This is a genomic window from Breznakiella homolactica, from assembly GCF_016616095.2.
Taxonomy (GTDB): Bacteria; Spirochaetota; Spirochaetia; order Treponematales; family Breznakiellaceae; genus Breznakiella; species Breznakiella homolactica.
Genome location: NZ_CP067089.2, coordinates 4,146,393 through 4,607,765 on the forward strand (window position 1 = coordinate 4,146,393; position 461,373 = coordinate 4,607,765).

403 protein-coding genes, 8 tRNA genes, 2 pseudogenes and 1 riboswitch (1 of these 414 cut by a window edge) are annotated in these 461,373 nt (G+C 54.0%); of the genes and pseudogenes, 267 read left to right on the forward strand and 146 right to left on the reverse strand.

Annotation, left to right across the window (positions count from 1 at the left end; genetic code table 11):
* Positions 1 to 21, forward strand: the end of a protein-coding gene (locus JFL75_RS18580) for an ABC1 kinase family protein (RefSeq protein WP_215628165.1). The gene continues 1,665 nt to the left of window position 1, outside the view; 21 of the gene's 1,686 nt are visible here — the last part of the coding sequence; its start codon lies beyond the left edge, outside the window; it ends in the stop codon at positions 19 to 21.
* Between the two features lie 26 nt (positions 22 to 47).
* A complete protein-coding gene (locus tag JFL75_RS18585; RefSeq protein WP_215628166.1) occupies positions 48 to 1,097 on the forward strand; it encodes a 2-hydroxyacid dehydrogenase in 1,050 nt (349 codons plus the stop codon).
* A gap of 21 nt (positions 1,098 to 1,118) precedes the next feature.
* Here the strand turns inward: JFL75_RS18585 and JFL75_RS18590 are convergent, their stop codons facing one another.
* On the reverse strand, positions 1,119 to 2,531 hold the full coding sequence (locus JFL75_RS18590) for a methyltransferase (protein ID WP_215628167.1): 1,413 nt from the start codon (positions 2,529 to 2,531) through the stop codon (positions 1,119 to 1,121).
* 69 nt (positions 2,532 to 2,600) lie between these two features.
* Positions 2,601 to 3,164, reverse strand: a complete 564-nt coding sequence (gene efp, locus JFL75_RS18595; RefSeq protein ID WP_215628168.1) for an elongation factor P — start codon at positions 3,162 to 3,164, stop codon at positions 2,601 to 2,603.
* A gap of 214 nt (positions 3,165 to 3,378) precedes the next feature.
* Here efp and JFL75_RS18600 point away from each other — a divergent pair, with 214 nt between their 5' ends.
* The 10 genes from JFL75_RS18600 to JFL75_RS18645 all read left to right on the forward strand — a co-directional run bounded on the left by JFL75_RS18600 (position 3,379) and on the right by JFL75_RS18645 (position 10,811).
* Positions 3,379 to 3,660, forward strand: coding sequence for a hypothetical protein (locus JFL75_RS18600; protein ID WP_215628169.1), 282 nt, complete (start codon positions 3,379 to 3,381; stop codon positions 3,658 to 3,660).
* Positions 3,617 to 4,093 carry an NADase-type glycan-binding domain-containing protein gene (locus tag JFL75_RS18605; protein WP_215628170.1) on the forward strand — a complete coding sequence of 159 codons (477 nt, stop codon included), beginning with the start codon at positions 3,617 to 3,619 and terminating at the stop codon, positions 4,091 to 4,093. The genes JFL75_RS18600 and JFL75_RS18605 overlap by 44 nt, the downstream gene beginning before the upstream one ends.
* A gap of 77 nt (positions 4,094 to 4,170) precedes the next feature.
* Positions 4,171 to 4,725: a hypothetical protein gene (locus JFL75_RS18610; protein WP_215628171.1), complete on the forward strand. Its 555-nt coding sequence runs from the start codon at positions 4,171 to 4,173 to the stop codon at positions 4,723 to 4,725.
* 272 nt (positions 4,726 to 4,997) lie between these two features.
* Positions 4,998 to 5,552, forward strand: a complete 555-nt coding sequence (locus JFL75_RS21015) for a DUF6652 family protein (protein WP_490337724.1) — start codon at positions 4,998 to 5,000, stop codon at positions 5,550 to 5,552.
* A gap of 27 nt (positions 5,553 to 5,579) precedes the next feature.
* Entirely contained in the window at positions 5,580 to 6,221 is a 642-nt protein-coding gene (locus JFL75_RS18620) for an HAD family hydrolase (protein WP_215628173.1), read from the forward strand.
* Between the two features lie 71 nt (positions 6,222 to 6,292).
* Complete coding sequence (locus tag JFL75_RS18625; protein WP_215628174.1) at positions 6,293 to 6,802, forward strand: hypothetical protein; 510 nt, start codon at positions 6,293 to 6,295, stop codon at positions 6,800 to 6,802.
* Between the two features lie 89 nt (positions 6,803 to 6,891).
* On the forward strand, positions 6,892 to 7,365 hold the full coding sequence (locus JFL75_RS18630) for a hypothetical protein (RefSeq protein ID WP_215628175.1): 474 nt from the start codon (positions 6,892 to 6,894) through the stop codon (positions 7,363 to 7,365).
* Between the two features lie 205 nt (positions 7,366 to 7,570).
* On the forward strand, positions 7,571 to 8,368 hold the full coding sequence (locus JFL75_RS18635; RefSeq protein ID WP_215628176.1) for an electron transfer flavoprotein subunit beta/FixA family protein: 798 nt from the start codon (positions 7,571 to 7,573) through the stop codon (positions 8,366 to 8,368).
* A gap of 12 nt (positions 8,369 to 8,380) precedes the next feature.
* The gene (locus tag JFL75_RS18640; RefSeq protein ID WP_215628177.1) at positions 8,381 to 9,382 is read left to right on the forward strand and encodes an electron transfer flavoprotein subunit alpha/FixB family protein; all 1,002 of its coding nucleotides are present in this window, start codon (positions 8,381 to 8,383) and stop codon (positions 9,380 to 9,382) included.
* A 1-nt stretch (position 9,383) separates the two neighbouring features.
* A complete protein-coding gene (locus JFL75_RS18645; RefSeq protein ID WP_215628178.1) occupies positions 9,384 to 10,811 on the forward strand; it encodes an FAD-binding oxidoreductase in 1,428 nt (475 codons plus the stop codon).
* Here JFL75_RS18645 and JFL75_RS21000 read toward each other — a convergent pair.
* The 3 genes from JFL75_RS21000 to JFL75_RS18660 are packed head-to-tail and all read right to left on the reverse strand — an operon-like array spanning position 10,783 to position 12,053.
* Positions 10,783 to 11,094, reverse strand: a complete 312-nt coding sequence (locus tag JFL75_RS21000) for a leucine-rich repeat protein (protein ID WP_215628179.1) — start codon at positions 11,092 to 11,094, stop codon at positions 10,783 to 10,785. The genes JFL75_RS18645 and JFL75_RS21000 overlap by 29 nt on opposite strands.
* Before the next feature lie 23 nt (positions 11,095 to 11,117).
* Positions 11,118 to 11,558: an FMN-binding protein gene (locus JFL75_RS18655; protein ID WP_215628180.1), complete on the reverse strand. Its 441-nt coding sequence runs from the start codon at positions 11,556 to 11,558 to the stop codon at positions 11,118 to 11,120.
* Positions 11,559 to 11,570: 12 nt separating this feature from the next.
* On the reverse strand, positions 11,571 to 12,053 hold the full coding sequence (locus JFL75_RS18660) for a MerR family transcriptional regulator (protein WP_215628181.1): 483 nt from the start codon (positions 12,051 to 12,053) through the stop codon (positions 11,571 to 11,573).
* A gap of 76 nt (positions 12,054 to 12,129) precedes the next feature.
* On the opposite strand from JFL75_RS18660, the gene JFL75_RS18665 reads away from it, so the two are divergent.
* Positions 12,130 to 12,282, forward strand: a complete 153-nt coding sequence (locus JFL75_RS18665; RefSeq protein ID WP_215628182.1) for a hypothetical protein — start codon at positions 12,130 to 12,132, stop codon at positions 12,280 to 12,282.
* A 771-nt stretch (positions 12,283 to 13,053) separates the two neighbouring features.
* On the opposite strand, the gene JFL75_RS18670 is transcribed toward JFL75_RS18665, so the two are convergent.
* Together JFL75_RS18670 and JFL75_RS18675 are read right to left on the reverse strand one after the other, a co-directional pair.
* Positions 13,054 to 16,407, reverse strand: coding sequence for a WGR domain-containing protein (locus JFL75_RS18670; protein WP_215628183.1), 3,354 nt, complete (start codon positions 16,405 to 16,407; stop codon positions 13,054 to 13,056).
* A complete protein-coding gene (locus tag JFL75_RS18675) occupies positions 16,404 to 17,495 on the reverse strand; it encodes a hypothetical protein (RefSeq protein ID WP_215628184.1) in 1,092 nt (363 codons plus the stop codon). The genes JFL75_RS18670 and JFL75_RS18675 overlap by 4 nt, the downstream gene beginning before the upstream one ends.
* Before the next feature lie 335 nt (positions 17,496 to 17,830).
* Between JFL75_RS18675 and JFL75_RS18680 the strand changes: the two genes are divergently transcribed.
* The 5 genes from JFL75_RS18680 to JFL75_RS18700 all read left to right on the forward strand — a co-directional run bounded on the left by JFL75_RS18680 (position 17,831) and on the right by JFL75_RS18700 (position 23,302).
* Positions 17,831 to 19,075 carry an aminotransferase class V-fold PLP-dependent enzyme gene (locus JFL75_RS18680; protein ID WP_215628185.1) on the forward strand — a complete coding sequence of 415 codons (1,245 nt, stop codon included), beginning with the start codon at positions 17,831 to 17,833 and terminating at the stop codon, positions 19,073 to 19,075.
* A gap of 33 nt (positions 19,076 to 19,108) precedes the next feature.
* Positions 19,109 to 19,825: an aspartate/glutamate racemase family protein gene (locus JFL75_RS18685; protein ID WP_215628186.1), complete on the forward strand. Its 717-nt coding sequence runs from the start codon at positions 19,109 to 19,111 to the stop codon at positions 19,823 to 19,825.
* A gap of 44 nt (positions 19,826 to 19,869) precedes the next feature.
* Positions 19,870 to 21,342, forward strand: coding sequence for a Na+/H+ antiporter NhaC family protein (locus tag JFL75_RS18690; RefSeq protein ID WP_215628187.1), 1,473 nt, complete (start codon positions 19,870 to 19,872; stop codon positions 21,340 to 21,342).
* Positions 21,343 to 21,456: 114 nt separating this feature from the next.
* Positions 21,457 to 21,834 (forward strand): RidA family protein, encoded by a 378-nt coding sequence (locus JFL75_RS18695; protein ID WP_215628188.1) that lies wholly within the window; start codon positions 21,457 to 21,459, stop codon positions 21,832 to 21,834.
* Positions 21,835 to 21,865: 31 nt separating this feature from the next.
* Positions 21,866 to 23,302, forward strand: a complete 1,437-nt coding sequence (locus JFL75_RS18700; RefSeq protein ID WP_215628189.1) for a Na+/H+ antiporter NhaC family protein — start codon at positions 21,866 to 21,868, stop codon at positions 23,300 to 23,302.
* Positions 23,303 to 23,357: 55 nt separating this feature from the next.
* Here JFL75_RS18700 and JFL75_RS18705 read toward each other — a convergent pair whose 3' ends face one another.
* Positions 23,358 to 24,047 carry a Crp/Fnr family transcriptional regulator gene (locus tag JFL75_RS18705; protein WP_215628190.1) on the reverse strand — a complete coding sequence of 230 codons (690 nt, stop codon included), beginning with the start codon at positions 24,045 to 24,047 and terminating at the stop codon, positions 23,358 to 23,360.
* 106 nt (positions 24,048 to 24,153) lie between these two features.
* On the opposite strand from JFL75_RS18705, the gene JFL75_RS18710 reads away from it, so the two are divergent.
* Positions 24,154 to 25,191, forward strand: a complete 1,038-nt coding sequence (locus tag JFL75_RS18710; RefSeq protein ID WP_215628191.1) for a GntG family PLP-dependent aldolase — start codon at positions 24,154 to 24,156, stop codon at positions 25,189 to 25,191.
* Between the two features lie 51 nt (positions 25,192 to 25,242).
* On the opposite strand, the gene pepF is transcribed toward JFL75_RS18710, so the two are convergent.
* The 4 genes from pepF to JFL75_RS18730 form a co-directional block, all read right to left on the reverse strand.
* On the reverse strand, positions 25,243 to 27,042 hold the full coding sequence (gene pepF / locus JFL75_RS18715) for an oligoendopeptidase F (protein WP_215628192.1): 1,800 nt from the start codon (positions 27,040 to 27,042) through the stop codon (positions 25,243 to 25,245).
* A gap of 20 nt (positions 27,043 to 27,062) precedes the next feature.
* Entirely contained in the window at positions 27,063 to 27,989 is a 927-nt protein-coding gene (gene cysK / locus JFL75_RS18720) for a cysteine synthase A (RefSeq protein ID WP_215628193.1), read from the reverse strand.
* A 177-nt stretch (positions 27,990 to 28,166) separates the two neighbouring features.
* Positions 28,167 to 28,808, reverse strand: a complete 642-nt coding sequence (locus JFL75_RS18725) for a hypothetical protein (RefSeq protein WP_215628194.1) — start codon at positions 28,806 to 28,808, stop codon at positions 28,167 to 28,169.
* A gap of 77 nt (positions 28,809 to 28,885) precedes the next feature.
* Positions 28,886 to 30,295, reverse strand: a complete 1,410-nt coding sequence (locus JFL75_RS18730) for a YncE family protein (protein ID WP_215628195.1) — start codon at positions 30,293 to 30,295, stop codon at positions 28,886 to 28,888.
* Between the two features lie 79 nt (positions 30,296 to 30,374).
* Here JFL75_RS18730 and JFL75_RS18735 point away from each other — a divergent pair, with 79 nt between their 5' ends.
* Positions 30,375 to 31,256 carry an LEA/WHy family protein gene (locus JFL75_RS18735; protein ID WP_215628196.1) on the forward strand — a complete coding sequence of 294 codons (882 nt, stop codon included), beginning with the start codon at positions 30,375 to 30,377 and terminating at the stop codon, positions 31,254 to 31,256.
* A 6-nt stretch (positions 31,257 to 31,262) separates the two neighbouring features.
* Here the strand turns inward: JFL75_RS18735 and JFL75_RS18740 are convergent, their stop codons facing one another.
* Positions 31,263 to 32,264: an amino acid--tRNA ligase-related protein gene (locus JFL75_RS18740; RefSeq protein WP_215628197.1), complete on the reverse strand. Its 1,002-nt coding sequence runs from the start codon at positions 32,262 to 32,264 to the stop codon at positions 31,263 to 31,265.
* 3 nt (positions 32,265 to 32,267) lie between these two features.
* Complete coding sequence (gene murD, locus JFL75_RS18745; protein ID WP_215628652.1) at positions 32,268 to 33,659, reverse strand: UDP-N-acetylmuramoyl-L-alanine--D-glutamate ligase; 1,392 nt, start codon at positions 33,657 to 33,659, stop codon at positions 32,268 to 32,270.
* Between the two features lie 117 nt (positions 33,660 to 33,776).
* Between murD and JFL75_RS18750 the strand changes: the two genes are divergently transcribed.
* A complete protein-coding gene (locus JFL75_RS18750; protein ID WP_215628198.1) occupies positions 33,777 to 34,757 on the forward strand; it encodes a FecR family protein in 981 nt (326 codons plus the stop codon).
* 31 nt (positions 34,758 to 34,788) lie between these two features.
* Positions 34,789 to 35,817: a DUF2804 domain-containing protein gene (locus JFL75_RS18755; RefSeq protein WP_215628199.1), complete on the forward strand. Its 1,029-nt coding sequence runs from the start codon at positions 34,789 to 34,791 to the stop codon at positions 35,815 to 35,817.
* A 156-nt stretch (positions 35,818 to 35,973) separates the two neighbouring features.
* On the opposite strand, the gene JFL75_RS18760 is transcribed toward JFL75_RS18755, so the two are convergent.
* The 7 genes from JFL75_RS18760 to JFL75_RS18790 all read right to left on the reverse strand — a co-directional run bounded on the left by JFL75_RS18760 (position 35,974) and on the right by JFL75_RS18790 (position 41,941).
* Complete coding sequence (locus tag JFL75_RS18760; RefSeq protein WP_215628200.1) at positions 35,974 to 36,819, reverse strand: hypothetical protein; 846 nt, start codon at positions 36,817 to 36,819, stop codon at positions 35,974 to 35,976.
* A 67-nt stretch (positions 36,820 to 36,886) separates the two neighbouring features.
* Positions 36,887 to 37,573, reverse strand: coding sequence for a hypothetical protein (locus JFL75_RS18765; RefSeq protein ID WP_215628201.1), 687 nt, complete (start codon positions 37,571 to 37,573; stop codon positions 36,887 to 36,889).
* Positions 37,574 to 37,861: 288 nt separating this feature from the next.
* Positions 37,862 to 38,107 carry a hypothetical protein gene (locus JFL75_RS18770; RefSeq protein ID WP_215628202.1) on the reverse strand — a complete coding sequence of 82 codons (246 nt, stop codon included), beginning with the start codon at positions 38,105 to 38,107 and terminating at the stop codon, positions 37,862 to 37,864.
* A 76-nt stretch (positions 38,108 to 38,183) separates the two neighbouring features.
* Entirely contained in the window at positions 38,184 to 38,534 is a 351-nt protein-coding gene (locus tag JFL75_RS18775) for a hypothetical protein (protein ID WP_215628203.1), read from the reverse strand.
* Positions 38,535 to 38,792: 258 nt separating this feature from the next.
* Positions 38,793 to 39,260 (reverse strand): hypothetical protein, encoded by a 468-nt coding sequence (locus JFL75_RS18780; RefSeq protein WP_215628204.1) that lies wholly within the window; start codon positions 39,258 to 39,260, stop codon positions 38,793 to 38,795.
* Positions 39,214 to 40,344, reverse strand: a complete 1,131-nt coding sequence (locus tag JFL75_RS18785; RefSeq protein ID WP_215628205.1) for a D-alanine--D-alanine ligase family protein — start codon at positions 40,342 to 40,344, stop codon at positions 39,214 to 39,216. The genes JFL75_RS18780 and JFL75_RS18785 overlap by 47 nt, the downstream gene beginning before the upstream one ends.
* The gene (locus tag JFL75_RS18790; protein ID WP_215628206.1) at positions 40,337 to 41,941 is read right to left on the reverse strand and encodes a UDP-N-acetylmuramoyl-L-alanyl-D-glutamate--2,6-diaminopimelate ligase; all 1,605 of its coding nucleotides are present in this window, start codon (positions 41,939 to 41,941) and stop codon (positions 40,337 to 40,339) included. Before JFL75_RS18790 ends, JFL75_RS18785 begins: the two co-directional genes overlap by 8 nt.
* A 506-nt stretch (positions 41,942 to 42,447) precedes the next feature.
* Between JFL75_RS18790 and queD the strand changes: the two genes are divergently transcribed.
* Positions 42,448 to 42,825, forward strand: coding sequence for a 6-carboxytetrahydropterin synthase QueD (gene queD, locus JFL75_RS18795; protein WP_215628207.1), 378 nt, complete (start codon positions 42,448 to 42,450; stop codon positions 42,823 to 42,825).
* Between the two features lie 25 nt (positions 42,826 to 42,850).
* Here the strand turns inward: queD and amrA are convergent, their stop codons facing one another.
* On the reverse strand, positions 42,851 to 43,429 hold the full coding sequence (gene amrA / locus JFL75_RS18800) for an AmmeMemoRadiSam system protein A (RefSeq protein WP_215628208.1): 579 nt from the start codon (positions 43,427 to 43,429) through the stop codon (positions 42,851 to 42,853).
* 610 nt (positions 43,430 to 44,039) lie between these two features.
* Here amrA and JFL75_RS18805 point away from each other — a divergent pair.
* From JFL75_RS18805 to JFL75_RS18840, 8 genes are all read left to right on the forward strand, one after another.
* A complete protein-coding gene (locus JFL75_RS18805; RefSeq protein ID WP_223292705.1) occupies positions 44,040 to 44,774 on the forward strand; it encodes an AzlC family ABC transporter permease in 735 nt (244 codons plus the stop codon).
* Positions 44,768 to 45,145 (forward strand): branched-chain amino acid transporter permease, encoded by a 378-nt coding sequence (locus tag JFL75_RS18810; RefSeq protein ID WP_215628209.1) that lies wholly within the window; start codon positions 44,768 to 44,770, stop codon positions 45,143 to 45,145. The genes JFL75_RS18805 and JFL75_RS18810 overlap by 7 nt, the downstream gene beginning before the upstream one ends.
* Before the next feature lie 53 nt (positions 45,146 to 45,198).
* Entirely contained in the window at positions 45,199 to 45,522 is a 324-nt protein-coding gene (locus JFL75_RS18815) for an Asp-tRNA(Asn)/Glu-tRNA(Gln) amidotransferase subunit GatC (RefSeq protein WP_215628210.1), read from the forward strand.
* An 80-nt stretch (positions 45,523 to 45,602) separates the two neighbouring features.
* Positions 45,603 to 47,126, forward strand: a complete 1,524-nt coding sequence (locus JFL75_RS18820) for an amidase family protein (RefSeq protein ID WP_215628211.1) — start codon at positions 45,603 to 45,605, stop codon at positions 47,124 to 47,126.
* Between the two features lie 2 nt (positions 47,127 to 47,128).
* Complete coding sequence (gene gatB, locus JFL75_RS18825) at positions 47,129 to 48,616, forward strand: Asp-tRNA(Asn)/Glu-tRNA(Gln) amidotransferase subunit GatB (protein ID WP_215628212.1); 1,488 nt, start codon at positions 47,129 to 47,131, stop codon at positions 48,614 to 48,616.
* A 22-nt stretch (positions 48,617 to 48,638) separates the two neighbouring features.
* The gene (gene aspS / locus JFL75_RS18830) at positions 48,639 to 49,940 is read left to right on the forward strand and encodes an aspartate--tRNA(Asn) ligase (RefSeq protein WP_215628213.1); all 1,302 of its coding nucleotides are present in this window, start codon (positions 48,639 to 48,641) and stop codon (positions 49,938 to 49,940) included.
* Between the two features lie 154 nt (positions 49,941 to 50,094).
* Positions 50,095 to 51,453: a hexokinase family protein gene (locus tag JFL75_RS18835; RefSeq protein ID WP_215628214.1), complete on the forward strand. Its 1,359-nt coding sequence runs from the start codon at positions 50,095 to 50,097 to the stop codon at positions 51,451 to 51,453.
* A 166-nt stretch (positions 51,454 to 51,619) separates the two neighbouring features.
* Positions 51,620 to 51,976 carry a PRD domain-containing protein gene (locus JFL75_RS18840; RefSeq protein ID WP_215628215.1) on the forward strand — a complete coding sequence of 119 codons (357 nt, stop codon included), beginning with the start codon at positions 51,620 to 51,622 and terminating at the stop codon, positions 51,974 to 51,976.
* 57 nt (positions 51,977 to 52,033) lie between these two features.
* On the opposite strand, the gene JFL75_RS18845 is transcribed toward JFL75_RS18840, so the two are convergent.
* Both JFL75_RS18845 and JFL75_RS18850 read right to left on the reverse strand, forming a co-directional pair.
* Complete coding sequence (locus JFL75_RS18845) at positions 52,034 to 53,350, reverse strand: YhfT family protein (RefSeq protein WP_215628216.1); 1,317 nt, start codon at positions 53,348 to 53,350, stop codon at positions 52,034 to 52,036.
* A gap of 25 nt (positions 53,351 to 53,375) precedes the next feature.
* Complete coding sequence (locus tag JFL75_RS18850) at positions 53,376 to 53,735, reverse strand: DUF2620 domain-containing protein (protein WP_215628217.1); 360 nt, start codon at positions 53,733 to 53,735, stop codon at positions 53,376 to 53,378.
* Between the two features lie 188 nt (positions 53,736 to 53,923).
* On the opposite strand from JFL75_RS18850, the gene JFL75_RS18855 reads away from it, so the two are divergent.
* The 8 genes from JFL75_RS18855 to ptsP are packed head-to-tail and all read left to right on the forward strand — an operon-like array spanning position 53,924 to position 61,663.
* Entirely contained in the window at positions 53,924 to 54,280 is a 357-nt protein-coding gene (locus JFL75_RS18855) for a PRD domain-containing protein (protein ID WP_215628218.1), read from the forward strand.
* Positions 54,277 to 55,194 carry a GntR family transcriptional regulator YhfZ gene (gene yhfZ / locus JFL75_RS18860; protein WP_215628219.1) on the forward strand — a complete coding sequence of 306 codons (918 nt, stop codon included), beginning with the start codon at positions 54,277 to 54,279 and terminating at the stop codon, positions 55,192 to 55,194. The genes JFL75_RS18855 and yhfZ overlap by 4 nt, the downstream gene beginning before the upstream one ends.
* A gap of 10 nt (positions 55,195 to 55,204) precedes the next feature.
* Positions 55,205 to 56,071: a phosphotriesterase family protein gene (locus tag JFL75_RS18865; RefSeq protein ID WP_215628220.1), complete on the forward strand. Its 867-nt coding sequence runs from the start codon at positions 55,205 to 55,207 to the stop codon at positions 56,069 to 56,071.
* Positions 56,072 to 57,157 carry an aminotransferase class V-fold PLP-dependent enzyme gene (locus JFL75_RS18870; RefSeq protein ID WP_215628221.1) on the forward strand — a complete coding sequence of 362 codons (1,086 nt, stop codon included), beginning with the start codon at positions 56,072 to 56,074 and terminating at the stop codon, positions 57,155 to 57,157.
* Positions 57,158 to 57,162: 5 nt separating this feature from the next.
* Complete coding sequence (locus tag JFL75_RS18875; RefSeq protein ID WP_215628222.1) at positions 57,163 to 58,374, forward strand: alanine racemase; 1,212 nt, start codon at positions 57,163 to 57,165, stop codon at positions 58,372 to 58,374.
* Entirely contained in the window at positions 58,371 to 59,663 is a 1,293-nt protein-coding gene (locus tag JFL75_RS18880; protein WP_215628223.1) for a phosphopentomutase, read from the forward strand. Before JFL75_RS18875 ends, JFL75_RS18880 begins: the two co-directional genes overlap by 4 nt.
* Before the next feature lie 16 nt (positions 59,664 to 59,679).
* The gene (locus JFL75_RS18885; RefSeq protein ID WP_215628224.1) at positions 59,680 to 59,940 is read left to right on the forward strand and encodes an HPr family phosphocarrier protein; all 261 of its coding nucleotides are present in this window, start codon (positions 59,680 to 59,682) and stop codon (positions 59,938 to 59,940) included.
* Between the two features lie 13 nt (positions 59,941 to 59,953).
* Positions 59,954 to 61,663 (forward strand): phosphoenolpyruvate--protein phosphotransferase, encoded by a 1,710-nt coding sequence (ptsP, locus tag JFL75_RS18890; protein ID WP_215628225.1) that lies wholly within the window; start codon positions 59,954 to 59,956, stop codon positions 61,661 to 61,663.
* Here the strand turns inward: ptsP and JFL75_RS18895 are convergent.
* The 4 genes from JFL75_RS18895 to JFL75_RS18910 form a co-directional block, all read right to left on the reverse strand.
* The gene (locus JFL75_RS18895; RefSeq protein ID WP_215628226.1) at positions 61,658 to 62,614 is read right to left on the reverse strand and encodes a M15 family metallopeptidase; all 957 of its coding nucleotides are present in this window, start codon (positions 62,612 to 62,614) and stop codon (positions 61,658 to 61,660) included. The genes ptsP and JFL75_RS18895 overlap by 6 nt on opposite strands.
* Before the next feature lie 17 nt (positions 62,615 to 62,631).
* Complete coding sequence (gene amrB, locus JFL75_RS18900; protein WP_215628227.1) at positions 62,632 to 63,492, reverse strand: AmmeMemoRadiSam system protein B; 861 nt, start codon at positions 63,490 to 63,492, stop codon at positions 62,632 to 62,634.
* Between the two features lie 75 nt (positions 63,493 to 63,567).
* Positions 63,568 to 64,995: an NFACT RNA binding domain-containing protein gene (locus JFL75_RS18905; protein WP_215628228.1), complete on the reverse strand. Its 1,428-nt coding sequence runs from the start codon at positions 64,993 to 64,995 to the stop codon at positions 63,568 to 63,570.
* A 241-nt stretch (positions 64,996 to 65,236) separates the two neighbouring features.
* The gene (locus JFL75_RS18910) at positions 65,237 to 65,524 is read right to left on the reverse strand and encodes an ArsR/SmtB family transcription factor (RefSeq protein WP_215628229.1); all 288 of its coding nucleotides are present in this window, start codon (positions 65,522 to 65,524) and stop codon (positions 65,237 to 65,239) included.
* Positions 65,525 to 65,850: 326 nt separating this feature from the next.
* Here JFL75_RS18910 and JFL75_RS18915 point away from each other — a divergent pair, with 326 nt between their 5' ends.
* The 6 genes from JFL75_RS18915 to JFL75_RS18940 all read left to right on the forward strand — a co-directional run bounded on the left by JFL75_RS18915 (position 65,851) and on the right by JFL75_RS18940 (position 71,941).
* The gene (locus JFL75_RS18915; protein WP_215628230.1) at positions 65,851 to 66,816 is read left to right on the forward strand and encodes a hypothetical protein; all 966 of its coding nucleotides are present in this window, start codon (positions 65,851 to 65,853) and stop codon (positions 66,814 to 66,816) included.
* A 156-nt stretch (positions 66,817 to 66,972) separates the two neighbouring features.
* Positions 66,973 to 67,764 (forward strand): hypothetical protein, encoded by a 792-nt coding sequence (locus tag JFL75_RS18920; protein WP_215628231.1) that lies wholly within the window; start codon positions 66,973 to 66,975, stop codon positions 67,762 to 67,764.
* 126 nt (positions 67,765 to 67,890) lie between these two features.
* A complete protein-coding gene (locus tag JFL75_RS18925) occupies positions 67,891 to 68,340 on the forward strand; it encodes a hypothetical protein (protein ID WP_215628232.1) in 450 nt (149 codons plus the stop codon).
* A 166-nt stretch (positions 68,341 to 68,506) separates the two neighbouring features.
* Positions 68,507 to 69,928, forward strand: a complete 1,422-nt coding sequence (locus JFL75_RS18930) for a tetratricopeptide repeat protein (RefSeq protein WP_215628233.1) — start codon at positions 68,507 to 68,509, stop codon at positions 69,926 to 69,928.
* Positions 69,929 to 70,157: 229 nt separating this feature from the next.
* Positions 70,158 to 71,234, forward strand: coding sequence for a glycoside hydrolase family 3 N-terminal domain-containing protein (locus JFL75_RS18935; protein WP_215628234.1), 1,077 nt, complete (start codon positions 70,158 to 70,160; stop codon positions 71,232 to 71,234).
* Positions 71,231 to 71,941, forward strand: a complete 711-nt coding sequence (locus JFL75_RS18940; protein WP_223292706.1) for an RluA family pseudouridine synthase — start codon at positions 71,231 to 71,233, stop codon at positions 71,939 to 71,941. The genes JFL75_RS18935 and JFL75_RS18940 overlap by 4 nt, the downstream gene beginning before the upstream one ends.
* On the opposite strand, the gene JFL75_RS18945 is transcribed toward JFL75_RS18940, so the two are convergent.
* From JFL75_RS18945 to JFL75_RS18965, 5 genes are all read right to left on the reverse strand, one after another.
* Positions 71,942 to 72,799, reverse strand: coding sequence for a hypothetical protein (locus tag JFL75_RS18945; protein WP_215628235.1), 858 nt, complete (start codon positions 72,797 to 72,799; stop codon positions 71,942 to 71,944).
* Between the two features lie 96 nt (positions 72,800 to 72,895).
* On the reverse strand, positions 72,896 to 74,206 hold the full coding sequence (locus JFL75_RS18950) for a hypothetical protein (RefSeq protein ID WP_215628236.1): 1,311 nt from the start codon (positions 74,204 to 74,206) through the stop codon (positions 72,896 to 72,898).
* On the reverse strand, positions 74,196 to 77,012 hold the full coding sequence (locus JFL75_RS18955) for a FecR domain-containing protein (RefSeq protein WP_215628237.1): 2,817 nt from the start codon (positions 77,010 to 77,012) through the stop codon (positions 74,196 to 74,198). The genes JFL75_RS18950 and JFL75_RS18955 overlap by 11 nt, the downstream gene beginning before the upstream one ends.
* Positions 76,975 to 78,873, reverse strand: coding sequence for an adenylate/guanylate cyclase domain-containing protein (locus JFL75_RS18960; RefSeq protein ID WP_215628238.1), 1,899 nt, complete (start codon positions 78,871 to 78,873; stop codon positions 76,975 to 76,977). Before JFL75_RS18960 ends, JFL75_RS18955 begins: the two co-directional genes overlap by 38 nt.
* A gap of 183 nt (positions 78,874 to 79,056) precedes the next feature.
* On the reverse strand, positions 79,057 to 79,779 hold the full coding sequence (locus JFL75_RS18965) for a pirin family protein (protein WP_215628239.1): 723 nt from the start codon (positions 79,777 to 79,779) through the stop codon (positions 79,057 to 79,059).
* A gap of 240 nt (positions 79,780 to 80,019) precedes the next feature.
* On the opposite strand from JFL75_RS18965, the gene JFL75_RS18970 reads away from it, so the two are divergent.
* The 14 genes from JFL75_RS18970 to JFL75_RS19035 all read left to right on the forward strand — a co-directional run bounded on the left by JFL75_RS18970 (position 80,020) and on the right by JFL75_RS19035 (position 92,499).
* Complete coding sequence (locus tag JFL75_RS18970) at positions 80,020 to 80,946, forward strand: DUF4097 family beta strand repeat-containing protein (RefSeq protein ID WP_215628240.1); 927 nt, start codon at positions 80,020 to 80,022, stop codon at positions 80,944 to 80,946.
* Between the two features lie 106 nt (positions 80,947 to 81,052).
* Positions 81,053 to 81,742 (forward strand): DUF554 domain-containing protein, encoded by a 690-nt coding sequence (locus JFL75_RS18975; protein WP_215628241.1) that lies wholly within the window; start codon positions 81,053 to 81,055, stop codon positions 81,740 to 81,742.
* An 82-nt stretch (positions 81,743 to 81,824) separates the two neighbouring features.
* Positions 81,825 to 82,604, forward strand: a complete 780-nt coding sequence (locus JFL75_RS18980; protein WP_215628242.1) for an IclR family transcriptional regulator — start codon at positions 81,825 to 81,827, stop codon at positions 82,602 to 82,604.
* Between the two features lie 102 nt (positions 82,605 to 82,706).
* A complete protein-coding gene (locus JFL75_RS18985) occupies positions 82,707 to 83,534 on the forward strand; it encodes a hypothetical protein (protein ID WP_215628243.1) in 828 nt (275 codons plus the stop codon).
* Positions 83,525 to 84,451 carry a molybdopterin-binding protein gene (locus JFL75_RS18990; protein ID WP_215628244.1) on the forward strand — a complete coding sequence of 309 codons (927 nt, stop codon included), beginning with the start codon at positions 83,525 to 83,527 and terminating at the stop codon, positions 84,449 to 84,451. Before JFL75_RS18985 ends, JFL75_RS18990 begins: the two co-directional genes overlap by 10 nt.
* Positions 84,452 to 84,453: 2 nt before the next feature.
* Positions 84,454 to 85,230: a 2-keto-4-pentenoate hydratase gene (locus JFL75_RS18995; RefSeq protein ID WP_215628245.1), complete on the forward strand. Its 777-nt coding sequence runs from the start codon at positions 84,454 to 84,456 to the stop codon at positions 85,228 to 85,230.
* A 10-nt stretch (positions 85,231 to 85,240) separates the two neighbouring features.
* Positions 85,241 to 86,101, forward strand: a complete 861-nt coding sequence (locus tag JFL75_RS19000) for an acetaldehyde dehydrogenase (acetylating) (protein WP_215628246.1) — start codon at positions 85,241 to 85,243, stop codon at positions 86,099 to 86,101.
* Between the two features lie 18 nt (positions 86,102 to 86,119).
* A complete protein-coding gene (dmpG, locus tag JFL75_RS19005; protein ID WP_215628247.1) occupies positions 86,120 to 87,130 on the forward strand; it encodes a 4-hydroxy-2-oxovalerate aldolase in 1,011 nt (336 codons plus the stop codon).
* A gap of 146 nt (positions 87,131 to 87,276) precedes the next feature.
* Complete coding sequence (locus JFL75_RS19010) at positions 87,277 to 87,891, forward strand: (2Fe-2S)-binding protein (RefSeq protein ID WP_215628248.1); 615 nt, start codon at positions 87,277 to 87,279, stop codon at positions 87,889 to 87,891.
* Position 87,892: 1 nt separating this feature from the next.
* Positions 87,893 to 89,338 (forward strand): hypothetical protein, encoded by a 1,446-nt coding sequence (locus JFL75_RS19015; RefSeq protein WP_215628249.1) that lies wholly within the window; start codon positions 87,893 to 87,895, stop codon positions 89,336 to 89,338.
* Between the two features lie 19 nt (positions 89,339 to 89,357).
* Positions 89,358 to 90,629 (forward strand): benzoate/H(+) symporter BenE family transporter, encoded by a 1,272-nt coding sequence (locus JFL75_RS19020; protein WP_215628250.1) that lies wholly within the window; start codon positions 89,358 to 89,360, stop codon positions 90,627 to 90,629.
* 80 nt (positions 90,630 to 90,709) lie between these two features.
* The gene (locus tag JFL75_RS19025) at positions 90,710 to 91,816 is read left to right on the forward strand and encodes a M24 family metallopeptidase (RefSeq protein ID WP_215628251.1); all 1,107 of its coding nucleotides are present in this window, start codon (positions 90,710 to 90,712) and stop codon (positions 91,814 to 91,816) included.
* Positions 91,817 to 91,855: 39 nt separating this feature from the next.
* The gene (locus JFL75_RS19030; protein WP_215628252.1) at positions 91,856 to 92,308 is read left to right on the forward strand and encodes a DUF1893 domain-containing protein; all 453 of its coding nucleotides are present in this window, start codon (positions 91,856 to 91,858) and stop codon (positions 92,306 to 92,308) included.
* A gap of 14 nt (positions 92,309 to 92,322) precedes the next feature.
* Positions 92,323 to 92,499: a hypothetical protein gene (locus tag JFL75_RS19035; protein ID WP_215628253.1), complete on the forward strand. Its 177-nt coding sequence runs from the start codon at positions 92,323 to 92,325 to the stop codon at positions 92,497 to 92,499.
* A 24-nt stretch (positions 92,500 to 92,523) separates the two neighbouring features.
* Here JFL75_RS19035 and JFL75_RS19040 read toward each other — a convergent pair whose 3' ends face one another.
* The 7 genes from JFL75_RS19040 to gcvT form a co-directional block, all read right to left on the reverse strand.
* The gene (locus JFL75_RS19040; RefSeq protein WP_215628254.1) at positions 92,524 to 93,168 is read right to left on the reverse strand and encodes a DUF2238 domain-containing protein; all 645 of its coding nucleotides are present in this window, start codon (positions 93,166 to 93,168) and stop codon (positions 92,524 to 92,526) included.
* 23 nt (positions 93,169 to 93,191) lie between these two features.
* On the reverse strand, positions 93,192 to 94,493 hold the full coding sequence (locus JFL75_RS19045; RefSeq protein WP_215628255.1) for an MFS transporter: 1,302 nt from the start codon (positions 94,491 to 94,493) through the stop codon (positions 93,192 to 93,194).
* 166 nt (positions 94,494 to 94,659) lie between these two features.
* On the reverse strand, positions 94,660 to 96,441 hold the full coding sequence (locus JFL75_RS19050; RefSeq protein WP_215628256.1) for a methyl-accepting chemotaxis protein: 1,782 nt from the start codon (positions 96,439 to 96,441) through the stop codon (positions 94,660 to 94,662).
* A 210-nt stretch (positions 96,442 to 96,651) separates the two neighbouring features.
* Complete coding sequence (gene gcvPB, locus JFL75_RS19055; RefSeq protein ID WP_215628257.1) at positions 96,652 to 98,106, reverse strand: aminomethyl-transferring glycine dehydrogenase subunit GcvPB; 1,455 nt, start codon at positions 98,104 to 98,106, stop codon at positions 96,652 to 96,654.
* Positions 98,103 to 99,431, reverse strand: a complete 1,329-nt coding sequence (gcvPA, locus tag JFL75_RS19060) for an aminomethyl-transferring glycine dehydrogenase subunit GcvPA (RefSeq protein ID WP_215628258.1) — start codon at positions 99,429 to 99,431, stop codon at positions 98,103 to 98,105. Before gcvPA ends, gcvPB begins: the two co-directional genes overlap by 4 nt.
* 2 nt (positions 99,432 to 99,433) lie before the next feature.
* Positions 99,434 to 99,817: a glycine cleavage system protein GcvH gene (gene gcvH, locus JFL75_RS19065; protein WP_215628259.1), complete on the reverse strand. Its 384-nt coding sequence runs from the start codon at positions 99,815 to 99,817 to the stop codon at positions 99,434 to 99,436.
* Entirely contained in the window at positions 99,814 to 100,932 is a 1,119-nt protein-coding gene (gene gcvT, locus JFL75_RS19070) for a glycine cleavage system aminomethyltransferase GcvT (RefSeq protein WP_215628260.1), read from the reverse strand. Before gcvT ends, gcvH begins: the two co-directional genes overlap by 4 nt.
* A 1,016-nt stretch (positions 100,933 to 101,948) precedes the next feature.
* Between gcvT and JFL75_RS19075 the strand changes: the two genes are divergently transcribed.
* Together JFL75_RS19075 and JFL75_RS19080 are read left to right on the forward strand one after the other, a co-directional pair.
* Positions 101,949 to 102,668: an FKBP-type peptidyl-prolyl cis-trans isomerase gene (locus JFL75_RS19075; protein ID WP_215628261.1), complete on the forward strand. Its 720-nt coding sequence runs from the start codon at positions 101,949 to 101,951 to the stop codon at positions 102,666 to 102,668.
* A 148-nt stretch (positions 102,669 to 102,816) separates the two neighbouring features.
* Positions 102,817 to 103,419 carry a nitroreductase family protein gene (locus JFL75_RS19080; protein ID WP_215628262.1) on the forward strand — a complete coding sequence of 201 codons (603 nt, stop codon included), beginning with the start codon at positions 102,817 to 102,819 and terminating at the stop codon, positions 103,417 to 103,419.
* 62 nt (positions 103,420 to 103,481) lie between these two features.
* Here JFL75_RS19080 and JFL75_RS19085 read toward each other — a convergent pair whose 3' ends face one another.
* Positions 103,482 to 104,669 carry a nucleoside-diphosphate kinase gene (locus JFL75_RS19085; RefSeq protein ID WP_215628263.1) on the reverse strand — a complete coding sequence of 396 codons (1,188 nt, stop codon included), beginning with the start codon at positions 104,667 to 104,669 and terminating at the stop codon, positions 103,482 to 103,484.
* A 321-nt stretch (positions 104,670 to 104,990) separates the two neighbouring features.
* Positions 104,991 to 106,256: an MFS transporter gene (locus JFL75_RS19090; RefSeq protein ID WP_223292707.1), complete on the reverse strand. Its 1,266-nt coding sequence runs from the start codon at positions 106,254 to 106,256 to the stop codon at positions 104,991 to 104,993.
* A gap of 360 nt (positions 106,257 to 106,616) precedes the next feature.
* Between JFL75_RS19090 and fusA the strand changes: the two genes are divergently transcribed.
* The 6 genes from fusA (at position 106,617) to JFL75_RS19120 (ending at position 112,844) form a co-directional block, all read left to right on the forward strand.
* Complete coding sequence (gene fusA / locus JFL75_RS19095) at positions 106,617 to 108,650, forward strand: elongation factor G (RefSeq protein ID WP_215628264.1); 2,034 nt, start codon at positions 106,617 to 106,619, stop codon at positions 108,648 to 108,650.
* A gap of 204 nt (positions 108,651 to 108,854) precedes the next feature.
* The gene (locus tag JFL75_RS19100; RefSeq protein WP_215628265.1) at positions 108,855 to 109,541 is read left to right on the forward strand and encodes a NirD/YgiW/YdeI family stress tolerance protein; all 687 of its coding nucleotides are present in this window, start codon (positions 108,855 to 108,857) and stop codon (positions 109,539 to 109,541) included.
* Between the two features lie 70 nt (positions 109,542 to 109,611).
* A complete protein-coding gene (locus JFL75_RS19105) occupies positions 109,612 to 110,214 on the forward strand; it encodes a NirD/YgiW/YdeI family stress tolerance protein (protein WP_215628266.1) in 603 nt (200 codons plus the stop codon).
* Between the two features lie 46 nt (positions 110,215 to 110,260).
* The gene (locus JFL75_RS19110; RefSeq protein WP_215628267.1) at positions 110,261 to 110,836 is read left to right on the forward strand and encodes a NirD/YgiW/YdeI family stress tolerance protein; all 576 of its coding nucleotides are present in this window, start codon (positions 110,261 to 110,263) and stop codon (positions 110,834 to 110,836) included.
* On the forward strand, positions 110,833 to 111,495 hold the full coding sequence (locus tag JFL75_RS19115; RefSeq protein ID WP_215628268.1) for a response regulator: 663 nt from the start codon (positions 110,833 to 110,835) through the stop codon (positions 111,493 to 111,495). Before JFL75_RS19110 ends, JFL75_RS19115 begins: the two co-directional genes overlap by 4 nt.
* Positions 111,492 to 112,844, forward strand: coding sequence for an ATP-binding protein (locus tag JFL75_RS19120; RefSeq protein WP_215628269.1), 1,353 nt, complete (start codon positions 111,492 to 111,494; stop codon positions 112,842 to 112,844). Before JFL75_RS19115 ends, JFL75_RS19120 begins: the two co-directional genes overlap by 4 nt.
* Here the strand turns inward: JFL75_RS19120 and JFL75_RS19125 are convergent.
* The 5 genes from JFL75_RS19125 to fdxA form a co-directional block, all read right to left on the reverse strand.
* Positions 112,841 to 113,233 carry a ParB N-terminal domain-containing protein gene (locus JFL75_RS19125; protein WP_215628270.1) on the reverse strand — a complete coding sequence of 131 codons (393 nt, stop codon included), beginning with the start codon at positions 113,231 to 113,233 and terminating at the stop codon, positions 112,841 to 112,843. The genes JFL75_RS19120 and JFL75_RS19125 overlap by 4 nt on opposite strands.
* 121 nt (positions 113,234 to 113,354) lie before the next feature.
* A complete protein-coding gene (locus JFL75_RS19130; RefSeq protein ID WP_215628271.1) occupies positions 113,355 to 115,973 on the reverse strand; it encodes a penicillin-binding protein 1A in 2,619 nt (872 codons plus the stop codon).
* Positions 115,974 to 116,567: 594 nt separating this feature from the next.
* A complete protein-coding gene (locus JFL75_RS19135) occupies positions 116,568 to 117,548 on the reverse strand; it encodes a hypothetical protein (RefSeq protein WP_215628272.1) in 981 nt (326 codons plus the stop codon).
* Positions 117,545 to 118,495, reverse strand: a complete 951-nt coding sequence (locus tag JFL75_RS20900) for a M23 family metallopeptidase (RefSeq protein ID WP_215628273.1) — start codon at positions 118,493 to 118,495, stop codon at positions 117,545 to 117,547. The genes JFL75_RS19135 and JFL75_RS20900 overlap by 4 nt, the downstream gene beginning before the upstream one ends.
* Before the next feature lie 106 nt (positions 118,496 to 118,601).
* Entirely contained in the window at positions 118,602 to 118,772 is a 171-nt protein-coding gene (fdxA, locus tag JFL75_RS19145; protein ID WP_215628274.1) for a 4Fe-4S ferredoxin, read from the reverse strand.
* 306 nt (positions 118,773 to 119,078) lie between these two features.
* On the opposite strand from fdxA, the gene JFL75_RS19150 reads away from it, so the two are divergent.
* Positions 119,079 to 120,224, forward strand: coding sequence for a hypothetical protein (locus JFL75_RS19150; RefSeq protein ID WP_215628275.1), 1,146 nt, complete (start codon positions 119,079 to 119,081; stop codon positions 120,222 to 120,224).
* Between the two features lie 23 nt (positions 120,225 to 120,247).
* Here JFL75_RS19150 and carB read toward each other — a convergent pair whose 3' ends face one another.
* The 4 genes from carB to JFL75_RS19170 all read right to left on the reverse strand — a co-directional run bounded on the left by carB (position 120,248) and on the right by JFL75_RS19170 (position 126,526).
* Complete coding sequence (gene carB / locus JFL75_RS19155) at positions 120,248 to 123,463, reverse strand: carbamoyl-phosphate synthase large subunit (protein WP_215628276.1); 3,216 nt, start codon at positions 123,461 to 123,463, stop codon at positions 120,248 to 120,250.
* A 130-nt stretch (positions 123,464 to 123,593) separates the two neighbouring features.
* Entirely contained in the window at positions 123,594 to 125,570 is a 1,977-nt protein-coding gene (ftsH, locus tag JFL75_RS19160) for an ATP-dependent zinc metalloprotease FtsH (protein WP_215628277.1), read from the reverse strand.
* A 90-nt stretch (positions 125,571 to 125,660) separates the two neighbouring features.
* Positions 125,661 to 126,203, reverse strand: a complete 543-nt coding sequence (locus JFL75_RS19165; protein ID WP_215628278.1) for an HdeD family acid-resistance protein — start codon at positions 126,201 to 126,203, stop codon at positions 125,661 to 125,663.
* Entirely contained in the window at positions 126,200 to 126,526 is a 327-nt protein-coding gene (locus tag JFL75_RS19170) for a zinc ribbon domain-containing protein (RefSeq protein WP_215628279.1), read from the reverse strand. The genes JFL75_RS19165 and JFL75_RS19170 overlap by 4 nt, the downstream gene beginning before the upstream one ends.
* A 171-nt stretch (positions 126,527 to 126,697) precedes the next feature.
* Here JFL75_RS19170 and JFL75_RS19175 point away from each other — a divergent pair, with 171 nt between their 5' ends.
* Together JFL75_RS19175 and JFL75_RS19180 are read left to right on the forward strand one after the other, a co-directional pair.
* Positions 126,698 to 127,279: a TetR/AcrR family transcriptional regulator gene (locus JFL75_RS19175; RefSeq protein ID WP_215628280.1), complete on the forward strand. Its 582-nt coding sequence runs from the start codon at positions 126,698 to 126,700 to the stop codon at positions 127,277 to 127,279.
* A gap of 135 nt (positions 127,280 to 127,414) precedes the next feature.
* A complete protein-coding gene (locus tag JFL75_RS19180) occupies positions 127,415 to 128,593 on the forward strand; it encodes a S1C family serine protease (protein WP_215628281.1) in 1,179 nt (392 codons plus the stop codon).
* Here JFL75_RS19180 and JFL75_RS19185 read toward each other — a convergent pair.
* Complete coding sequence (locus tag JFL75_RS19185; protein ID WP_215628282.1) at positions 128,590 to 129,432, reverse strand: AraC family transcriptional regulator; 843 nt, start codon at positions 129,430 to 129,432, stop codon at positions 128,590 to 128,592. The two genes, JFL75_RS19180 and JFL75_RS19185, sit on opposite strands and share 4 nt — an antisense overlap.
* Positions 129,433 to 129,538: 106 nt before the next feature.
* Between JFL75_RS19185 and xylA the strand changes: the two genes are divergently transcribed.
* The 7 genes from xylA (at position 129,539) to JFL75_RS19220 (ending at position 138,192) form a co-directional block, all read left to right on the forward strand.
* The gene (gene xylA, locus JFL75_RS19190; protein ID WP_215628284.1) at positions 129,539 to 130,882 is read left to right on the forward strand and encodes a xylose isomerase; all 1,344 of its coding nucleotides are present in this window, start codon (positions 129,539 to 129,541) and stop codon (positions 130,880 to 130,882) included.
* 147 nt (positions 130,883 to 131,029) lie between these two features.
* On the forward strand, positions 131,030 to 131,941 hold the full coding sequence (locus tag JFL75_RS19195) for a helix-turn-helix domain-containing protein (protein WP_215628285.1): 912 nt from the start codon (positions 131,030 to 131,032) through the stop codon (positions 131,939 to 131,941).
* A 127-nt stretch (positions 131,942 to 132,068) separates the two neighbouring features.
* Positions 132,069 to 133,100 carry a zinc-dependent alcohol dehydrogenase gene (locus JFL75_RS19200; protein ID WP_215628286.1) on the forward strand — a complete coding sequence of 344 codons (1,032 nt, stop codon included), beginning with the start codon at positions 132,069 to 132,071 and terminating at the stop codon, positions 133,098 to 133,100.
* Positions 133,101 to 133,136: 36 nt separating this feature from the next.
* Positions 133,137 to 134,447: an ABC transporter substrate-binding protein gene (locus tag JFL75_RS19205; protein ID WP_215628287.1), complete on the forward strand. Its 1,311-nt coding sequence runs from the start codon at positions 133,137 to 133,139 to the stop codon at positions 134,445 to 134,447.
* A gap of 55 nt (positions 134,448 to 134,502) precedes the next feature.
* Positions 134,503 to 135,381, forward strand: coding sequence for a carbohydrate ABC transporter permease (locus JFL75_RS19210; protein ID WP_215628288.1), 879 nt, complete (start codon positions 134,503 to 134,505; stop codon positions 135,379 to 135,381).
* Between the two features lie 17 nt (positions 135,382 to 135,398).
* On the forward strand, positions 135,399 to 136,268 hold the full coding sequence (locus JFL75_RS19215) for a carbohydrate ABC transporter permease (protein WP_215628290.1): 870 nt from the start codon (positions 135,399 to 135,401) through the stop codon (positions 136,266 to 136,268).
* A 4-nt stretch (positions 136,269 to 136,272) separates the two neighbouring features.
* Positions 136,273 to 138,192, forward strand: a complete 1,920-nt coding sequence (locus JFL75_RS19220; protein WP_215628292.1) for a GH39 family glycosyl hydrolase — start codon at positions 136,273 to 136,275, stop codon at positions 138,190 to 138,192.
* A gap of 78 nt (positions 138,193 to 138,270) precedes the next feature.
* Here JFL75_RS19220 and JFL75_RS19225 read toward each other — a convergent pair.
* Positions 138,271 to 138,344, reverse strand: a tRNA-Pro gene (locus tag JFL75_RS19225).
* A 158-nt stretch (positions 138,345 to 138,502) separates the two neighbouring features.
* Here JFL75_RS19225 and JFL75_RS19230 point away from each other — a divergent pair.
* Entirely contained in the window at positions 138,503 to 139,678 is a 1,176-nt protein-coding gene (locus JFL75_RS19230; RefSeq protein ID WP_215628293.1) for a zinc dependent phospholipase C family protein, read from the forward strand.
* On the opposite strand, the gene JFL75_RS19235 is transcribed toward JFL75_RS19230, so the two are convergent.
* A complete protein-coding gene (locus JFL75_RS19235) occupies positions 139,631 to 142,279 on the reverse strand; it encodes a PEP/pyruvate-binding domain-containing protein (RefSeq protein WP_215628294.1) in 2,649 nt (882 codons plus the stop codon). The two genes, JFL75_RS19230 and JFL75_RS19235, sit on opposite strands and share 48 nt — an antisense overlap.
* A 261-nt stretch (positions 142,280 to 142,540) precedes the next feature.
* On the opposite strand from JFL75_RS19235, the gene JFL75_RS19240 reads away from it, so the two are divergent.
* Positions 142,541 to 145,165, forward strand: a complete 2,625-nt coding sequence (locus JFL75_RS19240) for a cation-translocating P-type ATPase (protein ID WP_215628295.1) — start codon at positions 142,541 to 142,543, stop codon at positions 145,163 to 145,165.
* Between the two features lie 3 nt (positions 145,166 to 145,168).
* Positions 145,169 to 146,536, forward strand: a complete 1,368-nt coding sequence (locus JFL75_RS19245) for a hemolysin family protein (protein ID WP_215628296.1) — start codon at positions 145,169 to 145,171, stop codon at positions 146,534 to 146,536.
* 60 nt (positions 146,537 to 146,596) lie between these two features.
* Here JFL75_RS19245 and gpmI read toward each other — a convergent pair whose 3' ends face one another.
* Entirely contained in the window at positions 146,597 to 148,252 is a 1,656-nt protein-coding gene (gene gpmI / locus JFL75_RS19250) for a 2,3-bisphosphoglycerate-independent phosphoglycerate mutase (RefSeq protein ID WP_215628298.1), read from the reverse strand.
* Positions 148,253 to 148,474: 222 nt separating this feature from the next.
* Here gpmI and JFL75_RS19255 point away from each other — a divergent pair, with 222 nt between their 5' ends.
* Genes JFL75_RS19255 through JFL75_RS19295 form a run of 9 tightly spaced genes read left to right on the forward strand, consistent with a single transcriptional unit; the run spans position 148,475 to position 153,545 of the window.
* The gene (locus tag JFL75_RS19255; protein WP_215628299.1) at positions 148,475 to 148,822 is read left to right on the forward strand and encodes a P-II family nitrogen regulator; all 348 of its coding nucleotides are present in this window, start codon (positions 148,475 to 148,477) and stop codon (positions 148,820 to 148,822) included.
* Positions 148,823 to 148,826: 4 nt separating this feature from the next.
* A complete protein-coding gene (locus tag JFL75_RS19260) occupies positions 148,827 to 149,282 on the forward strand; it encodes a PTS sugar transporter subunit IIA (RefSeq protein ID WP_215628301.1) in 456 nt (151 codons plus the stop codon).
* A gap of 3 nt (positions 149,283 to 149,285) precedes the next feature.
* Complete coding sequence (locus tag JFL75_RS19265; RefSeq protein WP_215628302.1) at positions 149,286 to 149,798, forward strand: Na+/H+ antiporter subunit E; 513 nt, start codon at positions 149,286 to 149,288, stop codon at positions 149,796 to 149,798.
* Complete coding sequence (locus JFL75_RS19270; protein WP_215628304.1) at positions 149,795 to 150,070, forward strand: MrpF/PhaF family protein; 276 nt, start codon at positions 149,795 to 149,797, stop codon at positions 150,068 to 150,070. Before JFL75_RS19265 ends, JFL75_RS19270 begins: the two co-directional genes overlap by 4 nt.
* 10 nt (positions 150,071 to 150,080) lie before the next feature.
* Complete coding sequence (gene mnhG / locus JFL75_RS19275) at positions 150,081 to 150,482, forward strand: monovalent cation/H(+) antiporter subunit G (protein WP_215628305.1); 402 nt, start codon at positions 150,081 to 150,083, stop codon at positions 150,480 to 150,482.
* Entirely contained in the window at positions 150,479 to 150,712 is a 234-nt protein-coding gene (locus JFL75_RS19280) for a hydrogenase subunit MbhD domain-containing protein (protein ID WP_215628306.1), read from the forward strand. The genes mnhG and JFL75_RS19280 overlap by 4 nt, the downstream gene beginning before the upstream one ends.
* The gene (locus tag JFL75_RS19285; RefSeq protein WP_215628307.1) at positions 150,709 to 151,464 is read left to right on the forward strand and encodes an MnhB domain-containing protein; all 756 of its coding nucleotides are present in this window, start codon (positions 150,709 to 150,711) and stop codon (positions 151,462 to 151,464) included. The genes JFL75_RS19280 and JFL75_RS19285 overlap by 4 nt, the downstream gene beginning before the upstream one ends.
* Positions 151,457 to 151,801 carry a sodium:proton antiporter gene (locus tag JFL75_RS19290; protein WP_215628308.1) on the forward strand — a complete coding sequence of 115 codons (345 nt, stop codon included), beginning with the start codon at positions 151,457 to 151,459 and terminating at the stop codon, positions 151,799 to 151,801. The genes JFL75_RS19285 and JFL75_RS19290 overlap by 8 nt, the downstream gene beginning before the upstream one ends.
* Positions 151,794 to 153,545: a complex I subunit 5 family protein gene (locus tag JFL75_RS19295; protein ID WP_215628309.1), complete on the forward strand. Its 1,752-nt coding sequence runs from the start codon at positions 151,794 to 151,796 to the stop codon at positions 153,543 to 153,545. Before JFL75_RS19290 ends, JFL75_RS19295 begins: the two co-directional genes overlap by 8 nt.
* On the opposite strand, the gene JFL75_RS19300 is transcribed toward JFL75_RS19295, so the two are convergent.
* Positions 153,538 to 154,710: a PP2C family protein-serine/threonine phosphatase gene (locus JFL75_RS19300; protein ID WP_215628310.1), complete on the reverse strand. Its 1,173-nt coding sequence runs from the start codon at positions 154,708 to 154,710 to the stop codon at positions 153,538 to 153,540. The two genes, JFL75_RS19295 and JFL75_RS19300, sit on opposite strands and share 8 nt — an antisense overlap.
* Positions 154,711 to 154,859: 149 nt before the next feature.
* On the opposite strand from JFL75_RS19300, the gene JFL75_RS19305 reads away from it, so the two are divergent.
* The 10 genes from JFL75_RS19305 (at position 154,860) to JFL75_RS19350 (ending at position 174,500) form a co-directional block, all read left to right on the forward strand.
* Positions 154,860 to 156,080: a zinc-binding metallopeptidase family protein gene (locus JFL75_RS19305; RefSeq protein ID WP_215628311.1), complete on the forward strand. Its 1,221-nt coding sequence runs from the start codon at positions 154,860 to 154,862 to the stop codon at positions 156,078 to 156,080.
* Positions 156,077 to 157,066: a glucosyl-3-phosphoglycerate synthase gene (locus JFL75_RS19310; RefSeq protein ID WP_223292708.1), complete on the forward strand. Its 990-nt coding sequence runs from the start codon at positions 156,077 to 156,079 to the stop codon at positions 157,064 to 157,066. The genes JFL75_RS19305 and JFL75_RS19310 overlap by 4 nt, the downstream gene beginning before the upstream one ends.
* Before the next feature lie 24 nt (positions 157,067 to 157,090).
* Positions 157,091 to 157,843, forward strand: coding sequence for a hypothetical protein (locus tag JFL75_RS19315; RefSeq protein WP_215628312.1), 753 nt, complete (start codon positions 157,091 to 157,093; stop codon positions 157,841 to 157,843).
* A 350-nt stretch (positions 157,844 to 158,193) separates the two neighbouring features.
* Positions 158,194 to 160,035, forward strand: a complete 1,842-nt coding sequence (locus JFL75_RS19320) for a hypothetical protein (RefSeq protein WP_215628313.1) — start codon at positions 158,194 to 158,196, stop codon at positions 160,033 to 160,035.
* 505 nt (positions 160,036 to 160,540) lie between these two features.
* Complete coding sequence (locus JFL75_RS19325) at positions 160,541 to 161,224, forward strand: hypothetical protein (RefSeq protein ID WP_215628314.1); 684 nt, start codon at positions 160,541 to 160,543, stop codon at positions 161,222 to 161,224.
* 1 nt (position 161,225) lies between these two features.
* Positions 161,226 to 162,254: a hypothetical protein gene (locus JFL75_RS19330; RefSeq protein WP_215628315.1), complete on the forward strand. Its 1,029-nt coding sequence runs from the start codon at positions 161,226 to 161,228 to the stop codon at positions 162,252 to 162,254.
* Complete coding sequence (locus JFL75_RS19335) at positions 162,248 to 163,027, forward strand: hypothetical protein (protein WP_215628009.1); 780 nt, start codon at positions 162,248 to 162,250, stop codon at positions 163,025 to 163,027. Before JFL75_RS19330 ends, JFL75_RS19335 begins: the two co-directional genes overlap by 7 nt.
* Before the next feature lie 14 nt (positions 163,028 to 163,041).
* Positions 163,042 to 163,728 (forward strand): hypothetical protein, encoded by a 687-nt coding sequence (locus tag JFL75_RS19340; protein WP_215628010.1) that lies wholly within the window; start codon positions 163,042 to 163,044, stop codon positions 163,726 to 163,728.
* A gap of 66 nt (positions 163,729 to 163,794) precedes the next feature.
* Entirely contained in the window at positions 163,795 to 173,721 is a 9,927-nt protein-coding gene (locus JFL75_RS19345; RefSeq protein ID WP_215628316.1) for a toxin TcdB middle/N-terminal domain-containing protein, read from the forward strand.
* A gap of 20 nt (positions 173,722 to 173,741) precedes the next feature.
* Entirely contained in the window at positions 173,742 to 174,500 is a 759-nt protein-coding gene (locus tag JFL75_RS19350; RefSeq protein ID WP_215628317.1) for a hypothetical protein, read from the forward strand.
* A gap of 431 nt (positions 174,501 to 174,931) precedes the next feature.
* On the opposite strand, the pseudogene JFL75_RS19355 reads toward JFL75_RS19350, so the two are convergent.
* From JFL75_RS19355 to JFL75_RS19415, 13 genes and pseudogenes are all read right to left on the reverse strand, one after another.
* Positions 174,932 to 176,139 (reverse strand): annotated as a pseudogene (locus JFL75_RS19355) (IS256 family transposase).
* Between the two features lie 162 nt (positions 176,140 to 176,301).
* Positions 176,302 to 176,754, reverse strand: coding sequence for a hypothetical protein (locus tag JFL75_RS19360; protein WP_215628318.1), 453 nt, complete (start codon positions 176,752 to 176,754; stop codon positions 176,302 to 176,304).
* Positions 176,755 to 177,657: 903 nt separating this feature from the next.
* Positions 177,658 to 178,593, reverse strand: coding sequence for an acetyl-CoA carboxylase carboxyltransferase subunit alpha (locus JFL75_RS19365; protein ID WP_432756659.1), 936 nt, complete (start codon positions 178,591 to 178,593; stop codon positions 177,658 to 177,660).
* Complete coding sequence (accD, locus tag JFL75_RS19370; RefSeq protein ID WP_215628319.1) at positions 178,590 to 179,414, reverse strand: acetyl-CoA carboxylase, carboxyltransferase subunit beta; 825 nt, start codon at positions 179,412 to 179,414, stop codon at positions 178,590 to 178,592. The genes JFL75_RS19365 and accD overlap by 4 nt, the downstream gene beginning before the upstream one ends.
* A complete protein-coding gene (locus tag JFL75_RS19375; protein ID WP_215628320.1) occupies positions 179,404 to 180,735 on the reverse strand; it encodes an acetyl-CoA carboxylase biotin carboxylase subunit in 1,332 nt (443 codons plus the stop codon). Before JFL75_RS19375 ends, accD begins: the two co-directional genes overlap by 11 nt.
* 12 nt (positions 180,736 to 180,747) lie before the next feature.
* The gene (gene accB / locus JFL75_RS19380; protein WP_215628321.1) at positions 180,748 to 181,185 is read right to left on the reverse strand and encodes an acetyl-CoA carboxylase biotin carboxyl carrier protein; all 438 of its coding nucleotides are present in this window, start codon (positions 181,183 to 181,185) and stop codon (positions 180,748 to 180,750) included.
* A gap of 13 nt (positions 181,186 to 181,198) precedes the next feature.
* Complete coding sequence (fabV, locus tag JFL75_RS19385) at positions 181,199 to 182,431, reverse strand: enoyl-ACP reductase FabV (RefSeq protein ID WP_215628322.1); 1,233 nt, start codon at positions 182,429 to 182,431, stop codon at positions 181,199 to 181,201.
* A gap of 116 nt (positions 182,432 to 182,547) precedes the next feature.
* Entirely contained in the window at positions 182,548 to 182,976 is a 429-nt protein-coding gene (gene fabZ, locus JFL75_RS19390) for a 3-hydroxyacyl-ACP dehydratase FabZ (protein ID WP_215628323.1), read from the reverse strand.
* Entirely contained in the window at positions 182,973 to 184,238 is a 1,266-nt protein-coding gene (gene fabF / locus JFL75_RS19395) for a beta-ketoacyl-ACP synthase II (protein ID WP_215628324.1), read from the reverse strand. The genes fabZ and fabF overlap by 4 nt, the downstream gene beginning before the upstream one ends.
* 11 nt (positions 184,239 to 184,249) lie before the next feature.
* Positions 184,250 to 184,984 carry a 3-oxoacyl-[acyl-carrier-protein] reductase gene (fabG, locus tag JFL75_RS19400; RefSeq protein WP_215628325.1) on the reverse strand — a complete coding sequence of 245 codons (735 nt, stop codon included), beginning with the start codon at positions 184,982 to 184,984 and terminating at the stop codon, positions 184,250 to 184,252.
* 23 nt (positions 184,985 to 185,007) lie between these two features.
* The gene (locus tag JFL75_RS19405; protein ID WP_215628326.1) at positions 185,008 to 185,973 is read right to left on the reverse strand and encodes an ACP S-malonyltransferase; all 966 of its coding nucleotides are present in this window, start codon (positions 185,971 to 185,973) and stop codon (positions 185,008 to 185,010) included.
* On the reverse strand, positions 185,967 to 186,992 hold the full coding sequence (locus JFL75_RS19410; protein ID WP_215628327.1) for a beta-ketoacyl-ACP synthase III: 1,026 nt from the start codon (positions 186,990 to 186,992) through the stop codon (positions 185,967 to 185,969). The genes JFL75_RS19405 and JFL75_RS19410 overlap by 7 nt, the downstream gene beginning before the upstream one ends.
* A gap of 152 nt (positions 186,993 to 187,144) precedes the next feature.
* Entirely contained in the window at positions 187,145 to 188,845 is a 1,701-nt protein-coding gene (locus tag JFL75_RS19415) for an AMP-dependent synthetase/ligase (protein ID WP_215628328.1), read from the reverse strand.
* A 158-nt stretch (positions 188,846 to 189,003) separates the two neighbouring features.
* Here JFL75_RS19415 and JFL75_RS19420 point away from each other — a divergent pair, with 158 nt between their 5' ends.
* From JFL75_RS19420 to JFL75_RS19455, 8 genes are all read left to right on the forward strand, one after another.
* Positions 189,004 to 189,717 carry a hypothetical protein gene (locus JFL75_RS19420; RefSeq protein WP_215628329.1) on the forward strand — a complete coding sequence of 238 codons (714 nt, stop codon included), beginning with the start codon at positions 189,004 to 189,006 and terminating at the stop codon, positions 189,715 to 189,717.
* 73 nt (positions 189,718 to 189,790) lie between these two features.
* Positions 189,791 to 190,741 carry a sugar ABC transporter substrate-binding protein gene (locus tag JFL75_RS19425; RefSeq protein WP_215628330.1) on the forward strand — a complete coding sequence of 317 codons (951 nt, stop codon included), beginning with the start codon at positions 189,791 to 189,793 and terminating at the stop codon, positions 190,739 to 190,741.
* Positions 190,741 to 192,231 (forward strand): sensor histidine kinase, encoded by a 1,491-nt coding sequence (locus JFL75_RS19430; RefSeq protein ID WP_215628331.1) that lies wholly within the window; start codon positions 190,741 to 190,743, stop codon positions 192,229 to 192,231. Before JFL75_RS19425 ends, JFL75_RS19430 begins: the two co-directional genes overlap by 1 nt.
* Positions 192,216 to 193,706: a response regulator transcription factor gene (locus JFL75_RS19435; RefSeq protein WP_215628332.1), complete on the forward strand. Its 1,491-nt coding sequence runs from the start codon at positions 192,216 to 192,218 to the stop codon at positions 193,704 to 193,706. The genes JFL75_RS19430 and JFL75_RS19435 overlap by 16 nt, the downstream gene beginning before the upstream one ends.
* Positions 193,703 to 194,791 (forward strand): substrate-binding domain-containing protein, encoded by a 1,089-nt coding sequence (locus JFL75_RS19440; RefSeq protein ID WP_223292709.1) that lies wholly within the window; start codon positions 193,703 to 193,705, stop codon positions 194,789 to 194,791. Before JFL75_RS19435 ends, JFL75_RS19440 begins: the two co-directional genes overlap by 4 nt.
* A gap of 158 nt (positions 194,792 to 194,949) precedes the next feature.
* Positions 194,950 to 196,074, forward strand: coding sequence for a sugar ABC transporter substrate-binding protein (locus JFL75_RS19445; RefSeq protein WP_215628333.1), 1,125 nt, complete (start codon positions 194,950 to 194,952; stop codon positions 196,072 to 196,074).
* Positions 196,075 to 196,228: 154 nt separating this feature from the next.
* Positions 196,229 to 197,752, forward strand: coding sequence for an ATP-binding cassette domain-containing protein (locus JFL75_RS19450; RefSeq protein ID WP_215628334.1), 1,524 nt, complete (start codon positions 196,229 to 196,231; stop codon positions 197,750 to 197,752).
* A gap of 27 nt (positions 197,753 to 197,779) precedes the next feature.
* The gene (locus JFL75_RS19455; RefSeq protein WP_215628335.1) at positions 197,780 to 198,970 is read left to right on the forward strand and encodes a sugar ABC transporter permease; all 1,191 of its coding nucleotides are present in this window, start codon (positions 197,780 to 197,782) and stop codon (positions 198,968 to 198,970) included.
* 28 nt (positions 198,971 to 198,998) lie between these two features.
* Here the strand turns inward: JFL75_RS19455 and JFL75_RS19460 are convergent, their stop codons facing one another.
* Positions 198,999 to 200,225 carry an LEA/WHy family protein gene (locus JFL75_RS19460; RefSeq protein WP_215628336.1) on the reverse strand — a complete coding sequence of 409 codons (1,227 nt, stop codon included), beginning with the start codon at positions 200,223 to 200,225 and terminating at the stop codon, positions 198,999 to 199,001.
* Between the two features lie 169 nt (positions 200,226 to 200,394).
* Here JFL75_RS19460 and JFL75_RS19465 point away from each other — a divergent pair, with 169 nt between their 5' ends.
* The 14 genes from JFL75_RS19465 (at position 200,395) to JFL75_RS19530 (ending at position 214,356) form a co-directional block, all read left to right on the forward strand.
* Entirely contained in the window at positions 200,395 to 201,429 is a 1,035-nt protein-coding gene (locus JFL75_RS19465; protein WP_215628337.1) for a LacI family DNA-binding transcriptional regulator, read from the forward strand.
* A gap of 91 nt (positions 201,430 to 201,520) precedes the next feature.
* Positions 201,521 to 202,894 (forward strand): FAD-dependent oxidoreductase, encoded by a 1,374-nt coding sequence (locus JFL75_RS19470; RefSeq protein ID WP_215628338.1) that lies wholly within the window; start codon positions 201,521 to 201,523, stop codon positions 202,892 to 202,894.
* Between the two features lie 34 nt (positions 202,895 to 202,928).
* The gene (locus JFL75_RS19475) at positions 202,929 to 204,179 is read left to right on the forward strand and encodes an ABC transporter substrate-binding protein (protein ID WP_215628339.1); all 1,251 of its coding nucleotides are present in this window, start codon (positions 202,929 to 202,931) and stop codon (positions 204,177 to 204,179) included.
* A 54-nt stretch (positions 204,180 to 204,233) separates the two neighbouring features.
* On the forward strand, positions 204,234 to 205,121 hold the full coding sequence (locus JFL75_RS19480; protein WP_215628340.1) for a carbohydrate ABC transporter permease: 888 nt from the start codon (positions 204,234 to 204,236) through the stop codon (positions 205,119 to 205,121).
* Positions 205,118 to 205,978: a carbohydrate ABC transporter permease gene (locus JFL75_RS19485; RefSeq protein ID WP_215628341.1), complete on the forward strand. Its 861-nt coding sequence runs from the start codon at positions 205,118 to 205,120 to the stop codon at positions 205,976 to 205,978. Before JFL75_RS19480 ends, JFL75_RS19485 begins: the two co-directional genes overlap by 4 nt.
* A gap of 46 nt (positions 205,979 to 206,024) precedes the next feature.
* A complete protein-coding gene (locus JFL75_RS19490) occupies positions 206,025 to 206,201 on the forward strand; it encodes a hypothetical protein (protein WP_215628342.1) in 177 nt (58 codons plus the stop codon).
* A 271-nt stretch (positions 206,202 to 206,472) separates the two neighbouring features.
* Positions 206,473 to 206,985, forward strand: a complete 513-nt coding sequence (locus JFL75_RS19495) for an NADH-quinone oxidoreductase subunit NuoE family protein (RefSeq protein WP_215628343.1) — start codon at positions 206,473 to 206,475, stop codon at positions 206,983 to 206,985.
* A gap of 4 nt (positions 206,986 to 206,989) precedes the next feature.
* Positions 206,990 to 207,550 (forward strand): ATP-binding protein, encoded by a 561-nt coding sequence (locus JFL75_RS19500; protein ID WP_215628344.1) that lies wholly within the window; start codon positions 206,990 to 206,992, stop codon positions 207,548 to 207,550.
* A 93-nt stretch (positions 207,551 to 207,643) separates the two neighbouring features.
* Positions 207,644 to 208,042 (forward strand): (2Fe-2S) ferredoxin domain-containing protein, encoded by a 399-nt coding sequence (locus tag JFL75_RS19505; protein ID WP_215628345.1) that lies wholly within the window; start codon positions 207,644 to 207,646, stop codon positions 208,040 to 208,042.
* 10 nt (positions 208,043 to 208,052) lie between these two features.
* Positions 208,053 to 209,840: an NADH-quinone oxidoreductase subunit NuoF gene (locus JFL75_RS19510; RefSeq protein WP_215628346.1), complete on the forward strand. Its 1,788-nt coding sequence runs from the start codon at positions 208,053 to 208,055 to the stop codon at positions 209,838 to 209,840.
* A 23-nt stretch (positions 209,841 to 209,863) separates the two neighbouring features.
* The gene (locus JFL75_RS19515) at positions 209,864 to 211,612 is read left to right on the forward strand and encodes an NADH-dependent [FeFe] hydrogenase, group A6 (protein WP_215628347.1); all 1,749 of its coding nucleotides are present in this window, start codon (positions 209,864 to 209,866) and stop codon (positions 211,610 to 211,612) included.
* 208 nt (positions 211,613 to 211,820) lie between these two features.
* The gene (locus JFL75_RS19520; protein WP_215628348.1) at positions 211,821 to 213,116 is read left to right on the forward strand and encodes an NCS2 family permease; all 1,296 of its coding nucleotides are present in this window, start codon (positions 211,821 to 211,823) and stop codon (positions 213,114 to 213,116) included.
* Positions 213,117 to 213,153: 37 nt separating this feature from the next.
* A complete protein-coding gene (locus tag JFL75_RS19525; protein WP_215628349.1) occupies positions 213,154 to 213,708 on the forward strand; it encodes a GNAT family N-acetyltransferase in 555 nt (184 codons plus the stop codon).
* 111 nt (positions 213,709 to 213,819) lie between these two features.
* On the forward strand, positions 213,820 to 214,356 hold the full coding sequence (locus JFL75_RS19530) for a DinB family protein (protein ID WP_215628350.1): 537 nt from the start codon (positions 213,820 to 213,822) through the stop codon (positions 214,354 to 214,356).
* Between the two features lie 71 nt (positions 214,357 to 214,427).
* Here JFL75_RS19530 and JFL75_RS19535 read toward each other — a convergent pair whose 3' ends face one another.
* The 6 genes from JFL75_RS19535 to JFL75_RS19560 form a co-directional block, all read right to left on the reverse strand.
* Positions 214,428 to 215,054, reverse strand: coding sequence for a histidine phosphatase family protein (locus JFL75_RS19535; protein ID WP_215628351.1), 627 nt, complete (start codon positions 215,052 to 215,054; stop codon positions 214,428 to 214,430).
* Positions 215,055 to 215,057: 3 nt separating this feature from the next.
* The gene (locus JFL75_RS19540; RefSeq protein ID WP_215628352.1) at positions 215,058 to 216,149 is read right to left on the reverse strand and encodes an ABC transporter ATP-binding protein; all 1,092 of its coding nucleotides are present in this window, start codon (positions 216,147 to 216,149) and stop codon (positions 215,058 to 215,060) included.
* Positions 216,150 to 216,201: 52 nt separating this feature from the next.
* On the reverse strand, positions 216,202 to 217,890 hold the full coding sequence (locus JFL75_RS19545) for an ABC transporter permease (RefSeq protein WP_215628353.1): 1,689 nt from the start codon (positions 217,888 to 217,890) through the stop codon (positions 216,202 to 216,204).
* 81 nt (positions 217,891 to 217,971) lie between these two features.
* Positions 217,972 to 218,994 carry an ABC transporter substrate-binding protein gene (locus JFL75_RS19550; protein WP_215628354.1) on the reverse strand — a complete coding sequence of 341 codons (1,023 nt, stop codon included), beginning with the start codon at positions 218,992 to 218,994 and terminating at the stop codon, positions 217,972 to 217,974.
* Positions 218,995 to 219,110: 116 nt separating this feature from the next.
* Positions 219,111 to 220,085, reverse strand: a complete 975-nt coding sequence (locus JFL75_RS19555) for a transketolase family protein (protein ID WP_215628355.1) — start codon at positions 220,083 to 220,085, stop codon at positions 219,111 to 219,113.
* A gap of 71 nt (positions 220,086 to 220,156) precedes the next feature.
* Positions 220,157 to 221,029, reverse strand: coding sequence for a transketolase (locus JFL75_RS19560; RefSeq protein WP_215628356.1), 873 nt, complete (start codon positions 221,027 to 221,029; stop codon positions 220,157 to 220,159).
* Positions 221,030 to 221,184: 155 nt separating this feature from the next.
* Between JFL75_RS19560 and JFL75_RS19565 the strand changes: the two genes are divergently transcribed.
* Positions 221,185 to 221,991 (forward strand): DeoR/GlpR family DNA-binding transcription regulator, encoded by an 807-nt coding sequence (locus JFL75_RS19565; protein ID WP_215628357.1) that lies wholly within the window; start codon positions 221,185 to 221,187, stop codon positions 221,989 to 221,991.
* A 29-nt stretch (positions 221,992 to 222,020) separates the two neighbouring features.
* The gene (gene deoC / locus JFL75_RS19570; protein ID WP_215628358.1) at positions 222,021 to 222,686 is read left to right on the forward strand and encodes a deoxyribose-phosphate aldolase; all 666 of its coding nucleotides are present in this window, start codon (positions 222,021 to 222,023) and stop codon (positions 222,684 to 222,686) included.
* Positions 222,687 to 222,726: 40 nt separating this feature from the next.
* Here the strand turns inward: deoC and JFL75_RS19575 are convergent, their stop codons facing one another.
* The 5 genes from JFL75_RS19575 to JFL75_RS19595 form a co-directional block, all read right to left on the reverse strand.
* Positions 222,727 to 223,245, reverse strand: a complete 519-nt coding sequence (locus JFL75_RS19575; RefSeq protein WP_215628359.1) for an Hsp20/alpha crystallin family protein — start codon at positions 223,243 to 223,245, stop codon at positions 222,727 to 222,729.
* Positions 223,246 to 223,725: 480 nt separating this feature from the next.
* Positions 223,726 to 224,169, reverse strand: a complete 444-nt coding sequence (locus JFL75_RS19580) for a SoxR reducing system RseC family protein (protein ID WP_215628360.1) — start codon at positions 224,167 to 224,169, stop codon at positions 223,726 to 223,728.
* Positions 224,138 to 224,959, reverse strand: coding sequence for a TIGR00282 family metallophosphoesterase (locus JFL75_RS19585; protein WP_215628361.1), 822 nt, complete (start codon positions 224,957 to 224,959; stop codon positions 224,138 to 224,140). Before JFL75_RS19585 ends, JFL75_RS19580 begins: the two co-directional genes overlap by 32 nt.
* A gap of 19 nt (positions 224,960 to 224,978) precedes the next feature.
* A complete protein-coding gene (locus JFL75_RS19590; RefSeq protein WP_223292710.1) occupies positions 224,979 to 225,533 on the reverse strand; it encodes a tetratricopeptide repeat protein in 555 nt (184 codons plus the stop codon).
* 79 nt (positions 225,534 to 225,612) lie between these two features.
* Entirely contained in the window at positions 225,613 to 225,996 is a 384-nt protein-coding gene (locus JFL75_RS19595) for a hypothetical protein (protein WP_215628362.1), read from the reverse strand.
* Between the two features lie 202 nt (positions 225,997 to 226,198).
* Here JFL75_RS19595 and JFL75_RS19600 point away from each other — a divergent pair, with 202 nt between their 5' ends.
* Together JFL75_RS19600 and JFL75_RS19605 are read left to right on the forward strand one after the other, a co-directional pair.
* A complete protein-coding gene (locus JFL75_RS19600) occupies positions 226,199 to 226,393 on the forward strand; it encodes a DUF6485 family protein (protein ID WP_215628363.1) in 195 nt (64 codons plus the stop codon).
* Positions 226,394 to 226,454: 61 nt separating this feature from the next.
* Entirely contained in the window at positions 226,455 to 227,960 is a 1,506-nt protein-coding gene (locus JFL75_RS19605; protein WP_215628364.1) for a hypothetical protein, read from the forward strand.
* 15 nt (positions 227,961 to 227,975) lie between these two features.
* Here the strand turns inward: JFL75_RS19605 and JFL75_RS19610 are convergent, their stop codons facing one another.
* The 7 genes from JFL75_RS19610 to JFL75_RS19640 all read right to left on the reverse strand — a co-directional run bounded on the left by JFL75_RS19610 (position 227,976) and on the right by JFL75_RS19640 (position 234,472).
* A complete protein-coding gene (locus JFL75_RS19610) occupies positions 227,976 to 228,620 on the reverse strand; it encodes an SGNH/GDSL hydrolase family protein (protein WP_215628365.1) in 645 nt (214 codons plus the stop codon).
* A gap of 18 nt (positions 228,621 to 228,638) precedes the next feature.
* The gene (locus JFL75_RS19615; protein WP_215628366.1) at positions 228,639 to 229,391 is read right to left on the reverse strand and encodes an endonuclease III domain-containing protein; all 753 of its coding nucleotides are present in this window, start codon (positions 229,389 to 229,391) and stop codon (positions 228,639 to 228,641) included.
* A 3-nt stretch (positions 229,392 to 229,394) separates the two neighbouring features.
* A complete protein-coding gene (ispF, locus tag JFL75_RS19620) occupies positions 229,395 to 229,871 on the reverse strand; it encodes a 2-C-methyl-D-erythritol 2,4-cyclodiphosphate synthase (RefSeq protein ID WP_215628367.1) in 477 nt (158 codons plus the stop codon).
* Complete coding sequence (locus JFL75_RS19625; RefSeq protein ID WP_251106208.1) at positions 229,868 to 230,554, reverse strand: IspD/TarI family cytidylyltransferase; 687 nt, start codon at positions 230,552 to 230,554, stop codon at positions 229,868 to 229,870. The genes ispF and JFL75_RS19625 overlap by 4 nt, the downstream gene beginning before the upstream one ends.
* Positions 230,555 to 230,616: 62 nt before the next feature.
* The gene (locus JFL75_RS19630; RefSeq protein ID WP_215628369.1) at positions 230,617 to 231,117 is read right to left on the reverse strand and encodes a CarD family transcriptional regulator; all 501 of its coding nucleotides are present in this window, start codon (positions 231,115 to 231,117) and stop codon (positions 230,617 to 230,619) included.
* A 146-nt stretch (positions 231,118 to 231,263) separates the two neighbouring features.
* Entirely contained in the window at positions 231,264 to 233,009 is a 1,746-nt protein-coding gene (locus JFL75_RS19635; protein ID WP_223292711.1) for a peptide ABC transporter substrate-binding protein, read from the reverse strand.
* A 53-nt stretch (positions 233,010 to 233,062) separates the two neighbouring features.
* Complete coding sequence (locus JFL75_RS19640) at positions 233,063 to 234,472, reverse strand: TP0584 family protein (RefSeq protein WP_215628370.1); 1,410 nt, start codon at positions 234,470 to 234,472, stop codon at positions 233,063 to 233,065.
* A 65-nt stretch (positions 234,473 to 234,537) separates the two neighbouring features.
* Here JFL75_RS19640 and JFL75_RS19645 point away from each other — a divergent pair, with 65 nt between their 5' ends.
* The 3 genes from JFL75_RS19645 (at position 234,538) to JFL75_RS19655 (ending at position 237,354) form a co-directional block, all read left to right on the forward strand.
* Complete coding sequence (locus tag JFL75_RS19645; RefSeq protein WP_215628371.1) at positions 234,538 to 235,338, forward strand: hypothetical protein; 801 nt, start codon at positions 234,538 to 234,540, stop codon at positions 235,336 to 235,338.
* 99 nt (positions 235,339 to 235,437) lie between these two features.
* Positions 235,438 to 236,622, forward strand: coding sequence for a DUF8086 family protein (locus JFL75_RS19650; RefSeq protein ID WP_215628372.1), 1,185 nt, complete (start codon positions 235,438 to 235,440; stop codon positions 236,620 to 236,622).
* A 48-nt stretch (positions 236,623 to 236,670) separates the two neighbouring features.
* The gene (locus JFL75_RS19655; RefSeq protein WP_215628373.1) at positions 236,671 to 237,354 is read left to right on the forward strand and encodes a hypothetical protein; all 684 of its coding nucleotides are present in this window, start codon (positions 236,671 to 236,673) and stop codon (positions 237,352 to 237,354) included.
* A gap of 21 nt (positions 237,355 to 237,375) precedes the next feature.
* Here the strand turns inward: JFL75_RS19655 and JFL75_RS19660 are convergent, their stop codons facing one another.
* On the reverse strand, positions 237,376 to 237,603 hold the full coding sequence (locus JFL75_RS19660; RefSeq protein WP_215628374.1) for a glutaredoxin family protein: 228 nt from the start codon (positions 237,601 to 237,603) through the stop codon (positions 237,376 to 237,378).
* A 188-nt stretch (positions 237,604 to 237,791) separates the two neighbouring features.
* Between JFL75_RS19660 and JFL75_RS19665 the strand changes: the two genes are divergently transcribed.
* Positions 237,792 to 238,997, forward strand: coding sequence for a MalY/PatB family protein (locus JFL75_RS19665; RefSeq protein WP_215628375.1), 1,206 nt, complete (start codon positions 237,792 to 237,794; stop codon positions 238,995 to 238,997).
* Positions 238,998 to 239,021: 24 nt separating this feature from the next.
* Here JFL75_RS19665 and JFL75_RS19670 read toward each other — a convergent pair whose 3' ends face one another.
* Positions 239,022 to 240,380, reverse strand: coding sequence for a CBS domain-containing protein (locus tag JFL75_RS19670; RefSeq protein WP_215628376.1), 1,359 nt, complete (start codon positions 240,378 to 240,380; stop codon positions 239,022 to 239,024).
* A gap of 108 nt (positions 240,381 to 240,488) precedes the next feature.
* Positions 240,489 to 241,214 carry a tRNA threonylcarbamoyladenosine dehydratase gene (locus JFL75_RS19675; protein ID WP_215628377.1) on the reverse strand — a complete coding sequence of 242 codons (726 nt, stop codon included), beginning with the start codon at positions 241,212 to 241,214 and terminating at the stop codon, positions 240,489 to 240,491.
* A gap of 406 nt (positions 241,215 to 241,620) precedes the next feature.
* Between JFL75_RS19675 and JFL75_RS19680 the strand changes: the two genes are divergently transcribed.
* Entirely contained in the window at positions 241,621 to 242,499 is an 879-nt protein-coding gene (locus JFL75_RS19680; protein ID WP_215628378.1) for an alpha/beta fold hydrolase, read from the forward strand.
* A 24-nt stretch (positions 242,500 to 242,523) separates the two neighbouring features.
* Here the strand turns inward: JFL75_RS19680 and JFL75_RS19685 are convergent, their stop codons facing one another.
* Entirely contained in the window at positions 242,524 to 243,264 is a 741-nt protein-coding gene (locus JFL75_RS19685; protein WP_215628379.1) for a phosphatase, read from the reverse strand.
* A gap of 186 nt (positions 243,265 to 243,450) precedes the next feature.
* On the opposite strand from JFL75_RS19685, the gene JFL75_RS19690 reads away from it, so the two are divergent.
* Positions 243,451 to 244,422 (forward strand): carbohydrate kinase family protein, encoded by a 972-nt coding sequence (locus JFL75_RS19690; RefSeq protein WP_215628380.1) that lies wholly within the window; start codon positions 243,451 to 243,453, stop codon positions 244,420 to 244,422.
* 4 nt (positions 244,423 to 244,426) lie between these two features.
* Entirely contained in the window at positions 244,427 to 245,560 is a 1,134-nt protein-coding gene (aroC, locus tag JFL75_RS19695; protein WP_215628381.1) for a chorismate synthase, read from the forward strand.
* Between the two features lie 32 nt (positions 245,561 to 245,592).
* On the opposite strand, the gene JFL75_RS19700 is transcribed toward aroC, so the two are convergent.
* The 6 genes from JFL75_RS19700 to JFL75_RS19725 form a co-directional block, all read right to left on the reverse strand.
* Positions 245,593 to 245,979, reverse strand: a complete 387-nt coding sequence (locus JFL75_RS19700) for a DUF6941 family protein (protein ID WP_215628382.1) — start codon at positions 245,977 to 245,979, stop codon at positions 245,593 to 245,595.
* Between the two features lie 133 nt (positions 245,980 to 246,112).
* Complete coding sequence (locus JFL75_RS19705) at positions 246,113 to 248,110, reverse strand: ATP-binding protein (protein ID WP_215628383.1); 1,998 nt, start codon at positions 248,108 to 248,110, stop codon at positions 246,113 to 246,115.
* A 1-nt stretch (position 248,111) separates the two neighbouring features.
* Complete coding sequence (locus JFL75_RS19710; RefSeq protein WP_215628384.1) at positions 248,112 to 248,588, reverse strand: chemotaxis protein CheX; 477 nt, start codon at positions 248,586 to 248,588, stop codon at positions 248,112 to 248,114.
* A 155-nt stretch (positions 248,589 to 248,743) separates the two neighbouring features.
* Positions 248,744 to 249,112 carry a response regulator gene (locus tag JFL75_RS19715; RefSeq protein WP_215628385.1) on the reverse strand — a complete coding sequence of 123 codons (369 nt, stop codon included), beginning with the start codon at positions 249,110 to 249,112 and terminating at the stop codon, positions 248,744 to 248,746.
* 127 nt (positions 249,113 to 249,239) lie between these two features.
* A complete protein-coding gene (locus tag JFL75_RS19720) occupies positions 249,240 to 250,244 on the reverse strand; it encodes a sensor domain-containing diguanylate cyclase (RefSeq protein ID WP_215628386.1) in 1,005 nt (334 codons plus the stop codon).
* Between the two features lie 12 nt (positions 250,245 to 250,256).
* A complete protein-coding gene (locus tag JFL75_RS19725; protein WP_215628387.1) occupies positions 250,257 to 250,781 on the reverse strand; it encodes a V4R domain-containing protein in 525 nt (174 codons plus the stop codon).
* 427 nt (positions 250,782 to 251,208) lie between these two features.
* On the opposite strand from JFL75_RS19725, the gene dnaE reads away from it, so the two are divergent.
* From dnaE to JFL75_RS19800, 15 genes are all read left to right on the forward strand, one after another.
* On the forward strand, positions 251,209 to 254,631 hold the full coding sequence (gene dnaE, locus JFL75_RS19730; RefSeq protein ID WP_215628388.1) for a DNA polymerase III subunit alpha: 3,423 nt from the start codon (positions 251,209 to 251,211) through the stop codon (positions 254,629 to 254,631).
* 196 nt (positions 254,632 to 254,827) lie between these two features.
* The gene (locus tag JFL75_RS19735) at positions 254,828 to 254,983 is read left to right on the forward strand and encodes a hypothetical protein (RefSeq protein ID WP_215628389.1); all 156 of its coding nucleotides are present in this window, start codon (positions 254,828 to 254,830) and stop codon (positions 254,981 to 254,983) included.
* Positions 254,984 to 255,185: 202 nt separating this feature from the next.
* Positions 255,186 to 255,773: a YggT family protein gene (locus tag JFL75_RS19740; RefSeq protein ID WP_215628390.1), complete on the forward strand. Its 588-nt coding sequence runs from the start codon at positions 255,186 to 255,188 to the stop codon at positions 255,771 to 255,773.
* A gap of 6 nt (positions 255,774 to 255,779) precedes the next feature.
* On the forward strand, positions 255,780 to 257,885 hold the full coding sequence (gene recG / locus JFL75_RS19745) for an ATP-dependent DNA helicase RecG (RefSeq protein WP_215628391.1): 2,106 nt from the start codon (positions 255,780 to 255,782) through the stop codon (positions 257,883 to 257,885).
* A 124-nt stretch (positions 257,886 to 258,009) separates the two neighbouring features.
* On the forward strand, positions 258,010 to 258,894 hold the full coding sequence (locus JFL75_RS19750) for a hypothetical protein (RefSeq protein ID WP_215628392.1): 885 nt from the start codon (positions 258,010 to 258,012) through the stop codon (positions 258,892 to 258,894).
* Positions 258,895 to 259,371: 477 nt separating this feature from the next.
* A complete protein-coding gene (gene asnA / locus JFL75_RS19755; RefSeq protein ID WP_215628393.1) occupies positions 259,372 to 260,409 on the forward strand; it encodes an aspartate--ammonia ligase in 1,038 nt (345 codons plus the stop codon).
* Between the two features lie 253 nt (positions 260,410 to 260,662).
* A riboswitch (SAM riboswitch) is annotated at positions 260,663 to 260,776 on the forward strand.
* A 113-nt stretch (positions 260,777 to 260,889) separates the two neighbouring features.
* Positions 260,890 to 261,609, forward strand: coding sequence for a methionine ABC transporter ATP-binding protein (locus JFL75_RS19760; protein ID WP_215628394.1), 720 nt, complete (start codon positions 260,890 to 260,892; stop codon positions 261,607 to 261,609).
* A complete protein-coding gene (locus JFL75_RS19765; RefSeq protein ID WP_215628395.1) occupies positions 261,602 to 262,270 on the forward strand; it encodes a methionine ABC transporter permease in 669 nt (222 codons plus the stop codon). The genes JFL75_RS19760 and JFL75_RS19765 overlap by 8 nt, the downstream gene beginning before the upstream one ends.
* A 62-nt stretch (positions 262,271 to 262,332) precedes the next feature.
* Complete coding sequence (locus tag JFL75_RS19770) at positions 262,333 to 263,148, forward strand: MetQ/NlpA family ABC transporter substrate-binding protein (RefSeq protein WP_215628396.1); 816 nt, start codon at positions 262,333 to 262,335, stop codon at positions 263,146 to 263,148.
* 268 nt (positions 263,149 to 263,416) lie between these two features.
* Entirely contained in the window at positions 263,417 to 264,247 is an 831-nt protein-coding gene (locus JFL75_RS19775; RefSeq protein ID WP_215628397.1) for a transporter substrate-binding domain-containing protein, read from the forward strand.
* A 117-nt stretch (positions 264,248 to 264,364) separates the two neighbouring features.
* On the forward strand, positions 264,365 to 265,021 hold the full coding sequence (locus tag JFL75_RS19780) for an amino acid ABC transporter permease (protein ID WP_215628398.1): 657 nt from the start codon (positions 264,365 to 264,367) through the stop codon (positions 265,019 to 265,021).
* Between the two features lie 11 nt (positions 265,022 to 265,032).
* Positions 265,033 to 265,695, forward strand: a complete 663-nt coding sequence (locus tag JFL75_RS19785) for an amino acid ABC transporter permease (RefSeq protein ID WP_215628399.1) — start codon at positions 265,033 to 265,035, stop codon at positions 265,693 to 265,695.
* Positions 265,696 to 265,718: 23 nt separating this feature from the next.
* Positions 265,719 to 266,447 carry an amino acid ABC transporter ATP-binding protein gene (locus tag JFL75_RS19790; RefSeq protein ID WP_215628400.1) on the forward strand — a complete coding sequence of 243 codons (729 nt, stop codon included), beginning with the start codon at positions 265,719 to 265,721 and terminating at the stop codon, positions 266,445 to 266,447.
* A gap of 11 nt (positions 266,448 to 266,458) precedes the next feature.
* On the forward strand, positions 266,459 to 267,349 hold the full coding sequence (locus JFL75_RS19795) for an isoaspartyl peptidase/L-asparaginase family protein (RefSeq protein WP_215628401.1): 891 nt from the start codon (positions 266,459 to 266,461) through the stop codon (positions 267,347 to 267,349).
* Between the two features lie 27 nt (positions 267,350 to 267,376).
* Positions 267,377 to 268,780, forward strand: a complete 1,404-nt coding sequence (locus JFL75_RS19800; protein ID WP_215628402.1) for a hypothetical protein — start codon at positions 267,377 to 267,379, stop codon at positions 268,778 to 268,780.
* 135 nt (positions 268,781 to 268,915) lie between these two features.
* Here the strand turns inward: JFL75_RS19800 and JFL75_RS19805 are convergent, their stop codons facing one another.
* Positions 268,916 to 269,977, reverse strand: a complete 1,062-nt coding sequence (locus JFL75_RS19805) for a LacI family DNA-binding transcriptional regulator (protein WP_215628403.1) — start codon at positions 269,975 to 269,977, stop codon at positions 268,916 to 268,918.
* Between the two features lie 412 nt (positions 269,978 to 270,389).
* Between JFL75_RS19805 and JFL75_RS19810 the strand changes: the two genes are divergently transcribed.
* The 7 genes from JFL75_RS19810 to JFL75_RS19840 all read left to right on the forward strand — a co-directional run bounded on the left by JFL75_RS19810 (position 270,390) and on the right by JFL75_RS19840 (position 276,302).
* On the forward strand, positions 270,390 to 271,628 hold the full coding sequence (locus JFL75_RS19810) for an ABC transporter substrate-binding protein (protein ID WP_215628404.1): 1,239 nt from the start codon (positions 270,390 to 270,392) through the stop codon (positions 271,626 to 271,628).
* Between the two features lie 103 nt (positions 271,629 to 271,731).
* Positions 271,732 to 272,667 (forward strand): carbohydrate ABC transporter permease, encoded by a 936-nt coding sequence (locus tag JFL75_RS19815; protein ID WP_215628405.1) that lies wholly within the window; start codon positions 271,732 to 271,734, stop codon positions 272,665 to 272,667.
* 3 nt (positions 272,668 to 272,670) lie between these two features.
* A complete protein-coding gene (locus JFL75_RS19820) occupies positions 272,671 to 273,513 on the forward strand; it encodes a carbohydrate ABC transporter permease (RefSeq protein WP_215628406.1) in 843 nt (280 codons plus the stop codon).
* Positions 273,514 to 273,601: 88 nt separating this feature from the next.
* Positions 273,602 to 274,105 (forward strand): methylated-DNA--[protein]-cysteine S-methyltransferase, encoded by a 504-nt coding sequence (locus tag JFL75_RS19825; RefSeq protein ID WP_215628407.1) that lies wholly within the window; start codon positions 273,602 to 273,604, stop codon positions 274,103 to 274,105.
* 239 nt (positions 274,106 to 274,344) lie between these two features.
* The gene (locus JFL75_RS19830; RefSeq protein ID WP_215628408.1) at positions 274,345 to 274,701 is read left to right on the forward strand and encodes a hypothetical protein; all 357 of its coding nucleotides are present in this window, start codon (positions 274,345 to 274,347) and stop codon (positions 274,699 to 274,701) included.
* Between the two features lie 5 nt (positions 274,702 to 274,706).
* On the forward strand, positions 274,707 to 275,339 hold the full coding sequence (locus tag JFL75_RS19835) for a 5-formyltetrahydrofolate cyclo-ligase (protein WP_215628409.1): 633 nt from the start codon (positions 274,707 to 274,709) through the stop codon (positions 275,337 to 275,339).
* Positions 275,340 to 275,708: 369 nt separating this feature from the next.
* On the forward strand, positions 275,709 to 276,302 hold the full coding sequence (locus JFL75_RS19840; protein WP_215628410.1) for a DUF6657 family protein: 594 nt from the start codon (positions 275,709 to 275,711) through the stop codon (positions 276,300 to 276,302).
* A gap of 8 nt (positions 276,303 to 276,310) precedes the next feature.
* On the opposite strand, the gene tpx is transcribed toward JFL75_RS19840, so the two are convergent.
* The gene (gene tpx / locus JFL75_RS19845) at positions 276,311 to 276,826 is read right to left on the reverse strand and encodes a thiol peroxidase (protein ID WP_215628411.1); all 516 of its coding nucleotides are present in this window, start codon (positions 276,824 to 276,826) and stop codon (positions 276,311 to 276,313) included.
* A 140-nt stretch (positions 276,827 to 276,966) separates the two neighbouring features.
* Here tpx and JFL75_RS19850 point away from each other — a divergent pair, with 140 nt between their 5' ends.
* From JFL75_RS19850 to JFL75_RS19890, 9 genes are all read left to right on the forward strand, one after another.
* Positions 276,967 to 278,229: a putative DNA modification/repair radical SAM protein gene (locus tag JFL75_RS19850; RefSeq protein ID WP_215628412.1), complete on the forward strand. Its 1,263-nt coding sequence runs from the start codon at positions 276,967 to 276,969 to the stop codon at positions 278,227 to 278,229.
* Positions 278,230 to 278,238: 9 nt separating this feature from the next.
* Positions 278,239 to 279,090 carry a TIGR03915 family putative DNA repair protein gene (locus JFL75_RS19855; protein ID WP_215628413.1) on the forward strand — a complete coding sequence of 284 codons (852 nt, stop codon included), beginning with the start codon at positions 278,239 to 278,241 and terminating at the stop codon, positions 279,088 to 279,090.
* Positions 279,091 to 279,224: 134 nt separating this feature from the next.
* A complete protein-coding gene (locus JFL75_RS19860; protein WP_215628414.1) occupies positions 279,225 to 280,511 on the forward strand; it encodes a TolC family protein in 1,287 nt (428 codons plus the stop codon).
* Positions 280,508 to 281,476 (forward strand): efflux RND transporter periplasmic adaptor subunit, encoded by a 969-nt coding sequence (locus tag JFL75_RS19865; RefSeq protein ID WP_215628415.1) that lies wholly within the window; start codon positions 280,508 to 280,510, stop codon positions 281,474 to 281,476. The genes JFL75_RS19860 and JFL75_RS19865 overlap by 4 nt, the downstream gene beginning before the upstream one ends.
* A 9-nt stretch (positions 281,477 to 281,485) precedes the next feature.
* Positions 281,486 to 284,677, forward strand: a complete 3,192-nt coding sequence (locus JFL75_RS19870) for an efflux RND transporter permease subunit (RefSeq protein ID WP_215628416.1) — start codon at positions 281,486 to 281,488, stop codon at positions 284,675 to 284,677.
* Positions 284,678 to 284,781: 104 nt separating this feature from the next.
* Entirely contained in the window at positions 284,782 to 285,792 is a 1,011-nt protein-coding gene (locus JFL75_RS19875; protein ID WP_215628417.1) for a Gfo/Idh/MocA family protein, read from the forward strand.
* A gap of 130 nt (positions 285,793 to 285,922) precedes the next feature.
* Complete coding sequence (locus tag JFL75_RS19880; protein ID WP_215628418.1) at positions 285,923 to 287,020, forward strand: tyrosine-protein phosphatase; 1,098 nt, start codon at positions 285,923 to 285,925, stop codon at positions 287,018 to 287,020.
* Positions 287,021 to 287,050: 30 nt separating this feature from the next.
* Complete coding sequence (locus JFL75_RS19885; protein WP_215628419.1) at positions 287,051 to 288,502, forward strand: ABC transporter substrate-binding protein; 1,452 nt, start codon at positions 287,051 to 287,053, stop codon at positions 288,500 to 288,502.
* Between the two features lie 52 nt (positions 288,503 to 288,554).
* A complete protein-coding gene (locus JFL75_RS19890) occupies positions 288,555 to 291,572 on the forward strand; it encodes an EAL domain-containing protein (RefSeq protein ID WP_215628420.1) in 3,018 nt (1,005 codons plus the stop codon).
* A 12-nt stretch (positions 291,573 to 291,584) separates the two neighbouring features.
* On the opposite strand, the gene JFL75_RS19895 is transcribed toward JFL75_RS19890, so the two are convergent.
* The 4 genes from JFL75_RS19895 to JFL75_RS19910 all read right to left on the reverse strand — a co-directional run bounded on the left by JFL75_RS19895 (position 291,585) and on the right by JFL75_RS19910 (position 295,919).
* A tRNA-Pro gene (locus tag JFL75_RS19895) sits at positions 291,585 to 291,658 on the reverse strand.
* 273 nt (positions 291,659 to 291,931) lie between these two features.
* A complete protein-coding gene (locus tag JFL75_RS19900; protein ID WP_215628421.1) occupies positions 291,932 to 292,657 on the reverse strand; it encodes a late competence development ComFB family protein in 726 nt (241 codons plus the stop codon).
* A 43-nt stretch (positions 292,658 to 292,700) separates the two neighbouring features.
* Positions 292,701 to 293,960, reverse strand: a complete 1,260-nt coding sequence (locus JFL75_RS19905; protein ID WP_215628422.1) for an HD domain-containing protein — start codon at positions 293,958 to 293,960, stop codon at positions 292,701 to 292,703.
* A 9-nt stretch (positions 293,961 to 293,969) separates the two neighbouring features.
* The gene (locus tag JFL75_RS19910; protein WP_215628423.1) at positions 293,970 to 295,919 is read right to left on the reverse strand and encodes an aconitate hydratase; all 1,950 of its coding nucleotides are present in this window, start codon (positions 295,917 to 295,919) and stop codon (positions 293,970 to 293,972) included.
* Positions 295,920 to 296,112: 193 nt separating this feature from the next.
* On the opposite strand from JFL75_RS19910, the gene JFL75_RS19915 reads away from it, so the two are divergent.
* Both JFL75_RS19915 and JFL75_RS19920 read left to right on the forward strand, forming a co-directional pair.
* The gene (locus JFL75_RS19915; protein WP_215628424.1) at positions 296,113 to 296,886 is read left to right on the forward strand and encodes a hypothetical protein; all 774 of its coding nucleotides are present in this window, start codon (positions 296,113 to 296,115) and stop codon (positions 296,884 to 296,886) included.
* A gap of 8 nt (positions 296,887 to 296,894) precedes the next feature.
* Positions 296,895 to 298,127, forward strand: coding sequence for a PilZ domain-containing protein (locus tag JFL75_RS19920; RefSeq protein ID WP_215628425.1), 1,233 nt, complete (start codon positions 296,895 to 296,897; stop codon positions 298,125 to 298,127).
* 18 nt (positions 298,128 to 298,145) lie between these two features.
* Here JFL75_RS19920 and JFL75_RS19925 read toward each other — a convergent pair whose 3' ends face one another.
* The 9 genes from JFL75_RS19925 to argF form a co-directional block, all read right to left on the reverse strand.
* The gene (locus JFL75_RS19925; RefSeq protein WP_215628426.1) at positions 298,146 to 298,481 is read right to left on the reverse strand and encodes an anti-sigma factor antagonist; all 336 of its coding nucleotides are present in this window, start codon (positions 298,479 to 298,481) and stop codon (positions 298,146 to 298,148) included.
* A 65-nt stretch (positions 298,482 to 298,546) separates the two neighbouring features.
* Positions 298,547 to 300,226, reverse strand: a complete 1,680-nt coding sequence (gene ettA, locus JFL75_RS19930; protein WP_215628661.1) for an energy-dependent translational throttle protein EttA — start codon at positions 300,224 to 300,226, stop codon at positions 298,547 to 298,549.
* Between the two features lie 274 nt (positions 300,227 to 300,500).
* A complete protein-coding gene (trhA, locus tag JFL75_RS19935) occupies positions 300,501 to 301,193 on the reverse strand; it encodes a PAQR family membrane homeostasis protein TrhA (RefSeq protein WP_223292712.1) in 693 nt (230 codons plus the stop codon).
* A 36-nt stretch (positions 301,194 to 301,229) separates the two neighbouring features.
* Complete coding sequence (locus JFL75_RS19940) at positions 301,230 to 302,057, reverse strand: 23S rRNA (adenine(2030)-N(6))-methyltransferase RlmJ (RefSeq protein WP_215628427.1); 828 nt, start codon at positions 302,055 to 302,057, stop codon at positions 301,230 to 301,232.
* Between the two features lie 61 nt (positions 302,058 to 302,118).
* Positions 302,119 to 302,946 carry a hypothetical protein gene (locus JFL75_RS19945; RefSeq protein WP_215628428.1) on the reverse strand — a complete coding sequence of 276 codons (828 nt, stop codon included), beginning with the start codon at positions 302,944 to 302,946 and terminating at the stop codon, positions 302,119 to 302,121.
* Positions 302,947 to 303,422: 476 nt separating this feature from the next.
* A complete protein-coding gene (locus JFL75_RS19950; RefSeq protein WP_251106209.1) occupies positions 303,423 to 304,328 on the reverse strand; it encodes a DHH family phosphoesterase in 906 nt (301 codons plus the stop codon).
* A gap of 70 nt (positions 304,329 to 304,398) precedes the next feature.
* A complete protein-coding gene (locus JFL75_RS19955) occupies positions 304,399 to 305,565 on the reverse strand; it encodes a M24 family metallopeptidase (protein ID WP_215628430.1) in 1,167 nt (388 codons plus the stop codon).
* Between the two features lies 1 nt (position 305,566).
* Positions 305,567 to 305,995 (reverse strand): hypothetical protein, encoded by a 429-nt coding sequence (locus tag JFL75_RS19960; RefSeq protein WP_215628431.1) that lies wholly within the window; start codon positions 305,993 to 305,995, stop codon positions 305,567 to 305,569.
* Between the two features lie 181 nt (positions 305,996 to 306,176).
* Positions 306,177 to 307,121, reverse strand: a complete 945-nt coding sequence (argF, locus tag JFL75_RS19965; RefSeq protein ID WP_215628432.1) for an ornithine carbamoyltransferase — start codon at positions 307,119 to 307,121, stop codon at positions 306,177 to 306,179.
* A 674-nt stretch (positions 307,122 to 307,795) separates the two neighbouring features.
* Between argF and JFL75_RS19970 the strand changes: the two genes are divergently transcribed.
* The gene (locus JFL75_RS19970; RefSeq protein WP_215628433.1) at positions 307,796 to 310,552 is read left to right on the forward strand and encodes a tetratricopeptide repeat protein; all 2,757 of its coding nucleotides are present in this window, start codon (positions 307,796 to 307,798) and stop codon (positions 310,550 to 310,552) included.
* 279 nt (positions 310,553 to 310,831) lie between these two features.
* Here JFL75_RS19970 and JFL75_RS19975 read toward each other — a convergent pair whose 3' ends face one another.
* Positions 310,832 to 310,969: a hypothetical protein gene (locus JFL75_RS19975; protein WP_215628434.1), complete on the reverse strand. Its 138-nt coding sequence runs from the start codon at positions 310,967 to 310,969 to the stop codon at positions 310,832 to 310,834.
* 125 nt (positions 310,970 to 311,094) lie between these two features.
* Here JFL75_RS19975 and JFL75_RS19980 point away from each other — a divergent pair.
* The 19 genes from JFL75_RS19980 to rsfS all read left to right on the forward strand — a co-directional run bounded on the left by JFL75_RS19980 (position 311,095) and on the right by rsfS (position 328,344).
* A tRNA-Met gene (locus JFL75_RS19980) sits at positions 311,095 to 311,167 on the forward strand.
* Positions 311,168 to 311,334: 167 nt separating this feature from the next.
* Positions 311,335 to 312,447, forward strand: coding sequence for a DNA adenine methylase (locus JFL75_RS19985; RefSeq protein ID WP_215628663.1), 1,113 nt, complete (start codon positions 311,335 to 311,337; stop codon positions 312,445 to 312,447).
* 32 nt (positions 312,448 to 312,479) lie between these two features.
* Positions 312,480 to 314,276, forward strand: coding sequence for a pyruvate kinase (gene pyk / locus JFL75_RS19990; RefSeq protein ID WP_215628435.1), 1,797 nt, complete (start codon positions 312,480 to 312,482; stop codon positions 314,274 to 314,276).
* Between the two features lie 108 nt (positions 314,277 to 314,384).
* On the forward strand, positions 314,385 to 314,777 hold the full coding sequence (locus tag JFL75_RS19995) for a hypothetical protein (RefSeq protein WP_215628436.1): 393 nt from the start codon (positions 314,385 to 314,387) through the stop codon (positions 314,775 to 314,777).
* Positions 314,778 to 314,785: 8 nt separating this feature from the next.
* Positions 314,786 to 315,319 carry an adenine phosphoribosyltransferase gene (locus tag JFL75_RS20000; protein WP_215628437.1) on the forward strand — a complete coding sequence of 178 codons (534 nt, stop codon included), beginning with the start codon at positions 314,786 to 314,788 and terminating at the stop codon, positions 315,317 to 315,319.
* A 74-nt stretch (positions 315,320 to 315,393) separates the two neighbouring features.
* A tRNA-Gln gene (locus tag JFL75_RS20005) sits at positions 315,394 to 315,464 on the forward strand.
* An 8-nt stretch (positions 315,465 to 315,472) separates the two neighbouring features.
* A tRNA-Glu gene (locus JFL75_RS20010) sits at positions 315,473 to 315,544 on the forward strand.
* A 135-nt stretch (positions 315,545 to 315,679) separates the two neighbouring features.
* Entirely contained in the window at positions 315,680 to 316,276 is a 597-nt protein-coding gene (locus JFL75_RS20015; RefSeq protein ID WP_215628438.1) for a TetR/AcrR family transcriptional regulator, read from the forward strand.
* 104 nt (positions 316,277 to 316,380) lie between these two features.
* Positions 316,381 to 318,372, forward strand: a complete 1,992-nt coding sequence (locus tag JFL75_RS20020; protein WP_215628439.1) for an alpha-amylase family glycosyl hydrolase — start codon at positions 316,381 to 316,383, stop codon at positions 318,370 to 318,372.
* A 279-nt stretch (positions 318,373 to 318,651) separates the two neighbouring features.
* A complete protein-coding gene (locus JFL75_RS20025) occupies positions 318,652 to 320,358 on the forward strand; it encodes a DUF5312 family protein (RefSeq protein ID WP_215628440.1) in 1,707 nt (568 codons plus the stop codon).
* A gap of 1 nt (position 320,359) precedes the next feature.
* Positions 320,360 to 321,160 (forward strand): purine nucleoside phosphorylase YfiH/LACC1 family protein, encoded by an 801-nt coding sequence (locus tag JFL75_RS20030; protein ID WP_215628441.1) that lies wholly within the window; start codon positions 320,360 to 320,362, stop codon positions 321,158 to 321,160.
* Between the two features lie 15 nt (positions 321,161 to 321,175).
* Entirely contained in the window at positions 321,176 to 322,930 is a 1,755-nt protein-coding gene (argS, locus tag JFL75_RS20035) for an arginine--tRNA ligase (protein WP_215628442.1), read from the forward strand.
* Between the two features lie 654 nt (positions 322,931 to 323,584).
* Entirely contained in the window at positions 323,585 to 323,896 is a 312-nt protein-coding gene (gene rplU, locus JFL75_RS20040; RefSeq protein ID WP_215628443.1) for a 50S ribosomal protein L21, read from the forward strand.
* Positions 323,897 to 323,902: 6 nt separating this feature from the next.
* Entirely contained in the window at positions 323,903 to 324,241 is a 339-nt protein-coding gene (locus JFL75_RS20045) for a ribosomal-processing cysteine protease Prp (protein ID WP_215628444.1), read from the forward strand.
* 1 nt (position 324,242) lies between these two features.
* Positions 324,243 to 324,506, forward strand: a complete 264-nt coding sequence (rpmA, locus tag JFL75_RS20050) for a 50S ribosomal protein L27 (protein WP_215628445.1) — start codon at positions 324,243 to 324,245, stop codon at positions 324,504 to 324,506.
* A 95-nt stretch (positions 324,507 to 324,601) separates the two neighbouring features.
* Entirely contained in the window at positions 324,602 to 325,612 is a 1,011-nt protein-coding gene (gene obgE, locus JFL75_RS20055; RefSeq protein ID WP_215628446.1) for a GTPase ObgE, read from the forward strand.
* Positions 325,609 to 326,787 carry a nicotinate (nicotinamide) nucleotide adenylyltransferase gene (gene nadD / locus JFL75_RS20060; RefSeq protein ID WP_215628447.1) on the forward strand — a complete coding sequence of 393 codons (1,179 nt, stop codon included), beginning with the start codon at positions 325,609 to 325,611 and terminating at the stop codon, positions 326,785 to 326,787. The genes obgE and nadD overlap by 4 nt, the downstream gene beginning before the upstream one ends.
* Positions 326,787 to 327,989, forward strand: a complete 1,203-nt coding sequence (locus JFL75_RS20065) for an LCP family protein (protein WP_215628448.1) — start codon at positions 326,787 to 326,789, stop codon at positions 327,987 to 327,989. The genes nadD and JFL75_RS20065 overlap by 1 nt, the downstream gene beginning before the upstream one ends.
* Positions 327,964 to 328,344, forward strand: coding sequence for a ribosome silencing factor (gene rsfS, locus JFL75_RS20070; protein WP_215628449.1), 381 nt, complete (start codon positions 327,964 to 327,966; stop codon positions 328,342 to 328,344). Before JFL75_RS20065 ends, rsfS begins: the two co-directional genes overlap by 26 nt.
* Positions 328,345 to 328,451: 107 nt before the next feature.
* On the opposite strand, the gene JFL75_RS20075 is transcribed toward rsfS, so the two are convergent.
* Complete coding sequence (locus tag JFL75_RS20075; protein WP_215628450.1) at positions 328,452 to 328,736, reverse strand: hypothetical protein; 285 nt, start codon at positions 328,734 to 328,736, stop codon at positions 328,452 to 328,454.
* Positions 328,737 to 328,936: 200 nt separating this feature from the next.
* On the opposite strand from JFL75_RS20075, the gene ispE reads away from it, so the two are divergent.
* The 11 genes and pseudogenes from ispE to lepA all read left to right on the forward strand — a co-directional run bounded on the left by ispE (position 328,937) and on the right by lepA (position 342,461).
* Complete coding sequence (gene ispE / locus JFL75_RS20080; RefSeq protein WP_215628451.1) at positions 328,937 to 329,842, forward strand: 4-(cytidine 5'-diphospho)-2-C-methyl-D-erythritol kinase; 906 nt, start codon at positions 328,937 to 328,939, stop codon at positions 329,840 to 329,842.
* 33 nt (positions 329,843 to 329,875) lie between these two features.
* Positions 329,876 to 330,157: a septation regulator SpoVG gene (gene spoVG / locus JFL75_RS20085; protein ID WP_215628452.1), complete on the forward strand. Its 282-nt coding sequence runs from the start codon at positions 329,876 to 329,878 to the stop codon at positions 330,155 to 330,157.
* A gap of 7 nt (positions 330,158 to 330,164) precedes the next feature.
* Positions 330,165 to 330,236, forward strand: a tRNA-Gln gene (locus JFL75_RS20090).
* Positions 330,237 to 330,332: 96 nt separating this feature from the next.
* Positions 330,333 to 330,644 (forward strand): annotated as a pseudogene (locus JFL75_RS20095) (50S ribosomal protein L25); the annotation flags it as partial.
* A 71-nt stretch (positions 330,645 to 330,715) separates the two neighbouring features.
* Positions 330,716 to 330,937: a hypothetical protein gene (locus JFL75_RS20100; RefSeq protein ID WP_251106210.1), complete on the forward strand. Its 222-nt coding sequence runs from the start codon at positions 330,716 to 330,718 to the stop codon at positions 330,935 to 330,937.
* Between the two features lie 103 nt (positions 330,938 to 331,040).
* Positions 331,041 to 332,456, forward strand: coding sequence for a tRNA lysidine(34) synthetase TilS (gene tilS, locus JFL75_RS20105; RefSeq protein WP_215628453.1), 1,416 nt, complete (start codon positions 331,041 to 331,043; stop codon positions 332,454 to 332,456).
* On the forward strand, positions 332,449 to 334,374 hold the full coding sequence (gene ftsH / locus JFL75_RS20110; RefSeq protein WP_215628454.1) for an ATP-dependent zinc metalloprotease FtsH: 1,926 nt from the start codon (positions 332,449 to 332,451) through the stop codon (positions 334,372 to 334,374). Before tilS ends, ftsH (JFL75_RS20110) begins: the two co-directional genes overlap by 8 nt.
* A gap of 151 nt (positions 334,375 to 334,525) precedes the next feature.
* A complete protein-coding gene (locus JFL75_RS20115; RefSeq protein ID WP_215628455.1) occupies positions 334,526 to 336,304 on the forward strand; it encodes a hypothetical protein in 1,779 nt (592 codons plus the stop codon).
* A gap of 6 nt (positions 336,305 to 336,310) precedes the next feature.
* A complete protein-coding gene (locus JFL75_RS20120) occupies positions 336,311 to 338,143 on the forward strand; it encodes a S1C family serine protease (protein WP_215628456.1) in 1,833 nt (610 codons plus the stop codon).
* Between the two features lie 155 nt (positions 338,144 to 338,298).
* Positions 338,299 to 340,182, forward strand: a complete 1,884-nt coding sequence (locus JFL75_RS20125) for a response regulator (protein WP_215628457.1) — start codon at positions 338,299 to 338,301, stop codon at positions 340,180 to 340,182.
* Between the two features lie 473 nt (positions 340,183 to 340,655).
* Complete coding sequence (gene lepA / locus JFL75_RS20130; protein ID WP_215628458.1) at positions 340,656 to 342,461, forward strand: translation elongation factor 4; 1,806 nt, start codon at positions 340,656 to 340,658, stop codon at positions 342,459 to 342,461.
* Between the two features lie 83 nt (positions 342,462 to 342,544).
* Here the strand turns inward: lepA and JFL75_RS20135 are convergent, their stop codons facing one another.
* From JFL75_RS20135 to JFL75_RS20145, 3 genes are all read right to left on the reverse strand, one after another.
* The gene (locus JFL75_RS20135; protein ID WP_223292713.1) at positions 342,545 to 344,008 is read right to left on the reverse strand and encodes a 6-hydroxymethylpterin diphosphokinase MptE-like protein; all 1,464 of its coding nucleotides are present in this window, start codon (positions 344,006 to 344,008) and stop codon (positions 342,545 to 342,547) included.
* Between the two features lie 200 nt (positions 344,009 to 344,208).
* Positions 344,209 to 345,735 (reverse strand): peptidylprolyl isomerase, encoded by a 1,527-nt coding sequence (locus JFL75_RS20140; protein ID WP_215628460.1) that lies wholly within the window; start codon positions 345,733 to 345,735, stop codon positions 344,209 to 344,211.
* A gap of 610 nt (positions 345,736 to 346,345) precedes the next feature.
* Complete coding sequence (locus JFL75_RS20145) at positions 346,346 to 348,439, reverse strand: 5'-nucleotidase C-terminal domain-containing protein (protein ID WP_215628461.1); 2,094 nt, start codon at positions 348,437 to 348,439, stop codon at positions 346,346 to 346,348.
* A gap of 275 nt (positions 348,440 to 348,714) precedes the next feature.
* Here JFL75_RS20145 and JFL75_RS20150 point away from each other — a divergent pair.
* Together JFL75_RS20150 and JFL75_RS20155 are read left to right on the forward strand one after the other, a co-directional pair.
* A tRNA-Asp gene (locus tag JFL75_RS20150) sits at positions 348,715 to 348,788 on the forward strand.
* Between the two features lie 54 nt (positions 348,789 to 348,842).
* Positions 348,843 to 348,914: transfer RNA gene (locus tag JFL75_RS20155), tRNA-Pro, on the forward strand.
* A gap of 184 nt (positions 348,915 to 349,098) precedes the next feature.
* Here the strand turns inward: JFL75_RS20155 and JFL75_RS20160 are convergent.
* Positions 349,099 to 349,860, reverse strand: a complete 762-nt coding sequence (locus JFL75_RS20160) for a DeoR/GlpR family DNA-binding transcription regulator (protein WP_215628462.1) — start codon at positions 349,858 to 349,860, stop codon at positions 349,099 to 349,101.
* Positions 349,861 to 350,196: 336 nt separating this feature from the next.
* Here JFL75_RS20160 and JFL75_RS20165 point away from each other — a divergent pair, with 336 nt between their 5' ends.
* The 16 genes from JFL75_RS20165 (at position 350,197) to JFL75_RS20240 (ending at position 367,583) form a co-directional block, all read left to right on the forward strand.
* Positions 350,197 to 351,525, forward strand: a complete 1,329-nt coding sequence (locus JFL75_RS20165; RefSeq protein WP_215628463.1) for an ABC transporter substrate-binding protein — start codon at positions 350,197 to 350,199, stop codon at positions 351,523 to 351,525.
* A 72-nt stretch (positions 351,526 to 351,597) separates the two neighbouring features.
* The gene (locus JFL75_RS20170) at positions 351,598 to 352,482 is read left to right on the forward strand and encodes a carbohydrate ABC transporter permease (protein WP_215628464.1); all 885 of its coding nucleotides are present in this window, start codon (positions 351,598 to 351,600) and stop codon (positions 352,480 to 352,482) included.
* Positions 352,483 to 352,492: 10 nt separating this feature from the next.
* Positions 352,493 to 353,380 (forward strand): carbohydrate ABC transporter permease, encoded by an 888-nt coding sequence (locus tag JFL75_RS20175; RefSeq protein ID WP_215628465.1) that lies wholly within the window; start codon positions 352,493 to 352,495, stop codon positions 353,378 to 353,380.
* Positions 353,381 to 353,393: 13 nt separating this feature from the next.
* Positions 353,394 to 354,197, forward strand: coding sequence for a BtpA/SgcQ family protein (locus tag JFL75_RS20180; RefSeq protein WP_215628466.1), 804 nt, complete (start codon positions 353,394 to 353,396; stop codon positions 354,195 to 354,197).
* A gap of 2 nt (positions 354,198 to 354,199) precedes the next feature.
* Positions 354,200 to 355,333: an SIS domain-containing protein gene (locus tag JFL75_RS20185; RefSeq protein ID WP_215628467.1), complete on the forward strand. Its 1,134-nt coding sequence runs from the start codon at positions 354,200 to 354,202 to the stop codon at positions 355,331 to 355,333.
* Complete coding sequence (locus JFL75_RS20190; protein ID WP_215628468.1) at positions 355,333 to 355,740, forward strand: secondary thiamine-phosphate synthase enzyme YjbQ; 408 nt, start codon at positions 355,333 to 355,335, stop codon at positions 355,738 to 355,740. Before JFL75_RS20185 ends, JFL75_RS20190 begins: the two co-directional genes overlap by 1 nt.
* A 29-nt stretch (positions 355,741 to 355,769) precedes the next feature.
* Positions 355,770 to 356,849 (forward strand): SIS domain-containing protein, encoded by a 1,080-nt coding sequence (locus JFL75_RS20195; RefSeq protein WP_215628469.1) that lies wholly within the window; start codon positions 355,770 to 355,772, stop codon positions 356,847 to 356,849.
* Between the two features lie 17 nt (positions 356,850 to 356,866).
* Entirely contained in the window at positions 356,867 to 357,808 is a 942-nt protein-coding gene (locus JFL75_RS20200; protein WP_215628470.1) for a carbohydrate kinase family protein, read from the forward strand.
* Positions 357,798 to 358,769, forward strand: a complete 972-nt coding sequence (locus JFL75_RS20205) for an ABC transporter ATP-binding protein (protein WP_215628471.1) — start codon at positions 357,798 to 357,800, stop codon at positions 358,767 to 358,769. Before JFL75_RS20200 ends, JFL75_RS20205 begins: the two co-directional genes overlap by 11 nt.
* Positions 358,766 to 359,602: a hypothetical protein gene (locus JFL75_RS20210; protein ID WP_215628472.1), complete on the forward strand. Its 837-nt coding sequence runs from the start codon at positions 358,766 to 358,768 to the stop codon at positions 359,600 to 359,602. Before JFL75_RS20205 ends, JFL75_RS20210 begins: the two co-directional genes overlap by 4 nt.
* Positions 359,599 to 360,846 (forward strand): hypothetical protein, encoded by a 1,248-nt coding sequence (locus JFL75_RS20215; RefSeq protein WP_215628473.1) that lies wholly within the window; start codon positions 359,599 to 359,601, stop codon positions 360,844 to 360,846. The genes JFL75_RS20210 and JFL75_RS20215 overlap by 4 nt, the downstream gene beginning before the upstream one ends.
* Before the next feature lies 1 nt (position 360,847).
* Positions 360,848 to 361,855, forward strand: coding sequence for an L-rhamnose-proton symporter family protein (locus JFL75_RS20220; protein WP_215628474.1), 1,008 nt, complete (start codon positions 360,848 to 360,850; stop codon positions 361,853 to 361,855).
* A 352-nt stretch (positions 361,856 to 362,207) separates the two neighbouring features.
* The gene (locus tag JFL75_RS20225; protein WP_215628475.1) at positions 362,208 to 363,242 is read left to right on the forward strand and encodes a GGDEF domain-containing protein; all 1,035 of its coding nucleotides are present in this window, start codon (positions 362,208 to 362,210) and stop codon (positions 363,240 to 363,242) included.
* 188 nt (positions 363,243 to 363,430) lie between these two features.
* The gene (locus JFL75_RS20230) at positions 363,431 to 363,922 is read left to right on the forward strand and encodes a DUF4384 domain-containing protein (protein ID WP_215628476.1); all 492 of its coding nucleotides are present in this window, start codon (positions 363,431 to 363,433) and stop codon (positions 363,920 to 363,922) included.
* Positions 363,894 to 365,819, forward strand: coding sequence for an adenylate/guanylate cyclase domain-containing protein (locus JFL75_RS20235; RefSeq protein ID WP_215628477.1), 1,926 nt, complete (start codon positions 363,894 to 363,896; stop codon positions 365,817 to 365,819). The genes JFL75_RS20230 and JFL75_RS20235 overlap by 29 nt, the downstream gene beginning before the upstream one ends.
* A gap of 9 nt (positions 365,820 to 365,828) precedes the next feature.
* The gene (locus JFL75_RS20240) at positions 365,829 to 367,583 is read left to right on the forward strand and encodes an SUMF1/EgtB/PvdO family nonheme iron enzyme (protein WP_215628478.1); all 1,755 of its coding nucleotides are present in this window, start codon (positions 365,829 to 365,831) and stop codon (positions 367,581 to 367,583) included.
* 1 nt (position 367,584) lies between these two features.
* On the opposite strand, the gene JFL75_RS20245 is transcribed toward JFL75_RS20240, so the two are convergent.
* Positions 367,585 to 367,851: a TIGR03905 family TSCPD domain-containing protein gene (locus JFL75_RS20245; RefSeq protein WP_215628479.1), complete on the reverse strand. Its 267-nt coding sequence runs from the start codon at positions 367,849 to 367,851 to the stop codon at positions 367,585 to 367,587.
* A 301-nt stretch (positions 367,852 to 368,152) separates the two neighbouring features.
* On the opposite strand from JFL75_RS20245, the gene JFL75_RS20250 reads away from it, so the two are divergent.
* The 7 genes from JFL75_RS20250 (at position 368,153) to JFL75_RS20280 (ending at position 376,800) form a co-directional block, all read left to right on the forward strand.
* Positions 368,153 to 369,253 carry a GGDEF domain-containing protein gene (locus tag JFL75_RS20250; protein WP_215628480.1) on the forward strand — a complete coding sequence of 367 codons (1,101 nt, stop codon included), beginning with the start codon at positions 368,153 to 368,155 and terminating at the stop codon, positions 369,251 to 369,253.
* Between the two features lie 141 nt (positions 369,254 to 369,394).
* Complete coding sequence (locus tag JFL75_RS20255) at positions 369,395 to 370,468, forward strand: winged helix-turn-helix domain-containing protein (RefSeq protein ID WP_215628481.1); 1,074 nt, start codon at positions 369,395 to 369,397, stop codon at positions 370,466 to 370,468.
* Between the two features lie 15 nt (positions 370,469 to 370,483).
* Entirely contained in the window at positions 370,484 to 371,176 is a 693-nt protein-coding gene (locus JFL75_RS20260; RefSeq protein ID WP_215628482.1) for a hypothetical protein, read from the forward strand.
* A gap of 65 nt (positions 371,177 to 371,241) precedes the next feature.
* Positions 371,242 to 372,549: a C4-dicarboxylate ABC transporter gene (locus JFL75_RS20265; protein WP_215628483.1), complete on the forward strand. Its 1,308-nt coding sequence runs from the start codon at positions 371,242 to 371,244 to the stop codon at positions 372,547 to 372,549.
* Positions 372,550 to 372,676: 127 nt separating this feature from the next.
* Positions 372,677 to 374,830, forward strand: a complete 2,154-nt coding sequence (locus JFL75_RS20270; protein ID WP_215628484.1) for a hydantoinase/oxoprolinase family protein — start codon at positions 372,677 to 372,679, stop codon at positions 374,828 to 374,830.
* 20 nt (positions 374,831 to 374,850) lie between these two features.
* Positions 374,851 to 375,417: a hypothetical protein gene (locus JFL75_RS20275; protein ID WP_215628485.1), complete on the forward strand. Its 567-nt coding sequence runs from the start codon at positions 374,851 to 374,853 to the stop codon at positions 375,415 to 375,417.
* Positions 375,418 to 375,438: 21 nt separating this feature from the next.
* Positions 375,439 to 376,800: an FAD-dependent oxidoreductase gene (locus tag JFL75_RS20280; RefSeq protein WP_215628486.1), complete on the forward strand. Its 1,362-nt coding sequence runs from the start codon at positions 375,439 to 375,441 to the stop codon at positions 376,798 to 376,800.
* Between the two features lie 4 nt (positions 376,801 to 376,804).
* On the opposite strand, the gene JFL75_RS20285 is transcribed toward JFL75_RS20280, so the two are convergent.
* On the reverse strand, positions 376,805 to 379,078 hold the full coding sequence (locus tag JFL75_RS20285; RefSeq protein ID WP_223292714.1) for a patatin-like phospholipase family protein: 2,274 nt from the start codon (positions 379,076 to 379,078) through the stop codon (positions 376,805 to 376,807).
* A 104-nt stretch (positions 379,079 to 379,182) separates the two neighbouring features.
* Entirely contained in the window at positions 379,183 to 381,222 is a 2,040-nt protein-coding gene (locus JFL75_RS20290; RefSeq protein WP_215628488.1) for a DUF4139 domain-containing protein, read from the reverse strand.
* 260 nt (positions 381,223 to 381,482) lie between these two features.
* Here JFL75_RS20290 and ftsH (JFL75_RS20295) point away from each other — a divergent pair, with 260 nt between their 5' ends.
* Positions 381,483 to 383,453, forward strand: a complete 1,971-nt coding sequence (gene ftsH / locus JFL75_RS20295; protein WP_215628489.1) for an ATP-dependent zinc metalloprotease FtsH — start codon at positions 381,483 to 381,485, stop codon at positions 383,451 to 383,453.
* A gap of 101 nt (positions 383,454 to 383,554) precedes the next feature.
* Here the strand turns inward: ftsH (JFL75_RS20295) and JFL75_RS20300 are convergent, their stop codons facing one another.
* From JFL75_RS20300 to cysS, 8 genes are all read right to left on the reverse strand, one after another.
* Positions 383,555 to 385,207, reverse strand: coding sequence for a diphosphate--fructose-6-phosphate 1-phosphotransferase (locus JFL75_RS20300; protein ID WP_215628490.1), 1,653 nt, complete (start codon positions 385,205 to 385,207; stop codon positions 383,555 to 383,557).
* A gap of 146 nt (positions 385,208 to 385,353) precedes the next feature.
* Positions 385,354 to 385,731, reverse strand: a complete 378-nt coding sequence (locus JFL75_RS20305) for a CoA-binding protein (RefSeq protein WP_215628491.1) — start codon at positions 385,729 to 385,731, stop codon at positions 385,354 to 385,356.
* A 46-nt stretch (positions 385,732 to 385,777) separates the two neighbouring features.
* Positions 385,778 to 386,461 (reverse strand): UMP kinase, encoded by a 684-nt coding sequence (gene pyrH, locus JFL75_RS20310; protein WP_215628492.1) that lies wholly within the window; start codon positions 386,459 to 386,461, stop codon positions 385,778 to 385,780.
* Between the two features lie 61 nt (positions 386,462 to 386,522).
* Entirely contained in the window at positions 386,523 to 388,163 is a 1,641-nt protein-coding gene (locus tag JFL75_RS20315) for a transglutaminase domain-containing protein (RefSeq protein ID WP_223292715.1), read from the reverse strand.
* An 8-nt stretch (positions 388,164 to 388,171) separates the two neighbouring features.
* On the reverse strand, positions 388,172 to 388,738 hold the full coding sequence (locus JFL75_RS20320) for a hypothetical protein (RefSeq protein WP_215628493.1): 567 nt from the start codon (positions 388,736 to 388,738) through the stop codon (positions 388,172 to 388,174).
* Positions 388,735 to 389,241 (reverse strand): hypothetical protein, encoded by a 507-nt coding sequence (locus JFL75_RS20325; protein ID WP_223292716.1) that lies wholly within the window; start codon positions 389,239 to 389,241, stop codon positions 388,735 to 388,737. Before JFL75_RS20325 ends, JFL75_RS20320 begins: the two co-directional genes overlap by 4 nt.
* Before the next feature lie 58 nt (positions 389,242 to 389,299).
* A complete protein-coding gene (locus JFL75_RS20330) occupies positions 389,300 to 389,812 on the reverse strand; it encodes an RNA polymerase sigma factor (RefSeq protein ID WP_215628665.1) in 513 nt (170 codons plus the stop codon).
* 77 nt (positions 389,813 to 389,889) lie between these two features.
* Positions 389,890 to 391,344: a cysteine--tRNA ligase gene (gene cysS, locus JFL75_RS20335; RefSeq protein WP_215628495.1), complete on the reverse strand. Its 1,455-nt coding sequence runs from the start codon at positions 391,342 to 391,344 to the stop codon at positions 389,890 to 389,892.
* A 38-nt stretch (positions 391,345 to 391,382) separates the two neighbouring features.
* Between cysS and murB the strand changes: the two genes are divergently transcribed.
* From murB to JFL75_RS20360, 5 genes are all read left to right on the forward strand, one after another.
* A complete protein-coding gene (murB, locus tag JFL75_RS20340) occupies positions 391,383 to 392,318 on the forward strand; it encodes a UDP-N-acetylmuramate dehydrogenase (protein ID WP_223292717.1) in 936 nt (311 codons plus the stop codon).
* Between the two features lie 492 nt (positions 392,319 to 392,810).
* Entirely contained in the window at positions 392,811 to 394,043 is a 1,233-nt protein-coding gene (locus JFL75_RS20345; protein ID WP_215628496.1) for a Crp/Fnr family transcriptional regulator, read from the forward strand.
* Positions 394,044 to 394,147: 104 nt separating this feature from the next.
* Complete coding sequence (locus JFL75_RS20350) at positions 394,148 to 394,777, forward strand: hypothetical protein (RefSeq protein ID WP_215628497.1); 630 nt, start codon at positions 394,148 to 394,150, stop codon at positions 394,775 to 394,777.
* On the forward strand, positions 394,767 to 395,288 hold the full coding sequence (locus JFL75_RS20355) for a DUF192 domain-containing protein (protein WP_223292718.1): 522 nt from the start codon (positions 394,767 to 394,769) through the stop codon (positions 395,286 to 395,288). The genes JFL75_RS20350 and JFL75_RS20355 overlap by 11 nt, the downstream gene beginning before the upstream one ends.
* 483 nt (positions 395,289 to 395,771) lie before the next feature.
* Positions 395,772 to 397,019, forward strand: a complete 1,248-nt coding sequence (locus tag JFL75_RS20360; protein ID WP_215628498.1) for a hypothetical protein — start codon at positions 395,772 to 395,774, stop codon at positions 397,017 to 397,019.
* Between the two features lie 104 nt (positions 397,020 to 397,123).
* Here the strand turns inward: JFL75_RS20360 and JFL75_RS20365 are convergent, their stop codons facing one another.
* Positions 397,124 to 401,470 carry a DEAD/DEAH box helicase gene (locus tag JFL75_RS20365; protein ID WP_215628499.1) on the reverse strand — a complete coding sequence of 1,449 codons (4,347 nt, stop codon included), beginning with the start codon at positions 401,468 to 401,470 and terminating at the stop codon, positions 397,124 to 397,126.
* Between the two features lie 488 nt (positions 401,471 to 401,958).
* Between JFL75_RS20365 and JFL75_RS20370 the strand changes: the two genes are divergently transcribed.
* The 4 genes from JFL75_RS20370 (at position 401,959) to JFL75_RS20385 (ending at position 406,572) form a co-directional block, all read left to right on the forward strand.
* Positions 401,959 to 402,681 carry a hypothetical protein gene (locus JFL75_RS20370; RefSeq protein ID WP_215628500.1) on the forward strand — a complete coding sequence of 241 codons (723 nt, stop codon included), beginning with the start codon at positions 401,959 to 401,961 and terminating at the stop codon, positions 402,679 to 402,681.
* Positions 402,678 to 403,991 (forward strand): SPFH domain-containing protein, encoded by a 1,314-nt coding sequence (locus tag JFL75_RS20375; protein ID WP_215628501.1) that lies wholly within the window; start codon positions 402,678 to 402,680, stop codon positions 403,989 to 403,991. Before JFL75_RS20370 ends, JFL75_RS20375 begins: the two co-directional genes overlap by 4 nt.
* A complete protein-coding gene (locus tag JFL75_RS20380; RefSeq protein WP_215628502.1) occupies positions 403,988 to 405,256 on the forward strand; it encodes an SPFH domain-containing protein in 1,269 nt (422 codons plus the stop codon). The genes JFL75_RS20375 and JFL75_RS20380 overlap by 4 nt, the downstream gene beginning before the upstream one ends.
* A 320-nt stretch (positions 405,257 to 405,576) precedes the next feature.
* Positions 405,577 to 406,572, forward strand: coding sequence for a hypothetical protein (locus JFL75_RS20385; protein ID WP_215628503.1), 996 nt, complete (start codon positions 405,577 to 405,579; stop codon positions 406,570 to 406,572).
* An 84-nt stretch (positions 406,573 to 406,656) separates the two neighbouring features.
* On the opposite strand, the gene JFL75_RS20390 is transcribed toward JFL75_RS20385, so the two are convergent.
* From JFL75_RS20390 to JFL75_RS20405, 4 genes are read right to left on the reverse strand one after another with little or no spacing between them, the layout of a single operon-like run.
* Complete coding sequence (locus tag JFL75_RS20390; RefSeq protein ID WP_215628504.1) at positions 406,657 to 408,258, reverse strand: ABC transporter ATP-binding protein; 1,602 nt, start codon at positions 408,256 to 408,258, stop codon at positions 406,657 to 406,659.
* Entirely contained in the window at positions 408,255 to 409,262 is a 1,008-nt protein-coding gene (locus JFL75_RS20395; RefSeq protein WP_215628505.1) for an ABC transporter permease, read from the reverse strand. The genes JFL75_RS20390 and JFL75_RS20395 overlap by 4 nt, the downstream gene beginning before the upstream one ends.
* A complete protein-coding gene (locus tag JFL75_RS20400) occupies positions 409,259 to 410,350 on the reverse strand; it encodes a microcin C ABC transporter permease YejB (RefSeq protein ID WP_215628506.1) in 1,092 nt (363 codons plus the stop codon). Before JFL75_RS20400 ends, JFL75_RS20395 begins: the two co-directional genes overlap by 4 nt.
* Positions 410,350 to 412,134 carry an extracellular solute-binding protein gene (locus tag JFL75_RS20405; RefSeq protein ID WP_223292719.1) on the reverse strand — a complete coding sequence of 595 codons (1,785 nt, stop codon included), beginning with the start codon at positions 412,132 to 412,134 and terminating at the stop codon, positions 410,350 to 410,352. Before JFL75_RS20405 ends, JFL75_RS20400 begins: the two co-directional genes overlap by 1 nt.
* A 186-nt stretch (positions 412,135 to 412,320) precedes the next feature.
* Here JFL75_RS20405 and JFL75_RS20410 point away from each other — a divergent pair, with 186 nt between their 5' ends.
* Entirely contained in the window at positions 412,321 to 414,396 is a 2,076-nt protein-coding gene (locus JFL75_RS20410; protein WP_215628507.1) for a methyl-accepting chemotaxis protein, read from the forward strand.
* On the opposite strand, the gene JFL75_RS20415 is transcribed toward JFL75_RS20410, so the two are convergent.
* Positions 414,382 to 414,993 (reverse strand): NUDIX hydrolase, encoded by a 612-nt coding sequence (locus tag JFL75_RS20415; RefSeq protein ID WP_215628508.1) that lies wholly within the window; start codon positions 414,991 to 414,993, stop codon positions 414,382 to 414,384. The genes JFL75_RS20410 and JFL75_RS20415 overlap by 15 nt on opposite strands.
* Positions 414,994 to 415,002: 9 nt before the next feature.
* Entirely contained in the window at positions 415,003 to 416,544 is a 1,542-nt protein-coding gene (cls, locus tag JFL75_RS20420; protein ID WP_215628509.1) for a cardiolipin synthase, read from the reverse strand.
* A 194-nt stretch (positions 416,545 to 416,738) separates the two neighbouring features.
* Here cls and JFL75_RS20425 point away from each other — a divergent pair, with 194 nt between their 5' ends.
* The 4 genes from JFL75_RS20425 to JFL75_RS20440 are packed head-to-tail and all read left to right on the forward strand — an operon-like array spanning position 416,739 to position 421,130.
* A complete protein-coding gene (locus JFL75_RS20425; RefSeq protein WP_215628510.1) occupies positions 416,739 to 417,107 on the forward strand; it encodes a response regulator in 369 nt (122 codons plus the stop codon).
* Between the two features lie 54 nt (positions 417,108 to 417,161).
* Positions 417,162 to 417,614, forward strand: coding sequence for a chemotaxis protein CheX (locus tag JFL75_RS20430; RefSeq protein WP_215628511.1), 453 nt, complete (start codon positions 417,162 to 417,164; stop codon positions 417,612 to 417,614).
* A 3-nt stretch (positions 417,615 to 417,617) separates the two neighbouring features.
* The gene (locus JFL75_RS20435) at positions 417,618 to 419,777 is read left to right on the forward strand and encodes an ATP-binding protein (protein WP_215628512.1); all 2,160 of its coding nucleotides are present in this window, start codon (positions 417,618 to 417,620) and stop codon (positions 419,775 to 419,777) included.
* A gap of 51 nt (positions 419,778 to 419,828) precedes the next feature.
* Positions 419,829 to 421,130, forward strand: coding sequence for an ABC transporter substrate-binding protein (locus JFL75_RS20440; protein WP_215628513.1), 1,302 nt, complete (start codon positions 419,829 to 419,831; stop codon positions 421,128 to 421,130).
* A gap of 17 nt (positions 421,131 to 421,147) precedes the next feature.
* On the opposite strand, the gene JFL75_RS20445 is transcribed toward JFL75_RS20440, so the two are convergent.
* From JFL75_RS20445 to JFL75_RS20455, 3 genes are read right to left on the reverse strand one after another with little or no spacing between them, the layout of a single operon-like run.
* Positions 421,148 to 422,041 carry a polymerase gene (locus JFL75_RS20445; protein ID WP_223292720.1) on the reverse strand — a complete coding sequence of 298 codons (894 nt, stop codon included), beginning with the start codon at positions 422,039 to 422,041 and terminating at the stop codon, positions 421,148 to 421,150.
* A 19-nt stretch (positions 422,042 to 422,060) separates the two neighbouring features.
* A complete protein-coding gene (locus JFL75_RS20450) occupies positions 422,061 to 423,413 on the reverse strand; it encodes a lytic transglycosylase domain-containing protein (RefSeq protein ID WP_215628514.1) in 1,353 nt (450 codons plus the stop codon).
* A gap of 25 nt (positions 423,414 to 423,438) precedes the next feature.
* Entirely contained in the window at positions 423,439 to 424,533 is a 1,095-nt protein-coding gene (locus JFL75_RS20455; protein WP_223292721.1) for a tetratricopeptide repeat protein, read from the reverse strand.
* Between the two features lie 65 nt (positions 424,534 to 424,598).
* On the opposite strand from JFL75_RS20455, the gene JFL75_RS20460 reads away from it, so the two are divergent.
* The 12 genes from JFL75_RS20460 to JFL75_RS20515 all read left to right on the forward strand — a co-directional run bounded on the left by JFL75_RS20460 (position 424,599) and on the right by JFL75_RS20515 (position 437,245).
* On the forward strand, positions 424,599 to 425,159 hold the full coding sequence (locus JFL75_RS20460) for a hypothetical protein (protein WP_215628515.1): 561 nt from the start codon (positions 424,599 to 424,601) through the stop codon (positions 425,157 to 425,159).
* On the forward strand, positions 425,156 to 426,919 hold the full coding sequence (locus tag JFL75_RS20465; protein ID WP_223292722.1) for a tetratricopeptide repeat protein: 1,764 nt from the start codon (positions 425,156 to 425,158) through the stop codon (positions 426,917 to 426,919). The genes JFL75_RS20460 and JFL75_RS20465 overlap by 4 nt, the downstream gene beginning before the upstream one ends.
* 160 nt (positions 426,920 to 427,079) lie before the next feature.
* A complete protein-coding gene (gene rbr / locus JFL75_RS20470) occupies positions 427,080 to 427,655 on the forward strand; it encodes a rubrerythrin (protein ID WP_215628516.1) in 576 nt (191 codons plus the stop codon).
* Between the two features lie 118 nt (positions 427,656 to 427,773).
* The gene (locus JFL75_RS20475; RefSeq protein WP_215628517.1) at positions 427,774 to 428,148 is read left to right on the forward strand and encodes a desulfoferrodoxin; all 375 of its coding nucleotides are present in this window, start codon (positions 427,774 to 427,776) and stop codon (positions 428,146 to 428,148) included.
* Between the two features lie 65 nt (positions 428,149 to 428,213).
* Positions 428,214 to 428,375, forward strand: coding sequence for a rubredoxin (rd, locus tag JFL75_RS20480; protein ID WP_215628518.1), 162 nt, complete (start codon positions 428,214 to 428,216; stop codon positions 428,373 to 428,375).
* A gap of 110 nt (positions 428,376 to 428,485) precedes the next feature.
* On the forward strand, positions 428,486 to 428,779 hold the full coding sequence (locus JFL75_RS20485) for a hypothetical protein (protein ID WP_215628519.1): 294 nt from the start codon (positions 428,486 to 428,488) through the stop codon (positions 428,777 to 428,779).
* Between the two features lie 263 nt (positions 428,780 to 429,042).
* Positions 429,043 to 429,465 carry a preprotein translocase subunit YajC gene (gene yajC / locus JFL75_RS20490; RefSeq protein ID WP_215628520.1) on the forward strand — a complete coding sequence of 141 codons (423 nt, stop codon included), beginning with the start codon at positions 429,043 to 429,045 and terminating at the stop codon, positions 429,463 to 429,465.
* 202 nt (positions 429,466 to 429,667) lie between these two features.
* Positions 429,668 to 431,395: a protein translocase subunit SecD gene (secD, locus tag JFL75_RS20495; RefSeq protein WP_215628521.1), complete on the forward strand. Its 1,728-nt coding sequence runs from the start codon at positions 429,668 to 429,670 to the stop codon at positions 431,393 to 431,395.
* A complete protein-coding gene (secF, locus tag JFL75_RS20500; protein WP_215628522.1) occupies positions 431,395 to 432,627 on the forward strand; it encodes a protein translocase subunit SecF in 1,233 nt (410 codons plus the stop codon). The genes secD and secF overlap by 1 nt, the downstream gene beginning before the upstream one ends.
* 73 nt (positions 432,628 to 432,700) lie before the next feature.
* Entirely contained in the window at positions 432,701 to 433,561 is an 861-nt protein-coding gene (gene ispH / locus JFL75_RS20505; RefSeq protein WP_215628523.1) for a 4-hydroxy-3-methylbut-2-enyl diphosphate reductase, read from the forward strand.
* 450 nt (positions 433,562 to 434,011) lie between these two features.
* Positions 434,012 to 436,669 carry a valine--tRNA ligase gene (locus JFL75_RS20510; RefSeq protein WP_215628524.1) on the forward strand — a complete coding sequence of 886 codons (2,658 nt, stop codon included), beginning with the start codon at positions 434,012 to 434,014 and terminating at the stop codon, positions 436,667 to 436,669.
* 24 nt (positions 436,670 to 436,693) lie between these two features.
* The gene (locus JFL75_RS20515; protein ID WP_215628525.1) at positions 436,694 to 437,245 is read left to right on the forward strand and encodes a hypothetical protein; all 552 of its coding nucleotides are present in this window, start codon (positions 436,694 to 436,696) and stop codon (positions 437,243 to 437,245) included.
* A gap of 12 nt (positions 437,246 to 437,257) precedes the next feature.
* Here the strand turns inward: JFL75_RS20515 and JFL75_RS20520 are convergent, their stop codons facing one another.
* Positions 437,258 to 438,523, reverse strand: a complete 1,266-nt coding sequence (locus JFL75_RS20520) for a peptidase U32 family protein (RefSeq protein ID WP_215628526.1) — start codon at positions 438,521 to 438,523, stop codon at positions 437,258 to 437,260.
* A gap of 93 nt (positions 438,524 to 438,616) precedes the next feature.
* Positions 438,617 to 440,710: a methyl-accepting chemotaxis protein gene (locus JFL75_RS20525; RefSeq protein ID WP_215628527.1), complete on the reverse strand. Its 2,094-nt coding sequence runs from the start codon at positions 440,708 to 440,710 to the stop codon at positions 438,617 to 438,619.
* 197 nt (positions 440,711 to 440,907) lie between these two features.
* Between JFL75_RS20525 and gap the strand changes: the two genes are divergently transcribed.
* The 19 genes from gap (at position 440,908) to JFL75_RS20620 (ending at position 458,027) form a co-directional block, all read left to right on the forward strand.
* Positions 440,908 to 441,978 carry a type I glyceraldehyde-3-phosphate dehydrogenase gene (gap, locus tag JFL75_RS20530; RefSeq protein WP_215628528.1) on the forward strand — a complete coding sequence of 357 codons (1,071 nt, stop codon included), beginning with the start codon at positions 440,908 to 440,910 and terminating at the stop codon, positions 441,976 to 441,978.
* Between the two features lie 199 nt (positions 441,979 to 442,177).
* Positions 442,178 to 443,440 (forward strand): phosphoglycerate kinase, encoded by a 1,263-nt coding sequence (locus tag JFL75_RS20535; protein ID WP_215628529.1) that lies wholly within the window; start codon positions 442,178 to 442,180, stop codon positions 443,438 to 443,440.
* 100 nt (positions 443,441 to 443,540) lie between these two features.
* The gene (gene tpiA, locus JFL75_RS20540; protein ID WP_215628530.1) at positions 443,541 to 444,290 is read left to right on the forward strand and encodes a triose-phosphate isomerase; all 750 of its coding nucleotides are present in this window, start codon (positions 443,541 to 443,543) and stop codon (positions 444,288 to 444,290) included.
* A 204-nt stretch (positions 444,291 to 444,494) separates the two neighbouring features.
* Positions 444,495 to 444,854: a preprotein translocase subunit SecG gene (secG, locus tag JFL75_RS20545; protein ID WP_215628531.1), complete on the forward strand. Its 360-nt coding sequence runs from the start codon at positions 444,495 to 444,497 to the stop codon at positions 444,852 to 444,854.
* A gap of 40 nt (positions 444,855 to 444,894) precedes the next feature.
* Positions 444,895 to 445,368, forward strand: coding sequence for a PTS sugar transporter subunit IIA (locus JFL75_RS20550; RefSeq protein ID WP_215628532.1), 474 nt, complete (start codon positions 444,895 to 444,897; stop codon positions 445,366 to 445,368).
* 15 nt (positions 445,369 to 445,383) lie between these two features.
* The gene (locus tag JFL75_RS20555) at positions 445,384 to 445,692 is read left to right on the forward strand and encodes a hypothetical protein (protein ID WP_215628533.1); all 309 of its coding nucleotides are present in this window, start codon (positions 445,384 to 445,386) and stop codon (positions 445,690 to 445,692) included.
* Positions 445,693 to 445,694: 2 nt separating this feature from the next.
* Positions 445,695 to 446,717 (forward strand): V0D/AC39 family V-type ATPase subunit, encoded by a 1,023-nt coding sequence (locus tag JFL75_RS20560; RefSeq protein ID WP_215628534.1) that lies wholly within the window; start codon positions 445,695 to 445,697, stop codon positions 446,715 to 446,717.
* A complete protein-coding gene (locus JFL75_RS20565; RefSeq protein ID WP_215628535.1) occupies positions 446,714 to 448,723 on the forward strand; it encodes a V-type ATP synthase subunit I in 2,010 nt (669 codons plus the stop codon). The genes JFL75_RS20560 and JFL75_RS20565 overlap by 4 nt, the downstream gene beginning before the upstream one ends.
* Positions 448,723 to 449,040: an ATP synthase subunit C gene (locus tag JFL75_RS20570; protein WP_215628536.1), complete on the forward strand. Its 318-nt coding sequence runs from the start codon at positions 448,723 to 448,725 to the stop codon at positions 449,038 to 449,040. Before JFL75_RS20565 ends, JFL75_RS20570 begins: the two co-directional genes overlap by 1 nt.
* Before the next feature lie 18 nt (positions 449,041 to 449,058).
* Positions 449,059 to 449,400, forward strand: a complete 342-nt coding sequence (locus JFL75_RS20575) for a V-type ATP synthase subunit F (RefSeq protein WP_215628537.1) — start codon at positions 449,059 to 449,061, stop codon at positions 449,398 to 449,400.
* A 52-nt stretch (positions 449,401 to 449,452) separates the two neighbouring features.
* Positions 449,453 to 450,070: an ATPase gene (locus JFL75_RS20580; RefSeq protein WP_215628538.1), complete on the forward strand. Its 618-nt coding sequence runs from the start codon at positions 449,453 to 449,455 to the stop codon at positions 450,068 to 450,070.
* Complete coding sequence (locus JFL75_RS20585) at positions 450,063 to 451,853, forward strand: V-type ATP synthase subunit A (RefSeq protein WP_215628539.1); 1,791 nt, start codon at positions 450,063 to 450,065, stop codon at positions 451,851 to 451,853. The genes JFL75_RS20580 and JFL75_RS20585 overlap by 8 nt, the downstream gene beginning before the upstream one ends.
* Complete coding sequence (locus JFL75_RS20590) at positions 451,850 to 453,274, forward strand: V-type ATP synthase subunit B (protein WP_215628540.1); 1,425 nt, start codon at positions 451,850 to 451,852, stop codon at positions 453,272 to 453,274. Before JFL75_RS20585 ends, JFL75_RS20590 begins: the two co-directional genes overlap by 4 nt.
* A 2-nt stretch (positions 453,275 to 453,276) precedes the next feature.
* Positions 453,277 to 453,900, forward strand: coding sequence for a V-type ATP synthase subunit D (locus JFL75_RS20595; RefSeq protein WP_215628541.1), 624 nt, complete (start codon positions 453,277 to 453,279; stop codon positions 453,898 to 453,900).
* Positions 453,897 to 454,382: a universal stress protein gene (locus tag JFL75_RS20600; protein ID WP_215628542.1), complete on the forward strand. Its 486-nt coding sequence runs from the start codon at positions 453,897 to 453,899 to the stop codon at positions 454,380 to 454,382. Before JFL75_RS20595 ends, JFL75_RS20600 begins: the two co-directional genes overlap by 4 nt.
* 3 nt (positions 454,383 to 454,385) lie before the next feature.
* Entirely contained in the window at positions 454,386 to 454,793 is a 408-nt protein-coding gene (locus JFL75_RS20605; RefSeq protein ID WP_215628543.1) for a hypothetical protein, read from the forward strand.
* Positions 454,794 to 454,824: 31 nt separating this feature from the next.
* Positions 454,825 to 455,601 (forward strand): J domain-containing protein, encoded by a 777-nt coding sequence (locus JFL75_RS20610; protein ID WP_215628544.1) that lies wholly within the window; start codon positions 454,825 to 454,827, stop codon positions 455,599 to 455,601.
* Positions 455,602 to 455,611: 10 nt separating this feature from the next.
* Positions 455,612 to 456,364: a type I methionyl aminopeptidase gene (gene map, locus JFL75_RS20615; RefSeq protein ID WP_215628545.1), complete on the forward strand. Its 753-nt coding sequence runs from the start codon at positions 455,612 to 455,614 to the stop codon at positions 456,362 to 456,364.
* 166 nt (positions 456,365 to 456,530) lie between these two features.
* Positions 456,531 to 458,027, forward strand: a complete 1,497-nt coding sequence (locus JFL75_RS20620; protein ID WP_223292723.1) for a Do family serine endopeptidase — start codon at positions 456,531 to 456,533, stop codon at positions 458,025 to 458,027.
* 76 nt (positions 458,028 to 458,103) lie between these two features.
* Here the strand turns inward: JFL75_RS20620 and JFL75_RS20625 are convergent, their stop codons facing one another.
* The 4 genes from JFL75_RS20625 to JFL75_RS20640 are packed head-to-tail and all read right to left on the reverse strand — an operon-like array spanning position 458,104 to position 461,353.
* Complete coding sequence (locus JFL75_RS20625) at positions 458,104 to 459,303, reverse strand: amidohydrolase family protein (RefSeq protein WP_215628546.1); 1,200 nt, start codon at positions 459,301 to 459,303, stop codon at positions 458,104 to 458,106.
* Positions 459,304 to 459,774: a RidA family protein gene (locus JFL75_RS20630; protein ID WP_215628547.1), complete on the reverse strand. Its 471-nt coding sequence runs from the start codon at positions 459,772 to 459,774 to the stop codon at positions 459,304 to 459,306. It abuts the gene before it with no gap.
* 35 nt (positions 459,775 to 459,809) lie between these two features.
* A complete protein-coding gene (locus JFL75_RS20635; protein ID WP_215628548.1) occupies positions 459,810 to 460,274 on the reverse strand; it encodes a RidA family protein in 465 nt (154 codons plus the stop codon).
* A 56-nt stretch (positions 460,275 to 460,330) separates the two neighbouring features.
* Positions 460,331 to 461,353, reverse strand: coding sequence for a LacI family DNA-binding transcriptional regulator (locus JFL75_RS20640; RefSeq protein ID WP_215628549.1), 1,023 nt, complete (start codon positions 461,351 to 461,353; stop codon positions 460,331 to 460,333).
* Positions 461,354 to 461,373: the final 20 nt, after the last annotated feature.

Here is a 461,373-nt window from a genome sequence, read left to right on the forward strand (position 1 = left end):
AGGCATTTCAAAGATAAGTAAACCATTCCCGTACTTCAGGAGCTTTTATGGACCGGGTTAAAATTGCGTTTTTCGACACAAAGCCCTATGACCAGGAGTATTTTCAGCGGATTACCGGGAACTATCCCGCGGATGTGAAGTATTTTCCCATGCGCCTCGGGCCGGATTCCGCGGCCCTGGCCGCCGGATACGACGGGGTCTGTATTTTCGTCAACGATTCCGTTGATGCCCAAACCGCGGATATTCTGTACCGCGGCGGCACGAAACTGATTGCCCTCAGGTGCGCCGGATACAACAACATCGATCTTAAAGCGGTGTATGAGAAAATACACGTTGTCCGGGTCCCCGCGTATTCGCCCCACGCGGTGGCGGAATACGCCGTATCCCTCCTGCTTACCCTTAACAGGAAAACCCATAAAGCCTATTCCCGGATCAGGGACGGAAATTTTTCCCTCAACGGACTGGTCGGCTTTGATCTGTACGGAAAAACCGCCGGAATTATCGGCACCGGCAAAATCGGCCAGGTCGCCGCGGAGATCCTGCGGGGATTCGGTATGGATGTCCTGGCTTCCGATCCCTATCCCAACGGCGAATGGGCTCAAAAAAACGGCGTCACCTATACCGGGCGGGATGAACTGTTCCGTTCCGCCGATGTGGTGAGCCTCCACTGTCCTCTGACTCCCGAGAATTACCACATGGTAAACGGAACGGTCCTCGATTCCATGAAACCCGGGGCCGTCATTATCAACACCGGCAGGGGCGCGCTTATCGATACGAAAGCCCTGATTGAAGCCATCAAGAAAAATAAAATCGGCGGCGCCGGGCTTGATGTGTATGAAGAAGAGGATGAGTATTTTTTTGAGGACCATTCCGGGGAAGTTATCCAGGATGATGTCCTAGCCCGGCTGATGACCTTTCCCAATGTACTCATCACCAGCCACCAGGCGTTTTTAACCAGGGAAGCCCTGGGAGCTATCGCCGAAACCACCATGAACAATATCCGTGATTTTTTTGAAAAGAATGAGCTTCCCCATGAAGTCTGCTACCGGTGCGCCCAGGACAGCTGTGTCCGGGAAAAAACCGGGAAGTGTTTTTAGCGTGACCGCCGGCGGTACATGCTAGTTCTCCGGGGCGGCGCGCCGGTATGCAAGCGCCCTGAATCCGTGTTTTTTTAAATCCCCCATCCGGGTAAAACCCGGTATCTTCTTCCGCTCGAACCGGTCGGCTTCCGTGGAAGGAAGGGCAAGTACGGCGATGCCGCCGGGCGCGAGAAGCGATTCCAGGGCCTCCCAGCAGGCCCCGAACCGGTCGGTTCTGGGAACGGTTTCCGGAAAAGCCGCGATAAATCCGTACCGCTGTGCCCCGGGGCGCCCCGGTATATCCCCGGCAAGGATCTCCAGCAGCCGGTCCCGGGCCAGGAGCAGATCCGCCGCCGGTACAAGGGCAGGCTCTTCGGCCGCCGCCGGAAAATTTTCCGATGCCGCCCTGAGGTTTAGCCGGGACGCTTCCAGGGCAAGAATATTCCTGCCGGACAAAACGAACCGGAGTCCCGGCTCCGTTCCGCGGCCAAGGTACGCGGACAGCCAGACCGGAAAATGGCCCTGGTCCGGTTCATGGACGAGGATCGCGTTATCCGACGCCGGACCCGGAAGAGAAAAATATTTGGCTATGTTCAGCTTGGTTACCAGTTTCGCCGCCGTCTGGACCCCGCTGCCCGGGGTATCGAAATCCGGAACCCCATGGATAGCTGTGATCCGGTAGGAAATATCTTCAATCCGGTATTCCCCGCGGCCCCGCAGGTATTCGGGATTTGCTGAAAGGAAGCCCGTTTCTGCCGGCGGCGTACCGGTTTTTCCGTGGCGGGCTCCCGCGGTTCCGGCGCGGCCGTACATAAAAACAGTATGGTCCTTTCCTGTTTCATCATGGTATACGGTAAAACTTTCTTCCCGTATCCGGGAGCGGAACAGTTCCGCCAGGGGATTCACCGCCACAATGAGGACCCTGCCGTTCGGGCTCAGCATCGCCGCGGCTCTGCCAGCAAAATCTTCCAGGATTGGGGTTCCGGCTTTTGCCGGTATATTGGACATGATCAGATCCCAGGAAATTCCCGGAGGCCCTGATAGGAGCGGTTCCGTATGGGCGCTCAGCAGCGATGGGGGAATTCCGTTCAGCCGGGCATTCGCCTCGGTGAAACCCCGGGCAAGCTCATCCCGGTCCTGAGCCCTGACAAAAGGCGGTCCTTCCGCCGCTTCCCGGCGCGGCTCCTCCGCGAGAACCTTGGCGGCGCATATTCCCATGACACCGGTCCCGCATCCCGCGTCGAGCACCGAGCGGGGGAGGGGCCGGCCTTCCCGCAGATCGCTGTCCCATTGCCGGGACAATACCTTGAGAAGAAACTTGGTGCCCGTATCGATATCCGCGGAGCTGAACAAGCCATGGGAAAGGTCAAACCGGAAATCCCTTCCCCTGAACCGGAAAGGAACCTGCTTTGTGCCGTATGCCTGGATGAACGGATCGTTTATTCTTTTCATACCTGCGGAATAAAGGAAGGCCGCCCGGAGGCGGCCCGATTGTACGTCGGGGAAAACAACCCGTTTTTTCTAGTTGTTTACCCGTTCCACGTATTCATTGGTTTCGGTGTTGACCAGGATTCTTTCATCCTGCTTGATGAACAGGGGCACCCGGACGGTGAGGCCCGTTTCGGTGACAATCGGTTTGGTGGCTCCGGAAACCGTATCGCCCTTTACGTAATTCTCACTTTCCGCCACGGTAAAGATAACCTTGTAGGGGATCTTGATATCGATAACCTTGCCTTCCCAAATAGTCACTTCGTAATTGTCGCCGTCCTTGAGGTAGAACTTTTTGTCGGGCATATCCGAAATGGGAACCTCGTACTGGTCAAAGGTTTCGTTGTCCATGAAATGGTAGTTTTCCTGATCCGCGTACTGGTACTGGCAGGTATGGACATCCACCTGGGCGTCTTCCACTTCCTGCTGGGTCGGAATGGTCAGGCTGAGCACGGACCCATCCTTGATGCTCTTCATTTTTACCCTGGCAAAGGCTGTTCCTTTCCCGGGGCTGACGAATTCCCGTTCCGTTACAATATAGGGCTGACCTTTCTGAAGCAGACAGGTCCCTTTGGCGATATCTCCGCCTCGTATCATGCGATCCTCTCTTATTAAAGGGTTGAAGGATATACCGCATCCGGTACCATCCGTTGTATAGAAGGCGCCCTGGGACGCCGATTCTGCCTGAATGAGATTCTAGTATACAGAATTTTCCAGTTTTCGTCTATAAACAGAAGACCGGCACTATATTTTGATATACTATGTATTAATAGTTACCAGGCGTTTTTTTAAACGGTACTAAAGGGAACCCATGAAAACGATCATATACTGCTGGCTTTTTCTGTTTATAATTTCTTTCAATTTATACAGTATAAAAATCAGTGTCGGTGAAGCGGATATATCTCTGAGATTAACTGATACGGATTTTACTATTGATAATTACAATTTTGATCCACCGATAAAAGAAACGTATTCAGTTGAGTGGGAAGCAATCGATAATATGACTTATATAAAATTTAATTACACCGGACAAGCAATGGGAGAAAAAATTGCCCGGGGAGAAAAACGGTATCTGGTATTATTTTCTAAATGAATGTACCGCTGCCGCGACATCTGAATTGACAGAAGGAGAGACAACGTATTCCGCGGGCAATATTCTCAACACAAACATTCTTACTCCTTGGGTGGAAGGAGTCTCCGGAAACGGAACAGGTGAAAGAATACGAATCGAGTACAACCATGATTTACTATTCGGATTATATAGTTTGGAAATACTAAATGGTTATGCAGATTACAGCAAACCGTATTTATACGGGTATAACAATAGAATAAAAAAGATCAGAGTATACAATATAGGATATGATGAATATAGGGATTTTGAAATTGAGGATACCCCGCAGTATCAAAGCCTGGTGTTGGGCTTTGAAAATAAATCAAAAATAATTGAGATAGAGATTTTAGAAGTGTATCTTGGTTCAAGATGGAATGATACGTGCATAAACGCTATTATTCCAACTGGTTTTTGAGAATCAGAGGCCTGGCGTTGCAAGCCGTACGACGCAGCCGGCGCGGGGACAGAGATATGATGATAAAGGATAGAAGAATGAAGAAATATTTTTTATTTATTATGGTGACGGTAATTTCTACAATGGTATCAGCTGAAATAATGGATATTCCATTTTTACCAGAAGAATTTGATGTCGATATTTTGCAATATCCGCATATGTTATTAATTGATAATCCGGAATCGGAACAATTGGATTCATATTATACATTTACTGATAAAAATAATACATATCAAATACGATATGCATTTTTTAAGCAACAAGGATCAGAATCAGATCAGCAAAAACTTAAGATCCCATATAGTTTTCTTGTTTTGCCAATTATTTGGAATGTTGCAGGTTATGAAGAAATGGGAATTTCCAATTTTAATGATTCAGACGTTAAGGCGGAATTTAATGGTGACTTTGGTTCAACAGTATTTATACAAAATCCGACATCGGACTTTGGGAAAGAATACCGATACATAATGATCAATTTTTACTGCAAAGTAAATCAAGGAATAGTTGTTCAGTCACTGTTGTTTAATGATATAAATTTTGTAACCACCGAGCAATTTCTTGAAGTTTTTCATTCATTTAAATTTCAGGAATAAATCAACTTACTATGATTATTTATTTAGGCGATGATGTCTAAATACGGACCTGAATATAGACGTTATATTGGAAGAACTGTTGTATATGAAAGTAATAGACGGAAAAATCCAATAAAAATGTTGTCGCAATCAGCGCTGTGTATACCCTCGGGCATCCGCGGTCGCGCCTCCGGCTGGGTCGGCTTGGCGGCAGTGCAGTACCTGCCAAAAAATTAGTTGTATGCAATTTTCTCATTCCGTGCTATGGTAGCAGTGGTTTTTTTGAGGATAAAATGACACCAAAAAGTATTTATAAGCATTTATTTTTGGTAATAATTTTCCCATATTTGATACTATTATCTTTAGTATTGATATTTACTAATAGTTTTATTATTAAAAAGCTTTTTAATAACAATGGCCTAATCCTTTTATTAGTATTGATTGTTATGTATATTGCCGCATTAGCCTCTTCGATTACGGTCTTTATCAAATGCATCGTGAAAAAACAAAACGCACAGGAATTACTGCGGATAAATATGAAAATCAAATTAATACAAATTCCGGCCTACGTACTTATTTTTTTAGCCGGGCTGCTGCTGCTTTCTACCATATTTACCATGGGGATATCGGTTGTCTTAATGGTTCTGGACATCATGGCTGTCTTCTTAAGCGGGTTAATTGGGTTAGCCGGTGTGATACGAGGTTTTCTTGAAAAGAAAATATCCAAAAAAGCGTCGGTTATACATGGTTTCCTTCAGTTTATATTCTGCGCCGATGTCATTAGTTCCATAATCCTTTACAAAAAAAGCTTGCCGGATGATCTTACCGCAGAAGCCCCTATTAGTTAAAAAACGAAAATAGTATAAAGTTTCAGTATGAAAAATTTAGCTGATAAAGGTATTGACAGTATACTATTTGATTTGGACGGAACGCTGTGGGACGCAACCATCGCGTGCGCGCAGGCGTGGAATAAATCATTTGAAGAATGCGGATATAAAAATACAATCGGCAGGAAATTAATCAGGAAAATATCCGGATCACCATTAGATGTTGTGTTAACAGAATATTTTACCTTTATAAAAGAAAAGGATTACGAAAGGGTAATAAAACAATATCAAAAAAATGAACCTCAATATATGCAGACTATTGGGGGAAGGCTTTTCCCGAATGTAAGAGCCACATTACAAAAGCTGCGCAGTCACAAGAAACTTTTTATCGTAAGTAATTGTCTGAAAGGGTATATAGAAAACTTCATTGAGAAAAAAAGCCTGGAGAAAATATTTACCGGATATAAAAGTTCCGGAGAGACAGGCCAGGCAAAAAAAGAAAATATAAAAATGATCATCACGGAGTATAAATTAAAATCGCCCGTATATGTGGGTGATACACAGTGGGATTTTGAGGCAAGCAAGGGTAATAATATTCCATTTATATACGCAAAATACGGGTTCGGAGAAATCAATAACGCGGGATATGAAATAAAAAATATCAAAGATCTGCTGGAATTGATACGTTGATTTTGCAGACAAACGATACATAACAAATGTCCGGAACAAAAATAAACATGGAAAAAGTTTGATAAGGAAATATGAATATACTTGATATTATTGGTTTGATAACAGTAATCCTGCTTGTTATTGTTGATATTATGGAAACAATAGGGCAGCATACATTTGCCGTATTTTTTTATAAAATGAGTATACCTGTCTATTTTGAAAGAATTAAATCATGTACTGGGATGTTATTTGATACATTAAATGAAGAAATCGAATATAAAGATATCGTGATAAATATTCACAAAAACAACGAATATTTTTTAAGATTAAAGACTGAGTTAAAACTTCATCCCAAACAGATTTTTCCATTATGTATCTATTCAGTAAAAGTAAAAAACGGGAAGTATATTCTTAAACTTAGAGTGCCGCTAACGTATTTATGTTTAACCGCATTTATAGTAATTCTTTTTATTCAGGAAAATGTATTGTCTTACGGAATAATATTTTTTCTTATTATGCTTCTTTTTTTGGGACTGAAAATGTTTGCCAGAGTAAAAGAGAGTTTTAAAGAATTAATTACCGAGAAGGAAAAAGAACTCTAATAAAATGAGCTTTTGCCGGATAAGATTATTATTCCGGCAGTCATGAAAAAGTGGACGTATATCAAACTTGATAGTATCATAGCCGTATCATGGAAAACGGCCAGCCGCTCCAGTATCTGATGGAAGAGAATACATGGAGAAAAAATATTTTTATTGAGGCTCTGTTAAAAATATGTGGTGCCCTTCTGTATTTTCTGACCGCGAAACAGACACATGAAGATTCCTTCCATTACAGAATATTGGAATATGTCTTTACGAACAGCAAAACGGTAATTCTCGACAGGAAAAATAGGATTTTTCTCATTGAAGAACACGACCGGAAAGAAGAGATAAAAACTGAAGATATACGAACTATTATTTTGCGGCGGCACGCGTTTTTTGATTGGGAACGATTTTCGATTGACATATATGATAATGCCTTAAATGCGTATGAATGTTTTGATACGTATAATTACGGCAGAGCGGAAGAAGCCGTAAAAAAGATAGAAGAAAGCTTTGATATACCAGTGGCGGATAAAACCGCGGTAAACGGTTATGAAGGTTTCAGAAAAAGAATAGTATAATGACAATCCAAATCCCGGGGCCCTTCCGTGTCCAAAAAACGCCGGAATAATTCTAAAAAATGAAAAAAATTTTCATTGCCTTATTCTAAAAAGTATGTTAATTATAAATATGTGAAAAAAAGTTTTAGATTGGATAAAACCGGGCGGAAAATCCGCGGTAAACGGTAAAATATAGTATACCAAACCTTATATAAGGAGGTAATCCTTGAAGATACTCATACCCATCAAACAGGTCCCCGAGAGCAGCAATGTCAAAATGGACCCGGAAACCGGAACGGTCATCCGTTCGGGCCTTGAAAGTGTGGTAAATCCTCTGGATTTATACGCCCTGGAGACGGCCATCCGCCTCAAAGAAAGCTGCGGCGCGGAGCTGACCGCCATTTCCATGGGGCCGCCCCAGGCAATGAAGGTCCTCAAGGAAGCGGTAGCCATGGGCTGCGACCATGGGGTGCTCATTTCGGACAGGAAATTCGGCGGCGCCGATACCTGGGCGACGTCATACACCCTGTCTCAGGCGATCCGTAAACTGGGGGATTTCGACCTGATCATCGCCGGGGAGCGGGCCACCGACGGCGACACCGCACAGGTGGGACCGGCTATCGCCGCGTGGCTCGATGTTCCGGTTGCAACCTATGTATCGAAGATTTCAGAAGTCAAGGATTCCCGGATTTACCTGGAACGTCTGGTGGAGGAGGGGTACCAGATGCTTTCCATGCCCTTCCCCTGCCTTATAACGGTGGTAAAGGAAATCGCCGTTCCCCGGCTGCCGACCCTTAAGGGTAAAATCCGGTCCCGGGACATGGAAATACCCGTATTCACCAGTGAAAATATGGACCTAAACCCGGATTTTCTCGGCCTCAAGGGGTCTCCCACCAAGGTCGTCAGGATCAATACCCCTAAAGTCACCCGGAGCGGAAAGATTGTCCAGGCCGGGGATGACGAATCTCTCAACGCGGCGGCGGACGAGTTTGTGGTCTTTCTTGAAGAAAAAGGCATTTTGTAAGGAGACAGCGGTATGAATGAAGTGTGGACCCTGGCTGAACAGCACAACGGCCAGCTGAAGGCTGTTTCCTTTGAGCTCCTTTCCCGGGGGAGGGCTCTGGCGGACAAGCTAAAAGTTCCCCTCGTGTCGGTGCTCATCGGCGACGGTGTGGATGAATCCCGGCTGCGGGAACTGATCGAACGGGGCGCCGACAAGGTGTATGCCGTACAGGACCCGAAACTGTCCCATTTTGTGTGTGAAACCTACGCCAAAGTTCTGGGGCGGCTTATCGATGAACATAAACCGTCAATTCTGCTGGCGGCGGCTACGTCCTCGGGCCGGACCCTCATGCCGTATACGGCGGTCAAGGCCCACGCGGGATTGACCGCGGACTGTACGGAACTCGATATCGAGGAAGGAACCGGGAATCTGCTCCAGACGAGGCCCGCCATCGGCGGCAATATCATGGCTACCATAAAAACACCGGACCACCGGCCCCAAATGGCCACGGTCCGCCCCAAATCGTCCCGTCCTCTTGCCCGGGATGCTTCCCGGACCGGGACAATCACGAAGATTCCCCTGGACGAAACCCTCCTGGATCAGCGGGTCCAGGTAACGGGCTACCGGAAGGACGCGGAGGATTTCGTCAACCTGGAGGAGGCGGATATTGTGATCGCCGGCGGCCGGGGCCTTAAAAAGGCTGAAAACTTCGGTATGATCCGGAAGCTCGCCGATACCCTGGGCGGCGCCGTGGGTGCGACCCGGGAAGCGGTGGACCGCGGATGGATGGGGTATCCCCATCAGATCGGGTTAAGCGGAAAAACCATTTCCCCCAAACTCTATGTGGGCATCGGTATTTCCGGGGCTATCCAGCATTTAGCGGGGATTAAAACCAGTGAGCTTATCGTTTCAATCAATTCCGATCCCGACGCGGCGCTCCATAAGCTGGCGGATTTCGGCATTGTCGGAGACGCGTTCCAGGTGGTGCCGGCGATACAGAAACGGCTTGACCAGCGGAAAAGGGAGGATCAGTAATATGGCGCCGGTATCAGATACACAGTACGCTCCGGTCACCCCCAAGATAGCGGAAGAACTCAGGGGAATCCTGGGAAGCGGGAATGTCCTGGTGGACGAAGAAAAAATTGAAGCCTATTCCCACGACGAAACCGACGCAGCGGAGTACGGCCACATGCCCGAAGCCGTTGTCTTCCCTCTGACCGCAGAGCAGGTTGCCCAGGTGGTTAAGCTCGCTAACCGGGAACGCATTCCCGTAACTCCCCGGGGCGCGGGGTCGGGCCTTTCCGGCGGCGCCATACCGCAGCTCGGCGGTATCGTGGTTTCCCTGGAAAAGATGAACAGGCTTCTGGAACTGGACAAGGAAAACATGGTGGCCGTGGTCGAAGCCGGCATGGTCACCAACGATCTGGCCCAGACGGTTCAGGATGAAGGTCTCTTTTTCGCCGGGTACCCCATGAGTCTCCAGACCTGTGTCATCGGCGGCAACATCGCGGAAAACGCCGGGGGCGGCAAAGCCGTTAAATACGGAGTTACCGGCCGGTACGTCCTGGGGCTGGAACTTGTTACCCCCACGGGGGATATCGTCAACCTCGGAGGCAAACTGTCCAAGGATGTCAGCGGGTACGATCTCAAATCCCTGGTGGTCGGTTCCGAGGGAACCCTGGGGATTGTCACCAAGGCCATCATCAAGCTCATCGGATATCCGGCGGCGAAATCCGATCTTCTGGTGCTTTTCAAAACCCCAAAGGAAGCCATCGACCTGGTGCCGGTGATTCTTTCCAAAGGTCTTACGCCCACAAGCATTGAGTTTATGGACCAGCTTTCGATCATAACCAGCTGCCGGTACCTCAACGAAAGCCTTCCCTATGAAAAGGCCGGAGCCATGCTGCTCATTGAACTGGACGGAACCAATCCGGACCAGATTGAAATGGACCTTATCGATATCGGCAGGCTCTGTGAGGAAAAAGGCGCCATCGAAGTCTACGTTGCGGAAGATCGCAACAATATCGAACGTATCTGGAATGTCCGGCGCAACATCGCCGAAGCCTTCAAGGTTTTCAGCCCCGTGCAGAGCCTTGAGGATATCGTGGTTCCCCCGTCGCGGATTCCCGAGATAATCCCCGAACTTGAGAAGCTGGGAAAAAAATACCGGGTCCAGATTCCCTGCTACGGCCACGCCGGGGACGGCAACCTCCACGCCACCCTGGTCAAAGACCCGGATATGAGTATGGAGGAATGGAAGAAAAATGAAGTCCAATGTCTGGAGGAACTGTACGAAATCACGGAAAAACTGGGAGGCAAAATCAGCGGCGAGCACGGCATCGGCCTCAAACGCAAGACTTTTCTCAAGGAGCTCATCGACCCGGTGGAACTGGATCTCATGAAGGCCATAAAGCGTGCCTGGGACCCGAACAATATCATGAACCCCGGAAAGATTTTCGATTAACCCGGCGGCCGGGGCTCTCCATCTGTAGAATAAAATAAGCGATACGTAAAAGGCCCATCCAAAAGAGGAAGGGCCTTTTTCTATATATATCTGCTGTTACTGGCTTACGATATAATCGGCGTACAGGGACCAGTTTTGTGACCCCCCGGGGGATAAAAACGGAAGACAATGAAATGGAATGTTTGAAGGCATTTTCATCGATTTCCCTTAAACTTTCCGGTAACACCACCGAGGACAAGACTTCACAGTCACCAAAACCTCCCCTGCCGCTATAATTTGGCAAACAATATCGCTTACCTTACAGCGTTAATCCTTTCTGATGGTTCTCTCACCGGTAAGTGCGTTATAGACGGCCTCGCGGATTACATTGCTGGACGCGGTAGCGCCGGACACAGCATCAACATTAACGCGCTGTTCTTCGAGGATTCTGGCCGGCAGCGCATCAGCGGCGGCCCCACGGTCATTGTAGTGCTCCACCAATTCAAGCTCCGTGATAACGTGGTTCTCGACTACGACTCTAACCCTGGCTCGGACTAAATCCACATTGCAATCACCAAAATACTCACCATCCGCAATGGTGTTCAAATCAACATCTTGCACTTGTATCGCCGCAACATCCTTTTCATAGTTCAAAAAAGTGATGTAGTAGTTAATACCGAACGCCAGCGCCCCGACGACAACGACTCCAATGATGGAGAGGATAATTTTCGCTCCTTTGGACAGCTTTTTCTTACCGGTTGTCTTCATTTCTTTCCTCCATTACTTTAATAATGTCCACCCTGTTTTTTTAATGTCGTCATAGATGTTCCCAACAAACCCCTGCAACTCATTTGCATTTTCCACAAAGGCGTTTACGTCATGCAGCATAGGCAGCACCGTATCAATGAGTTTGACAATGTTTTTGAAATTCCTGACTGCTTCGCCTAATTCGGTTCGCTTATAGGAAAGCAAATCCCGGTTGATACGGTTACATTCGGCACTTGGTTCATCAAACAGTGTTGAAGTCACTGTTTTGATTTCGCTTAAAGTGAAATTGGCATACTTCATCACCGTCACGAATTGTAATAGCACATAATCTCTTTCGCTGTAGTACCGATAGCCGTTCTCTTTGCGTTCGGGGGACACGATACCGAGTTTGTCATAGTAACGCAGTGAATCTATGGCAAAACCGGTTTTCTCCGCCATTTGCTTTACCGTCCATCCCATTCCGGCCTCTCCTTCTATTATGTTTTTCTTTACCATAACACTGGAGTATACTCAAGGGTCAACAACTTTTTGCAATAAATCACACATAAAGTAGCCGGGACCACCTAATTTGATGCTCCCGGAACTGTTCGATACCTCCCTCATGCTGACTCCCACTGAAACCCTTGTGGAGATGTATAAAGGCATGGATACGGCTTTGCAGAGCGATTCATTTGAATTGACGATTATTGTGGCGGTTGCGCAGTGTATCATGAGGCCTTTCTAACTACCGGCCAGCAATGCAAACATGCGCATATTTGCTCCTTTTGGGGGCGGCTGCGCGTCCTGCGAACGCTTAATCGAAAACGGAATATGCCGGGGTAGTGTGTGACGATTAAGGCATTTTGAAGCCGCTATTTATACGGGATTACGGGCGCAGCTTTGGGACGTGAGGCGTACATCCGGTGCCATAGGCGTTACGGATGACAATCAGCTTTCTATATGAAGATGCCTTTGTTCTTCCAGTTCATTGAAGATGGCATCTATTGTATCTGCATCTTCTGTGCATAGTTTGGAAACATCCTCTGCCGGAAATGTATTATCGTTTGGTTGCGGCAGTAAGAGAATCAGCAGACCTCACTGCCCCCGGAGGTGTTTCTCCTACGTCCTTACAGCCAATGCCGGCTATAATAATAAGTCCAAATACTACCGGAGACCCGGCACATTACCTATCCCGCCGCCTTAAGGATACCACGGCAAAAGCCGTCTCCGGAAACTATCCTACCATGCCCCATCGGGACCTTTAATATAACGGCTGTTATTAAAAACGCGGTAAATCCGTGTTTCCTGCCCGCCGCGGAGCCGTTTACGGGGAAGAGGTACGTTTCGGGTACGGTACGGGTACCGTGCGGATGGGGAGGAAATACCTCCCGGCAGGGGAACGTTTTTTTAATGGCGGTTATAGGTATTATGCGAGATGGCCGGGTACAGTTTCGTTATGGAAGCAGCGCCGGCTGTTCCGCCCCAGGCCGGCGTATTGCCGACCCGGGTTACAATCCTACAGTGCTTTCTGCTTTTCATCCCAATAGGCTTTGTGCCGCGGCATGCGGGCGGCGGCGGTTTCGTAGATTTTCTTTAATGCCGCGTTGTCGCCTTTTTTCCGCATCAGCGCCGCCATGACGATCAGGGACGCGTCGTAGACCTCGCCGTCCTCCGGCTTGATGCGTTCAAGCTTGAGAACCGCCCGCAGATACCGGTCGTCAAATATCGCCCCCCGGGCTTCGTCCATAAGCTTTATGGCGGGGTTGTTCTTATCACTGACGGGGCTTCCCGTGTATGTTTCGGGATCAAGGGGGTACAGAAATTCGTCCCGCAGTTCCTCAAGCCTGGTCCGGTCAAGCTTCTTTCCGCCGACCTTGCCGACAACCTTAAGATAATCGTACAGGCCGTAGAGGATGGTTGCCTCCTTTTTGTCGAAGACCATCATGCCGAACTGGTAGGGCGCGCCGCGCATATCCATGGCGACTTTCTTTCTGAAGGTGTAAATCAGGTCGGGGTTGAATATTGTGTAGCAGAGGTGGCTGGTATTGGACCGGTCCTCGCGGTTGCTTTCAAAAAAATCGTACACATACGGATCTGTGATGATCACCGGCGCGAAGACCGCGGCGCACCAGCCGGCGTCATCCTCGTTGTCAAACTCGTCGTCCCTGAAGCCGCGCTTTTTCGCCTCCGCCGGGGTGATGAGGCAGGGCGGGTTTTCCGGCAGGTCTTTGAACTTCGATATGGAAATCCTTTCCTCCTTCGGCGCGGGGGCCTTGTAGTCTATGGGTTTTCCGAATTCGTCCCCATCTTCCTCCTCAAGGGCCTCCAGCACGAGGTTGTGGAAGCCGGCGTAAATCTCCTTGGCTTTCGGATCATCGAATTCCTTGAAGAGCTTTTTCAGCTTTTTGAGACTGTCCTCGGCGTCGCCGAAGATATTGTTGGCCAGGCGCACGATCCGGTGGGATTTATGGTGCATGGTTGCGCCGGAGAAGTACTCCGTCACGGCCTCAAGGTTCTGCGGGTACTTCCAGAAATCGTCGGACAGACCCAGGTCATCGTGGTCGTAGCTCATCTTTAAAAGCGCGATCGCCGGGGCGGTCTCAGGCGTCACGCCCCAGCGGCTTTCAAGGATATCGGAAAAATAGGCGGCCATCTGTTCGTGCTCGCCGTCGGTCTCAAGGGCGTATTGAATCGCCGTGTCCATGTATTTTACATCGGCCATGCTCACCGCGGCGGCGGCGAAGGTCCCCGCCACGGTGGAGTATTCCCCGTCCAGGTTGAGGTAGCGGTCGTACTCATTCAGGGTGAGGCGGGCAAATTCCGCCACCTTGTCCCGCAGGGCGGGGTAGCGTACGGCTTTGCAGAAGAAGGCGTGGGAATCGTTGGCGGGCCAGAGATACTCGTCCATCAGACCGCGCATTTCCTCAAAAAACACGGGCTCCGCGAGGAAGTAGACGTAAAAATCATAGCCGTCATGAACTTTGGAATAGCCCTTTTTCATGAGACCTATGAGCCAATCGAGGGCATCGGAATACCCCTGTTCGGATTCCTTTTTGAAGCGGAGGTGAATATAGCCGTTGGCGCCGGCGCGGGCGATGATTGTATCGGTTTCAATAAAAACATCCCCCTCGGTAAAGGTGTCCCGGTGCTTTGCCATACGGGAAGCGCCGCCGTAGCCGTATACCTCTTCGTAATCAATGCCGCCGGTTTCACCGGAACCGCCGTCAGTATCGGCGGCTGCGGGCGCGCCGCCGTTCCAGACGCGCAGGGTCTCACGGGCAGGCCCGTAATCATGGCTTTCCGCGAGACGGCCCATGGCGTCTCTGGCCCATTGGAAGTCCATGTTGTCCCAGATGTAGCTGACGAAGGTGTGGCGCCACTTGCCGTAATCGAGGCCGTCGAATTTATTGAGCAGATCGCGGCTTAACTCCTCAGCCTGCTCCTCGCCGGAGTAAAGGAATCGCTTGATAAGCGCAAGCATGCGGTCTGTGTCTTTATCCGCGATAATGCCGTTGGGGTTGAGGTACAGCCGGACGGTTTTGTCGTACAGCTCGGCTGTGGAGGCAAAATCCTCCGTCTCCTCAAGCATTTTGAGATCCGCTTCCACTTCCTTTGCTTTTTCCGCAAGCTTTTTCTCATCCAGCCGGCGCTCGACGATGGGTTCCGAATCCGAATAGAGGCCGATCCAGAGGTAGCCGTTGGCGATATCGTCAAAGAAACCTTCATCCATGAGCTTTTCAAGCTTGGGCCGTATCACGGGCGTCAGGTAGCGCTTGATAACGGGCCCTTTAACATCGTCTATCTTGTCAAAATCCTGGCGGATCAGGCGTTCTCTTCCAAGGGCTGTGTAGATGGCCACGGGGTCCGAGGCGTCGATCATAAAGCCCACCTCGCCGTCGGGAAGTTTTTTTCCTTCAATTTTTTCCTGTTTACCAGCCCTGATATTTTCTACCACTTCTTTTATCTGCTTAATGGCGATGTCCGCCGCGGCGTTATACAGGCTTGTAACGGCTTCTTCTATGGCCGCGGACAGCGTACCGGGCTCCGGCGCTGTTCCGGCTTTCAGAATCGCCTTGCCGATTCTGTCCATGAGCGGCTTGACTTCGTCTTTATCGTAATCGTCCGATTCTGTAAATTCTTTGTAAATCGCCGCCGCGTCCACCCCGTCCTCGGCCATGAGCACCGGCAGATCGATATGCTGCTGGGAAACGTAATAGATATTATCGCCGAACATTTGCGTAACCGCGGATGTATAGACCTCCCTGAGCTGCTCATCCGTGGGGTTTGCCTTTTTCAGGTTCTCCACAAGCACCGCGGCGCTTTCTCCCCGGCCGCGCTTAACGGCCTTTTTCAGGGCCTGCTTTGCCGCGTTAAAGGCCTCGCTGTCAAAACCGGCATTTACAGCTTCTGCGGGGGCATCCCCTTTCGGTTCGGACCCGCGCTCCGCCTGGGGTTTTACATCCACTACCTCGGGGGTACGCATTTTTTCCAAATCAAAATCGTCATCATCGTCAAAATCAATGTCATTTTTTTTGTACCGCTTCCGTTCGCCGCCGTCGGTGATATCCGGCCCCGGTTCGGGGATGGCCTGAGCTTTCGGTTTCGGTCTTTCGGGCATCGCCTTGGGAGCGGCTTTTTCCTTCGGTTTTGCGGCAGCGGCCGCCAGTGAATCCGGGGCGGGTTTCTCCGCGTAGCCCTTTTTGGTTTTGGATTTGATGAGCTTTTCCGCTTCCTTTGCCGCGGTTTCCGCGTCATCGAAGGTTTTTTCCTGCGTCTGGCCTGCGGTCCCGGTTTTGCCGAACTGTACGGTAAAGGAATCACCGTTTACGGTGATTGCCCAGAACTTGGAATCCTGTTCGTAGTATTTCATGTTGCTGCCTCCTCATGATCTTCGCTATCTTCGCCGTCCGGATTATAGCCGCCTTTGCCGGTGGTAAGACCGGTGACCGTGTCCGGATCAAACTTCTTCCAGAACGTTAAATCCGTATCGGTATACGGCCACTCGGTCCCGCGGTAATCCTCATCATCCATGTAGCTGTCCCAGCCTATACCTTCAATTACATCGTTGTAAAACAGGAAAATTATTGTCATGATAGCCATTTTTTTGACTTTATAGCCGAAAATCTTCATCACTTCGCTGATATTGCCGTAATAGCGCTTGACCAGTTGTTTGCCTGCCTTCCAGTCGTCGCCGGCGTACATGGCGTCCTGGTAAAACCGCTGCAGATTCATAATAAAGCGATCGTTAAAGGCAGTATCCGCTTCCGCGGTCTGCCCCGCGAGGGCAAGTTCCTTCGCGGCGGCTTCCAGCGGCTTGGTGCCGATCTTTACCGTCGCCGCGGCCATCGCCGCCAGCAGCCCGGGATCAGGAGCCGCTTTCAGCAGCGTTTTGGCCCCTTCAAAAGCCAGGGCTATCTCTTTTTTGCTCCCGGTTCCTGTCAGTTCAGCAAACTGCTCCGTGTAGCCTTCAACGTCACCTTGGTCCAGCGCGGCCTGCATTTCGTCACTCAGTTTTCCCGCGCTGCCTTCCGTCAGCTTCCGGATGGCCTTGGACGCTTCACTCAGCAGCACCGCGGTTTCTTCCTCGTTTCCTGTCCACAGGTACACGGCGATGGTATGCCAGTCATAGATTACGGCGTGTTCCGATTCGGCCAGAATGGGGTTCCGGTCAATCTCCGACAGGAGGTAATCTTTCCAGCCCATGCCGGTGGTATCTTTCAGGATTTTATTGATCTTGCTCATCCGTTTGTCGGCGTAATTAATGGTGAGGCCGTGCTTGATCCCGGCCCCGTCCAGCTCGTGCATAAACGCGGGGCGCTTGTCCTTATCAGTTACGTGCCACAACGCGCGGTAGATACCCGGCGCCGCTTCGTATCGGTATTCATAATCTTTCTTCGCCTTGTCAAATGCCTCTTTGGGAAGCGCTATGTTTTCAAGATAAACATCATCGTAGCTCATGGTTTTCTCCTGGTGTGTATGTATCCGCGATTATATAGTCTAAATATAGCAGGGGAAAAACGGATTTCCATGCTGCGCGGATTGCGGCGGTACTTTCCGGGCGAAATTATCCGTTTGCCTGGGGCTCACGGAAGAAGACCGCAGGGTGCCTATGACCGCCGGCGGCTCCGTTGATAAAAAATTAACTTTTTTAATCCCTAATACTTCATTTTTTTAAAAAAAACCCAAAAAATGTAAAATGCTTTATAGAAATTACACCAGACCGGCCATATCCTTCCTTAAAAGAAGAATCCATCAGCGGCAAAACGCTGAAAATCAGAATGAAGGAGAACGACATGAGTATTAATTGGGCTGAATTCAGAAAAAAAGAATTCCCGGCACTGGAAGAGGAGCTGACGTTCCTGGACGCTGCCTGCGTCAGTATTATCCCTCAGCGGACCGTCAAGGCTATGCATGACTTTGTTGAATACTGCACCCGCAATGATGAAGTCAACTCCAGCGCGCACCACATCAATATGGACCATAAACGGGACAAGGCCTATGAGGAAGCGATTAAGCTTCTCAACGCGGATCCCGAGGAAATCGCCCTGGTGGAAAGCACCAGCCACGGACTTAACATCGCGGCGACCTCCCTGGAAGTCAAACCCGGCGAAAACATCCTCACCACCAACCTGGAATTCATTCAGGTCGCGCTTCCCTGGTGCGTCAAACGCGAAAAAGAAGGGATTGAAATCAAGGTTGTCAAGGCGCCGGATAACCGCTTCACCGCGGAGGACTTTGCCAAGGCAGCGGACGACAAGACCCGGATGATCGTTATTTCTTCCGTGGAATGGTGCAACGGCTGGCGCATGGATCTTAAATCCATCGGCGACTTCTGCAAGCAGAAGGGAATTTACCTGGTGGTTGACTCCGTGCAGGAACTGGGTGTCCGCAACATGGATACCAAGAGCTTCCACGTTGACATCCTTACCGCGGGCGGCCACAAATGGCTCAACTCGCCCTTCGGGACCGGGGTCATGTACATCAACAAGGATCTGCTGGGCAAGATCGATCCTGTTTTCTGGGGCTACCTCAACAGTGAAGTTCCCCCGGGAGGCTGGGGCGCCTATTGGGAAAATCCCGGTTCACAGTCGGTTAACAACTGGAAGTTCATCAAAACCGCCCGCCGCTTCGAAATCGGCGGTACTTCCAACTATCCCGGCGCTATCGCCCTGGGCGAATCCCTGGGACTCGTCAATGAGCTGGGAATCAAAAACATTGAAGAGCACGTCCTGGACCTGGGCGACTACTGCATGAAGAAAATGGAAGAACTGGGCGGCACCATCATCACCCACAAGGAACGGGACCGGCGGGCCGGTATCGTTATCTTCAGGCTGTACAACGACACCAAAAAGGATCTGGAGGTGCTCAAGAAACTCCACGCCAAACGGGTGCTCATCGCCCAGCGCTTCACCGACTACGTGGGCGGCTTCCGGGTTTCCTGCCAGTACTACAACCTGGAAAAAGACATTGACGTCCTTGCGGATACCCTCAAGCCGATCATCGCGGAAATGGGTACCCCGGATTACAAGAAGGCGTAAGCGGTTTATAACAATCTGAGAAGGAGGCCGGATATGATACGCACAGGGTATCCCTTTTACGGACAGGATGTCGGCATTTTGGTTTTTTCAACCACCACTCCCCGTATCCCGGGGGACGCCGGGAATGCCCTGAGCTTCCCGTATCCGGTCTGCTACCAGATCGTAGAGGGCGGTTTCGCGGATCTTATCGACGGTTCGCCGCAGATCCGCAGAAACCTGCTCAACGCAATAGAGGCGCTCAAGGCAAAGGGAATCTCCGCGGTTGTCGGAGACTGCGGTCTCATGTCGCTCTATCAGCGGGACATGGCCGCGGAGAGCGGCCTCATTACGGCGGCGTCTTCCCTTTGCCAGATTCCGCTTATCTGGCAGCTGATAGGTAAAAAAGGAAAAATCGGAATAATAACCGGCCATTCAGAACTTTTGAAGGAAGCTCATCTGCTCCAGTCCGGGTGGACCCCGGAGATTCCCCTGGTTATCCAGGGTATGGAGGATGAAGCCCATTTTGAGGAAATAGTTATAAAAGGCGGCCATGCCCTTAAGCCGGAATTAATGGAACAGGATGTTCGCCGGGCATGCCGGAAATTGCAGGAACGGGACGGGGACCTCCGGGCTGTGCTCATAGAATGCAGCAACCTTGCTACATTTTCCCGTATGGTACGGGATGAAACGGGCCTGCCCGTATTCGATCTGATAGGTGCGGCGGATCTTGTGGCACACAGCGTGTGTCCCCGGAATTTCAGCCCGGCGTAAAATCAGGCCGGGAACCAATACGTTTTTAAAGGGGTGTCTGTGTTATGGAAGACAAAGTAGAAAGTAAATCCAACGGAAACGCGTCCGGAGTACTGCAGTTCAGAGGCGGCGTTTTTGGCGCCGCTGTTCCTTTCATCGTTCTGTTTATCGGAATAATAATTCTGGCTTTAACCGGCAACGCTCTTCCCATGGCCTTCTGGGTACCGACTCTGGCGGCTATCCTGGTGGCTCTTATCCTGGCGAAAAACCCGAAGCAATGCGCCGACGAGCTGGTAAAAGGTATGGCATCGGAAATGGTCGCCATCATGCTGATGGCCTGGTTCCTCGCCGGTATTGTGGCGCAGATCCTCAAGGAATCGGGACTCATCAACGGGCTCGTCTGGCTCTGTGTAAAGGCCAATGTCAGTCCCCGCCTGTTCCCGGTCCTCGTGTTTGTACTTGGGTGTACGCTTTCCACTGCTACCGGAACGGCGCTGGGGACGGTAATCGCCCTCGCTCCGATTCTCTACCCTGTGGGAGCGGCCATCGGCTGTAACGGCGCGGTTCTTCTCGGCGCCATTGTGTCGGCGGCGTATTTCGGCGACAACATCGCCCCGGTTTCGGATACCACCATCGCTTCCGCCTATTCCCAGGGAATAGAAGTAGCCGATGTCGTCCGGTCGCGCCTCAAATACGCGCTGGTAGCCGCCGCGGGAGCAGCGGTTCTGTTCTTTATCTTTGGCGGCAGCGGTTCGGGGGGAAGTTTTAATACCGCGTCCCTCGGAGAACTGAAGCCCAACGGTCTCATCATGCTTCTGATCCCGGCTATTCTTATCTTCCTCATGTACCGCGGGTCTCACCTCATTATCGCGCTGATGTTCAGCTGTGTCGTCGCCTTGGTGCTCAGCCTGGTGACGGGTCTGCTCGATCCCGCGCGGATCCTGGTTATCGACCTTAATAACTTCACCGTGGGCGGAGTACTTGTCGAAGGTATTCTGGGTCTCGTTGATATTGCCATCTTCGCGTTCATGCTCATGGGATTGATCAACCTTCTGGACAAGGGCGGTTTCTTCGGCTGGCTCATCGACAAACTGTCGGCTTTTACAAAATCTCCCCGCAGTTCGGAGCTCACCATCCTGGTTCTCGATGTTATCCTCAACATGCTTACCGTGGCTAATACGGTGGTTATCGTCATGCTGGGGCCGGTGGCGAAAAAGACCCTGGTGGAAAAACACCATATCAGCCGCGACCGGAGCGCCAACATCCTGGACGCTGTTTCCGGGGCGGCCATGTGTCTCATCCCCTACAGCTTCGCTCCCATGCTGGCGTTCATGTTCGCCGCGGGTTCCGGCGCGCCGGTTGATTTTACCGTGTTCCAGGTGAGCCTCTTCGCCTTCCACGGCTGGACCCTCATGGCGGTGATGGTATTTGCCTGTGTCAGCGGATGGGGACGTACTTTTATCCCCAAGGATCAGTACGAAGCTGAAATGGCAAAAGACGCGGCTGAGAATAAATCAAAAAATATAATGGATGTATAACCCTGTTTAAACTATGAAAAGACTTGTTTGATAACCAGCCAGGTTATCGAACAAGTCTGATGAACTCCCGGATCAATCCCGGGTACTAGATTTTTTTCTTTGGAGGAATTCATCATGCTCAAAATTACGAATACGGATAAGGCCCCCGCGGCTATCGGGCCGTATTCCCAGGCCATCAGTTACGGGAACCTGCTGTTTACATCGGGGCAGATACCCCTGGATCCGGTAAGCGGCGATGTGGTGGGCAGCGATGTTACCGCCCAGGCTGAACAGGTATTAAAAAATCTCGGCGCGGTGCTTGCCGCGAATAACATCGATTTTTCCAAGGTAATCAAAACAACCTGTTTCCTCGCGGATATGGGGGATTTTGCGGCTTTTAATAAGGTATATGAAAAATACTTTGTGTCAAAACCGGCCCGCAGCTGTGTCGCGGTAAAGCAGCTGCCCCGGGGCGTACTTTGCGAGATTGAAGCCGTCGCTGCCCTGGAGTAGCGGAACCGTAAAAAGGAGGGTTGGTAATTTTATGGAAGAAAAAAGAAAGCTGGAATTTTACGGCGGCAAGGGAATGGTTTTTGTACCGATCATTCTTGCCATCGCCGGGCTTATTTACATCGCGGTCCTCAACGCGAATATTCCGGAATACTGGGTGGTATTCCTGCTCCCCCTGATTCTGTGTATTTTTCTGGCAAAGGACAAAGTTGCCTACTGTGACGCAATCCTTAAGGGCGTTACCGACAACATCGCCGCTATCCTGATCATGGCGGTGGTGTACGCCGGTATCTGCGGCGCCCTGCTCAGCCGGAGCGGTGTGGTCACGACCCTTGCCAATTACCTGGTGCAGGCAAATTTCGTAGGGAATAAATTCGTCGGCGCTACGTTCCTCCTGACCTGTCTCGTGGCTTTCTCCACGGGAACTTCCGTGGGAACCATCTTCGTGGTCGGACCTATTCTGTATCCTGTGGGCTACCTCGTGGGGGCAACCCCTGGACTGCTTATGGGCGCAATAATTTCCGGCGGTGCCTTCGGCGACAACCTTTCCCCGGTTTCGGATACCACCATCGCGTCCGCATCGACCCAGGGTGCCGATCTCGGCGGCGTCGTACGCAGCCGGCTGAAGTACTCTATCCCCGCGGCGGTTATTTCGATGATCCTGTATTTTATCCTGGGATCCCGGGGCCATGTGGTCAACCATGAAATGATAGCGATAGGCAATACTAACCCCGCATCTCTGCTGTTTCTGCTCATTCCGGTGGTTATCGTTACCGCCTGTGTACTCAAACGGCACCTTCTGGAAGCTCTGAGCTACGGCATTATCACCGGTCTCGTCATTGCCCTGGCCACCGGAACCATCGGATTCGGGGATATAATTTCGGTTCCCGAACCCTTCGGCGCCGGCGGGATTATCCTCGAAGGTATCCAGAGCGCGGTTCCCACGGTCATCATCGTCATGATGATGTTCGCCCAGATCAGCGTTCTCAAGGAAGGCGGCGGCATTGACCTGCTCCTCAAATCCATGGACCGCTTTATCGTGGGTGTGCGTTCCGCGGAAGCCGCCATCGTGACCATGGTTATCCTGCTCAATATGGCCACGGGGCTCAATACGGCGGCCATCGTCGGCACCGGTGAACTGGCGAACAAGCTCGGTAAAAAATACCGTATCAACAAGTACCGCCGGGCAAACCTCCTGGACTGCGCCGGAACGACACTGAACTATCTGCTTCCGTATATGATCCCGGTGGTTATCGGTGTCATGCTCAGCGCCACCACGGCGCCCGTGCCGGGGGCAAGCCCGGTCTCGCCATGGGAGATTATTCTCGGGCAGTTCTATCCCTGGGCAATCCTGGTAATTCTGATTGTCTCAATTATCACCGGATACGGCCGGACCCTGATGGCCGACGGCGGCGAGGAAGATGAAGAGGAGGATGTAACTTCCAGCGCGGAAACCGGCAGCGCCGGATAATTCCGGTATACTGAAAACGCCTTCGAATAAATCCGAAGGCGTTTTTATAAACCGGTTAATGCTCCCCCAGGAGGCTCTCAAGCTCTCCCGGGTCACGCAGGCTGTAGTACCCGTTCTCCCGGCTGATGGTGCCTTTTTCAAGGAAATCATTGAAGATATTGCTGGCGGTTACCCTGCTGGTATTGATCATGCTGGCAATATCCTGGTGGGTGAATTTTATGGTGATCAGGACGCTTCCGTCGGGGCGCTTTTCGCCGTACTGGGCCGCGATATCCAGGAGTATCCGGGCGACACGCTGCAGGGACTGGTCAAAACTCAGTTCCAGAATCTGGCCGAGGAAAATATTGCTCTTCCGGCAGATAACCCGCATGACCTTCTGCGCCATGGTCCAGTCGCCGCGCATGTGTTTTTCCACCACCTGGTAGGGAATACAGTACACCATGGAATCCACGATGGCCACCGCGGAAGCGTCGTGGGGATGGTTCTGGATACAGGCGAATTCGCCGCACATGGCCCCCTGTTCCGCGATATAGAGCTGTTTTTCCTCGCCCTCCGAGCGGTATGATGTTACCCGGACCCGGCCGGATTTGATGATATACACGTATTCCGGCATTTCGTCCTGGTGATACAGGAAAGATTTTTTCCGGAACAGCTGGGGCAGTCTGTCCCGGGTAAGATCATCCCAGTAGGAGAGGTCAATATGAATCCAGGGCGACGTTCCTGTGACAGTGAAATCCTCGGCCATGGATAAAAGTATACATCGAATGTAAGCTGTTTTACAGTGTTTTTTTTCAAAGAAGGGTATACTGGTACTCTTCATAATTTAAGGAACTATCGGGAGAGTGGCTTTTATGGAAAAGATCATTGATTTGCGGAGCGATACGGTAACCCAGCCCACGGAGGAAATGCGTATTGCCATGAAAGAGGCCGAAGTGGGGGACGATGTCTACGGAGACGATCCCACCATAAACCGGCTGGAAGCCCTGGCCGCCCAAATGATGGGCAAGGAAGCGGCTCTGTTTGTTCCTTCCGGAACCATGGGGAACCAGCTCAGTATCATGACCCATACCACCCCGGGCAATGAGATCATCGCCGGTATACAGAGCCATATCATCCATTACGAAGGCGGCGCCGCGGCGAGGATTTCCGGGGTAGGGTACGCCCTGGTGGACAATCCCAATACCTTTATTTATGCCGAAGATGTCCGCCGCCTTATGCGTCCGGCGGATGATCCCCATTTTCCCCGGACGAAACTGCTCTGTCTGGAAAACGCCCTCTGCGACGGCAATGTGGTGCCCCTGGATATTCTGAAAGCTTCGGCCCAGGCAGCCTGGGATCTCGGCCTCGCGGTGCATCTCGACGGCGCCCGGATATTCAACGCCGCCCTGGCGCTGGGAACCGACGCCAAAAATATCGCCGCCTGCGCCGATACGGTGATGTTCTGCGTGTCCAAGGGCCTCTGCGCCCCCGTGGGTTCCCTGCTCTGCGGACCCCGGGACTTTATACACCGGGCCCGGGTAAACCGGAAAATCCTCGGCGGCGGTATGCGCCAGGCCGGTGTTCTGGCGGCCTGCGGTATTGTGGCCCTGGAAAAAATGACCAAGCGGCTCCATGAGGACCACGAAAACGCCCGGTACCTCGGGGAAGCCCTCAATTCGATTCCCGGAATCACCGCGGATATGGATCAGATCAAGATCAACATGGTATTCTGGACCCCGGAAATCCCGGGATTCGCCGCGGATTCCTTTATCAAATTTTTGGCTTCCAGGGGAATTACGGTATACGGAAACCTGGGGACCCAGTACCGCTTTGTCACCCATAACGGCATAGACAAGGAAGTAATTGACCGGGTAATAACGGTTCTGCGGGAGTATATCGCGTCGCTGTAAACAATAAAAAGCCCCGGGAAACCGGGGCTTTTGTTTTGGGTCAGCGGACGTCTAGCCGATCAGCTCCGCCAATTCATCCACCAGCCTGCCGAAGGCTTTGCAGGCCGCTTCCACCGGTTCCGGCGACGCCATGTCCACCCCGGCGACCTTGAGCGACTCAATGGGGAACCGGGACCCGCCGGATTTGAGGAAGGCGAAGTAATCGTCCCGTTCCTTTGTTCCCCCGGAGAGAACCCGTTCCGCCAGGGCCAGGGACGCGGAAACACCGGTGGCGTATTTGTATACATAAAACGCCCGGTAGAAGTGGGGAATCCTTAAGCCTTCAAGGTCGCTGGTTTCCTCAAAAACCATTTCCGGCCCGAAGTACTTGGTCAGCAGTTTCCGGTACTCTTCCCGGAGAACATCCACCGTCAGGGGGGTGCCCCCTTCCTCCAGTTCGTGGCTCCGCTTCTCGAATTCCGCGAACATGGTCTGGCGGTACAGTGTCGCCAGGAGATCGTCCACCCGCTTGTTGACCAGGTACACCTTGAGTTCCGGCGTGTCCGCGTTTTTTTCAAGATGCCTGAAGAGGAGCTCCTCATTGAAGGTGCTGGCCACTTCAGCCTCGAATATGGTGTACCCGTACTGCATGAAGGGATTGGACTTCGCCGAATACCAGGAGTGCATGGAATGGCCCCCTTCATGGGCCAAAGTAAATACATCCCGGATGGCGTCTTCCTTGTAATTCATGAGGATATAGGGATCCCCCGCGTAACTTCCCGCGGAAAACGCTCCCGACCGTTTGCCCTTGTTTTCGTACCGGTCCGCCCATCGGCCGAGGAGACCCGAGCGGAGGGTGTTTACGTATTCATCCCCCAGGGGGACGAGGGCCTTGGAGACCATGTCCACCGCCTCATCCCAGGTGGTTCTGGTGATCGCCGCGGGAACGATGGGAACATACACATCGTAATGCCGGAGCTCATCCACCTTAAGGGCTTTTTTCCGCAGGCCGTAATAGCGGTGCAGGGGCCCGAGGTTGGCGCTGACCGTACCGATGAGGTTGTCGTATACCGATTCAGGGACATCGTCGGGAAAAAGCGCCGCCGAGCGGGCGGAGGGGAAATTCCTGATCCGGGCTTTGATGACATCGTTTTTTACGGACCCGCTGTACAGGGACGCCAGGGTCGTCTTGTGGGCCTCGAACTGGCCGTAGAAAATGCCGTAGGTCCGCTTCCGCAGTTCCCGGTCGGGATTCTCCATAAACACCGACCAGGTAGACTGGGACAGGGGTTTGGGCCCCTGAGCGGTCTCGACGGTGCCGAAGCTGATGTCCACGTTGGTAAGCACCGAGAACGCGTCGTGGGCAACGTCTTCTCCCTCGGCGTGGATGGCCAGGATGCGTTCTTCCTTGTCGCTCAGAATGTGGGGTTTGTACCGGAGCAGCTTTTTAAGATAAATCCGGTATTCCTCAATCCTCGGATTTTCCAGGAACTGCCCCATGGCTGCGTCGGGGATTGCCTGGATTTCGGGAACCGACCAGGAATCGGCGGCCTGGACTTTCGCCGCGGCCATCATAAACCGGCCGCTCATGGACCGGGCCGCGCTGTCGCCTTCGTCCTCGGTCTGCCGCAGCTCGCTGTAATAGGCGAGCCGCTCCTCCAGCAGCCCGAGGTCCCGGGAAAAGTCGAGGTAATCCGCCAAGGCTTCGGCGGATCTGCCCAGGGTTCCCCGGAAGGATGGAATTTTTTCAGCCATCTTCTCATAGTCGCCGAGTCCGGCGGTCCAGGCTTCGTCATTGGGATACAACGTTGAAAGATCCCAGGTGTTTTCCCGGGCTACCTCCGAACGGGAGGGAATTGTTCCAGCTGCCATAATACGCTCCAGATGTTGATTTACGCCTGTCCCGAGTAGAGCCACGTTGAAAGGTACCGCTCTCCGGTGTCGCAGGCAATGGTTACGATCAGTTTATCTTTGTTTTCCGGTTTTGAAGCCAGGTCCAGGGCGGCTTTCATGTTTGCCCCGCTGGAAATTCCCGCGAAGATGCCTTCTTTCCTGGCCATGCCGCGGGCGCACTCGCCGGCTTCTTCCCAGGTGACGGTCACAATTTCGTCTATCACGGACCGGTCGAAATTGTCCGGCACGAACCCGGCGCCGATGCCCTGGATCTTGTTGGGGCCCGCCTTTCCCCCGGAAAGAACGGGACTTTCCGCGGGTTCCACCGCGACGATCCGGACATTCGGGTTTTGGGCTTTGAGGAAGCGGCCCACGCCGGTCACGGTTCCGCCGGTTCCGACCGCCGCTACGAAGATATCAATTTTTCCGTCGGTGTCCCGCCATATTTCCGGGCCGGTGGTTTTTTCATGGGCCATCGGGTTCGCGGGGTTGGAAAACTGCATGGGCATATACGCGCCGGGATGGTTTTTGCGGTATTCTTCGGCTTTTTCGATGGCGCCCGTCATGCCCTTGTCACCAGGGGTGAGGATAAGCTCCGCCCCCAGGGCTTCCAGGAGTTTGCGCCGCTCCATACTCATGGTTTCGGGCATGGTAAGCACCAGTTTGTATCCCCGGTTCGCGGCAATGAGCGCGAGGCCGATGCCGGTATTGCCGCTGGTGGGTTCTATTATAGTGCCCCCGGGCTTCAGCAGGCCCTGTTCCTCCGCGGCGTTCACCATAAACAGTGCGGCCCGGTCCTTAACGCTGGAAAGGGGATTTTTGTATTCCAGTTTTACCGCGACCCGTCCGGGGCCCTGGTTGAGGGTATCCGCGTAGACCAGCGGGGTATTTCCGATCAGATCAGAGGGTTTTTTTGCAATTTTCATAGGTTTCTCCGTTTACTGTTATTTCCAGATTAACGGAGATTGGCGCTTATGTCCAAGGGAAGGACACAATAATGGGAAAATTCCTTTTGAAATTGGCGCGGCCGGCGGCGGAACGGAATCCCGGCAAAAGGACCCTGGGGTTACCGGATACGGCCGGTAACCCAAGAGGCGGTGTTTTTATTTCAAATACAGTATAACTTCGTCAATCTGATTGGCTTCAAAACCGGTTTCATCGACAATTTCATCAACAAGCTCGGTGGAAACGAATTTTAGTTTTGTCTTGTTCTGGTTTATATACAGTTCAACGCCGTCGGACGCGCTGAGATCTTCATTGAGCGCCGGTGATTTTGTGGTCATTTCCATATAATATTTCCCTATTTTAGTGATCATTTTGGAAATTCCATCATCCGGATTCACACTGTCTATAATCACAACACCATTTTCCTCGGTTGCGTCGGGATCTTGGGAATATGTGTTAATAAGTGTATCCCAAAAGGTGTCTTTTAAATTTCCAAAATAATCCGTGAGGATTTTTTCCATATCAATTTTAACCCGGACCGCGGCGGCATCACCGGTGTAATTTTGGAGGGTAACGGGAAATTCCATGCCCATCGTTAATTTCATGGAACTTTCAGGAATATTTTGATCCGTTTGTTTCGGTATTTTTACCGTTTCCGAGCCTTCCCAGTTTCCCCGGATTTCCTCAAAACTGGTGACCCTGGTCCATTCATCCTTGCTGCCGCTGTCGCCGCAGCCCAAAAAGACAGCCGATATCAACGCAACTGCACAAAAGAAAACAACCGGTTTAGCGAATTTCATAATCTACCCCCATAGTACTTACAGTATACCCCCGGAATTTTGAAATATCTGTTTTTTTGCGGGTGTAATTTTTCTGTTTATTCCCCGATTTGGTACAATTCCAGATTGGCGTCGAGAAAATCCGTAAAGACGAGGTATTTGCCGTCGGGGGAGACCGCGAGCCCCGTGGGCTGGTTCCGTCCCCAGACCCGGCCCTGCGGGGAAAGATCCCGGGCATCCAGGACCGACAGGGTTCCAAAATCCGGCCCCGGCAGGGTGTAGTCCTCCGGGTTGTTGCGGCCCCGGGATGAAACAAAGATTCGCCCTTTATCCGGGGAAAAGGCGATGGTGTTGATATTTGGCCCCACCCGGCGGGATCTGAGGAGTTTTCCGGTGGCGGCATCCAGGATATTGACCGTACCCCTGGCCATATCCGAAACGTAGAGCTTGCCGGCGCTGTACAGGATGTGCCGGGCGGCTCCGGCGCCCTCATACAGGCGGTACCGGGCGGTAACCTTTCCAAGAACCGTATCGATTACCGCTACAGCCGGCTCATCGAAGATGGCGGTGTACAGAAGCGTACCGTCCGGTGAAAATACCATGCCCCGCGGGGTTCCTCCCGTTGGGATGCGGGCGGTAATCTTCCGTGTCTCCGGGTCTATTAAGCTTACGGTTTTGCTCTGCCAGTTGGAAACCGCCGTAATGCTTCCCTGGGGATTCTGGACGATCACCTTGGGCATGGCGCCGCCTGAGGATATCGAGTCTATAAACGTGAGACTATGCAAATCGAAAATATGGATTTCGTGGTCTTCCATATTTGATACCCACAGCTCCCGCCGGCGTTCATCTGCCAGGGGCTCCACAAATCCCCGGGATTGGCTTTCCGGAACTTTGAGGCGGGTTTCGTACCGGAGTACCGGCGTCCTGCCGGCTTCTTCCGAAAAACCAAATACATCGATGCCGTGTTCATCAAGGAGGGGGATGAAAATCCGGGTCCCGTCCGGGGAAAAAACGGCGCTTTTGGGCTGGCGTCCGGTGGGCAGCTCCGTGACCAGGGAAAGGGGGCCCGAATCGGGTTCGAGTTTTATTTCCATGAGCCCGCTGCGGACAGCGCCGGCCAGGGTTTCCGGGTCAATCTCCCGGGTACGATATCCGGGATGCCGGACCGTCAGAGGCGCCCCGGCGGTTTCCAGAAGGAATGTCCGGATCCCTGCGGCTTCTGAAAGGGGCAGCAGTTCGGATTCACCCAAAAAAAGACCCGCCTCCGGAGGCCCTGATTTTACGGAAAAACCGCAGGGCAGGGGCAGCGGGAAAACAGCCTCCGGCTCCGGCACGGTCTCCGGCTCCGGAGGATTTTCCGGTTCCGCAAGCAGCGGAAGGGGCGCTGCCTCTGTAACTGCAGTCTCCCCGGAGGTATTGCCGCAGGTCAGGATAGAAAATACTCCGGCGGCGAACACAGCGGCCAGCGCCAGATTCAGCAGCGGATATGTCGGATGTTTTTTTCTCATATATACTGAATACCCTGTTTCATAATCCCCCCAAAATCCCGCCTTGGCAACCCTTCTTTTTTGCCCTATGATCTACACCATGAGACGTTTTTCCCTGTTATTCCTGCGTTTTTTTGTGCTGGCCGCGGCGGTCAGTGTCTGTTCCTGCGCAGCCAAAGTGCTTCCTCCCGACCCGCCGCCGGAAGAGTCTCCGGTACTTTCCATGGCGTTTGAAAAGATCGAAGCCCGTTCTCCGGTTCTGCTGGATCTGTATTATTCCCTTGAAATTGAAAATCCCCGCCCGTCGGGGGCTGTTTTTACCCTGGACCGGGCGGCCTTTACCGTTAATGGCACGGCTTTTACCCTGCCCGAAGAAGCTCTGGATATCCGGGAGCAGTACCGTATTGAGGGGCACGGCCGCGTTTCGGTGCCTGTCCGCGTTGCCCTGAACCTTGGGGATTTTTCCGACCCCGCCGACCCGGATTTCGATGATTACCGTACCGGGTTCTCGGCGGATGTCCTTTTCCGTTTTGACGGCGGTTCCGCGGTGGCCGCCGCCGTTTCCGCTGACGCGGAATTTCCCCGGATCCGGGAGCCTAACTTTCAGATTACGTCGATTGCCATAAAAAAAGCGGAACTCGTTAATACCCGCTTTATAGTACGGCTCCGGATAGAAAACCCCAACCCTTTCCCGGTGGATCTTTCGTCGTTTTCCTATGAACTGCACGGCGCCGGCCGTTTCTGGGCGGAGGGGAACGAAACCGATGTCCTGCGGATCGATGCCCGGGGCTACGCGGAGACGGACCTTTTCCTGATCATGAATTTCATCAACATGCGCCGGGAACTCCTGAACCAGGTGATTGCCATGAAGCAGGTCGCCTACCGGTTTTCCGGGGAAGCGCAGATTTCCACCGGGGTTGCGTACCTTCCGGGCTTTACCATGGGGTTCGACCGTTCCGGCAGTTCCCCGGTTATCGAGTAGCGGCCCCTAATCCATGGGAAAGGGAAGCACCGAATCAATGGTCTTCCTGCCGGCCAGCGCCATGATAAGGCGGTCCATTCCCAGGGCGACCCCGGAGCACCGGGGGTAGGGCAGCTCGGCGCCTCCGGGTCCTTTCCGGGGAAGAAATGTTTTCCAGTAATCGCTGTCTATGCCATGGGGAACCATGGCTGATTTGTTTTTTTCCGCCCCTTCGGCGGTAAAGAATTCCCTGACCGTTCCGGGATCGGTTTCTTCGGAATAACAGTTGGCCAGCTCGATCCCCCGGACGTACAGTTCCCACCGTTCCATGGTTTTTCCGTCCTGGGCCCGGCGGGCCAGGCAGGGAACAAAGGCGGGGTAATCCGTCAGCGCCGCCGGCCGGTCCCCGGGGAGCGCCGGTTCCACCGCGTGTACAAATATTAAATTGTATAAAGCCTCGAGTCCCATCCCGGGGGGCGGATCGAGTCCCAGTTTCCGGGCTTCGTCCTCCATAGCGCGGGGACCTTCCGCGGCCGCGTCATACAGACTGAATCCCGCCCAGCGGGAAAAGGCTTCTTCCATAGATATCCGCAGGAAGGGCGGCCGGAGATCCTCCGGGGCATCTTCAGGCAGTAGCCGGGAGAACAGTTCCTCGGTGATTGCCAGGGAATCACGGTAGTCCGCGTCCATGGTGTAGTATTCCAGCATGGTAAATTCCGGGCTGTGGAGCCGGCCGGTGGATTCCCCGTTCCGGAAGCATTTTCCGATCTGGTATATGCTCTGCCGGTGGTCGGCGATGAGCCGCTTCATCCAAATCTCCGGGGAAGGAACGAGCCAGTACGGCCTGGGTTTCCGGGCGCTGCTGCCCTCCGGCGGAATGTAAGATGTCCCGAAAACCTCCAGGCAGGATTCCGGGATAAGGTCCGGGGCCAGCACCGGCGTATCGGTTTCAAGATAATTTTTCTGGTCAAAGAAAGCCCGTGTCTTACGGATTATTTCGGCCCGGTATCGGAGGAGTTCCAGATCCATGGGCTAGGCTCCCGCGAGACGGCGGACCGCTTCTTTCCAGCGGTTGCCCCGGTCGAATTCATTCAGAAACATTCCGAAGGATGTGCACCCCGGGGAAAAGACGACGGTATCGCCTTTTTCCGCCCGGTCCAGGGCGGCTTTTGCGGCCCCTTCCGCGGAATCAAAGGGTCCCCGGAAAGGGGTATTGTCCCGGCGGAGCAGTCCCATGAGCTTTTCACTCCCCGTTCCCGCCAGGAGGATCACATCCCCGGCACTCGCCGCGGCGTTTGCCAGGGGGGTAAAATCGAGGTTCTTATCGGTTCCGCCGGTTACGAGAATAGGCGGCTTCTCAAAGGCGTACACCGCGGCGGCGGCGGCTTCGGGAATCGTCGCGGCGCTGTCGTTGTAGAACCGGACTCCCCCTGCTTCAAGAAAAAATTCCAGCCTGTGGGGTATTCCGGGAAACCGCCCCAGCGCGTCCCGGATGGTATCGGGTTCAAAACCGAGATCTCCCAGGGCTACCGCCGCGGCGAGGAGGTTTTTTTTCTGGTGATACCCCGGGGTGAGAAGTTCCGGCGGCACCGCCTCGGCGGCCGCTTTTCCCGGAAACCGGACGTATCCCGGGCCGTTTTCCCCGCTGAGCCAGCCACCGGACACGCCTCCGGGAAGGGGACTGCCGGAATAGACCAGGGGCCGCGCCTTTGTCTCCGAGAGGAATTCTTTCCCCCAGCTGTCGTCCCCGGCAACGGTGCAGTCCCGGCCGTCCTGGCCCCGGTAAATGATTTTTTTATCCGCCACATAGGCATCCATGGTACCGTAGCGGTCCAGGTGGTCCGGCATAATCGCCGTTATCACCGCCGCCCTGGGTTTCAGCAGGGCCTCTCCGGGGGAACCCGGCTTGAGGCGCCCCGCCAGATCCCCGAGCTGCCAGCTCGACAGTTCCAGGACCACATCGTCTTCTTCCCGGAGAGAATCGAGGAAAACCAGGGGAGAAACGGTTATATTGCCGCCGAGGTGCGCCTTAGGATTGCCCGGGACCGTATTGTTTTTATACGCCTCCGCCATGGCCCAGTGTATAGCCGAAGCGGTGCTGGATTTTCCCTTGGAACCCGTTACGGCGGTAAGCCTGGCGGGGGAATCGGCCAGAAAAATGGAAATATCCGTTTCTACGCGCCGGGCGGCCTGGAGATAAGGTGAATCCGGCCGGACGCCGGGGTTTTTTACCACCATATCCGCCCGCTTAAAATCATCCGTTTCGTGGCGGCCGAGAACGTATCTGATGGGAAGGGCCGAAAGTTTCTCAATTGAAGGGGCCAGTACGGTCTCGTCCCGGAGGTCCGTAACCGTGACCTCCGCCCCTCTTTCGGCCAGATACCGGGCCGATTCGAGCCCCCCGCCGTGGAGGCCGAGACCCATTACCAGGACCCGGAGCCCCGAATACCTTCCGTCGCCAGTGTTCACTGTTTTTCTCCTGACTGTATATGTACCATTTTACCATTGCCCGGACAATTACTTCATAGTATAGTATTCTATATGAAGAAATGTAGTATACCGGTACTGATTCTGCTGGTCATGGGGTTTTCGGTTCTGTCTGCCCAGGATCAGGGGGATATCCATGTATACGCTGCCCAGGGAAGCGAATTTATTGTACTCAGCCAGGGTAAACGTATTATTTACAGTGAAGACCGGATCCGGGAAGGCTCGGTATTTCTCAGCCGGGGGGATATGTTCCAGACCGGCCCCCAAAGTTTCGCGGAAATACGGATAGGTCCCGGGGGACCGCTGGTGGCGGTGGCGGAAAATACCTCCCTCCGGGTTAATGTTCCCGGTGAAGCAGGGCCGTCTGATTCGGTAAATCTGTTCTACGGAAGGGTACGGATAAAACGGGAAGCCTCCGGCGGGCTGTTTTATATCCAGACCGGGGGAACTTCTTCGGAAATCGGCTCCGGTGACGCGGGAGTGGACTATACCCTCCGCCCCGGTACCTCCGGCGCCGCGCCTTCCATGAATCCCATCCTGGAAGTTTCGGTTTTTTCCGGAGAAGTCAGGGTTATCCCCGGGGCATCCCTTTCAATTACCCCTTTTACGGTTTCCGCCTATGAGGGAATCAGCCTGGAAACATCGGGTTCCTTTTCCTATGTTCAGCGGTATTTCCTGGACAACAGCATTATTGCGTACTGGAATCTCCACGGTTTTTCGAATGTTCCGCCCATTGCCGCGGCGGCGGAACCGGGCAGTGTAACACCGGAAACGCCCTCGGTTTCCGAGATCCGGTATGTTCCGCCTGATTATACTCCGTATATGAAGGCAAACAAAGCGAAAAATCTCGGAATAGGGGCGGGTATTCTTTTTTCCGTTGCCGGGCTGACGCTGCAGGGATTCGGTCTGCATTATCTTACCGACGGTCAGTATAACAACGCGGAGCTCTGTTTTATCGGAGGAACCGCTTCCATGGGGGTCGGGCTGATCAGTCTCATATCTTCCATCATTACCAATCCGCCGAAACAGCAGTAACAATTTTTTAAAAGGAATTACCGAACAACCCATGGCACAAATTGAAACAACCGAAAGCTGTTATATCCTCGATGAACATGGGGTACCGGTAAAATTCGGCTGGGCCCGGAAACCTCTCTTTACGTATAACCATACCTTTGTCCGGGCACCCATGCGGCGGGTTACCGCGTCGGACCGCTATATCGTTTTTTCTTCCGACCATTTAATCCTTACGGAGATCCTCGACGGGGGATTTCTCGGTTATGTGGGAATAACGGTTATGTCCTTTAAGGATAAAAAACGCAGTTCCGGATCGATTACCGTACCGTTTTCCCTGGGCAGTTTTAATCTCTCCGATTCAAGTGAATCCGGTTCGGTCCGTATCCAGCAGAAGCATTTTTCCATTGATTTTATAGCCATGGACGGCGGTTCCCGGATTCTTAAAATTGATATACCGAGATTCAGCCATAACCGCGGTCTCCGGGGGGCAATTATCCTGACGCCTCCTCCGGACGCGGAGTCCATTATCACCGCCATGCCCTGGCGGGGGCAGAAAAACGCCTTCCAGTACACCCGGCGTTCTCCCTGGTACATTGCCGAAGGGGTTATGCAACTTGGCAGATCGGAACTTGTTTTTTCAAAAGACAAGGCCTGGGGAATTTTCGACTGGAACCGGACGGTGCGTCCCGACATGGATGTACGGTACTGGGCGGGGGGCTGCGGCCTTGCCGGAGACACCCAGGTATCCTTCAGTGTGGGGTACGGTTCGGCGGACAACGGCAGCGGTACGGAGAACGCCTTTTTCGTGGGCGGAAAACTGATCAAGCTCGATCAGGTTACGTTCCACATCAACCCCGGCAAATGGCTCGATCCCTGGCGTTTTACCAGCAACGACCGGCGCCTGGAAATGAATTTCGTTCCGGAGATGGAGCGAACCGAACGCCACCGGATGCTGTTCCATTATCTCAGGCGCCGCCAGGTATTCGGCCGTTTTTCCGGAAAGGTTGTCCTTGACGACGGCCGGGAGCTATCTTTTCAGAATATTATTGGGTTCGCGGAACGGAAAAAGACCCGGTATTAGTCCCAGGGTATCCGCAGTATAGCAAATCCTCCATGCCGAGGCGAATGATGTTGAGCGGTGGCGTGGAAACGCATGTGACCTAGCCGCAGCGAAACCCGAGCCGCCCGCCAGGGCGGCGTAGCGTATAGCGTTTGTTAGATGCAGTACTCAGCTTGGCTAATTTATTTTTTGATATTCGTATTCTACTATTGTATATCTTTCTTTCTCATTTATTTCAAAATAAACCGGATTAAAATCATAGTTAAAATAACTTATTTCTGTTGCGATTTTTCCTATTGAATTATATGTAAATATTTCACTTGAATACCAATGCATTTCATCATTATGTTTTGCATATGTTTCCTTTTTTATTAACTGATTAATATCGTTATATATGAAATCAGTTAGTAACATTAATTCTTCTATATCATTTGTAATTTCATATTGTTCGATTTTTCGGAGAAGATTTCCTTCAAATAAATATTTAACATACCTATTTAGCTTCTCTCCCTTGCCTGTATTATTATAGTCTTCAACTAATATGAGATTCCAATATTGATCATAATATCGCTTTCTGCCAAATCCAGATGCTATTATTTTCTGATCTTCATATTTATACCAGACGAATGAAGAAATATAGATTTCGTTAGCATCCCTAAAATATGTTTCTAACAATTTCCCATCGCTATCATATTTATAATGCTTACTAGTAGATTCATTTTCTCTAACTAGATATTCTTCTTCTAGTAAGATATTATCATCATTATATCTGTATATAGTCCTATTTTGAAAGAAGAATCCTTCCTCTGGATGAAACTTATATGTCGTTTGACTTAATAATAAATTATCTTCCGAATAATTATATGTTTCTATGGTTTGTATATATTTTAAATCATCATAAACATGATATTCTCTTATGGCAGAGATTCTATATTCTTGTGTAAATATTTTAACAGATAAAAGCACATGGAGAAAAAGAAATAAACTCATTTTCTTTTTACACATATATAATCTTTTCCCCATAATATTTTCTGAGTATTGCATCTAACGTCCGCGGATACACGCTGTTAGGTGAAGTAGCGCAAAATTCTTATTCCACAAGGTCCGTAATCATAAAGATTGTATATCTACACCTTCTTGAGCCAATTATACCATTACCATTTCCTCTCCATTGTATTGTAAAATTCCCATTAATGGTCGCAGCAAGATCATTCTCAAACACTTTTACAAGATTTTTTTCAAGGAATTGATTCGCCTCTATACCAATAAATTTTCCATAAATTTCCATATAAAAACCAGGATATGGTTTTTCAATATAAAATAATTCTCCTTCTGTTAGAAAATCATAATAAACGTACTCAAATATATTTAGAAAATCTAAACCATATTCTGGAACATCAGTTTCATAATATTCCAAAACCATAGTAAAAATTTCTAATTTTATTTCAGACTTATGATTTTCGGGATCTTCCAATACAAATTTACCCGCAACAAAAAATGGATATTCTAAAATTGATTCTATTCTTTCTTCTTGTTTATAATATTTAATATATTTATCCCAATCATTACAAATGATTTTAAAAGTTTTTAATGACTCATCTGAATTATTTATATATAAACATTCAGGATATTCTATAGTAAAATGAATATTATTTTCTGCATTAATATCTTTAAAATAGCCTTTTAATATAATTCCTGAATCTAAATTCACATTAAGAGCAAAAGAGGCTTCAAGAAAAAAAATAAACAATATGAAACAACAAAGCTTAAATCGCATTTTTGATCCTTTAGATAATTTTTACGTAAAATTTTTTAAAAGCTATTTTAAGTCAATATTTATGCTTATTTTTTAATTTCGTTCAAGAGAGTTTTATAATTAGCTACAGTATAGCGCTATTTCGCCTAACGTTACAGCTATACGACGTTGCCTGAGCGTAACCGACGCGAAGGCAATGTGGTTGAGCGGAGGCGTGGGAAGCGCAAGCTGACCTAGCCGTAGCGAAACCCGAGCCGCCGATCAGGCGGCGTAGCGTATAGCGTTTGTTAGGTGCAGTTTGCAAAATTATTAATCATTTTCTTTAGAATTATTTTCTGAAGTCTTTTTAAGTTTATAAACTAACCCCATTATACAGAATATCATCCAACATAAAAAACCAATCCAGCTAACTACTATTTTCCATATTAAAGAGAAACTATCATTTTTTATTGGAATAAACGGTGTTAAAAGATAAGCTAAAAATGCTAATATTCCTATAAAAAATAAACATACAATGATTTTTTGTTGCCTTTCAGACATCATGATTATTTTCATTCCTATTAACACATTTCATTAAAAAGCAAGGTGCAAATTGCACCTAGCGTTTGTTAGATGCAGTGTGTTTTTTATATCAATACTTTTCTAAGGCTCTTAGTATATATTCTCTTTCTTCTCTTTCTTCTTTTTCTACTAATAATGATTTTTCCGTAAATTCCTTTATTATTCTTTCCTTTTCAAATCTACCATCTTTTAATAAAATCGGTGTTTCGTTCCACTTTCCGCCTTCGTCTATTTTGTCATGACTATATTTCCCATTCGTATATGTAATTGCCTTTTTCTCAGTATGGTCTTCATAACATAATTGAAATCCACATATTTCATTTTCTTCGTACCATATAATGAGTTCAAATTCTTCATCATTATACCATTTTCTTTTATATTTCTTTTCTGGTTGGCTTATATCTTTAAATTCTTTTAACATATATTTACCATAAAAATGTTTTCTATTTCATTAATAGAATCAGCCACATAAATATTCAATTAAAAGTAAAACCAATATATTGCTTTTTAGCATTCTAAAATAAATTAGCACATAAGTTAATTTTCATAAAGAACAAAAACATTAATAAGCTATTGAATATGTGCTTTCTAAAACCAGTATCATATTTTACAGAAAATAATTCAACTGATTTCCGGATAAGCCGCATTTCGAACAGCGTTTGTTAGACGTCGTTCGGATTTACATCTCTCTATTGATAAATGTGAAATATATATAAAAGATAATAAAGACAATAAATATCGATCCTATAATTCCATAAAAAGTGAAATTTATTTTCTTTGCAGTTATTAAAGTGCTATTATTTGGATTTATTCTTATTTCAAGAATGTTTCCAATTTGAACCTTTTCATTTAAAATTATATCCTTGGTTACTATTTCATTGTTAATAACATATTCAACTGTAATTTCTGATATATATGCTTTTGTTGTTCCTTTTGTTTTGCTGTTTACTGGGTATTCTATAACATTAACACTGACGATTTTACCTTCAGCTTTATTCCATCCCATTGTTAATATTGTAAAACCATCAAAAAATAAAAAAAATAACATTATGCAGATTATTACAACAGGGGGAATTATTATGTCTTTTATTCTTTGGTAGCTACCGATGGGTTTCCCGGGCGTATACCCTGGTGCTCTGTTCTGCAAAACGTTCCTCCCCGAGACCAATCAGTTTATCCAGCAGATCCGGATAGGAGAGCCCCGAGGCTTCACACATTTTCGGGAACATGCTGATGGATGTGAACCCCGGCATGGTATTGAGCTCGTTGAGGTATATTTCGCCTGTATCTTTATGGATGAAGAAGTCCACCCGGGCGAGGCCGGTGATTTCCGCGGTGCGGTATGCCCTGACGGCTAATTCCCGTATTTTATGGAGGGTCGCTTCGTTCAGGTCCGCCGGAATGAGAAGCGCCGCGCCGTTGGGGTCGTTATATTTCGCGTCGTAGTCATAGAACTGATGAGTGGGAGCAACTTCCCCGGGTGTATAGGCTTCAAAATCCCGGTTGCCGGTGACGGAGCATTCAATTTCCCGGGCGGGGATAAAGGGCTCAATCAGGACTTTGCTGTCCCAGGCAAACGCGTTCCCGACACAGGCTTCCAGTTCTTCCCGTTTGGCCGCAACGCCGGTTCCCACGGATGATCCCGCCGAGGAAGGTTTTATGAACAGCGGATAGGAAAAATCCCGTTCCGCCGTTTCGATCAGGTTCTGCCGTTTGTCCCTGTTTTTCCAGTCCCCGGCTCTGATGCGCAGATAAGGAACCACGGGAAGCCCCGCGTTAAGCCACAGTATTTTCGCGATTTCCTTGTCCATGCCGATGGCGCTTCCCGGAACGCCGCATCCCACATAGGGAAGCCCGGCAATCTCAAACAGTCCCTGGATGGTCCCATCCTCGCCGAAGGTCCCGTGGAGCACCGGAAAAACCGTATCCACCGGCAGGGCTTTTCCGCCAGCCAGCGAAAACGCCCGTTCCCGGCCGCCGCCGGGGATGATGCTCACCCGGCGGTTTTCATCTTTTTTAATGGAAAGCGCGGTACCGCCGCTCCTGATCCGCCGCAGTTCATCATCGTCCTGCAGATACCAGTTTCCTTCTATATCAATACCGATAAGCAGTATCTCGTATTTTGAAGTGTCCAGGTTTTTGGCCACCGAAGCCGCGGAACTCAGGGAAACTTCGTGCTCCCCGGAACGTCCGCCGAATAAAAGGGCAATGGTCTTTTTCATCCTATCCATCCTTCTGCTTCCCGCTGTCTTGAATATAGCCCATTTCCGCCAGGGCCGTTTCCGCTTCGGTTATTTCATCGTACGATACGGTCTTTTCCGCGTAGATAATTGAATTTTCGTGGCCTTTCCCCAGCAGGAGCACCAGATCTCCGGCCCGGGCCAGGGAAAAAGCCCTCCGGATGGCTTCGGGTCTTCCTGGAATAAGGAAAAGGGTCGCGTCTTTTTTCATTTTTTCCCCGGCTTCAAGGCAGCCTGCGGCGATTTCCTCAAGGATGGCCATGGGAACTTCTCCCCGGGGATCCTCATCGCAGAGAACCACCATATCCGACCATTCCGCGGCGATCCGGCCCTGGGCGGGGCGCTTTTTCGTATCCCGTTCCCCGGCGGACCCGAAGACACTGATGATGCGGCCGCCGCCGCTGTTCAGGCGGTGCCGCAGGGGAGGGTATATAGTCTCAAAGGACGAAGGGGTGTGGGCATAGTCCACCAGCACCTCAAAGGGCTGGCCCCGGTCGATCACGGTCATGCGGCCCCGCACGGGCTGGAGTTGGGGTATCAGGGGAATCAGGTCCGCCGCCGGGACATCCAGCATGTTGGATACCGTCAGAAGGGCGGCCAGGACGTTTCCCGCGTTGAATGCCCCGGGCAGGCGGTCCCGGATTTCCAGGACCGCGCCGTCCGCCTGCCTTACCCGGTAACTGCTGCCCCGGCTGCTGCTTTCAATTGAAATTACCGACAGGTCCGCTGGTTTACCCCGGGTACTGAAGGTATAGGTTTTTTTTCCGGTGGCTCCGGCGAAATATCCGGCGCTGGGGTCATCCCCGTTGGCGGCCCCGAAAGCCGGGATCTGCCGCAGGGATGAAGCTATTTCTTTCTCATGGCTGAATCGGTCCAGGGCACGGAACAGGTTGGCCTTATCCTCCCGGTACTGCTCCCAGGTTCCGTGGAATTCCAGGTGCTCATGGGTAACGTTGGTCATTATCCCCGCGTCAAAGGCAACGTCCCCCAGGCGGTTCGTCTTCGGGGAAAGGCCGTGGGAACTGGATTCGAGGACCGCGTATTCCAGGCCGTTCCGCCGCATCTCCGCCAGGTGCCGGTGGACCGTGGTGGCCTCCGGGGTGGTCTGGTGTTCGGGGTTCCATTCCACGGTATCTCCGGTGCAGTACTGAACGGTTGAAACAAATCCCGCCTTTTTCCCCGCCAGCCTGAGAAGCTGGAATACCAGGTAGACCGTGGTGCTTTTGCCTTCGGTTCCCGTAACCCCGATAACCGCCAGATGCCGGGACGGGAAATCATAAAAAGCGTCGGAAACCGGGGACATGGAAAACCGGGAATCCTGAACCCGCAGGTATACGGTACCGTCCCGGTATTCCGGCAGTTCATCCTGATGAACCACCGCCGCCGCTCCCCGCCGTATGGCTTCGGGGATGTAGGTATGACCGTCGGTATGGAGTCCGGGCAGGGCAAAATAGATGCTTCCCGGCTGTATCTTCCGGGAATCGTATTCCAGGCCGGTTATCAGGGGATCCGAAGAACCCTGCCGCCCGGAAAGTCCTGCCCGCCGGGCCGTATCCTCTGTAAAAAAGTCCGAAAGACGGCGTTCCATGGGTGTCATAGTATCCCGGAACCATATTTTAGGTAAAGAGTGGTATTGCGGGGGCTGGGTGTGGAAGTTTTTTTGGGTTTAGAGAAGTACCAATATACAGAAGCATGGTCTGGAAAGGCAGCCGAAACGAGGAACCCAAAGTGGGGGTAGCGTAAGACTTGCCGCCTGCGGCGTCAAGTCTTTTAGGAGTTTTGCTCCGCAAAACTCCATACATAAGGTGGCAAGGCTGGAGCGCAGGGGTCGTGTCCATAGGACACGCGCAGCCCGCGCGAACGGGCAGTACAGAGCCGGTTAAGCCGGAAAGCACCCGTACGTAATGGCAACGCCGGGTGTCAGATAAAAAAGGGTATGAGCGACTTTCGAGGCCGCAGGCCGACACGGAGCCATACCCTTTTTTATCTGACGGGCCCCGCGGACCCGGTCCTCCCCGGGTACTTTCCGGCTTGAGAGACTTTGTGCTCCCCCGCATCATTGACCTCATATTCGGGGGCGGTTATGCTGGGAGTATGTATTCCGCACGGGTAGAAGCCGATTTCGCAGCGGCCCATTTTCTCAGCCATTACCATGGAAAATGCGAAAACCTCCATGGCCATAACTACCGGGTCCTCCTGTGGGTTCGGGGCGAAAGCCTTGATGAGGGCGGTATGCTGGCGGACTTCGGTCTGCTCAAAAAAGCTCTCAGGCAGGTCGTTTCGGAACTGGACCATAGTAATTTGAATGACATATCGGAATTCCGCGGCGACCCCAGCGCGGAACGGATCGCCCGGTATATTTTTACCAGCCTGGAAAAAATGTTCGGGGAATTTTCCCTTGACCCGGCTCTGCTCTGGGCGGTGGATGTGTTTGAGACTCCCACCAGCATGGCCCGGTACGAACGGGGCTAACCGGGAGTACCAAAGCGATTTCGGATTATTCTTCGCCGAACACAGCAGCGGTGAACGTATACAGTTCCGCCCCGGGCTGGCGGTATGAACCGCCGGGTACTCCCGCTTTGACGCAGATATAATCGAGGTACTGATCCCGGTCCCACCCTTGTTCCGCCGGGACCTGGGGAAGCAGTACCCCGGCCCTTCCTCCGTATATGAGATACAGACCGTGGACGCCGACTGTGACGGTCTGCGGATCCGGGCATAACTCCATGGGCGAGAGAACGGAAATCTCAATTGTGCAGCGGTTCAGCTCTTCCTGCCGGAGCTTCCGGAACCGGGGATCGCCGAAGGCGGCTTCCTGCGCCATGGTACGGATGGTTTTTTCCAAAGGCTCGGACGCGGCCATCCTGCCGATGCATCCCCGGAGATTTTTTCCTTCCCGGAGGGTTACAAAGGCGCCGAAGGGCCGAACCAGGGCGGATGTCCCCGCTTCCGCCGCGGCCTGCAGGGCTTCGCTCCGTTCATACTCCGGCGGCCGCTGTTCCAGCCTCGCGGCAATAGCCTCCCGGGCATCCCTGAGCAAGGCCGACTGTTCTTCCTGGGTTATCAGCGTATTCATAGTCCTACACTAGTTCCAGGAAAACGGTGTGTCAACCAGGATACCTGCATTATACCGTTGCCCGGCAAAGAAGCATGGTGTGGCAAGGTCTGAGGGTCCCGCCTGAGGATACGGGCTCTGGCTCCGTGTCGGCCTGCGGCCTCGAAAGTCGCTCAGAGCCCGTATCCTCAGGCACCCCGCGTTACCATTACGGCACCATGCTTCTGTGCCGCTGTTCCTGTGATACAGGTATCCTGGCTTAGCGATACCGAGTTTTCCGGGTCTGTTTCCGGGGTGATGTGCTGCCGGAGAATGAAGGACGGTTCCTGCATACCCCAGGAACCCGGAGTGGGGGGAGTGGAAGACCCGCGAAGCGGGGCTGAAACGAGGGGGAGCAGCCCGCGCGACCGGGCAGTACCGAGCCGGTTAAGCCGGAAAGCACCCGGCCGTAACGGTAGCTCGGGGTGGCATGGAGAAGAGGGTATGAGCGACTTTCGAGGCCGCAGGCCGCTGGGGAGCCATACCCTCTTCCCCATGCCAGGACCCGCAGAACCGGTAAATCCCGGGTGCTTTCCGGCTTGTCAGCCTCGGTGCTCCCCCGCATCCATGGACAGGGCCGCCGGTTTTGGATATGCTCAGGGAAACCATGAAAAACACCCATCACCGCAGAATCTTTACCGATGCGCTGAAATATTCGGTGCCTGTTTTTCTCGGATACATTGCCATCGGAATAGCCTTCGGGCTGCTTCTGGCGGACGCGGGGTACCCCTGGTGGCTGGCCCTGATCATGAGCATAGTGATGTACGCCGGCGCGGGCCAGTATATGGCGGTGGGGCTCTTCGCTTCCGGTGTAAGTCTCTGGGAAGCCGCCCTGGTACAGCTCGTTCTCAATGCCCGGCACATGGCCTACGGGCTGACCATGCACGGCCGTTTCAGCGCCGCGGGCCCTTATAAGTGGTATCTCATTTTTTCCCTCACCGACGAAACCTTTGCTTTGCTGTCGTCCCTGCCCCCGGAAAACGGCGATCCCCGGGACCGGAGCCGGTTTATGTTTTACGTTGCCCTGCTGGACCAGTTCTACTGGATTTTGGGATCGGTTATCGGGGCGGTGGCGGGGACCTTAATTCCGTTCAGCCTCGACGGAATCGGCTTTGCCCTGACGGCTCTGTTTATTGTGCTCATGATAGAACAGATCCTCCAGGTCAGGCAGCCGAAGCCCTTTATCATTGCCGCCGCCGCCGCCGTTGGCACGAGTCTTCTGTTTCCCTCAAGGATTTCCCTGCTTTCAGCGCTGGTAATATCCCTGGTACTGGTCCAGCTTTTCGGCGGCAGCCGGAAAAACGAACCGGGAGGTTCTCCGTGCTGACCCTCACCCAGGCTCTGGCCGCGACCGCGGTTATGGGAGCGGTCATTTTTTTCTGCCGGGCCGCTCCTTTTCTGTTCTTCAAATCCCGGAACCGTTCCGAAGAACCGGGGCAGTCCGGGGCCCGGTCCTGGGAATCCCGTTTCCTCGGCTTTGTGGAAACGGTGGTTCCGCCGGTGGCCATGACGGTTCTGGCCTTTAACGCGCTGGCCGCTCCGTTCTCGGGAGGCATCAGAGACGGCCTCCCGGTTCTGGCCGCGGCGGCGGTTACCGCGGGGCTCCATCTCTGGAAGCGTAATTCCCTGATCAGTATTTTCGGCGGTACCGCCCTGTACATGGTTATAAATAGAATAATTATGCAGTATTTCTTCTGAATTTTGCATAATTATTCTTGACAGCGGCTGTTTTTCTGTGACATTATTTAAATATGAAAACGCAGGATTTACAGGAAACAGCCCGCCTGGCCCATCTTCCTATGGATGAGCAGGAACTGGCCGGCGCGTTTCCAGAGTTTGAGCGTATGCTCGGATTTTTCGCTGCCATGGAAGCAGCCGACGGAGATGGGACTGCCTTTTCGCGCCCCATCGTTGACCTCTCCCGGACCTCACCCTCCGCCGATTCCGGCAATTTCCGCCCCGATAATTCCAATAATAATACCAATAACAATTCCTCCAACGGCCTTAACGAGACCCTCATAAATAATGCAGGGGAACGGAATGGCCGGTTCATTGTGGTTCCCAACGTTTTATAGGGAATCCCCGCTGCCAGCCATTCCAGTATAATTTCACTATTATTTGTTCCGGTTTTAGCCGGATACGTGTTGGAGTACGTATGTCTATATTTACGGTAACCGAAGAATTTAAAGACTATTTCGAATCATGGGAAGCGAAAATAGGCGCTTTCATACAATACGACCTTTCGGCCCCCGGCGCTTCCGGGGAAAAGCCCCAAGAAGATGGGGCTGAGCCGGATGAAGTTCTGCTGCGGGATTCCGCGGAAGCTGAAACCCGGCTCCGGGGGCTGCCCTTCGCGGTGAAGGATAATATTGCCGTGGAAGGTTTTTCCCTGAGCTGCGGGTCGAAACTTCTGGAATCCTTTGTTTCTCCTTATACGGCCACGGCCGCTGCCCGCCTCACAGCCCGGGGCGCCCGGGTAATCGGCAAAACCAATCTCGATGAATTCGGCATGGGATCTTCCACGGATAATTCCGCCATAAAACGGACGAACAATCCCTGGGATACCGGCCGGGTAGCCGGCGGTTCCTCCGGCGGTTCCGCTGCGGCGGTGGCCGCGGGGATGGTCCCCTTTGCCCTGGGTTCGGATACGGGCGGTTCGGTCCGCCAGCCCGCGGCCTTCTGCGGAACCATCGGGCTTAAACCGACCTACGGCGCCGTTTCCCGGTACGGCCTGGTGGCGTACGCTTCGAGCCTTGAATCAATCGGTATCCTTTCCGATACCGTCGGCCGGGCCCGGGATGTGTACGCCGTGATCCGGGGCAGGGATCCCATGGATCAGACCACCGGTGAAATTCCCGGACGATCCCGGTCCCTGTACAGCAGCCCCGGGACCGCCGGGACAATCGGGGTCCTTTCCCCGGAATCCATTGCGCGGGCCCTGGCGGGTCTTTCCGGGCCGGGGGCGGAAAAAACGGGTCTCGAAACAGCGGCCCGGGCTGCGGTTCTTGAGGACGCGGTGGCCCGGAGTTTCGAACTGACGAAGGAACGGTTTTCCCGCATGGGCTATACCCTGACTGAGGTTCAGCTTCCCTGCCTCGCCTACGCGGTTCCGGCGTACTACACCATCGCCGCCGCGGAGGCCAGCGCCAACCTGGCCCGTTTCGACGGCATCCGGTACGGAAAGCGGCCGGCCCGGGCGGAGAATCCCAATGAGCTGGTGGCCCAGGCCCGGGAGACCGGCCTGGGCAGTGAGGTTAAGCTCCGGATACTCCTGGGTACCTTTGTGCTCCGGTCAGGGTTTCAGGACCAGTACTACCTCCGGGCCCAGCGGATCCGGTCGGGGATACGCCGGGAATTCGAAGTCCTCCTGGGGACCGCCGGAGAGCCCGGGCCGTATGACGCCCTGCTCATGCCGGTTTTTCCCACCCGGGCCTTCGGCCGGGACGGCGCGGCGCTGACCCCTTTTATGCAGAAAGCCGCGGACATCTATACCTGCTGCGCCAACCTGGCGGGACTCCCGGCCCTGGCCTTTCCCGCCGGCGCCGAAGGCGGCCTTCCCGTGGGAATGCAGCTTCTGGGCCGGTCTTTTTCGGAATCTGTACTGCTGGATATGGCGGAACAGTATGAATCGGCGTATCCCTTTGACCATCCCGCGGGATACAGATCTTTCTGGAGTTAGCCATGTACCAGTCATTCATTGGATTAGAAGTCCATATTCATTTATTAACCCAAACAAAGGTGTTCTGCTCCTGCCGGTCAGCCTTCGGGGATGAACCCAACACGAACGTATGCCCCGTGTGTTTGGGGTATCCCGGGGTTCTTCCCTCACTCAACCGGGAAGCCCTCCGTATGGGTGCTGTGGTTGCCCGGTCCCTGGGCTGCGCGATTCCCGAAAAAACCTGGTTTGAGCGCAAGCAGTATTTCTATCCCGACATGCCCAAGAATTACCAGATATCCCAGTTCGCCTCACCCCTGGGGCAGAACGGATACCTTGATATAGAAGGAAAGGGCAGCCGGAAACGGGTGCGTATCAGGGAATGTCATCTTGAAGAAGACGCAGGAAAGATGATCCACGCGGGGACGGTGTCGCTTCTGGATTACAACCGGGCGGGGATGCCTCTCCTGGAAATTGTGACCGAGCCGGATCTGGAAACCGGAGAGGAAGCGGAACTGTTCATCCGCCATCTCCGCCGTATCGTCCGGTACCTTGGGGTATGTGACGGAAACATGGAGGAAGGGTCCCTCCGGGCGGACGCCAACGTTTCCATTAACCTCCGGGGCCGCGGACTGGGCAGCAAGGTGGAGATCAAGAACCTCAACTCATCCCGGTTTGTCCGGCTCGGTCTCGACTACGAGATCCGGCGCCAGGAAACCATGCTGGAAGAGGGCAGGGCGGTGGCCCAGGAAACCCGCCTCTGGAATGAAAACCGGGACCGGACCGAACCCATGCGGTCCAAGGAGGACTCCAAGGATTACCGGTATTTTCCCGAGCCGGATCTTCCCGTTTTCGTTCCCGACGTTGAATTCCTCGCGTCCGTTGAGGCCGGCCGTACGGAGCTGCCCCTGGACCGGATGAAACGGCTGGTCCGTACCTGCGGTGTCACCGTTGAACAGGCGGAGCTCATCTGCGACGAAAAGCCCCTGGCGGATTATTTTGAAGCCGCCGCCGCCGAAGCCCGGAACCTTGGTCACGGGGATGATGCTCCAGGGCGTATCGCGGCTTGGCTTCTTTCGGATGTCAAACGGGTGTTGAACCGGGACCGTATTTCACCGGAGACCATTTTTTCCCTGGCCCTCACGCCCAAAAGGCTGGCGGAACTGGCGGGGCTCGTTTCGGCGGGGACGGTTTCCGGAAAAAACGCCCGGGAGGTTCTGGAAGCGGTGCTCGCCGAGGACAAGGACCCGGAGGCCATTATCCGGGAACGGGGCTGGGAGCGGATTACCGACCCGGAACTCATCGCCGGTACTGTGCGTTCGGTCTGTTCCCGGGAAGAAAAAGCCCTTTCCGATATAGCAAAGGCTATGCTCGATGGAAATGAAAAACGCAGGGCCGCTCTGGAAACCTATCTGGTGGGAAAAATCCTCGCCGCCACCGGCGGCCGGGCCGACCCCGGTATAACCCGGACCCAGCTCGGTGTATTTTTAGCGGCATATTCCCCGGACCGGTAATTTATTTATAAAGGAAAACAGTATGCGTACATTGGCAAAAGATATTCGCCCGGCGGCGGAACGCTCCGGGGACACTGTGGAAGTATACGGCTGGGTTCACCGAATCCGTGAGCTCGGCGGAATCGTTTTTATCGTTCTCCGGGACCGGTCGGGGCTGGTCCAGCTTGTGCTGGAAGAAAAACCGGATCTTACCCTGGAATCGGTGATCCGGGTATCGGGCATTCCCGCGGTAAATCCCAAGGCGCCCGGCGGGGCGGAAATCCGGGTTCTGGAATACGAATGCATATCCCGGGCATCCGGCGATCTGCCCTACCAGGTAAACGGGGACGTATCGAAGACAGGTCTCGAAACTATCCTGGATCACCGGCCGCTTTCCCTGCGGAATCCCAAAATCCGGGCTGTTTTTGCGGTGCAGTCGGCAATAATCGAAGCTTTTTCCGGATATCTCCGGGACCATGATTTTACGGAAATCAAAACCAGCAAACTCATCGGCGGCGGCACCGAGGGCGGCACCGGGCTTTTTACGGTGGACTATTTCGGCCGGAAAGTCTACCTCGCCCAGTCCCCGCAGTTTTATAAGCAGACCATGGTCGCCGCCGGCTTTGAACGGGTTTTTGAGGTGGCCCCTGCCTACCGGGCGGAAAAACACGATACCCCGCGGCATCTCAACGAATACGTTTCCATGGATGTTGAAATGGGCTTTATCGAATCGGAAAAGGATCTTATAGAACTTGAAAAGGGGCTTCTTGCCTATATTTTCGATGCTCTCAACCGTAAAAACAGCGTTGATCTTGCCCTGTGGGATGCGCCGCCCCTGGATCCCGGCTCCGTTTCCAGGGCTCCGACCGTGCCCTACGATGAAGCCCTCCGGATTGCCGCCTCCCGCGGCGGGCCGGGGGGACAGGCTCCGGAAAAAATGTTTGACCTCAACCCCGAAGCCGAACGGCTCCTCTGTGACTGGGCCCAGGATGAATACGGTATCGGCCTTGTTTTTGTTAATGAATTCCCCCGGCGGTCCCGGCCGTTTTATACCTATCCTCTGGACGAAGGGCGGACCATGAGCTTTGACGCCCTGTTCCGGGGCCTGGAAATTACCACCGGCGGCAGGCGGCAGGAGAACTATCAGGCTATTCTGGAGGTTCTGCCGAAATTCGGGCTCACGTCGGAGGGCCTGGAGGATTACCTGGCAATTTTCAAATACGGCTGCCCGCCCCACGGCGGATTTGCCATCGGATGCGAACGGCTTACCCAGAAAATCCTCGGCCTTGCCAGCGTCAAGGAAGCCAGCCTCTTCCCCCGGGACCGCAAACGGACCGCACCATAACCATGCCGGACGTCTTTTCACCTTCAACGGCAGGGTACCTGCGTATGTACCCCGAAATGGCAAAGAAGCATGGTGGGAGAATGTCCTGTGGGGGCCTTGCGGCGGGTCCGGTTTCTTTTGCATAATAGAAGTACCAGAGAATTCGGAGGAACCTATGACTTCATCCTTTAACCCGGAAGAGCTTGCTGAATTTGCCCGGTATTACGGCTTCCATTACGATGTGTGCGATCCCGCGGTACTGGTGCGGGACATCAAGATCGACATGGAACGCGGTCTCCGGGGACAGCCGTCGAGCCTTGCCATGCTTCCGTCGTATCTCCGCCCGATTTCTCAGGTTCCGCCGGGGAAAAGTGTTATCGCCCTGGATGCCGGCGGGACCAATCTCCGTTCCGCCCTGGTCCGTTTTGATGAAAACGGAAACATTGTTGCCGAAGGCACCCGCAAGGCTCCCATGCCCGGGACCAGGGGCCCGGTAAGCGCGGAGCAGTTTTTCGATGAAATCGCGGATCTGGTAATTCCCTTCCTGGAGGATACCCGGGATATCGAGGGCATTGGTTTCTGTTTTTCCTATCCCATGGAAATGACCCAGGATTCCGACGGAATCCTGATCGGTTTCAGCAAAGAAGTGGACGCTCCGGATGTTATCGGAAAAGCCATCGGCTCCGGGCTCCGGGAAGCCATTGCCCGCCGGGGGAAACAGGCCCCTGAACGGATAGTGCTGCTTAATGATACGGTTTCGACTTTGCTCTGCGGTCTGGCGGAGCTTCCCTCCAACGGCGGCCGGTGGCAGGGGGAGGATAAATACGGAATCCCCGGCGGTCCCGTGATCGGATTTATCCTGGGGACGGGGATAAATATCGCCTATCCGGAAAAACAAATACCGAAAATAGGCTTCGATTCAGCCTCGGCCCCCCAGGTTGTGGTCTGTGAAACAGGAAACTTTACTTCCCGGTACCAGGGAATTCTCGACCGGAGCTACGATGCCACCACGAAAAATCCCAGCGGCTATACCTTCGAAAAGGCCACCGCCGGCGCGTACCTGGGGCCGCTGTCCCTCTTTATTCTTAAACAGGCTGTCCGGGACGGGGTTATCCGTTTCGGGAAATCCGAGGAATTGCTGGCCATGGAAACTCTCCAGACCAAGGATCTCAACGCCTTTATGCACGCGCCTCTGGCCGCGGAAGGCCCTGTGGGATCGCTGTTCAGCCTGGATGAACGGGATGCCCTGGCTTCCCTGGTTTATACCGTATCCCTTATAACCGAACGGGCGGGCATGTTTGCCGCCGCGGCCCTGACAGCGGCGGTTAAACAGATCGGGGAAGGGTACGATCCCTTTGTTCCGGTGCGTATCGCCGTTGAGGGAACCACCTATGTGGTCTACAAGGGGATGCGGGAATCCCTTGAATCCCACCTCCATACCATGATGTACGCCGAAAAACCCCGGAACTATATGATTTCGCCGGTTGAGCAGGCGTCCCTTTTCGGCGCCGCGGTGGCAGCTCTGTCAAACTGATAAAATTAAGGCGATGAAGAAAACAAAACGTTAATATTTCTTGACGGCAGCTGTATTTTGGGGATACATTTATATCAGTGAAATACTGTACTATTTTTAATATTTATGAACTATTTTCAGAAAATTTTTTCTGAAAGATCGTTAAAAATCTGACCGGGGTTTTGATATGGAATTAGATACAAGACTGGAACTGCTCTTATCCAGCGGAACGATTTCTGAAGAAGTAGTCGAAACTGTCCGCAAAGTGATTCAGCGAATGAATCATCATTGGAAAATCCCCCTGACCGAGGAAAACGGAAGCCGGCTTATTACCCACCTGTCGGTGGCGCTCATGCGTTTAAAACGGCATGAAAATATCCGGGCCATGGAACCGGGTACCTACGAAGAATTCAAAAACACCCCGGTTTTTCCCAAAGCCCAGGAGATAGCCGACGATATTATTGCCTTTACCGGGATCGAAATCCCCGAATCCGAGCGGGAGTACCTCAACGCAAATGTATGCCTCATCCTGGAGGATGAGTAACCAGCCATAAAAAAGGCTATCCGTAACGGATAGCCTTTTTTATGCCCATTCCCCTGATTATTTAGGGAACAGTTTTATCACATACAGAATGTTGACGATGATACCCATACTTATTGCACCGATAGGACCAATAGCCATTGAGGAGATAGGCTTTTTGGAGTTCTGGTTCAGGAAGTGAAGTCCCACGACCCAGATGTAACCGATGGTCGGCGCTATGGCGTTGGCGGCCATCATACCGCCGACGAGCAGCGAAATATCGAGGATTTTGCTCATGGCGGTTCTGGTGTTGTCGCCGAGCTCCTTCATTCCGGGGAAGCGGTCCAGACCTTTGGCGATAAAGCCGAGGAGCAGTACCTCAATCGCCATGATCAGCGCGCCCACAAAGAAGGATCCCACCATTCCCATGATTCCCATATTGATGAAAAGAATAGCCGGAACGTGGACTGCCTTGGTTCCCGCCGGGGAGTAGACCCCGGAGATTATTGCGGTGGTCATAACCAGAGGGATGAAACCCAGACACCGGCCCAGGGCGACAATCGCCGCTTCACCGTACCGGCCTTCCGCGGTCAGCGTCAGGGATGCGGGGCCTTCCGCGATGAGAAGCAGGGTCGTGGCCAGGGCGACAATACCGCCGGAAATAGCCAGGATCAGTAAATTCTTCTTTATCCGGTCGATGTTTTTTTCGAAGACCGCGAAAGCCGCGGCAGCGCTGCCTTCGGTTCTCTTTGACGTCCGGGCGGCCACAAAGACCATGGCCACAATTCCGAAGAGCAGTGCCGTACCGTCGGAGTTAAGAGCAATGTTTACATCTTTGATGGTGAATTTTCCGAAATGGAAGGTCACGTGTTTTACCAGCATGGTCAGGGCCAGCACGATTATTCCTTTCAGGGCATTCGTCTGGTACGCCACCGCCAGGGCCGGGAACACACAGAACAGGATAACAATCAATCCCCCTACGGTGCTGAGGCTTCCCAGGAAGTCGATGGGCATCAGCGCGAAAAGGTTGATAACCGTCTGCATCCCGAACATCAAGAGTACGCCGAACGCCGCCCCGATGGCCGTGGAAAGGATCATACCCTTCGTGTCTTCCTTGAACAGCGCTCCGATAATATCACAGGCAAGCATGATGGTATGGACAATGATTATCCGTCCCGCAATGGAGGTAGGAAGACCGAACCCGATAACCAGGCCGAAGGACAGCGCAAAACTCGTTGCGAACAGGGTTTTGCGGTCAATCTCGCCGTTGAGGTACGGTCCGTACATGGGCCTGGTTCCGTCATTGAATACGGCGATATTCTGGTTTGCCAGATACGCGCATATTCCGCCAAGTGCTGCCATAACGAGAACCGTTAAGACATTGATATCAAACGCCATGAAGCTCCCTCCTTATAGGGGTGTTTTATTTTTCTGATATTGCCTGCAATATCAGCGGTATCACTTTTTCCGCATCGTAGTTGACGAAACCGAAAGCGATCTTGCCCGCCTTAACCGCGGCGGTAATTTCCTCCTGGCTGAGAACTTTTCCGGGCATACTGACGGAGATGCATTTATCCCTGCCCATAAGACCCATGGTAATTCCCAGGGCTCCTCCGGCTCCGGTCGCGCAGGATCCGAAATAATAATCAGCCTGGCCGTTTTTCAGCGCCATGGTTGCCTCAATATCGCTCATAACGGAAACTTCAGCGTTTCCGTCTGAATACTTTTTAAGCAGCCCTTCAATGACCTTTTTATCCATCTGGCCGCCAACAACAAATTTCATAGGATTTAATCCTCCGGTATAATGAATTGCACAGAACAGTTCCAACATGCAACCCGATTATGTCAACTGTAATCGGGTTTCATTTAAGCTGTCAAGGAAATTTTTCTGTTGACGGGATCTTTATTAGGATTTATATTGAAATTACCAATATTCAGAATATTGAATAATCAAATTCGGCTGGGGTATGTATGGGACTTGAAGATCGTTTGAAAATACTGCTTTCCGGGAATCTTATTTCCGATGACGTGTACCATTCCATGCAGAAAGTTATTAACCGCCTCAGCGATAAATGGGGTATTGCCCTCAATGAGAAAAACGGAAGCCGGATTGTGACCCACGTGGCAATGGCTCTGATGCGCATCAGCCGGAACGAAGAAATTTCACCTCCTGAACACGATCTTCTGGATGAATTCCGGGACTGTGAGGGCTTTCACAAAGCTGTGGATATGGCCGACGATCTGACCGTCTTTGTTCCGATGGAACTTCCCCGGTCTGAGCGGGATTACCTGATAATGCATCTTTGTCTTATTCTGGAAGACTTATGAAAGTCAAAGAGGAGCTCCTCAACAAAAACGGTCTCGCGATAATGAAACTGGCAGGGGAACTCGGTAATTACCGTTCCGGCGACCGCCTTCCCCGGGTCACGGATCTGGCTAAAAAGATAGATCTTTCCGTGGGGACAACCCAGTACGGGCTGAACTACCTCAAGGAGAAACACGTTGTATCCCTGGTCCCCCGGGGCCACATGGGGACATATATAGATTTCCTTAACTACGATACCCTGCAGGAGTACGCGGGAACCACCACAAAGGCCTGTGTCATGCCCCTGCCGTATTCCCTGCGGTATGAGGGACTCGCCACGGCGTTTTCGGAATACGGCAACGCGAAGGGGAAATTTTACGTTGCCTTTATGAACGGTTCCGGCCGGCGGGTAAAGGCGCTCCTGGAAAAACGATACGACTGCGCCCTGCTTTCGCGCATGGCCGCGGAGGAAAATATTAACCAGGGCGCGGCGATTGAAATTGCCGCCGCCTACGGTCCCAAATCATTCCTCGAAAACCATGTTCTTGTGCACAGAACCAAAACCGCGTCCCGGATCAGGACAATCGGACTCGATAAGGAATCCCTTGACCAGGTTCTGCTGTCCGGCAGTTTTCTCAAAGACCATCCGGGGATAAAGGTCATCAATCTTCCTTATACGCATATTATCAAACGGCTTCTTGCGGGAGATGTGGATGCGACCCTCTGGAATGTGGACTATATAAAAGAGCACCATCCGTCACTTCAGTTTTCTGAAATCTCCCTTCCCATTGATCACGATACACTCACGGAGGCTGTGCTGGTGGTGCGCGCCGGAGATGCCGCCACATCGGACTATCTCTCGAGGCATTTGCCCAAAAAGAAAATTCTTAAGTGCCAGGAGGCGGTCCTCACAGGCCGCCGTATTCCGGAATACTGAGAGGTGTACCATGACGTATATGCATGAACATGTGCGGATTGACCTGTCCCGGGAAAAGGGTGACCCGGACTGTCTTCTGGATGAGTTTGACCATATCGCCGGTGAACTGCGGGATCTTTCTTCCCGGGGACTGCGCCGTATGGTGGATATGTCCTGCCGGGGAATGGGGCGTGACTACGGGTATATTGACCGGCTGGAGGAAGAAACCGGTATAGAGATACTTGTTTCCGCGGGATTTTATAAGGAGCCTTTTCTGCCTGAAGAGGTGTATTCCTCCGGTGAGAAGGAACTGGCAAAACTCCTTATCGGGGATATTGAAAATGGCGCCGAAGGTTCTCCCAGAAAAGCCCGCATCATCGGAGAAATAGGGTCAAGCCTGAATACAATGACCGATGCCGAACAGAAGGTTTTCCGGGCGGCAGCCGCAGCCCATGGGGAAACGGGGATTCCCGTTTCGACCCATACAACCCTGGGAACCCTGGGATACGAACAGGTACAGCTTCTTAAGAAACTCGGGGTCGAGCCCGGAAAACTTATAATCGGCCATCTGGATCTGGCGGATGATCTGGATCTTATTTTCCGGGTGCTTGATGAAGGGGTATATGTGGAATTCGATACCATCGGAAAAATAAAATACCTTCCCGAAGAACGGCGGGTCGCGTTTATCAGGGAATGCTGCAGTCAGGGATATTCCGGGCAGATTCTTCTGTCCATGGACATTACCCGGCGCAGCCATCTGAAAGCCAACGGCGGAATCGGCTACGCGTATCTTCCGGATGTTTTTCTTCCGCTGCTGGTGGAAGCCGGGGTTTCTGATTCCAACATAACGGATATGCTGGAGCGTAACCCGGCTGCGCTTCTGGGGGAGGTTGTTTGAATGAAGACTTTTCCGCTTCCCGCGCTAAGTGTAAGAGAGGCCGCCGGGCTCCAGTTTTCCCTGGTTGACGCCATTACCCGCCATTTCCCCGGTGCTGTTTTTTTCTCCGGCGGCGACCTTGGGCTCGTTCCCGGTCTCGGCCGCCCCGCCGCAACCAAACGGACGGAAGAAACCCTGGCTGATTTTTTCGGTCAGGAGGATGCGGTCCTGGTCCGGGGCGCGGGAACCGGGGCGATCCGGTCCGCGCTGGGGGCGGCCTTCAGTTCCGGCGGAAAGATCTTCATCCATGACGCTCCGCCGTACCCAACAACGGGATTGACCTTTGAGCAGATGAACCTGACGGCTGTCCCCGGAGATTTCAACACCAGTGCCGGCGATCTGTATGAACGGTCGGACGCCGACGGGGCGCTGGTCCAGCTTGCCCGCCAGAAACCGGATGATTCATACGATTATGAGGAAATTATCCGGCTTTTCAAAACAGCCCATCCCGATAAGCCGGTTATAACCGACGACAATTACGCCGTAATGAAGGTCCCGAAAATCGGCTGCCAGGCCGGCGCCGATCTGAGCTGCTTTTCACTGTTTAAACTCCTGGGCCCCGAGGGTATCGGCTGCGTGACCGGAAAAAAATCGTATGTCGAAAAAATCAGGGCCACGCATTACTCCGGCGGGGTACAGGTCCAGGGACCGGAAGCCCTTGAGGCTCTCCGTTCCCTGGTATACGCTCCGGTAGCACTGGCGCTCCAGGCGGAGGTCTGCGGGGAAGTCGCGGAACGGCTTAAGAGCGGGGAGATCCCCGGGATAAAAGATGCCTTTGTCGTCAACGCCCAATCCCGGGTTGTGGTGGCGGAACTGGAAAAAAAGGATGCGAGAAAAGTTCTCGAATGTGCCGAACGTTTCGGGGCGGCCCCGTATCCGGTGGGCTCCGAATCGCGGTACGAGATTGCGCCGCTTTTTTACCGGGTGTCCGGAACCTTCCTCAGAAGCGACCCAGGACTGGCCACCCGGATGATCCGGATCAATCCCATGCGCGCCGGAGCCGGCACGGTCATGGATATACTCCGCCGTTCAATCGAGGAGGCATAGAAAGTATGTTCCTCCGTTTTCTCAGGACTCATAACCCAGAACTTATTGACAGCGCAGCGTATTTCCTCGGGAACGGTTTTATTGAACCGGATACCTATGTCCTTGATATGGATGCCATAGAGTCCAACGCCGGCCGTCTTCTGGACACGGCGCGCGAAAACGGTGTAACCCTTTATTGTATGGCCAAACAGGTTGGCCGCAATCCGGAACTGTCCAGAAGAGTGCTTGCCTGTACTGCCTCCGGCGGGAAACTGGGCGCAGCCTCCGGGGCCGGGCGGTTTTCCGGTATGGTGGCGGTCGACTTCCGGGAAGCCCGGACCCTCCGCGCCGCGGGACTGCCTGTCCGTCATCTCGGCCATCTCGGCCAGCTTCCGAAGGGATTCATCCGGGAAGCTTTGGAAATGAAACCCGAAGTTATCACCGTATATTCCCTTGAAAAAGCGGCGGAGATTTCCGCTGTTGCCGCGGATGCGGGTATGGTCCAGGATATTCTGCTGAGGGTATGGGATGACGGGGATATTTTTTACAGCGGCCAGGAAGGCGGTTTCCCGCTGGAGGATCTCAGGAAAAACGCGGAAGCCCTGAAACAGTTCAAGGGTATACGGATAGCGGGGGTAACCTCTTTTCCCTGTTTCCTGTACAGCGAAGAAAAACAAAAAGCCCTGCCCACCCCGAACGCCTATACCATAGGACGGGCCGCGGATATACTCCGCTCAATGGGAATAGATCTGTCCCAGATAAATATGCCTTCCTGCAACTCGCCGGCGACTATACCCATCGCGGCCGGCCTGGGCGCGACCCACGCTGAACCGGGGCACAGCCTAACCGGAACAACTCCGGATAATCTTACCGATCCCGATCCTCTGATTCCGGCGATGGTGTATGTCACTGAAATTTCCCATGGCCACGGCGGCGGTTCCTACTGCTACGGGGGCGGCCATTACCGCCGGGGCAATGTCCGCTGCGCGTTGGTCCGCAGCGCCCGGGGATATGAGGAAACAGCCGTGGAGACACCCCCCAGTGAATCCATAGATTACTACTTCCAGCTTCGGGGAACGTACCCCGTATCGTCTCCAGTGTTTATGGCTTTCCGGACCCAGATATTCGTTACCCGGAGCAGGGTAGCCCTGGTGGAAGGCTGTTCCCGGGGTAAGCCGTCACTGATCGGTATATGGGATGCCCAGGGAAATCCAATAAGCGAAGGCGGCGGGTCATGAAACGGTTTATCGTGATTGTTCTGGACGGCTACGGAATCGGCGCTATGGATGATGTTCCCGCCCTCAGACCCCAGGATACCGGCGCGAATACGGCGCGGCATATTTTTGAGGCGGTTCCCGGGCTCAGGCTTCCGGTTCTTGAGGCGCTGGGATTGGGAAACGCCCTTACGGCTTCGGAGCGGGACGGAAATGTGAACCGGCCCCTGCCCGGAAATATTTCGCTCTCCGAAAACTGCTGCTATGGTTTTCACCGGCTCGCGCATTTCGGAGCCGACACATTCTGGGGGCACCAGGAACTGATGGGCACAAAACCGCTGCGGGGCGAATCGGCTCCCATCCGCGTCCAGCTTCCGGAAATAAAAAAAGCCCTGGAGGCCGCGGGCCACAGTGTCCGGTTTTATACCGGCGGACGGGATGAACCTAACCTGTCCCGGCCCGGTGCGGTATCGGGGATACTGGTCGTGGATGAAGCCGTTACCATCGGGGATAATCTCGAAACCGATCTGGGAAACAACTACAATGTGACCGCTGCTTTGGATAGCATGCCCTTCGAAAAGGTCCGCGCCATCGGCGCCATTGTCCGGTCTCTGGTCCGTTCTTCCCGGGTTATAGTATTCGGCGGAGAGGGGGTTACCCTCGGGGATATTCTTTCCGCTTACGAGCATCAGGGTGAATATGCCGGTGTAAGCGCCCCCCGGTCGGGGGTATACCGCAAAGGGTACCAGGTTGTCCATCTCGGATACGGCGTCGATCCTTCGGTCCAGGTACCGGCGCGGCTTGCCGCGGCGGGTTTGCCCACGGTATTAATCGGAAAGGTTGCGGACATTGTGGAAAACCCTTCCGGGAAGTCCATTCCCGGGGTGGATACCGAAGAGATGCTCCGGGCGGGGGAGGCGGCTCTGGATGATCTTTCCGAAGGGTATATCTGCATTAACGTCCAGGAAACCGATTTATCCGGACACCGGGAGGACAGCCAGCTCTACGCGGAAAAACTGCGTCTTGCGGACCGGGGGATTTCCGGTATTATGAAAAAGATGGAGGAGCATGATATTCTGGTGGTTACCGCCGATCACGGCAATGATCCGACCATAGGACACGCCCAGCATACCCGGGAAAAAACTCCGGTTCTTGTATACGGTTCAAAAATAACACCGGGTTTTATAGGTCCCCGGGAAAGCCTTGCGGATACAGGCTGTACCGTATGTGATTATTTCGGCGCTCCGTTTCCGGAATTCGGAGCTTCATATCTTCAGCACATAGTAAAAATCCGGCCCAACCAGCCGGTCTAACAAACAGGGGGAAGCAATGGTACAGAAGGAATTTACAATTACCAATCAAAACGGACTCCATACCCGTCCCGGGAATGACTTCGTAAAAACAGCGAAACAGTTTTCCTGTGCCATAACGCTGACAAAAAACGGCATTGCCGTTGACGGGAAAAGTCTTCTGAAAATAATGAAGTCGAATATCGTAAAAGGTGATACAATTCTCTTAACCTGTGACGGAGAGGATGAGGTGCAGGCCCTGGAAGCAATGGGCAGCTTCCTTGCTTCATTAAATGAATAGATAAGGAATTTATATGCGATACCAGGGAATCGGCGCTTCGGACGGCGCCGTGGTCGGTAAAACCGTTACGTTTCGGCATCATGATCCGCTTCATACTAAAACAGTTGATTTCCATTCCCAGGGTGTAGAAATTGAATTGAGCCGTTTCCGGGAAGCCCGTCAGCGTATTTTCGATGACCTTACATCCATGGCCTTGGAGGCGGAAAAGAAATTCGGAAAAAACGAGGCAGGAATTTTTGAAGGTTACGCGGAAATCCTCATGGATAATGAGATTGAGGAGATGACCCTGAGCTTTATTGAGGAGGGGTACAACGCGGGTATGGCGGTTAAGAAGGCCATCGATATGATCGCCGAGGAATTCGAAGCTCTGGACGACGACTATATGAAGGAACGGGCCGCGGATATCGCCGATATCGGCAGGCGGATGGAAGCGGCAACCTCCGGGGAAGAACAGATTCATCCTCCGGTTCTTACTGAACCCTGCATCCTTGTGGCCGATGATCTAAGTCCCTTTGAGACCGTTAAAATAAACCATAAATACCTCCAGGCCCTGGTGGTTGACCTCGGAGGCAACACAGGCCATGTGGCGATCCTTGCCCGGTCATTGGGGATACCCTGCGTGGTGGGACTGAAAAACGCGTCCCTGTCGGTGGAAGACGGAATGGTCTGCGGTGTTGACGGCGGATCCGGTCTGTTTATTATCAATCCTGACCAGGCGATGATTGACTTACTGCGGAATACCGAAAAAGAACGGATCCGGAAAATGGATGCCCTTACGAAAAAAGCGGCCGAGCCGGCGCTGACCCGGGACGGGAAGAAGATTGCGGTCTGCGGGAATATCGGTTCCTTTGAGGAAGGAAAAAACGCCATGGCCCACGGCGCGGACGGCATCGGTCTGCTTCGGACCGAGTTTCTGTATATGAACCAGGACACCCTTCCTTCCGAAGATGAGCAGTACGAACGGTACCGTGAAATTCTGGATACCCTTGAGGGCCGGACCCTGACCATCCGTACTTTGGATGTGGGAGGGGATAAGGAATATCCCGTTCTCGGTCTCGGAAAGGAACAGAACCCTTATCTCGGATACCGGGCTATCCGGGTGGGTTTAAGCAAACCCCACATTCTGAAACCCCAGCTCCGGGCGATCCTCCGGACTTCCGCTGCGGGACCGGTGGAGCTCATGTTCCCCATGGTGGTTTCCTGCGGTGAACTGCGGCAGCTCAAGGCTGTTCTGGCGGAATGCCGGGCGGAGCTGGAGAACGAATCCGTTCCCTGCGGAAATCCGGCGGTCGGTATCATGATTGAAACACCCGCCGCCGCGGTCATGGCCCGGGATTTAGCCGGGGAATCGGATTTTTTCAGCATCGGTACCAATGACCTGACCCAGTACACCCTTGCGGTGGACCGTGGAAATCCCCTGGTCGCCGGACTGTATGATCCTCTGGATCCCGCGGTGCTCCGGCTTATTGCCATGACCTGCGAAGCGGCTCAGGAAAAAGGAATCCCCGTGAGCATGTGCGGTGAACTGGCTGCGGACGGAAAAGCCGCGCCGCTGCTTATCGGGATGGGCCTTGAAAAACTGAGCGTTTCCTCCTCCCGGATTCCCGAGATAAAGGAGATCCTCAGAGGTATTGATACGGTTTCCTGCCGTGAGCTGGTCGGCAAAGTCCTGACCTGTTCGGATGCGGCCGGGGTCCATGCCCTGGTTGGTGCCGCCTTATAGGAAGGGGCCTCTTCTTTTTTCGGTTACCGCGGGAAGGACATGGTGGATATCCATACTGCGGTTATCGGCGGTAATGCTTGTGTTTCCCTGTTCCGCGGCGGTAAGCCGGTTGATTTCATGGAGCTCCGGCCGGTATTCAAAATGCATGGTATCGAAGAACTCCCATTTCCCGCCCCAGACAAATCCTTCATATTCAAATGCCCGGATCACCGGATCCGGCGGTTTCCACCGGCCCGCCAGGGGGATTACTATCCAATCACTGTTGCGGGCCTGTTCCCACTGCCAGTATATCGCCTTTCCTCCGAGTCTTTTCGGCTGGATATCAACAGCCAGACCCCAGCTGTGGTAACTCATTCTGCTTGTCCCCTGGATTTCCCGCCAGTTGTATCCCCCGACGGATGCGATGGAGGCGAGGAATGCCACTGTTTCCGCGTCACCGGCCGCTCCAGCCTTTACCACCCTGTCGACGCGTTTTAGCGGTTCCGCTATGTCCTTATGTACTGTGACGGCGAATCCGAAAAGGGAAATTCTCACAAGGTTCGCTTCAATTTCCGGTCTGGTTGTGCCGCCGTAGAGGATTGACGTGAAGCCGCGGTGGTGGCTCAGGTTTTCATACTTCGCTTCCCGGTTTATTTCTTCCCGCAGTTCCCTGATCTGCTGTTCATTGTACTTTCCGGGATCAGGGATTTCTCCGGGATACGGATAAAAAGAATGGGGCCTGTATGATTCCCATCTACCGCTGATATCAACCGGCAGGATTCTTCCGCGGGCCCAGGCAAACACCGTCTCTTCCGCCTGGATAAACCACTCCCCGCCGGAATACTGCACGCTCCTGATCTTTTCGGGAAACGTATGTTTATACGCCTGGAATACCATCTCCGCGCCGGGTTCCTGGGAAAACAGTATTCCCGGAAATACCAGCGCCAAGCAGATAAGGTAAGAATATTTCATAAGCTTAATTCTGCGGATTACTCAAAAGAAATGCCGGCGTAATAATAAACGGACTGTGTATCTTCATCTTTTATACAGATTACCGAATCGGGGGAACTGTGAACAGCCCTGCCGCCCAGCAGCCCGCTTCCGAGCAGCGCCGCCGTTACGGGAGCTCCGCAGGCGCTTATTTTTCTCCGGCGGAACGCGTCCAGCAGGGGTTTCGGTTCTTTTTCCGAGACGAGCCGTATGAACAGCGCCGCCTCTTCCGCCGCTTCTTCCGCGTTTTCCGACACAGCCGCGTTGGTGGAAATCACAAAAAGCGTATTTTCCATTATCGGCTCAAAAACTATCCGGAGCGCTTTAGCCAAAGCCGATATAAGCACCGGACGGCTTCCACCGAGCAGGACCGGTATGATTGAGGCTTCAGGGAAAATATACTGCACAAACGGAAACAGGACTTCCATCGAATGGTCCCTGAGATGGGGAATATCGTTCAGTTCAAAAAGAGTGGAACAGGATATGAGGTCATTGCACAGGGCTTTGTTTACCCGCAGAAGCCCCAGGGGAGTTTCAAAATAATCCGAATCCGAAACAAAAAGTCCCTGTTCCGGGCCGTTATGGACACTACCGAGGATTACCACTTGTGATACCCCGGAGCTGCCTTTTTTCTTGGGAACCCTTCCGGTGGTACGGAGAAACGCCGCCGCCGCGGCCGCTCCGGAAAGATTCCAGGCTGCGTGGGGTGCAAGGACCGCCGCCGCCCGGGCACCGGTACCCGATTCCAGCCCGAAAGAACACAGCTCCGATGTGATATCCTGTTTTTCTTCGGGATAGAAAAGTCCCGCGACCACCGCCGAACGGATTTTAGCCTCCGGATAAACATCCTGCACCGACATACTACTATATTGTATGACGCATGTTCTGGGGGCGCAAGTTATTAACTATAAATTTATATAATTTTATGAAGAAAATTATTTCTCGACCCTGCATTGCTCGAGTTCCCTGAGGCGGGACTCTTCCAGTTTTATATGAAGGTTTTTCTCCTGGGTGGGTATAACCAGACCTTTGGGGCCGTTTTTTGCCCGGCGCAGGTATTTGACGGGAGTATAAAACAGATCGCCCTCACCGGCATTGCGGCCCTTGGAATAGAATATCGCCAGGGTAGCGGCATCCAGGAGAATGTCCAGGGGAACACTTTTTCCCGGCCGCTGCTTTATAAACACATAGGAACCGGGATAATTCCGGGCGTGGAGCCACAGGTCATTTCCCTTTACGTATCTGCGGAGGAGGGCGTCATTTTCCGACGCATCCCTGCCGACAATAATCAGCCAGTCCCGCCTGCGGAAGCTGAGGCCCGGCCGCTTTGTATCCCCCGGCTTGGGGGCTGCCCTGACCTGGGTACCGGCGGATTTAATCAGTTTGTGGAGTCTCAGGGGGTTCGTTTCCGCGAGAGTCGCCGCCATGGAAGCTTCCAGCCGGTTTATTTCTTCCCTGGTGCTTTGTATTTCAGCCCTGATGTCTTCGATTCCGTTTTTAGCCTTGCGGTACTGCTGGTAATACTGTTCCGCTGAAACGGAGGGCTTTTTTTTGGGATCCAGTTTTATCCGTACCTGTTCCCCGGTATAAAAGCTCACCGTGTCCAGCCATGCCGCGCCGGATTCTATGGTTCCAAGGTTTGCCATGATGATATCACCGTATTCCTTGAACTTGCCGGCTCCCTGGTATTCTTCCTCTTTTGACTGCAGACTTTCCAGCGCTCCCTGGATTTTGTTTATCCTCCGGTCGTAGAGCCTGCGGGCCTGTTCACGCAAAGCCTCCAGGGACAAGGCGCCGCCGTGCTCCGCGTACCAGGCGTCAATCTTTTCATTGAAGGAACCTTCCCCGGGCAGATCCCTGAGGGTAAATTCCCGGCTTCCGTTGTCCCTGGTGGGTCCGGTCTGATCCGCCGGTTCATAATGTCCGCCGGTCACTTCTCCCCGTTTCGGGCTCCGCCGCATGGCGTCAAGGACCGTACCGGCTTCGTCGGTTACGATTACATTGGCCGCGTTGGACCATAACCGTAGGTACATAAAATAGGAGTTTTTCCCCTGCAGCAGCAGGAGCCGTACAATGCGGTCTTCACCCAGCTGTACCGCCTCCGCGATACGGCAGTTAAGAATCCGGGATTTGAGAAATTCCGCGAAACGCAGAGGTTTTTCGTTTTTCGGAACCGCCCGGAATGTTTCATGGATCCGGCATGCTCCGGGAGTCAGGGCTATGAGCAGGGTTTTTGTTTTCCCTTTTCCGTGAATCTGCAGTGCCAGTACATCATAGGTGCTTTGTATTATTTTCTGAACCTGTGAACCGGGGAGGTCCAGCTCGGACAGTATGAGGTTTATTTCTTTCCAGTTCAGTGACATGGTTTTCTCCTTCCATATCCTACAGGAGTGCCGGTGTTTATGATAGGGGCGGGCCGCTGGAGGCAGCCGATGATAACATGCCCCGGCGTTTCTGTGTGTTCAAATTCCCGGTACAGCTCTTACCATCATAAGTATATCCGTCTTATTGAATATATCGATAATCGTCAATGTGTAATAACCGCCGTTCATTGGTGAAAGAAATTATTTTTTTTTGAAAAGAAAAAATACCGGCCTGGCTTGTCTACTTTTTTCCGAACCGGGGCAGCTCCTCAAGAAAGTCTTCCAGCTGCTTAACCCGTTCCCGGTTGACCGTATACTTTACCCACTGCCCATCCTTGCGGCTGTTGGCAAGGCCGCAATCGCAGAGCATTTTCATATGATAAGACAGGGTTGGCTGGGTAATATGTACCTCTTCCAGAATATTGCAGGCGCACCGTTCCTCATCAGAGAGCAGCGTATAGATTTTTAACCGTGTCTCATCGGAAAGGGCTTTAAACAGAAGGGCGTATTCCGCAAATGAATTTTTCATCTGGTATCTCCCGGAATATTGATAAATATCAATGTTTTAAATATATATGTAGTATTGATAAGTGTCAATATATCTAATGGAACCGCTTTTGGTTATTTTCCAGCAGTATCCGTTTACAGTCTGACGTTCCCTTTACATTGCAATCCACCAAACCTATGGTATACTTAACCTCTATAGAAATTCATAGACCAAGACCGTGAGCCATTGGGCAGTAGGTTTAGCTAAAGGCTGCCCGCTCCAGTATGCGGGAGCCATAAATCTGAGCAGCAGCAGCGCCGCCGCTGCAAAGTCTGTAAACATCTTCCGCCGGCAATGAAAGGATAAATATGAAGAACTATGTTTTACTTTTTCTATCAGTTTTTATAAATATAAATATCCATGCTTTTAACGGAACAATAAAAATCGAGCAGAATAACAAAATAAAGAACAGCACCGGTAATTTTTATTCCATTGAAGATGGTAAATTTACTTTGATACTATCAAATCTAAATCAGGAAAATATTCGGATCTTTGTCTATCACGATGATTCGATGTTTGAAAAATATCAATATCCAATAAAATGTGAAGACACTGTTATGTTTCATCCGGCTACAGCGTTAAGTAATAATACCGATGAAAATAATGAAATTACCCTCTACATTAACAGAGAAATGCAGCATAACAATATTTCATCTGATAGAAGGATATATGAGCAAAACAGCGCGCTGATAAAAATAGCTAACATTGCTGATATTGACAATAAATTTGACGGAAAACTCTATGTGACAATATTTATTGATTTTAATAATAACAGCATCATAGAAGAGAATGAAATTCAAAATATTGTTATTGAAATTGATAAAAACAAACACCAAAGTATTTTGTTTAAAGGAAAAGTTTATATCTCAACGCTTGGGTACTGGGTGAGGTACACCAATCCGGTTATGCATGGAGATACTTATTTTTATGCTAAAATAACCAATGTAACAGAGCGGGACAAGTTTTTTGAATTGTTCGGGCAGGATTATTCAAACAACTCATTAGGTGCGGCCAGAATCAGGGAAATGGATTACTCGAAATATAATGTTTATGTTGTGTTTTCACCTATTACTAGGGTATTGGAATTATATCAGCCGTATCATTATAACGGAGAATACAATTTGATATTTGACGTTATTTATAATTTCGCATCAAATAAAGGTGTTTATGTATTTGCCAGAAATTATTTTGTCGAAAAAGAAAAGGATATATTTAAAATATGCATAAATGACCTTGGCCGGATTACCGAACTAACCGCGCTGGAATACCGATAGCCTGAAAGCGTTTCTCCGCTGGTTTTATAGGTGGTACTATTACTGTTTTTTCCGGATTTTCGTATGGTCTAACAAAATGCCTTATACTACAACGCCATTATCCGATAAACAGACTGGGAATCTTGGAAGAATAATGAGAAAATTGTGGAGTGAATTTTGAGAAATGTAACTATTGTTTTTTTAATTCTTTTTTGGTTTATTGGTTTTGGGTGTAAGTTCAATAAGACAGGAGCAGAAACGAGAGATCAAAATATTGAATCAGTCAATACTGCAGAGATTAAAGTGGATGAAAACAAGGGGTTGATTGAAAATGAAACCGAAAATACAAAACTTTGCCGCCTTGAAAATTTCAAAATAAAATACAATGCAAATATTGATATTCCTGGTCGTAATGATCCCAATATGATTGTCAACGATATAATAATTTTCAAGCCGGAAAGCGATGTTATCGTTAATAATTCTGAAATTGAACCTTTACCAATTGTAAATGAAATTCTTGATAAGCCTGCAAAAAATATTACCCTTTCAATGCTGCCAGAATACAGTCGTCCACAGCAAAGTATAGATGACATATTATCTGCCTTTAATGTTTATGTTGATAAAGAAAAAATAAATGAAATAAATAATACAGTAAACACAATGAAGTATAGATTTGATAATTTGCAGATTGATTTCATGGATAATTCTATTTACATCTGCAAAGGATATTCCGAAAATTTTTACTATTTATTTCTTGTTGAATACTATGGTAATACCATGTACGATTTTGTATTAAAAATAAACGATGAAAAAAAGAACATTGAAGATTTACTCGGTAAGCCAACGTATTATTCATCAGATGGTAATATTTATGCATATCAATCAAATAAAACACTAAGACAAATTAGTGTTGTCTTTAATGAAGATAAGGTAAAAAAAGTACAGTTAATGGTGTATGGAGGGATATAGTTATTACTGATTCTCAAATTTTACCTGATATATATCTGCGGAGTTTTATATAAATCCCTGTCTGCACCAAGCCGATGCCAGCACGGACACGTTGCCGGAACTGAAAAAACGATTTATGATAATGCCGTGAAAATGATATGGCTAAGTTTTATTCTGATCGCAGCGGCTGTTTCCGCGGAGGAAAATACGGTGCTTAAACTGGTGCATATCGAAGAAATAGGCAAAACTCCCGGCCGCAATCCGGTTTACGTCGGATATTACTCGGATACTGTTTTTACCGAAAACGGTAAAGATGATTTATGCCGCTTTATAACGGTGGATAAAAAAACACTGCCGGCTCAGGCAAACCGCGAGCGTTTTATTGACGCTCATTTATACGATACCCCCGCTGTCAATGACGGTAATATTCCGGTGAATAGTGACGGATGGTTTTACCATCTGAGCGATGACGGCACACAGGTTTTGGTTAAAAGCCGATCCGGTCCGGGGGATGGTGCCATCGCTTTTCGGTATATATGGGAACGGTCAAACTATCAATACGATACAACTATTACCTTCAGCCCGCTTCCGAGGTAGCGGATTATGCGGAAGACGGCTGTGTAACCTGAGAATATCGTCAATAACCTTTGTGTACATCGGCTGATGTGCGGCTGGGATTTGATATCCGGACTATCGCAGGAAAAAGATTAAATTGAAATATCCGGGAAACGCGGCATAAGTCATGACAACGGAGAGGTAAACCATGTCAATGCATGAAGTGGAAGGCTATGCCCAGGAAGCTGTTATCTTTGTTAACGGCTGTGATATTCCGGCGGATGAAAAAGTTTCCCTCATTGCCGCCGTGTATGAATGGCACGACAATTACGATACGGGTTTCACAAAACTCCGGGAGTTTGACATACTGGTTGACACCGGGTACTTCCATCTTTTTGATACGAAAGACCATCCGGATTACGAACAATACAAAGACTACTTTGACTCAATCAGCGGGACCGGTTTTGAATTTATTTACGACGACCCCATAAAGGGCTACGCGAAGGATAACCCGCTCAGCAGCTACTGGATGGGCGAGACCTACCGGAATGAAAAACGTGTTTCCCCCGGCAGGATGTGCTGTGAGGCGGGCGGCCGGGTATGGCGGCACTTCTTTCCGGAAAAACCCGGACCTCTGCCGATGTCCGAATACGCCATGATGAGACGGATCGCGGACTTGGCGGCTGACCAGGAGGATCTGTTTATGCTGTCCGAGCTGTATCCCATGGTAAGTCTGGCCTTCTGGTACGGTATGAAGGGTGAAGAGGACAAGGCCCATTACGAACGCCTTAAGGAGCTTATCCTTACCGATGCGGTGATGGAAGAGTTTGAAGCCTATCCCTATCCGCGCATGCCCGACGAGGAATTCGACGAATATGATGAAAATGAAACTTACTGGCGGGAGTGGATGGGGTATTACTACGACTGGAAACGGCGCAGCCCGAAAAAAGTAAAGCCGGAGCCGGAACCTATTCCCGGAATCGAGGCTTACAATAAAATGGCGATGCACAAAGACGCCTATGAAAGCGCCCTGGCGGAAGGAAATATCGAAGCGGCGTTGCAGGAGTTTGCCGCCTTCGCCGCTCTGGACGAAGAACTGGGAGAAAAATTCAGACGTGCCAACGAAGGCCGTTCAATTCTTGAAGTATTTGCCGCAGTGCGGCAGGGACCTCACCACGAAAAATACGCGAACCTGCTCCCGGAAGAAACCGACAGCGAAAGCCTTAAGCCGTTTCTCGCGGACTACCACAAATGGCTCAACGGTAAAGACGATGTCAGCTATTACCTGAATACAGCCCAGGAACTTATCAACGCGGCCAACTATACCCAGGCGTTTCATTTTATTACCGCGGGATTAAATATCGACTCCGGCAATCCCTGGCTTAAGTTGTATATGGCCTGCGTGGTCATATTTCTGCCCCTTGCGGACCGGATTGAAGAACAGCTTCCTGTCCTGGACGGACTTCTGGACAGTAACTTTGAACATAAAGCGTACCTTAGGTATTTGAAATCCCTGGCACTCAACGGTCTCGGACGGATGGAAGAAGCCTTGGCCCTCATGAAGCAGGCGGCTGATGAGGACACTGCCTATACGGAAGCCTATGAATGGCTGCAGGGGCAAAAAAAGTAACAGGGCAGTGCCCTTTCTCCGGGGTAATACTGCGGCTGCCCCATTGCGGTCCGCCGTGTCAATTGTATATAGTTGAAAAATGATCCGCCGGGTTTGTATATTCATGATGTTTCCTTTTCTTCTCTGCTCCTGCGGAAAATCCGGTACCGTTCCATTGGAAATATCCGATCCGCCGCCGGCCGCAGAAAGCTTTCCGGAAGTTCCGAATGAAAATGAAGCGGAACGCGCCATGCGGGCTGCGGCCCGTGAATTGTGCAGAGCCATGGATGACCGCACTTTAGCCGGGCAGGTACTCATGACAGGCATTGACGGTAAAGGACGCCTTCCCGCCCGGTCAGAAGAACTGCTCCGGAAATATCCTCCCGGGGCGATCATGCTTTTTAAGTACAACGTCTCAGATGATCCCAATGATACCGCTCTGTTCCTGGACGAATGCGCGGCGGTAATCAGCCGGGCGGCTTCGGGGGTGGTTCCCTTTGTCGCGGTGGATCATGAAGGCGGTCTGGTCCACCGGTTCGGAACAACCCTGGAACGGCTGCCTTCCCCGGGTTCATATACAGAACTTGCCCGGGCGGAAGGTCCGGAAGAAGCTTTGTCCAGAATAGAAACCGATGCCCGGCGTTCAGGAGCGGAGCTCAGAACCATCGGCATCACCATGAACCTGGCTCCGGTGGCGGAAATCCTCAATGACGACAACAAGACATTTCTGGAAGACCGGTCCTATGGAAGGGATGGCACCTTTGTGACTTCCGCTGGTGCCGCGTTTATCCGCGGAATGGAAGATTCGGGGATTGCCTCGGTGCTTAAGCATTTTCCGGGCAACTCCGGGAGTGATCCCCATATACATCCGGCCCGGATGGACTATAGCCGGGATGAGCTTAACCGTATGGTTCTGCCTTTTAAAGAACTTATTGAACAGTTTTCCCCCGCCGCGGTCATGGTGAGCCACGCCGTAGTATCCGCGGCGGACCCTCTGCGGAATGCCAGCCTGTCTCCGGAGATTATCAGTGACTGGCTCAAAGGTGAACTGGGGTTCTCCGGGATTGTCCTGGGAGATGATTTCTCCATGGGAGCGGTCAGTCTCCAGGGTTACTCTCCCGAAGAGGCGGTGATTGCGGCCATTAATGCGGGAATCGATATGGTAATGACCTGGCCGCGGAATGTCGCGGCAGTACACGGGGCAATTATAACCGCCCTGGAAAACGGAACCCTGTCCCGGGACCGGCTTGAGGATGCCGCGGAACGGATTGTGTTCCAGAAAATGCGGTACGGGCTCCTGCCGGTACATAATGGAAGTGCGCTGTGATTGAAGAATCGAGAATACTGTACACCGACAGTTCCTGTATAATCGTAAACAAACGGGCAGGGGAGGCCGCCGAAGGCGCGGCCCCGGGAATGGTCAGCCTTCCGGAAGTTTTGGGGAAAACATTCGGCACCGGACAGAATGCCGGCGGAAATCCATTCCTGCCGACAGCGGTACACCGCATCGATGTGCCCGTGAGCGGCTGTATCCTTTTTGCCCGGACTCCGCCGGCGCTGACTTTTCTCAATACCGCCTTTTCCCGGAGACAGGCGGTAAAGACCTACTGGGCAGTGATTGAGCAGAATGAAAAAATCCGGACCATTCCCGAATCGGGGGAACTGCGCCACTGGATCGCGGTGGACGGACGCAGAAACAAAAGTTTTGCCTTTTCCGGCCCCGGGGAAAACCGGAAAGAGGCGGTTCTGCGCTACCGTGTGGCCGGCGCCGGGGACCGGTACTGTTTTATGGAAATAGATCTTACCACAGGACGCCATCACCAGATCCGGGCTCAGCTTGCGGCGGAAGGTCTTTTTATTAAAGGCGACCTGAAATACGGCGCCCGGCGAAGCGAACGGAACGGCGGCATCCGGCTCCACGCGCGGTTCCTGTCCTTTCCGTCCCCCGACCGGCCGGATCAGTATATCAGCGTCACCGCCGAGCCGCCTCTGCCGGACCGGCTGTGGGAAGCCTGCATGCAGTCAATGGTTTGATTATTTTTTAAGCGGCAGAGATTTAAGAAATGTAATCAGCGGATCGTGCCAGACCTCCGCCGAATCTCCTTCCTCCATGAAGCGCCGGTACAGCCCAAGGATGTGGTCCCGTATCTCACGGCGGTCATCGGGATTTTCGATTTCATCATCAGTAAAAAGTCCGGATACAAATGATTCCGCCTCAAAGGACGTGAACAGGGATACGTCAAAACGGGTCATGGCATACATGGCCGCCGAAACACAGTTAACACTGTGCTGTTTAATGTACAGTATGGCTTCGGTTATTTTCTGCGCTCCCTGTTTGAGTTCCTGTTTCTGCGGTTCCAGGCTTCCGCTGTCCCCAAGGGTACGGATAATGTCCGCGAATTTTGTGTAGGTCCGTATCACCACCATGACGTGGAGACTCGGTATGCACATGAGATGGGGATCAAAGGTGTGAATCAGGATAAAGCGGGGCTTTTTAAGATACCGCGGACGCCTGGTGGTGGACAGATTTCTGGTATACACCTCCGCGGCGAAACGATAGAGGTCCCCCATGGCATCCAGAAATTCCCGGACCGGTTCCTCCGCGTCCCTGCCGAATTCCTTGATCAGAAAACCTATGGTTCGGATCCAGAAGGAAACGAAATCCAGGTAAATGGTTACCCATCCTGGGGTAAAGGGAATTTTTTCGTCCAGAGGGTGATCTACCGATGTTACCGGAATCCTTCCCCGGAAGAGAGCCGCTTTATACTGCAGGTAGAAAAAATTATAAAAAATTGATCCGATACAGCGCCACGCCGCTTTCCGCAGTTTCCCCGTACGGAGAACCCGGAGAGCGGTCAGGAAAACGGGCTGTCTGCAAACTTGTTCTGCCATGGATACCCCGGAATGCTGCTGGTTTCTGTGAAGCGGGAACAGTATCCCGGCGGCAAAAACCGCCGGCTATACTATACCAGGGAACGATTCCTGTGACTAGAACTGCCAGCCCGCGGTAATGGACGGACGGATGAATCCGGTGGGCATATCAGTGACAAAGTAGTGCATAAATTCAACCCCAAAATCCACGAATGCCCGTTTGTAGAAATACCACTGAAAAGACGCGCCCGCCGCAGCCACGGGAAACCATGTATCGAAGGACGGCGATTTAAGATTGTCGCCGTAATCAAAGTACATATTGAGATACGACGATATACCGCCGCCGGCCCGGACATTGAGGATGTATTTGCGGTTAACCAGCGGTTTCTGATACACCGCGTACAGTATGACACCGAGGTTGTGGCTCGAAGCGGTATAGGTACCTGCCTCGTTGGAGGCTTTGTTGAAAACGTAATACGGCGATAACTCAACCCCGAAATAACCGTAAACCTTCTTAAAAGGGATAAAGGTTATCCTGATATTAAATGATACCGGATAGATGACACCCTCGTACACAACGGTATCGTCTTCTCCGCCGTCCGATCCGGGCCACCCGTACATGGGCTTCCCGTAGAGGGGAAACATGGGGGAATATCCGGCATGGATATTCAGGTCCATGGGTTTCTGGAAAAGGACACTGATAGGGCCGGCGATGGTACTGAGTCCGCCGGGATTAACTATGACGAGGTTGTATGTATAGGTTAACAGATCCTGTTCATTCAGGAAAATCTCCGCGCCGTCACCGATATCGGTGTACGTAATATCCCGCGGAATAATGATCCGACCCCGTTCCCGCAGGGACTGTTCGGTTTCGCCTTCCCGGAGCGCCGGCATAAGATACATTTCCGATTCCCGGACAAAGTTGTTTCCCCGGATGGAGATGCGCCGCTCCTCGGGTTCGTCGAGATAAAAATACCGGGGGGTATACGAATCAACCTGAGGCTGAACCGCAAGGAACACATTGAAGTAAACCCATTCGGATTCACCGTCTATCCGGTTCAGTACGTTGTAAACCAGTATCTTGTACCGGTAGTTTCCCGGCGGAAGGGAAAGCTCTATGTAAGGGTCTTCAATCCGTTCATCCATGAATGAATAATACCGGTCGCTGTTCCCGAAACGCTGTTCAATGACAATTTCATAATCCAGAATATGCTCTACCGGTTCCCACTCCAGGCGCTGTATGAACCGTATGCCTTCATCGGTCTCCTGTATGTAATAAGAACTTGACTGTCCTTCCGCGGCGGTGCCCTGGGGAGCCGCCAGCGGAACGTCGCCGGGTACAGGAGTCTCCTGGGCGGCGGCGGCAAATGTAAAGAGGAAACTGAGCATGAAGAAAAAACTTACACGCCGCCGGTTTCTAATTCCCATATAAAGCTCCTGGATCCCGCCCCTGTACCCGTTCGGTTTCAGGCAGGTTTATTGTAAAACGGCTTTCCCCGGGAGTTCCCGGCTGTTCGATGGTTCCGTCACGGCCTCTGTTTACCGCCTCAACCCGCCAGGTAAAGGTCCCCCGGTCGAGAATCGAAAGATTGGAAAGCGTGTATGATGTATTCGTCTGCGGGTCGCTCTTCAGGAGAAGTTCCGGTGTACCGGAAGAACTGTTTCTGTACAGGCTGAATATATACGCGTTGGCGCCGTTCACCGCCGCCCATTCGAACGCCATGGTTCTCATTCCCCGGAGTTCCGCCGGCCCGAAGATGAAATTGTTCTGGGGGCTCCGCATCGCGGGGGCCGCAAGCGGCGGAATAGCCAATACGGTAAATGAATTCCATTTCCCCGCGCTGATATCAAACTCATCATCGGTAAACGCCGTTACCGTCCAGTAATAAGTACCCGCGGTAAGCCGCGGCAGGGTGATGTTCGTACCGGGATTCCTGGTATCCATTATTATTGCCCTGGTATTAGCCAGGTTCGTACTGGTGGATAGAATAAACCGGGAACTGACAACATTTTCAGTTGAGGACCAGCGGATCCTGTCGGGAGTCCGCAGCGCCGCAAGCCCCTGGTACCGGTGGCCGCTGGAAGGATAGTCGAGGCTGACGGGTTTCAGCATCCGCATGGAAATTGAATGCGTCCCGATGAGGCCACTCCGCCGGGATGTTTCGGCGCTTTCATTGATAAATGCCTGGACCGTCCAAACGTAGTTCCCTTCCTCAAAGGCTGCCATGGGTACGGTTTCCGAAGTTCCTTCATTATAAAGATTTTCATGGACGATGGTATCGTCTCCATCCTTCCGGTACAGCTTCATCTGGTAGTATTCCGCGTCGGGAATGGGAAGCCAGGAAAAATCTATTGATTGTCCTTCCCGGATAATTATCCGGGCATTTTCAATGGGATTAATTATTTCCGCCGCGGGCAGGGGAGCTGAAACCCTGAAGCGTTTGGGAACCGTGCTGAACTGTATGGCATCGGATCCCGTATCGGCGGCGATTCGCCAATAGTATTCTCCCGGCGGCAGAACGCGGCCCTGAATCCCCGATGCGCTGATGTTTTCGTCAAAGAGTATGTTTGTAAATCCCGTATCGGCGGAAATCTGGTACCGGTTCGCAAAGGGAAGATTGCTCCTCCAGGTAAACCGAATGTCCGGGAGCAGGCTGTCGGCAATGGTATAACCGTCCGGCGGAAAGGTGGTTCTGTAGACAACTTCCCCTTCCAGGGCTACCACCGGCCGGGACGGAGACACCGGCGATTCGTTGCCTTCGATGTCCGTCTGATATACACCCCAGTAATACTGTCCGGCGCTGAGTGCCGTTTGATTGACGGTATAGGCATACCAGTTTTCGGAAACCTTTTCCGTGATTACCGGATTCCCAAGATTTTGATCCCGGGAGATCCGGAATGTGTAGGATGCCGCCTCGTCATCGTTTTTCCAGGAAAAATACGTATCGCCCCGTTCTTTGGCGATGTTTATGAAACTCCCCGCCGCGGGCGCAGTCAGTACCGGGGCCTGGAGTTCGCCTCCCTGGGTTATGGTGAAGGATGCCACTTCCGAAGAATATGCCGTACCTTCGAAATCTTCGGGGTAAATCGGAGTTACCTGCCAGTACCACCGGCCTCCCTCGAGGCCCGAAAAGATAAATGAAGACTCACGGATCCGGCGGGACACCCGGGGATTTTCCATCCCGGGGTTGTCCGCAATATCGATACGGTACTGCGCCGCCTGTTCCAGCGCTGTCCACAGGAAGCGGACGGCGGGTTTCCTGGTTCTGTACCAGTACTGGTACTCTTCCGCCGGGGCGATTACCCTGGGCGGCGGCGCGTACAGGATAGTCAGCCTGCCGGAAACCGCGTTTTCAGGATGCCCGCCGGCTCCGGGGGCAGCGCCCTGGGGATACGCCCGCCACCAGTAGGTTCCCGGTGCAAGCCGTATCTCCGTACGGGTTTCCCCGGAGACCGTGGCCTCCGCCGCGGGATTGCTGAAATTCCGGTCCAGGGAAACCTCGATCCGCACTTCCTGTCCGCCGGTGAAGTTAATGGTATTCCAGCTGAACTGTACGGGAATTTCCTCACGGATGACACTGAGCATCCGGGTATTGGGCCGGGGAGAAACCACCGCCACCATGGGTTCCGAGCTGCGGGTTCCGTCCTCCAGGAATGAAATCATCGAACCGGCTCCGGCGGTTTCAACACCGCCTTGGGCATCCCGGAGGGACGCGGTCCCTTCAATAACCCTGAGATCGAGTCCCTGTCCTTCGGTGCCGGTTTTGGCGTTTACCACGGCCCCGGCTGCCACTTCAATGCTGCTGCTGCCCGCCGCCAGGATAAAGGAATGGGCCGCGTTCTGGGCATTGACGCTGATGTCGCCTTCGGCAAGGTTCACCCGGGTTCTCAGATCATCGGTATGGATCTGAACGAGGCTGTTTTCCGACAGTTCGATTATTTCTCCGGACAGGAACCGGACCGTGGCTTCCGAAAGATCCGCGGTCCTGATGGTGTCGCCGTTGTATACCGGTGACTCCTGCCGGAGCCGGTCCCAGAGGACCCGGTCGATAAAACGCCGCTGGGCGGATTTGTATTTAAAGGTAATGGTCCCAACCGGTGTATCGTACAGTTTCGTCAGGGTTGTATTGAAGTCGGACCAGAAAAAATAAACATTGAGTCCTACTCCCAGCAGACAGACCAGGACGACCAGGAAGTCAAGATTCCTGGATTTTGTATTTTTGTTCTTCTGCATCGGTATCAACCTTGTTCATGTCCGGAGCTTTTATTCCCAGCAGGTTCCTGACCTCGGCCAGGGTCCGGGGACCCTTGGCCCCGGCTCCGGGAATATCGTTGGCATCGGGGATATTCACCACCGCAAACATCCGCACGGGTTTTTCCTTGCCCTTTACCGTTACCGAGGGCATTTCTTCAACAATGAGATAATCCTTTATCAGGTTATAGGTGTTTTCGGTAATGAGAATATCCGTGCCCAGGGGTTTGTTCAGGGCTTCGGTCCGGGACGCGAGGTTTACCGCGTCGCCGATTACGGTATATTCCATCCGTTCGCTGGACCCGATCTGTCCGGCGACCACATCGCCGGTGTTGATGCCGCAGCCGATTTTAATGATGGGTTTTTTCTCGCCTCCCCGGCCTTCGTTGAATTCCAGGAGCGCCGCCCGCATCATCAGCGCGGACCGGACGCAGTTGAGGGCGTCCGCCATGGGGCTCCCCGCGGAAATCGGCGCGCCCCAGACCGCCATCACGGCGTCGCCGATGAATTTATCCACCACGCCGTTGGTATCATTGACGCAGCGGACCATCCGCGTCATGTAGTCATTGAGGAACCCTACGATCTCATGGGGTTCGAGTTTTTCGGAAATAGCCGTAAAGGACCGGATATCCGAAAAGAAAATCGTCACATGCTTGGTTTCGCCCCCCAGGGTGAGTTCCCCCTTCATGGCTTTTTCGGCGATATCCTTATTGATGAACCGGCCGAAGGTATCCTTGAGGCGTTCCCGCTCGGCCAGCCCACGGCTCATGTTGACGAAACTGTCGGTCAGCAGTCCCAGCTCATCCTGGGTTTTGGCCTTCAGGTTTATCTCAAAGTTGCCCTGTTCGATCTGACCGGCCGCCGCGGCAAGAACCCGTACGGGAGAACTGATGGTCTTGGAGAAGAACCAGATGAACAGGATTGCCGCAAAAAGCACCGCCGCGGTAAGGAAAATATTCCGACGGGTGGTGGCCGCTATTCCTTCAAACACGATATTGTATTCAATGCTGGTGATTACCGCCGCGTCCCCGATGGATATTTTCCGGAAGGCGCTGAAAAACCGGTTCCCTTCCTGGTCGGTGTACAGGAGCTGCAGGTTCCGGTCGCCGCTTTCCTGCATAGCCTGGACAATCGGCGTGTTGGCCATATTGGCCCCGGCCCGGACGAGGTTGTAATCCGCGTGGACCAGGACGTCTCCCTGGTCATTCACCATAAACGATGAATTGGCGCCGCTGCCGAAGGATTCGGTAAGATCCTCCGAGGAAAAGAACGTTACCACCGCCTGCTCATAGCCGCTTTCCTGCCACGGATACAGCATGGCGATTACCGGAACCCCGAACACCGGGGCGGCGTTGATAAGCAGCGGTTCCCCGGCCACGGCCCGCCGGACCGCGGCCGCTTCATTCTGGAGAAACAGGGTTATGAGGGTCGTTTCGATTTCATTGGAAACAAAAAACCGGGTATTGACCAGTTCCAGGCTGCCGGGAATGACCACCGCGGCAATATCCTGGTTCCGTTCGAAGAAAAACGCCGAGGCCTGCCGGGAAAGGGCCGCGGAAGAACCCGCCGCGTTGAGCATATCCAAAAGCAGGAATACGTTTGACCGTACTGTATTGAGCTTATTCTCCGCTTCCGTGGCGGACCGCCGGTTAACGGTAAAGTTATTATCCTCCGCGGTTATGCGCACATCGGAACTGACCATCGCCGATACGAGAAATGTAATTGTTCCCAGGGATACCAGGAGCAGTACGGTGATAATAACTACGAGTTTTACCCCGATAGGGTACTTTACCCTTGCCTTTTTCAGCGTCTGTTCTGCTTTTTTCGACACACTTTTCTCCATATAACTAATAAGTCCGGAACAGTATGGTATCGTTCAAATACGATGCGCAAAGAAGTAATTACCAGTATAGCATGACTATACCATAAATATGGAGTTTTTCAATTGTGAATTCGAAAATATATGGAGAATATAAGGAAAGGAATGAACAAATCCGCTCCGGGTATGACCCGGATTTACCCGGAATCAGCCTATGGAAGGGAGTTCATTTGGCCTTAAGTCAAAAACGAGGACCTCCGCGCCGTTTCCGCCGGTAAAAAGCAGATCCGTCTCATCCCGGACCCGGGCTCCGTCTCCTTCGTTCATAGCCGTTCCGTTTACCGATATACTGCCCTTGGCAATCTGAATATACGCGTACCGGTTCCGGAGGATTTCCAGTTTCTGCTGCTCATCCCCGTCGAACAGGCCGGCGTAAACCCGGATATCCTGGTAAACCGGCAGGGATCCCTCGGTCTCATTCGGGGAGATAACAAGCCTGAATTTTCCCCGTTTCTCGTTTTCCGGGAAGTGTTTCTGATGGTACCGGGGCGTTACCCCGGTTTGGCTGGGAACAATCCATATCTGGAGAAACCGAAGCATTTCACTGCCCGAATGGTTGAATTCACTGTGGAGTATCCCGGTGCCGGCGCTCATCATCTGGATATCCCCGGCTTTGTTCACCGATCCGACCCCCATGGAATCACGGTGCTCCAGTTCGCCTTCCAGGACATAGGAAAAAATCTCCATATCCCGATGGGGATGGGTATCAAAACCCATGGCCGGCTGAACCCGGTCGTCGTTGATAACCAGAAGATCCGAAAATCCTATCTGCCGGGGATCGTAGTAATTGGCAAAAGAAAATGAGTGCCGTGAATCGAGCCAGTTTGTGCGTCCGATGCCGCGGTCCTGTGCCTTCCGTATTTCTATCATACAAGCTCCTTTTTTTAACTTTTTTTTCTATATACTACAAAGATATAAAAACAGAACGCGGTAATCAAGGACAGACGCGGTACGCAGTATGCGGAGCATGTTTGGCTCTAGATGTTCAAAAATTGAACAAAATTCCGGAAAAGGGTGCAAAAAGAATTTGAGGGGGTGTTCTAACTATATTCCCGCTGTAGGGAATTAACTAATTCCGTACAGTGAAAACATACATTATAGGAGTATACCGTGAAATATTTAAAACCAGCAGCCCTGTACGTATGCCTTTTCTGTGTTTTTCTCTGCGCATCCTGTGCGCTTATTATCGACAGCGACCTTACGGATCACGATATCCGGGAATACGCCGATTTTTCCGCCCGGGGGGTATCCCGGATCGAAGTTGAAACCTCGGTGGTGGATGTAACGGTGGTATCCTGCCACGGTGACCGCATCCGATTTATCCTTACCGGGAGCGACTCCTGTTCCTCCGTTGATTTTGACACGAAACAGAGCGGCGGAATTGTTTCCGTATCCTGTGATCCGGAAAAACCGAACGCCAAATACGGGCATAAACTAAGCCTTGAGGTACAGGTCCCGGATTTTCTTGCGCCGGAATTCACTATTAAAAATATTACCGGAAAGATTGATTTCCAATATTCCGGGGCGGAACGGCTCTGTCTGTCTACTTCCAGCGGTTCCATCAAGATCGATTCCGCGGATGTATACGCCGCTGCGGAACTGAGATCAAATTCCGGCGGTATTTCCGCGGGTTCCCTGTCCGCTCCCCGGCTGAATATCATCAATTCCTCCGGTTCCGTCTCGGTCTCCGGCCTGAATGTCCGGAATATCTCTATCAAAAACACCTCCGGCAGTGTGACCGCCGCGGCATTCTCCTTGCCGGATGATTTGGAAATTGCCAATACTTCAGGGTCGATTACCGTAACCCTGCCCGGGGACAGCAGTTTCTTTGTGGACGCCCGGTCGAACTCCGGGCGGGTGGAGTGCGATTTCTCCGTGGACGGAACAGCGGAACGCCGCAAAGTCCGGGGAATTGTGGGCGCGGCAAAGGAATGTTCATCCCCTTCGGTATATCTTGAGTCGGTTTCGGGAAGCGTAAAGATCAGAAAGGGCGGTTCCGCCGGCAATACGTGCCCGGCGGAGGAAACAGCCGCCTGAACGCGGCAGCGGGTGATTCTGTTTCTCCATATAAACCCGGACTTCCGGATATTCCAGCAGCGGATATTTATCGGTATACTCTCCTTGAAAGTTCAAGGAGAGTATTATGATCGGCCCTGTTGTCAACGCTCTGGCTATTGTCATCTGCGCCCTGGTAGGCGCATTCCTTATCCGGGGTATCCCGGACCGTTTTGAGGTTCTGCTGAAGCAAACCCTGGGGCTTGCGGTAATTTATATCGGAATCAAAGGCGCCCTGGATAACCAGCGTGTCCTGCTCCTGGTGATGAGCCTGGTAATCGGCTGCGTCATCGGTGAGTTAATCAATATCGACAAAGCCATGAACCGGTTCGGGGACTGGGCCGAACGTAAACTCGGCCTCGGGGGCGGAACTTTTTCCAAGGGATTCGTTTCCGCCAGTATTCTGTTCTGTACCGGTTCCATGGCCATTGTCGGGTCGATCCAGAGCGGCCTCATGGGAAACCACGAAACCCTTTTCGCCAAGTCCGTGCTGGACGGTTCAATTTCCATTGTATTCGGCGCGTCCATGGGAATTGGAGTAGCTTTTTCCGCTATCCCGGTTCTTCTGTACCAGGGTGCCATAACCCTGGCGTCCATGGCGGTCAAGGATCTGCTGACCCCGGAGATTATCCGGGAAATGTCCGCCGTGGGGAGCCTTCTGGTGGCCGCCATTGGATTCAATTTTTTAGGTATAAAAGAAATAAAAATCGCCAACCTTATTCCGGCGATGTTTATTCCATGGATTTATATCGGGATCGAGCAGCTTGTTCGTAATTAACGAACCGGATTTGGTAATACAAAAAAAGATTTGACATATTGGAATTCACACAGTACAATGCTCCATCGGAGAACCTTAAGAAATGGCGAACGTCTATGGAGTATCGGTACAGTCGGTGGACCGCGCGCTGGAGATCCTGGAAATAATAGCAGGACCCGGCGGCGATGAATTGGGCATCACCGATATCGCTGCGAAAATCGGACTCAATAAAAGTACCGTCTACGGCCTCGTCAATACCCTGGTAAACCGGGAATATCTTGAGCAGAATCCCGATACAAAGCGGTACCGTCTCGGTATAAAACTCTTTGAGATGGGTTCCCTGGTGCAGCGGCGCATCGATGTCCGGGCGGAGGCGAAACCTTACTGCCAGGAATTGTCCGAAAAATACGATTCCACGGTGCATCTGGCCGCTTTTTACGATTTTGAAATTGTCTATATCGATAAGGTCGATTCTCCCGACGCGGTGGTTCAGTATTCCCAGCTCGGCCGCCGGGCGCCCATGTACTGTACCGGTGTGGGCAAGGCGATCCTGGCGAATATACCGGAAAGCGAACGGGAATTGTTTTACCGGAACGTAGAGCTCCGGAGTTTTACCGCCAATACGATCACGACCCGGGAAGATCTGGAAAAGGAACTGGCGCGGATCCGGGAACGGGGATACGCCGTGGATGATGAAGAGATACAGCCGGGGCTCCGCTGTGTGGCGGCGCCCATATTCGACCATCTCGGACGGCCTTCGGCGGCGATCAGCGTGTCTAAGCCGCTTAACCGTATGAACAGTCAGATGCAGGAGAGTATAGCCCGGGATATAACCGGCGTTGCGGGGCAGATATCCCGCAGAATAGGCTATCAGGCAGCATAAAAAAACCAAGTAATAATCAATGTAAAATTCAGATTTTTTCTTAAATTATTGGTTCGTTGTATCAGAACAATGTTCGGTAATACCGAACTAAATGGAGGAAGGATGATCCAGGATATTCGCAGCCATATTTTTGCCCAGATCCAGGACAGGGAATTTACCGCGGTCCTGCGGGCCGAACATCCGGGTTGTATTTCCGGTATTGCCCAGCTTGCTTCCCAGGCGGAGGAAATCGGCGTTTCATTCCGCTGTATGAAGGAAGAGGGCAGTGAACTGCGGAAGGATGATACCATCGGAATACTGAAAGCCCACCCGACCCAGATTGCCCTGGCGGAAGAACGGCTTATCGGGACCCTGGCGAAATTTTCCGGTGTCGCCACCGCGGCCCGGCAGGCGGTGGCCCTGTCGGAAGGGAAGGTCAGGATCGTATCGGGATCCTGGAAAAAAATGCCCCCGGCCATCAAAGACGGTATCCGCACCGCCATAGCTTCCGGCGGTGCTTCCTTCAGAATCAGTTCCCGGCCCATGGTCTATCTCGATAAAAATTACATCCGCATGTTCGGCTCCATTGCCCGGACCCTGGAAGCGGTCAGGAATTTCGGGGATTACGTAAAGGTCGTTCAGATAAAAGGGGAACAGGGGTCAATTGAAGTGGAAACCCGGGAAGCCGTTGAAAACGGCGCGGGTATCCTGATGGTGGACACCGGCAGACCCCTGGACCTTCTGCGCTGCACCGCCGCGGTGAACAGCCTCGGATGCCGGAAATCGGTGGAGATTGCCTTCGCGGGAAATGTCCAGATGAGCGAAATTCCCGCCTACGCTGACTATGATCTCGATATTCTCTGTATCGGCAAAGAAATCGTGGACGCGCCCCTGCTGGATATGAAGCTGGATGTGCAGTACGAACCCTGCGAGGAGCGTTTATGGGCCTGAACCTGCTGGAGAAAACCGAACTGTGGGTGAACAACATTACCCTGGACAACGCCAATCTGACGGTGCTGGCCCACACCGCGGCGGATGTGCTGTCCCTGCCCAGGGACAAGGTTCTTGTGGTGGATGTCCGGCCGGAACATATAACCCTGGATATCCTTGCCAAGGATATCCCCGTGGAAAACATAACCGGCAAGGAAAAGGATCTCCTCGAAGCCCTCGGCGCCATTCCGGGGGTCAATCTTACGGAAGAAACCTATATTCACTCCAACGGTATCCTGGGGCTTCTCTGTATGGAAGGCCAGGACGGGGCCGAGCTGAGCCGGAAAGTTGACGGTATGGTTGACGATATCCGCAGCCGTATCGCGAAACGGGCGATAATTTTTCCCACGGGATTCGAACTGAAGCAGAATCTGATAGAGGATACCAATACTCCGTTTCTCCGGGAACTGCTCGAGTCCAACGGGTACACCGCGGCCACCGGTCCGATTATTCAGGATGATGTCTACGATGTTGAGGGAAAACTCTCGGAGGCCCTTTCCAAGGCGTATGGCCTGATCATCACCACCGGCGGGGTCGGGGCGGAGGATAAGGATAAAACCGTGGAAGGCATACTCCGGCTCGATCCCGAAGCCGCGACGCCGTATATCGTAAAATTTCAGCAGGGGACCGGGCGGCACGTCAAGGACGGCGTCCGCATCGCCGTCGGTTCCGTGGGGCCGTCATGGATGGTTGCCTTCCCCGGACCGAACGATGAGGTCAGGGCCGGAGCGGAGGTTCTGCTGGACTGCCTCCGCAGGGGATACGATAAGGAAAGCACCGCCCGGGCTATCGCGGGGACTCTGGCAAAAATACTCCAGGAAAAACAGATGGAATTTCACCATCATCACCATAACACAAAACACGAACAGGAGGATTGACCGTGGATGTAAAGAAAATTGCCCAAATGCTGTACGAGGCTGAAAAAAAGCCGGAACAGGTTAGCGCTCCCACCGCTGCGTATCCGGGAATGACCATAGAGGATGCCTACGCGGTTCAGCTGGAAAATATCGGCAGAAAACTGAACCAGGACGGGGAACGGCTTATCGGCATGAAAGTCGGGCTGACCAGCAAGGCTATGCAGAAACTTCTGGGTGTCAATGAACCCGATTACGGCCATCTTACCGACCGTATGCTCCTTCTCGAAGGCGCTCCCTGTGAATGCTCGAAACTGCTCCAGCCCAAAGTCGAAGGCGAGCTGGCCTTCTGTCTCGATAAACCTCTCAAAGGTCCCGGTGTCACCCTGGCGGATGTCTACAACGCTACGGCATGGGTTGTTCCTTCGATAGAAATTGTCGATTCCCGGGTTAAGGATTGGAAAATAACCCTGGCGGATACCGTGGCGGACAACGGTTCCAGCGCGATGCTGGTCCTGGGAAGCGCCATGCGGCCGGTCAAGGATGTGGATATGCGTCTTACGGGAATGACCCTGGAAAAAAACGGGGAACTGATCAACAGCGGCGCCGCCGCGGAAGTTCTCGGAAACCCAGCCGCGGCGGTGGCATGGCTCGCGAACAAGCTTTCGGAATTCGGCATCGGCATGGAAGCCGGAAGCATTGTCCTGGCGGGAGCCCTTACGGCGGCCCAGCCTGCGGTTCCCGGGGACAGCTTTACCGTAAGTTTCCAGGGAATGGGCAGTATCAGTCTCAGATTTGTGTAAGGGGAAGAACGTGGAAAAGATTAAGGTAGGTATTATCGGACCGGGGAACATCGGAAGCGATCTGATGTACAAAGTGATGAAGAGTAAAAATCTGCAGATGCACCACATGGCGGGTATCGTCGAATCCGAAGGAATCAAACGGGCGGCCGGCCTGGGATTCAAAACTTCAATTACCGGAGTGGACGCCATCGCGGCTGACCCCGATGTCAGGATCGTCTTTGACGCCACCAGCGCCAAGGCCCATCAGCACAACGCCCCCATCCTGAAGGCGGCGGGAAAAATCGCCATTGATATGACACCGGCCGCCATCGGCCCGTACGTGGTTCCCTGTGTCAACCTCGACCAGCTCAGCGATGAGGTTAACTTCAATATGGTTACCTGCGGAGGCCAGGCCACGGTCCCGATCGCCTACGCAATCAACCGGGCCGCCGATGCGGAGTATGTTGAAATTGTTTCCTGCATATCATCAAAGAGCGCCGGTCCCGGAACCAGGGCGAATATCGATGAATTCACCGAAACCACCGCCAAGGCGCTCCATATAGTGGGCGGCGCCGACCGCAGCAAGGCCATTATTGTACTCAATCCGGCGGACCCTCCGCTGATGATGACCAATACAATCTATGCCCTGGTAAGAAATCCCGATGAAAAGAAAATTGTTGAATCGGTCAATGAGATCATCGGGGAAATCCAGTCCTACGTTCCCGGGTACCGCCTCAGGGTTCCCCCGGTTCTGGACGGAAACAAAGTAACCGTAATTATTGAAGTTGAAGGCGCCGGCGATTTCCTTCCGGCGTATTCAGGTAATCTGGACATCATCAACCAGGCTGCGGTGGCGGTCGCCGAAAAGCTGGCTTCGAAAATGCTGTCATAGGCCATGGAGGAAGACACAATGAATACCAATAAAATACATATTGTCGATACAACCCTGCGGGACGGCAGCCACGCGGTGAGCCACAGTTTTACCGCGGACCAGGCTGTGGCGGTTTCGGAAGGGCTGGATAAAGCCGGTGTGGAGATGATTGAAATCAGCCACGGTGACGGTATTGCCGGCTCATCGTTAAATTACGGCTTTTCAAAGCAGCCCGAAATGGAACTGATTAAAGCCGCTTCAGGGGTGATAAAAAACGCCAAACTCACGGTTCTTCTGCTTCCAGGTATCGGCACCATAGAGGATCTCAGGATGGCCCAGGAAAACGGCGCCGCCGCGGTCCGTGTGGCCACCCATGTGACCGAAGCGGATATCGCTATCCAGCACATCAGCTGGGCAAAACAGGCCGGACTTTTTACGGTCGGTTTTCTCATGATGGCGCACATGGCGACGCCGGAAAAAATCGTGGAACAGGCAAAGATATTCGCTGACGCCGGCGCCGACTACATAAACCTCGCGGATTCCGCCGGGTATATGACCCCTGAGGATGTCCGGGCCAGGATCGCCGCGCTGAAAAACGCGGTTTCCCTGCCCATCGGTTTCCACTCCCATAACAATCTCGGACTTTCAGTGGCGAACTCCCTGGCCGCGGTTGAGGAGGGTGCTACGTATATCGACGCGACCTGCCGCGGACTCGGCGCCGGCGCCGGCAATACCCAGATCGAAGTGCTCTGCGCGGTGATGGAACGGCTCGGATACAATACCGGGGTAAATTCATTTGCCCTTATGGATGTTGCTGAAGATATTGTGGAACCCCTGATGCAGCGGCCCCAGGTAATACGGACCGACTCTCTGCTCCTGGGTTATGCGGGGGTCTATTCAAGTTTCCTCCTCCATACCCGCCGGGCAGCGGAAAAATACGGGCTTACCCCGAGGGAAATCCTTGTGGAGCTCGGACGCCGCGGCATGGTTGGCGGCCAGGAAGATATGATCGTTGACGTGGCCTATGAACTTTCCCGGAAGGGCACCTAAGAAACCGGTCCTGGTCTTCTGCGGGTTCCGCGGAGGATCGCAGCGTCGCTGCGGAACGGGTTTCTTTTTCAGATAAATCCTAAGCTGTTTTTCAGGTATGGAGACCCTGAAAAAGGCAGGAGAGAAAATCAGAGAGGAGAGCAGGTATGAAGAAGGTAACCTTGTTGGCTCAGGTAGATTCGGACCAGTGCCGCGGATGCAAAATCTGCGAAAAGGTCTGCCCTGTGCTGGCGGTCAAAGTCACTGACAAGAAGGCAAAGGTTGAGGCTCAGGCGTGCAGGGGCTGCACAAACTGCGAATCCCGTTGTCCCTTCCACGCAATCAAAATGGTTAAAAGGGACGAACCCTTTACCGTAGGGGTCGATGTCAGCAAGTTCCCGGCTGCTGAAATTAAGGCCCTCTGTGATAAGGCCCATTTTAATGTTGAACAGGTCCTGTGCTACTGTACCGCGGTCCGGGCCGACGAAGTAGCCGCGGCGATTCTCGGAGGGGCAAAAACTCCCGAAGAGATATCATCCCAGACAGGCATACGGACAGGATGTTCCATTGAATGCATGCAGACCATACTCCGTCTGATGGAAGCCGCCGGACTTAAGCACGAACCCATAGCCGGCGGATGGCAGCTGTACGGAAAGACAATCACCGCGTGGGAACTGACCCCGGAACTGAAGAAAAAATATTCCAGCCGCGGGTTCTATTTCGATGAAGACAAGGCCCTTCTGGACCGTGTCGTTTCCACAAACACAAAGGAGGGAAACTGAGATGATGCGAGAAACGATCCGTCCGATTGACCCTAAACCTTCGCAATACGGTATCGATCCCAAGCTGGTTAAAAAACGGGTTTCCGAAATGCCCGGAATGGTTTCGCTGATGCTTAAGGATCTGTTTCCGGAACTGCCTGCGATTATTTATCCCGCCGGACCCGACGCGCTGGATAATATAAAGAAGGCCGCGGAAGAATCCCTGATGAAGATTGACATGAGCATGATCAAGCCTGAACATTCGGTTAACGTGCTTGCGTCCCATCACGGGTTTACCCTGCTCGGCGGTGAACCCTACGCGATTCTGCTCAGGGCTATCCGGGACGCGGTAATCAAAAAGACCGGCTCCAAGGATGTGCGCCTCCGGGCCGGTGTCGGTATGCGTTACCGCGAAACCGAAGAGTACATGAAGCGCTACGGCCTTGACGAATACTACGAAGGGAAAATAGCGGGGGTCGCGCCGATTGATGAAGCTATTCCCATAGAAACCGAAATCGGAACGCTTTACGGGATAAAGAAAGTCTACGATGCGGACTGGATCATTCATGCCCACCATACCGATGTCCGGGAAGTCCACTTCCACCGCCAGGTGGACAAAGCGGTAAAACCCTTCGGTATGTCCTATGCCCGGGGCGAAACCCGCAGTACCTACCATCAGAATCTCGGTCCCCGGGGAGCGAACTTTGTGGCCCGGGCCATATTCGATTCGGAATTCGTACAGAAGAAATTTGCCTTTGCCTCGTTCCTCAATGTCGGACCCCACGGTATTATCGGCGTGGATTCCGACAACGACCTGTACGCCCTGAATGACCGGACAACCTTTATCGGCTGCCAGCTTTACGGCAAGGTTATGACCCTCTTCGGAAAAATTGATGAGTGTATCGCGGTTCTTGATTTCCCCTGTCCGGTACCGTACGTATTCTCCGCCGGGGTAATCTACGCCAACTTTACCGGGGCCAATACGGATCTCTACGACCTCGATTCACCGCTGCCGCCCTATACCTGGTACACCGAAGCCTTCTACGGAAAGAATGATAAGCCCCTTCTTAAGGAAACTCCTCCCATGAATCCGGCTATCAAAATGTGTGTGCACAACTACGCGTGGATCGGCTATCCTTCGGAATTCTTCGCGAAGCATATACCGACGGTGGTTGTCGGTGAGGAACAGGGAGCGCTCTTTGATACCGACTCAATGAACATCGGATACATGGACCACGCGGTCACTGCCCGTTCCACCGACCAGGCAATGGATTTCGCGTACAAGATGGCGGGGACCGATAAGGTCATCATCTTTGACGGCGCCATGGGCGGAATGAATGTAAGCGAATCCCTGGCCAAACTGCTTCTTGAGAAGGCTCCGGAAGTGAGCAAAGAAGTTAACGATGTTCTTCTGCCCAAGTGGCTCCGCCAGCGCGGCGTAGATATTTCCATTCTGGAAAAACTTTAATAGGAAAAGGAGGGTAATTATGAGTACAGCTTCTTCACCAACGGTGGCGTCAAAGAAACGGAAAATTTGGGAAGAGGGTCCCGGATTTAAATCGGGGCTCACGGATCTTGGGAAACACATCAATACCAAAACAATCACCGCCGGTGTCATCGCGGCAATTTTCGGCTGCACCGGCCCGGCACTTGTAACCATAAGCGCCGCCGCCACAGCCGGCTATACCATGCAGGATACCACTACCTGGCTGTTCGGTATTTACGTCTTCGGCGGGCTCATCAGCCTTATCATGGGGCTGTATTACAAGATGCCCATCGTAGGCGCCTATTCAATCCCGGGGGCTTCCATGCTCGGCGCTGCTCTCATCGGTTTTACCTTTAACGAAGCCGCGGCGTCCTTTGTCATGGCAGGTGTAATCGTACTGCTTCTCGGCGTTACCGGCCTTATGGGAAAAGTGATGAAATGGCTGCCTCTGCCGATAGTCATGGGTATGATAGCCGGATGTATGCTCCGTTTCGGTACGGGAATTGTTACATCCACCATGGCTCTTCCCGTAGTCTGCGGCGCGGCGCTGCTGGGCTTCTTTGTACTTCCGCGGCTGATCAAGAAATTCCCCCCGGTACTGGGAGCGCTCCTCTGCGGTGTCATAGCGCTTATCGTCACCGGCGGTCTCCACATGGAAGAAACAACCTTCGCCTATATTCCGCCCAGGATCATCATTCCCCACTTCAATGTGGCAACCATTCTTTCCGTTTCTGTTCCCCTTGCCGCGCTGGTAGTCGGCGCCGAAAACGCCCAGGCCATTGGTGTACTCTATGCCCAGGGCTATAAGCCTCCGGTCAACGCCATGACGGTCATCAGCGGCTTCGGCGGTATCGCCTCCGGCCTTGTGGGCGCCCACAACGCCAACATCGCCGGTCCCATGACCGCTATCTGCTCTTCCGAAGAAGCGGGCCCCAACAAAGAAGGCCGGTACGCGGCCGGAGTGGTTAACGGCATCTGTTTCATCCTCTTTGGTATCTTCGCCAGTTTCGCTATTGCCTTTGTGCGGGTTATTCCGTCACAGCTCATCAACGTTCTCGCCGGTGTGGCTATGATCAACGTACTGATAAACTCCTTCAGGGACGGGTTCGGCAGCGGCAAATGCAAGATGGGCGCTTTCGCGGCGTTTGCCATCGGCGCCAGCGGCATTTCCATCCTGAGCATCGGTTCCGCATTCTGGGCGCTGGTCGGCGGCGTGGTCATTTCGCTGATTGTCGAGAAAAAGGATTTTGACGAGATCCACCATAAGAATTAAGGACGGCCGGGAATAAATCCCCGGACAGCGATCACTGCCGGTGCGGAAACCCCGCACCGGTTTTTTCAGGGACGGCCATTATGAACAATTCCAATACTATCCAGAACAGAATACAAGCGCTCCAGCGGGTTCTCCGGGATAAGCAGATGGACGCTGCGGCTATTTACGACCGGGAAAATCTCATTTATTTTGCGGGAGTCACGGATATTGAAGGGGGCTGCCTCATTGTTCCCGCCGAAGGGGAACCGAAACTTCTCTGTCTGTGGCTCGACGCCAAGCATATCCGGGAACAGAGCGGGCTCGATACGGTGATACCGTATTTTTTCCCCGGAGAAAATGTAAGCCTTAAGACAGCGCAGCTGCTGGAGGAACAGTTCGGTTCCGGTCCGAGGATCGGGTTTACCCGGTATTTCATCAGCCTTAAGGATTACCAGTGCCTTATGGACAAGATGCCCGGTATGGAAGTCTGTGATATCGCGGTGGACTGCTATAAAATACGGTCGGTCAAGGACGCGGAAGAAATCCGCCTTATCTCAAAAGCCGCGGGTTTCCTGTCCGAAGGGATGCAGGCAGCCTTCGACTGTCTCAAGCCCGGCATGACCGAAGCGCAGGTTCTCGCCGAAGCGGAATACGCCATGCGCAAAGCCGGTTCTGAAGGCTCCAGCTTCCGTATGCAGGTGCTCCGCCATGACCGGCAGCAGCTGGTCCATCCCTACGCCGGTGATTTTGTGATTGATGATAACCAGCCGGTGGTTATTCACCTGGGCGCTTCCTACAAAGGCTATACCGCAAAGATGTGCCGGACAGCCTTCCTCGGAAACGCTCCCGCGGAAACCGTGGAAATGTACCGGTTTATCGCGGAACTCCAGGATATTGCCGTCCGGACCCTGGTTCCGGGGGTCCGTTCTTCCGAAATATTCGATGCGGTATTTGACGCGGTCCATAAAAAAGGGTACGCCAAAATGTATATGGAGCATATCGGATACGGGGTCGGTATCCGCCAGTCGGAATTCTACCCCATAATCGGAAAAGGTCTGGACCACGAGATACGGGAAAACATGGTGGTGGATCTGCTCCTTCCCACGGTATACGACCCCAAGGCCGGAGGGCCTCGTCTTACCGATACCCTGCTGGTGACCTCCGGGGAGGCGCAGTTCCTGACCCGGTTCCCTAGAGAGCCAAAATAATGTAAAATATCTCCAATACCGGGAGGGTTTGAGAGTTTTATGATTGAGAATGAATTGCTGGAAACGGCCCGGAAACTGATAACTTCCGAAACAGTGAGCTGTGTTGTTATTTCCGGCGGAGAGATAATCCATACCGCGGACGGAAGGGGTGTTTCTCCGCTGCTTTCAATTTTTCAGGATGAACCTGAAAAACTGCGGGGCGCCGCGGTGGTGGACCGGGTTATCGGGAAAGCCGCCGCGGTCATCCTGGCCGCGGGCGGCGCGGCGGCGGTATACGGCGAGATCATGAGTGTTGCCGCCAGGAACTACCTGGCCCGCCGGAACATACAGGTCCAATACGGGAAATGGGTCGACCGCATCAGCAGCCGGGACGGAACCGATATGTGTCCCATCGAGAAATCGGTGCTTGCAATTGACGACCCCGCGGAGGGCGTAAAAGCTATCTGCCGGCGCCTTGAGGAGCTCCGGGGCGGTTCCCAGAGAATCGCCTGATTATTCCGGAGCGGGTGATCTTCATCTTAACCGCATCAACGGCGGTCCCGTTTACCGCAACGGTTTCTTCTTTTTCCCGGATTGCCCTCAGGGTGAACAGTGTCAGATCCGTGGGCATGAGCATACAGAAATCAAACTGTTCCATATCCGATGTGATAAAACCCGGCAGTATAAGATACGATGTAAACTAAGACTGTTCTGTGTTTGACCATTGATTATGCTTCTCCTCTGTTGAGTGTATAAAACTGTTCAACCGTCCTTTTTACAAAGGTGTTTGTATTCTTTTTTACATACCAGATATGGGCCAACGCCGCGGTCAGGCTTCCGAAAACGCAGGATATAATATCATACATGGTGTCGAAAACTCCCGTGGTCAGGGTATGCTGGGAATCGTGCCCGGTAATAAAGAACGCGGCGAATTCCCCGATTTCCCAGAATACGGCGATGGCCATGGAAAAACAGAAGGCGAACACCAGCTGTACAAACCATTCATCCTTAAGGCCGGAGGGTTTTTCCCGTTTAATCCGGAAATAAAAACAATAGCCGAACATTGTAAAAAGATATCCCGAGAGAAAGTGGACAAAGGCGTTAAAGAAAGGGACCCGCTCGTACCAGTCCAGGGCCGTTCCCAGACCGAATCCCAGGAAACAGAATACCATCACAAATGTGTGCAGGGAGAAGGGAAGTTTAATGCGCAGCAATTTTTTCGCCAGCGGCGGGATGAGCAGAAAAAACCAGGATACGGGTCCGAGAACCGCGGATAAAACATTGCCCCGCAGTAATTGGTATACCGTTATAAAGACCCCTGTAAGCAGGTATAAGCCATTAACAATACGCAGTTTTTTTTGTCCAGCTTCCATACGTATTGTTAAATATACTCAAATTACTCATCCGGATCGCTAAAAAAGAGCCCCTCTTCGGCGGGTTGTTTTTTCGGTGCGACCTTGATGGTGGCGGCGTAAACGGTGTTCAGCAGCCCGAGGAACGCGGAAATTGAGAACAGTACTTCAATACCCGTAACTGTCCATATCCACCCGCCCAGGAGGGCAATGAGAATACTGATAACATGGTTCACCGAAATCCCCGTGGATATGGTGGCGGTTATTTCTTCCTGGTTTGACGCAATGTCCTGGACATACACATTGCTTGCCATGCTTGCCAGGGAAATGAGGGAATCGAGCACATAGTTGACGCATACCACAATAAAGGCGGTTCCAGGCGAAAACAGCCGGTGGGCAAATCCGTAGAAAAAGCAGACCACCATAAGCAGGAGGGTATCGGTTACCATGATGAATTTATATCCCAGTCTGTCTATGAGTTTCCCCATCAACGGACTGAAGATAATCCCGAATCCGGAGCATACCGCCATGAGCAGGGCAATAACCGACGCGTCCGCGCCGTACTGGAGGATCAGAACATAAGGGGCAAAGGTAATAAAGATCTGCTTCCGGGCGCCGTAAAAAACCTCGAGCATGTAGTACTTGGTAAATTTCTTCGCGAAGTAGAAACGCCGGCGCTTGACTTTGACGGCTGATTCCTTGATCGCCAGGGATACCAGCAGGGCCGCTACCATGAGGACCGTCGCCAGGGCAAAGACAGTTTTAAACTGAACAATACTGTTCCGGCCGAACCCTAAACGGGCAAAAATAAAAAATACCACCGTAACGATGATGTACCCGGTTATATTGCCGACATGGCTGATGGAGCTGGTTATCCCCAGTGACGCGCCGGCTTTGTCCCGTTTGGCAAGCTCCAGGGATATGGTGCTTTTAACGGGCATTACAATATGTTCTCCGGCGCTGAATATAACGATGAATAATACGACGATAAATTTTCCGCTGCCGCTTATGAACAGTCCCGCCATACCCGCCAGCATTATTGCCATACCGATTTTAAAAATACGGCTTTCGGAAAAACGGTACATCCAGGCAAGGATAAAGACCACCAGCAGCCCCGGCAGTTCCCGGAAAAACTCAACAATGCCCCGCTGGAATTCATTTATATGGACAATTTCGGCGAGGTAATTATCCTGGACGCCGCGGTACAGGCCGTAGGAAATGCCCGAAAGCAGCAGCACCGATAAAAAACGCAGGACCTTTGATTCCGGTTTATAGACCGTTTTCCATGTAAAACGGCTCTTGAGTATTTCTCCGTAGGATTTTTCCGTGCTTTCTGATCTGGCCATTGATGTCTCCGGGGCAATGGTAGCATGTATAGTACCGTGGTTCAACGTATGGATCTGGGAGGGCCGCGGATAGGGGAGGCCGCGGCGGGAACGTGTTTAGCCTGTCCTGTAACAAAAACTCTGCGATCAGCCGGCGGAGCAATGCTGCCCGCCGGCTCCGGCAGGATCAGATATTAAAGGTCTTTTTGGTGAATTCCAGGTGTTCCAGTGTTTTTTCCGCGATTTCCTGGGCGCTGGAAATTGACGCCTCGATATGCTGGCTGACATCCCGGACTTCCTGAACACTGCCGTGGACCTGATGGGATGTTTCCCGGAGTTTGTCTATGTCCCCGGAGATACTTTTGCTCCCCGCTTTCATTTCCTCGGACCCGGACTGTACCGCGTGGGTCGCGTCCTGCATGCCCTTGAGGGCGTCGAGAATTTGCCGGCCGCCGACATCCTGTTCTTCCATGGCGCTGTTTACCGTGCCGAAGGTAGTGTCTATGGTGGTTATCCCCTGGTAAATTATATTGAAGGAATTCTCCGCCTCATCGGAAACCGTTACTATTCCCCGTATGGCGGTTTCAATTTCCTGTATTTCCCGGAATATGGACGCGGATTCAACGCTTACTGATTCCGCCAGTTTGCGGATTTCCGAGGCGACCACCGCAAAGCCCTTTCCCGCTTCCCCCGCGTGGGCCGCTTCTATGGCGGCGTTCATGGCAAGGATATTGGTCTGGTTGGCAATGTTGTCGATAATCTTGTTTGTTTCCTGGAGGGACTGTGAGAGGCTAAACACTTTCTTCAGCTGTTCCTGGAGTTTCGCTATCTTCTGCTGTCCCTGTTCCGCGGATTCGCTCAGGCGGCCGGATGTTTCATTGGCTCTCTCCACCACCGTACGGATGGAATGGATGTTGCCGACCATTTCCTCAATGGCTGACGAGGAGTTGTTGATATGCTCCGCCTGGCTCTGGATGGCGTTGTCCAGGGACGTTATACTGCCCAGGATTTCGTTGACCGAACCGGAACTTTGCTCCACCGCGCTGACCTGAATATCCGACTGCTGCTGGACATTATCCATGCTCTGGAAAATCACCTTCATATCCTCAACGGATCTGTTCATTGACTGGTCCAGGGACTGGCTGAGGTCGGTCAGCTCAATCAGCCGGCTTTCAATATCATCGATATTTTTCTGGAAATTGTCCCTGATGGTAATGAGGGCCCTGATCATTCCGCCCATCTCATCTTTGCGGGAACTTTCCATTTCGATCTTCAGATTCATACCGGCCAGTGACTGGGCCGCCTTTTCCGCGTACCGAATGGGCTTTATAAATGACCGGGAAACGAAAAATGCGATTATGATCGAGAATGCGATGACGATCACCAGAGCCAGGGCCATATAGCCCATGGATTCCCGCTGAAGATCCATGATAAACGTTATATCGTAATCGAGCCCCAGCACACTGACGGCCTGCCCGTTCCGCATGATCGGTATATACGCGGAAATGAATGATCCCCATTCATCGGTATAAATTTCATTGGTCAGCTGGAGCTCTCCGGTGGAAATAGCCCCCTGGAGATAATCGAAATCCTCATCATACACGGTCATGAATGTTTTTTCGCCGTCCTCCAGAATTGTTTCCGTGTCCAGCAGGAACACGAATCCCTGGGGTGTTTTTTCCACCAGGTAAATGAAGGTAAATCCGAAGGCGTCGTTGAATTTCTGCAGGTCCTCCAGGATTTCATAATACGCTTCGGAATCCTTCTGCCCTTCTTCGCGGAGATATTCCGTGTCCCCGAGCACGGGAAAATAGGAGTTCACCAGGACCGCGACATTGCGCAGGGTCTGGTGGGCGGAAAAGAGAATATACTGTGAGTACTGAATATACATAGTGATTCCTACGGCAAGGGAGATGGTTATCCCCAGACCCGTAAAAATCAGAATAAGCTGCGTTCGGAGACTTTTCATTACATACCTCTTGGTTTAATTATACAAATTTCTGCGGTATTTTTCATTATTTATGTAAAAAAGATGAAATATGTCCGATTATGCTGATATCCGGGTTTGCCGGCAAAAGGATTATGTAAAACGGCGGCATCGGCGCGCAGGGGAATTTTCTTCAATAAAAAACCCCGCGGAAAACACGGTTCCGCGGGGCTGTCTTCAATATAATTGGTCTTACTGTTGTTTATACCGGAGCACCGGTTTCCTCGCGGCGGCGGTTTCATCGAGCCGGCGCACCGGCGTATGATGGGGGGCGCTTTTCAGTATCTCCGGGTTTGTCCTGGCCTCTTCCGCGATGGCCTTCAGGGCTGCCGCAAAGGCTTCCAGGGTTTCCGGGGTTTCCGTTTCCGTGGGCTCCGCCATGAACGCTTCTTTTACGATCAGCGGGAAGTACACCGTGGGCGGGTGGAATCCGTAATCGATGAGGCGTTTGGCGATGTCCACCGTATTGACGCCGTTCCCGAGATCCGGGGAAGCCACAAACTCATGCATGCACGGACGGCACTGGCCGTAGGCCACGGGGTAGTTTTCTTTTACCAGTTCCTTGAGGTAATTGGCGTTGAGTACCGCGTACTCCGCCGCCCGGCGGATACCTTCTTTTCCCAGGGTTCTGATATAGGCGTAGGTTTTAACCAGTACGCTGAAATTCCCGTTGAAGGTCTTCATCCGCCCGATGGATTCCCGGGGATGCATGAACGAATACCGTCCGCCTTCCCGCTGCGCCACCGGCCCCGGCAGGAAGTCCTTGAGCGCCGGCCCGGCACCGACAGCGCCGGAGCCCGGTCCGCCGCCGCCGTGGGGGGTGGAAAAGGTTTTGTGGAGGTTGAGGTGCATCACGTCAAAGCCCAGCTGTCCGGGTTTTACGATACCCATGAGGGCGTTCATATTCGCCCCGTCGCCGTATACCAGGCCTCCGGCCTTGTGGACCAGATCGATAATTTCCCTGATATTCGGCTCAAAAAGCCCCAGGGTACTGGGATTGGTTATCATGAGGCCGGCCACGGTTTCCGCCTTTTCACCTTCGCAGGCGGCTTTGAGGGCGTCCATATCCACGGCCCCCGAGGCATTTGACGGAATTGTCTCCGCGACGAAACCCGCCATGGTGCAGGTCGCCGGGTTTGTGCCGTGGGCGGAATCCGGAATCAGCATCCGCACCCGTTTCGTATCGCCCTTCTTCTGGTGGTACGCCCGGATCATCAGGACTCCGGTGAGTTCCCCCTGGGCGCCCGCGGCGGGCTGGAGAGTGAACGCCTCGTAGCCCATGATTTCCTTGAGGGCTTCCTGGAGTTTAAATAAAAGCCCCGCCGCTCCCTGGACCATTGTTTCCGGCAGGAGCGGATGGGTCCGCCGGAATCCGGGGAGTGCCGCGGCGTCTTCATTCATCTTGGGGTTGTACTTCATGGTACAGGACCCCAGGGGATAGAACTGACCATCCACGGAAAAGTTTTTCTGGGACAGCCGGGTAAAATGGCGGACCACCGACAGCTCATCCAGTTCCGGAAGTCCGAGATCGTCCCGGACAAGATCCTTGGGCAGGGCCGTTTCCGGGACATCGAGTTTCGGCAGAATCGTTCCTGTCCGGCCGGGCACGCTCATTTCGTACAATAAGGGTGTTTCTGTATGTTTCATCGGCTGGCCTCCCGCAGCGCCGCCACCAGTTCATCAATATCGGCGCGGGAATTTTTCTCGGTTACGCAGATCAGGAGTTCATTTTTCCGGTCCGGGAAATACCGCGACAGGGGAAGGCCCGGTACGATCCGTTTGTCACAGAGCTTTTCCGCCAGGGCTTCCGCGTCACAGGGGAGGGTAACGGTGAATTCCTTAAAGAAGGTTCCCGGGGCCACGGAGAATCCCGGGAGTTTCGCGATCTCGGCGGCGCAGTAATGCGCCCGGTGCCAGCACAGCTCCGCGGTTTTCCGCAGCCCCTGTTTCCCCATGAGCGCCAGGTATATACAGGCACGCAGGGTCGAGAGCCCCTGGTTCGAGCAGATGTTTGACACCGCTTTTTCCCGGCGGATATGCTGTTCCCGGGCCACCAGGGTAAGCACGAAGCCGCGTTTCCCTTCCACGTCAACGGTTTCGCCGACGATACGTCCGGGCATGCGCCGCATCAGGGCGTTGGTGGTGGCCATGATCCCCAGGAACGGACCGCCGTAGTTGATATCGTTGCCGAGGCTCTGGCCTTCGGCGGTGACCACATCGGCGCCCCATGAGCCGGGGCTCCTGAAGAGGCCCAGCATTACGGGATCGGCGTGGACAATAAAAATACCGCCCTTTTCATGGACCGCTTCGGCGGCGCCTTTCAGTTCCGGCAGGGTCCCGAAAAAATCGGGATAACATGAAATCAGGGCCGCCAGATCGTCTCCCTGCACCGCCCGGGCGGCTTCCGCCGGAGACGAACGGTAGGTTTCAACCGTAACGTCAAAGGCGGCGAGATACGTATCGAGAACGGTCCGGTATTCCGGATGGATTCCTTCGGGAATCAGGATCCGGTTGCGGCCTTCGGTATTCCGCAGGGCCATGAGGATGGCCTCCGCCAGAGCCGTGGCCCCGTCGTAATGGCTGGCGTTGACTACCTCCATGCCGGTGAGTTCGGCCACCATACTCTGGTACTCGAAAATTGCCTGGAGCGTTCCCTGGCTTACCTCGGGCTGGTACGGAGTATAGGCGGTCACGAATTCACCTCTGGATGAAAGGGCTCCCACCGCGGCGGGTACAAAGTGGTCGTAGGCGCCGCCCCCGAGAAACCAGCGGAATCCGTCGGCATCGGCGTTGAGCTCCGCCAAAGACGCTATTTCACGGAGGACCTCGGTCTCACTTAACCCTTCTCCGATGGCAAGCTCCGGAAACCGGAGATCCCCGGGGATTTCACTGAACAGGGCATCGCTTGAGGCGATTCCCAGCTTCCGGAGCATCGCCTCCCGCTGGGAATCGGTAACTGGAATATAGGGCACGGTTAATTCTCCGCAGCGGTTTTTTCGTAATCCTGGGGTGAAAGCAGTCCGTCCCAGTCAGCCATATTTGCGGGGGCGATTTTGATAATCCATCCCTCGCCGTAGCAGTCCTTGTTGATAAGGTCCGGTTCGTCCTGGAGCCGGTCGTTTACGGCGGTTACCGTGCCGGAAACGGGCATGTAGACGTCGCTGGCTGCCTTGACGGATTCCACCACGCCAAAGGCGGATTTCGCCTTCAGCTCCGATCCAACCTTGGGAAGATCCACAAACACGATGTCCCCGAGGCTGTGCTGGGCGTGATCGGAAATTCCGATCACCAGTTCATTTCCATCTTTGCGCGCCCATTCGTGGGATTGGGCGTAACGGGCATTACTGTCGGTATTCATTTTGCTCTCCTGTAAACCGGTATGTATAAGGGCCGCTTGACTACGACCGCGTCCTTCGGCGTTCCCCGTATGGAAACAGCCAGTTTCGTATCCGTTTTCGCGTATTCCGGGGGGATGAACACATTGGCGGAATAGGTCCCCGCGGTGGGGCAGAACATTCCCGCCACACAGGTTCCGATCTCGTCCCCCGCTTCATTGAGGACCGCGTACCCTTCCCGGGGAACGCCGCCGCTCACATTAATTGTCGCCAGTTTCCGTTTAAGGCCGCCTTCCTTAACCGCGAGAACCGCGGCTTTGCCGATGAATTCCTTATCGAAATCGCAGGCCCAGGAAAGGAGCGCCTCCGGCGGGGTAATCGTGGGGCTTATTTCATGGCCGTGCAGGGGCATGCCCGCCTCAAACCGGAGGGAATCCCGGGCGGCCAGTCCAATGGGGCCGGCTTCGATCCCCAGCTCTTTTGCTTTGGCAAAGAGAAATTCCCAAAGCTCCGCGGCTTTGGAGGCGCCGTAAAACAGTTCCGCCCCGTCTTCGCCGGTGTATCCGGTTCTGCCGATGCGCACGGGGATTCCCATGATCGTACCGATATCCATGTATGACCGGGAAATCGCCGAAAGCGCCCCGCCGGAAACCGCGTCGATGAGTTCCACCGCCCGGGGTCCCTGGAGGGAAATCATGTAGGTTTTTTCCGAAACATCCTCCATGGAAACGGCTGCCGGAAGCCGCGCCTTGAAATGGTCCAGGTCGGCGGTACGGTTTCCGGCGTTCATGACCACAAACCAGCCGTCTTCCGTCCCTTCCGCCGGGGCCATGCGATAAATGAAGAGATCGTCTATAACTCCGCCGGCTTCATTCAGAAGCAGGGCGTACCGGGCCTCATTGGGCTGCATGTCCAGGATACGGTTGGAAACCAGGGCCGACAGGGCTTCCCCGGCGCCTTTCCCGGAAATTATAACCTGTCCCATGTGGTCGATATCAAAAAACCCCAGGGAACGGCGGCAGAGCCGGTGTTCTTCCACGGCACCCGCGGGATACTGGATCGGCATTTCGAAGCCCGCAAAGGGGGCAAAACGGGCGCCCGCGGCCTCATGCCACGGACGAAGTAGGGTTGAATTCACGGCTGCACCTCAAACTGGATAGTTTTTTGCTGGTTTATTCGGCATCCGAACCCATTATAGGGTACTTTTGAAATACGAACAAGGGAAGAACGCAGGGTACCTGCAGTAACCCTACACCCGGTAAAGCAGCATGGGAAGTGTAATTCCGGGGGACCCGTCAGATGAAAAAAATCCCGCGGGGCGGTATTTCTTCTCATCTGACACCCCGCGCAGCCTGTACCCACCCATGCTGTTTTGCCAATGTTCTGTATAGTGCGGGTGCCCTGCTTGGCCAGGTTGCTGGGTATGGGAAGGTAGTTTCGGAGGCGGGGAGACCGTAACCCGGAAAGACGCCCCTTACCCAATCCCCCCATCGCCGGGAGCGGATGGGTGAAGTCCCTCCACGGAGAGGCACCCTGACCGGGAGACCCGGAGTGGGGGTAGCGTAAGACTTGCCGCCTGCGGCGCCAAGTCTTTTAGGAGTTTTGCGGAGCAAAACTCCACCCATCATTCGGCAAGGCTGGAGCGCAGGGGTCGTGTCCCGCGGACACGCGCAGCCCTCCAGACCGGGCAGCCCCGAGCCGGTTGAGCCAGAAAGCACCCGGGAACCAGAAGTGGGGGTGGCGTAAGACTTGCCGCCTGCGGCGCCAAGTCTTTTAGGAGTTTTGCTCCGCAAAACTCCACCCATCATTCGGCAAGGCTGGAGCGCAGGGGTCGTGTCCTGCGGACACGCGCAGCCCTCCAGACCGGGCAGCCCCGAGCCGGTTAAGCCGGAAAGCACCCGGCCGTAATGGTAACGCCGGGTGGCGGAGAAAAACGGTGTTGAGCGACTTTCGAGGCCGCAGGCCGACACGGAGCCAACACCGTTTTTCCCCGACGGGCCCCGCGGCACCGGTACTCCCCGGGTGCTTTCCGGCTTGAAAGACCCGGTGCTTCCCCATACCTTGAGCAAACGTTCCATTCCCGGTATGCTGGAAAAAGGGTATTCCCCCTTCCGGAATGTATATGCCGGAATCCTACAGTTTTGGAATGATAATATGGTAAAAAGAGTCATAATTGCCTTTCTTCTGGCATCTTCCGTTTTATTTGCCTGCAGCGCAAAGGGATCATCGGATAAAGAAGCCGAAACCGGTTCCTCCGGGGCGTCATCCTCTGCGGCGGGGACATCCGCCGATGCCGATACCAGCTACGCCTTCGGTGTCGCCCTGGGCTCGGATCTCCGGCAGGTAGGCCTTGAATTCGACTATGACGCCTTTACGGACGGCTTCCGGGATGCCGTTGAAGGCGGTGAGATGAGAATGACCATTGACGAGGCGGTAACGAAAATACAGTTCGCTTTTATGGCCGCCATGGCAAAACAGGCGGAGGAAAATCTGGCTGCTGAACAGGAATTCCTCGCTGAGAACGGGAAAAAGGCCGGGGTTATGACCACCGCGAGCGGCCTCCAGTATGAAATAGTTTCCCAGGGGACCGGCCCGAGACCCGGTGCGACCGATGTAGTGCTGGTAAATTATGAAGGCACCCTTCTGGACGGCACTGTTTTCGACAGTTCCTATGCCCGGGGCGCTCCCGCGGAGTTCCCCCTGAACCAGGTAATTCCCGGATGGGCCGAAGGTATCCTTCTTATGAATGTGGGCGGTACCGCCCGGCTGTACATTCCCGCGGCTCTCGCATACGGAGAACAGGGAGCGGGGAATATTATTCCTCCCAACACAATGCTCATATTTGATGTGGAGCTTCTTTCCATTCAGAACTAACGGCGCTGCGGCGTTAATGATTTTTTTACAGAAAAGACCGGTCCAAAGGCCGGTCTTTTTTGTCAGTGACTTACACACCAAAATATATTTGCCTTCCCGGCCGTAAATTCCTATCCTTAATATAGAGAAACTATTATGGAGGATTGCCATGGCTGCTGATTTTTTCGACGCCCTCAAATTGCGCCGGAGTATATACGGTATTACAAAGAAAGCGTCGGTGCCGGATGAGCGGATTGAATCCATTCTCAAGGACGCGCTTCTGCACACCCCGTCGGCGTACAATTCCCAGTCCGCGCGGCTCATTCTTTTGCTCGGAAAATCCCATGATGAACTGTGGGACGCCGTAAAGGACACCCTCGCCAAAATCGCCGTCAGTCCCGAAGCTTTCGCCAGGACGGAAAAGAAGATTGACGGATTCAAGGCGGGGTATGGAACGGTGCTCTTTTTTGAGGACCAGGCGGTGATACAGAAACTCCAGGATGAAAACCCGCTGTATAAGGATGTTTTTCCCGGCTGGTCCCTTAACTCCGCCGGAATGATACAGTTTGTAGTATGGACTTCCCTGGCCGCGGAAGGCATGGGCGCCTCTCTTCAGCATTACAATCCATTGATCGATGAATGGGTGCAGAAGAAAACCGGGGTTCCCGCGGCGTGGCGGCTCCTGGCCCAAATGCCCTTTGGTGTCGCAAACGCTCCGGCGGGGGATAAATCCTTCCTGCCTGTTGAGGAACGGTTCAAGGTTTTTTCATAAAAAAAATCCCCCATGGACCGCCGGTTCATGGGGGATGCTTTGGTTCAAAACGCGCTGCCCGGTTAATTCCTCATGGAGAGGTAGGAATTGATAATATCGAGGAGGGAATTTTCCTCGATCCGTACAATGCCCTTTTCGCGGATAACGCTTTCCGGCGAATCCGAGGCGTGGGCGGTATTGACCATCACGTTGCTCCCGAATTCACGCCGGACCGTACCCCCCGGCGCCTTGAGGGGGTCCGTGGGTCCCAGGACATCCCGTATTTTTTTGACCGCGTCTTCGCCTTCGTAAATCAGGATCATGCATTTTACCGGCCCGGGGTTGTTCCGTTCCTCCACAGGAACGGTCAGCGGGTTGAGTCCTGACATAAACTCCACGATCTGGCGGAACTGGTTTTCTGCGTATTCAATCCCGAAGCTTCCAGCCAATGCTTTTTCGGTTTTATCGCTCAGGACCATGTTGAATTCCCTGTTCAGGATTTCCTTTGCCTTCTGCCCGAATACCGGCGCCAGTTTATTGCAGAGCGTATCCTCCACGGGCCCGTAGAATTCCAGGGCTTCCGCCAGGGAAAACCGGTGGACCTTGATCCCGATAATCCGCAGCCCGGTCCTGGAAAACATATCGATAATCGTACCGGGTTTGGACGACGCGTACATCCAGTTATCGGGTTTGATAATAACCAGGGTCTGCTGGATTTTTGAAGGTTCGGGATACACCATGTTTTCGACAATATTGGGCTGTTCAGGGAGGAACCGGGCAAAAAGTTTCAGGTTGTCATCGGCCAGTTCCTGGTTTCTCGGGGTAAGGACCGCGGGCTCAAAATAGGTTATTTTCTTCGGATCATTAGGGTCGGTCATAAGGTCCGCGTAGGTATCCCGGATTGTTTCACCGGTAATCGATTCAATGCTCCGGTTCTCGGAATACAGCGCTCCGCAGATATCCGACAATTTGCGGCAGGGTTCTTCACCCCGGAAGAGCAGCAGCAGCGTCCGGTGCCGCCTGCCGCCGGAGGGGACCAGGTTTTTTTCCACATAGTTTGCCAGCAGTTCCGCCCCCTCGGGGTTTTTGTGGTCCCGCTGATTCCGCAGCTGGTTTGCGTAGGTTTTCGCGAATTCTTCGTCCGGGGCGATCATCTGGGCTCCCACGAGCTCCAGGTCAAGCCGGGACAGCAGCCGGGCCAACACCCCGCCGGTACGGCTTTTTGCCACCGTATAGGGGGTTACCATCACATATGAGATGGTTTGTTCCATATTATTATTTCTCCTTATAATCGTGGATACTATCGCAAAGAGTGTGATTTTGTCCATTATGTGGGGGAGTGCAGGAACTTTCAAGCCGGAAAGCACCCGTGGGTTACCGGGGCCTGTCATGGAAAAGAAAGGATGGCGGCGCGTCGGCCTGCGGCCTCGAAAGCCGCTCATCCTGTCTTTTCCATGACACCCGGCGTTACCATTATGCCTGGGTGCTTTCCGGCTTAACCGGCCCGGTTCTGCCCGGTGGAGAGGGTGGCGTGTTTTTGAAGGACACGCCCCTTCGCACCAGACTTGACGCCGCAGGTGGCAGGTCTTACGCTACCTCCTCTTCGGGCTCTTGGAGGACACGGGGCCGGAAAAAAAACGCATAACGCCGTACATAAGAAGGGACAATACCGCGAAGATAATAAACGAACTGAAGAGCGCCGGGTATCCCCAATGTTCCACCACGTAACCGCCTATGGCGTTGCCCAAAAAGGAGGGAAGCCCGGTACCGATTGAGAGATAGATAGACATTCCCAGGGCGCGGCGTTCCGGCGGGACACACATAGCCACAAACGCCACCGCCGCGGGGTGGAATAACCCAAAGCAGAAGAAGTGAAGCAGCTGCGCCACGGATATCCCCAGTTTTGTGGGAAATAATACGTATATGGCCAGGCGCGCCCCAACTCCGACCACGGATAATGCCAGCAGAAAGGGCGCCCCGAAACGCCGTATAAGCCGGCTCGAAAAAAACATCGCCGGGATTTCCGACAGCGCCGACAGCGCCCACATGAGCCCCACCGCATCCCAATGGATTACTTCAATAAGGTACAGTGAAAAAAAAGCGTTGATCGGCGCCATGGCCAGACGGCCGAAGGCGATCATGATAATGCCCAGGGTAAAAAAGGACGTCCATAGCCTGTGTTTTCCCGGGGCAGCAGAGCCGGACGGGCCCGTATTGGATGGCGGCTTTTCCGGTGTCCCCTGCGCAGCGGGCAGAAACGCCATAGACACCAGCGCAATGACCGTGCTTATACAGATCCATACGGCAATGCTGCCGGAGGTATCGGGTTTCAGTACCGGGGTCCATTGCAGGATAAGCATCAATAAAACAAAACTGACCGAGCCGGCCATTCTGACACGGCCGTAGTCTCCGGTGCTTCCCAGACGGATGGTCGCAGCGGCATCGAGCAGCGGCACGCTCGACCGGAACCCTATGGCGAGAAAGACCAGCGACAGTGCGCTTATCCAGGGATTGCGGAACAACGCCAGGGGAATTACGGCGGCAAAAACAATGCCGTAGGTCATAATCAGTCCGGATTTATACCGGCCCAGTTTATCCGCAAAGTATCCGAATAAGAAGGGCCCGAATATTCCGGCGGCCTCGAAAATGCCCAGGAGAATTCCGGTTATTGTATGGGAATACCCCAGTCCGCGGACCAGCACCGGAAGATAGGGTACTATTGTTGCGTATACCAGAAATGCCGAGAAAAAACATACAACCAGAGCCATGGGTAATTCTACAGCAAAGAAGCATGGGGTTACCAGGTCCGGGGGACCCGTCGGATGAAAAAAATCCCGCATGGCGGTATTTCTTTTCATCCGACACCCCATGGTACCGGTCCGCGCCATGCTTCTTTGCTGCTTCTTCGGGGAACTGGGTACCGGCGGGTAGTTCGGTTGAGGTATCACCTGGTCCCTGATTATCACCACCCAGGATCCAGAAGTGGGGGTAGTGGAAGCCCCGCGAAGCGGGGCTGAAACGAGGGGGAGCAGCCCTCCCACGAAGGGCAGCACCGAGCCGGTTGAGCCGGAAAGCACCCGCGGAACCGGTAAACACGGGTGCTTTCCGGCTTGTCAGACTCGGTGCTCCCCCCGCATAACATTGAATTTATTGGTCCTTATCGTATACAATTGTACGAATCGCCCGTGTCGTTACGGACGCAGCCAGGAGTTCCTTATATGCTTAAAACCATGCGAAATATCGGCATCATAGCGCATATTGATGCCGGAAAAACCACCACCACCGAACGGATCCTCTATTATACCGGCAAAAGCCACAAAATCGGCGAAGTGGACGACGGTGAGGCCGTCATGGACTGGATGGTGGAGGAGCAGGAGCGGGGAATTACCATCCAGAGCGCCGCAACCACCACGTACTGGAAGGGTTACCAGATCAATATTATTGATACCCCCGGCCATGTGGATTTTACCGCGGAGGTTGAGCGGTCCCTCAGGGTTCTGGACGGGGCGATCGCTATTTTCGATGCGGTCCGGGGGGTGGAACCTCAGACCGAAACCGTCTGGCACCAGGCGGAACATTACCATGTTCCGTGTATCGGGTATGTCAATAAAATGGACCGCATCGGCGCTGATTTTTTTCCGGTGCTGGATGATATCAGGGCCAAACTCGGGGCGAATCCCGTGGCGGTACAGATTCCCATAGGAAAAGAGAGTTCCCTTGAGGGCGTAATCGATCTGATTGAAATGCAGGAAATCCGGTGGGACCCGGCCACTGAGGGCGAGACCATGACCGCCGCGCCGGTGGCTCCCGAACGGGCAGCCCTGGCCCGGGAATATCAGGAAAAACTTATCGATGCCCTTTCCGCCGGTTCCGAAGCCATAACTGACCTCTATCTCGCCGGCGAACCCATACCGCCGGATCTTATCAGGCAGGAGCTGCGCAGTGCCGTACTGCACAGGACCATTCTTCCGATTTTTGCTGGAGCTTCCCGCCGGAATATCGGGGTGCAGCCGGTGATTGACGGGGTCGTCGCGTACCTTCCCGCTCCCGATGAGGTTGCCCCGGCCATAGGCCGCAACCTGAAAAAAGATGAGGATATTGAGGTTCCCTGTGATCCCAAAGGCCAGGCCCTGGGGCTGGTATTCAAAATTCAGAATGACCGCGAGTCGGGGAGCCTCTGCTACGTCCGCATGTATTCCGGGGCAATCAAACCGGGAACCGCGGTTTACAATGTGGGAAAGCGAAAACGGGAGCGGGCAAACCGCATACTCCGGATGCATTCCAATAAGTCCGAACCCCTGGACACACTTTCCGCCGGGGATATCGGGGTAATCATCGGCATGAAGTTTGCCCAGACCGGGGACACCGTCGGCAGCGAAGGCTGGCCGGTGCTGCTCGAAACCATGCAGTTTCCGGAACCGGTAATTTCGGTTTCCATAGAACCTAAGACCATGTCGGAACAGGAAAAACTCAAGGACGTACTGGCGGTTCTGTCCAAAGAGGATCCGACCTTTACGACCAAGGAAAATACGGAAACCGGACAGCTTATTATTTCTGGAATGGGGGAACTCCACCTGGATGTACTGGTGACGAGGATCCTCAAGGAATACAATGTCGGCGCCAAGGTCGGCAATCCCCAGGTAACCTACCGGGAATCCATCAGCAAAACCGTGAACCATACGGAGCGGTTTTCCAGAACCTTGGCGGGCAAGGACAATGAAGCGGCGCTCACCCTGCGGGTGGAACCCCTTCCCCGGGGTTCGGGGAACCGGTACACATCAGAGGCAAAGAACAAACAGATTCCCGACCATATTTTTGAAGCGGTGGAACGGGGAATTACCGCGGCTTTTTCCTCCGGGATAGTCATGGGCTACCCCTGTATCGATATAGGGGTTACCCTGACGGATATTGAGTATTCTGAACTTACGGGAACCGATTTTGCCTTTGAAGCCTGCGCCAATATGGGCTTTGATGAAGCCTGCCGCGGCGCCGATCCTATTCTTCTGGAACCGATCATGGCGGTGGATCTCACCTCACCCAAGGAATCGGTCGGCGACGTTATCAGCCTCGTGGTTCAGCGGGGCGGCATGGTTCAGAGTATGGATTCCAAAGCGACGGTGGATCACGTAAAAGCCCAGGCGCCCATGGCAAAAATGTTCGGCTTTATGACGGCCCTCCGTTCGGTCAGCCAGGGCCGCGCCACCTTTACCATGGAATTCTCCCATTTTGAGAAAAAACAGGAGCGGCAGTAAAATCTGGCGCGGTCCCGGTCGCCCGCGGATGCCGTGTCCGTCTCGGCTATAAAATCATTCTATCGTTCCGGAACGGCTCAACCCGCCGTACAGAACGATTTTTAAGTAATTTTTTAAAAAAAGAATGTTTCTTAAGGTTCTCTTAAGCTTTATCCCGTATCTTCCTTATTGTCTTTGAAGGACAAACCATTTTTGGAGGATACTATGAAAAAAACAGGAATTATCGCAATCGTACTGCTGCTTGCGGGTAGCATCGCTCTTTCCGCTCAGGGTGCCGTTTCAATTGAGTCGGCCAGGCAGATGGTGAACGGCCCGGCCGTGGGCCCCGCTCCCGAACCGCCCCGGCCGATGCCGGGCCCCGCGGCTGGCCGCATCCCGCCGGTTCCTCCGGCTCCCCCGGCACATGAAAAACAGTGGGTAACAGTCCAGGGAACCCTTGAACCGCTTATCCAGGCCGAGTATTACCGCCTGGCAGATGCTACCGGTGATTTGCTGGTGAAAATCAAAAACGACAAATGGCGGGGGCTGATGGTCAAGGCCGGGGACACGGTCCTGGTTTCGGGCAATCTTTCCTGGAAGAAGGAAGGCCTCGTCCTGGACGCAAAATTCATACAAAAAGGCGATACCCCCGCGGAGGCGGCCACTGTCAGCCAGTCAATTCAGCTTCCCGACCATAGCTGGGTCGTACTGCGGGGCCGGATCAGCCAGGGAATTACCAAGGACCGGTATATATTCAGTGACAGCAGCGGTGATATTGCGGTTAAAATCACGGATGGTATCTGGCGCGGCCTTATGGTACGGCCCGGGGATACAATTACCATCCACGGTGAGATTGACCGTGATAAAAGAACCTTTGTGCCCGAAGTAAAAGTGGAATATATTGAAATGTAGGAATACACTGTACCGTAAGCGGATATTCGTTCCGTCTGCGGTACAGAAAAAATCAGCGGGAGTATTTTCATTGAGCCGGTATTTCTTTGTGTTAATTACGGTTTTACTGCTTTTAACCGGAGCCTATTCCGGGAATGCCCAGACCACCGCGGATGTCAGGGACGTTTCGGTGATGCCCGGAGATTCCTGGGTTTTCCTCCGGGGAACCCTCGAGCCGGTCGTTCAGAACGAACGCTATATTTTAAAAGATTCCACCGGGGAGATCCTGGTATGGATTCCCGGGAACCAGTGGCAGGGTCTCATGCTCAAACCCGGAGATACCGTGGTTATCGCCGGTGAGGTAAAACATAAATCCAACGGGACGGAAATTGAAACGAAGTATGTGGAATCCGGCGGCGCGGAGGGCCCCGTATATACCGATATAATCCAGCTTAAAAACAACACCTCCCCGGGGTGGGTCCGTATATGCGGCCGGATTGTGCGGTATCTTTCGGGGGATACCTACGTGTTTGCGGATGAATCCGGTGAGATGCGGGTTGCCATAAAAGACCACATCTGGCGGGGGCTTCTGGTAAATCCCGGTTCACTGGTCGAGATCGGCGGCGAAGCGCGCCGCCGCGGCGGCAGGACCGAGCTGACCGCCGAGTATATTCTGAAGGTAACCCATGAATAGGCTGAAACTATTTTTCGCTGTTCTGTGCGGCGGGTGTTTTTTATTTATGGGTACACTTGCGGCTGACGCTCTGGACGTGAGTACTGCCGCGCAGATAAAAACCGCGCAGCCCACTTCTGCCGACAGAAAACCCTGGGTTTTGCTCCGGGGCACCCTTGAACCTGCAATCCAGAATGAGCGGTACATTCTTACCGATACCACCGGGGAAATCCTCGTAAAGATTAAGGATGATATCTGGCGGGGACTGCTCCTGCGGTCCGGCGAAGAGGCTCTGGTGGAAGGCGAGCTGGAATTCAAAGGCAGCGGTGCGGAAGTCAATATCATGTACATACAGCGGGCCGGTTCCGGCGGTGATGCCGGCGTCACCGTTTCGCAGATCAAGCAGCTCCCGGAGAAATCCTGGGTTGTAGTCCGGGGTACCATTGTCAGAAATATTGAAAAAGACAATTACCTGTTCCGGGACAGCACTGGGGATATGGTCGTTAAAATAAAAGAACACGTATGGCGCGGACTTCCCCGGGGAACCGGAGATCCTGTGGAGATCCGGGGGGATATAAAGTGGGAAAAAAAGACTATCGCGGCCTTTGTTGACGCGGGATACATAGGAAAAATACAGCCGTGAGAATTCTTATTATTGAAGATGACCCGCTTATCGGCGACGGACTCCAGGCGGGGCTTGGAAAAATGGGCTTCCAGACTGATTGGTTTTCCGATGGAGAAACCGGGTTTGATGCCGTGACCTCCGCCCCCTATGATGCAGTTATCCTTGATCTCGGACTTCCCGGCATGGACGGTCTGGATATTCTTAAATCCTGGCGGAAAACAGGACTGGACATTCCCGTCCTTGTGCTGACCGCCCGGGATGCCCTGGACGAGCGGGTGGAAGGGCTGAACAGCGGAGCCGATGACTATCTCTGCAAACCCTTTGCCCTGCCCGAGGTTGCGGCCCGCCTCAACGCGCTGATACGCCGGCATTCGGGCCACGCCTCTCCCGAACTGGTATTTGAAGACATTATCTTCGACACCGCCGCGCGCCGGGTGGTAAAGGCAGGCGTCCCTGTGGATATGACCGCCCGGGAACTGGAACTGGTTGAACTATTCATGGAAAACGAAACCAGAATTTTTTCAAAGGAAATAATACGGGAAAAATTATCCGACTGGGAGGATGAACTGAGCAGCAACGCCCTGGAGGTTCATATTCATAATCTGCGGAAAAAACTCGGCAGCGGTTTTATCCGGACAGTCCACGGGATCGGATACACGATGGGAACCGGTTCATGAAAAAAGCGAGCCTCCGGTTCCGGATAATTTTGACCGTCGGCATCGCCGCCCTCGTTTCCTGGAGTGTTGCGACGGGTATAGCCTGGTACCGGATCCGGAACGAAATCAATGCAATCCTCGACACCCAGCAGCTTATTTTCGCCCAGCGTCTCGCTGATTCGGACATTGAATCCATGCTGCGCCGCGGGCAAATCCTTTTTTCCCCGGAGATCTCAAAAAAACTCGAATATGAACGGCTGATCGACAAGGAAGCCTTGGCCTTTGCGGTCTTTGACCTGTCTTTTGAGCCTCTGCTCAACGACGGGCTCTATGGGCTGATGGAGTTCAGCGGGGACGACCTGCTCCGCTGGGCTTCGGATATTCCCTTGTTCAATATGAATATATGGCGGATCGCCGTTATCGGTGCCGGTGACGGCCGCCACTTAATCGCCGTTGCCCAGCATCTCGATTACCGCAGCCGGATAGCCGGAGAACTGATCAGGGTTCAGTGTATCCCGTGGCTCATTGTATATCCGCTGCTCATCGGTATGATCGCCCTGATGGTTAACCGGGAATTCAAGCCCCTCCACACCATAGCCGCCGGCTTAAAAAACCGATCCCCCAGGGATACCACCCTTCTGGATTCTGAAACGGTCCCCGGCGAAGTCCGCCCCTTTGCCGACGCCCTGAACGAACTGTTCCTGCGGATATCCGATAGCTTCAGCCGGGAACGGCGCTTTATTTCCGATGCGTCCCATGAACTGCGGAGCCCCCTCGCGGGTCTCCGGGTCCAGGCGGAGGTTGCGTCACTTTCCGGCAATGACAGCGAAGCGGGAAAAAAGGCTCTGGATAATCTCATAACGGGAATTGACCGGACATCCCGGATTGTGGAACAGCTCCTCGTTCTGTCCAGAATCGATGCCATGTCGGAACTTGAGGAAATCGGCGTAATTGACTGGGAGCGGCTTCTGCGGAGTGTTTCGCAGGACTGCGCCGGGGCGGCCCGGGAAAAAAATATAACCCTGTCACTGGATATTACGGACAACCCCGTTACCGACGGCAGCGAATTCCTGCTTTCACTTATGATCAGAAATATCCTGAGCAACGCTGTTTCGTATATCCCCGCCGGCAGGACGGTTACGGTTCATCTTGATAACCGGAATGTAATTGTCGAGGATGACGGTCCCGGGGTAGGGGATGAATTTATCGCATATCTGGGGGAACGTTTTTTCCGCATGCCGGGAAACAGACAGAAGGGATCCGGACTCGGATTGTCGATAGTAAAAAGAATCGCCGCGCTCCACGGCATGGATGTTGTCTTTATGAATATCCCTTCCGGCGGATTACGGGTTACGGTCGCGCTGGCTTAATCTTCAATCTTAAAAAGTTTCTTAAAGAACCGGACAATGGCCATCCATATCCGCCGGAAAAACCCGGGATGCTTTAATTTATTGAGCTGCTTCGAGGCTTCGGTGATTTCCTCGGATGTAAAGTCCTGGCGCTGTATGTTTTCCTCTATCTCGTATTCCAGCTTTGAGGCCGTATCGGGAATTTCCACAATAATCGCGTTTATGGTCCGCCATCCCAGCGCGCGGGCCGCTTCCAGGCGGCGTCCTCCGGCGATAAGGACATTGTTTTTCGTAATTGCAATCGGACTGATCTGCCCCAGGCGGCGCATACTGTCCGCCAGGGCGTCGATGTTGCCCATATCCTGGCGGATCCGCTTCTTTACTATAATATCTTCAATCGGGACTTGCATTATTATATCCTCACATTAATCATAAACCGAAACGTCCGTGATTGGAAGAAAAAAACACATCAGGTTTCCGGCCCCTTCCCGCGAGCCCCCGGAAGACAGCCGGCCCGCAGCGCAATCGGAATTAATCCAGCAGGGGATTGTAATCGGGCAGTTCAATACCATAATAGGGTGACTGTGCCGGCTGCCGGGTTGATCCGGTGGTGGTTCTGCCCTGGCTGCTGCGGCTGTCGGTTTCGCTGCTCCGCGGGGCAGCCGGCAGGCTGCTCAGATCGAGATGGGGCATGGTGATTTCCCCCAGGAGCGCTTCCTGATCGATTACCATGGTATCGATATACAATGGGGCCAGGGTAGAAGAGGAACCTCCAACATTTATCTGGTCCTGATGGACGTCACAGTACCGCGTCGGCTGGGTCCCCTCCAGGAAGGGAAGGGTGATATCCCCGGAATTGCACGCCGGGGATTTAAGAAGCCCGGATTTCCGGCAGACCGTAACATCGATAATTCCCGTGGTGGGTCGGACAAACTGTTTTTCCGGAAGTCCCATATGGATTTCCCGCATAAAATCTCCCCAGATCGGGCCGACCAAAGTTGATCCGGTGAGGGAAACCCCCAGAGAATTGCCGGGTTTATCGAACCCGAACCAGAGGGCGGCGGTATAATAGGGAGTAAATCCCACGGCCCAGGCATCGGACCAGTTCTGGGTGGTTCCGGTTTTTCCCGCCGCGGGCATCCGGAACCGTTTTCCGTTTTCATCCCGGAAGGTGAATTTTGAGCCCCATCCGGCGCCGTGGGCCAGGGTTCCGGTTTCCACGGTCTTCTCGAGCATTGTGGTCATGATATAGGCGTTCTGGGGACTGATAACCTGAATCTCGTTGCCCAGCCGGCGCTGCTGCACCCGGAGCTCCCGCTCCGGATCGAGGATTACCTTGCCGTTCCTGTCCTCCACGGTTCTTATCGCTATGGGCGTTACCTCCCGCCCCTGGTTCGCGAAGATGGCGAACGCCCGGGCCATCTGGAGGGGAGAAACGGAAATAATGCCCAATCCCAGGGGGTATACCCGGGGGAAAGTCCTGCGTTTCGCGTCGGGGTCGGTAATTCCCAGCAGATCCCCGGCCCGGTCTATGGCCGCGTCGAAGCCGATCTCATCGAGAATTTTAACGGATGCCACGTTCATGGATTGGGCGAGGGCCTCGTACAGCAAGACCGGCCCTTTCCATTCACCCCTGAAATTGAGGGGAATATAGGGGGTGCCGTCTTCGTTGTAAAACACCACCGGGAGATCGTAGATAAGCGTGGCCGCGGTAAATTCCCGGGTGTCTATGGCCGCGGAATAGTACAGCGGTTTAAAAGCGCTTCCGGGCATAAGCCTTCCCTGGGTCGCCCGGATATACTGGTTCGATTCGTCGAACCGGGAACCGCCGATAAGGGCTTTTATGTAGCCGGTTTCGTTTTCTATGGCGATAAGGGCGCCCTCAACGGTGTTTTTTTCCGCCGCTGTCTTAAGCTCCCCGAATGCGCTGTTGGTTATAACCTTGAGATCCTGGATGCCGAACACCAGCGCCGCCATATCGACCACCGGGTTAATGACCTTGTTATAGCGGGAATAGGCTTTCTGCTCGTTCTGAGCATCCGATGTCGCGTGGATGCCGTCCAGGTCGAAGCACAGGGACAGGAGATCAATAATGGGAATATATACCTGTTCCGCGTGGTCAAGCCGGGTCCCCTGGGACTTTGAGTATTCCTCATTGGCCCGGCGCAGCCCCTGTTCCATGTATTTCGCCGCTGCCTGCTGGTGCTGCAGATCCAGGGTGGTGATTACCGTATAGCCGTCCCGGTAATAATCCATGGTCCCGTACATGATCTGGCCGAGCTCGCGCCGGACGTATTCGCTGAACCAGGGGGCAAGGTCGTCCCGGCTGTAATACGCCGAAGTCGACACCCGGGTGTAGTCGTAATTGTCCCAGTATTCATTAAAGGAAGCTTCCGCTTCCTCCGGAGTGGTATAGCCGAATTCGATCATCCGGTCGAGCACCGAAAGCTGACGGCTCATGGCCGTATTGGGATTGTCCAAGGGGTTGTACCGGGAAGGACTGGAAAGCTGAACCACAAGAATCGCCGCTTCCGCCAGGGTTATTTCCCGGGCGCTGTGGCCGAAAAAGTACTTGCTCGCCGCTTCGACCCCGTATGTCCCGGGGCCCATAATCATATAGTTGAGGTATATTTCAAGGATTTCGTTTTTGGTATAGCGCCGTTCCATCTGGATCGCCCACCAGAGTTCCTTGATTTTCCGGGAAATAGTGTACTCCGTCCGGTCCGTGTACAGGGTCCCCGCTACCTGCTGGGTGATGGTGGACCCGCCCCCGAGGTTGCGTCCGGTCAGTTTCCCGAAGGCCGCCCGGGCAATACCCCGGATGCTGAACCCTTTATGGTTGTAAAAATCCGGGTCTTCCCGGGACAGGACCGCGTAGATCAGGTGTTTCGGCAGTTCGCTGAGGGAAACCAGTTCCCGTTTTTCCTCAGCGGAGAACTCGGTGATTATTATTCCATTGGCGTCCACAATTTTGGTGGGAAGCGCCGGGGCAAATTCGACGAAGTTTTCCTGGTTTTTGATGTTTACGGTCTCCGCCAGGGAGAGGCCCAGGCCGATGCCGATAATTACAGCGATTATTATTGTCAGCGCCGCCACGATCCGGACCACAATGGTCCCTTTCCCGTTTGAACGCCCAGCGTGAAAAGCCATATACAAACCCTACGAAAGGGACCCTCTTTTGTCAATAGGTGGGGGAGCACCGAGTCTCTCAAGCCGGAAAGCACCCGAGAGTTACCGGTGCCGCGGGTCCTGTCGCAGACAAATGGGTTTGGCTCCTCAGCGGCCTTCGGCCTCGAAAGTCGCTCAAACCCTGTTGCATAAAACCCGGCGTTACCGGTACGGCCCGGGTGCTTTCCGGCTCAACCGGCTCGGTGCAGCCCCTGTCATGAGGGCTGCTCCCCCTGGCTCCAGCCTTGCCGAATGATGGGTGGAGTTTTGCTCCGCAAAACTCCTAAAAGACTTGGCGCCGCAGGCGGCAAGTCTTACGCTACCCCCACTTCTGGTTCCCGGAATGGCGCTGAAGCCTGATCCCGACACGCTTTTTCCCTTTCTATACAGTAAAACGCCCCAAATTTCCCAAAAGTTACAAAAAAAGGCCGGCTTTCACCGGCCCTGCCCTTGAGGCATGTCGGAGATATAGTGATTTGGGAGGGGAACTATAGGTCCGACAATATAAATATCGGTGCTTTATGTACAAAAATTAATACATTTCTGCGGAAAAGTTACAATTGAACTGCCGGCGTATCAGTCGCTTTCGTGGACCGAAACATCGATGGTAAGGGCCACCCGGTAGGTTTTTCCCTTCTGTATTACCAGCGGCTTGATTACCGAATAGTCTCCCACCTGGAACCTGACCTTGTGTTCCCCGGGCTCCGTAGGTATCGGCATCCGGGAATCCTCTACCGGCAGATCATTGAAGAATATCTGGGTGTTTTCGGGGACTTCGAACACCACCAGCGGAGTGGGGTCCTGCAGATCAATGGTTAATTCGAGAATTTTTCCCCGTTCCACAAGAAAACGCCTGCTTTCGTTCCGGTAATCATCGGAAAAGATCACCAGATGGTGTTCCCCTTCCTTTAAAACCCGTTCGTCCCGGTAGTTTTCCACAACTTCATCGTCTATGAGCAGGGTAAAAGGCCGGTCCGGAAGCTGTTCCGGGAAACGGGCGGTGATTTTTACCGCTCCCTCGTCGCTCAGGATCGGCCGGGCGGTCAGCTGGAACCGCATGGTTTCGATGTCTTCGCTGAGACCCTTCATCACCGGCATAATGCGGAAGAGTATGGGGAACGCTTCGGGCCGCACGATCCCCGCGGGCAGGGACGCGTAGGGGGACGCCCTGAGTCCGTGGCCGGTCCGGATAGGGATTTGGTAGATAGTTTGAATTTTGTTGGGAATGGGCTCAAAGCTCAGCTGCCGGAGGTTAAGGTCCGCCACTCCGGTTCCGGGCACCGCGTCGAGATCCGAATACAGCACTATGGCCAGACTGCCCCGGTGCTGGAGGAATTTCTGCGGCGCGGTCAGCTCCAGTTCAATTCCGCGGAAAAACCGGGTGTCGCTGCCCAGGACTATCACCGCCGAATCAACATAGGTAAGGGAAATGGAATTTCCCGCCGGATTGTCCAGAGAAACCTCCAGTATACCCGCTACCATGGTCCGGATATCTTCCGAAAACAGCGGTGCGGCGAGGATACATAGGACTGCAAGTACGCAGATTCTGCGTCTCATCGGTTAATTCCTTCTCTGAATAAATATTTCCCCGGATCCTGTGCCTTTCCGTTCTGCCGCAGCTCAAAATGCAGATGCGGCCCCGTGGACTGGCCGGTGGATCCGACCCTACCAATTAGAGTACCGGATTGTACGCTGCTTCGCAAGTCCGCCAGAATCACCGACAGATGGCCGTAGAGGCTGAACCAGGTTTCTCCGTGCTGGATAATTATATATTTCCCGAAAATGGGATCTTCCCCCGTATCGGTTACGATTCCGTCCCGGGCGGCGAATACGTCGGTGCCCTCCGGCGCGGCAAGGTCGAAACCTTCATGGAAACGCATGTTTCCGGTGACCGGATTGATCCGCGGACCGAAGGTGCTGGTAAGCCGGTAATTTCTCAGGGGGAAGCGGAAGCTGGTATTCAGGAAAAAAGCCCGTTCGGTGGGAGAAAAATCGCCCCCGGGCAGAAACCGGAATTGTTCCGTTTTTCCGTTCCGGGTAATGGTAACGGGAAATCCCTGCTGCGGGTCCCTGGCCGCGGCCATAACCAGTTCCAGGTCGGATTCAGGGTTCTGGGGTATGAAAATCCCCGGTATTGAAGGAAGCAGAACCAAAGCCGCGTCACCCAGTGACGACGGATGGCCGAAACGGTTAAGGGTTGCCAGGGCCGCGTAGGGAACATTGCACCGGGCGGCTACCTTGAAGATATCATCCTCCTGCCGGGGTATATAGGAAAAAATTGTGAGGTCCTCCAGGATGGATTCCGCTGACGAGCCCCTGCGTTCAAGATCCGCGATGCGGCGGTACGCGTATTCAACATTTGATTGGTATTGTTTAAATCCGGTGTCCCCCGATTCAAGCCGGAGAATCCGCGGAAATGACACACTCAGATCCGTCTCATCCGCCGGAATCAGCAGCGGAAGAAACCATAAAATAAGAAGGAATAGGGGCAATTTTTTTTTCATTACTGTCACCGCCGCTACACGTTACGGGACGGAAACCAGCTGTGCACCGGGTGCTGCAAAAAAGGCAAGGGCATTGCTCCCTTGCCTCTGTTCATGTGCCTGTTTCTTATTCAGCTGAAATAGCTTCGGTGGGACAGACACCGGCACAGGCGCCGCAGTCCTGGCATTTATCAGGATCAATCCAGCGGGCATTGTCCTTTTCGGAGATGGCTTCCACAGGACATTCACTGTCACAGGAACCGCAGTTAATACAGGCATCGGAGATTTTGTATGCCATGGTTTACCTCTCTTCTCTTAGTGGTAGGTAGAAGATAGCATAATTATCTTAAGGATTCAAGAAAAAAACCGGGAATAGGGAAATAAAAACAGAAGGCCGGCGGCGGATGTGTAAAATTCACATATATATTCAAAAAAATTGCCCAATATAAAACAATACGCTAAAATGTATTATTATTGGGTTAAATTTCCAAACGGTAGCTGGCCTTTCAGTGTGAAGAGAGAGAATATTTTGGTATTTATAAAACGGAGGATGGCGGTGGTATTGTAGAGAGAACAGAGATATTTAGCCGCCCCAATTAAAAAAATGAAAACACTATTCAGCAGAAGTCTCCTGACCCTTACCATTGCGGCGCTGGGGGTCTCTCTTTCGTTTATGGTGTATATCTTAATTACATTCAATGAATTATATAATCAAAGGAGCCTGGCTGTTCTTCGTGACTTCTCCTGTACGATCCAGGCAGTACTGCCGGAGGGGTTTTTCCGGTCCGCCCTTGAGACCGGTACCGTTGGGGGTGGTAAACCAGCGGCCAGCTGGTTCAGAAGGCTGAATGGAATAGCGGGCCTCCGTTTTACCCTTATTGACAGCGGCGGTTCCGTCGTCGCCGATTCGAGCCAAACCGGGGATTCTCCGGGCGCGGAAGCCGCGGCCGTATATTCGGCGGCTCCCATCTACGGGAATGACGGCAATCCTATCGGTATCTTCCGGTTGTCCAAGGTGGTTCCCTCGATGTGGCAGCGCCTTGCTCCGGCGCTGATGCCGGTGGTGCTTTCCTGTCTGGTCGTGATCGTGATTGCCGTTTGGGGAATTTACCGGTTTGCCCGATCCCTGTCGCGGTCAATCGATCATCTGATACAGCTGACCTCATCGGTTTCGGATGCCGGAAGCATCCGGGCTGAAAATCTCCACGCTCCGTTTATTTCCACCACTGTAGAATTCAAATACCTTGATATGGCTATTAAAACCATGGCCGCGGAGCTTACCTACCGGGCTGAACAGGCAAAAAATGAAGGCCGGTACCTGGAAGCCATACTGAACTGTATGTCCGACGCGGTGATAGCCATGGATGAGCATTTTACACTGTACCTGGTGAACCCCCTGGGCCGCAGACTGTTCAATATAAATGATTCAATGTTTCTGTGGAATCTTTCGATATATTCCCTCACGGGATCAAAGGAACTTGAAGCCGCGGCCAGACAGGCGGTTACCGGTGATGTATCGACGGAACTCGATTTTGTACTCCATGCCTCCGATGAAATACGGTATTTCCAGGTTTTTATCGCGCCGATACATAAAACCATCAATGATACCGGTACTGCCGGCGGTGTTCTCATCGTGTTCAAAGATGTCACCAGGCTTGTGGAACTGGAAAAGGAACAGAAAGACCTGGTAATCAGAAATTCCTATGAACTGTCGATTTGTTTTCCCCGGCGGCCAAGGAAATATCCCTAGCCTGCCGGGAAAATTAGAAGCCGCTATTCGATTTCCCGGTGGTACTCCTGCAGGGATTTAACGCTGCCCCTTCCGTTCCGGGCCGCGCCGATACCCTGGGCCGCGGCAATGGCCGCCGCTATGGTGGTAATATACGGTATCTTGTATTTAAGCGCTGCCTTCCGGATTACCTCTTCGTCCGCTATGGCGTCACGCCGGGGACTGGGGGTATTGATGACCAGGACCAGTTCGCGGTTGACGATAACGTCGGCCACATTGGGGCGGCCTTCATGTATTTTGGCGATAACCTTGGAGGGAATACCCGCCGCCCGGAAAAACTCCGCGGTTCCTTCGGTGGCCAATATCGTAAAACCCAGTTCATGGAACAGTGATCCCGCCTGGAGCGCGGTTTTGGAATTCGCCCCGGTCCGTTCGGAGAGGCTGATGAGAACGGTGCCGGGGTCCGATGGAAGGGTCGCTCCGGCGGCTTCCTGGGATTTGTAGAAAGCCAGCGCCGCGTTGTCCGCCAGGCCAAGGACCTCACCGGTGGAACGCATCTCGGGACCCAGGACCGGGTCAACCCCGGGAAATTTATCAAAGGGAAATACCGCTTCCTTGGCTCCGAAATGGCGGAACCGTTTGTCCGCAAGGCCGAGGTCGCCGAGTTTTTTTTCCATCATCATCCGGGTTGCGAGGTTTGCCATCTGGGTGTTGCACACCTTGGATACCAGGGGGACGGTCCGGCTCGCCCGGGGATTCGCCTCAAGTACGTAGACTGTGCTGTCTTCTATGGCGTACTGGATATTCATTAAGCCGCATACCCGCAGGGCTTTCGCTATCTTTTGGGTATAATCCCTGATGGTTTCAAGGTTTTCTTTGGTTATTGAAATAGAAGGAATAATGCAGGCGGAGTCCCCGGAGTGGACTCCCGCGAGCTCCACATGCTCCATGACCGCCGGTATATACACGTCGGTTCCGTCGGACAGCGCGTCGGCCTCACACTCCAGGGCGTTCCGGAGGAACCGGTCGATGAGCAGCGGCCGGTCAGGGGTAATTCCCACGGCCTTGGCAACGTATTCCTTGAGCATGGTTTCGTCGTAGATGACCTCCATTCCCTGTCCGCCCAGAACAAAGGAGGGCCGGACCATGAGGGGGTATCCGATGGTCTGGGCGAGGTCCAGGGCTTCGCCGATATCCGACGCCATCCCCGCCTCGGGCATGGGGATGCCGAGCTGATCCATCATCTTTCTGAAGAGGTCCCGGTCTTCGGCAATGTCGATGCTTTCAATGCTGGTCCCCAGGATGGTTACCCCCTGGTCCGCCAGTTCACGGGCGATGTTCAGCGGGGTCTGGCCGCCGAACTGGACGATCACCCCGCAGGGGTTTTCCTTTTCGTAAATCTGGAGCACATCCTCAAGAGTGACCGGTTCAAAGTAGAGTTTGTCGCTGGTGTCGTAATCGGTGGAAACGGTTTCGGGGTTGCAGTTTACCATGATGGTTTCGTAGCCCATATCTCGGAGAGCGAAGGCCGCGTGGACACAGCAGTAATCGAATTCAATACCCTGGCCGATCCGGTTGGGGCCGCCGCCGAGGATCATAACTTTTTTGCTGTTGGCGCTTGCCCGGGAACTGTCCGGGGCGTTGTAGCTTGAATAGTAGTAATAGCTGTCTTCCTTGCCCGAAACCGGAACCGCGTGCCAGCCTTCGACAATCCCAAGTTCGGTCCGCCGCCGCCGGATATCCTGTTCCCGGATGCCCAGGATCTTCGCGAGGTATTTATCGGAAAACCCGTCCTTCTTTGCCCGGATGAGCAGGGCGTCCTCGGGAATCCGTCCCGGTTCTTTCAGCAGTTCCTCTTCGAGTTCCACCAGTTCCTGCATCTGTTCCAGGAAGTAAGGTTTGATATAGGTTATCTCATGGAGTTTTTCAATATCCGCTCCCTTGCGCAGGGCTTCATATAATAGAAAATACCGTTCACTGGAGGGCTGCCGGAGCAGGTCCGTGAGTTCCTCCAGGGTTTTCCGGTTAAAGTCCTTGGCGAATCCCAGTCCGTGGCGGCCGTTTTCCAGTCCCCGGATAGCTTTCTGGAAGGTTTCCTTAAAGGTCTTTCCGATGGCCATGACTTCGCCTACGGCTTTCATCTGGGTCCCCAGGACATCCTCCACTCCCCGGAATTTCTCAAAGGCCCAGCGGGCGAATTTAAGGACGATATAATCCCCCGAGGGGCTGTATTTTTCCAGGGTTCCGTCCCGCCAGTAGGGGATTTCATCCAGGGTCAAACCCGCGGCGAGTTTCGCGGAAATCAGGGCGATGGGGAAGCCCGTGGCCTTTGACGCCAGGGCGGAGGAGCGGGAAGTGCGGGGGTTGATTTCTATAATGACCACCCGGCCGCTTTCCGGATCATGGGCGAACTGTACGTTGGTACCGCCGATAACACCGATGGATTCGACTATTTTAAAAGCCTCCCACTGAAGACGCTCTTCCAGCTTCTTATCTATAGTAAGAAACGGAGCGGCGCAGAAGGAATCCCCCGTATGGACACCCACGGCGTCGATGTTTTCGATAAAACAGACGGCGACCATCTGGTTTTTGCTGTCCCTGACCACTTCGACTTCGAGTTCCTCCCAGCCCAGAATCGATTCCTCGATCAGGCACTGCCGGGTAAGGGACAGTTCCAGTCCCCGGCTCACCACCGTCCGGAGTTCCTCAATATTGTAGACCAGGCCGCCGCCGGCACCGCCCATGGTATACGCCGGGCGGACTACCACGGGATAGGATAATTCCGCCGCGATGGTTTCGGCTTCTTCCACGGTATAGGCAATATCGGAACGGGGCGTTTCAATGCCGAGCTGTCCCATGGTCTTCTTGAAGATTTCCCGGTCCTCACCGCGTTCAATGGCGTCGAGGTTAACCCCGATAACCTGAACCCCGTATTTCTCGAGGATTCCCGCCTTGTGGAGTTCGCTGGCGAGGTTGAGGCCTGTCTGGCCACCGAGGTTCGGCAGGAGCGCGTCCGGCCGTTCTTTATCGATAATCTGTTCAAGCCGGGTCAGGTTGAGGGGTTCGATATAGGTGGCATCCGCCATAACCGGATCGGTCATAATGGTTGCGGGGTTGGAGTTAACCAGGACAATCCTGTATCCCTGCTCCCGGAGGGCTTTGCACGCCTGGGTTCCGGAGTAGTCGAATTCGCATGCCTGACCGATAACAATAGGCCCGGATCCTATTATAAGTACTGTGTGTATATCTTCCCGTTTCATTGGTTCCTCTGATTGTAAGCTGATGCATTGTAGTACAGGACCGGCATCGATGTACAGTAAACCTGAAAAAATCTCCATACTAAAAAAGCCCCCGGATTATCCGGGGGCTTTTAAGACTGAAACCATCAAACTAGGCGGTTGCTTTATCCTTATTAAGAATCTCCATGAACTGTTCGCCGGAAATAGTCTCCTTCTCCACCAGGAACTCAGCTATCTCAACCAGCTTATCCTTGTTCTCACGAAGCAGCTTCAGCGCCTGTTCATGACACTCATCGATGATCTTCGATACCTCTCCGTCCACCGCGGCTCCCGTACTCTCAGATCCCGTAAACACATTCCGTCCGTCAAGATACTGGTTCTGGGTACTCTCAAGTCCCATCATCCCGAACTTGTCGCTCATCCCGTACTGTGTCACCATGTTCCGCGCAAGCTTCGTCGCCCGCTCTATGTCATTCGACGCTCCCGTGCTCATCTCTCCGAACTCTACTTCCTCAGCGGCTCTCCCCGCCAGCAGCATCGTTATCTGCGCCAGCAGTTCACTCTTCGTCAGAAGATACCGTTCCTCCTCGGGCATGTTCATCGTATAGCCAAGACTCCCCATGGTCCGCGGCACGATCGTGATCTTCTGTACCGGCTGGCTGTTCTTCTGCAAAGCGCTCGCCAGCGCGTGCCCTACCTCATGGAACGCAACCATCCGCTTCTCCTTCGCGTTCATGATCCGGTCCTTCTTCTCCTTGCCCGCAATCACCACTTCCACCGCTTCCATCAGGTCTTCCTGCAGCACTTCCTTCCGTCCAAGCCGCACCGCACGCACCGCCGCCTCGTTCACCATGTTCGCAAGGTCCGCTCCCGCGGCCCCGCTGGTCGCCAGCGCTATGTCACGCAGATTCACGTCGGGTCCGAGGGTCACCTTCTTCGCGTGCACCGCCAATATCGCTTCCCGTCCCGGAAGATCGGGTTTCTCCACAATCACCCGCCGGTCAAACCGCCCCGGCCGCAGCAATGCCTTGTCCAGTACCTCAGGCCGGTTCGTCGCAGCCAGTATCAGGATGCCCTTGGATGAATCAAACCCGTCCATCTCGCTCAGCAGCTGGTTCAGCGTCTGTTCCCGTTCGTCGTTGCTCCCCAGCTGGTTGTCCCGGCTCTTCCCGATCGCGTCTATCTCGTCAATAAAGATGATACACGGCGCCTGTTTCTTCGCCTGCTCAAACAGGTCCCGCACCCGGCTCGCGCCAACACCCACGTACATTTCCACAAACTCGGAGCCCGATATCGAGAAGAAGGGCACCTTCGCTTCCCCGGCCACCGCCTTCGCCAGCAGGGTTTTGCCCGTTCCCGGGGGACCCACCAGCAGCGCGCCCTTGGGCTGCACCGCGCCGATCTCCTGGTACTTCTCGGGGCTGTGCAGGAAGTCCACCATTTCCGTCAGACTTTCCTTCGCCTCATCCTGGCCTGCCACATCGTTGAAGGTCACGCCGGTGTTCTTTTCCATATCGTAGAACTTGGCTTTTGATTTCCCCACGTTCATCAGGCCGCCCATGCCGCCGGCGCCGCCCATCCGCTTGGACAGGCTCCGCATCAGGAAGTAGTAGATCACGTAGAAGATCACAATCGGGAAGATCCAGCTGGTGATGAAGCTCATGATGGGGTTGTTCTGGACGATGGGGCGGTAGAAGGCCACGTCGTGGGCCAGGAGCCGTTCGGTCAGGCCCGGGTCTTCGATCCGGCCGGTGTAGTACACCTGGTTCTGCCGGGCCTGTTCGGCCATCTGCTGGAACCGGTTCTGTACCGCCGGCTCCATCTCTTCCAGGGCTGTTTCGTCAATCCCGAGGATCCGCTGCACTTCCGCGCGGTCCGCTTCGGGTTTGAGGGTCAGGGCTATCTGGTCCGTTTCAATCTGTACCTGTTTTACCGTATCGCTTTCCACCAGCTGGATGAACTGGCTGTATTCTATCTGTACCTTCTGGTTCGCGAGCCGGTTCGCCATTACGATATTCAGTACAAACGTAAGGATGAATCCGATGATCAGAAAATTGAATATGTTGAAGTGTCCCTTTCCCTGGGGATTGGTTTCATTGTCTTTGTTGTTGTTTTCGTTGTTTTCCATTCTTCCTTCTCCTGTAGTATTGCCGGAGCGGCGCTCCGTCTGTTTTTGCTGTTCCGGCGGATCTTTATATCCGCCGGCAGCATTATGGAATTACCGTCCCTGTCCGAGCCGGCTGAAGGCCGTAACGATGCTTCCGATTCCCAGGACTACCAGATAAATTCCAATGAGGTATACCATGGACAGCGCCGAAGCAAAGGGGTTAAAGAGCAGTACAATACCGAGGATGAGTCCCAGGATATTTATTATCATGGACCACCAATAGGCGCCGTTTCCTCCGATGGCTCTGATCAGCGGCAGGTTTGAAAGCCGGGCAATGCAGTGCACGATAAACCAAATAGGGAAAAGGAAACTGAATGCAAACACGCCGGCGTTGATGTTGAACAGCAGCAGAATGCCGACGAGGATACTCAGAATCCCCGAAATAATTGCGGTTGCCGGACCGAATCCCGTGCGGCGCTGCAGCCGTACGTACAGAACAATATCCGCAATCCCGCTGACTATGGCGGCAATTCCGTAGATAACCACAAAGCTGCCCAGGGCCGATACCGGGTTTCTGAAGGTAAGTATTCCCAGAACGATAAGCAGGATTCCCAGGATCAGTTCTATCCATCCGAATGTTGATCTTCTTTTCATTGTAATTTCTCCTTGTTATCGCCGGTCAGCGGTTTTCCGCAGCGCTTACAGAAAAGGCTGTCCCGGTCGTTGAAGCTCAGGCAGGAGGGGCATTTTTTTTCCTGCCGTGCGGATGCAAGACGGCGGCGGGTTTCGATAATCATATCCACCAGGGTGCTGATGTTTCTGTTCTCGTTCTCTACGGTTTCCAGAATTTCCTTGCCGATCCTGCAGTATTTTTCATGGAGTTCAGACTCCATGGAATTGAGTGATTCTTCCAAAAGCCGTACGTCGGATTCTCCGTAAGTGACTTCATCCGTTTCTGATTGTTGATCCGGATTCATGGTATTTTCTCCTTCCGTTCAGCGTCTTATGAATAAGATACGCCGGTCTGCCGTTCCGAGCAATTTACAATACCGCGGGAGTGTCCGATTCCAGACATTTCCGGAAAACTGTCCGGTTTCTTCACAGCGGGCCGTTTTTGGTGTATAGTTTCTCTATACTGCGGAGGTAGGATGGAAGCACAGAGTCCGGATCAGGATGTACGGATTATTAAAACCCGGAGGTCCCTGGGACAGGCATTGGTTAATCTTCTGGAGGAAAACAGTTTCCAGAAGATTACCGTTAACGATATCTGCCGGGAGGCCCTGGTAAGCCGTTCGACATTCTACGTCCATTTTTACGATAAGTACAAACTGCTCCGGTACTGCCTGGACGAAATCCGGAAGCAGCTTGAAAGGGAAAACGCCCAGAAAGGCCCTAAGGAGCGCCTCGCCGGGGGGCTTAAGCTTATCAGCAGCAAGTCGAATATCTTCAGGAATATTTTTGCCGGGGACAGCAATCAGGAACTGGCGATCATGTTCAGGACGTATTTTTCGGAGCTGCTGCTGGAACTGCTCAAAATGCGTGAGAAAGAAGGGGGAAAATTCCCCGGGCCCCTCCCGCTGATGGCCGCGTTTTACACCAGCGGTATTTCCGGGGTTACCCTGTGGTGGATAGAGCAGGGGTACCCCATTTCCCTGGAGGAAATGGCCGCCTGCCAGTACCGTATCCTGGAGGATATCATCCCTTCGGATAACCCCTGGGCCGCTCCGTAAAAAAGACATTTTCCCGGAAATGTCCGTTACCGGATATTTATTATAATTTGTTAATTGTTTTTGCCGTATTTCCTGGGTATTTTCCATTTAGAAGCCCGGTACGCCTATGCCGCGAACCGGGCTGAGGAGGATGCCATGTATGGAGATGATTCACAATACAGAATAGTACCGGAGCAGAAAAATTCCCGGAAAAATACAACCCGGACTGTCTGGCTGCTTATTGCCGTTCTTGCCGCCGGTGTTATCGGCGGGGCTGTTTCGTATTTTCTTCTGAAAAATAATGTCCGGGAAATGGTTGAAAGTTCAGTCAGACCGGTGGTAACCATGCAGACCGCGGCGCCGCTGCCTTCCGATGCGTCCCATCCGGTCCCCGCTTCGGCGTCCGCCATGGAGGCCGTATCCGCCCGGACCGTTCCGTCGGTGGTTGAGGTCGCCACGGAATCCAAGGTTACCCATCCCATCTTCGGCAGCTTCATCACCGGAGGGGCCGGCAGCGGGGTCATAATATCCGAAGACGGCTACATCGTGACCAACCACCATGTGATAAACGATTCCACCTCCATCACGGTCCGTACCTTCGAAGGGGTGGAATATCCGGCGAAACTCGTGGGAACCGATCAGCGGACCGATCTGGCGGTCCTTAAAGTGGATGCCCAGTACCTCATCCCCGCGGTTTTCGGGGATTCCGCTTCGGTCAATGTGGGTATGCCGGTTCTGGCCATCGGTAACCCCCTGGGAAGTCTCGGCGGTACGGTTACCGAAGGCATTATCAGCGCCAAGGACCGGGAGATCCTGATCGACGGCGATTACATGAGCCTGCTCCAGACTTCCGCGGCCATCAATCCCGGCAACTCCGGGGGCGGTTTATTCGACCTTAGCGGAAACCTCGTGGGCGTGGTCAACGCCAAATCCAGCGGCAGCGATATTGAAGGCCTCGGATTCGCTATTCCCGTAAACACCGCCAAAGCGGTTGTAACGGAACTGATTGAACACGGCTACGTTACCGGCCGTCCCGCCCTGGGTGTTGGTATTTCGGAAATCAGAAGCCGCAGCGCCCTGTACATGTACCGGCTCCGGGAGCCCGGGGTATACATTACCTCCGCCGAAACGTCCGGGGAATTCCAGAAATGGGACCGGATACTGCAGGTTGAGGGAACGGACATCAGAAGCGCCGCGGATGTAAAGAAAATTGTGGACCATCACCGGGTAGGGGATTCCCTGGCAATTACCGTCCGCCGGAACAACCGGAACGTCGATATTACGGTTATCCTTGATGAGGAAGTTCCGGCGCAGTTTACCGGTGAACGGGTTTAATGGCTGTCATCTTTGTGATGGTGTGAAAAAGTGCGCCGGTATTCCTGGGGCGCCAGGCCGGTGCACTTCTTGAAGATCCGTGAAAAATGGAAAGGATTTTCAAAGCCGAAATAGTCCGCCACCGACCCCACGGTCCGGTTTGAATCAACCAGGAAAGAAGAGGCCGCCTCAATCTTGAGGCGGGTAAAATACTGGAAGGGCGACATGCCCAGTTCCTTATGGAAGAGGCGGATAAAATACTCCTCCGAAAGTCCCAGGTTCCCCGCCATATCCCCCACGGAAAGTTTTTGGCGCAGGGACTGCTGCATAAGCCGGAGGGAACTCTCCACGTGTTCATTGGGTTCATGGCGGCCCGGGGATTTGTCGGTTTCCCGGGAATCGGTAAACCACCGGTGGAGCAAGCTCAATAACAGATATTCCGCCGGTTTCTGCCGTGCCTGATCCGTGTCCCGGGAAAGCCGGTACAGTTCTTCAATTAAAAACCGTTCCCGGGATTCAATGGGCGCGACGACCCTGTTCCGGGGATTTCCCCGCTGAATCAGGGAAACCAGGGTTTGGTCATCGGCGGTTTCGGAGTCCGGCTCAAACAGAATGGCGTAATAGCTTATGGGCCGTTTTACCGCGTCCGGCAGTATGGCATGGAATTCCCGGGGCCTCGTCAGGAAGAGGCGGTTCTTTTCAATTAAATATCTGGACCGGTTGAGCAGAAACGCGCCTTCTCCTTCCAGAAACAGGTGAACCTCATATTCCCCGGGTTCATGGATATGGTACCGGCCGTGCCAGGAAGAGGCGCCGCCTCCGACAAATTTATAGACGTATACCGCGTCCTTTATCCGCATGGTATTACTATGTCAATAATAGATATGTTTCGTCAATATTCTCTATGGATAGACGGGGAAAATGGGCCTATTATTCAAAAAATACAGCATTTTCCTGGAGGCAGTTATGGCGGATTACTTTAAGGGGAATACGGAATATTTCCCCGGAATCAAAAAGATTTCCTACGAGGGACCGAAAAGCGATAACCCATTGGCTTTTAAATATTACGATCCCGAAAAAACGGTGGGCGGAAAAAAGATGAAGGACCATCTCCGGTTCGCGGTGGCTTACTGGCACAGTTTCTGCGCCGACGGTTCGGATCCCTTCGGGTCGGCCACCCATGTCCACCCATGGACCGCGGATGCGTCCTCACCCATGGAAGCGGCGGAGCATAAACTCGACGCGGCCTTTGAGTTCTTCACGAAACTCGGGGCGGAGTACTACTGTTTCCACGACCGGGATATGGCCCCCGAAGGCAGCAGCCCGGCGGAAAGCGAGAAGAACCTCATGGCCATTGTGGCAAAGGCAAAGGAACGGCAAAAGGCTACGGGGGTCAACCTCCTCTGGGGAACGGCCAATATGTTCAACCATCCCCGGTTTATGAACGGCGCCGCCACCAACCCGGAATTCAAAGTTGTGGCTCTGGCGGCGTCCCAGATAAAGACCGCCATTGACGCGACCATCGAGCTCGGCGGGGAAGGGTATACCTTCTGGGGCGGCCGGGAAGGGTATATGAGCCTTCTCAACACGGACCTCAAGCGTGAGAAGGACCATCTGGCGATGATCCTGACCATGGCCAGGGATTACGCCCGGGGCAGGGGCTTTAAGGGGATGTTCTATATTGAACCGAAGCCCATGGAACCATCCAAACACCAGTACGATTTTGACGTGGAGACCGTGGCCGGGTTCCTCCGGCACTACGGCCTGGACAAGGATTTCCGGATGAATATTGAGGCCAACCACGCGGAACTAGCGGGGCACGATTTCTTCCACGAACTGGAGACCGCGGCTTCCATGGGTCTGTTCGGCTCGGTGGACGCCAACCGCGGTGACCCCATGAACGGATGGGATACCGACCAGTTCCCCACAAGCTACACCGAGACGGCTCTGGCCATGTACGCCATTCTCCGCGCCGGCGGCTTCACCACCGGGGGGCTTAACTTCGACGCGAAAATCCGGCGCAACTCCGTGGACCCGGCGGATCTTTTCGAAGCCCATATCGGCGGTATGGATGCCTTCGCCGCGGGCCTGATTGCCGCCCAGCGCATGATCGACGACGGCAAACTCAGCGGATTCGTTAAACAGCGGTACGCGTCCTTTGATTCCGGGGAGGGCGCGAAATTCGAAAAAGGCGGCATGAGCCTCCAGGAACTCGCGGCCCTGGGAACGGTCTACGGCAATGCGGGCATTACCAGCGGAAAACAGGAACGCCTCGAAAATATTGTTAACCAGTACCTGCTGAACCTATAACCGGAAAATCCCCGGATGCGTATCCGGGGATTTTTTTCAGCGGGACTCCCGGAATTGGTATCACCACGCTGCTGTGGGATGATCGCTGTACTGCGATTGTCCCGTTTTCCAAATTGACATATTTAACATTTAGCCCCATTGTATAGTATGGCGGAATGCTTCAACGATATCGAAGTCCTGTGGATTGCCCGGTTTGATTACAAGCAGGATTGGATGCTGTCTCCCCATATCCACAGGGACTTTTACCAGCTCATTTACTGCATTGACGGCGCGGCTACCCTTATCCTTGACAACTGCAGTCTGCCGATCCGGGCCCCGGCGATTCTCTTCTTTCCTCCCAACGCGAAACACGGTTTTGTCGATGTCGGCGCCGGCGGCTTTAAAACCCTGGACACGAAATTCCGGATACACTCCCGGAAACTGGTCCGGCACTGCACGGGGCTGCCATCCATTATGAGGGAGTATCCCGCGGAATTTTTCGACAGGATTTACGACCTGCTGGAGAAGATCCGGGAAAACGGAAACCTTCAGGAAATACTGTATGAGGAAAACTGCAGGCTGCTACTGGGGCAGATCCTGATTGAACTGATCCGTCTGGGCAAAGAAAAGCCCGCCGAGGAAAAACCCCTGCCCAACCTGATCCCCGACCGTGAGGTTTCGCCTATAACCCAGAAAATACTGAGCTTCGTGGAATTGAATTACGAAAAACGGATCGACGCGTTTCTCCTGGAATCGGAGATGCATTATTCTTACCGGTACCTGAGCAGGATATTTTTCCGGGAGATGAACATGACCCCGGTGGAATTTATCGAAGCCTATAAAGTGTATAAAGCCAAGGAAATGCTCAAGAACACGGAAATGGAAATCAAGTACATCAGCGAACTCCTGAGCTATTCCAACGTACACCAGTTTTCCCGGAGCTTTAAGAAGAATACCGGCATTCCTCCCGCCCGCTGGCGGAACGATGCCTGGTCGGATATCGGCAAGGATGTGGTCATTCATTCGGGATTTGAGAATACCCTGCTCATAAAAAAGCTGTCCGGCGGCCCCGGCGCGTAAGACTTTCTGTTCTGTTTAATCCCGCCGGATTTCCGGCTATTCCGAATTTGGTAAAAAAGTGCCCGTCTGTGCTAAATACGGAAATAAAAAACCGGGGGTAGAATCTCGGCATAGGAAGGATATTGCTATGCCGACAAAAATGAAATTTGCTGAATTTGAATACTCTGATGATTTTACCGCTCCGGGTACGCAGCGGGTGGCGATTCTGGAAAAACCCTTCCGGATGAAAGTGGTGGCCGCGAAAATTCCCGAGCCGTCGGATGATGAACTCCGGATAAAAATTAAGTACGTAGGAATCTGCGGGTCCGACCTGGAAGCCTACCGGGGAAACCGCAAACCGGAATTCATCAGCTTCCCGTCGCGCCTGGGCCATGAGGTCGCCGGGACTATCGACAAGGTCGGAAAAAATATACGGGGACTCAAACCGGGACAGAAAGTAACCTGCCGGTACGTATGGGGAGCCTATGCCGAATACATTGTCTGCCGTCCCTTCAACGTACAGGTTGTTCCCGATGATTTTGATATGAAGGATATCAGCCTGATTGAAATTCTGCCCGGGGTCATCCACGCGGCGGAACTCTCCCAATGCGATTCCGGCAGGACCGTGCTGATAACCGGCCAGGGCGTAAGCGGACTCGTTCTGACCCAGGTAATGGCGCTCTATTCACCAAAGGAACTGGTGGTCACCGATACCAAGGACCGCAACCTGGAACTGGCGAAAAAATACGGTGCGACCAGGACGTATAAGATACCCTCCGAAACCACCCCGACCATGGATATACTGGAAAAGGATTTTCCCGACGGCTTCGACATCGTGATTCCCTGTCTGCTCGAAGGCGCCAGCGTGGCCGACGCCATGGCCTGCGCCAGGACGGCGGGAAAGATTGTCATGTACGGCGGAATCGGGATCTGCCATGAGGAGCTGGATTTCTTCAAGGTCCACAGAATGCGTCTGGAGATCCTCGCCACGGAGCCGAAGCGGGATATTGATATGTACCGGTATTTTAAAGAGGGTATTGCCCTTGTAAAGGACGGCCTCGTCAACACGGGAGAGTTCATAGACCGTATTTATCCTTTGAGTGAAATTCAGGAAGCCTTCGATATCAGGAACGATAAGAGCAATGATGTCATCCATATTTTGGTGGATGCGGAAAACTGAGAGTTGTCAAAACCGTTTTGACAAAAGGAGATGATTATGAAGAAGTTCTGCGGTATTGTACTCTGCCTCGCGGTTTTATGGACCGCTGCTGTGTTTGCGGGAGGCCAGAATGACGGTGACGGCGGAAAACCGATCGAATTGGTGTACTGGAGCCATTACGGCCAGTCGCCGCAGTTTGTTCAGGCCTTTGCGGATGCTTCCAATGCGGCCCTTAAGAAAATCGGCTATGACAATGTCACCTGCCGGGCTGAGGTGATTGAATATTCAGGGTATGAAACGAAATACCTGACCGCTTTCGCCAGCGGCAAGGGACCGGATATGTTCCTCGCCCGGGCGTCCGACTACGCTCTGGAAGGCGGCGCCAATCCTATCGCGCTGCCGTTCCCCGCGGACCTTGAGAAAACCTGGACCGACGCGCTGGCCGGAGCGTACAAGGATGACGGAATGTTCGGCGGGAAACGGTACGGTTTCCCCTCGGAAGGCGGATCCGTCCAGATGCTCTACATTAATACCGATTATATGAAGGAAGCCGGGCTCAATCCGGAAACGGATTATCCCAAGACCGTGGATGAATTTATTGAAGCCGCCCAAAAAATGACGAAATACGACGGCAGGAACGCTATTGTCCGGTCCGGGTACCATCCCCGTTTCCTGGGCGGCGGCGAGGGTGTGTCAGGAAAATTCATTCCCCTGATCCACCAGTTCGGCGGCCGGGTACTTTCCGAGGACCTGAAAACCGCCAAGGGGTACATCAACGGCCCGGGCTCGGCGGCGGCCTTCCAGTTTTACCAGGACCTGGTAACAAAGTACCGGGTGGTTAATCTGGAATTCGGCGCTCCCGAAACGGCGTTCCAGTCGGGACAGACTGCCATGATTTTCCGGGAAGGCTGGTTTGCCCAGGATATAATCGACAAGGCGCCGAACATCAACTTTATTGTCGTTCCCTATATTTCCGGCACGAAGAACCTCGCGTCCCACGGCGGCGGCGCGCCCTGGAGCAATATGATAAACGCAAAGTCAAAACATGTAGATATCTGTGTTGCTCTCTTCAAGGAACTTGCCAAGCCGGAATACGATATCATGCTCCATGAACCTGCCGGATATCCTCCGGTACTGGGGGCGACCATGACCATGGACAATCCCTACTTCGGAAAACTGCCCTACGCTGAAGCAATGATAGGCTCCCTTTCAAAAGCTCCGGCGCCGATATATGATGTCAGCCCGAAGTATTCCAGTGTCGCCTATATGGTGGGTGACTCGGTGGCTGCCGTAGTGAACGGCGCTAATGTTAAAACGGAACTGGATAAACTGGCGGATAAAATGCAGGTGGTGCTGGACCAGAATTAAGGATTCACGCTGATCCAGCGGCGCGCCGCCGGGTCAGCGGTTTGAGGGGCTGTCCATGAATATGAAGAAAAAATACGCGTTAGCCGGCGCTGCGTTCGTGCTTCCATCGTTTCTGTATTATCTGTTTGTTTTTCTCTATCCCCTGGTCCTGTGTTTTTTTAATTCCTTCAGCAAGGTTAACCTGCTCATGGGTACCAGTGATTTTATCGGGATGGTAAATTATACAAATCTGTTCCAGCGTACCGATTTTTTTCAATCCATCCGGGTGACTGTCCTGTATGTTGTGCTGACGGTTCCCGTGCTGATTACCGTTGCCCTATGGGTCGCGAATACCCTCTCCCGGTTTACGGGGCGTTTTTCTTCCCTGCTGACAACCCTGGTATTTCTTCCGTTCATGGTTTCCATGGTCAGTGCCGGCATGGTTTGGGACTGGCTTTTCGATCCTAACCTGGGGCTCATCAATAACATCCTCAAATTTTTTCACGTGGTGAATCCTCCGTCATGGCTCCGGGCAACAAACACGGCGTTAATTTCAACCGTGATAATTACACTCTGGATACGGTCACCCTTCAGTATCATGATCCTCCTTGGCGGAATAAAGAACGTCCCCGGGGAACTGTACGAGGCTGCGGAGCTTGACGGTGTAAACGCTTTCCAGCGTTTTTTCAGAATTACCCTTCCGCTGATAAATCCCCAGCTCGTTATGGTGCTGACTTTGGAAACAATCTTCGCCTTCAAGGCGTTTGATCAGATATATGTCGCGACCGGCGGCGGGCCTGCGGGATCGACAAAAACAATAATGATTTATCTGATCAAGGATTTGTTTAATCAGAATTACGGTATGGCGTCAGCGCTGACTGTGCTGATTCTCGTGGTCCTTTTCTGTATCAGCCTGTTCCAGCAGCTGGTCCTGAGAAAGAAAGTCGAATTTTAAGACAGCCCGGAGGTCCGATGAAAAAAGCGCAGTACATCGCGGGGAAAATAGTTACCTATTTTCTGCTTACCTGCTTTTTTATTTTTATCCTAGTCCCTTTTGTTATGATAGTCCTGACGGCGCTGAAAAACCCCTCGGAAATAACCGACATGCCCAACCGTACATTGTGGCACAGGATTATTCCCGATTCCTTTGCCAACTTCGAAAACATCAAGGCGGTATTTTTCGGATACGCGTCCCAGCTGAACGGCGTTCCCTTCTACCGGTTTATTTACAATTCCCTTATTGTAACGGTGTGTTCCCTCATACCTTCTCTGTTCCTCGCGCTTACCTCGGCGTACGGATTCGCGAAGTATGAATTCCCGGCAAAGAATATCGTTTTCTACATGTTCCTCGGTCTCGTAATGATCCCTATGGAAATGGTATCCATTCCGCTGTTTATGATTATCTCCCGAATGGGATTGATTAACACATACGCGGGTATGATGGTGCCGGGATTTATTTCCGCCTTCGGGACTTTTCTCCTTAAGGAATCCATCGAACCGATTCCGCTCTCGTATATTGAGGCGGGACGGATCGACGGCGCCGGAGAATTCTGGATTTTCCGGAAGATCATTGTTCCTATGATAAAAGGGCCTATCGTGACCTTTATCGTTATCAAGGCAACCTGGAGCTGGAATGATTTTTTCTGGCCCCTCCTGGTGGTTACCGAAGAAAAAATGAAAACCGTGACCCTGGGACTGAGTAAGTTTTCCAATGACCTTTTCAAGGAATACGGGCAGCTGACCGCGGCGGTGCTGCTCAGCATCATACCGCTGCTGATTGTTTTTATTTTCTGCAACAGAAATATAAAATCCGGGCTCATGAGCGCCGGCGTAAAAGGATGACGCTATGATTTTTAAGGATGTGACCGTTGATCTCCGGTCGGAGACAAAACCTTTTAAGCATTTTTTCCGGGCGACGGGATACGCCAATGCCGACTATACCTATACACCGCCGGTAAAACGTATGTACGACTGCCTTGCGTCCTATCAGGGATACCCTTTGTACATGCGGCTCCATAATATACTCAGTCTCCACGGAAAGGGTGATTATTATATCACCCGTGAAGGTCTGGATTACGGTAACCCTGTTATTAACGGCAGCGGCCAAGTTGATATTGTGGTTTCCCTTGATGAAGACGGAAAGCCGGTTTTCAACTGGGAGCCGGTTGACGCGGTATACGATATTATCATCGGCCATGGGATGCATCCCATTATGGAAGCCGTCTATATGCCCGGCTGCATCGCCCGGAGCGATACGGAATATTATCTTCCGAAAACCTTTGCCCTTTGGGAAGCAGTAACCGAAGCTTTTGTAAAACACTGGATAAACCGCTACGGCATTGACGAAGTCAGGGAGTGGTATTTCGAAATATGCAACGAGCCGGAGCAGTATCCGCTGTGGAACGAAGACCCGTCTTCCTTTTTCGCGCTCTATGATTACTTTGAGCACGCTATCCACCGGATTGATACCAGGCTGAAGGTCGGCGGGCCCGCGGTAAAACAGTGGGAGGACGGCCAGCGGCTGTACAAGGCATTCCTGCGGCACTGTCATGACGGCAGCAATTACAGAACCGGAGAATACGGAACGCGGCTGGATTTTATTTCCGTCCACAGCAAAGGCGGTCACCCGGATCTGGTGGGCCCTTCCATGGACTACCTCTTTAACCCCCTGCGGGAATTTGCCGCCGTCCTCGGGGAGTTTCCCGATTTTGCCGGCATAGAATTTTTCAATGATGAATCGGATATTGTATGGGAAGGCAACATGGGCATCTCCCACAAAAGCTGGCTCAATTTTAGGAATACCCACTATGCCCCGGGATTCATCGGGAAAATGATCCACCAGTACTGCCTCATTCTGCAGGATGAACTCAATCTGAACCTGAGTATCGTGGACAGCGACAACTGCCATCTGCCCTGGGAAAAATCCTTTTTTTCCGGAAACCGGAGCCAGTTCACTCCTCTGGGGCCGGCGCCTTGTACCGATTTTATCAAAAAACCCATGTTCAATATTTTTCCTCTCCTGGGAAAGCTGGGGGATGAACGGTATACGGGAAAAAACAATGATCCGGAGTTCGGGACCAAGTACGGTGTGCTGGCGACAAGAAAAGAAGAAGCCTGCTACTCATTCCTTCTGTGGAATTTTGAAGACGGCCTCAGCGACGATGTCAATGACCGAACCATCCGGCTCCGGCTGGAAAACCTCGACGCTTCGGCCTGCTACGATGTGCTGCATTACCGGATTGACGGTTCGACAAGCAACGCCTACGCCGCCTGGAGCCGTATGGGAAAACCCTATCCTCTGACCCTGGAACAGACCGCGCTTATCCGAGAAAAGGAAGAGCTGGAACTGTACGATGCCCCTTCTTGTTTCAGCGGCAGGGACTCATACAATGCCGAAGTCCATCTTCCTCTGCACGCGGTAAGCCTTCTGCTGCTGGTCCGCCGTTCGGAACCGGCCGCGGCGGGATCTGAGAGGGCAATCGCAAACGCCCCGGTGCTTGCGGCGGAGAAGGGTGTCCTGGGAAACACCCAGGTATTTATCCGCTGGAATTTTTCTGAACGCCCTGATCTCGCGGGGTATTATATTTACCGCGGACTCGGTACGGATGATCCGGGGGTGTGCATTAATAAGGATAAGCCCCTCCAGTGTTCATACTGTGTTGATATGGATGTCAGCGGCGGGCAGTCTCTTTCCTATTCCGTATCGGTGGTCTATGCCGACGGTACGGAAAGCGGACGTTCACCTGAAGGGGTTATTTCTCTGTAATTTTACGGGAATACATACCAAAAACAAAAGGCTGATTCTCCCGGTTAGGAGATCAGCCTTTACTTTTAAATCCTTTAGTCGGGCAACCCGGATTTGAACCGGGGACCCCAAGTCCCCCAGACTTGTACGCTAACCAACTGCGCTATTGCCCGGCTAAAGGATCTGCAGAATTTGTAGCTGTTCGCAGGAATATTGAACGAAAAACACATTACCACAGGCACGGAATCGTGTCAATAAGTACGGGTTATGCTATATTTAAACTAGAATGTCTGATACAGGCTTAGTATCAGGTAAAAATAGGGAGTAACCCATGCCGTCCCAGGTGTTGCATATCCTGTTCGGGGATGATGTAATCACAGAGATTTACCGCCGTATCCGCCCCCGTTTCGGGATCGTTGCGGATAAGGCGCTGGAAAAAATACAGATCAGCTACCGGACCGCTTTTTCCCTGGGATGCCAGGGGCCGGATTTATTCTATCACAGCCAAAACCGACGCCCGGTGGCTCTGGAGTACGGGACCCTGCTGCACCGCCGCGGGTACGGTATGTTTACCGCGGTCCTCCTTAAGATGGCCCTTCCGGATCCGCCCCCGGATGCTGATGATATCAGGATGCAGCGCCGGGAAAATGCCATCACCGCCCTTGGTGTGTACGCCCTGGGATTTATGACCCACGCGATTCTGGACCGCCTTGCCCATCCGTATATTATTTACAAATCAGGCTGGGTTTCTCCGGCAAAACCCGAGACCGTCCGGTACGCCAAAGCCCACGCTTTTTTTGAACGTATCATCGATGTACTCATGCTCCGGTATCTGCGGGGCCAGGAAATCGCATCCTGGAACCAGGATGAACTGCTGGTTTCGGCATGCGAAAATCCTCCTCCGGGACTCAAGGCTCTCCTAGCAAAAGCCCTGGTAACGGCTTTTCCGGAGCGTGCCGGAAATGACAGTAAGCTGGCCCGGCGCATTGATAACGCATTTCTAGACGCCGCGGGATTCTACCGCTTTACCGATCCCAGGAAAACATCGCTGCGCAGCAGCAATATAGAAGAAATCACCAGTTTCTGGATGGAAGACCCCGGGCTGGTGGCGTATGTGTATCCGGAATACGTACCCCTCGATATAGACTACCTCAACCTCAGCCGAAAACCCTGGTGCTATCCCATCGAAGGCGGCGCCGCGGACCGCCGGTCTTTCCCGGATATTTACCGGGATACCCTGGAACGTGCGGTGGCGAAGTTGTCGGTTTTTATTTCCCGCTACCTCGAAACCGGGGTTTTCCCCATCAAGGAAGCCGCCTCAGGTATCGGAAACAGCGGCCTTTCAATCCAGGATTCCGAGGGAAAGCCCTGCGCTCCATCCATGTCGGACCCGCTTCCCCTGGATGAGGTTTTAGCGGGCCAGCAGGCGCTGCGCCGTGCCGCGGCGGAACAGTTTGAATTACGTCAGATAGCACAAGGCCGTCTGGGCGGTAGCGTCGGCGTATAACCGCAGTTCCTCGCCGCCGGGATTTTCTTCCTCCAGCACAATGACGGTTCTTTTCCACAGATCGTTTTCCGGGGGGACCCGCTTAAGCGCCCCTGACGCGGAATTGAGGAAGGTCTCGGAAACACAGTTCCCCGACCGGTCCGGAAAAACCGCGACGTAGAGCATATCCATCTCCACGAGATCGTTAAAGAAATGCGTTCCCAGGGAAAGGTCCGGTATGAGTCCTTTGTGCATCATGGCCAGCTCCACCATCACGGACACGCCCTTTATATCATTAAACGAAACGGGAACACCCATGGCGGGTGTGGAAGTGCCCCAACGGCCCGGACCGACAACCATGACCACGGGATCCTTTTTCGCTGTGGGCCGGTGGCTCAGTTCCCCTACAAGACGGGCGACACCGTACCGTTCCTGTTCGCTGAGGGATGTATACGCTTCGGGAATAACATAGATGAGCCGGTCCACCGGCGCCGCCACGCTTCTCCCCACAATAGGCCCGTCGCTCCGGATAAACACTTTTTCTTCCGGGATCGACGACGGCAGCCTGCCGATATCGCCGGGGCCCATGATCTTTACCTGGAAAGGCCGGCATTGAACCAGGTTTATCCGATACGAAGGGGTGACACTTTTTCCGTCCATATTTACGGTGAATTCGATATCCACGGGATGCTGGTACGCTGCTTCCAGGACCGAGAGCATATTCTGCATCCGGGATGCAAAATCCGTGTGCTGGAAAAGGTTTTTAAAATCGAGCCGCAGGGCGGCGCTTTCGTCAATCCCCAGTTCCCGGGCCCGGCGGGCCGCCTCGGAATCCAGGGTGGCGAATAAATCCCGGTCCAGGGGCGGCAGTTTCGCCAGGGCTTCCCGGACGGGCACGGTAGCGAAGGTGTTGTTTTCAATATCTATAAGATCCACCTTGCGCTGTATATACTTGTAGTCGTCCGAATCGTGTTTGTCCGGACGCTTCAGGGGCTGGTTGAGGGCCACAATACGGGTGTAATCATCGTCTATCCGGTCCACAGCCCGGGTCCCCAGACCGAAGGCGAGCCGCAGCATGCCCGCCCGGGGATCTATGGACGTGTCCCACGCGAAGGGGTTGTAGGAAAATCCCACCCCTCCCGCCGCGGGAAAGAACCAGTCCTGCCAGTAATCCCCGGATACCCGCTGAACCAGAAGGGCCATCTGCTCATCTTCGTACAGAAGGCCGTGATGGAGGCGGTACAGCAGGGCATCCTCGTCCATGGAGGACGCGTATACCCGGCGGACGGCGTTGAGGAAGGATTCAAGCCGTTCCTCGGGGGTTCCCTGGTTCGCGCAGAATACGCTTTCGTACTTTCCGGAAAAGGCGTTGCCGTAGCTGTCTTCCTGGATCGAACTGGATCTGACAATAATCGGCGCCTGGCCGAAATATTCCAGCATTTCCTGGAACTGGTCTACGATGTAATCGAGGAATTCTCCGTTCAGAATCCGGTCCCTGGCCTGGGCCGCCCGTTCAAGCATTTCTTCAATGGTCCCGGTTTTACGCCGGAGCCACCAGCAGTCGTTCTGGATTACATAGGTATAAAACACATCGGACCCGATAAAAAACGAATCGTGGACCTCCAGGATCTGATCCCAGGATGGGTCCCGTTCCCGGAGAATGCGCTGGGCCAGCAGTATGCCCCGGGCTTTTCCGCCGATAAGGCCGGATCCGATGAGCCGTTTAAGAATGTCCAGAAGATAGGGCAGGTCGAAATACCGCCGCGCCAGGGGGAGAAAGCTTTTCTGCCGGGTAATTACCATGTTGAGAAGCCGTTCCAGCAGCATCTTGGCTTCTTCTTCCTTGGGCTCGCCCTGTTCCAGGGCCGCTATGATGGCGGTTGCTTCGTGGTAACTCGCCGTCCATGGGCCGAAACGCTGGATCGTAAAATTGAGGAGCGGCCGGTTTACGGCGGCGACCACGTCGGCGGTCTGCGCGCTGTTGGTTACCGGAATAAACTGCTCAGCTTCACGGGCATGGAGCATGTACATGGTAGGGGACTGGCGGTTCTCCACTTTCTGGGGCTGGATATAATACGTTCCCTTGTGTTTCCAGACTTCAATAATGATCTGGGCGGTATCGTATATGCTGTCCGTGGCGTGGCTCGAATGGCTGTGTTTGTACAGGGCGAAATAAGCCAGGGATTTCCGCCGCAGTATAAAGGGACAGACCACCAGGAAGAAATTGGCCATCATCCGGTCGGAGTACCAGTCTATGGCGAGCCCCGAGAGGCAGTCGAAAATAAACCAGGACGACGCGGCTTCCTGCTCTACTATTTTCGCCAGATCGGATACGAAATATTCAAATCCCCGTTTCGGGTCCAGTACGACGGTTTTTGCGGTGTATTCCCCGGTACCATCTTCGGCGGGGTCGCCGTATTCCGGCGTGTCCAGCAGAGGCGGGTGATCCGCAAAGCGGAAATATATGATATTCCTGTTTTTCCCCGGGGCGGCTTCCGCAAACGCCCGGGCAAAATGTTTGTAATGATCCACATCATCCACGTCAAACACCAGGTTGTCCCCGGGGAAAATTCCGTTGACGATCTTATCGAGGCCGCGCAGGCCCGTAGTAAATGGTTCCATGGAATTAATAATAGCATGTAATTCCCCGGGATGCACATTGCCGGTTCCATCGGGGACACGGTTTTCCGGATTCCTGCGGCGGAAATATTCTTTTTGTTTTAGCCGGGTAATGTATTAAATTGTAATGGAGGGTGAATACAGGATTAGACAAACGGCTTTATTTTTACAGAATCTATAGTACAGAATCTATAGTAAGGAAGGTAATCAGGTTCCAGGGGCCTGCCCGCGGATTTCCAATGGTCCCGTATATTAGGAGAAAAAATGAACGACTATTTTCAAAATGTGGAAGACGTATTAAAAAATGGAAAAACGAACAAAGAAGGCCTGTCCGGACCGGAAGCGTCCCGGCGGCTTTCCGAAACAGGGCTGAACAAACTGCAGGAAGGAAAGCACAAGACCCTGATCGCCCGGATCTGGGAACAGGTCCGGGATCCTATGGTACTTGTGCTTATTGCCGCGGCAATACTTTCCGGGGCATTCGGGGAAATCGCGGATATGGCCATCATCCTGGTAGTGGTGGTCCTCAATGCCGTTCTGGGGATAGTCCAGGAGAACAAGGCGGAAGACGCCATAGAGGCTCTCAGGAAAATGTCCGCCCCCCAGAGCCGGGTCCGCCGGGATGGGACGGTTATTACCGTAAAATCGGAGGAGCTGGTACCCGGCGACATTGTACTCCTTGAAGCGGGTGATTCCATTCCCGCGGATATGCGGCTTATAGAAACCGCTAGTCTTAAAATAGAAGAAGCCGCCCTGACCGGCGAATCCCTTCCGGAGGAAAAATCCATTGACGCCATAGACGGGACGGACAAAGATGTGCCCCTGGGCGACCGGGTCAACATGGCGTATATGGGAACCAATGTGGTGTACGGCCGGGGCGAAGGGGTGGTAATCGCTACGGGCATGGATACGGAAATGGGCCGTATCGCCGGTATACTGTCGCAGACGGAAACCGAAAAGACCCCACTCCAGCAGAAACTGGCTTCCCTGAGCAAGGTCCTCAGCGTAGCGGTCCTGGGGATCTGTATTTTCATTTTCTTCTTCAGTGTTTTCCGCAACGGCGGCTTCCACGGCGGCCACGTTTTCGAGATGCTCCTTACGTCCATCAGCCTGGCGGTGGCGGCCATTCCGGAAGGACTGGTTGTGGTGGTAACGGTGCTGCTTTCCATCGGCGTTACCAAAATGTCATCCCGGCACGCCATCATCCGCCGGTTAACCGCGGTTGAAACCCTGGGGAGCACCCAGGTTATCTGTTCCGATAAAACCGGAACCCTTACCCAGAACAGGATGACCGTGGTGGAACATTCCGGGGATACCCAGTTTCTGGGAACGGCCATGGCTTTGTGCTCTGACGTACAGGTCAGCGAGGAGAAAGCGGCTTTGGGTGACCCTACCGAGGTCGCCCTGGTGGATTTCGCCGCGAAAGAAGGCCTCATTAAAAACAGCCTAGAACAGTCCAGCCCGAGAATAGGGGAAGCGCCCTTTGATTCGATCCGCAAGATGATGACCACGCTGCACGCTTTGCCTGAGGGCGGCTGCAGGCAGTATACCAAGGGCGCTCCCGACGAAGTCCTGCGCCGCTGTACCGCGGTTGCGGCCGGCGGAACCATACAGCCCCTTACGGAGGAAATCCGCGAACGGGTGCTGTCGGAAAATAAAGCCATGGCGGGAAAAGCCCTCCGGGTGCTTGCCGCGGCGTACCGCGATTACCGGGAAAAACCGGAGGATCTCTCCCCGGAAAATCTTGAGCAGGAACTCGTGTTCATAGGCCTTACGGGTATGATCGATCCTATCCGGCCGGAGGTAAAACCCGCCATAGAGGAATGCGGCACTGCGGGCATCCGGGCGATTATGATTACCGGTGACCATAAGGATACGGCTGTGGCAATTGCCCGGGAACTGGGTATCCTCACACCCGGCCAGGAAGCAATCACGGGGACGGAACTGTCGGAACTCAGCGACCGTGAATTCGAGGAACGCATAAATACCATTTCCGTGTATGCCCGGGTTCAGCCGGAACACAAAGTCCGGATTGTGAACATGTGGAAAAAGAAAGGCCGTATCTGCGCCATGACCGGCGACGGTGTCAACGACGCGCCGGCGCTTAAATCCGCGGATATCGGTGTCGGTATGGGTATTACCGGTACGGACGTTACGAAAAACGTCGCCGACATGGTTCTGGCGGATGACAACTTCGCCACCATTGTGTACGCGGTGGAGGAAGGCCGGCGGATTTACGAGAACATCCGAAAGGCCATCCAGTTTCTCCTCTCGGCCAACTTAAGCGAGGTCATTTCAATCTTTATCGCCACCCTCGCGGGGCTGCGGCTCTTTGCGCCGATTCATATCCTCTGGATAAATCTTATTACCGATACCTTCCCTGCCATGGCCCTGGGTATGGAAAAGGCGGAACCCGATTCCATGAAGAAACCGCCCCGGGATCCCAAGGAAACCATCTTTGCCGGCGGTCTCGGCATTGATGTGATTTACCAGGGCATTACCATCGCGCTGCTGACGCTGGCGTCATTCTTTATCGGTTATATCCAGTCCCACGGCATCGGCATGACCATGGCGTTCCTCACCCTTTCTATGTGTGAGATTTTCCATGCCATAAATATGCACTCCCGGCACAATTCAATTTTTTCAATTAAAGGCGTGAACAAGTATCTTCTCGGATCCATGGTCCTGTCTTTTCTGCTGACCATGGCGGTTATATACATTCCCGGACTCAACGGATTGTTCCAGCTGATTCCGCTTCCCCTGGGGGATTTCTTCGTTGCCTTCGGCCTTGCCGTCGCGATCATTCCCATTGTTGAAATCGTAAAAATCGTAACCCGGAAAATACGGCATGGGGGAACAAAAAATAAAAACTCAGAGGAGTACCTTTAGTTTATGGAAAGCAGCCATACTACGAATGTTTGGATAGCCCTTGTAATTACGGTGGTCCTGGTTCTTATAAACGGCATGCTCGCTTCGGCGGAAATCGCTTTTATGGGATTGAAGGAACCCCTCCTTAAAAAGAAAAGCGCCGAAGGCGACCGGAAGGCGGAGACCCTGCTGGGCATGAAGCGGAATCCCAGCGCGTTCCTGTCCACCATACAGATCGGCATTACCCTCGCGGGCCTCCTCTCCGGCGCCTTCGCGGCGGATTCTCTGGCGGCCCCCATCGTATCCTGGGCCGCAAGCCTCGGAGCCGCAGGCATTGCCCTGTCGGTTATCCGCACGGTCTCGGTTATTCTTATCACGCTGATTATGACTTTTTTCATGCTGGTGTTCGGAGAACTGGTGCCCAAGCGGATCGCCATGGTGCGGCCGGAAAAGACGGCGTACCTGGTGGTAAACATAATCAGCGCGCTCTCGAAAATCGCCAAACCCTTGGTCAAACTTCTGTCCCTCTCGACAAACGGTGTCCTCCGGCTGCTCCGGATCAACCCTTCGGACGAATCGAGTCCCGTAACGGAAGAGGAAATCCTCATGATGGTTCAGGAAGGAACAGAACAGGGGACCATTGAGGGAACCGAGGCGCAGTTTGTTTCCAATTCCTTTGCCTTCAGCGACCTCACCGTGGAAGACGTGATGACCCACCGGACCGAATTATCCGCCATACCGGAGGACGCGACGGTCCGGGACGCGGTGGAAACCATGGCCCGGACCCGCCATACGCGGTATCCGGTGTACAAAGATACCATAGACGGGGTGGTGGGAATTCTGTATATACGGGATCTGTACGAACTGTATCCTTTCAAGGAACAGCCCATGCCGCTGCCGTTGGTCCGGGATATTATGCGGCCTCCTTTTTTCGTGTCGGAGACGAAACTCCTCTCCCAGCTTTTTGACGAGATGAAGGACCGCCAGAACCAGATGGCCGTGGTGGTGGATGAATACGGCGGCACCTCCGGGGTCATAACGGTTATGGATATTGTTGAAGAGGTTGTGGGTGAATTCGAGAAAAGGGGCCAATATGAAATCAGGAAAACCGATGACGGCGTTTTTTTGCTCAACGGTCTTATGAAGATGGAAGACGCGGCGGCGTATTTTTCGCTGGGTGTGGAATTCAACCGGAACGAAACCGTCAGCGGATACCTCATCAATACCCTGGGATATATCCCCGGGCCGGACCAGCATCCGGAGACGCTCATCGGAAATTACCTGTTCAGGGTTGAAAAAAGCGAAGGCGCCCTCATACGGCAGGTGCGGGTTATCCCCGGAGAACCTGACCAGGAAACCGGCCCCTCGGAAGCGGGCAGCGAAACGTGGTAAAGAAAAAGAGCCGGCGTAAAAGTGCCGGCTCTTTTATACGAACATCGCTGCAGAATCCGGTCAGTTTTTCAGATTGATAATCGGCGTGTCATAATCTTCCGGAGGCAGGTACCCCAGGAACTCGATACAGGTTGCCGCGATGGAGCTGATCCCCAGACCTTCGTTGAGCTCGGTATTGTCGTAATCACCTTTGAATTCAGGATCATAGATAATACACGGAACCGGATTGAGGCTGTGGCTCGTTTTTGCCTTGGGGCTGCCGTCGTCTTTGTACACCACGGAGCCGTCCTTCTTGTGTTCGAACATGTCGTCGGAATTGCCGTGATCCGCGGTGAGCACCAGGATGCCGCCGGCGGCGTCCACCGCCTTGGCAAGCCGGCCGAGCTGAATGTCCATACCCTCCATGGAACAGACCACCGCCTGGTACACCCCGGTGTGGCCCACCATGTCGCCGTTGGGATAGTTGAGCCGGATGAAATCGTACTTCCCCGAGGTAATGGCCTGGGTGACCGTATCGGTGATTTCCGCGCACTTCATCCATGGCCGCTGCTCAAAGGGAACGACATCGCTTTTTATTTCAACGTAGTCTTCCAGTTTCTCGTCGAATTTTCCGGTACGGTTTCCGTTGAAGAAATACGTTACATGGCCGTATTTCTGGGTCTCGGAAATAGCCAGAGTACGCACCCCCGTGGCAGCCAGGTATTCTCCCATGGTGCGGTCAATCGCCGGCGGGCTTACCAGGTACCGCTTGGGCACGTGCATATCTCCGTCGTATTCCATCATACCCGCGTAGCAGACATCAGGCCGCCGCTGGCGGTCGAACTTGTCGAATTTATCTTCCTCGAAGGCGGCGGTAATTTCCAGGGCCCGGTCTCCCCGGAAATTGAAGTAAATCACCGAGTCGCCGTCTTCGATGGTGCCGATGGGTTTGCCGTTTTCAGCCACCGTGAATTCCTTGAGATCCTGGTCGATGATTCCGGGTATTTCCTTCCGGTAGGTTTCCACCGCTTCCCGGGCCGAACCGAACTGGCGGGCTTCCCCCAGAACGTGGGTTTTCCATCCCCGTTCGACCATGCTCCAGTCCGCTCCGTACCGGTCCATGGTAATCCACATCCGGCCGCCGCCGGAAGCTATCCGGGCGTCAAAGGATCCGCTGTTTTCGGTTTTGAGGAATTCCTCAAAGGGATCAAGGTAATCCAGGGCGCTGGTTTCGCCCACATCCCGGCCGTCAAAAAGGATATGGATCCGTACTTTCGCGGCGCCTTCCTTTTTCGCCTCCCGGATCATGGCCTTGAGATGGTCCAGATGGCTGTGGACGTTGCCGTCCGAGAAGAGGCCGATAAAATGCAGGGTCCCGCCGGTTTTTTTTACGTTGGATATCACATCGATCCATGCCTGGCCTTTGAACATATTGCCGCTTTCAATGGACTGTGAGACCAGGGCGGCTCCCTGGTTAAAGACCCGGCCGCAGCCCATGGCGTTATGGCCGACTTCGCTGTTGCCCATATCCGCGTCCGAAGGCAGGCCCACGGCGGTTCCGTGGGCTTTAAGCTTCGTGTGGGGACTTTTTGCTTTGATCGCTTCGAGATGGTACATTTTTGAATCGGCGACCGCGTCGCCGTCTTTGTATTTTCCGTACCCGACACCGTCCATAATCACGAGAACCAACGGACCCCGGCGGCCCTTCCATGCGGGATTTTTCTTTAAGGCTTCCAATCGGCGCCTCCTTGCTGTTTATTGGACCTGTTCGGTAACCCGGCAGGTTATCTCACAAGTCTTGCCGTTTTACGGCCTAAAGGCTTTAAAACATGCTTTTTTCAGCGTAAGATGCTGCGGGCGCTTCGTATCCGAGACAACTGAGGCTGCCGGACAACTCTCTTTGCGGGTTTGCTGAAAAAACTTGACAAGTCCGCGGTCAAACCCTGATACTGAAAAAGCATGAAACTGCTTATATTTATACTAAATAAAGAAGAGTTTCTGGAAGAGGTCATGGAAGCCTACGTTGAGGCCGGAGTGCCCGGGGCTACCATTCTCGATTCGGAAGGCATGGGCCGTTTCCTCGCCTATGAAATCCCGCTGTTTGCGGATTTTAAGGATTTTATGAAGGGAAACAAGCCCTACAACAAGACTATTATTTCGGTTATCAAGGATGAACGGGTTGTCTCCCGGCTCAAGCCCCTGGTGGAAGAGTCCGTGGGGCCCCTGGAAGATCCCGGTACCGGGATAATGTTTACAGTCCCCGTTGACTGGGCTGCGGGTCTGCTGCGGCTGGATGATGAGGAGTAATTGAATGACCAGTTTTAAACATATCCTTGACCCGGTCTGCGCGGCTGTGGGTGTCGCGGCGGATACCAAAGAAGCTGCCCTTGCGCAGGCCGTTGAGATCCTGGCTAAGAACGGCAAAGTTCCGGATTCCGCCGGCCTTCTCAGGGAAGTGCTCAGCCGGGAATCCCTGGCGCCAACGGCCATCGGCGAAGGCGTGGCGCTTCCCCACGCCCTTTCCGCTTCGGTTCCGGAAACCATGTTCGCCGTGCTCCGTCTTGCCCGGGCTGTCGATTTCGGCGCGGATGACGGCGGACCGGTGGATATCATCTTCCTTATCGCCGGCCCCCGGAATGAAACGTCGGCCCATTTAAAACTGCTGTCCAAACTGGCGCGGCTCCTCCATGATGAAAAATTCCGGGCGGCCCTGCGGAGCGCCGCCGACGGCAGGTCCCTGGCGGAACTCCTCTACGAAAAGGACTGACCTGTGGACGCCGGAAAAAAGTGGCGCCTGTTCCGCTTGTTTTTTACCTTCATCATCCTGTTTCTCTGCTGGTTTCTGTTTTCCGGCAGCGGTGACCTGTATTCTTTTTTCGTGGGATTCGCCGGAGCCCTGATCATGGCATCCCTCTCCTATGACGTGTTTATAGAAGAATTCGAAGCGGGCCGGCGTTCGGTTATTCCCCGTTTTTTCCCCGCGTTGATCTTTGGTTTTCAGCTGATCATCGCCATGTACGCCTCGAGTTTCCGGGTGCTTGGAGCGCTGTTCCACAGGAAACTCAATCCCCGGGTCGTTCATTTCCGGTCCCGGCTCCATTCCGATCTGGCCCGGGTTGTCCTCGCCCAGTCCATAACCTTTACCCCGGGAACCGTAACCCTGGAACTGGATGATGACCATTACATCGTCCACTGGCTCTTCGCCACCACCCGCCATTCCGGCCGGGCGGGGGAGGAGGTAAAGGGCGGCCTGGAAAAAAGCATCCGGAGGATATGGTCATGAACGGTCTGCTTCCGGCGGTTTTTGAATGGACCATCAGGATTCTTATACTCTGCGCGGTGGCCGCCTTTGTCCGTATCGCCGCGGGACCCCGGGGCGCCGACCGGCTTACGGCGCTTTCACTTATTTCGGCGCTGTTCCTCGCCGTGCTGGTGCTCTACGGGGCGCAGGAAGGCCGGGGCATCTATCTCGACGTTGCCTTAATTTACGATGTGTTCGGGTTCCTGGGAATCCTTGCCATAGCCAGTTTCATCCGGGAAAAGGAACCGGATTAAAGGGGGAATTGTGGAATTTCTGCTGCTGCTCCGTACTGTCGGCGCTATCATATTCTGTGTTCTCGCTTGTATATTCGCCGTTGCCGGCACGATTGGGCTGTTCCGCTTTCCCGATACCTATACCCGGCTCCACGCGGCCGCACTGGGCGCCACCGCCGCGGTTTTTTCGGTATTCCTCGCCGCGCTTATTATTTCTCCGGACCTGGCAACCGCGGGCCGGATCCTGCTGATAATCATTTTCTTTTTTATATCCTCCCCCACGACGACGCATATTATAGCCCGGTACGCCTGGCATTCGGGACTTGATCCGTGGTCGCCGCCGAAGCAGAAAATGTTCGGAAGATTTACCGGGAAAAAGCCCCGGCCCGTTTCCGGGAACGGCGGTGAAACAGGGGAGGATGAAGAAGCATGATTATTTTTCTTCTGGTGCTTATCCTTGCCGGTTCGGTGTATGCCCTGGTTTCAAAGGACCTGCTCCACGGCGCCATTTCCCTGTCAGCCACCAGCGCCGCCGCAGCGGTGGTGTTTTACCTGCTTCACGCGCCGGATGTGGCCATCACCGAAGCCGCCGTGGGGGCCGGGGTCTCAACGGTGATTTTTGTCTGGGCTATCAGAGTTACCAGCCGGAAGGATGAGGCATGAGGTCCGGTATCATAGGCGGAATTATCTGTACCCTCATGGCCGCGGCTGTACTGGCGCCCATGGTTATTCCCGATATACCCTGGCCGGCGGCGGCCCGGGACGCGCTGGCGGACCGGGGATTTGCCGACACCGGGGCGCCCAACCTCGTGGCGGCTATTTATCTGGGGTACCGGGCCTACGATACCCTGGGCGAGACCGTGGTTCTCCTGGCCGCGCTGAGCGGCGCCATCGGGCTTATTAAAGCCGCGGGAAAGACCGGCCCGGACGGCGGAGCCATCGGGTCGGACAGCGCTTCCGCCGCCGGCAGCAAAATAAAGAAAAGCCATACGAATATCATTGACCTGACCGCGGGGAAGCTTTCGCCGATTGTGCTCCTCTTCGGATGGTATGTCATGTTCTACGGCCACCAATCCCCCGGGGGCGGATTCCAGGGCGGGGTGGTGCTCGCCTCAGGAATCGTGTTCATTGCCCTGGGACGGCGGGAGGGCGGCATAGGACGGCTCGACGCCAGACACTCCGCCCTGGGCAGCGCTTCCATGGCCTGGGTTGAGGTGGCAGCGTTTCTGCTGATACTGGTGCTGTGTTCGGCGGGCCTCGCGGCGGGCGGGAGTTTTCTTGAAAACCCCATTGTTTCCGGTTCCGGAATTCCCCCGGTGGCGTATATTATTGCCTTTAATCTTGCCATAGGGCTCAAAGTCGGATCCGGTATCGCGCTGGTCTGTCTGCTTATGATGGGGTCCGGCAATGATTGAACGGGTGCTACTTCTGGCGTTGTTCTTATGCGGTTTCTGCGGGCTCGCGGTCAGCCGGAATCTTATTAAAAAGGTATACGCCCTGGCGATTATGAATACCTCGGTGATCCTCTTTTTCATTGTTGAAGGCGCCGCCATAGGCAGCCTCGCTCCGCTGCTTCAGACCGCGGAAGAAACCGCCTCCTTCGTGGACCCCATTCCCCAGGCACTGATGCTCACCGCCATTGTGGTTGGTGTCTGTGTCTCCGCCCTTTCTCTGGCTCTGGTGTACCGCCTGTACCGCGTATACGGGACCCTGGACTGCGAAGAACTCCGGAAGATGATCGGCCATGACTGAAACCAACCTCGCGCTTCTGCCGGTTATGCTCCCCCTGGCCGGGGCGGTTTTCGGTCTGGCGGCAAAATCGATACACCGCCCCCGGGTATCAGCGGCTCTGGAATGGGCCGCCGCGGGGATCGGGCTTTTCGCCCCCCTGGCGGTCCTTGTATTCCTGCTGCCCGGAGTGCTCTCCGGGGGAATAACCTACGCCGTAGGGAGCCGCGGCGCTTCCCTGGGAATCATTCAGCGTTTTGACGGCCTTTCCTGGCTCCTGGACGGTATGGCGTTTTCCGCCCTGGCCATTGCCTGGATCTACACCCGGGGAGCCGGTCCCCGGGGAGGGCTCTTTACAACACTGTTCCTGATCCAGGCAGCGGCACTGGCCGCCAGCGCTTCCTGCGCGGACCTGTTCAACCTGTTCGTGTGTTTTGAAGTTCTGGGAATAGCATCCTACGCGCTGGTGGCGTCTTCTGAAAAACCCAAGGCATTCCTCGCGTCTTTTAATTATCTCGGGATAAGCTCCGCGGCCATGACCTTTTTTCTCCTGGGGGTCTTCGGGTTCTACCGGCTTACGGGAGCCCTGTCCTACGAAGGGATTATCCGGGGATTGGCCCTTCTGCCTGACGGCGGCGGCGCCCCGGCGGTGCTGTCCCTGGCGTGTATTGCTGCGGCAACTCTGGTGCGGGTGGCGGTGATGCCCCTGTCGGGATGGCTTCCGGATGCCCACGCGTCCGCGCCCCACGGGGTTTCGGCGGTGCTGTCCGGGGTGCTCCTCAAAACCCCGCTTTTTGCCCTGGGACGGTTTCTGTGGGATTTCCTTGCCGCGCCGGACCGTGTTTTTCTGCCGCTGGCTTCTCTTTTCAGTTTATTGGGAATTCTTGGTGCCCTGACCGCTGTGGCTGGGGTTGTTTTAGCCCTTTCCCAGCGCGACGCCAAACGGCTTCTGGCATACCATTCAATCAGCCAGATCGGCTACGTGATGAGCGCCTGGGCTCTGGCAACCCCGGCGGGATTCGCCGCCGCCTTTCTCCACGCCTTTGCCCATTCCGTTTTTAAAAGTCTCCTTTTTATATCCGTGGGCACCGCCGCTGACGCCGGGGGGACCAGGGATGTGTACAAGCTCCGGGGCGCCGCGGCGGCCCTGAAGAAAGCCGGGGATTCCCGGGGAATTACCGCGGTATGTTTTGCCGTGGGCGCCCTGGCGATCGCGGCGATTCCGCCGCTGAATGGTTTCGCCAGCAAGCAGGCGGTGGTGTACCGGTTCTCCCCCGGCCAGTGGCAGTATTGGATGCTGACCATCGCGGGGATAGGAACCATGGCATCCATGATTAAACTGGGCCGTATTTTCTTCGGAAAAAGGACGGCGGGGCAGGGAGGAGCCGGGGACCATGGCGGCCCCGCATACGAAGCCCCGGCGGGAACAGCGGAATTTACCGTGAAGCCCGCGATGAAAACCGCCATGCTTGCCTGGGCGGTCCTCTGCATCGTCTTCGGGATTGGGGCGGTTCCCTTCGGCGCCTTTGTGGGGAATCTCTTCAATACGGAATACAATCCCGTTCCGGCGGGCCTACTCTCCCTCTCATCCCTGGGGAACACCGTACTTTATGCGGCGGGAGGATTTCTGCTGTACCGGGCGGCTGCCAGCGGTCCGGGAAAATCCCTGTGCCGGCGTATCCGGGAGGTTCCCCGGAGCTTCCAGCAGCTGGTGTTCGCGTTTTCCCTGGCCCTGCTTCTGATCGCCGGCGCCATGCTTTTTACGTAAAACGGATTTCCGCCAGGGTAATATCATCCGAAATGGACGCGGTATTTGTCCAGGTTTCAATTTCCTGATTGATATATTTCGGTAGTTTTGATGTTTCCGCGGTATGGATCTTTTTCAGGAGATCAAAACACCGCTCGTTCCCGAATCGTTCCCCTGAGCAATTGACCATATCCGTAAGCCCGTCGGAATACGCGGCGATCCTGAGCCGGCTGGCAATGGGAATAATCTGGTGTGTGTCAACGGTCACGGTTTCGGCGACCCCCAGAGGCGGAAGGTTGGGATGCGCTACCTTGCAGTCGATCTTGTTGTCTTCCCCGGGAAGGAACATATATACCGGGGAGAATCCGCAGTTGTGGATTTCAATGGTGGTGGACCGGAGGTCGATGTAGAATAATACCGCGGTGACAAAGACACCTTCGGGGCAGACATCCCTGACCATGGCGTTGATAAGGTCCGTAATTTCCTGGGCCGCCGCGGTGGTGTAGTTAAGGATCCTCAGTACAGAAAAACACGCTCCCAGGGCCGCCGCGGTCAGGGCTCCGGAAAGATTTTTTCCCGCCACATCGAAACACGCCACCACATGAAAATCGTCCGCGAACCGCATGATCCGGTAAAAATCGCCCCCCACTTCATAGGCCATCTTATTATAGAAGAAAACATCGAACCGAGGGTCATCGGAAGTATTTTTGCTGAGGATGTACCGCTGTATTTCCCCGGCATGGGTGAGATCCATCATCCGCAGCTTATTGGTATAGGCAAGCATCTGCCTGACCGTGATGATTCCGTGGTACTGTCCATTGTTAAGCACCACAAACCAGCCGGGGTCATTGACCGAAAGCCGGGACAGTTCATGGTCCATGATCTTTCCGATATAGGTTGCCGCTTCCACGGATTTCAGTGGCCGCTGCATGTATTCTTCGAGGGTTGTTTTGCGGAATTGATTCCGGGGGGAACCGGCGATATTTTCCAGAGCCGGCCGCGGCAGTATTCCGATGATTTCACCGTTCTGTTCCACAGGAACCGCCTGAAGTTCCGGCTCCTCCCTGAGGAATTCAATAATTTGATCTATTGTACAAAATGCAGTTATTGGTTGTATGTGTTTTGTAATGGACCCTATCTGGGTCGAAGAAAAACTGCTGCCTGATTCATGTTTGTCCCGATCCAAGGCTGCCTCCATACAGCACTATATAGGAAAATACCAGACAAATCTAGTTGGGTTTCAGGATAATCACAGTATACTGCGGGGACCCTGTCTGAGAAACCGCCTTGTTGGACTTTTTACCTCCTATATGGTACAATAAAACCGGAGGCAGGGTGAGTTTATTTTCAGGAATCCGTACTATAATTCCCCGTTTCCTCAGTGTTTTTTCCGGCAAAGCGTCATCGGTCCTCCATAGCCAGCGGAAATCTTCCACCATGCTGTCGGACCGTATCTTAGCGGACGCCCTGATGCTGGCGGCCATTCCTTCCCCAACATTCCGGGAGGAACAGCGGGCCGCCTTTGTGCTGGAACGGATCGCCTCCATGGGCATCAATCCCCGGGTTGATGAATTCGGGAATATCGGTATCCGCATACACTGCGCCTCCGGAAAAACCGAACCGCCCCTGCTGCTTTTTACGGATCTCGGTTCGAACCGGTGGCATCCTCTGGAAAGCCTTTCCCGGATTGACGCCACCGTCGCGAAAGGGGCGGGGCTTGCGGATGTCCTGGGAACGGCGGCGCTTCTCTCCGCGGCTGAGGGGATCTGTTCCGGCCGGATAACCCCGGGCAGGGATGTGGTGTTCCTTTTTTCGGCCCATTCATTTGACGATCCCGAGAGCGACGCCTTCCATGAAATCGCGGAAAGCCCCGACGACCGGCCTTTCGCGGCGATTGGCGTGCAGGGCTTTCTTTTAGGTTCCATCGCCACCTACGCCCAAGGCAATTACCGGATAGAAATCCGCATTGCTTCGGAGCGGGAGGATCCGGCACCCCCTGAGGGGGAGGAGCCCCCGGGTGACTGCCCGAACCCGGTGGTGGATACCCTGATTTCCATGGCCAGAAACCTTTCCGGCATTACCTGGGATTCCGAACGCACTACCCACTGCCATATACGGCGCATCGAAGCGGGGACCGGTTTCGGCCGGATCCCCTCGGAGGGTATCATCGAGCTTGAGCTGGAATCCTCCGACGGACCGCTTCTGGATGTGGCCCGGACCGCCGTGACCGCCACCGCGGAAAAAGCCGGAGAGGGAAAGGATATAAAAATTTCGGTAAACATCGTTTCATTCGTGCCCGCCGGTGACGGAAAGGTAAACGCGGATTTTATCCAGACGATTTCGGATATAATGAAGGAACTCCATATAAAGATACACCGGGACAGCCGTTCCGATCCGGCGGCGTTCCTGTCGATCCAGGGAATCCCCGCGCTGTCCCTGGGTCTTGCCCAGGGGCGGACCGGCCTTAACGTGGACACGGTGGATATCGCGTCCCTGGATAAGGGCCGGCAGCTGATTGAATCGATTATCGAAAAAATAACCAAGGAGCAGGCGTGACCATCGGCGACGACGCCCTTCTGCGGCGGACCTGGCACCATTCGCGGTTCTCGAACATCAGCCGTCTGGTTTCTCTCAAGGAAAAGAAAGGCCTCAAGATATCTCTGGCCTTTCCCACGCTGAACGAGGAAAAAACCATCGGCAAGGAGATTCTGGTTATCCGGACGGAACTCATGGACCGGTATCCGCTCCTTGACGAAATCGTGGTGATCGATTCATCCTCCAAGGACAATACCCGGAAGGTGGCGGAGCGCTTCGGCGCCAAGGTGCTAACCTCCAAGGCGATCCTGCCCAAGTACGGAACCTACCGGGGAAAAGGGGAAAATCTCTGGAAAAGCCTCTATGTGCTGGAAGGGGATATCATCGTCTGGGTGGACGCGGATATTTCCAACATAGCCCCCAAATTTGTGTACGGCCTTATCGGGCCTCTGCTGGAGGATGATAAGGTTTCCTACGTAAAGGCGTTTTATGAACGGCCCATCCGTTCCAGCGGCGGTATCGCCCCATCCGGCGGCGGCAGGGTGACGGAAATCCTGGTCCGCCCGATTTTCTCCCTTTTTTATCCCGAACTCGCCCGGCTCATTCAGCCTCTCTCCGGGGAATACGCCGGCCGCCGGGAGCTCCTGGAAAAACTTCCCTTCTCCGTGGGGTACGGCGTCGAACTCGGCCACCTTATCGATCTGGTCCAGATCGCGGGCGTGGACGCCCTGGCCCAGGTTGACCTGGATCTCCGGATCCACCGGAACCAGACCACCGAAGCCCTGGGCCGCATGGCCTACGGAATCCTCAATACCTTTTTCTCCCGGGCCGAGAAATACGGCAAAACCAATATCCTGAAGGAACTGGGCAACCGGCATATTGCCCTCCAGGCTGAGGGGCAGACCCACCGGGTTGTCCGTACGGAAATCCCCACCGTGGAGCGGCCTCCCATGATCGAAATCCCCGAATACCGGGAGAAATTCGCCCGGCAGCTGACGGAGCGGTGATTTTTCTTATCTCCGGCGGACACGATGGATACGATAAAAGCGCTTTCCTATTACAATGAAATCCTCATAAACACCTCTCTGTATAAGTACCTTACCGCCATTGTCAGTAAAACCGATGTCGCGGAAATCCTTGACCGCATTGAGTACGGCAGCCTGATTGAGACCACCAAGGCGTTTCTGGAGGATAAGAACGATACATCCGTTGAAGGCTATACCGGCAGGATGCTGGAAAAATACCGGAAGTATATGGGAAAGACTCTTGACCAAAGCCGGAAGGGTATAGGAAACAACCTCCTGGTTTCATCCTTTACCACCTTTGAACTGTTTCTGGGCCACCTTGTGACGGTGTACTGCGGGAAATTCTCCCGGCTGTATTCCGATGAGCAGACGGGACTGTCCTATTCGACCCTCAGGCAGATAAAGAACGATGCCGCGCTGCAGGATTTTTTTATAGAATCATTTATTGAAAAATTTACTGCCTTCAATTTTACGGAAAAAATTTCCTACGTTAAAAAGACCCTTAAGCTGAGCTACGACGATATCTGGATGTTCAACGGCAGGGAATACATGTACGACATCAACGCCATCCGGAACCGGATCATCCTTTCCGGTGACAGCCCCGGGATCGCGGAGGACGACTTTTACCGCTACCTGAATTACCTCTGTTCCCTGATTTTCAAAATATCCGCCTATTCACAGGCGAAATACGGCATCCCCTTTGAATGGATCGACGGAACGAATTTTACCTTCCGGTTTTCCCACAGCGATGTTTTGTAAAATATAATCAGATTGCGGTTATTAATTCAGTGTTTCGGGACTTCTCACATTTACCGGGACAATACATCTAATGAAGCTTTGATCGCATTTTTATAACTTATTGCTGATTCCGGAATGCCCGGAAAAGGCGGTAATGGCGGAGTATTTCATTGCCGCTTGGGGAGTTCAATCATCATAAAAATTCCATAAAACCAAAAAAGCATTGTTCAGGTAAATCATTTTTTGTATACTATTTTAATTCTGAATTTTCACAGTTATATGTTTTTTCACATATTGTGGATATTAGTAGTTTTGACTTATGTAAAGTAGAAAAACAGAGACCTCATACAGGATGCCGGAAGGAGAGCGATATGAATAAATCGTTCATGTGCACCATAGTAAGTATTATCTGCCTGCTTTCCGGCTGCAGCGTATTTAACCTTTCCATTCCTGAATATATCAAAAAGTATACCGAAGATGCCGCGGCAGAAAAAGTTATTTCTTTTATCCCGGAAGTTTTATTTCAAAGAAGTGATGGGATTATGATCATCAAGCCGGGCACGAAAACGGAAATACGTCTTATTTTACGAAACCCGAAGTTGTATGAACTGGACCCAATACTGGAAGAATACCGGAATGATCTGAATGACTGGGCTCCGCCATCAACAAGTCCAACAGGAATAAGCGCGCGCTATGAAGCGCCTAATACAGTGGTGGTAACTATTGGCGGCGATAATTTATTTCCCTATGAAGGAGAAATATTCCGTTTAAGGGTAACCTTAAAGGTCCTTGATGAAACAGGCCGGATATTTGATCCGTTTGTGCTTCCCGTATTGAAATGCAATGATTTTCCGGCAACCCCTGCTATTTTGAACGTAAAGCCCGCCGGCAGCGGTTTCACTCTTCTATGGACACCGGAAGAGCCGGACCGGAATAATATCAGCGATGCAAATAGATTAACCATAAGCTGCGGGGCATCGAGTGAAACCTATACAAGAACATACCAGGAAGGAACCGGCTGGAATAGCTGGAACGGTCCGGATAACAGCGCAATTGCGGATATTTACCAGATGACGGTTCTTCAGAACCTGCAGACCTATATCGGTTCCCCCTACCAGTTAACCGTGACACTCACCAATGAAGATGGCATGCCTGTACAGGCAAGCTTTACGTACGATGGGAGCAGTGAAATTTATTACGTCACTGATAACGGAATAGGGGACGGTTCTTCCGCAGGCAGCCCGTGTACATTTGATAATGCCTTTGTATCGGTGCGGGATAATTCTTTTATAGATCATGCAACAATTGTGGTTGTGAATGATAATGTTGATAATATTCTGGAACTAGGCTCTTATACTATTCCATCGGGGAAAACCATTGTTCTGACCTCAGACGGGAACAGCAATACGCTGAAACTGAATGCCGATGGTATCAGAATGTTCGATATACCAACCGGGGCGTCCCTGTATCTAACCGGAGGAACCTCGGAATTAATTCTGGAGGGGCGTCTCACCAATACGACATCCCTGATCCAGGTAGCCGGCGGGAACCTGGAAATGGGCAATGGCGTACTCATTACCGGTAATAAAAATGATGCCTATGCAGGCACCGGCGGCGGTGTCATAGTAAATAACGGAACTTTTACCATGAACGGCGGAACTATTGCGGGATGTGAGGCTGCAGCCTATGGCGGCGGTATTGCCATGATGGGTGCGGAACCAAAGTTCATCATGAATAATGGAAAAATAGGAACCGCGGCCTCCCCGAATAAGGCGAATGAAGGGGGCGGCATCAGGGTAAACTTCGGAACCTTTACCATGAACGGCGGAAGTATTGAAGGTAATGAAGCCAACTCACTTGGCGGCGGCGTCAATCTGAACGGAAACGGGGCTGTGTTTATTATGAACGGCGGAAACATAGGACGGGTTTCCGCACCCAATAAAGCGCCGTCAGGCGCCGCTGTCTATGCCCGCAGCACCAACTCCTTTACCATGAATGACGGAAGCATTGAAGGAAATATAGCGACCATGTTCGGAGGCGGTGTTTATATTCAGGGGGATTCAGCGAAATTCCTCATGAATGGGGGAATCATTAACTACAACAACGCCGCAATCAATGGCGGGGCTGTGTGTGTGTATACCCCAGCCTCCTTTACCCAGGGGCCTCAGGCTGTAATTGAAAATAACTCTACTGAAGAGGTTTGGTATAATTAATACGGCTCATCTTACAAAAATAAATTATCCGTTATGTTATGAAGATCGAAGATTTTACAATCTTAATTTTATTATAATGACCTCCAACAACGGATGGGTAAACAAGATTATTTTGACGTTACCGGGATAAAGCTATTTCACTCAATAATCACTCAGGCCGCCGACACCCGGCTAAAACTTCCGATAACGTTAAAGTCAAGGTATGGATATCATTTCAAATATATAAATATATTAAAAACTTGATAAACTAAAATCCCAATGATATATTGATACTGTTTTGAAGCATAAACACTGGCGTTTCCATAGTATCATTGACGGATACGGATTCTCTGTGTGCTGACGGTACCTGTATTCATATAAAAAAATCCGGCAAAAGAAAGTAAAAACCCCAATAAGAGAGGCCGCGGCGCTGGAAAACGCGTGAGCCGGCGAGATGTGTATACGTATTATCCCCTATACCGGGGCGGCGGCCGGAGCTGGGTGGAGAGAAACGAGAAGGCGGGGAATGATGGCGAAGGAACGGGTCGGAGTGAACGCGGCGGCTGTGGTGAGCGGAGCCGGGCAGGCAGTAGTGATAGGACTGCTGGTGAGCATGTTCTTTTTTTTGGAGAGAGAACATTCATTCATTGAAGAGAGAATAGATGTTCTAGAGGGATTGGTAGTTCAAGCGGTGGAAGACGAAGTGAGCCGGGCGACCGGGGAGTACCTGCGTGCGATCGGGGATCTTGAAGCGTCGCTCGCCGACGTGATCACTTTGTCGGGGAGCGCGGGGACGGCAGCGACGGCCGGCCGGATAGCGAGCACGAACACGCGGCTTGAGCGGCTTGAGGGAGTGTACGCGGATTTGCTTGCGGAGCAGAAGAAGAAGACGGTGGAGAGTCTGTACAGTGACCGGGACCTCGCGGGGCGGTATGGGGAGGGGCTCAGGTTGCTGGAGCAGGGGAAGTACAGCCAGGCGTACGGGGTATTTTCGCTGGTATCGGGGGAGCAGCCTGAAAACATGGACGCGCGGTTTTATATGTATTACGCGCTGTTTGAGCGGAACCGGCATGACCGTGAGCAGTACAAGAAGATCCGTGAGGGGCTGACGCTGCTGCAGCGGAACGGGTACACGCGGGAAGAGATCGGCGCGGTGCTTGATTTCATGGCGGCGGAGGAGCTGGGGAAGCTTGCCGGGGAGGCGCGCTGAGATGGTGATGGTACGGAGGGTGATGACGATTTTGGTGCTGCTGCTGGTACCGTATTGTGTGAAGGGGATGACGGTGCACATGGCGCCTGTTCTGTATATTGATGAGACGAAGGACATGCTGAAGGACCATAGGTTTGCGTACCGGGAGATACTGCGGGAGCTGCACGGGATAGAGACAGGTATGGTTTTGAACTTCACGGCGCTGAGTGACGAGCTGATAGCGCCGCCGCAGTCGATGGTGGACGCGGCGACGGTGTGCCGGAATGAGAAGGCGGATTTTCTGCTGTACGGATTTATCGTGAAGCGGGACTACACGATACAGATAGAGATAAAGCTGTTTGATTATTCGAACCGGGAGATTATCCGGAGTTTTTACGCGATAGATGACCATGGAAATTACGAGCGGATGATCGGGGACGTAGCGGTAAAGATTGTCAGTTACTTTAATGAGACGTTTAACCTGGGGCTTGCCGGCGGGCGCGGGTCTTTTGTACAGATTTCGATGCCGGCGTCGGTGGGGTATTGGACGCCGCTGGGATCCCGGTGGAATGACCTGCTGATCGGGACTGGCGCGGTGACTGTTGGGTTTGAGATTATACCGAGTGATAACTGCTTTATCGCGTTTGGGAAACGGTTTTACTTTTCCACTGGGATTGAGGCGGAATACCGGCTTGGGCTTGGGCGGCCTGACGCGTATAGCGGGTATTACCACAGCATACTGCTGACGGTGCCGGTACGGCTGCACCTTGCGGTATCGGAGCACCATAGTTTTTTTATGGGAGCTGCGTTCCAGTATGTGCTGGACATTCTGAGCGTGGAGGAGCCGTACGCGGACGCGGAGACGCGGGTGTACAACAACCTTGGCGCGGGCGCGGATATTGGGTACCAGCTGCATTTCAGCGAGCGGGTATCATTTTATTTTGACAATCTGTTCACGGTGCTGTTTACGGAGGAGCCGCTGTTTTCGTATTCGCCGCATCTTGGGGTGAAGGTCATGCTGTACACAAAGGAGCTGAAAAGGACATGGTAAAACTCCTGAACTGTTTGGCCGTGGCGGTGCTGCTGGTATCGTGCCGAGCCGGGATGTATGAAGTATTGAGCCGGGATACGGGAGACCCTGTGGTGGAGCGGCCGCGAGCGGAGTCGTTTGTGCGGTCACAGACGATTCTGCTGTCGTGGGATGAAGACGCGCGTGCGGACGCGTATATTCTTGAGCGGGCGGAGGACGCGGAGAACCTGGTGTACCGGACGGTGTACCGTGGGGCGGGCACGGAGTATACGGATACGGCGGTGGCGGCGGACACGCGGTACGTGTACCGGCTGTCGAAGCAGCGAGGGAACCGGGTATTCGGGCCGTCTGAACCGGTGCTGGGGGTGAGTTCTCTGGTAACGCGGGATGAATACGAACCGAACGGCACGAAGGAGACGGCGGTTTTGATTGGGACGATCGATACGATAGCGAATATGTATTATTACCGGTCGTATAACGGGCTGCTGCTGTCGGATGAGGACTGGTACTGCATTGAGGTGCCGCCGCTGCGGAAGGCGTCGGTAATTGTGCGTGATTCGCAGGTGACACACATAGAGGCGAATTCGCATTTTAAGGTGTATGAAGAGGAACGGTCGGAGCAGGTGGTGCTGCACATGAAGAAGTTCTGGATAGAGAACAATGAGATGGCGCCGCGGGTGATGTATTTCAAGCTGTATCCGAATGAGGATATTTTTTTCGCGTCGAGCCTGGTGAAGGTGGGCGGGAAGATCGTGCGGTACACGATAGGCGTTGAGGAAATAATTCCGTATTAAGAGGAGGAACGGCGATGAACGTGCAGAGCATACGAGCGGAGCTGTGGGCGCTGTTTCTCGCGGCGGCGGTATTAGGCGGGTGCGCGCAGCCGCAGGGCGCGGCGGATGAAGAGGCAGGAGAAGACGGGGGCATGGCCCTGGTCAATGAGCTGTTTGTCGCGACGGAAACGGCGGCGGGAACGGTGACACGGTTTACCACGAGTGATCCGCAGTACTGGTCGCGGAATGGGTTTACGGTGTGGACGGTATGGGATGAGGGAGCGAAGGATCCGTTTGAGGAACGGACGGTGCTGGTGAACAAACCGAAGGGGAACAGCTCGGCCGGGTATGGCCTGGTGATCTGCCAGGGAACGCGTGAGGTCGGCGGGGAGAACACGGTAACGATGCTCACGGTGATGGTGAATAACAACGGAGAGTACGCGCTGGGAAAGGTGATAGGGGGGAATTACGAGAGCAAGCAGTGGTGGACGGCCACGAGTTATCTGACCAGCGGCGAGGGGATGGTAAATACGCTTACGGTAACGTATACGGCGGCAAGCCAGGAATACCTGCTGAAGATAAATGGGTATGACGTGCAGCGGTTCACGGATGAACTGGCACCGGTGCACACGGGCGGCCGGAACGGGTACGTGGTGGTGATATCGCCGGTGGACCGGTTTCCTGCGTCTGAGGTGGATGTGTATTTTACGGAAGAGAAGTGAGCCGCTGGGGCGGCAGGCAGAAAAAGAGCAGTAAGAAATGAAACCGGGATCAAGAAGGAGCGCGCGATGACGGGGAGCCGGATAACAGCGGGAATACTCGCGGTGATATATGTGGGGATGCTGCATCCGGTGTGGATGTACGGAGAGACGGGCCCTGAACCGGCGGCGGGGGTACGGCTCCCCGGGATTGTGCGGGAGAGTGCAGCGGAAGTGATTGCTGCGGAGGCGGGGGGTATTGTCCGGCTTGGGGAGACCGAGGTGGCAATCCCCGCGGGTGCCTTGGAACGGGATACGGAGATCCGGATAACGCGGCTGCCGGTGACGGAAGGGACGGGGGAAGACCTGTCGAACGTAACCTGGGGCGGTGGCGGGTACCGGTTTGAGCCTGCGGGAACGCAGTTTAAAAAAGCGGTACAGATCCGGATGGCGTATGATCCGGGGATCGGGAACAATGAAGAATCGCTGGAGAACCTGTACACGTATTATTACAATACGGCGGGCCGGGAATGGGAACGGCTGGAGCGGGTTGGTCTTGAGGAGGAGCGGCACCGTATCATCAGCGAGACGACGCATTTTACGGATATGATCAACGGGACGATCACGCTGCCTGAGGGTCCTGGCCCGCTGGACTTCAATATCAATTCGATTAAGAACCTGGAGGCCGCGAATCCGGGAGCTCTGGTGATCCCCCTGGACGGGCTGGAGGGCGGGAGCAGCGGAGCGGCGGAATTCCGGCTGGATGTGCCGGTGCCTTCCGGGCGCGCGGGGATGCAGCCCCGGGTGGCGGTGGTGTATTCCAGCGGGAACGGCAGCGGGGTGATGGGCAAGGGGTTTGACCTGCAGTACGGGAGCCGGATAACGATAGACACGCGGTGGGGCCTGCCCCGGTATGACGGGGAGGATGAGTACCTTCTGGACGGGGTGAAGCTGTCCCGGAGCGGAGTATCGGGGACCACGGTGACGTACCGGCCTGAGCGGGAGAGCGGATTTGAGCTGATAGAGCGGTACGGGAGCGGCGGCGCGTATTATTGGGTTGTGACGGACCGGACCGGACGGCGGCGGACCTACGGGGCATCGGCGGGGAGCCGGATCGGGCGGAGCGCCGCAGAGCGGTACGTGTGGGAACTGGAAGAGGAGCAGGACGTATACGGGAACACGGTAACCTATGAGTACCGGAATGACGGAAACCGGCTGCAGATACACCGGATCCGGTATACGGGGAACGTGAAGCAGGGGCTTACCGGACTGTACACGGTAGAGTTCGGGTATACGACCGGACGGACTGATGTGCAGACGGACGGACGCGGCCGGTACCTGAGTGAACAGGTGCTGCTATTGGAACGGATTACCCTGGCGTACGACGGCCAGGCGGTGCGGTCCTACTACGCGGAATACGGCAGCAATTACTTCGGGATACCGGAGCTGAAACGGTTCGGGCAGGAGAAGACCGGAGCCACGGAGGCGGACCGGTACCTGTGGAGCTACGGGTTTGCGTTTACGGAGCCGGAGAAGAACGGGGAAACGCTGGTATTTTTCGGCGCTCCGGAAGAATGGGCCATGCCCAATGGGCTGCAGGTACGGCAGGGGGTAAGCGGGGGCGGCCAGTCGTCGGTGTCCGCCGGCGGTGGTGTGGGGACTTCTGTTGCGGATGTGCGGGGTACCGGGGGACTGACCTTGGCGACCGGGAACGGTGATGCGCAGAGCCGGCAGACCCTGGTAGACCTGGACGGGGACGGGCGTCCTGACAGTATCAAGAAAGTGGGGAGCCGGATCGAGTTTTACCGGAACACGGGGAGCGGGTTTGTGCGCACCGATGACTGGCCTATTGTGGGCGGCAGCATCGACATGCTTGAGAAGGAACGGAGTTCGAGTACGAGCCTCGGCAAAACGGTGTACGCGGGCGCGGGCGCGTTAAGCAGTGCTCTTGAGGCTGGCGTCAGTTATTCGGAAACGGACCAGGACGGCTGGACCGACGCCAAGGGCGGGTTTGTTGATATTGACGGGGATGGACTGGTTGATTACGCGGAAGCGGGAGCGGGATATTACTTTAAGAACACGGGCCGTTCGTTTGTGCGGACGGCGTATACAAGCAACGGTGTGGTGATCCCGCCGCGGGCGGATCTGCTCAGTGAAGAGCAGCGGACAAAATACGAGGAGGGATATTACCAGCAGTCGCCGCTGCGTTCGTGGCGGTCGCCGTATACGGGGAGTCTGGAGGTACGGCAGACGGCGCGGACCGATCCTGAGTCGCCGGAACCGGTAAGCGGAGACGGGATAACGGCCAAGACCTATTTCGGGGCGGCGGAGCAGCCGGAGATACGGCTGAAACTGGAGCCCGGAACTGAGACGGTATCGGACACCCGGCAGTATGAAGCCCGGGAACGGGAATCGATCTATTTTCTGGGTGATCCGGGAACGGACACCCGGGGGGATACGATTCTGTGGGATATCACGCTCCGGTATGAGAATATCCGGTACTTCGCGGACATGGATAAGGGGAATGTGTATCTCCCGCCGAAAACAATTACGGACGCGGGTTTTGGAAGCGGGTACGGTTCAACAAAGCTGCCTGATATATACGAACTGATTTACACCGAGTCTTCATCCGATGATGGTGATGATGGAACGACTTACACCTGCACACTGAAATCGGAGTGGGAGCGGGAAGCGGGAAGTGAGTATTACACCGTGGCGGCGCAGCTGGTGAAGGACAAGTGGTTTATCCCGGGCTGGATGAGCCCCGCGGGGTTCGCGATACTGTGGAACCATACGGAAACGGATGAAGAGAAAATAACCCTGTGCAGTCTGTACGGGTATGATCCGGGGAAAAACCGGTACTATTTCAATGAGAACAGCCGGATACGGCTGGGGAGCACATGGGAATCTCAGGCGCGGGTGATACAGACCCTGATTGAAAAACGCTGCACCGAAGCGGAGGTGCGAGCCCTGGCGTACTACACCATGCCCTGGGGGCAGACGATCCTGCCCGCCGGCATACACGGCAAACTGGGGTATGAGCAGAGCGGCGCCAAAAAAGACCATGAGCGGCAGGCGGGGAATCCGGGGTATGTGCACGGCAGCGGGGATGTACTTGATCTGGATATCTATGAAGGGAAGCTGCTGCAGATAGATCTTGTTCCGCCCTACGCGGTACGGCACGGCGGGGAGGTTTTCGGGTACGGCAGCGTGACCCGCGACGGAGAGAACGTAAGTGTTGATATTCCCATAACACAGCAGATAACGGTACAGGGGGTTCCGACCGAAAGCCTGCTCTATACCCAGGGATACACCTATACGAACTATGAAGGGGCGGGGAAGATCATCACCGCGGCGGAACTGGACGCGATATGGGCGGACCTGCGGGGGCCTGAGTATGACAGCCGGCACAGCCGGTGGCAGAGTCTGACCTACGCGGAGCTGACGGACGTTATGAACGGTGCTGCCGTGGCCGACGCGGCGGTCTTCCGGGCCGCCTATGACCGGATTGTGCCGGATGCATACGCGGCAACGCCGGAACTCGCGCCGGATACGGAGTGTACGTTTATTCAGAAGAGCCTTTCGGACGCGGAGCGGACCGAGGTTGACGGGGTGCTCAAGGGGTATTCCTGGAACGGGTTTATGGCCACTGACGTGCCGTTTTACGTACGCGGCGGCAGTCCGGGAATCTATGTGATGACTGGTGACTGGAACGATATCGTCGATATGAAGGATTCTGCCCGGGAAAATTACTTCAATGGGAAGAGTGCTGAAGAGAAAGCGCGGTATGAACTGCTCTATGACCGGATCATCCACTACAGCGCTGTGCTGCATCTGGAGAGCTGGCGAACGGTGCAGCGTTCGATCCGGTACTACGCGGACAGCCGGTACGGGGTGAGCGCGGAACCGATCAAAGTTTCCTATCTATCGGATGACGGGGAAACGTACCTCAATACGTACATTAATCTGGGCGGCATGAAGCTGGAGTGGAACAGCGGTGATGATTTTTCGACGGCGAATGCGGCGGTCCCGCCCTATAGCGTGACCATACACAAAAAGCTGGGGGAAGACGAAGACAGTACCGTTGAACCGGAAGTCGTGGATGTGCTGTACGGCGGGGTGCACAGCTGGTATTACGGCATCTGGGTGGGGGACCAGGCAAAGAACCGGTTCAGCGAGGCCCGGCTCTACCAGCAGCGGAACGAAAACAGCATCATCAGTGAGGAAGAGGCAGAAGCGAAAAGGACTTTTTATAACAAGAAGAAAGAGAACCTGGAAAATAACCCGCAGCTGGATGACACGGCTGAAATCATCTTCCTGCCGGTGAGCACCCGGAAAGACGAACACAACCAAAACATGATCAGCCGGGATGACGACAGCGGGCGCGCGATAACCGACGGGACGCTCATCGGCCCGATATCGAATATTGTTACCAATGAGATGGTCGAGAGCAGCAACGGCACGGTGACGGTCCAGCCGGCAGACAAGGAGTTCTGTCCGTATATCCAGGGAACCCGGGTCCATACCAACCGGGTGGGCGGGACCAGTTACTATGACATCCCCGGCATGACCAACGAGCTTGGGGGCAGTGAGTTCACCATGGTGAATATCCAGGAAAGCGTGAATACGGGCACGGATACGGTGTATAACGCGTCACTGAAACTACCGGACCTGCCATTTTCCGACTGGATTAACATATTCCGGACAATAACCCTGTACGTGGAAAAATTAAGATCCCTGGGAAACATTCTGGCGCTGGGGTTGGGAGGAAGCAACAGCTGGGGAACGAATGCGGGGACCACGGTGATGCGGCAGTCGGTGCAGGACATCAACGGGGACGGGATCGCGGATGTGCTGCAGTACACCAACGGCGGGATCCGGGTAACCCCCGGGGGCCGGGAGGGGTATACCGGCAGTTATCCCATGGCGAACGGGAAGGAACTGAGTAAGAATACCAATACCCTGACAATCTACGGCGCCGCGATCAATCCGTCCGGCTCAGCAAAGGTAGGTGTTTCGCCGTCAGGACGGATAACGGACATAACGGTTACCGGAAGTGCGGGAACAGGCTATACGGGTTCCGAGGGAACGAGTATCCAGGAGGCGGCCCTGATGGATATCAACGGTGACGGGCTGCCGGATTACGTATCGGGCAGCACGGTGCGGCTGAATCTGGGGGATGGTTTTTCCGATTCCCGCAGCATCGGCGCGCAGCTGCGGAGTTCAACAGTCCAAAGCATCGGCGGTTCATTTTCCTTAAGCAGCAGCGGCGGGGGAAAAAGCTCTAATTCCACGGCGAATGGATCCTCCACCGGATTCAGCCTCGGTGTGGGCGGTGCGATCAACTATTCGGTAACCGGAACCGAGACCACGGTGATGATGATGGACATCAACGGTGACGGGCTGCCGGACAAGGTCCGGAAGGACGGCAGCTCGAATACTATGACCGTGCAGTTCAATCTGGGCAAGAGTTTTTCCTCCCCCCGGACCGTAGAAGCCCGGGACTGGGGACTGGGCAGCGCTGATAAGAACGCCATAGATACCAAGACCGACGGCAATCTGCTGTACGGCGCCATCGAAAACCTGCCGGTGATCGGATCTCTGCTGGCAAGCACCAGTATGTTTGATCCGTCATCGGGAAACTACGCGAATCCCTACAGTTCTTCGGGGAAACTGAACAGCCTGGAACTGAGTACCTCCGTAAGCCTGGGTATCAGCGGAAGCCTGAACGCCAACATTAATATTCCGATTCAGATTCTCTGGCTCACCATTAATATTACCACCGCGTACGGCGGGGGTGTCAACGCGGGAACAAACTTAACCGGGATATCCGTGCGGACCATGGACATGGACGGCGACGGACTGCCTGACCGGGTGCTGCGGATCCCGGGATCGGAAAAGATCTACGTGCAGCGGAACCTTGGCGGGGAGGTGGGGCTGCTCAAAGCTATTGACCTGCCCCAGGGCGGCCGGACCGAACTGGCCTACGAATGGATATACGGCACCACCGCCGCGCCCCAGACCCGCTGCGTACTCCGGGAAGTGGTCACCACCGACGGAACCGGGCAGGGTATCAAGGGCATGCCCGAAGGCGCTCACCGCTACACCGTGCGGTACCAGTACTCAGCGGACGGATACTACGACCGGGCGGTCAAGGAATTCTACGGGTACGAAACCGTTACCGAAACCCGGTACCGGGACGAAGGGGCGGTCCAGGCGGACACCATCAAGACCACGGTCTACTACAATGACGCGTATTACCGCAAAGGCATGGTCAAGCAGGTAACCCTGCAGAACGCCGAAGGAACCGTCCGGCGGACCACCGAGTACCATATTGATGCCGCCCCCTTTGCGCGGATCCTCAGTGAAGACACGGAACTGCGGGAACAGGACGGCAGCACCGTGACTACCAAAACCGAATACACCTACGAAACCGTACAGGGCTACGGATACGGCAATGTGATCCGGATGGTGGAAACAGGCGGCCCGGGGACGAACCCCATCCGCGCGGAAATCAGCTACAACCACAGCCTCAGCGGCTACCTCCACGCGCACCCGGCGGAGATCAAAGTCTACGGGGGGGCCAACAGTCTCCTGCGGTGGCGGACCGCCGAGTACGATACGGAAACCGGGGCCCTGAAAAAAATCACCCAGTACCAGGACCGGAACGGTACCGGGAAAAGTGTGAGCACCGTGGACTGGGACGGCTACGGGAACCTCAGGAAAATCACGGACCCCAACGGCGCGTGGATACAGTACTCATACGACGGGGACTACACGAACGCCGGGGAAGCGGACAGCAAAAAGCAGTACCAGTACCCCGTCCGGATAGAGCGGGGCGGCACGGGCACGGGCACCTATACCTCCACCATCGGGTGGGATAAACGGTACGGGCTCAGGACCCTGGAAGTGGATGAAAACGGCAACCGGATGGAATACGTACCGGACGAGTACGGCCGGCTCGCGGAAGTCTGGAGCCCCTACGACCACGGGGGCAGCACCCCCGCGGTGCGGTACCAATACAGTACGGAAGCGGGAACGAACTGGTACGCGGTAACGGAAAACCGTATCCGCTACGATCTGACGGACAACCCCTCCTATGACCCGGTGATGGTAACAGTGGTGATGCTGGACGGCCTGGGCCGGGGCCTCATAACCGCCAAGAACGGGGAATACCGGGCGGACAACGGCACGGACATTTCCGGGTGGAACGTATCAGGCCTGGCTTCGTATGACGGCAAAGGCCGGACCATTGCCGAAGGCCAGATCCGGTTCATCGCGGGAAACCTCGAGACCCTCCTGGCCAACCCGCTCTCGGACAGCCTCAAGAATCCGGTCAGGACCACCTATGACGGCCTTGACCGGCCCGTGGTAATAGAGTTCCCGGACCCCTCGGGTCCCGCCCGGCAGTATACGGCCTACGGCATCGGGAACGGCCTGAGCTACGCGGTGACCACGGATCCCAAGGGCAACGCCACCCGGGAAGAACGGGACAGCCGGGGGAATATCCTGACCGTCACGAAGATAGACCAGCAGAACACCATCCTGACCCGGGCCACATACGAGTACAATGAACTGGGTGAAATGCTGCGGGCTCTGGACTACAACGGAAACCCCTTGACGGTTGAGTACGACCTCCTGGGCCGGCGGACCGCCATGCAAAGCCGGGACATGGGGCGGAAGGAATACCACTACGACAACGCCGGGAACCTGGTGCTGGAAACGGACACGGTGCTGCGGGACCAGGGCATGAAGATCGAGTACGAGTACGACGGCCTGAACCGGCTGACCGCGATACAATACCCCAGTGACGTGAGCGGCCGGACGAAGTACTGGTACGGCCTTCCGGGCGCGGGCAGCAACAGCGCCGGCCGGGTAACGAAGATCGAGGACGCGTCGGGAAGCATCACGTACACCTACGGCAAGCTGGGCCAGGTCGTGGAAGAAACCCGGACCATCGGGCTGCTCCCGGCGAGCCGGAATGAGACAAAGACCAAGAGCATGGCCTACGCGGGCAACTACCTGGGGCAGATGGAACGGATCGAGTATCCTGATGGTGAAGTGGTGCGGTATGAGTATAACTCAGGCGGGCAGATCCGGAGCGTGACCGGGAAACGGGGCGTGACGACCTATCCCTATGTGAAAGACATCGGGTACGATGAGTACGGCCAGCGGCGGTACATCAGGTATGGGAATGATGTGGAGACGTGGTACACGTACCAGGCGGAACGGCGGTGGCTGGACGGAATAGAAACGAAACTGGGGATTGGGAGCGCGCAGCAGTACCAGAACATCACGTATGATTTTGATACCGTGGGAAATGTGAAGGGCTATGAGAACCGGAACAGTACGTACAGTACAGCGCAGAGTTACGAGTATGATAATCTCTACCAGCTGACAAAAGTAACCGGGACCAGCACGAATGAACTGGGGACGCGGTATGAGGCGACATACCAGCAGACGTACCGGTTTAATGAAATCGGAAACATGGTGAACAAGAAGAGCGTGAGCGGGGTGAGCAACGGGAGCGGGATCGGGAGCAACCTGAACTACGAACAGAGCTACCAGTACTACGACGGGTATGCCCACCGGGTAGAACGGATTGGGAACCGGTATTACCAGTATGACGGGAACGGGAATGTGGTGATTGAGCGGGATAACGGGCACGCTGAAATAGTGGTGACGGATCACCCGGTATATGAGGATGGACACTTACAGTACACGGAGTACGGATTTGCGCTGCAGCAGCCGGGGGTGGGTACCGGGAGTGAGTCGGTGTATCAGCGGGTATACACGTGGAACGAACGGAACCAGCTGCTGGGCAGCAAGGACAACCGGTATACGGTCCAGTACCGGTATGGGGCCGATGGGGAACGGGTAGTGAAGTATGTGGAGGAGAGCGGGAAGCATACTTTGTACTACAACCGGATGTGGCAGATGAACAGTGACGGACAGGGGTGGCGTCAGAGTAAGCATGTGTATGTGGGTGACACCCGGGTGGTGACGAAGCGGAACTATGAGGGAGAGAGTAACCCGGGGTATGAGCAGGTGAGCCAGTACTGGTACCATGGGGATCACTTGGGGAGCGCCCAGGCGGTGACGGACTACAATGGGGTTATGTATGAGCGGCTTGAATACACGCCGTATGGGGAGGTATGGATCGAGGAACGGGGGAATGGCGAGGAAGGGTTACCGTTCCGGTTTACGGGAAAGGAGATGGACGAGGAGACGGGGTTATATTACTATGGAGCGAGGTATCTTGATCCGAAGATGAGCCGGTGGCTGTCTACAGATCCGGCGATGGGTGAGTATGTGCCGGGGGCGCCGGTGAATGAGGAGGTGCGGAAGCGGAACGGTAACTTACCGGGAATGGGAGGTGTATATAACGTGGTAAATCTGCACACGTATCACTATGCGGGGAATAACCCAGTTAAATACATAGATCCTGATGGAAATGATCTTCATATTGTTGTTTCAAAAAGCCAAGGGACACTGACCGCAACGTATACGCCTAATAAAGATTATGATGATAAATACACAGAATGGATATCTAAGACTTCCACAACAACAGCTTTTAATGTAATCACAAATGTTGTGAAGGAAGCTCCTAATAATGGAGTTGACTCTGATACTTCAAGAATACAACAATCACAAGGTGGTCGTACACATCCTACACAATTGAAAAATGGTACGTATCCTATAATCAGCGCACAATCCCCTTCTGCTGGTGTTAATCCAGCGCCGAAATATAAATATGGCGAATCTGGACAGGGGCTTTTTATTGATGTTACACAGATGCTACCGGATGTGAATACAGGAAAACTCGTTTCTGATAGGGGGTATATGATACATATTACACCAAATCTATTTACCGATGGGTGTATTGGTATCCCCTATGATCCTAATGAAGGGCCTCTTAATAGAGGTGTAGCAGCTGCCAGAATGGACAAACTGGTCGACTGGCACAACATAGCAACAAGTCGTGGTGAAAAATCGACTATTACAATTATTGATTGATTTTAGTTATGGGGGATGATATGAAAGCTTTATTATGTGGCATAACAGTATTATTATTGGGGTGCAGTAACTCTTTTAGTCAATCTAAAACGGTGGATATATTTATCCCTCATAATATTGTTAAAGGTAATTATAGTGACGAAATAGGGAAATATCGTATTCTGACCAACGAAGCTGGGATTATTACTTCTATAACCGTCGAAAATGATGAGTTTTTTGTGAATCCTGAAATTACTGTTGGCGCGGATGAGATACAAATATGGTCTGATAAAACAATCTATGCAATAAACACAATAAAACTAGATGATACAAGTATTTATGTACGAGGTGGAGAGCGAAGTATTTACACCAAAGATAATAATCAATTCATGGAGATAAAAATACATCCGGATACGTTTACAATATATGAACATGAAGAAATAATTTTAACAGAAGGCAGTAATACTACCTTAGAGAGTCATTTTAAAGTAAATCCAAGTAAATTCTCGGGGTGTAACTACACTAATAATACTTTAATAATTAATTATCGGCGTGCTAATAATCCTAATTTTAAATTTGAATATGAAGAGGATAATGGAGTTATATATGTGACGTATTTTTATAACATGGATGAATTCATTGAATACTCATCAAAAATAGAAATTCACGGGAATATATATTCAACAGAGACAAAAACAAATGTAATAAACTATTTTATAGTTGCAAGTGTATATAGTTTATTAGCAGATATTTTATTTCCAACATTATTTATTGAGAATCCTATAGTACCAAAAAATTGAAGAAACCAGGAAAAGAGATAGAATGGTCAAGAAATGAGAAATTTTAAAAAGGTTATAATCAAATAAGATCAGAGAATGCATGTTTTGCATTAACTTTGATGGCAGCAGCACAAGATTATGCAGGAGTTCCTTTAGAAATTGGTCAAGTTATGACACTTCTCAATGGTTTTTACAATGATGGTCATATAGATGATATTAATGATGTATAGAACCCTATAGGTATAATTCATAGAACTTTTGAAGCTCTAAATGTAAATAATGTAAATGTGAATATTGTTTCGGTAGTGTCCAGTATTTTTCGCAAATTAGGTTAGCCATCCCTGGTATCATTATTTAAGCCGTGACAACGTCCGGCTGTGAACCGAGGGTCAGGTGCTTCATGCTCATGTATTTCTTGGGTCTGCCCCATAAAGTGTGCTTTTCCCGGTTTTTCATTTCAGGTGAGACTTCACATTTTCCGGGAAGAAAACCGATAATTGGAGCAGAATCTGACCCCAATTATGAATCCTCCCGGTCCATCTGTCCATCACATCCTGGGTTACCAAATACAGCATCTTGAGCAAAGATTCATCCGTGGGAAACACCGACTTCCCCTTGGTCACCTTTCTTAGCTGCCGATGATAACTCTCTATCATATTTGTCGTGTAAATAATCTTATGTATCTCAGGAGGATACTTGAAAAACGTCGATAACTCCCCCCAGTTATTCCTCCAGGACTGAATCACCAAGGGATACCTTTTCCCCCACACTAACTCAAACTCATCCAGGGCTTCAACTCCAGCCGCCTCCGTCGGCGCCGTATACACCGGTTTCAAATCTTTAAGGAGCTTTTTCGTATCCTTATACGATACATACCGGATGGAGTTCCGTATCTGGTGTACCACACATTTCTGAATCTCCGTCTCAGGATAACAGGCCCGGATGGCTTCACTGAAACCGGTAAGGTTATCCACACAGCAGATAAGAATATCCTGGACTCCTCGGTTCTTTCATGAACAAAGTTCATGCGCTCATTCAATACCACAAGCCAGAACTTCGAAGTCTCATGTTCTCCTATCCACATCCCTAAGACATCTTTACAGCCGTCTAAGTCTATTCCTATCACCATATAGACTGCTTTATTGACGATATGCCCTTCTTGTTTCACCTTATAGTGTATGGCATCAAGGAATACCGCCGCGTACACATTTTGTAACGGCCGGCTCTGCCATTCCCGTATCAGGGGAATGAGTCTATTGGTTACATTCGATATCAAAGTCGGAGAGATATCTATCCCATACAGCTGGTTTAAGTGATTCTGAATATCCCGAACAGAAACGCCTTTGGCATAGAGAGCAATAATTTGCTCCTCTATGACCACCGGCTCATATTCTCCCTCTCGGTCCCGGGGGACTGCGAGCTCGGTTTCTCCATAGGTGGAGCGCACCTTTTTCTTTCCGTGGCCGTTTCTCCGTTTGGTACTTCCTTCCGGCTTTTCTCCGTTCTTAGGGTAGCCAAGCTCCGTGTCCAATTCCGCTTCAAGCATTTCCTGGAGTGTCTCGGCAAACATCTCCTTGAGCATATTCTGCACATCTTCAGGCGTAGTAAGATTCTTCTCTTTTATTAGTTCTCTTAGTTGGTCTTTACTCAGTAATCCCATGCTTTTCTTGCCTCCTTCATCATACCTTAATTCGCAGGTAAAGCACACTTTTATTTACAGACTCTTAGATTGAGGTCTGCGGACTTGGGTGTTCTGTGTTCAATGCCCTCGAGCTGGAGAAAGAGTTCAAATGGGTGCTGGTCCGGCCTACCACAGTATTCCCTACACATTGTCAGAGAGGATGGTAATGACAGGACAGTTATGTTCTTCGAAGAATGGGAGAACTTTATCGTTCAGGACATGGACTGACATAACAGGGACCTTTGGAGTATAAGGTGTTCCCCAGGCAAAACGGGAGTGACAGTCAACGACGGTCTGGAGATTGATTTTTCCGATACCCTTGAGATTGTCGACCATAAAGGAGTCTATAGCAACAAGATGACCGGTAAAGTCCTCTTGAATGTGCTTTTTCCGGGTGCTCCGGGTCGAACTTTTCGAAAAGGCAGATGTGTTCTTTCGAGAGTTCGAAGTTGTGGTCTTTGTAATGCTGTTCCAGGCATAGCAGACGCTGCTGCTTTGAGGAAACGTTGTGTCTGTGCCATACTCTGCGGACAGCATCTTGTCCTGCATGGATACCGTTAAGGATGAGCTGCCGGCTGAGTCGAAGTCTTCCATGGGTGGGAAACTTGAGACAGTAGTCGAGGATGGCTTTTTTGAGTTCTTCTGAGACACTGTTGGGATGAGGATTTTTGGAGCCTCTGACTTGCTTTAAGAGATCTTCTAAGCCGAAGACTAAATAAGTCTTTCTGATTTCATAAAACTGGGTCCGTGGGTAGCCTAAAATTATGCAAGCTTTGCTGACATTATCCAGTTCTGAGGCGAGTTCCAGTAAACCAATTTTGCGCTGTGCTGTTTTCTGTGCTACAGTGGTGATTGTGGTCTTATGATTTTCCTTAAGATAGTATGATGGTGGTTGTTAATTCTATAATTTTGACGTTTATGGCCGCTGCTTTTTTTCTCACTGTCAGGTATTTACCATGTCAGCACAGCCGGAACGACAACTTTTAAAATAAGAAATGGAGTTGCAGCCTTTAGTTTCGGCGGTATAATCTGCAGAAACGATAATCAGTGTGTTTTCTGCATGTAGAGATTCTATGTTCTCCTTTACCTTGAATATTGGCAGGATTCAAGGTATTTCGGTCTATTCAGTGTAAATGGTTTTATTCCGTTTTTTGTATAAACCACGGTTAAAAAACATCCTGATGGAGTATTGTTTCGTTTACATCCGTGCCCTATCCATAACGTACCCCAAACGTATCTGTACCGTATCAAAGAGCCGCGGAAAGGAAGAATACGGCTTTTCTTATTCGGTCTTGAGAGACAATTAATAATAAGTGTTATATAGCCGATGCTGTCCAAAGCGGATAAGGTGTTTGGCAGGATGCTGTCCGGGCAGGTGGGAGCAATATAGTACGAGCCGTCACAATCCATGGAACGAAATGTTGGGTAAAGAGCGGGCAATAGTAAAAATAAAAAAGTCCCCGGATATTCCGGGGACCAAATCGGTCTGCTGTAAATTTAACCTTCGTTCCAGTGGCCGATTTTCCTGAGCTTCTGGTTCCGGTACCGGACCAGAACATTGGGGTTCCGGCCGCAGAGGTCATCCAGTTCCCGGAGGAGGATTTCCTTAATACTCGCCGCGGTTTTGTCCGGATCCGCGTGGGCGCCTCCGGGGGGTTCATCAATAACGCCGTTTATTACCTTGAATTCCAGGAGATCCGACGAGGTTATCCGCAGCATGGCCGCCGCGTCCTTTGCCTTTGAGGCGTCCCTGAGCAGGATGGACGCGCAGCCCTCGGGGCTGATCACCGAATAGATGGCGTTTTCCAGCATGTAGACCTTGTCTCCCACACAGAGCCCCAGGGCACCGCCGGAGCCGCCTTCGCCGATGATAATGCACACCACCGGGGTTTTCAGCTGGCTGAAATCCCGGAGGTTCCGGGCAATGGCTTCGCCGATTCCCCGTTCTTCCGCTCCCAGTCCGGGGTACGCTCCTGAGGTGTCCACGAAGGTCACGATAGGCCGCCGGAACTTTTCGGCCTGTTTAGCCAGGCGCAGGGCCTTCCGGTAGCCTTCGGGATGAGCCATGCCGTGGTTCCGGAACACATTTTCCTTGAGGGTCCGGCCCTTCTGGTTCGCCAGGATGGTAACCGGCCGGCCGTTGAGATAACCCAGGCCGCCGACAATGGAAGGATCATCGGCAAAATACCGGTCCCCGTGGAGTTCGATAAAACCGTCAAAGATCCGGTTGATATAATCCATGGCGTAGGGCCGTTCCGGATGGCGGGCCAGCTCCACCAGTTTCCAGACCTCTTCCGTCCGGGAGCTGGCCTGGATTTTCGCGTCCAGCTGGTCCAGCTCCTCATCGGCGTCCAGGCCCGATTCCTGGGCCAGCTTCTTAAGTTCCGCTATTTTTTTCTGCAGCGCTGCCGTATTCATACCGGTTTGATTCATACTGTCTGCTCCTCTTCCGCGGGGACATCACAGCCTGGCTTATGCAGGTCGATAAGTTCCGAAATAATACGGCGCTGGTCTTTCCTCGGAACAATCCGGTCTACGAAACCCTTTTCAAGCTGGAACTCCGCCCGCTGGAACCCTTCGGGCAGGGTCTGGCGGATGGTCCCCTCGATAACCCGGGGCCCGGCAAAACCAATCAGCGCCCCCGGTTCCGCCATGATGACATCCGCCAGCATGGCGAAGGAAGCGGTTACCCCGCCGGTGGTGGGATCGCAGAAAATTATAAAGAAAGGAACCCCCGCCTTATCGAGCTCAGCCGCGGCGCTGGAGGTCTTGACCATCTGCATCAGGGAGAAGATCCCTTCCTGCATCCGGGCGCCGCCGCTGGTCGTGTAAATTACCACCGGGGTTTTTTCCTCCGCACCCTTGAGCAGCGCGCGGGTTACCTTTTCGCCCACCACCGAGCCCATGGACCCGCCCATAAAATTGAAGGACATCAGTCCGAGGATAATAGGTTTGCCGTCAATGGTGCAGGTTCCGGTTATGACCGCGTCCTTCATCCGGGCTTTGACCTCCGCCTCGGAGAGTTTTTTCTCGTATCCCGAAAGATCGATGGGATTAAGTGACCGGAGGTTCGCGGAAAATTCAACAAAACTCCCCGGATCGGTCAGGTATTGAATGCGGTCCATAGGTTCCATACGGTAATGGTGGCCGCAGCCAGGGCATGTCTTGAGGGCTTCGTCGATAGCCTTCATATCGTGCTGCGCGCCGCAGGCAGGGCAGGGCGCGGGGTTGGTATTGGCGGTTTCAGCCGGCACGTTCAACCTCCTTCTGAATTTCAGCGTAATAGGATGTTCCGAAATCTCCGGACCTGAAAATCTGGTGGCCGATGATCCGGAGTTGCTGGTCCCGGTTCGTTTTTATTCCTTCAATTGAAAGTTCGTGCAGGGCCCGTTCCATCCGGGCAATGGCCCGCTCCCTGGTGGGGGCGTGGACAATGAGTTTCGCCACCATGGAATCGTAATGGGGTGGGACAACGCAGCCGGTGTACAGGAATGAATCGAACCGGACCCCGGGGCCTCCGGGAACATCCAGGCGGGTCACCGTGCCCGGCGTGAGGGCATTTATCCTGCATTCTATGGACCAGCCGCTGAGGTGTACCTTGGCGGGGTCAATTTCCATTCTGCCCTCGGTGCACGCCAGGATTTGCTGGCGTATGATATCCACGCCGCTGACAAACTCACTTACCGGATGTTCTACCTGGACCCGGGCGTTGACTTCCATAAAATAAAAGTTCTCACCCTCGACCAGGAATTCTATAGTACCGGCGCCCCGGTACTTCAGTTCCCGGAACATCTTCGTTGCCCCCCGGGCCATGCGCTTGCGCATCTCGGGATTTACGCCGGGGGAAGGACTTTCTTCAATAAGTTTCTGGTGGTTTTTCTGAACCGAACAGTCCCGTTCTCCCAGGACCGCCACATTGCCGTTTCCGTCGGCTATTATCTGAAGCTCCACATGCCGGGGATTCTCCAGGTACCGTTCGATAAAGACCGTACCGTCGGCAAAATTCGCCTCCGCCTCCCGGCTGGCGATGCTCAGGTTTTCACTGAGTTCATCCGCGGAACGGACGATCCGCATTCCCTTGCCGCCGCCGCCGGCGGCTGCTTTGATGATCACCGGAAAGCCCAGGCTCTTTGCCGCCTTTTCCGCGGCTTCCCCGCTGCTTACGGCTCCTTCGGTTCCCGGTGTTACGGGAAGGCCGAATTTTTTTGCCGTGCTTCGGGCGACGACTTTGTCTCCCAGGAGTTCAATTACCTCGGGGTCGGGGCCGATAAAGATAAGTCCTTTGTCCCGGACCATCCGGGCAAAATCGGCGTTCTCCGAAAGGAACCCCACCCCGGGATGAATAGCCTCGCAGCCGGTGTTCACCGCGGCCATGATCAGGTTGTTCCGCACGAGGTAACTTTTAGCCGATGGCGGCGGGCCGATACACACCGCCTGATCCGCCAGCCTGACATGGAGATTGCCTTCGTCAGCGGTAGAGTATACCGCCACGGTTTCGATTCCCAGTTCCCGGCAGGTCCGGATGATGCGGACGGCGATTTCGCCCCGGTTCGCGATGAGCAGACGTTTAATCAAACCGGCGCTCCCTTATATCCGCTTGACCTGGAACAATCCCTGGCCGTATTCTACCAGATCGCCGTTCTGGGCTTTTACCGCCAGGACTTCGCAGTCGAAGTCCGCTTCCAGGTGGTTCATCATTTTCATGGCTTCCAGGATACACAGGGTTTCTCCGGCCTTAACCTTCGCCCCGGGTTTTACAAAGGGCGGATCCTCAGGGGAAGGGGAGGAATAGAAGGTTGCCACAATGGGGCTGGTGATGGTTTCTCCGTCTTCACCGGCGGCGGGAACGGAATTGACCGGAAGCCCCAGGCGGACCGATGCCTCGGATTCCGCGGCAGGCGCCGGAGCCGCGCCGGTCCCGCCCTTCTTGAGTACCAGATGGACCGAGCCGTCGGAGAAGTCGAGTTCATTCATGGTACCGGAACTGAATTTATCAATGATTGACAGAATGGTTTTATCATCCATGGTAGGCTCCTGCTTATATGGTGGACGGATCTACATCCGCGTCGTAATCAATCCCCGGTACGTCAAAGCCGTGGGCTTCCAGGAAATCGTGTTTGAATCCGGCGATATCGGATTTTTCGTAAATATTGGCTTCGGTTATTTCCGCCATCCGTTCGGCGGTTTTCTTCTGAACATCATCCCGCATCTCCCAGTCGTCGATCCTGATGCGGCCTTCGGAATCCACCGGGACCTTTTTGGAATCCGTCAGGGATTCCGGGTTGTAGAGCCGCTGGGTGTACAGCCTGATAAGCTGCTCAATGCAGCCTTCGTGCAGATTCATTTCCTTCATTACTTTGAAAAGGCAGGATATATAAAAGGGAATGATGGGAATCACCGCGCTGGCCCGGGTAACCAGAGCCTTGTTTACTGAGATCCACGCGGCGCCGCCGGTTTTGGAGAGTTTCGCGTCAATGGCCTTGGCCGCCCGTTCCAGATCTTCCTTAGCCCTGCCGATGGTCCCGTTTTTGTAGATTGACCAGGACAGTTCCGGCCCGATGTAGGTATACGCCACGGTCCTGACCGCGGGCGCGAGAACCCCCGCTTCCCCGAGCTTGTCCATCCAGATTTCCCAGTCTTCGCCGCCCATGACCTTTATGGTATTGGCGATTTCCTCCTCCGTGGCAGGCTCCGCGGTGGCGGTGCTGATTTTCCCCGTGAGCATATCGATGGTCTGGCCCGAATAGGCCTTGCCGATGGGTTTGATCACCGAACGGTACATGACGCCGTCCCGGGGATCGGTCCGCACCGGGGACGCCAGGGAATATATGATAAGGTCGATCTTCGGTTCTATACCAGCGGCGGCGGCGGTTTCCTTTACCGCGGCGATGGCCTGTGCCTTCATCTCATCGGAGAAAGCGTCCCCGTCCAGAGTTTTCGAGACCAGCCCGGCGTTTTTCGCTTCCAGGTCAAAAGCCATGTTGTTGTACCATCCCGGGGTTCCGGGCTTGGTGGCGGATCCGGCCTTCTCAAAGGAAATCCCCACCGTGGCCGCTCCGTACCCGAAGGCGGCGCCGATACGGCTGGCCAGGCCGTAGCCCGTGGAACAGCCGATGATCAGGGCCAGCTTCGGGGCTCCCTGGGGAGCGGGTTTTCCGGCTCCGGCCATATTTTTTTGTGTATATACGATAAGATCCCGGACCACCTTGGCACAGCCCTTGGGATGGCTGTTGAGGCAGATATTGTTCCGGATCATGGGTTTAATAACCATAGGTTACTCCTGTAAAGTTTTTTACTCGGAAGCGCGTTTACGCGCATACTCCTTTTAAATTCAGTCCTGTATCTAATATACGGCAATTTACCATGCCGCGGCATCGGTTTTTCGGATTACGCCTCCGGCGCGCTTCCCACCAGACAGAGCCATTCCGCCTCAGCGGCCAGTTCGTCTCCCACATACGCCTTGCCGGCCTGCTTGATCATCTTCGGGGAGACCCTGAGGTTGGTGATTTCCGAACGGACTTCATCCCCGGGCCGTACCTGGCGGCGGAACTTTACCTTGTCCACGGAGGCCAGGAAAAAGAGCGCGTCCCCTCCGAGCTTTCCGAGTTTCCTCAGGCCCGCGCCGCCGGACTGGGCCATGGTCTCGATTAGAATGACCCCCGGTACCACGGGGTATTCCGGGAAGTGGCCCTTAAAGAAAAATTCATGCTCCGTAAAAATATGGCGGGCGATAATTTTCTCGTCCCCGGTTTCGGTGATTTCGTCCACAAAGAGGAAAGGCGACCGGTGGGGCAGGAGCTGTTCTATTTCGTTCATGTGTATTTCCTGAAGACAACGACCCCGTTGTGGCCGCCGAAGCCCAGGGATCCCGATGCCGCAACATCAATAACACCTTCCTGGGCTTTGTTGGGTACGTAATCCAGATCGCATTCGGGATCGGGATTGTCCAGATTGATTGTGGGCGGATAAAACCCTTCGTTGATCGCCAGGATACAGGCGATGGCTTCGATGCCGCCGCCGCCGGCTATGCAGTGGCCGGTCATGCTCTTGGTGCTGGAAACCTTCAGCTTGTACGCGTGGTCGCCGAAGGCGTATTTGATCATCTTGGTTTCCGTGGGATCGTTTATTTCCGTACTGGTGCCGTGGGCGTTGTAGTACTGGACATCCTCAGGCTTAATCCCGGCGTCCTTAAGGGCAAGCTGAATAGCCCGGCCGCCGCCTTCGCCGCTGGGCTCCGGGGACGTGATATGGTAGGCGTCGGCGGAAACGCCGTATCCCGCCAGTTCCGCGAGAATTTTGGCTCCCCGTTTTTTCGCGTGTTCTTCACTTTCAATGACCAGGACCCCCGCGCCTTCACCCAGGACAAACCCGTCCCGGTCCGCGTCAAAGGGCCGGCTCGCTTTTTCCGGTTCGTCGTTGCGTTTCGCGGAAAGAGCCTTGAGCATCTGGAAGCCGCCCACGGCAAAGGGGACGATGGTCGCTTCGGTGCCGCCGGTGATAACCACATCGGCGCGTCCGGCCCGGATCAGATCCAGAGCCTCGCCGATGGCGTCGGTTCCGGAGGCGCAGGCGGTTACCTGGGTCAGGGCAGGGCCCTTGGTTCCGTAAATCATGGATATATTGCCCGCCGCTTCGTTCCCGATCATCAGGGGAACCGTCAGGGGAAGCATCCGCTTGGGACCGGCGTCGAAGAGTTTCTTGAAGGATTCCGTAATTACCTCGAAGCCGCCGATACCGTTGCCCAGAACAATCCCGGTCCGTTCGGGATCACTTTTGACCTGGGGCCGTTCGCCTTCCTTCTTTTCGATCAGGCCGGCCTGTACCAGGGCCTGGTCCGCCGCGGCGACAGCGAACTGGGTGAACCGCGCCATTTTCCGCGCGTCTTTTTTGTCGATCCAGTCAGTGGGATTAAACTCTTTGATTTCACCGGCGATTTTTACATCGAAATCAGTGGTGTCAAAGGATTCTATTTTTCCGACTCCGCTTTTCCCTGCCTTGAGGGAGTTTTTGAATTCCTCAACCGAATTACCGATGGGCGAAATCACACCCATGCCGGTAACGACAACCCGTGTTTTCATCGGGACCTCCGTTAAATGAACATCCCGCCGTCCACGGCGAGTACCTGTCCGGTAATGTATGATGATCCGTCGGATGCCAGAAACAGTGCCGCTCCGGCAATATCCTCGGGCTGTCCGCTGCGTTTTAAGGGAATGGTTTCCAGCATAGCCTGTTTAGCCGCCTCGGGGATGGCGTCGCTCATATCCGACGCGATGAACCCCGGGGCAATGGCGTTAACCCGGACGTTCCGGCTGGCCACTTCCCGGGCGAGGGTTTTGGTAACCGCGATAAGCCCGCCCTTGCTGGCGGCGTAATTCGCCTGGCCGCCGTTGCCGTGGACTCCCACGATACTGGCCATATTGATGATTGAACCGCTTTTCCGGCGTATCATGTCCCGGCCCACGGTGCGGGCCACCAGGAACGCCGCGGTGAGGTTTACGTCGATGACCTTCTGGAAATCTTCCAGGCTCATCCTGAACGCCAGATTGTCTTTGGTGATTCCCGCGTTGTTCACCAGGATATCAAATCCCCCGGATTCCTTTACACAGGCGTCAATAGTTGAATCCACCGAGGACAGGTCTCCCAAATCCGCGGTGACCCAGTGAAGCTTTCCGCCGGCTTTGGTTATCCGGTCGCTGAGGTCCGCCGGTTCTTTGGTTCCGAGGCCCCAGACTTCCGCGCCTTCGGCGATAAACCGGTCCGCGATGGCCCTGCCAATGCCCCGGGATGCTCCGGTTATAAGGGCTTTTTTCCCGTTTAACTGCATTTTGAGCTCCTGTTGTTCTATAGTCAAATAAGTGTATCGATTTCTTCGGCCGTACCCGCCCCGTAACAGGGGATCGAGCTGCCGGTGTCTTTCCATAAACCCTGCAGAACCTTGCCGGGGCCGGTTTCAAAAACCCCTGAGGTTCCGGAGGCCGCGATGGCCGCTTCTTCGCTGGTCCAGCGTACCGGTTCTGTTATCTGGCGGAGGGCAAGCTTTTTCGCTTCCGCTCCGGATAAAACCGCGGTCCCCGAAACATTGGAATACAGGGCGATGGCGGGATCCCCGAAGGCTACCGATTCCAGCACCGGCCCGAAACTGTCCGCGGCGTCGCCTATCAGGGGCGTGTGGAAGGGACCTGCCACCTGGAGACGGATAACCCGCCGAGCTCCTGCTTCCTTGAACCGGGCTTCCGCTTCTGCGAGGGCGCCGGCGGTCCCGGCTACTACTACCTGCCGGGGAGAATTGAAATTCGCCGCGTACAGATCCGCCAAACCCTGGGCCGTCCATTCACCGATAAGGGCCTCAACCTGCTCCGGCGAAAGGCCGATCACCGCCGCCATACCCGGCGCGGCATCCGGGCCGCCGCTTTCCCGGGTTATCCGGTCGGCGGCTTCCTGCATGGCTTTGCCCCGGGCGTTCACCAGCCGGAAACAGTCTTCCGCTGAGATTACCTGGGCACATACCAGGGCCGCGTATTCCCCGAGGCTGAATCCGGCACAGCCCTCGGGTTTGATGCCCCGTTCCTCAAGATACAGGGCCGCTGAAAGATTCGCCAGGGTTATGGCCGGCTGGGATACGTCGGTGCGTTTGAGGGTTTCCGCGCCGGAATCCCGGAGCAGCGCCTCCATATCGGTCCCGCAGATTTCCGAAGCAGTTTTAAATACTTTCCGGACTTTCTCACTGCGGGTAAGAAGATCCAGCGCCATGCCCTGGTATTGGGCTCCCTGGCCGGGAAACAGGAAAACACTGTTTTTACTGTTTTCTACCATATAATAACATTTCCTCCGTAGGTCAGACCCGCGCCGAAGCCTATGGTCATAATAAGATCTCCCCGCTGTATGGTCCCGTTCCTGTTCAGTTCGTCCAGGGCGATGGGTATGGACGCCGCAGAGGTATTGGCGTACTCTTCTATATTGAGGAAGAGTTTTTCCTCGGGTATGCCCAGGCGTTTCCCCGCGGCGTGAACTATCCGGGCATTGGCCTGGTGAGGCACTATGAGCCGGACATCGTCCATGGTAATTCCTTCCTGCTCCATAAGCTTCTCAATGGTTCCGGTCACCGCCTTTACCGCGAAATTGTACACCGCCCGGCCGTCCATCTCTAAATGGGGCGGTATATCTATAACTTCCCCCGCTTTATACGGGTACCGGGATCCGCCCCGGCGCATAATAAGGCTTTCCGTCCCGGTTCCGTCCGCTCCCAAAATAGTGCGGAGTAGGCCCCGTTTTCCCGGACCTTCCGAGGGCCCATCGGTCTTTTCAATGACCGCCGCCCCGGCTCCGTCCCCGAAAAGGACGCAGGTACTCCGGTCGTCCCAGTTCGTAATCCGGGAAAGCAGATCAACACCGATCACCAGGGCACGCTTCCGGTTTTTATTTATTGAAAGAACCCCCGCGGCTGTTTCCAGGCCGTAAATAAAGCCGGTGCACCCCGCGACCAGATCCATGGCGGCGGCGTTGACTGCCCCAAGCTTACCCTGGACAATACACGCCGTGGAGGGCACCCCGTAATAATCCGGTGTTGCCGTTCCAATGACAATAACATCCAATGACTGTGCCGCGGCTTCCGGGGATACTCCGTCCCGCTCCGCCACCGCCGCTAAGGCATTCCGGGCAGCTTCCAGGGCAAAATCACTGCTCGCCAGGCCGTCTTCGGCCAGGTGCCGGGCTCCGATACCCGTATGTGACCTGATCCATTCGTCACTGGTATCGATTATTGCTGCTAAATCGTCATTGGTTACTCTTTTGGAAGGAATAGACCTTCCGGTGGCGATAATTTCTATTGCCATTATGCTGCCTTTCCATGACAAAACACACTCATTTTGTCATAATAATATTATGATAACAAAATCCTTGAATTTGTCAAGGTAATGTCGCCTATACCGGATGAAGGGTTCTGCCGACGGCAGAACCGCTTACCCGAAGTTTTTGTCAGATACTTTTACACGGAATCCCGCTTGATTTTCTTGGTGGTGGTCATTTCCATGGGTTCATCCAGGAGCGTGACCCGTTCAATACGCTGATAGGGCAGCAGCCGCTGGTTTACTTCGGAGATAATCCCCTCAATCCGTTTTTGGATATCGTCCTTGGAAGCCGCGGTTCCGGAACTGTCCTTAAAGGCGTCGATATTCGGGAAAACCAGCGCTTCTATACCTTCCCGCTTCATTTTCTTGTCCACATCAAAACTGCGGACCAGGATCTGCTCAATTTCGTCAAAAAGCTGGAATTCATTCTCGATTTCCTCGGGGTACACGTTTTTACCCCCGGCGGTAACGATCATGTTTTTCGCCCGCCCGGTGAGGTACAGGTAATTTTCGTCATCCAGGTATCCCAGGTCCCCGGTTTTGAGGTAGCCGTCCTCGGTAAAGGCCGCGGCGGTCTCCTCGGGCAGTTCAAAATACCCCTGCATGACCATAGGTCCTTTGACGATGATTTCGCCGACCCCCCGTTCGTCGGGATTGAGGATCTTTTCTTCCGCCTGGGGGATGATTTTTCCGACGCTGGTTTCTTTATAATGCTCAATGGGATTGAGGTTGATGATCGGGGACGTTTCGGTCAGCCCGTAACCCTGGACAAAGTCGATGCCCAGCTGGTTGTATTTTTTGAAGACACTGGGAGCCAGGGGGCCGCCGCCGCAGATACAGACCCGCAGGGTGGTGAGGGAGGCCTTATCCAGGATGGAATGGAACATCTTCTTCCCGGGATTAACCTTGAACACTTTTTTGATAAACCCCGAAATTCCCATCATAGCGCTGATCAGACCGTACACTATGGGCCCTTTGGCGCGGATGCCCCGCATGAGACCCGCCAGGACCTTGTTGAAAAGCACCGGAACCCCCAGAAGCATGGTTATTTTGGCTTCCTTGAGGTCCTTTAATATTGCCTTGGTCACCATTTTCTTGCCGTACACGAGTTCGGCGCCGGTGGAAATGGTCTCGATAAAGACCGCCAGCATGGTATAGGAATGGTGCAGGGGCAGGAGGGCGTAGAATACATCGGTATGGTAGACCGTCAGGTTTCCCTGGGCCAGATAGCAGTCGGAAACGAAGTTCCGGTGGGTAAGCATAACACCCTTGGGGATGCCCGTAGTCCCGGAGGTAAAGAGAATCGCCGCCAGATCGGTGTCCAGGGCCTGCTCAATATCCGCTTCCGGGCCGTCCAGGTCGTAAATATAAGTCCCCACGCCCTTTTTAAGGGAAATCAGGTCCTTGATCTGGGCCGATTTGGAGTAATAATCGTATTTTTCCTCATCCACAAAGAGCATGGATACCTTGGCGGTTTTAAGGAGCAGGTCCGTTTCTTCGTTTTTAAGCTGGTAATCGATGGGAACCACGATAGCACCGGCAAAGAGGACTCCCAGGTAGGCAGTGGTCCATTCCGGGGAATTTTTCCCGGTAACCGCGATTTTATCACCCTTCCGTACACCCTTGCTGTGGAGCCAGCGGGCGACGGCTTCGATCTTCAGCAGCGCCTCATTGTAGGTAAGGCTGATCCGGTCCGGTTCGTATATCGTAAAACAAGGTCTTTCCCCGTACCGGGTAACGGTAATCTTAAACATCTCAGGAAGCGTAGGCCATTGGCCCGAAAAAGCTGACCCCCGGAATTCATCCAAAAATGCCCAGGGTGTAGTGGTATTGCTCATTTCCGTACCTCATTGAATAATGTGTGGAGTATTACCGATCTCCATATACCGGTCCTTAGTGTATAGGACACAAGTGAGATATATTGGTTGCAGAAAAGTGTTATATTTTTGTATTTTATTGAAACGTACAGCGAAATCCAATTGTTTTAGAGGATATTATGAAGAATAGAACCATACTGCTGATGATTGCCGTATTAGGCGGACTCTGCTCCTGTTCAGCCCGGATTGAGGGTACGCTCCGGACGGAGGGCTCCGCCGAACTCCGGGTGCACGCGTCTCTGGAGCCGCGGATCGCCGCGGTTATCGCCTCATTTTCCGGACGGCTGGGCGGCGGTGATCCCAGGGATTTTGCCCTGGACGGGGCGGCCATAGGCCGTTCCATGGAAACCGCCCCGGGGATAAGCGCGGTTTCCTTCTATAATATAGACCCAAAAACGGTGGAAGGGACCATAACGATTTCCCGGGTTGACGAATTTCTGTCCGTTCCCGGCGTGGACCGGAAATTTCTCCGGTATTCCCAGGGAGCCGGCGGCGGGAATCTCGCGATCCGGTTTGAATTGGACACGGCGCCGGAACTGCTCCTGCTGCTGTCCGAGGATGTGGCGGATTACCTTTCCGCCCTTATGGCGCCGGCCGCCACCGGTGAGATCCTCACCCGGGAGGAATACCTGGACCTGGTAGCTTCCGTATACGGCGACGGGGTGGCGGCGGAAATCTCCGGCGCCCGGATCGCCCTGACTCTGGATGTTCCGGGACCGATCCGGCGCATCACCGGCGGGACCTATTCCGGCCGCCGGGCGCGGTTCGATATTCCCCTGATCGAAGCCCTGGTTCTGGACGTTCCCCTGGTGTACGAAATCGAGTGGAACTGAGAACCGCGTTGTTTCAATTATTCTCCCGTAAAAAAATATAGTCTTTTCCGGTATTGAGGGGTATACTTTTACGGTGAAGTTACCCCTCCGGATAGGTATTATTTTTTTCGGCCTCGTATCCCTTGCGGCATTTATTGTATCCGTATCCATGGTGGTGGGCCTCTATACCGGCAGGTTCCGGGATGACGGACCGGATATCAACTATCACTTCGCCCTGTACCTTCCGGATAACCGGAATTCATTTTTTAATGAAATAATTGCCGGAGCCGAACGGGCCGCGGCGGAACTTAATGCGGTTATTACGATCCATTCCATAGATCCCGCGAAAAACGAACTGGAGATGGCGCCCTATACTGGGGCGGACGGGTTTATCGTCTGTCCCTATCTGGAGGACAGCCTGGCCAGGAGGCAGCTTGACCGGATCAGCGGCCGGAACAGCCCCCTGGTTATTATCAACCACACCGTTCCCAACGATCAGCCGTGGCCTTTTATCGGTACCAACAACTTTGACGTGGGCCGCCGCATGGGTTTTCTGGCGGAAAATAAAAACGATGATCCCATTCATCTGGCGGTTGTTTACAGCGATAAGTCCCCGGGGATTTTCGGCGAACGGGAATTGGTGGAGATGGGCATCACCGCCGCCATCGGCGGGAGTCTGGCTTCTCCTATTATGGGCCTTAAAACTAACATAAATCCCATGGACGCCGAGGCGCTCCTGTACCGGCTTTTCCGGGACGAACCCCGGATCAATACCATTATATTTACCGATGCCAACGATACCATCGCGGCGGCCCAGACCCTGGTGGATATGAACCTCGTGGGAAAGGTCCGCATCACCGGCTTCGGGGATGACGAGGTTATCCTTGAATATATCCGGAAGGGAATTATCGCCGGAACGGTGGTCACCAACCCTGACCGGATCGGGTATGAGGCCGTCCGGTCCCTGGCTTCGCTGCGGTCCACCGGATATACCTCCGCGTCCATTGATACCGGCGTCAGGGTTGTAGACGGGGGCAGTCTGTAATGAGCCGGATCCGCAGTTCCCTTCGTTTCCAGATACTCGTGTCCGTATTCGGGGTATTTTTTATCCTGGTCCTTTCCACGGGCTATATTCTCTTTACCACCAGAAATTTGCAGGCTCTGTCGGACCGCAGTTTTGAGCAGGAACGGTTTATCTCATCCGTCATGGGGGACCTCGCGGCGTACCAGGAGCCGCTCACGGAGTATCTGGCGACCCGGTCTTCCAATGCCCTGGCAAGAATTCTTATTGACTCCCATAATCTGCGGACGAAAATTCCCGCTGATTTTCCGGTTTCCCGGAATAAGATCGAACTCCGGGAGCGGGAGCTGTATTCCCTGATTCATTCCTATCTGGATCTCGCGGACCGGGCCATTGAGGAAAAGCGGGCCAGGAATATTTCTTCGTATATCGAAACCTATGATGAAATGAGTGTGCTCCTGGCGTACATCAACAGTGAGATTGAGATCGTCAGCACCGAACGGTTCAGGAGCCAGCTCGAAAACTACGGTGTTTTTATAGCGGAATCGGGAGCCATCCAGCTGTGGAATCTCATCTTTATCATTTCCGTTTCTTTTTTCGTTCTGATGCTTCTGTTCCGGACGGTAGGCAAATTCAGCGATCCCTTTATCCGGCTTTCTGCCATGGCTTCCCAGCTGGCGGCGGGCAATTTTGAGATTGAGGATCTGGAACACAGTTCGGTTGAGGAAATTGACCGGCTCGTGCAGGCCTTCAACCAGATGAAGCAGGATATACGCCAATATATTGAAGAAATACGCCTCCAGGAATCGATCAAGCAGGAGTACATGCAGGAACGGATGCGCAATCTGAAAATGGAAGGCCTGGTCCGGCGTATGGAAATCTATACCCTCCAGGCCCAGATGAATCCCCACTTTCTGTTCAACACCCTGAACACCGGGATGCAGCTGGCCATTGTTGAGGGGGCGGACCGGACCGGGGAATACATGGAATACATGGCCCAGCTTTTCCGGCACATAATCAGGAACAAGGAAATCATCGTTCCCCTGCGCCATGAAATGGAGGGGCTGAACTATTATTTCTATATACTAAAAGTCCGGTTTCCGAAAAATCTGGACCTGGTCCTTGATTTTGATGAAACCCTGCTGGACAGTCATAAAGTCCCGGTTTCCATACTCCAGCCGCTGGTGGAAAATTCCATTATCCACGGGTTTAATGATATGGCCACGGGCGCGGTGGTCCGGGTCCGGGCCGTTAAGCAGGGCGACCAGCTGGTGCTTTCCGTGGAGGATAACGGCTCCGGTATGGAAGCGGAAAAAGCCGCGGAAATGCTGCGGCCCCAGCCCATCGACGAATCCTCCCTGTCCAGGCTGATGGGCCTGGAAAACGTAATCCAGCGCCTGTATTTCTTTTACCCCGATACCCCCGATGTGGTGGAAATAATAACCGGGAAAGGGGAGGGCACCGTAATACGCATACGGATCGATACCGGGAGGGAACCGTGTATAGAGTTCTGATTGTGGATGACGAGGAACCGGTCCTGGACAGTTATGAGTTTATGATTACCTCCACCGATGATTTTGCCGTGGCTGGAAAAGCCCGTTCCGGCTATGAATCCCTGAAGCTGATTTACGAACTTGAACCGGACCTGGTGCTCATGGATATCAACATCCCCGGCATGGACGGTATCCAGGTTATCAGTGAGGTCTACCGGAAATTTCCTTCCATGGTTTTTGTCCTGTCCACCGCCTACGAGCGGTTTGATCTTGCCCGCAGGGCAATTCCCCTCGGCATTTTCGCTTACCTTGTAAAGCCGGTATCAAAGAAGACATTTCTGAATACCCTGGATTCGGTGCGGGAGGAACTGCACTCCCGGACGGCGGGCTCCATCCCTTCCGCCACCGGTGAGGATGAGCGCCGGTTTCTTCAGAAAACTATCTGGAAGGAAATGGGCCGGAACGATTGGGAGCAATTCCGGGACCGGTTTTCTTTTCCTTCGGATAAAGTTACGGTCTGCCTGATTGATCTGGAAGGGGACCCGGAAAAATGGTGTCCGTCCATTTTTGAAAAGCTATCCTACCGGCATTCCTGCCGTTTTGATACCATGCTTAATCGCGGACTTTTTCTCATATTCGGGGATATCCGCAGGGATGATCTCGAAAAACGGATTGAAGCCATCCTCACCGAAACCCTTCCCAAGGACAGTTTCCGTTCCTACGGACTCGGCGGGCTGTATCCGGGAGAGGATCTGTACCGTTCCTGCGGCGAAGCCCTGGAAGACCTCCAGCGGAAGCGGAATCTGGCGGATGTGCAGATGCGGGAACGGCTGCGGATTATCCAGCTCCGCCGCAAAATGGGGATCGCTTCCCCGGAGGATCTCACGGCTCTTTTCAATACCCTTTGGGAGGAAGTTTTTTCGGTCCACGATTTTACCGTCGCCAAGGCTAAAATGGCTTCCGTTTTTCTTTTTTTAATCGATGATTACTCCGGCTGTTACAGCGGCCATTCCGAGGAGCTGCCGCCCCTTAATCCCCATGAGGACAGCATGGGGATCAGCAGCCTGGAGGAATGGGAAACCTGGGCGCTGCGGTCATTCGATTATATTGTCAGGATTTCTTCCCTGCGGCGGTCGGACCGGTTTCCGCCGCCCCTGGCGAAAGCCCTTGAGTTTATCCACGGACATTATACTGAGGGAATCCAGCTCAGCTCCGCCGCTGAGGCCGCCAACGTTTCGGCGGCGTATCTGAGCCGCCTTTTCGCGGAACATCTGGGTACTTCCTTTATTGATTACATCACCGAGCTGCGGGTCGAACAGGCGGAACGGCTTATCCGGGAGACGAAAATGAATATCAAGGAAGTTTCTTTTGCCGTGGGATACCAGGATCCGAATTATTTCAGCAAGATTTTCCGGAGGGCCACGGGGCTTCCCCCAACACTGTACGCCGCGGAGAAACGGGATTATTCCGATAGCCGCGGGGAGGAATGTGTATGAAACGGTGGTATTTGCTTCTTGCCGGTTGTTTCCTGATTATGGCGTGTTCGGGAGAAAAAGGTCCGGTCCGCCCGTATCCGGCGGCGGAAATTCCCGCGGTGCCCGAAATTACTCAGCGGAGAATCCGGGGGAATTCCGAAACGGTGACCATCGGTTTTTCCATTGCCACCGATACTTTTATCATTGAACGGTGGAACAAGGATGTGAAGGTCTTTTCCGGCGCTGCCCAGGAACTGGGAGCGGAGGTGATTTTCCAGCTTTCCGCTGGCGGCATCCGTGAGCAGATTGCCCAGATCAACTATCTGGTAAACAGCAATATCGACATCCTCGTGGTGGTAGCCCACGATACGGATATGATTTCCGGGGCGGTAAAACAGGTCCGGGACATGGGTATCCCGGTGGTCTGCTATGACCGGATGGTCATGGGTGTTCCCATAGACGCCTATATATCCTTTGACAATACCGAAGTGGGCCGCCATTTCGGCAGGGCCCTCACCGGAGCGGTACCTACGGGCAACTATTTAATTGTAAACGGCGCCGTGTCCGATTCCAACAGCCGTAAAGTAAACCAGGGCCTTCACGAAATTATCGATCCCCTTGTGGAATCCGGGGCTATCCGGATAGTCCGGGAAGTCTGGCTTGACGAATGGAGCCACGATGAAGCCCTCGAAAAAATCGAGGCGGTTTTCGCGGAAACCACCGATATTGACGCCATTTCCTGCGGCAATGACCAGATCGCCAGCGCCGCGTACCAGCTCCTTTCCGAACGGCGTCTGGCGGGCAAGGTAAAAATCGCCGGGCAGGACGCGGATCTCATAAACTGCCAGCGGATCGCCGAGGGAACCCAGCTTATGACCGTATACAAACCCATCGGAAGGCTTGCGGTGCGGGCGGCGGAGCTCGCGGTTGCCCTTGCGCAGAACCGGGCAATTCCCTATGACGCGCTGATGGATAACGGAAGCGGCACCATGATTCCCTCCTATGTGGAAATGCCTGTGGCGGTCTGCAGTGACAATATGGACGGAACCATCATAAAGGACGGATTCCACTCCGCCGCCGATGTGTACCGCAATGTGATCCGGTAAATACCTCATAGGTAAAAATTTGCGACAAAATATTCCTCCTTCGGGCTGTTTTGGCGGCGGAGTTGTGGTTTATTCCTTATTTTTGTAAAAACTTTACGATTTTAAACTTCCGGAATTGACCTGATAATGGGACAAACACAATTCTTGGAGGTTTTATTATGAAAAAATTGTTAGCTGCCATGTTCATTATGCTGGCCGCCGTTTCAATCAGTTTTGCCGGGGGCGGCAAAGAAGATTCGTCGGCGCCTCTGATCGGTATTGCCATGCCCGAGACCCATGTGGAACGCTGGCAGAAGGACGGCGCAAACCTGAAGTCCGCGGCGGAGGCCCGGGGTTACCGCGCGGAAGTCACCTTTGGTGACGCCGACCAGACCCGGCAGAACCAGCAGATCCAGAACCTGCTCACCAACGGAGCGAAACTTCTTATTGTCGGATCCGTTAATGAAGGGGTTATTTCTGCGGTTGCCGACGCGGCCCAGGATAGTGTTCCGGTAATTGCCTACGACCGGATCATTTCCAATTCCGCGGATTACGATTACTATATCACCTTCAATAATTTCAAGGTCGGCCAGTTCCAGGGCCAGGGAATTGAAGCGGGACTGAATCTCAAGAACGCCACCGCCGCGAATCCCAAGTACATCACCCTCTTTGCCGGTTCCCCCACCGACGGCAACGCCTTCTTCTTCTATGACGGCGCCATGAGCGTCCTCAATCCTTATATTGAAAAAGGTGTGCTCAAGGTTGTTGGTCCCTATCCCAAGACCTCCGCTGACCGGGCTAACTTTACCCGGATCGCCACCGAAAACTGGCAGCCCCAGATCGCCAAAGCCAGGATGGAAAACCTTCTGAACAACGATGCCCGGTCCGTGGTCCTGGACGCGGTGCTGGCTCCCAACGATACCCTTGGACGGGCGATCATCGAAGCCTGCCTGGCGGACGCGAAATACGCGGCACCCGGAAAGCTCCCGGTCATTACCGGCCAGGATGCTGAAATCGGTTCAGCGGTTTCGATTAAAAACGGCCAGCAGTACATGACCGTTTTTAAGGATACCAACAAACTCGCGGAAGCCGCGGTAATTCTGGCTGACCAGATCCTTAAAGGCCAGACCCCCAATATTCCCGGTGCGGAACTCGCTTCCGGCAGTCTCCAGAGTATCGGTGATACGGGAAAGAAAGTGGTCAAAGCCTACCTGCTCGAACCGATTCTCATTACCAAAGACAATCTGAATGTGGTGGTGGATGCAGGTTTCTACACTGATTCCGAAGCGGCCCAGTTAAAATAAAAATATTTAAAAAAATGTAAAAATCAAAACCCGGGAAAACCGCTCATCCGGTTCTCCCGGGTACCGGTACAGCGCGGTACTGTGGTTAATATTCGGGGAATTAACCTGGCCGCGCCGGTTCCCTGCCGGCCTATTCCCGAAACAGGAAGCAAAAATGAGTGAGTACATTCTGGAGATTGAAAATCTGACCAAGGTGTTTCCCGGCGTAAAGGCTCTGGACAATGTGAGTCTGAAGGTAAAAAAAGGAGAAATCCATTCTCTCTGCGGAGAAAACGGAGCGGGGAAGTCGACCCTTATGAGCGTTATCAGCGGGGTGTATCCCAAAGGTTCCTATGAGGGCAAAGTTTTTTACAAAGGTACGGAAACAAATTACCACAGCGTAAAGGACAGCGAAAAAGAAGGGCTTGCCATCATCCATCAGGAACTTGCCCTCAGCCCGTATCTGTCGATCTATGAAAATATTTTCCTCGGACACATGAAGACCCGGCTCGGATTTATCCGCTGGGATGACTATATTCGGGATTCAAAAAAGTACCTTGCCCAGGTAGGGCTAAAGGAAAACCCAGCCACCGTTGTTAGCAAGCTGGGAGTCGGCAAACAGCAGCTGGTGGAGATTGCCCGGGCACTTTCAAAAAAAGTTGAGCTGCTCATCCTCGATGAACCGACGTCGTCCCTTAATGACGATGAAAGCGAAAAACTCCTGAATCTTATTCTGGAACTGAAAAAACAGGGCATCACTTCTCTGATGATTTCCCATAAGCTTAATGAGGTTCTGAAAATCGCCGACACCGTAACGGTGCTGCGCGACGGCAAGTCAATTTCAACTTACAGTGTAAAAGATGACAATCTCACCGAAGGCATGATTATCAAGGATATGGTCGGCCGGGTCCTAACCCACCGTTTCCCCGAACGTGAAACCGTGCCGGGGGACACCGTGCTGGAGGTCAAAAACTGGACCGTCTACCATCCCGACTACCATGGGATCAAGGTCGTAAACGACGCGTCCTTCTATCTTAGGAAGGGTGAAATCCTGGCCTTCTGCGGACCCATGGGCGCGGGCAGAACCGAACTTATGATGAGTATCTACGGACGTTCCTACGGCTCAAGCTGTGAAGGAACTGTATATATCAACGGAAAGCCTGTGGATACTTCCACAACCCAGCGGGCTATACAATCCGGGATCGGATACGTGTCGGAGGACCGCAAGAGCCTCGGCCTGATCCTGATCCAGGATGTTAAAACAAATATTTCCAATTCCAGCCTGAGGAAAATATCAAGGCTTGGTGTGGTGGACACCCAACGGGAAATAGAGGAAGCGGAAAAGTACCGGCAGGAGCTGTCCATAAAAACGCCTTCGATACACCAGATCACCCGGAACTTATCCGGCGGAAACCAGCAGAAGGTTGTCCTCAGCCGGACACTCCTGGCGAATCCGGAAATATTTATTGTGGATGAACCCACCAGGGGTATTGACGTGGGTTCAAAAACGGAAATCTACGGCATCCTCAACGGACTGGTCAAGCAGGGAAAGAGTGTAATCATGGTTACCTCGGAACTGCCCGAAGCTCTGGGGCTGGCGGACAGGATTTACGTGATGAACGAAGGTCGGATCAAGGGGATGCTGATGAAGGAAGATGCTACCCAGGAAAAAATTATGCACATAGCGCTGGTTAACTGATTACGGCGGTTTTAAGGAGTAACACGTATGAGCGATAAGACTGTACACAGGGTAACAACCCGGTCTCTGCTGCGGAACAATATCCGTAATTATACCATGTTCCTTATGCTGGCATTGATTATGATTGTCTTTGCCTTTCTGACAAACGGGGTTAATCTCAATTCCCGGAATTTTACGAACATATTTATCCAGAACAGTTACGTGCTGCTGCTGGCGGTTGGAATGGTCCAGGTAATGATCCTCGGATGCATCGATCTTTCTGTTGGATCCGTCTGCGCATTCGTGGGCGCCATCAGCGCCATGGTATACAATACCGGCGCCGGCATGTTCACCGCCGTTCTGGTGGCGGTTCTCATCGGCGTTGCCATCGGCGCTTTTCAGGGGTTCTGGGTGGCCTATATGAAAATGCCCGCGTTCATTGTCACCCTGGCGGGGATGCTGCTTTTCCGGGGGCTCACATATATCATAACCAATGTTACCCCTGTGGGGCTTAAGGATGACGGGTATAAGCAGCTCGCTTCGGGGATGGCCAATATCCCGGGCCTCCAGGTTGGGAATCTCTATCCCACCGCGCTTATCCTGGGAATAATCCTGTTTGTGGCATACGCTGTCCTGGAAGTCGTTTCTCGGAAGCGGAAAATACGGAACGGTTTTGATGTCGCCCCGGCTGGGCTGTTTCTGCTCAAGCTGGTCCTCATAGGTATCCTGGTCTTTGGTCTGAGTGAACGCTTCGCCACATACCGCGGACTTCCCCGGGTGGTGATCCTCCTGGGAATCGTGGTTTTTATCTTCAATTTTATGATGAAAAATACCGTCCTGGGCCGGTACATTTACGCCGTGGGCGGGAACGCCCGGTCCGCGAAACTTTCGGGTATCAATTCCGAGCTGGTGACATTTACCGTGTTCTGTATAATGGGCTGCCTTTCCGGGCTCGCGGGGGTGGTCTTTACCGGGTATATGAATTCCGCGCTTCCCCAGGCGGGAAACATGTTTGAGATGGATGCCATCGCGTCATGCTATATCGGCGGCGTTTCCGCCTCCGGCGGTATCGGGACAATCATCGGCGTAATCGTCGGCGGTTTGGTTATGGCCGCCATCAACAACGGTATGTCCCTGATGAATATCGGCTCGGACTGGCAGTATGTCGTGAAAGCCCTGATCCTTCTCTTCGCGGTATTTTACGATGTCTACAGCCGCCGCAAGTCGGGCCTCGGCTGATATTGTTCCGGCGCGGCCGCGGAAGGGGTTACTTCCGTATTTTCGTAACCCCGCTTACCGCGAAGGGAAGTTCGGTCCCCTCGAAGCCGGGAAGGCTGCTGGACAATTCCAGGGAACCTCCGCTGGAATAGGCAAAATCCCGGTTTCCGCTTATGAGGCCCAGCAGTTCCTGGATGATCTGTCCGGACTGGAGCGAAATCGTAACCGGAACCGACGCTGAGCCCCGGGGCGGGATAACCAGGTTTTCCGGAACCGAACCGCTTGCCCAGGAGGCACTGTTAACGGAAAAATCATAAGCAAAACGGTCCAGGGTAAAGGAATAATCGTTTTCATTCCGGATTTCCCAGGAAAGGCCCGCTTCGATACGCTGGAGGCTGGTATTTTTAACCTCCAGACCGCCGAATGAAACCTTAGGCATTCTGAGAATAGGAATTTTTCCCAGCTGTTCCAGGCTGAAATCGCTGTCCGAAAAAAGCGGTACGGGAAAATCCGCCGCCAGCGCCATGGCAAAGTCCGCCTCCCGGGCCTGCACCAGGGATGCCGCCACGGCAAAGAGTTCGGCAAAGGAAACGTGGAGGCCGAAGTCAATGGTCCCCGCGGCCTTCGCCTCCAGTGCTCCGCCTCCGGCGATGGTGCTTTTCAGCAGAGGGTAACCCTGCACTTCGTATTCCCAGGCCAGATCCGGAACCGGTATGGAAAACACATTGGGATTTTCCACCGCCACGGAACAGCGCATATCAATCCCCTCAAAATTTATTTTAGCGATTTCCAGGGCCTTTACTTTTATCGCCGGGATCTTAAGCAGCGGAATGGTCCCGGAAAAATCGAGGCTGAAGGTACGGCTTTCCAGGATGGGCAGGGGAAACCGCAGTCCCAGGGCAACTCCATACCCGACTTCATCGGCGCCCATGAGGGAGGCGAAGGTATTGAAGAGTCCCTCATAGGTTACCGCGATGGGGATATCCACCACTGTGGTTTTTCTGGCCTGGATATTGCCGTTGTTTTCCAGGGTTCCCCGTATAAAATCATTGCCGTTTACGGCGAAATCCCAGTCAATCTCGGGAAAGGGAATGGTATAACTATTGGGGTTTTCCACGTTGACCCGGCACAGGAGTTCAATTCCGTTGAAATCAATGGCCGTTATGTTCGCCGAGTTAAATGATATTTTTGGCTCCTTGAACACCCCCTCAAGGGATTGGCAGGTACAGAGTACAACACATGCCGCCGCAATAAATAAAACTCCGTATTTTTTCATCCTGGTCTCCTGTTACGGTTGTATGTCCGCCGCCGCTTAAAACACCGGCCTTCTGGAAAACCAGTGTAATGGTATAGGAAGTTCCGCGCAAGGGATAAAAATTATTTGACAAAGTAAAAAATCCATATTACCATAATAAAAATTGGAACGGTTTAATGGAACGGTTTAAATGGGTGTGACCATAATCGATGTCGCCAAGGCGGCGGGGGTTTCAAAAAGTACGGTTTCTCTGGTGGTAAACGGCAATACCGCGATTAAACCGGAAACCCGGGATAAGGTTCTCAAAGCAATTGATGAACTGCGGTACGTTCCGAATATAAGCGCCAGAAATCTCACCACAAAAAAAACGAACATCCTGGGTGTGGTGATGAATGTGGAAAACGAGAACTATTCATCCTATGAGTTTGATTCCGAAACCGATATCTTTTCCTATGATGTTTCCACGGGAATCCCCGCGGGTCTGGCCGGTTCCGATTACGGTATTTTGACGGAGCGTTTCTGCGCTTCAGGGGACAAGTCCCGGCTCCCGAAGCTCGTTCTCAGCAACCGCGTGGACGGTGTCTTTGTGATGGGCGGCCTGTTTCACGATAGTTTTATTCAGAATTTAAAGAAAAGAAAAGTCGCCTGTGTTGTAGTCGGACGGCACATTCCCGATGTCGATTCGGTGAGTCCCGATTTTACCCAGGCCGCGTATCTGGCGACCCGGTACCTGATTGATACGGGACACAAAAAAATCCTTTTTATTAACTGTCCCTGTATATTCCCTTCCAACAAGGACCGGTATACCGGAATAACAAAGGCTTCCAAGGAATGCGGATACCCGGTGGATTCCAAATGGACCATAGATACCCAGCATAATACCGGCGAGGGCGGATACAACGCGTTCAAGTCCTGCTGGGAATCGGGAATCAGGCCCGACGGCATATTTGCCGCCAACGATACCATAGCCCTGGGAGTCATGCGGTACCTCCATGAACGGAAAATACGGGTACCCGATGATGTTTCCATAATCGGATACGAGGATTCAATTCTGGCGGGATACGCCGTCCCGCCGCTTACGACAATAAATGTCGCCAAGGCCAGAATGGGAGAAGAATCCGCCCGGATTATGCTGGACAGAATCAGAAACCCCCGGCAGCGGTATGTCTCGCTTACCATTCCTCCCACACTGGTGGAACGGTCCACGGTAATCCGGAGAAAATAGCGCGGAATACTGAAGGGAAAAAGAATGAATTTGACAGATTTATTGGAACGTTCCAATAAATCTGCTATTAATAATATGAAGGAACAGATCAATGGGTAAAAAGACAATTACTTTACCGGTCGCGGAAGAAGCCGCAGCGGATGTACTGGTGGTGGGCGGCGGCCCGTCGGGCATTGCCGCCGCCATTGCCGCGGCGCGGAACGGCGCAAAGACTATGCTCATAGAAAAAGAGGGCTATGTCGGAGGAATGGCAACCGCCGGGCTCGTGGGCCCCTTTATGACAAGTTACGATAATACCGGGACCCGGCAGGTTATCAAAGGTATTTTCGACGAACTGGTCAGCCGCATGGAACAGGAAAACGGCGCCATCCATCCTTCAAAGATTCCCGCGGGAACTCCCTATGCCTCATTTATCACCAAAGGCCACCAGAATGTAACGCCCTTTGACCCGGAAGTCCTTAAACGGGTTGCCGAGGCCATGCTTCTGGAGAACGGGGTTGAGCTGCTGCTCTACACACAGTTTATCGACTGTACCCTCGAATCCGGCGCGATAAAATCCGTGATTGCGGCGAAAAAACAGGGACTCTGCGAAATATTCCCCAGAGTCGTTATTGACTGTTCCGGGGACGCCTTTGTGGCATCCAGGTCCGGTGTTTCTGTCATAAAGGGCCGGGAAAAAGACAATGCGGTACAGCCGGCTACTATGTTTTTCCGGGTAGCCAACGTTGATTCCGCCAGAGTCAGCAAGTCAATTGAAGAAAACAAAGACCTCATGGGGCAGCCCTTTTTCGGCGCCTTCAGCTGGCTGATCCGGGAGGGCAAAGAAAAGGGCGACTGGAACATCGACCGGGATGAACTGGGCTGCTATATGGCTCCCGGCGGTAAAGTCTGGAACATGAATACCTCCAGAGTCCAGGATGTGGATGCCGTCAACAGCGAGTCTCTAACCGGCGCTTCAGTTGAAGGAAGAAAACAGACCGTTCACATTCTGAAATTCCTCAAAAAGTATATCCCCGGATTTGAGGAAGCTTTTATTGTAGATACCGCTCCGGTGGTCGGGGTCAGGGAATCGCTGCACATAAAAGGAGAATACACCGTAACGGTTGACGACCTTATCGCCTGCAGATCCTTTGATGACGACATTCTTCTGTGTTCAAATTCAATTGATATCCACGCGGATGACGGCAGCGGCGGCGAGTATGTCACCGTGGATACCTGGTACGGTATTCCCTACCGCTCGCTGTTCTCCCGCAGCTGCACGAACCTTCTGGTGGCGGGCAAAACTATTTCCGCCACATCGGAAGCCGCCGCCGCTTTCCGGGTGATGCCTCCCTGCTACGGAATCGGCCAGGGGGCCGGAACCGCGGCGGCGTTGGCGGTCAGTGCCAATAAAAATCCCGGAGAAATAGACATCAAAGAGCTTCAGAAAAATCTTATCAACCAAGGGGTGTTCCTTAACAGGTAACGCCGTGGAATAACGAATTAATTGGAGGAACTGTATGAAAAGGACAATTGGTGCGGCAGCGGCGCTTCTGCTTCTGGCCGTGGTTTTAATTGGCTGCGGAAAACCGAAGGACAACGCCGCGGCGTCGGGAGGAAAAATCAAGCTCCAGTATTGGACCTGGCTTTCAAACCAGGCCGCGGTGGAGGAGTTCAACAGCAGCCAGGACAAGTATGAAGTCGAACACGTTCAGATGGCCCATGGGGACATCATGAATAAACTCACCGTGGCGCTGTCCGCGAATGCCGGGGCTCCGGATATTTTTCAGATGACCCAGCGGCATTTTTCAAATTATACCACCACCGGAAAACTGTATGACATGACCGCCGCAGCCGCTGGCGTGATTTCCCAGTTCCCGGAGAGCCTTCAGGAACTGGTATCCCTGAACGGAAAAGTGTATGGCCTTGCCGCCGATATTTCGCCCGCGGTACTGTGGTACCGTACCGATATTTTTGAGAAATACGGAATCAAAACCATCGATACCTGGGACCAGTACAACGAAGCGGCGGCGGTGCTGAAAAAGGACGGTATCTATATCATGCCGATCTTCAACCCCGCCGGCGCCTGGGGAACAAACGCGATCGCCATGTTCCTGGGAACCCGGGGCGGCAATATTTTCACCGCCGACGGCAAAGTGATACAGAACAACCGGGAGCTCGAATTCGTACTCCAGTACTTCTACGATATGAACAAAAAAGGGTACGGTGAAAGCATCACCTTCTTTACCCCGGAATTCTGGGGGGAACTCAAGGCAGGAAAAATAGCGTCCTGGCCCATGAACATGGCCGAAGGGGCAAACATTAAAAAGAACATGCCCGAACTATCCGGCCAGTGGGGGATCATGGCCATTCCCCGGTGGAATGACAAAACCGAACAGCTCACCGGATTCTGGGGCGGAACGGTGCTTTCCGTTCCCGACCAGTCACCCCACAAGGAAGGTGCGGCGGAATTCGTTAAATGGCTCTGCGCCACCAACGAAGGCCAGCTCGCGGCCAGCAAAACCTGGAACGCCGTACCGGCGCTTCCCTCTGCCTATGAGAACAGTTTTTACACCCAGGGTGACCCCTATTTCAGCGGGGACAATGCCTACAGCAAGATCAACGATTCGACACCCTTCTATTATTACGACTGGTCCATTGTGGAGAAGGTTGTTGGGGAACAGCTCGATCTGATGTTTGCCGATAAGATAACCCCGGCGCAGGCCCGGGCCGCGATAGAAAAAAACATCGCAGCCGAAACGAAACGCTAGAACCTGTGTTTTTCCCGGTCCCCCTTCGGGGCCGGGAAAATTAAAGGACCCTATATGCTGAATATAAAAATCCGGCAGAAAGCTATTGCTCCCTATATTTTTCTTCTGCCGTTTGTACTGTTTTTCGCGCTTTTCCGGCTGTGGCCCATTGTCTGGTCGTTTATTATCAGTTTTTTTCAATACACCGGAAGCAGTACTTCTCAATTTATCGGCCTGCGGAATTACATTGATATTCTGAAAAACCGTACCTTTTGGCAGGCAACGGGCAACACCTTATATTTCGTAATTGTTTATAACTGCATCATGATCGCGGCGGCGGTTGCCCTGGCGGTAATCCTCAATTCACCCCTGGTAAAGGGGCGTAAACTGTTCCGCTCCATATATTTTATTCCCATCGCCATGTCACTGCCGGTGGTTGCCATTGTTTTTGATATGATCTTCGCCCGGAACATCGGATTTATCAGCGCTATTTTCGGGCTCTTCGGACAGAAATACGATCTCCGGTGGTTCAGTACTATCGGGCTTGCCATGTGGGGAATTATCATCATGCGCCTGTGGCGCGGTATCGGATATTACTGTGTATATTTTCTCGCGGGGCTCACGGGGATATCCCCCGAAATCTACGAATCCGCGAAAATTGACGGCGCGGGAAAAATGAAAACTTTCTTCTATATAACACTGCCGCTGCTCCGTCCCATGCTTATGTTTGTGGTTATCATGTCGACGATTTTATCGTTTCAGATATTTGATGAACCATGGATCATTGCCCAGGGCGGCCCCGCAAATTCAACATTGACCATGCAGATCTATCTGTACCAGACGAGTTTTCTTGAGGGAAATCTCGGCAAAGGTTCCGCGGTTTCGTACCTTATGACAATCCTGATGATGGGGGCTTCAATTCTTTACGTTAACCGCCTCGGCGAAAAGGAAACAGATCTATGAGCAGAACCCGCACAAGCAGTCCTAAAGACAGGATCGGGCTTCCCGTTAAAATCCTTCTGTACTTTTTTCTTGTTTTTATCGCGGTGGTGACCCTGATTCCTTTTTACTGGATGGCCGCCAATTCACTCAAGGCGGCGGGCGACTTTTATGCCCCGGTTACTTCTTTGTTCCCGGAACGGCCGATCATCGAGAATTACACCAAACTGCTGGGGACGACGAATTTCGGCCGGTGGCTTTTCAACAGCCTGTTCGTAAGTATCGCTTCCCTCATTCTCGGGCTCGGCATCTGTTCCATGGCGGGGTTCGCGTTTTCCGTGTATAAATTCAAAGGCAAAAAATTACTCTTCTGGACGGTACTCTCCTCGGTGGCTATACCGGAGATCGTTACGATAATTCCGGTTTTCAGTTTTATGGTGAATCTAAAAATGATCGATACCTATTCGTCATTGGTCCTGCCGTATTCGGTGAGTATGTTCGGTATTTTTCTGATGAAGCAGTATATCGGATCCAGCCTTCAGAGAGATCTGCTGGAAGCCGCCCGCATTGACGGAATCGGTGAGTTCGGTATCTTTTTCAGAATTGTTCTGCCGCTTATCAAGCCCGGGCTTGGGGTTTTGGGCATATCCCTGTGGCTTACCTCATGGAGCGGGTACTTCTGGCCCCTGATCATGCTGAAGTCCCGGGAGATGATGACGGTTCCCCTGGGCCTGGCAACCCTGTACGCCGACCCCTGGAACCTGGAATACGGTATGCTCATGGCGGGATCGCTTATTTCAACGATACCGATAATTGTTATCTTCCTGGCGGCCCAGGAACAGTTTATTTCCGGATTGACCGCCGGCGCTGTTAAGGGATAACAGACCATCGCCGCCGCCGGAGATCCCGGAAGCGGCGCTTGGCTGTATGCAGGCTTATGGTTCAGAACCTCTGGAAGGGGATTTCATTGAGGTTCCCCGGCCGGTGACCCAGGATGATGAGGTAATCCTGCCCACCCTGGAACTGTCCAGGAATAAACGGGTTCAGCGGCTTCTTTTGGCTGATTCCCGGCCGCCTCTTCGGGGCGCCGGCTTTTTTCAATAAAATAATTAATAGAGACCAGGGAATGAAGGCGATTTTTTCCCAGCGGGATTGACGCGTAAAAACCGGGTACGGATCGCGCCCCGGGACGCCGTATCCGGAACATTTCTCCGAAAAAATCTGTATTTTTAATTGTAAGCCTCATCTAACAATATATAAAATTATATAGATATAAAAATCGCAAAATACTACCTTGCCTAATTCCTTTAATAGATATAAAATAATGAGGAAAGTAATACGATACTTTTTTATCTATTTGACTATGGGGGTATTCATGGCAGCAGCTGGTGCAACACTCAGTCATGACGCCGGTTCCCAGGGAAATATCGATTTTCCCCAGGAACTTACAGCATTCATTGATGAATGGAAGGCAAAACCGGGCAGCCTCATCATGATTCTGCATAAAATCCAGGAAACATTCGGCTTTATTCCCCGCGCGGCGGCGGAAAAATTGGCCCTGGTTTCGGGGATTCCCTTGGCCCGGATCTACGGGGTAATTACCTTTTACCATTACTTTAAGACAACCAAACCGGGAAAACACCGGATTTCGGTCTGTCTGGGTACGGCCTGCTATCTCAAGGGCGGCCAGGATCTCATCGACGAGGCCCGGAGTATCCTCAGCCTTGCCGAAGACGGGGTTACCGAAGACGGTCTGTTCTCCATTGACCCGGTCCGGTGTGTCGGCTGCTGCGGCCTTGCCCCGGTTATCACCGTGGGCAACGATACCTACGGAAAGCTGACCAAGGATCAGCTTCCGGAGATTATCGCCAAATACCAGAACGGATAATCCCATGCATTTTTCGCTGAGCGATCTCGTTACCGACATTACCCAGAATGCCGCCGAATCGGGGGCGACCGAGGTAGAGGCGGAAATCCGGGAGACCCCGCAGGAATTCCGGTTTTTGGTCCGGGATAACGGCAAGGGGATGAGCCAGGAAGAACTGAAGCGAGCCATTGATCCCTTTGAGACCGACGGCGAAAAACACCCCAACCGGAGGGTTGGATTGGGAATTCCCTTCCTTATCCAGACAGCCTTCCAGTCCGGGGGAGGCTGGGACCTCAAATCCGAAAAAAACAAGGGTACCACCGTAACTGCCTGGTTCGACACTGCCAATGTCGATACTCCCCCGGTGGGGGATATCCCGGGTATGTTCCGGACCCTGCTTCTTTTCCCGGGACCCGGAGAGGTTATCCTCCGGCGTTTCTACGATGACGGAAAAAAACAGTTCGACTACGAAATCCGTAAATCCGAACTGGCCGACGCCCTCGGCGATCTGGAGGATGTGGGTTCCCTGGTGCTGCTCGACAAATACCTCCGTTCAATGGAGGAAGATGACGAGGAGACGGAGTAGGGAAGGGTTCGGAACCGCCGGGCGCAGCGTGTGCCGGCGGTCCCGCGGTTTATTGCAGAGAAACTGATAAAGGTGTTTTACGAGGAGTAACGTATGGCAAAGATGAGCTTGGAAGAACTCAGGAAACTCAGGGATTCCAAAAAAACCGACCTCAGGAAACGTGAGGCCGAAGGAAAGGAAATTCAGGTGATCGTCGGAATGGGGACCTGCGGCATCGCCGCCGGGGCAAAACAGACCCTGGACGCGTTTCTGAAAGCCCTGGATGAGGGCAATCTGGTGGATGACGTGCTGGTGCGCCAGACCGGATGCATGGGACTCTGCCATTCCGAACCTACGGTTGAAGTAATTGTACCGGGCATGCCCGCGGTTATTTACGGAAAAGTAGACGCCGCGGTGGCCAATGAGATTGTCAAAAAACACATAATCGGCCGGGAACTCCTGGATAACCATATCCTGGACAGACCTGCCGCCGACATAATGAACAGCAATTAAGGGGGAATTCATGGCCTATAACCACTACATCCTTGTCTGCGGCGGGACCGGGTGTGAATCGAACAAGGGAGATGAAATTTACCGGACCTTGATATCCGAGGCTGAAAAGCAGGGAGTCAAGGATCAGGTTCAGATTGTTAAAACCGGCTGTTTTGGTTTCTGCGAAAAGGGCCCTATCGTAAAGGTTCTTCCGGAGGATTCCTTTTATGTCGAAGTGCAGCCCAAGGACGCGCCGGAAATCATTGCCGAACAGATTGTAAAGGGCCGGGAAGTAAAACGGCTCCTCTACCAGGGGGATGGACCGAAAAGTTCCACCGCGGTGGAAGATATTGAATTCTACCAGAAACAGGTGCGGGTGGTGCTCCGGAACTGCGGCGTTATCAACCCCGAAAGCATCGATGAATACATTGCCCGGGAAGGCTATGTGGGACTTGAGAAGGTGCTTTTCCAGATGAAGGCCGAGGACGTCATCGAGGAACTGAAAGTCTCGGGGCTCCGGGGCCGGGGCGGCGCGGGATTCCCGACGTGGCTTAAGTGGGACCTGACCCGCAAGGAAACAAACCCGGTCAAGTACGTAGTCTGCAACGCCGACGAAGGCGATCCCGGCGCGTATATGGACCGTTCCACCATCGAAGGGGATCCCCATTCGATAATTGAAGCCATGACCATCTGCGGTAAAACCGTGGGCGCAAACCAGGGGTATGTGTATATCCGCGCGGAATACCCGCTGGCCATTGACCGGCTTAAGATCGCCCTGAACCAGGCCCGGGATTACGGGCTTCTGGGCAAAAACATACTCGAATCCGGATTCGATTTCGATATTGAAATCCGCCTCGGTGCCGGCGCGTTCGTCTGCGGTGAGGAAACCGCCCTGATAAAATCCCTGGAAGGCCAGCGGGGGATGCCTATTCCCAAGCCTCCCTTCCCGGCGGCGTCCGGGCTGTGGGGAAAACCCACTGTAATCAACAATGTTGAGACCTTCGCCAATATTCCGGTGGTTCTCACCAAGGGCGGCGAATGGCTCGCCAAGATCGGGACGGAAAAATCGAAGGGCACCAAGGTCTTCGCCCTGACCGGCAAAGTAAAAAACTCCGGTCTTGTGGAAGTTCCCATGGGAACCACCCTGCGGGACATTGTCTTTGATATCGGCGGCGGTATCAAGGATGGGAAGAAATTCAAAGGCGTCCAGACCGGCGGTCCCTCCGGGGGCATCCTCACCGAAAAAACCCTGGACACGCCCATCGATTACGAAAGCCTCACCTCGCTGGGATCCATGATGGGATCCGGCGGTATGATCGTCATGGATGAGGACGACTGCGTGGTGGACGTTTCCCGGTTCTATATGGAATTCTGCGTGGATGAATCCTGCGGAAAATGTTCTCCCTGCCGGATCGGCACTACCCAGATCAAGGATATTCTGGAGAAGATCTCCCGGGGCAACGGTGAAATGGAGGATCTGGCCAAACTCGAGGATATCGGAAAGGCCATGACCAAGGCGTCCCTGTGTATGCTCGGGGGCTCCGCCGCCAATCCCACTCTGTCAACGGTCAAGAATTTCAAAGATGAATACCTTGAGCACATTGTGGACAAGAAATGCCGGTCAGGAAAATGCAAGCACCTGGTCAGGTTCGAAATCGATGCGGAAAAATGCATCGGCTGCGGCCTCTGCGCGCGGCGCTGCCCCGTTACCTGCATCAGCGGGGAAAAACGGCAGCCCCATACGATAGATCAGTCGTTGTGCATCAAATGCGGCGAGTGTTTCAAAACCTGTAAATTCGGCGCCGTCCTCAAAAAGTAGGCGGAGACAAGGAGCATATAGTTATGGTAAATCTGAAAATAAACGGTATGCCAATCCAGGTTGAGGAAGGAACTTCCATATTGGATGCGGCGAAAAAGGTAAACATAAAGATTCCCACCCTCTGCTACAATCCGGATCTCCCGCCTTGGGCAGCCTGCGGAATCTGTATCGTCCGGATGGAAGGTTCCCCCAAGATGGTCCGGGCCTGTACGACCCCGGTTTCCGAGAACATGAGCGTCATAACCCATGACCCGGAAATTATTGCGGTCCGCCGGACCGTGGTGGAACTGATCCTCTCGAACCATCCCAACGACTGCCTCCAGTGTCCCCGGAACGGGAACTGCGAACTCCAGACCCTGGCCGCGGAATTCGGTATCCGGGAAGTTCCCTTTGCCAATATTTCAAAGGATCTTCCCATCGACGATTCCAATCCGTCCATTATCCTCAATCCGGAAAAATGCGTCCGCTGCGGACGGTGCGTCAAGGTCTGCCAGGATATGCAGAATGTCTGGGCCATCGAGTTCCTCGGCAGAGGTATCAACGGCCGGATCGCTCCCGCCGCTGATGTTCCCCTGGGGGACAGCCCGTGTATCAAGTGCGGCCAGTGCGCTGCCCACTGTCCGGTGGGCGCAATCTACGAACGGGACGATACCCGCAAGGTATGGTCGGCCCTCCAGAATGAAGAGATCCATCCCGTGGTTCAGATCGCTCCGGCGGTCCGGATCGCCCTGGGCGAGGAATTCGGCCTGGAGCCGGGAACCCTGGTCACTAAAAAGATTTACGCGGCTCTGCGCCGCCTGGGATTCAAAACTATTTTCGACACCAACTTCTCCGCGGATCTTACGATCATGGAGGAGGGGACCGAACTGATCCAGCGGCTTACCAAAGGAACCGGGGAAATTCCTCTGATTACCAGCTGCTGTCCGGCCTGGGTCGATTATATGGAAAAATATTATTCCGATATGATTCCCAATTTCTCCACCGCAAAATCGCCCCAGCAGATGATGGGCGCCATGATCAAGAGCTACTGGGCTGAGAAAGCCGGGGTGGATCCCAAAAAGGTTTACTCCGTATCGATAATGCCCTGTACGGCGAAAAAATGGGAAACCGACCGGAACAGCGATATGCAGTCCGCCGGGTTCGGCAAGGATGTGGACATTTCCATCACTACCCGAGAACTTGCCCGGATGATCAAGCAGGCCGGTATCGACATCATGAGTCTCCCCGATGAGGAAGCGGACAGCCCCATGGGACCTTACACCGGTGCGGGCACCATCTTCGGCGCCACCGGCGGGGTTATGGAAGCCGCCGTACGGACGGCCCATTTCCTGGTGACCGGCAAGGAACTGGGGGATGTAAACTTCATGCCCGCCCGGGGCCTCGAAGGCGTCAAGGAAGCGGAAATTGACCTGAACGGGACGAAAATCCGTATCGCGGTGGCCCACCAGATGGGCAATATCGCGGCGGTACTGGATAAAATCCGGAACGCCCGGGCGGAAGGCAAAGAAACGCCCTACCACTTTGTGGAAGTTATGGCCTGCCGGGGCGGCTGCATCGGCGGCGGCGGGCAGCCCTACGGCTGCACCGATGAGATCCGTTCCAAACGAATGGCCGGTATCTACAACGACGATGTAAAATCGACCTACCGGTGTTCCCACCAGAATCCCTACATCAAGCAGGTGTACGATGATTTCCTGGGAGAGCCCAACGGCCACAAAGCCCATGAGCTGCTTCATACCCATTATGAAGCGCGGCCGCTGTACATGAAATAACACATCTCCGCCGGACCGCGGCGGGGAAGGATGGGGTGCCCAGGGGAAACCGGACAATACCGGCCTCCGGGGCACCCTTTTTTATGCCGCCGGATCCCGCCGCGGCTGAACTATTCCGGCGGTTTCTTTCGGTATTTGACTGCGTTCTCTTGTATAGTAATCGTAAAAAAATGTAGTATTTTCTATGTCTATATACTAGGAGGACATTGTGGAAAAACTATTCAAGCTTGCGGAACACGGCACCACCGTACGCAGAGAGATACTTGCCGGTCTTACCACGTTTCTGACCATGGCGTATATCCTCGCGGTTAATCCGGCTATGCTGGGCAGTATCGGCAACGGGATGACCCCCGGTGCGGTTTTTACCGCCACCGTGGTCGCGTCGATTATCGCAACTCTTATTATGGGCTTCGCGGCGAATCTCCCTATTGCCCTGGCTCCCGGTATGGGACTCAACGCTTTTTTTACCTATACGGTAGTTTTCGGCATGGGATATTCCTGGCAGCTGGCACTTACCGCGGTATTCCTTGAAGGCCTGGTTTTTGTGGTTCTTTCCCTGTTTAATGTCCGGGAATCCATTGTTAAGGCTATTCCGGCAAGCCTTAAAAAAGCCGTTGCCGTGGGTATCGGTCTTTTTATCGCATTGATAGGGCTTAAAAACGCCGGAATTATTGTCGGCGATGCGGCGACCCTGGTTGCCCTGGGGGACGTTACCTCCGGAAGCGCCCTTGTGGGAGTAATCGGCCTGGTTATCACCGCCGCGCTTTTTGTGAACAAAGTTCCCGGAGCCATTCTCATCGGAATCCTCGCAACCACCTTGGTTGGCATCCCCTTCCGGGTTACGGCCATCCCCGAAGGTTTTGCTCCCTTCAGTCTGCCTTCGGCTCCGCTGCTTTTTCATTTTGATTTTTCTTCAATTCTTTCTCTCAAATTTCTGACGGTTCTGTTTACGTTCCTTTTTGTGGATATCTTTGATACCGTGGGAACCCTGGTAGGGGTAACTACCCAGGCGGGGCTGACCGATAAAAACGGGGATATTCCCCGGGTTAAACAGGCTTTTCTCGCCGATGCGGTGGGGACCGTCGCGGGCGCGGCCCTGGGGACTTCCACAGTGACAAGCTACATAGAAAGCGCTTCCGGTGTGGCCGCCGGGGGACGGACCGGCCTTACGTCTTTGTCCACGGCGTTTTTCTTTTTCCTGGCGCTCTTTCTTTCACCCCTGTTCCTGCTCATTCCCGGGGCCGCTACCGCGCCGGCTCTTGTGATGGTTGGCTTCCTTATGATGCGTTCCGTCACGGAGATCAATTTTTCCGACCCCACCGAAGGGATACCGGCATTTATGGCGATTATTATGATGCCCTTTGCCTACAGTATCGCCGAAGGCATTGTATATGGAGTGCTCTCTTATGTAGTTCTCAAAGCCGTTACGGGGAAATTCATGGAGATTTCGCTCTTAACATGGATACTCTTCGGGGTGTTTATACTTCGTTTTTTTATTTCCTGAATTTGACGCAGGAAACATAAAAAATTAAAATCGTTGTATGATTACTTTACGGCATGCCCGTCCGGATGAAAAACGGAAGGCCTACGAATGGCTCTGTCATTCGGATATTACCGCGTCCTGTATGGGACCTCCCGATTTTCCCGGACAGCCTGTTCCCGACTGGGAACAGTTCCAGGAGGATTTTCAGGATTTCTACTTTTCCAAGGAAGGGCGGGATAAAGGTTCCGTAATGGTGATTGAGCATAACGGTGACGAAATAGGCTGTGTGTGCTACGCCTGTTACCACGTAAAAAACCGCAAAGCGGAAATTGACATCTGGATGCGGTCCTCGGAATACTGCGGCAAGGGGTATGGTTCCCGGTCGATTAAGATGCTGATGGAATATCTCCGTGACGCCCGGGGACTTCACCAGTTTATTATCCGCCCCTCGGAGCGGAATACCCGGGCAATCCGGGCGTATGAAAAAGCGGGATTCCGGCGGCCGCCGGATAAAAACGCCGCCGTCCGCAGATTTCTTAAAGAAGAATACTTAGAGGAACTGGGCCCCGGCGATTACGGCCCGGATGAAACCGCGGTCCTGATCCTGGAATGACGGCGCCGCCTTTTTAAAGGGACTTTCGCTTGAATTTCCCCGGTACTGTAATATACTTGAGGAAGGTTTTAAATACTGCATTCCTAATTTAACAAATTTCAGGAGGAAAAAATGAAAGACACTCTGTTGATGTTCGCAAAGGACAACAAAGAAACCAACAAAACCGTATTTGATCTGCTGGATAAACTTTCCAATGAGGACCGGGAAAAAGACCGGGGAAGCCATTACGGCAGTCTGTCCGGCCTGCTCCGGCATATTCTGGGCGGGACAATATACTTTCAAGGGATGTTCAAATCTTCCCTTAAAGGGACCATGGCTGATCCCAAAGCTCTGTCAAAAATAGATATGATCTCTTTTCCCGACGCCCAGCTCAGCGCGGATCAGTGGAAAAGCCTGGCGGGCCATCTGGAAGCCGCCGATCAGGCTACCATCAGTTTTATTGAAGGACTGAATGAAGACGATTTTCAGCTTCCCATTAATATTGACTGGTACGAAGGCAGTCCCGCCACGGTGCCCCTGTTTTTCCTGCTCAATCAGCTTATGGTCCACCATATCCACCACCGGGGGCAGATTTCCCAGATCCTGGATGAGATGAAAGTCGATAATGATTTCTCGGGGATCAATATTAATTTTCTGCCGGAGCCGTAAACAGCGGACCCGAAAGAATAAGTCTCTGACGAAAAAGGCCGGTTTTAGAACCGGCCTTTTTTGTCCCCCTGTCAGGGATTGTGGGTAAAATCCCTGCTGTTGCCGAGGAACAGCGACTCTATCGCGTGTTTGTTTCCGAGACCGGTAAAATCAACCTTCCATATTTCACCGTTGTTGGGAAACGCTTTTGGGTACCCGGGGAGTGTGTTTTCCAGGGCTCCGCGGATAAGCCGGAATACCACCGCATGGGTTACGATGAGGTAATTCTTATTGTTCCCCGCGTCACCATTGAATTCCGAAAGGAAATTACATACCCTTTGGGCGATCATTTCATAGGACTCACCGCCGCCCCGGGGAACCCAGTTCCACCGGTCCATAGGGTCCTGCCGGTAATCGGGTTCGGATTTTACTTCGTCGTAGGTCATGCCGGAGAAGATGCCCAGATGCTGCTCCGCCAGGCGTATATCCTGTCCGACGGGAAGCCCATACCGTCTGCCAAAGGGTTCCGCTGTCTGGACGGCCCGGAGCAGAGGCGATGAAATGATCCTGTCCAGGCCGGTAATTTCCCTGAACTGGGAAGCAATCAGCTCCGCCTCCCGTTTCCCTTCTTCGGTGAGAGGGAAGGGGAGCTGGCTTGCCAGGATCCGTTTGCTGTTTGCTTCGCTTTCGGCGTGGCGGATAAAATACAGAACGGCCATTGTTTACCGGGGAATGATGTGGGCGCTTACCGGATCAAATGACACGGACACCCGGTCTCCTTCCTTGTAAAAACCTTCCTGGATAGGATTGTGGGAAACCGCGACAACGGGTTTATCCCTGCCTTCAACGGAAAGCTCATACTCCATGGTTGCCCCCAGATATACCGCCTGGGATACGGCGGCGCTGAAGAACGTATGGGCTGTTTTATCAGAGGAAAGTTTCAGACCCTCGGGGCGGATAACGATATACGCTTTATCGCCTTTTTTAAGATCCTTCTGCCAGCTCGGGTAGTTCCGGTCGGTTCCGTCAACCGCGACTGTAATTGATTCAGCCCCGATCTCAGTAACGTCGGCTTCGATAAAATTTGCCCTTCCGATAAAGTCCGCCACAAAATAATTCTGCGGCCGGGAATAAATTTCAAAGGGCGTCCCGATCTGCTGGATAACCCCTTTGTCCATAACCATAATCCGGTCGCTGACGGTCATGGCTTCGCTCTGGTCGTGGGTAACATAGATGCTGGTGATGCCGAACTGTTTCTGGATTCTGCGGATTTCCGTACGCATGTGCTCCCTGAGTTTCGCGTCCAGGTTTGAAAGGGGTTCGTCAAAAAGAAGCACCTTGGGTTTGTTGACAATGGCCCGCGCCAGGGCAACCCGCTGCTGCTGGCCGCCGGAGAGCTGGCTGGGCTGACGGTTTCCCAGAGTAGTAAGTCCCATGGTTTCCATTATTTTGTCGGTTTCTTCTTTTATTACGTTTTTTTTCATGCCCTTGAGTTCCAGGCCGAATCCGATATTCTGCCGTACCGACAGGTGCGGGAAAATCGCGTAGGACTGGAAGACCATGGAGGTATCACGCTTGTTGGCGGGAAGGTCGTTGACCAGCTCCCCGCCGATAAACACGTCTCCGGCGGTCTGGTTTTCGAAACCGCTGATAATCCTGAGGGTGGTGGTTTTGCCGCACCCCGAGGGCCCGAGGAAGGTCACCATTTCACCGTCCAGAATCTTGATATTCACATTGTTGACGGCGGTGAATTCCTTATCCTTATTGTCATGGTCCGTAAAAACCTTGGTTACATTGACTAATTCTACGCTCATAGGTCTGCTCCTTGTTTATGGGCGGTACCGGAAAATCCGGGATGTTTCGCTGCTATTGGGTCAGTATGGAACTGGTTGTCTTGTACTTAACCCGGAGTATGAATTTGATTACTGCCATGGCTACCAGGATAATAGCTACCAGGATGACGCTGAATGCCGCCGCCGCTCCGATACGGCCGCTTTCAACCTGGCTCATGATCTGGACGGTCATGAAATTCCACCGGGCGGAAACCAGAAAGATGGCGGCGCTGATAGCGGTCATACCGCGGACAAAGGCGAAAATCAGTCCGCTGAAGAACGCCGGAATCATCAGGGGCAGGGTGATTTTCCTAAATGTGGTATTGCTGTCCGCCCCCAGGTCCACCGCCGCTTCCTCGATACTGGGGTCGATCTGTTTCAGCACCGCGACACCGCCTTGTATACCTACCGGTATGTAGCGGAAGATAAAGTTGAGCAGCAGAATCGCCAGGGTTCCGGTTAGGTAAAACGGCGCCGAGTTAAACGCCAGAATGTAGCCGATACCGATTACCGTACCGGGGACGGCGAAACTGAGCATGCTGGTAAATTCCATGTACCTGCGGCCGATAAACTGTTTGCGCACCACCAGGAACGCGATGACCATACCCAGGATTCCGCTGATCGGCGTTGAAAGACCCGCGATCACCAGGGTATCAAGCACCGCTTTGAACCCGACTTTGAATACGTACTGGAAATTGTTCAGAGTCAGGGAATTGTCATTCCCCCAGGTTTTCGCGAAAGCGCCCCAGAGAATAGTAACATACACCAGAAGCACCAGGGCCGCTATGAGGCTAACCACCACAAAAATGGCCCACCGGGCTCCGGGACTTACCACTTTGTTGCTGGAAGCCGTGGGTTTTCCCGTGACCGTAATATACTGTTTTTTGCTGACCCAGTATTTCTGGAGCAGGTATGCCGTCATGGACGGTATGAGCAGCACAAATGCCAGGGCAGCGCCCTTGGGCAGGTTGTACATACCCGTGATTTCCAGGTACGCCTGGACGGACAGAATCGGAAAATTGCTCCCCGCCAGTATGAGGGGATTGCCGAAATCCGCCAGGGATTCAACAAACAGAATCAGAATGGATGACGCGATTCCGGGAACCGCCAGGGGCAGGGTAACCTTAAAGAAAATCTTCAGCCGGTTGCCCCCGAGATCCATGGCCGCGTCCTCCAGGGTCGGGTTGATGGATTCCAGAACCCCCCGCATGGTTATGTATCCCACCGGGAAAAAGGTCAGGACCTGGGCAAAGAGCAGTCCCTTGAATCCGTATACATTGGCCTGCCGGAGGCCGAGCAGGGTTGAGGAAATCAGCCCGTTGTTGCCGAAGAGCATAATAATAGCCAGGGCGCCGATAAAGGGCGGGCTTATGATAGGAATTGTCGCAATAATATTGAAAAATCTTTTTCCGGGAATATCCGCCCTCACCAGGGCATAGGCGAAAATAAAGCCCACCAAAGTTCCCAGAACCGCCGTAAGAGCTCCCATCATCAGGGAATTCCACAATGCCTGGCGGTAATACCAGAAACTGAAGGCTTCCTTAAAATTAATCAGGGAAAATTTCCCGCCGGACTGGAAACTGACAATACAAATCCGGATCAGGGGATACACAATAAAAAGGGTAAGACTTGCGATAAGCAGGATTATAACAATCAGCAGCAAGGGGTCCTTGCTCAGTTTCTTAAGATCCCGCAGGGCTCCGTTAAATTTCAGGTGTTTCATGCTGCCTCTCTCTGCATTGCGGTCAAGAAAAAAGCCGGAAAAGCTCCGCTCCGGGAGCGGTGCTTCTCCGGCGGTCCGTTGTTACCTGGCGGTCAGTACCTGGTTGACCCAGCGTTCTACCAGCCGGTTGGTGTTTTCGGCGTAATAATCCGTGTCATAGGAAATAACCTTCAGGCTGCTGAAGGGGGGCATTCCGGGGCCGAGCTTCGCTTCGGGAATAACCGGATAGAAGAAGGTGTTCTTGTCGCTCAGCGAATCCTGACCCTGTTTGCTTACGAGCCAGTCCACGAAAATCTGGGCGGCTTCGAGGTTTTTTACACCCTTGAGGATGGATACCGCGGGGGCTTCAAAACCGACGCCTTCGCTGGGGAATACCACTTCCACGGGGTAGTCCTGTTCAATAAAGCTGAAGAACGCGGGGGTAAACTGAATCCCGATGGCGCAGTCGCCCACGCCCACACCCTTTGAGGGGCCGGTACCGGAGGATGTATAGGTCTGGATATTCCGGTTGAGTTTCGCCATGTAATCAAACGCGGCGTCTTCGCCCATCATTTCCACCAGGGCGTACACCATGACTTTGGCGGTTCCCGCACTCTGGGGCGTCGGCGCCTGGATGATTCCTTTATATTCGGGTTTGAGCAGATCCGCCCAGGATGTGGGCATGGGTGCTCCCGCCCGGGCGAGGGCGTTGGTGTTGACACCGAAGCAGAGGGGGTTCATGTAAAAACAGCGCCAATAGCCGTCGGGGTCTTTGAAAATACCGTCCAGGTGGTCATAGGCCGCGCTTTTGTAGGCAATGGTCAGCCCCTGGTCCTTGGCGGAAATATGGTTGTCGCTGGGAGCGCCCAGCCAGATATCGGCCTGGGGCCGGCCGGCTTCGGCCTGGATCCGCGCCAGGGCGGGGCCGGAAGACAGGTGCACCGATTGTACCTTGATTCCCGTATCGGCAGTAAAAGCCTCAAGTATTTTCTGGGTGTTTTCTTCATCAACGCTCGCGTAAACCACTAATTCCTTAGCGGATGAAGAACCGTCTTTCCCGCCGCCGGCAAAAGCCGGAACCAGAAGCAGGGAGCATAATACCGCTCCAAGTAACAGTTTTTTCATGGTAACCTCCAATATAATTACCGGACCAGCGTACGGACCGGCAAAAGTACTTTTCTATAAGTATAGGCGGTAATACCGGGTGTCCGCCAACGGGAACCGTCCCGGACTGATATGTATCATATCCGGCTGCCGGCCTGCACTTTTTCCGAAACGAGTTTCTTCGCCGCTTCCGTAATATGGGCAGCGTCCATACCGTAGGTTTCCAGAATGTACGGAACGGTTCCTGTCTGTCCAAGGACATCCCTGAATCCGATCCGGCCGAAGGGAACGGCCAGCCGTTCCTCAGCCAGGACTTCCGCCACTGCGGAACCCAGGCCATTGAGAATATTGTGGTTCTCCGCGGTCAGCACGGCTCCGGTTTCCCGGGCCGCGCTAATTACCGCCTCCCGGTCCAGGGGTTTGATCGTGAACATATCCAGTACCCTGGCGCTGATACCCAGCTGTTCCAGCCGGTCCGCGGCTTTCAGCGCTTCCGGCACCATGATGGCGCCTTCGGCAATAATGGTGATGTCCGTTCCCGGCCGGGCAATATGGGCTTTGCCCAGGGTAAAGTTTGTGCCCGCTTCGTATACCACGATGCTGCTTTTCCTCACCAACCGGATATAGAACATGCCATAGGTTTCTATTATCCCGGGAAGAATGCTTTCCAGCATAGTCTCGTCCGTAGGGCTTACAATGGTGATATCCGGCATGGACCGCATGATTCCCGTGTCTTCCAGGGCCATGTGGGTGCCGCCGTTGGCGGAATTGGCCGCCCCGGGATCGGTTCCCAGGATTTTTATATTCTGCTCCGCGTATACACCGGACATAAATACCTGATCGGTCATACGGCGGCTGGCAAAACTGGCGAAGGAATGGATCACCGGGATGAGCCCCATGGAGGACAGCCCCCCGGCGGCTCCGGCCATATTGGCTTCCTGGATACCGCAGTTGAAAGTCCTTCCGGGAAATTCCTTATTAAAGGCCGCCAGTCCCGACGCGTTCAGCAGATCGGAATCCAGCACCACAATCCTGCTGTCCTTTTTCGCTAAATCTATTAAAATCCTGCTGTTCGCGTCCCGCAGTGCGGCGGTACTTGTTTTAAACTGCATCTTCGATTCTCCGTTCTATTCCTTAGAAATACTTACAATCGGAAATAGTCAAATAATTTAAAATTATTTGACTATAAATTGCCCTGCCGGGCGGCGGCGGTTTCTTTTTCCAGATTCCGGATCACCGTTCCAATCTCGTTCTCCGCTTCCGTGAGCTGTTCCGGGGATATGGTGATGTGATGAACATTGGGCTTGCCCTCGGTGAGGCTCCATCCTTTTCCCTTAACGGTATCCAGGATGATCATGGAGGGCTTGTCTTTTACCGCCTGGGCGGAAACCACCGCGTCATAGACCGCTTCCACATCGTGGCCCGGAATTGTCCGGGAGTCCCACCCGAAGTCCATGAATTTCCGCTCCAGGTCACCCAGGCCGCAGATACCGTCGGTGTATCCGTCGAGCTGCTGGTGGTTCCAGTCAACGAAACCGATAAGGTTGCCCAGCCCCCGCTGAGCCGCGAACAGCGCCGCTTCCCAGACCTGGCCTTCGTCGCATTCGCCGTCGCCCAGTATCAGGTAGGTAAACCGCTGTATATCCCGGAGCCTCATCCCAAGGGCAATTCCCGCCGCCAGGGACGAACCCTGCCCCAGGGACCCGGTGCTTATGTCCACACCCGGAGTTTTATGCATATTGCTGTGGCTGGGCAGATTGCCGCCGTTGGCGTTCAGGGTTTTCAGCATTTCCAGGGGGAAGAATCCTTCCAGGGCCAGGACCGCGTACAGCACCGGGCCGCAGTGGCCTTTGGACAGCACCAGCCGGTCCCGGTCCTCCATCTGGGGGTTTGCGGAATCGTAATGCATCACTTTTCCGTAGAGGACTGCCATGGCCTCCGCCAGGGAAAGCACTCCTCCGGCGTGGCCGGACCCGTAGGAGGCCATACTGATAATGCTCTGGAGCCGTATTTTCGCGGCAAGCAGGTCGAGTTCTTTTTTCTCGTATATGGTCATGCTGGTTCCTTATTCATTGTTACTTTCTGTTGTTTGTTGTTTTTATTGTTGTTAGTTGTTATTTTATACGAGTATTCTGAATTGTCAATCGAAATTTTGTGTTGTTTGTTGTTTTTTATTCTTGATTATTTTTGAATTAATGGTAGGATACATATATGGCCAGTGAAAAAGAAAAGCCCGCGGTGTTCGCGGAGGAGCGGAAACAGCAGATCCTGGAAATTATCAGGAAAAACCAGAAAATCGTCGTTCCCGAGCTGTGCAGCTACTTCGGGGTTTCCGCGTCAACCATCCGCAACGATCTCAGGGACCTTACGGAAGCGAAACTCATAACCAGGACCCACGGCGGCGCTATTTCAAACTCAAAGGTCAGCCTTGAACCCCTGCCCGAAACCAAGGAATGCCACATGCACCGGCAGAAGGCGGCCATTGCCCGGCAGGCCGCCGCGATGGTGGACGACGGGGACATCATCGCCCTCTGCACCGGAACCACCACCATGGAACTGGCAAAGCATCTTACGGAAAAGAAAAAACTGACCATTGTCCTGAACGATATCAGGATCGCCGCGTTTCTGGAGGAACATACCGATTTTACCCTGTTCATGCTCGGCGGAATCATCCGGCGGGGATTTCATTACGTAAATACCAGCGGGAATCCCCTGCCCAGGATCAGTATCGATAAAGCGTTTTTTTCCTGCAACGGGCTGAGCGCCGCCATGGGGGCCACGCTTCCTGATTACAATCTGGCGGTAAACACCGCCGAAATTATCGGCCTCGCGTCCGAAGCGGTGCTCCTCTGTGACAGCAGTAAAATCGGAACCCTTGCCTTTGCCCAGATCGCCCCCCTGGAGAAGATCGGCACTATAATAATAGACAGTGACGCCGATCCCGGGGATGTCCGGGAACTGGGCAGCTGTGAAGGCTGCCAGATCATCATTGCTCCGGTACCGCCGCCGGTTCTGTAGCGGCTTATTCTATATTTAGAGAGGATTGTATGACAGACCAGGAAATTCTGAGCCACATTGACCACACCCTGCTTAAGGCCTTTGCTCCGTGGGAGGATATTAAAAAGCTCTGTGAGGAGGGTATCCGGTACAAGACCGCTTCGGTCTGTATTCCGCCGTGCTACGTCGAGCGGATCCGCGAAACCTTCGGTAAACAGATTCCCATCTGTACGGTTATCGGATTCCCGCTGGGTTACAACGTTACCCCGGCAAAGGTGATCGAAACGGAGATGGCCATTACCATGGGCGCCGCGGAAATTGACATGGTAATCAACATCACGGATGTCAAAAACGGCCGTTTCGACGCAGTGGAGCAGGAAATCAGGGCTGTCAAAAAAGCCGCCGGGAACCATATTCTCAAGGTTATTATCGAAGCCTGCTATCTCACGGATGAAGAAAAGGTAAAGATGTGCGAGATCATCACCCGGGCCGGGGCGGATTACATCAAAACATCCACCGGATTCGGCACCGGCGGGGCCACCATGGAGGATATTCTTCTTTTTAAGAAGCACATCGGCCCCAATGTAAAAATGAAAGCCGCCGGGGGCGTCAAAACCAAGGACGACCTGATTGCCTTCCTCGAGGCCGGCTGCGACCGTATCGGCACAAGTTCGGCGGTCTCGCTCCTGGCCGGCTCCGGAGCCGCTGGCTATTAAATAAAAAAAGCCGGATCTCATGATCCGGCTTTTTCAGTTTCTACTGTTCTTCCTTAACGATTTCGATCCTGATGCCTTCATTCTGGTCGGGCTCGTCCTTGGGCGGCACCGTTACCCTGAGAATCCCGTTCTTATACACCGCTTTGACGTTTTCCTGGGCGTATTTGTCCAGGGGGACAAAGTATTTCTGTTTTTCAATATCCTTTAATTTGAGCCGCCTCTTGAAGTAACGGATATTGTCGTCGGCCGGGTGTTCTTCACTGATTTTTGCCGAAAAAACCATGTAATCTCCCTGGAAAGAGAGACTGATGTCCTTTTCGTCAAACCCCGCCAGGGCAAACTCGAAAACCATGCTCCTGTCGCCGGTCATAAACACGTTCATGGGCGGATAGGAATAATTGGGATAATAATCCACATTTTCTTCAAACGGTCCCCGGTTGTTGGGGTCCTGACCGAACTGACTGAAATTCCGCTGGAATTCATCACTGAAATTCTGGGCTGCTTCAAAAATTTCGTCAAAAATCGTTCCCAGGTCAATATACCCTTTGCTGCCTTTCATATTAGGCTCCTTTGTTCCGGCCGTGCGGCCCGGTAATTTTGAACCCTCCTATGGAGCGGTTCCATGACAGGACAGATACATCCTATCACTGTATTTATAATATACTGGCTTACGGCAAATGAGACAAGCAATAAGGGGGAGCACAGAGCTGTAAATGCAGCAAGCACACAGGTATACCCATCCCTTCGGGGCCTGGCGCATAAAAAGGGAATTGGCTCCTCATCGGCCTGCGGCCTCGAAAGTCGCTAAATTCCCTTTTTATGCACCACCCGGCGTTTCCATTATGGCCGTATGCTTGCTGCCTTTACTTGCGGGGAGAAATTCTTTCCGGCGGGCTGCTCCCCCTGGCTTCAAACCTTCGGTTTTCCGCCACCCCCACTTCGGGTTCCTGGGATCAAATAACCTACCGTTAGGTATATTGGTCCGGCAGGACCCCCGGACCGGGTACTCACCAGACTTCTGTGCCGGGCGGCTTAAGAGCTAATGAATGGCGCAATGGCGGATAGACACCGCGTCTGATTCGTCCAGGATACGGGTTATCCGGGGCATGGCGGCGGGGATGAGGTGTTTTCGGATCAAATACACGATAAAGGATACAAGGAACATGCCCAGTACGCCGGCGGCGGCCCGGGCGCCGTCCCCGCTGCCGGGAACCAGCAGGCCGGTCAGCATAAACGCCGCGATAAAACCCAGCGCGGGGGGAAGTATGGCCGCCGCCGCCTGGAAGATGCTTGAACGGGCTGGGGTTTCTGTTTCCACCACCTGTCCCGCCGCAAGGGGGAGGTTATAACTATTCTCCGCGGTAAAGACCCGCTGATTTGATTTGCATTCCTGGTTCATACAGCCGAAGCAGCTTCCGATTTCTCCGCCCTTAATGGTAACGGCGGAACCTTCAATCCTGCTGATCCTGCCTATCTCCGTCATGGTCCGCCTCCGGAACGGCCAGCTGTACCGGTTCGATGGACCGGGCTTTTCCTTTGCCGTCAAGTTCGATAAATACTCCCTGCAGCTGCGGGGAGTCCCAGGCTTCCCGGGTCCAGTCCGGTACACCGCTCAGGTATTCTGCGATACGTACCTGGCTGTCGGATCCTCCCACGGAACTGATACTGCCGGTTCTTCCCGCGTCGGAAATGACCGCCGTTCCCCCGGGAAGGACCGCCGCGTCCGCGGTCTGTACCCTGGTATGGGAACCGATTACCGCGGAACACCGGCCGTCCGCCGCCCTGAAGAGGGTCTGTTTTTCGGCGGTGGCGGACGCGTGAAAATCAATGATAACAAAGGGTGTTTCCTGACTGAGTCGTTCCAGAAGCGACGGCAGCCGGGAAAAGGGATTTTCCCCATGGACACGGTTGAACCCGTTCTGGCCGAGGAGAACCGCTACGGCTATTTTCCTGTCCCCGGCTTTGAAAATCCGGGATCCGAATCCCGGAGCCGCGGGAACCAGATTTTCCGGCCGCAGGACATAGGGCAGCCGGTCGAGGTTCTGGACCAGGTCCTTTTTATAAAAACAGCATTCCCCGGTGGTAATGGTGTCTACCCCGAGTTTCCGGATATATCCCGCGTGGTTGCGGCCCAGGCCGTGGCCGCCGGTGGCGCCGTCGGCGCAGGCGATGGTGTAATCCACGGCGTAGCGCTTTTTGAGCTCCGGCAGCCCTTTTTTTAGGGCGTAAATTCCCGCTTTTCCGACAAGTTCTGCGATGTATAATATGTTCACGGTACGCTCCGGGACAGGACTAATGGAATCCCGTGGGTATGCTGGTAAAACCGTCATGCCCTTTCAGTTCCGAAAGCCGCCGCTCAAATTCCGCCGCCGCCCGGTAATCTTCCAGTTCCCGGCAGGCATCCCGCAGGTTGATCAAAGCGTCGGTATACAGGGGCACCAGGCTGACGGCCTGTTCAAAACAGTACCGGGCTTCTTCGTAGCTTCCTTCCACAAAATAGAGAACCCCGAGGTTGTTCCACGCGCTGGGATTTTCGTCGTTGCGTTCCAGGGCCGCCTGGTAGCATTCTTCCGCGGCGTCAAACTGCTCCATTTCATAGTAAATCAGCCCCATGGAAAGCCACGCGTCCGCCAGGGTTTCATCAATTAAGATCGCCTGGTTGAAACTGACCATGGCTTCGCTGTAATCGCCCGTCCGCTGCTGGGCAATACCGAGGTTAAGCCAGAGCAGGGGATTTCCGGGTTCCAGGATAAGGGCTTTGCGGAACAGTGGTATCGCATCATTCGGTCTGTTTGCTTCGGTCAACGTAATCCCTGAATTGTTCAATGTCGCTGCTGTTTCCATCATACCCCTCCTTAATTAAGTATACGCATTTACCAGGAACAGGGCCAGTAAAAAGGCAGCGCCGGTTATTGATTTCCCGTATTCAGCCCCGATGCTCTCCGATGCCGAGGCGGCTTAAAAAACCCTGCACGGCTATGTAATTGCTGTCCCTGTGGTAGGCTCCGTTCCGGTAATACCGTACATAGGGAATTTCCCGGTTATTGTAGGTATTCTCCTTAAAAGCCATGAATTCATCGAACCACGGTTCCTTATCGTATTCGATATAGTAAATAGCCGCTCCCCGGGGGTCGGCTTCCGCCGCTTCTGCCTCGGCTTCGCCGAGGTAGGACCGCATAGCCGTCCATTGGGGGCACCAGCTCTGGGTCAGGATAATCGCCGCCATGGGGGCCGCCTCCAGGAGTTCCCGGGGAAAATCCCCGTTTTCCATGGCGGACCTGCATTCGGCTTCGGTCAGTTTTCGTATCATGATTTTAATGATACAATAAATAAACACTTTATGTTATATTTAATTACATACAATTTGAATTTTAAGCTAATTTCGAAACTCGGTTAGTTTTCAAATTAGCTGTACAGAAAGTGTGATGAACACGCTTTCTGTACGACATTCAAGGAAGTGATTTCAAAATATGGTATTTTGAAATCACCCCTTTTACCCGGGAGTTTGGCCTATGCCTGATTGCAAGATCGGAGAAAACAAAAAACACTGCAACTGCACCTATCCCTGTACACGGAAGGGCCTGTGCTGTGACTGTGTCGCCTACCACCGGCGCTCCGGGGAAATTCCGGCGTGTTATTTCGGGCCGGAGGGGGAAAAGAGCTACGACCGTTCCGTGGAGAATTATCTTAAAACAAAAGGGCGGTAATATTCCGCCCCCGGTTGAATGATCCGCCGGATGTGATATATTTAAATTAAAGAAGAAACCTGTGAGAGAATTAAACGAGTATACCGAGTCAACTTCAGAATATGAACTGTTTTCCCATATATACGACAGGATCCTGGGAAAGGAAATAACCACCTTTTCGGCTCTTAAGGAATATATGGCTCCTATTCTCAAGGATAAACGGACCCATCCCGTGGTTATGCGCGGGTTTGAGCTGATAAAATGCCTCAACTGGGGGTTCTTTTCGGGGATTTCCAAGGAAACCCACCGGAAAATCTGGCGGGAACTGGTTATTCCCGATCAGCATTTCCCCGACGCGGGCAATCTCAAGCGGACTATTTCCATCTCGAACCTGTACGTTGCCATGCTCGACATCCATGGGTATACGAAATTCTGCCAGGATTCCCGGAAAAACCTTTCCATGCTCCATACCCTGGATAAAACCATAAACAACGAAATCAGGAAGATTTCCACCCAGTGTTCCGCGGTGAGCCAGCGGGAGCGGGGGGACGAAATCGTTCTGGTGTCGGCGTCCGCCACGGATGCCATCACCGCGGCCCTGAGTATCATCGATTACTTTGCCATGACCAATGTGGTCAATGATCCGGCTATTTCGACCCAGCGCACCGGAGACGCGGAAATTCTCCCGGTATTCAAGATTTCAGCGGGTATCGCCGGCGGCAATACCTCCATCCCGCTGATCGTCACCGAAGCGGGAAATCTGTCGGGATTCCTCCTCAATACCGCCGCGCGGCTCCAGGCCCGGGCCAATGAGCTGTCCCCCAAGGAATCCCGGGTGATGATCACCAAGCAGGTGTATATCAACTACGCCAAGGAAAATTCCGTAACCAAGAGTCCCATCTGCCGGAGCAACGCGGTGTACTTCTTCGATACCGGGCTTATTGAGTTCAAAGGGGTTATGCTCCCCACCTGCGAAGTGGTGTTTAAGAAGGAAGAACGGTACAAAGAGAAATTCAGCGAGGAAATGAACAAGCTGTATACTTCCATCCGGGAATCTCTCTGGGAACAGAAGGTGTACCTGGATCTCATGGACGTAATCGCCAAAACCGCGGCGGTGATGCCCCAGTTCAAGGTGGTTCCGAAAAAACCCATCAACGGTATCGCGCTGTTCACCAACGATTCGGTAATGCAGCTGTGCAGGATCGCCATAAAGGCGTACCTCCAGGATGAGGACTACCCCTACGCGGTGGAGCTTCTCCGGGAGTTTATCGCTATCATGGAAGAGATTCCGGGGTTTGACCGGCTTATCCTGGATTATACCGGGGGTATCGCCGAAAAATACGAAATGCTTCTCAAGAACTACGAGGCGGCTATCGATAAGCAGGTGGATGAAAAAATCACCACTATTTTTACGGGAAATCACCTTAAAACGTATTATGCCGCCAAAAACGGGGTGGCGATTTACGAGAAGATGCGGACCATTGCCCGGAAGAGCCCCGGAATAGCCAAGAAAAAGGTCCTCTGGTATACCCTGATCAAGCAGAACAAGGACCGGATGACCCTGACGATCTATTCCGGTAAAAAATAAACCCGCTGCCGGCTGTTACAGGTTTTTGCTGACCAGATCCGCCACCGCCGCGGCGAGTTTCCGGTGATCCTCCGGATCCAGGTGGATACCGTCGGCCTCACTGGAGACAATAATCTTCCCCGCGTCCAGAAAAAGCGCCCCGCATTCCCCGGCCATGGGACCGTACCATTGGGACAGTTCCGCGGACAGCCGGTTGCTGTCCCCGAAGATATGGCCCAGCGCGGACGACCGGGCGGTGGGAGGCGGGCAGATCATGAGAACCTTCGGGCTTTCCCCGCCGGGTCCGGTCCGGGAATCCCGGATAATCTCCGCCATGCGCTGGGCGCTCCGGGCAATGTCCCATGCCGTAGGATTGAACCGGGGTTTCAGGTCGTTGGTGCCCAGCATGAACACCACCATGTCGATGGGCCGGTGGCTGTTGAGTATGGGCAGAAGCTGTTCCAGTCCGTTCCTGCCGCCTTCAACCGGGTCGTCCCGGCTCACGGTTCTGCCTCCCAGGCCTTCTTCGACAATCCAGTACGCCGGGTCGTCCTCCGGAGCGCCCTGATTGAGCAGCTGTTTTAAAACCATGGGCCACCGGGTTTTGTGGTCGTACCGGCCTCCGGTGCGGGGGTCGTGGCCCCAGGTATTGGAATCTCCGTAACACAGTATGGTTTTCATTGCTATTCTCCTTGGATTTTACCGCGACTTTCCGACGTTATTTTTTATGCAGCGGCTGCTGATAACGCATAACGAACAGAAAGGACTTACCGGCCGGCAAATCTGCTGTCCGTACAGCACCAGCAGGGCATTGATCCGCTTCCAGTATTCCCGGGGAAGGATATTCCGGAGGACCTGTTCCGTGATGTCCGGCGCGCCGGTGGACACCCATCCGGTCCTGTTGCTTATCCTGTGGACGTGGATATCCACACAGATAGCGTCCATGTCAAAGGCTTCCGTCAGGACCAGGTTGGCGGTTTTCCGGCCGACCCCGGGCAGGGCCAGCAGGGCGTCCATGTTAGCGGGAACCGCGCCGTTGTATTCCGCGATCAGGATGGCGGCGATTTTTCTGAGGCTCGCCGCTTTGGTCCGGTAAAAACCCGCGGGATAACAGAGTTTTTCCGTTTCCTCCTCCGTGAGGGCAAGAATTTTTTCCGGCGAAGGCGCTTTGCCGAGAAGGGCTTTGGACGTTTCCAGGGTAACCGCGTCTTTGGTACGGAGGCTCAGGATGGTGGAAACCAGCACCGCCCAGGGATCCCGGCGGTATTTTTCCGCCAGGGCGGTTACCGACGGATCCAGTTCCGTCGGATTATAATCCGCCTGATCCGTGTCCGAGCCGCCGGCTGTCCGCGCCGCGAGAAAATCCCAGCGCCAGGCTTCCAGGTCGGAAAAAATAGCTTTCCAGTCCGGGGCAGCCCCGGTATTTCCCGGTTTTTTTTCCTTTCGCGGCATGGCTCAATCCTTTTCCAGGAGACATACCGCCAGGGCTTCCACGGCGGCGCCTTCTCCCACGGGACCCAGGCCTTCATTGGTTTTTCCCTTGACAAAAACCGCCGCGGGGTCGGCTTCCAGAACCGCCGCCAGGGACGCGCGGATAGCCTCACGGTGGGGCAGGATTTTCGGTTTCTCGCAGCTTACCACACAGTCCAGGTTTACCATACGCCAGCCCAGGGCTGTGACCCTGGCATAGGCTGTCCGGAGCAGTTCCATGGAATCCGCGTCCTTCCAGGTATCATCCGACGGGGGGAACATTTCCCCGATATCCCCCAGTCCCGCGGCGCCAAGGAGGGCGTCCGTGACGGCGTGGGCCAGAACATCCCCGTCGGAATGGCCCAGCTCCCCGGATTCCGCGGGCAGTTCGGCCCCGCCGAGGAGGAACCGGCGGCCCGGCGCCAGCCTGTGGAGATCCCGTCCCAAGCCGATCCGTATCATAGCTGCTCCTTTTCGGGCAGATCCTGCGGAAAGGTAATCTTCCGATTGCCGCTTTCCCCGGGAATGCTTGCCACTTTGCCGATAAACTCTCCCCATACTTCGGCGTCGTCGGTATATTCGATACCTTCGGAGATCTCCCGTTCAGCGGCGCCTTCATGGGCGCGGAGAATATCCGGAAAGGCAAAACCCTGGGGCGTTTGGGCGGTTCCCATGGAAGACCGTTTGGGATGGCGGATAACGAAACCCGCGCTGTCGGTTTCCTTGGGTGTTTCGATGAGGGGGACCAGGGGCACCACCGCCCGGTACTGTATGACGGTCTCCATGGTCCGGCAGATCAGGTCCCGGCTGACCCAGGGGCGCGCGCCGTCGTGGATCAGAACGTGGCTTACCGGATACGCCGCGAGGAGGGAAAGGGCGTGGTGCACCGATTCCCGCCGGGAGAGTCCTCCGGGTACAAACAGCAGTTTCGGAGATGAGTTCTGGGCTGTCAGATGCGGTGGGAGGGCTTTCCGGGCGGCAAATTCACCCTGTTCCGGGTCCGGAGGAACGGTAATAACAATATAGGAGATCCCGGGAACGGAAGCGAACGCGGTAACCGCCGCTCCGAGGACTGTGAGAGGATTCCCCGGAGAACCGCCGGCGGCGTCATTCAAACAGCGGTATTCCTTTTTGACTCCCCCCATTCGGCTGGAGGCTCCCGCGGCGCAGATTATTGCCGCAAAAATAGGATCCACCGCGGAACCGGTTATTTCGATTCCAGCCGGGTAAAGATCATGGTTTCGACTTCTTCCTTTGGTTTTTTGAGGGAGAAGGAAATCTCATCTTCCAGCAGCTTCAGCGCGGAGTCATACAGTTTCCGTTCCAGGATGGGGAGTTCCTTGACCTTGCTGCGGTGGTACAGGGACCGGACTATGGTGGCAATGTCCATGACGCTCCCTTTTTTGAGCAGGTCCAGATTCATCTGGTACCGCAGTTTCCAGTCCGAAGGAATCGGTTCGTAATCTTCACTGATCAGTTCCAGAGCCCGGAGGGCTTCGTCCTTGGGAACAATTGCCCTGATTCCCAGCTCAACCGCCTTGTCCACTGGCACCATAATGGTCATGTCCGATACTTCGAGGTAAATCACATAGTAAGGAATTTTTTCGCTTTTGAAATCCTTTTCCTGAATCGAAAGGATTACCCCCACTCCCTGGCTGGGATACACTACTTTTTGATCAACCTGAAAGGCTTTGGTCGCTTTGCTCATAAAGTAATATTATAGCACATAAAAAGGTAAATGTGAATGGGGCGGGGGAGCAGAAAGTCTTTCAATCCGGAAAGCACCCGGGGATACGGTGCCGCAGGCCGACAGGGAGCCATACCCTCAGGACTCAGACAGGACCCCCGTATCCGTTATCCCCATGCTTCTTTGTTGTTCTCCGGTAAAGCGGGCGCCCTGAGGGCCACCCCCGGCAGGGGTTTGAATGCCTTAAACGAGAAATATTTGAAGGGATGAATGTCCAAGGCATTGGGAAACCAGCCGTCCAGTTCATCCATATCGATAATATTCAGGGCAGGGCTGTACGAGACGGGGAGCACCGTTCCCCGGTCCAGAAGCAGTTCCTCCGCTTCCGCCAGGGTCTTCCACCGGGCTTCTCCGTCCTCATACATGGATTTATCCATCAGCGCTTCGTAATCATCGTCACTGAAGCGGGCGTCATTGAGGTTTGAATCCCTCCGCCACATCTGGAGGAATGTATAGGGATCCGCGAAGTCGCCGATCCAGGTGGAAAATCCCACTTCGTAATCGTTCTGTTTAAGGGTCTGGAAATACAGCGCGTAGGGAACAACTTCGACCTTTACCGGAATCCCGAGTTTTTCCTTCCAGGTGGTAGCCATAAGTCCCGCCACCCGGGACGCTTCCATGGACGGGGTGATCCGTATGACCAGTTCGGGCAGTCCGTTCCCGCCGGGATAACCCGCTTCCTCCAGGAGGTTTTTAGCCTCGTCAATTTCCGGGCCGGTTACACCCTTGATTTCCGGGTATCCCGGTATGGGATAGATAAGGGTCTGGGCGGGAAGGTAGTGGCTTTCCCTGATTTCTTCCCAGGGAAGGGAAATGGAAAGGGCCTTCCGCAGCCGGCGGTCGCCCCAGGGTTCCCGGGCGGACCGGATATAATAATAATGGGTGGCGAACATGGCGTTCACAATGATTCCGCTGCGGTCGCTCAGGGCTTCGATATTCACATCCCCGGAAATCCACCGGGCTTCCCCGGTGTTCCACAGGGACGCCGCCTCATCGGCGTCGTCGGAGAACCGTATGATGATCTGTTTAAGGCTCACCCGGGGAGCGTCCCAGTACAGTTCGTTCCGGGCGAGGACGAGTTTGTCTTCATCCTGATCGACAATGTAAAACGGGCCGTTGGACACCGGCGGCTTGGCGGACCAGTCCTCGGAGGTCACCATGGTGGGGTGTATGGGGCTGAAGGAATGGTGGCACAGCATGCTGGGGAAAAAGGATGCCGGCGAATTGAGCCGCACCACCAGGGTACGGTGGTCCTTTGCTTCTATGCCAACTTCCGAGGCTTCTACCCGTCCCAGACGGTAATCCCGGGCGCCTTCAATGACATCGAAGAGGGAGGAGTAGGGTGAATCCTTTGCCGGGTCCAGCAGGGAGATCCAGGCGGAACGGAAGTGGTCCGCCATAACCATGTCGCCGTTCCAGTACTGGGCGTTTTCACGGATGGTGAAGGTCCAGACTTTTTTGTCCTCCGACAGCTCCCAGTCCGCCGCCAGGGCCGGCACCGGTTCCATGGTAAAGGGATGGTAGGAAAAAAGTCCTTCATACAGGGCGGTAAACAGCTGGGCTTCGCTGGCCAGATAGGATTTTCGGAAATCCAGTTCCACTTCGTTCTTAGAGAAAACAACGGTTAATTCTTCCCGGTTCCGTACTTCCGGCCGGGTTTCCGCGGAGGGCGGCCCTTCCTCGGGAATACCGTCACCAGGGCGGGGTAATTCCGTGCCGTCATCGGGTATCGGCTCTTCCCGGGGCGTACTGGTACATCCCGCCAGCAGGGCAAAGCCCATGAACAAAACAAAGATGGTACCGCATATTCTGTTACCGATGGTCAGGCTTCTGCCCGGTGCTGATTGTTTCAATTGATACTCCTCGTGCAGGCACAAACCGGACTGCCCTGTATACCGGACCTGTGTTATGTGGTAAGGCCCAGCCGCCGGAGCTGCTCTTCCTCTTCTTTCTGGGAAGTGTATTCGTGGCGTTTTTGGTTTGCGCTGATAATTGCGTTCTTTATAGTAGAGAGTTCAGGTTTTATTCCCTTTACTTTATCCCGGATTTCCGGATCCGCAGAAGCTTTGAAGTAATCGTCCAGGGCGGAGAGGGTCCGGTGCATGTTCTGTACTTCCTTGACAGACCGGTCGAGGAGGGCCAGCAGCTGTTCATCTTCCATGGATTCGAACCGGCTCGTATTGCCGCTGCGGATGCTGAAGTTCCCCAGGGTCCGTACTTTTTTTTCCAGGTCCTGGCGGAGATTGTAGTAGTTTACCCGCTCCTTGGTAGTGGTACCCCGTACCGGGTCGATGAACTGCAGATCGTATATAATCGGTTCCGGTTCCTTGTTCATCATCTGCTGCATAAGGCGTTTCACCTTGTCCCAGAAGCTGTTCTTCATGCTTTCCATGAGTTCGTTGTTTTCGTCTATTTTCAGCAGAATATCCGCCACAGTGTTGGAGGTAGTACCCAGGGACCGCAGTCCGTCGATGAGGAACAGCTTAAAGGAAACCTGCTTCTTCTGGATCTTGGGTTTGCTGTCCGGGATGGCGAGATTTTTCAGAACCTCGTCCCGCAATGCTTTACCGTTTGACGAGTAATCTTCTTTGAAAATTTCTTCTATAATATCGGGATAGTACGGTTTGCCCCCCAGGGCCGCGGTATATTTCTTTTTTATCTGGGAAATGATGTCGTTTTTTCTGGCCATGGCATGGGCGGGATCGATATTCAGGGTGTTGAGAATCTTGATCCGGATTTCGTATTTCAGGTTTTCCCGGTGGTAATCGGCGATTTCCTTAAGGAGCCGGATGATGCTGGTGGTCGATTTATCAAGGTCCTGGAGGGAATCGTTTACCAGCGTCCATGAAAACTGATCCACCCCGGGTTTTACGGAATCGATGATCTCCGAAAGGGCCCGGGTATTGGCGTTGGCGGAACTGTTGGTGAACCGCGTCCAGTCGATGTATTTGACCAGCCCCAGGATGCGTTTGATCCTGTCCATGGTGAGGAATTCAGCGGAAAATTGGTAGAAATTAACGAGAAAGTCCAGCTGGTTGTCGTAATTTGAAAGGCGGATACTCAGCTCTTCGACTTTTTTTGATTCGCTCATATCCTCGGCGGAGGGAATTTCAATTTCCCCTATTTTAGCCTCATGTTTGTAGGGGTCTTCCTGGAGAAAGGCTTTTTTGAGCAGAATCTGGTAGATGCTTGAAAATGCAGAATGAAAAGTCCGGAATTCTTCCTTCAGACGGGACAATTCAGTCTTTTCCAGCCAATCGTGCCGGGCCGCCAAAGCCTGGCTCAGGGCATCCTGATACGCGCGTAAATCATCCATTCCGATAATAGTATGATGCAAATTCACAATTAAAGCAATCTATGGTCCCGCTGCATACCATTAATATGGAAATATACCGCGTTTTTTGTGGTTTCCCGGCACGATTCCGGTCAGCGGGTTTTTTCTTTCTCCTGTGCTGTGCCATACTGGCCCTCTGCGGCTGCGGGGAGCCGCTGCTGTCCGATTCGTTCCGCCTGGAGCTGCCGGTCCTGCCGGTGGAATGGACGGAAATCCTCGGCAGGCCCCGGTGGCGGATTGAATGGATCGGCCGGGACGGTACGTGGCGGCAGGAAGAAACGGATTTCCCGGAGAATCTCCGGATCGGAGTTATGGCGGAATGGGCCAGCCCTGTCGCCGCTTATCCATATTGGCCGGAGGCAGGGCTTAATCCCGGGGATTTTTACCCCGCCGGCGCCCTGTTTCCCTTTGACCGGGAGGGCGGCGCCATTGTTCTGACCTGGGACGGCGGCGTCCCGGCGGTTTTCTACCGGGAACTTGCCCGGCTGGATCCGGATACCCGGAAACCCGAGTATTTCGACTGGCCCCGGTTCCGTGAGGTCCTGGCTTCGCCGGAAACAACCCTCAGAACCGATCCCTGGCTTGCGGACTGGCGGCTCATAGCGGAAAAAACCGTACAAAGCGGATTCGACCGGAGGCGTATTGTATCCCGGTACCGCGGTTCCACTACGGCCTTTCCCCCGGACGAAGGCCCCTGGGCCTGTCCGTCGCCGTTTGCTCCGGAAATGACGGCCCTCGAAGAGGGCGGGCTGGAACTTCCCACCGCGGCGGGAATCGATACCTATGTTTCTTACCGGGGGATCATACGCTGTTCGGAAGGCGTCTGGGCCTGGTTTCCCCGGCCGTAGATCCCGGAAGCACGAAACGCGGGGATCGTATACTGCGGTTATCCTGGCTGATTCCATGAGCCCCCTTGTGGCAGACTGCCTGTTTTTATAGACTGGATAATGATGGATAAGCAGAAGGTCTTGTTTTTCGCGGTGGCCGGGGCAGTTCTCCTGGCAATAATAGGCATTTTTATTTCCTATCCCCGCCTGTCCCCGGCGCCGCCGGAACCTGATGGGATTTCCGCGTCCTCGGCGGTGCTTATTCCTGAGATATTCATTGTCTCCGGGGAGGTTCCCCTCTGGTTTGAACTTGCCCCCGGCGGTCCCCGGCGGATCGATTCCCCGGAGAATGCGGCTCTGGTTGATTTTTCTCCCTGGCCCCTTTCCCGCCATATAACTTCCATGGACGCCGCGGAAAACAGGCTGGTGATGGCGTCAAACCGGAGCGGCTTTCTTGTGAGTGTTCCCTGGTCCGAAGACCGGATTGCTCTGTTCCGCATAGCCGACGAGAATTACTGGTCTGATTATACTGTGGCATCGGTTTTCTCACTCCGCGGCCGCTCCTGCATCCTCCTGTATCGGGACGATTTTTTTACCGAACCCGGTCAGAAACTCCCGGATCCGCGGGCTTTCTACCTTTCCCGGGAAAGTCCTGCGCCTGTGGCGGTTGATATAGGGGCATTCGCGGACCAGCCGCCGGATGAGGGCTGGGATATAGAAAGTCTCCAGCGGGGAAACGATGGTTTCTGGTATTACCGGGCCGTTCAGAAGGATAAGGCCCAGGGGATACGGTCCTATTACCGGACCGCGGATCTCGAAACCCCTGGGGAAGCCTGCTCCAGCGCGGCTTTTATCAATGCCCAGACTCCCCTGCATTGGCAGGACGCTCCGGGGCTTCTGCGGCCGGTTCTTGAGGCCGCCGCGGAAATGCTCGGCTCCGGGGCCGTTTCGGTCGCCGAAATTATTTCCCCGGATTGGGATGGAACACAATACTTTATTCTGGGAACGTCGGCGAATACCGGAGAACAGGAGTTTATCCAGACCTATGTATACCATAGCGCCGGCGGCAGTTTGGCCATCCTGCCTGACGGCCGGGGCCGGTATATCCGCGGGGATACATCCGGCGGCGGGTACCGGAGCGCGGCATTTTCCCTTCCCCTGCTGCCGGACAATTACGTATACACCGGTTTTGCTCTTTCGGGGCCGTCCCTCATCGCGGCCTGGGAGGAACAGCAGGGGCTTTCGGTGGGAGCCGCGGGATTTATGGTTATCAATGATCCGGGGGAAAAGCTTTTTGCGGAATAAGAAAACCGGGGCCGTGCAAAGCACGGCCGGCTGTGGTATAGTTTGGGTATGAGAAGAATAGCTGCGTTTTTTTCCGTTGTACTGCTGGGAATGGCGATTCCCCATCTTCCGGCGGTATCCGCGGCGGAAGGCTTTTTCGATAATTTGTCCTGGTCCCTCCAGGCTTCCATGCTCATAATTCCCGAAGACAACGGCCTCGAAGGGGATCCCTCGCCGATCCTCGGATCCATGGGCGGGGGTGTTTCCTATTCATTTTACGATTTTTTTGCTTTGGAAGTAACGCTGGATTTTTACGGTACCCATTACGGATTTCCCGATTCCGTTGACTGGCCCGTTCCGTACGCTATAGAAAACCGGTCGACCCTGGTTATCGGATCTATCTTAGGCGTACAGGCCGTTTACCGGGCGAATTTTACCGATAAAATCCGCCTCAGGGTCTATGGGGGACCTGCGGCGGATCTCCGGCTCTGTCTCATAGCCAGCGGGCTTGAAGGCGCGGACCGGGATGATGCGTCCAGTCAGACCGATAAAATTGTCTCATATTTTTGGGAAAAGGGGCGCTGGTTTTATCCTGTTGCCGGTGTGGGCATGGATTTTACCGTAACGGAAAAAATTCTCGCGGGGTTTGATCTCCGGGCATGGTTTCCGGTATACAAGCTGTGGACCGGCGAAGACCTTCCCGGGGTAGAAGGGTGGCGTTTCGCTGCGGGACTCCGGGTGACCTTCCGCTGATCATCCCGGATGTCCCCTCTTTCAGGGCAGCAGTTTATCCAGTTCAGGTTTGTTGAATCCCACCACAATTTTTCCGTTGATTTCGACCACCGGTACCCCCATCTGGCCGCTCTTATTGACCATTTCCTGGGCCTTTACCTGGTCTTTTCCCACATCATATTCAGTGAATGCCACCTGTTTTCCCCGCAGGTAATCCTTCACCATGGTGCAGTACGGACACGTCTGGGTTGAATATACGGTAACGTTCATAAAATCCTCCATATATATTCTTATATATATGTTACTCATTCCTGTTTTTGAAGTCAAATTTGCGGAAAATACCCTGGCTATATTTAATTTTATATTATAAGATTTTTTTATTACTATTCCGCTGCCATTCATCCGGATTGGCCGCGGTCGGACAAATATGTATTACCAATTAACCAGGGAGGAAAGCCGTGGATTTTGACACAGTAATCAACCGCAGGGGAACGGGTTCCATAAAATGGGACAGCCTTCACGAAGCCCCGGGGAAACCCGATGTAATTCCCCTCTGGGTAGCGGATATGGATTTTGCCTCGCCCCCGGAAATGGTTACAAAGATACAGGAACGGGCGGCCCATCCCATTTATGGCTATATGGCGGATCCTCCGGGCTTTTTTGAAGCCCTCAGGGACTGGTACCGCGGCCAGTACGGTGTGGACCTGGAACCGGAGAGCCTTCTGTCCGGGCCCGGTACGGTGCCGTCCATGGGAATCCTGGTCAGGACCTTCTCGGAACCGGGGGACAGCATTCTGGTGCCGACCCCGGTATACTATCCTTTTTATACCGCCGTTGAAAGCAACGGCCGCCGGATTCTGGAGGTTCCTCTTACTTTGAACGGGAACGGCCGGCTCGAATTTTCCGCGGACCGGGTTGAGGCGGTTCTGTCCGGCGCCCGGGAAAAGGGGATCCGGGTCCCCATGCTCATGTTCTGCTCCCCCCACAATCCCGGGGGAACGGTTTGGAAAAAGGATGAACTGGAAAGTATCCTCGCCCTGGCGAAAAAATACGATATGGTTGCGGCCTGCGATGAGATCCACGGGGATTTCGTCCACACCCCCGGCGGGTTCGTCTCCATGGCGGATTTTCCGGAATTCGCGGACCGGGTAGTCGTTTTCTCCGGGGCCAACAAAACCTTCAACCTCGGGGGGCTCCATGTTTCCCACTTTGTCGCCCGGGATGAAAACCTCAGGGAACGTATCCGGGAGGGGCTTAAGGCCGCGGGCCACAGCGTGGCGAATATTTTCTCGGTAATTGCCGTGGAAAACGCCTACCGGTACGGCGCGCCCTGGCTCGCGGAACTGAAACCCTATCTGCTCGGCAATATTGACGCTGCGGTGGAAAAAATCAACCGGGAGATTCCCGGTGTCCGGGCGTACCGGCCCGAAGGAACCTATCTGATCTGGGCGGACGCTTCGGAGCTGGTTTCCGCCGCGGGATACGCTGGCGACATGGAACTCTGCGCCGCCCTGGAAGAAGAGGGCAGGGTGAAGTTCACCCAGGGAAGCCTTTTCGGCGCCGGCGGCCGGGGCTTTATCCGGATCAATACCGCCTGCCCCCGGTCTCTCCTTATGGAAGGCCTGGACCGGCTTAATGCCTGGGCTTCGGCCCGCATGGGGTAGCCGTCCCGGGAGGGGGCTGCCGTTTCAGCCCCGGCCGGAAGCGGTGACTTCCGGGGAATTGTCGTTTTTCAGGGCCCGTTCCCGGGAATTCTGGCGCTTTTTGAATTCCAGATAATCCCACCGGGTTACGATTCCGACGAGTTTGTTGTCCTCCACAATGGGAAGGTGTCCTATATGGTTGCGGTAGAAAATCCGTTCCACCTCCCGGATGCTGATGGATCCGTCGGACGCGATAACCTTGCGGGTCATATAGGCCTTTACCGGGGAGTGCATCTGTTCGGCTTTTCTTCCCTTCATAATATCCCGGAGACTCAGGAACCCCTTTAGTTCTCCCTGGCCGTTCAGCACCGGTACACCGGTGAGGTCGGCTTCTTCAAGAAAACGGGACGCTTCCATCAGGGTCATTTCCTCACGGATGGTGCGGAATTCCCGGGTCATGATGTCCCGGGCTCTGGTTGCGGGAGTCAGGGATTGTTCGAGGTACGAACAGAAGTCATCGTAGAATACCGGCCCTTCCTGGTTTTCAATCTTTGCGGAACCCGCCATCTGGTGTCCGCCGCCGCCGTATACGCTGAGCAGTTCATGGAGGTCGATCCGGATTTTCTGGCTCCTGGCGATAAGCAGGATGGTTTTCGTTTTGGCAATGCAGAAGACCGCGAAGTACGCGTCGGGATCTTCAATGTCCATGATTTTTTCGACGATCGCCGCGAGGCCGGGAATGTTTTCTTCAAGTTCCATGTAGCTCAGCAGTATGGAATGTCCCTGGATGTCCGTACGGGTTACCGTCCGGAGAAGACCGTGGAGGACCGCGATCTGTTCCTCTTCCTTTATTGTTTCCAGGAATGACTTTACCAGTTTAAGCGATGCCCCCATGTCCAGGAGATAGGCCGCTACCTCATAATCCTCCCGGCAGACATTCTCGTAGATGAGCCTTCCCGTATCGGCGTAGATTCCCGTAAGAGCAATGGTGGCTTCTTCGGGCGCGAGGGGAATCCCCCGGTCCATGGCCATTTTTCCCAGGAAGGATGTATTTGCGCCGAAGGGTTTGCCTTCAAGTCTGGCCCCCAGAATATCGCAGTTTTCCGTGGGATGGTGGTCGAAAATCAGAATTGAAGGGTCGGGATTCCGGATATGGCTGAAGTATTCCTTTACCCGGTCGGCGGTGCAGGTATCCACAATAATGACGTTTTCTATGGACTCTTCCTCAATTTCTTTGGGGTTCATGAAATCAAAGAAATCCTGGTACATGTTGTACAGGTTCCGGGCCGCGGGATGAATAAGCCGGCTTTTGACCAGCCGGTATCCGGGGTATAGTTTCTTTACCAGAATAAGGGATCCCAGACAGTCAAGATCCATATTCGTGTGGCCGAACGCAATATCCATGGCTATCTCCCGATGTATACCAATAAGATATCTTTAATATACACTTTATTTCCCCCATAACCGGCGGTTTTTCGTTCCGCAGTGTGAATTTCATGTTCCGGAGCGGGTTTATCTCGCGGTGAGATCCCGAACGACCCGGGATGCCATAATGAGGCCGGCCGCCGGAGGGACAAAGGCCGTGCTCCCGGGGGTGGTTTTTCCCGGCCTTTTTTGGTCCCCGAAGGCCGCCGCGGTCAGCGGATCCGGTTTTACCGGCGGTTCCCGGGAGTATACCACGGTGAGTTTTTCGATTCCCCGGTTTCTCAGCTCCCGCCGCATCACCCGGGCCAGAGGGCATTCGGATGTCTCATGGATATCCGCGATTTCCAGCCGCGATGGATCGAGTTTGTTCCCGGTCCCCATGGAACTGATAATGGGAATCCCCAGGTCCCGGGCCCGGAGAATGAGTTCAATCTTTGAGGAAACCGTGTCTATGGCGTCGACAATATAGGAAATACCCCGGGAAAGGAGTTCCTCTCCGGTTTCGGCGGTAAAAAACAGTTCGTGGGTTTCAACCGAAGCTTCAGGGTTGATGTCGAGGATACGGTTCTTCATGGCCGCTGTTTTGGGTATACCCAGGTTTGAGTGCAGGGCAATAATCTGCCGGTTTATATTCGACCGCTGGACCGTATCGCTGTCCACCAGGATGAAGGATCCGATCCCCGACCGGGCCAGGGCTTCCGCGGCGGCGGACCCGACCCCGCCCAGCCCGAACACAGCCACCGCCGCGTTCCGGAGCCGCTCCATGGCCTCCCTGCCGAGGATACTCTCGGTACGGATAAAAGATTCGTCCATACAATAAGCATAGCAAATTGCCGCTGTCCCTGTCACGGCACCCGCGGTATGCATGATCCGGCAATGCAGCCGGTCCCGGTTCCGTTACCAAGAACCCGAAGAGAGGGTAGCGTAAGACTTGCCGGCTGGGGCGGCACGTCTTTTTGAAGTTTTGCGGAGCAAAACTCCACACAAAATGCGGCAAGGCTGGAGCGAGGGGTCGTGTCCTTCGGAAACGCGCAGCCCGCCATGGAAAGGCCGCACCGAGCCGGTTGAGCCGGAAAGTACCCGGGCCGTAATGGTAAACCCGGGTGCTTTCCGGCTTTGAAGACGCGGTGCTCCCCCTTCGATGCTTGCGGTCCCGCCTTTGGGCGTATACAATGCGGATATGGATACCAGCAATTCCCCGGAAAACCGGAACGTTTACATGAAGCCTTGGCCGGACCTGGAGCGATACGCCCGGTCTGTGGAACTTTCCTCCGGCGGGGATACGCTTTTTCTGTACGATACGGGCTCCGGCCCGGCGGGCGCTCCGGCGGTGGTGATGGTCCACGGTCTGGGGGACGAAGCCGATTCCTGGCGCCACATTATTCCGCTGGTGGCGCCATGGCACCGGGTGATTGCCCTGGATCTGCCGGGATTCGGCCGGTCGAAAATCCGGGGCCCGAGCACGCTGAAAAAACACGCCGCCGCGGTACGGACGGCGGCCGGTTTGTTCGAAGGGCCCGGGGTGCTGGCGGGCAGTTCCATGGGGGCGGTGATCGCCGAAACGGCGGCTTTTGCGGATCCGGTAAAATTTCCTGGTACGGTGCTTTTTGACGGATGCTTTCCCGCATCGTCGGGACTGCCGGCTGGGCTTGGTTTAATGGCTCTGCCGGCGCTGGGAAAAAAATGGTACCGGGCCTTCCGGAGTGATCCTGACGCGGCGTACCGTTCTCTGGAACCGTACTACCGGGATTTGTCCGCCCTGCCGGAAGCGGACCGGACGTTCCTGCGGGAGCGTGTCATGGACCGGGTGGAAAGCCGCCTCCAGGAGCGGGGATACTTTTCGTCCCTGCGGAGCCTCATCGGAACGTACCTGTTTTCGGGTCCCCGGTACGGGAAGTTTGCGGCCTCGTATCCCGGAAAAATGCTGCTTCTCTGGGGGGAGGATGACCGCGTAATGCCCCGGGATGCTTCCGGGAAGCTGCGGGAAATCCGGCCCGATGCCGGGTTTGAGCTCATCCCGAACGCGGGTCATCTGCCCCAGCAGGATAATCCCGCTGCCGCGGCGGAAAAAATTCTCGGATTTATCCGCCGGCTGTGATCATTCTTCCCGTGCCGGCGGATTTTAGGGATTGTCCTTGATGTACTGTTCTTTGGCGGTTCTCCTCTGGGCTATAAAGTCCCTGAAGGATTCCACTGAACTGTTGATGAGCCGGTCCGGGCTTGCCCCGGCTTCCTTTAGCAGAAGTTTTGCTTTGGTAAAGTTTCCCACGTCTTCCCAGTAATGGGCGTCGCTGCCGCAGCACAGGTACACGCCCTTTTCCGCGCAGAGCCTGGCAATGGCCCGGCAGTTTTCCTCGCTCCCGGGCCGCACCCGGAATGTAGCGTTGTTGATTTCCAGGGCTTTTCCGTGGTCGGCGGCGGCCTGCACCACCGCTTCAATATCAATGGGATAGATCCTGTTCCCCGGATGGGAAATGGCGTCCACAAAGGGATTAGCCAGGGCCGCAGCCATTGCCCGGGTATTTTCTTCCCGGCTCCGGGGGGCAAAACAGATTTCGTGGAAACCGGCCATTACAAAGTCGAGCTCCATGATGTATTTCTGGCCGAGATCGATGGCCCCTTCCAGGTCCATGATGTTTGCTTCTATGCCTTTGAAAAAGAGAACCCCGTTTATTTTTTCCGGCAGAATTCTGAGGTTGCCGAAATGGTACGCGTGGGTACCTCCGGGAAGAGATGGGCCGTGATCGGTGAGTACAAAACCGGCAAGCCCCCGCTTGCGGGCGCCCCGGGCAAGATCATCCACCGTGGAATAGGCGTGGCCCGAAGAAATTGAATGGGTATGGGTATCGATTCGTATGTTCATGTATGGTTCTATCATCTACAAAAGGGAAACTTTTGTCTATATAGGAAAAATATCTATTTAAGCAAAAATAGGCACGATACCCGTATTATTAATAACATGACAGGACCCGCGGACCCGGTAAACACGGGTTCTTTCCGGCTTGAAAGACCCTGTGCTCCCCCGGTATTATGAACCAGGAGAAATGGTATGATTTTAGGCTGCGGCGAAGCGCTCATCGATATGATCCCCGGGATATCTTCCGGAGGGGAACCGGCTTTCTTACCCTGTCCCGGGGGAAGTCCCTACAATACGGCCATAGCCGCCGGCCGCCTGGGGGTACCTGTTTCGTTCCTGGGCAGATTTTCAACGGATTTCTTCGGCGAGACACTGATTAAGCGCCTCGCGGAGAACCATGTAGGAACCGGTTTAATAACCCGTTCAGACCAGACATCCACCCTGGCTTTCGTTAAACTGGAACAGGGCCAGGAACCCCGGTATATTTTCTATACTGAAGGATCCGCGGACCGGTCCTTTTCGGCGGTTGATCTGCCGGCGGTTCTGCCACCGGAGGTGACCTGCATTTACTTCGGTTCCATCGCCATGACCATGGAACCCGTGGCAAGTACTATAGAAAATTTTATCCTGGAACAGTCCCGCAGGACCGGCAGCGGCGCGCCGGTTATTTCCCTTGATCCCAATATACGGCCCTTTATGATCCGTGACCGGGAAGCCTTTGTCCGGCGTTTCGAAACCTGGGCAGCCGCGGCAACGATCGCCAAAATATCGGAAGCCGATTTTGAATTTATATATCCGGGCTTGGGCCTTGATAAATCCATGGAAAAGATGCTCAGCCTCGGGGTCCGCATCGCCGTAACGACCCTGGGACCGGAGGGCGCCATGGCTCTTATCCGGCGGGAAGACGGGTCGGTTTCCCGGGTGAGCGCCCCGGTGGTGGATCTTGAAGTAATCGATACCATCGGCGCGGGGGATACCTTCCACGGCAGTTTTCTTGCCTGGCTCGAGATACAGGGGAAAATGAACCGTCCGGCCCTGGCCGCGCTGAGCGACGGTGAACTCAGGGACGCCCTGTTTTTCGCCAATAAGGCCGCGTCCCTGGTCTGTTCCCGGCGGGGCGCGGAACCGCCGACACTTACCGAAATCGAAGCCCTCAAGGTATAGGTTTATGGCGGGCAATACCTTCGGAACACTGTTCACGGCAACCACCTTCGGCGAATCCCATGGCCCCGCTTTGGGCTGTGTCGTGGACGGCTGCCCCGCGGGACTTCCCCTCGATCAGGAAGATATTGAACGGGAACTGCGCCGGCGGCGGCCCGGCGGCGGCGGTGCCGGAACGACACGGCGGGAAGCGGATACCCCCGAGATACTCTCCGGCGTATACGGCGGGAAAACCCTGGGAACGCCCATTGCCGTGCTAGTCCGGAATACCAGTCAGAAATCCGCCGATTACGAAAACCTCAAGGATACCTACCGGCCGGGCCACGCGGACTGGCCCTGGGAAGCGAAATACGGCTTCCGGGATCACCGCGGCGGCGGCAGAAGCTCCGGCCGGGAGACCCTGGGCAGGGTGGCCGCCGGCGCCGTGGCAAAGGCTTTGCTCCGGCAGTACAATGTATCCGTTTTCGCCTGGACCTCCTCCGCCGGAGGTATCCATGCCCCCGGTCCCGGAGACCCCCGGTTTGACCGGGCTGAGGCCGAGAACAATCCCCTCCGGATTCCCCATGGAGAATCCGCGGCCCGGGCCGCGGAGGCTATAGCCGCGCTCCGGGAAAGCGGTGATTCCGCGGGCGGAACGGTTTCCTGTATGATTGAGGGCCTTTCCCCGGGACTGGGTATGCCGGTATTCGGCAAACTCGACGGGCTGCTCGCGGGGGCCATGCTTTCCATCGGCGCCGCCAAGGGGATCGAGTTCGGCGCGGGGTTCTCCGCCGCTTCAGGAAAGGGCTCTGACCAGAATGACGGGATTGTGCCTCCCGGGACGGACGGCTCCGTGCCGGCCGCCGGAGGTTCCGGCCTTCCCCCGGATGTGCCCGGGGCGGCTTTTATTTCCAACCGCGCCGGCGGGATTCTTGGGGGGCTTTCCACAGGAGCTCCGGTTGAATTTACCGTGGCGTTTAAACCGATTCCGTCAATATCGCTGCCCCAGAAAACCATCACCCGCGGCGGCGCTCCCGCGGATATTGCTGTGGGCGGCAGACACGATGTATGCGTCTGTCCCCGGGCGGTTCCCGTGGTGGAAGCCATGGCGGCCCTGGTCCTGGCGGATCTTATCCTTATTTCCCGCAGCGACAGACTGTAGTTAATCCCGCCTGTCCGCGGAGAGCCCTTCCTTCAGCCTTTCCGTACGTAGAGCGGAATGGACGTCAGTTCTCTGTCATCGATATACAGCACAAAATTGACCACACCGTTGTTTCTGAATTTGAGATTGGAAATTGAAAAAACCAGGTGGGACACCGCGCTGGCGTTGCCCACGCCTTTGACGTCTATGGTTCCCGTCACCGGTTCAATGCTCGCTTCTCCGTCCAGGTCCCTGGTCTCTATCCTGAAGGTATGGTTGCCGAATTCCCAGATATCGAAGCGCATGCGGATTACAATGGACAGAAGGGGATGGACGCAGGGGAAATCCCGGGCAATGATCGTGTCAAAGGTTCCTACAATGGTGAGTTTTCCCCCGTTTTCCTGGGCAAAATCGCACAGAGTAAATACTTCCGTTTTCATCGGTTCTCCTCCCATTGGGGTCGATACTGAGGAATCCGGCCTGTCCTGCCCCGGGAACCGCGCGGAATAGTTGTCCCAGGGGCGGACAGTGTCCATACCCCTGGGTCACGGATAGCCTCCGGAGCCGTCAGCGCTAGGAAGCTATGGAATCGGATTCTTTGCGCTCCAGGGGAATATAAATATTAAAGGCCGTACCTTTCCCGTTTTCCGACTGGAGTTTTATGGAGCCGTTTACACCCCTGACCCGCTCACGGACAAGGTTGAGCCCGATTCCGCGGCCGGCATGCATGCTGGCCGTGCCCTCGGTGCTGAATCCCGGAGAAAAGATAGTTTTAAGCAGGAAGTTTTTGTCCTGTTTCTGATCCGTGTTTTTGATCAGATTCAATTCTTCGGCTTTTTTCCGTATTTTGCTGAAATCCAGGCCTTTGCCGTCGTCCTTAAGCTTTATATGGATGGTTCCTTCTTTTTCCTTTATGGAAAGCTGGATGATGCCTTCTTCTTTTTTGCCGCAGCTGACCCGCTCATCGGGGGACTCTATGCCGTGGCTCACGGCGTTCCGGACGAGCTGGGTGAGGACCTCCTTCATCACCCGCCGGGGCCCGTTTTCGATGGCGTTGAGGTCGATGTGGCTGATTTCGAGTTTTACCTTTTTGCCCAGGTCCTGGGACGCTTTGTCGGCAACCTTCTGCAGGGACTGCAGGAGTACGTATTCATCCTGGTTCTTCCGGTCGGAGGTCCTGAAGGACCGGATCCTGGCCAGAATATCCTTAAAGCCGTCGGTGGTCTTCATGATTGCTTCCAGCTCCACCGTAATGTGCAGGATATCCTCAAAGGTAATTTCATCCTTTTCCCGGAGTTCCTTGAGTTCCGATTCGAATTCATGGAGGGAGGTGCTGAAATTTTCCAGACCCAGGATAACCGCGTTGGATTTGACCGCGTGGATGGACTGGTACAGTTCGATAACCGCGTCCCGGGTGCTTACTTCCCGGTTCCGCAGAATTTCGTTGACCCGGTTGAATTCAAAATCCGTATCCTCCAGGAAGTCATTGAAAACCCGGGGCTCGATCTGGATCACCTCGAAGAGGGCTTTCATTTCTTCCTGGCGTTTGTTTTCCTCTTCCGAAAGCTGGCGCTGGAGGGCCACCTCATGGGTGATATCCTGGACCGTCCCCAGAATGAATACTTCCCCGTTTTCCCGGTCAACGGCGCTGAAGGTACAGCGCAGGGTTTTCTCGTCCCCGGTTTCGGTGCTGAAGTAGGAAAACTCGTGGAGGGGATTGATATCCTCCAGCATCTGGTTATCAAAGGAGCGTTCGAAAACCATGGTGAAATAATCCATGAGGGTATCCTGTTCCCGCTGCTTCAGGGACGCCATGAGCAGTTCCATAAAGCTCCTGTCCTGCAGTCCGGTTACGGCCATGACGTTTTCCATAGCCTTTGAATACTGTCCCTGGATGATATATTCCCGGTTCATGAAAAAGATACCGACCTTAAGGTTGTCCTTCATGGCGGTAATCTCATCCCGTTCGACCTTAACAATCCTGTTGAGGCGTTCCGCCACCCGGTCCTTGGTAAGGCGGGTCTGTTCAAAAACAATGGTACAGAGAACGACCATCAGATACACCGCGGAAATACGGAATGCCGCCGAAATATCGTAGGGAAAGGCTGCCAGGCCCGGAACGAATACGATGGCGGTGACCGCCGCGAACTGGACGGCGCACATGGCGAGTCCGATCCGCAGTCCCAATGCGAATATGGTAAAAATCGGGAAGACGTAAATCCAGAGACCGCCGAAACCCTGGATCCCTCCGTCGGCGACCAGGAACGTAAAAAGCGCCATGGCCGAAAGAATGGTGAGGAACGCGGGATAGATATACGGAACCCTGGTCCGGAGAATAAAGAATCCGGTCATGGCGTATACCGCTACCAGCAGGTCTATGGCGCCCTGGAAAATTTCCCCGTCAAGGATAACTCCGATACCGAAAACCACCAGCATTATGGAGCCGATCAGCAGGGATGCGTTGAGGAGTATGTACCGTACAATCTCCGCGGGCATTCCGTCTTCTTCATTTTCGATGGGTTTGCCGCTGGTAAGAATATTCAGAAAGATATTTTTTGCGCTGGAAGCCATGTTACGCCCCTTTGACGGATTCTATGGCCACGGAAAGGCAGAACGTCTCTCCGTCAAGGACGGTAAAAGGAATGCAGATAATCCTGGCCTGGTCATTGGGCCATTTTATGGTATGATTTTTTCCCTTTACAATGGTCGGCAGGGAGATGACCAGCCGGAAGGCTTCTTCCAGCCCCCGTTTCGCGTTGCCGGCGATAATATTGATAATTTCTCCGATGGCGTCGATCACCTCGTCGTCTATGTCCGTATGGGTCGAGCCGGTGAGCATATCCGTAAGTTTCGCCGCGAGTTCTTTTTTCATGGAAATAACCACCGCCCCCCGGGCTTCGCCGGTCAGGCCGATGATGGCTGAAATATCCCAGTCGTGGATATCTTCCTTATCAACAAAATAGGGCCGGTCGGCGACCAGGTCAACGCCAATAAATTCCTTGAAAACATTTTTGCAAACATCAACAAAGGGCTGTATATATTTTTCCATAACGTATGAGCTCCTGTAATTCGCACGTGGGTTTATTACCCCGCCCTTCAGGGCGTTTTTCGGTAAGTACAGATTGTTTTTGGGGTAGTAAACCCACATACAATCCATACCTTGCAGAACCAACATATCCCGTCCTTCAGGGAGGGGTTGTTGATTTATAAAGAAATTTTTGACAGCTTTTCCGTAAAAATCTTTTCGTTTACGGGCTTAATAATATAATCGGTGGCGCCGTTCTTCAGGGCTTCTATCACATTATACCGGGCGGCTTCACTGGTGACCATAATTATGGGCATATCCTTGTATTCATCCATGCTTCTGACCTTCTTCAGGAATTCCAGACCGGATAATTCCGGCATGTTCCAGTCCAGCAGTACAAGGTGGATTTTCTGGCTTTCCAGCTGCTTCAATGCTTCCCGGCCGTTGGCTGCTTCCACGTACTGACAGGGAATGCGCATTGCCGAAAAGGTGTTCTTTACGATATTCCGCATAATTCGGGAATCATCTACTACCAGAATCGTCTTCATTCTTGGGGTGTCCTCCTAATGTGTGAAAATAATGTAAAAGACGTAAAAATTATAACTTTATGTTATTAAAACAATATATCCCCGTTTTTCCATGTTTCAGGAAAAATTCGGAAAGAAATGAAAAAAATTAAATATCGCCGGGTATATCCGCCTCGGCCAGACAGACCACCTGGTTGCGGCCCGCGGCTTTTGCCCGGTACAGGGCGATATCGGCGGTGTTGATGAGACTCTGGATATAGTTTTTATCCCCCGGGTCCTGGCCTTTGCGGGTCATGGTGACCCCGAAGCTCGCGGTGATGGTGGTGTTTCCGCTCTCAAGCTTAACCGGGCTCGAGGCAATGACCTCCCGGATGCGTTCAACAATGCGGCAGCTTGTTTCCAGATCCGCGTTGGAGAACAGGAAGATAAATTCCTCCCCCCCGTAGCGGCCCATAAAATCGCTTTTCCGGAGGACATGGGACACCAGTTCGACCACATGCTGCAGCGCCGCATCGCCCCCCAGGTGCCCGTGGGTGTCGTTGAACATCTTGAAGTGATCAATATCCATCAGGGCGATGGAGCAGGGGATGGAATGGCCGGCGGCGGATTTCAGTTCCATCATGGCCCGTTCCATAAAGGACCGCCGGTTCAGGGCTCCGGTGAGAGGGTCGTGGCTGGCAAGGTATTTGAAGCGGGTTTCACTTTCCTGGAGGGCCTCCATGGCGGAATTGCGGAGGTCCACTTCGTTGCGCAGATTATCCGTTAATACCACCAGGGTTTCTTCCTTCCGCTGCAGGGTCTGGAGGGTGTTTTCCAGCTGGGAAACCATGCTGTTAAAGGCCGAGGAGAATTCCCCGAGAAATTCCACCCGCTGGTTGAAATCCCCCCGTTCAACCTGCTGCACCTGCCACACCATGTGGCGGAGATGGGCCTGGAGGGACTTCATACATCCCGCGAGAAAGCCCCTGGTCTTTATGGTCGGGGATAGGTCTCCGGTAGAAAATGCGAAAAGAATGGTTCTGATTTCCGCGAGCTGCTTGTGCAGATCCGCCATACCCGGTATGGCGGCAATGGTTTCATCCATCTCCGGCACGGAAGCGTCGTTGATGAGTTTTTTTATATGCTCAAGAGCGTCGGACCCTTGTGTATCCATGGTAAAAAGGACCTATGCTTTTCCTTTGGCTTCGAAACGGCAGGTTCTGGAGCCGGTGCACCAGCAGTCGATCTCCCGGACATCGAAATTCCTCCCGCTGAAGGATTCCAGGACACCCTGGATAAAGCCTTCGTCATACACGCAGATAACATCCGAAGTATCGGGAAGCCCCGAACAGTCGAGATCTTCGTCCACGGTAAAGATGAAGTGGGCGTTTTCCGGTTCCGATGTTTCCACCCGGAAAATCCCCATGCCTAATGTATTGAAGGATTCCCGCAGTTTAATGGCCAGTTCTCCCACATCCTTGGCGTCGCTGAGGAATTTGTCAAAAAACGACCGTCCCGCCAGGGCGCCGGCTTCCCGGAAAAGATTGTCCGCGGTTTCCGTGCCGTAGTGCTGTTCCAGGACATCCCGGAGGGTAAACTGGAACAGTCGGTATACCTCAATGCGGGTATTGGGACCGAGACTCGGCCGGGCTACCTGCATATCCGCGCCGATGGTTTTTTCCCAGGAAAATTCATATTTTCTTTCAGCCATACTAAGCCTCCATAATCTGAATTTAATATGTACGGTAGATACCTCTATAGTTTACAATATACCATATTTCTTCTTTATTAATAAAGGATATCCCAAGGAACCTGCCTTATTCGTGGCGTTCACAGCATGCTTCTGTGCCGCTGCTGGGATATACTGCGGATGTCCTGCCTAAGCCGGAAAATACATACCTAACGGTAGGTAAAATAAGGTATCACAGGAATAGAGTATAAGCTTCCTCTTATCTCCGGAACCAGCAGTGGGGGTAGTGGAGAAGCGTTTGTGTCACTCCGTGACACAAACCTTCGAAGCGCAGGGGGAGCAGCCCTCTCTAAGGGGCAGCACCGAGCCGGGTGCTTTCCGGCTTGAAAGAACCGGTGCTCCCCCTCATAATCTTGCGGCGTTTCGGATTTGCCACTACTATACAGGTATGGGAGATTTCGTACACCTTCACGTCCATTCGGATTATTCATTGCTTGACGGAGCCGCATCGGTTAAAGCCCTGGCCGAGAAGGCCGCATCCCTGGGTATGAAGCATCTGGCCATTACCGACCACGGCAATATGTTCGGGGTCCTCAAATTCCAGGAGGAATGCGAAAAAGCCGGGGTCCATGCCATTATCGGGAGCGAATTCTACATGGCCCCGGGATCGCGGTTCGAAAAAGCCGGCTCCGAATACCGGAACAAGTATTACCACCTGGTGCTGCTGGCGGCTTCCGGGGAAGGGTACCGCAATCTGATGAAGCTGTCTTCCTATTCTTATACGGAAGGTTTCTACCATAAACCGCGCATTGATGAGGAGCTTCTGGTCAAATATTCCGGCGGGCTCATCTGTCTCTCGGCGTGTATTGCCGGGGAAATCCCGCAGCTCATCCTCGAAAACAAGATCGATGATGCGGAAAAACGGGCCCGGTGGTTCCTGGACCTCTTCGGGGAAGGCAATTTCTACCTGGAACTCCAGGATCACGGCATCGCGGAGCAGAAAAAGATCAATCCCATCCTGGCCGAAATTGCCCGGCGTACGGGCATTCCCCTGGTGGCCACCAACGACATCCATTACCTGGAACGGGAAGATTCGGTGGCCCAGGACATCCTCCTGTGTATTTCCACCAACCGGAAGCGGAACGAGGAAAAGCGCATGCGCTTTGAGGGGGACCAGTTTTATTTTAAAACCGCCGAGGAAATGGCGGCCCTGTTCCCGGAGTACCCCGAAGCCATCAGCAATTCCGTCCGCATCGCAGAGCGCTGCGTCACCGAGATTCCCAAACCCGGCCCCCTGCTGCCGGACTTTGATATCCCCGAGGGATTTTCCGATGCCGACGAATATATGCGGTACCTTACCATGGAAGGCCTCAAGGTCCGGTACTCCGATATAACCGGCGAAATCCGGGAGCGGGCGGAATACGAACTGGATATCATTATCAAAATGGGGTTTACCGGGTACTTTCTTATTGTGGCGGACTTCATCAACTGGGCGAAATCCCAGGATATTCCCGTCGGTCCCGGCCGCGGCTCCGGCGCCGGTTCCATTGTCGCCTACGCCCTGCGTATCACCGACATCGAACCCCTCAAATACAACCTCCTGTTCGAGCGGTTCCTCAACCCCGAACGTATCTCCATGCCGGACTTTGACGTGGACTTCTGCTACGAACGCCGGGGCGAGGTAATCGATTACGTAACGAATAAATACGGCAAGAACCGGGTGGGGCAGATTATCACCTTCGGGACCCTCAAGGCCAGGGCGGTCATCAAGGACGTTGCCCGGGCGCTGGATATCAGCCTGGACGAGGCCAATATGATCGCCAAGCTGATCCCCGAAGATCCCAAGATGACCCTGGAAAAGGCCTTTGCCCAGGAATCCCGGCTTAAGGAACTGGAGGAGAACCCCAAATACGCCGAGCTCTTCGCCATCGCGCGGAAGCTGGAAAATAAAAACCGCCACAGTTCCCTCCACGCTGCGGGAATCGTCATCGGCAAAACCGATCTCACCGATTACGTGCCTCTGTACCGGGACTCCAAAACCGGCACCGTGGCGACCCAGTTTACCATGGACCAGCTTGAGGACTGCGGCCTGGTTAAAATGGACTTCCTGGGGCTCAAGACCCTGACCCTGATCAAGAATACCGAAAAGCTCGTCAAAAAGCGGGGCGGTGAATTGGCTTCATTCAATTCCGATGCTATCCCGGAAGGTGACGGTATTACGTACCGGATGCTGGGAGAGGGCAAGAGTACCTGTGTATTCCAGTTTGAATCCCAGGGTATGCAGAATATCCTTAAGCAGGCGAAGCCCAATAAAATTGAGGACCTCATAGCCCTCAACGCCCTGTACCGTCCGGGCCCCATGGCGTATATTCCCCAGTTTGTCGAATCCAAATGGGGCCGCCAGGCGATTGTGTATCCCGACAAGACCCTGGAGGCCATCCTCCAGGAAACCTACGGGGTAATTGTGTACCAGGAACAGGTCATGCAGGTTGCCCAGATAATCGCCGGGTACAGCCTGGGACAGGCCGACCTTCTCCGCCGGGCCATGGGGAAAAAGAAAGCCGAGGTCATGATCAAGGAGAAGTCCCGGTTTATTGAGGGTTCCAAAGAAAAGGGATTTTCTGAAAAAGACGCGGACCGGATATTCGAGATACTGGTTCCGTTTGCGGGATACGGTTTCAACAAGAGCCACGCCGCGGCGTATTCCATGGTGGCTTACCATACGGCGTTCCTCAAGGCGAATTTCCCCGCGGAGTTCATGGCGGCCAACCTTACCAATGAGATCACCAGCACGGACAAGCTGCCGGAATATATTGATGAAGTCCGGAAAATGGATATTCCCATCGATCCTCCGGATGTCAACCGTTCGGACCGGTATTTTACCGTGGTAGACGGCCGGATCGTATACGGGCTGCTGGGTATCAAGGGTCTGGGGGACGCTTCGGCGGAGGAAATCGTAGCCTGCCGGAAGGAAGGCCCTTATACGGATTTTATGGATTTCCTGGAACGGGTGGATATCAAAACCGTGGGCAAAAAGGTCATCGAACTGCTGATTAAAACCGGCGCCTTTGACCAGTTCGGCGTGTCCCGGGCTACCCTCGCGGGCAATCTGGAACGGGCGGTTGAATACGCCCAGAACAAAAAGGCCGACAAGAAATTCGGTCAGTCGAGTCTTTTTGAGGATACCGGCGAAAAGGAATATCCGGATTTTGAATTTGAGGAATTTCCCGAATGGGAGCGGAATGAGCAGCTCAGCATCGAAAAAGAACTTATCGGTTTTTACTTTTCCGGCCATCCTATGGATGAGTACCGCGCCTTCTGGGAACGGGCCGTGTCCCTCGATCTTGCACACCTGGAGCGGTCCTCTACGGACAGGGACTACACCCTGGTGGGCATCATCAAATCCCTGCGGCCGTACCAGACTAAAAAAGGCCGGTGGATGGGATTTGGTTCCCTGGGGGATTACAACGGCGATATTGACCTGACTTTTTTTCCGGATACCTGGGAAAAATGCCGGGACAAGCTCGCGGTGGACCGGATTATCGCCATCAAGGGAAAGGTGGACCTCTCCCGGGACCGGCCCAGTTTCCTGGTGGATGCCCTTCTGGATATGGAGCAGCTGGCGGAAAAGTCCTACCGGGAAGTCCATATCCGGCTGGATCAGGCCGCGGCGGAACGGGAGGAAGGCCTCTATCCGCTGCGGGACCATTTATTTGAGAATTCCGGTCCCTGTTCCGTATTTATCCACGTCCCGGTTTCCGGCGGGGAAGGGGTGGTGCGGACGGCTACCCAGATCACCGCCAGCGCGGAAAGTTCAAACCTCGAAGCCCTTACCCTCTGCGCCGGCGTCGCCGAAGTGTGGCGGGAGTAAACCGGGACATCTGCGTATCCGTTTTCCCGGCAACGAAGTATGGCGGAGCGAGTCCGGGGGTCCTGTCACATGAAAAAAATCCCGCGGAGCGGTATTTCTTTTCAGGTGACACCCCGCGCTGCCGGTTAGCCACCATGCTTCGTTGCCGCTGTACTGTGTAAACGCAGGTATCCTGGCAGGTCAGGGGGCTGGGTTAATGGAGAATGGGGATGGATATGGGGTGCCGGTTACCACACTGCCTCGGGAAGCGTTTGCCCATACCCAGTACCCCAAACGGCAGGGAACCCGCAGTATTGTCTGGAGCATAGGCCCCGCAGCATGGTGCGAACTGGTATCATGGGGTGTCAGATGAAAAGAAATACCCCCTTGGGGTGTTTTTTTCATCTGACAGGACCCCATGAACAGTATCTCCATGCTGCGGGGCTGAGAAATAGTTATACTGCGGGTACCCTGTTATCTAGACGATTGCCGGTAAAAATTGTTATGTTGTAAAGGTGGACGCGGTTGCCGGTCCATGAATACCTGCCGTCGGCCTGTGCCGTTAGGAGGATGCCATGCGGTTCATCATGAATTTATTAGGAAGCCTCACCAGTATCTACATGATTCTGATTTTTATCAGGGTTCTGCTCAGCTGGTTCAGCGGGGCTTCGTACGGAAGAGTCTATGAGATTCTGGCCCGGATAACTGATCCCTACCTTAACTGGTTCCGCCGTTTTCCGGCTCTCCGTACGGGAACATTCGATTTTTCTCCCATCGTGGCGCTGGCGGTGCTTTCCCTGCTGAACAATATTTTTCTTACTGCGGCTGTGTACGGCAGAATAAGCCTTGGAATTATCCTCGCTTTGGTGCTTTCCGCTCTGTGGTCCGCGGTTTCGTTTATTCTAAGTTTCTGTATCATAATCCTGGTTATCCGCCTCATCGCGTACCTTACCAACAGAAATATCTATTCCACCTTCTGGCGGATTATCGACAGCCTTTCCCAGCCTATCCTATACCGGATTAACCGGCTTATCTTCAGGGACAGGATAACGAATTACAAGACCGGTATAATCACCGCCGTTGTGGTTCTTTTGGTCGTACGGATCGGCCTGGAATTTGTTATCCGCCTGGCCGCCGGACTTCTGGTCCGGCTCCCTATCTGACCGCCGGTGTTTCTCCGGGAACTCAGTACATCCGTAGACCATATCCGGGGAGCGGGGCCCGCCGCAGTGCGGACCCTGGCCCAATCCGGGATCACCAGCATCGCGGGCCTTCTGTGCCGGTATCCCCGGGACTGGGAAGACCGGAGCATCGAGGTGCCCCTGAAGGATTTCGGCAGTTACCCCGCGGTCTGCACCGTGGTTACCGTCCTTGCCCACGACTGGTTCGGATTCGGCCGCATGCGGACCCTCAAGGTTTATGTGGAAGACGATACTGCCCGGGCGGTCCTGGTCTGCTTTAACCGGCCGTTCCTCGAAAAACAGCTCATTGTGGGCCGGCGGTACCGGCTCTGGGGCCGTTTTTTCTACAAATACGGGGAAATCCAGTCCACCGCTTTTGAGGTGGAAGCCCTGGACGGCGATGACGCGGGTGAACGGGCCGGCACCGGCGGGAAAAGCAGTTTCGGGAAAATTCTGCCGATTTATCCGCTGAGCGCCGGACTCAGCCAGGGCCTGCTCCGCCGCCTGGTGCGCAGCGCCCTGGATCAGTACGGCGCGCCGCTGGAGGATGAACTCCCCGGTGAAATAACCGCCAAGGAAGGGCTTCTTTCAAAGGCCGCCGCCCTCAGGGCTATTCATTTTCCTCAAACCCTGGGGGAACTGGAAAAGGCAAAGAATACCCTGATTTACGAGGAACTTTTTTATCTTGAAATCATGGTGGGCCGCCGGGCCCTGGAGCGGAGAGACCGGGACACCCGGGAACAGACAGCGGTCAGCTCCGGGGATGAACCGAGTCTCCTCCAGAAACGCCTCCTTGAACGCCTTCCCTTTAAACTGACCTCTGGCCAGCTGGACGCGGTCCTGGAAATAAACCGGGATATGGACGGGCCGTATCCCATGGCCCGGCTTCTCCAGGGTGACGTGGGGTCGGGAAAAACCCTGGTCGCCTTTATGGCGGCCCTCAGAGCCGTGGAACAGGGCCGGCAGGCGGCGGTGATGGCCCCCACGGAACTGCTCGCCCGGCAGCACGCGGAGAACGCCGCCCGGCTCCTGGAACCCCTGGGCTGCCGCATCGCTTTTCTAACGGGAAACCTCAGAGCCTCCGGCCGTTCCCATCTGCTCAAAGCCCTGGCCGCGGGGGACATCGATATTGCCGTGGGTACCCACGCGCTGTTTTCGAAGGATGTGGAATACCGGGACCTCCGGCTGGTGGTGGTCGATGAGCAGCACCGCTTTGGTGTGGTCCAGCGGTCTTCTATCATGGCCAAGGGGGACCGGCCGGATCTTCTTATGATGAGCGCGACCCCGATCCCCCGGACCCTGGCGCTGACGGTTTTCGGTGATCTCGATGTTTCGGTGATCCGTGACATGCCCCCGGGCAGGAAACCCGTAAAAACCCACCTGGCAAAACAATCCAACGAAGGCAAGGTGTACGAATTTGTCGGGAAAGAACTCGCCCAGGGACGGCAGGCGTATTTCGTGTATCCCCTTATTGAGATGGATGAAAATAAGGACCTCAAGGACGCCCAGTCCATGGCGGACCGTCTGGGCCGGGAGATCTTTCCCCGGTATCCCGCGGCCCTGATCCACTCAAAACTCGATGAGGAAGAAAAGCGGAAAACCATGGAAGCCTTCAGGAACGGGGAAATTAAAATCCTGGTGGCCACCAGCGTGGTCGAAGTGGGGGTGGATGTCCCCAACGCGAGCTGCATGGTAATTGAGCATGCCGAACGGTTCGGCTTATCCGCGCTGCACCAGCTCCGGGGCAGGGTAGGCCGCGGGGATGCCCAGTCCTACTGTTTCCTGGTGTATTCCGATGACCTGAGTGAGGACGGCAAAACCCGGCTTATGGTCATGCTGGAAAATTCCGACGGTTTTGTAATCGCCGAAGAGGACCTCAAACTCCGGGGCCCGGGGCAGATCGCCGGTATTGAACAGTCGGGATACCTTTCCCTGGGCATCGCTGATCCTGTGCGGGACGCCGAAGCCCTGGCCCGTGCCCGTGGCGATGCATTCACGGTTCTGGAAAAAGATCCCGGCTTCCTCGATCCGGACCACCGGGTTATCGCCCGGGTCCTCGAAAAAGCCCCGCCGTTTTCCGGGGTTACCCTGTAAAGTTTTTATACAACATATCCGCAAAGTTATATATTCTAGAAAACAATTATTTCCTTTAATTTCTTGATATTGACAAGAATATAGATTCGCCTTTATCCTTCTGTATTTAACTAAGGAGATAATTATGAATCAGCCAGTTTACGGAAGGTTTAAGAAAAGTATTGTGGCGGTTCTGTCAATCATCTTGTCGATATTCTGCTTTTGGTCCTGTTCGAATCCCAGCAGTTCTCAGGAACCTGATCCTGATCTGGTTACCGTTTCCCAGGTTGCTGTCACGCCGGGTACCGCCAATGTGGAAAAAGGAACATCAAAAACGTTCTCCGCTGCGGTGACCGGGACCAATAACCCGGCCCAAACGGTTGCCTGGTCTCTCGTCGGGACACACCATGCCCAAACTGCTATCGGACCGGATGGTACCTTGTCGGTTGCTGCCGGCGAGACCCAGCTGCTTTTGACCGTTAAGGCCACTTCCACAGTGGACACAACGAAGTCCGCCACCGCTCAAATCAAAGTACGGCGGGATGGGGTATATTTTACGGTCTATTCAGAGACAAGAGATTACAGGGTTTACAGGGGGGACCATGCGTACCAATACGACCAGTCCGTGGAAGCATGGGAAGTTTTGAGCGGCACCGATATTGTGGTGGCCTATAAATGGGGAAAGATCGTAACGTGTGAATCCGGCTATACCGTGGTGGACGGCGGCTTCGCGAAGGGCCGTTTAACTACTAACATTGACGACTTTGCCATGGACGTTTCGCCAATCCGGGCTTATTCCGGGAGCAATGATTATTACATTTCGGGCGGAGACAGTTACCGTAAAAACCCGTTAGAAGAAGATGAATGGCAGGTGGGCTACAAAAGTAAAATCACCGTAACCAGGAGAACCGGTCAGATAACGTCATGTATTACAGGGTGGACATTGATAGACAGTTCCGCTTTCGGTCCTACTAATGGAATGACCGGGGAAATGAATATTGATGTTGCGGCCAGGACTTTTAACCCCTGATCTTTTTTACCAGTACCGGCTGCGGTTTCTTGAAATATTTACTTCTTCCGGTAACACCTTAAGCAGGGTATCTCCGCTGCGCTTTTGCAGGAAACAGCACCCGCCCCCAGGAACCAGAAGTGGGGGTAGCGTAAGACTTGCCGCCTCTGGCGTCAAGTCTTCAGGAGTTTTGCTCCGCAAAACTCCGCCTATCATTCGGCAAGGCTGGAGCGAAGGGGGAGCCGCCCTCCCTTCCGGGCAGCGCCGAGCCGGTTAAGCCGGAAAGCACCCGGACAGAATGGTAACGCCGGGTGTCATGTAAAAGGGCGGATGGCAGTGCGTCGGCCTGCGGCCTCGAAAACCGCTCATCCGCCCTTTTACATGACGGGCTCCGCGGAACCGTTAAACACGGGTGCTTTCCGGCTTGTCAGACCCGGTGCTTCCCCTCCCATTGATAGACCTTTTCCTTTAGCTTACAATTCACCCGGAGGTTCCACCATGGACGCAGCATCCCTGCCTGAAAATTATTCCCCCGTTCTCACCCTAAAGCAGACCGAACAGGCCATCAAGCTGGTGAAGGATTTTTTTGAACACAACCTCTCGGCGGAGCTGCGGCTTTCCCGGGTTACTTCGCCCCTTTTCGTTCCCCGGGGTTCCGGGATCAACGATGACCTTAACGGTATTGAACGGCCGGTGCGTTTTCCCGTAAAACAGCTCGGTGAAGCCGAGATGGAAGTAGTCCAGTCCCTGGCGAAATGGAAACGCATGGCTCTGGCTGATTACGGGTACCCCCAGGGGAAGGGGCTCTATACGGATATGAACGCCCTGCGGCCGGACGATGATATCGATGCGATCCACTCCATATATGTGGATCAGTGGGACTGGGAACTGGTCATGCGGCCGGAAGACCGGAAGCGTTCCTTCCTGATGTCCGTGGTTTCCCGGATTTATGAGGTACTCAAACGGACGGAATTCGTGGTGTCCGAACAGTACCCTTCTATTGTTCCGATCCTTCCCGAGACCATCACCATCCTCCACGCCGAGGATGCCCTCCAGCAGTATCCGGACCTGACTCCGCAGGAGCGGGAGCGGGAACTTGCCCGGGAACACGGGGCGGTATTCATTATGGGAATTGGCGGCCCCCTTTCGGACGGCATACCCCACGGCGGGCGGGCGCCGGACTACGATGACTGGACCACCGGCACCGAGGATGGCCTGACGGGTCTCAACGGGGATATAATCGTCTGGAACCCGGTCCGGGAAGATTCCATGGAACTTTCTTCCATGGGGATCCGGGTCAATGAGGAAAGCCTCCTGCGGCAGCTCGCCCTGACGGACCAGGAAGCCCGAAAGGATCTTTTCTGGCACCGGCGTCTTCTGTCCGGAGAATTCCCCCAAACCATCGGCGGCGGTATCGGCCAGTCCCGGCTGTGTATGTTCTTTCTGCGGAAGGCCCATATCGGTGAGGTCCAGGCGTCTGTATGGCCCGAAGAAACTATCGCCGCCTGCAAAGTCCAGGGCGTGCCGCTGATGTAGGACGCAGGGCCTCTGCAGTCTGTATCAGCGGTTCTGCACAGAAGCATGGGAATAATAGTACTGCGGGTCCTGCCTGGGGATATGGGCTCTGGCTCCTCAGCGGCCTTCGGCCTCGAAAGTCGCAGAGAGCCCATTATTCTATGACAGGCCCCGTGGCAGCGGTATCTCCGGGTACTTTCCGGCTTTGAAGTCTCGGTACTGTCCCTCTTGACGTCGGGGCATGAAAACCGGTATTATTACGATTAGTTGACATCTTTCATCAAGAGTGGCGGAGGGAACGGCCCTGTGAAGCCCGGCAACCATAATCGGCGCGGCTGATTAGAATGGTGCCAAATCCGACGGTACCCATCGTACCGGCAGATGAGAGGTCGTGCATTTCCGCTGACTGGAATTTGGACGCCTCCTCATGGGAGGCTTTTTTTGTCTCCCATACACAGAACAACGAAACTTCCTCCGGATGTCTGTTTACAGGAGAGCTGTATGATAATCCTAAAACAAATCTCAAAGCAGTATGCCCAGGTGAACGCCCTGAGCAGCGTGGATCTGGTGATTCCCACGGGCTGTATCTATGGTATCATAGGGAAAAGCGGGGCCGGAAAATCAACCCTCCTCAGGATCATGAGCCTCCTGGAACAGCCCGACGGCGGGGAAGTTTTGTACGGTTCCCAGCGGGTGGATACCCTCAGCGGCAAAGAATTGCTGCTCCGCCGCCGGAAAATGGGCATGATATTCCAGAATTTCAACCTGCTTTCTTCCCGGACGGTGAGCGGAAATATCGCTTATCCCCTGGAAATCGCGGGAATGCACAATAAGGATATTCACCGGCGGGTGGATGAACTCCTGGAAATGGTTGATATCCGGGACAAGCGGAAAGCCCGTCTCCGGGAACTTTCCGGCGGTCAGAAACAGCGGGTCGCCATTGCCCGGGCTTTGGCGGCGAAGCCGGAAGTCCTGTACTGTGACGAAGCCACCAGCGCCCTGGATCCCCAGACCACCCGGGCGATCCTTTCGCTCATCAGGAATCTCCAGGAACACCTGGGAATAACCGTGGTGCTTATTACCCACCAGATGCCGGTAATCCGGAGTATCTGCCGGGAAGTGGCGGTTCTCGAAGGCGGCCGTATCGTTGAGCAGGGGCCGGTGGCGGAGGTCTTCGACACTCCAAAAACAGCGGCGGCCCGGGAGCTGGTATATGGCTGATTTCAATTTAACCGCTCTGCTCAGCCTTCTTCCCCAGCCGACCCTGGAAACCCTGTACATGACCTTTGCTTCCACGGTATTGGCGGTACTCCTCGGGTTCCCCCTGGGAGCGTACCTGTACTGCAGCGCCCCCACAGGGCTTGTGCCGAAACCCCTGGTGTATACCGTCCTTTCCCGGATCGTGAACCTCTTCCGTTCACTTCCGTTTATTATTCTCATGATTCTCATTTTTCCCCTTTCGCGGATGATTGTGGGAACCAGCATTGGACCAACGGCTGCGATTATTCCCCTGTCCATAGCGGCGGCACCCTTTGTCGCCCGGATAGCGGAATCGGCCTTATCGGAGGTGGATCCGGGTGTTTTAACCGCCGCCCGTTCCATGGGTTCAACCACCATGCAGATAATCCGGAAGGTCCTTATTCCCGAAGCGCTGCCGTCCCTGGTATCCGGACTGGCTCTGACCATCATCAACCTGATCGGCTATTCCGCCATGGCGGGCGCCATCGGCGGCGGAGGCCTGGGTGATCTGGCCATCCGCTACGGGTACCACCGGTTCCGTATGGATGTGACCATCGCCGCAGTGATTATCATTCTTATATTGGTGGAGGCGGTTCAGTTAACCGGAACCACCGTCAGCCGGCGGCTGCTTGCCAAGCGGTGATCCTCCGCGGTTTTTTTGTTCGTTTTTTTAAATTTTTGTTTTCAAGTTTTTTGGAGGAAATAATGAAGAAGTATAGTGTGTTTTGTTTTCTTGCGGTATTTGCCGCCCTGTGTCTTTCGCCCCTGTACGCGGGCGGCGGCGGCGATAAGGGCAGCAGCGCCAACGTACTCGTGGTGGGCGCCACCCCGGTTCCCCACGCGGAGCTCCTGAATCTGGTGAAAGCCGATCTCGCGGCCCAGGGTATTGAGCTCCGGGTCGTTGAATTCACCGATTATGTGACCCCCAATATGGCCCTGGACGCGGGTGATCTGGACGCGAATTTTTTCCAGCACAGTCCCTACCTTGAATCCTTCAGCGCAGAGCGGAACCTTCCCCTGGTGACGGCTTTTGCGGTCCATGTGGAACCCCTGGGCTTCTATTCCGCGTCGCTTAAGAACATCTCGGACCTCAAGGACGGCGCGGTGATAGCCATTCCCAACGATCCCACCAACGAAGGCCGGGCGCTTCTGCTTCTCCAGGCCCGGGGGCTTATAAAACTCTCCCCCCAGGCGGGACTGCAGGGAACTCCCATGGATATCACCGACAATCCGAAAAAACTCCGGTTCCGGGAACTGGAAGCTGCCCAGCTGCCCCGGTCCCTGGGTGACGTTGACGGCGCCATCATCAATGGTAATTACGCCATGGAGGCGGGCCTCAATCCTGTTCAGGATGCCCTGCTGATTGAAGGAGCGGAATCTCCCTATGTAAATGTGGTGGCCGTGAAAAAGGGCAATGAAAACGATCCCCGGATCAAGGCCCTGGAATCGGCTCTCCGGTCGCAGAAGATAAAGGAATATATCCTTGCCAATTATAACGGCGGAGTAGTGGCGGTATTCTGAAATACCGAATCCGGAAATAATTGAAAAACGGGTGCCCCTAAACCGGGGTACCCGTTTTTTTGTGCAGCCGCAGTACCGGGTGATGAACCCGGCTCCCAAACCTGACCCGGGTTCATCACCCGGTACGTTTCCTTTTCCGCCTTTACTTTTCCCAACGTGCCGCCGGAAATCACCGTTTTTACATAAATTTATTTTTTTGTTGACTTATTGGTTTTTTATGAAATAATGATGTAAGCGCTTACATTTTTGCGCAAAAAAGGAGAATGGTATGATGAAAAAGCTATGGTGCGTATTATTGGTACTGATGCTGGTTTTTGTGACCCTTTCATGCGGCCCCCAGGGGGGCTCTCCGGCAGCCGGAGCGGCGGCTGCTAATAATCTGCAGCGTATTATCGATTCCGGGGTTCTTCGGGCCGGTTTATCCCTCAACGGGCCGCCCATAGGCGGCCGGGACAACAAGGGCGAGCCCTATGGGTATGACGTTGATTTTGCCCAGAAAATGGCGGAAACCCTGGGGGTGAAACTCGAGGTCATCGATGTGGACGGCTCCACCCGGATCGCCGCACTCACCTCGGGCCGGATCGATGTGGCCTTTGCCAATATGACCGGAACCCTGGAACGGGCAAAGACAATAGATTTTTCAATTCCCTACCTGAAGAGCGGGATAAAAATGATGGTCCGCACCGGAACGGCGTTTAAGGATGTGGAAGACCTCAATATGCCATCGGTAAAGATCGGGGTAGGCCGGGGCACCACCGGTGAGGAGCTTGCCCTTAAATTCGCTCCCAAAGCTGAAATCGTCTATGTCAGTGATTTTACGGACCAGATTCTGCTCCTCCGTCAGAGCAAGGTGGATGCCGTGTTTGAAGACAGCACCCTCATTGATTTTACCGCGGGCCAGAGCAATGGTACCCTGACGGCGCCTCCCCGGATGTACTCCAGTGATCCCATCTGTATCGGACTTCCCAAGGGGGACATGGAATTTGTGCGCTGGGTGGATATGTTCGTATCCTGGATGATCAGTTCCGGGTGGCAGGCTGAGACTTATGAAAAATGGTGGGGTACGCCTCCTTCGGCAAATTTAACGGTTATCTGGTAATCCCTCCCGGTTCCGCCGCGGGGCAGCGGCAGGTGTATTGGGGGAGTTCTCCCTGTGCGCCCTGCCTGCGGTCCCGCCGGATCTAAAGAGGCCGGAATTTCCTTTGGGGGTACGGTTATGTATTTGAATTTTAATTTTCTTACCCGGTATACCCAGGTACTGCTCAAGGGCGCAGCCCTGACGGTGATCATTTCGGTTCTTTCCCTGATCCTCGGCTTCATTTTAGGGCTGGTCATGGCCCTGCTGCGGCGCTCGAAATACCGTTTCCTCCGGAATTTCGCCGGAGCCTGGGTGGAGTTCCTCCGGAATACCCCTTTTCTGGTGCAGCTTTTTTTCCTGTACTTCGGCCTTCCGGAGCTGGGCATCAATACGGACCCCATTGTAACGTCGATCCTGGCCCTGGGAATAAATACCAGCGCGCCGAACTGCGAAGTTATCCGGTCTGGGCTCATGGCGGTAAAAAAAGGGTATTACGAAACATCCTACGCCCTGGGATATTCCCCCTTTCAGACTTTTTACTATTTTGTGCTGCCCATTTCCCTCAGAATCGCGTTCAAACCATTAACGAGCAATTTTATCAATCTGGTGCTCACGTCTTCGGTGGCTTTTTCGGTTACCGTAAACGAACTCATGGGAGTTTCCAAAACAATCGCGGCGCAGACCTCCCGGCCGTTTGAGGTATACATCTTCATCATGTTTGCGTACTGCGTTTTCACCTTCATCTTATCCTTCGTGTCGAAGGCTATAGACCGTAAAATTTCAATAACCTTGTAAGGGACAGGACCATGTTTGAAGAATATCTGAACCTGACCGCCTATGACGCGTTATTTTTCCTCAGGGCCGCGGGTACGACCCTGGGGGTTACCCTTATTTCCATTGCCATCGGCACGGTGATTGGTGTCGTTATGGGCATTATCCGGTGTTCAAAAGTAAAGATCATCAGTTTTCTGCCCCTGATTTACATTGAGCCCCTCCGGAACTCCCCCCTGATAACCCAGCTTTTTCTGGTGTACTACGGGCTGCCGGTGATTTCGCATATAATGTTTTCCGCCTATACCGCGGCGGTCATAACGCTGTCCCTCAATACGGGGGCGTTTTTTGCCGTGCTGGTCCATAACTCCGTAAAGGGAATTCCCCAGGCCCAGTGGGAAGCGGGATACGCCCTGGGGCACGGTAAATTCTCGGTTTTTCTCCATATTATCAGCCCCCAGGTCCTGCGCCTCCTGGTGCCCATGGCCATAACCCTGTACATCAACCAGCTCCAGTGTTCGTCCTTTGTGTCTCTTATAAGCCTGATTGACCTGACCCGGTCGGGCCAGATTCTGTCCCTGCGCACCATGAAGCCCTTCCTGATCTGGGCCATCGTTTTTGCCATCTACTTCGGAATATCCTATCCCCTGTCCCGGCTGGCCCGGAACATAGAAAAGCGTGTCGATTTCGCATACTGAAAGGAGCCTCGGAAACAATGCCCATGATTGAAGTAAAGAATATCACCAAACGGTACGGCAGTCTGACGGTCCTCCGGGATTTCAGCGTTGATTTTGATGAATCCGGGGTAACGGTGATCCTGGGCCCCAGCGGAACCGGAAAGAGTACCCTCCTGCGGTGCATCAACGGACTTGAGTCCATTGAAACCGGAGACATTCTGGTGAACGGCCTTTCGGTTCTGGAGAAACGCAACCTCCGTTCCATCAGGCTCAACTGCGGAATGGTTTTCCAGAGCACCATACTGTTTCCCCATCTCAATGTCCTTGAAAACCTGATCCTCAGTCCTATGAAACTCCTGGGGGTCAAACGCAGTGAGGCGGAGGAACAGGCCCGGTACTACCTTGCCAAGGTCGGACTGGCTTCCAAGGAAGAGGCCCGGCACAACGAACTCAGCGGCGGTGAGCAGCAGCGGATCGCCATTGCCCGGGCCATGATCATGAACCCCAAGGCGCTCCTCCTCGATGAAATTACCTCCGCCCTGGATCCGGAAATGAGCGTCGAGGTGCTGCGGCTCCTGGAAAAGCTCGCCTCCGACGGGGTTACCATGCTTATCGTCACCCATGAGCTGTCCTTTGCCCAGAAGGTTGCCCGCCGGGTTTTGTTTCTCGAAGGCGGCTCCCTGATCGCGGACGCTTCCAATGAGGTTTTCTTTAACGACCTGAAATTCAACAATGAACGGATTGCCCGGTTTCTTCAGCATATAAATCAATAAAAGGAAAAAAGATGGTTGCCTTGATTCTGCACGGCGGAGTCCACGATCTTCCGCCGGATGAGGATGAAAAAAAACAGGCCCTCGCGGGGCTCAGCGAATACGGCCGGCAGGGACTTGATCTGCTTAAACAGGGACTGTCCGCCCTGGACGCGGTGGAGCGGATCATCTGCCTTCTCGAGGATGATCCTTCCTTTGACGCCGGGACCGGGTCCTTCCGGAACCTAAACGGGGATGTTGAAATGGATGCCATCATCATGGACAGCGCCATGCGGTGCGGCGGGGTGCAGTGTATCCAGCACGTGCGGCATCCCGTATCGGTTGCCCGGGCGGTGATGGAAAAAACGCCCCACATTCTCCTTTCCGGCGCCGGTGCCGGGCAGTTCGCACTGGCCAACGGCTTTCCTTATTACGATCCGTCTTTGGGGGACAATAACCTTGAGGATGCCCGGGGCAGGGTACGGATGCTCCGGGATGTGCAGTACTACCGGGAAATCCGGGATGAAGACCGTGTTTTTTCCACCGTCGGCGCGGTCGCCCTGGATTCTGCGGGCACGCTGGTGGCGGCCACCTCCACCGGGGGAATCCGCATGAAAATGCCCGGCCGGGTGGGGGATTCCGCGATTCCCGGGGCCGGTACCTACTGTACCGGCGATATCGGCCTTTCCGCCACCGGCGAAGGGGAAGGGATCATGCGGCTCTGTCTGACCCACGGTATCGCCGTCTCCTACGGGCAGTCCCGGGATCTGACCGGCTCCTGCCGGAGGGGCGTGGAATCGGGTTCCGGGATTGACTGTATCTGCGGGGTCATCGCCATGAACCGGCAGGGGGAATTTACCTGGGCCCATAACGGATCATTTATGCCGGTATACTGCGCCAGCGCGCAGGTACCGGATTCAGTATAAATTCAGAAGTATGTAAGGAGCAGCGCTATGAAAATTGAGGAAATCATCGTTCCCGGGTTCCCGTCGGAAATGATACACGAAAGCATTGTCCGTATTGCCCCCGCGGATACCTATCTGGGCCGGATAAACCGGGTTCTGGAAAAGGTGGCTGAGATGTACGGGGCAACCCATGTGTTCGTCTACGGCGACCGGGAACATTTCGCCAACATTCATTATTTTACCGGATACGATCCCCGGTTTGAAGAAGCCCTGCTTATCCTTTCAAAGGGCCATGAACCGCTGATCCTCCTGGGCAACGAAGGCTGGGCCTATTCGGAAATCATTCCCTATTCCCTGCGCAGGGTTCTGTATCAGAGTTTCAGCCTGGCAGGCCAGCCGAGAAACGGGGATATCAAGGCTGTGCTGCCCGGGGCATTCAAGCAGGCGGGAATATCCGCAAGCAGTACCGTCGGAATTGTGGGACTCAAATATTACGTTTCCGAGGAATCCGGCGACCCGGCGCACCAGATCGATATTCCCCGTTTTCTTACGGAAGCGCTGGAAGCGTTCGCCCCCGGTGCTGCCATGGTCAATGTAACGGATATCATGATCCACCCCGCCTACGGCCTGCGGACCCAGCTCGATATCGATGAAATGGCGGTCCTTGAGCTGGCGGAAACGAAAAGTTCCAGAAGCGCGTATAACGTCATGCGTCACCTGGAACCGGGGATGAGCGAAATTGAAGCTTCGGCGTATTTCTGCATCGACGGCAATCCCCTTGTGGCCCATCCGAATCTCAACTTTACCCTGGAAGATACCCGCCGGGGACTGGTGAGCCCCGGCAGCCACCGGCTCGCCTACGGCGATATTTTTAATATCGGTATCGGGTACCGTTCTTCCATGTTTGCCCGGACGTCCATGTACGCCCGGAGCACCGATGATATCCGGCCGGAGTGGCGGGACATCATGGAAAAAATATTTATTCCTTATTTTAAAGTGGTTGTGACCTGGTATGAGAATCTCACCATCGGGGCAACGGGAAGCGCCGTAATAAAAGAGATCCGCAGACAGGTTCCCGAGTATGACCGGCTCGGAGTCGGGCTCAACCCGGGACATCTCATTCACAATGACGAATGGACCTCAAGTATTTTCACCGATACGGCGGATTACGCGGTTAAGGACGGCATGGCGGTCCAGTGCGATATCATTGCCTGCCCCGAGGCGTATCCCGGTGTCCATATTGAAGATGGGGTGATCATCGCGGGACAGAAGACCCGGGATGAATTTAAGCGGAAGTATCCGGAAGCCTGGAACCGGATTGAAGCCCGCCGCCGTTTAATGAAGGATCTTCTCAACATACAAATCGGTGACGACCTGCTGCCTCTGTCGGATCTTCCGGGATGCCTTTCCCCGTGGAACGTCAATCCCCACCAGGTTCTCGGCGTGCGGTAGGATTGAATTCCCGGCTCTTAGCGGCACAGAAGCATGGGGGAACATGCCCTGCGGGGTGCCGGATAGATTTTTTCTATCCGGCGGAACCCCTGGGATTGGTATCTCCAGGCTTCTATGAGGGGTGGTATACTGCGGCTACCCTGCGTTTTTATCGGTGGATTTTCTGAGTACGATAGCTGCCGGAAGCAGGGTATCCTCCGGCGGCGTCCCCTGTTCTATCTGTCTGATCAGCAGGGATGCGCCGTTTTTTCCAAGGTCGTAGGCCGGAACCCTGACGGTGGTCAGGGGCGGCGAAAGGTATTCCGAAATTTCAATATCATCGAAACCGGTGATGGACAGCTCCCGGGGAACCGGTATATCCAGTTCGGCGGCGGCTTTCATGGCTCCTATGGCCATAAGATCGTTGGCGCAGATTACCGCCGTGGGCCGTTCCGTAAGCCGGGCGAATCCGTACATAGCCTGGTAACCGCCCTGGACACTGTAATGGCCTTCGGCGAGATACGGTCCGGGCAGTTCCGTCCCGGATTCCGCGGCGGCGTCGAGGAACGCCGAAAGCCGTATGGAAGAATGGATCTGGTCTGTGCTTCCCTTGATAAAGGCAATTCTCCGGTGGCCGAGCCCATACAGAATTCTATAGGTTTCCCTGATTACCGAATAATTGTCGAACCGAACCGACGCTCCCACGGGATGGCCGCCGCACCGGTAGGGGCCGTTTCCGATAAATATGGCCGGAATGGCGTATCCGTGAATTTTTCTGAGCATTTCCTCATCGATTTCCCATGACGTTAGGATCAGCAATCCGTCGACGGATCTTCCGCGCAGGATGGTATCCCCCACGTCCTCGGCCGTTTCCCCCTGGCCGTAATTGGTAATTTCAATCTGCAGGGTATATCCGTGCTTTTTTATGTAATCGTTTATTCCCTGGAGAACGGGAAGTTCGTACTGCCAGGTTGAAGGAAGGATGGGCTGTTTGTCCAGGATCAGGAGAAGCAGGCTCTTTGTCCGCCCCTGGGCCAAGGCCTGGGCCGCGTGGTTGGGGATGTAACCCAATTCCTCTATGGCACGCAGAACCTTTGTGCGGGTAGGCCCGTCAACCAGAGGTATATTGTTGACCACCCGGGATACAGTCCCGGTGGATACTTCAGCGTACCGGGCAACATCCATCTGGGTAACTTTTCGGTTTTTATGGGAAGGCATTGAACCACCTCACATATTCTGCCTGCAGAGTATACCGGCAATACTGCTGTACAGACGATTCGTACAGTATACATCATACTTCAAAAAAAATCTTAAAAAATCAACAAATACATTCAAAAGCTCCAATATTTTAGAGCTGAAGGTTCGTTTTATGCTGCGTATGGTATTTTTTTATAACATTTTTTCTAAAAAGCCTGTTTTTTTATGGTAATTGAAAGAAAAAACTACTGAATCAGGGTAATAATTTGATTTTATAGGCAATGAAGTTTATGCTATATGTAATTATGTTCCGGTTTTTCGGATGAAAATTCGTTTTTTAGACAAAAAATACGGTCCGGTGACAGCCGGATTGTATAAAAAGACGGGATTCTTCGAAAAATCATTTTGAATTTTATAAAAAACGGAGGATTTTATGAAAAGGACACTGAAAGTATTCGGGCTTATGCTGCTCGCGGCTTGCCTCAGTTTTCCGGCTTTTGCCGGCGGCGGCGGAGACTCATCCGGTTCGGGCAAGGTTGTTCTGACCATGGGTTCCTGGCGCACCGATGACGTAGCCCAGGTAAACCGGCTTCTGGCGGAATACAAGAAGGTCGCTCCCAATGTGGAAATCCAGTTCCGCCCCACCAATCCTCCGGATTACAATGCTACCCTCAGGCTGCAGCTCGACAGCGGAACCGGTCCCGATCTCATGTACGCCCGTTCCTACGCGCCGGGGCAGGAATTGTTTAACGCCGGGTATTTTGCGGACTGCACGAATATTCCCGGGCTCATGCAGAATTTTACCCCGTCGAACCTCGCGCCATGGCAGATGCCCGACGGGAAAATGTTCGCCGTTCCCTTTGCTGCGGTATCCCACGCGGTTTACTACAACAAGGACATTTTCCGGAAGGAGAATCTTTCAATTCCCCAGAGCTGGGAGGATTTCCTGGCCCTCTGCCAGACTCTGACTTCCAAGGGCTACACACCCCTGGCCAACGGTGTCGCCGATGAATGGGACATCCTGGAATGCTTTTTCCTCGGGATGCTTCCCAATTTCGTGGGCGGTGCTTCGGAACGGGTCAAATACGAAACCGGTGAAAAGAAACTCAATGACGCCAATTTCGTGGCAGCCTTCAAAGGTATGGCGGACGTGGCAAAATACCTTCCCCGGGGATTCCAGTCGGTTACCTACAACGATTCCCAGGTGCTCTTCAACAGCCAGCAGGCGGTGATGTTCATGGACGGTTCCTGGACCGCCGGTGTTTACGAGGGCGCTCCCTTTGAATGGGGTGTCTTCGCCATGCCCGCTCCCCGGGGCCGGAACACCATCATCTGCTTCCACCCGGATATGGCAATCACCATGAATACAAAAACCAAGTACCCCGAAGAATGCAAAGCCTTCCTGGCATGGCTCTGCACCCGGGAAGGGGCCACCACGGCGTCACAGAATCTTCCCCTGGGTTACTTCCCGATGATCAATTTCCCCATCCAGCTCACCGATGCGCATGCCAACGAATTCCTTGCTCTTAACAACGGAAAGGAAACCGACGCCCGGTTCGTGTGGCCGAAACTCCTGGATCTGTACGCTCCCATGAATCAGGAAGTAATCAAGGTTCTCAAAGGCGAGGCAACCCCGAAGCAGGCGGCGGATGCCATTGAAGCCGCCCGGTAACTGTTTATATGTAAAATATTGAATGGGGAGGCGGGGGTATCCCCGCCTCTTTTTTATTGATGGTACCGGCGGCATTTCCCGGCGGATATGTATGGGGAACAAAATGGCTTCAAAAAACCGAATCCGTATCAGACCGAAGGGCGCTCTGGGAGAATGTATCACATGGCTCCCGTATCTCCTGCCCGCCCTGATTTTTTATATTTATTTTATGGCCTGGCCTCTGCTGGATTCCATTCGCCTCAGCCTGTATACGGGCTCGGTGGGGCTTGGCAGAACCTTTGTGGGGTTTCAGAATTTTAAAAATCTTTTTACGGTTCCCCAGTATTATGAACGCTACTGGGGCGCCTTCGGGCATACCTGTTACTTTTTTCTGATACACATGCTGGTACAGAACTGTCTGGGCATTCTGTTCGCGACATTGCTGACCAATAAAACCATGCGGGGCCGTTCATTTTACCAGACCGTGATTTTTCTTCCCGTAACATTGGCGGTGCTTGTAACCGGTTACCTGTGGAAACTCCTCCTTAATCCCGTGTGGAGCGGACCCTTCCTCCAGAAGATAGGCCTGGATTTTCTCGTCCGGCCCTGGCTCGGGGACCGGTCCACGGCGCTGACCTGTGTCGCCCTGGTTTCGTGCTGGCAGTGGATCGGCATACCGACCATGATGTTTGTGGCGGCCCTGCGCAATATCAGCGACGACCTTTTTGAAGCCGCGGACATTGAAGGGGCCAATGGCTGGCAGGTTTTCTGGAAGATCAAGCTTCCCCTGATAAAACCCGTGGTGGGTATGATTGCCATCCTCACTTTCGTAAACAACTTCAACGCCTTTGACGTGGTCTTCTCCATGACCAATGTCAACGGGGCGCCGAATTACGCCACCGATCTCATCGGTACTTTATTTTACCGGGTGGGAATCGCGGGGCAGCATCCGGTGGGAATCCCCGATTCCGGAATGGGCGCGGCCATTGCCACCATAACGTTCTTTGTCCTGTGCCTCGGGGTAATACCGACCCTCCGGGCCACCCAGGGAAAGGAGTAGGCCATGGCGCGGAAAGGTTCAATAAAAAGACAGAATCTCCACATACCGGCTCACATTATTCTGGTGATCTATTCCATCATTGTCCTGTTTCCCCTCTGGGTAATGGTGATCAACTCATTCAAGGACCGGCTCAGCATTTATCAGAACCCCTTTGCCCTGCCGTCGAAGTGGAATATTTCCAACTATTCCGAAGTTATCCGGGATGGTGATTTTCTTATTTACTTCAGGAACAGCTTTGTGGTGGTGGTGCTTTCCCTGGCAATACTGCTCATCATCGGCTCCCTGGCGGCTTACGCTCTGGCCAACTGGCGGGGCAAAATATCCAGGGTGATCTATTTTTTCTGCATCGCGGGGATGATGCTCCCCATCAAAATCGCTTCTATAAAGCTGCTTGAAATCATCCGCAACCTGGGGCTGCTCAACACGATATGGTCCCTGCTGCCGATTTACATTGCCATGGGTGTGCCCATAGCGATTTTCATCCTCACCGAATTTATCCGGGAAGTACCCTATGAACTAACCGAGGCCGGGATCATAGACGGGGCAGGCCGTTTCGGGGTGTTCTCGAGGATTATCCTGCCCCTCCTCAGGCCGGCCCTGGCTTCGGTGGCCATTTACAACCTGGTGCCCTTCTGGAATGACCTTTGGTTTCCCCTGATCTTCATCAGCGATGACCGGGCCAAAACCGTGCTCCTGGGGGTGACCCGGCTGTTCGGCCAGTATCAGACGGACTGGTCCAAGGTCCTGGCCGTCCTGACCCTTTCGGCGATTCCGGTTATCGCCCTATACCTGATGATGAGCAAACAGTTCATCAAGGGTCTTACCGCGGGAGCGGTAAAAGGCTGACCGCCCGGCAGGGAAGCAGCGGTTTCCTGTTCCGGCTGAGCCCGGGACAAGTATCCCAGAATCCGGTATGCTGGATCCGGGGGGCGGGATGAAATACGCGTATAATTACGAGACAGCCATCGGCAGGCTGGGCATAGCCGCCGCCGAGGAAGGAGTCAGCAATATCTGGTTCGGCGGGGTCCCCGTGGATAGCAGTACGGAAATCCTGGAAACACCCCTAATCAGTAACGCCGCGGGGCAGATACAGGAATACCTTGAAGGCTGCCGCCGGGTTTTCGATCTTCCTCTCTATTATCCCGGAACCCCATTCCAGGTGCGGGTCTGGGACGCTCTCAGGGAAATACCCTACGGCGCGGTCCGGTCCTACAAGGATATTGCCCTTGTCCTGGGCAGCGAAAAGGCGGTCCGGGCGGTGGGCATGGCCAACCACGTCAATCCTCTGGCTATTATCATTCCCTGCCACCGGGTCATCGGCCGCAACGGCAGCCTGGTTGGGTACGCCGGCGGGCTCGATATAAAACGGAAGCTCCTTGCCCTGGAAGCCAGGGATGAACTGTTTCCCGAGGGATTTTTCAGGACACCCGCATTATGATTGGTGCCTAAATCCGGAAGCATGGTGAATACAACCCCCGGGTCCCGCCGTATGAAAAATATCCCTTGCGGGTATTTCTTTTCATACAAACCTCTGGTTTGAAGATACCCCGCGATGTCTGGTCTGTCCCATGCTTCCGGGCTCATTCTCTACCCATCATACGGATGCCCGGTGTGTTTCCCGCGGTCCCGTTGTATTTTAAGGCGCTTCATGATATGCTCAAATCACGGGAGATGCCAATGACTGTATCTGAAGCAGTGACAATTCTGGATGGGGAATTTTTTAACGGCCAGGACCGGGCCGCTCTGGAGGTGCATTCCGCCTGCGGCGCCGATCTGATGAGCGACGTCATGGCCTTTGTTAAGGAAAAGGTTTTACTATTAACCGGTCTCGTTAATCCCCAGGTAATCAGGACAGCGGAACTTCTCGATATCAAGTGCATTATCTTTGTCCGGGGCAAGCGGCCGTCAATGGATATGATCGATATGGCGGAAGAAGCGGATATTATCCTCGCGGGGACAAAGCTGCCCATGTTTCTTGCCTGCGGCCGTTTGTATGAAGGCGGGCTCAAAGCCGGAGGCACCAGGCCCATATAGGCGCCATGGACTCAAAAAAGGCTTTACGGAATTCCATGCTCCGCCGGCTGGCGTCCCTTGATCCGGGGTTGTTCCGATCCCAGGGCAGGGATGCGGCATCGCTGATCTCCTCTCAAAAAATATGGCTCTCCGCGGAAACGGTTCTGCTTTTCATGGCCATGGAACAAGAAATCGATACGGAACCGCTTCTCGCCCGCGCCCTGGAAGGCGGGAAAAGAGTATTTATCCCGAAAGTTGCGGGCCCGGAAATGCGGTTTTACCGGATACAATCGGCCCGGGGCCCCTGGCTCTGCGGACCCTACGGAATCAGGGAGCCGGATCCCGCCGCGCCTGATTCAGACCTGAAGCCGGAGGATTTCCCCCTGCTTATTATCGTTCCCGGGGTTGCCTTTGACCGGCAGGGAAACAGGCTGGGCCGCGGCAAAGCCTATTACGACCGTTTTTTTGCGTCCCTTGACCAGCGGACCGGCACCGATACACCGCGGCGGCCGGCGGAAAAAAGCCGTTCACCGAATTACTATACCGTGGGTCTCTGCATGGATGAACAGGTCGTCCCGGCGGTGCCTGCGGACTCCTGGGACCGTCCCATGGACGCCATCTGTACGGGATCGGAATATGTTACCGTAGTCCCACAGTGATCCCGGGTTACTGGAAAGTACCCGGGAACCAGAAGTGGGGGTAGTGGAAGACCCGCAAAGCGGGGCTGAAACGAGGGGGAGCAGCCCTCCCGCGAAGGGCAGCACCGAGCCGGTTAAGCCGGAAAGTACCCGGGCAGAAGGGTAACGCCGGGTGCCATGGGAAAATGGGGCAGAGCGACTTTCGAGGCCTTTAGGCCGCTGAGGAGCCTGCGCCATTTTCCCATGGCAGGTCCCGCAGCCCCGTTATCCCCGGGTGCTTTCCGGCTTGTCAGACTCTGTGCTCCCCCGCATATTGCCCGGTTAGGCCTAAATGCGTATCTTATACATAAGAACAGCAAAATATCAAAAATAATCCCATAAGGAGAAGCCATGGCACGCATAAAAAGCGCTTTGGAAATAGCCCTGGAAAAGACCGAATCGGTGAAAAGCGACAAGGCCAGTATTTCCCAGTATGAAGCAAAGCAATCGGGTAAACGGCTGGCCAATTCATACCTGGAGAATCCGGAGCTTTCCCTGGAGGCGGAAATAAAAAAAGCCCCCGCGGATCAGCGGGATTCCCTCAAAGAGGGGCTCTTCGACGTGCTGGTTTCCCAGATAGCCCTGCCGGCGGGCAAGGATGACGAAAAACGCATCGCCGCCGTGGGAAAGGGCCTTTCGGTGCTTATTCCGGATTCCCGGTTTTCGGCACTCTACGGACAGCTTACCCAGGCACTTACCCAGTATCTTGACGAAACCGAACAGTTCGAGCAGATGCTGAAACAGCAGTACGGCCCGAAGCTCCGCCAGAAGGAGGAGGAACTGTCCCGCCGCATGGGCCAGCAGGTCCGGCTCGACCCGTTCCAGGACCCGGAATTCGTGGCATTCTATAACCAGAATATGGGCGCGTTAAAAGACCGGTACCAGTCCGCTGTGGACCAGGTCAGGGAAGAAGCCCAGAAACTGTTCGCTTCTCCCGGGGAATAACCCCGCGGTTACCGCGCCAGGGCTTTCCTGGCGGCGGCCAGGGCCGCTTCGTAATCCGGCTCGTAGCCTATTTCGGGAACCTGCTGGGTGTACACCACTGTCCCATCCCGGTCCGCCACCACAACCGCCCGGCTCAGGAGCCCTTCCAGGGGGCCGTCCGTTATTTCGGCACCGTAATCCCGGCCGAAGTCTTTGTCCCGCATCTGGGATAGGGCTATGATGTTGCTTACCCCTTCGGTTTTGCAGAACCGGTCCTGGGCAAAGGGCAGGTCACAGGATACGGTGAGAACCACGATTTCCGGTTCCTTCAGTATCTCCGCGTCAAACCGTTTTGCCGAAAGGGCGCACACCGATGTGTCCAGGCTCGGAACAATATTGATGATTTTTACCTTCCCTTTCCAGTCGGAAAGGTGCCGGTCCGCGAGGTCCTTGTCCACGAGGCGGAACTCCGGAGCCTTGGTCCCGGGCTTCGGCAGGCTGCCGCCGGTGGTAACGGGTTTTCCCTTAAATGTAATAGCTGCCATAAAAAACTCCTTGTACTAACTTCCGCAGTAGTATTTTTTCTTCTTAAACTGTAATACAAAGGCGATACGGCTGCGATAATTATGAAGTTTTTTAGGAATTTCTTCTTGCATCAAATACTAAACGTTTGTATAGTAATTGTATGGACTTGGGTGAAAAAATTTCCATCCTTGCGGGTGCGGCAAAATACGATGCCTCCTGTGCGTCTTCAGGCAGTTCCGGCAGGGCTTCCGGCGCCGCGGACGGCGGCCTCGGATACCGGGAACCCGCCGGGATCTGCCACAGCTGGACCGGGGACGGCCGGTGTATAAGCCTGCTCAAGGTCCTGTATTCCAATGTGTGCCGCTATGACTGCGCCTACTGTGTAAACCGGGCTTCGGCGGATACCAAGCGTGTGTCCTTTACCAGCCAGGAACTGGCGGATCTTACCATCGAGTTTTACCGGCGCAATTATATCGAAGGATTGTTCCTGTCTTCGGGTATTTTCTCCGATCCCGATATCGTCATGGAAAAGCTGATCGAAACCGCGAAGAAGCTCAGGACCGAACACGGATACGGCGGTTATATCCACATGAAGATAATTCCCGGAACCGGTGATAAAATGATCCGGGAAGCGGGGCTCTGGGCGGACCGGCTCAGCGCGAATATTGAACTCCCCACGGACCTGAGCCTCAAAAATCTGGCTCCCCAGAAAAACGGCAGGGAAATCCTCGGCGCCATGGAGGATGTTGCCGATACCACCGCGCAGTATGAAGAAGACCGCCGCCGTATCAGGACAACCCCTGATTTTGCCCCATCGGGCCAGAGTACCCAGCTCATCGTAGGGGCCAGCGAGGAAAACGACCGGCAGATTATTTCCCTCTCCGGAGCTCTGTACCGGAAATTCGGCCTCCGGCGGGTTTACTATTCCGCGTTTACCCCGGTGGGGGTACCCGGCAGGGGAGGGATTCCCGATCCCCGGCTCCCGGATATTCCCGGACCGCCCCTGGTCCGGGAACACCGTCTGTACCAGGCCGACTGGCTGCTCAGGTTTTACCATTTTTCCTCGGAGGAAATACTCGATGGCGCCACTCCTTTTCTCGATAAACATCTGGATCCAAAAACAGCCTGGGCGCTGAAAAACCTCCGCCGCTTTCCCATAGAGATAAACCGGGCGGATTATGAGGAATTGCTGCGTGTTCCCGGAATTGGGGCGACATCGGCCCGGAGAATAATCGAAGTCCGGCGTTCCCGTTCCCTTTCCTTCGACAGCCTCCGCCGGATCGGCGTCGTACTTAAGCGGGCACGGTATTTTATCACCGTGTCCGGCGGTTTTATTGACCGTCCCGAAGACCCGGGAAGAATCCGCCGGATTCTTTCGGACAGTGACGGGGCGGGGCTCCAGCTCCCGCTCTTTGATTTTTAGGACTGTGCCATGGAAGCGGTATATGACGGCAGCCTGGAAGGCTTATTCAAAATCCTTGAAAACGTCCTCCGGGGAAAGGCCCTTCCCCAGAAAATATGCCGGCGGCGGGCGGAGCAGGGGGACCTCTTCTCTCAGCCTGAGCCCGGTGCCCTTAATTCGGCGGATGTGCCGCCCTGTACCAGGGTTGCGCTGCAGCACACCCACACCGGATTATCGGGGGCGGCGGAGCAGCTCCGGGACGTATCGGCCTCGGCATACAGTGACTTCTGCTACGCCTGGATGAGCGAGTTCCCCATTGAGGCCGAAACAGTCCGTTTCGGGTGGAAGGTGCTCTCCGCCGCGGACACGGTGCGCCGCTGGTCAAACAGCCCCGACTCGGACCATAAAGCCCGGCTGGCCGCTGAACGGGCCCGGACGGACCGCGGCGATGACGCTGTGGGGACCGTCCTCGGAGCGGCGTTCAAGGTCCGCCGGGAAGTACACCGGCTCATGGGGCTTCTCCGGTTTAATGATACCTCCGGGGATATGCTCATTGCCCGGTGCTATCCCGACCATAATATCCTTCCCGCGCTGGCCCGCCATTTTTCCCTCCGGTTCGGTAAAGAACCCTGGGGAATAATTGACGAAAAACGCAGTATCATGCTTTTTTCCAGAAAATATGGAGAAATTGAAACCGCGGCCCTGGATAGGACTGTCCCGGACAGCCGGATCGCCGAAGAAGCCGGCTCCGGGAACCGCTGGGAAGAACTCTGGCGGACGTATTTTAAAGTTATAAACAATGAGAGCCGGGTCAACCCCGAGCTTCAGCGGCGGTTTATGCCGGTCCGGTACTGGAAATACCTTCCCGAAGTACACCAATAAATAGAGATAAAAAAGATTTTTTCTTCTTAAAACCGGTAGTTTTCCGGGAATTCTTGGTTTATACTGTTATTGTAAGTTTTTTTTCTTGATCTGATTGTAGGAAAATACCGTTCGATACTTTTATAGGGAGTATCATGAAAATAATCTCGCTTCTGGGACTCTTTTTTCTGCCGGTGGTTTGTTTTTCCGCGGAGCTGTACTCATTAACCCTGGATGAAGCCATATCCAGGGGCATCGAGCAGAGCCAAAGCCTTAAAAAAAACGCCCTTGACCTGGAAATTGCCGCCCTCAGGGCAAATAACCTCTGGTCCCAGGTTTTTCCCGGAATATCCGTCGGCGGGGGGCTTAACTACGGGGACACCCTGTTTTCCGACGGCAGCACTGAAAATCCCCTCAGGCTCAGCGCCTCGGTTAATCTTTCCCTGCAGCTCAATACCGGAATCCCGGCGGCCATGAGAAACATAAAGCTGGCCTATACAACCCAGCTTTTAACCTACGAAACAGCCGAGCGTCAGCTGGAACTTCAGATTACGAAAACCTTCTTTAATCTTATGGCCGAACAGGAAAATCTTGCTCTTCTGGAAGAAGGCCGCAGGCTGGCGGACGCCCAGTACAGTAAAAATGAAGTGGGCTTCAGAAACGGTTTTATCGGGGAGCTGGCCCTTCTCCGGAGCCAGCTCAGCGCGGAAAGCGCGAAACTGGTCCTTACCCGGGCCGCGAGTGTGCACGCCGCAAACATGGGGCAGTTTTTGACCCTCCTGGGCATCGACCAGGGGGCCCCGGTTGAACTTGCGGGGACCATGGATATCAGGGAAGCGGACCTGGACGCGGACTATCTTATCCGGGAATATCTCCAGAAGCGTCCGGATATCGTGAACCAGCGCCAGCGCATACAATCCCTGGAAGATTCCAGCCGCCAGACTTCCCTGTCATCCCGGGCTCCTACCCTGAATCTTTCCGCCGGATGGAGCGCCAATTGGACGAGCAATTTTGCCGACACCCTCAGCGGCGGGGTAAGTCTTTCCATCCCTGTGGATTCCTGGATACCGGGTTCCAAAACGTACCAAACCGTAAAAGCCGCCGTCGCCGAGGTTGAAAAAGCCCGGCTTGACCTGGAAGACCTGGAAAATACCGGTATGCACGAAATCCGTTCCCTTACGGCGAATATCCGGAATTCCTGGGGGAGCATGCAGACCGCCGCTCTCCAGGTCCGCATCGCGGAACGGACCTATGAACTGACCGAAGAAGGCTTCCGCCAGGGCACCATAGAGTTCCTCGACCTGGAAACAACCCGGAAGGAAATGATCGACGCAAAACAGCAGTTACTGATTGAAGAACTGTCATATAAAAACTTTATTTTGGATTTGGCTGCTGCGCTGAACATGGATTGGATTGAATTACTGCAGGCAGGTGAAGGGTGAAGAATGCAAAGGTTTCGAGGATTGTTACTATAATTCTGGTTGTCCTGACGGTACTCATAGGAGTGCTGACACTGGTTGTGTATATTCAGAAACGGGAGGCTCAGGCCCAGCTAACCGCGGTACCGGAAAGTTCCGGCGCCCAGCCCGCGCCGCGTCCCCAGGGACAAGCCGGAGCCAGAAGCGCCACGGTGGTGCGGGTCCGCCCGGTTGAACTCGGCAGCATCGAAAATTACGTTACGGTTAACGGAGATGTTCTTACCAGAAGCCAGGTAGCTGTCTATCCCACTGTCGCCGGCAAGATTTCCGAAGTCCGGGTCAGGATCGGGGATTACGTCCGGCAGGGACAGATTGTCGCCGCGGTGGACCCCTCGCGGCCCGGGGATTCCTATTCCCACAGCCCCGTGACAGCCCCGATTTCCGGCACCGTTCTTTCTGTGCCGGTTAATCCCGGCGACACTGTCAGCACCCAGACGGCGGTCTGTACCGTGGGCAGCCTCAGCGATGTCGTGGTGGAGACCTTTATCCCCGAGCGTTTTGCCGCCGCGGTCCGCCGGGGACTTCCGGCGGCGGTGTTTTTTGAGGCCATTCCCCAGGAAGTATTTGCCGCCGAGATTGACGAAGTAAGCCCTGTTCTGGATCCCGCCAGCAGAACCCTGCGCATACGGCTCCGGTTTCTTCAGAGGGATGACCGTATTATTCCGGGAATGTTTTCCACGGTGCATATCGTCACCAATACCCGCTCCGGGGTTCCGCTGATACCCCGGGAATCCGTTATCAGCACATACGGTTCCTGGATAGTCTTTACGGTGGACGAAAACAATATTGCCCACCGCCGGGAAATACAGCTGGGCCTTGAGAACGAAGACTTCATAGAAGTGACCGAAGGATTGGAAGACGGAGAACTGGTGGTCAGCGCGGGCCAGAATTTCCTTTCGGATAATGAAACCGTCCGGATCGTGGATTAGGGGCGGCCCGTGAATATCCCCAAGTATTCGGTCCGGCGGCCCGTAACCATTGTCGTCGTCTACGCCCTGGCCATGGGAATCGCCGCAACCATGGTTCCCCGGCTCGCGGTTGACCTCTATCCGTCCACCGCGCGGCCGGTAATTTCAGTCTTTACATCCTTTACCGGCGCCGGTCCCGCGGACGTGGAACAGAACGTGACCGATCCGCTGGAAAAAGCCTTGTCGTCAATAAACGGCCTCAAGGAAATGACGAGCAATTCTTCCTTTGAATCCTCCTCCATATCCCTGTATTTCGATTACGGAACGGATATGGATAAAACCATGAATGATGTCCAGACCGTGGCTAACCGCATAAGCGCCTCCCTCCCGGACGGAGCCGGGGCCCCCATCGCGCGCCGTTTCGATATGTCCGCCATGCCGATCATGCGTCTGGTTGTCCGCGGCAACTATCCGCCGGATCAGCTCCGTCTTTTCGCGGAAGATGAAATCCAGTCCAGCATAGAGCGCATTGATGGGGTCGCGTCCGCGGATGTCACCGGCGGTACCACCCAGATCGTAAAGGTCGGGGTCTCCCTGAACCGTCTCGCGGCTTTTGATCTGACTTTTTCGGATATCAGCAACGTCCTGCGGGGCCAGAACGTGCTTTCCAGCGGCGGCAGCCTGGTCCGGGGTGTCCGGGATTACCAGATCCTGACCAGGCAGGAACTCAATACCATTGAGGACGTAAAGCGCCTGGTGGTAAAAACCGTCGGTACCACCCAGGCCGATGTTTCGGCCCAGGCGAACCGGTCCCAGGTTGTACGCCTTGAGGATATCGCCGACATCACCTTGGGATATGACGATAATTCGACCCGGGTGTATGTGAACGGCGAAACCGGTGTCTATATTCAGGTCCAGAGTGAAAGTGACAGCAATTCCGTGCAGGTCGCCGCCCGGGTCCGGGATGCCCTGGCGGATATCAACGCCGAGCTTCCCCGGGGGATCACCCTGGAAGTGCTTTCGGATGATACCACCCTGATTAACGCCACCCTGAACCAGGTATATTCCAATGCCCTCCAGGGAGCGCTTCTGGCTATGATTATCCTCTTTATTTTCCTGAGGAATATTAAAGCCACCCTGATTATCGGGATTTCCATCCCCATATCCATACTGCTTACCCTGATGTTCATGTCGGTTTTCGGATTTTCACTGAACCTGCTCAGCCTTACGGGGCTTATCCTGGGACTGGGTATGATTGTGGACGGCTCCATCGTTATTCTGGAGAACATTCACAATTACCGGGAACGGGGCGCCAAACCGGATATTGCCGCGATCCTGGGGAGCCAGGAAATGACCCGGGCCATAATGACCAGTACCGTAACGACCCTGTGCGTATTCATTCCCCTCATCATCTACCGGAACGACCTGGAAATGATGGGACAGATGTTCCAGGATCTTATCTTTACGGTGGTGATTTCCCTCTCCGTTTCCCTGGTGGTGGCCGTCACGGTGGTACCCGCCCTGGCGGGCCCCATCATGAGGCTGGATACCCGCAGGCAGAAACCCCTAAAAAATAAATTCATGAAAATGATCGATGAGGGCGCGGAGCGGTTTTTCCGTTCCCTGGAGAACGGCTATAAGAAAGCCCTGGATTACTGCCTGGACCACCGGGTGCTCATTCTGCTTTTTGTAGCCGTTCTGCTGGCAATTTCTCTGCTGCAGTTCGATGGTATGGGAATGAACCTCTTCGTCCGGTCCCGGACGGACGATTCCATCACGGTAAATATTACCATGCCCCAGGGCACCACCATGGAGGCTACCGAAGCGATTCTCCTCGATTTGGAGGATATCATAAAACAGGAAGTCCAGGGCTATAACAATATAATCTTAACCGTCAGACGGGGCGGCCGGACAACAAACCAGGGGTCCGTTCAGGTAACCCTCCCGCCGCCCGCCATGCAGATCGATACGCCTACGACAATTGTGGAAAAACTCACCCCCTATACATCCCGTATTCCGGGAGTGCAGGCCGCCTACCGAGCGGGCCGTGCCATGAGTACCACCTCCGCCGTGGAGATCGCCGTAAGTTCCCGGGACAACGATGCCCTCATGGATGCCGCCGAGGAAATCAAGAATATCGTCATGCGGTACCTTCCGGAGATTGAAAACCCCGAGGTAAACCTCAGCGAAGGCGGTCCCCAGCTCCAGATTGAAGTAAACCGCGACCGCGCCGCCGCATTGGGGATTTCCGTTTCTTCCATTGCAACGGAGATCCGCACCGCCATAAACGGCGCGACCCCCTCTGAGATCATCATCGGGGACCGGCGGATCGATATAAAGGTCCAGCTCCGGGATAACGACCGCCGGGGCATTGAGAACCTGGACGCGCTTTTTGTCATCGGCCGGTCGGGGGACAGGATATCCCTTTCGAATGTGGCCCGGATCGTCGAAAACCGCGCGCCCTCGAGTATCCGCCGGGAGGACCGGGAACGGGTAGTCCGGGTCACCGGTGATCTTCCCCAGGGTATGGCGGCCACGGAAATGCAGCAGCGCCTGGAAAACACCGTCCAGTATTACCTCGTTCCCCGGGAGGGTGTCACCGTGCGTTATCTCGGCGAAGCCGAGGAAATACAGCAGTACAACCGCAGATTCCTGTTTATAATCGCGGTGGCGATATTCCTGGTATTCGGGGTGATGGCAAGCCAGTTCGAGTCCTTTGTGGACCCCCTGATTATTTTCTTTTCAATACCATTGCTCCTAATCGGGGTAATATGGATATACAAGATCAGCAATGAACCGTTTTCAGTATTTTCCGCGGTGGGTGTCATTGCCTTAGTCGGCGTGGTGGTCAACAACGGGATTGTTCTCGTGGACTATACCAATACCCTCAGGGCCCGGGGTCTGCTTGTCAGGGATGCCTGCATGGAGGCCGGCCGCCACCGGCTCCGCCCCATTCTGATGACGAGCCTTACCACCATACTGGGGATGGTTCCCATTGCGTTCTTTCCCGGAGAAGGGGCGGATACGATTCAGCCTATCGGAAAAACCTTTGTCGGCGGGCTCACGGTTAGCTCCTTCATGACCCTGTTTGTTACGCCGGTTCTGTATTCCCTGCTTAATTCCCGGCACGACCGGAAACTGAAACGGCCGGGACAGCCGCAGTCTGAAAAAGAGGAGAAACACGAAACGGCGGAAGCGCCCGCCGCCGATCCTTCCGCATAGCGTTTTTTCATGGGACGGACCCCGGATTTGGTATCCCCGTGCATGCGGGCATCCTACAGCCTATAATGGTAGATAAAGAGGAAGTAAAGTCATAAACTTAAGGTATGGAGAAAATACCTGTTGCCGTTATCGGACTCGGCCGTATCGCAAGCCTCCTGGAGGATGATCCCCTGCGGGAAAAGCCCTGCACCCACGCCGGCGCCATCGCCGCAAATCCCGAATGTTCCCTGGCTGCCGGCGCCGATACCGACGGTGAGCGGCGGGAACTTTTTTCGGAACGCTGGAATTGTCCGGTGTACGGCGATGCCGAAACCATGCTCGCGGAGCACCGTCCGCGGATTCTCCATATCGCGACCCATCCCGACAGCCATGCCCATTACTGCCGGCTAGCCGCCCTGCACGGTACGGAAATTTGTGTGTGCGAGAAACCCCTGGCCGACACCCTGGGGCGTTCCCGGGCAATTGCGCAGCTTCATAATCACAGGAAAATTAAAATAATCACAAACCACGAACGCCGGTATTCCGAAGATTATATACAGGCAAAATCCCTGCTGGACAGCAGGGCCCTGGGTGAGCCGCTGAGCGTCAAAGCGGTTCTGTATATGGGGAAAACCCGCCGGCTTCTGGATGTCCTGTGGCACGACGGCACCCATCTCGCGGATGCCGCCATGTTTCTCAGCGGCGGCGTTTTAAAACATGAACGGCGTACGGGGACGCGGCTTACGGAACGGGAAGGAACCGCCTATCTTACCGGCCGGCTCGAACCGCCGCCGGGAGCGGGAGACAAGGTAAAACCGCTGCCCTTTCTCATGGAAGTGGGCGCCGGCCGGGACCATATCGTCTTTGAGCTTGAATTTTCCTGTTCTGAGGGGCGGCTCAGGATAGGGAACGGTATTTTTGAAGTTTGGAAAAGTGTTCCGAGCCCCTATGCCGAGGGATTCAGATCCCTTAAAAAGGAACGGGAAGGTTTTGCGGGAAAAACCGGATACTTTTCCAATATGGTGGCGGATGCGGTTCTATGTCTCAGGAACCCTTCCCTGGAACCCCGGTCCAGCGCTCAGGACGGAATCCGGGTCATTGAGTATTTAAATTCCGTACAGCGGTGGAAGCAATAACCCTTTGCAAATCAAGGGATGTATCACAGGAATCTTGGGAAAGCTAAACTTTCCCTTCCGATTTTCGGAATAACTATAGGAGTAGAGTATGAAAGGTAACAGAATTTGTTGTGCACCGGATTTAAAAAAAATGCGTCTGACAGCGGCCGGATTTCTGCTTGTTTCCCTGCTTATTTCCTGCGCTTCCTCGGCGGCACCGAAAACGGCGGATGCCTCCGCGTTTCCCAAGCTCCAGGGCTCCGCGGCGACGGTGGACAAATACGGAAACGTTACCACCGATATCGCGGAAGCGGATCTTATTTCAGCGGGGTATGAATTGGGGGATGTGCTCAGGGTGACCGCGGGAAATGCCGCGGAAAACGCTCCCCTGGTAAGTACCTACAGTGATGTCAACCGCGGCGAAGTTCTGGTGCGCGTTTCTGACGGTTTCGTTGCGGTGGCCATCAGCTACGGCAATTTCGGCGAAAAAGCCGGTATCCAGGCGGGCAGCCCCATTTCTCTGGAAATGGCGGAAAAGGGCGGTTATACAACCGAGTACGCCCTGCGGCACCTTGAGAAATCCGAAAACAGAAGCGACTACGAATCGGATGCGGTTTTCGCCAATTTCCGGGAAGTCCGGCTGGGGAAAATCGCTCCCCATACGCTGTACCGCAGCTGCCATCCGGCCCTCGGGGATGCCCGGGCGCCCTACGCCGCATCCCTGGCGGAGCAGGCGGGAATCAGAACCATCATCAACCTGGCCGACAGCCAGGAGGAAGTTTTCCAGAAGGCCGCCACATCTTCCTGGTATAAATCCATGCTGGACAGTGAGTCCGTTGTTTATCTGAACATGGGCGTTGATTTTGAAAGCCCCGATTTTGCCCCGAAACTCCGGGAGGGTCTTAAATTCATGATCAGCCACGACGGGCCCTATCTGGTGCACTGCAATGAAGGCAAGGACCGGGCCGGAATCGTAAGCGCCCTGCTGGAAGCGCTCATGGGCGCCAGTGTCCGGGAGATAGCCGACGATTATATGGTTACCTATTACAATTATTTCGGTGTGGAAAAAGGAGAACCCCGGTACGATCTTATCTCCCAGATTATCATCGATATTTTCAAGGAAATGAATGACGGTAAGGCTGTGCGGGATTCCAATATCCAGAAGGTTGCGGAAAATTACCTTACGAAGACCGTGGGCCTCAGCAGCCAGGAAGTAGCCGCGCTGAAGGCAAAACTGTCGGGCAAATAATTAAACGGCGGCGGGCCGAGGAGGGTATCTATGAAAAGAATCTGGGCAGGACTTATTTTGATTACCGCGCTGACCGTATTCGGCGGCTGCGGCGGATCCTCCAGGGGCCTGTCGCGGAAAAATCCGGTTACCCTCTCGGTCTGGCATTACTACAACGGCCCGCAGAAAGCGTCTTTCGACGCCCTGGTAAAGGAATTCAACGATACCCTTGGACTGGAAAAAGGTATTATCGTGGAAGCCTTCAGCCAGGGCTCGGTGAACGACCTAATGCGGAAAATCAACGAATCCATAAACCGGAACGTGGGTTCGGATGATGTCCCCGATATCTTCGCCGCCTACGCCGATACGGCATACCAGGCCTACGGGAAGGGGCTGACCGTTGATTTTTCACAGTATTTATCCAAGGATGAACTGCACGAGTATATTGATTCTTATATAGAAGAAGGACGCTTCGGCAGCGATGGCGGGTATTATCTGTTTCCCATCGCGAAATCAACGGAAGTTCTGGTTGTCAACAAGACCGCCTGGGACAGCTTCCGGGCAGCCACGGGTGTTTCCGAGGCTGAGCTGAAAACCTGGGAGGGCATTACCCGTCTCGGAAAACTGTACTACCAATGGACCGATGGCCTTACCCCGGAACCGAATGACGGAAAAGCCTTCTTCGGGAGAGACGCCTTCGCGAATTATATGATCATCGGATCAATGCAGCTCGGCCGCGAGCTGTTCCTTATCAGCGGGGACGGGACGGTCCGCTTCAATATTGACCGGGATGTGATGCGGCGCCTGTGGGATAATTACTATATTCCCTATGTCCAGGGGCATTTCCTCGCCTCGGGCCGTTTCCGCAGCGATGATATGCGGACCGGAGACATTATCGCTTTTGTCGGATCAACTTCGGGAGCGGCGTACCTTTCCACGGAAGTAACCCGCCGGGACGGTTCTTCGTATCCCATAGCCATAAAGTCCTTTGCGCTTCCCAATTTTGAAAACACCCCGGCGTATGCGGTCCAGCAGGGCGCCGGGATGGTAATCACGAAATCGGACGAAACCAGGGAATACGGAGCGGTGCTTTTTCTCCGATGGCTCACCGAGGCGAAAAAGAACACCGCCTTCAGTATTGATACGGGATACCTTCCCGTAAAAAAAGCGGCCAATACCGTGGATAATATAAAAGAAGCAATTGCAGAATCAGAAACGGCGATCAGCCCCATTCTTGATGATATTCTTACCATCGCGGTGACTATGACGGGCTCTTACGAACTGTACACCAGCAAAGCTTTTCCGAACGGACTCAATATCCGGAATTTCGTGGAAAATTCCCTGTACCGAAAAGCCCGCCAGGACCGGGCCGCTGTTCTTGACAGCGTCGGTTCCGGAAAATCTCCCGCCGAAGCCGCCGCGGCCTATATCAATGATGAAAACTTTGAGGAGTGGCTGAGGGAGTTTTCCGATGGCCTGGAAAATTTGAAGAATCAGGAATAAAAATGAGTGTTCCGATAATTAAAAATAAAGCGTTAACAGGGGCTGTAAATTGATGTTTCGAAAAAGCAAAGCCGGAAACCTTTTTACAAAACTGCTTGTGCCTATCATGGCGGTCCTCCTCCTCCAGCTGTTTCTCTTTTCCGGTTTTATTTTTGGCATCGTCATCCCCGAAACGACCCGCAACGCGTATAAAATACTTAACGAACGGGTGATCAACCGCAAGACGTACCTTGAAAATGAGATGATCCAGCGCTGGTCAAATTTGGATCTGTATACCAATGCGGTCCATCAGAATGTTGCCGCTGTACTCGCCGCCGAAGGGGCTTCAATTAAGGATATTGAACATAATTCCGAACTGAATGCCATGATTATTGAAAAAAACGTACCGGATATCATCAGCCTTCTCCGCAAGAACGCCGTTACCGGCGCCTTTTTTATCCTGAACGGAGCGAGCCTGTACAGCAGGGACAGTATTCCCACCTATCCCGGTGTGTATTTCCGCGATCTTGATCCAACCAATTTTTCCGAAGACGGGCTGGATATCCTTATGGAACGGGGCCTTCCGTCCGTATCCAAGAACTATGATATTTCCCTGGACAGTTTCTGGACCGCCAATTTTGAATTTCCCGGCGGCGGTACGGAAAAAAATGAGTATTTCTTTTTCAAACCCCTTAACGCGGCGCAGGAAAGCGGCAACCGATACAGCAGGAATTTTGCCTACTGGTCGAATATGTTTACCCTGGCCGGAGATGCGACCCCGGTTATCACCTATTCCATACCGCTTATTTACAGCGACGGGACCGTGTACGGTGTCCTGGGAATTGACATAACCGAAAATTACCTCCGGCGGTTTCTGCCGTACGAGGAAATCGGCAACAGCCCGGACAGCATTTACGTTCTGGCTATTACCGACCACAGACGTGCTCAGTTTGAACCGGTCTGTATCAATGCAAGGGCGTACAGTGTACGGTTTGATGATGATATCGTTTTTGCCGGGGCGGAATCCGGCGCCGATAGTGTATACCGCTTTTCCGACGACGGCATTTCTTATTACGGCAGTGTCCAGCCCTTCAGGCTGTATAACAGCAACACGCCCTTTGCCGGACAGCAATGGGTCCTTATCGGTATGGAAGAACGCTGGCAGCTCCTCGAGTTTCCGGACCGCCTTAAGTACCTCCTGCTGATCATTTCTACCGTAAGCCTCTTTCTGGGTATCTGCTGTGTGTATATCGCCCAGCGTATCGTTATCAAACCCATCAGTTCCGTTGCCCAGGAACTTGAATCGGTCAATACCCGTAACCGCGTAACCCTTACCAAGACCAATATCCGGGAAATTGACCGGCTGACGGATTCCATCGAATCCATGAGTGTTGCGGTGGCGGAGTCCGCGTCGAAAATTTCAAAAATTATTGAATTGGCCCAGACACCGATCGGGGTTTTTGAATACACCGACGGGGAAGGGGACGTTTTCTGCAGCAATGCGTTTATTTCGATCATGGGCTGGAACGATGTGCAGCCCGTGGATGATTACGTAAAAAAAGACGTATTTTTTTCTCACTTTGCTGTTACGAACCTGTATCAGTATTCCAGCCAGGGCAATACCAGGATATACCGGGTGCCACCGGAGCTCCGGTCCGCGGACAGAATGTCCGGGGACGGCTCAAACGTATGGATTCAGGTAACCGAAACAACAGAGGGGACCACAACCCTGGGAACCGCCCGGGATATAACCAGGGAAATGGAAGAAAAGATCCGTATAGAGTTTGAACGGGATTACGATATTCTGACGGGAATTTACAACCGCCGGGGGTTTCAGAATTACCTGGATACTCTGTTTGTATCACCGGAGAAACTTAAAACCAGCGCGCTTCTGATGTGTGATCTCGATAACCTGAAATACGTAAACGATACCTACGGGCATGAGAGCGGCGATAAATACATTAAGGCCATGGCCGAAATATTAAAGGATTTTGAAAAATACAACGCCGTAATTTCCCGCCGGTCCGGGGATGAATTCAACGTATTCCTCTACGGATACAATTCGAAGCAGGAACTGCGGGATATTATTTTTAGTGTGTATGATAAGATAGGAACCAAGCACATTCTGCTTCCCCAGGGGAACCGGTACACCCTCCACGCTTCCGGAGGCATCGCGTATTATCCGGATGACGCGCGGGATATCCGCCATCTTATCCGGTACGCAGATTTCGCGATGTACACGGTCAAACACACCCTCAAGGGCGGCGTCCAGGAATTCAATAAAGAAGAATACAATTCCAGGGCGTATCTTCTCCACGGCCACGAAGCCCTGGAGCGGCTTCTGGAAAAACGGGAATTGGTGTACGCTCTGCAGCCTATTTACGATGTGCATCATGATTCGGTTTACGGGTATGAGATGCTTATGCGCTCCATGATACCGGAACTTTCTTCCCCCGCGGACATTCTCAATCTTGCCCGGTCGGAATCGAAATTATACCTCCTTGAGAAAGCCACCTGGTTCAACGCGGTGGGAACTTTTGTGGATAAAATCCGGACCCATGAGATTTCCCCGGTCCAGAAGGTTTTTTTCAATTCCGTCGGCAGCCTCATGCTCCAGGACGAGGACTTAAAACGGTTCTTCGAAATTTACCGGGATTACCTGACCTGCATTGTTCTTGAGCTCACCGAAACCGAACAGAGTATCGCGGAACTGTCAGAAGCGAAAGCACGGATAGTGCGGAGTTTCGGCGGTATGATTGCCCTGGATGACTTCGGCGCCGGGTACAACGGCGAAGTTCTTTTGACTACCTTTTCTCCGGATATTATCAAAATTGATATGGGGATTATCCGCGGTATTGACCGGGACGAGGGAAAACAGCAGCTCGTTAAAAATCTTATTTCCTATACCGCCCCAAGGAATATTAAAACCTTGGCGGAAGGGGTGGAAACAAAGGGTGAAATGGAAGCGGTTATTGCCATGGGAGTGCATTATTTGCAGGGCTATTACATAGGCAAGCCGGAGATGGATATTAAACCCCTTGATCCCCGGATAAGCGCGGAAATATCCGACGCCAGAAACAAAGTAATTTAATCTGAAAGAGAGTCGGGCTGGCCGGATTCGAACCGGCGACCTCTAGTTCCCAAAACTAGCGCGCTAGCCAGCTGCGCAACAGCCCGAAGTTTCTATACAATACCGGGAATCATTTTTTTTGTCTATTGCGGGGGCGGCGCAGAGTCTTAAATCCAGAAATCACCCGTTTTACCTGGGCCGCGGGGCCTGTCATGCAAAAGTTGAAATGGCTCCTCGCCGGCCTTCGGCCTCGAAAGTCGCTCAGTTCTACTTTTGCATGACACCCGGCGCTGCCATTATGGCCCGGTTCTTTTCGTTTTAATCGTCTCTGTGCTGCCTTGCCTGGGTGCTGTAAGCAAAAGATCCTGACCTTACGGGACTTAGGCGAGGCCTATGTTGTCGTCGTTGCCCGGAGGAAACAGGTACAGATCGGGAAGTTTGAAGGTTCTCTGCATGGAGAAGGACTCCGCGGTCTGCAGTTCGCTTATTACCGGGATTTTAAAGAAATGGGACAGTTCTTCAAACCCGGGGGCGGCAATTTTTATCGAATATTCAAAGGTTTCCCGGATACCGGCCGCTTCGGCTTCCAGCGGTTTCGGCCAGAAGGTAAAAGTTCCCGCGGTATTCTTAACCAGCATATAGGGATTCTGCCAGTTGTAGTCTTTCATGGGAACGACGGCGCCGTTTCGGAATAACTGTATTTCCGCCTCCGCCGGGGAAAAATCAATCCCGTTGAAAGCCCGGCCAATGATGGTGGGTATATTAAAAACCGGTTTATTTCCCGCTGCGGCAGCCTCGGTACGGGGTGCCGAATGGTTAACATACGGGCGCTGGATATGGCTTACCCGGCGTATGCCTTCATGCACCAGGGCTACGATGTCCGCCTCCTGCTGCTGGCGTTCAATGGTCTCGATATCAACCCGGGCAACCCCGCGGTTGGAAATCACATAATGGGGCGGAATACGGTTGAGCACATAGCACGCCGTATCGAGCCGGCACTGACCGCAGATACACAGTTTTTCCGGATTTCCCTGCTGCTCAATGGTATCGCAGATATCATTGACGGTTGAAAGTACAATATCTTCCGCTATATTATGAATTTCCATGGCTAAGCCTCCCATCGTCTACTAATAAATGTAATCGTTTTTTTTACCTTTGCAATATCTCTTCCGCCAAAGAAACGGGCATATCCGAAAAATCATACCGGGGATGGATAAAAATACGTATAATCCGGAGGGATTTTACAAAGGCTTCGACGGTTTCCGTGGTAAAAGCGCTGGAGCTCTCCGAAAAGGTACAATTGCCGTCATTTACGTACAGGCCGGTTTCAAATGAGATGGATTCGGGAAGATCGATCAGTATTTCTCCGGGCTTCGGTTTTTTCCCGGTGATCTTTGAAACCGCATCGGCAAGGTCCTGCTCCTGGGATGAAAAATCGGTCCCGCCGGCGAGTTTCGGGTATTTTTTTTCATCATAGGGAACTTCCATGGCCGTCCCGTACAGCTGGCCGTCCCTGACCGCCTCCGCCAGGTAGAACAGCGGGTGGCTCCGTCCGGAGAATACCTCAAAAAGCCCCTGGTCATCGAGGCCGTAGAGCTCCTCTTTTTTCAGAACCCCTCCCGCGAGACCTCCCTGGAGGGCTTTCTTTACCATGGCCGTGGCGGCCCGGACCGAACGGTGCCAGTACACGGACCGGTACATCAGGTATTTTGCGAACAGGATGGATTCTATGCTCGTGATTCCCCGGGTATCGATATCAACCCCCCGCTCCTTGTGGGGATACAACCGGCTGTAGGTAAAATCCACATCCTGGGCTCCGTAGGGAACCCCGCAGTACCGGGCGTCTCTGTTCAGGTAGTCGAGTTTGTCCGGGTCCAGCACGCCGGAAAGCAGCTTCCGGTAAAACAGCAGTTCCGTTTCGCCGCTGCAGGGGAGCTTTGTATCCACAATGGCGGCGGTAAAATACGGGTCCGCCCCGGTTCTGGCGACGAGGCTTTTTACCGGTTCGGCGAGGATAAGTTCCCCGGTCAGTTCTTCATGGGATTTGAGGGGAAGCTCCTTAAGGGAGTGGGTATAGGGAAAGTGCCCGAGATCGTGCAGCAGGGCGGCGCAGAGAAATGAACAGATTCCCGGAGCGCTTACCCACGCATCGGCTCCTTTTGCGCACAGATCCTGGATGAGCCGCCTCGACAGGTGGTATACCCCAACGGAATGGGCCGCCCGGGTATGGGTCGCCCCCGGATAGGTGTACAGAGCGGGGCCCAGCTGCATGATCCGGGTGAGACGCATAAATGCCTTTGATTTCGTCAGGGCCTGCATTTCCGGGGTAAGGTAGATATGACCCCAGAGAACATCCCGGATCGCTTCGGAGTAACCTTCATTCAGTACCTGGCGGATATCCTTCTGCATAGCCTGGTATTAAGCTCCCCGGGATCCCGTATACGGGATCAAACCGCCGGCGCGGAGGATGGTCCTGTCCCGGGTATCCGCCTCGAGCAGGACCCTATAGGATTCATTTTTGGTGGTATTGGTTACCGTGAGCTCACTGCCGTTCCCTTCAAGAAAACCATGAATCCCGGAAAGCGCCAGGGTGTCCCCCTGCCGGATCTTCCCGTAATCCGCGGGATCTGAAAAAACCAGGGGAAGAATCCCGTAGTTTATCAGGTTTGCTTTGTGTATCCGCGCAAAGGATTTTACCAGCACGATTTTGATTCCGAGGTACATGGGGGCAAGGGCGGCGTGTTCCCGGGACGATCCCTGCCCGTAGTTCGTTCCTCCCACAATGATGCTGCTTCCCGCCTCCTGGGCGCGTTTCCAGAAATTTTCATCCAGCCGGGCAAAGGCGAATTTTGAGATTTCCGGGATGTTGGAACGCAGGGGCAGTACCTTTGCTCCGGCGGGCATGATATCGTCGGTGGTTACATTGTCCCCGGTTTTAAGAATGACCTCCAGGGACACACCGTCGCCGATGGGGACCGGCACCGGGCAGGGTTTAATGTTCGGTCCCCGTTCAATGGCGACCCGGGCCGCTTCCTCCGGGGGCAGCGGCGCGATCAGCATCCCGTCCGCCGCCAGGGCAAGACCCTCAAGCATGAATTCCCGGGTATCGGGTTTTGAAAAATCCAGCAAAGCGGGATCGCTTATTTTCCCGGTCAGGGCCGCCGCCGCCGCGGTTTCCGGGGATACGAGATACAGCTGCGCGTCCGCCGTGCCGGACCGGCCCTTGAAATTCCTGTTGAATGTTCTGAGGCTGACCCCGCCGGATTTGGGCGCGAAGCCCATCCCGATACAGGGACCGCAGGCGCTTTCCAGAATACGGAATCCCGAACGGATCAGTTCTCCCAGGATGCCGGCTTTGTCGGCCGCGAGGAGGGTGGTGCGGCTTCCCGGGGCGATTCCGGCGGACACACCGGGCGCCACGGTCCTGCCTTTCATGATTTCCGCCACGGCGGCAAGGTCGTCCAGGGATGAATTGGTACATGAACCGATCACCACCTGATCCACGGGGATTCCCGCAATATCCGCCACGGGGGCTACCGCGTCGGGCGAATGCGGCTGAGCCGCGAGGGGTTTCAGCCGGGAAAGATCGATATCAATGATGTGGTCATATCCGGCGTCCGGGTCCGCGGAGAGTTCTATCCAGCCGTCACCCCGTCCCCGGTCTTCCAGGTATTCCCTGGTTACGCTGTCCGAAGGGAATACCGATGAGGTTGCTCCCAGTTCCGCGCCCATGTTGGTGATGGTTGCGCGCTGGGGCACCGAAAGCGACGCGGCTCCGTCACCGAAATATTCATACACCGCCCCGACGCCGCCCTTAACGGTCTCCCGCCGGAGGACCTCAAGAATGACATCTTTGGCGGACACTCCTCTGGTGAGGGCGCCGGAGAGCCGGACCCCGATGATTTTTGGCATTACCAGATGGAACGCGCCGCCGCCCATTGCTACGGCGACATCCAGCCCGCCGGCGCCGATGGCCAGCATGCCCAGTCCGCCGCCGGTGGGTGTGTGGGAATCCGATCCAAGAAGGGTTTTTCCCGGAAGGCCGAACCGTTCCAGGTGGACCTGATGGCAGATCCCGTTCCCCGGCCTGGAAAACCAGAGGCCGTATTTTGCGGCGACGCTCTGGAGATACCGGTGGTCGTCCATGTTTTTCCAGTCTTCCTGGAGTGTATTGTGGTCCACATAAGAAACGGATACATCGGTTTTTATCCGGTCCAGCCCCATGGTTTCGAACTGAAGATACGCCATTGTCCCGGTCGCGTCCTGGGTAAGGGTCTGATCAATGCGGATCGCGATGTTTTCTCCGGGGTTCATGGTACCGTCCAGCAAATGGGCGGCGATTATTTTTTCCGTAACCGTCTGTGCCATAATAACTCCTGCGGAAATACTAAACGGCAATTCTCTGTATGTCCATACGTGTTTTTCCCATTTTTCAAAATGTTTTATTATCTGTATTATTTTTTTACTTGATATATAGTTAACAGAAAATATTACAAAAAAGCACAAGAATCCGGCGTTTAAATTGACCTTTCCCCCGGGGAAGTTTAAAATAATAAGTAAGATGCTCAGGAAACGCGTTTTTTATACGGCCATTGCCTGTGTAGCAGGTTTGGTAATTGCGGGGCTCAGCGCTTCCTGTACCAAAAACGGCCGGAACGGTGATGCCGGGAGGACCCTTCAGGGGGCCGCCGCCGTATCCCATGTGGAAACCTCCGCGGCTCCGCAGGAACCTCCTTCGGGCGGTGATCCTTTCGGAATTCCCGGGACCGATGAGGGCGGCGGCGCCGGAGCTCAGGAGCGGGAATCCGGCGAGAGCGGGGAAACAAACCCCGTGCTGAACCTCCGGGGAACGGATGCCGCCCGGACGGGAAGCGGCGACGGCAACCCTATTCCTGAGCAGATCCGGCGGCCTGTCCAGGGTGAATCCCTGAGATACCCCGAAGATATGCTCATAGGGGAACTGGGCCGGGGTTCCGCGCCGCAGGATGCGTACCAGTACGCCCGGCGGGTAGTACAGTCCCTTGTTTCGCGGGATCAGCGTGAAGCCGCGCTCCTGTCCCTGGGGAGAGCCTATGCCGCGGATCTTGAGGTCATCTTTGCCGAAGTGTCCCCCCAGCGGTACCGCATAGGAGGAGGCCGGGAAGAAAATGATGGGAGCGTTTCTTTTTTGGTCCGTTTTATCGGACGGGATACCCGGTCTGCGGGGGAACTGTATATCAGGCAGGCGGACGGCAGCTGGTCCTTGGAGGATCTTCTGTTAGAGGAACCCCGGGATGCTTCCCAGGATGGAGAGCGAAGCCGTTTTACCGCTCCATCGTATGAACGGTTTTATTAAGGAACCCTATGGCGACACCGATCAAGCGGATAGAAAAAGACTTTCTCCTTAAGGTCCTGTATGATGAACAGCTTCCGGTTATGTATCTCCGGGACCGCACTGAATATATCCTGTATATAGAAAAGCCCACAAAAACAGAGATGTTCCTCAAAGCCGACAGGCCTATCGCGGGACTTAAGGTCAATAAGAAAATCGAACTGATGTTCGATTACCGCGGCCAGATAATAACTTTTTCCATCGTGGTAAAACAGATAAAAGACGATCATATTGTCGCGGAAGCCCCGGAGTTTCTGTACAAAAACCTGGCCCGTTCCTTTTCCCGGGTCCAGTCTCCCCAGGATCTGGTGGTCCAGTTTTCATTTTCCGGGGACCGCTATTCCCTTTCCTTCCCGAAAATCCAGGAATACGAACCCGAGGATGTGGCAACCTTTATCGAGAATTTGGATCCCAGGGATTTATCCGGTCTTATCGACCAGCTGGCGGCGTGGATAAAGGACTACGCCAACGGATACAAGCTGATAATTTTCAAGGACCAGAAACCTTCCAGCACCGAAGAACGTATCGTCGCCGAAACAGGGAAGACCCTTTTCATCCCTATTACGCAGGCGCGTCTGCCCCAGGCGGACCCTTACCCGAAACGGCGTATTATCACCGAAGATATGTTCCGGCGCTACCTCGAAAGCACCGGGGTTGATGTACAGTACCTCGACGAGGCGGTTGACCGGTTCCTGTACAATAAATTCGAAAAGAATATTTTCTCAGATGCCTGGATTCCTATACTGTTCCAGGAATATGTCATCGGATATATCCATATTTGGATCAATAAAGAAGGGAAGCATCCCTTTGACTACGGTGTTATCGACACCCTGTACCAGTTTGCCAAGGTCCTTGCTTTTTCCCTTAAGACCAACGGATATTTTGAGACGGGCCGGATCAAGGATAAGGGTTTTGAAGGCAAGGTTATAGATATCAGCGCTTCCGGGCTGCTTTTTGCGTATCCCCATTCACAGCTGTCCTCGTCCCTGCTTCCCGACAGTGAATTGTCCCTTAAGCTTGTTACACCTAAGCGGGCTATCAATGCCAACGCGCGGATTGTCCGCCGGTACAAGGACAATACCATGGGATATTTCGGATGCCGGTTCCTGGATATCGTGCCCGAGGATATGCGGTTCCTTTTTGAATTTATCTACGGAAAACCCTTTACCGACCGGGACGCGAATTTTATTACCGGCCAGGTATAAAGAAAGGACCGGGGGCTGTTACGACAGCTGGGCAATTGCCTCGTCGAGGTTTTCCGCCACGGGCAGATAAATCATAACCTTTGTGAGTTCAATCGATTTTCTCACCGAGCCGTGTATATTGGCGATAGCCAGTTTGAGGTTTACCTTTTTAGCGGTGGAGCAGATATAGATCAGGGCTCCTATACCGCTGGAATCAATATAGTCAACTTTTTCAAGATTTATAATGAGACGCTCAACTTTCTTTTCAAGCATTTTCATGAGCAGTTCTTTTAATTTATAGGAATTATACAGGTCCATATCACCCTCTGCATCGATAATATAGATTTCTCCTGTCTTACGGATTTTTAATTCCATAACAGTCCCCTCATCCTTGCTGCCGGTTAATTCTTACGTATCAAAATCTTTTTTGCTTACCGTATCTATCGTTCCAGTTTGCGGTACACATAGCGGTGCGGCCTGTCGGCGGAAGCACCCAGCTTCTGGCGGCGCCATTCGGCGTATTCCGACCAGTTGCCGTCATACCAGACCACTTCCCCGTCTTCAAAGGCAAGAATATGGGTCGCGATCCGGTCCAGAAACCAACGGTCGTGGCTGATTACCACCGTCGCGCCGGCAAAACCGTCAATGGCTTCTTCCAGCGCCCGGAGGGTGTTTACGTCAAGGTCGTTGGTAGGCTCGTCAAGGAGCAGAACATTGGCTCCTTCCTTGAGCATGAGGGCAAGGTTCAGCCTGTTCCGTTCCCCCCCGGAGAGGACACCGACTTTTTTCTGCTGGTCCGCCCCGGAGAAGTTATACCACGCGCAGTACGCCCGGGAATTGACTTCCTTTACGCCGCCGAGTTTTATAATATCCAGACCGCCGGAAAGCTGTTCCCATACGGTCTTATCCGGATCCAGGGCTTCCCGCATCTGGTCGGCAAAGGAGAGCTTTACGCTTTCGCCCAGACGGATTTCTCCGGCGTCGGCTTTTTCAGAACCGGTGATAAGCTTGAACAGCGTCGTTTTTCCGGCGCCGTTCGGCCCGATAACCCCAACACATGCCCCGGGGGGAACGGTGAATTCAAGATTCTCGAAGAGGAGCCGGTCGCCGTAGGATTTTGTTACGTTTTTAGCTTCGATAACAACCTGGCCGAGTCTCGGTCCGGGAGGGATGGTGATTTTATTTTCCCGGATTTTTTCACGTTCCCCGTCCTGCAGCAATTTTTCATACTGGCTTATTCTGGCTTTGCTTTTGGCGTGGCGGCCCTTGGGGCTCATGCGGATCCACTCCAGTTCCCGTTCCAGGGTTTTGCGGCGTTCGCTTTCACCTTTTTCTTCCTGGGCAAGGCGCTGCTGTTTCTGCTCGAGCCATCCGGAATAATTTCCCTTCCAGGGAATACCTTCACCGCGGTCGAGTTCGAGGATCCACCCGGCTACATTGTCAAGAAAATAGCGGTCGTGGGTAACGGCGATAACCGTTCCGTCGTACTGCTGAAGGTGGTGTTCCAGCCATGCCACGGTTTCCGCGTCTAAATGGTTGGTAGGTTCATCCAGGAGCAGTATGTCCGGTTTCTGGAGGAGCAGCCGGCAGAGGGCTACCCGCCGTTTTTCACCGCCGGAAAGCACATCCACAACCTGATCGCCGTCGGGGCACCGCAGGGCATCCATGGCGAGTTCCAGCCGGCTGTCGAGATTCCAGCCGTCCTGGGCTTCGATTTTTTCCTGGATCGCCGCCTGGCGTTCCCCGAGTTTTTCGTAATCCGCGTCCGGATCGCCGAAGGCTTCGCTCACCGCGTCAAATTCCTTAAGCAGATCAACCAGCTCCTGAACGCCCTCGGAGACGACTTCCTTTACGGTTTTCCCCGGTTCCAGGCGAGGTTCCTGTTCAAGGTATCCGATGGTAAATCCCGGACTGACGGATGTTTCCCCGGAGAATTCGGTATCAACCCCGGAAAGAATTTTCAGAAGGCTGGACTTGCCAGAACCATTCAGTCCGATTACCCCTATTTTCGCTCCGTAAAAATACGAAAGGCTTATGTCCTTTAAAACCTGTTTGGTGCCGTGTTTTTTTGAAACCCGGTACATTGAATAAATTACTTTCTTGTCGTCCACCGTTGCCATTGGCATACTATACCGATAAACATCCTCTGCGGGAAGAGGCAGTGCAGAGTCTTCCAATCCGGAAAGCACCCGGTGTTACCATCATACCCGGGTGCTTTCCGGCTTAACCGGCTCTGTACTACCCGGAAAGAGGGGCGTTTCCCCATGTACTGGGTTTATAATACTCGGGGTAGTTTAAGGCTGTTCAAAAGGCATCCGTGTCAGTTAGCAGGCCTCCCGGACCGTCACCTCCATGCTGCTTTGATGCTTAACGATGAACGCGGATGTCCTTCTGTCAGCTCATGAACCAGATGGACCACCAATGGCATACCGCGCCGATAAGCACGAAAACATGCCAGGTGACATGGGCGCCGCGGGTGTCCTTTTTACGGTACCAGATCGTTCCCAGGGTATATGCCAGACCGCCGGCAAGAAGCAGGATCAAACTGATCCTGGGGATTGCCCGGTACAGCGGGATCCACCCTATCACAATGGCCCATCCCATGAGAATATAAACGGCGACTTCAATTTTTTTCAGCGGTTTGTAGTTGACCGCATAAAGGGTTATACCCGCGGCGGCAAGGCCCCATTCCACACCGAACAGGCTCCATCCCCAGGCGCCCGGCAGGGCGGTCAGGCAGAAGGGAGTGTAGGTTCCGGCTATAAGCAGGTAGATTGCCGAATGGTCAAGAACCCTGAACACCCGCTTAGCCCCTTTGTGCTGGATGGCATGATACAGGGTTGACGCAAGGAACATGCATATCATAGTGACGGCGAAGATAACATAGGAAGTAACCGCCAGGGCGCCGCCGCCCCTGCCGCCAATGTAACCATTGGCCCGGAGGGTTAACAGGACCAGCCCGGCTACGGCCAGGAGTACCCCAATGCCGTGGAGAATGGAGTTGGCTATTTCTTCTCCCACGGTCTGAAAGGGGAGTTCCGTAATTTCTTTGAAGGATTTATTCTTTCTGGGCTGCGTCATGTACATTTGGACCCCGGCGAAGCCCAATAGTTGCATGACCTTTCAGTCCGTCCAGGAAAGCCGCCAGGAACCACCCAATGCGGCGGCGAGGGCAGGGAGGCTTTCTTCCAGAGCTTCCTTAAGCACCCAGGGGGGATTAAAAACGGCCAGTCCGCTGCCGTACATTCCCCGCTCCGAGGGAGGCACCGGTGATGTTTGCAGGGTCACACAGCAGCGGTTTCCCTGGTACAGCTCCATTAAAACAGCGGGAAATTCCCGGGCTTCCCTGCGGTTCAGCAGGGGAAACCAGATGATATATACCCCCGCGGGAAAACGGCGGATACCCATGGCCAGGGCTTGCGGAATCTGTTCGTAATCGGTCTTCATTTCGTATGAGGGATCTATAAAAACACATCCCCGTCCGGACCGGGGCGGAAGCAGCCCTTTTAATGCTCCGAGCCCGTCCTCGTTCCTGGGGTGAAACCTCCGGTCTTTTCCGAGGTTTTCCTGCAGCAGTGTAAAATCCGCCCGGTGAAGCTCAAAACAAAAGGCCTCATCCTGACCGCGGAGCAGCGTCTGGGCAATCAGGGGCGATCCCGGGTACCAGTCATTATCCGGAAAATCACGGCCCAGCACCGAGAAATACGGGCCGAATAACGGACAGGCCCGGACGGTTTCATCCGCCGTTATCCTGGCAATCCCCGCTTCCCATTCCCGGTTTTTTGCCGCAAACCCCCGGTTCAGGGAATATCCGCCCGCGCCGGCATGGGTATCGATATACGTATAAGGTTTATCCTTTTTTCCGAGATACGAAAGGCAGAACCCCAGGACCGAGTGCTTGAGCACATCCCCGGCATTGCCCGCGTGAAAAGCGTGGCGGTAACTGAGCATGGCAGTATACTACCCCGGGGATGGCGGTGCTTCAAGCCGGGGCCGGTGCTTCCCGGAACGGTTAGTCCCGGCTGTGCTTCCATTTTTCTTTTAAGGCATACAGATTTGAATCCACCGTGCCTTTGGGAACCCCCAGGACCTCCGCCACCTGACGGTTGCTTGGTTCGGTCCGCATCCCCGCAAGGCGTTTCCGCATGGATGCCAGCCGCTTCCGGCCTTTTTGAAGCCGGTCCCGCATATTCTCCCGGTGGGCGGATCCTTCCGGCGCCGCCTTCATCCGTTCTTCAAAAGAAATACACCGGTAATATTGATTGAAGATACGTTCCCGGAGCCCCATGATCTCCCCGTCCCGTACAGCGCGTATCTGCCGCAGTTTTTCAATAAGTTTCTTCAGAATGATTTTATCGACTTTAATCGCCGGGGCCACCCGTTCTATAAAATCATCGGAGACAAAATAATAGCACTTCAGAAGCAGTATCAGCACCTGCCGCGGATTCGGTACGGTTTTAAAGGGAATCTGGATTTCCGGATAAGCCGGTTCTTCGTTGAGGGTTACCATATCCATGGTCCGCGCGTTCCAGTACGCCTGTTCAAGCGCCGAATGGTCCGCTTCCTTCGAACGGTATTCCCGGGCGGACCAGCGGATTAATGACCCGATATACGCGTCAAAGGAAGAGCCCCGGTCGGTATAATTCTCTATGGCCCGGCATATCCGGGGGTACAGCCAGCACAGGTAATCAGTATAGTCTTCCTGGTTCCACCGGGGAACATTGAACCGCCGGGCATTTTCTAAGATGAATCTGAAAATATTATCTTCCAATTGTTTCCTGTTTATAAATCCCCGGGTATATTGATTCATATACTCCGTCAAAGTCAGAGGGTACTGCATGATTCCTCCTTGCCTGTGATGTGCGGGATAACTGTTTTCATGAAACGGTAAACTAATAAGGCCGGGATTATATCATTTTGAATTGGTTTTTATATTATTTTTTTCTTTTTTCCGGAAGATTTTCTTTCCCGGGGCTGCCGGTGCGGCGGCGTCTTCCGGGGCTGAAATTTTCTTCCGAACGGCGCTTTACAGGAAATCAGGGGCTGTTTTTTGCCGCCCTGTTGGATACCGTTTATTTACTTTTATTGTAAGCAGATACTGTATAGCAATACATATATATTGCGGCGGCGGTAATTATCGGCGGTATGGGAAAAACCCAGGTCCCCGAAATACGCGGAAATTTTTATTGGCAGCGGGATATGCGATTTTCATTCTATTGATATGACAGATGTCATGAATGCTGTATTGCCTAAATTCAGACATTTTTAGTTTTAAAGAAAAAAGAGATTTCCGGCGGGTCAGAAAAAACGGTAAATCTACAGAACTCTGCGGAATTCCTCAATCAGCCGGGAGCGCACGTCAGCGATCGTGCCGGCTGCGCTGAGCCCCGCGGCGTTTTTATGGCCGCCGCCGCCGAAGGCCTGGGCTATTTTGGAGACATCCACCGCATCCCGGGACCTGAGTCCCACGGTACAGTTCTCCGGGGTTTCCTGGCGGATTACCGCGATAGCTTCAACTCCAGCTACGGACTGCAGAAGCTGATAGAGGGTATCCGAATCCCTGCCCTGGAGTCCGAAACGCTGGGTTTCATCATATTCTTCCGTGGTAAGAATGAGCTTTCCGCCGAAGAGGGGTTCCGCCCGGGAAAGGACGAGCCCCATGAGAATACGGGAATCCAGGCTTTTCCCGCCGTTCATGGCCAGGAAAGCTTTTTTCGGACTTGCCCCGGCGTCAATCATCCGCGCCGCGGCCCGGAAGGTTTCCGCTCCCTTCTCATCCACATGGCGGAAGAACCCCGTATCGGTGCACAGGCCGAAAAGCAGAAGTTCCGCTTCCTCTCCGGTCGGTTTGAGGCCGAAGGCTTCAATTACCGCAAGTACCATTGCGGTCACCGAAGGCGCGCTGGTATCGAGAAAAACCGCATCCCCCGCGGGATTCGCCGAGGCATGGTGATCGATTACCGCCGAGGGAAGTCCCTCCAGATACGGTCCCAGATCCCCGGTCCGTTCAGGGGATGAACAGTCGCATATTATTACTCTGGCGTTTTCCCGGTCTGCTTCGGAGGGAAACGGTTTAAAACGGCTTTCGTATTGCTGAATTTCGATGCGTTTGAACGGCCCTGAGGAGCAGGGGACCGCGGTTTTGCCGAGCCGTTCCAGGAGTGAGCACAGGACCAGCTGGCTCCCGACGCAGTCCCCGTCGGGTTCCTTGTGCCCTGCCACGATAAATTTATTCCCTGCGTTTATAAAATCAATTAAATCCTGCGGAACCGGTAATGGAAGCATTTCATCCTTAGCATGTCAGCAGACGGAACTGGCGGTCCCGGCCGGAAACAATGGGTTTTCCTTTTTTAATATACACATCTATTTCAGTCCGCATCCCGAAATCGGAAAAGTAAATTCCCGGTTCCAGAGAAAAACAGGCCCCGTCCAAAAGCAGCCGCTGGTCGGTAAATTCGACGGAATCGATATTCACCCCCGAACCGTGGCATTCGGTATCAATACCGTGGCCGGTGCGGTGCTTTATGGCGGATCCGTAGCCGTGGCCGATCAGGATCTCCCGGGTTTTCGCGTCCACCATGGCGCCGGTGGGACGCCGCCCGGCGCTCAGTTCTTCTTCTATAAAAGTATAAGCCCCCTCCCGGGAACTTACAAGATTCGCGAAGGCTTCTTCAATTTGGGCCGGAGCGTTTTTGGCGAACACACCCACCCATGAAATATCAGCGTAAATCGCTTTTTCGGTTTTTTCCTTTGCCCAGAGATCAAACTGGACGACATCGCCTTCCTTAAAGGGGGCTCCCCTGCCGGAAAAATCGTAATGGGAGTCGGACGAATTTATCCCCGTGCCGACCACCGGGGGATGGTCCGTGGCAATGTTCCGTTCGTCCATTTTTCTGAGCATGGCGTCCCGGATATCCCCCTCATACAGAACGGTTCCGGCGGCGTAGGCTTCCCTCACCATAGCCCAGCATTCATCCACAATATCGTAGAGGTGCCGGGCGGCTTTCTCATGGCTTTCTATGCCCGTCTCATCCAGGAGTCCCTTAAAACGCTGGACCAGGGGCGCTGCGGAACACAGCTGCAAGCCGGCGGATTCGAGAATGGCGGCGGTTCCCGCGTCAAGGTATGAAAGGATGGATATGGTTTCCGAAACATGGGCGCCCCAGGATTTCCCGCCCAGGGTTTTCAGGGCTGAATTGAGCTCCTCCCTGCTGTAGTAGGAGATCTTTTCCCCGGGAAGGGTATCCAGATGGGTTTCCTCAATGGCGTGAACAATTTTTACGGGACTGCCCTCGGCGGGAACCGCGTAAAACCAGTGGCGGGAATTGGTAAGCCCCGGGGACAGTTCCAGGATGTCATCGGAGAGCCGGTCCCGGTGCCTGAAATTCCAAAAAAGCCACCCGCCGAGGTTTTCCCCGCGGATAGCTTCCTGAATAGCGTTGAGTTTCCGGAAGGGCATATTAGAATTCCAGCCTCAGGTCATCGATACCTTCGAAACGGTCATCGAGATTCACCTGAAGGGGAACATTCCCCCAGGTTTCGTGGTTCATCTCCCGGCGGACATAGAGCCGAAGGTGGCTGAATTCACCGTCTTTGTAGTATACCGTGAGGTAGGGCCAGGATTTTCCCGGGCCGAGCCGGATAAGATCGGCTTTTCCCGCGGTTCCCTCGAACCATTCTATAGGAAGATACGCCCTGGCCATATCGTTGACCCCCTTCCGGTAAAGCACAATATAGCCTTTCCGGTAGGGATACACTTTTTCCACCGGCACGCTGACATAGAAATATTCCGATTCGTTTTCCGGAGAAATTTCCGTGGTCTGCGCGAAAAGCGGAGCCATGGAACAGAACAGTATAAGACTTGCTATTATAATACGGACGGCCTTCATATCAATCCCCCATATAATATCTGATAGTGTCACCGACAAGGACAAAGTATAAACCGTTGCCCTCCGGTCTGCAAGGGCAATTCCATTACATTAGTAATTAATTCGGGGTTTTTTTACGATTGTTTTTGACATTTCAGAATTTATTTTTCCGGGCGGAAACAACCCGCCCGGAATAGGGTGCCTATAAGCCCATAGTAGCGAGCATGATCGCTTTTATTGTGTGTTTCCGGTTTTCCGCCTGATCCCAGGCCCGGCTTTGGGGGCCGTCGATTACGTCCGCCGTAACTTCCTCGCCTTTTACCGCCGGGAGGCAGTGCAGGAAGATGCTGTCTTTCCGGCCGGTCCTGTCCATCAGGGCCTGGTTCACCTGGTAGGGTTTTAAAAGGGAAATTCTGCGTTCCCGTTCGGATTCCTCACCCATGGAAACCCAGACATCGGTATACACCGCGTCGGCTCCTGCCGCGGCGCCGAGATCCGCGGTAATGGTCAGCTCCGCGCCGGTCCCTGCGGCGATTTCGCGGCAGGACGCCATCAGTTCCGCGTCGGGATGCAGCTCCGCCGGGGTAATAATTGTACAGTTGATGCCCATTTTCGCTGAAATAACCAGGAGCGACCGGGCGACATTGTTCCGGCCGTCCCCGGCAAAGACCAGCTTTTTTCCCGGTCCGGTGCCGAAATTTTCCTCCAGGGTCATCAGGTCCGCCAGAGCCTGGGTGGGGTGGTAGCTGTCGGTGAGACCGTTGTACACGGGAACTCCCCCATGCTCCGCCAGGGTTTCTGCGGTTTTCTGGCTGAATCCCCTGAACTGGATCGCGTCGAACATGCGTCCCAGTACCCGGGCGGTATCCTCCACGGATTCCTTTGCCCCCAATTGAATATCCTGGGTCGAAAGGAAGACCGGATGGCCTCCTTCCTCACCGAAGGCTGTTTCAAAGGCGCAGCGGGTTCTGGTGGAACGTTTCTCAAACAGGAGCGCGATGGTTTTCCCCGTGAAACGCTGGCGGTTTTCCCCGCGCTTTTTTTCCTGCTTCACCCGGTGGGAAAGATCGAGAAAATACCGGATTTCTTCCGCAGAATAATCGAGCCATGTAAGCAGTGACCTGCCCTTCAGTGTTTCAGCGTTCATACAACCTCCTGTAACGGTATACATAGAAATACTAAATTACGGCGGTATTGTGCAATAGTGGGGGAGCACAAAGTCTTTCAAGCCGGAAAGTACCCGGGAGGACCGGTTCTGCGGGTCCTGTCACAGAGAAATGGGTTTGGCTCCTCATCGGCCTTCGGCCTCGAAAGTCGCTCAAACCCATTTCTCTGTGACACCCGGCGTTACCAGTACGGCCCGGGGGCTTTCCGGATCAACCGGCTTTGTGCTGCCCTATCAGGAGGGCTGCTCCCCCTGCGCTCCAGCCTTGCCGAATTGTGTGTGGAGTTTTGCTCGGCAAAACTCCTAAAAGACTTGCCGGCAGAGGCGGCAAGTCTTACGCTACCCCCACTTCTGGTTCCTGGGGCCGGTTTATTGGTCTGTGACATTGGACTTCGCTTATCTCTGGTTTTGTGTGATATTCGATACTACCTACCGTTAGGTATATTATCCGGACTTAATCGGCTCTGCGATGGCCAGATGCGGAAGCCTTTATAACAGCTGACATTACCAGATACCAGCATCGCACCTTCCAGAAGCAGTCTCACACACCCAGCACCCCGCGTTACCGTTTTCCGCCATGCTTCTTTGCCGCTTTTCCTTGCTGTTGCCCCGGGTTTCTGCCGAAACTGTAATTATACTGTAAAGGGACATATACCATGGTTCAATTGTTTTTTGGCCTCCGTTATCCTCACCAGCTCCGCAGGACCCGGCAGCGTCTCACCGCGGCCATGGAGGCGGGAATTGTTTCTACCATCGAGGCTTCCGGGGGTACGGTGGACCGGGAACAGAAATATATCGCCGCCCAGTTTGACAATGGGGCGGTCGCGTTCTGGCTCGATCTTCTGACGGTGATGGAGGACATCCACGGTATTATCCAGGGGGCAGCCAGGAACCTCTACGGCCACAGCTGTATAATCGGCCGGAATATTCCGGAAGACAGTGTTTACCAGGTCCTCCGGGACCTCTCCTCGGGTGACGGGCAAACCGGCATCTGGTGTGACGAGGATCTTCTGCCTTTTCTTAAGTTTTACGCTGAATTCGGCAGTCCCCGCCGGCACAGTCTGCTGAACCGGAGTTTCGTTCCGGTGACGGCATTCCGGACCGTGACGGAAACCGGCGGCGGCATTGCCCTGCGGAAAAATATAATGGAAGCTCTGGAGCAGCGCGGCTATGACCGGTACATGATCCTGATAGGACCGGAGTTTTCCGGTATCCGGGACGGTGTCTACCATTTCTGCCGGGAAAAGCTGGGGGACCTTCCTCCGTATACTGTCCGGTTCGGCGCCGGCGGCCGGGGACTGAGCTGTTTTACCGATGCGTTCACCGGCGAATTACGGGACTTTCTGGCAGGATCAGCGCCGGAAGAGTCCCTCCGTGAGATGGATGAAATCCGGGAAATCCTTTCCCGGGAACGTCTCAGGGATGAATTTTCCGGTTATTTATCCGCCCTGGGGCAGCGTTTCATGGATCTTCTCTGGGAAAACTATACAGCTGCCCTTGCCCGCAGCAATCTTGAGCCTGTCCTGATTCTGGAGAACATCCACAACGCGGACCAGTGCGCCCTGGATATGGCCCTGGACCGGTGCAGGACAATTACCGGGAGCAATACCGGCGCAATCTACTGTACTTCCCGGCGGGAAGCGGGTCTTGAACTATGGAAGGACATAGGTTTCAGGATCCGGGTAATCAGCTTTCCGGAGAATTTCAACCCCGATTCACTGGGACGTTCCAGCGGAAACCCCCTGTGGTCCGGCGCGTCGGATCTCAGGGAAATCGCCTATATGTGTTTCCTTATGCGGCCGTATTTCCCTCCGGCGGACATGGTCAGGATTTTTGAAGAGGATGGGAAAAATCCCCGTACCATCGGCAAGGCGTTTTCCATGCTGTATCAGCTGGGGATTATCAACTGTTTTGATGATCCCCAGCCGAGGATCAGGGATTTCGATACCGCCACTGAGGAACTTTCGGACGAACGGAAAAATCTGATCGCGTCCATGGTTCGGAACCGGATGCTCGTTTGGGTATCCCAGGGAAGGCTTCAGCCCTGCTACAACCTGATCCGGGCTCTGGCACGGCTCGGGGACCGGGGCAGCGATGATCTGATCCTTGACGCGGTTTGCCGGGATGTGATCGACGGAACCTACGGCAGTATCGAAGAGGATCTGGACAATGAAACCTTCGGGGCCGTTGTGGGGGATGAACGGGTCCAGTCCCTGCGTTATATCGTGAGAACCCTGGCGGTGCTCATCCACGGAACGGAAGCAGAAATAAAGGAAGTTTTTCTGTATCCGCCGCCGGAGGAAGCGCCGTCGCCGAGGTACCGGGCCTACATGCTTTCGAATCTTGCTACGTACCAGGTAGGAATAAATGATCTCGAAACCGCCGCGGAATCCGTAAAGGAAGTTATGCTTCTCAGCCAGGAATCCGGCCGGATGCGGGGCCTTGCCCGGTCGTACCGGCTTTTTTCCCTGGTAAACCTGAGCCAGGGCCGGCTCAGCGACGCCATAGATTACCTCGACTTTGCCATGGATAACGCCGGACGTTCGGAGGATTTTGAGGAACTGGCGATTTCTGTATATTATGCCGCGGGCACCCACTATTTATTCGGCAATATAGCCAAGGCCGAACGTCTGGCCATGGACGCGGAAAAGACGGCGCTTTCCTGCGGTCTCAGCTCCTGGGCGGACAGAGCCCGCTTCTTCCGGGGCAGGATGCTTTTTGAAAGCGGCCGCTATTCCGATGCGGCGGAACTTTTTTCGGCGATCACCAGCAATCCTGTGGGTCTCCTGAATGAAGAAGCCCGGGGGACGCTGGCGGCCTGGATATTCAGAACTAAAATATACCTTGGAAAAAGCGATACGGCGCCGGTTTCTCCGGCGGGGTGGGACGGTTCCCTTTTCGCGATTGAATCGGCGTATATGGCGGGAAAGTATGAATCGGCGGTGGAACTGGCGGACCGTATGCTCATCGACCTTCCGGATCAGGATTTTCCCTATATCGAACAGCCTGACTGGCGAAGCGGCTACGCCCAGTGCGAACTCCTGCTTTTTCCGAAAAAGGATTTCTGGCGGCGGATGATCAATACCTACCGGGCGCTTTCGCTGGGTAAAATCAGCCTGACCTCCGGCGGCGATACGGAACAGGCGATCCATCTGATGCAACATATTACCCGGGACGAACGTTTTCCGGAAACTGACCCGAATGATGCGTTTTATTATTTTGCCCTGTACCGCATACTTCAGGAAACAGGATCCCATGAGGTAGACATGAATACCGCGGTGAGCATGGCCTTTAAAAAACTCCAGAAGCGGGCCAGCCGCATCGACAATATCGAAATAAAGCGGTCCTTTCTTTCAAAACATTACTGGAACGAAGCCCTCATGTTCGCCGCCAAGGAGCACAAGCTTATTTAAGCAGGCGCCTGCATTATATCATCCGGTACGGCCATGCTTCTATGTCGCTTTCGTGTATACTGCGGGTGCCCTGTCTTTGAGGGGTTTCTGGGTATGGGGGTATTTTGGGGTATGTGGTTGCCGGGAGCGGTTGGCGCTGCCATCTCGGGTTCCGGAGCATGACCGGAAAAGCGGCCAATCCGGAGAACCCGAAGAGGGGGCAGCGTAAGACTTGCCGCCTCTGGCGTCAAGTCTTTTAGGAGTTTTGCGGAGCAAAACTCCACAACTGGAGCGGCAAGGCTAGAGCCAGGGGGAGCAGCCCGCGTGGCAGGGCAGTACCGGGCCGGTTAAGCCGGAAAGCACCCGGGCCGCAATGGCAACGCCGGGTCTGTCGTATAAAACGGCTTTCGAGGCCGCAGGCCGACGCGCCGCCATCATCCCTCTTCCATGACAGGGCCCGCGGAACCGCTACTCCCCGGGTGCTTTCCGGATTGTCAGTCCCGGTGCTCCCCCGCATTATTGACAATCTCCGCCCTTTTTGGTACGGTAATGCTCACATTCAAGGCGGCATAGCTCAGTTGGTAGAGCAAACGGCTCATATCCGTTCGGTCATAGGTTCAAGTCCTATTGCCGCTATTTTTTCAATCCAATTTCCTGTCCATACCGGCGGGTGTTCAAAAAAAACGCACCCGCAGACACTTGCTGTTGACCGCAGATCCGCGTACAAACTACAATAAATATGAACGCCGAAAACCGGGTAACCGTTATGGTGTATTATCAATTTAACGTGGACAGGCTCTTTGGTGGAAACCCCCGCAGCAGAAAATGAACCCTATCTTTCCCGGCAGCTCATAACGTACCTCGGCAACAAACGAAGCCTTCTGGGGTTCATCGGCAACGGACTCGGAATCGTAAAAAAACGGCTGAACAAAAAGAAGCTCCGGCTGTTTGATGTATTCAGCGGTTCCGGGATTGTCTCCCGTTTTTTTAAACAGCACGCGGAACTGCTCATTGCCAATGATCTCGAAAAATACGCGGAAATCATAAGCCGGTGCTATCTTTCGGATCCGTCGGAAGAGGAACTCCGGAAACTGCGCCAATACCATGAGGTTGTTTCCTTCAGACTCAAAAACGAACCCCTCAGGACTGGTATTATCAGCGAATTATACGCCCCCGGAGATGACCGCAGTATCCGACCCGGAGAGCGGGTTTTTTATACCCGCAGAAACGCCTGTTATATTGACAGCGCCCGGCAATATATTGAAGAAATAGCAGAGCCCTTCCGTCCTTTTCTTACGGCGCCGCTGCTTTCCGAGGCCTCTATTCACGCCAATACCGCCGGGGTTTTTAAGGGGTTTTACAAAGACCGCGCCACCGGTATCGGCCGGTTCGGCGGCAGCGGAGGAGATGCCCTTTCGAGAATCAAAGGGGATATCAGCCTGCCGTTTCCGGTTTTCAGCAGTTTTCCCTGCGAAGTCCGGGTCTGCCGCGAGGACGCCAATACGCTGGTCCCTTCTCTGGATGAAGTGGATGTGGCGTATTTCGATCCTCCCTATAACCAGCATCCCTACGGTTCGAACTATTTCATGCTCAACCTTATCTGTGACTATACCATGCCCGATGCGGTAAGCCAGGTTTCGGGCATACCCTCCGGATGGCAGCGTTCCGCTTTCAACCGGAAAAAAGAGGCCGCCGCGGCGCTGCGGAATCTGGCGGAAACCGTTAACGCGAAATATCTTCTTATTTCGTTTAATTCCGAAGGTTTTATTTCCCGCCGTGATCTTACGGTAATCCTGGAAAAACTGGGCAGGGTTGAGATCCTGGAAACCCGGTACAACGCTTTCCGCGGAAGCCGCAACCTCAGCAGCCGGGACATTCACGTTACCGAGTATTTATATCTGGTAGAAAAATGGTGATCCTTCTATAGTTTATATCAAGGAAGTAAAAAATGAAGAAAATCAGAAACACCCATATTGTCTGTACCATCGGCCCCGCTGTTGAATCTCCGGAAATCCTCCGTTCCATCATCCGTACCGGTATGAACATCGCCCGGTTTAATTTTTCTCATGGCAGCCACGAATATATGGCTGCGGGCATGGCCCGGGTCAGGAGCGCTTCCGCCGCGGTGGGTATACCTGTCGCTTTGATGCTCGATACGAAAGGTCCCGAGATCCGTACCGGAGCCATCGCGGACGATAAGACCGTAACTTTCCGGACGGGCGCTTCTGTGGATGTTATTGCCGAATCCGATGCCCGGCTTCTGTACGGTGAGGACGGCGCCTATACGACTTCGGCACGGATTACCGTCAGCTACGCTGAACTCGCCGACGATATCAAAATCGGCGCGCGGATACTTATCGCCGACGGGCTGATAGAACTCGATGTGGTTGGCCTCGAGGACAGGCTGATCCGGTGTACCGTGGCAAACGGCGGCGAAGTCGGCAGCCGGAAAAATGTTAACATCATCGGAGTCCGCACGCGGCTTCCGGCAATGACCGAGCAGGATAAAAAGGATCTCCTCTTCGGCCACGAAAACAATATGGATTATGTCGCCGCTTCGTTTATCCGGAAAGCCTCGGATGTTACCATGATACAGAAATACCTGGCGGAAATCGGATCGGATATGCCGGTGATCGCCAAAATCGAGGATGAAGAGGGCCTTGAAAATATTGAAGAGATCATCCGGGTTTCTGCGGGGGTTATGGTAGCCCGGGGTGACCTGGGTGTGCAGATCCCCGCGGAACGGGTTCCGCTGGAACAGAAACGTATTATAAATCTGTGCAATCTCGAAGGCAAACCGGTTATTACCGCTACCCAGATGCTCGATTCCATGATACGCAATCCCCGGCCCACCCGGGCAGAAGCGGGGGATGTAGCAAACGCCATCCTCGACGGGACCGACTGTGTCATGCTTTCCGGTGAAACCGCCAGCGGGATGTTCCCCGAAGCGGCGGTGGAAGTGATGGACCGCATCGCCCGGGCCGTGGAAGATTCGGAAGAGTATTCCCACCATCTGGATGAGCGGCGCAGGGCCCTGGCGGATGATGATGACCTCACCCACGTTATAGCGGAATCAGCGTCCTGGACCGCCGATAAGATCGGCGCTTCCTGCCTTATCGTTCCCACCCTGAGCGGGAAAACCGCCCAGCTTGTCAGCAAGCACCGGCCCCGGCGGTCCATTGTCGGCGCTTCTCCTAATGAGCAGGTACGCCGGCGGCTTCTGCTGTACTGGGGCGTAGCGCCGGTTGCCGTGGTACAGCAGGATGATTCCGAAGCCATGATCCAGGGCGCTATTGCCGCAAGCATCCAGGAAGGGTTTGCCGCTCCCCTGGATAAGGTCGTCGTTGTGGCGGGACTGCCGGTTAATTCACCCTTAAGCTCCAACAGCATCCGGGTCCATGTTATCGGCAATGTCCTTGGCCGGGGCAGCCGGGGATTCGGCGGGCGGTGTACCGGCCGTATCGTCAAGGCGCAGAATCTCGATGAAGCGTCCCAGGTCCTCCGCAAGAAAGGTGGTGAAATTCTGGTTACCCATACCCTGGATGAGACATTCATCCCTATCCTGCGTATCGTTGACGGGGTAATCCTGGAGGGGGCTTCGGAAATGTCGAAAAAACTCATCCGTACCGTCAATCCCCACATCGTATATGTTGCGGAAGTTCCCGACGCAATGACATTCTTCGAAGAACACATAATTGTAACCTTGGACGGCGATGAAAAACTTATTTACGAAGGGAGTCTCTGACAGGGCAGTTCCGGTGTACTGCGGCTTTTCCGCATTTTCCATGGGGGAAAACCGCATTGTGTTTCATTAAGATTGACATATTTCCCCGGTAAAGCTAGACTTAAGCACGTGAAAACTAAAAAGCATATTATTATCGTAACGGACGGTACCGAAGCGGTCCAGAAAATTGCGGGCCAGATTGCTTCCGAGCTTAAGGATCACCAAGTGATATCCAAGACGGCGGATGATTTCGCCGCAACGGACCTGCTTCCGGCGGATATTTATTTTTTCGGCTGTGAAAAGGCGAAACCGGCTTTGTTTTCAGGGCTGGAAGAAGTGCTGCTTCACATAAATCTGGTAGGACGGCCCTGCGGGCTGTTTACTTCCGGGGATGAAAAAGCCGTGAAATATCTCAGGAAGATGGTCCATGATTCGGAACTCGATGTTAACACCGATCCGTTTGTGGCCGGCGCATCCGGGGCTATTAAAAGCTGGGTCCGCAGCGTACAGCAGGGGAGCTGAACATTCCCATGAATACCGCATTTAATCTCGATGATTACATCAGGAAAGTTCCGGACTTTCCAAATAAAGGTGTGCTGTTTTACGATATAACCAGCATCCTCGCAACCCCGAAGGCATTCAGATACTGTATCGACTCCATGGTCGATATTTACACGGATAAAACCATTGACGCTGTAGCCGCTATCGAAGCCCGTGGATTTTTGTTTGCCGCTCCCTTCGCGGACCGTATGCAGATTCCGCTTATTCTTATACGGAAAAAAGGGAAGCTTCCGGGCAAAACCCTCTCCAAGAAGTACCAGCTTGAATACGCTGACGCTGAAATCGAAATCCATCCCGATGATGTTCCCTCAGGGAAGAGGGTGCTGCTCCTGGACGATCTCATCGCCACCGGCGGAACTTTAAAGGCTGCCACGGAGCTGATCGTTCAGTCCGGCGCGTCGGTACCCGAAATATTCGGTGTGGTGGGGCTTCCTTTTCTCAATTATGCCGCGGTTCTGGATCCGGTGCCCATTCGGACATTGATTCAGTACCACTCGGAATAAGCCTGTAAATACATCACACTCCTGATTGACTTTTTTTTTCTATGGTGATAATTTTTCTGTACCGTAAGGTCCATTCCCCGGTTGTGTAATGGTAGCACGGCAGACTCTGGATCTGCTTGTGGGGGTTCAAATCCTCCCTGGGGAATATTTTCCGGCCCCTTCGTCTATCGGTTAGGACATGAGATTCTCAATCTTAAAAGAGGGGTTCAATTCCCCTAGGGGCTATTGAGCTCTTTCAGAAAACACCAACACCAACACCAACACCAACACCAACACCAACACCAACACCAACACCAATTATAGTTTTTATAAGGCGAAAAATTTACTTGACTTTTATATACCTAACGGTATATATAAAATATGAAGAATGATAACAGCAGGAATACTATTCTCCAGTGCGCTCTCACGCTTTTTTCCGAAAAGGGTTTTGACGGAGTGAGTATAAACGATATAGTGGAAATGGCCGACATAACCAAGCCGACTTTGTATTATTTCTTTGGAAGCAAGGAAGGCCTTTTTAAGGAAATTCTCTTTATACATTATGATGTCCTGAATGGCCTGCTGCAGAATGTATGCTATTATGAACCTCATTTGTCAGATTACCATGCGGATGTTGAACCGGTTCTCAGAAGAATAGTCCGTACGTATTTTGATTTTGCTCAGAAGCATGCGCAGTTTTACCTTATGGCCCTGTCTTTGACCTTCGCACCGCCCACATCGCGGCCTGCTGAATTAGCTGAAAATTACCACCGCGTTCAGTATGAATTAGTAGAAGCAATGTTTCTTCAGATATCCAGATCTCATTTTAATCTCAGGGGCAGGGAACAGCTTTGTACATGGCAGTTCCTTGCCGGTATAAACGCCCACATAGGATTCTGGAACCGGGGGTTCGGGTCCCTCGACGACTCGAACGTGAATGCTCTTGTTAAGCAGTTTATGCATGGTATTTTTTCATAATCGCAAGTTCCATGGGTGAAGTGCTTTTATTATAGTATTTATATACCTAACGGTAGGTAAATAGATTGTTAATTATACCTACCGTTAGGTATAAAAGGATTGATATGACAAAGACAGAAAACCTGATTACCATGGACCCATTTCTTTTTCCCTATGAAGACTGGCTGGACTGTTATATGGATCACTACCGTAAGACAAAAGCCTGGATTCTAGAGAACAACCGGGACCTTTCATCCTTTGCCTGCGGCCATCTGTATTACGGATTTCATGAAACCGGGGACGGGTGGGTATACCGGGAATGGGCGCCCAATGCCCGGGAAATATCCCTGATCGGCGATTTTAATCAATGGGACCGGACGAAACATGTCCTCAGAAGGATATCCGGTGAAAACTGGGAGTTATTTGTTCCTGACTCCGGCGGACTCCCCCACGGATCACGGGTTAAAATCCAGGTCAGTGACGGCCGGAGCCGGTTTGACCGCATACCGCTCTACTGCAGAAGGGCCGTTCAGAATACCCGGACCTATGATTTTGACGGACAGATCTGGAATCCCCGGGAATCTTTTCCATGGACCGACGGTAATTTTCATTTCGATAACCAAAGGGCTCCGTTTATTTATGAATGCCACATCGGTATGTCAGGTGAAAATGAAGGGGTATCGTCGTTTTCGCAGTTTACCGAATCGGTGCTGCCTAAAATAAAAAAACTGGGGTATACCACGGTCCAGATCATGGCTGTTATGGAACATCCGTATTATGCGTCCTTCGGATATCAGGTCACCAATTTTTTTGCCGTGTCGAGCCGTTTCGGTACCCCGGAGGATCTCAAAAACCTGGTAAACACAGCCCATTCCATGGGGATAGCGGTGATTATGGATATTGTCCACTCCCACGCTTCGGGCAATGTTCTGGAAGGCCCCGCCTGTTTCGACGGTACCGAAGACCAGTTCTTTCACGCGGGGCCCCGGGGCCACCATCCTGCGTGGGGCACGAAGCTCTTCAACTACGGGAAACCCCAGGTCATTCATTTCCTTCTTTCCAACCTGAAATTCTGGCTTGAGGAATACCATTTTGACGGTTTCAGGTTTGATGGTGTCAGCTCCATGATTTACCGTGACCACGCTCTGGACCGGACGTTCACGGGTTACCGGGACTACTTTTCCCGGAACACCGATGTAGAGGCGCTCACGTATCTCCGGCTGGCCGCGGATTTGTGCCGGGAAGTAAAACCCGGCTGCCTGCTCATTGCCGAGGAAGTAAGCGGTATGCCCGGAATGGCCCTGGACAGGGAACATGGCGGAATCGGGTTCGATTACCGTCTCGGCATGGGGCTCCCGGATTTCTGGATAAAAACAATCCAGGAAAAACGGGATGAGGAATGGAATCTGGGACTGCTATGGCATGAGCTGAACCAGCGCCGTCCCGGCGAAAAAGTTATCGCCTACGCCGAATCCCATGACCAGGCTCTGGTAGGGGACAAGACCATCATGTTCCGTCTGGCTGGCCAGGAGATGTACTGGCATATGGATCTGGCCTCGCGCAGTCCCGTCATTGACCGGGCCATGGCTCTCCACAAAATGATCCGGCTCATCAGCTGTTCCGCCGGCGGGGAAGGGTACTTAAACTTCATGGGCAATGAATTCGGTCACCCCGACTGGATCGATTTTCCCCGGGAAGGCAACAGCTGGAGCTACCGGTATGCCTGCCGGAAATGGAGTCTGGCTGACAACCCCGAGCTCCGGTATCAGTACCTCCGGCGTTTTGATGAGGAAATGATCCGCCTTATGCAGGATGGAGATATTCTGAATTATCCCAGTGAACTGCTTATCCACGACGAATCCGCCAAAATTCTGGTTTTCCGGAAAGGGCCCTTTCTGTTTTTCTTTAATTTTCATGTCAGCAGCGGCTATACCGCTCATATTCCCCTGGGCCGCCCCGGGCAGTACAGGACGGTCCTTCATACGGATTGGAATATTTTCGGCGGCACAAATATCAATCTGCATGAAGACTTGCCATCCCATGGCGGTCGGGACGGAACCTTTCTGTTTCCCCGGCTCGGAAGCCGCTCCGCCGGCGTGTACCAGGAGTGGGGGTAGCGTAAGACTTGCCGCCTCTGCCGGCAAGTCTTTTAGGAGTTTTGCCGAGCAAAACTCCACAAACAATTCGGCAAGGCTGGAGCGCAGGGGGAGCAGCCCTCCTGAGCGGGCAGCATTGAGCCGGCTGAGCCGGAAAGCACCCGGGCTGTAACGGTAACGCCGTTTTTTTCCCGGCAGACCCCGCGGCACCGTCCCCGCCGGGTGTTTTCCGGTTTGAAAGACCCGGTGCTCCCCCATATATTGTTGACCGATAGTCTGCCTGCACCGTATAGTAAATGTATGGAAGACGGCGGTGTTTTTAACCGGTTGGTATCGGAACTATCCCTAAGTGAACGGGGCAGGCTGCTTTCGAAGCTCAATTCCCATTCGGAATTAACCCAGGAACCGCTGTATGTTGAGGAAAAAGGCACCGCTGCCCTGGATATAAAGCAGCAGTATGAAAAAACTCCCTGGTATATGCGGCTTTTTTACCTCATCGTCGGTATTTTTAAAAGTAAGACCCCTGAAAGTGTGTTTGAGGACCGGCTTGTGGCCAGACTGGGAGCTATTATCGATGACAAAAGTCCCGGCTTATACGACTACCGCCGGGAACTGCTGCTTCCCGACTTCCAGAAAGAACTCGTAGGATTAAAGGAAAATTCCCGTTTTTTCTATAATGCCCTGGATGTAAGCGTAAACAGGGATAAGGGCGCTTTTTTCGTTTTCCTGGCATCCCTGGAAATGCCGGAAATCCATAAACAGCTCAGTGAAGATACCGATCCGCTCACTATCGCCCGGAGCAATCCCGGGAGTTCCGAATCCGAAGTACACCAGAAGTCGCTCCGGACCATGGAGAATATCCTCAATTCCATTACCGATGATCAGCGGGGCGTGATGTACTACAATGCCCGGTCCCTCTATTGTCTCAAGGAACTGTCCTCGTTTCTCTTTGACCGGATCGTAAACGCCTTCAGTTTTGAGCCTTCCGCAGCGGGCCCTGCCTGCGCGGTCCGGCTTGTCCGGGACCAGCTGGTTTCGCTCAACAATGTTCTGTATTCGATGTCCCACGTTCCGTCCATGCCGCTCCTGGAATCCCTTTTCGTTTTTATGCTCCAGGATCACATGGGCGATGTGGTCTTTGATGTGGAGTCGGAAATAAAAACCCTCCTGTCCCGGGCAGAGGTTTCCCTGGGCGGCATCCGGCGGTTCAATAAAACGGTTCCGCTAACGCTGATAATCCGCTGCGCTGTCCGGAACATGGCCCTTTCCCCGAAGGCCATTCCCGGCGGGGAGGACTGGTTCGCGGTATACCGGGATTACTGGAAAAAACAGATTGACGACCAGTACCGCGAATTTGCCAAAACCCGGAAACAGAAAAACCTGGCGGAGGCGTTTAAGCAGTTTCTTATGGGCACCGACCTGAAACCTTTGGCCAATGCCGCTTCGGATTCCGATCCCGACCGGATCACTGTCGCCGGAGCCCTGGGACTTTCATTTTTGGCCGCCTTTCATACGACAATATTCTCCAGGGATCTCAACAAGGTACTCCGGCCCATACTGCTGGACGGGGAGTTTTATAAACGGGAAAACAGGACGGAATTCACCGAAGCCTATAACGACCTGATGAAGCTGGACGACACCGTTTCTAAATTCGACTCGAAACTTTCGGCGGAGGGGGACTATGGAAAACGGTACGCGACGGCCAAGGGCGAGATCGCTTCCCTGCCGATAAAACGCCGGAAGATTCAGAATGTGGTGCAGGAAGCGTCGGAGGAATCCCTCCGCATAATTGATACCGCCCGGCGGGCGATGAAAACCCTGATACAGGTGCTCAACGGAATCCTTAAAAAGGATCCCACGGGGCACTTCGATACCCTTTCCAATTTGGCATCCTTCACCGGCAAGAACACGCCCCTGTTTACCGATTCCATCGAGGATACCCTTGACAAGCTCGAAAAAGCCCTGAATCTTTTGGATGAGGTAAATATCCTCGAAGTAGGGAAATAACATGCATCTGCACCCATTTACACTCTCATTTTCCGGGGCGCCGCTTCAGGCGCGGTTCCCGTTTTATTTTGACGGACAGCGGCCGGAGGGAATTTCCTGCGCTCTTTCCTCCCGCCCCGCGGGGAGTATGGCGTATTCCCGGGAAGACGGCGGCCGGGAGCGCGCTGTTTTTTTCCGGTCCCTGGGATTTGATCCCGAAAAGGTTTACTCCTGCGCGCAGGTTCATTCCCGGGATACGGCTGCGGTGGAGCCCGGAACTCCCAATACCCGGCCCCGGGTTGACGGGCTGGCTGCCTCCCGGGATCTCCTGCGGGGAGGAACCGCCCTGTCGGTAACCGTAGCCGACTGTCTTCCGGTTTTCCTCTGGGACAGCGAACACGGTGCCTGCGCCGTTCTTCATTCGGGATGGAAGGGGACCGGCATTGCCCGGAACGCCCTGGCGCTTATGGCGGAACGCTGGCAGACCCGGCCCGCCGCGGTCGCCGCGGTTCTGGGGCCCTGTATCCGGTCCTGCTGCTACCGTGTCGATGGGGAGCGGGCCCGTGTTTTTGAGGATGAATTCGGAGGGCACGGGGGCGATTATCCCCTGGGGCCGGTGGTGAGAAAGGAGCCGGCCCCTGACGAAAACGGTTTTTTATGGTACCTTGACCTCCAGGCGGCGAATGCCCGGATTCTGGCGGCAGCCGGGGTCCGGAATCTGGCGTACTGTGAGGACTGTACCTTCACGGATGAGCGCCTCGGTTCCTTCCGCAGGGAAGGTCCCGAATATACCCGCATGGCCGCCGTAATAGGTTATTTCTGACAGCAAGGAACACCAATGGAAGATACCAAACAATTCTGGAAAAAACGGATAGCCGAAACCCTGACCGAACTGGCCGGAGAAAACGGATCCGGCACGGTTATCGACGTCTCGCAGGTAGTGGCTGAAGTCCCGCCGAAACCCGAACTTGGGGACCTGGGGTTCCCGATGTTCAGTTTTGCGAAAATCCTCAGGAAAGGCCCGCCCCAGATCGCGCAGATCCTGGCGGAAAAACTGTCCGGCAGTCCCGCTCCGCGGGGAACCGCCGCCGCGGAAGGACCCTACGTGAACATACGGCTCAGCCGGCCGGATGAATCATCCGCCCTTCTTGCGGCGGTGCTGGATGAGAGCGGCGGTTTCGGCAGGCCCGGAACCCTGGACGGTTCCAGGATCATGGTCGAATTTTCCAGTCCCAATACCAACAAGCCGCTCCACCTGGGCCATCTCAGGAACGATGTGCTCGGGGAAAGCATTTCCCGGATCCTCTCGGCCTGCGGCGCGGAACTGCGCAAAGTCTGCATCATCAACGACCGGGGAGTCCATATCTGCAAATCCATGCTCGCCTATAAAGAATACGGGGAAGGCAAAACCCCCGAGTCCGAAGGTATGAAGAGCGACCATTTTGTGGGCCATTGGTACGTCAAATTCCACCAGATTAGCAAAGAGGATCCCACCGCGGAAGAACGGGCCCAGGAACTGCTCCGCAAGTGGGAAGCCGGTGACCCGGAAACCGTTGAATTATGGAAGAAGATGAACGCATGGGCTGTGGATGGTATGAAGGAAACCTACCGGCGTACGGGTGTTTCCTTTGACCAGTATTATTTTGAAAGCCAGACGTACCTCCTTGGCAAGGATGAAGTCCTCAAGGGCCTCGAAGCGGGCCTCTTCTACAAGGCTGAGGACGGTTCGATCTGGGTGGACCTCACCGAGGAAAAACTCGATAAAAAAGTGCTTCTCCGCAAGGACGGTACATCTCTTTACATTACCCAGGATATAGGCACCGCCATATCCCGGCAGAGGGACTGGCAATTTGACCGGCTCGTCTATGTGGTTGGTTCCGAACAGCAGTACCATTTCCAGGTGCTTTTCAAGCTGCTCGAAAAACTCGGATTCCTCTGGGCAAAGGACCTGTACCATCTGTCCTACGGTATGGTCAATCTGCCCGACGGGAAGATGAAGAGCCGGGAAGGGACCGTGGTGGACGCCGACGACCTTCTGGATAAACTCAGCGCCATGGCCCTTGAGGAAATCCGCCAGAAGGACCGGGAAGCCGCCGTGGGGGACAGCGGGGACGTGGCTGAAAAAATTGCCCTGGGAGCGCTCCATTATTACCTGCTCCAGGTTTCTCCCTCTAAGGATATGCTTTTTAACCCGCAGGAATCCCTGGCGTTCAACGGCAATACCGGCCCGTATCTCCAGTACATGGGGGCCCGGATTTCCTCAATGCTGAAAAAAGAAGCCGGCAGTTCCGCCGCCGCTGGCGCTGTAAAGCCCGAACTCCTTTCCGGGGACGCCGAATGGGAGCTTGTAAAGACCCTGGGCAATTACCCCGCCGCGGTGGCGGAAGCCGCCGCGAAGATGGACCCATCCCTTATGGCGGTATATCTCTACGATCTTTCCAAAGGTTTCAGCCGGTTCTACCATGACTGTCCCATCCTGAACGCGGAAACCCCGGATCTGGCGGCCACCCGGCTTGCCCTGTCCCGGGGGGTGCTCCGGGTCCTCCGGGACGCCCTGGAACTGATCTGTATACCCTTCCTGGAATCAATGTAGCACAACCGCCGCCGCAGGGCACCGGCGGTATGGAACGCACCGAAGCATGGTGGTGTAACGGAACAGGGGGTCCTGCCGCTGAGCACAGGGGTTGGCTCCTCGTCGGCCTTCGGCCTAGAAAGTCGCTCAACCCCTGTGCTCAGCGGCACCCCGCGCTGCCGTCACAGCCCCATGCTTCGATGCCTTTTCCCGGCAGTGGGTGCCCTGCGGCGGGCGGCCTTGTTGGGGAGGGGTCGGTGCGGGAGGACGATGTGTATTGGGCGCAGCGCCTGAGCCGGGATTGGTTACCGCCCCCCGGACCCCGCTATGGCAGCGCCACCCGGTCACAGCCCCAAACCCTCCCGGAAACAGCCTTCGCCACCCAACACCCCCGAAAAAGCAGGGCGCCTGCATTACACCCGAGAACCGGCACAGAAGCATGATGTAAAAAGGTACCACGGGGTGTCAGAGGATTACGGGTATGAGCGACTTTCGAGGCCGCAGGCCGACACGGAGCCATACCCGTAATCCTCTGACAGGACCCCCGGACCTCGTTCCCCCATGCTTCTGTGCCGCCTGCCGAATATAATGCAGGCGCCCTGATTCCCCGTATTGACCTTGGAAACTTTTTCGGTGTATAAAATAGTACTACTCGTACCATAAGGATAATCGTTCATGTACGCATTGATGGAATTTAAAGGAAAACAGTACAAAGCTGAAAAAGGCGCCCTTCTGAAGGTTGACAGAATCGACGCGGAGGCGGGAACCGCCATTGATATTGACTCGGTGCTCCTCGTTTCCGGGGACTCGATTTCCGTGGGAAGCCCCTACGTTAAGGGTGTTAAGGTTTCCGCAGTGGTTGAGGACCATAAAAAGGACCCCAAGATCATTGTTTTCAAATACAAATCCAAAAAGGACTACCGCCGGAAACACGGTCACCGTCAGCAGTATTCCTATATCAGAATACAGGAAATCGTCGGAGCGTAACCCGATATGATTACCGTCGACGCGGTCCTGGATGAGGCGGGGTTGTTGAAATCCTGCCGTGTTTCGGGCCACGCCGGAGCGGGGCCCCGCGGCGGGGATATTGTCTGCGCCGCGGTTTCAGTCTTAACCAGGACAGCCCTGCAGATCCTTTCCAATAGGGAAGGGATAACAGTCCGGGCCGGCGCTCCGGAACGGGGCGCTTTCTGGATTGAAACCGAGTATACCGGGGAAGGGGAGGTTTTCCTTTCCGCGGCGGGAGTTTTTCTTATCGAAGGACTCCGGTCGGTTTCCCGGGAATACCCGGACCATTGCACTATGACTATACATACCGAACGGAGGAACTAATATGGCACGGAAGAAAGGCGGCAGCGGCGCAAAAAACGGACGTGACTCAAATCCCCAGTATCTGGGCGTTAAAGCATACGGCGGAACCAATGTAAAAGCGGGAACCATCATTGTCCGGCAGCGGGGAACAAAGATCCATCCCGGACCCAATGTGGGCTGCGGCGGTGATTATACCCTTTTTGCCCTGGTTGACGGAACGGTTTCCTTCAGCGAACGCCGGGGCCGGAAGCTCGCCGGGGTTATTCCTGCGGCTTCCGCGGAATAGCAGAGGATTTCCATCGGATTTCCGGGTTTTATGTTTGGGTTGAATGAATGCGGCGCGCCCCGGGGCGTGCCGTTTGTGTTTAAGGCGGGCGGAACATGCAGAAATTTGCCGACGAAGCGCTTATAGAAGTTTCTTCTGGAAACGGCGGGAACGGCTGTGTGGCCTTCCGGCGGGAAAAGTACGTCCCCATGGGCGGCCCTTCCGGCGGCGACGGCGGCCGGGGCGGCGACGTTGTTTTCGAAGTCCGCAGAAATCTCCGTACCCTGGCGCATCTCCGGTATAAGCAGCATTTCAAGGCGGAAAACGGCCGGGACGGGGAAGGTTCCCAGCGTTACGGCCGGAACGGCGAGGATGTGATTGTTCCCGTTCCGCCGGGAACGGTCCTCAAGGATGCCGATTCAGGAACAGTAATCCGGGACTTTGGCATGGACGAAGGCCGTTTCGTGTTTCTCAAAGGCGGGAACGGCGGCTGGGGCAATATCCATTTCAAGTCATCGGTTAACCAGGCTCCGAGAAAGGCCCTTCCCGGAAAACCCGGAGAAAACCGGCGGCTGAAGGTGGAACTGCAGGTCATGGCGGATGTGGGTTTTGTGGGTTTCCCCAATGCCGGCAAATCGTCCCTCCTGGAGCGTTTTACCAACGCCCGTCCCAAGATCGCGCCCTATCCCTTTACAACGAAGATTCCCAATCTTGGGGTGCTCACCCTGGGTGAGCGGGACATTATCCTCGCGGATATTCCGGGGCTCATTGAAGGAGCCTCCGGAGGAGCCGGACTGGGCATCCGTTTTCTCAAGCATATCTCGCGCACCGCGGGGCTTGCGTTTCTGATTGATTTATCCGAAGATAATTACCGGGAAGCGTTTTCCGTATTATTCAAGGAACTGGAAGCTTTTTCCCCGGATCTGGTCGCGAAACCCCGGATAATCGTCGGGACGAAGCTGGATCTTGAAGAAACCGGAAGCCGGCTGGCTGAACTGCGGGAACAGTATCCCCGGGAAGAAGTACTGGGCATTTCGGTGTTTTCCGGGGAAGGTATACCGGAGCTGGCCGCGGCCATTGGCAGACTCGTAAACACGGCGGAAGCAGGGGAGAAAGAGGAAGGGTGAGGCTCGCTGTTCTCGGGGGAAGTTTTAATCCCATACACATCGGACACATGGCCTTAGCCGAAGCCGCCCTCAACGCCTTTTCATTTGACCGGATTATCCTGATCCCGGTGTACCAGTCGCCCCATAAGGAACAGCTCAGCGGCGCCGCCGCCCAGGACCGGCTGGATATGCTCTGTTCCTCGATCCCCGCCGATCCCCGCTTTACCGTGGATGACTGTGAAATACAGCGGGAAGGCGTGTCCTACACGATAGATACCCTTGAATATATCGATAAACAGTACCGTCCCGAGGGAAAAATCGGTCTTATCATAGGCGATGACCTTGCCAGGGATTTCCATACCTGGCGGCGGGCGGATGAAATAGCGGAACGGGCGGATATCATCATCGCCCACCGGTTTAACCAGGGTGAAATTTCCTTTCCGTACCCGTACAAACGGCTTAAAAATGAAATAATCCCCCTTTCCTCCGGAGATGTCCGGCGGCGTATTTCCTCGGGGCAGGACTGGCTGTACCTTGTTCCCCAGGGCGCCCGGTTTATAATCGAAGACCGCTCTCTGTACGGCTTCGGGGAATCCTCCGGAAGCAAAGAATCCCCCGGATACGGTTTTTCCCTGATAGCCATGGTTGAGGATGCCGTACGGAACTTCGTTCCATCCCACCGCTTCCTCCACTGCCGGAACGTCGCGGTTCTGAGCTGGGATCTCTGCGGTGAATTCGGGGTTGACCCCCGGAAAGGTTACCTCGCGGGCATTGCCCATGACATGTGCAAGCACTTTTCCGAAGCGGATCTCCGGGAACTCGCCTCCGCTGACGGCGGCGGAATTTCCAAGCTGGAGCAGAAAAAGCCCTCACTGCTCCACGCCCGGGCCGCCGCGGTGTTCCTCGAAAGACGTTTCGGGATCTCCGATGAGGATGTCCTCGACGCGGTGCGGTTTCACACCACGGGTTCCGAGTTTATGGGCCCCCTGGCAAAAATTGTGTATATCGCCGATAAGATCGAAGTCGGCCGGAACAATATCAACCCGAGAATGCGGGATGTAGGGAAAAACGCCGATCTCGACCAGCTGTTTGAGACCGTCTTTAACGAGACCGTGGCATACCTCGATTCCCAGGAACTGGTGCTTTCCGAAGGAACCCGGCGGCTGCTCGAATCAATTCAAAAAAAGAGGACTTAATGAAACAGGGGAAAATAGATGCCAGCGTCTATTTGCTGGTTTTGATTATTCTGCTTCTTATCGGCGGAACGATTTTTACGGTTTTTATCCTGCGCCAGGATCCGCTGGAGGAGATTTTTGCCGGCGACCGGGTGATTAATACCCTTTTCATTATTGAAGATCAGAAAAAACCCCTCAGTTCCTTTGTTCTCCTGTATTATCCGGCCACAAAACGGGCCGCCGTGTTTGACATTCCCGGCGAAGTCGGCCTTATAATTCAGCAGATAAACCGGGTGGACCGGATAGATACGGTGTACTCACCCCAGAAACCCGATCCCTATGAGGTGGAGATCGAACGGCTTCTGGGGCTCGATATTAATTTTTCGGTGGTCTTCACCCTGGAAAATTTCGGGAAACTGGTGGATCTCATCGAAGGTATCGATATTTTTATTCCCTCCCGGATTGAACTGCTCGAGGAAGGGGATCCCATCCTGTTCCCTTCGGGAATGGTCCGGCTTGACGGGGAAAAGGTGCGGCGTTATCTCGCCTTCCGCCATGAGGAAGAAGAATCCGAGGTGGTCCATACCCGGCGCCAGCGGGTTTTTCTGGGACTCATAAAACGGCTGGGGGAACAGAACGAATTTCTCAAAAAACCGGCGGCGGCGAAGTTTTTCCACGGGCTTATGCGGAGCGATATGAGCCAGACCACCAGGACGAGATTGTTTGATGAATTGAGGGGAATCGATACTGACCGGGTGAGCGCCCAGATCGTTACCGGAAACATCCGGGAGGTTTCCGGCCAGCGGCTTATTTTTCCGTATTACGACGGCAGCCTGATAAAAGAGGTGGTCCGCCAGAATCTTTCGAGCCTGACCCGTCAGGTGGAAGGGACCATGACGGAACGGGTTTTTACTGTGGAAGTGCTCAACGGGACACCGTCGAGCGGTCTGGCCCGGCGTACCGCGGATCTGCTCCAGGGATTCGGCTATGATGTAATTACCGTCGGAAATGCCGACGAAAATGATGTGGAGCGTACGGAAATTATCGACCGGTCCGGATACGATGCTATGGTGCGAATATTCGCGGACCTTATCCGGTGTCAGAACATACGTTCGGAAGTTCCGGCGCCGGAGGATATGGATGTGCGGAATTTTGAATATAAAGCGGATTTTACTTTAATACTTGGCAGGGATTTTAATGGGCGATACGTTACGAACCGATGACGCGGCGTTTGCGGTTGAATTAGGCAGACTGATCCAGGACCACCGCGGCGGTGACGTGGTCGTTATGGACCTCCGGGAACTGCATATGTGGACTGATTTTTTTGTGGTCGCCACGGTTACCAGTTCCGCTCATCTGGCGGGACTCCAGCGGCATATTAAGGATTTCTGCGTCCAGAATTCAATAGAAATTGTAAGGCGGCACAAAAAAGTGCCCGCCGGCGACGAGTGGAGCCTCATAGACCTTGGAAATATCGTTGTCCATCTGATGACGTCAAAGGCCCGGTCTTTTTACGAATTGGAGCGGCTTTGGAGCGGAGCATCGATTGTCTTTAAGGGAAACAACCCCGAAGGTTAAGACGAAAAGCGCGGCCCGGATTACGGGCCGTTTTTTTAAAATACCATACACACCGGGGAATCCCTGTCAGCATCGGCGCGCCAAAAATTCCCGGTGACTAATTATCCTTATTCGTCAAAATCGTCGTAATCGATGTCTTCTTCATAATCAAAGTCATCGTCATCATCATCAAAATCGTCGTCATCGTCTTCGAAGTCATCGTCTTCAAAATCATCATCAAAATCATCGTCCATGTCGTCAAAGTCATCGTCTTCTTCTTCATCTTCGATGTCATCATCGTCGTCGTCGTCAAAGGCGAAAAAAGGATAGGGCGAATTTTTTTCCTGTACATCCGTCAGGGGCATAAGACAAAGTTCGTCTTGCTCGTCGGTAATGGTTTCAAACAGAACCATGGCATACTCCATTAGATCTTGATATCCCTTGAAACATAAGGGAGACTTTCCATATCTGTCAACAGGTTTTTTGCATTTTTGTTATTATTTTATTGAAATATTGATTTTTTGCATTTCCCCGGAAATTTCAGAAAATCCCGGTAAACCGATACCGCCGCAGGCTTTACAAAACTGCGCAAATTGTTATAATAAGGACCTCAATGTGTGCGGCCCTGACGGTTGAAGCGCCCTGCAAAGTAAACATACACCTCCGGGTTCTGGGCAGGCGCAGCGACGGTTATCACAATCTGGAAAGCATCTTTCTGGCGCTTTCCTTTGGTGATATCCTGCGGTTTGAGGTTTTTGAACCCCATATCAGCCGGCCGGATGAAATCCGGATACAGCCGGAACTCCCCGCTGGGGACAGCAGTATAGCAAAGGCTGTATCCCTTTTCCGTTCCGTGACGGGATTTTCCGGGGCAGTAAAAATTGAGGCTGAAAAAAGAATACCCCTGGGGGCCGGCCTTGGCGGAGGATCATCCGACGCCGCGGCAACCCTCATGGTTTTAAACAGGCTGTCCGGCCTTTTTCTGCCGGAGCGGGAGCTCCAGCGCATGGCACTGCAGCTGGGCAGTGACGTGCCGTTTTTCCTGCGGGGCGGGGCGGCGTACGTGACCGGAAGGGGTGAAATAATCGAACCCCTGGATCCGCCGGAGCACTTATGGATTGTGCTGGTTAATCCCGGGATATTCAGCGGCACACCGGAAGCTTTCGCGCTGATGGACCGGAATGGGGACACCCTCTGGACGCAGCAGCTTCCGAAGGAAGAATTGGTCCGGGCCCTGTCCGGTGATCCGGCTTCGTGGCCCTACCGGAACGACTTCCTGGCGCTCTTTCTGAGCCGGGGAACCGCGGCCGTCAGAGACGGGTATACGCGGATTTTAGAGGAATTAGAGGCCTTAGGGGCTGACTTTGCCGGTCTTTCAGGATCGGGATCAACCTGTTTTGGAGTATTTAAAGATAAGAGAGTCGCAGAAAAAGCGGAAAAAGCACTGATTTCGCGGTGGTCTTTTGCACAGATGACGTTTCCTCTTGCGCGTACAGGTATTACGGTATTAAAATGTTAGTATACACCTGGACCGAATAAAAAGGAGAGCGCCATGGAGATTACCGACATCAGGGTCCGAAAAGTGGCCGGTGAGGGAAAGCTTAAGGCATATGTAACGGTTACATTTGATGACTGCTTTGTGGTTCATAATGTAAAAATCATTGAAGGAAAGAGCGGCATTTTTATTGCTATGCCGAGCCGGAAAACAAGAGCTGGAGAATACAAGGATGTAGCCCATCCCATTCATCCGGAATTCCGCGCTGAATTACAGAAGAGAATCCTGGACCGGTATGATTCGGGGAATGTACAGGATGATCCTACTGTAGAGTTGTAGGTATGATTGGGACGTAGGCAAGTGGTAAGCCACCGGGTTTTGGCTCCGGCATGCGCAGGTTCGAACCCTGCCGTCCCAAATACATGAACCCGGGAAAGGTCCGGTAGAGCTTTCCTGGAGTGTCAGCCCGTTGGTTTGACGTGTCCCAGTGTTGCAGTATGCAAGGAGTTGTACAATGAGTCAGGTAGTTATCGCGGCCCGCAGCCGGGCCGATACCGGGTCGGGGGTAGCCCGGAGAATACGCCGCGCAGGCCGTATTCCCGCCGTTATGTACGGCCATTCAGGTAAATCCGTTATCCTCGATCTCGATGCGTTGGAATTCACCAACGGTATCAAGGGTATTTCGGAAAGTACCATCGTCAAGATTGAAATTGACGGAAAGGCCCATGAGGCGTTCGTAAAGGATACCCAGCGGAATATCCTGGATGGTAAAATCCTCCATGTCGATTTTTATGAAGTGGAAAGCGGAACCACTGTCCGCGCCAGGGTGCCTCTCCATATCAGCGGCAGCCCGGCGGGTGTCCGGGAAGGCGGCGTTTTTGAGTCCCCCTCCATGAAGTGGAAGTGGAATGTCTTCCCAAGGATCTTCCCGAACGGATCGAAGTGGACGTATCGGAACTCAAGGTTAACCAGTCGATCCACATCAGGGATCTTAAACTCGGCGCCGGTGTCAAAATACTGTCCAACGGCGACCAGGTTGTGGCCTTGGTCAAGTATACCAAAGCCGAAACCGCTTCCGAAGAAGAATCCGCCTCCGAAGAAGGGGCGGCTAAGGAATAATATCCTGCCGTTTCCCGTAAGAGAGGCCGGATTTTGACTGCACTGATTGCTATTAGCCGTTCGTTCCCGGCGGAGCGGACGGTTTTTTTTTGGAGTTCCCGGCATGGGGCCCGCTGAATTTGAAAAGGCCCTGGAAGACGGGCTGGGTTCCTGGCCCCGGGGTACGGCTTTTTTAGCCGCCGTATCCGGGGGGGCCGACTCCACCGCAATGCTCTCCGCCCTGGCTTCCCTGGTGGAGCGCCGGGGGTATAAATTCCGGTGCCTTCACGTAAACCATGGAATACGGCCCGCCGGCGACTGTTCCGGTGACGCCGAATTCGTCAGATCCCTCTGCAGAAACTTTAAGATACCCTGTACCATAGCAGCCGTACCTCAGGGCAGAATTGCCGCCCGGGCCGAAAAAACCGGCGCCGGAATAGAAGACGCCGCCCGGTATTACCGCCGCCGGGCCTGGGAACGGGAACTGCGGCGTACCGGGGCCGCCAAGGTACTGGTGGCCCATACCCGGGATGATGCCCTGGAAACGCTGATTATGGCGGTTATCCGGGGCGCCGGCCCGGCGGGGCTGTCCTGGATGCCCCGGCAGCGGGGGAATGTGCTCCGTCCCATGATCAGTCTTACCCGGGTGGATGTGCTCGGATACCTTAAGGACCGGAATATTTCCTACCGGACCGACGCGACCAACAGCGATACCCGGTATTTCCGCAATCGGATCCGACACACCCTGATTCCCCTCCTGGACGAACAGTTTCCCGGGTGGAAAACCGGAGCGGCTTCCCTGGGAAAGACCCAGCGCCTGGTTTCATCTTATCTGGTCAGGGAAGCCGCTGAACGGATTCAATGGAAAACCGACGGAAACAGCCTGACAGTGCCGGAGGAACTTTTTTTCGGACGGCCCGGGATCCTCCGGGAGGAGGCGGTTTTTCAGGGGATAAACCGCGCCAAAAGACTTGGCGGAAAAGCCGCGCTCCGGGCCGATCCTCCCGCGGCGGAAAAGGTACCCCGGAGAAAAGTCCTGAGGTCCTTTGTCCGGGGAAACCTCAGTGCCTTGGATCTCGGTTCCTGCCGCCTGACACGGACGCACGGAACGGTCCGTATAGAGCCCGCCGTTTCCGGTTCTGATTCCGGCTTTTCACTCGCCATAGACCGTGAGGGGACCTATACCGCGGGGGGACTCACCGTAACCGTGGTTTCACCGGAATCCATGGAAAAACCCAGCCCGGCATCGGCAGGGTACTGGTTTTACGCGGGACTTCCCCTGATTTTCCGCTGCCGTGAACCCGGGGACCGTATACAGACATCCGGGAAGAATAAGCTCCTGAAGGATCTGCTGCCGGCCAAAGAGGCCCCGGGAAACCGGCGTTTTATTGTTGCCGAAGACTATAAAGGAATAATTGTGTGTATTGGACTAGCCCAAGGGGATGCAAAAATTCTACTATGTAGAGAGAATTGCTGCGATAGTAACCGGCCGCCCCCAGAGGGCGACCGACTAGTATACATCGGGGGTTTTGATGCTTGATAATAAGAATGACAATACGCCGCCCCGGCCGTCTCTGAATACCGGCCGGCCGAACCGTTTTGCCTTGATCTTTTTCCTTGTCATGGTGGGGCTTTTTATCGCCTATTTTTTCAGGAGCGATACCTCTTCAATCCAGGAAATTCCCTATTCGACATTTACCAATTACCTCGACCGAAACGAAGTGGTGGCGGTAAAGATTCTCGATAATACCACCATTGAAGGAACCGTGAAAGGCGCCTCCGGAGAACTTGTCCGTTTCAAGACCCTTATCCCCTATCAGGACCCGTACCTTCTGCCGGCCCTCCAGGAAAAGGGTGTCAACGTATCCGGCGCCGTTACCGGCGTCAGCCCCTTCAGGATACTCCTGGAATTCCTGCCCTGGCTGATCGGATTCGGATTTATCTGGTTCATGTTCCGGAACATGCAGGGATCGGGAAACAAGGCTTTCCAGTTCGGCAAAAGCCGGGCAAAACGGTACCAGGATGAAGGGAAGAAGGTTACCTTCGCGGATGTTGCCGGCCAGGACGACGCCAAGTACGAACTTCAGGAGGTGGTTTCTTTTCTGAAGAATCCCCAGAAGTTTACGAAAATGGGGGCTAAAATCCCCAAGGGTGTGCTCCTGGTAGGCATGCCCGGAACCGGCAAAACCCTTATGGCCCGGGCCGTGGCCGGGGAAGCGGGGGTCGCATATTTCCATATGTCCGGCTCAGACTTTGTTGAAATGTTTGTAGGTGTCGGGGCGAGCAGAGTCCGGGACCTGTTTGAGCAGGGCCGGCGGAGCGCCCCCTGTATTATTTTTATTGATGAATTGGATGCGGTCGGCCGGACCCGGGGCGCGGGATACGGCGGCGGCCATGATGAACGGGAACAGACCCTCAACCAGATGCTCGTTGAGATGGACGGTTTCGATTCCAAAGACGGTGTCATAATTCTGGCAGCCACCAACCGGCCGGATGTACTCGACCCCGCGCTCCTCAGACCGGGGCGTTTCGACCGCCAGGTGGTGGTGGCCATGCCGGATATCAAGGAACGGGAATCCATACTCAAAATCCACGCCGCCAAGGTGCCCCTGGCACCGGAGGTCGATATGGTACGGGTCGCCCGTGCCACACCGGGAATGAGCGGCGCTGATATCGCGAACCTTGTCAACGAAGCCGCTCTCTACGCGGCCAGAAAGGATAAAAGCGCGGTGGAAATGTCCGATTTTGAGGAAGCCCGGGATAAAATTCTTATGGGTGTCGCCCGCAAATCCCTGGCAATGTCCGAAAAGGAACGAAAAATGACCGCCACCCATGAAGCCGGCCATGCCCTGCTTCATTATTACCTCAAAAACGCCGATCCGCTGCATAAAGTTACCATTGTTCCCCACGGAAGAGCCCTGGGTATGGCCATGTCCCTGCCCGAGGAAGACAGCTACAGCCGCACCAGAGGATGGCTCGAGGACCGGATCGTCATTGCATACGGCGGCTGGGTTGCGGAAAAACTCTTTTACAGCGAAACCACCACGGGGACCAAACAGGATATTCAGCAGGCCACCGACCTGGCCCGGCGTATGGTCTGTGAATGGGGAATGGCGGAAGACCTGGGGCCCATTGCATACGGGCAGGAAGATGAACCGATCTTCCTGGGCAAGGAGATTGCCCGCCACAAGGACTATTCCGAAGATACCGCCAAACGCATTGACCGGGCGGTACAGTCCGTTCTCGAGGGCGGCCGGTCCAAGGCCGAGCAGATCCTCGGTGACCATAAAGATCAGCTGGAAAAGCTCAGCGATGCCTTGATTTCTCAGGAGACCATGCTTGACGACGATGTCCGCAGCCTTCTTGGCCTGCCTCCCCGGGAAAACTCCGCGTCGCTTTCGGATACAGTTAAAAATCCTGCGGAAGATGCCGGGGAAAAATCACCAACCTCACCCTAAAGGGACGTCAGACTTTTAGTCTGAGGTTGTTGGTTCTGTAAGGTAAGGATTGTATGCGGGTTTAATACCCAAAAAGCCAAACCTTTCATTGAAAAAAGCCTTGAAGGGTAGGGTATTAAACCCACAGGCGAATAGAAACCGGAGGCCTGCTATGTACCGCCGTTTTTTAGTGTGGTTCATTTTTTGTCTTGCTGCGGCCGCGCCGCTTTTCGGCCAGTTCAACGGGGATGAGTCATCCCCGGGCGATACGGCGGTTGCGGAGCAGTACGCCCGCTGGGGCCGGGACATGATCGGCGGCGGCCGCTGGCTGGAAGCCGAAATCGGCCTGGAACGGGCAGGTGACTTCTCGGATGTTTCTTCGGATATTTCATATCTTCTCGCTTTAACCCGGTCGCATCTTGGCCGTCCCAGGGGCGCCGTACTGGAATCGGTCCGCCGGTCCATTGAAACCGGCCGGTGGTTTCTGTATTCCGAAGAACACGCCCGTCTGCTGGAGGCAAAGACCCTCATCACTCTCAGGGCCTTTCCTGAAGCGCTTTCCGCGTTGGCCATGATCCGGGACTCCGCCGACGCCGCGGAGCTGCGGCTCCTGGCGCTTAAGGGGCTTGCCGATTTTCCCCGGTTCCGCAGTGCCGCCGCCGCGGCCATGGAGGCTTATCCCAGGGATCCCCGCCCGGTTCGTATCCTTTTTGAGTACGCCGGAGAAATACTTCCCCAGGGACCGGACAGGGATCTCGTAAACACAGCCCTCCGGCGGATGCCGGTGCTGCTTGTTTCCGATCCCGGACTGGCGTATCTTGCGGTTCCCTTTATCCGGGATACCGAAGAATCCTCCCGGCTCGTGGCATCCTACAGGGCCCGGGGAAATCCCGTTCCGGCCTCAATTCCCGCGGCCCTTAATCTTGGCCTGATAAACGAAGAAACCGCCATTGATGAGCTGTTTTCTTTCAGGGACAATACTTATTCGGCCCAAAAACTGCAGGAGCCGGTCCTTCTGCGTTCTCTGGTCTCCGAAATTTGGGATCTGCTCCGTTCGGAACAGTCCAGAAATGCTTTTATGCGAAACCTTTTGGCCTTTACCGGTGTTATTATAGATGACGGGGATAAAGACGGTTTCCCCGAAAGCCATACCCGGTACATTCAGGGAACTCTGGTATATTATTGGTACGACGCCGATCAGGACGGCCTGCCGGAGCTGGAAATCTTTTTTTCCGGCGGTGTCCCGGTCAGGGCCGTGACGGTGATTCTCCCTGAGCAGGCAGCGCCGCAGGAGCTTCCGGATAACCGTGTCGCGGGGTTTGCCTATCCCGTGCGGGATGAGGAACGGACACGGGTGACCCTGTTCTGGGAACAGTACCCCGCGGTACTCAGGGCGGAACTGGATAGAACGGGGTATATTCCGCCGCCCTTCGAGTTCCAGTACGCGCCGGTTCAGTTTACGCCACTCCTGAGAAACGGCGGGGCCGGAGACTTTCTGTACCCGCAGCGGGACCGGCTGATTCCGAGAATTTCCCGGCGTTCCCTTATTTCCTTTGCCTCGGCCATTGAACAGCCCAGCGCAGAAATACCCGGGGCGGTGGAACGGATTGAAATGGTGCGGGGTGTTCCCCAGCACGCGGCGGAGACCCTCGGCGGAAAGCTGGTATCAGAGACCGAATTCCTCCTCGGACAGCCGGTCCTGCAGCGCATTGATCTCGATCTTGACGGACGGCTTGAGACGGTCAGGCGTTTCCGCCATATCCCCGGCGTCGCTCCGGGGGATAATCCCCTGGAGTATTCCAGGATTATTGACAGCTCTGAAAGCGACTGGAACGGGGACGGATCCTACGAATACGGTGAACAGTATCTTCCCGGCGGCAGGATTGAGCGTTCCTGGGATACCAATGGAGACGGTGTCCGGGATCAGCGTGAAATAAGAACGGAGGAGTAGGCATTTATGCCAAAGCCAAGTAAAAAACACGTATTCCTTCTTTTCTCGTTCCTTGCCGGCCCGGCGCTGCTGTTTTTTTCCTGCGCGTCGGCGGAGCAGCGGCTGGAAGCGCCCTGGTCAATCCGTGAATTCAGACTCGATGATATTTCAATGTACGCCGAAGAGGACCCGGCCCGGGCAATACATTTGATCGGGATGTATGAAAACATCTACGGTCCGGATAGTCCCCATAATGAAATTGACGATGATGATGCGCAGCATCTGGAAAATCTGCGGGAACAGGCAATCAGCAATCTGAAAACCGCCCAGGCCGCGGCTATCGAAGAAAAACGCTGGGACGACGCGGCCTCCCTGGCCCGGTCTCTGGCTGTTGTCGGTATCGCGGTGGAAAGCACCGGTATGGAACCCGACTTCGTGCTGGCGGAGGCCCTGGAATACCTGGACCAGGGAAACAACCTGGCGGCGTTTATCCACGCTGTCCGGGCCCATGAGCTTAGGCCCCTGGATGCGGAAAACGCCCTTCTTTTCCTGGAACGGGCGGTGGACGTAAAGCAGCGGCGGACCGCCGCATTTTTTCTCGCTATCATTGACAGTTTGCAGGTGCCCGTGGAGGAAACCCTCCGGTCATACGCCGAGGGCCGCGACTCTCCGGCGGATATGATCAAGGGCGTTGCCACGGTTCTCGTTGACCGAGGTGTCCGTATCCAGCGCGGCATGGGAAGTCCGGACCGTGTCATCGGCTCCGCTTTTTTTGTGGATGCCTCCGGGCTCCTGATAACAAATTACCATGTAATCGCCAGTGAAGTTGATCCCAGCTATGAGGGATTCTCACGGATGTATATCCGCATGGGGGATTCTTCCAGCCCCCGTATTCCGGCCAAGGTTATCGGATGGGACAAAGCCATGGACCTTGCCCTGATCAAGGCGGAAATTACCCCGGAGTACGTGTTTTCCGTGGTGGACCGGGTCATTCCCCGGGTGGGGGATACGGTGATTGCCATCGGTTCTCCCGGCGGGTTGGAAAAAACCGTTACTTCCGGAATTGTATCGGCTCTGGGCCGGCGTTTCCTGCAGATAGGGGATGTCATACAGATTGACGCCGCGGTTAATCACGGCAATTCCGGAGGCCCGGTGGTGGATAACAGCGGACGTCTGGTGGGTATCGTTTTTGCCGGCATAGATCAGTATCAGGGACTGAATTTCGCCGTTCCCGCGGAACGGCTCGCCGCGGCGCTGCCTGCAATGATCAAGGGAGGCAAGTCCGAACGCCCCTGGATCGGGCTTACGGTAAGCGAAACCGTTTCCGGCGCGGAAATTATCTATGTCGCGCCGTATACTCCCGCTTCGGAACAGCAGATCCCCGAGGGGGTGTATATTACCAGGCTCAATGATACCGTTATTACCGCCCCCCAGGGCGCCCTTATCCCGGCGCTCCAGGATGTCCTGTTTCCCTTCCGCCCGGGAGAACTGGTTTCCCTGGAAACCTCCGACGGAAAGCGGTATATCGTAATGACCGCTGTCCGGCCCGATGTCCCTCTGGCTCAGGCAGCAAAGGTTGATACCAAGGAACGGATGGCCGCCCCGCTTTTCGGTCTGATTCTGTCTCCTTCCCTGGGAAAATCCTTCTCCCCAACGTATCTGGTCAAAAAAATTGTCCGGGGCTCCATTGCCGATGAAGCGGGATTGTCCGAAAACGACTCCGTATCCATCAAAAATTTCCGGCTGGAAGAGGATCTCGGTTATGCTTTGATGGTTATAAACGTTAAAAAGCGCCGCATGGGATACATGGAAACCACCATGCAGCTGCCGGCGCTGCTCGATTCCCCGGATACGCTGTAATTTCCTTCCTGAAACGTGATTTTCCCTTTTTTTACATTACCTTATGTTTGTAGTATACTTTATTGTATGGCAGTACTATGCCGGACAATGTCAAAACAAACCAGAAACCCGCGGGATTCCGGCAGTTTCCGGTAATTTAAAAATGGTGAATTACTATGTACAGGATCGTAATTTGTGAACCGGAGCAGGATATTGCCCGGCAGGCTGCGTCAATACTGCGGGATGCCGGTTATGACATTGCCGGAATATACCGCAGTTTCCAGGATGCCGGTGATCTGTGGGGCAGGGAAAAAATCGATCTGGCGCTGATTGATGTTTCACGGGAGGAACCGCAGCAGAGTGCCAAAACCGCCCTGGATTTATTCGAAACCTACAATATTCCGTCGGTGCTTCTCAGCGATTTTGATCCCGGAACCGCGGCCGGCGGCCTGAAATACGGCCTTCCCTTTGTCTATGCCGGAAAAGACCTCGATCCGAAGGAACTGAAATACGGAATTGAGGCCATGCTGTACGGCCGGCACATGGAACAGAAGCTGGCTGAATGTGAAAACCGGTACCGCGGCTTTTTTGAAAATACCCTGACAGCCAATTTTATCGCAACCCTGGAGAATATAATCACCGACTGCAACAGTTCCTTTGCGGAACTGCTGGGGTTTTCGGGACCGGAGGATGCCGCCGGCATATCCCTGCTGGATCTGTTCGCGTTCCCCTCGGAAGGTATCCGTCTTCTGAGAAAACTTTTCCTGGACCCCAAAACATCAGATTGCTGCCGGAAGACCGGAGAGTGGGTTCTCAGGCATAAAAACGGAAGCCACGTATTCGTTCTGGCAACGGTTCAGCTTGTTTACTCTCCGGAAGGAAGTCCCCTGGAACTCAGGGGCATACTCCTGGATTTAACGGAAATCCGTGATCTGGAGGAGAAGCTCATCCAGAGCCGGAAAATGGAAACCATCGGACGTATCTCCGGAAGTATTGCCCATGATTTCAACAATATCATCACCGCCATAATAGGGTACTGTGATCTTCTTAAAACCAGTATCGGAGGAGATCCGGATTTATCCCAGGATATTGACGGGATCCTCCTGGCGGCCCGGAAAGCCGGGGATTTAACCCGGTATATGATGAGTTTTTCCCGCAATCAGCCAATGCATGTGGCGGTGATTAACGCAGAAGAATCCATCAGAGGATTGGAAGGGATTATCCGCCGGCTCGTACCGGGGACCGTAAAAATTCTGTTCAATTTTTCCGCCGAGGAACCCTATGTTTTTGTAAACCAGGGCCGGTTTGAGCAGATGATTATTAACCTTGTGATGAACGCCAAGGACGCGCTCCGGACCTCAGGTTTTATTGAAGTAAGCACCCGGACTATTTCCGGCAGGGATATCTCCCGGCCGGAACTGGCGGGAAATACCTGGCTCGAAATAACCGTCCGGGACAACGGAACCGGAATAGCTCCCGGCGATTTAACGAAAATATTCGATCCCTATTTTTCCACAAAAGCGCCGGACCGGGGTACCGGCCTCGGACTCCAGTCGGTGCTCACCACCGTTAACCATACCGGAGGCCATATTTTTGTGGACAGCGAATATGGCGCGGGAACAAAGGTTTTGGTATTTATTCCCATCAGCCGGGACAAACCGTCTCCCGCCGAAGAGCCGCTTCCGGAATTCAGGAAGGTCAGCCGGAACAGTACCATTGTGCTTGCTGAGGATGATGAAACCCTCAGGAACCTGCTCTCGAAGCTGCTGTCAAAAACCGGTTACCGGGTAATAAAACTGACCAATCCCGGGGAAGCCTCCGCGGCGATACAGGGCGAAACCGATTTTATTCTTCTTACAGATATTGTAATGCCGGAAATGACTGGATACACTCTGGCGGAAACTGTTTTGGCGGAGGCTCCCGGGGGAAAGGTTCTTTTTATGACCGGCTATAATGATGAATACAGTGTACCGCCCGCCCTGAGAAACAGGAAATTCCGGTTTATCAAGAAACCCTTTTTCTATAAGGACTTAATCAGTACCCTGGACGAACTGGTGTGACAGGCCGCGTTGCCGGTAATGCACATGCTTCTCTGCTGCCGCTGGGATTGCTTTGAAGGTCTCCGCGCCCAGTCATCATGGATCTGGTTAGATCGGAATATATTATACCTAACGGTAGGTACTATCAAATGTCCTGCCTTGGCGGGGGCGCTGGGTTCCAGAGAGCGTTTCCGGTATAGCGGCCGGAACCCGGAGTGGGGGCAGCGTAAGACTTGCCGCCAATGGCGCCAAGTCTTTCAGGTTTTTTGCTCCGCAAAACTCCACAGATGGTGCGGCAAGGCTGGAGCGAGGGGTTGTGTCCTTCGGACACGCGCAGCCCGCGCGAACGGGCAGCACAGAGCCGGAGCACCCGGGCCGCAGCGGTAACGCCGGGTGGCACAGAACCCGTTTTCCCCGGGTGCTTGCCGGGTTGCCGGACTCGGTGCTCCCCCGCATATTGTTGTTTGTGCGAATTTTGTGTATAGTCCGCCTGTATGGCAGAAACTGTAAACATCCGAAATTTTTGTATAATCGCCCACATCGACCACGGCAAATCGACCCTGGCGGACCGGCTGATCCAGAAGGCAGACATTGTAGAGGACCGCTATTTTAAGGACCAGATCCTTGACAATATGGATATTGAGCGGGAACGGGGTATAACCATAAAAAGTCAGGCCGTTGCTATTCCGTATACGGCCTCCGACGGGAAGGAATACCTTCTCAACCTGGTGGATACCCCCGGCCATGTGGATTTTACCTACGAAGTGTCCAGGGCAATCAATTCCTGCGAAGGGGCGCTGCTTCTGGTGGACGCGACCCAGGGAGTCCAGGCCCAGACCCTTTCAAACATGTACCTCGCCCTGGAACATGATCTTGAAATCATTCCGGTCATCAATAAGATTGATATGGCCGCAGCGGATATTCCCGGGGCGAAACAGCAGATCGAACGCGATCTCGGACTCAATCCCGAAGACGCGCTTCTGGTTTCCGCGAAACAGGGCACCGGGATTGATGAACTCTTTGAAGCCATTGTAACCCGTATTCCCGCGCCTTCCGGAGATTCCTCGGCGCCCCTGCAGGCGCTTATATTCGACTGCCATTACGATCCCTACCGGGGGGTTGTGGTCCATCTCAGGATTTTCCAGGGCCGCGTTCGGAAGGGTATGAAAATCCGCTTTATGTCCAACAATTCCGAATACGAAGTTGAAACCGCGGGTGTTTTCAAGCTTGCCCTGGTGGAGCAGGATGAACTGTCCGCGGGCAGCGTCGGGTATATCATCGCGGGAATCAAAACCGTGGGCGATGTACGGGTAGGGGATACCGTCACCGACGCCGACCGGCCCTGTGACACCCCGCTTCCCGGATTCCGGGAAGTAAAGCCGGTGGTTTTCTCATCGATTTATCCGGTGGATTCCAATGATTACGAGGAGCTCCGGAGCAGCCTGGAAAAACTCAAACTGAACGACGCGTCCCTGGTGTACGAAAAGGATTCGTCCGCGGCTTTGGGTTTTGGCTTCCGCTGCGGATTCCTGGGGCTTCTCCACCTTGAGGTAATCCAGGAACGGCTCGAGCGGGAATTCGATCAGTCCATAATATTTACCGCCCCGTCGGTCAAATACAGGATTCAGCTGAAAACCGGGGAAAGCATCATGGTGGACAATCCCACGGAATATCCCGATGAGGGAAAAATAGAATCCGCCGAGGAACCGTATATCAGGGCTTCAATAATAACCCCCACAACCTACCTGGGGAACATCATGACCCTCTGTATGGAAAAACGGGGCGTTCAGACCAATATGACCTACCTGGACGAGAAACGGGTGGAGCTGGTGTACGATATGCCGTTGGCGGAGGTGCTTTTCGACTTTTACGACCGGCTCAAAAGCATCAGCCGGGGATACGCGTCATTCGATTACGACATTACGGACTATAAATCCACGGAGCTGGTAAAGCTGGACATACTGCTCAACGGCAAGGCCGTGGACGCCCTTTCCCAGCTTGTGTACAAAGGCAACGCCTATGAGCGGGCCCGGGTCGTCTGTGAACGGCTCAAGGATGAAATTCCCCGCCAGCAGTTCAAGATTCCTATCCAGGGATCCATCGGCAGCCACGTTATTGCCCGGGAAACCGTCAACGCCCTGCGCAAGGACGTTCTGGCTAAATGCTACGGCGGTGATATATCCCGCAAGCGGAAGCTGCTGGAAAAGCAGAAGGAAGGCAAGAAGCGCATGAAGATGGTCGGCGACGTGGAACTCCCCCAGAGCGCCTTCCTGGCGGTGCTGAAGACCAAGGACGATTAGGACCAGGAGTCCCGCATTATAGCCACCTCAGCCCATGCTGCGGAGCCTATTCTCCAGCTCTTTATAATGCGGCGGCCTTTTGATTAGGATACTGTTTTCAGGCTGCGCTCAAAGAGGGTGATAAAGGGATCGATTTCGGCCCGGACTCTTTTGAGAAATGATATGTCGGTGCTTTCAGGCCGTTTCCCTTCCGCGCCCGCGCTTTCGGGGAAATGGGCCCACAGGTAATCGCAGGCATCCAGGAGACCGCCGAGTTTCTCCGGCACGCTTCCCGCCTTTCCCGACAGAATATCCCGCAGTTCCCGGAGCATATCCAGTTCCTGCCGGATAAAATCCGCCACGGCGCCGCGGCTGGCGCCCGCTGTTGGGGTTTCAGTCCGGGGGAGGGCTGCCGAGATTTGGGTGCCCCGGGTCAGAATTTTCCAGGCTTCGTCCCAGCCCACCGCGGGAATCCCCAGGGGGAGGCCGCCAGATACGGTATCGGTCATCCGGTTCTCCCGGGAAAATTCCTCTTCAAACAAATCACGGTAACTCCGCAGAGCCGGATCACTCAGCACGGCGGTGCCGTCTTTTGCGGCCGCCGTAAAAACACCCTTCCGGAAGACCGGTCCGGGATTGATAAGCCCCGCCAGCCGGGTCTGACTCCGCAGCCGGTCAAGGCTTCCGGGGGTCGATTTCGCGTGGTATGCGTCAAGGGTGAATGAAAAATCGAGCCCCGCGGTTACCACAGGTCCCCGGGTTATTTTTGCCGCCAGAGCCGCCGCGCTGAGGCCCACCGAACCGAGGGGCGGGAGTTCCGGGGGCAGTATCCCCGCCGCCCTGAGCCGGTCAAAGAAGCGCAGAACCGTCCAGGGGGTGAAAAACAGATAGGTTCCGCCTTTGAGGATTCCCGCGGTGGCCGGAAGAGCCGACAGGTCCATGGCCAGGGGGATTTTCTCCCCCGCGGCTCCGATGAAGTCCCTGAGATTCCACTGCTGGGCTTCCAGGGCAATGACCGCGTCGGCGATTATTCCCCGTTCCAGCAAGGCCCCCAGGGCTGTGTCGACGCAGAGTATTCTGAAAGAGCGGACGGCGGGGGATGCCGCGCCGCTGAACTCTGCCTCCAGGGCGCGGAACATGGTGTCCAGGGAAGGCCCCGCGCCGAGGACAAGCGTGGGGGCATCCCCGAAATCGAGTTCCGCTGCGGTACCGGAGCCGGGGATAACCGAAAGATTCCTGACCATATTCCTGGCGTACCGGCGGCCCAGTTTGACCATGGTTATGGCGTTGCCCCAATCCACGGCAATGCTCCGTTTCAGGCTGTCTGTGAGGTTTCCGTAAATTTGAGGGAAGAGCTGCCAGCCGCCGCCCGTCCGGAGGACTTCAACCCGCCGGAAGGCCCGGGCGCCCCACCGGGATCTGACAAATCCGCAGAGCGCCATGGGATCGCCGGTTCCGATCAGGCAGAATCTCGGATCACCGAGGATCTCCGGGGATATTTCTTTTCGCGATAATTCAAGAAGAACCTGGTCGTATTCAACACACAGCAGGGCTGAGTCACTGCTCATGGTATCAAGTATCCGGGATAATCCGTAACCAAGCAGCGGGGACGGGCAGAAATAGAGGGTTCTTCCTACTTTATGGGCGGCGTCAGCGGCGCGTTCCGCCTGGCCAATGGGGTCTCGGGTGGAAAGGAGTGTCCTTCCTCGGTAAATAACTGAAAAACCCCGGCGTGCTTCCGCCAGCCGGGGTATTTCATCACACATCGCTAATTTGAAGCCCAGAATATGCTGATGAATGTCTCCATGAAATTATCCTGCAGTTTGTCACTGTTCATAACGAGGGTTCTCATATCCTGTTCCGTATAATACGGAACCATGTACGGGTAGGATGATTCGATAATACCCGTGGTCGATTCGTCCGCGGAACTTTCTTCGGTGGGGTATAAAACCAGTACGGTATTTCCCATGACCACCGGTTCCGATACCGTATGGAGCGGCGTGCCGAACGCCACAGCCCAGAAACGTTCATTGGAAACCGCGCCGGACAATTCCGCAATCGAGGCGGACGACAAGGTTTTGAACAGATCGTTGCTGCCGTAGTTTATCGGGACAGGGCCGAAATTACGGGCTTCCAGGCCTTTTGCCGCGGCGGCGGTCTGGAATGTACCCGACTGGGTCAGGGACGCGAGGCTCTGTGCCTGGCCGATAAGCCAGTCCTCAACCCGGCCGCGTTCAAATTCAAGTATATAGGACCTGATTTTGCCAAGCAGTGTCGCGTCCGCCGTATCCGCCCTCCGGACCGGTTCCTCGCTCCGGAAAAACGCCCAGCCCGAAGGAACCTTAATCACGGCGCTCAGTTCGCCCTTGGGCAGGTTGATTACCTGTTCCCGGGCCGCCTCATCGGGTATTTCCGAGGAAAGCTCGTAAGCCATTTTGAGTCCCATGTTGCCCCGCTGGTCAGCCAGGGAATCCTGGGAATGGGTGGACGCGGCATCCTCGAAGGTCATGGTTCCGTTTGTCACCGAATTAAGGACCTGCTTGGCTTCCCGCTCACTGGAGGTGATGGTTATTTTTGAAAGCTGGGTCACCCTGAAAAGGTCGGGATTCTGTTCCGCGAAGGCGGCGACTTCCGTCTCGGGATACATGGTGAAGGGAAACGCCGCCATTTCAAAACGCCGCTCAGGGGATGCCATGGATTTAATAAACCGTGTTTCCCCGGCAGGAACCCGCAGTCCGCTGATATCATTCCAGTACCGTTCCTCGGTTATGCTGTCCTGGACACTCTTCCAGAGGCTCATCCGGGATGAATTGTCCATCTGGCGGTACAGGGCAACGGAGAACCGTCCGTTCTCCTGAAATTCGGGGAGTTCCGCCACCCGCCGGTCAACCAGGGTTTCCGGCGCGGTGTACCCCGCATCCTTCATCGTTTTAAGCACCGCGGTATGAACCACGGTTGCCTCAAATGCGGTCCGCCATATCTGGTAGGAGGCAAACTGGTAATTCTGCTCGGTAACGGAATTCTGATAGTACCGGGCGATATATTCCTGCTGATTGGCAAAATAGTTCTTAGGAACATAGTTAATGGGAACACCGTCATAGGATCCAAAGGTCAGCGAACCGGATTTGCCCATTTCCGGTGCTATAGCCGGAAGAAATACAAAAGCAATGACAACGATGACAAGGATCAGGATAGTCCCGATAAAGACCAGCGGGTTCGCCTTGAAGCGGCGGATAAATTCGGACTGTCCTGGATTTTCTTGGTCGCTTTTCGTTTTTTTTCCCTTGGAAACCATAGAGTTTTATACCTCTCAACTATGTATTGACTGTAAATTCGGTATCCGTACGGCATGGTACGGCGGTATTACAGGATACCATTTCGTAAAAAAGGCGTCAATGATGCGGGGGAGCACCGGGTCTGACAAGCCGGAAAGCACCCGAGGAGAACGGTGCCGCGGGTCCTGGCACGGAAAATGGCGTATGGCTCCTCGTCGGCCTAAAGGCCTCGAAAGTCGCTCATACGCCATTTTCCATGCCACCCGGTTTACCATTATGACCGGGTGCTTTCCGGCTTAACCGGCCCGGTGCTGCCCTGCCGCGCGGGCTGCTCCCCCTCGCTCCAGCCTTGCCGCATTATATGTGGATTTTTGCGCTGCAAAACTCCTAAAAGACTTGGCGCCAAAGGCGGCAAGTCTTACGCTGCCCCCACTTCGGGTTCCGGCGGCGGCACTGCCGGAGTCGCCTGATCCCGGCCTCCGCATCACCCCGAACCGTCCTCCCATACCCGGCACCCCGCCAAAGCAGTGCATCCGTAGTAACAGAGAATTGGCACAGAAGCATGGTGTGCTGCCGGTAACGACGGGCCCCCGTATCCGGTATCTCCATGCTTCTGTGCCGTGCCCGATACTACGGATGCCCTGCGGCCTCAATAAAGACCAGATTGTTGATACCGGCAAAGTTATCAATACAGGTTTCAAATACGCGGCCGTGTCCGGTCAGGCGCAGTTCCGCCGGTCCGTTGGGCAGGCTGTTCAGGGTAAACGATCCGCTGCTGTCCGTGGTAACGCTTCCGGTTTCCTTTCCGTTAAGCGTAACCCGGTACTGTACTCCCGCCACAGGCCGGGCTCCTTCTTTCTGCATATCGTAGCCGGAAAGTTTCATGATGCTGTCGGAGGACGCTCCGGGGCTTGCCGCCACGGTCCCTTTGAAATCCCAGCTGGAATTTTTGTAGGCGCTTCCCAGGATGGTGCACCGGCCCTGGTTCAGGGGATATGCAATGCCGTCTCTGTTTTCGGGCAAAGTCATAAGGTACTGAATATACCGGATCGTGGCCTGGGTGTTGGAAATATCCTCGCCGATTATTTTGTTCTGGTAATCGGTCAGCAGGAAGTATCCGTCGCCCCCGGACATTTCAAAACTGAGGACCCCAAGCACGATTTTCCTGGGATCATCTTCGGAAAGCCGCGCTCCGTTGTCGCAGTCGAGATAGATATTTTTTACCCGCCTTCCCGGCACCGTAACCTGCCCGAAGGTGGGACTGGTGTTGATTTCATCCAGCACCTGTGCGGTTTCGGATATGTCATATTCAAACCGCATTCCCGAAGCGTTGAAAAACCGCCCGTCGGCTCCCTGGACATAGCCTGTCTGGCCGTCCTGTCCGGCTATCTTGCTCACGCCGTTTTCGATCATTTTGTACAGATCCGATGCCGGCAGGGCAATGTATACAGTACCCTGGTCAAAGGGCAGTACCTTGAAAACACTGCCGATGGTTATTTCTCCCGCGGGATGGCTGGCCCGGATTCCGCCGCCGCCGTTGTACCCGATAATTACGTATTTTGACGGATCCAGGTATTCGGTTCCCTCAAAGTAATTTCTTGTCTGCCAAAGTTTTGCGTCGGTCACAAAACTCGCCATATTGGATTCGCCCTTCCTGGATACGCGTTCCCCGTAGACTTCGCCGCCGTACATACCGTTCCGGAATTTCCCGATTACCGTGCCGCTGGCTTCCGCAAGGTAGCTGCTCATCTCATCCACCAGCTCCTTTGTGGAAGGTCTGGGCCTGTAATTCGCCCGGGCATCCGCGGCGTCAATATAGGATGATGTCAGGGTTTTCGCCCCATTTCTGCTGAAGGATATGGTTACCTTTCCCAGGTATTTAAGGGCCGTTCCGGTGGATACAATCATCGCGCCTTTTTCGTACATCGCCCCCGATCCCATGAGTTCCTGGTGGGCGTGTCCGTCAATGATAAGGTCGATATCCCCTTCATTCAGCAGGGACATCACGGCGGATGCCTTGTTTTCGTCATCCGAGGAATTATCCATCCCGCAGTGGGCGACACAGATTACCGCATCCATTTTCCCGTGTTCCGCCCGGATGGTATCCACCGAACGCTTCGCGGCGGCGGCAACATCCGTAAAGGTCAGGCCCTTGAGGCGCGCGGGGTTTGACTTGGTCAGGGTCTCCGGGGTGGATATTCCGAAAACAGCTATTTTTTTCCCCGCCACTTCGAAAATTTTATAGGGTGTCAGGAAATTAACGAGATTTTCCGAATCCCGGGACTCACCGGTGGCGGCTATATTCGCTCCCATGACGGGAAAATCCGCCTGCTGAAGAATTTCGAGGAGCTGGACCTGGCCTTTGCCGAATTCATGATTCCCCAGGGTCATCATATCGTACCCCGCGGAATTCATCATGCGGACAATACTCCGTCCCTCGTCCCGGTTTGCGGCCATGGTGCCGTCCAGTATATCCCCCGCGTCCAGCAGCAGGCTGTTGGGGGTCGCCATTTTTATTCCGCCGATATATTCCATACCGACGCAGGTTTTTTCCGTACCGATAACCGATCCGTGCACATCGTTGGTGTGGTATACGGTTATTTCTTCCGCCGACCCCGACGCAAGAGCCAGGGGTGAACCCGCCAGGAACAGTATGCCCAGCATCAGGATCAGGCTCATTTTGAACAGTGATTCCCGAGCGGGAATCATCCACTTTCGTTTCATAGTGATATCCTCCTGACCGGCTGCTGCTGCCCTGGGACTTGTAACTGCGGCGGCACCCGAATTAAATCAAGACTGTAGACCCTGAATTTGGGGTTGTCAATCTTTATTTTTGACCTGCTGCTCTGCCGGGGAAGTACTTTCTATAGATTTTAGTGTTTCTGGAGAATGCCTGATTCTCCGCTGTTCCCGGAAACCTTTTGCCGCGGATTACATCCTGGCAATACACCGTACGCTTGACACTTTTCTTTTTTTTTTATAGGATTACTCCACATTTAGGGGGCGTAGCGAAGCTGGTTATCGCGCTGGCCTGTCAAGCCGGAGATCGCGGGTTCAAGTCCCGTCGCTCCCGTGGGACCTAGGGTCCGCACAGCCCGTCCATACGGACGGGTTTTTTTATAAAAATCGGGCAGTAGCGCAGGGGTAGCGCGCTTGGTTCGGGACCAAGAGGTCGTGGGTTCAAATCCCACTTGCCCGAGAAACTTACATATTGAATGAACGCCGGGATTTGAACCGGAGCGCTGTGCCTGAAAAACGCGGCAGCGGTTTTCAGGTTTCGGTGCAGGACGCGCCGAAAAGCGCGGAGGCGGGCTGGAGGGAGCGGACAGGAAGCCCGTGACCGGAAGCCAAATCCCGCTTGCCGAAATGTTTTAGCAGGTTTTTCAGTCCTTTGCGATGATTGTCTGTACGCCGTATTCCGCAATCTGAACTATATCTTCTTCCGTCAGGGCATCGGTAATAAAATAGTCGATCGAATCCCAGCCGCAGACATTCGCCATGAACATTTTGTCTTTTTTTGATGAATCCGCCAGCAGGCAGACCATGGACGCGCTTTTAATCATCTGCTTTTTCGTTTCAGCCTCAATAATCGTCGTGGTGGTAATATTTTTGTTCACCGAAAATCCCGGACAGCCCAGAAACAGGATATCCGCGTGGATCTGATCAAACATAAATGAGGTTGCCGTATCCATAAGGGACATATACGGCCTCCGGAGCATGCCGCCGGCCACAAAAACTTCCACCGACTGGGCGTCCCGCAGTTCATCCAGGACCAGCACGGAATTTGTCGTCACGGTAATATTCATTTCGGAAACTAGCCGGGCCAGGTGCACCATGGTGCTACCGGTGTCGATTATGATATTCATACCGGATTTTATAAACCGCATCGCCGCCCGGCAGATAGCTTCTTTTTCGTCCTGCTTCTCCTTCAGGTTTTCCATGAGCATCCGCACCAGCGGAAGATTCTCCGGGTGCAGCGCTCCGCCCCGGGTCCGGATCAAGAGGCCCTTCCGTTCCAGTTCGTCCAGATCCGCCCTGACGGTCACCCTGGATACCTGGAACAGCTCGGTAAGCTGGGAAATTTTAACCGACCGTTCGGTTTTGAGCAGTTCCAGGATTTTAAGTCTGCGTTTTATTGTGTTCACCGGTAAAGTATGATTGAGTTTGGCAAAAAAAGCAAGATTCGGTATGTTACAGTTTATTTCACGGAAAAATATCGGTATAAATTCATTTTATATTCATAACTCTTTATTATGTAAATAATAATAAATTATCTATTTCCACGCGGAATTACCGGTTTGATAAATTTATCAGTAAAAAACCAAATTTATCTCCAATCTCTGGTAGTTTTTTTCTAAAAACGGAAAGATTTGGAAATGTTTGAAAAACATTGACAAGTGGAAATTCTGGGCTTATTGTAATGTATGCTGCTGCGGCCTGGGACTCGGCGGTATGCAGAAAGAGCTTTTAAGGAGGAGAGAATGAAAAGATTGCTGTTATGTATGGTAGTTTTACTTCTTGCAGCCGGACTCTTTGCGGGAGGGCAGCCGGACGGCGGTTCGTCCGGTTCCGGCCAGAAGCCGGTTACCATACGGGTGATAAAAATCGATGACCCTCTGGAAGCAATGGCATTCAGGGACATAGTCAACGAATTCCACCAGATTGAGAACGGAAAATACGCTCATGTCAATGTCGAATTCGATATCAAACCTTTTGCGGAGCTTTTTCCCTCAATTACCAAGGCTGTGGCAACCAAGGCAGATATTGATATAGCCATGGTTGACGGCCCCAATGTCCGCCATTTTGCCTTCAACAACGTGATCCGGGACCTGACGGAGTATTTTTCCCCTGAAGAACTCAAGACCTGGGCGCCCCAGTCTGTGGAAGAAGGTTCTTACGCGGGACGGTTCTACGGACCGCCCCTGGCGCAGTCGGCCCAGCTCCTTTGGTACAACGTGGATATGATGAATGAAGCGGGTATCGATGTTTCCAACACCGCCGGCTGGAAGCTCGGCCCCAACGGGGAAGCCCTCAGGAATTTCCAGAAACTGACCGTTGACCGGAACGGTGACGGAACCCCTGAAGTGTTCGCGCTCAATACCGACGGTCCCTGGGATTATTTTTACGGTCTTACCAACCGGTCCGCGGGCAGAAAAGGATCAAACACCTATAAAGCCGTGGCCGACGACGGGATAACCTTTGTCGGGTACTTTGATACCCCCGAAGCGATCGCGGCCTTCCAGTTTCAGCAGGACCTCGTTTACAAATACAAGGTCAAATCCGCCCAGACCATCACGAACCAGATGTTTACCGGACTTTCGGCAACCCATTTTTACCAGGATATGATCATCGGGACCCAGAAGGATATGTTCCCGGACTTCAAGATGGGCGCCATCGAGCCGACCTACTGGGAAACCCCGATCTGCCATACCGGTTCCTGGCACTACGGAATTCTGACAACGTCGCCGCATTTTGAGGAAGCCCTGGCGTTCGTAAAATTCGCCGCCAGCGATGCCGGCGCCAAATATATCTGGAAATACAAGAACCAGTTCCCCGCCAACGTCAACCTGTACAACAGCATTGACGAATTCGTGGATCCCGCGAGTCCCCGGCACCTGATGGTCGAGTATTTCCAGAAGGCCGGCGTTATGCGGATCGCCACCCCGGCGTACACCGAGTACAACACCCTGTTTACCGAATTCTGGCAGAGCCTTATGGCGGGAGAACGGGATGTGCCGGCTCTTACCCGGAAATACGCTGCGGAAATGCAGAAAGCCGCGCAGCCGTACAAGGGCTGGAACAGCAGATAGTAGTTTCGTTTTAGCTTTAATCGTACCTAAGGGGACGGGGCGGAAACCCGTCCCCGATTTGAAGGAGATTCTATGGGCGTCCTTCGGCTTAAAAAACACAGGAAAGTACAGTATCTTTTCCTGCTCTTTGTAATCCCCGCAATGGCTAACTTTATTATATTCCGGTATCTCCCGATAGCATGGGCTATCCGCACGAGTTTTTGGGACTACAGCCTTCTCGCCGGATTCCGGCGTTTCCTTGGATTTGAAAACTATATCAATTTATTCAAAGATTCGGCGTTTTATCACAGTCTTTGGATAACCTTAAAATATTTTATTTATTACGTGCCGGCCATCGTAATCCTGGCCCTCGGTCTGGCTTCCTTCGTAAGCCAGCCAAAACCGGGAGTCAATTTCCTCAGGGCCGTGATTTTTATTCCCGTGGTGACATCCTTTGTGGTTGTCTCCATCGTCTGGGGGATGCTGCTCAACAAGGATGTGGGGATGGTCAATTCCATTCTCCAGATTTTCGGTATCGAACGGGTGGCGTTTCTCCTGAATTCCAAAACCGCCCTCCCGACAATCGCCATGATCTCCGTCTGGAAGAATGTCGGATACAGCATGATCATTATCGTCGCGGGGCTTAAGGGTATCGACGGCTCATTTTATGAATCGGCCCACCTCGACGGAGCATCGAAAATTCAGATTTACTGGAAAATAACCATACCCATGATTTCCCGGCAGCTTATGTTTGTTACTATCTGGGCGACCCTCCAGGCGTTTCAGTCGTTTATTCCCGTCCAGACCCTTACCATGGGCGGCCCGAACCGATCGACCAACGTTATCGTATACCATCTGTACAGCATCGGGTTTAACTTCGGCCGCATGGGATACGCCACGGCCATGTCGATTGTCCTGCTCCTTATTCTGCTGGTCATCAGTGTCGGTCAGATGCGTCTGTTCAAACGGGATTATTAGGAGGACCGCAATGATAATCGTTCATAAATCAAAACCGAGAATGGTTTTCGATAATTTAATGTATATTCTGCTGTTCTTTCTTATCGCCGCTATTTTTATTTTCCCCATGGCCTATGTGGTGGGAAACAGCTTCCGGGATACCCAGGCGATATGGAGCAACGCCTATCCTTTTTCTTTGAAGAGCTTTTTTACCCTTAAGGATTTTACCATGGAGGGGTATCTGTACTCCCTGGGCCTCACCGACAAAGCCCAGTTCCAGGGGGTAAATATAGGCCGGAATCTGTTTATATCCCTCATGTCGTCCATCTGTGTCGTGGCGTCGTCTTTGGTTTTCAGTACCAGCGCCGCGTATTTCTTTGCCCGGCTTCCCTTCCCGGGGAAGAAATTTCTGCTGGTGCTTGTGGTGGCCACCATGATGATTCCCCAGCAGGTCGTTACGGTGCCTTTGTATTTTGTGGCCAACGCCCTGGGTTTGATAAATACGTTCTGGGCGCTGGTGGTTCCCTGGTATTCCAGCCCCTTTGTGGTATTCCTGCTGATGCAGTTTCTGTCGGATATTCCCTATGAACTGGACGAGGCCGCCATTGTGGACGGCGCCAACCGGTGGCAGATTCTCTGGAAGCTGATCCTGCCAAACTGCATTCCCGGCCTGCTTACGGTCTGTCTCATGGAATTCCAGTTTATATGGAATGAATACTTCTGGCCGCTCATCGCGATCAGCAAGACAAAACTCCAGCCGATCCAGGTGGCTATCGCTTCCCAGTTTACCGACCGGGCACAGAATTGGGGCGCCGTGTTCGCCTCCATGGTTCTGGCGTCCCTGCCAATAATACTGCTGTTCCTGTTCGCGCAGAAATATTTCTATGTCAGTGTCGCCAGTTCGGGCATTAAAGGTTAAAAGGAGGGCTGTTATGTTTACAAACTTGCAAGGAAAGAAATATGTGGTTGGTCTGGTTCATCTGAAACCGCTGCCCGGTACACCTTTATTTAATGAGGGGGATTTTGAGCTCTCCATGGAAAAAGCGCTCAAGGATACCCAGGCCCTGCTTGACGGCGGAGCCGATGGCTGTCTGCTCCAGTCGGTGGATAAAATTTACCCTTCCACGGACGATACCGATTACGCCCGGGTATCGGCCCTGGCGGTCATTGCCCATGAAGTGCGGAAGCTGGTCGGCTCCCGGGACTTTAAGATCGGTGTTCAGCTTATGTGGAACTGCATTACCCCGTCGCTGGCCATCGCGAAGGTCTGCAAAGCCGACTTTACCCGGTGCACCGCGCTGATCGGGACGACTCCGTCTCCCTTCGGGACCATTAATGCGGACCCGCTGAAGGTTATGTCCTACCGCAGATCCATCGGGGCGGAACAGGTTGCCATGATTGCCGAAATCCAGGGATATCATTTTAAAGGGGACTACGATTCCGGCGCCATCCGCATGTACGCGAATTCCGCAAAGACCGTGGGCGCCGATGCCGTTGAGGTCATGCACAAGGATGAGGAACTCAACAACCGGATCGTCCATGATCTTAAAACCGTCAGCGGCTCGCTCCCGGTGGTCCTCGGCGGGGGAACGGATCTTTCCAATGTCACCAGCAGGATGAAGGAAGCCGATATGGCGCTGGTGGGAAGCTGTTTTGAAAACGGCAAATGGGGCGGAAACATCGATCCCAATACCGTTAAGGAATACGTCGGCCTCGTCCGGTCCATAAAGGTGTAAGTATGCGTTTGGATTATCAGCTCGCAACGGATCAGCTTTCTACATTGCAGGATCTGTATACAGAAACTTTCCCCGAGATAGACCGCAGACTCCGGAATCTCTTTACCGCCGGCGATCTGCTCAGCGTAAAAAAAGTCTATGTCGTCGGTGACGGTGATTCCTGCCACGCGGCACTGGCCTCAAAAAACGCGTTCATGCGTTTAACCAATGTCGAATACTTTGCCGTTCCCGCCATGAAATTTCTGGCCTATGAGGTGGACTGCATCCGGGACTACAGCCCGAACCAGTCCATGGTAATCGGCGTTTCAGCTTCCGGTGAATCGAAGCGGGTCGTCCAGGCCCTGCAGAGAACCCGGGAAAAGGCGCCCGATACCAGAATTGTCGCCATGGTGGGCAATCCCGAATCATCCGCCGCCAAGGCCGCCGATTCAGTATACGACATCAGTATCCCCGAACTGGGACGGGCTCCGGGCATCCGTACCTACGGCGCATCCCTGTTCGGGCTTGCGGCCTTGGCCATACGCATCGGGGAAATACAGAACAAATACCACATGAATGAGGCTAACGCCATGCGGAAGCTCATCGCCGCGCAGGGCAGTTTCATTCCTAAGATAATAGAAGACAGTAACACTGTTTCGGAAAAAATAACAAAATGGGCGAAGTCCCCGTTTTTTATGACCGCGGGCTGCGGCAGCCATTTCGGAACCGCGGCGTTTTCCGCGGCAAAGCTCATGGAAATCGCCGGGGTGTACTGCATTCCCCAGGACCTTGAGGAATGGATGCATGTGGAGCGGTTTACCTATCCCGTGGATACGCCGCTCATCGTGATAGCCCCCGGAGGCGCTTCGTTTAACCATGCCCTCAAGCTTATGGAAACCGCGAAGCAGATCGGCCATCCCGTAATCGCGGTGACGGACCAGCCGGAACACGGATCTATTGCCGCCCGCGCTGACGCGGTAATTCCGGTTTCCGGCAGCCTGGACGAACACTTCAAGCAGTTTCTGTTTTATATCCCTTCAGTCCTGATCGGAGCGGTCCTGGCTAAGGAACTGGACCGGGGAATGTTTATGTCCGGAGATGAATCGATCCGGGAACCGAGGGCCGTGATGACCCGGTATCTCAAGGAGGAAGTGTAATGTTCTATACGATAAAATTCCGGACCGATGCCCAGCACTCCTGGAAGAATTTAAATGAAGACATTAATGCGGTTCTTGCGGAAAACAGTATCGGCGACGGGATTTGCTGTGTCTTCAATCCCCATTCAACAGCGGGGCTTTTTATCAATTCCTATATGGACCCGAAAACCCCGGATGATATTTTCGATACGATAAAATCTTTGGTGCCCATGCGGGTCGATTTCCGCCACCAGTTCGATACGCCTTCGGATGCGGCGGCGCACATCAAATCGTGCCTGGTGGGAAATTCCGAGACCGTTTTTGTCGAAGAAGGCCGGCTTAAATTAGGCGGTTCCCAGGGAATCATTTTCGCGGAATTTGACGGCCCCCGGGACCGGGAAGTCTGGCTGAAAGTAATCAAAGCCTGAGCTTTAGACCATTCCTACGGAGATTTATTATGGATAGAAGGGAACCCGAATTAATCCTTGATCAGATGAAAACCTACGGAAATCTTCACCGGAAGGAACTGCCCGGGCTGCTGCTCAATCCCGGCCTTTCAAAGGATGCCGTTGATTTGAAACCTGTCCATGTCGTATACGCTATCGGAGACGGTGATTCATACTACGCGGCCCAGTCCGCGGAGTACGGATTCAAGCATATCAGCGGAACCATATACTTTCCCGTTCCGGCACTGGAATTTCTGCATTACATTCTCCCGGTATTGGGCGAGAGAAATCCAGAGACCCTTCTGGTTATCGGTATTTCCGCTTCCGGGGGATCCCCGATTGTGGTTGAGGCCATACAGGAATGCCGCAGCCGGTACCCGAAAATTAAAACCCTCGCCATCTGCGGGAAAAAGGAATCCCTCCTGGAATCATCCGCGGAATACTCCGAGGCGGTGCAGCTTGAGGAACTGGGGCGGACTCCGGGCATCCGGACGTACGCGGCTTCCCTCACGGGGCTTTTTTCGGCTGCCTGCAGTATCGGTGAGGCAAAAGGTCGCTCCGGGTCTCTGTCGAGAAAATCAATTGCGGCGTTTATAGCAGAAAACGCGGAGGGCGCCGAAAAGACCATTGAGAATACGATCAGGATGGGTCCGGCCCTGGCGGATATTGCCGGCGGCAGCTTCATAGGATGCGTCGGAAGCGGGCCCGACCAGGGAACGGCCCTGTTCAGCAGCGCCAAGATTGTTGAGGGCAGCGGGGTAACCGCCGCCGGGCAGGATCTTGAGGAATGGAACCATGTGGAGAGTTTCGCCTATCCCCTGGATTCGGCGCTGATTATTTTCGCCAACCCCGGGCCGGCTTTTAAACGGGCCGCGACCCTGATTTCCGCGGCCAAGGCTCTGGGGCACAGGATCATCGCGGTAGTTCCCGGAGAAATCCATGACTTCGATGCTTCGGCGGATGCGGTGGTACCTGTCTTTGGCATTTTTAACGAACTGCTCGCGCCCTTAACCCAGTATATTCCCGGGACCGTCCTGGCGTATTACCTTGCGAAAAAACACGGCCGGGCCATGTTTATGTCGGACCGTTAGTCCCGAAGGATGCTGCCATGATCGACTATGTTATTTACGGGAAGATTATAATCGATAATATCGGCCTTCTGGACGGTACCATAATCCGTGACCAGCTCGGCGGCGGGGGACCCCAGGGGGCGTTCGGCGCCCGGGTCTGGAGCGATTCCGTGGGCCTTGTGACCAGGGTCGGCAATACATTCCCCGAAACCGCGCGGAACAGCCTGAACCGCCTCAGGATCAACACCGACGGTCTCGCGGTCTATCCCGACCTCGAGACGCTTTACGGTATCATGATGTACGATGAAAATGATTACCTCAATGTAAAGGACCGGGATACCTACGCGGAACTGAATAAACTCCACTTTAACCTGGAACAGCTTCTGGAAAGAAATATTGTCCTTCCGGAGTCATACCGGAATCCCAAAGCCATCCATCTGATTACCGAATTTACCAGCGAGGATATGGTCCGCCAGGCCCTGGAAATAAAGAAGAAAGGATCGGTATTTTCTCTGGAGCCGCTGATTGACTACCGGGAATGGAAAAACAAAGATGAAATAACCGAATTCCTGCATCAGGTTGACGTGGTCTCCCCGGATTGGCCTTCCGCGAGCGGACTGGCCGGAAGCAGTGATCCCAAGGAAGTTCTTACCTGGTGGTCCAAAAAAGGCGCTGCCTGCGTATCCGTCAGAAACGGCCGGCAGGGGTCCTATGTCTGGGACCGGGATCACGATACCATGTGGCACGTTCCCATCATTGACGCCCCCAGGGTCGATCCCACCGGCTGCGGCAACAGTTACGCCGGGGGATTCTGTGTGGGATGGGAGAAGCACCGGGACGCGAAGATCGCCGGAGCCATGGGTACGGTCTCCGCGACCTTTATGATCGAGACACCCGGTATCGCGGCGGTCGAGGACAGTACCCAGGCCGAAGCAACCCGGTATCTTGATGCATTAATGGATACTATCCGTGAACTCTGATACCCGGGAGCTTATTGCCTTTTCGGAGGTAACAAAACAATTCCACAAGCGGCAGGTGCTTAATCCGGTGACCTTTACCCTGAGCAGGGGAAAGAGTCTCGCTATCCTCGGGCCCAACGGCGCGGGCAAGACAACCCTTATCCGGCTTATGCTTGGCGTGATTCCCCAAAGCAGCGGCCAGGTCGCCGTCTTCGGCGCTCCCATTGAACCGTCATCCTTTGAATCGAAAAAAAAAATAGGCGTGGTTATTGAGGAACAGACTTTTTTTCTGGATATGACCGCCTGGGAGTACCTCCGGTTTTTTGGGGAACTTTACCAGGTCGGCGATATCCAAAACCGGGCCGGCGCGCTGCTCCGGTACATGGAACTGTACGATTCCCGGTCAAAAAAAATCCGGGAATATTCCACGGGGATGAAAAAAAAGCTGAATATTATCCAGGCGGTTCTCCATAAACCTGAGATCCTGATATTCGACGAGCCTTTTTCCGGCCTCGATCCCCAGGGGATTTACCTGACCGTAAACCTGCTCAAGGAAATGAAAAAATCCGGTTCTACCCTTATTATCTGTTCCCATATTCTTTCGGAAATTGACGATCTGGTGGATGATCTCCTGATTATCAACTCCGGTGATGTTAAGGCATACGGCAGCAAAACAGATCTGTGGCGGAAATCTGACGGAGGATATTCCCTGGACATTCTATTAATAGAAGAAAATACCCCGGGAATTGAACGCCTGGGGAATCTCAGCGGAGTTGTTTCCTGGGAGAAACAGGGACAATGCCGGTACCGTCTGTCCGTCGCCGGAGATGAGCGGAACCGCAGGGCCATAGCCGAAGCAATTGTTGCTTCCGGCCTTCTGGTTGCGGGGATAACCTATTCAGAACCATCCGTCGCGATGGTCTATTCGAAAATCATGGAATCCGCCGGGCTGCCCCAGGAACCGGGAGGTCCTGTATTTTGAACAGTGATAAACAATTCAGAAGCAATACTATTAAGGTTCTGACAAAATATTTTATCCGGAACATTGCTTTCCGTTTCGAAAGCTGGTTTCTCTTTGTCTCGGTGCTGCTCATATTCTCCGGTTTTACAATCAATGCGCTGCGTTCCGTCGCGAAGGATATGTTCATAGTGACTTCCAATATTTATGAGCAGCCGATTTTCGCGGGGGTTCTGTTTGTCTGCGTTTTTTCATCCTTTCTCCAGATGCTCCACATATCCAGGGATATCGACAGCAGGATCTACGAGTCTTATCTGTACGGACCCGTGGACGAATCCTCATACATTATAAGTATTTTCGTATCCTACAGCCTGATGAACTGTGTCGCGGTTTTTGTGCTGCCTCTGCTGTGGATTACCGCGGTTTATCTGTTGGCCGGTATTCCCGTTACCGCCGCCGCGGTGCTGCAGATCCTTATCGGATACGTTCTGTCGAATTTGATACTGACCATTGCCATGTGCATCGGCGCTTTGGCGAAAAAATCGAAACTCGCTCTTTGGTACCTGCTCCTGTTCCATGTGGTCTGCATAGGAATAATCCTCGGGAATACGGTTATTTCCACATACCTGGTTCCCGTAAAACGGACCGATGTGGATGTTTTCTCCTTCTTCAGGGTGGTGTCCCAGTCATTGTACGATGCCTCGGTGTATTTCTCTCCGTATACGCAGTTTTATATTCTGCAGAAGAATTTCAGCTATGGAATTCTTCCGGTGGTTCTTATCTGCGCTGCCTTTGCCGCGGGGCAGGTGCTTTTCGGGTTTCTCAGCAGATGGCTGTTTAAAAGGAGCGTACTATGAAAAACCGGACTGCCGCCGTTCTGCTGCTGTTGGCCGGTTTCCTTGCCTACGCCCAGGATGAGAAATTCGACACCATCTACGCAATCAACTTTTTTGACGGTATCGCATACAACAGCACTATTGTACCGGAAAACGCCGGGGAGATTTTTATCCAGGCGGACCGGATGAACGCCTTTGTCGTCCGGGAGACTTCCCTGTATTACTGGCCCCTTACCAGTGAGTACAAAGCCGACTGGGCCGCCAGGAACATTCCGCTCCGGGGAACCCTCTGCGTAAAGGACAGCGGCGGACGGATACACCGCATCGAGGCCCAGCGGTATGTGATCCAGTACGATATGAATGACATTGCCGGCACCATCGGTATTTACTGGGGTTCCGATGCCGACCGGAAACACCGGGAGTTTACGGCGGCCCAGCGGCGGTATTCGGAGGCGGTATACGCCTACAACGCGGCGGCCCGGGATTATGACCGGAAGATTTCCGAGTATCTCCGGAATCCGCCCGCTGATCCCGGGGAATTTCCCGAAGTCCCCCTTCCGCCGAAGGATTTTACCGTTATGTCCACGGATGTAAACATAGGGTTTCCCGTGGAGTTCCCCGCGGGGAAATACCGTATGTATTTTGAGGACCCCGACGGCCGGGAAGTCCCGGGAACCCGGAAGCGTCTCAGGGTATTTAGCCCCAGGGAACGGATCGGGGGCTTCCGGGTTTTTGAGGAAGGCCGGTGGTCCGTACCTTCGGATTTTCCCGACAGTACCATGACGCTGTTTACGCTCCCGGGGAGCAGTCTGTACCTGCAGCCCTACGATTACCTCCATTTCGACGGCCATTCCTACAACCTGATGATGAATCCCCAGAACCGGTACAGCCGGAACGCCTTTTCAATCTGGGTTCCCGTGGCGCTCAACCCGTCGGTTACAACAATGACCCTGGGAACCGAGACCATGGAGCTCCGGGGATATAAGGTTAACCAGATAGCGGGAAGCAAGCTGGGGTATGTAATCAATCCCCTGGAACTGGGCCACGCGGAAAGTACCTTTTCCGGATTTTCCCTCACCATTCCCCAATCATTTGAAGGAAAAACCTATTCCTTAGGCGGGACCAGTACCCTGTCGGTTCTGCGGATTTTCGGGGGAATGGAATTCATGCTTATAGTTATTTCGATTATTCCCCTTGCGGGTTTTGCCGCTGTTACGGTATACCGCCGCCGGAAAGAACGCAGTTTCAAACAAAAGGAGATATAATATGAACTTTGCGCCTCTTGTACCTCAGCCCGCGGCCATTTTCATGGCATTGCTTGCCGCTTCGATGTGGGGTTCCTGGTTTATCTCCCTGAAGCACCTAGGGGAATATCCGCTGGATGCCTTTTATATGACCTTATTTACCACATCCCTTATTTTTGTGTGGTCCGTGGGCCTCATAATTGACCGGTCCGGAATATTTGCCAATATCCGGGAACTGTGGCTGATTAACCCGTCAAAGATCCTTATCGTTCTGCTCGGCGGTGTGATGTACGTTATCGGGATGAGCATCCAGCTGAAGGTCATGACCCTCATCGGGCTGACCCTTTCACAGCCCATGCAGGCGTCGATCAACTTTGTTGTCGGCACGGCGATCACCACCGGTATCGGAGGCCGCCCGGAGGGGCTGTCCATGGGCAGGGTAGGGCTTTCGGTCTTTTTTCTCCTGGCCGCGGTTTTTTTTGTTTTCTTCGCGGAACGGTGCAAGTCCGCATCCCAGCGGGAAAAGAATATCGATACGGGGCTGAGCAAGGACAAAAGCGTCATGAAAAAAGCGGTGATGCTCATAGCCCTGGGTTCCCTGTTCAGTCCCGGATATACCCTGGCCCTTTCCTATGGCTTAAAAACCATAACCCAGCCGGTGGGCATGGCGGTGCTGCCCTTTATGTGCATGCTCTGTACCGGGGCATTTATCGGCGCGCTCCTGACCAGCGGTATACGCCTGACCCGCCGCAGACAGTGGCATCTCATTTGGAAGGCTCCGTTCAAAATCCATAAATTCGGGATTATCTCAGGGCTGTTCCATTACGGCGGCAATATCATCCATACATTCGCCACGGGAGCCCTCAGTTCCGCCGTAAGCTGGCCCCTGGGACTGACTTCCGGTGTCTGGACCCAGCTTTGGGGTATAAAATACGGTGAATTCAAAGGGGCACCGAAGCGGGCGTATGTTTTCCAGTTCTGCAGTTTTGCCTGCTATATTCTGGGAGCGTTCTTTATAGTATTCAGGTAATCCCTACAGTAAAAACATAGCCGTCTCTGTAACCGTGCGGTACACACCACGGAATGGATTATTTTAAGAAATCCTTAAAATAATACAAAAGGGGCTTCTATATAAGCTAATTTATTGGTACTCTGATACTATCATCCGGCGGGGGACCGGCTGTTAAGTAATAATGCCGAATTTGTTTAAAAATGGGGGAATTATGAATAGAAACGGCTTTTTTTCGTGTATAAATAAGAAATCCGCAGTGCCGATATTATAATGAAGGAATTTGATTCATTTTAAGGCATCCATGAGATTTGATAATTTAATTAAACAGCTTAAACGGATATTAAACCTCCCGCATTCTTCAGACGCCAGTGTGAATGAAAATGATCTTACCTTATATATAATCCTTGGTTCTGCCCTCCTTTTTGCCTTTCTTGTCCATGTAGGGCTGCTGGTTTTTTCAATTTTCATGGGAATTCCGGCGCTCATTATCCATAATAGTATCAGCATCGTCTCTTACGGCGTTGCTTTTTATCTGCTCCGGGAGAAACATCCCACCGTGGCCGGAATTATCCTTTCCGCGGAAGTTCTGACCTATGGTCTCGCATCGGTTTTCTGGTTCGGAATAGAAAATTATATCCTGTTTTACTTTCTGATGGTTCTGGTTATGCAGATAATCATTCCCTATGCCAAACCGTATATCCGGGCTTCCATTGGAGCGGGGATAGGGCTTATCCTGGCGGCGCTGCTTATTGTCTGCCCCCATGTTGACCCTGTTTTTTCTCTTGGGCGGTTCGCGGTCCCGCTGATGTATTTCAATATTGTTGTGGGATTTGCCGGCATTTCGGTGGAACTGCTGATCGGGAATTTCATAAAGAAAATAATGGAGAACCTGCAGCAGAAGCAGATAGAAACCCTGGAATCCCATGCCTACACCGACTCGCTCACCGGGTTGTTCAACCGGCATTATTCGGAACAGTTTTTTAAGCAGCTCCGCGAAAAAGCCCATGAATCGGGGCCCTATTGTGTAGCCATGCTCGATATTGACGACTTCAAAAAGATCAATGATACCCACGGACACGGGGTAGGGGACAAGGTTCTGATTGATCTGTCCGCCATAATTCAGCGGGAACTCCGGAAAACCGATACCATAATCCGCTGGGGCGGTGAGGAATTCCTCATTATTCTCAATGATGTGGATCTTAAGACCGCCCGGTCTATTCTGGATAAGCTGCGCCTCAGCATCGCCGACCATGTGCTGAAAGTGTACCCCCTGCAGATAAAGTTTACCGTCACCATGGGTGTCACGAAGCTTGATCTGCATAATATTGATGCCAGTATTGTCCGCTGTGACAAATACCTGTACAAGGGCAAAAAAAGCGGCAAAAACAAGGTCGTTTTCAGCTGACCGCCGTTTTTTCCTGGGTTGGTTTTTATTTATACCGGCAAACTATCCTATTCCGCTGAAATACTGTATAATTCCTGCAATCCAGGCAGGTTTGTATGATGAAGGCAAAACCATTATTTATTTGTCTCCTCTCGTTTTTTTGGGTATACCCCATCTCTTCCGAGCCGCTGCAGCCGTTTACGTGGAGAATGGCCCTTCTCAGGGAACCCGGCGGCGAGTCCATCCCCGTAACCCGTGCCGTACAGCTCAGTACGGAGGATGAGTTTTCCCTGGTTCTCCAGTCTGAATCGGATTGTTATTGCTACATTATCTATCAGGGATCGGACGGGGCGGTAATCGTTATCCATGCAGGCCGGCTCAGCGCCGGCAGGATGCTCCGGACCGGACCGGTCGCCCTGATCCCGCCGCCCGGGACCGAAACCTTCTATTTAATACTGCTAAACGAAGATGATCCGGGATTGTCCGGGGCGGTGGCCGCTTTTGAAAAAGACGGATCCCGCAGAAATGCCCGCAATGTACTGAATGAGGTGATGCGCCTGAGAAGCGCCGCGTCGCCGCTGGCGGAAAATCCCGACAAGCCGGTACTCATGGGCGGTTCATCCAGGAGCCTCACGCCGCCTGAGGGGGTTGAATATTCCGGGGCCACTTCCTATGTCAAAACAATCCTCATCCGCCATTAAGCGGCTTGCCGCTCCGGTTCCGGCCGTTCTCCTTGGCCTGGCTGTGTTCACGCTGTTATGGGTTTCGGGGTTCTGCGCTTTTCTGGACCGGAGTCTGTTTGACTATGTTTTATCCCGGAAAATAGCGAAATCGCCGGAACCGCTCAATCCCGCCATTGTATCGGTTGACCTCAGTGACCGGACCGAGGAACTCCTGGGCGCTTCTCTGGACAGCCGGTCCGCGTTTTCCGATCTTCTGGATGTGCTGTCCGAGACGCATACCGCGACCGCCCTGGATTTTCTCTTCCGCGGAAGCAGGGAAGCCGATGAAGCCTTCACGGAATCGGCCCGGGGCGTGAGAAATCTCGTAATCGCCGTGACCCCGGTCCCCGCGGCCTGGGAAAACTATCCCTACCGGGAATTGGATCATGAGGAAGAGCGTATCCTCGGACGGCACCTCTGGAATATAAAAGCCGAAAACGCCGAGAGGGTCCCCGAAGCCCGGACCTTTCTGATGCCTCTCCCCGCGCTGGCGGATGCCGCCGTCCAGCTTGCCCATATCGGGATAACCCCGGACAGCGACGGTATATACCGGAGAACGCCGCTTTTGTATAAATGGCGCGGCGGCTATATTCCCTCCCTGTCTCTGGCCATGGCGGTTCTTGAACTGGGAATCGATCCAGACGCGATAGAATTGTACGGCGGATCCCGGCTCATCCTGCCTCTGGGAGACGGTGAGGCCATAACCATTCCCGTGGATCATACCGGAGCCGCGGTAATTCCCTTTTCGATTAATTGGACCGATGATCCCCGGAGGATTTCCTTCCAGTCCGTGGTCAGGGCAAAAACCGACAGCGCCTATATGGATGAAGTGTTTAACCTCCTCGGGTCCGGGATAGTCTTAGCGGCGGATACGAGCAGCTCGAAAAAAGATTTCGGGCCGGTTCCCTTTGAGGCGGTCTATCCTCTGTCGGGTATCCACAGCGCGGTTTTGAGCGCAATACTGAACGGGCGGTTTCCGGGGGAGGCTTCCCGGGCGCTGAAGGCCTGCGCCGTAATTTTGGTGCTGATCCTCAGTGTATGGTTCATATATCTGAAGCGGAATCTGTTTTTTCACGGTGCTTTCCTGGGACTTTTTACGGTTCACAGTCTGGCTGTTTTCATCTGCTGGAACCGGATGGGTACGGTCCCATGGTTTGCCGTTCCGTTTTTCCTGTTTTTCCTGATCTGGCTCTTTGAGTTTATCCGGCGTCTCGGGGTCCAGTACACCGAACAGCTGCTCCTGAAAAACGCCCTGTCCCGTTACTTTCCCCGGTCCCTGGCCCAGCGAATCCTGGCGGAGGGAAAAACCGATCTGGCGCCCGCCCACAAAGAGGTAACCATCCTGTTTTCCGACATTTCCGGGTTCACCAAATGGAGCTCCGACAAAAACCCGGAACATGTCCATTCTTTCCTGAGCGAATACCTGGAATCCATGGCCCGGATACTGTTTGACTATGGCGGCACGGTGGACAAATTCATGGGAGACGGTATCCTGGCGTTTTTCGGGGATCCCTTTGAACAGCCCGACCACGCGGAGCGGTGTGTCGGCGCCGCCCTGGCCATGCAGAAAAAGGTCCGGGAACTGGCGGCGGAATGGAACCTCAGGGGAAGGATGGATCTGAAAGTCCGGATCGGTATCAATACCGGGAAGGTCATCGCGGGAAACCTGGGTACCGCGGCCCGGATAGAATATACGGTAATCGGAGCGGCGGTTAATCTTGCCCAGCGCATGGAAAGCAACGCCCCCGCAGGGGGAATCCTTGTCGCCCGGGATACCTGGCTTAAGGTCCGTTCCCGGTACAGCTTTGGCGGCAGGCGGGCGGTAACCGCAAAGGGCTACGATGAGCCTGTGGAAGCCTACGAATTGGTGTTATAATTGAATTATATGGTAAAGCAGTTTTCAGTCCGTATACTATCGATATTTTTTTTATATCTTGCCGGAACCGCCGGGATTTTCGCCCAGGACCGGGGTATTTCTTTTTCCGGCCAGCGGCCCGGGGAGCCTCAGCCTGTCCTGGGAAAACAGTACGCCCTTTTTATCGCTATTGACGGATACCAGCATTGGCCCGCTTTGCGGAACCCTGTTTCCGATGCCAGGGACATCCGGGATATCCTGGTCGGTGATTATTATATAGACGAAGTTATTGAACTGTATGACCGGGACGCGACAAAGGAAAACATCATCAGGACATTCACCTCCCTGCAGGAACGGCTGTCCGTCCATGATTCGCTGTTTGTGTATTTTGCCGGCCACGGCCACCTCGACAGCGCGTCGGGGGCCGGTTTCTGGATTCCTTCTGACGCCGGAACCGACCGCTTCGCCCAAAGCAACTGGCTCCCGAACAGCCAGATCCGGGGGTATATTTCACGCTTGAAAAGCATCCATGTTTTTCTCGTATCGGACGCGTGTTTTGCCGGGGATATCCTGGATACCAGCCGGTCCCTGCCGGAACGGATCGGCAGCGATTATTACCGGAGGTCCTATTCTCTGGTCAGCCGCCAGGTCCTGACCTCCGGTTCCATTGAAACCGTTCCCGATGAGTCGGAATTCGCCGGTGCCCTGAAGATGTGCCTCAGGAAAAATACGAAACCGCTGATCGATCCTATTGAAATATACAACGAGGTGCGGCTTTCCGTGGCTGCCTCTACGCCCCTCTACGGAACCCTTAAACAGGCAAACCACCAGGATGGGGCGACGTTCCTGTTTTTCCGGCGGGACGGTACGTCCCCCGCGGTGGTCCTTTCCGGCGCGCCGGCGCCTGAACGGGGCGCCCCGGCACCGGTGCCGGAAACCGTAAAACCCGAAGCCATGGTCCGGATTCCCGGCGGCCGGTTCGTTATGGGAAGCCCCGGTGAAGAATCGGGCCGCTATGACGATGAGCGGCTTGTCGATATGGAGCTGGACCCCTTTTACATGGCCCCGAAGCCGGTGACCGTAGGGGAATTCAGGAAATTCACGGAAGCCACGGGGTATAAAACCGCGGCGGAGATTGCCGGCGGCGGGGTAATTCTTGACGGAACCCGGTGGCGGATGGCCGAAGATGTTTCCTGGGACCGTCCCTTCTTTGATCAGTCTGAAGAAAACCCCGTGGTACTGGTGAACTGGTTCGACGCGGCGGCGTACTGCAACTGGAAGAGCGAACGGGACGGACTCACCCCGGCGTATTATATCAACGGCGGTACCGTTGTCTGGAACCGCGGTGCCGACGGCTACCGGCTCCCTACCGAGGCCGAATGGGAATACGCCTGCAGGGCCGGGACGGATACTCCCTTTTATACGGGAAAATCAATCAGCACGGATCAGGCTAATTACGACGGTAATTTCCCTCCGGAGGGCGATTCCAAGGGGCTGTTCAGGAAAAAAACAACCCCCGCTGAGAGTTTCCTCCCAAACCAGTGGGGGTTATACGGCATGCACGGCAATATTTGGGAGTGGTGCTGGGACTGGTACGGGCCGTATCCGTCTATATCGCTTGTTAAGCGGGGATATTCCGGGCCGCCGTCCGGGGACCGCCGGGTCAGCCGCGGCGGAGGCTGGCTCAGTACGGGAGCTAACCTCCGGTCAGCCAGCAGGAATTACATGGAACCTTCCTACCGCGCCGCGGATACAGGGTTCCGGCTCGTCAGATCGGGGCAGTAATTCAGCAGAGAACCTCCGCGGAAACCGTCTTCGCGACTTTTTCAACCGCCCTGGCAAGCTGATCCGAACAGGATGTTCCCCGTTCCTTGCATTGTATGCCTTTAAGCTTGCCGATAAGTTCCCGGACCGGCATACCTTCCACCAGCGCAGAGATAGCTTTGAGATTGCCGTTGCATCCGTTTTCAAAGGAAACCGAATAAACCCGGCCGTCCCTGACGGTAAAATTGATTTTTGTCGAACAGGTTCCTTCAGTCGAAAAGCTGTACATACTATCTCCGTAAAAATGGTTCCATAGGCCAGTCTGTTTGGCCGGCCGTATTTCCCGCAGTATATACCCAATCGGCGGATTATGAAATAGCCGGAACGCTGCGTCCGGGGGTGTTTACGCCGTTCCGTGCTTCTTCCTGCGGCTATGTTGTTTTTTTTCAAAAAAACTGATATATCTACTATTAGAAATTCATTTAAAGGGTGCTGGGATCTCCGGAGGGCGGTTTTGCAGTAAAACGCGCGCCCGGATGGGGTTTCCCGATTTAATAATCCAATAGTAAAAACAGGGGCCTTCCGGCAGAATGAATACCAATTCCGTCAGAATAAACAGAATATGTGAATTTGAAAATAAAAAGCTGGAACACCATTACCTGGAGGAATACGGGAACAGGACAAAAAAAATCCTCCGTATTATGGTCCTGGTATCCGGAAGCGCCTACTTCGCCATAGTCCTCTTCGATTTTTTTTACCTCGGTGATTTTTACAAAGTCCTCCCGAGCCTGGTCAGCAGATCCGCGATTCTTCTCTGTTCGGCTGCGCTTTTTTCCGTAGCAAACCGGGTAAAGAGTTTTAACCGTTATGCCTTCCTCCTTACCGTATACGAGGCGCTTCTCTATGTTTCTTACATGGGAATTTTATATGAACAGCGCGCCCAGGGGTTTATGCAGCAGGCCATGGCCCTGATTGTGGTTATCCTTCTGATTTTCGCGGTTCCGAACCGGTGGATCTACTGTGTGGTGTGTTCCCTTTTTACGGTGGGGCTCTTCTTTTTCCTGACCCCCCGGTATATTGAAAACCTCAAGCTTTACCAGCAGATAGAGGCCCTGATTTACCTCATCATCGTTCTGTGTCTTGCGGCAATTTTTATTTTCCGGTCCAATTATTTTCAGCGCATACAGTTTGTCAAGGAAAGCCAGCTGGAGATATTGTCCGTAACGGATAAGCTCACCAGAATATACAACCGCAGCAAATTTGACGAGTCCCTGGAAGAATGGTTCGCCCTGGCCCAGAACAGCAGTATCCCTTTTTCCGTAATAATGTTTGACCTGGATAATTTTAAAAAATTGAATGATACCTACGGCCATCTCAAGGGCGACGAAGTCCTTGTGGCGTGTTCGGAACTGGTTAAAGCCAGCATGCGGGCCAAAGATATTTTTGCCCGCTGGGGAGGGGAGGAGTTTATGATACTGCTGCCCCTCACGAAACTGAAAAACGCCGCCGACCTCGCGGAACGGCTTCGTTCAAAGATTGAAGAAATGGTCCTTGACGGGGAAATCTCCGTGACCGCCAGCTTCGGCGTCGCGGAATTCACCCCCGCTGAATCGATGGAAGATTTTCTGTGCCGTCTTGACTCCCTGATGTACAAAGCAAAAAAAAGCGGAAAAAACCGGGTTCTTTGGTAGTCTGTGTGCAAAATTCATTAAAAGTATAAAATAATTCACTTTTTTCTTGCGTTCTCCATAAAGCCATGGTATTGTAAAACCTACTTATTTCGGAGTCCGAAATAAGTTTAGCCGTATACCCGGAGCGAAGACCCTAGGATTATGAAGAAAAATACCCTCAAGGACATGAAATCAGAAAACCGGCGCCTGCTGATCAAGACGCTTGTTGAAAAAAAATCCCTCGCCAGGATAGAACTGGCCCAGATCACCAATCTGAGCCCCAGCACGGTTTCCTCCCTTGTTTCCGAGCTCCTGGATCAGGGGCTGTTTGCCGAAACCGGCGTAAGCTCATCCACCGGCGGCCGGAAACGGACGGAACTGAGTCTCAATAAGGATTTTGCGGCCCTGGCGATCCTGGAAGTCCGGCGGAACCGGACGGTTATCCGGATATTCGATATGCTTCTCAATGAAAAAGACAGTATGGTCCTTTCAAACCGGTATTTGACCGGCGACGAATTGCTTGCCGGCGCGGTGGAAACCCTTTCGGCATACACCGCCGGCGGGGGAATGCCCGTCACCGGCCTGGGTCTGCTGTTCCAGGAAGACATGACCGAAACCGAATTCTCCGTTATGTATTCCACATCCCTGTCCTCGGATACGATCTCCCTCAGGGACGCTTTGACCATGAGCCTCCACATCCCCGTTGTGGAGGATTATTCCCAGTGTTTTTCAATCACCCATGTATTATCGGGCAATGCCGCGGCTTCAAAGGGAAGCACCGCCTTTATCACCATCGGCAGCCAGATTCTGGCAAGTATAGCTCTCGACGGCGTTCCTGTTTCGCTCAAGGAAGGCAGAAAGGTAATGAATATTACTCCGCTCCTTGGCAATTCCGGGACGTCCGAGGGGCTGCTCGCTGACGGCGGGGAGGGGTTCCCCGGGAAATCCCGGGCTAAGCCGGGAAACGCTACGCCCATCGGTGAGACTGTCCGGTCCGCAGCGCAGGCACTGGCGGCGGTTCTTAAGCCCCTGTGCGTTTTTTTCCAGCTGGATACGGTTTTTCTCAGCGGCAGGATCTGTGAGATTCCGGAATTCAAAAAAGCCGCCGAGAAAATGCTCTGCCGGCAGCTCAGGCCGCTGCCTTCCCCGAAGATACAGCTGGCGGAAATCAACACGGGAATGCTGGTAAACAACCTTGCGGTAAGTCTGCAGAATAAAATTCTGCTTTCGGAATAATTTTTTGGAGGGGTTATGAATTTCAAGGAACTGATCGGCGCCAATAAATTTTCCCTGGTGGTAAGTCTCCCGGCGAATAATCTCGACCTGGCCAAGGCTGCCCTGGCGGGCGGCGCTCAGGCGGTGAAGGTCCACATGAATGTCTGGCACCGGGCCAGCGGCAACACCTTCGGCAGCTTCCGGGAAAACCGGAAGTTTATGGAAGAGCTCATCGCGATTGCGGGCCAGGTTCCCGTGGGACTCGTCCCCGGAGGGGAGGATGCCTTCATAAACCGTGAGGAAATGCTGGAACTGGAATCCATGGGGCTGCAGTTTTTTTCATCCTATGCCCACCACCTTCCGCCTTTTATGATGGAAAGCACCAAACTGGGAAAGATGGTGGCCATCGACTATACCTACACCCAGAATACCCTGGACGCGGTTAAGGCTTCGGCCATTGATGTTCTGGAAGCCAGCATCATGCCCGGGGACCAGTACGGCAAACCGCTTAATTATTCGGATGTCCTCAGGTACTCCGACGTTGCTGCCAAAACCGGGAAACCGGTACTCGTTCCCACCCAGAAGAAAGTCCTCCCGTCGGAAATCCGCACCCTCCGGGACGCGGGCTGCAAGGCGGTCATGATCGGAGCTATCGTAATGGGCAACGAATCCCCGGGGGACTGTGAAAAGGCCGCCGCGGAATTCCGGAAGGCAGTGGATTCACTGTAGTTCTCTTTTAAATTAATCACCGGTGTGATTAAAAATATTTAGCTTAGGCTGGAAATGGAGGTTTTATGTTACAGGGAATTCTCATTATCGTCGTGTTTCTTGTTATCGCGGCATTGATGATTACGCGGAAAATTCCGACCCTGCTTGCGCTTCCCCTGCTGGCAGTGGCGATTTGTCTGATCGCCGGCGTGCCTTTTGTGGGAAAGGATGCCAACGGTGCGAATATCGGATTTCTCCAGACCGTAATCGAAGGCGGGGCTACACGGATGGCGGCGGCGTACGCCGCGGTTATTTTCGGCGCCTGGCTCGGACAGCTCATGAACCAGACCGGTGTTACGTCCACGATTATCAGGAAATCCGCGGAGCTTGGCGGCGACCGGCCCCTGATTGTAACCATTGTGCTGGTTATCGCCGTGGCGCTGCTGTTCACCACCCTGGCCGGACTCGGCTCGGTCATTATGGTCGGTTCCATTGTTCTGCCGATCCTCGTATCGATCGGGGTTCCCGCTATCAGCGCCGCCTGTATCTTCCTCATGGCTTTCGCCACGGGACTGTGCTTCAATATGTCCAACTGGCAGACCTTCTCTTCGATTTTCAGTCTTGAAATCGAATACATCAGGAATTTCGAATACTTCCTGGTGGCGGCGACCTTCCTTGCCACTTTGGTTCTCGTGTTTATCGAATTCAAAAAGAACGGCGTGAAGTTCGCTTTCTCCGCGCCGGCGGCTCCCCAGGAAGAACCGGAGGAGAAAAAGCTGAAGGGTGTCACCGGCGCTCTGGCGATGGTCACTCCCCTGATTCCTATTCTGCTGGTTATTATTTTTAAGGTTCCCATAATCCCGGCGTTCTTCGCGGGTATTATCTGGATCCTTATCTTTACGTTTAAAGGCTGGTCAAAGGCTATGAATATGCTGACCAAGACCTGCTACGACGGGATTTCCAATGCAGCGCCGGCGGTTATTCTCATGATCGGAATCGGTATGCTCTACATGGCCGTGACGAATCCCATGGTCAAGGAAGTCCTCAATCCCTTTATGCTCGCCATTACGCCGAAGACCAGGATCACCTACATGATCTTCTTCATCATTCTGGCGCCTTTGGCCCTGTACCGCGGCCCCCTGAACCTCTTCGGGCTCGGCTCCGGTATCGCCGCGCTTATTATCGGTCTCAATACGATTCCGGCGCTGGCGGTTATGGGCGCATTCCTTTCGGCGGAACGCATCCAGGGTGTCGGTGACCCGACGAATACCCAGAACGTCTGGACCGCTAACTTTGTCGAAGTTGATGTTAACGCCATAACGAAAAAACTGCTTCCCTATTTGTGGGTTATAGCAGCCATCGGGGTGGTTATTTCCGGTATTCTCTACTTCTAAGGGTGCTGGAATTTCCTGCGGCCTTTACGGCCGCAGGAAAAACTGCGGTGATTGGTATAAACAGCCGGGTCCGGCTGCTTATACCAATTCCTGTTGGAATTTAGGTAAGCATAATTTGGAGCGGTAAATGAAAGTACGGATTGGTATAGATGTGGGCGGCACGTTTACGGATGCCGTGGCAATAGATAATGACACCTTTGAGCTTATCGGTTCGGTAAAGGTTCCCACCACCCATACGGCCGGGGAAGGTGTGGCCGCGGGCATTGTTGAGGTTCTCAAAAAAGTTATGGACCAGTACGGCATTAAACCGGAGGATGTTCACTTTATAGCCCATGGTACGACCCAGGCGACAAACGCGCTCCTGGAAGGCGACGTGGTAAAAGTCGGGATCATTACCCTCGGCGAAGGTCTGGAAGGGGCCAAGGCAAAGGGGGATACCACCATCGGCGATATCAAGCTTGCCCCGGGAAAATTCCTCCATTCGGTAAATGCCTATGTCAACACCGCGGACCGGGATTCCTTTGCCGCAAATACCGGCGCGGCCATAGAGCAGCTGATACAGAACGGCGCCCGGAGCATTGTTGCCGCGGAAGCCTTCAGCGTGGATGATCCGGAAAATGAAAATAAAGCGGTAAAGCTCTGCGGGGAACATTCCATCCCCGGAACGGCTACCAACGATATTTCAAAACTGTACGGACTGAAGATCCGGACCAGGACCGCCGTGGTCAACGCAAGTATTCTTCCGAAAATGCTCGACGCGGCGAATATGACCGAAAGCAGTATTAAGAACGCCGGGATAAAAAGCCCCCTTATGGTAATGCGCTGTGACGGCGGTGTGATGACCGTGGACGAAGTCCGCAACAGGCCGATTCTTACAATCCTGTCTGGTCCGGCGGCGGGAGTTGCCGGCGCCCTGATGTATGAAAAACTGACCGACGGGATTTTCTTTGAAGTCGGCGGAACATCTACGGATATTTCCTGCGTCAAGGATGGAAAAGTCATGGTCCGGTACGCGGAAGTCGGCGGCCATAAGACATATCTGAATTCCCTGGATGTGCGGACCGTGGGAATCGGCGGCGGCAGTATGGTCCAGATCAAGGATGGAAAAGCCGTTGACACGGGACCCCGTTCGGCCCATATCGCCGGCCTGGGTTATGAGGTATACGCGGACTCTGAAGAAATTGTTAATCCCAGACTTAAAACCGTAAAACCCCATGAGACCGATCCCGACTATGCGTATGTTGAATGTGACAATAACCTTTCCTTTGCCCTGACCCTGGCAGGGGCGGCCAATATCGCCGGTTACGTCCGGGAAGAGGATTACGCCTTCGGCAATACCGATGCTGCCCGGAAAGCCTGGCAGCCCCTGGCTGATTCCATGGGCTGCTCAGTGGAGGAGGCCGCAAAAAAAGTACTTGCCTTCGCCGCGGAAAAAAACGGCCGGGTGGTCAAGGATCTTATCAAGGATTACAGCATGGATCCGCGGGTCACCATGTTTATCGGCGGCGGCGGCGGCGCTGCAGCGGTGGTTCCCCATCTCGGTGAATCTCTTAAGCACAAACACCGTATCGCTAAAAACGCCCCGGTTATTTCCACCATCGGCGTTGCGCTGGCTATGGTCCGGGATATGGTGGAACGGACGGTGCTCAATCCCACGGAACAGGATGTACTTTCCGTGCGCCGGGAAGCGGAACTCATGGCTATCCAGAACGGAGCCGCTCCGGGAACCATAGAAGTATCCGTGGAAGTCGATTCCCAGCGCAACCTCATCAGGGCTGTTGCCGTGGGCGCGACGGAACTGCGCAGCAAAAATATGATGGAACGGAAACTTGGCAAGGATGAACTGCTGGCCATTGTGGCTGAGAATCTCGACGCTTCGGTCTCGGATCTTTTTATCGCGGCGGAAACCGACTCTATGTTTGCGGTGCAGCTTCGGAAAACCGAAAAGAAACTTTTTGGTCTTTTTAAAAAGAAGACCAACCCCCTCCGCATTATTGATGAGGAAGGAGTCATTCGGCTCCAGAAAAACAATGCCTGGGTAAGAAGCGCCACAGTGGGAACATGGGAAAAGGCGGCAAAGCATCTGCTTGATGAATTAATCGAGTATAATGACGGCGGCGCGCAGATGCCGAATATGTATCTTGTTATCGCCAAACGTATTGTTGATCTGAGCGGGCTTCAGACCGAAGCCCAGGTATTCAGTCTCGGAAATGTGGAAATCTCCGGCGCCCAGGCAGACGAGGGGGTAATCCTCGCGGCGACCAAACGGATAGATTCATGATTGTGCGGGGACTGTGAACCATGCCGGATTTTGTTTTTCCCTTTCCCGGAAAGGAACTGGCCCATACGGAACTGTCCTATGACTCGTGCTATGAGCGGATCCCGGAAGCGGACCGGACGGAGATTGTTGACCTGGCCTGGAACCGGGGAAGCGAAACGGCAAATACAGTGTGGGCGGAATCATCCGGAGAAACGGATTTTTTTGCCATCGCCGATAAAAACGGCCTCCGGTACCGCCGGGAAGACCGGGACTATGTGCTGGGCGGCCGCCGGTACTTCAGCGAATACCTTTCCGGGACAAACACCGTCACCCTGTATACCCAGTCCGTTTCCCTCTGGGCGGAGCAGAACGGGATTTCCCGGGAGGCAGCGGAAAACCTTATCATGAGCCATGAGTTTTTTCATTTTCTTGAATGTACGAAACTCGGTCTGACATCAAAATTATATTTGGTTCCCATGGTAACCATCGGCCCTCTTAAAATAGGCCGGACCGGTATCCGGGCGCTCAGCGAAATCGGGGCCCATGCTTTTTCCCGGACCTATTACGATCTGGCCGGAGGAAAACCGGGAAGTGACAATAAGAAATAAATCCTTTGAAAGGAGCGTATTATGCAGAATAAACTTAAGTTTGAAGTAGCCGTAATCGGGGGCGGTCCAGCGGGGACTGTCGCAGCCATTGCCGCTGCCCGCGGCGGCGCGAAAACCATACTCATCGAACGGTTCGGCTGCCTCGGCGGTATGCTGACCATGGCCGGTACCGGACCGCAGATGACCTTCCATGCCGGAAACAAACAGGTTATATTCGGGATCCCCAATGAGATAGTGGAGCGGCTGAAGGCCCAGGGTTTTTCCATCGGCCATATGAAAGACGCCGTGGGGTACTGCGGGTCGACGACAGCCTTTGATCCGGAAGGTATGAAGATAACTCTGGAAACTATGGCCCGGGAGGCTAATGTTACAATCCTGTACCATACCACCTATACAGGATGTACCGTTAAAGACGGAAAAATTGTTTCCGCGCAGCTCTATTCCAAGGGCGGCTTTATGGAACTCGAGGCCGATGTATTTATCGATGCATCCGCCGATGCCGATCTGGCGACCCACGCCGGAGTGGGCAGTGTCTTCGGCCGGGAGAGCGACAACCTCGCCCAGCCTATGACCATGAATGCCCGGGTCTACAATGTAGACCGCGAAAAAATGCTGGAGTTTATTGAAGCAAACCCCGATGAGGTATATAAAAATACCCCCAAGGATCTGCGGAGCTATCCCCGGTACGGTATTCAGGGAGCCTACAGTATTGTTAAGCAGGCAAAGGAAAACGGCGACTTCAATGTTGACCGGGATCTTGTTCTCTGCTTTGAGACCAACAACAAAGGTGAATACATTATCAATATGACCAGGGTTATAAAACGGTCGGCGGTGGACCCCTTTGATCTCACCGAAGCTGAAATCGACGGCCGGAAACAGGTTCATGAGACAGTCCGTTTCCTCAGAAAATACATCCCTGGATTTGAAAACTGTATCCTTATGACTTCAGGACCGCAGATCGGTATCCGGGAATCGCGGAAAATAAACGGTGTCTATAAGCTCACTGGAGACGACCTGGTGAAAAATACCATGTTTGAAGATGCCGTCGCTATGGGCGGATATCCCATTGACATCCATTCCCCCGACGGCCAAAGCATGAACCACCGGTTCCTTAAGGACAATACCTGGTATTCCATACCGTACCGCTGTCTCATCACCAATGAAATAGACAATCTCATTGTAACCGGCCGCTGTCTGAGCGCCACCCACGAAGCCTGTGCCGCAGTCCGGGTTACACCTATTATTATGGCCATCAGCGAAGGCGCCGGTGCCGCGGCGGCTCAGGCTGTAAAGGATAAGGCATCGGTTAAGGAAATCGATGTGCAGAAGCTCCGTAAAACACTGAAAGACAACGGCGTCTTTCTCGAAGAGTACCGGGAATAAAAAATCAGAAACCGATCGCCCCGATATCCAAGGCGAAGAACGGAGATATCCGGTTGTCGGTTCCCTGATGTATTCCGCCGCGGAGCAGAATCCCAAAGGCGTCGTTGAGTCTGACTCCCGCGCCGACGGCCGCATTCCAGTGGAACACTTCGTTCCACTGGAAGTCATGCATATCCTGTATGACAGCTCCGGCGGCGCCCTGGAGAATAATGAACGACGGAATCGTTATGCTTTGGCTCCTCCAGTCAATTCTGTATTGGGCTTCAAGGCCGAGCCCCGCCACATTGCTTCCTACGATTTCTTCGGTTGTGAGCGGTCCGGGAAACATCCACCGCGATGTAAGGCCGGGAAGGTAATAGAAGGGAGCTTTATTGACATCCGACAGAAAACTGAAGTCCGTTCCCGCTTTCCACCGCAGAGCCATGGAGAAGGGGGACCCGAAGGGAATGGTTGCGACGCCGCCGCTCTCAAGGGTATGGAACAGCAGATCGGAACCCGGTTTGTGGATGGAACTGGCAAAATCAAGGGTCCCGGAAAAACCTTCCGCAGCAAAAATCGGGGAGTCAACCCGCTGCAGGCCAAGGGATACCTTCACCATATTGTTGTTGGTAGTTGAATCCGGGAATATCGACGTATCGAAAGTATTTTTTGTATTGGCGTAATCGTAACTCCAGCCGGCCCCGAATTCCAGCCCGCCGGATGAAGAAATACCGATATTAACGCCGCCGGAAACGAAGAACGTATTGTACTGGTATCCGAGGTAGTTTTCATTGAACCGTATGGAAGACTGCTGTTTAACCGTAAAATACGGAGTGACCGAAAAGTAATCCCCAAAGCCCTGTCTGAATTGCAGATCGACACCCGGAGCATCCAGAATTTCAACATCCAGAGTAATCTGGGATTTTTTTGTAGGCAGACCTCTGACAATGACCGCCGGAACGAGATCCATGTTTCTTGTATTAAATGATGAAAAGGTGGTCCGGGAAACAATATGGAGCCGGACAGCGTTTTTTTCCTGGGGTTTCGGGGTAAGCCTGATAAGCAGGGGATTGCCCGGCTCGAGGGAATCCCGGTATATCCTTGCCGACTCGTACCGTCCGGTATTGTCGATTTCATAGAACAGTCTCTCCACAGTGATGGCGCCGTCTTGTTCCTGTTCACTCAATGAGGCAAGAATACTGCTGATCTTCTGGCGGTCCTTTTCTACGGCGCCCTCAACTCTCACGGACCGGCTGTCCCGCAGATTAAGGGACGGCATGTCCGGCTTTCCCGTAAAATTGGTGCTGTCTTCTGGGAATTGGCTCCGTATTTCCTGTAGCTGCGAGATATTCGAACGTGCCGTTTTTTCTCCGATGGCGGATAATTCCACGCCCTTGTCGAAGGCGGTCTGCATAAAACCGGAAACATCCACGGTGAGCAGCACATCGGCATTGTTCAGCTGGGGTTTGACATTTTCTCTGGAAGAAATGTGCATGGTTTTCATAAAATTTTCCAGGAAGTTGTTCCTTGAAGCTTCCTGAGATGATGCAACTCGGTCGACCAAATCAACGGCAATTATTATATCGGCGCCCATCTCCCTGGCAAGGTTTATCGGAAGATTATCCACCACCCCTCCGTCAACCAGGTCCCTGCCATCCACATGCCAGGGGGTAAAAATCGCCGGAAGACTCATGCTGGCCCGCATGGCGTCCGCTAGATAGCCCTTTGAGAATACAACCTTGTCGCCGCTGTTTATGTCCGCCGCCACAGTTCTGAATCTGCGGGGAAGATCATCAAAATCAATGGGCGAAGGTATACAGAGAAGGTATGAATCCACCAGCCGTACTATTTTGTTGCCCGACAATAGACCACTGCCCAGAAAAAAGCCCGTCCGGTCAAAGGGAATTGAAAGGGCGTACCGGGATTTTTCCTTAAGACGGTAGTACGGTTCGTTTTTATTGACCGTGGTATCGAAAAACAAATCCCCCCAATCGGCTTCAACAAATGCCTGTTCTATTTCCGCGGCGGTATACCCCGCGGCATAAAGTCCGCCGACGATGGAACCGATACTCGTTCCGACAACAATATCCACGGGGATGCCAAGTTCTTCAATGACTTTTATCACCCCGATATGGGCGATCCCCCAGGCGCTGCCGCCGGCGAGAACCAGCGCTACTGTCGGGTGCTTACCGGCGGAAACATCGGGATTATCCTGGGCCCGGATATTAGGAATAATCCCGAACAGCAGGACATACATACAGACCGTCGTTATTACTTTTTTATGATGCTTTTTGTTCATATATACAGTTTAGAATAGTGCAGATTACTCGGTTCCATCAATGCCCAGGAGAAAAAAACGCCGGAGGCGGAACCTCCGGCGTGTATATTGTCAGTGACAGGCTTTTACAATTTTAAATCAGCCAGATATGAATCGTATTCCCGGCGGGCATTCTGGGCGTTTTTCCTGGCGGTTTCCGACTGAGCGGAAAGGGCGTCGATTTCGTTGTCCATGGCGGTCAGCCGCCGGAGGTATTCCTGGCCCTGCTGGGTCTGGCTTCCCGCGGCTTCGAGGTTCCGCCGTATCCGGTCCTGTTCGGAAATCTGGCGGGTCCTCTGGGTTTCAATATCCTTCTGGATCGCGTCGGCGTCATCGGCGGCGCGTTTGAGGTCCATGGCTTTCTGGAGTGCCTGCCGGACATTGGCGGGAATTTCCTGGTTAGCGGTATAGCTCAGGAAGGATTCAAGGGTCAGCCGGGACAGGGTAATACGTTCCACTGCGGGTGCTTCCTCAACAACGGTGAACTCCAGTTCTCCCCCCGCGGGAAGGTTCTGCGCGAAACGGTAGAGTGTGTCGGTCCGTTCCAGGTATGACTGGCCCTGGGACAGGGTGGTACCGCCGGTGATGGGATGTTCAATGATAAGCCGTTTCGCTTCCCCGGCGGCATTGCGGATGCTGTATTTCCGTTCATAGCTTACCTTCCGGATGATGCTCATGACACCGCCGCTCACGGTCACACTGGTAACTACCCGGGATTGGGACTGGCTCGCGCTGCCGGTTACCGAGAGGTCATCGCCGAATGAAATGAGGCGTTTTTCGTTCTCCGGGAAAAACTCTATCAGCGCGTCCCCGCCATAGGTTCCTCCGTCGAATACCGTAATCGGACCGGCGGGAAGCTTCATACCCGTGCTGTTGGTCAGTTCCGCGCTGATGGCGGGGTTGATCATCCCGCCCCGCGCCGCCTGGGCTCCGGAAAATACCAGAACCTTTTCGGCTTTGACCGCGGACTCGACTAAAGGCACCATGGCGCTCTGCTGGCGGGGAAGGGTCACCGGGGTTTTTAGGGTGAATTCAAACTGATCTCCCGCGGCTCTGCCTGCCGCGGTGGTCACGGTTCCGCCGGAAACACTACCCGGTGCCGGGGCTGCCGGAGCGTATACTGAGGATTCGGACATTACCGCCGACTTCTGCGAGAGCCTCGCGTAATCGTCGTACGCCATATCCTTAGATTCTTCGGGGTAATCATTCCGGCCGTATCCGGAATCGTAGGTCCTTGCCTCGGCGATTCCCGCGATGGCCAGCGGAAGGGTTGGCCTGGACAGATAATAGGGCTGATACAGATTCTGGATAAACGAAACCGGCTTTCCGGTAACCAGGGAAAGCTGCACGTTTTCCCAGTCCATGTCACTGTCGTTGTCGATGATTGCCCACCCCTGGAGCAGGGGTTTATCCTGGTTCAGGTCGAGCCGGTAGGAAACCTTCCAGATCGGCGCTGGAATAACGTAGCTCAGGCTCACATTCCGTGCCCCGGTCCCGGGGAGCATGACGGAAAGATTCCTGCTTTCCGAAGCGTTGGACGCGGCGATAAGGTCCAGGGCCCGGTTAAAGTCGCTTTGTACTGCCGGATCCATAAAGGAAAATGAGGAAATATCCCTGAGAGCGATTACCTCCATTCCCTTGGAGCTCAGGATGGAAACATAGGGTTCCGCAGCTCCGGAATCCTTCATGGCCCGGTATTCCACACCGATTATTCTTCCGCTGACGGGACTCGGTGTGTACACCTGGATTTCACTTCCCTTAAGATTTTCCAGAATCTCGACTGTACCGGGATTGCCGGACAGGTCTATTTTCAGGCTCTTCAGTGTGCGGTACAGGGTCGTTTCCGAAGCGTACCGCACCGAGGGGGAGGACGAACCGGGATCGTTGATTACCAGTGACTTTAAGGCGTCATTGAGGGCCGCTTTGTTAAACGGCAGCAGCACCTCTCCGTTCCCGGAAATATTTCCGGTGTGCTCGAAAAATGCCACCCCGGAAGAAAAAACCGACAGCCTCCGGAGGGGAAGATCCTGGCTCTGACCGGTCTGAGCCGCCGCCCGCATGCCGGGAAACAGCGATAATACGATTATTGCTGAAAAAAAACCGAAATACCGTGCTCTGCAATTCATACATTGTTTCCTTTTTTTCGTTCTGAATTTACCATAATTCTACTCCCTTTCGTAATAATTGAGAAGGGAACCTATGGTACAGCCTCTCCCTCAATATAACAAAAATTTATCCCCCGAAGTTTCAGAAAACAGCCACATTAGGCTTTTTTTTTGTATATTAATAGTAGAAAGGAGATACAATCCGGGTTTCCGGAAAAGGGACGCATAGGTCCCATGGAAAAGCCTGAGCGGTTTTCCATAAAATAAGGAGCGGAATAGGTATGGATAACAATCAGATTGACAATAACGACAGGAAACAAACGCCTGAAAGACATAGCCCCAACATATTTAATTTTCTGATCATCGGATTAATTCTTACGTTTGCATTGAATATTATGGTTTCCAACCGTATGGCGAACCAGAAAGTACAGATAGAATACAGCCAGTTCATCCAGCTGGTGGAAAGCGATACGGTAAAACAGGTACAGATTGAAACGGACCAGATAGCCCTGACCCTCAAACCCGAAGCGGACCGCGCGGAAGTGCAGCGGATCCTCGGGACAGAGGAAAATACCGCTGAACCCGCGCCGCAGAACCGGTTTCAGCAGATGGCCGAACAGGCCCGGCAGAACCAGGTGTACTACACCGGCCGGATCGAAGACCCGGGCCTGACCGAACGGCTCCTGGCCCACGACGTGGCCTTCTACCGCCCCATCGTCCAGAACAACCCCATCATGAGCTTCATCACCAGCTGGATCTTCCCGATTGTGATCTTCTACGTGATCTACTACTTCCTGATGCGGAGCCTGTCCAAGCGGATGGGCGGCGCCGGCGGCATGGGCGGCCTGATGAATGTGGGGAAATCGAAAGCCAAGTTCTACGATATGGAAAAGAACACCGGCGTGACCTTCAACGATGTGGCCGGCCAGGATGAGGCGAAGGAAAGTCTGACGGAAATGGTGGACTTCCTGCACAGCCCCGAGAAGTACCAGGAGATCGGCGCGGTGCAGCCCAAGGGCGCGCTGCTGGTGGGTCCCCCGGGAACGGGCAAGACCCTGCTGGCGAAGGCGGTGGCCGGGGAAGCGAAGGTGCCCTTCTTCTCGATATCGGGCTCCGAGTTTGTGGAAATGTACGTGGGTGTTGGCGCGAGCCGGGTGCGGGACCTGTTTGAGCAGGCGAAGAAGCAGGCGCCGTGTATCATCTTTATTGACGAGATAGACGCGATCGGGAAGAGCCGAGACAACCAGCTGGGGAGCAACGACGAACGGGAACAGACCCTGAACCAGCTGCTGAGCGAGATGGACGGGTTTGATTCGTCCAAGGGCATCCTGATACTGGCTGCGACGAACCGGCCGGAGGTACTGGACAAGGCATTGCTGCGGCCCGGGCGGTTTGACCGGCGGGTGATTGTGGAGAAACCCGATCTTCCGGGACGGGAAGCGATATTGGCGGTGCACGCGAAGAAGGTGACCCTTGGTGCTGACGTGAATCTGCGTGACATAGCGCTGGCGACCAGCGGGGCCGCGGGAGCGGACCTGGCGAACATGGTGAACGAGGCGGCGGTGCGTGCGGTGCGGCTTGGACGGAAGGAAGTGCTGCAGGAAGACCTGATGGAAGCGGTGGAAGTGGTGATTGCGGGCAAGGAGAAGAAGGACCGGATCATGAACGCGAAGGAGAAGCGGATGGTTGCGTTCCATGAGGTGGGCCACGCGCTGGCGAGCGCTTTGCAGAAGAACAGCCAGCCGGTACAGAAGATCACGATCGTGCCGCGGACCATGGGGAGTCTTGGCTATACGATGAACATGCCCGAGGAGGAACGGTATCTTCTGACGAAGGGCGAGTTGCTGGCGCGGATAACGACGCTGCTGGCGGGGAGAGCCGCTGAGGAAGTAGAGTTCGGAGAGATGAGCACGGGAGCGTCGAATGACATAGAGCGGGCGACGAAGCTTGCGCGGACCATGGTGACGCAGTACGGGATGAGCGACAAGTTCGGGATGATGGGACTTGAGAGTACCCAGAACCAGTATCTTGACGGACGGAATGTGTTTACGGGATCTGAGAGTACGGGAGCTGCGGTGGACGGAGAGGTATCGAAGATCATCGATGGGTGTCATGATGAGGCGCTGAAGCTGCTTCGTGAGAACAAGGATAAGCTGGTTGAGATAGCTGAGTTCCTGGTGGAGAAGGAGACTATTACCGGCGAACAGTTCATGGAGATACTTAACCGAAACAAGAACGCGGCCATCGCCTGATAAATAGAAAACATATAAAAAAGCCGTATAGTATTCCTATACGGCTTTTTTATTCTCAGATCCCGTTTAGCACCGCGGATTGCCGCGGCTTATAATAAAGTTTAATGTTCCAGCTGCAGGGTTTTCGTCGGCTGGTCGCAAACTTCCGCGGGGCCGTAATACTGGATCGCTCCGGGGAAGAGGAAGCTCGTTTCCACCGCCCAGGTGCCGCGCTTGGAAGCGAAGGTTTTGAAGGGCTTGCCTTCGAGTTCGACCAGGGCTTTTCTGATGACCGGTTTTTTCGATCCGTGGCGCTGTTCCATGTTCATCATCATCGTAAGGGGAACGCCGCCGGCGATCCATTTATCCGCGGGTGCCACCAGGTTCCTGACACTGGAGATATATCCGGTCAGGCCCGACGCGATCAGCACAAAGGCGCTGAATCCCAGGGAGTAGCAGTAATCGGCGTCAAAGTTCGAGGGAAACGCGCACCGGCCTTCATACCCGAAGAAATGTCCCAGGGCGCTGAATTTCCCGTCGTATTTGCCGGCTTTCTTAAGTTCCGCCAGTTTTTTCTCCGTCATGCCGATGAGAAGCTTTTCGGTTTCGATCCGGGATACCTGGACATTGCCGTGGGGGTCCCGGTCCATGAGGAGCTGCTTCGCGATATCCTGGGGAAGGCTGGCGAAGAGCGCGGATGATTCCGCCGAAAGTTTGCTTCCGAGCCATGCGCTCTGGTCCTCAAAGGAGGGCAGGGCCAAAAATTCATCCGCGTTAATAGCCATGATGTCATTGAGTTCCGCGATGAGTTTTTTCATTTCGGGAATGAATTCCACAAGACCCTCAGGGATGAGGACTACACCGTAGTTCTGCTTTTTGGCGGCCCGCTGAACCACGGAATCACAGATCTGGTCCACCACCTGGCCCAGGGACATTTTTTTCGCTTCCACTTCTTCGGAAATAAGGCAGATGTTCGGCTGGGTCTGGAGCGCGCATTCCAGGGCAATATGGCTGGCGGACCGGCCCATCAGTTTTATAAAATGCCAGTATTTTTTCGCGCTGTTTGAATCCCGTTCAATATTTCCGATGAGCTCGCTGTAGGTTTTAACCGCAGTGTCAAAACCGAAGGACGCCTCGATATGTTCATTCTTGAGATCCCCGTCAATGGTTTTCGGACATCCGATAACCTGGGTGGGTGATCCTTTGTCCAGGAAATATTCCGCCAGAAGAGCGGCGTTTGTATTGGAATCGTCGCCGCCGATTATTACCACCGCCTGGAGATCCAGTTTCTTCGCCGTTTCCAGGGACGCGGCGAACTGTTCCGGTGTTTCAATCTTGGTCCGGCCGGAACCGATCATGTCGAAGCCGCCGGTGTTCCGGTATTCATCCATCATGGAATCGGTGATTTCCACGGTTTTATTATCCGTGAGGCCGCTGGGTCCTCCGAGGAATCCGTACAGCTTTGATTCTTTGTTGCCTTTTTTAAGGCCGTCATACAGTCCGGCGATAACATTGTGACCCCCCGGGGCCTGGCCGCCGGACAGGATAACGCCGACATTCAGCTTCCTGCGTATTTTGTCGTTGCTGCCGGAGGCGAATTTAACAATAGGTTTTCCGTAGCTGTGTTTGAAAAGGGACTTCAGTTCCGCCTGGTCCGCGATGGATTCGGTGGGATCTCCGAATTCCAGGGCAATATTGTCCACCGGCTGGGATAAACTTGCAGGAAGTTTCGGGTTATACGCGTAACGGGCTTTCTGCAGGGCTGATAATTCCATGACTTTCTCCTTGACGGTTGCGCTGTGATCTACCGCACCGTAATGCGGAATCCTGCGCTTCAGCAGGGCCGGCGGTGCTGTTCATGATAGCACTATACTACCGAAAAAAGCGGCCTAATTACAAGGATCGAAGGGCGAAAACCGGATTAAAACTGGCCGGTGCCGAGCAGCACCAGAGTGCACGCGTGGAGCCATGGAATCCCCGATGCATCCAAAGCCTTCTCGAGTTCGGGGTTCTCGGCTCCGGGGTTGAGAATTACCCGGGATGGTTTTACGCGGATGATATCCGGTATTAAGGGAGTTGACCGTTTCGCTGAGAGATAGACCGTGACCGTATCCAGGGGAACCGGTATCTTTGAAAGATCCGGAACCGCGGAAATACCCAGTACGGAAACGAGTTCCGGGTGGACAGGGTACACAGTGTACCCGTCTCCCTTGAGCCGTTCCACGGCTTTATAGGCGTACCGTTCCGGGTTGCCGCTTGCCCCCAATACCGCTACGGTACGGACATTGTTTTTTTTCATTTTTTAATACTCCGTTTTTTAAATCTATTGACTGCTCCGCCGGCTATTAGCCGATGGTGGTACCCACAAAGGGTTCTCCGCTGAATAATTTTTTGAGATTCGGCAGGTCTTTTCCCGCAGCGCAGATAACCTGGATACCGATTTTTGCCGCGTGTCTGCTCGCGATGGGATCAAAGGGAACATTCTTCCCGGGGACCCATTCATCACCTACCATGGCGCGGAAATCCGCCCAGGAAATGGTATCAATGGGTTTCGCGTCGGGGTTCTTTTTCGGGTCATCGGTATATACCCGTTCAATATTTGAAAGGTTTATGACCCGGTCCGCCTGGAACCGTTCCGCCAGCAGAACCGCGTCGTAATCCGAGGAAAAACCGGGCTTCCATCCGGCGGCGACCAGAACCCGTCCCACAAGGGGCCCCACTTGGGTTGGGTCAATAACCACATCCTGGGTGCACCAGTCTCCCATGACGGCCTTAACCAGCTGAGCGTTGAGCCGGGTCGCCATGACGCCGATCCAGTCCGCCTGCTCATCGATACCGCCGCCGGTCACAGCGCGGTACGCCTTCTGCCACGTCCGCGCCGGTCCGCCGCCGCCGATTACGAAAATAAACCGCCGTTTTTCGTCCTGCTCGAATATTTCCCCGATCAGCGCTACAAAATTGCGGAGAAATTCTTCATCAACGGAATCCGGCGCGACGATGGATCCTCCCAGGGATATAACAGTAACCATACAACCTCCTCATGGCCGCGGATAAACCCTCAGTGAACTCACGCGTTATTGCGGTCACCGGTTAGTGAGCGTACACACCGGTAATTATAATATCACTCCACAGGGATGAATAGGACTCCAGGGAGCCAACCGCTTCTTCCCATACATTCTGCAGCGCGTAACCCCGGTCGCGGCTGACGGTCCTTCCCCGGGAATCCATCTGGGAAAGCTGCGCCTGTCCGCGGGAGAAGGTTATGCGCTGGCTGTCAATATTTCCGAAATAATACGCGGCCCGGTCCTGGCGGGTATTCATCACATCGGAAAAAGCTCCCGATCCAAGGGCGGGGTCCACCGGAATCCAGCCGAGGCCGTCGATCCAGAATTCTGCCCAGTAATGGCGTCCGATGGCCCGGGACCTGTCTACCAGGATCCCCGAAACGGGCAGGGCGGGGATGCCCGACGCCCTGGCAAGGGAGCAGAAGAGAAGCGCTCCCTGGTACGCGTCCGCCTGGCCGCTGGCCAGAGCTTCCAGGGCGCCGCCCTCCAGGGGTTCTCTCTGAATTTCCATATCCTTTATAAGCCAGTCGTATATTCTTTGGGCTTTCAGGTAGGGGTTGCGTTCCCTGCCGGTTATCCTGGCAGACTGTTCCGTAATTTCCGGATCATTTGAAGGAATCAGCGGCGCCGCCGCCGTGTAGGCCGTATGCAGCGCCGAATTGCCGGTTTGGCGTATGGACTGGGGCCGGATGTCGGTTTCCACCGCGTACACTTCAACAAGGTATGAAAGGGTCACACGGGCTGCGGCTTCGTTCTGGAGATTGGAAAACCGGAACAGTGCCGAACCCTGATGGTTTTCAATAAAAGGTTCCATACTCCTGGCAAGGAGCTGGGCTTCCTTCTGGGAAGCGGATGTTTCCGGGAGCGGCATCCAGAGGTACAGGCTGTTCTGGCCTGAGGATTCCTGGACTTTAATATCCACGGAATAGGAAATGGCGTAACTCCGTTTGTCCTTGAAGGTTTTTGAGCCGGGCTTGCCGGAAACATCAAAGAACACGGGCATACTGTTTCCCCGGGGGGTTTTTATCTCCACATTGCCGCTTATTGCCCCGTCGGGAACCCTGATGCGGATTTCCCGTTCATTCCATAATTCATAGCCGAAATCTGTTTCTGATACCGCGACCTGGGACGGCCGGGCAACCTCAGCCGGCGCCGCGGGCCCGGCTTCCGCGTCCCAGGCAAAAAAGATACGGCTTCCCTCCCGGGATGATCCGAAATTCTGCCCCAGGATGGTTACCGCGGAACCTATGGCGCCGGCGGACGGTTCAATCGAAAGAATCCGCGGGCCGATCCCCACGGCGGGGCCCCGTACCGAGTGGGGCATAGTCGCCCGGTTCGAAAAAAGGGCGGCGTTGCTTTTTTCCTTGCCGGTATACACGTACACCAGCCCGGAATCCCCGAATTCCGGAACCCGCACGGATATCCGGTTATCGCTCCATTCAATGTATGAAGAAGCCGTGGGCGGTGCGCCGGCGATAGTGACGTAGGATTCATCCCGGTCTTCGCCGAAGTTTTCTCCGTGGATTGTGAGAACTTCCCCCATCATACCGATTCTCGGATCGATGGCGGTGATAACCGGGGTCTGTTTCGTACAGGAACTCCAGCACGGAAACATACACAGAAACAGGAAAAACCGAAGAGTGATCACCGCCGGAGATTTTTTCATGGGAAAAATTATTCCTTTGTCAGAGTCTGTGTTTGGGAGCTGTTATCCTTCGGGGGATTCCCGGAAAGTCCCGCTGACGGCCGGGCAGAGGATTGGGAATAGGGATTCAGTTCAAGCTGAATGACTATCTGGGCGTTGTTTTTGTCTTTTTCCGGTCCCAGGGGGAAGAAATAGATCTTCTCTCCGAAATCCAGGGGAATGGTCTGTATGTTGGTATTGTACCGGACCCCGCCTTCATTGGGGAGTTCGATCCAAACCTGCCCCTGGGCAACCATCAGGGTGCTGTTGCCGTGTCCGAGATACGGGGTGAACTGGGCGACAACGACGATATTCTGTCCGACAACCTGTATGGAAACCGGCCGGCCGGGGGTCGTTGTTTTTGAGATGTCGGAATTCCAGACAACTTCCTGGTTCTGCTCGACAATCCCGGCGGAAATATCCAGGACCAAAATCTGGTCCTGCGTATCCAGAGCCGGCTTGTCCGGCATGGACTCCTGGGCATAAACCGACGTCAGGGTCAGGAGGAATAACCCGCTGACGGCACCGATGTTTTTAACAATCCAGCGGAGCATCATGGAGTTATGGTTCTCCCAGAATAATCGGCCGCGCGGATAAGGGTAGGTTCCCCGTAACTCATAAAATTACGGCTTTCCGGAAGCCGGATAATTACGATATCCGTCCCGGATTCCTGGGTTTCCAGGTACTGGAGCACCCCCGCCATACTGGACGCCGGGATTATTCCCGGTGCGTCGGCGCTGACGCTGGCCATGGCCGCGTTGGCGTCAGGAATCTGCCGGGCCCGGGCGGGCCCTCCGGCCATAACGGCTATAAAGGCGATAACGAGCATCGCCGCCACCGCGGCGGGAAGCGGAATGGAACGCTGCCATACCGGGACATGGCGCCGCTCTTCGGTGCGGGCGGCAGTTTCCATGCGGCTGAGGTTTTCCCACACCCGGGCTTTGGCTGCCTCCATGGCGGCATCATTTTCAGCGGCGCCGCATGAGACCGGCCGGGACAGTTTGGCATACGTCTCAAGCCGCGCCGCGCACGCGGGGCAGCCTGAAATGTGCTGTTCCATTTTTTCTTTCCAGGGGGAGGGGAGCTCCGCATCAAGGTATACGGAAAGAATCTGGCGATCAGGACACATGACTACCATCCTTTGCAATCAAATTGGCTAATCGTTCCCGGGCTCTGAAGACCCGGACTTTTACATTCCCTTCGCTGATGCCAAGGGCCCGTCCTATCTCTTTGTAATTCAGTTCACCGTATTCTTTCAATATCAGTACCATCCGCAGATTTTCAGGCAGTTTTTCCAGGGCTTCCTTTACTTCCTGGCGGGTTTCCATTTTAAGGAATTCACCTTCGCCGGTTTCCTGTACCCGGGTGTCTTCCTTAAATGCCTTCTGATACGCCTTGCGCTCCCGGTCTTTCCGTTTTGCATAGTTTAAGGATGCATTCTTTACCACCCGGATAAGCCAGTATTTGGCATCGTCCTGGGTCGGAAAAACCATATTTTTTTCATGCAGACGGAAGAACGCTTCCTGGCAGAGATCCTCCGCCGCTTCCTCGCTGCTGGTTATGCGATAGGCTATCCTGAACAGGATTGGAAATACCGTATCGTACAACCGGCGGAATTCCGCCATTGACATCTTTCCATCTATTTTTGAAAACAATGTTTTCCCTCAATTGTTACAATAATATACACAAGTATTATTCCCGGATGCGGTTATCCGCGTTTCCAGGTAGTTCCCTGGGGACCATCCTCCAGAATAATGCCCCGGGCCTTTAGTTCATCCCGGATACGGTCCGCCGCGGCAAAATCCTTTGCCTTTTTCGCCCCGGCCCGTTCGGCGATGAGCGCCTCTATTTCGCTGATAAATTCCTGGTCTTCGCCGGGCTTATCCCGGTGGTCCGCCGCGGTTTTTTCGATGTCCAGGGCCAGGATGCGGTCCATATCAAAAGCCGCCGCCAGAGCTTCCTCCGGCGGTACCGTGCTGTCCCGGAGTACGCCCCAGAGTTCCGCTAATGCCCGTGGGGTCGAAAGGTCGTCTTCCATGGCTTTGCTGAAATTCTCAAGATAGGTCCGGGCTTTTTCTCCCAGATTGTTTTTTATATCCCCGTTTCCGGGAAAATCCGGAAGAGCCCCGGCTTTGTCGGCCAGGGTTCTGATGCGGTCGTTCAGGGAACGCCGGGCATTCCGGGCGCCCTCCAGGGCGTCGTAGGAAAACTGGACCTGGCTCCGGTAATGGGCGCCCATGAGGAAATACCGGTAGTCCAGGGGATCGTATCCCGCGTCCACCAGGGTCTGCAGCGTCAAAAAGCCCCCGGAAGATTTCGACATCTTCCCTTTGTCCATGACCAGGAATTCATTATGAACCCAGTACTTTACCCAGGGGTGTTTGCCCGTGGCGGCCTCGCTCTGGGCGATCTCATTGGTATGGTGAATGGGAATATGGTCGATGCCGCCGGCGTGGATATCAAACTGTTCTCCCAGGTATTTTATGCTCATGGCGGAGCATTCAATATGCCATCCGGGATATCCCCGTCCCCAGGGGCTGTCCCACACCAGCGCCTGATTTTCAAATTTGCTTTTCGTAAACCAAAGGACAAAGTCCTGGGGATTGCGTTTGTTTTCGTCAACCTCGGTGCGGGCTCCGGCTTTCTGTTCATCCAGCTTAAGCTGGGCGAGCTCTCCGTAGGCGGGGAATTTCGCGATATCGAAGTATAGGTTTCCGCCGGAGGAGTAGGTGAAACCGTTGGCTTCGATTTTCCTGATCAGTTCGATCATTTCATTGATATGCTCGGTCGCCCGGGCAACCGTGGTAGGCTTCAATATATTAAGCCGATCGGTATCGTTAAAAAACGCCTGGGTGTAGAAATCCGCGATTTCCAGGACGCTTTTCCCCCGTTCCTCGGCGGTTTTTACCATCTTGTCGTCGCCGCTGTCGTCATCCCCGGTAAGGTGGCCCACGTCGGTGACATTCATCACATGGTCCACGGTGTATCCGAGCCGCCGGAGGGTCCTGACCAGGATATCGTGGGTAACGTACGCCCTGAGGTTGCCTATGTGCGCGTAGTTGTACACCGTGGGACCGCAGCCGTAAAATCCGGCCTTCCCCGATGTACGGGGAATGAATTCCTGCAATTCCCGCCCTAAGGTGTTGTATAGTGTCAGCGCCATGGAACCTCCGGTCAGAACCTGATACAATTATAACGGATATGGTAAACCTACGTAAATTAACCGAAAAAATCAATATAGAATACCCTTTTACCGGAGAACTTTCATTTGATGAACCCATGGCCCGGCATACGACCTTTAAAGTCGGCGGGCTGGCGGATCTCTGGATCCGCCCGGGGAGGGATGGCTTTCCGGAATACACCGGATGCCTGCTCAGGGCTGCCAGAGACGCGGGAGTTCCCGTGTTTATCCTCGGCGGCGGGGCCAATATCGTGGTATCCGACCGGGGAATCCGCGGCATTGTACTGGATACCGGGGCGTGGACCGGCTGTTCTTACGATGACAGGGGAGTCAGAATTCTTTCCGGAACCCCGGCGGACGCCGCGGCGGAAGAAACCGCGGGAAAAAACCTTGGCGGACTGGAATTCCTCGCGGGAATGCCCGGTTCCATTGGCGGGGCGGTCTGGATGAACGCCCGGTGCTACGAAAAATCCGTATCGGATATTCTCACGGAAACTGAAATTCTCGGCGGCGATTACCTTCCCCGGTGGGTTACGGCCAATCCCGGTGATTTTGCCTATAAATTGAGCCCCTTCCAGCGGATGGATACCGTCATCCTTTCGGCGCGGTTCGCCCTGGAAAAACAGTCCGGAGAATTGCTCCGGGAAACCGCCGCCGCCCGGCGGGCTGACCGGGAGTCCAAGGGGCAGTACCGGTTTCCGTCGGCGGGATCGGCGTTCAAGAACAACCGGGATTTCGGAAAACCCACGGGTAAAATAGTGGATGAACTGGGACTCAAGGGGCTCCGCCGGGGCGGCGCCCAGGTCGCCCCCTGGCACGGAAATTTTATCATCAATACCGGCGGCGCCACCGCCGCGGATATCCGGGGGTTGGTGGAGGAAATCCGGGAAAAAACAGCCGCCGCAGCGGGATTTATCCTGGAGCCGGAAATTCTTTTTGTGGGAGATTGGGGATAGCGGCTGCCTTGTAAATAACCATGCTTCTGTGCCGCTGTTCCCCGGATAAGGCAGACGCTCTGCCCCGGGAAGGGGTGCCGGGTATGGCGGATGTTTCGGGGTGATCGGTTCCGGCGATACGGTATTCGCCGGGAAATAGAAATATACCTAACGGTAGGTATATTATGGAGTCACAGATTCGGACATATACCGACCGCACACGCGGGAACCAGGAGTGGGGGTGATGGAAGCCCCCGGAGCGAAAAAACCGAAGGTTTTGCCGTGAGGAGGCTGGAAGCAGGGGGAGCAGCCCGCGCGACCGGGCAGCACCCAGCCGGTTAAGCCGGAAAGTACCCGGGCCGTAATGGTTACGCCGGGGGCGCAGAACCCGCGGCGCCGGAAAACACGGGTGCTTTCCGGATTTAAAGAGCCTGTGCTCCCCCATTAACCGTTGACAAAGCCCGGAAAGGGTCCCTATACTTTTAAGAGGAATTTTCCGGATTGGGGATGGGGATGGCCGGTCAGCTGCAGCTCACGTTTGTTAATTTTAAGAAAGACTCATATATAGTGGTTGAAGGCAAGCAGAATGCCGACCGTTTTTTTATTATCCGCCAGGGTAAAGTCCGTATATCGAAAGAAGTCGAAGTTGTTGAGGAAGAAGGCGGCAACATCCTCGGTCCCGGCGATTTTTTCGGCGTCGTTTCCACTATGTCCATGCACAGCCACATCGAAACCGCCCAGGCCATCACCGATGTAACCTTGATTTCCGTTGCCAAGGATCAGTACGGTCAGCTTATACAGAATAACACCCCCGTGGCGATGAAGATTATTCTCCAGTTCTCACGGCGGATGCGGTATCTCGATGAAGCCCTTACACGGCTGACCCTCAAAAATACCGCGGAAAACGACCCGTCCCATCTGTTCAAAGTAGCGGAATATTACGCGAAGCAGAGCCAGTACAACCAGGCCTATTACGCGTACCACCAATATGTCAAATACTGCCCCCAGGGCCAGAACGTAAACCTGGCCCGGGAGCGGATGATGAAGATAGCGCCCTACGCCAGCGCGGTCAAACTCAAACACGGCGCCGATGAATTCAACCGGACCTATCCCAAGGATTCCATGCTTTTTTCCGAGGGGGAGCCCGGGGATGAGCTGTACATCATCCAGAAAGGGTCGGTAAAAATTACCAAAATCGTGGACAATAACGAAGTGCTCCTGGCGGTTCTCAAAACCGGGGATATTTTCGGGGAAATGGCCCTCCTGGAATCGAAACCCCGTTCCGCCAGCGCCGTGGCCTATGAGGATACCATGGTTCTCGCGGTAAACCGGGCCAATTTCGAGCGCATGGTCGGGACCCAGCCGCAGATTATTGCCCGGCTCACCCAGCTTTTGTCCGAACGGATCTGGTTTATTTACAAGCAGCTCGCCAATACCCTGATTACCGATCCTCTGGGCAGAATGTACGACGCGCTGCTTATCCAGCTTGAAAAGAACCGGGTGGATACCCTTTCCCACGCGGGTTATACCTTTGACTTCGGCCCCAAAGAACTGGTCAACATGGTCGGACTTCCCCAGGGCGACGGTACCCTGGTACTCCGAAAGCTCCTGGAAAACTCGAAAATCCGGGTTGTGGGAGAGAAAATAAACCTCGCGGATATTTCGGAAATCGCGAAACAGAGCGAATATTACCGGAAAATGCAGAAAATCGAAAAAGCCCGCCGGGAATCCACGGTCTGGTCGTAGTTCCGCCGCGGCAGAGCCGGGAACGGACGTACAGATCCGGTCCCTCCGTGTCTTTGCGGGGGCTGTGCCTTGATTTTTGCCTTCCCGGTGTCGATAAATAATATATGGAGAATCATATCAGCGGAACCGGACTTAAACGGCTGTTTCTGGCGATGGGCTGTATTCTGCTTGCCGCCGCCGTATACGGCCAGGCCGGAGGGGCCGCCCAGGAAAACAGTACCGGAACGGTATTCTCTCCGGCGCCCGAAAACGGCCGGGACAGTGAAAACCGGGAACTTCCCCGCAGCTTCAGGGGGATCAGCCTCGGTATGGACCTGGACGCCCTCAAGGACGCCCTTACCCGGGACAGTTACTTCCATTTCCGGGGCGACCGGGACGTATCGTTTCTGCCCAACCGCGAACAGACCCTGATCGACACCGTGGGATTCTCCTTTATCCGCCGGGCTTATTTTCAGCTCCGGGACGGGGCGGTGTTTATTATGGCCTTTACCCTGGACCCGAATCTTATTGACCATTATTCGGTATTTACCGCCTTTACGCAGAAATACGGGGAGCCGGAGCAGCTGGACCCCAAACAGGCTGTGTGGGTTTCGGGAACCACAAGGGTTTCCATAGAACGCCCGTTGACCGTAAAATACATCGATATGCCGGTGTTTAATGATATCATTGAGGAATCTTCGGTCCGGGAATCCGGAGAAGTATACCTGCGCCAGGAATTTCTCGATGGTTTTTAGCCCGCCCGGAAGGCGGTTTTTCCGCGGAACCACGGGTCATACCCGGATACTGCTGTGTCTGTGCTGGGCTGTCCTTCTGCCCGGGCAATCCCTGTTTCCCATGGGCGGGAGTCAGGGCGTGCAGTTTGACAAGCAGCCCCTCACGATTACCCGGGATAACGGTTCTTCGGTTACAATCGACGCTGAAATCGCCGTAAGCGACGAACAGCGGGCCCAGGGGCTCATGCACCGCAGGGAACTTGCCGACGGCGCGGGTATGCTTTTTGTGTTCAGCCAGGACCAGATGCTTTCATTCTGGATGAAGAATACCCTGATCCCCCTTTCCATTGCCTTTATCGCTTCCGACGGCCGTATCCTGGAAATTCACGATATGGAACCGGAAAGCACTATTCCCGTTAAATCGACCCGCTCCGCCCGGTATGCCCTGGAAGTTCCCCAGGGGTGGTTTACCCGGGCGGAAATAATTCCCGGTGACACTGCCGACCTCCGGAATGTTCCCCGGGGCCGGTAAAAACCGGTTCATCTGTACTCTTTTCACCACCCGTAATTCATAGATCCCCGTATTTTTCCCTGTGAGGAAAATATCCTTGATTCTTCATTGTTACTTTTTTGATATGACAAATATGTAAAATATCTCCAAATTTACTAATAAATTAATATTTTATAACCGTGGGTACCGATACTATAATGCCGGAATGTTTGTTTAAACCTCCGGGGTTGGTTTTTCTTTGACCCCTCAGGGATAGTTCAAACTGATAAGGAGGCAGGCGTTTTGATACGGCCGTACAGCGGTTTTTCCGGATCAAATACTAAACGCCGAACGGTGAATATTTTGGTAATTAATTGTATTCCGCTGGAATAGTGGTTTTAGCTGTCCGGATGATACCGGTTTGTGCGTCCGCCGTGTCCATTTCTGCCAGGTCATGGGCACGGCGGTTCTTTGGCTTCATCCAGGCGGCTGAAACGCGGTGTAATTAAAAAAGGAGAATAATTTTTGAAAAAAACATTTCATGTAACAATAATATCGGCGGCGATAGTGCTCGTCTTTATTATTATCGCCTGCAGCAATCCCTCTTCATCGAGTTCTGCTTCCGGCGGGTCCGATGTCTTGGCGGATCTGCCCAAGTCTGACGGCAGTACCGGATCAGGGAGCGGCACCGGGACGGGAAATGGTTCCGGATCAGAGGACAATACCGATTCTGAAAACGGTTCCGGGTCTGGGGGGGATTCCGGGCTGAACGACGGAACACGGTCCTGGCAGCTGGTGGGCAGCACCTTGTCGTTCCCGGTGGCCAACAGCAGCCGCAGCATGCTGGCAATCTGCAGCGGGGGGACGCCGTATATGGCGTTTAACAACAAAGCGGATGAGGACAATCTGACGGTAAAAAAATATACCGGTTCCGACTGGGTGACCCTGAGCAATTCCGGAGACGCCCTTGGATACAGCCAGGATATTTCCGTGGATATTTACAACGATGTGCCGTATATCGCGTATCTTGACAGCGAAAACGCCACCAGGGTTAAGCGTTACGAAAACGGTGTATGGGCGGATGTGGGCGATACGAGTTCTTTCGGATGGGGGGTCGATATTAATCTGGTCAACCACCAGGGAACTCCCTATGTTTCTTATACCGATGCCGAAACCTACGCTGTTAAGGTAAAAAAATACCAGAACGGGTCCTGGTCCGATGTGGGCGGTTCAATTTCCGACGGATGGGGCTGGTACGCTTCATTGTACATAGACAATGGTATCCCCTATGTAGCCTTCCTCAACCAGGAAAGCTCGGGAGTGGTTGTAAAAAAATACACCGGAGCGTCATGGGAAACCGTGGGCACAGCCTGTTCCAACGGATACGATAAAAACGTTTCGCTGTATGTCGACAACGGAACGCCCTACGTAGCGTACCAGGACTATGACCGCGGCGAAAAAGCGGTGGTAATGAAATATAGCGGCGGCAGCTGGAACCAGGTGGGCAGTATCGGCTGTTCCTTCGGCAAGGCCGATTATATTTCCCTGGCCGTTGCCAACGGAACGCCCTACGTAGCTATCTGCGACTTTGACAACGGAAACTCCGCCGCTGTTTCGGCGTACAACGGATCAGAGTGGGTCCTGGTTGGTGAAAACAACTGCTCATCCCAGTCCGCCGTATATACCACGGTCAGGGTTCATGATAATACACCCTATATAGGATATCAGGATTACAGTACGGGAAAATATACCGTAATGGCCTATATGAAATAAAATAAATTCCAGCGGGATACAATAAAATCCGGGCCGCGCGGTTTACCGCCGCGGCCCTTTTTTTGAAGACCGGTTTAGCCGCCCGCGGGCGGTTCAGTCCGTAATCACCAGAGAACGAGTTTTCCCCGGTCCTGTTCGAAACCCAGGAGCTTCAGAATCGGAGCGAATTCGCTGGCCGCAGCACCTTTGCCGTTGATGGTTTCGGTCACCACTTTTCGTTCGGGATGGACCGCCCGGGTTTTGTACGCCGCGGTGAAGGACAGGATTTCCGCAGCCTTGGGGTCATCGGGAGAAAAGAACAGCTCCAGTTCTCTCCCGCTTCGGTAGGATACGGCTGCCAGCGCGGACCCCCGGAAACAGAGCCGTGTAGAAGCCAGCCGCGGCGGCAGCCGCGGATCGGATCCCTCAATACCCAGACCCGCGGGGCTTGCGGGATCGGCGGCGTTCATCCAGTATATTCCTTCTTCGGAATCGGCTTTATCCAGATCCTCAGCGATTGACGGCGCGGCGAACTGGAGGGACGTAATCCCGCTGAAAAACCGGCCCGCCACCAGTTCTCCCGCCAGCTCCAGCCGCCGCATAGCCGGAAGAAGCCGGCCCCAGCCAAGGGGCCCTCCGGTTTCACGTTCCAGGAACGGCCGGCAGAGTACGCCCCAGCGCCGGACGAGCAGGCGTACCCGGTCGCGGTCCAGTTCTTCCGTCTCCAGCGGGTCGAATCCTTCATCCTGTTCCGCTGCCAGAGGATACCACCTGCCGGGCAGGGGAGATCCCGAACGCCACCGGTCCCTGAGGGCCCGAGGGACCCGCCGCGGCCGGCCTCCTGCGGGGGCTTCCGGCAGAAGGTCGGCGCTTTCCCGGGGATTGAATCCGTTTTCGATTCCCCGGCGCAGGGCTTCCCATGAATCCGACGAAAGCCTGCCGGACCACACTTCCTTCCATAATGCCCTGATAGCCGCCGCCGAATCAAGGCCAAGCGCATCCTTCAGCTCCCAGAAATCCTTGGGTCTGTCCCAGCTGTTCAGCAAGGAAAAGAAGGGCGGACCCGGCGGAATTCTTTCGGGAAGAACCAGATCGAGATCCTCGGGAAGGCAGAAACCGGCTTTTTCCCTGCCCTGTCCGTACCAGAGAAGTTCTCCGCCGCCCAGTTCCGCTTCCAGGGTTTCCGGACGGTAGGAGGAATCCCGGGCGGGGAGCAGTTCGCTTTCCCAGAGTTTTACCGGAGCAGTATAGCAGGCAAGGGTTTCCCAGGGTTTCTGCCTCTGGGCGGCAATGCCCTGGCGGATGGCCAGGAACGGGGCAATCAGCGAGGGCGGCCGTTCCCGGATCTGAGGGCGGGCTTTTTTCCGTGAAAGCCTGAGGAGCAGTTCCAGGTTATCCCGGTCCGAGATAAGATCATTTTCCGCTGCCTCCCCGGAGACCGCCACGTGCCGGACGACTTCCCCTTCCTCGGCCAGGGCATCCACCGCGTCGTCGGCTTCACCCGGGGAAACGCCGAAGATCCCGGCAATACGGGCAAGGTCCAGGGGCCCCTGGTACCGGAGCCAGGGGCCGAGCTGGGTAAGGGCTTCGTCCTGCCAGGTTTTCTCCCATTCCCGGTGCACCACCGACGGGATTTCAGCATTGCCGCGCTGCAGTATCCTGAGCATTCCGCCTAAGGTATGATCCCGCTCCCAGGCGGTTTGCACTTCTTCCGGAGAAACCGCCATGAGCCGTTCCCATTCATCCAGGGGAATAGCCAGCCGTTCCTTTGCCCATTCGGTGAGGCCCGGTATGTCCTCCGGGGCCCACCCGGGGAGTTCCCGTTTGAGCCGGGCGGTAAAATCCGACACCAGGGCGGCGGCGAGCGCCGGCCGGGCTTTGGCGTCTCCAAGGGCTTCTTCGATAACCCGGTCCCCCAGGGAACTGCCCCGGTGTTCGGGCTTTTCGTCGGTATCGTACAGGAACCGGTTGGTTTCTTTCCAGATCATGTCCCGGGAAAAGGGTGTCGGTTCCTGGGTCCTGAAAAACTGCAGCTTTACGGTTCCGTCCCGGATATCCTGGATCAGCTCATCAAACCCCGGCAGATCGAACTGATCGCAGAGACAGCTCCGCCACGCTTCGGCAATGGCAGGAAAATCACCGTATCCGGAAACCACCTCAAACAGCCGCCGGGCCCGCTGGCGCATGACCCAGAGGGGCGTCCGCTTCCCGAAACCCGCCTTGGGAAGCAGCAGGGACCGCTCCGCCGCTTCACGGAAGGCCGCGCCGAAAACCCCGGAGGATTCCAGCCGCCGGCTGAAGTAATCCCTGCCCTGGTCGTTTTCACCGAGGCCGCGGAGGGCCTCCCGGAGGTAATCCTCGGGGCTTTCCTCAAAAGTCCGGGGCAGTACGATGAGTATGGAATTGTCATCCGGTATTGTTTCCACCCGGAGCTGCAGCTCCTCTTCGAGTTTTTCCGCCAGAGCCATGGCCAGCGGATAGTGGACCGCGCCGCCGCGGAATGCGTGGATGATTATTGAAAGGGAATCCCCCCGGTTTACCGGATCATCGATAATCTCTATCGGAATGGAATACGTTCCCGGCAGCATACGCCCCTGCTGGGCTTGTTTCTGGGCCTCAATAAAGTCCCTGAGGCTCCCGGCGGCCCCTTCGGTAAAACCTTTTTTCTTCAGCTCATCCCCGGGGAACATGTTTTCATTGCTTTTATCGAGAATTGCCAGGATACGGCGGACCAATACGGGGCTGCGGTAAACCGCCTCGGCCCTCCAGAAGGGCACAAAGTCCGCCGGCCGTTCCAGGGGCACCACCTCCACGGCTTCCGGTCCGATGGATGCTATGCTCCAGGAACGGGTCCCGAAGGAAAAGGTATCGCCGGTTCTCCGTTCCCAGACGAATTCTTCGTCCAGTTCCCCGATTTTCGTGCCCCCCGAAATCCGCATGGAGTAACTGCCCCGGTTGGGAATAACCCCGCCGGAGGAATACAGTAGCAGGAGGGTTCCGTCGGCGGTCCGGATGGTTCCGGTCTGGGCATCGAAAAACAGCCGCGGTTTGAGATCCCTTAGGCGTGTCGTTGCGTAGCGTCCGGCAAGCATCTGGACGACCCGGTCATAGGACTGCCGGGAAAGGGTTTTAAATGAATAGAATTCCCGCAGCAGTTCATAGAGTTCATCTATATTGCGTTCTTTTTCGGATACCAGGGCAAGAATAGTCTGGGCCAGGATGTCCAGGGGATTCTCGATGGTTTTGGCTTTTTCGATTTCCCGGCTTTCCACCGCGCCGGAAAGTGCCGCCGCGCAGAGCAGATCCATGCCGTGGAAGGGAATGATCCGGCCCCGACTCACCATGCCGACCCCGTGGCCGGCCCGGCCGATCCGCTGCAGCGCCGCGGCGGAGCTGCCGGGAGTTCCCGCGAGGATCACCTCATCCACACTGCCGATATCGATCCCCAGTTCCAGGGAACCGGTGGCCACCACGCAGGGCAGTTCCCCGTCGGCGAGACGCTGCTCCACACTGCGGCGGACCTCCCGGGAAAGTGATCCGTGATGGGCAAAAGCCACGGTGGTTTCCGCCCGTTCGTTCAGCAGAAAGGCAATGCGCTCGGCCCTCCGACGGGAGTCGGTAAATACCAGGGTGGTCTTATTTTCCCTGATCCGTTCGCTGATGATATCCACCAGCACGGTATACCGCGCCCCGTAGCGGTCGGTTTTCCGCTGGCGTTCGTTTTTCCGGTCGTATCCGTGCACGGGAATTTCAATAGCCGCCGTGGGATACTCCACGGTCAGGTCTATTTTCTTTTCCGCAGGGGGCGCCACAATGGCCACTTCCCGGAATCCTCCCGCGAAAGCGGCGGCTTCCTCGGGTGGGTCCACCGTTGCGGAAAGAGCCACCCGCTGGAATTCCCCGGCCTCCAGGCGGAGCCGGTCTATCTGGCACGAAAGAAAACTCCCCCGCTTGTTGCCGAGGACCGCGTGGATTTCATCAAGAATAACGTACCGCACCGCGGAAAGAACCAGGCGGCCCTTGGGGCTGAGCAGGAGGATGTTGAGGCTTTCCGGGGTCAGGGCCAGGATCGACGGAGGGTGGGAAAGAAAGCGCCGCCGCTCCGACTGGGGGGTATCCCCGGAACGGGTCTGGACCGTTATATCCGGGAAGGGGACTCCTTCTTTTTCAAACCGGGACCGGAGTCCCGTGAGAGGGTCAAGAAGATTGCGTTTGATATCCTCGTTGAGGGCTTTAAGGGGAGATACATACAGCACCGACAGTTCACCCGGCGGATATTCTCCGGAGATAAGCCGGGAAAGGGCCACCAGAAACGCGGTCAGGGTTTTTCCGCTTCCCGTGGGCGCCAGGGCAAGGACGTGTTTCCCCTCGTGAATAAGCGGCCAGGCTTCGGCCTGTACGGGAGTAGGGGAACCGTAGGTTTCACGGAACCATTTTTCGATTAACGGATGGAAAATACCTGGCACTGTCATGGTTTTACTATCCGATGCGGGGAAGCCTTTGTCAAGAAATGGGGGAGCAGCGAGTCTGGCAAGCCGGAAAGCACCCGGTGAGTACCATCATGGCCGGGTGCTTTCCGGCTTAACCGGCTCGGTGCTGCCCTGAAAAGAGGGCTGCTCCCCCTCGCTCCAGCCTTGCCGCACTATTTGTGGAGTTTTGCGGAGCAAAACTCCTAAAAGACTTGCCGCTTTTAGCGGTAAGTCTTACGCTACCCCCACTTCGGATCCCTGGGGTCTGCTTTACCGGTTTTCCCCCATAATTCACCCATCTCAATAATAGTTTTCTTTAATAAATCCTACCTACCGTTAGGTATAGATGCTTCCCGGTCATGTCGTCTCAGATCTAAAGCAGGACCCCCGGACCCGGTATCTCTATACTTCTGTGCCGACGGTACGCATACTGGAGATGCCCGGAAAATTCTCTTGTAATATACCGTTTAATAGGAGATAGTAAAACACGTATGGAAACCCTCTTTATTGTATACGTGGCGCTTTCGGTATTCGGGCTGGGTGTTACGGTGGTCGACTTTATCGGAATTCTGGATCACGTCGGCGGCGGTTCAGACGGAGCTGACGGATCACAAGGATCCGATGACTACGGCGGTGACGGCCATGACAGTGACGGGGATTCATCCGATGGTGACGGGCATGATGCCGCTGACCATTCCGGCGGCGACCACTCCCAGGATACAACCTCGGACTCCCATCACGGTTCCTATATTGCCCCGGGGGATACCGGTGTAAAAGCCGTGACCCGGATCATGGGGATCCTCCGGTTTTTGGTGTATTTTGCCCTTGGCGCGGGACCCACAGGACTTTTCGCGCTTCTCACGGGCCATACTTCGGCAGAAAGCCTTGTCTGGGGCGGCGCGGCGGGACTCGCGGTGGCGGTGCTGGCAAAACTTCTGCGGAAACTTATCCGCAGGGATCTCGATTCATCAATAAAACCTTCGGAATTCCTTATGGAAAAAGCCGAGGTTACCGTCCCGGTGCTTCCGGGAAAAACCGGCAAGGCGGTGGTCCGCCAGTTCGGAAAGGAAACTGAAATTTACATCCGTTCAAAGGATGCCTCCCGGAGTTTTCCCCGGGGATCCTCCGTACGGATTGTTGATTACGATGACAGCTCCTATTGGGTCGAAAGCCCGGATCAGGAATATATTGAATCAAAAGGAGGCAATACATGAATACAGTCAATATTCTGCATGGAGTCGTCTACGGCGGTCTCGGCCTGGTGGCGTTCCTGCTGCTTATCGGTATTTTGAAATCCACCATCAGGGTCTCCCTGCCGGACCGGATCATGGTGGTTACCGGACGCAAGACGAAACGCCACGGCCGGGAATTCGGTTTTTCCGTAAACCGCGGCAGAACTGTCGTGGTCCCGTATTTCCAATCCGTGGGTTTCCTTGATCTTGATGTGTTTCCCATCAATGTCCGGGTGGAAGGGGTGAACAGCGCCAACGGGATAACCGTCGGGGCGGATGCCACGGCCTGCGTCTGTATCGATGATGACGACGAGGCGATGCTGTACAGCGCCGTGGAACGGCTTATGGGCAAGGATATCCAGCAGATACACGACCAGATCCAGCAGACCCTGGTGGGCAACTTCCGGGGTGCCCTGAACAAAGCCACGCCCCTCCAGGCCATCGGTATGGAAGATGTGGGTGAAAGCGGGGACGACGATTCCATGGGGGAGCGGGCTCAGTTCCGGGCGGAACTGCTGGCGGATATCAATTCCGACCTCCGGTCCTTCGGTATGAAGGTCGTTTCGGTCTCGCTCCAGAAAATATGGGATACTTCAAACTACATCGCCAACCTGGCCCAGAAGACCCTGGCGGAAAAACGGCGCCAGGTTGAAATCGAGGAATCGAGGCTCCGGGCTATCGCGGACCAGGCGGAAAGCGACGCCCGCAAGCGTATCGAAGTGGCCCGAAACAAGGCTGATGAAGCCATTATCGCGGTCCGTCAGGAACTCGAAGTCTACCGCCGGGAATCGTCGGGGCTTATCAGCGAGGCCGCGTTTAAGGCGGACCAGGCCATCGCCGAATCGGGCAACAGCGGAGAAGCGTCGGTCCAGGCCATGCTGGTGGAACTCCAGAAACTGAAAAACCTCACCGCCGTCACCCTGGAAGCGGGAGCCCGGGAAGAAGAAGCCCGGATCCTCGCCGAGGGCGAACGGAAAGCCGCGGAAATCCAGCTTTCCGCGCGGAACGAAATACTCAAGGCGAAAACCGAACTCCTGTCCCGGTACGGCGACGAGGGGGCCAGTATCATGTTCCTCCAGCAGAAACTGCCCCTGCTCTTTGAAAAATACATGGCCGCCACGGACGCCGCTTCGGTGGACAGTTACATTGTCATGGATTCGGAGGAAGGGTTTTCCGGCGCGGTCAACCGGGGGCCCCGGTCGTTCGCGGATTTCCTTAAAATATTTGCCGACGCCTTCGGCATAGATGTCCGTTCCCTGGCCATGCCCCGTTCCGAAGGAGGTTCGAAATGATTGTATTCGCCGTGGTGCTCGGCGGTCTGGTGGCCGTAACCATACTTATTCAGCTTATTACCAACATGAAACTCGTGGGCGGGAACGAACTGGGTGTTATTTCCGGCGCCGGAAAAACAAAAGGCTTCAGGACCTTTTCCGGCGGACGGGCGTTTATCGTTCCCATCGTGCAGCGGTTCAGCAAATTTGACTTAACCCCAATCACCATCGAAGTGGTGGTGGACTCCGCCATCGCCGCGGGGATTGTTCCCCTCAATGTCAAAGCCACGGTCTCCTTCGCCATTGCCAGCAATGAGGCGGGCCGGAGCTACGCCGTAACGCGGATTCTGGATCTCGCGGCGGACCGAGAAAACCTCGCGAAGATAGCCGGGGATATTATTGAAGGCCACCTCCGGGATTCCATCGCGAGCATGACCCCGGAGCAGGTCATGAAGGACAAGGACACCCTGGTAGCCAAGATGATCGATGTCTGTAAAAGCGACCTTGAAAATATCGGTCTGGAAATTACCACCATGAATATCGCCGATGTGGACGACCACCGGCTGCCTGGGGTTGAGGAGCCGGAGATGTATATCGCCCTGCTCAAACGCATCCAGTCGGCCAACGCCGAGACAAAAGCCCGGGCCGCCGAAGCCGAAGCCCGGGCCGCCAGCGCCGAGCAGGCGGAAGCCCGCCGGGCGGAAACGGAAGTTAAGAATCTGAAGAACGAACTGGAGCGGCTCAAGGCCGAGGTCCGGGTCAAGCTTGCCCAGGAGACCCAGCGCCAGCGGGTAGGGGTTGAGCAGGAAAGCGCCAACGCGAAAGCCCGGGTTTCCGGGGTTACCGCGGAACTCGAAGCGGAGAAGCAGAATATTGAACTCCTCCGGAACCGGTACCAGGCGGAAATCGTGACCCCTGCCCTGGCCGTTAAGGAACGGACAATCCTGGAAGCCAAGGCCTCGGTGTCCGGCTGGCAGGAAGTTGCCCGGGCGGAACTCGAGCAGATGGAAGTAACCCTGAAAACCGTTGGTGACGCCCAGGGGGAAGCCCGCAAAGCCTGGCTCATCGACAATTTCGAACGCATCTTCGACCCCTTCGCTGAGACCCTTTCACAGTATCCGTCGGGGCATGTTTCCGTAATAACCGGCGCCGGTACCGGCACCGAACCGATTTCCGCGATTCACCCCAACGCCGTGGCGGCCGCGAAAAACGATATCATCGCTTCCGCGTTCGAAGCCACCAAAGACCGGCCCAAAGGGCAGAAAGGAGATTCCGGGACAGTGTAAGGCCCTCCCGGCGGCGACTCTCAGTTTCCCAAAGGGAATCGGGCCGCCGCCGCTGGGCGGGTTGCTTTTTCCTGATTCATTGGTATCTTCCGGCAAATATCAATAGAAATATCTCATAAAATTGCCCCGCCGCTGATGGGTTTACCTTCCGCGGTATTCTTTGTCGGAAACCTGATGATGATCAGTACCATACTGTTTTGTATGGAAGATTATTGCTTTAAGGCTTTTCGCATAACAAAAAACAAATTGTTGAATCCGGTAATAAACTATTGTTTGTTTTTTTGAAGACTGTGATATAATTCTCTCAGGAGGAGATAAAAATGAAAAGAATCGTATCAATCTGTATATCGATAATATTTATTCTGTTCATGGTTACCGCGTGTTCGGACTCATCCGGGTCATACAGCGAACCGGACGCGGTAATCATGGGGTCTTTCAGCCACGGCGCGCATAATGTTGTATTTTCCGTGGACAATACTTCCGCCAGAAACAGCAGGGCGTCCGCTTCCGATGGTTACATCCTTGAAGGTAGTCTCCAGCAAGACGGCACGGTGTACCCGATAAAAGGCGCGTTTATTCCCGCTAAAATGACCTTTTCCATATCCACCGCCTTTGGAGGATTCGTATATCAGATTACGGGTACATTGGCGTCGGATTATTCAATCCAGGAAGCAACGGTCTATATTAAAATCAGGCAGGGTGATAACGTCTCCTGGAACAATGAAGAAGTGCCGGTAATACCCCAGAATAGCGTGTCCATCACCGGTACTCCGGGAACCGCCTCGGAAATGTTCCCCGATGAATTCCTCGGCAAATGGAAAGGGGACAAGAAGAATTACGAGCTTGACTATGACAGCATTATGGGCCAGTTTCCAGATGATATTGAAGGTTTTCCAACCGATTGGTTCACTATGAGCATTACCTGCAAAGAAACTTACGTAATCGTTTCCCCCTGTTCCTTTTTTGAACGGGCAGTTCTGAGAATTTCTATGAAGCTTAATATACCTGGCTACCCTTCCGAGAGTCAGACCACTGATATCGATTATGAAGGATCGCTGAACATCATTGATCTTGATTTTTCCGATACCGGAAAAACCGCAGGAACCTTTACAGTTCATGTGGCTGAGCCGACTTTTGATATAGATGGGAATTTGCTTGGTTATGATACCGGATTCTCAAAATACGGGTTCACCAGGAACGGCAGTACCCTTTCCATAACTCTCTACGGCGACCCGGAGGACGTTCCCTATCCTACAATTGCCGCGATGAACTCCCTTACGCCGAATTCATCCTATGTGCTGAAGTATACCCGGTAAACACCGGCCAATACCAAAAAACCGCCCTTGGGGGCGGTTTTTTATGCTGTGTAAGTGATGCCTGTAATCCGGAGGCCCGGGAAGTCATTCCCCGAAGGCGGTCCGCAGCAGTTCCTGGGTGTAAGGCTCCTTGGGGTTCCGCATGATTTCTTCCGCGGGACCCGCTTCCACCGCCTTCCCGTCTTTCATGATAAGAATGTAGTGGCACAGGGAGCGGACAACCCGCAGGTCGTGGCTTATAAAGATATAAGAAAGCCCCCGCCGTTCCTGGAGTTCCTTCAGCAGGGAAACAACCTGAAACTGTATTGTACGGTCGAGGCTTGACGTGGGCTCATCCAGGACGAGCAGCTCCGGTTCGAGAACCAGGCTGCGCGCCAGGGCAATGCGCTGCCGCTGGCCCCCGGAAAATTCGTTGGGGTACCGCGCCAGAAAATCCTCATCCCCCATGCCGACTTCCCCCAGGGCGGAAATAACCTTTTCCTTCCGCTCTTCCTTTGTCCCGATTCCGTGTATGAGCAGCCCTTCTCCGACAATATCTTCCACCGTCATCCGGGGGCTCAGGGAGCCGTAGGGATCCTGGAAGATTATCTGCATCTTGTGCCGCAGGGGCCGGAGTTCCTTTTCCGAAAGGTTCTGTATTTCCCGGCCGTCGAGGATAATAGTGCCGCTGCTTTTTTCTAGCCTGAGGATCGCCTTGCCGAGGGTCGTCTTGCCGCTGCCGCTTTCCCCCACCAGCCCCAGGGTCTGTCCTTTCCGGAGGGTAAAATCGACGCCGTCAACCGCTTTTATATAACCGGTAACCCGGCGGAGAAAGCCTTTTTTTACCGGATAGTAGACCTTCATGTCCCGGACTTCCGCGAGTACCGGCGCGGAATCATCCGGGACCGGGCTTTCACCGCCGGTATCCGATGAAATAAGGAGTTTGGTATAGGATTCCCGGGGACTGCGGAATATCTCGCCGGTGGTTCCGGTCTCGATGATGTTTCCGTCCCGCATAACCGCCACCCGGTCGGCCATGGACCGGACTATTCCGAGATCGTGGGTGATGAAGAGCACCGCCATGCCGAGTTCCCGCTGCAGTTCCCTGATCAGCGCCAGTATCTGCGCCTGAATGGTCACATCCAGTGCGGTGGTGGGTTCATCGGCGATCAGAAGCTTGGGCTTATTGATCAGCGCCAGGGCGATCATGACCCGCTGGCGTTCTCCTCCGGACAGTTCATGGGGATAGGCTCCCAGCCGGCGTTCCGCGTCCCGGAGTCCGACCCGGCTGAGCCAGTCCAGCACCACCGGCCGGGCGGCCGCGGCGGAGAGTCCCTGGTGGAGAAACAGGGATTCGGCGAGCTGTTTTTCAATGCGGTGGAGGGGATTGAGGGAAGTCATGGGTTCCTGGAAGATCATTCCCATTTCCTTTCCCCGCATGGCTTCCAGTTCGCCGCTGTTCATGGCAAGTACGTTCCTGCCCTGAAACAGAATTTCGCCTCCGGGATACCGGATCCATTCCTCACTCAGCAGGCGCATCAAAGCCTGGGCGCTGACGGTTTTTCCGGAACCGCTTTCCCCGACCAGGGCAAAGGTCTCATGTTCATCAATATGGAAATCGATGCCATGGATGACTTCCCTGGCGGATTCGCCGCTACCGAAGGCGGCCCTGAAACCGCGGTATTCCACGAGATGGCCCTGGTTCATACATTCCTCCGGGGATCAAAGGCGTCACGGACGCCTTCTCCGATAAATACCAGGAGACTTAAGGTGAGAGCCAGAATGACAAAAGCCGAAATGCCGAGCCAAGGCGCGTGGAGGTTCGCCTTGCCCTGGGCCAGGAGTTCCCCCAAAGAAGGCGACCCCACGGGAAGCCCGAATCCCAGGAAGTCCAGGGACGTCAGGGTGGTGATGGATCCTCCCAGGATAAAAGGCAGGTAACTCAGCGCGGAGGTCATGGCGTTGGGCAGTATATGGACAAACATGATCCGGCTGTGCTTCATTCCCATGGCCCGGGCGGAGAGGACGTATTCGAAATTTCTGGCCCGGAGGAATTCCGCCCTGACCACCCCGACGAGGCTCATCCACCCGAACAGCAGGGTTATTCCCAGAAGCCACCAGAAGTTCGGTTCTATCACCGATGAAAGGATGATGAGCAGAAACAGAGTCGGCATGCCGGACCAGACTTCCATGAACCGCTGGAAGATAATATCAAACCGTCCGCCGTAATACCCCTGGACAGCCCCCAGGGTTATTCCGATGAGGGATCCGAAGACGGTAAGGGTCAGCCCGAAGAGAACGGAAATCCTGAACCCGTAGAGTACCCGGGCGGCCACATCACGCCCCCGGTCGTCGGTGCCGAGCCAGTTTTCCCGGGTCGGCGGAGACGGGGCGGGGCTGGGAAGATTATAGTTGATTGTTTTATAGTTGAATTTGACCGGAGTCCGGATCATCCATCCTTTTTCCTCAATGAGGGAGATGATAAAGGGATCCCGGTAGTCGGTATAAATGTCGAATTCCCCGCCAAAAACGAGTTCCGAATAGTTTTTAACTATCGGGAAATAAAACCTGTTGTCGTATCTGACCAGGATAGGCCGGTCATTGGCGATAAATTCGGCGAAAAGGCTTACCGCAAAGAGTACACCGAAAATCCAGAGGGAAATAAAACTTTTGCGGTTTTTCCGGAACCGCTGCCAACGGTTACGTCTCATCGCCGGCCCTCAAAATCGATCCTGGGATCCACAATGGTGTACATGAGGTCGCTGACCAGGGAAAGCAGCAGTCCTAAAAGGGTGAATATGTACAGTGTGGCGAAGATCACCGGATAATCCCGCTGCATGGTGGATTCAAACCCCAGAAGCCCCAGTCCTTCCAGGGAAAAAATCACCTCGATCAGGAGGGACCCGGTAAAGAACATGGATATAAAGGCCGAAGGAAATCCGGCGATCACGATGAGCATGGCGTTCCTGAATACATGTTTGATGAGGATTCCTTTTTCCGTAAGGCCCTTTGCCCGGGCAGTCATGACATACTGTTTGTGGATTTCATCCAGGAATGAATTCTTGGTCAGCATGGTCAGGGACGCGAAGCCGCCGATTACCATTGCCAGGATAGGCAGCACCAAGTGCCAGAAATAATCGAGAATCTTCCGCCCGAAACTCAGTTCCGCGAAATTGACCGAAACGAGTCCCCGGAGGGGAAATATTTTCAGGAAACTGCCTCCCGCGAAAAGTACCACCAGAAGAACCGCGAACAGGAACGACGGGATGGCGTTTCCCAGAACCACCGCGGTGCTGGTCCACAGGTCAAACCGGGTGCCGTTTTTTACCGCCTTCCGTATGCCCAGGGGAATGGATACCAGGTATATGATGAGGGTGCTCCACAGCCCCAGTGAAATGGATACCGGCAGGCGTTCCGCGATCAGGCTGAGCACGGACCGTCCCCTGAAGAGGCTGTCCCCGAAATTAAAGGTAACGTAATTTTTGAGCATATCGAGATACCGGACCCAGATGGGCTTGTCGAAGCCGAAGCGTTTTTCAATTTCGGCAATTACCTCAGGATCGAGTCCCCGGGAGCCGCGGTATCTGGACGAATCCATTCCGCCGCTGTCGGGAACACCGCTCATTCCGCCCCCGGTGATACGCTGCAGCGAAGCGTTCCCTTCCAGCCCCTGCATTTCCGCAATGGCCTGGTCCACGGGGCCGCCCGGAGCAATCTGGACAATAAAGAAATTGATCGTAATTATCGCCCAGATAGTGGGGATGACCAGCAGAAGCCGCCGTGCAATATACGCCGCCATTATTCTAACCACCAGGTATCGAAGCCCAGGGAATAGGTGGGCGGTATTTCGGGTCTTGCCAGTTTCTTATTGTAGGCCACCCTGAATTCGGAGGTGTGCCACTGGGGAACGATATAATAATTCCAGGATAAAACCCGGTCCAGGGCTCTGCCCCAGGCGAGCAGGGCGTCTTCATCTTCCTGGCTCGCAATGATGCCGTCGATAAGGTAATCAATGGCCGGATCCGTAACCCCGGCCATGTTGTAGCTTGATTCAATATAATCGGAATGCCAGAACAGCGCCAGGCTGGAGCCGGGATAAATCTGGGCTTCGTATCCCCGGTCGAGCATGTCGTAGTCCCGTGACCGCAGGCGGTTCACGTACTGGCTGGAATCCACCATTCTTATTTTCATCTCGATTCCCATACGCTCAAGGTTCCGCTGGAATGGAATGGCAATCCGTTCCGATTCGGAGGTATATATCAGCAGCTCAAAACTCATCTGTCTGCCGGTCTCGGCGCTGATAAGCTTTCCGTTTCTAAGTTCCCAGCCCGCTTCCTTCAGGAGGGCCAGTGCCTCCCGCATCTGCGGCCGGATAAAGCCGGACCCGTCGGTTCGTGAGGGATTGTATTCTTCCGTAAAAACCTCCGGGGGAATGCTGTCCCTGATGGGCTCCAGGATTTCAATTTCCTCCCGGGAGGGCAGGCCGGTGGCTTCGTACATAGTATTCGTAAAATAACTTCTCGTTCTGGTATACTGGCTGTAGAATAAATTCTTGTTTATCCATTCAAAATCCATGGCGTAGTTGATTGCCCGGCGGACCCGCTGGTCCTGAAAAACCGGCCGCTGGGTGTTAATATTAAACCCGATCAGGGGCCGCGGCATCGTATGGGGGATTACTTCTTTAATTATCGTTCCCGCGTTGAACGCCGGACCGGTATACTGGGTCACCCAGTTCATAAGATTCGATTCACTTCTGAAATCGTACTCCCCGGACTTGAACGCCTCCAGCGCAATGGTATCATCCCGGTAGTAGTCGTACCGTATCCGGTCAAAATTGTACCGTCCTTTTCTGGAGGGGAGATCCGCGGCCCAGTAATCCTTAACCCGTTCCAGCGTGACATACTGTCCCATTTTATAATCCCCCACCCGGTACGGCCCGGTCCCAACCGGGGGAATGATAAGGGGTTCGGAAAAATCCCTGCTCTCCCAGAACCGCTTCGGGAGAACCGTCAGTCCGCAGAGAGCCATCATAAGTTCTCTGTTTCCCGGTTCAGGCAGGTCAAAGCGGACCGCGTGGCTCCCGATAACCGTGGCGGTAATATCCTTGTAGTACACCCGGAACTGGGGGACCCCTTTTTCATAAAAAATATTGAATGAAAACGCCACATCCTCGGCCGTTATGGGGACCCCGTCCTGGTCGGCCGCTTTCGGGTTGATATAAAAAATTATGAATGAATAATCCTCGGGGTATTCGATTTTTTCCGCGATCAGGGGATACATGGATTCATCTTCATCGTATGAATTAACCATAAGCGTATCGTAGTAATACGTCCATCCCGCGGCCCGGTCTCCCCTGAGCGCGTAGGCGTGAAAATTATCATAGGTTCCGATGGCGTGAAGTATAACGGTTCCGCCCTTGGGGGCATCGGGATTGACGTATTCAAAATGGGTAAAGCCTGTTTCGTATTTCGCTTCACCCCGCATGGCAATGTGGTCGGTGACAATGGTTTTTTCGGACTGACCCTGGACCGGCAGTACGGCCAGGATAAACAGCAAACCGGCAAATACCTTATTTATTTTCACTATACCTCCCGGGTGGGTTAGTTACAGCATAAAAAGAGTCACGCTCCCCGTCAACCGGGAAAAACGCACTTTGTTTGCCGGGCTCCCTGTTGTGTTTTATTGTAATTTTCTTTTGATATTTTGGATATTCCTTCTTAATACCATTATATTTATTTTAAGATCTTAAAATATCTATAAGGATACCCTATGGAGAATGCAAAACTCATTCAGGTTGATGAAGAAAAGTGCAATAATTGTCATTCATGTATTTCCGTATGTCCCGTAAAGACCTGTATCGATGGTTCCGGGGACAAAGTTGCGGTCATTGCGGAACGCTGCATCGGCTGCGGCCAGTGCATCCCCGCGTGCAAACAGCAGGCCCGTTCTATCGTGGATGATACGGCGGCCTTCTTTAAGGATCTGTCCGAAAATGTTCCCATGGTCGCTATTGTGGCTCCCGCGGTGGCCGCAGTATTTGACGATAGCTGGCTTAAACTGAACGGCTATTTAAAATCCATCGGGGTTAAAGCGGTGTTCGATGTATCCTTCGGGGCTGAACTCACCGCAAAATCCTATCTGGACTACGCGAAAAGGGAAAAACCGAAAACCATCATTGCCCAGCCCTGCGCTGCCCTGGTCAGTTACTGCCAGATGTACAACCCCGAACTGCTCCAGTACCTTGCCCCTGCCCACAGTCCCATGCTCCATACCGCGGCAATGATACGGGAATTTTTCCCGGAGTATAAGAATTGCCGCATTGCCGCTATTTCACCGTGTACCTCGAAGAAACGTGAATTCGAAGAGACCGGCCTTATCCGCTACAACGTTACCATGATCCACCTGAAAGAGGAAATGGAAAAAAGGAAGGTATCCTTAAGTTCATTTTCACCGCTGGAATACGATGGTCCCCGGGCTGAACGGGCGGTTCTTTTTTCCACCCCCGGCGGGCTTAAGGAAACGGTTATCCGGGATGCTCCGGATATCACCCCGAAAATCCGCCGCATCGAGGGACCCGAAATCGTATACGATTATCTCAACGAAATTCCCAGGATGGTGGAAGAAAATGTCGCTCCCTTTATTGTGGACTGCCTCAACTGCTCCGCGGGATGCAATGGAGGGCCGGGGACCGGCAATTACAACCAGCCCATTGACCGGCTGGAGGCGCGGGTAGAGAAAAGGAAAAAAGCGGAAATCCGGGAAAACAAACGGAATCCCCTCAGGAATCCTCTCAAGACATCCCTTAAGAAATTCTGGAAGCCCGGCCTGTACAACCGGAATTACGTGGACCTCAGCGGCCAGATTGCCTTCAGGACTCCCAATAAAACCGAGCTTGAGGAAATCTACCGGATGATGAAAAAACATTCCCAGGAGGATATGCTCAACTGCTCCGCCTGCGGGTATTTTACCTGTCAGGGCATGGCCGAGGCCATCTACAACGGGCTTAACCGACCGGAGAACTGCCACCAGTACCTGAAAGTAGACGCCGAGGAAAATCTGCGGGAAGGCGCGGCCAATCTGGCCAACAGCCTCATTTCGGAGATTGAAAAATCAAAACACATGTTTGAGGAACTCCATACCAAGATGTCCCAGTTCCTGGAGATCAACGGCCGGCAGGATGACGCCCTGCGGAAATCCAATATGGAAATGGAGGAGCTTATCAGGAACATCCAGGCGGTTAGCTCCCTGACGGAGGAAAAACGCCGGGATATAGACAATCTGGGCCATGCCGCAATCCAGGTAAAAAAGGATATGCAGGATCTGCTGAAGTCCCTGTCCGATGTGGAGCACGCCACCAACAATATTGCGGGTATCGCGGATATTATTGAAGATGTGGCCTCATCGACCAATCTGCTGGCCATGAACGCCGCCATTGAGGCGGCCCACGCGGGTAATTCCGGACGGGGCTTTGCCGTGGTTGCCAATGAAATCCGCGGTCTTTCCGGAACAACCGGGAAGAATGCGGGCAGCATAACCCAGAACATCAAGGAAATAATCAGCCAGATCGGAACATCCCTGTCCCTGTCCGGCAAAACCGATACGGTCATGACCGATATGATCAGCAGTGTGGATACGGCGGAAAAAAGCTTTTCCGAAATTCTCAAGTCCCATACCGACATCGCGGACCGGACAAAACTGCTTACGTCGGATCTCAACGCCCTGGATGCCACCGCGGAAACCCTGAGAAGTTCCTCCCAGGCAATTATTGCCGAGCTCGACTCCATGAAAACACTGATAGAAACCCTGGGCACCGCGGCGGACGCGGCAAAGTCACAGCAGCTGTAATCCGGCAGGCTGTTCACCGCGCTGCAGGCGGCGGATTTTTTCCATAGCCCCGAACATCGCCGGTTCGGGGTTTTTGATCACCGCCTCATCCAGGGTAACCCATTCCGCTCCGTGGGATTCTGCGCTGATCCGTACGGCGTCGGTATCCGCGGCGAGCAGATACCGGATATCGTAATGCCAATGGAAGGGAACATCCCGCCACGCCGGCACCGGGAGGACCGCCGCGTCGAAAACCGCGTCTCCCATTACGGATTCCGCGGTGATTCCGGTTTCCTCAGCGCTTTCCCGGAGCGCGGTTTCATACACCGTTTCCTCCGGATCGCAGTGGCCGCCGGGCTGGACCCACAGCCCGAGTTTTTTGTGGTGCACCAGGAGAACACGGCTGTAATCCCGGCTGGTGATAAAAACCGACCCGGTAATATGCCCGCCGGGACACGCCCGGGAGAATACATCCTCCCCGGCGACGGTAAATTCCAGGATTCTGTCCGCGGTTTCTCCGCATTCGGGCCATTGCCGCCGGTAGCGTTCAAGGCTGGCCAAAAGGTGGTCCCGGGGATTCCGGCGCGTATTTCCGGATGGTCCGTGGAGGCGGTTCATACTGATCTCCTACATCAGTGGCGCGAACAAACGCAGGATCGCCCGTCCCATCTTCCGGTACCAGGAAATATTCCGGTGTTCATTGAGGCTGACCTCCCAGCACTTTTCGAGGGTGGCTAAAAAATCGTCCCTGATCTCCGCGATGCTGGAGGTGCCGTACAGCCAGGCCCCGCATTCGTAATGGAGATACAGACTCCGGAAGTCGAGATTTACCGTCCCGACGACCCCGCAGGAATCATCAGCCACAAAGGACTTGGCGTGGATAAACCCCGGGATATACTCATATATCCTGACATTGTTTTCCAGGAGGGGGCCGTAGTAAGCCCTGGTTACCGCATGGACATACCACTTATCCCCAATATGAGGCGTGATGATCCGGACATCCACTCCTGATTGTGCCGCCGCCGACAGGGCGGTTATGAGCTCATTGTCTATTACCAGATACGGGCTGGTAATGTAAATGTACTTTTCGGCCTTGTAGATCATGTTGAGGTATACATTTTCTCCCGTGGCAATATGATCCAGGGGAATATCGAGATAGGGCTGTACGTAACCCTGTTCCCCGGGAACCGGCTCTCCTATTCCCTCGGGCCGGTAATACGTATAATCCCGTTCTTCACCCCGGGTAAAATCCCACATGGTAAGGAACATCACGGTGAATCCCCACGCGGCATCCCCCCTGAGCAGGATAGCGGTATCTTTCCAGTGGCCGTGTTTATCTCTGGCATTGATATACTCATCCGCGAGGTTAATGCCGCCGGTAAAACAGACCTTGCCGTCAATGGACACTATTTTCCGGTGGTCCCGGTTGTTGAACCGCGATGACAGCACCGGCACAAAGGGGCTGAATACAACGCATTTGATCCCCAGGGATTCAAGTTTTTTATCGTATTTATAGGGAAGGGTAAACATACAGCCCAGGTCATCGTACATAACCCGCACATCCAGCCCTTCCTTAGCCTTCCTGGCCAGGATTTCCAGGATGCTGTCCCACATCACCCCTTCCTCAATGATGAAATACTCCATGAAAATATACCGTTCGGCCTTTTCCAGTTCCTCCTTGAGGCGGCTGAACATCAGCTCCCCCAGGGAAAGGTATTCCGAAGCGGTGCAGTCAAAGGCCGGCATTTTACAGCAGTTTTCGATATACCGTACCTGGTTGGCGGCGGCGGGGCTCTTTTTATCGATCTCTTCCAGGACCCGGGCAGTGCCGCCGCCGTATACCGCCGCGATTTGTTTTTCCCTGATACGGATATACCGTTCCTTGTCGGATTTTTTAACCCGGTTGAGCCCGAACAGGAGGTAAAAAAGCCCCCCGAAAATCGGCACCAGGAGCAATGGAATGATCCATGCCAGTTTATATTCGGGATTGTTGCTGCTGTTTATGATCTGAAGAAGCAGAATCGTGCCGATAACGTAACAAATTGCGTAAAAATACACAAAATACTGGTTAAACCGCCATATCATCCCCACCAGAAGCAGGATTTGGATGATCATGAGCAAAATAATAATGATAATTCGGTGAAAAAGCAGCTGAAACAGCTTCTTCATAGTCATTCCTCCTCAAAAACTGACTATAGTTTACTATTTCTGTGGCCTTTATGGGGCGGAGAATATAACTTTTTGTTGTATTTGGTTGCTTTTTTTTATCTCCTGGATATATTATGCATAGTTTATCAATTAAGAAAACAAGCATAAAATAGTTTTTCAGGAGATTACTACATTTTACAAGGAACTGGTACACCATGAAAATTCTAGTTTGTGACGACGCCGATGTGATGAGGAGAATACATATAAATATTCTTATGGAGCATGGTATCAATCCTAATGATATTATCCAGGCCGGCAACGGAAAAGAGGCCCTGGAAAAAATTGAAGGAAACACCATCCGCCTCTTCCTAATTGACTGGAATATGCCAAACCTCAACGGATTCGAGCTGGTTCAGAAAATCCGTACTATGGATCAGTATAAAACAACCCCTATCGTAATGGTAACCGCAGAAGGCGGACGGTACAATGTGATGGAAGCCATTGAGGCGGGGGTAACGAATTACGTTCTAAAGCCCATAAAAGCCGATATTCTCTGGTCCAAGATAAAACCGTATTTGGAATAAGCGGATCCCCGCGGCCCGTCCTGCTGATATGCATAAACACCATGGAGAAATAATGTGAAAGTTGATTATATTAATCCGTTTATCAAGTCGTCCTTAAATTTTTTCAAAGATTACCTTGAAATTGATATCGAATCCCATAAAGCGTATATCGAAAAAAATCCCGAGGAGATCACCGGAATCTCCGCGATCATTGGTTTGGCCGGGGAAATAAAAGGCCAGGTGGTCCTCAATTTCTCCCGGGAAACGGCCATATCCCTGGCCTCTATTTTCGGCGGCACCCAGTACCGGGCTGTTTCAAAGGACGTGGTGGATGTGGTCGGGGAAATGGTTAATATTATCGCGGGAGCCGCGAAACAATACCTGGAGCAGCGGATAGAAATATCCCTTCCCGGGGTTGTGTTCGGGGATTCCTACCGATTTGCCTGGGGCGGGACTGTTCCTGTAATCGCCATTCCTTTTACAACCCAGTACGGCCGCATCACGATCTACGTGTCAATTAAGGAATAATAAATGGAAACGGACAATATCATAACCGGCGGCGCCTTTGACCGGGCGTATAAAAACAGAACCTGGGAGGCCGAAAAGCAGCTCACGGTTATCCGTGGTTTCGCGATCCTGCTTGGGTTTGTCTTGTGGTGCATCGATTACTTCTGGATAACCCGGAAGTTCTCAGATCCCGTAAAGCTGACCCTTATCCTGCTGTCCGTGGCGTCCCTGCAGTCGCTTATCAGTTATTATGTGGTGATTATCCGCAACCGGTATACTCCGGCGGTAAAATACTTCAACCAGTTTCTGGATATAATCACCGTTACCGGGCTTATTTACGTTTACAAACTCGGCAACTACAACGACTACGCCCAGGTATATATTTCCGCCCGAAACTTTCTCTATTACATTGTTATCGTTTTTGCCGCCATCCGTATCGATCCCAAACTGGTTATCGGCAGCGGTATCCTTTCGATACTATTGTATTCGGGCTTTATAATTTACGGAAACGAAGTTAACGGCCTTGTTTTTTCGTCCTCCGTATGGGGCCAGCGGGCGCTGTACCTGCTCAATATTTCCATTCTCGAAATCGCCCTCCGGGTCGTGTTCCTGGCCATGTTTACCGCGGTAACCTGGTTCCAGGTCCAGAACCAGCTCCGTTTTTTGCGGGAAGCTGTTTCCAGCGAACTTGAGAGCCAGGAACTTAAGCGGAAAAATGAGCTCATCGACAAAATCAACCAGGAAAACCGCAAATATCTGGACAACATCGATGAAGGCCTGCTCATAATCAATGAGGATCTCAACGTAGGGGACCTGTATTCCGAAGCGGTCAAGTCAATTTTCGGGACCTCCATCATCAGCGGCCGGCCCCTGGTATCTCTCTTTTATCCCGATGACGAAAGCAGCGAAAGCAAGGAACTCCGCAAATTCCTGAGCCTGCTGATAAAAAACATACACAGCGATATTTCCATGTTTGAGGATGTAAATCCCCTTAAATCCGCGAAAATAACGGTTCCCAGCAAGACCTCCGGCACCGGATATGAGGAAAAATACCTTTCCGTCACCTTCAAGCAGATTAAAACCCTGGAGGGGGATACCAATATTATCGCGCTCATATCGGATCAGACCGAGACCCGCCAGCTGCAGGAACAGATTGAGCAGGAAAATACCCGCCACCAGCGGGAAATAGAAATTATTGCCAGCCTTCTCGAAACCGATCCGGCGGAGATACAGGAATTTATTCAGGATTCTGAAAAAAACATAGCCGAAATTCTTGCCGCCGCGGAAAAGCCGGATTTCACCGCGGAAACCGACGAGTACAACAAAATTTTCAGCAGGCTCCATTCAATGAAAGGCCTCAGCGGTTCCCTGGAACTCAGGTCGGTTTCCTGGCTCGTCCATGAAGCCGAGTCGAGCCTCAAACAGCACCACGAAAACATGGTTATCGCCTATTATATTCCCACGGAAGACAGAAGTACCGATGAAACAAAACGGCAGTTTATCGGAAAGCTCGACGGCCTGACGGCGGAATTCCGCCGGATCAGGGATCTCCGGGACCGGCTGGTTAATTACGTCAGCAAAACCTACGCCGGCAGCGGTCCCGCTCCTCAGAGTTCCGTAGAACGGATCCGCCGGCTTCTGGAAAAAACAATCCTGCGGAACGCCGAAACCCTGGGAAAGGAAGCCCGGCTTGATTTTACCTGCGGGGAGGAAATTCCCGAAAACGCGCCGATTCTCAAGGATATAAAGGAAGCCCTTGTCCACCTGGTCAACAACAGTCTCGACCACGGCGTAGAAGAGCCCATGGAGCGCATGCTCCATGGCAAGCCGGAAGCCGGAACAATCTCCGTATCCCTCAGGGCCGGCGATAATACAATCATCGTATCCGTTTCCGATGACGGCCGCGGTCTCGATACCGGAAAAATCAGGGACAAAATGCGTAAGGACGGCCTCATCGACGGTGATCCGGGCCAAAACATCGATGACGCGGTGCTGCTGAAAAATATTTTTAAACCGGGATACAGTTCCAAGGATGATGTCTCAATGATCAGCGGCCGCGGGGTGGGGCTTTCGGCGGTGGCGGATGTGCTGGCAAAATACAGGGGAAAAATAAATGTCAAAAACAAACCCGGCCACGGCTTGTCTTTTACCATGGTTTTTCCCCTCGGAACAGAGGCGTTCTGACTCTTTACGGCGTAGATACCGGATTATTACATAGCAGCAAGGAGTTTATCCGTGAAAAAATTCATTCTTCCTGTACTGTTCGCGATTCCGCTTTTTGCGGGGATATTCTTTTTTATATACGAAGGGGTGACGAAGGAATCGATTAACCTTGGCGGACGGACCGTCGTTACGGCCATCACCTACGGCGAACCGGATAACGCGGAAGGTCTGATGTGGATACGGATAGTGGAGGCTTTTGAGGCGGAACACCCCGACATTGATATTCAGTATGAAATGCTTTTCGATGAAGCGTACCATGACCAGCTCAGTCTGTACCTGGCCACCGGGAACATTCCCGATATGGCGTATATGGGCGCCGATGCCCGATGGGGATCGATCTGGCGGGCGGCGGACCAGTTCTGGGACCATCAGAATTTTATCGACAAGGATTTTTTCGATATAACCCTTATCCCCGAAATGGGAGACATGGGCGAAGCTTATTATATCCCATTGAGTACATCGAATATCTGTACCGTCCTGTATATGAACGAGGAACTGGTGGCTTCTCTGGGATTCTCAAAGCCGCGGCGCTACGAGGACCTCGTGGCCATGGTGCCCGCGGCAAGAGCCGCCGGGCTCGATGTGGTTTCCTTTGACGGCTCCAACGGCTGGTCCTGGAATTCCTGCCTCATGTCCATGCTCATTGCCCGGGTTTCGGGTAATCCCCGCTGGATCTCCGGGGCTTTGGAGGGAGACCATAAATTCACCGACAAGGAATTTCTCGATGCCCTCAGCTGGATAGAGCGGCTTGTCCGTGACGGCGTTCTTTCCGCGGATGTGCTTGCCGTCAGCTACGATGAGAATATCTCCCGGTTTAATAACCGGGAGGCCCTTTTTATGGTTCAGGGCCAATGGGTCGCGAGCCAGATTACCAACCCTCTGGTTTCGGAAAACATGGCGCTTATGGCCTGGCCGGATTTCCCCGGGCAAAGCGCCGCGGTCCGTGATTCGGTGGCAGCTTCATGGTCCGTCGGGTACGGGGTCACGAAATCCGGTTCCCGGAAACCGGCGGTCCGGGACGCGGCGCTTCTGTTTATTGAATACTACAACAACGCGGCGGAGGTCGGAAACCGGCTCCGGGACGGCCAGATTACCGGCCCTATCCTGAAGGATTTTCAGATACCGGAGGATCTGCCTTCCTATGTTTCCCAGAAGCTCGAACTGGCCCGGCTGTCCCCGGAAACCGACGTGATCGACTCGTTCCTGTCCGGCGCCCCGAACGAGGCCCTCAACATGGGGATGCGGATGATTGCCGAAGGAACGGCGACCCCCTATGAGGTTGCCGCCCAGGTTGAGTCTTTGCTGAGAAATTAACCGAAACCGGAAACAGGTTAGTCTTTGAGCGGGCTCCGCAGGGCACTGTCGCTGAGGACAAAGGCGACCTTGCCTTCCCTGAGCAGCCGGCGGTTTTCCTCGGATGAAATGATCAGCAGGGCGTCATCCCGGTCTATCACCGGATCGGTCAGCAGTACGCCGAATACCCCCCGGGCGAGGATACGCAGAGGATTGGAGCCCACCCTGGCCGTCAGGGTGTCATCCAGGCCGGACGGATTGGCCCGGAAAACTCCCGCGGCCCCGGTGTACAGGATAATTCCCTGGTCCCGGGCAATCCGGGGCTCCACCATATTGCGTTCATAAATAAGGTTCATTTCAGAATCCCATATCTTCGGGAAAAGGCAGGGCAGGGGGGCTGCCCGTAAATTCCTCCCGTGAATGGGAACCTCCGTATCGGCGAAAATGATTATTCCGGTATAGGAAGCGCTCGGCACGGGTAAAAGGGTTCTGGGGGTATCCGCCGCCTGGCGGTGGCGGACCAGGGCCGCGGATATGGTTTTCAGATCGATGGTATAGGCGGCGGTCATCAGCGCCAGATCCGGAGAAAATGCCGGCGGAAAACGCCGTGCGGACAGGGCCAGTTCGCCGATGCTGTGGAGGGATAATTCTCCCCGGTTTATAAGATCCTCAATGGTACTGGAAGAATCCGCGGGGATTGCCAGGAGGGACGGCTGGATAAGCCTGGGGAATTCCGCACTGATGGCTTCCTCCGCCTGGGACCGTCCGGTGGGGAGTTTCAGTCCCGCGGCGGATACATTGAGTGTTGCGGTGGCGTGGATTTCCATCAGATCCCAGGATACGCTTCCTCCCAGGCCGATCGCCGTGTCAAGGGAAAACCCCGGGAAAATGAATAGTAAAAGGCAGATGCCTATTCCTGCGGTCCGTTTCATGTATATGAATCTTCCATAATTACTTTATCGGCGTTTTTAGGCTTCTTCCTTCACGAAGGGTATCGCTTAAATTCATTCCGTTGGCTTCCGCCAGGATTTCGGGATCGATATCATAGGCCAGGGCAATGGACCAGAGGGTTTCTCCCCGTTTTACCAGGTGATTCCCCTCGAAAACCAGGGACTGATCCCGGGTTTTTACGGGCTCGTAGGGGCCCGTGTCGATAAGGGCGGGGACCATAATCCTGTCCCCGATCCTGAGAAACCGGGGCTGGATACCCGGGTTTGACTGGAGTATCTGGTCCGCCGATACCCCGTAATGCCTTCCCACCGCCGACAGGGTATCCCCGGAACGGATAGTGTGAATGTAATACCGGAGCAGCGTTGTTTCCGGGTTTTCCAGAACCGCCCGGAGCGCCTCGGATTCCTCCGCCCGCGCCTTTAAATGGTAATTCCCCGACGGAGGGGTAACTCCGTAGTGCAGTTCCCGGTTTGCCGCCTTCAGGGCGTGTTCGTCAATTCCCGCTTCCTTGGCCAGAAGCCCCAGGTCAACGCTTTTTCCCGCGGGAATCCGGGTCCATTCCACATCCTCATGCCACCCCAGATCGAGACCGTACCGTCCCGCCCGGGAAAGCACGTGGGCCGCCGCCAGGAATTTCGGTACATATTGAATTGTTTCGGTCCGCAGGGCTTTTTTTTCGCACAGAACCCAGTAATCCTTGGTTCCGTTCTGGTCGCAGGCCCGTTTTACCGCCCCCAGCCCCGCGTTATACGCCGCCAGGGCCAGGGCCCAGTCCCCGAAATAATTGTAATTTTCTTCCAATTTGGCCAGGGCGCCCTGGGTGGCTTTCCAGAAATCCTTGCGTTCATCCATCCAGTCCGTGACATGGATATCAAAGGGAGCAATGCTGTTCGTCATAAACTGCCACAGCCCCACGGCGCCGGATTTGCTCACCGCGGTGGACAGGTACGCCGATTCAATCACCGGGAGATAGATGAGTTCCGGCGGCAGGCCCCGGGCTTCTATTTCCCGGCGGATGAATCCCAGGTAGAGTTCTCCGCGGTCCATAACCGTTTTGAGCCAATCCAGCCCTCCCTTGGTGGAATACTGGCGGATATAATACTGAGTCAGTTCCCGGTGGGTTCCTTCGATTTCCAGGACCGGCTCATCCGTTCCGTGCCAGGCAAACCGCTGGGGAACGGCAAACCGCCGCTGCCGCAGCGGCCGGTCCGGCAGGGGACGGGATTCGCCGCGGATCTGTTCCGCCGGGGCCGAAACCGCCGCGGCGGATTCCGCGGACAAACCGGCCGCGCACAAAAACAGGCAGATACAGGGAAAAACAAAACCGGCAAAAAAGGGGCGGCCATTCACCATGGCCGTATTCCCCGCAGTAAAGGGATCAGAATTTTTCTCCGTAATAAACCCCGGCCCATTCCCACCGTCCATGGATTTCGGGGTCCGAGGGAAAATAAATTTTCCTGAAGTAAAGGTACCAGATGGAAATACGCTGTGACCAGCCCCAGGTCCGCAGATAGGCTTCGTTGGCGTTGGAACTTTCATCCAGATCGTCGGCGTAGCGGATGCGGTTGCCCCGCATAAAATCCGAAAGGTTGAATTCCGCCATCCCGGAATTGTCCTCATCTTCCTGCTCCCAGGAACGGGCAAAGAAATTGACCTTGGCCATAGTCCGTTCCAGCCGGGTGCTGCTGCCGGAATTAACCGCTGATTTTATCGCCGTTACCAGGGCGCTGAGGCTCTCGAAGGTCCAGTCCTTGGGGGAATTGTTGAAATCCACCAGCTGCTTCGCGTAACCGAATGCGTCGGGAAAGCCGGGTATCTGGGTATGGTAGTAGGGCAGGAATTTAGTATAGTTCTGAATGGCCGCATCCCAGTCGCCGACAGCCTCATAGGCCTGGGCCAGCATAAAATACGCGGTTCCCAGGTCGATGTTATCGGAAAACCGGGAAATCAGTTCCTGGTAATACCACACCCGCTGGTCGGGTTTGTTCCCCAGTTCGATCAGCTGTTTGAGGCAGGCCAGGTGTATGGATTCCCCCCGGATACTGAGGTCGGGGTAGTTTTTAATAATCAGGTCAAAATACAGCGCCGCCACGGGGTACGCTTCCTGCTGCATGTACGCGTAGGCGATCATAAACAGATGGTAGGCGTTGTAGGGATCGTCGGGGTGTTTTTCCACCCAATAGGACAGGAAATTGACCAGCTTGCCGTACTCGCCGATCCGTGCGTACTCGTTGGCTATTTCCCGGACAATGGAAAACTGTTCCTCACCGTAGGAAACTTCCGAAGATAACAGTTCAAAGAGGTCCGTAAAAATTTCCTGGTAACGTTTGTCCTGTACAATATAATAGTCGTCCGTGGTTTCATGCTCCCCTGAAACGGCGGGAGCACCGCAGGTACACAAAAAAAACGGCAGTCCCAGGCAGAAAATCAGAAAAAGTCCGTTTTCAATACCGGATTTCACAATATTCTTCACAGCAGAATCCTAACACAGGCCTTTCCCATTGGCAAGGCAAGCATACTATTGCTATACTTAACTATATGTATCCTGATCCCAAACGAAGAATCGCCGCTAAATTTGTTTTTATCATCGGACTCTTCCTCATGCTTCTGGGAAGCGCCGCGATTTTAGGAACCATGTCAGGTACATCCCGGGTTTCGGTGTTTACGGCATTCATCTTTGTTATTATCGGCGCCGTGTGCGCGGTTTTTGCAATAAAGCTGAACCGGCGGTCCCTGTATCTGTTTTTTGCTGCATTTTTCATACAGGTTGGCTTTTTCCTTTTTCTCATTGCCCTGGGGATTATCGCGATTCCTTTTTCCGAATTGTGGCCTCTGATTTCCGTTTTTGCGGGATTGGCGCTGATTCCCGCGGGCTGGCACCGGTACCACCGGCTGCGGAGCCGGTATGTTGTTCCGGCCCTTGCGTTTGTAATCCTTGGCTGTGTGCTGATGCTGTTTTCCCTCAAGATGGTGCCGTTTTCATTCTCCCAGTTCATAATTAACTGGTGGCCCCTTCTTATTGCCCTGGCAGGGTTAGTCCTGGTGCTGATTGCCCTCAGTACCAGCAACGGCGGAAAATCGGGAGATCCCCATCCGTGAGTGCGTTACCATGCCTCGGCGGCCGGGCGGCCCTTCCCGGGCTCGTTTTTTTTCTCTGCGCTGCGGGTCTGCTGCTGGTGTTTTCCGCGCTTTCCTCCTGTGCCGGCGGGGGGGAAACAATCCAGGAAACGCCCATTCCCGTCCAGAATCCCGCGCCGGAAACACCGCCGGCGGTCCGGGGCAACGGGGGCGGTATCGCCGATGAAATCCGGAAATTAGTTGAGGAAGGGACACCGCCGAGCATTCTCAGGGCTTTGGATCTGATCCGGAGCCGGGATTTGGGCAGTTCCGAATACGGCAGAATTATGAACGCGGTCTCCATTACCCTGATACAGAAAATTTATCCCGATATTCAGACGGTGCTTCCTCTTTTCGATCCTCCCCAGACCCATGTGTATACCCGTATAATCCGTGAGGCAGAACGGGGTAACTATACCCCGGCTCCGTCAAGCTCCCAGGATTACCTGGAATACGTGCTCCCTTTTCTGGCGTTCCTCAATGAAAACAGGCCGGAACGGCTTATGAGCGCTGTCCCGGATCTTACCCGGGCCAAGGAACTCAACCGGGAATCGGTCCTGGCGCCCTTTTTCCTCGGGCTGATCTATGAACGGTCGGGGCGGATGGATGAGGCTGAGGCGGAATTTACCCGGGCGTATGAAATTTCCCGGGAGTGCTATCCCGCGGTATTGGGACTCGCCAGGGTAATGGTTGCCCGGGGGAATCTTGCCGACGCTATCCGCCTGCTTTCGGATCTCGTAACCCGGTATCCCGACAATATGACCATTAAACGGCAGCTTGCCATTGCCTATTACCAGAACAGAGACTGGTCCCGGGCCGAACCGGCGGTGGCGGAGATCCTCCAGCGGGACCCCCGGGACGGGCAGTTTATCCTGATGCGGGCCCATATTATGGTTGAACAGGGGCAGTTTCTCCAGGCCCAGGCGCCCCTGGATCTGTACGCCACCATTGATTCCAATAACAGGCTGTATCTTTTCCTCCGGGCGAGGGTTCAGGCCGAAGGATACCGGAACAGGGATTCGGCTCTGAACTATCTCAGATCCATACTCCGATCAGACCCCAATGACGAGGAAGCCTCGGTGTACGCGGCCCGCCTGCTCATGGAATCCCACCGGCCCGAAGACCAGTCCGAAGGCCGGGCAATTCTGCAGCGCCTCCTGGGGGCCGGCAATCCCTCTCCCCTGGTCATGGACCTGGCGCTCCAGGACGCAATCCGGCGGGAAGCCTGGCAGGAATCCCAGGGATATCTCGATACTCTGCTGAATGAACGCAGGTCTTCCCAGGACCTGCTCAATGCCTACACCGTCAACCACGGTCTGGGCAACAATGCCGCCGCCCTGTCATTCGCCCGGGAACTGTACGAACGGGACCCTTCCAACGAAGACGGCGCCATTGCCTATATTTCCGCCCTGATTGACACGGGCCGGCGGGATGAGGCAAGCCGGATGATAGAATCCCGGCTGGCTTCGCTCCCCGGGGGAACTCTCAAAAGCAAATACTACTACCTCCGGAGCCGTATCAGGACGGGGGAAGAGTCCATCATGAACGATCTCCGGTCGAGCCTGTTTGAGGATCCCCGCAATCTTGACGCCCTGATAGCCATGTTTGAGATCTACCACCGCCGCCGGGACGAACGCAGGGCCGTGTACTACCTGAAACAGGCGCTGGCCCTGGCGCCGGACAATCCGCTGCTCCAGCGGTACCAGAATGAATACGCCTCCGCCCTGGGAAGCACCTTCTGACCGGCGCCGGCGGCAATTTACGCTTCCCGATCCGATTTTCCTTGAATTTCGCCCCCAAAGAGATAAATATTATATAAGTAGGCTCCGCGATAATACTGGTATTCCGTACTCGGGAAAGCCGGCGCGGGGTTTTATATTTTGCTTTAGGAAGGAGAGCACCATGGCAAGTATCAAAGGAACCCAAACCGAAAAAAATCTGCTGATAGCCTTTGCCGGAGAATCCCAGGCCCGCAACCGGTATACGTATTTTGCCAGTACGGCGAAAAAGGAAGGATACGTACAAATCTCCCAAATTTTTACCGAAACCGCCGATCAGGAAAAGGAACACGCCAAACGGCTTTTTAAATTCCTCGAAGGAGGGGAGGTTACTATCCAGGCTGCGTATCCCGCGGGCGTAATCGGAACCACCAGCGAGAACCTCGCGGAAGCCATGGGCGGCGAGAATTACGAATGGCAGGAAATGTATCCCGGATTCGCCAAAGTCGCCCGAGATGAGGGGTTTCCGGTCATTGCCGCTGTCTTTGAGGCCATTGCGGTGGCGGAAAAGCAGCACGCGAAACGCTATGAAAAACTTAAAGCCAATGTGGATTCACAGAAGGTCTTCAGGAAGGACAGTACCGTCATGTGGCGCTGTATAAACTGCGGCTATATCCATGAGGGCCCCGAAGCGCCCAAAGCGTGCCCCGCCTGCGCCCATCCCCAGGATTATTTTGAACTTCTGGCTGAGAATTGGTAAACAGACAGGAGCCATCCCGCGTCCGCGGGATGCTTCCGCCAATACAATACGGCAGCGGCTGTCCGGTACGGGCGGGCGCTGAAATTAAAAATCAATTGAAAGGAATGAGGAGGATTACATGGCAAAACGTCTGGAAATTTACAAATGCGAGGTGTGCGGCAATATCGTCCAAGTGCTTCATGAGGGAGCGGGGGACCTTGTCTGCTGCGGACAGCCCATGAAGAAATTTACCGAAAATACGGTGGACGCGGCCAAGGAAAAACACGTTCCGGTAATTGAAAAAACCGCGGACGGATATAAGATATCCGTCGGAGCTGTTCCGCATCCCATGGAAGCCGCCCATTACATTGAATGGATCGAACTGATCGCCGACGGCGTAAGCTACCGGAAATTCCTCAACCCCGGGGACAAGCCCGAGGCCGAATTCTGTGTAACCGCTTCACAGATTACCGCCCGGGAATACTGCAATCTCCACGGGCTCTGGAAAGCCTAGGTTCCAGTTCGCATAAATCCGCCCGGCATCGTCCGGGACGGACAGAAAATACATAAGGAGAATTTATGAAAAAATACATCTGTGACGCCTGCGGGTATATTTACGATCCCGCCGAAGGAGACTCGGACGGCAATATTCCTGCGGGAACCGCATTTGAAGATCTTCCCTCCGACTGGGTCTGTCCGGTCTGCGGAGTAGGCAAGGATTCTTTCTCGCCTGCTGATTAAGCTGTACGGATATCCCCGGGGCTTTTGCCCCGGGGATTTTTTTGCTATGCTGTAATCCCGGAAGCAACCGGCTGGAAGCAGCCGGAAAAAATACGGCCCAAGGACAGGCAATGATTTCACGGCAGGATTTTATTTTTACAATCGGGTATGACGGACCGGCGGCGGTGGTAGACGGCCAGGCAAAACGGCGCTACGGCAGTCTTTCCGCGGCGGAATTAGCCGAAAAAGGACTTTTCCGGCCTGCGTATTCGGCGGCGGTATATTCACAGGACCCCAAGGACATGGAAGCCGTTATCTCCGCGTACAACCGGCTCGCGGGAACCGCCTACACTCCCGGAAACCTCCCGGACCGGCTTCTGGGAGTCTTCCGTATGGAAGATATTAAACGGGTAATTATTATCTGACAGGGCACCCGCAGTATGCGGCATCCCTGGTACAGAAACATGTGGATACCATATCCGGGGGGCCTGTCTGGGGATAGGGCGTCTGGCGCGTGTCCGAAGGACGACATGGAGCCATACCCTTTTGTATCTGATGGGACCCGCGGCACCGGTAAAACCGGGTGCTTTCCGGCTTGCCAGACCCTGTGCTCCCCCTCCTTACTTGACCGAGCCCTTCCCCTGTGGTAATTTAGCAAAAGTCTAATTATTCGTAAGGAAGTTATGGTATGAACTCATTTATGCTTTCCCTGCTTATGGGAATGCCCGATGGAAGCGGCGGGGCCGCTTCGGGGTCTTTTATTTCAACGCTTATCCCCTTTGCGCTGATTATTCTTATCTTTTATTTTTTGATCATCAGGCCTCAGAATAAGAAACAGAAAGAGACCCAGCGCATGCTGGATGCCCTTAAAAAGGGTGATAAAATCGTTACCATCGGCGGTATCCACGGCGTGGTCCAGTCCGTCAAGGATGGTTCGGTCATTGTTAAGGTAGACGAAAGCACCAAAATGGAATTTTCCCGCAGTGCTATTTCTTCGGTAAACGCTCCCAGCGCGCCGAAGGCGGAAAAAGAAGACAAAAAAGCCGACAAGTCCGAAAAAATTGAAGACAAAGACGGCGATAGCACCGAAGATTCCGACGACAGCAAATAAGTAAGTCCATAGACAGAGAATTCCCTGGATAATATTGTACTAAATAAGGATTCTCTGTCATTTTTAAATTGTTTGTATCCGGGGCAGCCCTTGCAGCGACTGCCAGGTCCTGTCCCTTTGCTGAAATCCTTAAGGTTTTGTAAAACACCCCCTGTTTTTGAACCTTAGTACGGCAGAAACCTGAAAAATTTGGAGCATAGGCATGAGTAAACGGTATCGCTTCTTCATCGTCCTAGCGGTGATTGGGGTGTGTTTTGTTTTTCTGTTTCCCACCCTGCGCTGGTATTTTATGGTTCCCAAGGAAGACCAGGCCCTGGCGCTGGCCTCCCGGGAACAGATAAAAATTTATTCCTCCCGGACAGCCCAGGCTGATCTGCAGGAACTTGTCCGGCTTGCCAGAGCCGGCGCCGATTTGCCGGATAATCTTTCCTATATGGTCGATCTTGCGAAGAACTACAATAAACGGAATAAGCAGCCCAACCCCAAACAATGGGATGCCCGCTCCGTGCTTGCGGTTTTTCCCAATGAGCGGGAAGCCCTGGATACTATTGAGAGCAAGTTCCGGGACGAGATATTAAAGCTCAAGGATCTGCAGAAGAACGCCGTTCAGCTCGGCTTGGACCTCTCCGGCGGTATGAGTATCGTGCTCCAGGCGGACATGGACGCCCTCCAGGAACGGCTCGGCCGTCCTCTGACCGACGCCGACCGGGAGGACGCGGTAAACCGGGCCTTGGAAGTCCTGAACAGCCGCATCGACCGGTTCGGCCTTACGGAACCGGTCATCCGCCGCCAGGGAACGGACCAGATTTACGTTGAAATTCCCGGCGCCGCGGACCCTGAACGGATCAATTCCATAATCATGGGCAGGGGCCGGCTGGCATTCCATATTGTCGACTCCGAAGCTACCAATGCATTTTACCAGTATTACAGCACCCATCCCACAACTACCTTTGACGGCCAGGGCAACCTGATTGACGAAAGTATAATTCCGGCGGATACGGTTATCCGCGGCGCATATACCAAGGACCGGTACGGCTTGGATGAGTTTACCGGATATGTGGCGATTAAGCGTGAAGTAGGCCTCGACGGCAACCATGTGGAGAACGCCACGGTGGACCGGGACAGTATGGACGGAAGCGTCCGGGTCAGCTTCCAGCTTGATTCTGAAGGGGGCGATATATTTTACGAGCTCACTTCCGCAAATATCGGGAAACCCCTGGCGATTGTTCTCGATGACCGGGTCAAGTCCCAGGCTACCATCCAGGGCGCGATCCGCGATTCGGTGCAGCTCAGCGGCGGCGGCATCGGAATTGACGAGGCCAACACCATCGCCATGATGCTCCGCACCGCGGCGCTTCCCGTGGAACTCGAAGTCGTAAACCAGCAGGCCATCGGCGCGTCCATGGGTGAAGATACCATCCGGCAGGGGCTGTATGCCTTGTTGGGCGGTCTTTTTGCGGTAATGGTCTTTATGCTTCTGTACTACAAAGGCGCGGGCATTAACGCGGTGATCGCCCAGGTTCTCAACATCTATCTTATGTTCAGCGTGCTGTCGGCGTTCAACTTTACCCTGACCCTTCCCAGTATCGCCGGGTTTATCCTCACCATCGGTATGGCCGTAGACGCCAACGTAATTATCTTCGAACGGATAAAGGAAGAACTTAAACTCGGCAAGGGCCGCAAGGCCGCGGTGGATGCCGGATTCAATAAGGCCTTCTGGGCCGTTATGGACTCGAATATCACCACCTTTATCGCGGCGCTCTTCCTGTCCCAGCTCGGCTCCGGACCCATCCAGGGATTCGCAGTCAGCTTGGCCATCGGTGTGTTTTCTTCGGTATTCACGGCGCTGTTTGTCTCCCGGCTTATATTTGACTTCGGGACCGATGTGCTTAAGCAGGAGAAAATCTCCATCAGCTGGAGGATCAAATAATGAAGCGTATACTTCCCTTTTCAAAGTTTTTTCTTCCCGCGGCCATTCTTTCTATTGCCCTGATCGCCGCGGGGCTTATCGGATACGTGGTTAAAGGCGGATTCAACCTCGGGGTTGACTTCCAGGCGGGTCTCATTCAGCAGGTCCAGTTCGCGCCCACGGCGTTCGGTGTTTCCTATAACGGGCTGGGCAACGCGTCGATTTCGATTGACCGGAACAGGATTGATATCATCATTTCCGGCGCCGGTGTTGAGGGTGCGACGTATTCCTTCGCCTACGCGTCCTACGGAACCATGGATGCCCTTACTTCAGCCTTATCCGCAATTAACGGCATTCAGGTCCGGAGCAATGTTCCGGGAAATGTTTCATCCCAGTGGATTATTCAAAGCGCCCAGGGCAATCCTCAGCTTGGCTCGGAACCTTATGTGGTGCATTACCTCAGCCCCAACGCGGCGCCCATAGCCATCGAGGATGTCAGAACCGCGCTCCTGCCCCTGGGTACGGTTTCGGTTCAGGTCCTGGGCCGGCCTGAGGAACGCAGGTTTATGATCCGTATGGAGGATTCCGAAATTGAAGGGTCCGGAATCGCGGCTGAACAGATTATCGCAAGCCTGGAGCGGAGCTTCGGCGCCGGTGAGGTCGCGGTTACTAAGTCGGATTACGTGGGCTCCCGTTTCTCCAAACATCTTACGGACCAGGCCGGCCTCCTTATGGGGCTGACCCTCCTGCTGATACTGGTGTACGCTTCCATCCGGTTTAAACCGAAGTTTGCCTTCGGCGCGGTCATTGCCATTGCCCACGACGCCCTCATCATGGTGGCTTTTATTGTGTGGAGCAGGATGGAATTCAACACCACCACCATCGCCGCAATCCTGACCATCCTGGGGTATTCGATAAACGATACCATCGTTATCTTTGACCGTATCCGGGAAACCACCAAGCTCTTCCCGGATGACAGTTTTGAGCATACCTTAAACCGGGCGCTTTCCGACTGTCTCGGCCGGACCGTCATAACCACGGTCACCACCATGCTGGCGGTCCTTTCGCTCTTTATATTCACCACCGGATCAATGAAGGACTTCGCGCTGGCCCTTATGATCGGTATGGTTTCCGGTGTTTATTCAACCCTGTTTATCGCTTCGGGATTCGTGAACTTCTGGGACAAACAGGCGCGGAAGCGGAATAAAAAGAAACCCGCCGGCGGCTCTGTTCCCGCTCCTACGCAGGCATAGGAGCAAAACCGCTGTATGTTCTGAATTGGGCGCCGGAGTTTTCCGGGCGCCCGTTTTTTTAGGTTGGTGTTCCATGAAAATTATCAAAGCGAAAGTTCTGGGATACTGTATGGGGGTCCGCCGGGCAGTGGAAATCGCCGGCAGAGAAGCCGCCGGCGCCGGGACCTCCGGTGTTTTTACCATTGGGCCTTTGATACACAATCCGCAGGTTCTCGAATCACTCCGGAAAAAAGGTGTGGATGTCCTTAATGAAGACCGGGTCCCAGATGATCTCGGCGGCCATACGCTTATTATCAGAGCCCACGGGATAAGCCCTGATCTGGAAACGTCCCTGCGGAACTGCGGAGCCCGGCTCGTGGATGCCACCTGCCCCAAGGTTCACGCCAGTCAGATGAAAGCCAGGTCGCTCTCCGCGGAGGGCTGCCGTATTTTCCTTGCGGGCGAACAGCACCACGGGGAAGTAATTGGGATCCAGGGTTACGCGCCGGATTGCATTGTGGTTGCTGATCCCGGAGAAGCCGGAAAAGCGGCGGAAGCGCTCCGGGCGGAAGCGCCCGATACGCGGTGCGCGCTTCTGGGGCAGACCACGATTTCCCGGGATGAATTTGAAGAAATCGGAAATACCCTGAAGGAATATTTCCCCGGAATAAAAATTATCGATACCATCTGCGGCGCAACCCGGGACCGCCAGGAAGCCCTCCGGGAACTCTGCTCCGCGGTCGACGCCGTTATAATCATCGGAGGCAAGGCGTCATCCAATACCCGCCGGCTGCTGGCCATTGCCGAAAAACTGGGAAAACCCGCCTGGCTTGCGGAAACTAAGGACGACCTTCCCCCGGATATCGGAAAATACGGAACCGTGGGCCTCAGCGCGGGCGCCTCAACCCCGGGGTACATAATTGATGAAATCGAAGAAGCCCTGAAAAAACTCTGAGCCGGATTTTCGCCGGCAGTTTTTATACCTAACGGTAGGTATAATGGATGTAAAACATTCGGACCCGCACCCGCCATTACCCGGGAACCAGCAATGGGGGTAGGACGGGATACGGACTAATGTCCGTGTTCTGTAAAGAATAGTTTATATAATCGCTTACGCGATTTGCAAATCGCCGCGCCCGTTGGATAATATACCAGTACGGGCTCTGTGAGACCGCACAGCAGTAACGGTACAGCGGGTGAGGAAGCCCGTCCGCAGGGGGAGCCGCCCTCCTGACAGGGCAGCATAGAGCCGGCTTGTCAGTCTCGGTGCTCCCCCCGCATTGAATACTTTTTTTCTATGTATTACTATTAGACATACGGTAAATCGTATAAACGCCTCCTGGGATAGTTCCGGGGGTGTGGTGTTTCGAAAATCCCGGACAACGGACCGGACCCAGGAGTACCGATGAAGGCGATAGAACTGGAAAAAGCCTACGACCCGAAAAGCTTTGAGGACCGCATTTACTCCCAGTGGAAGGAAAGCGGCGCCTTTCAGCCGGAAAAGCCGAAGGACCCAAGCGAAAAACCCTACGTAATTGTCATACCGCCTCCCAATGTAACCGGAATGCTGCACCTGGGACACGGCCTCAATATTTCCCTCCAGGATATAGTAATCCGTTTTCACCGTATGCGGGGTGAACCCACCCTCTGGGTGCCCGGGACCGACCACGCGGGAATCGCCACCCAGAACGTGGTGGAAAAAAAACTCAAGGCCAGAGGAACGAGCCGCCGCGAACTTGGGCGTGAAAAATTTTTGGAAGAAACCTGGAAGGTCAAACAGGAACACCATGAAATAATCACCCGCCAGCTGTCCCGGCTGGGAGCCAGTGTGGACTGGTCCCGGGAACGGTTTACCCTGGATGAGGGCCTTTCCCGGGCGGTGCGGGATGTGTTTGTCACCCTCTATGAACGGGATCTGCTCTACAAAGGCAACTATCTGGTGAACTGGTGTTCATCCTGCGGTACAGCCCTGTCGGATGACGAGGTTGAACACGAGGAAACCTCAGGAAAGATGTACCACATCCGGTATCCTTACGAAGACGGGACCGGGTTCGTGGAACTTGCCACCACCCGGCCGGAGACTCTCCTGGGTGATACCGCCGTGGCGGTCAATCCCGATGATGAGCGGTACAAGCATCTCATCGGCAAAACGGTTATCCTGCCCCTGGCGAACCGGCCCATCCCGGTGATCGCCGATGCTTATGTTGAAAAAGATTTCGGTACCGGGGTGGTTAAAATTACCCCCGCCCACGACCCGAATGACTGGGATGTGGGGAAACGCCACGACCTTCCGGTGATCAATATCCTTACCCCCGACGGCCGGCTCAACGATTCGGTTCCGGAAAAATACCGCGGCATGACGGTCAAAGAGGCGCGCAAGGCTGTGCTGGAGGATCTCACCGAGGCGGGGTTCTTCATCAAGGATGAGGATATTACCCACGCGGTGGGCCACTGCTACCGCTGCAACACCGTGATCGAACCCTTCCTGTCGGAGCAGTGGTTTGTGCGGATGAAGCCTCTGGCCGAAAAAGCCCTGGCCGCCTGGCGGAAGGGTGACGTCATCTTCTATCCGAAAAAATGGGAAAACACCTACCAGCACTGGCTGGAAAACATCCGGGACTGGTGCATCAGCCGCCAGCTCTGGTGGGGCCACCGTATTCCCGCCTGGTACTGTGAAACTTGCGGAAAAACCACCGTCGCCCGGGAGAATCCGGACCGCTGCGCCCACTGCGGGTCAGCGCAAATCGAGCAGGACCCGGATGTGCTGGATACCTGGTTTTCCAGCTGGCTCTGGCCTTTCAGTACCCTGGGCTGGCCTGAGGAAACCGACGATTACAAAACCTATTATCCCACCACGGCTCTGGTAACGGCCTACGATATTATTTTCTTCTGGGTTTCCCGGATGATTATGGCGGGGCTGGAATTTACCGGGCAGGTACCCTTCAGGGATATTTACATCCACGGACTGCTCCGGGACAAACAGGGCCGCAAAATGAGCAAGAGCCTCGGAAACGGCCTGGACCCTCTGGAGCTGGTGGATGAATACGGCGCCGACTCGGTCAAATTTACTCTGGCATTCATGTGTGCCCAGGGCCAGGATCTGCTGGTGGATAAGGAATCCTTCAAGCTGGGATCGAAATTCGCCAATAAAATCTGGAACGCCAGCCGCTATATACTGATGAATCTGGAAGGCCGGAACATGACGGAAAACCCTCCGCTCCTTCCGGTGGATACCTGGATTTACGGCCGCCTCAACGGCGCGGCGCGGGCCATGAACGATGCCTTAACCTCATACCGGTACAATGACGCGGCTCTGACAGCCTATGAGTATTTCTGGAACGATTTCTGCGACTGGTACGTGGAGGCCACGAAACTGTCCATGCGTTCCGGGGATGACGCGGAAAAGGACCGGGCTACCACGGTGCTCCTGGATGTGCTCGCGGAATCCCTGCGGCTTATCCACCCGCTGCTGCCCTTTGTCACCGAGGAAATTTACGAAAAACTGCCCAATACAAAGGGCCTGCTCATCACCGCCCGGTACCCGGAATACCGTGAAGACCGGACAAATCCCCGGATAGACGGTGAGTTTTCCTTTCTCCAGGAACTCATCCGCATGATCCGTACCCTCCGGAGCGAGTGCACCATCACCCCGGACAAGAAAGTCCGGGTCCTTATCCGGCTGAGCGGGGGTTTTGCCCACGGAAAATTCCTCCAGGACAATACGGATCTGGCGAAACTTCTCGCGGGAATCGGCGAACTTGAAATCACCGATGCCGGCGGGGAAGGGTTCTCCCGGCCGGAAGGTTCCATCGGCCTGGTGGGAAATGGTTTCGAAGCCTTTGTCTATATCGCCGACGCCGCGGACATGGTCTTCCTTAAGCAGAAATTTACCAAGGACCTGGAAAAGGACCGGAAATTTATGACTTCTCTCCAGTCGAAACTGGCCAATGGTAATTTTACCAGAAACGCCCCGGCAGAACTGGTGGAAGGGGAGAAGCGGAAACTTGAGGACGCCCTTAAACGGACGGAAAAACTGGAATCCTATATCAGGGATATGGCATAGGAACAGCCAGTATAAGGAGCAGCCATGACAACCGAAGAGATGCTGCGTTTAAAAGGAATGCACCTTGCCCCCTATATGCAGCTTGCCACTGCCCTGATCGGAAAGGTCAGGGAAGGGGGCGGGAACATGTTCCGGCATCAGATCGATACCATGGCGACACTCATCGATTACGGGTATATCGATTCCGTGCTGCTCAAGGCTTCGGTGGTGCATGATCTCATAGAGGATGTCCCGGATTTTAACCATAACCTGCTTATTTCAATCGATTACGAAAGTCCGGCGGTGTATGATCTCGTCCTGGAGGTCACCCGTTTTCCCGAAGAAAGCAAACCCGAATTCCTCACCCGTATCCGGGAAAGCGGTTCCTTTCACGCCAAGGTCCTGAAAGTCGCGGACCGCATCTCCAATATGATTTCCCTGGGATTTGTGATCAACACGGAATTTATAAGCCGCTATACTGAAGAAACCGTACAGTATATTCTCCCCATAGCGGAGGAAGTCGATAAGTCCATGCTGGCGGAGCTGCAGTCCCTGGTGGAATCCCGGAGAAAATACGTTTCCGTGTTCCCGGTGTAGAAAAACCGCGGCTCAGCCGGCGGTCCCGGGGCTTTCCTCCCCGTCATGGGATTGTCTCCGGATAATATACCCCGGCCGCAGGGGCGCCGCGGTCTCAAAGGTGTACAGTTTTCCGTGATCCGCTTCGGCGGCGGGCAGGCCCGCCTCATCACGGATGGTGTAGTCGTTTAATTTCAGAACGGTTATATCCGGCCCGATAAACTCCAGTTCTTCCCCGGCGATTATTTTATTTTTCGGCTCCAGCCGGAACCGGCGCGTCCCTGATTCTCCCGGGGTTTGCCCGCCGGCGCCGGCATCTTCTTCTCCGAGAAAACCAAGAAACATGTGGCTCTGGAGGTAACTCCGCAAGGTGGGCATCTCCACTTCGTCCCTGCCGAAGTAAAACCCCGTGGAAAATTCCCGGTGGCTCACCTTCAAAAGTTCCTCCCGGAAAAATGCCAGGTCCTCCGGGGACGGGCCGCTGTCTGTTTCCAGCGCGTCGAGATGCTTCCGGTACGCCCGGGTTACCACCGCGGTGTAATAGGGGGATTTTATTCTTCCCTCAATCTTAACCGAATCGACCCCGGCGTCCCTGAGTTCCCGGAGATACTCGATCATGCAGAGATCCTTGGAGGAAAGAATCGTCGTAAATCCGTCACCTTCTTCCACGGGGAAATATTCCCCCGGTCTTTTGCGCTCCTCCAGGATCCGGTATTCCCAGCGGCAGGAATGGGAGCAGTCACCCTGGTTGCCCGACCGTCCGGCCATATAGCGGCTGAGAAAACACCGTCCCGAATAGGCAAGGCACATGGCGCCGTGGACAAAACATTCAAGTTCAATCTCCGGAACGGCCCGGCGGATTTCCGCGATATCCCGCAGAGGTGTTTCCCGTCCCAGGATAATCCGGGAAAAGCCCATGTCCCGGTATATTTTCGCCGCTCCGCTGTTGATGCAGTTCGCCTGGGTGGAAAGGTGAAGCGGCACCCCGGGGAAATTTTTTTGGAGCAGCGGCACAATTCCCAGGTCCGTGACAATGAACCCGTCCAGGGGATACTGCCGGATATAATCCAGGGCGGACTCGAGCCGCCTGAGGTCTTCCTGGTGGAAATATATATTCAGCGCGCCGTACAGTTTTTTCGTTCCCTTGATTTTTTTGATTTCCGCATATTCATCACCGGAAAAATTATCCGCCTTCCGGCGGAGAGAAAAATCGAGGATCCCCGTATACGCGGCGTCGGCGCCGTAGCGGTAGGCGGTTTTTAATTTTTCCAGATTTCCCGCGGGGGCTAACAGTTCCATATCCCGCACTATACCATTGAAAAGGCAGGTTTTCATAGTGAAGCGGCGGCCCGGAGTGCGGCCGCCGCGGATGATTTTATTTCAATCCGTTGTTTATGCCTTGAACCGGCCGATGGTCCCTTCCATGCGTTCCACCAGCTCCCCGTTCTGGGACGCTACTCCGGTGATTTCCTTGGCCATGGATTCAACATCCTCCACCACCGTCGCTATCTGCTGGGAACTTTCATGGATCTGTTTTGACGCATTGGCCAGTTTTTCCATGGCGCTCACCACAACTTTGTTTCCTTCGCTCATTTCGCCGGAGCTGGACCGCACTTTGACGGTGATATCGTTCATGCTTCTGATAGCTTCCAGTATCTGCCGGGATCCTTCGTTCTGTTCGACCATGGCGGATTTTACTTCCCCTACCATGGTGTCGGTAAGATCGATCCGGCTGTGAAGTTCCTCAAAGGCCTTGGCGGAATCCGCCGAAGACTTAACCACCGCGGAGATGGTTTCCTGGATGGATTTGAGGTTTGCCCCGATGGTCCGTGACTGCTGGCTGGAAGAATCCGCCAGCCGTCTGATCTCATCGGCCACCACGGCAAATCCCTTGCCCGCGTCCCCGGCGTGGGCCGCTTCTATGGCGGCGTTCATGGCCAGCAGATTGGTCTGGGCGGCAATGGCGCCGATGGCGGTATTGGCCTCCATCAGACTCGCGGACTGTTCCGAAATCTCGGTGATCCTCGCCTGGGCCGCGTTTTGTGTTTCCAGCCCATCCTGGGAAGCGTTCAGGAGTCCCTGGAATTCCGCGGCGATCCGTTCAGTGGAGCCGGACACTGATCCGATATTGCCCACCATTTCCTCAATCGACGCGGACGCCTCCGAGATGCTGGCCGCCTGATCGGCAATCAGATCATCCAGTTTTACGATTCCCCGGGCGGTCTGGTTTACCGCGGCGGAGGAATTGTCGATATCCGAAGCCTGCTGTTCCAGTTCATGCTGAATAGTCGAAATCAGGAGTCCGATCCGTTCTATCCCGGCGCCGGCGCTGTCCACTTCCGTATTCAGTTTCTGGCCGCTGGCTTTTACTTCTCCCTGGGCTGTTTTCATATCCCGGATAATTACCGACAGTTTTTCCAGGAAAACGTTGAAGTCCCGGACTAGGTGGCCTATTTCGTCGTTCCGGCGGATATCCAGCCGTTTGGTAAGATCCGCTTCGCCTTCGGCGAGGTCCTGGAAATGGAGGGCCACTTTCTTTATCGGATTGGCGATCCATCGCCCCAGGAAAATGGAAAGAACAATGGAAACGGCCAAAGCCGCGATGATTACCGCCATGATTATTGCGGCCAGCTGGTTTTTCGTGCTGTTCAGGGCTTTCGCTGTAATAATAATTCCCATGCGCCAGTTGTAAATTTGTGACACCTCCGAGGCGAAGAGGTAGTATTCCTCTCCCTGGGCGTCGCGGTAGGTCCCGTAGGGTCTGTTGGTGCTGAAAACGTGGTTTGCCAGACTGCTCAGTCCCCGGTATCCCGCTTCGGCGTCGGCTTTGTAAATATTGAAATTCATGATCAGGTCCCGGTTCTTCGACGCGATAACCATCCCGGTGCTGTCCAGGACCCATGCCCGGCTGGTTTCTCCTATATCGATTTCATCCACCACTTCATTTAATTTGTCCAGGGAAAGCTCGAAGGCCAGGAGCGCCCGTTTGCTGCCGTCGGGATTCTTAATTGCCTCCGCCAGTATTGAAGCGGCGGTGCTGGCCCGGCGGGTCGTCAGGGGATCCGAAACGTAGCTGTCAAAACCCTGCTGGAAAATTCCCCGGTAATAGGACCGGTCCAGCACGGTAACATAGGAACCCGGGGTTGTGGTGGCCCGGCCGTCGGGCCATACGACATAGACATTTTTTATTTCATCGCCGACTTTTCCCACCAGGCCCGCGGCGTATTCCTCCAGTTCCCGGTCGGTCAGTTCATCGGTGTTTCCCAGGGTTATCGCAACCCGCAGGAGCTGCTGGAACTGCAGAATCAGGGTATCCACCTGGTCCGCCCGGGCTTCCGCGATCTGCAGGCTCGATGACCGTACCTGTTCGTTAAAGGCATGTTCCACTCTGAATTCTACAATAAAAAAGATCGCTACCAGTATGACCGCGACCATGGACGCCACAGCGGCTGTTACCCGGCCTTTTATCATGAGTACGTGTTTCAAGGGTAAAACTCCTCAATATGGTATTATTTTACAATCTTTTGTTCTATATTCAGAAATATACCACAGGACCGTAATCTTTCATACCTTTTGAGTACGTTATTCCAAGAATATGCAGCGATTCTATGGCTTTCTACATTGACTCTTTTCCATTTTTTCCATAATTTATAAATATAATTCTATCGATTATGGGGGATGCTATGAAAATTGCCATTAATGGTTTTGGCCGCATCGGCCGTCTTGTATTTCAATCCATCGTGGACCAGGGAATGCTCGGCAAAGATAAAATTGACGTGGTTGCGGTTACGGATATTTCAACCGATGCCAAATATTTTGCTTATCAGCTCAAATATGATTCAACCCAGGGCCGCATGAAAGCCGATCTTTCTTCAAAGAAAAGCGATCCTTCCCTGGCCGAGGACGATACCCTCGTGGTCAACGGCCATGAAATCAAATGCGTCATGGCGGAAAAAGAGCTGAAGAATCTCCCCTGGGGAAAACTCGGCGTGGAATACGTCATCGAATCCACCGGTATCTTTACCGGCGAAAACGCCTGGGGCCACCTGGAAGCGGGCGCCAAGAAGGTTATCATCACCGCTCCCGCCAAGAGCAAGGATGAAAACAAGCAGATCCCCATGTTCGTTATGGGCGTAAACAACGAGAAATACGATCCCGCCAAACACGATGTGGTTTCCAACGCGAGCTGCACCACCAACTGTCTGGCCCCGGTGGTCCATGTTCTTATGAAAGAAGGCATCGGGATTGAAAAGGGTCTCATGACCACCATTCACTCCTATACCGCCACCCAGAAAACCGTGGACGGTGTTTCCAAGAAAGACTGGCGGGGCGGCCGCGCCGCGGCTATCAATATCATTCCTTCCACCACCGGCGCCGCGAAAGCCGTGGGCGAAGTACTCCCCGAAACCAAGGGCAAACTCACCGGTATGTCCTTCCGGGTTCCCACCCCCACCGTATCCGTGGTGGACCTTACCTTTACCGCGGCCCGGGATACTTCAATTGAAGAAATCGACGGCCTCATGAAGAAGGCTTCGGAATCCTATCTCAAGGATATCCTCGGCTACTGCAAGGAAGAAGTGGTTTCCACCGACTTCATCCACGATCCCCGGTCGTCCATCTACGACAGCCTGGCGACCATGCAGAACAACCTTCCCGGAGAAAAACGCTTCTTCAAAGTGGTTTCCTGGTACGACAACGAATGGGGATACTCCAACCGGGTAGTGGCGCTGCTCCGCTACATGGCTTCAAAATAAGACATATACCGGACGGTTCGCGCCGTCCCCGGAAAAACGGCCTACTATAAAGGTTGAAAGGCTCCGTCCCTTATAGGCCGGGGCCTTTTTTGTCGGCTTGTCCGGTTTGCTGCCGGACAGGTCATGCAAATAGTGCAGATTTTGCTGTTCTTACGAAGGACTGCTTCAAAGTGTTAAAAAAACAAGCTGGAGGTACTGAATGATTAAGACCGTGAAGGATGTGGATCTGAAGGGAAAACGGGTTATCATGCGGGTGGATTTTAATGTGCCCATGAAAGACGGGGTAGTGCAGGATGATACCCGTATAATGGCCGCGCTGCCGACCATCAAGTATATCCTCGACCAGGGGGCTAAAAGCCTTACCCTGATGAGCCATCTCGGGGATCCCGCCAAGGATATGAAAAAGGCCAAGGAAAAGGCCGAAAAGGACGGGAAGTCCTTTGACGAGGCCGCGTATATCAAGGGTAAACACCGCATGGCCCCGGTGGCGGCGTATCTTGAGAAAAAACTGGGCAAACCCGTTATTTTCGCCGGAGAAGACGGGGATTACGGGAAAAAGGCCTTTATTGAGTCCCAGCCCGACGGCTCGGTGATCATGCTGGAAAACACCCGGTTCCATCCGGAAGAAACCAGCAAAGACGCCGCCGAACGGGATAAACTGGCCAAGGAACTGGCTTCCTACGGCGACATATTCGTCAACGACGCCTTCGGAACCGCCCACCGGGACCACGCGTCCACCGCTTCCATCGCCAAGTTCGTTCCCGTTTCGGTGGCGGGTTTCCTCATGGAAAAGGAAGTCAATTACCTGGAACCCATCGTAACCAATCCCCAGAAACCCCTGGTAGCCATTATCGGCGGCGCCAAGGTTTCCTCCAAGATCGCGGTTCTGGAAAGCCTGCTCAAAAACGCCTCCGCCCTGATCATCGGCGGCGGTATGGCGTATACCTTCCTCAAAGCCCAGGGGCATACGGTGGGTAAGTCCCTGGTTGAGGACGATCAGATCGACACGGCGAAAAGTATCCTCGCGGCGGCGGACAAAGCCGGTGCGGAGATCGTGCTTCCCGTGGACCACGTCTGCTCCGAAACCTTCGACTCTGCTGCTGCGGCGGTTCCCATTGATGGTGTGGATATCCCCGACAACCTTATGGGTATGGATGTGGGGCCCAAAACGCTGGCAAAATACAAGGACGTCCTCGCCAAGGCCAAAACCATTGTGTGGAACGGTCCTGTGGGGGTCTTTGAGTTTGAGAATTTTGCCAAAGGAACCGGCGAAGTCGCCAAAATGGTAGCGGAGGCCACCGGACGGGGCGCCGTCACCGTGGTGGGCGGCGGCGATTCCGTGGCGGCGGTCAACAAATTCGGCCTGGCTTCGAAGATGAGCCACGTGTCCACCGGCGGCGGGGCTTCCCTGGAACTGCTGGAAGGCAAAAAGCTCCCCGGTATCGAAGTCACCCGAAGCTAATTCAAATCTTAAAAAGGTTTGAATGAGTTTCTCGGAGTTTGTCTTTTATGCATAAAAGGCAAACTCCGCATCTAAATTTTTGACAAGACATGGAGAAAACATGAGAGATTATTTTATCGCCGGAAACTGGAAAATGCATAAAACCCGGGCGGAAGCCGCGGACCTGGCTAAGGATCTTGTGGCTCAGCTCAAGGACGGAAAACACAAATACCTGGTAGCCCCTTCCTTTACTTCCCTGGAAACCGTTGGGGCCATTGTAAAGGGAACCAACATCATGCTGGGTGCCCAGAACATGGCATCCGAAGAGCAGGGTGCGCACACCGGGGAGGTATCGGTACTCCAGCTTAAGGACCTCGGCGTGCAGGCCGTTATTCTCGGCCACAGCGAACGCCGCCATATCTATAAGGAAGACGACGCTCTGATCAATAAAAAGGTCAAGCTCGCCCTCCAGCACGGGATGGAAGTCATCCTCTGTGTCGGTGAGCTCCTGGAAGAACGGGAATCCGGCAAAGCCGAAGCGGTCTGCGAAACTCAGACCGTAAAAGGCTTGGAAGGAGTATCCGCGGCGGAACTGGCCAAGGTTACCATTGCCTATGAACCGGTCTGGGCCATCGGTACCGGCAAAACCGCGACCCCCGAGGACGCCGATGCCATCCACGCCTATGTCCGCAAGGTTGTGGCGAAGCTGTACGGCGAAGACGCGGCGAAGAAAATCTGCATCCAGTACGGCGGCTCCGTAAAAGCCGACAACGCGGCCCAGCTTATGGCTAAGGAGAATATCGACGGCGCTCTGGTGGGCGGCGCGGCTCTGAAAGCCGATACTTTTGTGCCTATCGCCAAATTCGGCTGATCTCCGGGAATTCCGACCGTAAAGGGCCCGGCGCAATGTGCCGGGCCTTTTGTTTGTATTTACCATGTTTTCTGCCTACATATAGGAAACAATTGTCCTGAAATGCGCCCCAAGTCCTTGAATAAGTTTTTCTCATTCGCTAGAATGGATTAAATCCGAGGATTTTACCTGTGGGATATCTGTTTATTATGCGGAGTTTTTAGAATGGGTGTACTCAATGTCATACTCCTGGTTTTCTTTGTTATTGTTTCTGTTCTCTTAATTTTAATTGTATTGATACAGAATGAAGACGGAGACAGTCTCGGCGGGATCTTTGCCGGCGGCAGTTCCTCTGCCTTCGGCTCCCGGTCAGGAAACGTTCTGACGAAAACAACTTCTGTTCTGGGGATGCTTTTTCTGGTAATATCCTTCAGCCTGGCCCTGATCAACCGGACCCCCAGCGGTTCCGGCGTTGAAGCCGCGGGCCGGCAGATGACCACCGAAAGCGATTCGGAATGGTGGCTCGAAGGCGAAGCCAGCAATGCGGAACCGCAATCTTCCCAGGGCTCGGCGGTTTCGGAGTAGGGGTATCCCGGCTTGAATTTTTCTGGGAGGGTGGTTCGTTATGTTGCTGCATGAAGTATACCGGCCTGAGTTTATAAAAGTAGGCCTGGAAGCCGACGATAAGGATGAAGCCTTCGAAGAGATGATCGATCTTTTTTGCCAGGCGACCCGCTGCAACGCCCGGGATGAAATACTTGCCGCGGTCCAGGACCGGGAAGCGAAAATGTCAACGGGTATCAAAAAGGGCATTGCCATTCCCCATGGAAAAACCAATGCCGTGGACAATGTCTACGGCATTCTGGGGATTTCTAAGAAAGGTGTTGACTACGATGCCCTGGACGGGGAACCGGTTTATCTCCTGTTTATGATGCTCGCGCCGGCTAAGGATACCGAAAAACACCTCCGGCTTTTAAAACGCCTGGCGGAACTCCTGGACAATCCGCAGTTTTATACGGATATGCTTGCACAGAACGATGCCCAGTCTGCGTACGGGGTAATAAAAAAATATGAGGATATACTCATCACATTAGATTAAAAAAGAAGGATGTCCATGGACGAACAGGATGTTCTGCAGCACTTGTTGGAAGTGGAAGCTAAGGCTTCGGCCCTTGTAGACGACGCCCAGGCGGAAGCGGATAAGCGGATTGCCGAAGGCGAAGCCAGGGGCCGTTCTGCGTATGATGAACGGTATTCCAAAGAAGCGGAAAAGCTCGAAGCCGAATTTCAAAAGGAAATCAGCGACACCCGGACTGAATACCAGTCGCAGCTGGATTCATACAGGGAAAGTCTCTTGGCGGAAAAAGTAAATACCCAGGATTTTTCAGAGCTTCTTACGGCATTTCTTTTTAAGGACCAATAACCATGCCCGGTTCTGGAGAGCGGGCGTACGCGTATGCCAAGGCCTGCGGCATAATCGGCAAATCCTTTATCGGTTCCCGGGTTTCGAGACTCAATTCGGTAAGCCGTCTGTCGGAACTGGACCGTCTAATCTTCCCCGATTCTTCAAAGGACCTTCCGGAACGGGAACTGCTTCCGGATCTGGAACACCGTATCATCAACCGTTCATCGGATCAGATCGTAGCCATCGTTTCGTCGTTTCCAAAACCTCCGGAACTTTTAGCCCGGCTGATCCGGAGCTATGAATACGCTGACCTCAAAGCGGTTCTCATCTCCCTGTCCACCGGCGAGCCCGCCGCTCCGGAACTTACCGATATCGGACGGTTCCGGACAATTCACTTCGGATCGTATCCCGATCTTCAGCTTATGCTTAAGGGGACCGAATTTGAATGGATCGCCAAGGAAACCCAGGGGAATCCCGATGAAGCCGGGAATATCCTGATCCAGATGCGCCTCGACCAGCAGTACTATACGCTGCTCTGGGCATCCCTTATGAAAACACGGAAAAAAGACCGGGAGGCCGCCGAGAAAATCCTCTCCGAGGAAATATCCCTGCGCAATGTGGTCTGGGCGCTCCGGCTCAGAACGTATTACGGCATGTCCGGCGACGATATCAAAAAGTGGCTGGTCGCCATAAAGCCGGGCAAAGGGCGCCGGACCCTCGCGGATGACGCCGCCGCGTCTCTGACCAAGGCCCTGGACTCCCATTCGGACTGGCTCGGCTGGAAACGCGCCGCCTTTCTCAATCCCGAGCAGCCCGGTGAAAACTGGAAAGCCGATCCGCGCTACGTTCAGAATGCCGCCGCCGCGTATCTGTACGGTCTGGCCCGTTCGTATTTCCGGCGCCGTCCGTTCTCCCTGGACGCGGTTTCCTGTTTTATCAAACTGAAACAATTTGAAGAGGACCTCCTCACCAGTGTCGCGGAAGGTCTCAGTCTCGGTATAAGCCCCCGGGATGTTATTTCCATGCTGGAGATGAAACCATGATACGTCCCAGGAAGATGAAGCAGGTGGAATTGACGGTTCTCAAATGGGATGTTGACCGGGTCCTGGAATTTCTCGGGCGCAGGGCAATTATCCATTTTTCAGAAGAAGGGGACTCCGCCAATGAAGGACCGCTTCAGGCGATTGATACCGAAGCCTATAAAAAAATCCAGGCCCAGCTTGAAAAAATAAAAACCGCCGCCGCGTATCTCGGGGTGGATCTGCCCGAAGAACCGGCGGAAAACACCGGGCTTCCCGGGGAGGCGGAGGAAAAAAGCCTTGCCGTCATCGTAAGCCGCGTCGAAGGGTTAAGCAAATCCGAGCACGATGAAGAACAGGAGAAACGCCGGGTGGAGGAAGCCCTGGGTGAGGCAAAGGCGTTCGCGAACCTGAACGCCCCTTTTTCCGACCTTGACCAGCTTTCATACCTCACCCTCCGGGTCGGCCGCCTGGATCCCAAGAAGCAGGCCGCCCTCAAGGAGAGCCTTTCCGACCGGGCCGTGGTAATTCCTCTGGATAACGGCGACCGGGTTCTGGCGGCCGCTTCCCGGAAAGGCCGTTTTGCCCTGGATTCGGAACTGAAGAAGCAGTCCTTTGTTCCCATAACGGTGCCAGAGGGCTATAAAGGAGTTCCCGCGGAACTGCTCAGCGGGCTGGAAAGCCGGCTCGAAACCGTGGAAAGGGATCTCAAAAAAATCCAGACCGATAAGGCCGCGCTGAAACAGGAATACGGCCAGGCCATCGGCGGTTTAGCCGCATCGTACATTATGGCTTCCACGGTGGAACAGCTCAAAGGCCATTTCCGCTCGACCAACAGCGCCTATGTTCTGGCCGGATGGGTTCCCGCGGATTCAGTGGACACCCTGGTGGCGGATCTTGAAAACCTTACCCAGGGCCGTATTGCGGTCCTGGCGTACAATCCGGAGGAAGTGGAGGAAGTCCGGGAGGGCAAGGAAAAGGTCCCGGTTTCTTTGGACCACGGCGCCTTTGTCAAAGGCTTTGAAGGGGTGGTTTTTTCCTACGGCGCTCCGCTCTACGGGACCATTGACCCAACGCCCTTTGTGGCATTCTTTTTTACGATTCTTTTCGGAATCATGTTCGGCGACCTGGGCCAGGGTTTTGTGCTTTTTCTGCTGGGTCTGCTTACGGGGAAACACGGCCTGCCGGTACTGCGGAGATTCAAGAAATATTCCACCCCCCTTATTGCGGTGGGCATCGCTTCTATGGTGATGGGGCTGCTCGACGGGGAAGTGTTCGCCAATGAGAATATCCTGATACGGCCGACCCGGTTCGTCACCGAGGCGCTCACCGGCAAACCCATGGACCGTATCCTGCACCTCATGCCGGAGAAGGGAAGCATCGATAAACTGTTTTACTTTTTCGGATTTACCATCGCGGTGGGTATCGTTCTCAATTCCATCGGATTAATTATCAATATTATTAATCAATGTACTCTGAAGAAATACGAAAAGGCCTTTTTCTCGAAAACCGGACTCGCCGGCGCCCTGTTCTTCTGGTACGCGATTTTCATCGCGGTGCGGATAATTCTGGGCGGCAGGTTTGTCACCTATGACCTGATCGGCCTTATCCTTCCGGTGGCGGTGATTTTCTTCGGTCCCGCGATCTGGCGTCTTATATCCGGGGAACGTCCGGTGATGGAGCACGGCTTTCTTGTTTTCGTTATGGAAGGCTTTGTGGAAGTCCTGGAAACGGCGTCGACCTATATTTCCAATACCGTCAGCTTCCTCCGGGTCGGCGCCTTCGCCCTTTCCCACGCGGTGCTATCGTTTATCGTTTTTTCACTCTCCGATATGGTGTCCCATATCGCGGGAGGCCCGGTGTTTTCACTGATCGTTATGATTATAGGAAACGCCGTAATTATCCTGCTTGAGGGAATGATCGTCGCCATTCAGGTTGTACGTCTTCAATATTACGAATTTTTCAGTAAGTTCTTTACCGAAGCCGGGGTTGAGTATAAACCATTCCGGTTTCGCAAGGAGGTCCAGTAATGAAACGGTTGATTCTAATTGTACTGCTCGCCGTGGTAGCGGTCTCGGGATCCATGGTGTTTGCCCAGGAAGCGGCGGCGGAGGCATCCGGCACGCCCGCGGCCAGCGGTTCCGTATGGAAATACTTCGCGGCGGCCCTGGCGGTGGGTATCTCCTGTATCGCCGGCGGTATCGCGGTCGGCCAGATCGGCGCCGCGGCCATGGGAGCCATGAGCGAAAACCCCGAGCTCTCCGGTAAGGCGCTGCCCTACGCGGGTCTCGCGGAAGGTATCTGTCTGTGGGGCTTCCTTGTAGCCCTGCTGATTCTGATATTCTGAGTACCGGATCCGGACCCCGTGGATTACTATTTTATCGGGGATGCGGAGCTGCTTACGGCCTTCCGGTTTGTGGGGGTGGAAGGCAGTTCCGTGGTAAATCCCGAAGAAGCCAAAGCGGCGTTTTTAAAAATTACCCAGGCCTATGACGGCACCGCCGGCACGGTTCTCCCGGGCGGTCCCGACTGCCGGGTACTCATCATAACCGAAGAGGTCGCCGACTGGCTGGGAGATGATCTTACCCAATGGCAGCTTTCCGGGCGATATCCGCTGGTAGTGGAAATCCCCGGATCCATGGGACGGCTGGAAGGCCGGAAAACGCTGGTGGATTCCATCCGGGAAGCCATCGGAATCAGGGTATAGCTTTGCACCGCTTCGGCCGTTTTCTGCATATACCCGGGAGTTTGTATTAGTTATGGAAGAATTGAAATCCACCGAAGCATTGGACAAGGAAATTCTCGAGGATGCCCGCAAGAAGGCCAGCCGAATACTGAAGTCGGCGGATGATACCGTCCGGAATTCCGCTGACAGCTGGGAAAAGAAGACCGAGAACTCCGTGGCGGAGCTTACCGGAAAATACCGGGACCGTACCGAGCAGGGCAGGGCGGAAATCATGGCGCGGCTTCCCCTGGATAAACAGCGCATCCGTTCGGAACGGGCGGAGAAACTCCTCTATGAAGCCATGGATACTTTTCTCTCAAAACTTTCCCGGGAAAAACTGCTTTCCATCCTGGAACGGGAACTTTCTTCCCGCTGCGGTGAACTTCCTGATACGGGACTCACGATACGCTACCGTCACATAGAAACCGGGGAAGCGGAATCCCTTTTGAAAAAGGTAATCCCCGGAAGGACCTGGACCGCGGCTCCCGAGGATCCCGCCTATACAAACTCGGGGACCTTTCCCGAAATCCAGGTGGATGGTCCGGATATCCGGATTATCGCCTCGGTGGACGGGGTGGAGCAGACCCTGCTGGAGGACAAACGGGCGGAACTCGCGGCGGCGCTGCTCGGTGAGGGGGCACTCAATGATTAACGGCAAGGTCAGGCGTATTTCGGGTCCCATTGTCCGGGCCGCCGGGCTCGGCGAAGCCGGCCTTTTTGATCTCGTTGAAGTCGGAGAAAAACGGATTATCGGAGAAATTGTCCGCCTTGAGCAGGACGAAGCCGTAATCCAGGTATATGAAGATGACACCGGTATGGAAATCGGCGCCGACGCTGTTTCCACCGGCCGGCCGCTGTCGGTACGCCTCGGCCCTGGACTCATCGGTACCATTTACGACGGAATACAGCGGCCCCTGGAACTGCTCTTCAACCAGAGCGGCGCCTTTCTCGATCCCGGTGCCCGGGGAGCGCCCCTGGATACGGCCAAAAACTGGCACTTTACCGCCGATCCGGAGCTTTCGGAAAAACTGAAAAAGGGCGAAACCGTAACCGTTTCCGGGGGGATGATCCTGGGCAGCGTGGCGGAGACCGACAGTATCCGGTGTAAAATCATGGTTCCTCCCAATACTAAAGGAGGCCGGCTCACGGAGCTCGTTCCCGACGGGGACTATACCTGTGACGCGGTGGTGGCCCGGACCGATAAAGGGGAAGAAATCCCCATGGCCCAGTGGTGGCCGGTCCGCAAACCCCGGCCCAGCGCCAAACGCCTCGGCCCTGATACGCCCCTGGTTACTGGCCAGCGGGTTATCGACGTGTTTTTCCCCCTTTCCAAGGGAGGGACCGCCGCCATCCCCGGTGGGTTCGGGACCGGTAAAACCATGACCCAGCACGCGGTGGCCAAATGGTGCGACGCGGACGTGATTATCTACATCGGATGCGGGGAACGGGGCAATGAAATGACCGATGTGCTCACGGAGTTCCCCGAACTCACCGACCCGAGGACGGGCCGGTCCCTGATGGAACGGACCATTCTGATCGCCAATACCTCTAATATGCCTGTGGCCGCCCGGGAGGTCTCGATTTACACCGGGGTGACCCTGGCGGAGTTCTACCGTGACATGGGCTACCACGTGGCCATCATGGCGGATTCCACCAGCCGCTGGGCGGAGGCTCTCCGGGAGCTTTCCGGCCGCATGGAGGAAATGCCCGCCGAAGAAGGCTTTCCCGCCTATCTGCCCACGAGGCTCGCGGAATTTTACGAACGGGCCGGCCGGGTGGAAACCTTTTCCGCGTCGGAAGGCTCGGTAACCATCATCGGCGCGGTTTCCCCGCCGGGTGGCGACTTTTCCGAACCCGTTACCCAGCACACCAAGCGGTTTATCCGGTGTTTCTGGGCCCTGGACCGGGAGCTGGCCAACGCCCGGCATTATCCGGCTATCAGCTGGATCGACAGCTATTCCGAATACGCCGAAGAGGTAAAGCCTTGGTGGGAGCGGGTCAGCGCCGACTGGGCAAAGGTCCGCCAGGAAGCCATGGATCTGCTCAAAAAGGAACAGCGCCTTTCGGAAATTGTCCGGCTTATCGGCCCGGACGCGCTGCCCGACGACCAGCGGCTCATCCTGCTGACCGCGGACATCATCAAGGACGGATTCCTTCAGCAGAATTCCTTTGATGATGTGGATATGTACTGCGCTCCGGTGAAGCAGGTCCGGCTCCTGGAACTCATCATGGAATTCCATGAACGGGCGGGGAACTGCATAAAACTGGGAGCCCCGCTTATCAAGATAACTTCCCTGCCCATCAGGGAAAAACTGAGCCGCCTCAAGAGCGTCGTTAAGAACGATGATCTCGCGGCGCTTTCGGATTTTGAACGGGAGATGAAGAATTCCCTGGATGAGCTGGAACGGAGCTACCGGACCAAGGAGGTCCTATGAGGGGCGTAGAATACCGGGGGCTTTCCCGTATCGAAGGTCCGGTGGTCATCACCGAACGCAGCAAGAATGTCGGATTCAGCGAAGTGGTGGCCGTGTACGACCGCGAAGGCGCCCGCCGGCTCGGCCGGGTCGTGGACATGAGCGAAAACTGGACCGCGATCCAGATTTTCGGGAGCAACACCGGACTTTCCGCGGAGGATTCCCGGGTGGAATTCCTGGGCCGCCCCATGGAACTCCGGGTCGGACCGGGACTGCTGGGCCGGATTTTCAACGGTCTGGGGGAACCCATCGACGGGTACGGGGAGATTTTTTCTTCCCAGCGGATGGACGTCAACGGCCTTCCCATCAACCCCTATGCCCGGACCTATCCCCGGGATTTTATCCAGACGGGAATTTCCGCCATCGACGGGATGAATACCCTTATCCGCGGCCAGAAACTGCCGATTTTTTCCGGCAACGGGCTTCCCCACAACAAGCTTGCCGCCCAGATTGTGCGCCAGGCGAAAATACGGAACGCCGACGAATCCTTCGTGGTGGTGTTCTGCGCCATGGGGGTCAAATACGACGTGGCCCGGTTCTTCCTGGATGATTTTGAGAAAACCGGGGTCCTGGCCAACGTGGTGGTATTCCTTTCCCTCGCGGACGCCCCGTCCCTGGAACGGCTGGTGGCGCCCAAGTGCGCCCTCACCGCCGCCGAGTACCTGGCTTACGAAAAGAATATGCACGTTCTGGTGGTCATGACGGACATGACCAACTACTGTGAAGCCCTGCGGGAGGTTTCGTCCATCCGGGGTGAAGTCCCAAGCCGCAAGGGCTATCCGGGATACCTGTACTCCGACCTGGCGTCCCTGTACGAACGGGCGGGAAAAATATCCGGTTCCACCGGATCCATAACCCAGATCCCCATCCTGACCATGCCCAACGACGACATCAGCCACCCCATACCGGATCTTTCGGGGTATATAACCGAAGGCCAGATCGTCCTCGACCGGGAGCTCACCCAGCGGGGCGTGTATCCGCCGGTCTCCGGGCTTCCCAGCCTTTCCCGGCTCATGAAGGACGGCATCGGCGAAGGCATGACCCGGGAGGACCACAAGGACGTCTCCAGCCAGCTCTTCGCCGCGTATTCCAAGGTAAAATCCATCCGGAACCTGGCGTCCATCATCGGCGAGGAGGAGCTGTCCGAAGGCGACAAGCGGTACCTTACCTTTGGTGAGAAATTCGAGCAGATTTTCCTGACCCAGGGCGAATTTGAGGACCGCAGCATCGAACGCACCCTGGATCTCGGCTGGCAGGTGCTTTCTGTCCTTCCCCGGGATGAACTGCTCAGGATCAAAAAGGAATATATCGAAAAATATCTCGATCCTATTCTTCAGAAAACCGGCGAAACACCGGATTCCGTGCCCGGAGGAACAGCCTAGCCATGGCCCGGGAATCCATCGCCCCCACAAAAAGCAATCTCATGCGGGTCAAGGAACGGCTCACCACCGCGGAGGAGGGGTATGACCTTCTTGAGCAGAAGCGGGAAATTCTCGTCATGGAGCTCATGCAGAAGGTTGAAGAGGTAAAGCTCCTCGAGCGGGAACTGGACAAACGGGTTTCCACCGCGTATCCGGCTATGAAGCGGATGCTCATCACCGTAGGCCGGGAACGGGCGGACCGTTTATCCCGGAACATCCATTATTCCTTCGATCTGCAGGAAAAACGGGTCACCGTGGCGGGAATGAACCTTCCCAGTCTTGAAGTTCAGCTCCCTGGGGCTGAATTAAAGTATTCCCCTGCGAATTCATTTGCAGAATGTGACGAAACTGTGTTAGAATTCTTTGAGTTAATGAAAATTCTCACAGAGCTCGCTGCCGTCAGAACCATAGCCTGGCGTCTTGCCCGGGAAGTCCGAAAAACCCAGCGGAGGGTCAACGCCCTTGAAAAAATGGTAATTCCTACGGCAAAGGACACCAAAGCGTATATTGAAGCGGCTCTTGAAGAAAAAGAGAGGGATTCTTTCTTTTCGAGTAAATTATTAAAGAGGAAGGCCGGTAAAGAATGATAAAGCCATTATTTTCCAACCTTGTCGTCGCTATTTCAGGCTCCGACGCTTCCATATTAGCTGCAAAATATGCCATAATTATGGCAAAACTGTACCGTTGCCGGCTTACGGCAGCGTACGTTGTGGATACCGCCACGATCAGGCAGCTTACCCTGAGCAAGATTTTCATCCAGGAAGAGAGCCAGGAATATGAACGGAGCCTGGAAGCCAACGGCGAACGGTACCTTTCCTTTGTTGAGGAGCTTGCCCGGGCCAAGGGTGTCAAGATCGAACGTGAAATGCGCCGGGGCGCGGTGTATACCGAAATTCTCGGTGTGGCGGATGAGAAAAAAGCGGACCTTATTGTACTCGGCGGATGGGAAAAAGACCGGAGCGCCCGGGATATCATTTCCCATTCCCACCGGGAGATAATGGTTAACGCCAAGTGTTCGGTGTTTCTTGTAAAAGAACCGAATGTAGATCAATTGTATAAACAGGCTTAATTTATGAGAATTGCAGTAATCAGTGTACCTTCGCAGCGGAAAGCCCCTCCGGATTACGTGGTTTCCCTGGCAAAGGGTATGGAATCCATGGGACACCGGGTGGATGTTATCGATGCCTGGACCGATGACGGTATGCGTCTTCCCGGGTATGAGTATATTGTTGTCGCCGCGGAACCGCTTTCTTTTTTCAGCGGAAAAATGCCGGAGGCTCTGACCAAGGTTCTTTCCGGCGGAAGCAGCCTGGGAGGCAAGAAAAGCGCGGCTTTTCTGAGAAAATCCGGTCCTTTCAGCGCAAAAGCCCTGACCAATCTTATGCGGGCCATGGAAAAGGAGGGCATGTACATCAACTGGAGCGATATAATCCTCAACGCCCCCCATGCAGAAGCCCTGGGCAAACGCATCGGTTCATAATACCGATAATCGTATAGGGACCTAAAACGCTGTGGAAAATTACTATACCATTCTCGGCATAACCCACGGCGCCGGCCCCGGTGAAGTTAAAAGAGCCTTCCGGGAGCGGGCGAAAAAGATCCATCCCGATGTTGCCGGCGAAACTGCCCATGGGGAGATGCGCAAACTCATCACCGCCTATGAGGTTCTTTCCGACCCTGAACGGCGGCAGGAATACGACCGGGCTTATGACCGTTTCGTAAAACCCCACAATTTTGATTACCGTGCCTTTCTTCGGGAACAGAAGGATGACCCCGAATGCCAGGCGAAGCTCATATTCTTCGATCTTCTCCATCTCGAGGAGGACGAAGCCCTGGAAATCTGGGATGCCCAGGGAGGACTCGGGTTTTCCATGGAGCAGTATCTGGAACGGGAAGACTGGATGGACTGCACCTTTATCCTCGCGGAGGAACTGGAAAAACGCAGCCGGTATTATGAGTCGTTCGTTCTGCTGGCCGATCTGGTGCGGGAGGAGCGGCGCAGACCGTACTTCCGGCATTTTATGCCCGAAGTGGAGATGTTCCTCAAGGAACTGGTACGGCTCAGGCTCCGCGCTTCCGTGGATGACGAAACCTATGTGGAAGCCATGGAAACGCTTCTGGAATTGGGGTTTCCCCGGCGTGACGAAGCGCGGTGGATGCGTTCCATGGCCGAAACCCTGGTAAAAATGGGGGAATCCGGCGCGGCCCGGGCGGTTCTGCAGGAAGCCCTGCAGCGGGATCCCTCATTGTCCAACGTGGTGCAGCTGAGACGTAAACTGAAAATTTAAGGATAGAAGTATGATTCGGCTGAAGAATGAAAAACAGATTGATGAAATCCGAAAGTCCTGCCAGATGCTTTCGGCCATGTATAAGGAACTGATTCCCCTGGTTCAGCCCGGTGTTACCACCCTTGAACTCGATCTCTGGGCCCAGGACTGGATAAAAAAGGCCGGTGGAAAACCGGCGTTTCTTGGTTACGGCGACAGATCAAACCCCTTTCCCGGGGCTCTGTGCATTTCGATTAATGAGGAAGTTATCCACGGTATTCCCTCAAAACGGAAAATCGCCGACGGAGACCTGGTTTCCATTGACAGCGGCATTGACCTTGGCGGGTATATCAGCGACCGGGCCGTTACGGTGGAGGCAGGGACTGTGAGCGAAGCGGCCCATAAGCTCAATACCGTAACCCGGGAATGCCTTTACAAGGGTATCGAAGCGGCAAAAGCCGGGGACCGGCTTCTCCAGATTTCCCGGGCCGTATACAACCACGCGGCTTCCGGCGGTTACGGTGTGGTGCACCAGTACTGCGGCCATGGGGTAGGGTTTGACGTTCATGAGGATCCTCAGGTCCCGAATTACCCTCACGGCCCCAACCCCCGGATGGTCCAGGGGCTGGTTATTGCCATTGAACCCATGATCAACCTTGGGACCGGGGATGTGGAACTGATGGATGACGACTGGACCGTGGTAACGGCGGACAGTAAACTATCCGCTCACTGGGAACATACCATTGCCGTCTTTAAGGATCATACGGAAATTCTGACGGAATAAACCGGAAAATAACAAACTTTTATTCCCCTGAACATAAAAACGTAACTTTTTCACGATTATTTTATTATTATATATGTAATGCCTGCGTTTGTGGGTAAAATTTATTTCGAGTATATTTAGTACAAACACAATTATGCATTATTTTCGACATTAGGAGCGTAGTTATATGAATTTAATGAAGAAACTGTCTTCAAAGAATTTTTTTGTCTTTAATTTAGTGCTTATTGGGGCTATTTTCGGGTTTTCCCTCGCTTTTCTTTCGTTTTCCTGTTCTACCCCCAACGCGAAGAAAACTGCCCAGGCCGAAGAAGCCCCGGTGGTTATTCCCGCTGACTCCCTGGCGGTAGCCGAACAGCTTCAGACAGCCTTCAGGTCGGTGGCCAATAAGGTACAGCCTTCGGTGGTGGAACTCAAGACCGTCTCCATCCGCAAGCAGCAGGTTCCGCGGTTTAACGGGATTCCCTGGGAATTCTTCTTCGGAAACCCCGACAGCGGGAGCCAGGAGCGGGAATTCCGTTCCCAGGGGCTTGGTTCCGGGATAATCGTACGGCGTGACGGCGATACCTATTACGTGCTGACCAACCAGCATGTGGTTGGGGACGCCACGGAAATCTCCGTAGCTACCAATGACGGCAACGAATACGCCGCGGAACTGATCGGCGATGATTCCCGGAAGGATCTTGCCATGGTTTCGTTTAAATCTTCCGAATCCTATCCCCTTGCGGTGCTCGGCGATTCCGATTCGGTCAGGGTAGGCGACTGGGCCATCGCGGTGGGAAATCCCCTGGGCTTTATGTCCTCGGTAACCATGGGTGTGGTCAGCGCCGTCGGCCGGACCGGCGGCCCCGCGGGGAATATCAACGATTTTATCCAGACCGACGCGTCGATCAACCAGGGGAATTCCGGCGGAGCCCTGGTAAATATCCGGGGTGAGGTTATCGGCATCAATACCTGGATTGCCAGCAATACCTCCGGCGGCGGTTCCGTGGGACTCGGCTTCGCCATTCCCATTAATAACGCTAAACGTTCTGTGGATGAATTCATCAATTCCGGCCAGATTAAATACGGCTGGCTGGGGGTTTCCCTCATGGACGCGGACCGGGATCTGCTGACCGCCCTGAATCTCACCGGCAAACGGGGTGCCTTCGCTTCCCAGGTTTTCCTGGGTTCCCCTGCGGACAAGGGCGGAATTATGCCCGGCGACTTTATCACACACCTCAACGGCACGGAAATGCGGAGCAGAGACCAGCTCGTGCTGGCTGTGGGCGAGCTGAAACCCGGAGAACGGGCTACCTTCAAGGTAATCCGTGACGGTGCGACCCGGGATATTGAGGTCAGGATCGAAGAACGGAACGACGAAGTCGCGGCGGAGAACAACAAGCTGTGGCCCGGGGTTTACGCGATCCCGCTTTCCGAATCCGTGCGGAGCAGCCTCAAACTCGATAACGACGCCAAGGGCGTATACGTGGCCGAGGTCATTGCCAAGAGTCCCGCCGCCATTATCGGACTCCAGCGGGGCGACCGTATTGTCGGAGTCAACGGGGAAGCGGCGCCGGATCTCGCTTCATTCTACAAGCTTCTGCGTGAAAAAGCTGACAAGGAAGTGTGGTTTGAGGTTATCCGGGGAGATTCCACCCTGGAAACCATGAAGTACAAGCGGTAATCCGCCGGTAATCCGCGGTAAATCCAAAAAAACCGGGACGAAAGTCCCGGTTTTTTATTGTTCCGATCGTACCTGTTCAGCGGGGCTCGTCCCACTGCGGAAGTCCAAGACCTCCGGGGTTGTACAGGAATCTGCCCTCCCGGATTGCGGCGATGCATTCCAGCTTTTTGTTTCCGCTGAAGCGTTTCCCTTCGCTGTCCGTATAACCGCAGCTGCCTTCGTGGAGCTTAAGTACCGTAATATCGGCGCAGCTCCCGGTATTCAGGGTTCCGAGTTCGGGGTGGCCGATGGCCGCCGCGGGCTTTACGGTTGTCCGGGCAATCACATCATCCAAAGGCAAACCCATGCTGAGGAATTTTGACATGACATGGGTGAGCCCGATGGCCGGGCCGGCGATATTGTCGGTATAAAGGTCTGTGGAAATGGTATCCGGAAAAAATCCCTGACGGCCCGCGGGAATGGCATTCCGGAAACTGAAACTCCCGGCGCCGTGTCCCAGGTCAAAGAGTATTCCTTTTTCCCGCGCTTCCAGGACGTAAGGTGCGATATGGCCGTCTGCTTCCAGAACCGGAATATGCCGGGCGAACACATGGGTATGAATGTCCCCGGGGCGCATCTTTTTGAGGAGCAGGTCCTCGTAGCTCCGTCCCGGCGCGGGCCATACATCGAACATTGCCGGCAGGCCGCATAACTCCGCCGCCTCCAGGGCTTTGTCCACGGATGTCCATGCCGGGTAGTGTTCCGTAAAGGGCGGCTCCGGGCGGTAATGGGCCGTCTTGATTCCGACGGCAATATCGGGGAACGCCGCGGCAAGTTCCGCCGCGATCCGGGAATGGAAGTTAGCCGGTTCCCGTTCCGTCTCCATGGAAAGCATACCGCCGGCCGCGATATTGACGAATGCCAGTATGCGGACCTTGGCCTTGTCGATAACTTCTTCCTTGAAATTGAAAAAATCCCGCCATCCGCAGGTTCCGGCGTCCACCGCGGTGGTGACCCCCTGCTGCGGCATGTGGGCGTCGGCATCGACACAGCGCAGGGTGTCGCTGCTGACCGGAAGTTTCTGGCATATATGGCAGTGCATGTCGATGAGTCCCGGCGTAACGATACAGCCCGATACGTCGATAACCGTTTTTCCCTTTGCATCGGGAATGGATCCCTGCACCGCGGCAATCCGGCCGTCTCGCACCGCCAGGTCCCCTGGGCCGGACCTGGCGTTTGCGGGATCGATAATCAATCCGTTTTTCAGAATCAGGTCAAAGGTTTCCGCACTGGCCATTTAAAATATCTCGGCTATCAGTTCCACTTCCACCGGAATATTCGTATTCGGAAGGTTGTGGGTACCCATCACGGTCCGGGCATGGTATCCCCGTTCCTCAAACACATCCGCCATAAGATCGGAAAAGCCGTCCATGACTTTGTCTATTTCATAAAAATCATTTCCCGCGTTCACCAGGGCGGTGGCTTTGACGATGCTCTTTACCCGGTCCAGGGTTCCCAGGTATTCCCGCATGGCATTGATCAGGATCGCCCCGCATTCCCGGGCGGCGGCGTATCCTTCCTCGGGGGTCAGGTCTTCCCCGATTCTGCCGCGGAATACCGGTTTCCCGGTGATCTGATCCTCCGGTCCGTGGCCGGAAGTATACAGAATATTCCCGATCTGGCGCAGTACCACCACGGGTTTCCGTTTCCGGTACCCAAAAACCGCTTCCCTGCCGTCGGGCAAAGTATACTGGTTCCGTAAACTCATAGGGTCTCCTTTGAAAACCGCCGGATATCCGGGGTTCAGCGCAGCTTGATAATGCAGTCCACCGCCACAGGAACATTCATGGGCAGGCTGTATGCGCCCATGGCCGAACGGGCATGCATGCCCCGTTCACCGAATACTTCGAGCATCAGGTCGGAAAAACCGTTCACCACCGCGGGCTGCCCCGAGAAGTCTCCGCCGCTGTTTACCAGGCCCAGCACCTTTACGATACATTCAACCCGGTCGAGATCCCCGATGTAATCGGTTAGACACGCCAGGGTATTGATTCCGCAGCGGCGCGCCGCGTCGTAGCCCTGCTGTTCGGTTAGATCCGTACCAACCCTGCCGGTGTAAACCGGGGTTCCGGCATCGTCCAAGGGCAGCTGCGCGGAAACATACAGGAGGTCACCCGCCTGTTTTACCGGAACGGTTCCTTTTCCCCGGCGGTCCTTTTTAGGGAGGGTTATGCCAAGCTGTTCAAGCCTTTTTTCCGTCTGTCCCATTTGGTACTCCTTTATTTATTCAAGTGTATTGTCAGGTCCGTACTGCCCTCAGGGAATTATTTCCGGGACGGTTCATCCACGGTGTCTCCCGGTATCAGCTGGGTCTCGTACGTTTTGGTGAAGGGTGTTTTGACCTTGCCTTCAAGGATGTCGGTAAGTATGGTGATGCTGTCCTTTCCCATTTCAAAAAGCGGCTGTTTGATACTGGTAATCGCGGGCCCGCTGTACCCGTCGTCAAACAGCTTCTGGTTGTCAAAACCAATTACGGAAAGATCCTCCGGTACGGAAAAACCGAGACTTTGGACGCCCATGATTACCTGGGTCGCGATCCGGTCGTTGATGGCGAAAACCGCGGTGGGCCTGGCCTCCGGGGGGAGCTGCATCATTTCCCGGGCCGCTCCGTAGGCGGCTGAATAATCCGAATAAATATTTTTGATGTCGTTCTGTCCAATGGGAAATCCGTATTTCTGCATTACCTGGGTATACCCGTTAAACCGCTCCAGATTGACTTTCTTGTTGGGATCGCCCATAAAGAGGGCGATGCGCCGGTGGCCCCGGGCGATAAGATGCTCCACGGCGTTTTTTGCACCCTCAAGGTTGTTGACCAGAAGCTGGTTGACCCTGATGTCCTCAAAGTTGTTTTCAATCAGGAGAAAGGGGAAGTTGACCGAGGCGAGGTGTTCTATGATCGGGCGGTCCGTAAAAAGGGTGCCGTACAGAATAATTGCGTCGGAAATACCGTTGGTAAGAAACTGAATGTACCGGTCCCGGTATTCCTGCTCCTGCCCGAGGCTGCAGAAAATAACGCTCCGTTCGGATTTCGCGGCGGAATCCTCGAATCCCCGGATAAGATTGAAAAAAAACGGATGATGGAGATTGCGGAGCAGTACCGCGATAGCCCCTGCCTGCCGCCGCACCAGGGAACGGGCTGCGTGGTTGGGGAAGTAATTCATATCCTTTATTACCCGCTGAACCCGCTCCCGGATTTCCGGAGAGACATTATGGGCGCTGTTGATTACCCGTGAAACCGTTGCGGGGGAGACATTCGCCATCCGGGCGACTTCTTTTACCGTTACCATACCAGCATCCTATCAGTCCA

Coding starts and splice junctions, on each gene's coding strand:
- JFL75_RS18585 (WP_215628166.1), top strand. CDS start 48: ATGGACCGGGTTAAAATTGCGTTTTTCGACACAAAGCCCTATGACCAG.
- JFL75_RS18590 (WP_215628167.1), bottom strand. CDS start 2,531: ATGAAAAGAATAAACGATCCGTTCATCCAGGCATACGGCACAAAGCAG.
- efp (WP_215628168.1), bottom strand. CDS start 3,164: ATGATACGAGGCGGAGATATCGCCAAAGGGACCTGTCTGCTTCAGAAA.
- JFL75_RS18600 (WP_215628169.1), top strand. CDS start 3,379: ATGAAAACGATCATATACTGCTGGCTTTTTCTGTTTATAATTTCTTTC.
- JFL75_RS18610 (WP_215628171.1), top strand. CDS start 4,171: ATGAAGAAATATTTTTTATTTATTATGGTGACGGTAATTTCTACAATG.
- JFL75_RS21015 (WP_490337724.1), top strand. CDS start 4,998: ATGACACCAAAAAGTATTTATAAGCATTTATTTTTGGTAATAATTTTC.
- JFL75_RS18620 (WP_215628173.1), top strand. CDS start 5,580: ATGAAAAATTTAGCTGATAAAGGTATTGACAGTATACTATTTGATTTG.
- JFL75_RS18625 (WP_215628174.1), top strand. CDS start 6,293: ATGAATATACTTGATATTATTGGTTTGATAACAGTAATCCTGCTTGTT.
- JFL75_RS18630 (WP_215628175.1), top strand. CDS start 6,892: ATGGAAAACGGCCAGCCGCTCCAGTATCTGATGGAAGAGAATACATGG.
- JFL75_RS18640 (WP_215628177.1), top strand. CDS start 8,381: ATGAATGAAGTGTGGACCCTGGCTGAACAGCACAACGGCCAGCTGAAG.
- JFL75_RS18645 (WP_215628178.1), top strand. CDS start 9,384: ATGGCGCCGGTATCAGATACACAGTACGCTCCGGTCACCCCCAAGATA.
- JFL75_RS18655 (WP_215628180.1), bottom strand. CDS start 11,558: ATGAAGACAACCGGTAAGAAAAAGCTGTCCAAAGGAGCGAAAATTATC.
- JFL75_RS18660 (WP_215628181.1), bottom strand. CDS start 12,053: ATGGTAAAGAAAAACATAATAGAAGGAGAGGCCGGAATGGGATGGACG.
- JFL75_RS18665 (WP_215628182.1), top strand. CDS start 12,130: ATGCTCCCGGAACTGTTCGATACCTCCCTCATGCTGACTCCCACTGAA.
- JFL75_RS18670 (WP_215628183.1), bottom strand. CDS start 16,407: ATGAAATACTACGAACAGGATTCCAAGTTCTGGGCAATCACCGTAAAC.
- JFL75_RS18675 (WP_215628184.1), bottom strand. CDS start 17,495: ATGAGCTACGATGATGTTTATCTTGAAAACATAGCGCTTCCCAAAGAG.
- JFL75_RS18680 (WP_215628185.1), top strand. CDS start 17,831: ATGAGTATTAATTGGGCTGAATTCAGAAAAAAAGAATTCCCGGCACTG.
- JFL75_RS18685 (WP_215628186.1), top strand. CDS start 19,109: ATGATACGCACAGGGTATCCCTTTTACGGACAGGATGTCGGCATTTTG.
- JFL75_RS18690 (WP_215628187.1), top strand. CDS start 19,870: ATGGAAGACAAAGTAGAAAGTAAATCCAACGGAAACGCGTCCGGAGTA.
- JFL75_RS18695 (WP_215628188.1), top strand. CDS start 21,457: ATGCTCAAAATTACGAATACGGATAAGGCCCCCGCGGCTATCGGGCCG.
- JFL75_RS18700 (WP_215628189.1), top strand. CDS start 21,866: ATGGAAGAAAAAAGAAAGCTGGAATTTTACGGCGGCAAGGGAATGGTT.
- JFL75_RS18705 (WP_215628190.1), bottom strand. CDS start 24,047: ATGGCCGAGGATTTCACTGTCACAGGAACGTCGCCCTGGATTCATATT.
- JFL75_RS18710 (WP_215628191.1), top strand. CDS start 24,154: ATGGAAAAGATCATTGATTTGCGGAGCGATACGGTAACCCAGCCCACG.
- pepF (WP_215628192.1), bottom strand. CDS start 27,042: ATGGCAGCTGGAACAATTCCCTCCCGTTCGGAGGTAGCCCGGGAAAAC.
- cysK (WP_215628193.1), bottom strand. CDS start 27,989: ATGAAAATTGCAAAAAAACCCTCTGATCTGATCGGAAATACCCCGCTG.
- JFL75_RS18725 (WP_215628194.1), bottom strand. CDS start 28,808: ATGAAATTCGCTAAACCGGTTGTTTTCTTTTGTGCAGTTGCGTTGATA.
- JFL75_RS18730 (WP_215628195.1), bottom strand. CDS start 30,295: ATGAGAAAAAAACATCCGACATATCCGCTGCTGAATCTGGCGCTGGCC.
- JFL75_RS18735 (WP_215628196.1), top strand. CDS start 30,375: ATGAGACGTTTTTCCCTGTTATTCCTGCGTTTTTTTGTGCTGGCCGCG.
- JFL75_RS18740 (WP_215628197.1), bottom strand. CDS start 32,264: ATGGATCTGGAACTCCTCCGATACCGGGCCGAAATAATCCGTAAGACA.
- murD (WP_215628652.1), bottom strand. CDS start 33,659: ATGGGTCTCGGCCTCCACGGCGGGGGGCTCGAATCGGCCCGGTATCTG.
- JFL75_RS18750 (WP_215628198.1), top strand. CDS start 33,777: ATGAAGAAATGTAGTATACCGGTACTGATTCTGCTGGTCATGGGGTTT.
- JFL75_RS18755 (WP_215628199.1), top strand. CDS start 34,789: ATGGCACAAATTGAAACAACCGAAAGCTGTTATATCCTCGATGAACAT.
- JFL75_RS18760 (WP_215628200.1), bottom strand. CDS start 36,819: ATGGGGAAAAGATTATATATGTGTAAAAAGAAAATGAGTTTATTTCTT.
- JFL75_RS18765 (WP_215628201.1), bottom strand. CDS start 37,573: ATGCGATTTAAGCTTTGTTGTTTCATATTGTTTATTTTTTTTCTTGAA.
- JFL75_RS18770 (WP_215628202.1), bottom strand. CDS start 38,107: ATGAAAATAATCATGATGTCTGAAAGGCAACAAAAAATCATTGTATGT.
- JFL75_RS18775 (WP_215628203.1), bottom strand. CDS start 38,534: ATGTTAAAAGAATTTAAAGATATAAGCCAACCAGAAAAGAAATATAAA.
- JFL75_RS18785 (WP_215628205.1), bottom strand. CDS start 40,344: ATGGATAGGATGAAAAAGACCATTGCCCTTTTATTCGGCGGACGTTCC.
- JFL75_RS18790 (WP_215628206.1), bottom strand. CDS start 41,941: ATGGAACGCCGTCTTTCGGACTTTTTTACAGAGGATACGGCCCGGCGG.
- queD (WP_215628207.1), top strand. CDS start 42,448: ATGTATTCCGCACGGGTAGAAGCCGATTTCGCAGCGGCCCATTTTCTC.
- amrA (WP_215628208.1), bottom strand. CDS start 43,429: ATGAATACGCTGATAACCCAGGAAGAACAGTCGGCCTTGCTCAGGGAT.
- JFL75_RS18805 (WP_223292705.1), top strand. CDS start 44,040: ATGCTCAGGGAAACCATGAAAAACACCCATCACCGCAGAATCTTTACC.
- JFL75_RS18815 (WP_215628210.1), top strand. CDS start 45,199: ATGAAAACGCAGGATTTACAGGAAACAGCCCGCCTGGCCCATCTTCCT.
- JFL75_RS18820 (WP_215628211.1), top strand. CDS start 45,603: ATGTCTATATTTACGGTAACCGAAGAATTTAAAGACTATTTCGAATCA.
- gatB (WP_215628212.1), top strand. CDS start 47,129: ATGTACCAGTCATTCATTGGATTAGAAGTCCATATTCATTTATTAACC.
- aspS (WP_215628213.1), top strand. CDS start 48,639: ATGCGTACATTGGCAAAAGATATTCGCCCGGCGGCGGAACGCTCCGGG.
- JFL75_RS18835 (WP_215628214.1), top strand. CDS start 50,095: ATGACTTCATCCTTTAACCCGGAAGAGCTTGCTGAATTTGCCCGGTAT.
- JFL75_RS18840 (WP_215628215.1), top strand. CDS start 51,620: ATGGAATTAGATACAAGACTGGAACTGCTCTTATCCAGCGGAACGATT.
- JFL75_RS18845 (WP_215628216.1), bottom strand. CDS start 53,350: ATGGCGTTTGATATCAATGTCTTAACGGTTCTCGTTATGGCAGCACTT.
- JFL75_RS18850 (WP_215628217.1), bottom strand. CDS start 53,735: ATGAAATTTGTTGTTGGCGGCCAGATGGATAAAAAGGTCATTGAAGGG.
- JFL75_RS18855 (WP_215628218.1), top strand. CDS start 53,924: ATGGGACTTGAAGATCGTTTGAAAATACTGCTTTCCGGGAATCTTATT.
- yhfZ (WP_215628219.1), top strand. CDS start 54,277: ATGAAAGTCAAAGAGGAGCTCCTCAACAAAAACGGTCTCGCGATAATG.
- JFL75_RS18865 (WP_215628220.1), top strand. CDS start 55,205: ATGACGTATATGCATGAACATGTGCGGATTGACCTGTCCCGGGAAAAG.
- JFL75_RS18870 (WP_215628221.1), top strand. CDS start 56,072: ATGAAGACTTTTCCGCTTCCCGCGCTAAGTGTAAGAGAGGCCGCCGGG.
- JFL75_RS18875 (WP_215628222.1), top strand. CDS start 57,163: ATGTTCCTCCGTTTTCTCAGGACTCATAACCCAGAACTTATTGACAGC.
- JFL75_RS18880 (WP_215628223.1), top strand. CDS start 58,371: ATGAAACGGTTTATCGTGATTGTTCTGGACGGCTACGGAATCGGCGCT.
- JFL75_RS18885 (WP_215628224.1), top strand. CDS start 59,680: ATGGTACAGAAGGAATTTACAATTACCAATCAAAACGGACTCCATACC.
- ptsP (WP_215628225.1), top strand. CDS start 59,954: ATGCGATACCAGGGAATCGGCGCTTCGGACGGCGCCGTGGTCGGTAAA.
- JFL75_RS18895 (WP_215628226.1), bottom strand. CDS start 62,614: ATGAAATATTCTTACCTTATCTGCTTGGCGCTGGTATTTCCGGGAATA.
- amrB (WP_215628227.1), bottom strand. CDS start 63,492: ATGTCGGTGCAGGATGTTTATCCGGAGGCTAAAATCCGTTCGGCGGTG.
- JFL75_RS18905 (WP_215628228.1), bottom strand. CDS start 64,995: ATGTCACTGAACTGGAAAGAAATAAACCTCATACTGTCCGAGCTGGAC.
- JFL75_RS18910 (WP_215628229.1), bottom strand. CDS start 65,524: ATGAAAAATTCATTTGCGGAATACGCCCTTCTGTTTAAAGCCCTTTCC.
- JFL75_RS18915 (WP_215628230.1), top strand. CDS start 65,851: ATGAAGAACTATGTTTTACTTTTTCTATCAGTTTTTATAAATATAAAT.
- JFL75_RS18930 (WP_215628233.1), top strand. CDS start 68,507: ATGTCAATGCATGAAGTGGAAGGCTATGCCCAGGAAGCTGTTATCTTT.
- JFL75_RS18935 (WP_215628234.1), top strand. CDS start 70,158: ATGCGGGCTGCGGCCCGTGAATTGTGCAGAGCCATGGATGACCGCACT.
- JFL75_RS18945 (WP_215628235.1), bottom strand. CDS start 72,799: ATGGCAGAACAAGTTTGCAGACAGCCCGTTTTCCTGACCGCTCTCCGG.
- JFL75_RS18950 (WP_215628236.1), bottom strand. CDS start 74,206: ATGGGAATTAGAAACCGGCGGCGTGTAAGTTTTTTCTTCATGCTCAGT.
- JFL75_RS18955 (WP_215628237.1), bottom strand. CDS start 77,012: ATGCAGAAGAACAAAAATACAAAATCCAGGAATCTTGACTTCCTGGTC.
- JFL75_RS18960 (WP_215628238.1), bottom strand. CDS start 78,873: ATGGAGAAAAGTGTGTCGAAAAAAGCAGAACAGACGCTGAAAAAGGCA.
- JFL75_RS18965 (WP_215628239.1), bottom strand. CDS start 79,779: ATGATAGAAATACGGAAGGCACAGGACCGCGGCATCGGACGCACAAAC.
- JFL75_RS18975 (WP_215628241.1), top strand. CDS start 81,053: ATGATCGGCCCTGTTGTCAACGCTCTGGCTATTGTCATCTGCGCCCTG.
- JFL75_RS18980 (WP_215628242.1), top strand. CDS start 81,825: ATGGCGAACGTCTATGGAGTATCGGTACAGTCGGTGGACCGCGCGCTG.
- JFL75_RS18985 (WP_215628243.1), top strand. CDS start 82,707: ATGATCCAGGATATTCGCAGCCATATTTTTGCCCAGATCCAGGACAGG.
- JFL75_RS18990 (WP_215628244.1), top strand. CDS start 83,525: ATGGGCCTGAACCTGCTGGAGAAAACCGAACTGTGGGTGAACAACATT.
- dmpG (WP_215628247.1), top strand. CDS start 86,120: ATGAATACCAATAAAATACATATTGTCGATACAACCCTGCGGGACGGC.
- JFL75_RS19010 (WP_215628248.1), top strand. CDS start 87,277: ATGAAGAAGGTAACCTTGTTGGCTCAGGTAGATTCGGACCAGTGCCGC.
- JFL75_RS19015 (WP_215628249.1), top strand. CDS start 87,893: ATGATGCGAGAAACGATCCGTCCGATTGACCCTAAACCTTCGCAATAC.
- JFL75_RS19020 (WP_215628250.1), top strand. CDS start 89,358: ATGAGTACAGCTTCTTCACCAACGGTGGCGTCAAAGAAACGGAAAATT.
- JFL75_RS19025 (WP_215628251.1), top strand. CDS start 90,710: ATGAACAATTCCAATACTATCCAGAACAGAATACAAGCGCTCCAGCGG.
- JFL75_RS19030 (WP_215628252.1), top strand. CDS start 91,856: ATGATTGAGAATGAATTGCTGGAAACGGCCCGGAAACTGATAACTTCC.
- JFL75_RS19040 (WP_215628254.1), bottom strand. CDS start 93,168: ATGGAAGCTGGACAAAAAAAACTGCGTATTGTTAATGGCTTATACCTG.
- JFL75_RS19045 (WP_215628255.1), bottom strand. CDS start 94,493: ATGGCCAGATCAGAAAGCACGGAAAAATCCTACGGAGAAATACTCAAG.
- JFL75_RS19050 (WP_215628256.1), bottom strand. CDS start 96,441: ATGAAAAGTCTCCGAACGCAGCTTATTCTGATTTTTACGGGTCTGGGG.
- gcvPB (WP_215628257.1), bottom strand. CDS start 98,106: ATGAAACATACAGAAACACCCTTATTGTACGAAATGAGCGTGCCCGGC.
- gcvH (WP_215628259.1), bottom strand. CDS start 99,817: ATGAATACCGACAGTAATGCCCGTTACGCCCAATCCCACGAATGGGCG.
- JFL75_RS19075 (WP_215628261.1), top strand. CDS start 101,949: ATGGTAAAAAGAGTCATAATTGCCTTTCTTCTGGCATCTTCCGTTTTA.
- JFL75_RS19080 (WP_215628262.1), top strand. CDS start 102,817: ATGGCTGCTGATTTTTTCGACGCCCTCAAATTGCGCCGGAGTATATAC.
- JFL75_RS19085 (WP_215628263.1), bottom strand. CDS start 104,669: ATGGAACAAACCATCTCATATGTGATGGTAACCCCCTATACGGTGGCA.
- JFL75_RS19090 (WP_223292707.1), bottom strand. CDS start 106,256: ATGAAAAGAAATACCGCCATGCGGGATTTTTTTCATCCGACGGGTCCC.
- fusA (WP_215628264.1), top strand. CDS start 106,617: ATGCTTAAAACCATGCGAAATATCGGCATCATAGCGCATATTGATGCC.
- JFL75_RS19100 (WP_215628265.1), top strand. CDS start 108,855: ATGAAAAAAACAGGAATTATCGCAATCGTACTGCTGCTTGCGGGTAGC.
- JFL75_RS19110 (WP_215628267.1), top strand. CDS start 110,261: ATGGGTACACTTGCGGCTGACGCTCTGGACGTGAGTACTGCCGCGCAG.
- JFL75_RS19120 (WP_215628269.1), top strand. CDS start 111,492: ATGAAAAAAGCGAGCCTCCGGTTCCGGATAATTTTGACCGTCGGCATC.
- JFL75_RS19125 (WP_215628270.1), bottom strand. CDS start 113,233: ATGCAAGTCCCGATTGAAGATATTATAGTAAAGAAGCGGATCCGCCAG.
- JFL75_RS19130 (WP_215628271.1), bottom strand. CDS start 115,973: ATGGCTTTTCACGCTGGGCGTTCAAACGGGAAAGGGACCATTGTGGTC.
- JFL75_RS19135 (WP_215628272.1), bottom strand. CDS start 117,548: ATGAGACGCAGAATCTGCGTACTTGCAGTCCTATGTATCCTCGCCGCA.
- JFL75_RS20900 (WP_215628273.1), bottom strand. CDS start 118,495: ATGAAAAAAAAATTGCCCCTATTCCTTCTTATTTTATGGTTTCTTCCG.
- fdxA (WP_215628274.1), bottom strand. CDS start 118,772: ATGGCATACAAAATCTCCGATGCCTGTATTAACTGCGGTTCCTGTGAC.
- JFL75_RS19150 (WP_215628275.1), top strand. CDS start 119,079: ATGAAAACACTATTCAGCAGAAGTCTCCTGACCCTTACCATTGCGGCG.
- carB (WP_215628276.1), bottom strand. CDS start 123,463: ATGAAACGGGAAGATATACACACAGTACTTATAATAGGATCCGGGCCT.
- ftsH (WP_215628277.1), bottom strand. CDS start 125,570: ATGGAAAACAACGAAAACAACAACAAAGACAATGAAACCAATCCCCAG.
- JFL75_RS19165 (WP_215628278.1), bottom strand. CDS start 126,203: ATGAAAAGAAGATCAACATTCGGATGGATAGAACTGATCCTGGGAATC.
- JFL75_RS19170 (WP_215628279.1), bottom strand. CDS start 126,526: ATGAATCCGGATCAACAATCAGAAACGGATGAAGTCACTTACGGAGAA.
- JFL75_RS19175 (WP_215628280.1), top strand. CDS start 126,698: ATGGAAGCACAGAGTCCGGATCAGGATGTACGGATTATTAAAACCCGG.
- JFL75_RS19180 (WP_215628281.1), top strand. CDS start 127,415: ATGTATGGAGATGATTCACAATACAGAATAGTACCGGAGCAGAAAAAT.
- JFL75_RS19185 (WP_215628282.1), bottom strand. CDS start 129,432: ATGCGGATAAAGGACGCGGTATACGTCTATAAATTTGTCGGAGGCGGC.
- xylA (WP_215628284.1), top strand. CDS start 129,539: ATGGCGGATTACTTTAAGGGGAATACGGAATATTTCCCCGGAATCAAA.
- JFL75_RS19195 (WP_215628285.1), top strand. CDS start 131,030: ATGGCGGAATGCTTCAACGATATCGAAGTCCTGTGGATTGCCCGGTTT.
- JFL75_RS19200 (WP_215628286.1), top strand. CDS start 132,069: ATGCCGACAAAAATGAAATTTGCTGAATTTGAATACTCTGATGATTTT.
- JFL75_RS19205 (WP_215628287.1), top strand. CDS start 133,137: ATGAAGAAGTTCTGCGGTATTGTACTCTGCCTCGCGGTTTTATGGACC.
- JFL75_RS19210 (WP_215628288.1), top strand. CDS start 134,503: ATGAATATGAAGAAAAAATACGCGTTAGCCGGCGCTGCGTTCGTGCTT.
- JFL75_RS19215 (WP_215628290.1), top strand. CDS start 135,399: ATGAAAAAAGCGCAGTACATCGCGGGGAAAATAGTTACCTATTTTCTG.
- JFL75_RS19220 (WP_215628292.1), top strand. CDS start 136,273: ATGATTTTTAAGGATGTGACCGTTGATCTCCGGTCGGAGACAAAACCT.
- JFL75_RS19230 (WP_215628293.1), top strand. CDS start 138,503: ATGCCGTCCCAGGTGTTGCATATCCTGTTCGGGGATGATGTAATCACA.
- JFL75_RS19235 (WP_215628294.1), bottom strand. CDS start 142,279: ATGGAACCATTTACTACGGGCCTGCGCGGCCTCGATAAGATCGTCAAC.
- JFL75_RS19240 (WP_215628295.1), top strand. CDS start 142,541: ATGAACGACTATTTTCAAAATGTGGAAGACGTATTAAAAAATGGAAAA.
- JFL75_RS19245 (WP_215628296.1), top strand. CDS start 145,169: ATGGAAAGCAGCCATACTACGAATGTTTGGATAGCCCTTGTAATTACG.
- JFL75_RS19255 (WP_215628299.1), top strand. CDS start 148,475: ATGAAACTGCTTATATTTATACTAAATAAAGAAGAGTTTCTGGAAGAG.
- JFL75_RS19260 (WP_215628301.1), top strand. CDS start 148,827: ATGACCAGTTTTAAACATATCCTTGACCCGGTCTGCGCGGCTGTGGGT.
- JFL75_RS19270 (WP_215628304.1), top strand. CDS start 149,795: ATGAACGGTCTGCTTCCGGCGGTTTTTGAATGGACCATCAGGATTCTT.
- JFL75_RS19280 (WP_215628306.1), top strand. CDS start 150,479: ATGATTATTTTTCTTCTGGTGCTTATCCTTGCCGGTTCGGTGTATGCC.
- JFL75_RS19285 (WP_215628307.1), top strand. CDS start 150,709: ATGAGGTCCGGTATCATAGGCGGAATTATCTGTACCCTCATGGCCGCG.
- JFL75_RS19290 (WP_215628308.1), top strand. CDS start 151,457: ATGATTGAACGGGTGCTACTTCTGGCGTTGTTCTTATGCGGTTTCTGC.
- JFL75_RS19295 (WP_215628309.1), top strand. CDS start 151,794: ATGACTGAAACCAACCTCGCGCTTCTGCCGGTTATGCTCCCCCTGGCC.
- JFL75_RS19315 (WP_215628312.1), top strand. CDS start 157,091: ATGGATACGATAAAAGCGCTTTCCTATTACAATGAAATCCTCATAAAC.
- JFL75_RS19320 (WP_215628313.1), top strand. CDS start 158,194: ATGAATAAATCGTTCATGTGCACCATAGTAAGTATTATCTGCCTGCTT.
- JFL75_RS19325 (WP_215628314.1), top strand. CDS start 160,541: ATGATGGCGAAGGAACGGGTCGGAGTGAACGCGGCGGCTGTGGTGAGC.
- JFL75_RS19330 (WP_215628315.1), top strand. CDS start 161,226: ATGGTGATGGTACGGAGGGTGATGACGATTTTGGTGCTGCTGCTGGTA.
- JFL75_RS19335 (WP_215628009.1), top strand. CDS start 162,248: ATGGTAAAACTCCTGAACTGTTTGGCCGTGGCGGTGCTGCTGGTATCG.
- JFL75_RS19340 (WP_215628010.1), top strand. CDS start 163,042: ATGAACGTGCAGAGCATACGAGCGGAGCTGTGGGCGCTGTTTCTCGCG.
- JFL75_RS19345 (WP_215628316.1), top strand. CDS start 163,795: ATGACGGGGAGCCGGATAACAGCGGGAATACTCGCGGTGATATATGTG.
- JFL75_RS19350 (WP_215628317.1), top strand. CDS start 173,742: ATGAAAGCTTTATTATGTGGCATAACAGTATTATTATTGGGGTGCAGT.
- JFL75_RS19360 (WP_215628318.1), bottom strand. CDS start 176,754: ATGGAAGACTTCGACTCAGCCGGCAGCTCATCCTTAACGGTATCCATG.
- JFL75_RS19365 (WP_432756659.1), bottom strand. CDS start 178,593: ATGAATCAAACCGGTATGAATACGGCAGCGCTGCAGAAAAAAATAGCG.
- accB (WP_215628321.1), bottom strand. CDS start 181,185: ATGGATGATAAAACCATTCTGTCAATCATTGATAAATTCAGTTCCGGT.
- fabV (WP_215628322.1), bottom strand. CDS start 182,431: ATGGTTATTAAACCCATGATCCGGAACAATATCTGCCTCAACAGCCAT.
- fabZ (WP_215628323.1), bottom strand. CDS start 182,976: ATGAACGAAATAGAACAGCTCCTGCCCCACCGGTCGCCTTTCCTCTTT.
- fabF (WP_215628324.1), bottom strand. CDS start 184,238: ATGAAAACACGGGTTGTCGTTACCGGCATGGGTGTGATTTCGCCCATC.
- fabG (WP_215628325.1), bottom strand. CDS start 184,984: ATGCAGTTAAACGGGAAAAAAGCCCTTATAACCGGAGCATCCCGGGGC.
- JFL75_RS19405 (WP_215628326.1), bottom strand. CDS start 185,973: ATGGTAGAAAACAGTAAAAACAGTGTTTTCCTGTTTCCCGGCCAGGGA.
- JFL75_RS19410 (WP_215628327.1), bottom strand. CDS start 186,992: ATGGCAATAGAAATTATCGCCACCGGAAGGTCTATTCCTTCCAAAAGA.
- JFL75_RS19415 (WP_215628328.1), bottom strand. CDS start 188,845: ATGAGCAATACCACTACACCCTGGGCATTTTTGGATGAATTCCGGGGG.
- JFL75_RS19420 (WP_215628329.1), top strand. CDS start 189,004: ATGAAGAATAGAACCATACTGCTGATGATTGCCGTATTAGGCGGACTC.
- JFL75_RS19430 (WP_215628331.1), top strand. CDS start 190,741: ATGAGCCGGATCCGCAGTTCCCTTCGTTTCCAGATACTCGTGTCCGTA.
- JFL75_RS19440 (WP_223292709.1), top strand. CDS start 193,703: ATGAAACGGTGGTATTTGCTTCTTGCCGGTTGTTTCCTGATTATGGCG.
- JFL75_RS19445 (WP_215628333.1), top strand. CDS start 194,950: ATGAAAAAATTGTTAGCTGCCATGTTCATTATGCTGGCCGCCGTTTCA.
- JFL75_RS19450 (WP_215628334.1), top strand. CDS start 196,229: ATGAGTGAGTACATTCTGGAGATTGAAAATCTGACCAAGGTGTTTCCC.
- JFL75_RS19455 (WP_215628335.1), top strand. CDS start 197,780: ATGAGCGATAAGACTGTACACAGGGTAACAACCCGGTCTCTGCTGCGG.
- JFL75_RS19460 (WP_215628336.1), bottom strand. CDS start 200,225: ATGAAAAAATACGGAGTTTTATTTATTGCGGCGGCATGTGTTGTACTC.
- JFL75_RS19465 (WP_215628337.1), top strand. CDS start 200,395: ATGGGTGTGACCATAATCGATGTCGCCAAGGCGGCGGGGGTTTCAAAA.
- JFL75_RS19470 (WP_215628338.1), top strand. CDS start 201,521: ATGGGTAAAAAGACAATTACTTTACCGGTCGCGGAAGAAGCCGCAGCG.
- JFL75_RS19475 (WP_215628339.1), top strand. CDS start 202,929: ATGAAAAGGACAATTGGTGCGGCAGCGGCGCTTCTGCTTCTGGCCGTG.
- JFL75_RS19480 (WP_215628340.1), top strand. CDS start 204,234: ATGCTGAATATAAAAATCCGGCAGAAAGCTATTGCTCCCTATATTTTT.
- JFL75_RS19485 (WP_215628341.1), top strand. CDS start 205,118: ATGAGCAGAACCCGCACAAGCAGTCCTAAAGACAGGATCGGGCTTCCC.
- JFL75_RS19490 (WP_215628342.1), top strand. CDS start 206,025: ATGCAGGCTTATGGTTCAGAACCTCTGGAAGGGGATTTCATTGAGGTT.
- JFL75_RS19495 (WP_215628343.1), top strand. CDS start 206,473: ATGGCAGCAGCTGGTGCAACACTCAGTCATGACGCCGGTTCCCAGGGA.
- JFL75_RS19500 (WP_215628344.1), top strand. CDS start 206,990: ATGCATTTTTCGCTGAGCGATCTCGTTACCGACATTACCCAGAATGCC.
- JFL75_RS19505 (WP_215628345.1), top strand. CDS start 207,644: ATGGCAAAGATGAGCTTGGAAGAACTCAGGAAACTCAGGGATTCCAAA.
- JFL75_RS19510 (WP_215628346.1), top strand. CDS start 208,053: ATGGCCTATAACCACTACATCCTTGTCTGCGGCGGGACCGGGTGTGAA.
- JFL75_RS19515 (WP_215628347.1), top strand. CDS start 209,864: ATGGTAAATCTGAAAATAAACGGTATGCCAATCCAGGTTGAGGAAGGA.
- JFL75_RS19525 (WP_215628349.1), top strand. CDS start 213,154: ATGATTACTTTACGGCATGCCCGTCCGGATGAAAAACGGAAGGCCTAC.
- JFL75_RS19530 (WP_215628350.1), top strand. CDS start 213,820: ATGAAAGACACTCTGTTGATGTTCGCAAAGGACAACAAAGAAACCAAC.
- JFL75_RS19535 (WP_215628351.1), bottom strand. CDS start 215,054: ATGGCCGTTCTGTATTTTATCCGCCACGCCGAAAGCGAAGCAAACAGC.
- JFL75_RS19540 (WP_215628352.1), bottom strand. CDS start 216,149: ATGAGCGTAGAATTAGTCAATGTAACCAAGGTTTTTACGGACCATGAC.
- JFL75_RS19545 (WP_215628353.1), bottom strand. CDS start 217,890: ATGAAACACCTGAAATTTAACGGAGCCCTGCGGGATCTTAAGAAACTG.
- JFL75_RS19550 (WP_215628354.1), bottom strand. CDS start 218,994: ATGAAAAAACTGTTACTTGGAGCGGTATTATGCTCCCTGCTTCTGGTT.
- JFL75_RS19555 (WP_215628355.1), bottom strand. CDS start 220,085: ATGCAGTTTAAAACAAGTACCGCCGCACTGCGGGACGCGAACAGCAGG.
- JFL75_RS19560 (WP_215628356.1), bottom strand. CDS start 221,029: ATGACCATATACGAGAAAAAAGAACTCGACCTGCTTGCCGCGAAAATA.
- JFL75_RS19565 (WP_215628357.1), top strand. CDS start 221,185: ATGGCCAGTGAAAAAGAAAAGCCCGCGGTGTTCGCGGAGGAGCGGAAA.
- deoC (WP_215628358.1), top strand. CDS start 222,021: ATGACAGACCAGGAAATTCTGAGCCACATTGACCACACCCTGCTTAAG.
- JFL75_RS19575 (WP_215628359.1), bottom strand. CDS start 223,245: ATGAAAGGCAGCAAAGGGTATATTGACCTGGGAACGATTTTTGACGAA.
- JFL75_RS19580 (WP_215628360.1), bottom strand. CDS start 224,169: ATGACGGAGATAGGCAGGATCAGCAGGATTGAAGGTTCCGCCGTTACC.
- JFL75_RS19590 (WP_223292710.1), bottom strand. CDS start 225,533: ATGATGGAAACAGCAGCGACATTGAACAATTCAGGGATTACGTTGACC.
- JFL75_RS19595 (WP_215628362.1), bottom strand. CDS start 225,996: ATGATACGAAAACTGACCGAAGCCGAATGCAGGTCCGCCATGGAAAAC.
- JFL75_RS19600 (WP_215628363.1), top strand. CDS start 226,199: ATGCCTGATTGCAAGATCGGAGAAAACAAAAAACACTGCAACTGCACC.
- JFL75_RS19610 (WP_215628365.1), bottom strand. CDS start 228,620: ATGAAAACCATACTGTGTTACGGAGATTCCAATACCTGGGGCCACGAC.
- JFL75_RS19615 (WP_215628366.1), bottom strand. CDS start 229,391: ATGCCGCGAAAGGAAAAAAAACCGGGAAATACCGGGGCTGCCCCGGAC.
- ispF (WP_215628367.1), bottom strand. CDS start 229,871: ATGATACGGATCGGCTTGGGACGGGATCTCCACAGGCTGGCGCCGGGC.
- JFL75_RS19625 (WP_251106208.1), bottom strand. CDS start 230,554: ATGGGGGGAGTCAAAAAGGAATACCGCTGTTTGAATGACGCCGCCGGC.
- JFL75_RS19630 (WP_215628369.1), bottom strand. CDS start 231,117: ATGAGCAAAGCGACCAAAGCCTTTCAGGTTGATCAAAAAGTAGTGTAT.
- JFL75_RS19640 (WP_215628370.1), bottom strand. CDS start 234,472: ATGGATGATTTACGCGCGTATCAGGATGCCCTGAGCCAGGCTTTGGCG.
- JFL75_RS19645 (WP_215628371.1), top strand. CDS start 234,538: ATGGAAATATACCGCGTTTTTTGTGGTTTCCCGGCACGATTCCGGTCA.
- JFL75_RS19650 (WP_215628372.1), top strand. CDS start 235,438: ATGATGGATAAGCAGAAGGTCTTGTTTTTCGCGGTGGCCGGGGCAGTT.
- JFL75_RS19655 (WP_215628373.1), top strand. CDS start 236,671: ATGAGAAGAATAGCTGCGTTTTTTTCCGTTGTACTGCTGGGAATGGCG.
- JFL75_RS19660 (WP_215628374.1), bottom strand. CDS start 237,603: ATGAACGTTACCGTATATTCAACCCAGACGTGTCCGTACTGCACCATG.
- JFL75_RS19670 (WP_215628376.1), bottom strand. CDS start 240,380: ATGGATATTGCGTTCGGCCACACGAATATGGATCTTGACTGTCTGGGA.
- JFL75_RS19675 (WP_215628377.1), bottom strand. CDS start 241,214: ATGGACGAATCTTTTATCCGTACCGAGAGTATCCTCGGCAGGGAGGCC.
- JFL75_RS19680 (WP_215628378.1), top strand. CDS start 241,621: ATGAAGCCTTGGCCGGACCTGGAGCGATACGCCCGGTCTGTGGAACTT.
- JFL75_RS19685 (WP_215628379.1), bottom strand. CDS start 243,264: ATGAACATACGAATCGATACCCATACCCATTCAATTTCTTCGGGCCAC.
- JFL75_RS19690 (WP_215628380.1), top strand. CDS start 243,451: ATGATTTTAGGCTGCGGCGAAGCGCTCATCGATATGATCCCCGGGATA.
- aroC (WP_215628381.1), top strand. CDS start 244,427: ATGGCGGGCAATACCTTCGGAACACTGTTCACGGCAACCACCTTCGGC.
- JFL75_RS19700 (WP_215628382.1), bottom strand. CDS start 245,979: ATGAAAACGGAAGTATTTACTCTGTGCGATTTTGCCCAGGAAAACGGG.
- JFL75_RS19705 (WP_215628383.1), bottom strand. CDS start 248,110: ATGGCTTCCAGCGCAAAAAATATCTTTCTGAATATTCTTACCAGCGGC.
- JFL75_RS19710 (WP_215628384.1), bottom strand. CDS start 248,588: ATGGAAAAATATATACAGCCCTTTGTTGATGTTTGCAAAAATGTTTTC.
- JFL75_RS19715 (WP_215628385.1), bottom strand. CDS start 249,112: ATGAAGACGATTCTGGTAGTAGATGATTCCCGAATTATGCGGAATATC.
- JFL75_RS19720 (WP_215628386.1), bottom strand. CDS start 250,244: ATGGATACACAAGGGTCCGACGCTCTTGAGCATATAAAAAAACTCATC.
- JFL75_RS19725 (WP_215628387.1), bottom strand. CDS start 250,781: ATGGCTGAAAGAAAATATGAATTTTCCTGGGAAAAAACCATCGGCGCG.
- dnaE (WP_215628388.1), top strand. CDS start 251,209: ATGGGAGATTTCGTACACCTTCACGTCCATTCGGATTATTCATTGCTT.
- JFL75_RS19735 (WP_215628389.1), top strand. CDS start 254,828: ATGGAGAATGGGGATGGATATGGGGTGCCGGTTACCACACTGCCTCGG.
- JFL75_RS19740 (WP_215628390.1), top strand. CDS start 255,186: ATGCGGTTCATCATGAATTTATTAGGAAGCCTCACCAGTATCTACATG.
- JFL75_RS19750 (WP_215628392.1), top strand. CDS start 258,010: ATGAATCAGCCAGTTTACGGAAGGTTTAAGAAAAGTATTGTGGCGGTT.
- asnA (WP_215628393.1), top strand. CDS start 259,372: ATGGACGCAGCATCCCTGCCTGAAAATTATTCCCCCGTTCTCACCCTA.
- JFL75_RS19760 (WP_215628394.1), top strand. CDS start 260,890: ATGATAATCCTAAAACAAATCTCAAAGCAGTATGCCCAGGTGAACGCC.
- JFL75_RS19765 (WP_215628395.1), top strand. CDS start 261,602: ATGGCTGATTTCAATTTAACCGCTCTGCTCAGCCTTCTTCCCCAGCCG.
- JFL75_RS19770 (WP_215628396.1), top strand. CDS start 262,333: ATGAAGAAGTATAGTGTGTTTTGTTTTCTTGCGGTATTTGCCGCCCTG.
- JFL75_RS19775 (WP_215628397.1), top strand. CDS start 263,417: ATGATGAAAAAGCTATGGTGCGTATTATTGGTACTGATGCTGGTTTTT.
- JFL75_RS19780 (WP_215628398.1), top strand. CDS start 264,365: ATGTATTTGAATTTTAATTTTCTTACCCGGTATACCCAGGTACTGCTC.
- JFL75_RS19785 (WP_215628399.1), top strand. CDS start 265,033: ATGTTTGAAGAATATCTGAACCTGACCGCCTATGACGCGTTATTTTTC.
- JFL75_RS19790 (WP_215628400.1), top strand. CDS start 265,719: ATGATTGAAGTAAAGAATATCACCAAACGGTACGGCAGTCTGACGGTC.
- JFL75_RS19795 (WP_215628401.1), top strand. CDS start 266,459: ATGGTTGCCTTGATTCTGCACGGCGGAGTCCACGATCTTCCGCCGGAT.
- JFL75_RS19800 (WP_215628402.1), top strand. CDS start 267,377: ATGAAAATTGAGGAAATCATCGTTCCCGGGTTCCCGTCGGAAATGATA.
- JFL75_RS19805 (WP_215628403.1), bottom strand. CDS start 269,977: ATGCCTTCCCATAAAAACCGAAAAGTTACCCAGATGGATGTTGCCCGG.
- JFL75_RS19810 (WP_215628404.1), top strand. CDS start 270,390: ATGAAAAGGACACTGAAAGTATTCGGGCTTATGCTGCTCGCGGCTTGC.
- JFL75_RS19815 (WP_215628405.1), top strand. CDS start 271,732: ATGGCTTCAAAAAACCGAATCCGTATCAGACCGAAGGGCGCTCTGGGA.
- JFL75_RS19820 (WP_215628406.1), top strand. CDS start 272,671: ATGGCGCGGAAAGGTTCAATAAAAAGACAGAATCTCCACATACCGGCT.
- JFL75_RS19825 (WP_215628407.1), top strand. CDS start 273,602: ATGAAATACGCGTATAATTACGAGACAGCCATCGGCAGGCTGGGCATA.
- JFL75_RS19830 (WP_215628408.1), top strand. CDS start 274,345: ATGACTGTATCTGAAGCAGTGACAATTCTGGATGGGGAATTTTTTAAC.
- JFL75_RS19835 (WP_215628409.1), top strand. CDS start 274,707: ATGGACTCAAAAAAGGCTTTACGGAATTCCATGCTCCGCCGGCTGGCG.
- JFL75_RS19840 (WP_215628410.1), top strand. CDS start 275,709: ATGGCACGCATAAAAAGCGCTTTGGAAATAGCCCTGGAAAAGACCGAA.
- tpx (WP_215628411.1), bottom strand. CDS start 276,826: ATGGCAGCTATTACATTTAAGGGAAAACCCGTTACCACCGGCGGCAGC.
- JFL75_RS19850 (WP_215628412.1), top strand. CDS start 276,967: ATGGACTTGGGTGAAAAAATTTCCATCCTTGCGGGTGCGGCAAAATAC.
- JFL75_RS19855 (WP_215628413.1), top strand. CDS start 278,239: ATGGAAGCGGTATATGACGGCAGCCTGGAAGGCTTATTCAAAATCCTT.
- JFL75_RS19860 (WP_215628414.1), top strand. CDS start 279,225: ATGAAAATAATCTCGCTTCTGGGACTCTTTTTTCTGCCGGTGGTTTGT.
- JFL75_RS19875 (WP_215628417.1), top strand. CDS start 284,782: ATGGAGAAAATACCTGTTGCCGTTATCGGACTCGGCCGTATCGCAAGC.
- JFL75_RS19880 (WP_215628418.1), top strand. CDS start 285,923: ATGCGTCTGACAGCGGCCGGATTTCTGCTTGTTTCCCTGCTTATTTCC.
- JFL75_RS19885 (WP_215628419.1), top strand. CDS start 287,051: ATGAAAAGAATCTGGGCAGGACTTATTTTGATTACCGCGCTGACCGTA.
- JFL75_RS19890 (WP_215628420.1), top strand. CDS start 288,555: ATGTTTCGAAAAAGCAAAGCCGGAAACCTTTTTACAAAACTGCTTGTG.
- JFL75_RS19900 (WP_215628421.1), bottom strand. CDS start 292,657: ATGGAAATTCATAATATAGCGGAAGATATTGTACTTTCAACCGTCAAT.
- JFL75_RS19905 (WP_215628422.1), bottom strand. CDS start 293,960: ATGCAGAAGGATATCCGCCAGGTACTGAATGAAGGTTACTCCGAAGCG.
- JFL75_RS19910 (WP_215628423.1), bottom strand. CDS start 295,919: ATGGCACAGACGGTTACGGAAAAAATAATCGCCGCCCATTTGCTGGAC.
- JFL75_RS19915 (WP_215628424.1), top strand. CDS start 296,113: ATGCTCAGGAAACGCGTTTTTTATACGGCCATTGCCTGTGTAGCAGGT.
- JFL75_RS19920 (WP_215628425.1), top strand. CDS start 296,895: ATGGCGACACCGATCAAGCGGATAGAAAAAGACTTTCTCCTTAAGGTC.
- JFL75_RS19925 (WP_215628426.1), bottom strand. CDS start 298,481: ATGGAATTAAAAATCCGTAAGACAGGAGAAATCTATATTATCGATGCA.
- ettA (WP_215628661.1), bottom strand. CDS start 300,226: ATGGCAACGGTGGACGACAAGAAAGTAATTTATTCAATGTACCGGGTT.
- trhA (WP_223292712.1), bottom strand. CDS start 301,193: ATGTACATGACGCAGCCCAGAAAGAATAAATCCTTCAAAGAAATTACG.
- JFL75_RS19940 (WP_215628427.1), bottom strand. CDS start 302,057: ATGCTCAGTTACCGCCACGCTTTTCACGCGGGCAATGCCGGGGATGTG.
- JFL75_RS19945 (WP_215628428.1), bottom strand. CDS start 302,946: ATGCAGTACCCTCTGACTTTGACGGAGTATATGAATCAATATACCCGG.
- JFL75_RS19955 (WP_215628430.1), bottom strand. CDS start 305,565: ATGCCCTTCCGGAAACTCAACGCTATTCAGGAAGCTATCCGCGGGGAA.
- JFL75_RS19960 (WP_215628431.1), bottom strand. CDS start 305,995: ATGAAGGCCGTCCGTATTATAATAGCAAGTCTTATACTGTTCTGTTCC.
- argF (WP_215628432.1), bottom strand. CDS start 307,121: ATGAACGCTGAAACACTGAAGGGCAGGTCACTGCTTACATGGCTCGAT.
- JFL75_RS19970 (WP_215628433.1), top strand. CDS start 307,796: ATGGTTCAATTGTTTTTTGGCCTCCGTTATCCTCACCAGCTCCGCAGG.
- JFL75_RS19975 (WP_215628434.1), bottom strand. CDS start 310,969: ATGATGGCGGCGCGTCGGCCTGCGGCCTCGAAAGCCGTTTTATACGAC.
- pyk (WP_215628435.1), top strand. CDS start 312,480: ATGAAGAAAATCAGAAACACCCATATTGTCTGTACCATCGGCCCCGCT.
- JFL75_RS20000 (WP_215628437.1), top strand. CDS start 314,786: ATGAATACCGCATTTAATCTCGATGATTACATCAGGAAAGTTCCGGAC.
- JFL75_RS20015 (WP_215628438.1), top strand. CDS start 315,680: ATGAAGAATGATAACAGCAGGAATACTATTCTCCAGTGCGCTCTCACG.
- JFL75_RS20020 (WP_215628439.1), top strand. CDS start 316,381: ATGACAAAGACAGAAAACCTGATTACCATGGACCCATTTCTTTTTCCC.
- JFL75_RS20025 (WP_215628440.1), top strand. CDS start 318,652: ATGGAAGACGGCGGTGTTTTTAACCGGTTGGTATCGGAACTATCCCTA.
- JFL75_RS20030 (WP_215628441.1), top strand. CDS start 320,360: ATGCATCTGCACCCATTTACACTCTCATTTTCCGGGGCGCCGCTTCAG.
- argS (WP_215628442.1), top strand. CDS start 321,176: ATGGAAGATACCAAACAATTCTGGAAAAAACGGATAGCCGAAACCCTG.
- rplU (WP_215628443.1), top strand. CDS start 323,585: ATGTACGCATTGATGGAATTTAAAGGAAAACAGTACAAAGCTGAAAAA.
- JFL75_RS20045 (WP_215628444.1), top strand. CDS start 323,903: ATGATTACCGTCGACGCGGTCCTGGATGAGGCGGGGTTGTTGAAATCC.
- rpmA (WP_215628445.1), top strand. CDS start 324,243: ATGGCACGGAAGAAAGGCGGCAGCGGCGCAAAAAACGGACGTGACTCA.
- obgE (WP_215628446.1), top strand. CDS start 324,602: ATGCAGAAATTTGCCGACGAAGCGCTTATAGAAGTTTCTTCTGGAAAC.
- JFL75_RS20065 (WP_215628448.1), top strand. CDS start 326,787: ATGAAACAGGGGAAAATAGATGCCAGCGTCTATTTGCTGGTTTTGATT.
- rsfS (WP_215628449.1), top strand. CDS start 327,964: ATGGGCGATACGTTACGAACCGATGACGCGGCGTTTGCGGTTGAATTA.
- JFL75_RS20075 (WP_215628450.1), bottom strand. CDS start 328,736: ATGGTTCTGTTTGAAACCATTACCGACGAGCAAGACGAACTTTGTCTT.
- ispE (WP_215628451.1), top strand. CDS start 328,937: ATGTGTGCGGCCCTGACGGTTGAAGCGCCCTGCAAAGTAAACATACAC.
- spoVG (WP_215628452.1), top strand. CDS start 329,876: ATGGAGATTACCGACATCAGGGTCCGAAAAGTGGCCGGTGAGGGAAAG.
- tilS (WP_215628453.1), top strand. CDS start 331,041: ATGGGGCCCGCTGAATTTGAAAAGGCCCTGGAAGACGGGCTGGGTTCC.
- ftsH (WP_215628454.1), top strand. CDS start 332,449: ATGCTTGATAATAAGAATGACAATACGCCGCCCCGGCCGTCTCTGAAT.
- JFL75_RS20115 (WP_215628455.1), top strand. CDS start 334,526: ATGTACCGCCGTTTTTTAGTGTGGTTCATTTTTTGTCTTGCTGCGGCC.
- JFL75_RS20120 (WP_215628456.1), top strand. CDS start 336,311: ATGCCAAAGCCAAGTAAAAAACACGTATTCCTTCTTTTCTCGTTCCTT.
- JFL75_RS20125 (WP_215628457.1), top strand. CDS start 338,299: ATGTACAGGATCGTAATTTGTGAACCGGAGCAGGATATTGCCCGGCAG.
- lepA (WP_215628458.1), top strand. CDS start 340,656: ATGGCAGAAACTGTAAACATCCGAAATTTTTGTATAATCGCCCACATC.
- JFL75_RS20135 (WP_223292713.1), bottom strand. CDS start 344,008: ATGAGCAGTGACTCAGCCCTGCTGTGTGTTGAATACGACCAGGTTCTT.
- JFL75_RS20140 (WP_215628460.1), bottom strand. CDS start 345,735: ATGGTTTCCAAGGGAAAAAAAACGAAAAGCGACCAAGAAAATCCAGGA.
- JFL75_RS20145 (WP_215628461.1), bottom strand. CDS start 348,439: ATGAAACGAAAGTGGATGATTCCCGCTCGGGAATCACTGTTCAAAATG.
- JFL75_RS20165 (WP_215628463.1), top strand. CDS start 350,197: ATGAAAAGATTGCTGTTATGTATGGTAGTTTTACTTCTTGCAGCCGGA.
- JFL75_RS20170 (WP_215628464.1), top strand. CDS start 351,598: ATGGGCGTCCTTCGGCTTAAAAAACACAGGAAAGTACAGTATCTTTTC.
- JFL75_RS20175 (WP_215628465.1), top strand. CDS start 352,493: ATGATAATCGTTCATAAATCAAAACCGAGAATGGTTTTCGATAATTTA.
- JFL75_RS20180 (WP_215628466.1), top strand. CDS start 353,394: ATGTTTACAAACTTGCAAGGAAAGAAATATGTGGTTGGTCTGGTTCAT.
- JFL75_RS20185 (WP_215628467.1), top strand. CDS start 354,200: ATGCGTTTGGATTATCAGCTCGCAACGGATCAGCTTTCTACATTGCAG.
- JFL75_RS20190 (WP_215628468.1), top strand. CDS start 355,333: ATGTTCTATACGATAAAATTCCGGACCGATGCCCAGCACTCCTGGAAG.
- JFL75_RS20195 (WP_215628469.1), top strand. CDS start 355,770: ATGGATAGAAGGGAACCCGAATTAATCCTTGATCAGATGAAAACCTAC.
- JFL75_RS20200 (WP_215628470.1), top strand. CDS start 356,867: ATGATCGACTATGTTATTTACGGGAAGATTATAATCGATAATATCGGC.
- JFL75_RS20215 (WP_215628473.1), top strand. CDS start 359,599: ATGAAAAACCGGACTGCCGCCGTTCTGCTGCTGTTGGCCGGTTTCCTT.
- JFL75_RS20220 (WP_215628474.1), top strand. CDS start 360,848: ATGAACTTTGCGCCTCTTGTACCTCAGCCCGCGGCCATTTTCATGGCA.
- JFL75_RS20230 (WP_215628476.1), top strand. CDS start 363,431: ATGGCCCTTCTCAGGGAACCCGGCGGCGAGTCCATCCCCGTAACCCGT.
- JFL75_RS20235 (WP_215628477.1), top strand. CDS start 363,894: ATGTCAAAACAATCCTCATCCGCCATTAAGCGGCTTGCCGCTCCGGTT.
- JFL75_RS20240 (WP_215628478.1), top strand. CDS start 365,829: ATGGTAAAGCAGTTTTCAGTCCGTATACTATCGATATTTTTTTTATAT.
- JFL75_RS20245 (WP_215628479.1), bottom strand. CDS start 367,851: ATGTACAGCTTTTCGACTGAAGGAACCTGTTCGACAAAAATCAATTTT.
- JFL75_RS20250 (WP_215628480.1), top strand. CDS start 368,153: ATGAATACCAATTCCGTCAGAATAAACAGAATATGTGAATTTGAAAAT.
- JFL75_RS20255 (WP_215628481.1), top strand. CDS start 369,395: ATGAAGAAAAATACCCTCAAGGACATGAAATCAGAAAACCGGCGCCTG.
- JFL75_RS20260 (WP_215628482.1), top strand. CDS start 370,484: ATGAATTTCAAGGAACTGATCGGCGCCAATAAATTTTCCCTGGTGGTA.
- JFL75_RS20265 (WP_215628483.1), top strand. CDS start 371,242: ATGTTACAGGGAATTCTCATTATCGTCGTGTTTCTTGTTATCGCGGCA.
- JFL75_RS20270 (WP_215628484.1), top strand. CDS start 372,677: ATGAAAGTACGGATTGGTATAGATGTGGGCGGCACGTTTACGGATGCC.
- JFL75_RS20275 (WP_215628485.1), top strand. CDS start 374,851: ATGCCGGATTTTGTTTTTCCCTTTCCCGGAAAGGAACTGGCCCATACG.
- JFL75_RS20280 (WP_215628486.1), top strand. CDS start 375,439: ATGCAGAATAAACTTAAGTTTGAAGTAGCCGTAATCGGGGGCGGTCCA.
- JFL75_RS20285 (WP_223292714.1), bottom strand. CDS start 379,078: ATGAACAAAAAGCATCATAAAAAAGTAATAACGACGGTCTGTATGTAT.
- JFL75_RS20290 (WP_215628488.1), bottom strand. CDS start 381,222: ATGAATTGCAGAGCACGGTATTTCGGTTTTTTTTCAGCAATAATCGTA.
- ftsH (WP_215628489.1), top strand. CDS start 381,483: ATGGATAACAATCAGATTGACAATAACGACAGGAAACAAACGCCTGAA.
- JFL75_RS20300 (WP_215628490.1), bottom strand. CDS start 385,207: ATGGAATTATCAGCCCTGCAGAAAGCCCGTTACGCGTATAACCCGAAA.
- JFL75_RS20305 (WP_215628491.1), bottom strand. CDS start 385,731: ATGAAAAAAAACAATGTCCGTACCGTAGCGGTATTGGGGGCAAGCGGC.
- pyrH (WP_215628492.1), bottom strand. CDS start 386,461: ATGGTTACTGTTATATCCCTGGGAGGATCCATCGTCGCGCCGGATTCC.
- JFL75_RS20315 (WP_223292715.1), bottom strand. CDS start 388,163: ATGAAAAAATCTCCGGCGGTGATCACTCTTCGGTTTTTCCTGTTTCTG.
- JFL75_RS20320 (WP_215628493.1), bottom strand. CDS start 388,738: ATGATGCTCCGCTGGATTGTTAAAAACATCGGTGCCGTCAGCGGGTTA.
- JFL75_RS20325 (WP_223292716.1), bottom strand. CDS start 389,241: ATGGAACAGCACATTTCAGGCTGCCCCGCGTGCGCGGCGCGGCTTGAG.
- JFL75_RS20330 (WP_215628665.1), bottom strand. CDS start 389,812: ATGTCAATGGCGGAATTCCGCCGGTTGTACGATACGGTATTTCCAATC.
- cysS (WP_215628495.1), bottom strand. CDS start 391,344: ATGGCGCTGACACTATACAACACCTTAGGGCGGGAATTGCAGGAATTC.
- murB (WP_223292717.1), top strand. CDS start 391,383: ATGGTAAACCTACGTAAATTAACCGAAAAAATCAATATAGAATACCCT.
- JFL75_RS20345 (WP_215628496.1), top strand. CDS start 392,811: ATGGCCGGTCAGCTGCAGCTCACGTTTGTTAATTTTAAGAAAGACTCA.
- JFL75_RS20350 (WP_215628497.1), top strand. CDS start 394,148: ATGGAGAATCATATCAGCGGAACCGGACTTAAACGGCTGTTTCTGGCG.
- JFL75_RS20355 (WP_223292718.1), top strand. CDS start 394,767: ATGGTTTTTAGCCCGCCCGGAAGGCGGTTTTTCCGCGGAACCACGGGT.
- JFL75_RS20365 (WP_215628499.1), bottom strand. CDS start 401,470: ATGACAGTGCCAGGTATTTTCCATCCGTTAATCGAAAAATGGTTCCGT.
- JFL75_RS20370 (WP_215628500.1), top strand. CDS start 401,959: ATGGAAACCCTCTTTATTGTATACGTGGCGCTTTCGGTATTCGGGCTG.
- JFL75_RS20375 (WP_215628501.1), top strand. CDS start 402,678: ATGAATACAGTCAATATTCTGCATGGAGTCGTCTACGGCGGTCTCGGC.
- JFL75_RS20380 (WP_215628502.1), top strand. CDS start 403,988: ATGATTGTATTCGCCGTGGTGCTCGGCGGTCTGGTGGCCGTAACCATA.
- JFL75_RS20385 (WP_215628503.1), top strand. CDS start 405,577: ATGAAAAGAATCGTATCAATCTGTATATCGATAATATTTATTCTGTTC.
- JFL75_RS20390 (WP_215628504.1), bottom strand. CDS start 408,258: ATGAACCAGGGCCATCTCGTGGAATACCGCGGTTTCAGGGCCGCCTTC.
- JFL75_RS20395 (WP_215628505.1), bottom strand. CDS start 409,262: ATGAGACGTAACCGTTGGCAGCGGTTCCGGAAAAACCGCAAAAGTTTT.
- JFL75_RS20400 (WP_215628506.1), bottom strand. CDS start 410,350: ATGGCGGCGTATATTGCACGGCGGCTTCTGCTGGTCATCCCCACTATC.
- JFL75_RS20410 (WP_215628507.1), top strand. CDS start 412,321: ATGGAGAATGCAAAACTCATTCAGGTTGATGAAGAAAAGTGCAATAAT.
- JFL75_RS20415 (WP_215628508.1), bottom strand. CDS start 414,993: ATGAACCGCCTCCACGGACCATCCGGAAATACGCGCCGGAATCCCCGG.
- cls (WP_215628509.1), bottom strand. CDS start 416,544: ATGAAGAAGCTGTTTCAGCTGCTTTTTCACCGAATTATCATTATTATT.
- JFL75_RS20425 (WP_215628510.1), top strand. CDS start 416,739: ATGAAAATTCTAGTTTGTGACGACGCCGATGTGATGAGGAGAATACAT.
- JFL75_RS20435 (WP_215628512.1), top strand. CDS start 417,618: ATGGAAACGGACAATATCATAACCGGCGGCGCCTTTGACCGGGCGTAT.
- JFL75_RS20445 (WP_223292720.1), bottom strand. CDS start 422,041: ATGAAACGGACCGCAGGAATAGGCATCTGCCTTTTACTATTCATTTTC.
- JFL75_RS20450 (WP_215628514.1), bottom strand. CDS start 423,413: ATGGTGAATGGCCGCCCCTTTTTTGCCGGTTTTGTTTTTCCCTGTATC.
- JFL75_RS20460 (WP_215628515.1), top strand. CDS start 424,599: ATGTATCCTGATCCCAAACGAAGAATCGCCGCTAAATTTGTTTTTATC.
- rbr (WP_215628516.1), top strand. CDS start 427,080: ATGGCAAGTATCAAAGGAACCCAAACCGAAAAAAATCTGCTGATAGCC.
- JFL75_RS20475 (WP_215628517.1), top strand. CDS start 427,774: ATGGCAAAACGTCTGGAAATTTACAAATGCGAGGTGTGCGGCAATATC.
- rd (WP_215628518.1), top strand. CDS start 428,214: ATGAAAAAATACATCTGTGACGCCTGCGGGTATATTTACGATCCCGCC.
- JFL75_RS20485 (WP_215628519.1), top strand. CDS start 428,486: ATGATTTCACGGCAGGATTTTATTTTTACAATCGGGTATGACGGACCG.
- yajC (WP_215628520.1), top strand. CDS start 429,043: ATGAACTCATTTATGCTTTCCCTGCTTATGGGAATGCCCGATGGAAGC.
- secD (WP_215628521.1), top strand. CDS start 429,668: ATGAGTAAACGGTATCGCTTCTTCATCGTCCTAGCGGTGATTGGGGTG.
- secF (WP_215628522.1), top strand. CDS start 431,395: ATGAAGCGTATACTTCCCTTTTCAAAGTTTTTTCTTCCCGCGGCCATT.
- ispH (WP_215628523.1), top strand. CDS start 432,701: ATGAAAATTATCAAAGCGAAAGTTCTGGGATACTGTATGGGGGTCCGC.
- JFL75_RS20510 (WP_215628524.1), top strand. CDS start 434,012: ATGAAGGCGATAGAACTGGAAAAAGCCTACGACCCGAAAAGCTTTGAG.
- JFL75_RS20515 (WP_215628525.1), top strand. CDS start 436,694: ATGACAACCGAAGAGATGCTGCGTTTAAAAGGAATGCACCTTGCCCCC.
- JFL75_RS20520 (WP_215628526.1), bottom strand. CDS start 438,523: ATGGAACTGTTAGCCCCCGCGGGAAATCTGGAAAAATTAAAAACCGCC.
- gap (WP_215628528.1), top strand. CDS start 440,908: ATGAAAATTGCCATTAATGGTTTTGGCCGCATCGGCCGTCTTGTATTT.
- JFL75_RS20535 (WP_215628529.1), top strand. CDS start 442,178: ATGATTAAGACCGTGAAGGATGTGGATCTGAAGGGAAAACGGGTTATC.
- tpiA (WP_215628530.1), top strand. CDS start 443,541: ATGAGAGATTATTTTATCGCCGGAAACTGGAAAATGCATAAAACCCGG.
- secG (WP_215628531.1), top strand. CDS start 444,495: ATGGGTGTACTCAATGTCATACTCCTGGTTTTCTTTGTTATTGTTTCT.
- JFL75_RS20550 (WP_215628532.1), top strand. CDS start 444,895: ATGTTGCTGCATGAAGTATACCGGCCTGAGTTTATAAAAGTAGGCCTG.
- JFL75_RS20555 (WP_215628533.1), top strand. CDS start 445,384: ATGGACGAACAGGATGTTCTGCAGCACTTGTTGGAAGTGGAAGCTAAG.
- JFL75_RS20560 (WP_215628534.1), top strand. CDS start 445,695: ATGCCCGGTTCTGGAGAGCGGGCGTACGCGTATGCCAAGGCCTGCGGC.
- JFL75_RS20565 (WP_215628535.1), top strand. CDS start 446,714: ATGATACGTCCCAGGAAGATGAAGCAGGTGGAATTGACGGTTCTCAAA.
- JFL75_RS20570 (WP_215628536.1), top strand. CDS start 448,723: ATGAAACGGTTGATTCTAATTGTACTGCTCGCCGTGGTAGCGGTCTCG.
- JFL75_RS20580 (WP_215628538.1), top strand. CDS start 449,453: ATGGAAGAATTGAAATCCACCGAAGCATTGGACAAGGAAATTCTCGAG.
- JFL75_RS20585 (WP_215628539.1), top strand. CDS start 450,063: ATGATTAACGGCAAGGTCAGGCGTATTTCGGGTCCCATTGTCCGGGCC.
- JFL75_RS20590 (WP_215628540.1), top strand. CDS start 451,850: ATGAGGGGCGTAGAATACCGGGGGCTTTCCCGTATCGAAGGTCCGGTG.
- JFL75_RS20595 (WP_215628541.1), top strand. CDS start 453,277: ATGGCCCGGGAATCCATCGCCCCCACAAAAAGCAATCTCATGCGGGTC.
- JFL75_RS20600 (WP_215628542.1), top strand. CDS start 453,897: ATGATAAAGCCATTATTTTCCAACCTTGTCGTCGCTATTTCAGGCTCC.
- JFL75_RS20605 (WP_215628543.1), top strand. CDS start 454,386: ATGAGAATTGCAGTAATCAGTGTACCTTCGCAGCGGAAAGCCCCTCCG.
- map (WP_215628545.1), top strand. CDS start 455,612: ATGATTCGGCTGAAGAATGAAAAACAGATTGATGAAATCCGAAAGTCC.
- JFL75_RS20620 (WP_223292723.1), top strand. CDS start 456,531: ATGAATTTAATGAAGAAACTGTCTTCAAAGAATTTTTTTGTCTTTAAT.
- JFL75_RS20625 (WP_215628546.1), bottom strand. CDS start 459,303: ATGGCCAGTGCGGAAACCTTTGACCTGATTCTGAAAAACGGATTGATT.
- JFL75_RS20630 (WP_215628547.1), bottom strand. CDS start 459,774: ATGAGTTTACGGAACCAGTATACTTTGCCCGACGGCAGGGAAGCGGTT.
- JFL75_RS20635 (WP_215628548.1), bottom strand. CDS start 460,274: ATGGGACAGACGGAAAAAAGGCTTGAACAGCTTGGCATAACCCTCCCT.
- JFL75_RS20640 (WP_215628549.1), bottom strand. CDS start 461,353: ATGGTAACGGTAAAAGAAGTCGCCCGGATGGCGAATGTCTCCCCCGCA.